This is a genomic window from Lysinibacillus sp. FSL L8-0126 (assembly GCF_038630385.1).
Taxonomy (GTDB): domain Bacteria; phylum Bacillota; class Bacilli; order Bacillales_A; family Planococcaceae; genus Lysinibacillus; species Lysinibacillus fusiformis_D.
In genome coordinates this window covers 4,208,735-4,670,107 of sequence record NZ_CP152028.1, presented here as the reverse complement: position 1 = coordinate 4,670,107, position 461,373 = coordinate 4,208,735, and the positions used below count along the sequence as shown (strand labels likewise).

Here is a 461,373-nt window from a genome sequence, read left to right as displayed (position 1 = left end):
AAAAAACGAGAAATAGATGATATGAAGCATTAATATTAATTTTTTGATTAAATCTGTCATAAAACGGACATAAATAAGGTGTCTCAACGAATCTGTTGAGACGCCTTATTGTGTGCTATTAGTTGAATAGTGCAAGCACTGTAAAAGAGTTGTCCATTTCTTGATAGTTATGGGACAACTATTTCTTTTTAGCGAAGGCACATAGTATAATATACTTTGATTGTTTCTTGACATTGAACGAAAGGTGGTTATTTGAAATGGGCCCGTTAGCTCATATGCCTGCACTGGATGTAATGTGGGTGTCGTTTTATTGTATAGGCTTTATGATAATATCAGTCGGCTTAATTTATTTAGCTCGGAATAAGATTTCAAATGTATTTTTACGAACAATCGTAAATTTATGTGCATACATACTGTTTGGACTTGGCACATTTTTAATGGTACTAATAGTTGCCACATGGCCAGCATAAAAAATTAATGAGGTGTTCAGTAACATGAAAAAACTAAGTGCTTTTCTGTTGGTATTTGCAACTGCCATACTGTTAGTAGGGTGTGCGTACCCAGAAGACGAAAAAAGGGCAAAGGTCACACCTGATGTCGACCAGTTAGCTGCAGTTCAACGTGCCGTGAATGAATACCGCGAAGCAACTGGTGGGCTAGTACCAATTAAAAATAGTGAACTTGATACAGACATTTATATCAAATACTTAATCGACTTTGAAAAGCTTATGCCGAAGTATTTGACGACAATTCCTGGTAATGCCTATGAAAAAGGCGGTATATATCAATATATTATTTGGGATCCTGAAGATCAAGCGACGGTCAAATTAGTAGATTTAAATGCGGCTGAGCGTATACGTGAAATAGGTATTCGTAAACTATCTACACAGTATTTGCCAATCAAAGGTTCAATGTCCGATAATGTTTATCAAATTAATTATAAAGATTTGGGCTATAAAACAGATGTGACAGTGAAAAGTCCTTATTCTGGCGTCGAATTACCGCTCTTTATGACAGGTGACGGTGAATTGCATGTGGATTATTCTGTGGATTTAGGACAACTTTTAAAAGAAGACAAGCCTGATGTCAAACCTGGTGATGATATTCGTCAGTTACTTGTCGACAAATATCCTGTAGTGCCTGCTTATTCTGTTCCCTATACAGTGGATGATAATGGTGAGCCAATTTATGATATGGAAACGTATAGTGTAGATGTCCAAAAGGCGAAAGAACGACAAAAACAAGAGGCAGAAGCCGCTGAGAAAAAAGAAGAATAAGAAACAAAGCTCCTTACATTTGTGAGGGGCTTTTTCATATTTGTCTACAAGCTTGCATATAGTGAAAAAGCGTAGATAAAGGAGGCAGAAACCTTGAGTGAAGCAGTATTTAGAGAAATTGCAGAGCGCACAAATGGCGATGTTTATATTGGTGTTGTCGGTCCAGTACGTGTAGGTAAATCAACATTTGTAAAAAAGGTAATGGAATCAGTCGTGTTACCAAATATTGTGGATGAAACAGAAAGAATGCGAGCACAAGATGAGTTGCCACAAAGTTCTCCGGGGCCTGTCATTATGACTGCTGAGCCGAAGTTTGTGCCTGCTCAAGCAACCCGTATTGTGGTCGGCGAAGATGAGATGCCATTCCAAATTCGTTTAGCAGATTGTGTTGGTTATATTATTGATGGGACAAAGGGCTATGAAGATGAAAACGGTCCTAAATATGTTCATACGCCTTGGCATACAGAGCCAATTCCATTTCAGGAAGCCGCTAAAATTGGCACAGATAAGGTGATTCGTGACCATGCGAATATCGGTATTGTTGTTACGACTGATGGTACCGTTAACGGAATCAGTCGCCGTGCCGCAGAGAAGGCAGAAGAGGAAATTGTTGAACAGTTAAAAGAAATCGGCAAGCCTTTTGTCATCCTTCTGAATTGCCAAATGCCAGCGAGAGAGGAAACGGTTCAGCTTCGCAATGAATTGTTTGAACGTTACAATGTGCCTGTTATTGCCATGGCGATTGACCAAATGAGGGAAACGGATATTCAATATATTTTACAAGAGGCGTTATTTGAGTTTCCTATCCGTACAATTGAGGTGGAAAAACCAGATTGGCTGGACGTTTTAGATGCTACACACCCATTAAATGTTGCCTTGATTGATTCCATGGAGGAAGTACTCTCTTCTGTAATGAAAATTCGGGATGTGCAACAGGCGTCAGATGCCTTTAAAGCCATTGATTTTATCGATCAAAGTGAAGTCGTTCATGTAGATGCTGGTGTGGGAACGGCGGTAATTCGTGTATCCCTACAGGGCGAATTGTACAAATCGGTTTGTAATGAATGGCTAGAAGAGCCGATTGAAACGAAAAAGGATTGGCTGCTCTTTATTAAAGAGGCGGCAGAGGCAAAAGAAGCCCAAAAACGCTTCAAAAGTGCGATTCATGATGCTGATACGTCAGGTTATGGTGTGACATTGCCGATGATGCAAGAATTTGAGCCAACAGCACCAGAGCTCATTAAGCAAAATAATTTCTTTGGTGTACGAATGAAAGCAAAGGCGCCATCTTACCATATTATCCGTGTAGATATGGAATCTGAGTTTGCACCGTTAATCGGTTCGGAATTCCATAGTCAGCAACTGCTAAAAGATTTAAATCATGCTTATTTACATGATCGTGATGCATTATGGAATACACAGCTTTTTGGAACGCCACTACACGAAGTATTAAAAGAAGGAATACGCTATAAAATGGATGCAGTTCCATCTACTGCTAAAAAACGTATGCGTCAAACGATTGAACGTATGGTCAACGAAGGTGATCGAGGTTTAGTGACATTTATTTTATAGTGATAAAAATCAAAAAAAAGTACGAAAAATAGGTGAAGGGCTTTTCGTTTTTATGCGAAAAGTCCTTTTATTTTTGTTTTTTGGGTGAAAAACTGATTTTTTGGTTATAATCATGTATGAATACAGTTGCGTAGCGGTTTTCTATGTGTTACTCTTTTTACAGAATTGGTTCATGACCCTTTGAGAGGAGGTGAATGGTGTGAATAAAACAGAATTAGTAAACTCTGTTGCTGAAGCTGCAGGTCTTTCTAAAAAAGACGCTTCTAAAGCAGTTGAAGCTGTATTTGATACAATTCAAGATGCTCTTGCAAAGGGTGACAAAGTACAATTAATTGGTTTTGGTAACTTTGAAGTACGTGAACGTGCGGCTCGTAAAGGTCGTAACCCACAAACTGGTAAAGAAATCGAAATCGCTGCTAGCAAGGTGCCTGCTTTCAAACCAGGTAAAGCGCTTAAAGACGCGGTAAAATAATACACGTCTAGTAGTTACATAGAGCAGTCTTCATGTTAACGAACATGAAGGCTGCTCTTTTTGTGTGCTTTGAAAACCCCCTGCTATGCAGGGGGTTCCGGAAAGCTTTTAGCTATGGACAATAAAAAAACTCCAAACGTACAATAAAGTCAGGTCTAGTCAACCGACTTCGTACGAAAGGAGCCACCATAAATGGATAATAAAAGTTTAGCACATACAACGTGGAATTGTAAGTATCATATCGTCTTTGCGCCAAAGTATAGAAGGCAGATTATTTATGGTCAAATTAAAGCAGATGTTGGAAGAATATTGCGCCAATTATGTGAAAGAAAAGATGTAGAAATCATAGAGGCAACAGCCTGTCCTGACCATATTCATATGTTGGTAAGTATTCCTCCGAAATTGAGTGTATCTGCGTTCATGGGTTATTTAAAAGGGAAGAGTAGTCTAATGATTTTCGACCGACATGCAAATTTAAAGTATAAATACGGTAATCGTCAATTCTGGTGTCGAGGATACTATGTGGACACAGTCGGCCGAAATAAGAAAAAGATACAAGAGTATATAAAAAATCAATTACAAGAAGATATCCTGCAAGATCAAATGACGATGAAAGAATTCATTGACCCATTCACAGGAGAAGAAATCAAGAGAAAGAAAAAATAAGTAAGCCGCTTTAGCGGTTTGTGTGAAAACGGAGTGCGGTTGGCAGACCATTCAGAATGTCTTTAGACATGGGCCAGTACCCCAGCGTTTCACGCGCAGAGCAAACCACCAGTTATACTGGTGGTTCTGATTAACGTTAAAATTCATTTTACATAACATTAATACGGGAATTTGCTGAGCTAGAAATGAATTTCTAATGAATCAGGTAAGTCATTTTGCGCTTCCCTTTTGGATGTGCTACGATGCATAGGGAAATGTGTAATGTTTTGATACGCAGGAGGGTTTTTCGGATGTCGAATATTGATTTATTAAAAATAGAAGAAGCAGTAAAAATGATTTTAGAGGCGGTAGGTGAAGACGTAAATCGCGAAGGTTTATTGGATACACCAAAACGTGTAGCAAAAATGTATGCTGAGATGTTTAGCGGCTTGCATGAGGATGCAAAAGATTATTTTAAAACGGTGTTTCATGAGGATCATGAAGAATTAGTGCTTGTCAAAGATATTCCTTTTTATTCGATGTGTGAGCATCATCTAGTACCTTTCTATGGCAAAGCACATGTCGCATACATACCAAATGACGGCGTTGTAGCTGGCCTTAGTAAACTTGGACGAGCAGTGGAAACGATTGCCCGCAGACCGCAATTGCAAGAGCGTATTACCTCTTCAGTAGCGGAAACAATTATGGAGATGCTTGCACCAAAAGGCGTTTATGTGGTCATTGAGGCTGAGCATATGTGCATGACAATGCGAGGACTAAAAAAACCGGGTTCCAAAACGGTAACATCTGTTGCTCGTGGTATTTACGAAGAAGATGAAGTGAAACGAAGAGAAGTACTGTCATTTATTCAAATGTCTTAAATTGCATGTCTAATTATGTTATGATGTACTAAGAATTTGTCGGATTTAAGGAGTGTACAAAGATGTCACAAGATTATATTGTTATTCAAGCAGAAGAAGATGGTGTCCATGTCATTGGTTTAACTCGTGGAACAGATACTAAATTCCATCATTCAGAAAAGCTAGATGCCGGCGAAGTAATGATTGCTCAATTTACAGAACACACATCTGCCATGAAAATACGTGGTAAAGCACAAATTCATACAGCACATGGTGTGATCAATAGCGAAGCAAAAAAATAATAAAGAGTTCTTTCGATAGGTTTTGCCCTGTTTTAAGTATGACAGGCACATAGAAAAACAATCATTGTGAAAAACTGAGTAAGAGGTTTCTGGGCAGTTAGTATTCCCGCATCAAATAATGGGAATGCTTTACTGCCTGTCCTATGAAGAAAGCAAATTTTTTTTATTCCACATCGTTGCATATGCTATAATGACTCAGTAAGCAAGCGTTAAGTCTTAGATAGGACTAGCGTATCTGAAAGTGAAATGGAGTAAGGTCTATGAATGCAACATACATTCAAAATTCAATTGCACAGTTAAAAACAGAGATTTTCATGGATGTTCGTCATAGAACTTTGCAAAAATACACAGGAGTTCCTGTGATAGATGAAAATCAATTGTTTTATTTGCTAATCCCTTTTTTGAATGGTGAAGAGTGGCAACAAGAGCAACAAGAGGCTGCAATTACTGTTGGCATTGTATATGCAGCATTAGCGGCTCACGATCATATAAAAGAAATAGATGCAACATCAAAAGAACAGCAGCTTACCGTTTTAGCTGGAGATTTTTATAGTGGTCGTTATTATGAAATATTAGCGATGTCAGGAAATGTCGCATTGATCCGAAATTTGTCACAAGGTATAGTGGCTCGTTGTGAACACCAGATTAAAGTGTATGAAGCAGAGCAACGAACAATCGAGCAATGGTATGCGTCGTTGTGTAATATTGAAGCGGGATTAATTGCTCAATTTTTCGGTCTTTATTCTTTCAGTGACTATATACCGCTTATAGAAAAAAGCTTATTAATCTTGCGTTTAGAAAGAGAATGGGCGGCTTATCAGCGTGGGCAAATGTCTTTAATGGGTAAGGCACTTGAAGCAAGTGTCAGACAAAATGGCGCAACCTTTAATAGCGTCATCCAGGAAAAAATTGTGCATTTAAAAACAGAGCTATCACAGATCATCAATCATTCAACTTTTTTACAAAGTGATATCAAACAAGCTTTACATGCACACGTAGAGGCATCCATTGCTTCTACTAACGGATAAGAGAGGTTTTTCAAAATGGCTAAAACGAAAGAAGAACACGTTCACGAAGTATTTGAGAGTATTTCGGACAACTACGACAAAATGAATGGTGTAATTAGTTTCCAGATGCATGTTGGCTGGCGTAACGATACGATGAAGCATATGGCTGTAAAACCTGGAACAAAAGCGCTGGATGTATGCTGTGGCACGGCAGACTGGACAATCGCTTTGGCAGAAGCAGTAGGTGAAAGTGGAGAAGTTAAAGGTCTCGACTTTAGTCAAAACATGCTGAAAGTTGGCGAACAAAAGGTGCAGTCATACCCGCAAATAGAACTAATTCATGGAAACGCGATGGAGTTACCTTTTCCAGATGATACGTTTGATTATGTGACGATTGGCTTTGGTCTTCGCAATGTACCTGATTATTTACAAGTCTTGAAGGAAATGCATCGTGTCGTAAAACCAGGTGGTATGGTGGTATGTTTAGAAACATCTCAATCTGAAATTCCTGGTTATCGTCAACTGTTCCGTTTTTATTTTAAATATATAATGCCGATATTTGGTAAAATATTTGCGAAAAGCTATAAGGAATATTCTTGGCTTCAGGAATCTGCGAATGATTTCCCAGGTATGAAGAAGTTAGCGGCATTGTTTGAGCAGGCAGGATTAGAAAAAGTAACGTACAAAGCATACAGTGGCGGGGCTGCGGCAATGCATATGGGCTTTAAAAAGGTACGTTAATGGGGGAAGGTTTTCACACGTGGAAAAGATGAAGTTAAAACTACTCTATTCCGATTTGAAATCAGATATCGATATCATTGAACGAGAGTTAGAAAAAGCGGTGGACTCGTCTTCATATTTGATCAACGATGCTTCTCTCCATTTATTACAAGCTGGTGGCAAACGGATACGACCAATTTTTGTGTTACTAGGTGCAAAATTTGGCGATTATGACATTGAGAAGATGAAGGATGTAGCAGTGCCTTTAGAACTCATTCATATGGCATCACTTGTGCATGATGATGTCATTGATGATTCCAATATGCGAAGAGGACGCCCGACTGTCAAATCACAATGGAATAACAGAGTAGCAATGTACACGGGCGATTTTATTTTTGCACGTGCACTAGAATATATTACAAAGCTGGAAGACCCGCTTGTTCATCAAATTTTAGCCCGTACCATGGTAGAGATTTGTAACGGTGAAGTCATTCAAATTGAAGATAAATTTAGATTAGATCAAGGCTTAAAAGATTATTTTAGAAGAATCAAACGCAAAACAGCATTACTTATTTCCTCAAGCTGTGAGCTAGGGGCTGTAGCGGCAGGTGTTGATGCTAAAACAGTGCGACATTTAAAACGCTTCGGCTACTTTGTAGGCATGAGCTTCCAAATTATCGATGATGTGTTAGATATCATGGCAACAGATAAGGAGCTAGGGAAGCCTGCAGGTAGTGATTTATTGCAGGGCAATATTACATTACCGATTCTATTGCTGAAAGATGAGCCAGAGATGCAGCCATACTTAGTCAAAGTATTTGCAGGCACATTAACAGAACCGGAACGTCAAAATATGTTGCAATATGTGCGTAAATCTCATGCAATTGAGCAAGCTAATCGTATGAGTGATAAATATTTGAAAAAGGCCTTACAGGAAATTGATGCTTTACCAAAACATCCCGTAAAGAAAAAACTGCGTGATGTAGCATTGTTCATGGGTAAGCGCAAATTCTAGCTTTTTGTTGTATAAAGGCTCATTTTTTGTTAATATTTATCGGTAGGTGTAAAACCTGTTAGACGAATTTAAGGAGTGTTTTAAACATGGCAATTGAACAAACTTTTTTAATGGTTAAGCCTGACGGCGTTGAACGTCAAGTAATTGGAGACATCGTTGACCGTTTCGAACGTCGCGGTTTTGTAATGAAAGGTGCTAAATTAATGGTAATTCCTAAAGAATTAGCAGAAAAGCACTATGCTGAGCATGCTGAGCGTCCATTCTTTGGTGAATTAGTTGATTTCATCACTTCTGGTCCTGTATTCGCTATGGTATGGGAAGGCGAGAACGTAATCAAGCTTGCTCGTACAATGATGGGTGCAACTAAACCTGAAGAATCTAACCCAGGTACAATCCGTGGTGACTATGCAACAACTGTTTCTCACAACATCATCCACGGTTCTGACTCTCTTGCTTCTGCAGAGCGCGAAATCGCTTTATTCTTCGGTGAAGATTTAGTTTAATTTGCGAATCTAAGAAGCGTAGCGAAAATAACTACGAATAGAACTCAATAAAAAAATCATCTATTTTTCCGATGTAACTTTTACCTTCTAACAAAAAATGTTAGGGGGTTTTTTATTTGTCAAAATCATTCAATAAAGTTAACACAAACATTGATTTAAGCTTATTGACTATCAAAACTGAAAAAGAACCAAAGAAAGAAATGGTGACAAAAATCAATAACTCAATAGTTAAAATGGATACGTTTGATGAATTGGACAACAGAAATATAACCATTAAACATGCCATACAAATTTTAAATCAACAATGGCGACTAAACGGATTAAGACCAAGGACAATTGATAGTTACAACTATAATTTTAAGCGATTTGTTGAAGTTACTAAAGTTGAATTTCTCCATGAAATCAACAATGAAAAAATTTATCAATATGGGAATTCCTTCTTTTTTTATTTGCGTTTCTTTTCCATGACGACTTTTGGTAGAATATTGTTAATACATATAAAAAGAAGGGGTAAATCACATGAATAACAAAATTGCATCAATACTTATTTGTGTTTTATTAGTCACTATAGGTGTCATTGGATATTTTGTTTATAACGAATATCAGATTGACAGTGCGAATGATGAATCTAATGTAAGTAAGGGTAAAGAATTAGAGTATGAGGAATTTGAGGAAAACTTAGAAGATGCTGAAATTAATAACGAAGTAGTAGAGGAGGATACTGAATTAATAAGAGAAATCAAAAACAAAATTTCTAGTGCGCATTCATCAGACTCTTATGAAGGATTTATTGAAGCATATAAACTTTCGCAAGGGGTTGATACAGAGGATGAAGAATTTAATATATTACTTACTTTTGCAAAAATGAGAATAACTACATGGAATGCAGCAAAAGAATCGGTAGGTGAATCTTTTACACCTCTATTATCTAGTGGAGATCAAAGGGAAATACAAGATGTTGCTAGTTTAGTACATCCTGATTATTATAATGGAATGATGGCAGATACAATTATAGAAATAGTGTATAGGCATATGAGTAGAGAAAAATGGATGGAAATATATAATAAAGCAAATGGTATTTATATGGGTGAACCAATTATTGGAATGACTAAGCAGGATATAATAGATAAAACTACGTGGGGTAGACCAACAAAAATCAATAAAACTGAGAATATAAATGGTGTAAGTGAGCAGTGGGTTTATCCAAACCATCAGTATTTATATATTGAGGATGGAATATTAACGTCAATTTCAACAAGTTACTAAGAAGGTGTAACAACCTTCCTTATCTACTTCATTTATAATCGAAAATAGAAGGTAAAAAAACTTAGTTCTAATTTAGTTTTTTTCGTTTATTTCAGAGAACCCATGATATTAGTGATTTCAGAGACAATAGTTATAGACTATTTTCTTGGTAGTAACCCAGGTACAATCCGTGGTGACTACGCAACAACTGTTTCTCACAACATCATCCACGGTTCAGACTCTCTTGCTTCTGCAGAGCGTGAAATTGGCTTATTCTTCGGTGAAGATTTAGTTTAATTTGCGAATAGAATAGATTAGGCAGTCTCAATTTACTTGGGATTGCTTTTTTTATTGCCTAAAAAGTAAGGATAGATAGTATGGCAATAGAGAAATTATCTATTTCTAGATAGATATAGAATTGTTAAAAGCTTTTTCCTCCTGTACAATTAAAGATGTAATATTCTGATAATTAAGTTAAGAATAGATTGATAGGCCTGTCAATAAACTGTGAGGGATGACAAGGAAAAGGGGTTATGGATATGAGAGAAGTGGTAATCGTAGCAGCTGTGCGAACTGCTGTAGGGCGTAGCAAGGGAGCATTAAGTCAAGTTCGAACGGATGATTTAGCAGCAGATGTGTTACAGGAGGCTGTAAGGCGAGCAGGGATTGGCAAGGAACAAGTGGATGATGTCATATTAGGCTGTGTAACGCAAACAGCTGAACAAGGGGGGAATATTGCACGGACAGCTTTATTGATGGCTGGCTTTCCAGATAGTGTGCCAGGGGTAACCATTGATCGTCAATGTGGCTCTAGCCAACAGGCCGTCCATTTTGCAGCACAGGCCATTCTAGCGGGAGATATGGATATTGTCATTGCTGGTGGCGTGGAAAGTATGTCAAGGGTACAGATGGGGTCAAACATGCAAAATGCACATGCTGGCAAACGCTTACAGGAGAAATATGATATTATCCATCAAGGATTATCAGCGGAGAAAATCGCCTCACAATGGTCTTTATCAAAAGAACAGCTCAATAGCTATGCTTATGAAAGCCATCAACGAGCAATCGCAGCCATTGAAGCAGGTCATTTCAAAGATGAAATACTACCTATTCGAGTTCCACAGGAGGATGGATCAGTGACAACATTTACTGTTGATGAAGGTCCTCGTGCAGAAACAACCGTCGATATTTTAAATGCGCTAAAAACTGTTTTTCAAGAGGATGGCGTTATTACTGCTGGCAATGCAAGTCAGATGAGTGATGGGGCATCAGCGGTAGTGGTGATGTCCTTGGATAAAGCCCAGGAGCTTGGTATTCAGCCACTTGCTAAAATTGTGACAAGAGTGGTCGTAGGCTCTGATCCAACATTAATGTTAACAGGGCCAATCGAAGCTACGAGAAAAGCGCTAGAACGATCAGGTCTCAACATAGAGGATATCGACACATATGAGGTAAATGAAGCCTTTGCACCAGTACCGCTCGCATGGCTACAGGACATGGGTGGAGATCCGAAGAAGCTCAATCCTGATGGGGGAGCGATTGCATTAGGGCATCCATTAGGGGCAACTGGTACAAAATTGTTAACGACTATGTTATATCGCATGGAGCGAGAAAATTATCGTTACGGCTTACTGGCAATCTGTGAGGGAATGGGGATGGCAAATGCCACGATCATCGAAAAAATGTAAGGGGGATATGTTTGATGAAACATCATGAAGTGGTAGCGGTAGTAACGGGTGGTGCTTCAGGTTTAGGGGAGGCAACTGTCCGTCACCTTGTTGAACGAGGTGGCAAAGCGGTTGTTTTTGACGTCAATGATGAACGTGGACAAGCTCTAGTAGAGGAATTAGGGCAAAATGTCATCTATGCACGAGTGGATGTTACGAAGGAGGAGGACGTGGCAACAGGTCTTGAGCAGGCCATTGCAGCATTTGGCAAGATTAATGTAGCGGTGAATTGTGCTGGCATTGCTGATGCGAGTAAAGTGATTTCGAAGCGAGGCGTACATGCCCTTGCTTTATTTGAAAAAGTGATCACTGTTAATTTAATTGGTACATTTAATGTCATCCGTCTAGTCGCGGAGAAAATGCAGCACAATGAGTCGAATGAGGATGGGCAGAGAGGTGTTATTATTAATACTGCGTCTGTGGCTGCATTTGATGGTCAAATTGGACAAGCAGCTTATAGTGCGTCAAAGGGTGGAGTGGCAGCGATGACATTGCCAATTGCACGAGAACTTGCGGAGATCGGTGTACGTGTGATGACCATCGCGCCAGGTTTAATTGAAACACCGATGTTTGCTTCGTTACCTGAGCCTGCAAGAACAGCTCTTGCTCAAATGACACCATTCCCTAAGCGGCTTGGAAAACCTTCGGAGTATGCCCTTTTAGTTGAAAGTATTATCCATAATGGTTTGTTAAATGGTGAGGTCATTCGTCTGGATGGTGCGATCCGTATGCAGCCTAAGTAACAACAACAATATTTAATTTTTGAAGTGGTTTGTCGCAGCTAGTAGTCTTGGTCGTTTCAAAATTTGATGTATGAAGGGACGCGGTATAATGCATATGATGGACACACCTTTATTATTAACAAGTTTTTTGAATCGCGCAGAACGATTTTTTCATTCGAAGAAAATTTATTCTAGAACAAGTGCGACAACTATTCATGAGTTTACGTATAAAGAATATGTCAAACGAACGCGCCGATTAGCGGATGCACTTACCAAGCTTGGAATAGAGCGAGGTATGAAGGTAGGCACATTTGCTTGGAATCACCATCGACATTTGGAAGCCTATTTTGCAGTCCCATGTGCAGGAGCAGTACTGCATATGATTAATATTCGGTTAGCACCTGAGCACATTGCTTATGTCATCAATCATGCAGAGGATGAAATATTACTAATTGATGATAATCTAGTACCACTTATTGCACCAATCGTGTCACAGCTGAAAACGGTAAAACATTTTATCATTATGGGAGATGCTGTTGCAGTCGAATCTATCCCCATCCCAAATGCTCTTTCCTATGAGGCTTTGCTCGCTGAGGCCAATGAACATTTCGTATTCCCAGAAGATTTAGATGAAAATACACCTGCTGGCATGTGCTATACAAGTGCAACGACAGGCATGCCCAAGGGAGTTGTTTATACTCATCGTAGCATCGTTCTTCATAGTTTAACGGCTGGCCTTGCTGATAGTATTGCTATTTGTGAATCGGATGTAGTGTTACCAGTTGTCCCAATGTTCCATGCTAATGCATGGGGATTACCTTTTGCCAGTGTGGCATTTGGTGCTACACAGGTCTTACCAGGTCCGATGTTTACACCACAGCTTTTACTTGAGTTATTTGACGTATATAAAGTAACGTTGACGGCAGGAGTACCTACGATATGGCTAGGGGTTTTACAGGAGCAACGTCAAAATCCGCGTGATTTATCATCGATGCGATTAATTGTTTGTGGGGGATCTGCCTCACCAATTGGCCTAATTCGAGGCTTTGAACAAGAACTCAATATCCCTTACATGACAGGCTATGGTATGACCGAGACATCACCGCTCGTAAGTCTCTCCACCTATTTAACCCATATGCAAGACTACACAGCTGATGAGAAAATGCATGTTCGAATTACGCAAGGTATGACCATGCCTCTAATTGAAACACGGGTAGTCAATGAACATGGTGAAGTGCCATGGGATGGCAAAACGATGGGAGAACTAACGATTCGAGGTCCGTGGATTGCTAATGAGTACTATCATGATGAGCGCACAGATGAAGCCTTTAAAGATGGTTGGCTCTATACAGGCGACATCGCGGTGATGACAGCAGATGGCTATATAAAAATTACCGATCGTACAAAGGATTTAATTAAGAGTGGTGGCGAATGGATTTCTTCTGTAGAGCTTGAAAATGCATTGATGTCCCATCCAAAAGTATTTGAGGCTGCTGTTATTGCTATTCCGCATGAAAAATGGTTGGAGCGACCATTAGCATGTGTGGTAGCGAAGCCTGAATTTAAAGAATCGATTACCAAGGCAGAGCTACTAGAGAGTTTACAGCAGCAATTCCATAAAACGTGGATTCCTGATGATATCGTCTTCATTGAAGAGGTACCGAAAACGTCAGTAGGTAAATTCCTAAAGGCCAAATTACGAGAAGATTTAAAGGCGTATCGCGTACAAGTTTAATAAAATGGTTAGCATGAAGGTAGTGAAAAACTACCTTCATTTTTTGTGCGAAATTTATTATATATCAGCGCATCTGAACAACTACTGACTAATGCAAAAAATATTGTATTGGAAGAAGATAAATTCCTGAAAAATGAAACTATTTTTTCCATTTTGCCGTATAATCTTAGTAACGAAAGGATGTGGATGGATTGTCAATTGCCATTGTAGCGATTATTGGAGGCGTCATTATTTCATTAGCTGGGATTTTTACAGACGCTCGCACAAGACAACAAAAAATTAAACTGAAGGCTGTTGAGAAAGAAGTAGAGTTAGAAAAGCTTAGATTGGAAACGTATACGATAGAAACAGAAAAAATGCGCCTAGAATTAGAACAGTCGAAAGTGTTACTATTAGAAGAAAAACAAAATGCAAGCAAGTAGATTGGCTTACCTAAGAAAGACTATTTCAGGATTGGGACTTTTCCGCTATAATGGAAATACGACGCTAGAGGGGAAGATGACCATATGTCTGATTATGAACAATTTATAGAAGGTATTAAGCGCAAAACAGGAATAGATTTAGCGTTATATAAAGAAGCGCAAATGAAAAGACGATTAACCTCTCTTTATGAGAAAAAGGGCTATCGTAATTTTGTAGACTTTCTAAAGGCACTTGAACAAGATCGTGATTTAATGAATGAATTTTTAGATCGTATGACGATTAATGTTTCTGAATTTTATCGCAATGGAAAGCGTTGGGAAGTATTACAAAAGAAAATCTTGCCGAAGCTATTACAAACAAATAAGCGTTTAAAAATTTGGAGTGCTGCTTGTTCAACAGGAGAAGAGCCATATTCTTTAGTAATGGTATTATCTCAATTGGTGCCTTTATCTCAAATTCAAATTATTGCTACTGATTTAGATGAGAATGTCATACAAAAAGCGAAATTAGGTGTTTATCCTGAACGTTCTTTAGCAGAGGTGCCAAGTGACATTAAAGCAAAGTATTTTGAACAAGAGGGCTCCTACTATCGAGTGAAGGATGAAATTAAGCGTTGTGTAACCTTTAAGAAACATAATTTACTGAATGATTCCTACGACAGCCATTATGATTTAATTGTTTGTCGCAATGTCATGATCTATTTCACAGAAGATGCAAAAGATCAAATTTATAATAATTTTAGTAAAGCCCTGCGCAAAGATGGCATTTTATTTGTTGGCTCAACAGAGCAAATTTTTAATCCAGCACGTTATGAATTTGATGTAGAGGACACGTTCTTCTATCGGAAAAATAGCTAATAATATGGATGAAAAGCTTTGTACAAACGACCAAAATAGTCTTGTACATATAGTAAGCAAGTATTAAACATAGATATTTCATACGCTTTTCGCTTATCATAAGCAAAGGCGTATTTTTTATAAAATTTAGCACTTCACTTTAGTAGTGCAACGAGTACTTTGTCAAATGCATGTTGTATCGAAGGCGAAACGTCAGCGGCAATTATGCTGTAGCGTAATGGATACAATTCAGCACGCCATTTCAGTAGTACACCGATTTCCTTTATAGACGTCGTTCAGAATATTCGCATTTAGAACGATGGAAATGGGGTGTACTGAAAAGACATTTGTAAAAGGACTGTTTTTTTAAAGAATATATGTTATAGTGAAAAATACATACTTTAGCGAGTTGAAGGGAGAAAGTGTTTATGCGTTACTTAACAGCAGGAGAGTCACACGGACCTCAATTAACGACAATTATTGAGGGTTTACCGTCACTCTTACCCATTACAGCAGAAAAAATTAATCATGATTTAAAACGACGCCAAGGAGGTCATGGACGGGGGCGCCGCATGCAAATCGAAACAGATACAGTAGAGATTGTTGCTGGTGTTCGACATGGTCAAACACTTGGCTCTCCTGTCGCACTAGTTGTAACAAATGATGACTGGAAGCACTGGACTAAAATTATGGGTGCTGAGCCATTAGCAGATGATATTAATCCTGAAGATATTAAGCGTCAAATTTCACGACCTCGTCCAGGTCATGCGGATTTAGTTGGGGGCATGAAATATGGTCACCGTGATTTACGCAATGTATTAGAGCGTTCTTCTGCACGTGAAACAACTGTGCGTGTAGCAGTCGGCTCTGTGGCAAAAGCTTTACTCAATGAATTAGGCATTTCCATTGTTGCACATGTGACTGAAATCGTAGGAATTAAGGCAGATACATCTGTACTAGAAGGAAAAACAACAGAAGAAATTCGTGCTATTGTCGAAGCAGATCCTTGTTACTGTGCTGACCCTGTAGCGTCTGCCAAAATGGTAGAGGCTATTGATGAGGCGAAAAAAGCTGGAGATTCTATCGGTGGTGTTGTAGAAGTCATTGTCGAAGGTATGCCAGCAGGTGTCGGCTCTTATGTGCATTATGATCGTAAGCTTGATGCGAAACTAGCAGCAGCCATGCTATCGATCAATGCATTCAAAGGTGTAGAATTTGGTCTAGGTTTTGAAATGGCACGACGTAAAGGCTCTGAAGTGCATGATGAAATTATTTGGTCTGAAGAAGAGGGCTACACACGAGCAACGAATCGACTCGGTGGTTTAGAGGGCGGTATGTCAACAGGAATGCCAATTGTCGTACGTGGTGTTATGAAACCAATTCCTACATTATACAAACCATTACAAAGTGTGGATATCGAAACAAAAGAGCCATTTAAAGCAAGCGTTGAGCGCTCTGATAGCTGTGCAGTACCCGCAGCATCTGTAGTTGCAGAACATGTTATTGCCTGGGAAATAGCGAATGCTATTTTGGAGCAATTTCATAGTGATCAACTACCTCAATTACAAGCTCAAATTGACGAGCATCGTCAATATACAAAGGGGTTCTGATTTATGCGTGTACCAGTTGCAACAAAATCGCATCAGTATGAAGTTGTTCTCGGTCATCAATTTCTAACTGAAGCTGTTCAAGCATTTGCAGATAAACTTCAAAAAGCAGATAAGCTGATCGTATTTACAGATAGCAATGTTTGGGCTGCACAGGGAGATTATTTCAAGGCAAATTTCCCATATGATTTTGAGGTTTTTATTTTACCTGGTGGTGAAGCTTGTAAAACCTTTGAACAATACAATGCTGCTCAAACATTTTTATTGGAACAAAAATGCTCGCGAAAATCATTTGTTTTTGCTTTTGGGGGTGGAGCTGTCGGCGATTTAACAGGCTTCGTTGCGGCAACCTATATGCGTGGAATTCCTTTTATTCAAATTCCAACGACCATTTTAGCCCATGATTCTGCAGTTGGTGGTAAAACAGCTATTAATCATCCGTTAGGAAAGAATATGATTGGTGCATTTTATCAGCCTGAAGGTGTTATTTACGATACGGCTCTTACCGAAAGCTTATCCGAACGTGAAGTGCGTTCAGGAACAGCAGAGTTAATTAAACATGCGATGATTTCTGATTCTATTTGGTTAGAGGAATTAATGACAGCTGATTCAGTGATTCATTTTAATCAAAATGAACTGGCCAAGCAGCTGAAAAAAGGAATTGAAGTGAAAGCTCAAATCGTAGCTCAGGATGAAACAGAGCAGTCCGTTCGGAAATTTTTAAACTTAGGCCATACATATGGACATGCCATTGAGGCGGCAGCTGGTTATGGCAAAGTAGCACATGGAGAAGCCGTAATGATGGGGTTGGTCTATAGCCTATTGTTAAGCGAGCGTTACGGAAAGCTGGAGCGAGCGTTCACCAAGACATTTTTACAGTTCGCAGTGAAAAATGGCTATCCATTTGAGCCTGTGAATGATTATTCATTTGAACAGTTAACTAGTTATTTAATGAAAGATAAAAAAGTGGAATATGGCATTTTACAGTTCGTTCTTTTGGAAGAGATAGGTAAACCTTTTGTGAGAGCCATTGATTTAGAAGAATGCAGAGAAGTAGATGCCGAATATAGACAGTTATTAGCGGAGGTGCTTGTATGATTCGTGGACTTAGAGGAGCAATAACAATTGAATCGGACAGGCCAGAGCTTGTATGGGATGAGACAGCAAGATTAGTGCGTGAGGTTGTGGCAGCAAATCATGTGGAGATCGATGATATTGCATCAATCCTTATTTCTACAACGCCAGATATTACCTCTGCATTTCCTGCCCGTGCAGTACGCTTGATGGACGGCTGGCAATATGTCCCTGTTATGTGTACACATGAAATGGATGTGCCGAACGCTTTACCTTTATGTATTCGTGTATTAATTCATGCGAACGTAGAGGTAGCCCAAAAAGATGTAAAGCACTTGTATCTCAACGATGCAGTGAAATTAAGACCAGATTTGGCGCAGGCTAAATAAGTAGAGGAGATGTTTTAGATGAAGTGGAAACAACAATTGGACGGTATGCAAGCATATAAGCCAGGGAAACCAATTGAAGAAGTACAACGTGAATACGGCTTAAAGGAAGTCATTAAATTGGCATCGAATGAAAATCCGTTTGGGTGCTCACCTAAGGTAACAGCTTATTTACAAAATAATGCGGTGAATCATGCCCTTTATCCAGATGGCTATGCACAAAATTTACGTACAGCTGTTGCGAATCATCTAGGTGTCAAGGAAACACAGCTTCTTTTTGGCAACGGCTCTGACGACATTATTGCTATTATTACGCGTGCACTGTTGTATCCAGGAGTCAATACGATTATGGCGGATCCTTCCTTCTCTCAATACTGGCACAACGCTGAAATTGAAGGTGCTGAGGTACGAAAAATTCCTTGTGTTGAAGGTGCCCACGATTTAGATAGCATGGCAGCTGCAATTGATGACCAAACATCGATTGTTTGGGTATGTAGTCCAAATAATCCTACAGGAGTTGTCATACCTGATACGGCATTACGTGCTTTTCTTGCAAAAGTACCAAGCGATGTCCTTGTCGTGTTGGATGAAGCTTACATTGAATATGTAACACATCCTGGCCATAAGGATACGTTACCAATCATCGATGAATATCCGAATGTACTTTTATTACGTACATTCTCTAAAGCCTATGGACTAGCTTCATTCCGTGTTGGCTATGCGATTGGGCAAACTGGCGTTATTGCTAAGCTTGATCCTGTTCGCGCACCATTTAATAATACAATCTTAAGTCAAGCTGTGGCAGCTATTGCACTCAGCGATCATGCTTACATTGAAGCATGTCGTGAAGCCAATGAAAACGGCAAAAAGCAATATGTAGAATTCTGTGAAAAGCATAATTTAAAATACTTCCCATCTGATACGAACTTTATTTTCTTTGATACTCAAGCTGATAGTGATGTTGTCTTCCAAGAGCTGATGAAAAGAGGCTTTATTGTCCGCAGTGGCAATGCTCTAGGATTACAAGGGTTTATCCGTGTCACAATTGGTACAGAGGCACAAAATGCAGCATTACTTAGCCAGCTTGACGAAGTATTAACACAGCAAGGAGTATTTGCATGACACGCAAAGTACTCGTTATTGGGCTAGGCTTAATCGGCGGTTCGATTGCCCTTGCTTTGCAAAAAGCACCCGAAACAAAAATTATTGGCTATGATATGGATACACAAACACGTGAGCATGCAAAAACATTAAATATTGTGCATGAGATTGTTACAGATCCGCAGGCTGTTGCGGCAGATGTCGATATCATTATCTTTGGTACACCTGTTAATGCAACACTTGTGTGGATGGAGCAATTAAAATCATGGCCATTAAAAAATAAAGTCATTATAACAGATACTGGGAGTACAAAAAAATTAATTATGCAAAAGGCCAGCGAATTACGTGAGCTTGGCATTACATTCATTGGTGGACATCCAATGGCAGGTTCTCATAAAAGTGGTGTGTTGGCTGCAAAGGCGCATCTTTTTGAAAATGCGTATTATATGCTGACGCCGCTTGCTGGAGAAGAAATCGTTCATATGGCTAAGCTTGAAAGTTTGCTAAAATTTACACATGCAAAAGTAGTCAGTGTATCTGCGAGTGAACATGACCATATGACAGCTGTGGTGAGTCATCTTCCACATGTTATCGCAGCCTCATTGGTCCATCAATTAGGTGAGGAAAATGGAGAATACCCGATGACACGCTCGCTTGCAGCAGGCGGTTTTCGTGATGTTACACGAATTGCTTCCTCGAACCCCGTTTTATGGCGAGATATTACGCTACAAAATCGTGAGGAGCTACTTACTCAGTTAGAAGGCTGGGAAAAAGAAATGACTCGCATTAAGGAACTGCTGACGGATGGTTCTTCACAGGCTATTGAAAACTATTTTTCTGTTGCCAAAGAGCTGAGAGATGAATTGCCGATTAGTGCAGGGGCCATGTATACGCCATTTGACTTATATGTTGATGTTCCTGACTATCCAGGCGTTATTTCAGAAGTGACGGGCTTGTTAGCGGATGAAGCGATCAGTATTACGAATCTACGAATCGTTGAATCACGTGAAGATGTTTTCGGTATTCTCGTTATTAGCTTCCAAAGCGAAAATGATCGCGAACGTGCTGCGGCATGTATCCAACAACGAGCAAATTTCGAAACGTATATTTCATAGCATAAGAAAGCGTCGGTATTTCGGCGCTTTCTATCTTCATATTGAAGGGAAGAAAGTTTATGAGTGAAAAAATTTTGCAATACAATAAGCCTTCTTTACAGGGCACTTTAACCATTCCAGGCGATAAATCTGTATCCCATCGTTCTGTCATGTTTGGAGCCATTGCTAGCGGGACAACGACAGTAGAGGGCTTTTTACTAGGGGAAGATTGTTTAAGTACAATCGATTGCTTCCAGAAGCTTGGCGTTCAAATTGAGGTCGAAGGAACTAATGTAACGATTCATAGTCCTGGCATGGATGGCTGGCAGGAGCCAACAGACGTGTTGTATACGGGTAACTCTGGCACAACAACACGCTTAATGTTGGGTATTTTAGCTGGTTCTTCGGTTCATTCCGTGATGACGGGGGATGCATCTATCGGCAAACGACCAATGCGACGTGTGATAGACCCACTGCGTCAAATGGGTGCTCATATTACAGGGCGTGCTGACGGGCAGTACACACCCCTTGCTATACAAGGTACAAAACTACAGGCCATCGATTACAAGATGCCTGTAGCAAGTGCACAAGTGAAATCTGCTATTTTACTAGCAGGCTTGCGTGCTGAAGGAACAACGATTGTTAGAGAAATGGAAGTTTCAAGAGATCACACAGAGCGAATGCTGCGACAATTTGGTGCACAGGTAGAAGTAGACAATGGCGTTGTCTCCATTGAAGGCGGACAGTCTCTCAGCGGGACACATGTTGCTGTTCCAGGGGATATTTCCTCGGCAGCCTTCTTCTTAGTGGCAGGAGCCATTTGTGAGCATAGTCACGTAACATTAAATAATGTTGGTATTAACCCAACGCGTGATGGCATTGTCGAGGTACTTGAAAAAATGGGCGCAACAATGACCGTGACACCGAATGAGGATAATCAAGCTGAACCTACAGCAACCATTCAAATGGCCACATCTACTTTAACAGGTACAACAATTGAGGGGGACATTATTCCTCGTTTAATTGATGAAATTCCGATCCTTGCCTTACTCGCTACGCAAGCACATGGTCAAACAATCATTAAAGATGCTGAGGAGCTAAAAGTGAAGGAAACGGATCGCATCACGGCGGTTGTAACTGAATTGAAAAAGCTAGGTGCACAAATAGAAGCAACAGAAGATGGAATGATCATTAATGGACCAACACCATTAAAAGGTGCAAGTCTTCGCACATACGGCGATCATCGAATTGGTATGATGGGGGCTGTTGCAGCTCTAATTTCGGATGGAGCCGTAACATTAGATGATGCACAATGCATTGCTGTATCCTACCCATCGTTCTTTGAACATATTGAGGCAGTGAAATAACAATTCAAGATAGACTCTCCAGCTTTTGGGGAGTTTTTTCTTGTTTCAATGGTAAATGTTTTGTAGCATAAAGGTATCAATGAAAGAATAGGTGAATGACTGTGAACAATGCGATGACTGAAATGATGCAAGCACTTGAACAAGGGGACTTAGCATTAATAGATCAGCTACTAGAATCATTTTTAACGAAGGAGCTACCTGAGGAGATTTATGCACTCGCTGAGATTTTTATGCAGTATGGGTACATGAAAGAAGCTGACCGTGTGCTGGAGCATTTACAATTTTTATTCCCAGAAGAGGCACAGTTAAAAATAGATCGTGCAAATGTATTAATGGAGCTTGGTGATGAAGATGAAGCATTGGATTTATTATTAGAAATCGAAGAAGCATCACCAGAATATCCGCAAGCCTTATTAGTTCTAGCCGATTATTATCAAATGCAGGGGTTATTTGAGGTTGCAGAAAAACGTATAAATGAAGCATTAGCGATTTTACCTGACGAGCCGTTATTACATTTTGCTAAAGCAGAACTTTTATTTGAAACAGGTCGTTTTTTAGAAGCTGCAAGGTTGTACGAAGACTTATATGAGCAGCAAAATGAATTTGCAGGTATTCAACTTGTTGAACGATTGGCAGAGGTGTATCGTGCAGGGGCTGCCTATGAAACGGCTTTTGATTATTATGTCAAGGCCCTTGAGGATGAGGTAAAGCCAGATATTTTATTTGGAGCGGCTTATTCCGCTTTCCAATCACAAAAGTACGAGATGGCTATTAAACAACTAGAGGAATTGAAAGAATTAGATCCGGATTACTTCTCAGCCTATTTATTGCTTGCGGAAAGCTATGCTATGACAGAGGATAATAAAAAAGCTTATGGGGCCATTCAAGAGGGGCTAAAACGCGATGAATATGATAAATCATTGTATTTATTTGCTGGTAAAATGGCGTTGAAAAATGGTTTGCCAGAAGAAGCGGAGCAACATCTGCGAGAAGCTATAGCGTTGGATCCTGAGTACATGGAGGCGGTATTAGCCCTTATTTCTGTGTTGGGACAACAGGAGCGTCATGAGGATGTTATCGAATTATTTGAAACGCTACAGCAAAATGATTTTGAATGGAGCACATTATATCCATTTGCAGCAGAGGCATATGAAAATTTAGAATTGTACGACCGTGCATACGAATTTTACCGTTTGGCATATAATGATTTTAAGGAAGACGCAACATTTTTAGAAAAATATGTTTACTTCTTATTAGAGGAAGGAAAACGTTCAGAGGCAAAAGAGGTTCTTGGACAATTAATCAACATTCAACCGGGTGAACCAGAGTGGCAAGAGAAGTTAGAAGCCTTAGAATTTGAGTAAAGGAGGGAGTGGGTATGACTGCTTCTGTATCAGTTGTTGATAAAAAAGCATTTGTTCGATGGTTTTTAAAAAATTATCAATTGAAACGTCGTGAGTGTGTATGGATTTTAAATTATTTATTAAGCAATGATGACTTACTAAAAAGAATCCGATTTGTGGAAGAAGCTCACTATTGTCCTAGAGCGATGGTGATGTCGACAGTAGACTCAACAGGTGTACCTTTTCGTTTCTACAAAGGCAATGTGATGACAGCAGATGCTGAGAAGTCTTTCCATGATTTACGCTTACATGAACAAGAAGATATGTATATACAATTGAATTTTCCAAATATACCACCAAGTGCACAATACTTAGCAGTTCTCGAAGAAAACCCTTATATGCCAGAAACACTGCTAGTCAGTGAAAAAGATCGTTTACTGGCAGAAGAGCTGCTTTCCAATAGCTTACTCGTATTCCAAGAAGAAAAATTACTCGCACAAATTGATGAAGCCCTCGACCAGGGAGATGAAGAACGCTTTTATGAATTGTCTAATTTGTTACAAGCATTAAAGGAAACGGCTAATTTACGTTAATCATAGGTAAAAATTGAATGTCCTTTATCCACTTCAATATGGTAACATTACTAGTGAATGAATGATTGTTTTCACTTTTAATTGGGTATCCTATTTTAGAGTGGATAAGGGCATTTTTATTTTGCGATAAAAGGAGGTTTGTTGAATGTATTTTAATGCAAACGATGTGACATCGTTTCTGGCACAGAAGGATTTCATTGATACCGCTATTGTTCCACTTGTATCCATCGATCTCTCTTCTGAAAAAATGAAACAGAGTGGTGCCGAAGTAGATTTTGTTATGTCTTTAACTTCGTTTATAGAGCAACAGTTCAAAGGCCGTTTATTAGTTATGCCACCATTTTCTTATATGACAAATTTAAAAAACGATGAATTTCCACAGCAATTAGAAGCACAATTACATAATGCTGGATTTAAGCATGTGTTCTTCATTACTTGTGACCACTATTGGACAAAGAGTGAAGAGAAAGTCAATATAGTTTGGTTACCAGCTATTCCGTTAGAGAGCATGGATGCAAGTGTGAAAAAATCTATTTTAGAAGATCAATTACGCCAGGTGATTCCAATGCTTTCGACTAAATGGGCACAGATTTAACAATTAGTTTCAATAAATGTTCACATTCTCCAGCTTTCCACAGAATGCTATATTGACCAAGCTATGGACTTGATATATCATATATATGTCCTAGTATTACTATTTGTAAAAGTATGTCCGTTGGACTGACCTTTAAGTTAGAGGGGGGAAAATAATGAGTAATAATCGAGTTTCACGTCGTCAATTTCTAAGTTATACTCTTACTGGTGTAGGTGGATTTATGGCGGCAGGTATGTTAATGCCGATGCTTCGCTTTGCAATTGATCCAGTGTTACAAAAGCATGATGGTGGAGATTTTGTAGAAACAGAGCATAAAATCGCTGACCTCACTGAAGAGCCTGTCAAAGTTGACTTTTCATTCGAGCAAGTGGATGCATGGTACAAATCGAATGTTACAAACGTAGCGTGGGTTTATAAAAATGGCGATCAAATCATTGCTCTATCACCTGTTTGTAAGCATTTAGGATGTATGGTTGATTGGAGTGGAGATTCTGGACACCCAGATCAATTCTTCTGCCCATGTCACGCAGGTCGTTACGAGAAAAACGGGAAAAACGTTGCAGGTACACCGCCTCTAGGTCCGTTGGATGAATTTGAAGTACAAGAAAAAGATGGCTATTTAATGATTGGTCCAGCAAAAGCAAATACTCTAGTTAAATAAGTAAGGGGGTACGACAACAGTGCTAAATAAAATTTATGATTGGGTCGATGAACGCCTAGATATTACACCGATTTGGCGTGATATTGCCGACCACGAAGTGCCAGAGCACGTTAACCCTGCACATCATTTTTCAGCATTCGTTTATTGCTTTGGTGGATTAACATTCTTCATCACAGTAATTCAAATTCTATCTGGTATGTTCCTAACAATGTACTATGTACCAGACGTTGTGAATGCCTGGAAATCAGTTTATTATTTACAAAACGAAGTAGCATTTGGTGAAATCGTACGCGGTATGCACCACTGGGGAGCTTCATTAGTTATCGTAATGATGTTCTTACATACACTTCGTGTATTCTTCACAGGTTCTTATAAAAAACCTCGTGAGTTAAACTGGATGGTTGGTGTAGGTATTTTTGGTGTAATGATGGGTCTTGGCTTTACAGGATACTTATTACCATGGGATATGAAAGCATTATTCGCTACTAAAGTAGGTATCGAAATTGCTGCATCTGTACCGTTTATCGGTGGGATGATTAAAATATTATTAGCGGGTGACACTACGATTCTTGGTGCTCAAACGTTAACTCGATTCTTTGCGATTCATGTATTCTTCTTACCTGCAGTATTGTTTGGGTTACTTGCAGCGCACTTTATCATGATTCGTCGTCAAGGAATTTCAGGACCGTTGTAATTGTCTTGACGGTTCGATGATCTTTAAAAGGAGGGGACACTATGCATCGCGGAAAAGGAATGAAATTTGTCGGCGATTCTCGTATTAAAGCGAATCACAGAATGCCGAATGTTCCAAAGGATTATTCCGAATATCCAGGTAAGACGGAAGCTTTCTGGCCGAACTTCTTACTGAAGGAATGGATGGTAGGTGCTGTATTTTTAATTGGATACTTATTATTAACTGTCGCTCACCCGTCACCACTTGAAGGGCCGGCAGATCCAACTAGAGCATATACACCGCTACCGGACTGGTACTTCTTATTTATGTATCAACTTTTAAAATACTCATTTGCTTCTGGTCCATACAATGTAATCGGAGCTATTGTAATTCCAGGTCTTGCATTTGGAGCGCTATTATTAATGCCATTTTTAGACAAGGGTCCAGAACGTCGTCCATCTAAACGTCCATTACCAACAGCGTTCATGTTATTAACTTTAGCTGCTATGTTCTACCTAACTTGGGAGTCAGTTGTTAACCACGACTGGGAAGCTCAAAAAGCTATGGGTGCGATTGTAGAAACAGTTGAGTTCGATAAAGAATCAGAAGGTTATAAAGTTTACGCTGGTTCAGCATGTATTACATGTCACGGTGAAGGTTTAGAAGGTGGAGCTGGAGCGCCTACTCTAATGAACACAGGTTTAACTGCTGATCAAATTAAGGACATTGCTCATAACGGTACTGAGAGCGGTAAAATGCCACCAGGATTATGGACAGGTTCAGATGAAGATCTTCAAAAACTTGCTGAATTCATCGAAAGTTTAAAAGCAGAGTAATAGTAAAAGAGTCAGGGAACTGGCTCTTTTTTTCTACCTTGTTATACTATTGGGACTGAGAGCCAAGTTAAAAGGTTCCCTGGTATAAGAATTTTTAGCGAAAAATGTCGAAAAATATTATTTTGTCTGGATTCAGCAAGTATTAGTTGTATCGAAAGTGAAGCATCAGCGGCAAAATTAATGGAACAAATAAGCGCATTAAATCAACAAACTAACACATATTGATGGTGAGGAACAATTGAAATGTAGAGGGATTGCTCTAGGATTTCAGAACAATACATAACGAATGTTTTTTAAGAACGGAAGGAGTTGACTTCATGCAACTAACAAGAGCAAATATTTGGTATCTTCTGACCCATAAATCATTCTTAATAGCACTGCTCATTATTAATCTATTAGGGACAATTTACGGCTATTATTGGTACGGTTGGCAGCTGGCTATTACCAAGCCGATTTTTTATATTTTTGTTCCTGATAGCCCGACAGCTAGCCTATTCTTCTGTTTTGTGCTGATAGCGTGGATTATAGGAAAAAGCTGGCCACTAATGGAGGTGCTCGCTCTCGTTACATTGGTGAAGTATGGTCTTTGGGCAGATGTTATGAATATTTGGACATTGATTGAAACTGGTACCATTGGCTGGCAGGGCTGGATGTTAGTTGGATCGCATTTTGCTATGGCAGTCCAAGCTATACTTTATTTGAAGAAGTATGTCTTCACTTATTGGCATGTAGCTATAGCAGCAGTGTGGACATTGCATAATGATGTCATTGACTATGTGTTTGGTCAAATGCCTATGTATCGAGATTTAGCTCAATACACAAGCTATATTGGTTACTTTACGTTTTGGTTATCCATTGCGTGTATTTTTCTTGCGATTTTCTCAATTAGGCAGCGCAAATATTTGCCGAATTAAGGTATAAATTATAGAATTATAGTATTGAGGTAGAAAGGGGTTAGAAAATTGTCAACTAGCATGTATATTGTTTATTTTGCCATTATTATGCTGCTCCCACTTTATGCACAGATGAAGGTAAAGGGGACGTATAAGAAGTTTGCAAAACAACGTACAATGAAGGGGCAGACCGGTGCAGAGGTAGCGCGTGCGATTTTAGATGCGAACGGCTTATATGATGTACGAGTTGTGCCAACGCAAGGTGTGTTGTCTGATCATTATAATCCGGCAACAAAAACAGTTGCTTTATCAGAAAGTAACTTTTATGAAGCGAGTGTTGCAGGTGCTGCGGTTGCTGCCCATGAGGTAGGTCACGCCATCCAACATAAAGAAGCTTATTCTATGCTTACATTACGTAGTAAGCTCGTTCCCGTAGCAAATATTTCGTCTAATATGTCTTGGATTTTTGTAATGATTGGTATTTTTGCAAGTAGTACGAATTTCTTGCTGTTAGGTATCATATTATTAGCAGCAGGTGTTGTTTTCCAATTAGTGACACTGCCAGTGGAATTCGATGCTTCAAAGCGTGCCTTAGTTCAAATGAATTCATTAGGTATTGTTACAAATGAAGAAGAACGTCCGGCACGAAAAGTGTTAAGTGCAGCAGCGCTAACATATGTAGCGGCGGCAGCAGTAGCCGTACTTGAGTTATTACGTTTAGTGTTAATTTTTACAAATATGCGTAGCGACGACTAAGAAAAAACTTGTTATAGTGGTACACCACTATAGCAAGTTTTTTATCTTCGTATGCTTAATGCAGTGGCTGCTTTTGATCGTCTAAGGTGAAGCCTTCCCCAGCCACATCTCGTACTTCTATAATGGAAACAAAGGCGTGCGGGTCGACTTCATGCACAATTGATTTTAATCGTACAACTTCATTGCGGCCAATGACACAATAGATCACTTCTTTAGGCTGTTTGGTAAAATGACCATGACCTTCTAAGATCGTTATCCCTCGCTCCATTCGTAGCGCGATCGTTTCAGCAATTGCACCAGACTTTTCAGATATAATAAGAGCACCACGTGCAGCGTAGGCACCTTCTTGGACAAAGTCAATAACACGAGCACCTACAAATACAGCAACTAGTGTATACATCATCGATCGAGCATCTAAGAACGTTAGCCACGAAAGGATAATGACAATGGCATCGAAGACAAACATAGTTTTCCCCATACTCCAGCCAAAATATTTATGACCAAGCCGAGCCAAAATATCGACTCCACCTGTAGTGCCGCCAAAGCGAAAAACAATACCAAGTCCAAGTCCGACGAAGACACCAGCAAAAAGTGCCACAAGTAACATGTCATCCTCTAAATGAATGGTAAATTGGTATTTTTGAAAAATCTTTAGAAAAAGAGAGACAGATAAAGTGCCGACAAGTGTATAGACAAATGATTTCTTTCCAAGCAATCGATAACCTATGATAAACATGGGAATATTTAATAATAGGTTCATTAAGGCGGGGTCCCATCCTAATGTAAAGTACAGTATGAGTGTAATCCCACTTAGCCCACCTTCACCCAGCTGATTTTGGATGTTGAAGTGAACAAAGCCGAAGCTAAAAACGGCGGCTCCGAGCATAATTGCGATAATATTACGAATTTTAATCTGTTTTAGCATTTGACCTCCTGTAGTTCCAAACAAATGAAGTAATGTTATCTATTATCTGACATTTTATTGGTTTTGACAACAATGGTGTAAATTTTATAGGATGGTAAATAGGAGCGTGATGATAATGACAGATCAATTAACAATGCAAGCATTGCAACAGCGTGTTGATGATTATATAGGACAATTTAAAGAAGGCTATTTCCCACCATTTGAGCTACTTGCGCGTTTAACAGAAGAATTAGGTGAACTGTCACGTGAGGTTCAGGATGTATATGGCCAAAAAAAGAAAAAAAGCACAGAGGACACAAATAGCATTGAAGAAGAGCTAGGAGATTTTCTCTTTGTACTAGTATGTTTTGCAAATGCACAAGGTATTAAACTAGATGAAGCACTTTTACGCGTCATACATAAATTTGAAACTAGAGATAAGGATCGTTGGACTAGAAAGGATGAAGAATGATGTCGATTCGTGTAGCCATTGCGGGTGCAAGAGGAAAAATGGGGGCTGAGGCTGTACATACGGTCATGAAACATGACAAAATGGAATTAGTAGCTGTACTAGATTATAAGGAAGTAGGAAAAACATTAGCTGATTTAGACATGTTTCCAGCAAGCTATACGGTACCTATATTTACTGAAATGCATGACCTTGTAGAAGTCACTGCACCAGATGTATTAGTAGATTTAACCAACCCACATGCAGTCTATAAGCATACTAAGGAAGCATTGAATTTAAATGTACGACCTGTAATTGGTACAACAGGATTTACAGATACACAACTAGAAGAATTATCAGCCATGGCCAAAGAAAAAGAGTTGGGTTGCATTATTGCACCAAACTTTGCGATTGGCGCTATCCTAATGATGAAATTTGCAAAAGAAGCGGCCAAATACTTACCAGATGTAGAGGTTATTGAAATGCACCATGATCAAAAGCTCGATGCACCATCTGGGACAGCGTTAAAAACAGCACAGCTAATACAAGAGGCCCGTATGCAAAAGACTCAAGGACACCCAGAGGAACAGGAAACCATTAAAGGTGCAAGAGGTGGAGACTTTGATGGCATGCGCATTCACTCCGTTCGTTTACCTGGTTTAGTGGCACACCAGCAAGTATTATTTGGAGGAGATGGGCAGCTACTGACGATTCGCCATGATTCATTAAACCGAAACTCCTTCATGTCAGGCGTTGCATTTTGCATAGAAGAGGTTATGAAAATGGATCAGCTTGTTTATGGTTTAGAAAACATCATCTAAAGATTGGGATGGAAGCTATATGAAAATCGCATTGATTGCACATGATCGTAAAAAAGACAATTTAGTACAGTTTGCTATTGCTTACAAAGATATTTTACTTGAACATACGCTATATGCTACTGGAACAACGGGACAACGTGTCATTGAAGCTACTGGTTTAGAAGTCACACGTTTTCGTTCGGGGCCGCTTGGTGGCGACCAACAAATTGGTGCTATGATTGCCAATAACGATATGGACATGGTTATTTTTTTCCGTGATCCATTAACAGCACAACCACATGAGCCAGATGTTTCTGCACTTATCCGTCTTTGTGATGTTTACCAAGTGCCACTGGCAACAAATATGGGAACAGCAGAAATATTATTAAAAGGCCTACAAGAGGGCTTTGTGGATTGGAGACTGATACAAGAAAGACGTAACTAATAAAAGACGTGATTTAGAAAGGATGATCATCGAATGAAAAAGCTAAAAATCGGCATTACCTGTTATCCTACAGTTGGTGGCTCTGGTGTCATTGCAACAGAATTAGGCAAAATGCTTGCAGAAAGAGGACATGAAATTCATTTCATCACCTCAAGCGTACCATTTCGATTGAATAAAATTTATCCAACCGTCTTTTTCCATGAAGTCGAAGTTAATAATTATTCAGTGTTTCAATATTCTCCATACGATATTGCATTAGCGAGTAAAATGGCAGACGTCATTAAGGATGAAGAGTTGGATGTGTTGCATGTGCATTATGCCATCCCACATGCGGTATGTGCGGTATTAGCACGTGAAATGAGTGGTCGAGATGTTGGCATCGTCACAACCCTTCATGGCACAGATATATCGGTGCTTGGGCAAGATTCTACGTTGTCACAAGCCATTAAGTATGGAATTGATAAATCTGATATTGTGACAACGGTGTCACATGCATTAAAAGAACAAACCTATGAATTGATTGATACAGTAAAACCAATTGAAACGATTTATAACTTTGTGGATGAGCGTGAGTACTATCCTCGTAATTCAGGAAATTTAAAAGAGCAATTTGGTATTCAAGAAGATGAAAAAGTGCTTATTCATGTGTCAAACTTCCGTAAAATTAAGAATCTTCCGGATATTATAGATGCCTTTATGAAAATTCGGGCTAATATGAAGGCGAAACTCTTATTGGTAGGAGATGGTCCAGAAAAGCATCGTGTCATGGATCAAGTAAAGGAAAGTCTGTATATGAAGGATGTTTTATTTTTAGGGAAACAGGAAAATTTAGCAGAATTATATGCGATTAGCGATATGAAACTACTACTTTCACAGCAGGAATCGTTTGGACTGGTTTTATTAGAAGCAATGGCTTGTGGCGTACCTTGTATTGGGTCAAATGTAGGCGGTATACCAGAAGTTATTGAACATGGTGTAGATGGCTATATTGTGGAATTAGGGGACACAGATGCAGTTGCAGCGTATGCGACCCATTTACTGCAGGATGAAGAGCTATTATTGCGTTTCCGGGAAGCGGCCATCCGTGCAGTAGATAACAAATTCCACTCATCTAAAATTGTTGAACAATATGAAAAAATGTATGAGAAGGTTGCGGAAAGAAATCATGCAAAACAATAAAGAATGGCAGGCAGCCTATTCAGTCATTGAACAACTAGAACAGGCTGGCTATGAGGCAGTTATTGTGGGTGGCGCTGTAAGGGATACTTTACTTAATCGCCCAGCTCATGATGTAGATGTTGCTACAAATGCCTTGCCTGAAGAAGTGAAATCGGTATTTCCACGAACTGTAGATATTGGGATTCAGCATGGGACGGTACTTGTTATCGTACCCGCTGGACCTGTTGAAGTGACTACCTATCGGACAGACGGGGAATACACGGATCACCGTCGTCCAGAAAAAGTACAATTTGTACGTTCACTGCAAGAAGATTTACAACGTCGAGACTTTACGATGAATGCCATTGCAATGCGTCTTGATGGCTCTTATGTGGATTATTACGGTGGTTACCAAGATATTGAAAAGCATATGATTCGAGCAGTAGGAGATGCACAACAACGTTTTTCAGAAGACGCTTTACGCATGCTGCGAGCGGTACGCTTTTCAGCACAGCTTGATTTTGCCATAGCAGCAGATACAATGTCTGCGATTCAAACTAGAGCATCTGATATTGCTTTTATCGCAAGGGAACGGATCAAAGCAGAGCTCGATAAGCTATGGGTAGGACAAGCAGTTTTTGGTGGTATTCAAAAATTAGAGGAAAGTGGTTTGGCTGCCTATTTACCAGGTGACTTTCAGGCTGAGTATTGGCGTGGCTTTCATACAGAGGACAAGCTCTTGGGCTGGGCTTATTTTGCCTTACTGCAAGGGACAGATTGGCGAGAGATAGTGAGAGATTACCGCCTATCTAATAAAGAAATGGCGTTTGTCAAATCGGTTTTGAGCGCATATGAAGCGTTAAAAGAGGGATGGACAAATACCCATTATTTTATGTACACAGCACAAGAGTTAGAGGCTGCCCAATATTTTGCACGGCTTCGCCAATTGGACGCAGCGCTACCACAGCTGTCTATTCGAGAATTACAGGCAATGCTGCCCATTCAGCAAAAGCAAGATTTAGTGGTGAATGGGGCGGATTTATTAAAATGGTCTGGAAAAAAGGGTGGACCATGGCTAAAAGATGCATTGGAGGACATGTTGAGCGCTATTATTCATCATGAACTCCAAAATGATCGACAACAGATTAAAAACTGGCTAGAGCAGCACTATTTCTAGGAAAGCGGGGCTGACTTATGGCTAACACAATATACAACAAGCAGCCGTCTCAGAAACATGGGACGGCTTTTATCTTTGGTGGTCATTTAGACTGATTTACAGTATGATAAAGACAAAATAGGTTACATAAAAAATAGCATAGTTGACTAAAGGATTGATGTGAAGATGACAATTTCCATGAAAGACGAAATTTTAAAAAGAATACTGGCTGCTGATGGTGAAGCAGTTTCAGGTCAGGAATTAGCAGATTCTTTGGGTGTCTCTCGGACGGCTGTCTGGAAGCATATGCAGACATTGCAGGAGGAAGGGTATACATTTGAAACCATCAAGAAAAAGGGGTATGTATTGACGGGTGTACCTAATAGCTTGAATCCAACCCAAATTGAGCTCTTTTTAAAGACAGCGCATTTTGGACGTGAAATCCATTATTATGATGTGGTAGATTCTACACAAACGATTGCGCATAAGCTAGCTCAAGAAGGAGCCCCACACGGTACGATCATTATTGGTGAGGAACAAACAGCGGGGCGTGGCCGTATGGCGCGTCCTTGGGAATCTGCACATGGTACTGGGATTTGGATGACCATTATTGTACGACCTGATGTTACCCCCCAACAGGCATCCTCCTATACACTTGTGGTGGCAGTAGCAGTTACAATGGCTATCAAAACATTATATAAGCATGTAGAACCAGCCATTAAATGGCCCAACGATTTATTAATTAATGGCAAAAAATGTACAGGTATTTTAACGGAGATGCAGGCAGAGGCTGATCTTGTGCAAGCTTTACTTGTTGGGATTGGCATAAATGCGAACCAAGCAGCAGCTGATTTTTCACCTGATATAGCAGATATAGCTACTTCATTACGATTAGAGGCTGGAGAAGAAATCAACCGCGCAGCCCTTGTGGCATCTATCTTGCACTATTTAGAACAATTTACAGAGTTATATGTGAAAGAGGGCTTCGCGAGTATCAAAACGCTATGGCAGCAATTATCCTGTACAATTGGTCAACGTATAGAGGTGAAGACATTACGTGAACGTTTTGAAGGGATTGCTAGTGGAATTACAGATGATGGCGTTTTACAGCTTACTCAGGACAATGGGATAATCCGAACGATTTATGCAGGGGACATTAAAATATTATAGAAAAGAAGCTGCAAGGAATTTTTCTTGCAGCTTCTTGAATTCAACTTTACTTCAGTGATACATCTAAATCACCATGTGATAAGGAAACATGCAGTTGATGGTCACCATTAGTTACTTGCGTCACCTTGCCACTTTGTTCTTCATCATCCATCGTAATATCACCGAAACTAGTTTTTAAGTCATAGCCTAAATCACTTTGTTTGTTTTGTAAGTGAAGTGTCATATCGCCAAAGCTAGAAGAAATGGTGGATTGACCATTTAATGTACCATCTATAGTGATGTCACCATGCTCACTTTCAATGCTAATGCCGTTACTAGCATATTGTTGGAGCGTCAAATCACCAAAGGACTGTGTAATCTCTGTTTTGTCACCAGTCGTGTTAGTGAAGGTAATATCTCCGTAATCTTGCATGAGTTGAAGCTCCTCATAATGTAATCCACGAACAGCTGTATCACCAAAATCACTGTCTATTACAACTGACTCTACTTTTGTATCTTTCGGGACATAGAGCTTGATAGAGGGAGAAGAAAAGTTATTAAAGCCAAATTGAAAACCATCCCTTTTCTTCGCCTTTGTTTCAATCGTTAAAACACCATTGTCTATATGATAGGTTACGTCTTGCTGCTCAAAGACCTGTGTCTCTAATCTATAGTCGTTATCTCTCGCAATAATTTCAATATCTCCATAGTCATTCACTATATTAATACTTGTAAACGTATCTAACTCATGTGATTGACTCACTAGATTTGTATGGCTTGGGACGTGAAGACCGTCGGCATCTTTGAAAATAAGCCAGCGACCGCCCGAAAAATAACCAACCAATGCAAGTAAAATACCTAATGCAATCATTGTCATGGCGATAAGGGTATTTTTAGATGTCATTTAGAAGCCCCCTTTCCGTTTTTTCGTTATTTTGTGGAATAGTCTTCCTAATGCTTCAACAGAAACAAGAACCGTTTTCTTAATAAAACGTGTGACAAAAGGAAAGAGTAGGACACCTAAGCCCGTTACAACCAATCCCGCACCCATAAAGAGCAGTGCAGTAGGCCAATGCTCTGTTAAAATCAAGAAGCCTGAAATAAGGGCTACGATGCCACCAGCAAAAATACTAATGACTGTCGCGATAATAGCCAGGATCAAGCTGACGATGACTGCGCCGAATGAAAAAATAAGTGCAATAGCTGTTGCCAGTAATGGCAGTGAAAGTGGCGCAGACAATATGGCTAGAATAATGAGCCAAATGGCTGACATATTCTTTTTCGTTGATTTGGCTGAGGAGGTTTCCAAATCCTTTAGTGCGAAATCAGCTAATATTTGTGAGGCGACATGAGAAGGGGAGCCAAGTTGCGACATGACCTGTTGCTCATTTTCCTCTCCAGCTTCCGCAAAGTATTCTTCATAATAAGTAAGTGCAGCATCTAACTCATGCGCAGGAAGCCGACGTAATTTTCCTCGTAGCTGTTTCAAATAGCTTGCTCTATCCATCTAAATTCCCTCCTAAAAGTACACAATCAACCTTTTGCTTATACACTTGCCATTCTTTTAATAGCTCTAATAATCGTATACGTCCTTGCTCTGTAATTTGATAATAGCGTCTATTTCTACCTTGATAGGGCTGATCGTATGTTGTTAAGTAATGTGCTTTTTGTAAGCGGCGTAATACTGGGTACAGTGTAGACTCCGAAATCTCCATGACCGATTGTACTTGCTGTGTTAAAGAATAGCCATAGGCGTCCTCTTTATCGACGATAGCCAATACACAAGCATCAAGTAAAGCTGAACCAAGCTGAAATGTCATCTCTCCACCTCACATATAGTACCTATACTTCATTTTATATTATATGACGTATAGTATGTGGATAGTATATGACTTATAGCATTAATTGTCAATTCTAATGAAAGATAAATTTTACCAATGTCGTTAAACGATGATATTGTAAAAAAATAATATTTGAAGATTAGTAGGAGAATCTGTTATAGTATGAGCTGAAGGGCAGTATCCATTGTGAACGGCACCTTCAAAAGCGCAAGATCCCATATTAACCAATATCTGCCTTGATCTTTTTAGACAGGGACGGAAGAAAACGATACGTTCAAATAGCTTTCTTTTTGTAAGCTATTGCCTCTTGATGAGGTTTTTCCAATGAACGAAACACTACCCTTCTGTCCTTTTTCGGCACAGAGGGGTTTTTCTGTTTTCTTCCCTTAACAAAGGAGGACTACAACATGAAAACGACGACAGATTTTTTAAAGATGAAAGCAGCAGGCGAAAAAATCGTAATGGTGACGGCCTATGATTATCCGGCTGCTACATTCGCTGAAGACGCTGGTGTCGATATGATACTGGTCGGTGATTCACTTGGAATGGTCGTGCTTGGCTATGATTCTACAATGCCAGTGACTGTAGCGGATATGATTCATCATGCTAAAGCGGTTCGACGTGGAGCAAAGGATACGTTTATGGTCGTGGATATGCCATTCGGTTCTTATCATGGCGATGTCAATGAAACATTAACAACAGCCATTGCGATGATGCAACAAACTGGGGCTGATGCCTTAAAGGTAGAGGGAGCGGGTGAGGTTATTGCTGTCATTCGTAAATTAACATCAGCTGGTATTCCTGTTGTTGCTCATTTAGGTTTATTGCCACAGTCAGCAGGGGTGCTAGGCGGTTATAAAGTACAAGGAAAAACGGCTGAACAGGCTGCCACGTTAATTGAAGAAGCAAAACAATGCGAAGAAGCGGGTGCTTGTGCAGTCGTATTAGAATGTATCCCTCACCAGCTGACTGAGGTTGTCTCCGCTAGTTTAATGATTCCGACCATTGGCATTGGTGCAGGAGTAGAAGCTGATGGACAAGTGCTGGTGTATCATGACATGTTAAGCTACGGCTCACATCATGTGCCGAAGTTTGTTCAACAATTTGCCGATATGGGCAAAGAAGCAAGCGCTGGCATGGTTCGCTATGTTGAAGCTGTGAAAGCAGGTACTTTCCCTGCACCAAAGCATTTCTTTACGATGAAAGAAGAAGCATTAGATAAGTTATATGGGGGCGTCCAAGCATGAGAGTCGTAACTACCATACAAGCATTAGCTGAAGAAATAAACGCAGCCAAGCAGGCTCATCAAACCATTGGACTTGTTCCGACGATGGGCTATTTACATGAAGGTCATTTAACATTGGCACAAACAGCTCGTGCTGAAAATGATGTAGTCGTTATGAGTATATTCGTCAACCCAACACAATTTGGACCAAATGAAGATTTTGAAAGCTATCCTCGTGATTTACCTAGAGATACTGCATTGGCACAGTCTGTTGGTGTTGATATTATGTTTGCACCAAGTGTGGAAGAAATGTATCCCCACGATGGTGGCATCCGTATACAGGCTGGTGAGCAAGCAACCATTCTTTGTGGTGCGAGTCGTCCAGGCCACTTTGATGGCGTGTTACAGATTGTCTCGAAATTATTTCACTTAGCACAACCAACTCGGGCTTATTTTGGACAAAAGGATGCACAGCAAGTTGCCATTATTGCAACGATGGTACGTGATTTTAATTTCCCATTAGAAATACGTGTTGTCCCAATTGTCCGTGAGGAAGACGGTTTAGCGAAATCTTCTCGCAATGTCTATTTAAGTGAGACAGAGCGACAGGAGGCCCCAGCCATCTATGAAGCATTACAATTGGCACGTGATAGCTTTCTAGCGAATGGTGATGCTGTGCGTGCACTGGCTAAAGCAAAAGCTCATATTCATGCACGAACGCATGGTCAGATTGACTATATCCAAATATTAGCTTACCCAGATTTAACACCCGTGACTGCTACGACACAGCAAGCTCTGTTGGCAGCAGCTGTCTATATAGGTAAAACACGCTTAATCGATAATTGTATCTTTACTGTGAAAGAAGGACTGTAAATATGTTACGTATGATGATGAATAGTAAAATCCACCGTGCAACAGTGACACAGGCGGATTTAAATTACGTCGGCTCCATAACAATTGATGAAGATATTTTAGATGCAGTAGGTATGCTAGCAAATGAAAAAGTACATGTCGTGAATAATAATAATGGTGCTCGTTTTGAAACATATATCATTGCTGGTGAACGAGGTTCAGGCGTAATTTGTGTGAATGGTGCTGCAGCGCGACTTGTGCAACGTGGTGATATTGTCATCATTATTTCCTATGTCTATGTGGATAATCATGAAGCCAAAGAGCATAAACCAACAGTGGCCATTATGGGAGAGGGCAATACTATTAAAGAAATGATTGCACATGAGCCAGAAGCAACAGTGATGTAGTGAAGTGAGTAGCATTCATTAAGATGGACGCAGCAATTTATAATTTGATATTAGATAGGAGGATGGCAAAGTATAGCCGATCCTCCTTTTTTCTGTATTCGTATCCATTACAAAAGTTTTGGAAAAATTTTTCTTTTCTTACTATTAAACTAGTTTTAAGATTATAATTTTGTAAAAAAATTCGAATGTTCTAGTATTTTGTGTCATATTTATGTAGAATTTAGTTGTTAGTACATCATTTTACTAGTGGAGGTATCATTTGTAATGGAAAATAAACGTAACAAATTTTTAACAGCAACTGCCGCAGCGTTAGCTGTAACAGCGGTAGCAGTAGCACCAGTATCGGCAGCAAGTCCTTTTTCAGATGTAAAAGAAAGTCATGCAGACTTTGATGGCATCGCTACTCTTTATGCAGCGGGGATTATTAGCGGATACCCAGATGGTACATTTAAACCTGATACAAATGTCACACGTGGACAGGCTGCTAAAATGATTGCAGGTGCCTTAAAGCTGGATACGAAAGATGTTGAGAATCCTAACTTTACGGATATTGGTGCATCCAATCCATATTATGGTTCCATTGCAGCGCTTGTAGAGCTAAAAGTTATTTCAGGCTATGGGGACAAAACATTCCGTCCAAACCAAACAATTACACATGGTGATTTAGCAAAAATCTTGTCGTCTATTCCAACATTACCAGAGCTAGAAAGTGTAAAAAACCATGCGGCTAGCGAAAATGTTACACGTGGACAGCTAGCAACTGTGATTGCAGAAGCCCTAACAAAATCAACGCCAGAAGATGGATTTACTTTATCAATTTTACATGTAAATGATACACACGCTCGTGCAAATGAACTACCTAAATTAGCAACAGCTGTAAAGGAGCAACGTGCAGCAAAGGAGAATGTTCTAACATTACATGCTGGTGATGCATTTAGCGGTACACTATACTTTAACGAATTCCATGGACAAGCAGACTTAGCATTATTAAATGAAATCGGCTTTGACGCCATGGTATTTGGTAACCACGAATTTGATTTAGGTTCATCACCTGAAGGCCATCAAGCACTAGTAGATTTTATTAAAGGTGCTAAATTCCCATTTGTGGATGCCAATACAGATTTCTCAGCAGATGACAAATTCACTGGTTTATTTACAGATTTAATTTCAAGTGAGCCTGAAAACGGTAAAATTTATTCAGGTATCGTGAAAGAAATCAATGGAGAAAAAGTAGGTATTTTCGGCTTAACGACAGAAGAAACGAAAGATATTGCTTCTCCAAACAAAGTGAAATTTACAAACTATATCGAGGAAGCGGAAAAAGCAGTGGCTGCCTTTGAAGGAATGGGCGTCAACAAAATTATCGCTTTAACACATATCGGTTATAATGATAACCCTAATGTGGATAATGATATTTTACTAGCACAAAACGTACCAGGCATTGATGTCATTGTTGGTGGTCATGATCATACAAAATTAGAGGAACCATTTGTAGTTGACACAAACACGGTTGGCGAAGCAAAAGATGCTACATTAATTGTACAAGCAAATGAGTATGTAAAATATTTAGGTACACTCGATGTAACATTTGATGGAGATGGTGTTGTCACAAAGTATAAAGGTGAATTAATTGACCTTGGTAAAGTAGCGGAAGATAAGAAATTAGTGAAGCTGCTTGCACCGTATAAAGCAAAAGTAGATGAAGTGAACAACAAAGAAATTGGTGTAACACTGAAAGAAGCATTAGCCAACCCTCGTTCAAGTGAAACTAGTCTTGAAAGTGTGCGTAGCAATGAAACAGCTCTAGGTAATATTATTACTGATGGTATGTTAGCAAAAGCACAAAAATTTACAGATAAAACAGTTGTAATGGCATTGCAAAACGGAGGAGGTATCCGAGAAGCAATTCCAGCAGGTAATATTACTGTTGGTCAGGTTATTACAGTCTTACCATTTGGTAATACATTAGCATTAATGGACGCAACTGGTGCTGAGCTAAAAGCTGCGTTTGAAGTATCATTGAAAAATGTACCGAATGAAAATGGTGGCTTCCTGCACATCGCTGGGGCAAAATTACAATATGATTCATCGAAAGAAGCAGGCTCACGTGTTGTATCTGTGGAGTACTTCGACAAAGCGACAGGTAAGTACGTTCCGTTGCAGGATGATAAACGGTATACAGTAGCAACGAATGCATACACGGCTAAAGGTGGAGATGGCTTTGATATGTTTGCAAAAGCATATGAAGAAGGTCGTGTTACAGATTTAGGCTTGTCTGACTGGGAAAACCTTCAAGAGCAATTACTATCCCTAAAAGAAGTGAAAACAACAACAGAAGGTCGTATTGTTGACCTAGCTAAAAAACAATAAACTTCTGATTGATTAGGTAAAAAGGTAATCGTATTTTCTTTTACGCAACCTTAGGGGCTTCCTCTAAGGTTGCGTTTTTTGTATGGATGAAGTGGCTCACCGAAGGAGGAGAAAGGATGCCGTAAAGACAAATCTATGATAAAATTCAACTTATCTAATGTGAACTGTGAGTTGAGATGTATGATGGAAAGTCAAAAATATGCAATTGTAGATTTGGAGACAACTGGTCATTCACCAGCAAATGGAGACCGGATGATTCAAATCGCGATTGTTATTATGAAAGATTGGGAAATTGAGCGTACCTATACGAAGTTCATTAATCCAGGAAAAACCATTCCATCTTTCATTCAAGATTTAACGCATATCACGGATGAAGATGTTAAGGATGCCTTACCATTTGAGGCACATGCGGATTACATATATGAACTCTTAACTGATTGTGTGTTTGTCGCACATAATGCAGATTTTGACTTATCCTTTTTACAAGCAGAATTTAAACGTGCCGGACTATTGAAGTGGCAGGGTAAAAAAATGGATACGGTGGAGCTAGCTAAAATTTTGTTTCCGATGTCCCTCAGCTTTAAGCTAGGGGATTTAGCAGCAGATTTAAATATCGAGCTAGCCAATGCACATCGAGCAGACGACGATGCTCTTGCTACGGCAGAGCTATTCAAATATTGCTGGAAGGAGCTGTTAAATCTCCCACAGCTAACGCTAGAGCAGATGCACAAGCGTTCATTTCGCATGAAATCAAATATTGCTCAGCTTTTTTTCGAGGCATTACAAATTAAACGTCAGCATCTGACAGGTCATGAAAATGTGCATTATTACCGCAATTTTGCCATTTGTAATGGTCGTAATCAGCATGAGAATGAATCACAAACGATGGACTATCCGCAAACGGTGGATGAAAAAAAGGCATTCATGGCAAAGGCACTCCCAAATTTTGAGGTAAGACCTGCACAATTTGAGATGATGGACACGATTTGGCAGGCATTACATGAACAAAAAGAGTGTGTGATTGAAGCTTCTACAGGTATTGGCAAAACCGCTGGCTATTTACTTCCTGCGATTTTGTATGCACGAGCTGTCCATAAAAAGATAGCCATTAGCACCTATACTTCTCATCTACAGGAACAGCTTGTAGAGGAAGAGCTACCTAAGATTGAAAAAATTCTTGGGACAAAAGTGAATTTATGTGTGCTAAAGGGAATGCAACATTACATTGATCTGGAACGCTTTGAGCAATGTATGGCCCATGCTGATGAATCCTATGATGATACATTTACTATTTTACAAATACTCGTTTGGCTGACAAAAACAGAGACAGGTGTGTTAAGTGAGCTCAATGTTTCTGGTGGCGGCCAACTGTTTTTAGAGAAAATCCGCAAAATACCGAGTGACAAGCCTTCAAAGGGCTTTGATTTCTATGAACGAGCGTTAAAGAATAGCACTGTTGCGGACTGTATTGTGACGAATCATGCCATGGTATTGAGCGATTTAGTGCGTCAAACACCGCTCTTTACACAAATTGATGGCTGGATTATGGATGAGGCACATCAATTTATTCAGGCAGCAATGCAGCAAGATGAGGTTGTCTTCTCCTATACACAATGGAAGTATATTTTCGGCCAAATCGGCACGATGGAGGACAGTGCTTTATTTCAACAGTTTTGCCAGGCAGCAAAGAAAAAACAGCGAGTAGCTATGCAAAATTTACAGCGACTGGATGCACAATTTATCCGTCTACAACGAACATTTGATGAAACAATTCAGCAAGCGATTCAAAAAATGCAACAGCAAGTTAAAGGGAAGCAAACTGGTAGTAAATGTACCTTGTTTTTAGAGGATGTTTCATTGGCGAAAGAGCCATTTGCACTAGTCAGTAAACTGACACAGCAATGGTTGGATCTAGCTAGTGGAATTACGCAGGCTTTCGAAAATAATATCGAGCAATTAGATAAAAATGACCTTTTTGTATTGTCTGAATGGCAGTATTGGATTCGAGAAGTGAAAATAAAAATTGCAGAATGGGAAGATATTTTTCTCTCCCCGCAGGACGGCAATTCTGTTTGGTTAGAATTTGATGTACGAAGTGTTCCAGGCAGTCTCCATGTCTTTAAAAAGCCCGTCAATGTCACACCAATTATTGAACAAGTGTTAGCACCTCTACGTCAGCAAGCAAGTATTGTTTGGACATCAGGTACATTAACGGTACCTGGCAATGAACGTTTTATTACACGTCAGCTAGGCATCTCAAATGAAGTCAAAGTTATGAAACTACAAGCACCACCAGCCTATTATGCGGGCGCTAAGGCATTTATTGTAACTGATATGCCAGATATTCAGCATGTCAGCCAAGAAGAATACATTGAGGCTGTTGCCCATGCTATTACACGGACAGTTCGTATGACAGAGGGGCGTTGCTTTGTGCTCTTTACGGCACAGGATATGCTACGAAAAACGGTCGAGCTTATTCAAGATAGTGAGCTTTTAGATGACTATATGCTTTTTGCACAAGGTGTGACAGGTGGTAGCCGTATGCGCATTTTAAAATCATTCCAAAAATTTAGCCATGCCGTGCTTTTTGGCACAAATAGCTTTTGGGAGGGTGTGGATGTGCCAGGGGATGCCCTTGCCTCTGTCATTGTCGTACGCTTACCATTTTCTTCACCAGAAGAGCCCGTTTTTAAAGCGAGAGCAAAGCATCTAACAGCTCAAGGCCGTAATTCCTTTACAGAGCTTTCCTTACCAGAGGCCATTATGCGCTTTAAGCAAGGCTTTGGTCGATTAATTCGTTCTTCACAAGATAAAGGTGCGTTCATTGTACTAGATCGTCGTATTACTAGTAAGTCCTATGGAAAAGAGTTTATTAAGGCATTACCGCCCATCGACGTAAGGAAATTACAGCTACCCGAATTGTTAAAAGAACTAAATCATTGGCAAAAATAACAGTAACCCCTTTTAGCATAAGCTAGAAGGGGTTTTACTATTGTATTGAGGGGTTTGATAATATTATTTTGCTATCATAATCACTGTTGCTTATTTTTATTTTACACATAAAAAAAGGTTGGCGTTTCGAACAATCTCAGTAATATAGTTCATGACGATTTCCGTTGCTTGTTGAACATCATAGCCATTATTGGGTTTATTACAGTGGTCATTTGGCAACGTGTAACGAAAGAAAAACGACAAGAGATTGCCTTCCAGCGTAAGCATGCAAAGGAACAGGTGCTTACTTAATGTAGTTTGATTTGAAATAACATGAAAAGACGTCAGGACAAAGCGATTGTTTTGGACGTCTTTTTTGTATGCTCCTATTGCGTCCAACAAGACCATAATAGCAAGATTGAGGACGAAATAAGTGGAGAATTCCTGATAATATGAGGTCAATCAAACAGTATGGAGGCTTTCGCTATGTCAAAAATTCAGGAATTCAATGATTTACATTGTGCACAAGAGCTGTTGTTTTTAGGAAATGCTTGGGATGTATTATCGGCATTAGCATTAGAAAAAGCAGGTTTTCAGGCGATTGGCACAACTAGCTGGGGTATAGCGAATTCAGTAGGCTATGCTGACGGTGAATGGATAGACTTTCAACACCATCTAAATATTATTCAAGCTATTGCAGAGCAGGTGAACATCCCCGTATCTGCGGATATTGAAGCGGGGTATGGTCATGATGAACAAAGTATTATCGACAATGTGTTAAGAACAGCAGATGTTGGAGTAGCAGGAATTAACATCGAGGATTCCTTTAAAAAGCAAACTGGATTAAGAAATATAACAAAACACTGTCACCTGCTAGCAAATATGAGGGCAAGGCTAGATAATCATGGCTATAAAGATTTCTTTATTAATGCAAGAACAGATACGTATTTGCTGCTAATGCATCCGTTCGAGGAAACCATGATGAGAGCACAAGCTTATAGCGAGAGCGGAGCAAGTGGGGTCTTTATCCCAGGCTTAATAGATATCAATGAAATAAGTGCTATCACAAGCAATGTAGATGCACCCATCAATCTTCTTTCTTTACCAGGATTAACAAATTGCCAACTATTAAGAGAATTAGGGGTAAGGCGTTTGAGCTTTGGCAATGCACTTTCAGATAAAATCATTGCCTATTTATCACAGCATGCTGCACAATTAGTAAAAGACCAAGATACTTCTTCTTTATATGTGTAATCTATGAAATCGAGGTGGTTCATTCGTGGACAATCCAATCAATTTATCCTTTGAGGAAAAGTGGGAAAAAATCATAGCATGTGATCAAACCTATGATGGGCTATTTTATACGGCAGTTAAAACCACTAAAATATATTGCCGTCCTTCCTGTAAATCAAGAAAACCGAAAAAGGTGAATGTTGAATTTTATGAAGATATTCAAGAAGTAGAAGCAGCCGGGTATCGTGCATGTAAACGTTGTCAGCCTGAAATAGAACATTCACCACATACCCAATTGATTAAAAATATTACAGCATTTATCATCAACGAGTATAAACAAAAGCTGACATTACAGGATATGGCGGCGCATGTCGGCATCAGTCCATTTCATCTTGAACGATTATTTAAACAAGAAACAGAAGAGACTCCCAGAACATATTTAGAAAAAATAAGAATTGATAAAGCTGCCCACTTATTAAAGCATACAGATGCTACAAATTTAGAAATTTGCTATGAAGTAGGATTTCAAAGTCCATCCAATTTTTATAAAGTTTTTCGACGGTTGAAAAATTGTTCACCTACACAATATCGACACCTTTCATAAGAAAGGAGGCCTATTATGAATTGGATAAATGCCGATTGTTATGTAGTCATCGAACCACCAAAAGAATTCAATTATATGGAATGTTTGCTGTTCTTAAAGCGCTCCAATCAAGAAAATTTGCATCATATAAAAAAGGACACACTCTTCAAATTACTAAAGATAAATGAACGGCTTATTTTATGTACCGTTACCGAGCAAGACAATAAAATAAAAGTATCCTTTCTGATGAATCAGCCAGCTGTCCATGAACGAGCAATCATCGTACAATATATAACAGAGTGGTTTGATTTAAACAGGAACTTGCAGGACTATTACCAGATGGTTGAACAGGATCCCATCTTATGTTCACTTACGAAAAAATATAGTGGATTACGTTTAATCGGAATTCCTGATTTATTTGAAGCACTGGTGTGGGCTATTATTGGACAACAAATCAATTTAACATTCGCTTATACGTTAAAAAAACGATTTGTAGAACATTTTGGAGAGCATGTTCACTTTAAGGGACAAAGCTACTGGCTCTTTCCGACACCAGAAAAAATAGCAGCCATTCAGGTAGAGGACTTGAGAAGCCTTCAATTTACATTGAGGAAATCAGAGTACATTATTGATATTGCGAAAAGTATAGCAAATGGCCAATTGACAAAAGACTTATTGCGTCAAAAAGACGGCTACGAGGGCATGAAAAAAAGTTTAATGGCTATTCGAGGCATTGGTGCATGGACAGCCGCCTATGTGTTGATGAAATGTTTACAAGAGCCATCTGCTTTCCCCATTGCGGATGTTGGATTGCATAATGCAATAAAAACACAATTAGCATTAGAGCGAAAACCAACGCTTGAGGAAATTCATCACTATGCGAAACATTGGCAAGGCTGGCAAGCTTATGCCACCTTTTATTTATGGAGGTCACTATATGAAACGGTATAAATTAGATTACAAATCGCCCATTGGAATTATTGAAATCGAAGGTAGTGAAACAGCTATTGATGGGATTAATTTTGCAGAGCGAGGGGAGATTGTCAATATCCCTCAACAAGATACTCCTCAAGTGCTACTAACATGTGCTAAGCAATTGCATGAGTATTTTATTGGTGAACGTCATGCGTTTTCATTTCCCTACACCTTTAAAGGTACTGATTTTCAGCAAGCAGTTTGGCATGCCTTACCTAGTATAGGCTATGGTGAAACAGCTTCTTATAAAGATATTGCAATGGCCATTAATAATGAAAAAGCTGTAAGAGCTGTCGGTAGCGCCAATGGCAAAAATAATATAAGCATTGTTGTTCCTTGCCATCGAATTATTGGCTCTAATGGAACGTTGACAGGGTATGGTGGCGGGATGTGGCGCAAAGAATGGCTACTTCAGCATGAGCAAACCTATAAAAATCCATCCAAGTAATGTTCGTTCATCGTCGTACCTTTCTTTGTGATAATAGCATCACTGCAATTCCATGCTGTATAAAAAAGTAGTTATTGCAAAAAATAAGACCGTCAAAATGGCGGTTTTAATGACTAGTCTTTGTCATTTTATCGCTTCTTATGACATCTCCCTGCTGAAAATTCAGCTTGGAGTAAAGACGATAAAGGAGGTGTACGCATGAGCGTGCTTTATAGAATTGCCTTAGTATTAGTCATTATAGGTGCAATCAACTGGGGACTCATTGGATTCTTTAGATTTGATTTAGTTGCTTATTTGTTTGGTGGACAAACTGCGGTCTTATCTCGATGGATATATGCCCTTGTTGGACTTGCGGGTCTAATCACCATACCAATTCTTGTGAAGCGATTTGAAGACGAGGATGATGTAGATACATTCACTCGTATGGACAGAAATCCTAGCTATGGCATGGAGGCTGGGGAGGAAGCGGATTTCACTGAAGTAACAAAGACAGAAGTGAAAAAAGTGGAGAAAAAAGAGAACGACTAATCAATCTGCAAAAACTGGTGACCAATTTGGTTCGTCAGTTTTTTTATATAGAGCAAAAACATTCGCATGGCTCCTTTAAGAAGCAACACGAATGTTTATTTTAGTGATTAGTCTTGATTACTCGGAAAAGCAAAGGATGAGGTTACATCATTTCCTTGTTCCACCCATCTTTCTGATATGGTTTTCGTTTTTGTGAAGAAACGTACTTGGTCAGGGCCAAACATATGCCCTTCACCGAATCTTGAACGTTTCCAGCCACCGAAATTGTGATAGCCTACTGGAATAGGAATGGGCACGTTGACACCTACCATTCCAACTTCAATTTCAGTGGTAAATTTCCGAGCAGCCGCACCATTGTTTGTAAAGATTGTCACACCATTCCCTAATTCATGGGCATTAATAAGAGCAATTGCCTCATCCAATGTAGCTACTCGAACAATATTCCGTGCAGGTCCAAATACTTCTTGCTCATAAATTTCCATCCCAGGCTTTACGTGATCGAGTAGGGTAGGACCCAAGTAGAAACCATTCGATTGCTTGGCGATATTAGGATTTCTTCCATCACAGACAATTGTAGCACCTTCTTCCACGCTACGATCGATAAAACCAATAATGGCATCCTTGGACTGCTGTGTAATAACTGGTCCAAAATCGACTTCGGAGTCTGTATACGGACCCACTTTTAATTTGGCAATTTTATCAGCAAGAATACTGACTAATTTATTGGCTGTATCCTCACCTACAGGAATAATAGTTGAAATCGCCATACAACGCTGAGAGGCAGCTCCAAAGGCAGCACCTAGAAAGGCATTGGCAACGTGCTCTAAGTCAGCATCTGGCATAACCACCATATTATTTTTACCACCACCTAACGCTGTCACACGTTTCCCATGTTTAGAGGCTGTGGCATAAATAACTTCTGCGACGGGTGTAGAGCCGACAAAGGAAATTGCTTCAATGGCTGGGTTGCATAACAGCTCATTGACAGCCTCTTTATCGCCATTAATGACAGTCCAGACACCATCTGGTAAACCAGCTTCTTTCCATAGCTCTGATAAAAATAGAGCGGAGCAAGGAACACGCTCTGATGGCTTTAAAATCACACAATTTCCTACGGCTATCGCCATGCTTGTAATGGCTAGTGGAACCATGGCAGGGAAATTAAATGGCGAGATAGCCGCCACTACGCCTAATGGTACTTTCATCGAATAGGCATTGATATGACCACCTACATTAACGGAATATTCACCTTTTAGTAGATGTGGGGCATTAATAGCTAAATCTACTGACTCTAAACCTCGTGTAATTTCGCCTTTTGCATCCTCCATTGTTTTGCCACTTTCAGTACAGATCATATCGATTAACTCATCCATATTTTCTGTTAATAGTTGGCGAAACTTTAGGACGATTTCTGCTCGTTTCCCAATAGATAAAGCACGCCAAGCTGGGAAGGCAGCTTTGGCAGCAGTAATCGCTTCCTGCACCTCCGCTGTTGTTGCTAAAGGAACACGAGCGATGACAGTGCCAGTACTTGGGTTGTGAACATCTGATAACTGGCCACTTTTCCCTAAAATCGTTTGTCCATTGATAAAATGACCTAGCTCTTTTATGTCGGTATTCGTTACCATCTAGCTATTCCTCCTACAGTTTAATAGATTGTAATGCCTGCACAAATTTTTCAATAATAAAATCTTTCTCATCTGAGGAGATAATCAGTGGCGGAGATAATGTCAATACATTATTGAAACCTGCAACGGTTACACCATTTTTCCCAATGATTAATCCGAGTTCCTTACATTGCGCAATCACTTTGTTTACAAGCGTAACATCGAGTGGTGTTTTGCTGTCTTTATCTTGAACAAGCTCAACGCCAATCAATAAGCCTTTCCCACGAATATCCCCAACATATGGATGTTCCTTTAATTGCTCCTGTAAGGTAGCCAGAAGTGTTGCTCCTAGCGAAGCGGACTGGGCAAATAAATCTTCCCGCTCCATTATTTCAATATTTTTTAGTGCTACGGCACATGCCGCTGGTGATCCACCGAATGTGTTGACATGGCGGAAAAAGTCATATTCCTCACTCCCTGCAAAAGCCTCATAAATTTCACGGCGAACAGCTGTAGCTGACACAGGCATATAAGCACTTGTTAAGCCTTTCGCCATTGTCACAATATCAGGCTGGATGCCGTAATTTTGAAATCCAAAAGCTTTGCCAGTACGTCCAAAACCACAAATTACTTCATCGACAATAAGCAATGCACCATGCTTTTCACAAATAGTTTTGACCCCTTGTAAGTAATGGTCATGGGGCATAAGCACGCCACCACCAGTGATGATCGGCTCCATAATGATAGCTGCAATGGAATCGGACATTTCCCATGTCATAATATGATCAATCGCTTGAACGGATGGTAATGCACAAGGGTCCTTACTTTTAATATGGTCTTCATTTGCACGATACGTGTCAGGCGGTGTGACATGAAGAAAACCAGGTGCCAGTGGCTCATATTTATATTTTCGCTGAGCTTGTCCAGTAGCTGCCAAAGCACCCATTGAGCTCCCATGATAGGCACGATAACGAGAGATAATTTTCGTTCGATTGGCATGACCTTTTTGTTGATGATATTGTCTAGCGATTTTGAAGGCAGCCTCATTTGCTTCAGAGCCACTATTGGAGAAAAAGACGACATAATCATCTTCTAAAAGCTCACTAATTTTTTCGCTTAATTTAATGGCAGGGATATGCCCTACAGATAATGGTGTATACGTATTTTCAAGCAATTGCTCATAGGCAACTTTGGCAATGTCCTCTCGTCCATAGCCAACATTCACACACCATAAACCAGCCATAGCATCTAAATAGCGTTTTCCTTCAATGTCGGTAATCCATGCTCCTTTAGACGATTGGACAATCATCGTTGCATTCGGATTGTATGGCTTCATAGAGTGCCAAACAAATTGTTCATCTTTCACTTGCCAATTTGGGCTTGTTACATTAGTCACGAAGCTTCACTCCCTCTGTATAGGTGGTTGAATAGCATGCATATGTTTGTATCAGATGTGGACAACGAAAATGCACAGTTGACCCCATTTGTACTTTATATGTATGCCTTAAGTGTTTTAGAAGGGGTATTTATCTTGATTGAACTGAAGATTTCCTCCTACTCTGAGGGAGATGAGTGTTTGCAGTGGGTGTCCAATCAATCGCTGAAAGAAAAGAACACCGTCAAAAAACACCACGTTCTGTGGCAATGACGGTGTGACCAATATCATGTTGCCTCACAATCTCTGGAGGATGTCGCAGATTTTGTAGCCGAGTTTTTTTGAAAAAATAGCAGAGGTAAAAAGATTGAAAAATCAGATAATTAAGTAATCTACTGATGTGTTAAAACATCCTCAATTAAAAAAGCAATATACAGGTTAGTTTTCGTAAAGGGATTACTTAAGTCCATGTCCAATAGCATTTCGATTTTCTTTATTTTATAAAGAACCGTATTACGATGAATAAATTGACGTTCACTAATCCTACTTGTACTGCCATTTTCCTCAACAAATATGCGTAAAAAAGGAACGTAATCTGTGTTGTGCAATTCATCATAGCGATAAAGCTGTCCTAAAATATCCTGACTGAAAGACTTCATCAAGGGCTGATTTTGCACAGCCATAAGTATTTTATAAGCACCAATTTCTTGATATTTGTATAAGTAACGGTTGTTATGAAGCTGTGCTAAATGAATGACAGTTAATGACTCATCATAGCTTTTACGAGCATTTTCTAGCTCTTTATAATAGTTCCCTTTTCCGATAATAATATCTAAGAAACCGTTTTTTAAGGTGATTTTTTCATAGATTTCTTCCACGACTTTTGAGAAGGGTACATTCGGTGTTATGATTTGAGCTTTATCAATTAGAAAAATGAGGTGATTTTTATGCTTTAATTTTAAGAAGCGTTGATAGCGATTTTGAAAAGCGAATTGCATCATCACCTCATAACGGTCAATAGAAGCTTGAGTGCCAATGGTTGTGCAAGTAATGATCGCTAATTCTCTCCCGTGGGGAAATCCTAGCTGTGCTAGTTGATCTTTCATCGTGTTAGCGTTTTGTTTGTAGTGAAATAGTAGATTGAAAAGTACCTTTTCTTCGATGGAGAGCTCTTGATGATGGTTGGCAATAAATTGAAAAGTAGTTTTTAATAGATCGGCAATACGATAATTCCATGGCATTTGAAAAATAGGGAAATCATGTTGATTAGCGAAAGAGATGACGGCTTCTGGAATATCAGGAATGAAAGGCCCTGTATTAATGATAAAGCCAGCTACTTTTTTGGTGTAGGCTTGTTTGACAAGCTGTTCTAAGGAAGCTGCTTGTGCATCTAAATGAATGCCTGTTGTGACGACTAATTCATTAGGTCTACAAAACATGATTAAATCACTGCTCTCCACAACGTTAATACCAGTAACTCTGCGATACGTACCACTATGTCCAGCGACTAATGTGAGCATTGGGAATTGAACACCCTCTACAATTTTACGAATCGTCCCCATATTTCCCCCCCTTAATTATGAACATAACTTACCATATATGATGTGCAGTTGCACATATTTTTTTAGTTTACTATCCATATCTCACAAGTTTTATTTATTTTAGAATGTTTAATAACTACTGTGAAAGAGAGGACTTGCATATGTATAAATGTAATAGTAGACGATTGCAAGAGTTAATTGAACAATTTAGTCAATTTGGAGCCACTGACAATGGTGGTGTCACACGTTTGTCTCTTTCGGATGAGGACGTTTTAGCAAGAAACTATTTTTGTAAGTGTTGTGAGGCGTTAGGTATGAACATTCAGGTAGATGATATGGGGAATATTTATGCCACGCTTCCTGGGAAAAAGAATGTGCCGCCCATCGTTATGGGTTCCCATCTAGATTCTGTTGAAAAAGGTGGGAGATTTGATGGCGTGTTAGGCATACTGACAGCTATCGAGGCCATTCGAACAATAAAGGAAAATGACATTGATGTGGATATTCCACTTATGATTGTCAATTTCACGAACGAAGAGGGGGCACGTTTTGATCCAGCCATGATGAGTTCAGGGGTCATCACCTCGAAGTTTGATAAAGAAAAAATGCTGCAATCCACAGATAAAAATGGCATTCGCTTTCAAGAAGCATTACAAGCAAGTGGCTATGAAGGAGAGCAGATCAATCGTCTAAAAGAAGCACTGGCTTATATTGAATTGCATATTGAGCAAGGGCCAGTATTAGAGACAAAACAACGTGAGATTGGTGTTGTTGAAGGTGTACTAGGCATGGTCTGCTACGAAATCACCATTACGGGGCAATCGAATCACGCAGGGACAACGCCAATGTCAATGCGCAAAGATCCGATGATTGTTGCATCGACGATCATGACAGAGCTCCATGAGCAATTAGGCAAGGTGGATGAACAGCTTGTGTTTACCTTTGGTCGTATGCATGTTTCTCCAAATATTCATACAGTCATCCCGAATAAGGTGACATTTACCATTGATTCCCGTCACCAAAAGCCAGAGGTCATGCAACTGGTTGAGGATATTCTCCATGCACTTCCAGAGACAGCAGGCGGATGCCATATTCAGCCTGTCAAGCTATGGGGAAGAGATACCGTGCATTTCGATAGCGCCATTTGCAATGAAGTAGAAAGAGCATGTCAAAGCTTTGGTTACTCAGCTCATCGTATGTTTAGCGGCGCTGGTCATGATGCACAGTATATGGCAAGTATGGTTCCTTCCGCGATGATTTTTGTCCCAAGTATCGAAGGCAAGAGTCATTGTGAAGAAGAGGAAACAACCTTTGAGGATTGTGCAAAGGGAGCAGATATTCTACTAGAAACGGTGTTAACGCTACAAACAAAGTTTAGTCTGGGCGAGACATATACACTGCATTAAACATCAAGGATTCTCTAATTTTGTGATGAAGGGTGAGGGGCACAATGAAAAAAATCATTAAAGGTGGACGAGTTGCAACTGCTGCTGACGTATTTGAGGCAGATATTTTAATTGATAACGGTAAAATTGTTCAGATTGGACAAAATTTAACGGATGCTAATGCTGAAATAATTGATGCAACAGGTAAGTACGTATTACCTGGTGGCATTGATCCCCATACGCATTTAGATATGCCATTCAATAATACGGTGACAGATGATGATTGGAAATCAGGTACAATTGCAGCGGCCTATGGTGGGACAACTACTATTTTAGATTTCTGTTTAACAGCTGGGGAAGAAAAATTGTCTACAGCGGTGGAGAAATGGCATGACAAGGCTAAAGGAAAGTCAGCTATTGATTATGGTTTCCACCTAATGATTGGCGACTTAACACCTGAAACGGAAGCTGAATTACCTAAGCTACTGGAGCAAGAGGGCATTACCTCTGTAAAAGTCTTTATGGCGTATGCAAAAGAATTCCAAGCAACAGATCGTACTTTATTTAAAGCCTTTAAAATCGCTAAAGATCTTGGTGCTGTGGTGATGGTACATTGTGAGAATGGCTCTGTTATTGATGAGCTGGTAGAAGAAGCTCGACGTGCTGGTCATAAGGAACCCATTTATCATGCACTGACTCGTCCAGCCGAATTAGAGGGAGAGGCAACAAAGCGTGCCATCGAATTAGCCCATATTGCTGGAGCAAAGCTCTATGTGGTGCATGTGACATGTAAAGAAGCAGTGGATGAAATTATTGCTGCTCGTGAAAAAGGCTATGACGTCTATGGTGAAACTTGTCCGCCATATTTAACACTCGATCAATCAGCCTTAGCACAGCCAGGCTTTGAGGGAGCCAAATATGTATGGTCGCCACCACTTCGTCCGAAGTATCATCAAGAGCATTTATGGCATGCATTAAAGGCGAAACAGCTTCAGACCATTGGCTCAGATCAATGCTCCTTTAGCTTTAAGGGCAAAAAGCAGCTAGGCTTAAATGATTTCTCGAAAATTCCAAATGGCGGGCCATTCATTGAAGATCGATTCAGTATTTTATATTCGGAGGGTGTAGCAAAGGGGAGAATTTCAATCCATGAATTTGTGGATATGATTTCTACTAGTGCGGCAAAAATATTTGGCTTATTCCCGCAAAAAGGAACGATTGCGATTGGTTCTGATGCGGATATCGTTATTTTTGACCCAGAGGCAAAACGCCAAATTTCGGCTAAAACGCATCATATGAATGTTGACTATAACCCATATGAAGGCTGGGAAGTGACAGGGGAGCCTGTTAGTGTCCTAGTCCGAGGGGAATATGTCATTAAAAATAAAGAATTTGTAGGCATACTTGGCAGTGGACAATACATTAAACGTCCATTAAGAACAGTAGTTGCGGAAGCGTTAAATATTTAGCTTCCTTCAGTAGACGACCGATTGTTTTGAGTGGAGAACAAAACAATCGGTTTAGTAATTGATTCACGGAAAAAATGCTCACATGAGGGGGATGTGGAAATGGTTCCGATTCAAGAAAACGCGATGACCATACAGCTTAGACGTAATTTCATGGAATTAAAAGGAAAGATGACAAAGAATGAGGCTATTGAGGAAGCCAATCGTTGTCTATATTGCTATGACGCTCCATGTATTAAAGCCTGTCCAACAAGTATTCAAATCCCGAATTTCATAAAAAAAATTGCATCTGGTAATATGAAGGGTTCTGCTACGACTATATTAGAAGCAAATCCTATTGGTGCAAGCTGTGCGAGGGTTTGTCCAACAGAAGAACTATGTGAAGGGGCGTGTGTCTTAAATTCTTCAACAAAGCCAATTAAAATTGGTGAGTTACAGCGTTATGCAACGGATTGGGCAATGGAAACAAATGCCCAGCTATTCCAACCAGGCCAGCATAATGGACAGAAAGTAGCCATTATTGGAGCAGGCCCTGCTGGTTTATCGGCAGCACGTGAACTCAGCCGCTTAGGCTATCATGTAACGATTTATGAGGCGGAGGCAAAGGCTGGAGGTTTAGGTAGCTATGGCATTGTAGCGTTCCGTTTACCAAATGAAGTTGTAGATTGGGAAGTGGACCAAATTGAACAGCTCGGTGTGGACATTCAAACCAATACAGCTGTAGGTGTGGATATTACAGCAGCTGAAATTTTGGCGCAATATGACAGTGTGATATTAGCTGTCGGTATGGGGGCTGTGCCGAATCTGGGCATTAAAGGTGAAGACCTAGAAGGTGTACATGATGCCATTGACTTTGTGCGAAAAACAAAAATGGGACCGCTTACAAATGATATTGTAGGAAAACGAGTAGCTGTGATTGGAGCAGGAAATACAGCCATTGATGGTGCTACAAGTGCAGTGCGCTTAGGTGCTGACAATGTGCAAATTCTGTACAGAAGAACGCAAAAAGAAATGACAGCGTACAAATTTGAATATGAATTTGCTAAGCAGGATGGCGTGGAATTTAAATGGCTAACTGCACCGAAGAAAATTATTGGCAATAAAACGGGCAAGGTGACAGGCATTGAATGTGTGAAAATGAAGCTTGGTGAGGCTGGTGCTGATGGGAGACAACGACCAGAAGAAGTTGAAGGCTCCAATTTTATCATCGAAGTGGATGCGGTGATTAAAGCCATTGGACAAACGCGTTTTGTATCGTTAATTGAAGCCTTTGGTTTAGCCCATACAAATGGGGTTGTCGATATTGATGAAACGACAATGCAAACGTCTCATGACAAAGTATTTGCTTGTGGAGATGTTGTCTTTGGTAATGGACAGGGGGAAGCGATGGTGGTGACCGCTGTACAACAAGGAAAAGATGCAGCATACAAGATTCATGAACGTTTAAGAAAACCAAGTGAGATTGCATAAAGTGAACCTTCAATCCGTGGAGGTTTTTCATCCTCCACGGATTGTTAGTTTCACCAATCGGGTTTTTACAGGCTGTTGATCCTTCATTTGAATACTTTAGCATTACTTTACATTGAGAAGTAGTGGACTTACAGCCTGTTAATACGGGATAAAGTGAAACTAGCAATCGGGTTTTTACAGGCTGTTGATCCTTCATTTGAATACTTTAGCGTTACTTTACATTGAGAAGTAGTGGACTTACAGCCTATACCTGATGCTATGCTTTCGGTACAAAATAGCTTGTTAATAAGGGATAGAGGGGGAACTTATATGGCTGACTTACGCATTAATTTAGCGGGTATCAAATCACCTAATCCATTTTGGCTAGCATCCGCACCACCAACGAATTCAGGTTATCAAGTACAGCGTGCATTTGAAGCAGGCTGGGGTGGTGCTGTTTGGAAAACATTGGGGGAACCAATTTTAAATGTGTCCTCTCGTTTTGCAGCAGTTAGTTTTAATGGTCAACGTGTCGCAGGCTTCAACAATATTGAGTTAATTACAGATCGACCATTAGAAGTAAATTTACAAGAAATATATGAGACGAAAAAGAGATTTCCGAATCATGCGATTATTGCCTCGTTAATGGTAGAGCCAAAGCAGGAAAAGTGGCATGAAATTGTGAAACGCGTAGAAGATGTGGGGGTTGATGGTCTTGAGCTTAACTTTGGTTGTCCACATGGGATGGCAGAACGAGGCATGGGTTCTGCCTCTGGTCAAGTCCCTGAGTTGGTGGAAAAACAAACGTACTGGGTAAAGGAAGCAGCGCGTACACCTGTTATTGTGAAGCTAACACCAAACATTACAGATATTACTGTAACGGCGGAGGCAGCGACAAGAGGTGGAGCAGATGCAGTTAGTATGATTAATACGATTAATAGTTTAGCAGGTGTCGATTTAGATTCGTGGAATACAGTGCCTAATGTAGCTGGCAAAGGGGCACATGGTGGCTATTGTGGTCCAGCAGTTAAACCGATTGCCCTCAATATGGTTGCAGAATGTGCCCGTAATCCATTAGTCAATGTACCGATTTCGGGCATTGGTGGTATCTCGAACTGGCAAGATGCAGCAGAGTTTATTTTAATGGGTGCCACAGGCGTCCAAGTATGTACAGCAGCGATGCATCATGGCTTTAGTATTGTGGAGGATATGATTGATGGACTGAATAATTATTTAGATGATAAAGGCCTAGCTTCGGTCATGGATTTAGTAGGTCGTTCTGTGCAAAGATATTCAAGCTGGGGTGATTTGGATTTAAATTATAAAATTGTTGCAGAAATTAATAATGATGTTTGTATCAATTGTAATAAGTGCCATATTGCGTGCGAGGATACTTCCCATCAATGTATTGATCTCTATACAGAGGGTGATCGTCCAATGCTAAAGGTTCGTGAGGAAGACTGTGTCGGCTGTAATCTATGCTCCATTGTTTGTCCTGTCGACGGTGCCATTACAATGGTAGAACGTCCATCAACGATTCCGCCAATGACATGGAATGAACGTCAAGCCCTTCTGAGCAGTCTGTCAAAATAATGGCCTCTTTAGCTCAATACTGAATATAAGATAAAAGATGATTAAAATCGAAATTCCACCTTCCTTCAGCATTTGGTGGAGGAAGGCATAACTTCAAGTAGGTTGTCACGGAAATTAGAGAAAAAGGAGAGAAGTAGGATGGAACGTGAAGGGAATTATTTGAAATCCCCAGATTTACTTCCAGTGACACATCAACAAAGAAATATTGGAACATTTGGTTTTGCAGTGATTTGGATTGGCATGGCGATTGTTCTAGCGGCTTTTGCCATTGGTGGCTCAGCCATTATGAACTTATCACTACCAATGGTTATTGTAGCAACATTGGTAGGCTCTTGTTTAATCGGTGTCTTTATGACGTTAATTGGTGATATAGGAATTGAGCATGGGCTATCATTCCCAGTCTATATGCGTGCACCTTTTGGCACATTCGGTACACATATACCTTCCCTTGTACGTGGTGTCACAGCTGCTTGTTGGTTTGGTCTTAATACGTATTTCGGTGCTTTAGCGATAAATGGTATTTTAAATTTAATGTTTGGCTTTAATAATTGGTTTATCTGTTTCCTTGTATTTGCTGCTCTTCAACTTTTTAATACATCCCTAGGGATTAAATCCATTGAGCGCTTTGCTGATTTAGCAGCACCTGTCATTATTTTAATTTCTTGTTGGATGTACTACACATTAGCAGATAGTGCAACGTCACAAGGAAAAAATATTTGGACGTGGGTGGAAACCCCAACAACAGGCATTGCTGCTTTTACCGCTTTTATGGTAGTCGTGATGGCAAATATGGGCTTTTGGGCAACACTCGCAGCCGATATGCCTTCCCTATCTCGTTTCTTTAAGGCACCTAAAAATGAGCGAAATTGGTTTAAACGTAATAAAACACAGCTTGTTGGCTCATTAATTGTTATGCCAATTACCAATACATTCATTGTCGCAATTGGAGCAGTTTGTTATATGGCTGTTGCATCGGCTGATCCGATCAACGCCCTACAACAAAGTGCAAGCGGCTTTATTTTAGGTATTTTATTGTTGATGATTGTGTTAGCGCAATGGTCGACTAATACCTCTGCCAATGTTGTGCCAGCTGCGACGATTTTCTCTAATATTGGCGGTCCTAAAGTACCGTTTTGGGTAGGGGTTGTCATTGCAGGAATTATTGGTATTATTGCACAGCCTTGGAGCCTATTTGATGTGATGGTCAATGTCCTATTAATAATTGGCGGTATTTTAACGGCCATTGTAGGTATTTTATTTGCTGATTATTACCTAATTCGTAAACGCCGTGTTCATGTTAAAGAGCTTTATGAGTTAGATGGGCAATTTAAATATTATAAGGGCTTTAATATGGCCGGGTTAATTGCCTGGGTCATTGGGGGAGCGGTCGCGAATATTTTTGCAACTTATTCCTCTTTAGTAGGATTTGTTGTTGGAGCGGCTGTATATTATGTATTAGCGAAGTATTGGTGGTTTAAAAAGTATCCACAGGCGGAGCTAGAAGACCCGAGTGATGCCAAATATTTAGGCATTACAGTCGGGCATAATTTGGATGAACTATTTGGGCAACCAGCATCTGCTCCAACGTCGGCCCTAGAGGAGGAAGAACTTGTGGAGCAACCAGATCCTCTGTTAGAAATGAAGGGCGCCGAGTAAGATAGACTACATCAAGACATTTTCAAAAGAAGGTGAGGTGATGACATGTCTGAATTCCAACAAAGCACAGAGGAAATCCAAAAAGTAGATCATTATTTAGATAGTGGCTTTAAAATCAAATATGTCTACGAAAATTTAAGTGGGATGTTTGTAGAATTTGCTCGTCAGGAAGAAGTGACATTGTTGCAAATTCTGACAGCGGATGCACGTAAATACTTCTCTGCAAAATTACAAGAACAAACATTATTACAATAATGACCTACACTCTATTCCTTTCAATGAGATGGGAATAGAGTTTTTTGTATCTTTTGAAACGATGCGAGGGTTCCAAAGAGCTTCTAGCTATAGACAAGAAAAAAACCCTTTCGTACAATGAGGTCTGGTCAATCAACTTCGTACGAAAGGAAATCCAAATGGATTATAAAAGTTTAGCACACAACATGGAATTGTAAGTATTAAATCGTCTTTGCTCCCCAGTATAGAAGACAGATTATTTATGGGCAAATCAAAGCAGATATAGGTAAAGTTTTACGCCAGATGGTAAGCATAAGAAAGCTACTCCTGCTAGAAGCAGTAATACTAAAAGCTTATACATTTCATTACTTATTCTTTTGTTGCTTTAAACATATAGCCGCTATAAGATTTGTAGATAATCATCACAATACCCATTAGCATAAAATTTGATATTAGTGAACTTCCACCATAGCTTAAAAATGGCAGTGTCATACCAGTTACTGGTAGAAGCCCAATGGTCATACCAATATTTTGGGTAATTTGGAAGGCCAATAAGCTAGAAATTCCTGCACCCATCAGTGTCATAAATGGGTCTCTTGCTTGTACTGTAATAACAACAATACGGTAAATAACAAAAAATAAAAGTGCAATTATAAATGATCCTCCAATAAAGCCTAGCTCTTCGGCAATATTCGCAAAAATAAAATCAGTATGTTTCTCCACGACATAAACATTATTGTTCATGTATCCTTTCCCAGTAAACTCACCTGTACCAATTGCTAAAAACCCCTGCCTCGTTTGATAAGAAGAATCTGGATATTCATATGGCTGTAACCAACCATGAATTCGAGAAATTTGATGCCCTGATAATTTATTTAAAATTTTATCTGTAAAAAAATCGTGGGATTTTATATATAAAAGTACCACAACACTAATAATTGATAGAGGGACGGCTGTAAAGATGACAAGCAATTTTCTTTGTATACCTGAAAAGAAAATCATTGGTAAAATCATCGACATATAAAGCATGACCATGCCTGTATCAGGTTGCTTGTAAACGGCGAGCATCGGTGGAAGAGATATAATAGCAATTATGAAGAGAAGCCTCATATCCGTGAAAAAGGTAGGACGTTCGTATTTCTCTCGATGTGCGACGATAACCTTGCTGACAACGATTAAAAAGGCGAACTTTAAAAACTCTGACGGCTGAAATGATCCTAGCAAAGGAATTTGGTACCAGCGCTTCGCCTCGTTTATAGTTCTAGCTATACTTTCAGGTGCAATGAATAAGCTAAATGTTAATAACACCATTATCCAATAAAACGGCCAGCCAATTTTTTTAAGCTGTTCAATATCAAGTATGGCTATCCCATACATAGTTAAAAATCCGATTATGTAATAAATAAACTGCTTTATAATAAATGAGCTTGAATACTGTTCGAACACCGTACTACTGGAATGGACAAAGAGACAACTAATCATACCTAGTAGCATCAAGCTAATTACTAAACTTTTATCCAATTTATTGAAATGTAACATTCAAATATCTCCCCTTTGTTAGAAGCAACTATTAACGATAACGATTGGTAACTATGGAAGGTTGCGACATAACGGGGTAATAAATTTGACTTCAGATTATTTTGCTTAACTATTCATCCAATTTCCACAAAAATAGAACAAGTGATTTCTAGCTATATACTTTAATTATTGGTGATATATGGATAACTGGTTTTTTGATACATATGGGAAAGACAAGCTACTTGTACTATCGAATGGATTATTAGGTATTTTTAATGTTGATAATTTAGGGAAAAGTTATACTAGCCTATTAATCAAATTAAGCGTTAAAAGAAGTCTCTACTAACCTAGTGGAGACTCCTCTTAGTGTGGAAAAACAAAACAGTCAATTGAAAGGTAGAAATGGATTTCCGTTGCAGGCTACTTGCTTTCCTGTGGGCGAGCGCCGAGCCGCTTCCTCCGCTACCGCTCCGTTTAGAGGCTCGCCTGTCTCGCTATCCCACGGGAGTCAAGTAGCCTTCCACTCCAGCCCACAAAAGTTTTACCTTTTTAGCGAAATTTTCAAATAAAGTGAAGGTGTTCACTACTTTTTATGAAGAGGTGTTGTCACGCATCACTTCTCCATATTGAAAATAAGAGCTTATTCCCTCTAAAAATAATGGGCTATTTAATCGCTATATTACTATGAAAAAAGTAAAGGCACTTTGCAGAATGGTTGATTGGAGTGGAGCCAGCGTCACTCCTAGGGGATTTAGCGTCACAGATGAGACCCTGGAGCGAGCGTAAGTGAGTGAAGCGGCTCATCGGACGCCCCCTGGAAAGGGCGCTGACGGAACGGAAATCAACCTCTTACCTTGCAAATTTGCTTTTTCTGCCGTTGACATCATCTTTTTTCAACAACATGAGAAGTCTCTACTAACCTAGTGGAGACTCCTTTGCGTTATTTAGTAAAGTTATAAAATGAAAGAGCGGTATGAGCTAAATCTATCAAAATATCATTATTTTTTGTTTTTCCTAAAAATACATTTGTCTTTTTTAGAAAAATTGATTATGATTTTAAAGGTATTCAACGTAGAGAGAACATCAGAAAAGAGGCGTTAACGAGTGGCCAATAAGGAATTAAAACGAGGATTAGAAGCACGTCATATCCAAATGATTGCACTTGGCGGTACGATTGGTGTAGGGCTATTTATGGGCTCGGCCAGTGCAATTCAATGGACGGGACCTTCTGTACTCCTTGCCTATGGTATTGCAGGTATTTTTATTTTTTTCATTATGAGGGCAATGGGTGAGATGCTTTATATGGAGCCGAGTACAGGCTCTTTTGCAACGTTTGGCTATAAATATATCCATCCTTTAGCGGGGTATTTAACAGCGTGGAGTAACTGGTTCCAATGGGTTATTGTTGGGATGTCTGAAATTATAGCAGTCGGAACGTATATGCAATACTGGTATCCAGAATTACCAGCGTGGATACCAGGTCTTATTGCGATGATTATTTTAGGTTTGGCGAACTTTATTTCTGTCAAATCATTTGGGGAATTTGAATTTTGGTTTGCGATGATTAAAATTGTCACGATCATTTTAATGATTGTAGCAGGTGTAGGACTGATCTTCTTTGGCTTTGGCAATGACGGTATCGCCATTGGTTTATCTAATTTGTGGAGTCACGGTGGCTTCTTTACAGGTGGCTGGACAGGCTTCTTCTTTGCCTTATCTTTAGTTGTTGCTGCATATCAAGGGGTAGAGCTTATCGGGATTACGGCTGGAGAAGCAAAAAATCCACAAAAAACAATTACTAATGCCATTCAAAGTATCATTTGGCGTATTTTGATTTTCTATATCGGTGCAATCTTTGTCATTGTGACGGTGTATCCTTGGGATGAACTTGGGACAATAGGTAGTCCATTTGTGGCGACATTTGCTAAAGTAGGTATTACAGCTGCCGCAGGTATCATTAATTTTGTTGTAATCACAGCAGCTATGTCAGGCTGTAACAGTGGGATTTATAGCGCTGGACGTATGTTATATACTCTTGCGATGAATGGACAAGCACCAAAATTTTTCGCCAAGCTTTCAAGGAATGGCGTACCTTTATTTGGAACAGCAGGTGTGTTAGTCGGGCTATTCATTGGTGTCATCCTAAGCTATATTGCTCCTGAAAATTTATTTGTTTATATATATAGTGCGAGTGTTTTACCAGGAATGATTCCATGGTTTATCATTTTAATCAGTCAAATTCGCTTTAGAAAAGAGAAGGGTGCGCAACTGGCTAAGCATCCTTTCAAAATGCCTTTCGCACCCATTACAAACTATGTAACGATTATCTTTTTAATCATGGTATTAGTTGGTATGTGGATTAATGATGATACACGTATATCATTAATTGTCGGTATTATTTTCCTAATCCTCGTAACAATTAGCTACTATGTGTTTGGGATTGGCAAAAACCGCTACAGTAAAGATTCTATAGAATAAGCTAGAGGGATGTATCTCAACGTGAGATGCATCCTTTTTTCTGTCTATTTTTACTAGCACAATTTTTACATAAATGAACGGATAAAAGCCAAACTACTAAAAAATGAATGACAATGACTGGTATTCATCGGAATTAAAGGGGTTGAAAGAAATGAACGAGATACCGGAACAAATTGTAGCTAAATTGACGCAGGAGATCAACGAAATTGATGATGTAAAACTGAAAATGGTGGCGACAGAAGAGGGAGATGTCACGGTCATTTATTTCTCCTCGCTCATTGAAAAAATGACCTTACAAACCATGGTGACGATTCCGTTGGCTAATAATTTAAAACAAATTCATCAAATCGCTCAATATGTGGACCCAAAGGATGTCCAGGGAGCCGTTAAAAAATTGAATGCTGGGCAAACCCTCCTTTTTTTTCATGAAACGAATGCGTTGTTAAGCGTGGATACGTATAGTGCACCGACAAGGGCCATTACAGATACTGAAACGGAGTCCACAGTAATCGGTCCACAGGATGCATTTACAGAATCATTAGAAACAAATATTTCATTGGTGAGAAGACGCATACAAAGCGCTATGCTTAAAAACGAAAACCGTGTTGTCGGGTCTGAAGCCAATATTAAAATCTCGATTATGTATATGGATAATATTGTGAGTCATAAAAATTTAGAGGATTTAAGAAATCGGATAGATCAAGTAGATTATCCATTATTTACGGATATATCTGTGCTGAAGCAATTAATTGAGGATAATCCTTTATCACCCTTTCCGCAATATTATATGACAGTTCGTCCAGATAGTATTTGCCGTTATCTTCTAGATGGTAGAATCGTCGTTTTTATGGATAATAGTCAGTTAGCAATTGTTTGTCCTACGTCTTTTTTTGAAATGTTTGTGTCGATTGAAGATTATTACAACCGATGGACAACGGCAACTTTACTAAGGATGTTACGCTTTTTTGGTTTTTTCCTAACAATTATGATTACCCCCATGTATATATCAGCTCTAACCTTTCATCCAGAAATATTGCCCTATGAATTATTATTAAATCTTCAAGAGTCGAGGAGTAAAGTACCATTTCCACCGCTGATTGAAGTGCTATTTATCGAGCTGATTATTGAAGTGTTACGAGAAGCGGGTTCTCGAATGCCTGCCAAAGTCGGTCAAACAATTGGTATCGTAGGAGGTATTGTCATTGGGACTGCTGCTGTAGAAGCGGGGTTACTCAGTAATATTCTCATCGTGCTAGTCGCGACATCGGCCTTATTATCGTTCCTACCGCCGATTTTCTTAATGAGTAATACTAGCCGTTTTGTGCGCTATATTTTTATCTTATCAGCAGGACTCTTTGGCTTATTTGGCCAGATGCTCGCCTTTGCCTGGTTAATTCATCATTTATTAAGTTTAAAATCTTTAGGAACGCATTATATGACACCCGCTATTCCTAGAAAGCCAAGCGATTTATTGGATGGTGTCATCCGATTTCCAACTAAATACCTAAAAAGTAAATCAGGTCTTTCAAAAGCACAGAAAAAATAGAACTAGAAGAATGAGGTGGTCAACTTTGAGTACAACGAAAGGCAAAGTATTAAATCGCTATCATGTCATTTTTTTAGCTCAAAGTGTAATGCTTGGTACGGGTATCCTTTCACTACCTCAAAAATTAAGTTCTATGGGATATTCTCAAACATTTATGCCGCTTTTATATGGTCTGATAGCGACTCTTACACTGTTTGCAATGGTATGGCTGTGTTCGAAATTTCCTAATGATGATTTATTTAAGATGAACGAAATACTTTTAGGCAAATATATTGGGAAAGCCATCAATTTTTTCATCATTTTACAATGTACTGTTTTTAGTGCAGGGATTATAAGTAACTATATGCATTTAATACAAAGTACAGCGTTACAGGAACAAACGATTACATTACCTGTACTTTGCTTTTTACTTTTGCTTATTTACATCGTAAATGGCGGTATAAAATCAATTGCAAGATTTTGTATCATGACATTTTTTATTACGATTTGGATGTTCTATTTTACACGGTGGGCGATTGAAAAAGGGAGTGTAAGTCATTTTCTTCCTCTCTTTAATTTTACGACTAAAGAATTTTATGCAGCATTCAAGCAAGGCTATTTTTCATTTCTTGGATATGAATTAATTGTATTTTATTTTCCTTTTATCATTGATAAAAAGAAGGCTTTTCGTCATTCCTTATTAGGCGTTTGGATTAGTGTTTTTTTATGTTTTATCACAACGCTTATTAGTGTGATGTATTATTCGGAATGGCAATTGAAAAATGTAGAGTTTTCGGTGTTGAATTTATTTAAAGCAGGGGAATTTACCTTTATAGAGCGTATTGATATTATTGGTATTACACTTTGGGTATTTCTGATTTTAACTTCTATGACTGCTTATGTATGGTGTGCGAAACAAGGTGCCCATGCATTATTTCCGTTACCTAAAAAAAAGAAGAATTATTACTTATATATGATTACCTGTCTGATCTTTGTCATTATTAAAATGCCTGTTTCCAGAGAAGTTCAGGATAAACTATTTTTGGCAAGTAACTATATAGGTTATATCTTAATTATATGGCCACTATTTTTAATCATGATCTACTTATTTAGGAAAAAGCAGGTGCAAGTATGAAAACACGTCTATGTATACTCAGTTTGATTGTTTTAATTTTACTTGTGGGCTGTTCTCGAAAAGAACTAAAAGTGCCGTTAGAGGATATTGGCATGGTTGATTCGATGGCATTTGATTACATTGATGAAAATGAGATGAGGCTTACAGTGGCTATTCCTCAATACTCTCCAGAGGCAGAGCAGGATACGCAAAATTTTTCCATTACGACAGATCTAGTGTCCAGTGGCATAGTCAAAATAGAAAAACAATCAGATAAAAAGATTGTTTTCAATCAATTACGTGTGGTATTAGTCAATGAGGATTTTGCACGAAAAGGAAATGTCAGAAAGATTATTCAGCATTTATATCGCAATGCAGAGGTGGGAAATAAAGTGCTCATCGCTGTTGTAAAAGATAACGCAGAAGCTATTCTAAAGGGAGATTATCCTGATAAACCTAATATTAACTTTTATTTAAATGATCTATTAGAACCTAGTATTAATACAGCCTTTAATCCAAACACCAATATCCATGATTTTATGTATACAATTACGAATCCAGTAATTGATACCATTTTACCTTATATTGAAAAGCGAGGAGATAAATTAGAGGTGGAAGGTGTTGCAATTTTCAAAGGAAATCATATGCATGAACTGATTAAACCAGAGGAAGCACTGGTGATTCAAGCTTTGAATGGACGGAAAAATCTTGCTCCGTTACACTTAGACTTAAACGCAGGGCATGGGGAAGAGAAACTCATGATTGATTTAATTGAGAGCAGTGTAAAAAAAGAGAGTAATCAAAACGTGAATTCACCAAAATTAACGATTTTCTTAACAATCAAGGGTACATTAAGCGAGTATAAGGGTAAAAGAGAATCTCATTTGTTTACAGTTGAAAGCATTAGTAATTTAGAAAAAGATGTGAATAAACAGCTTGAACAGGATATTGGTGATTTTTTAGAGCGATTAAATAAAGCAGAGGTGGACCCAGCTGGCTTAAGTGAGGAATTTAGAATGTACTATCATGGGAAATGGACGACGAAAAAAACGAGGGCGCTTATTAGTAAATTAGACGTTAAAGTCCATGTAGAAACGTCCATTATTAGTACAGGTACATTAAAATAAATGGAGGCCAATTCGTCAAGAATTGGCCTTTGCTATTAGGATGTTTTCCGCATAATAAAGCTTAAATGTCTTCCTGCCTGTTTGTCCTGACGGTAGGAAAAGCCATTTGGGCTAAGGAACGTACAAGTTTCATCAATTTGAATTTGGTCAGCTGGAATACCAGCAAGCTCACATTGTTTTTTTACTGTTTGCTGATTATCAATATGATATTTATTCGTTTCTGCATTGTAGTACATAAAGTCTTCCGCATAACCAAGGCTGTGAAACTTTTCGTAGACATCTGCGTCCACCTCAAACTTTTGCTGACTCAGCGCCATACCAATTTGGACATGAAAATCCTCTGGTCGACATTGTTCTTCATTCATCAGATGCTCAAACAATTTGGGCGTTATTTCTTTGACAGTTCCTTGCCAACCTGAATGAATAACGCCAACTAGTCCGTTCACAGCATTATAAAAAATAACGGGAACGCAATCAGCCGTAAAACTACATAATAATAAATTCGGCTCTATGGTATAAAGGGCATCGGTATTTTTAACTGCTGTATCGATTTGCTCAGCACCTCGCCCTTTATCAGCTAATGTGACTTTATGAAAGTTCGCACTATGTGTTTGCTCGGTGCAAATAAAATGCTGCAAATCACAGTTCAACGTAGCGGCTAAATGCTGCCGATTGTCGATGATAGCTTGAACATTATCACAAATATGCAAAGCCATATTGTTTTGCTCTAGTTCCATATCATCTTTCAAGGTAGTCCCAGCGATAAATTGTTCATTATCCACATAAATTTTTGTTTTCATTCAATCACCTCGTTTTACTATATAGGATTACTTATGGAATGTATAGGTTGCATCTATTTGATATTTAGCTACCCCTTTACCCTTCTATTAAACTTTTAGACATAATGAATCGTTTTCCTCACATATAGTAGGAGGAATACTATATAGGGGAGAGAGCGAACATTGACTGAACTAAACCTATTATTAATTTGCCAATTAGGAATGGGTCTGTTTTGGATAATTACATACATACTCGTGATTTATAAAGGGTGGCAAGATAAAAAATATGGAATGCCTATGGCCGCTATTTGTGCCAATATTTCATGGGAGTTTATCTTTGCTTTTATTTACCCACAAAATGATCTCCAACGATACATTACACTCATTTGGCTTGTATTGGATATCTTTATTTTAATGCAGTTTTTACGCTATGCGCCAAGTGAATATCGTAGGATACTTACTAAAAAAATATTGTATGGCTCCTTTTTGGTTACGTTACTTTTCAGCATGTTGATGATTTTTGGCATCGTCTATGAGTTTCGGGATTTTGAAGGGAAGTACACAGCATTTTTCCAAAATCTTATGATGTCAGGGTTATTTATCGCTTTATTGTTGCAAAGAGGGAACTTAGCCGGTCAATCAATGGGAATTGCCGTCTGTAAAATGGTAGGTACATTGTTTGCTGCGGTGGGCTTTTATCTCTACTTCCGTACGCCATTGATTACCATTATTTCCATGGCAACGCTCTTTTATGATGGGCTCTATATTCTACTAATTTATCGATTAAAAAGTAAACAATTAGCAAAATAGGATATTTTATGAAATTTTAAATAGCTGAATGTATTAGTAATGTATGCCAATTACAAAAAGATTGCAACTTGATGACAAAGCATATGATGCAAAATAGCGTAATAAAGGGTTTTGTTCGTTTGTGTTGTGTCGATGTCATACAATTGTAAAAATCCTTCCAAATATTTTGTGATGATTATGGCTCTGAAACTATTTACGATAATAGTAGAGCAAACAGGAAGGATGATGAACATGTTCAAAAAAATAAAAAAAGCAACACTCGCTTCAGTAATTGCAGCTTCATTATTAGTACCAGCAGCGGCAATGGCAGCTGAATCCTATACAGTGACATCTGGTGACACACTTTGGAAAATAGCGTTGAAAACTGAGACAGGCGTACAAGAATTAATAGATGCCAACCCACAGCTTGCCAATCCGAATCAAATTTCCCCTGGGCAAAAAATCAATATCCCTGTAAAGGAACAGGCCACGGTTGAGCAAGAGGTTGTTAAACTTGTTAATGCAGAACGCGCCAAAGCAGGTCTGCCAGCATTACAGGAAAATTGGGAGCTATCCCGAGTAGCCAAATATAAATCTCAAGATATGCATGATAAACAGTACTTTGACCATACAAGCCCAACATATGGCACACCTTTTACCATGATGAAAAACTTTGGTATTACGTATAAAGCTGCTGGTGAAAATATTGCAAAAGGTCAACGCTCGGCTCAAGAAGTTGTAACAGCTTGGATGAACAGTGCAGGACATCGTGCCAATATTCTCAATAAAAGCTATACCCATATCGGTGTAGGCTATGTGCAGGATGGTCATTATTGGACACAAATGTTTATTCAAAAATAAAATAGGACACTGTTCTGTACTTGAGCTTTTTTACAAGAGTTAAAAATGATAGAGCATCTACTGGCTCATTTGATAGCTAGTAGATGCTCTTTTTTTACGTAAACTTTGAACGTCATTTCTGTTGCTTCGCGAGTAATTTCCCTTTCTTCACGGGAATTCATCTTGCTTATCGACAATAGGCCGTGCTAATTAGTAGAAATAACTTTTCATGCGATACGGCTGAAAGTTAGTAATTAAAATTCCGATGATTTCTCTATAAATTAGAATGGACGAGGGTTTTCAGTTAAGATTCTATATTAAAAGTTGCAGAACAATATGTTAACCCTGTTCTAAAATTAGGACAGGGTTAACATTATTTTATTGTCCTTCACCATATAGGTGTTTCTCATTTACATAAAATAATTTGACGTAAAAAAGACTGTTTTTTAGCAATACATCGGTCAACTATCTCGAATCCAGCTTCTTCAATTAAGTCATCAATCGTATCAATTGTGGCAATAATAATTTTATCTGAAATTCGTCGAGCGTGCTTTAGTATCTCACTTTGTTCTTCCCTTGATGCGTGAGTAAATAAGTTATATGGTAAATCAACAATCGCTACATCATAGTGCTCCGTTACCTCTGAAATCGGTCCTAGTGTAATTTTACCTTCTAGTCCGAAATAAGTGATATTACTTCTGGAACCCTGACATACATGATAATTAATGTCTCGACCTTCAATATCAATTCCCATTGAAAGTCCCTCTATTATGACAGTTCCTATTCCACAACAGGGATCGATAGCACGTACATTTTCTATATGTGGAACTGCAATATTAGTAATAGCACGAGCAACTCTTGTGCTCAATGCGGTTGAATAATTGTGTGGCTTCTGTTTATGTTTAAGCCAAATGGGTTCACTTTTTGTATAGTTACCAAAATACCAACGACCGTCTAACGTAATAATCCCCAAGATAATTTCTGGATTGTCTAAATCTGGTTCTCCGTTAATCGACAATCCAATTTCTCTTTCAATTTTACGACGCTCTGCATGGTTTATCTTATTAGTAGTATTTATGACCATTTTATTTAAACTAATTACTTTGTAAGTGTTTTCTCCTACATTGAAATGCTTAAGACGATCCTTTAATACGTCTAAATCATTCTCTTCATATAATATCTCAAGTCTCTCTTCAATAAATGGGCTACGGCTTGGATCAATTTTAACATCGCTAATTAAATAGTTTGAGTCAGAATCTTTTCCAAAAAATGAGCGCATCTCCATTCTACATAAATCATATTCATCAATATGATGAATATAAGTGTAGATATACTTATCACGTATTTTTAAATCATTAGTCAATTTATTTTTCTTCCTTTAAATTCCAGATTTTATTTATGGGAAATGTAGTTATAAGTAGTGTTTTAATATAAAACAAAATTTAGTCATTTATTTTAATCTAAAGAATCATTCTACTAAACTTTAGCCTTATTTGCCATTTTATTTCTTTGAGAAATAATGTTTTTAGGCTGTATAAATGATTCATGCGGAATAATCTTATCTAAATTAAGATAGCGAAGAGAAAATAGCTGCACCAAATAGTACTTACAATCCTCTATCGTCTAAAGGTTTATTCAATCATAAAATTTCACAGGTAATAGTGGTCTTCATATAGTGTGTTTTTGCAGTATTGACAAATAAAAATCATCAAAAAACAACACACTATGAGCAATTTACGAATAAGATGTCTCTGTAGTATGAAGATAGAGGTAGGTGTTTATGGTTGAGAAAGAAGTGGCTGGCTATATGCGGCATTATCTGTACGCTTGGGCTAGTAGGATGTCAGGACAAAGCGGCAAACGATAACAAGCTAGAACAAGAAATTCAACAACATGAAGAAGCTCAGCAGTCTGTTACGTATGAACAAGAGCACCCAATTGAGCCTATTGTAGAGCTTATTGATCCCGTAACACAGCAGATGGTTCAAACAATCTCTCCTAAGGAATTTGGCTTTGACACAGATCCGCAAGCTTATTACCAGCAGCTAGAACAATTAGCAAAGGAATTGGCGAGAGGAACAGACACAATGACTGGCTATGATCAACGAATGGTGCTCGATCGATTGGGAGAAGAAGGGCAAGTAATCAAAGGAAGACCGCAAACTATTTTAAAAGAAAGCGAATTAGTAGAGCGAATTCTAGAGGCTTCAACGACGGGTGGTCAAGTGGAAATGCCGCTCTATGTAACAGAAAGTGGCTATTATTTAGAGGATCTTCCTTTATTAGAGGATGTCGTTGTTGCATCCTATACGACATATTTCAATAGCACAGATAGTGGAAGAAATAAAAACATCGAGCTGTCGGCTAGGGCAATCAATAATGTCATTGTAGGTAGTGGTGATTATTTTTCTTTTAATACGATTGTGGGTCCGAGGGATGAAGCGAATGGCTATCAACCTGCACCGGAAATTATTAATAAGAAGGTAGTCATGGGGATTGGCGGTGGAATCTGTCAAACGTCTTCAACCCTGTTTAATGCTGTCGATCAAATTCCAATTAACTATGTGGAACGTCATCACCATTCCTTAGATGTGGGGTATGTACCTAAAGGAAGAGATGCTACTGTTTCCTACGGCAGTTTAGACTTTAGGTTCCAAAACACGAATGATGTACCATTTTTAATAAAGGCTACCTATGGCAATGATTTTCTAACAATTGAAATCAGAACGGCAGCGAAATATGTAGAAAAATTGACAAAGTCATAATGGCATGACAAGACACCACTGGACGGTGGTGTCTTTTTTTAAGTGACATGATATAGTTAAATTGAGATATTTTACAAAAGCTTTGGGAGAAGGGGGAAGACAATGCATCCAAAACTACAGGCAGCGATTGATTCGATTGATTTATACCAAGCAACTTATCCAGAGGATGCTTGTGTCATCGTGGCAGATAGAGAGAAAGTTCTTGCCTATAAACCGGGGAAACGTGTTGATTTAAAAGTAGGGATTGGTGAACCAGTACATAAATATCGAGGGACTGCAACGGAAATAGCCTTAAGCTCAGGCCGCTTTGTGAAAGAAGAGCGCGGGGCGGAAGGGTTTGGCATGGCATACATTGCCTCTGCACAGCCTATTTTTGACGGAGGTCAGGTAATTGGTGTAGTAAGTGCCATTATTTCCAATGAAAAAATGGATAGTATGCGCTTGTTGGCAACTGAGCTTTCAAGTGCTGTTGAAGAAATGACGGCTACCAATGAAGGATTAGCCACTTCCAGTATGGATGTGTCCAATCGTTTAGAGGAATTATCGAACTTCTCGGAATCGATGGCAAGTGATATTAAGCAGATTAATGACATTGTGAATTTAGTAAAGGATTTGGCTATGAAATCCAAAATTCTCGGCTTGAATGCATCCATTGAAGCAGCACGTTCAGGTGAGCATGGTCGTGGCTTTGCCGTGGTTGCTTCAGAAATACAAAAAATGTCCCAAAGCAGTACAGAAAGTGCTGATAGCATTACAGTGCAACTAGAAAATATTAAACAATCCATCGATCAAGTCAATGCGTCAGCAAATCAAATTTCTGCGTTTACACAGCAATTTGCTGCGAGTATGCATGAATTAACAGATGCCTATAAAGGGGTTAATAGCACGGCAGAAAAGCTCATGCAGATTAGTGAGATGAAAGGATAATAATATAAAAAAAGGATAATAGACAGGTAACATGCTATTATCCTTCCCCATAATTAAATAATCTCTAAAATTTCCTGTGGTGTAGCGACCTTATATTCAGGATTTTCGTTTTGCACGACCTCTATGGCATCATAGCCCCATTCTACCCATACAATCGGGACACCTGCTTTCTTACAAGCCACGATATCCCTTTGTTCATCCCCAATATATAACACGTCAGCTGAGTTGACATTTGAGTCCTTTAAAAACTTTTTCATCACTTTATCCTTGCCAAAAATTCGATTGGAGCAAAGAACATCTGCTACACAGTGAATACCGTTCATTTTAAGAAATGCTAAAATATTTTCCTTAGAATTAGAGGAAATAATAATGATTTTATAGCCTCTCTTATCAATTTCCATCAGGACTTCCTTCATTCCATCAAAAAGATGAACATCATTTAATGATTGACGATACAATTTATAAAATTGCGGTAAAATCATGGGCAATTTATACATTGGGAAATCAAATAATTTACTGCGTTCAGAAATCGATAATTTTTTCAGTGTATCAATTTCCTTTAATTCGATGCCTTTAAATTTATATTTTTGCGCTAATGTATTCCATGCTGATGCAAACACTGCGGTTGAATCTGCCAGTGTTCCATCAAAATCAAAGATAATATGCTTCATTGCCAATTTTCTCCTTTTCCATCTCGTTGTAATTGACGTTTTATCTTAATTCAGCAAGTGTTTTTTGTACCAAAAGTGAAGCAGTACTTTAGAGAAAGAAAAATATTTGTGTTGTTTTCTCCAATGGGTGTTCAAATGCCCGCTAAAAAAGCTGAACTCAGGCTAAGAATGCCACATCCTGTGCCATATCTGAGTAATCATCATCATGTTAACCCGAAGCCTCGGCGGAAGTCACTGATTTTGAAGTTGACCTGCACGATGCAAGTCAGTTAACTGTCACAGGACGTGATGGTCTGAGGTTAACATTCTACTCATCAGCTCGAAAAAACGGGGCGCAAAGTTGATCTGCGCGAAAATGCAGAATCAGCGGCAATTACGTCAAAGGCGTAATTGATGTTTAAAGATATGACATAGGATGGGCGACCTAGTGTAGTGCATCATGAAACAACAACTATTTTGAGCGTACGTAAACATCTTATGGTAAATATTATCAGAAAATACTGCGATTGCAACGGAAATGACATAACAAAAGGAGATGCCTTAAAATTCCTTCGAGACACCTCCCTTCTATACTAAAATTATTGAGTTTTTTTCAAAAAGAAAGAGAGTATGACATTGATGATTGCCAGAGCAAAACTGATTGTAAAGACAAATGCAGAGCCTGAAGCCGCCGCTTCTAGAGCATTAGTTGTACTGTCAGTTAAGAATTGCTGTTGCTTAGCTGAGAACAACGAGACCATTACAGCAATGCCTATGGCACCTGATACTTGTTGAGAGGTTTGTGTAATCGCAATACCATCAGGAAAATATTGTCTTGGCAAAGCATTGAGCGTATTCGTTTGGACAGAGGCTAATACCATACCAATCCCAAGCATCATGATGATATGTGTTAACACTAATGCCCAAGTAGCTGTTTCGGTACCATTTAAAGCATAAAGTCCATAGCCAATCACAACAAGTATGGTTCCGGGGGTAATGATTGCACGTGGCCCGTATTTATCGAAGTATTTACCGATGGTTGGTGCTAATAGGCAGTTTAGTAGACTACCAGGGAGCATCATTAAACCTGTTACAAAGGCCGATACCAAAAGTGCCGTTTGCATATACATCGGGAGCACCACTAGCATAGACAGCATATTGAAGAAGGTAATCATATTCATCAGAAGACCCAATACGAACATTGGATACTGGAAAGCTCTCAAATTTAACATAGGATGGTCCATTTTTGATTGACGCAACACAAATAAACATAAGGCAATTACACCTAGTAAAATGGTGCTAAGTACGTTGATGCTTGTCCAACCCAATTCTCCACCGCTACTTACACCATAGACGATGCCACCAAAGCCAATCGTAGATAAGATAATAGACCATATATCTATAGCAAGCTGCTTTCTTTCATTCACATTGGGAATAAAGATAAAACCAAAAATGATCGAGAATAATAAGAAGGGGACAGTAACCCAAAATATCCAGTGCCAGGATAGCGTGTCTAAAATCATCCCTGCTAATGTCGGGCCGAAAGCGGGTCCTGCTAAAATGACGAGACCCATCATCCCCATAGCACTACCACGTTTATTAGCTGGAAAAATCGTGAAAATCACATTTTGCGTTAATGGTAATATAATCGCTAAACCTGCAGCTTGAATAACACGTGCTATAAGTAAGACAGCAAAGATTGGTGCAACAGCGGCAAGTATGGTACCAATTATGGAAAAGAGTAAAGAGATTATAAACATTTGGCGAGTGGTAAATTTTTGCATTAAAATGCCTGTAACAGGTACTAAAATGCCTAATGTGAGAAAATAGCCTGTTGCTAGCCATTGGATAGTTGTGGCATCCACGCTGAAAAGTTGGCTAAGTTCCCCTAGTGCAATATTTAATGCTGTCTCACTAAATAGCCCTACAAAGCCGGCTACTAAGAGAGCAGCCATAATTGGACCTGTTTTTATTTCCTTATTCACTGTAAAAACTCCTTCAAAAATGTTCAACTTTCATAGAATGTATAAAAACAGAATATTCGGAAAAATAAAGTTGCGATGCTTCTACTATTTCATGTTCTGCATTATAAAAAAGTCTATGAAGATATAATCGTGATGTCGATTATCAGCGATCATGATTCCTTTTAGCTAGTACACCTCCGCGATACTAACTGCTCTGTTTTTTACTATAGCAAAAAAAAATTCTCAAATGTAAGTACTAATTTGAGCGATTACTATACGATTTCATCATTTAGACACATTTTTTGAGATAGCATTCATTTTTTGAAGGAGAGGAGGAGATTTGTCCAGACCTCTCACAAATGAGTGATAGGTCTGAACTCTTTTATGAGAGCTTTTCGGTTTTTTCACGTGTTCGAATTAAGTAATAGGCATTGACGGAGGAGGCGATCGGAATAATCAGTGCAATACCGATGCCAGCACAAAAAATAGTCGTCATTTCAGCACTAAAAACCTTGGAGTTGACGATTTCACCAATCGAATAGGAGAGATCTTTGAACCATATTAATAAGCTTAAATAGCCACCAAAGAAAGCGAAGAATAACGTATTCGTATCGGTTCCTAAAATATCTCTCCCGATATTTAAGCCGGATGTAAATAATTTCTTTCTACTAATCGAAGGGTTACGATAAAAAATCTCATGCATGGAAGTAGCAATGGAAATAGCGACATCCATAATTGCTCCAATCGTACTCATAATAATGACGGAGGCACCAATCTGCACAAAATCAACACCAATATAAAGGGAAAAGATGCTTATTTCTTCTGTTGATTCTTCACCAAATCCTTGAATCATCAACTTTTTCGTTACAAATGTAATAAAAAGAAGTAAGACAACAATCGTCACCATAGTAGAGATAAATGCTGTAATGGTTTTACTGTTTGTTTTATTGATATAGAAAAGGCTAATACAACTAATAATTGTACAGGCAACGAACGTTAAGATGATGGGGCTATTTTTAGGGTTGGTCATTAAAAAGATCGTCACAAAGAGCACACCGAAATTTAGGAATAAAGAAAGAAACGAACGTACACCTTGCTTCCCGCCAATTGCGACCATCAATAGACATAAAATAAAAGCTAATAACACAATTACATTCATTCTTGAACCCTCTTTCGATTAATGAAAAATAGAGCAGTATACTGACTGATCGGAATCGTGAGGACAACCCCAATACCACCTGCTAAGGCGCGAGCTAATTCTAAAGAAAGATTCAAGGACAGCGTGAGTCCTAAAGTAGAAGAATTTTTCAAATAGAGAATAACCATCGGTATGGAGCCGCAAAGGTAGGCAAAGAACAAAATACTCGTAATGGTGCCCATAATATCTTTCCCGATTTCATGCCCTGAAGATTTAAGTGCCTTCACAGAAATAGTAGGGTCTTGTTCATATAAAGCAAAGATTGAAGAAGCCATCGTAATAGAGACATCCATGACAGCCCCAAGTGAGCCAATAAATAAGCCAGCCATAAAGACTGTACGATAGGGGCGTGTTAAAAATTGCATTTCTTCATAGCGAAGACCGTTTTCACCAGTTAACCACATCACGACAGAGCTAATGATGAGTGCCATAACGGTTCCTAAAAGTGTAGACACAATAGCTGCATACGTTTTCGTGTTCAAGCCGCTAATCAGTAACAACGAAATGATCGTAAATAGAAGAGCGCAAATACCACTGATGACTAACAAGCTCAGGTTACCATGTTTCACATATAAATCTAACGCGAATGATAAAATCAATGCATTAACAATTAAACTAATGATGGAAAACAAGCCTTGTCTTTTTCCTATAAGGAGTAAGACAAAAATAAAAATCCACGCAATCATGAGAAGGGTTTGATCTCGTTTTAAATCGAGAATGGTCCCAGTTAGCCCTGACTGTGATGCGTGATTATCTATGGAGACAAAGATTTCATTGCCCACACGGTATTCTTGATCGAAAGCTCCAGAGGCGGAATAGTCATTCGTCAAATGGATGGATTGCCCTTTATGTGGTCCATTTTGTATCACGGCTGTAATATGCTGTGTAAATAAATAATCATCATTATCATACATATCTGTCATTGGTTCTGATTCTGCTACATCAGCTTTTATCACCTCAGCAATCGGTCGATCATAAAATGATTCATTATGATGAACGAACACAATCGAAAGCACGCAGCAGAGCATTAATAAGGCATAGAAAATACCTTGCTTCAATGGGATGTTTTTAAAAAATAGCAAGTAAATGACCTCCAAAGTGCTGGACTGAATTGTCACTTGTAAAGGAACGTTTTAGTGAAAGGGAAGTTCCATGCACAGTTTAAATGTTATCAGTTTAATGATTTCGTTTACATTTATCAAGTCATTGTTATATTAAGCTGAAGACTCCCTTGCTGACGAGTGATTAAACACCTGATAACACCATCAAAAAACGCCGCCTCCTGTGGCAATAATATTGCATGTTGCCTCAATGCCTCAGGCGGACGTCACAAACGCGAAAAACCTGGATGCATTGTTGATCTGCTATAATTCTTTTTGAAAAATTTTTAAAAAGAAGGATGGATAATAGAATAAAATAGTGTTATCGTAAGATTAGCTAAATAAAAAATCCTTCAGGGTAGGGTGAAATTCCCGATCGGCGGTGATGAAGTAATTCAAAGTCCGTGAGCGCAAGCTGATTTGGTGCAAATCCAAAACCGACAGTTATAGTCTGGATGGGAGAAGGGTAAAAATGCGAGCTTTTTAAATTGATTGTAATTTAGAAGGTTTATTTTCCTATGCATTTATTACACTACTTCCCACAAGCTTGTTGGGAAGTTTTTTTATTTAGTGCCAATCGAATAGAAGATGTTCTTCGGGGTAGGGTGAAATTCCCAATCGGCGGTGATGAAGTAATTCAAAGTCCGTGAGCGCAAGCTGATTTGGTGCAAATCCAAAACCGACAGTTATAGTCTGGATGGGAGAAGAACAAATGAGATGACAGTCTATGGAAAAAATAGTTTTCAATTAGGCTTATTTGTTGATGTCTTATTACTCCCAAACCCCTTTGCTGAAAGGGGTTTTTGTTTTTTATCGATAGCTAGAGCTAGAGAAGGAGGAGACGGATAAAACTAGAGAAGTGACGGATAGACCTTCGAAACTGATGGATAAGACTTCAAAAGTGAAGGATAGAAGCCTAAATCAATGAAAAGTAGGTGATGGAATGTTTACAGGGCTTGTAGAGGATATTGGCATTTTAAAAGCCATGCAAAGCGATAGGGACAGTATGAAAATAACAGTTCAATCAGCCAAGATAGCAGAAGATGTCAAGCTTGGAGACAGTATCGCGGTTAATGGTGTTTGTTTAACGGTGACATATTTTACGGAACAGACGCTTACGATGGATGTGATGCCTGAAACAGTCAACGCAACCAATTTACAGCAGCTCGTGGTAGGGGATTCCGTGAATTTAGAGCGTGCCATGCCTGCTAATGGGCGATTTGGCGGTCATTTTGTTGCTGGGCATGTGGATGGGGTCGGTAAAATTTTGCGCAAACGTCCAGTAGCCAACGCAGTCTATATCGATATCGAATTGTCAGAGGAACTAACCAAATTTTGCATTCCGAAGGGTTCTATTACGATTGATGGCACAAGCTTAACCCTTTTCCATGTTGACACGAACAGTGTCACGATTTCACTAATTCCCCATACGTACAAAGAAACCGTATTAGGCATGAAGAAGGCTGGAGCGATTGTGAATATCGAAACAGATTTAGTTGGTAAATATATTTTACAGCACCTGAAAAAAGGGCAAGCAACACCAACCATTACGAGAGATTACTTAGCACAACATGGTTTTTAACAACTGAACGAGGAGATGACAAAAGTGCTATATGCAATTGAAGAGGCCATTGAGGATTTAAAGCAAGGCAAAATGATTGTAGTGGTTGATGACGAGGATCGGGAAAATGAAGGAGATCTTCTGGCACTCGCTGAATTCATGACACCAGCAACTATAAACTTTATGGCAACCTATGGTAGAGGATTAATTTGTACACCGATTTCACAGCAGCTTGCACAACAGCTAGATTTACATCCGATGGTTCAGCACAATACGGATAATCACCAAACAGCGTTTACCGTAAGTATCGACCATGAGGATACAACGACAGGAATTAGTGCGTATGAACGAGCATTTACGATACAAAAAATGATTGAAAAGCAAGCGAAGCCGATTGAGTTTCGTCGACCTGGTCATGTTTTTCCGCTCATTGCGAAGGATAATGGTGTTTTAGAGCGAAGAGGGCATACGGAGGCGACTGTCGATTTGGCAAAACTTTGTCATAGCGTGCCAGTGGGTGTTATTTGCGAGATCATGGGCGATGATGGTCATATGCTACGCTTTGAGGAATTGATAAAGTACGCAGCACAGCATGACTTGAAAATGATATCAATAGAGGCACTTGTAGCTTACCGCAGTCAATTGCTGACAACTGAAAATAAAATTTCTATTTAAAAAGGAGAAAGAACAATGGGTCAAACATTTGAAGCACAATTAATTGGAACGGGTTTAAAAATTGCAGTTGTGGTAGGTCGATTTAATGAATTCATCACAAGCAAATTATTGGACGGTGCAATGGACGGCTTAACACGACATGGTGTTGATGAAGCGTCTATTGATGTTGCTTGGGTTCCAGGAGCTTTTGAAGTTCCTTTTATTGCGAAACAACTAGCAGAAACAAAGAACTATGATGCCATTATTGGTTTAGGTACGGTTATTCGCGGCTCCACAACACACTATGATTATGTTTGTAATGAGTCAGCAAAAGGTATTGCCAATGTATCGTTATCAACCAATGTACCTGTTATTTTCGGTATTGTGACGACGGAAAATATTGAGCAGGCGATTGAACGTGCTGGTACAAAATCTGGTAATAAAGGATACGATGCTGCCATGTCTGCCATTGAGATGGCTAATCTAAAGAAAATGATTGGATAATGACCAAATGTTTCTTTGAATATTTTGCACATCCATGGGAAAAATATGCTTAAGTGTATTTATTGAAGGTAATCGTTTTTCATAAATGTACTAATCTGGAGATGGCTCAGTAGGAGATGAGAAGTATTTCATCAATGGAACAAATGATCAATTTGAAAATGTTGAAATCACTATTTCAACGCTCTGCTGATGTGATTTTTCAACAATATAAATTTCAGCAATATACAGTACATTTGATAACTTGTGATGCAATGATCAACGAACAAATACTTCAGACGGTAGTTGTTCAGCGAGTCCAATCCTTATTAAGTGATGTCGCTGATGACATGTTAGAGGAACAAATCGACCAGCATTTACACATTCCCTATTTACAAAAGGTTTTAACGCAAGAGGATGCCATAACAAGAGTCTATAAAGGGCATGTATTATTGTATTTTGAAGAAAATCAATTACTATTTTCTAGTGATATTTCTAAAAAACCGAATCGAGAGCCCGGAGAAACATCGCTAGAATTAGTGGTCAAAGGGCCAAGAGATGACTTTATAGAAGATGTTTTTATTAATATTGCTTTATTAAGAAAGCGTTTGCCCACTAATTCTTTTAGTGTAGAAACATTAGAAATTGGGAGACGTTCCAAAACCACTGTAGCGGTACTCTATATGGATGACATTGTGAATTTAAATATGCTAGAACAAATCCGTCTACAATTACAAAAGATTGATACGGATATTGTTGTCAATGGTGATTTATTGATGGAAGCAATTGAACAAACAGCCAAAGTACTGCCCAGGCATGATTATACCGGGAGACCGGATTTTGCTATGCAGGCATTAATTAGGGGAAGAATACTAATAATGATTGATGGTGTTTCCTACGCATTGATCACACCTACGAATATAATGTTGCTCTTTAAATCGGGTGAGGATAATGATTTTCCTGTCATTGTCAGTTCAATGGAAAGATTGCTTCGTATTGTTGGGATATTAATTAGTATGCTAACACCAGGCTTTTGGCTTGCGCTGACTACGTATCATCAAGAACAACTTCCTTTTCTTCTTCTAGCAACAGTTGTTGAGTCGAGAACGGGATTGCCATTCCCAACGATTCTTGAAATACTAATGATGCTATTTATGTTTGAATTGTTTCGTGAAGCCAACTTACGTCTTCCGAGTGCAATTAGTGGATCAATTAGTGTTGTGGGAGGTTTAATTATCGGAGATGCAGCGATAAAAGCTGGCGTTACGAGCCCTTCAATGATTGTTGTCATTGCAATTTCGAGTATTGCGGCTTTTACATTGGTTAACCAATCATTTGTAACAGCCATGAGTATTTTTCGACTAATCATTATTATAGCCTCTGCCTTTTTTGGATTATTTGGTTTTTTTATTGCAGTATTTTTCATCATCTTATACGCAGCGAATATGCGTGTGCTAGGTGTACCCTATTTAAATTTTAGTGCACATTTGAAGAAGGAAAATCTAAAAAAATCATTATTAAGACTTTCATCAAAGGGCTACAGTAGACGACCTTCCTTTTTAAAGCCACAGGATCGAACACGTACTTCGAATAAAAAATAAACAAATTTCATTGAAGATCAGGTATTGTAGTAGGTACCTGATCTTTTTGTGACTTTTGCTTTAGGAAGGTATTACATTAGCTTATAGGATAGGAAATGAGACATAAAATGTTATTAGTTACCTTTTTAGTTTACTTTCTTGTAAAGGATTATTAAACTATTGGTTACGGTGTGTAATTTTAGTAGAGTTCAAGTAAAATGGATTTTCTGTTTTCATTTCTGTAGGATAATCAAGAAATGTTCACTTTACAAACAAAAAATAGAGTTAATTATTATATAATGATATTCCAGAATATTTATAGGTGAGGAAGTCCCGTTTTATATGAAAAATCGAAAAATAAAACTAATATTAATTCTATCAACGCTTTTATTATGTTTGTTTACAAGTTTAAACATCATTACATCCTATGTGAAAATTAAAAAGACCGTTGAAGAGTCAATTGCCAATCAAAGCTTAGAGGCTGCCAACTCCATTGCTTCTTCTATTGATACAGCTGCTTATCAGCAGTTTTTGAAGAATCCACAGAAGAATGATTATTATTGGGAAGTAAGAAGCTATTTAAATGATGCCAGAGTAAAACTAGGTGCATTGTTTGTTTATACGTTGAAGGTGGATAATCCAGAAGTATCAAGTGCGATGATTATGGGGCTGCCAAATGAACTGAAAAAAGGCTTTGATATAGGAGAGGTTTGTACTGTCCCAGCAAAGCAAGTGGCAAAAGCCTACAAAGGTGAAACCTATGTTACAGAGGTGATTCATGATTCTGTACATGGTTCTTATTTATCGGTTGGTACACCTATCAAAGATGAGAATGGTAAAATTATTGGGTATCTAGGCATTGATATCAGCGCAGACACATTAAATGGCATTAAGGGAAAAGTCATTGAAGACAATTTATTTATTTTTATTTTTAATGGTGTATTTATTTTAATTGTCATTGGTTCTTTTTTATTTTTACAACGATGGTATCAAAAAGAGGTAGCGAAAGAAGTCGGCGCTACAGAGGACACATATCAAGCAGAAATTAAAACTTTGATTACTTCGGTATCATCATTACGTCATGATTTCACTAATCATATTCAAGTGTTACATGGTCTTTTACAATTAGAAAAAACAGAGCAAGCAAAACAATATTTGTCTTCACTATCTAAAGAAGTTCAAGCGATTAAGTCTTTAAAATTAAATATTGACCACCCAGGTCTGTCCATCTTATTACAAACGAAAAAATTAACCGCTCAAAATCATAATATTGATATGGACTTTACCATTTCTCAAAATGACTTTAATAAGATTAAAACGACAGATTTAATCAAGATTCTATCCAATTTAATTGATAATGCCATTGATGCTGCGGTTGAATTACCTGAAGGACAACGTAAAATTATGATTTGCTGTACAGCTGATGAAGTACAGTATGAATTTAAAATTACTAATACAGGGCCAAATATTGTGGATGCTGACCACATATTTAAGCAAGGGTTTTCAACGAAAAGGCATGAGCAGGGTCGCATAAGAGGACAAGGGTTATTTATTGTGAAAGAAATTGTCCATAAATACAATGGTCATATTTCAATCGACTCATCGAAACATTTAGAAACAACTGCTATTGTCCATATTCCCATTAAATAACTGAAAATAGCTTCCTACAAATTGTAGGGAGCTTTTTTCTATTTGTTAGACATACATTACAAAATAGAAAGTGTTATGATGAAGGGGATGAAAAAAATGGAAAAGGATCTCCTGACGTTATTGAGAAAGGGTGGGCTTCATTTATATGCAAGGCATGGAACGGCCACAGTTGGTGTAGATCAGGCATATGGCACGTTTCACAGTTGCCGCTATCAAAGAAACCTATCAGAGCATGGTCGTAGGGAGGCTGTTTACTATGGTCAAATGCTGCGTTATTGGCAAATTCCCATCCTTTCGCCCATTACAGCAAGTCCGTTCTGTCGAACAAAGGAAACGGCTCTACTTGCATTTCCAACTAACGGTGTACAAATTGACCCTTTTTTGTTTGAGATCTTCATGTTAGGTGGCAATCTTACCAGTGCTGAGCAAACTAGCATTTTAACGACACTGACATCCAAGCTGGAAATAAAACCATCACAAGGCATGAATAATGTAATGATTGGTCATAGCTTTCCGAGAGACATGGGCCTTGGCATCCTTTCGAATATGGGGACGGTTGTCATCAAGCCTAAAGGTCCAGGGCGTGGGTATGATATCGTGAAAAAACTAACCTTAGAAGATTTAGCGACATTAGATTCCATTTGAGAAGAGGGAAAATATGAAGGTCAAAACAGTTGAACAATGCACATTAGAGGAAGTATTGAAAGCATGGAACAAAGGCTTTGAAGGCTATTTTGTGGATATCCATATGACGGCCGAAATGTTTTTACATCGACTGGTTGGGGAGGGGCTGTCTCCTAAACATTCCATTGTCATTTTTGACCAAGATGAACCGATTGCAATTGTCATGAACGGTTTTCGTATCATGAATGGCAAGAAAACAGCTTGGAACGGTGGTACAGGTATTTCCCCAGCCTATCGTGGTAAAGGCGTCTCACGCTTATTAATGGAGGAAACCTTAGCTATCTATAAACGAGAACATGTAGAAATCGCTATGCTGGAGGCAATTAAAGAAAATCAGGTAGCTATTGCTTTGTATGAAAAATATGGCTATGAGGTTGCTTCTTCATTATTATTTTTAAGTGGCGAATATGGAGCGAACGTAGAGCCTACAGCCGCCATTCACGTTGCAACCATTCGCCCTGAGCAGCTAGCATATCTCTCTTTTTATCAGGAAGATGTTCCTTGGCAGTGTGGCTGGCAGAGTGTGAAGCAGGGGGAAGCCAAGGTTTTCTATAATGACAACAATGAGGCCCTAGGCTATATGCTATACAAAACCGTGTGGAATGACAGCGGTGAGATGGAGCGTATTCTACTCTATCAATTGGTGATCCTAGCAGAAAGTCATATAGATTTAATACCGCAATTTTTAGCCAGCGTCACAACACATAAAGTTCAGATAACGACAGTGAACTTTTTAGCAAGCAATCCAGCAACAAGCTATTTATTAAAGAATGGGCTTAAGGTGACAACAGAGCAGGTACAGATGACAAGGAGATTCTAGGCATGGTTGCCAACCTCCTAAAAATCCAGTATACTAATGCGATAAAGAATGGAAATAAAGGATGAATGAGATGACTTTTGAAGAAGTATTACCACGCTTAAAAGCAGGAGAAAAAGTAATTCGCAATGGCTGGGGTGGTGCTGAGCTATATGTGAAGCTGGTTGGTCAAAGCCAGCATGATGGTGAGACATTGAATCCTTATTTTTTAATTAACGTTCGTGGTGAGGGCTATACAATGTTCACACCTACAGTATGTGATCTATTAGCGGAAGATTGGATAATCGTAGAATCGTAATGAGTGAAGTCATCTCTTCTAGTGAGATGACTTCTTTCTGTAAGGAGACACAATATGAAGTTTGATGAATATAGAGAAAAGACGGTTTTTATTACGGGGGCCGCTTCAGGCATTGGACATGCTCAAGTTATTGCATTTTTAGAAAATGGAGCAACTGTTTTTGGATTGGATGTAGAGGAGCAGGGGTTAATACAGTTACAGCAGCAATATCCTGATCGTTTTGCCTATAAGGTTGGCTCTGTAAGTAGCCAACAAGATGTGGAGCAGTCGTACAAAGAAGCTATTTCACTATTTGGGCAAATTGATATTTTATGTAATACTGCTGGGATTTTAGATGGTTTTGCGAAAACTTTGGATACAGACGAAGCGCTGTGGGATAAAATTATGAACACGAATGTGAAGGGCACGTTTTTTGTGACGAACATGATTTTACCACATATGGTAGAACGTGGCACTGGTACAATCGTCAATATGGCGTCGATTGCTGGACTTGTTGCTGGTGGTGGCGGTGCAGCCTACACAGCTTCTAAGCATGCCATTGTCGGTTATACGAAGCAGCTAGACTTAGATTATTGTCGAGCGGGTATTCGTGCGAATGCGATTGCGCCTGGAGCCATTCAAACACCGATGAATAAGGCTGATTTTGAAGGGGACGGGGAAATGGCTGAATGGGTAGCTGAAGAAACGCCAGCAGGTCGATGGGCACAGCCTTATGAGGTGGCGAATTTGACTTTATTTTTAGCAAGCTCGGCTGCCGATTATATTCATGGGGCAGTGATGCCGATTGATGGTGGTTGGCTGACAAAATAGCATTGTTCAATTCGATATTCTTCTGCTATAATACGCAGGTAAGCAAAAACGGCTTGCACTACGGCACTTCAGATAGGGCGTGAAGCTCTCTTCCTTTGGTCGTAGTTATTACTAAAATAGCAACTAGCTATTTTACAAAGGAGAATAAAATTGAATACATCTATTGTAAAAGATTCTAGCCGTGTTTCTGTAAGTGAACTTACAAAAACGGCACTTGTTGCAGCCCTTTACGTCGCTGTAACGGTTTTGTTGTCAGTCATTAGCTTTGGCGCTGTTCAGCTACGTTTGTCAGAAATGTTTAATTATCTGGCACTGTATAATAAGCGCTATGTGGTAGCGGTGACGATTGGCGTCATACTTGCAAACTTCATGTCACCAACATGGATTTTAGATGTGCCAATCGGTGGAATTGCGACCTTTCTTGTCTTATTACTTTGTAGAAGCGTCACAAAACATATGACAAATGACATTGCAAAAATGGTTGTTACTGCTTTGATTTTTGCTGTCTCCATGTTTACGGTGGCTGGTCAATTAACTATCCTTTACGATCTACCATTTTGGGCGACCTGGTTCACAGTGGGCGTTGGGGAATTATTGTCTATGACTGTTGGTGGACTGACTATTTACTTATTAAATAAAAAAATTGATTTATCTAAATAAATTCGATGAATAAAAAAGACATTATCATCGTAAGGGTGAGAGTATCAAGTTTAGAATAACTCTAACACTTCGGCTGAGTTATCCGTTCAAACTACCGCTTTAGCTACTTAATATAGTATTTTTCACTGAATATCAAAAAAGCCTCTTTGCCCGGATTCTGTCTAGCATTTTTCAGAACAAAATCCGGGCTTTTATTTATTTCCTCACGACTTAGCCAGATAGCAACAAGGCATCCCAAATAGCAACAAGGCATCCCAAATAGCAAACCAATAGCTAACTCCTTATAAGCCGATTTTAGGTCACTTCCAAGCTACTTATGCCAAACAACATATCCAACTGCTAGAGCACAATTGCCTTATTTCTATGATCCTTAAGCGGATAAGCGCATTTTACATATTACTAAATGTTTTTCACAACTACTTGATTGCTATCTATGCTTGTCAGACCAATCACTTGTGGGAGGGTCTAGAGACAATGTATTGCGCAGCACACAACAAGAAAGGACTCCCGATGATCCATAAAGAAGCATTGGGAGTCCCTACTATAAAGAAATTCTTTGTCCTATTGATTAATTGGAGTGTCTTGAGACGGCTCAACATTGATATTATCAGGTTTTGCCAGAAGCTGCACCGAATTAATAGACGAGTTTGATAGTATATAATTTCCATTTACCACAGCTAAAACCTTAGCAACGTATTCTGTGGAGGAAGTGAGTGGGTTACCAAATGCATCCAATTCTATGCTTAGATCTTGACTTACATTGGAGAGCCCATTTTGATAAATTCTAGTACTATTATCATTATTCATTGCATTACTTTCTTTGAAACCATCTGCTGCATCTTTAGGTAACATAAACACTCTATACTCCGTTACGTTTTGTCCGTTTTTGACATCGAAGCTAATTTTAATATCGGAATATTTATTTTTGTCCCCTTGAACACTCAGTTTCACATTCTCCACCGCTACAGGTGCTGAATGATCCACTAAAGTAATAGCAGAAGATGCGAACGATAAGTTATACATTGCCTTGGAATTTCCATTACCTATGGACAATATATACACGCGATATTCTTGGCCATTTGTTATAAGTTTTCCATCCGTATCTTTACTACCAGTTCCCAAACTCATACTATATTGGCCTTTATTTATATCTGTATAATCAGTGACTTTAAGAGCTGCGTTCACATCAAAGCCATTTGCTTTTGATGCGGGTACGACAAGAATACGGTAATTACCTATATTGGATTCATCAGAAGGCTTCGAGAATGATATTTGTAAATCTCGACCATCTCCATAATCCCCAATATCGCTTACATTAATATTACTTACCGCCTGAACAGCTTTACTTTTACTAAGTGTAATCACAGGCGAAGCAGAGGATAGGGCATAAGTATTTGGAGTATTTCCATTGGCTACAGTTAGTACATAGACGCGATAGCTAGTTCCTTCCGTAATAAAATTACCGCGCACATCCCTAACTCCATCCAACGTTCTAGTTGCAGCTATATTCCCACCTTTGCCTTCTGTAATGTAATAATTGCTACTATTGGCTTGTGAAAGATTAAAGCTGCTGTAATAAGCTGTAGGTACGATTAGAATTCGATAATGATTGACATTTGCTTCATTAGAGGGCTTCGTGAACGTTACTTGCACATCACGCCCATCTCCATTATCAGCTATATCCGCCACATTCAGATTGGTTACAGCTTGCACATTAAAATTCTTATTTAGCGTAATCGTAGACGTCGGTGCAGATAGTGCATTGCTTCCTATTCCATTCGCTACAGTTAAAACATAGATACGGTAGCTAGTACCTTCTTTGATCGTATTACCGCGCACATCCCGAGTATTTTCAGCTAACGCCTGCTCATATGTGGACTTTCCAGATTTGTAGACAGTCGTGTAATTGTTGCTGGATACATTATTTGCTTCCGTCAGACTGAAGTTATTGTAATAAGCTGTAGGTACAACTAGAATCCGATAGTGACTAATAATTGACTCGTCTACGGCCTTATTGAAAGAAACAAAGAGGTCACGCCCGTTGCCATAATCACTTACATCGCTTGCATTGAGATTCGATACTGCACCCGCATTGCTGCTAAATAGCGTAATCGTATTGGAGGCTGAAGACAACACGTTATTCGCTGAGTTATTTGCTACAGCCATAACGAATACACGATAGCTAACTCCATTCTGAATGGGATAACCATCAGTATCTCTTGCCCCTGAAGAGAGCACCTGCGTAATATTGTAGCCTGTCTTGTTCACTTGTGTGTAATAAGTGTTAGATAAACTGTTCGCCTTCGTCAATGTAAAGTTCGAATAGTTGTTAGCTCTTACAACAAAAATTCGGTAAGCGTTGATATTAGATTCATTGGACACATTATTGAAGCTAACTCTCAGGTCTCGACCATCCCCAAAGTCATTGACATCACTCACTTGTGTAATAATCGGAGTAGACATTGTATTTTGACTAAGTGTTACTGATGATGAGGCAGACGACAGTTTATTGCCTACTGAATTCGTATTACTTACAGACAGAACGACCGCTGTATAAGGTACGTTATTTCTAATGAACTCACCAGAGGTATCACGTGCTGAGGAAGACAAAGTTCCTACCAACGTACTGCCGTTACTTCCCGATTTATTCACTGTTGTATAGTAGCTGCTTGATAAATTATTCGCAGTAGTAAGACTAAAATTGCTAGCATCCTTGGTTTTTACGATAAACACACGATAATTGGAAATATTGTTATCATTCTGCGGACGAGTGAAGCTAACTGAGACATCGCGTCCATCGCCAAAATCGTTAATATCGTTAATCTTTACATTTGTTACCTCTGTAACAGAAGACAAATTGGTTAAGGTCATCTTCGGAGAAGAAGTCGATAAAACGCTAGAATAAGAACCTTTCCCAACAGCAAGTATACGAACCACATAAGGCTGATCATTTCTAATGTAGTCTCCGTCCACATCTCGTGAATTCTGCGATAAATTGATGGTACGGTTCGAACTTGAAGTAGTTACCACTGTATAATTAGAAGGGGAGACTTTCAAGGCAGATGCTAAATTAAAGCTTTTTGAAGCCTTCACAACCATAATGCGATAATGATCGACGTATGATTCTGTAGACGATCTGGAAAAGCTAACCTCCATGTCACGTCCATCTCCCTGATCATTAACATCGCGAACGGATACATGGCTCGCAGGAGCAATACTGATATTGCCTGGAATGTTTGGATTGCTTGGAGTGTCAGATTGAATCGTTACGGTCTGATTTACTGAGTTCCAGTCAACATCCTGACCAAGCGCTTCACTAACGAAGCGGACTGGTACCATTGTTCTGCCTCTTAAAATTTGTGCTGGTACATCAAGCGTAACTGACTTGCCATTAATAGTAGCTACCTTCGATTTCATCTTGAGCACTACTGTTGTATCTTCTTTATACCCTGTTACCGTTTGATTCTTTGAATCCCAATTTACACTGGCACCTAATGCCTCAAAGATTGCTCTAAGTGGCAGCATAACACGCCCTTGAATCATCGCTGGCGGTTGATCGGTCTTCAATTGAACCCCGTCCACAGTAATTGTGATGGCTTTTGCCGCTTGTGCGGTTGCCGGTTGCAGCAATAGCGGTACAATAAGCATTGCTGCGAAAAATAAAGTCCATATTTTTTTCATAAATTCCACCCTTCTTCATACCATATGACTGACGCAGCATGACAATTAATTTAACGTATCAAAGGGCTAAAAGTTTCATCCTTTTACCTCGTAAAGAAAATTTAACCATTTTAGGCTATATCGATGCTATTTTCTGATTCACTTACCGTAACAAAGATTGAGAATTTTGAGGGGAGGTGCCCAACTATTCGGTGCAGGAGGATCGGTTAATAACGAGGATTATACTTAGAGTCTTTACGAAACAAAGGAAGCAACTCCCTTGCCCATAGTCGTTTCCACTAAAGGTTGTGGATTCTATCATCAGTTTCATTTTGTCAACTGAATCAGAGGTGTTTGACGTGACTATAGATAAAAGAATTGCCGAGAAATATCATATACTATGGCTTGAACTATAGAAGGGTTTACTTTTTAGTTTTTATTCCACTGTCACTGAAAGTTCCTTGACAAGTAGCGAAGAGGAGCCATAGCCTTTTGGCAGGAAGTAAAGCTCAGAGCTAGCTTCTTTGATATCATTTAAGAACTCGAAAAAATTTCCGGCTATTGTCATTTGCTTAACAGGGGAGGCAATTTTTCCATTTTGAATATGAAACCCTTTTGCAGCGACTGAAAAATCACCCGTAACCGTATTCGTACCAGAGTGAAGCCCAGATAATTCAGTAATAAATACTCCGTTACTAACCGAGTGGATTAACTCATCAAGAGATTTCTCGCCAGTTGAAATATATAAAATTTGGGGCGCAATCGTTAACGTTCCTTTGTAAGAATCTTTATGGGCATGCCCTGTTGTTTCACAGTTATCCTTTTTAGCTGTTTTCCTGTTATGCAAAAGTGTTTGGAGTGTACCCTCTAAAATAATTTCCTGCTCTTTTGTTGCAACACCTTCACCATCAAAGTTTGCTCCAGACAATGCGGCAGGATGGAATGGCGTACTCAGCAATGTAACTGCTTCTGATGCCACTTTTTGTCCGACTTTTCCTTTTAATAGAGATTGATCTTTTTGAGCATTTTCAGCTGATAGTATTGGCATAAAAGTGTCTAATAAAGAGGCTGATGCATCAGAGCGGAAAACGATTGGATATTTTCCACCTGGAATCGATTTTTCACCTAAATTGGCAAGGGCTTCCTCAGCTGCTTCTTTTGCAATATCATCAACATGAAGAGAATGGAAATCACGTGTCATTTTCAAATAACGGCCTGTTTTCATTTCTTCACCCTCCTTTACAACTGTGGAGAGGAAAATCACTAAGCCGTTCTCTTTATGTGATAAGTCAAGATTTTTACTATTTACTAATGAACGTTCAGCTGTATATTCTTGCAGTAAACAATAATCAAGAGCAATGATGCGTGAATCGTATGCACGAATCTTTTCTTCGATGGAACGAAGAAGCTCTATTTTTTCTGGAATTCCGATAGTCTCTAATTCTTCATTGTAATATTCATAAGATGGGTATTCAGAGCTACCATCAAAAATAGCTATGCCCTCATCCTCATCAAGTATGTTTGCATTTGCTTTGGCGCTATTGATTAAAAAGGAAATCGAATCATCGTCTAACTTTTCCGTATAGGAATAGCCCACTTTTCCGTTGTAAAGTCCTCGTAGACTTAGACCTCCGTCTTCAGATATTTCGTAGCTATCAATCTCGCCCTTGTAGAGCGTGCATCCAATAGATTTATTTTGTTCATAATAAACCTCAGCTTCTATAAAGCCGGCTTCTAGCGCCTTGTCTAATAGTCTTTCTTGAAATTTAGCAATGTTCATCAATTATTCCCCCTTCGTTCCACCAACTGTTATTTCACTTACGCGTATCATTGGCTGACCTACATTGACAGGAAGGCTCCCGCTAAGTGAACCACACATACCTGCTCCATGGGCGAGATTATTACCTACTCGATCAACAAGCTGCAATGTTTTTGCGCCATTGCCTATGAGTGTCGCGCCACGTACAGGGCGTTCAATTTTTCCGTCTTTGATGATATAGGCCTCCATTACCGCAAAATTATAATCGCCAGTAGCAGGGGAAACTTGTCCACCTCCCATATATTTTGCATATATACCATACTCTGTCGATGAGATAATATCGGCTGGTGTCGATGTGCCTGGTGCGATATACGTATTTGTCATCCGTGATGTAGGATTAAATCGATAGGATTGTCGACGAGAAGAGCCTGTGGGCTGAGCATTCATGCGTCGAGCATTAAATTTATCGATTAAGTAGCCTTTTAAAATACCATTTTCAATTAAAACATTCTTCCTTGTTTTTTCTCCTTCATCATCAATATTTAGAGAGCCCCACTCGTTCGGTAGTGTGCCATCATCGATATATGTAACAATTTCAGGAGCAACTCTTTCACCGATACGATTGGCGAAGACCGAATTGTTTTTGGCAACAGCAGTTGCTTCTAAGCCATGTCCACAAGCCTCATGGAAAATGACACCACCAAATTCATTATCAATAATGACAGGGAATTTACCGCTTGGACATTCATCTGCGTGAAGCATTGTGACAGCGATACGTGCAGCTTCTCCTGCATAATGGTTAAGGTCTAGCTTTTCAATAAATTCAAAGCCTGCATGTGCACCTGGGCCATAGAATCCTGTTTGTACTTCAGTCCCTTCTGTAGCCGTCGCTTGCATACTAAGTCTACTGTGAACTCGCGTATCCTCTACAAATTTACCCTCTGAATTTGCGATCAGGACGTTTTGTTGCTCATCAAGATATCGAACTTTTACTTGGTGAATCCGAGGATCATAATGTCTTGCAATAGCGTCTGCTTGTCGCATGACCGCTGTTTTTCTTGTGTGCTCCACTGTATGAGGCATGTGGAGAATTTGATGAATAGGCGTGATGATTTCTTTGTGAAGAGGGTGAATGGTACCCGATCCACCACCTTTGATGGCTAGGGCTGCACGTTCTGCTGCTGCTAGTAAACCTTCCTCAGAAAAATCATTGGTGTAAGTATAGATGCTTTGAAGTCCTGAAAAAATACGGATGCCGATTCCAAAATCACGCCCAGAAATACTTTGTTCAATCTTGCCACTTTGTAAGACAAAGTCATTTACATATTTATCTTCAATAAAAATTTCAGAAAAATCCCCACCAGTTGCTAGCGCGGCTTCAAGTACATTTTCAATAATGGATTGTTTAATCATATATCTTCCTCCTTTTCTTGATTGTACCAAATAGTTAAAAAATTCTGTATTATATTATTTTCTCAGATTTGAAGTTATGGTCACATAAAATTATGTATAGTACTTAAAAAATTTTTTTATGACATATTTCTCTAACCATTTCACCACACTAACGGAAAGAAAGAGGAAGGTGAAGAAATGCAACAACCATATAATGTCGGTGATATCGTTTATATTTTTTATCGGAATCCTCATATTCAGGATGTAGCGAATATACAGGAAGCCGCAGTAGTTTATCATCCAGAGCAACCAGAGGAGCTGGCTCTATTTTTATTTGAAACATATTATCCAATTTCAAATGATATGTTAATTTTTTCAAGCGAGATGGCGGCTGAGCAAGCCTATCATCAGTATTTTCATTGAGGGAGGGCTACTATGATCAAACCGTTTATCCCTCAGCTTGTCTATTTTGAGCCTGATGCGCTCCAGTATCCATTAGGTCAGGAGCTAAAAGAAAAATTTGAACAAAAGGGGATTGAAATTCGCTATACGACTTCGCACAATCAAGTAAGAAATCTTCCTGGCGACAATGATTTTCAAAAGTATCGAGTAGCGAAATCGACATTAGTAGTAGGTATTCGAAAAACGTTAAAGTTTGATACATCTAAGCCCTCAGCAGAGTATGCGATTCCGTTTGCAACAGGCTGCATGGGGCATTGTCATTATTGTTATTTACAAACAACAATGGGCAGCAAACCTTATATTCGTACGTATGTGAATGTTGATGAAATTTTAGAGCAAGCAGATCTTTATATGGCAGAACGAGCTCCTGATATCACACGCTTTGAGGCATCCTGTACTTCAGATATTGTAGGGATTGATCATTTAACACATACGTTGAAGCGCGCTATTGAACATTTTGGACAAAGTGAGTTAGGCCAATTACGATTTGTGACGAAGTTCCATCATGTAGATCACCTATTGGATGCCAAACATAATGGTAAAACGAGGTTCCGCTTTAGCGTCAATGCCGATTATGTCATTAAACATTTTGAGCCAGGAACATCACCATTAGTGAAGCGTATAGAGGCTGCGGGGAAAGTGGCAAGGGCTGGATATCCGCTTGGATTTATTGTTGCCCCAATCTATCTTCATGAGGGCTGGCAGGAGGGCTACTATGAGATGTTTGAGCGTTTGGATGCGGAATTGCCAAAGGATGTACGTGACGACATCACATTTGAGTTTATTCAACATCGTTTTACAAAGCCTGCCAAACGCGTAATTGAAAAAAATTATCCCATGACGAAGCTAGAACTTGACGAAACAGTGAGAAGGTATAAATGGGGGAAATATGGGATTGGTAAATATATTTATCAAAAAGAAGAAGAGGAAGATATAAAGGAACACTTGTATGGCTATATGCAAAAATTCTTCCCTCAAGCAAAATTAGAATATTTCACATGACAATAAGAGGGAACAATGTGTTCTCTCTAACTTATTAATTGTGTATGTTAAATCATCTGATAAATCCAATAATGAAAAAATACCACATTGTCTCTGATTCACGGTAATTAATGACTAAATCATCTGTAGTATTCTTGTAAACTAAACGGCAGTTACAGAGTAAAGTTCATCGCCATTAGATAGTAATCAGGTCCAGAAAAAATTAAGATTAACTGTAAATCTGTGCTGGCTAGTCCTGTTTCTTCTGGTCTCTCTCCTTTGTTAAGCTATCCACTAATTCCATCAAGTCACCTGGAAGCCCCTACCACCATTATATCTCTCTTGCCATAACACTACGTTTTCACTATTTAACATGATGACAACGGAACTAAGTAAAAAAGATTGGTTGATGCCCTCTATATTTATTTAGAAAATCCTTCTTATTTATTGTGTTTGTATAATCTAAATGTCAATGGTAACGCTAACAGAGATTGAATAAGAAGGGGAGAGTACTGGATGGATTCATTTCAAGTAAATTGTTGGTCTGAATATGACGAACTGAAGGTTGTGATGCTTTGTGCACCTTCGATAGTAGATGTAACAGATAGCACAATAGCGGAGCAGGTTGGATGGAGTGATACAGTCAACCATAATAAGGCGATGGACAATTTCCTAGCACTCAAAACAATTTTAGAAAACGCTGGAGTAAAGGTTCTAGATTATGCAAATGAGCTAGCCCATGAGCAGCAATTGTTAAGTGAACAGCTTATAAATCGTTATTTTGTGCGTGATCTTGCCTGTGTCATTGGTAATCGACTTTTACCTGGAAGGGCTGGGAGCTCATTAAGGAGACCAGAATATCCTCTAGCCCATGCCCTTTTAGAGAAATGGTTTCCTCAACAATTTACGGCACAGTCGCAAGCACTTCATTCATTTGAGTGTGGTGATCTGTTGATTTTAAACAAGGATGCTGTGCTCATTAATCTCGGAATGAGAACGACATTAGAGGCCATCGACAAGATAAAAGAAAGCATTTTTCAAGAGGGATTTTCGGAAATTGCCGTTATTGATTTACCGAAAAGTAATGACACACTGCATTTAGATATGAATTGTAATGTTGTGAACGTTAATTTGGTCATCGCTAAAAGCTTTGTGCGCCTTTTTCCTGTACAGGTATTGACAGCACAAAGCAGCCGTTTCGACATGATTGAGCCATTTTTAAAGCGTCATGGTTTTGATGTTTACTGGCGTGACACCTATAAGACAATACCAGATATTAATTTCATCAACCTTAATCCAGAAACACTATTGATTAGCAAGCAGGCGACGAAACAGCAATTCTTGGCGCACTTCTAAAGAAAAAGAACGTGCTTGAAGTCGACGTCACAGAGCTTGAAAAGGGTGGCGGTGGCATTCGTTGTATGACATTGCCATTGGTAAGAACGTAACGAAGGACTGATAAACATGACTTCTACTTCAAATAAAGGAAGGTTGTCTTGGTGGCAACTTTCGCTTCTCGGTATCGGTTGTACACTGGGAACAGGCTTTTTTCTTGGGACAAGTATGGCCATCCATAAAAGTGGACCGGCTGTGCTCATTCCTTTTTTGTTAGCAGCTATATGTACGTATATTGTGTATGAGGCACTTGTCAAAATGTCTGTGGAAAACCCTGATAAAGGCTCCTTCCGTACTTATGCCAAGCAGGCTTTTGGGCGATGGGCAGGATTTAGTAATGGCTGGGTGTACTTAATTTCCGAGCTATTAATCATGGGTAGCCAGCTGATGGCACTCGGTATATTTACGAAGTTTTGGTTCCCAGCGTTGCCACTCTGGGTTGCTGCATCGATTTATGCTGTCCTTGGCTTAGTCGTCATTCTTACTGGCATGAAGGGCTTTGAAAACTTTCAAAATATTTTTGGGGCATTAAAAGCCGCTGCGATTGTCATGTTTATTATCGTAGCGATCATCATCATCATAAGAGCTACACAATCAGCTCCAATCGAATCATTACAGTCAAATTATGAAGGATTTTTCTCACAAGGAATCAAAGGAATTTGGCTTGGCCTGCTCTATGCATTTTATGCCTATGGTGGAATTGAGGTGATGGGTTTAATGGTCATCGATTTAAAAAATCCAAAAGAGGCGCCAAAAGCAGGGAGAATTATGCTCATTGTCATTACTATTATTTTTATCATGGCTATTGCGCTTGCGTTGGCACTTGTTTCCTGGAAAGACTTTTCGATAGATGAAAGTCCTTTTATTACAGCGCTTCAAGGTTATCATATCCCTTTTGTGGCAGATATTTTTAACGGTGTTTTAATCATTGCTGGTTTTTCAACCATGGTTGCTTCGCTTTACGCGGTCATAACCATTCTCACTACACTTGCCGAGGATCATGATGCGCCTGCCATCTTAGCAAAAAAGGGGAAGATGAAAATTCCTTTTCCTGCCTTTTTATTTTTAACAAGTGGCTTAGTAATTACGATTGTCATTGGTTTTTTGATGCCCGAAAAAATCTTTGAATATTTGATAACGGCAGCAGGTTTAATGTTGATCTATAATTGGCTCTTTATTTTAATAACATATAGAAAGCTAATGGAGCTATCGAGGTGGGAGCAAATTAAGAACAGTCTTGGCATGTTGCTTATTGCTGTAACCGTGTCTGGTACTTTAGGCGAAAAAACGAGCAGACTCGGTTTTTGCGTGAGCCTGCTCTTTATTGTCCTAATCGGTGTGGCGACCTGGATCGTTGTGAAAAGGCAAAAAAACATTGCGTAATGTCCTATTTTCCTGTGACATCCGTAAAAAAGGGCATTCGGATGGACTATGATTGTCATCACTTAAAAAATATTGCTTCCATTCATAGCTATCCTCTTGACCATACCATTTTAAATCTGGATGCCCTGGAATCTCGTCATATTCTGCGATGCGCTGGCGGATAAGTTTTTTGATTTTTCGTCCAAATGCAGTAGCGTCGTTTATATCGTCAAATATCCAACGTGGCTGAATAGCCATTAGCAAAGTAGAAAAGTGACGACTCTTCCGCAATTGATGAACTGGTGTTGCACAAGAAATAAAATAGGGTTCTCCATTAAAGCAAAACTCCCATTCATGATGGTCTGGATTTGTCGGTATTGCCTCAGGCCAATCCAACTCATCCATGTTGGTTAAAATGTTTAAGATGGACCAAAATAATTGCTGGTAATCCGCCACCTTATAGCTATCAAGCATATCATGAGGGGTATGGAAGAACACCGTGAGCGTTGTATATTTTCCAAAAGATCTTGCTGTGTTCCCATATTCCTTTAAGCATTCAGCTAACATCTGAATCGATTGCTCCTCCCGTGGATCCCCTATAAAGCTATAGCGTAAATGGTTCGATAAAAACCCCATTCTGGCTGGTACACAAGGAAACGTATTCCCTTCATCGGCAATTGTGGCAGCAAAGTCAGTATAGGCTGACTGTTGCCACAACGGCAATGTCTCCAAATGTTCCTCAATCCACTTCCGATCAAACACGACAACTTCCACTGGAAACTCCTCCTTTTACTCACATTTATTCTATTAAAGAAAAAGCAAATGGGTTACGACTCTGTGCAGTGTGCAAGGATGTTCTTTTTAAGGAGATTTTTAAAGATTTAAGGTAAATCATCAATAATCAATTTTTAGTTAAGGGATTGCTTTGATTAAGGAAATAGCTAAAAATCATCGTTTTTTGCAGAGGTTTGGGCTGTTGCGAGCGCTTCGGGCAAAGGAAAGAACGATTTTGAAGCAAAAGAGAGCACTTCGAGCAAAGATATGAGTGGAATTGAGCCAAAAGAGAGCGCCTCGAGTAAAGGGATGAGCGGTGTTGAGTCCAGGGTGAGCGCTTTGAGCAAAGAATGGGCGGTATTGAGCCAAGAGAGCGCTTAAATCAACGTTAAGAGCGACTTTAACCTCAGAAAGAGTGATTCAAGCCGCTAACACACAATCGAGGCTTAGTCTTTTTGTTGAAAGACCTTTTGCTCAAGGATGGTTAGGGCATGCTGGATGTCCTTTAAATCATCCGATGTGGCATGCTGAATAAGCGCTAAAAAGCGTTCCTCAATACAGGCGAATGCCTCTGCCATCATTTTTTCACCTTCGGGGGACAGGCGTACATATTGCTTTCTTCGATCCTCCGTGTCGCTAAATTTTTCAATTAATTGGCGTTCTTGTAGTTTTCGTAATTCACGGCTTGTATTCGGTAAGGACATGTGCTGACATTCACTGATTTCGGTTGGTGTGACAGGTTGGCTTACTTTAATATATTCAAGAATTTTATAGTGAAGCGGTGTGATATTAGCTGTGGTTACATTTTGTGTGAGATCATGTGTCACTTGATGGATTGTGGCTGTGAATGATACAAACTGATGAAATAAAGTGCTTTTATTCAATGGGATCACCTCTACTGACAAGATAACAAATAACTTGTCCTAAAACAATTATCATTTGACAACTAAAAAGGGATGGTTTATTATTTTGTTATCAAATGATAAGTAATTGGAGGGCACATGATGAAAACGTTAATTATTTATACATATCCAAATCATAAAAGTTTAAATTATGCTTTTTTACAGGAAGTATTAAAGGGTTGTCAAGAGAATCCTGCCATCGAAGAAATACAGATACTAGATTTATATGAAGAGGAATTTGATCCACGTTTAATTTTCCATGAGCATAAACGACGTCGTGATATGTATCAGGATCCGAAATTGGAAAAATATCGACAACAGCTTTCCTGGGCGGATCAGCTTGTATTTGTTTATCCAATCTGGTGGGGAAGACCGCCAGCAATGTTGTTAGGTTATATTGATCAATTGTTTGCAGCTAACTTTGCTTATCGGGATACAAAGGGGTTATTTCCAGAGGGACTTTTAAAAGGGAAGTCGGTTGTTTGTGTGTCGACGATGAAGGGACCAACCAATTATCCGTTTTTATGGTTGAATAATGCGCATAAAATTTTAATGAAGAGAGCATTGTTTAAGTTTGTTGGGATGAAAAAAGTAAAGTTTTTTGAGTTTGGAAATATGGAAAGTAAAAAGGGGAAACAGCAGCAAAAATTGGATAAAGTATATCACTATTTTAGAAAAGTTGCTTACTAGTTAAAAATAACTCGTGCAGACCGCTTTTAGTCGTTTGCACGAGCTGATGTACTATCGATGGGCACTGTAACCAAAAAGCTTGTAAATTCAGCGAGCTTGCTCTCCACAGCAATAGTTCCATGGTGCATATCAATAATTTTTTTGACAATGGCTAATCCTAAGCCACTGCCACCATTAGCCGATGTTCGTGATTGATCAGCCTTATAAAACCTTTCAAAAATATGCATTTGTTGTTCTTCTGTTAGACCAATGCCAGAATCTTGAATAATGACAGTGATCGAATCTAATTGCTTCTTCATAGACAATGTGATGGTCCCTTTAGCAGGTGTAAATTTAATGCTATTCGTTAGCAAATTCATCCAGACTTGATTCATTAAATCCTCATCTGCTGTGATGCTTATATTGTCAAGATGGAGGTCAAAGTCAAGCTGTTTGGCTAGCCAATTCGGTTCAAGAGCTAGGACAACAGTGCGTAATTGTTTATCAAGCCGATAATTTTTAGGTTCAAAGGGATGGTGATGTGATTCTAAGGATGTTAGTTTGAGTAAGTTATCGCTGATTTTTGATAAACGATTACTTTCCAATTCAATAATGTCTAAATAATGCTGACGCTTTTCTTCGGGCAAATTAATATTTTTAAGTGCCTTCGCAAAGCCATTAATAGACGTTAAAGGTGACTGAATTTCATGAGAGACATTTGAAATGAACTCTTGACGCATTCTTTCAAGTTCACCTAATTCAACGGCCATATGATTGATGCCATGGATTAATTGTCCAAATTGGTCTTTTTCATCTGCTTTCAAGTCTAACTGGACATCAAAATCACCTTTTGCCATGCGACTTAATGCATCAACGATTTTATCCCAGTAGTTACGTTGTCGGTTCAGTCCAATTAAAAAGATAATTGCTGCAGAACAGGCAAAGAGTACAAATACACCAATTACCGTGCCTAATTGTAGCCAGAAACCATGGGGCTCTGTCCCTAATCGAGCATACAGCCAAGTGGTTGCGTGATAGGCAATAAAAGCAAATACAGTATTGGCAATGAGGAACAGGCAAAAGACCATTGCCAATCTTACAAGGAATCTTCGTTTTCTCATAACATTAATTCCAAACGATAGCCAAGACCACGAATAGTGCGAATGACAAAGCCACTCAGCTCTTGTGGAAAACGCTCGCGTATTCTTTTAATATGAACATCGATTGTTCGCTCATCTCCCTCATAGTCATAGCCCCATATTTCTTCAATTAATTGTTCTCTTGAAAAGGTTTTACCAACATAGCTGGCTAGGGTAAATAAAAGCTCGAACTCCTTTAAGCGAAGTAGAATAGTCTGTCCATTCATATCTACTTCATGTGTATGGCGATTGAGTTTGACGTTACCTGCTTCGACAACCTGAGAGAGAGAAATGCGATATCTTTTTAAAATCGATTTTACACGCACGATTAGCTCGGCTGGCTCGAATGGCTTCACGAGATAATCATCTGTCCCTAAATGAAAGCCTTTGACCTTTTGAGAAGTTTCGCCCTTCGCTGTCAGCATCAGGATAGGGAGGTCTGTATCAAATGAACGTATTTCCTCACATAATGCCCAGCCATCCATATTGGGCATCATAATATCCATTATGACCATATCCACTTTTTCAGTGGCTAATTGGGACAGTGCATCCACACCGTCCATAGCCTCAATCACCTCTAAGCCTTCATTTTGTAGAAAGACTTTTACTAATTCTCGAATATGTGCATCATCATCCACCACTAATAGTTTTGTCATCTCAACAAACCCCTTTATTCATCCTCTTTAATACGTAATTGTTGCATCGCAAACTCACGGTACATAGCATGTGTTTCAAAGAGCGTTTCGTGTGTACCACATCCTGTAATATGCCCTTTCTCAATAAATAGTATTTGATCGGCATCTACTACTGTTGATAGACGGTGCGCAATAACCAATGTTGTGCGACCTTCCATTAAGTTGTCTAATGCTTTTTGTACATAAATTTCTGACTTACTATCTAAACTCGATGTTGCTTCATCTAACATTAATATTTGTGGATTACGTAAAAGCGCTCTTGCAATAGAGATACGTTGACGCTGTCCTCCTGAAAGCTTAATGCCTCGTTCTCCAACTTCTGTATCAAACTTATCTGGCAGCTCGTTAATAAATTGATCGGCATAGGCCATTTTGGCTACCTTTTCTAGCTCATCATCTTGCACATCTCGCTCAATACCATAGCAAATATTTTCTCGAATCGTTCCTGATAATAGGGCACTTTCCTGCGCCACATAGCCAATTTGACTGCGCCAAGAATGGAGTGAGAATGTTTCTATTGGTATATCTCCTAGCGTAATACTACCGCTCGTCGGCTGATAATATCTTTCTAACAGTGAAAATGTAGTTGTTTTACCACCACCACTTGGCCCGACGATGGCTGTTACTTTGCCTGGTTCAATCGTGAAGTTTATATCAGATAAAATAGGTTCTTCCCCATAAGAGAAATCGACATTTTTAACATAAATGGGTTGATTTACTTTTTCAACTGTTAAGCCTTCTTCAATATGTTCCTCTTCATGTTCAAGCAATGCACTAATACGTTCTGTTGCACCCATTGCTTTTTGCAGTTGAGTAAAGAACATTGTCAATTGCGTCATTGGCATAATGATTTGGATTAAATATAAAATAAATGCCACCATATCGCCAGCCGTCAGCTCCCCAGAGGAAACACGGACACCACCATAGCCAATAATAGCTACAAGCACAGACATCAGCACAAATGAAATAAGCGGTGAAATCAATGCATGGATTTTTGCTTCTTTTAAGCCAAATGTAAAGAGATTAGAAATACCTTTTTTTCCACGCGCATATTCAATTTGTTCAGCATTGGAAGCCTTGACTAGACGTGTTTCGGGTAAAACTTGATTCAATACAGACGTAAATTTCGCTGTCTCATCTTGCATACCTTTTGAAATGACAAACATGCGTCGACCAAGCAACATTAAAATGACCATTGCCAGTGGTACAGCAATCAGCATCACTAACGTCATTTTCCAATCTAAAAATAACAGAATGATGATCGAACCAATAATCGAAATAACACCAGATAAGCAATTTGCTAAATGCTCTGTAATCAGTTCTTTCACAACAGCTGTGTCATTTGTAACACGGCTCAAGGTTTCCCCTGTATCATGTTCATCATAATAGGGGATTGGTAAGTGTAGCAGTTTTCTCCATAATTGATCGCGTAATTTTGCTACAACATGATGACCAACTCGATTTAAATAGTAAATAGATAAGCCACTCGCAACAGCTTGTGCGATAAAGGCAATACCTAGCACAATGATTTGCCAATAATTAAGTGATTCTAAAGAAAAGCCATCCACTAATTGTTTTGTAAATAATGGAACAATAAAACCTACACCCGTTGTCGCTAAACTCATCACTAAAGCGATGACGAGTAGCCAAATCGGCGGCTCAGCCCGTTTTATTAATTGTATAAAGCGTCGCCAATCTTTTTGTTTTGTCGTATCTTTTGATGTCTCTTGCAAAGAAATAAGCCTCCTTCATTGTTCGAAAACAATGTTTTTCGTTTCTATGGCTTTACTATAGCATGCGATTATGAACTGAATATGAAATGAATCGTCATTAAAAAAGGTGATGTCACCATCATCTTTTGCTATTAGTCTGCGAATTCATCATGGTAGCAAGACTTCCCAAGCAAGCGATAGGTTCTAAGCTTTAGTTGAATTTGTAAAAGTTCCTCATAGCTTTTTAAATCAGTTTATAAAATTTCTTTAATCTATTCGATACGATAAATCAACATTTCCTTGGCGGTTTCGCTAATTTTCATATTTATGTAGATGCAATATGAATTGCAGAGGTACCCATTTAATGAAGGCCAACAAACGATTCAAAAATAAAAAGACGACCTACCTTGCTAGGAAGTCGTCTTTTTCATATGGATATGAGGTTGATTCTGATTGCCAATTTTTAGTTGAATCAGGACCATAGCTAGAACGATGATAATCATGCCAATAATCGCAACTGAAAAATTGCCTGTGAAGTCTCGTACTAGACCAACAAAAAATGGACCCAGGGCAGCGAATACGAAACCAACTGATTGTGTCATGGCTGCCAGGAAGCTTGCCTCGCTCATATCCTTGGCCTCATCGATAGGTAATGTTAATCCTAATGAGAATAGCCCACCTGCACCAATGCCAATCAACATACTACTTAACCAAGGATTATAAGAAAACAGTAGCATCAATAACCCAATTAATTCTAATGATGAACTGCTGATTAGCCATACAGCTCGATGCTGAAAACGATTATTTAAGATAGGCACTAAAAACGTGGCAGGCATTTGGGCGACGGTTAATAGTGTCAGCATCATGCCAGCATCGTGTTTGCTGTAGCCCATATTTTCAGCGATTGGTGGTAACCAAGCCATTATGGTATAAAACATGAAGGCCATTAAACCAAAAAAGCCTGTTAAAAGCCAAGCCTTTTGATTCGTTAGCATGTGCTTCACATTTATACCAGTACTAGATGGTTTAGCAGCGCCTGATTTTTGTTCGACTGGTTTCCACCAAAAGACTAAAGCAATCAGGGCAAGTATAGCCCATGAAGCGGCAGAAGCTTGCCATGAATGAAAGAGATTGCTCAATGGGATGGAAAGCCCTGAACCAAGTCCAGCGCCTACAACAAGTGCTAACGAGTAAAGACCGATTACACGAGACGGATTCGAAAACTTCTCCTTAATATAGCCCGATAATAAAGGACCCGCTATAGCAATACCAATGCCTGATAAAAAAGCCGTAACTAGCATCACCCAGGCAGAATAAGCAAAAAATCTTGCAGCTGTTGCTAGTCCAATAAGAATAAGGGAGTAAGCAATGGCTCTCTCAATGCTCCAACGATTGGCTAGTTGTATCGCAAAAGGAGCAAACAAGCCCATACATAGCACAGCTAAAGATGTTAATAAACTTGCAGTAGCCGCACTCATATGTAAAGATTCGCGGATGATGCCTAACAAAGGTGAGACCGAAGTAATCACAGGACGTAAATTAAATGAAGCTAAAATAATAGCGATAATGGGTATAATTGTTTGCTTTGCATTCATGTTATTTCAACTCCGATACAATTCATAGTAAGTTCAAATTGAAGTCTATACCAACCAAGATGATTGAACAATACTATTATTACTATTACAATAATAGATAAAAACTATGATTGGGTGTGATCGGTGTGGAAATACGTCATTTACACTATTTTATGGCAGTCTGTGAGGAGTTACATTTTACAAAAGCTGCTGAGAAACTTGGCATTTCTCAGCCAACATTAAGTCAGCAAATACGCGTGCTTGAGGACGAGTTAGGTATGCCATTGTTTGATCGGATTGGAAAAAAGATTGTTGTAACAGAGGCTGGCTCTCTATTATTTAGCTATGCTACGGAAATGCTCACAACATTACAAAATGTTAAAGATGCTATCAATGATTTACAGGAGCTGCAAAGAGGACAAATAAGTGTTGGCATTATGCCATCTGATTTAGATTATCGGATTACACAGCTTGTCATTGACTTTCATCAAAAATTTCCGAAAGTAAAACTGAGGATACTGGCTTCTATTGATATTATGCGGCAGGTTCTTGAAAATGAAGTGGATATTGGCATTGGGACGAATGTGGGGCCAGATGATCGTTTGGTAATCATTCCTTTACGTAGAGAGGAGTATGTACTGACCGTTTCACAGGAGCACCCATTGGCGAATCAAACCGCTATCACCATTGCTGAATTGAAAGGCCTGCCTATGGTGATGTATCCAGAAGGCTTCTTTGGCAGAGAGATTGTAGAGGAGGCTGTAAAAAAACATGGTTTTCAGCTTCATTCTATTCTTGAAACAAGCTCTGTCACGTCGATTATGAATCTTGTCCGTGCCAATATTGGTGCGACAGTGCAACCATACCATCTAATCCAACAAATAAATGATCCTACTTTGTGTAGTATACGTATTTCAGATGGAGCACCTAGCCGTAGCTTGTCTATCATTTACCGAGTAGATCGCTATGTCAGCCAAGCAACAACAGCATTTATTAAACAAATTAAAGAATATTTCAAGGCTTGAAGCAAACGGTTAAGAAGATAAATTGCCAAATAAAGTTCCTTTTTTTGGTGAGATTACATATACTATTTATAAACCGACAGTCAGTCTAATTTATGTAGGGCAAGATATGAAGCGTGTAAAGTTTCACTTGTGCCTACACTTTTTTTACACAAATAATGACCGACAGTCGGTCTAATAAATTGAAGAGGTGGTCATTAAATGGAAATAACAATAACAGAAAAGGGCTATTCGAAAGATTTTTTTATAATGGTAGTTGGGCAAATTATTTCTATTTTGGGCTCTGCACTTTTAAGATTTGCTTTGTCACTTTTTGTGTTAGATATGACAGGACGCGCAGATCTTTTCGCTTTGCTTTTTGCTATTTCATGCCTACCTATTTTACTTACGCCATTTGGTGGTGCTATAGCAGATCGATTCAATCGACGTAATTTAATGGTCCTATTTGATTTTATCAGTAGTGCTATTGTCTTTATTTTCTTTTTCGTGTTACTGACAGACAATCATTCCGTGTTATCGATAGGGTTTGTTATGGTACTGTTATCACTTGTCAGTGCAATGTATACACCAGCCGTAATGGCTAGTATCCCTATATTGGTTAGTGAACAGAAACTAGAGCAAGCCAATGGCATTGTCAACGGAGTGCAGGCTTTGGCAGGTGTGACTGCACCTGTACTAGGGGGAATTTTATATGGTGTGCTCGGCCTAAAAATGCTGGTCATTGTAAGTGGTTTTTTATTCTTCTTTACAGCTATTGTAGAAATGTTTATGACGATTCCCTTTATAAAGCGAGACTACGATGGGCATTTGGTGCAAATATTAATGAAGGATATGAAAGAAGGCTTTACCTATGTCGTGAAGCAAACATTTATTTTAAAATGCACGCTACTAGCTGCTTTATTGAATTTATTATTGACACCGCTTTTTGTTGTGGGCGTGCCGATTATCCTTCGCGTCACAATGGAAAGTAGTGATGCATTATATGGAATAGGTATGGGTATCATTGATTTGGCAACCATTTTAGGAGCATTAACGATGGGCTATTTTGCACAAAAGCTTCGTATTCACAACCTCTACATTTGGGTGTTGCTGTCGGCATTATTAGTCATTCCTATGGCGATGGCTGTGTTGCCTCGAATATTGCTAGTAGGCTATTATCCTTCATACGGCATCTTTATTGGGTGTGCCGTTGTGATTGCGATGATGATGACGATCATTTCCATTTACGTGATGACCCTTGTCCAAAAGCAAACACCAAATGATAAATTAGGGAAGGTCATGGCAATTATGATGGCGGTATCACAATGTATGGCTCCACTTGGGCAAATAGGGTATGGTATGTTGTTCGAGGTCTTTCAAGGTAGGATTTATATACCTGTTCTCATGATAGCTGTATGTGTACTATTGTTAGCGTTCATAACGAACAGAGTATGGCGATTTGAGACTAAATGATTTGTTATAACAAAGAAAACCACCTTTTTAATGGTAGTTTTCTTTGTAAAGCTTAAAATCTTCTCGCTCTATGACGCCTCTGCCTGTTAGTAGGAGCCTGCGTAGGCAAGAATGGGAAGAGAAGTGGTGGCCTAAACTGTGCATTATTGCCTACATGGACAGCCAGCGATTCCTTTTCACTCGTAGGAGCCGCACTCTCTTCCTCCTGTGCTATGGCGTTTAATAGCGGTGCTGGAGACTCGTTATGATGTGTAGTACTGGTAGTTTCAGTAGGATTTGTTGTAGCAGTCGCTTCTTGATGTTGTGCTGGATGTTCGATGGCAGCATGTGGCTGCTGGACTGCATGGACGTCTTTCATGACGAGGATTGGCCGCATCATATCATGGTCCTCGTGCTCAAGGAAGTGACAATGCCACATATAATGACCAATATGATCTTTCCAATGCATAATAATTTTCGTTACCTTACCTGCATCAGCTTTCACTGTATCCTTCCAGCCTCGCTCATAGTCACGTGGCTCCTCAGGTGGCCCTGTGAATTCTATAATGCCTTCATTTTGATAAAGTTCCAGATTAAAGGGTCTTCGCTCCAAAATTTTAAATTGAATGAGATGTAAGTGAATAGGGTGAAGAAAAGGTGTAGCATTAATAAAATTCCATATTTCCACACTATCTAAAGATGGTTTTTCTGTTGCTGGGTCATGGTACATACGGTCATTTAATAATAACATGGGGCGTCCAAATTCATCAGTTGTAGCTGTCAAGGGCAGTTGTCTTTCAATATGTGCATGGTGTGTATGGAGATCCATCGTAACGGCTAGCCTTTCAGGAATATCACTTGTATCTTCACATTTTAAAGGTACTGTGACTCTAAACTGCATAATGACATTTGTGTGTTCATTACTGAAATCTGTATCCGCATTGATTAAGGTGATTTCCTGTCCCGCACAGTTTGAAAAATCGATAATCACATCTGTACGTTCTGCTGGCAGCAACTCGACAGATTGGATCAGTTGGGGGGCGGATAAGAAACCGCCATCTGTACCAATTTGAAACATTGGCTGACCATTTGACAGGCTGATAACATAGCCCCTCCGATTGGAACCATTAAGAAAACGAAATCTATATTTACGTGGCTCTACATCTAAGTAAGGCCATAATTTTCCGTTCACTACGATTGTATTACCAACAAAACCAGGTGTAATGGAGGGGTGAACGGGGACTGGGAATGGTGGTTCATCAGGATAAAACAACGAACCATCCTCATTAAAGGATTTATCTTGTATTAAAACCGGATATTCGTAGTCTCCACATGGTAAATTAGCGCGTTCCTCAAGTGCATCTCTCAGTAAATAAAAGCCTGCTAATCCTGCATAGACATTTAAACGTGTTAAGGCCATTGCATGGTCATGATACCACATGGTAGTGCCAGGCTGATGATTTGTATATTCATGTATTTCCTTATTAAATTTTGGCCCAGTATGCCGATAGTCTCTTGTGTACCATGCTTCTGGATGACCATCACTCTCCCAATCCACATTGGCGCCATGTAAGTGAGTGACGGTTCTTACCTCTTGAGAATCGTTGGCGGCATGAAGTGTAAAATCTACGGGCAAAAAGTGCTGTAAGGGTAGCTGATTTTTATATTTCACATAAATGGTTTTGTCTTTAGTAGCTTCAATGGTCGGTCCTGGATAAAGCCCGTTATAGCCCCAAATGTATGTTTTGGGGAAATGCTTATGAAAACGGTGCTCGCCTTCCATCATGACTAATTCGTAATAATTATTTTTTTGTTGCCCTCTACTATATTTGGGTTTAGCTGTCATTGGTTTTGGAAGTTCATCTACAAATTTTGGAATAGTTGCTGGATCAGAAGGGTTAATTTGCATACTCACAACATCACGTCCTTTTTCAATACTTAAAATGGCTAATTATTTCATCATATGGGTAAAAACAATAGGTAACGGGGACAATGATGGAGAAAAGTGTGTGAAGGCATAAAAATTTAACGACAACTATGAATGGAAAGCGATGATTCATTTTGAAGGTGTAGCGCAAGAAAAAGATGGTTGGACCTAGTAAGAGATTTTGAAATGCAGGAAATAGTTGGTTATCTAATGAAAAGGGCGGACGGAGTGAATAAATATACCTTATAATTGAGAAAGCACAAAGTGTATAGGGCTTGGAGAAGTGGTGAAACGGTGAAATTAACATTAGAAGAGTTAAATAAAACGATTATGGAAATGCGCACGAAGGGGTTTTTAACGGAAGCACTAAAACTAGCGGATCAAGGTCTTTTAGTCGCATTAGAGAGCAAAAATTATGCATATGTATTGGATTTGTACTATCAAAAAATACTAGTTCACCATTCTTTAGGTGACACATTAAGCATGGTCAGTCTTATGCATGATTATGAGGCGATTTGTCAAAAATATGGTTCTAGCAAAGATTTAATGCATTATCATTTAATCATGTCTTTAATCTATGACTTGGTAGGCATACGTGAAAAAACAGTAGAGATGACGAAGAAATCGATCGCCTATGCACAAGAGTTGCAGGACGCCATCATGCTTGTTCGGTGTCATAATAATTTATGTTATTTAGAGGTGGAGAAGGGCTGTACGAAGGAAGCACTTCAAGCAGGGCTTTTAGCTAGAACATATAATCAGTCCTTATCTAAGACAATGCCCGATCTTGCAAAATTACATGATATTCGTATTAATAATAATTTAGCAGATGTTTATATTTTAGAAGGGGATTTTAAAACGGGGAAGGCCTTGCTGGACAATACGTTATCCTCTGACATTATTCATCAGCATAAACGCGAAAAAGTAGCTGCGTTGTTTGGCTATGGCTTTTTATATGAAAAGCAGCAAAAGCTTGAAGAAGCCGTCCCCTATTATAAAAAGGCTGTAGAGCTTGCTAAATCCTACGGGGATAAACCGACAACGAAAAAAGTCATGCGTTTACTGTTAGATGTATTGTATCAATTGAATTGGCGGGATGAAATTTTTGATGTACAGCGTGAATATATTGATCTTACAGAAAAAATGAGTGTTGCGAATTTACTACAGCAAGTCATGAATTTGGAATTTAAGCGTCAAAAGGAGAAGCTTGAGAAAAAAGCCCATTATGATCCATTAACGGGCGTGTTAAATCGTCATTTTTTGGATCATGAGCTACATGAATGGTTAAACATAGCCGAAATGACGCAATCATATGTGTGTATTACGGTACTAGATATTGATCATTTTAAATTGTTTAATGATATGCATGGTCATCTGTTTGGGGATATGGCTTTACAGCTTTTAGCCAAGGGCTTGAAGAACTTTTTACATAAGGAAGATGTGAAAATTATTCGGTATGGCGGAGATGAATTTATCCTTTGTATCAAGCATCAACAAAAGGACTATATCAAAACACTTGTCAACAACACGCATGCTTATTTACTCACTTTAAAGCTAGAACAAGAGCATCAAAGCTATCCGTTAAAGGTGAGTATGGGTGCTTGTGTCAACAATCAGCAAAATTATCAGTATAAAGAGTTATTTGAGCGAGCAGATAGCTGTTTGTACGAAGCGAAAGATAATGGCCGTGCCAGCTATGTTCTGTGCGAACTATCATAAATTTACGCATTCCTATTTACTTGGTTGAATAGGAATTTTTCAATGGAATTAAATTTGCTATACCAATCATTTGAAAACGTTATTCTAGCAACGTACAATATATGAAATTAGGAAACACGACAGTACAAAATTGTTGTATAATGTTGTGGTATGAGGAAAGAAAGCAGGTTGACAAAATGGAAAGCAAAATGAATGGTTATACAGTGATAGACATACACAAGCTTCAGCTATGTGTTATGCCAAAACAGCTCAATAGGAAACATAAGGTGAATAGATGAAAAACTGGTTAATTTTCATTTCTGTCTTTATTGTTTCATTGTCACTTGTCATTAGCATTTTAGTACTCTGGAAAGCCGAGGCTCCGTTCCGTTCAATTGAAGAGAAGGCTGAACAGTTGGCACTCGATGCCAAAGCCCTCGCAATTGTCTCGGAGTCCTACACATATAATGGCAAACATTCGTATGTTACTGTGTTCGGGGTAGACGAATACGGTGATAAAAAAGCTGTCTTTGTTCCAACGAATCTAGATGAGGATTCCATTCAGGAAGTGTTATTAGAAGATGGTATTACGGAAAAGCAAGCATTATCGGTTTTTAAAAATGAAGGAAATGTACAAAAAGTCCTCCACATGAAATTAGGTTATGAGGAACCTGGCGCTGTTTGGGAGATTACCTATCTAAACAACCATGATCAGCTAAACTATGTCTATATCATGTTTAAGGATGGCGACTGGTGGAAGCGCATTACGAATTTATAAGAGGAGTAGATCCCGGATGAAAAATTTATTAGCAACACGTGTAAAAACTTTAACACCATCTTCAACATTAGCTATTACTGCGAAAGCAAAAGCATTGAAAGAGCAAGGTATTGATGTTATTGGTCTTGGGGCTGGTGAACCAGACTTTAACACACCTCAAAATATTTTAAATGCAGCCATTGATTCAATGGAAAAAGGATTAACAAAATATACACCTGCTGGCGGACTTCCAGTTTTGAAAAAAGCTATTATTGATAAGCTTCAACGCGATAATAATCTTGCCTATCAATCAAATGAAGTCATTGTCGGCGTAGGGGCAAAGCATATTTTATATACGCTATTCCAAGTTATTTTAAACGAGGGCGATGAGGTTATCATTCCAATTCCTTATTGGGTGTCTTATCCAGAACAAGTGAAATTAGCTGGTGGCGTACCTGTATATGTTGAAGGTACACGTGAACAAAGCTATAAAATTACAGCGGATCAACTAAGAGCAGCTGTGACAGATAAAACGAAAGCTGTTATTATCAATTCACCTAGCAACCCATCAGGCATGATTTATTCTCGTGAGGAGCTAGCAGAGCTTGCAGCTGTTGCAGAAGAAAAAGATATTTTAATCGTGTCAGATGAAATTTATGAAAAGCTTGTATACAATGGTATTGAGCATTTTTCAATTGCACAACTTTCTGATGCAGTGAAAGCACGTACAATCGTTGTAAATGGTGTGGCAAAATCTCACTCTATGACAGGCTGGCGTATTGGGTATGCTGCAGGTGACGCAGACATTGTTAAAGCAATGACTGACCTTGCATCACATTCAACATCAAATGCGACAACAACAGCACAATATGCAACTGTGGAGGCGTATAATGGCCCTCAGGACGCAGTAGAAGAAATGCGTCAAGCATTTGAATCTCGTCTTGAAAAAATTTATCCACAGTTAAGTGCAATTCCTGGCTTCCATGTCTTAAAACCACAGGGTGCATTCTACTTATTACCAGACGTAGCAGAAGCTATGGCTCACACTGGCTATGATTCAGTAGATACATTCGCTGCGGATATTTTAACAGAAGCAAACGTAGCAGTGATCCCAGGCTCTGGCTTTGGTGCACCAACTACAATGCGATTATCCTATGCTACATCTTTAGAATTATTAGAAGAGGCAGTCCGTCGTATTGATGCATTTGTAAAATCAAAATGGCAAGACTAATCCCTCTAGTCGACTTTGGAGGATTTCTATGAAAAAAATTATGATTAAAGATATGCCACAGCATATCGGTGAAACAGTCAAAATTGGCGTTTGGTTAGCTAACAAACGTTCAAGCGGAAAAATCGCGTTCTTACAGCTACGTGATGGTTCTGGCTTTGTACAGGGCGTTGTCGTGAAAGAAGAAGTAGGCGAAGAAATTTTTGCTACGGCAAAAGGAATGACGCAAGAAACGTCTATGTACGTTACGGGCGAAGTGAAAGCTGACGAACGCTCAAGCTTTGGCTGTGAGCTTGCTGTAACAGGTATTGAGGTACTACATGCAGCAACAGATTTCCCAATTACACCAAAAGAACATGGTCCTGAATTTTTAATGGATAACCGTCATTTATGGCTACGCTCTCGTAAACAGCATGCCATTATGAAAATCCGTAACGAAATTATTCGTGCCACATATGAATTTTTCAACAATAATGGTTTTACAAAAATGGACCCACCAATTTTAACAGGATCTGCACCTGAAGGTACTTCAGAGCTATTCCATACAAAATATTTTGATGAAGATGCTTATCTATCTCAATCTGGTCAGCTTTACATGGAAGCGGCTGCAATGGCGTTAGGAAAAGTATTCTCATTCGGTCCAACTTTCCGTGCTGAAAAATCTAAAACACGTCGTCACCTAATCGAGTTTTGGATGATTGAGCCTGAGATGGCATTTGTAGAATTTGAAGAAAACTTAGAAGTACAAGAGCAATATGTAGCGCACATCGTACAATCCGTACTGGCAAACTGCAAATTAGAATTAGAGCGACTTGGCCGTGATACATCGACACTTGAAAACATCAAAGCGCCATTCCCTCGTATTTCGTATGATGATGCGATCAAGCTTTTACATGAACAAGGCTTCGACGATATCGAATGGGGCAATGATTTTGGTGCGCCACATGAAACAGCTATTGCGAATTCATTTGACAAACCAGTATTTATTACTTGTTACCCAGTAGGCATTAAACCATTCTATATGCAACCACATCCAGAGCGTGATGATGTTGTCTTATGTGCTGATTTAATCGCACCAGAGGGTTACGGTGAAATTATTGGTGGTTCTGAGCGTATTCATGACTATGAATTATTAAAATCACGTTTGGAAGAGCATAATCTATCATTAGATGCTTATGCATGGTATTTAGAGCTTCGCAAACATGGTTCTGTCCCACATTCAGGCTTTGGTCTTGGATTAGAGCGAACTGTAGCATGGATTTCTGGCACAGAGCATATCCGTGAAACGATTCCATTCCCACGTTTACTGAACCGCTTATATCCATAAGCTAATCAATTTAAAAGTCGCGTAGTGAAATATCTACGCGGCTTTTCTACTTACTAAAGAAGGAGTCTGGAGAAACATGAACGTAAATAATCATCGACTCCGTACATGGACTGAGCAGAGAATGATTCCCATTCCTCAGCTTTTTTTTCAGTTTTATAAGGAGTTAAATATGGAAGATGAAGAGGCACTCATTGTCATGCACTTATTAGCCTTTCATATGGAAGGGAATGATTTCCCAACACCTAATGATCTCAAAAATCGCCTCACAATGTCTGACCATGACATCACATCACGTTTACAACGCTTAATGCAAAAAGGTTTTCTTGAAATTTCACGCGATGTTGATGCGGGAGGCAAGCTATATGAAAAATATTCCGTGTACCCACTATGGGAGCGCATTGTGCAGATGATGGATATGAAAGAGCAGCAAAAAACGGCAGTGACACTTCGACAAGAAGAAGGCGAGCTATTCCGTCTATTTGAAGAGGAAATGGGGCGTCTTTTATCTCCTTTAGAGCTTGAAAAAATAGGATGTTGGCTTGATGAGGACAAGCATAGTCCAGCACTCATTAAGGAAGCACTAAAGGAGGCTGTCTTTGCTGGGAAACTGAGTATTCGTTATATTGATCGCATTTTATTAGAGTGGAAAAAGAAAAATATTACGACACCACAAGCCGCACAAAAGCAAAGCGAGCAGTTCCGTGAGAAACAGACATTTAACAGAGCACCAGGGCGGACAGCTCAACAAGAAACAACGCAACCAACGAATAAAGTACCATTTTATAATTGGTTAGAGGAAAGAGAATAGGGGGGCATCTGGTTTGTTAACAAAAAAACAGTGGGAGCATTGTCTAGAAGAGATGGATCGAATGTTTCCAGATGCACATTGTGAGCTCGTGCATGACAATGCCTTTGAGCTGACGATTGCTACATTATTATCCGCACAATGTACAGATGTACTAGTCAATAAAGTAACGAAAACATTATTTCAAAAATATAAAACGCCAGAAGATTATTTAGCGGTATCCTTAGAGGAGTTACAGCAGGATATTCGTTCTATCGGTCTTTATCGTAATAAGGCAAAGAACATTCAGGCATTATGTCAACGATTGCTCACTGAGTATGGTGGTGAAATACCTGCAACACGTGAAGCACTTGTGACATTACCAGGCGTAGGGCGAAAAACAGCCAATGTCGTGCTTTCCGTTGCCTTTGATATTCCAGCACTTGCAGTAGATACGCATGTGGAGCGAGTTTCAAAACGGCTAGGGCTCTGTCGATGGAAAGATTCGGTGCTTGAAGTAGAAGAAACGATTATGAAAAAAACACCTATGGACAAATGGTCGAAAACACATCACCAGTTAATTTTCTTTGGACGTTATCATTGCAAGGCACAAAATCCTGGGTGTCATGCCTGCCCTTTACTCGCTGATTGTCGTGAAGGTCAAAAACGCTTAAAGAAAGGCTTGGTGAAGGAAGCGTGAACAATGAGGCTATCGCAAAAGATAAAGTAGATGCATGGTTTGCTCAATGGTCAACCTTGCAAGCAGCGATCCATACAGCCCACGATGCGAGAAACGGTACAGCTAAAGGGCTAATGGAACAAGCCATCGAGCTATTTGAACAACTTGTACAGGCAGCAGGCGATGAGGTGCTACCGATCAATGGTGTTGAAAGACTTTCCTTTATTAAAGCCAAGCCAGGCCAATACGCATGCTACCGTCAGCTAGATGAATTATTCAAAGAAACCAAAAAGCGCACAGCTCGATTGCGAATTCAAGCTAGCAAAAGCTAGGAGTCGATAGACCACCAAGATGCGGATAAAGTGCAAGAAGTGGTGGATAGAAAGCCAAAAGTAACGGATAGAATGAGCAAAGTGATGGATAGAAAGCCAAAAGTAACGGATAGAATGAGCAAAGTGATGGATAGAGTGCCAAGTAGCGGATAAAGTGCAAGAAGTGGTGGATAGAAAGTCAAAAGTAGCGGATAGAATGAGCAAAGTGATGGATAGAGCGCCAGAATTGATCGATAGAGCACTAATAAAGTGCAACAAAGTGTTAAGAACGAATTTAAAAAGCCGAGAAGCAAATTGCTGCTTCTCGGCTTTGTGTTTATTCTGAGCTTTGGTCTTCTTCTATTGGGTTGGTTGGTTCGGTAGGAGGGGTTGGCTGTTGATTGCCATCATTGTTACCACTGTTGCTACCGTTACCGTTATTACCTTGCCCATTGCCATTATTATTGTTGCTATTGCCATTGTCGTCATTCCCGTTGTCATTGTCTTCTTGACCAGGATCTGTTGGTAAATCGATTTCTGGCTCATCTGGGTCTTCTGTTTCTAAATCTTCCTCAGGCGTACTTGTGATTTGGAAGGTAGTTGTGCCAGGTTCACTGCGTGTGCCATCTACAATGGCTACGACAGAGATTGTGTAATTACCATCTTCAAGCGTGTTGCCAACAGTTAAGCCTTTGCTGTCTGTTGTACCAAGCGTTATTGATTCTCCGCCATCACGTTTGGCAGTTACTTCAAATGAAGTTGGTAATGGTTCATCTGTTTTTGGATCTAGGATCGCATCATGTTCCCAAGAGATATTAATAGACTGTGCTCCTAAATCTAGGCTTGCTGATACATTGTAAGGTGTAGATAATTCTGGAGCCTCGTACACACTCGACACCTCTGTTGGTTCAGTACCACGAACGAATAGTTCTGTTTGACGTAGTTCGCTAGGTGTATAATCACTTGCTAATTTAAGTGGTTTAGAGCCGACTTCAATCGTTGCTTCTACAACGGTATTTGGCTTTTTAAAGCTTGTATTTTCAACATTTGATGAAATATCTTGCATAATTGATTTAAATAAATTTTGTGGTAATCGACGTTCTTCCCACGTTGTAATTGGATCAAAGTGTTTTTCATAACCACTCCAGATAGCAATGGAGTAGTTTGTTGTGTAACCCGCAAACCATGAGTCTGGTACACTTGTATTTGGTAAATTATATTTGCTAAAATCTTCTGCTGAGTAGTTGGTTGTACCTGTTTTACCTGCGATATCTAAGCCAGGTACATTGGCAGCAGTACCAGATGCATCTGGTTTATTGCCAACGACATCACGTAGCATATCTGTCACCATATAAGCTGTGTAATCGCTCATAGCCACTTTAGGCTCAGGTGTGTAATTTTTAGATGTTTTACCGTCACGGTAGACGATTTTTGTAATGGCATGTGGATCTGTATAGACCCCGTTATTGCCGAAAGCAGCATAGGAAGCAGCCATTTGGATAGGGGAGATTGTAATGGCACCTCCACCAATCGCATCTGACTCATATAGATTTTCCGTTTCAATTCCTAAACGCCCTACAAATTCTTTTGCTTTGTCAGTACCAACCTCTTGTAATGCTTTGACAGCTGGTACGTTACGTGATGCATATAACGCTTTACGTGCCGTCATGGCCCCCATATATCTGCCATCCCAGTTCGTGATTGTTTGTTTTGAATTTGTATAGTTCATTGGTTCATCGACAAGTGTTTGACCTGTAGACCATTTTAAATATTCAATTGCTGGACCGTAGTCAACTAATGGTTTCATTGTGGAACCAGGTTGATTTTTTGTTAGGTCATCTGCATAGTTGAAACCACGCTCAGCACCGTAATGACGACCACCACCAACGGCTTGAATGGCACCAGTCTTTGTATCGATGACAGCTACACCTGACTGAATTTCTTCAGTAGGGAAATTACTGTCGTCGTTCATTACGTTTTCTACAACTTGTTGGGCATTCGGATCAAGTGTTGTATAAACTTTAATTCCTTCTGCCATCGCTGTTCCATCACCATTATTTTCCAATTCATTAATCACAATATCGAGGAAGGCATCATATTTCGAACCTGCAAATGATTGACGTGTTGCATCATCCGCTAGACCTGATTGGACTTCCATTTGTTTTGCTTCTTCCATCTCAGCTTTTGTAATTTTTCCATGTTGATGCATTAAGCCTAAAACCGTATTACGACGTTTTTTTGCAAGCTCAGGGTTTTTTAATGGATTATAAGCATTTGGTCGTTGGACTAATCCTGCTAATAATGCTTCTTCATCTAATGTTAAATCTTTTAATTCTTTACCATAGAAATATTGTGCTGCTGTTCCGAACCCGTAAATACGACCCGACATGAGCATTTTATTGAAGTACATTTCAAAAATCTCTTCTTTTGAATACTTACGTTCTAGTTGGAAGGCTAGCCAAGCTTCTTGTGCCTTACGCTTTAGTTTTTTCTCGTTTTGTAAAAATGAGTTTTTGACAACTTGCTGTGTCAGGGTAGACGCACCTTGTGCACCAAAGCCATCACGGAAGTTTGCCAAAATAGCACCGCCTAGACGATAAAAGTCCATGCCGTGGTGCTCAAAAAAGCGCACATCTTCCGTTGCGAGAATAGCATTGACCATATCTTCAGGTATATCTTCATACTTTATATATTTACGGTTTTCAGCACCGATTGTAGCAAATAGTTCACCGTTTTTATCGTAGAACTCTGAAGAAACAGGGTCCTTTAATAATTCTTCATCAAGCTCTGGAGCTGTGCTTGCATAGTAGGCAAACAATCCAGCGCCTCCAATGAAGCCCGCCACACCGATTGCTAAGAGTGTTAAGAAAATACGTTTAAACCACGTCTTAGCAGGTGAAGATGATGTTGTTTTTTTCTTACCTTTTTTATTTTTTTCAGCGAGAGCTTTTTGGTGCTCTCCACGTGTTCGACGACGTTCAGTCATTCTTATTTCTCCTCACTTTCAGACCTGAAGCATGTTGCATCGATCCATTGTTGGATAATGGGTAAGTAATCGATACGTGGATAATAACTTGTAGGAATTTCATATGCCTCTTCTTCAATCGTTGAAAAGGGTATCGATTTACGATCGCCATTCTCCATTGCTTGCCAGGCCTTTTGTAAAACTTCGTAGGGCACAATAAAATATCGTTCAAAGGCAGAAAAGCGAACGATAATAAAAGCCATACCATTTTGTTCCGTCACTTGCTGCATATGGATCATTTGATGCTCATGAATATTTTTTAAGGGGAAGCTCGTTTTGGAAGCCGTTTCCTTTGCATCAAAATCTATATAATGCCCATTCCAAACACCATTGTAGTCGGTTGTAGAGGGTGTTCGAAAATATGCTTCACGAATAACAGCAGCACTTCGTGAAGGGTACTCTACTTTGACGATTTGCACAGGAACAGGTTTCTTATGAATGATAGCAAGTCGCCTTTTTATATAATAGTCGTTTGCTTCATTAATTTCATCTTCTAGAGTCTTGCCACGATTACTAAAAGACAAATCTTTGCTATTCCTTTTTTTTTCTGTTTTCTGTACAGACACATTCGGCGTATACAATTTTCCGTTTGGATAACGAATTGTCATTCAACTCACCCTTTATCATACTGCTTTTCTATACACTAGTTTACCATGTTTTAGCGGCTATTCTCTACCTCCATCAGTCATGTTATTGCTAATAGAATCGTAGAGAACAGATGGGAAGTAGAAACAAATTACGTCGAAAAATCACTAGCTTCTATTTTACTCGAATCGTCAAAATAACTGATTAATTTTAGTCATGAATTGGCTGAAAATATGTCCCTTTCAGATCTTTCATAGAAGACGTTTTTTTAGGTTGAAGGTTCATTTTTAAAAATTTATCGAAAATCTTCTTCTTTCAGCTAACTTACGCTTATTTTGTCACGCTTGAAGGTAATTCTATACATACGAGGAATACTAAAGTAAAGCAAAGGAGGCGTTATATTGAACAAGTTAGAACAATTAGTTGCGCAGTTAGATCTGGTCAATCAATTACTTTTCACGAGAGTGTCCCTGGAAAACAATGCACATAGTTTGCACTTTTTTATGCAGCTTCAAGCGGTTAGCCAGAAAGTAAGCTTAGCAGAAAAGAACTGGCAAGTAAAGAATGCTTGTTCGCCTATTAGTAGTGAAAAATGATAGACTTTGGTACACTTATCTCATAAGCAATTGAACTAACACAATAGCATTAAAATTGATACATTATTTACCATGAAATAGCGGTGAATAAAGATCAAGAGCGTGATATTTCCATAGTTGCTTTGTTGGACAAAATATACTCACCATGTATATGCAGTGACTACGAAATATATTTGCTTATGCGTAATTGATGAGAGATGAGGTGCAAAATTGTTAGTGATTCAGCAAACATCCCAATTAATAGATGAATGTGAACAATGTGTTTTACGATTCTGGCAAATGCGTGAGGAAGATCGGACACCTGATTTTTTCCAAGAGGTGAAACCACACGCTGATGAAATTCATCAACTATTGAAGGAATGGCAGCAAGAGGCCAATACATGGATTCAAAAAAATAAACCGAAATATATGCATACGCAGCAAATTGCTTCAGTGGTAGAATCGATGGAGCAATTTGTTGTGCAATCTTTTTATAAAGAAACTAGTAAAAAACGTTTTTTAGATGCGACCCATTCTACCTCCTATACTTTAAAAACCTTTGAACGATTACTAAAGGAGGAGGAATCGAATGCTATCGAAGAAACGAACGATTAGTGAGCTTTTACAGGAATGGAGATACGATGAAGAATTAAAAGAGCGTATTTTACATTGGCAAACACTAGAAAGTCGACCAGCCAAATATGCACCTTTCCCAGGAAATTTACACCCATCCCTAGTGAAAGCACTACAGGCAAGGGGTATCGAGCAACTATATACACACCAGCGAGAAGCCTTTGATTTGGCGCAGCATGGTACATCTTTTACAGCGGTTACGCCAACTGCTTCGGGTAAATCCTATTGCTATCATCTACCAGTGCTGCAAAAAATAATAGAAGATAAAAATGCGCGGGCCATTTATTTATTTCCAACAAAGGCATTAGCACAGGATCAAAAAAATGATTTAAATGAACTCATTGAGCAAAGTGGCGAGGAAATTTTAAGTTATACGTATGATGGAGATACGGCGCCAGGCATTCGCCAAAAAGTTCGAAAGGCAGGGCATATCGTTATGACGAACCCCGATATGCTGCATTCCGGAATTTTGCCACATCATACTAAATGGGTCTCACTCTTTGAAAATTTGCAGTATATCGTTATTGATGAATTGCATACATATAAAGGGGTATTTGGTTCGCATGTTGCCCACGTTATTCGAAGACTAAAGCGTATTTGTGAGTTTTATGGTAGTAAGCCGGTGTTTATTTGTACATCAGCTACCATTAAAAACCCGAAAGAACTTGCTGAGCTTCTGACGAATGAATCACATGCACTAATTGCTGATTCAGGCGCACCTGTTGGCAAAAAAACCTTCCTTTTTTATAACCCACCAATTATTCATAAAACATTTGGGGTGCGTAGAAGTGCCGTGTTAGAGGTTAGTGATTTAGCCAAAAGGTTGTACATAGCTGGCATTCAATCCATCATTTTTGCCAAAAGTCGAGTACGAGTCGAGATGATTGTCACGTACTTAAAGGAGCTCACTCGCAATAAGCTACTCGATGAATCTGTGCGTGGCTATCGAGGTGGATACTTGCCCTCTGAGCGACGTGTCATCGAAAAAGGCTTGCGTGAGGGTACGATTCAAACAGTGGTTAGCACCAATGCATTAGAACTAGGTGTTGATATCGGTCAATTACAAGCTTGTATTATGACAGGTTACCCGGGAAATATTGCAAGTGCTTGGCAGCAAGCAGGACGTGCGGGAAGACGTCAGGATGAGGCATTGATTATATATGTTGCACAATCTTCTGCATTGGATCAGTATGTGGTCAATCATCCTTTGTTTTTGCTCGGTAGTACGCCAGAGGAAGCGCGTATCTATCCAGAAAATATGTTGATTTTAATGGATCATTTGAAATGTGCCGCCTTCGAGCTACCCTTTTCAACAGGCGATTCGTATGGAGAATATGACATACAGGAATTGTTGGATTACTTGGCGGAGGAAGGGGTTGTCTTTAAGACGAGTGACAAATGGCATTGGATGAGTGATCGTTTCCCTGCGCATGATATTAGCCTGCGCTCTGCGTCACAGGAAAATGTGGTCATAATTGATCTGTCCGTCCCTGCACAGACAAAGGTGATTGGAGAAATGGATCGTCATAGTGCCATGACCCTTTTACATGAAGAAGCCATTTACCTACACCAAGGTATTCAATTTCAAGTGGAGAAGCTCGATTGGGAAGAAAAGAAAGCCTTTGTCCGTGAAGTAGATGTGGATTACTATACAGATGCCAATCTAGCAGTCGAAATGAAGGTGCTAGAGGAGGATCGTAGCCGTCCCTATGGAGGCGGTACGATTAGCTTTGGCGATGTTGGCTTAGTCGCACAAGCAACGATCTTTAAGAAAATCCGCTTCGGCACACATGACAATATCGGTTCAGGGCCTATCCACCTCCCGCCAGATGAAATGCATACAAGTGCTTCGTGGCTTTCGTTCAATAGGGTGTCTCAATGGTCAGAGGCAGAATTAACGGATGCTATGGTAGGAGCTGCTTATGCGATGAATGCTTTTATCCCGATTTTTATCCAGTGTGATAGTAGTGATGTAGCAGTTGTGCCGCAAGTAAAGGCATCACACAATGAGTTACCAACGTTCTTTGTTTATGATAAGTATCCAGGTGGGATCGGTTTAAGTGAGAGAGTATTTGCACTATGGGAAGAACTGTTAAACAAAACGCTACAACATGTATCGAGCTGTCCTTGTGAATCAGGTTGTCCGTCTTGTATTGGGGCGCAAGATAGTTTAGAGCAAGGGAAGAAAAGAGTGATAGATCTTCTTCGAATATTAAATTAAATAAAAAGGGCTTAGGGAATAAGCAAGTTCGTTCCTCAAGCCCTTTTATATTTTATAAATAGTATCATCTTATTTGTTAAAACGAGGGTTACCTACTATGCTTGTGGGAAGGAGGAAGTCGATTTGCTATTCGACCAAATGACACATTTTCTTTTTCATTTTCTTGATATTAAAATTTTATCAAGCAAGACGAAACGGCATTATCAACAAAGACTTGAGAGCCATTGCTTACTGTTTACCACAAAGGGGACTGCTAATTTGACTTTTGGAAATCACCAACACAGGCTGCTTAAAGATAGTGTCTACCTTTGCCCTGCTCAGAGCGAGCTTATCTTAAAGGTGGATTTAGAGAAGTTAACTACAGTTTACCTTATTACCTTTAATGCTCTCCCACAGATGGAGGCGAAGACTGATAGAGGAGAAGAGATAAATCTTGAACAAACAGAAGAAATCATCCGTCTTTGTAACAGTCTAATGGCATTGGTTGAGAGTCCTATCAAAGAGGACATTTTATTAAGCCAAGCACATTTTTACTTGCTTTTACATACCATCACTCAGCATCGTAAAACCTCTAATAGAGACTTGCAACATATGTTAGAAAAAACAAAACAACATATGGAGTATCATTTTCAAGAAGCCATTCAAGTGAAAGATTTAGCCCAAATGATGAATATAAGTGCAAAATATTATATGGAACTATTTCGAAAACAGTTTGGTATTAGTGCCATCCAGTATTTAATGAATATAAGAATGGAAGCGTCTAAATGGCTTTTAATAAAAGGAGGTAAAACCCTTCGAGAAATTGCAAGTGAGGTTGGGTATAAAGACGAGTTTTACTTCAGTCGTCGATTCAAACAACAAATGGGTATGTCTCCCTCTCTATTTATGAAAAGTCGTAGAAAAAACATCGCTGTTTTAGATAGTTCCTTTTTTGGCTTGCTTGCACCACTACATTATATCCCCATTGCAGCACCGCTCCATCCAACATGGCGATTTCATTACTATAAGACTTTTGGCAATCATGTACCTATTCAGCTAGCTGTGGGCAGAACGCCAGCCGTTTTAAATGAAAATATGGCGTTACTTCTACAAGAAAATCTGCAATATGATTATATATTTTGCTTAGATAATGTGACGGATGAGCAGTTGACGATATTACAAAAGAGAGGCCATGTTTATCGACTTGCGTGGAGCAGTTTATCATGGCGTGAACAGTTGCTAGAGGTTGCAAAAATCCTAGATGCAGAGATGGAAGCAAGGAAATGGCTTATAGAATACGAACAAACTGTACAAGAGGCGGTTGCTAGCTTAGCGTACATTTGCCATGAGCGAAGTATGTTATTTTTGTTAGTGAGAGAGGATGAATGCTATCTGTATCAGGATAGAAGTATTCAAGAAGTTTTGCTGGAGGACCTAGGACTAAATGTGATGATCTCTGACACACAAGAACCTATTACAATTGGGCAATTATCTGAAATGAATCCAGATTTCATCATGGTACTTGTTTATGAAGACGAAGAATCGATGATGAAATGGGACGAGCTTCAATCAGATGAGCTGTGGCTTGAATTGAAATCAGTGCGAAATGATTCCATCTATACACTTACTCATTTTCCATGGCGCGACTATGCTCCGTTGCCACATTTACTGATTGTAAAAGAAGTCATGCAATTGTTAACCGCAGATAGTTCATTATAAAATCCGCCTTTTCTACATGGACGCCAAAAGAACGCTTGTTTATTATTGATAATAGTTTTCATTCTCAATTGAGATTAGCGTAAAAGGAGGCGTTCTTGATGAAAAAAACTATGGTCATTTTAAGCATCATAGTATTAACTTTAACTTTATCTGCATGTACAAAAGATAAGGAAGAATCAACATCATCTGTCTTGCAAAAAAAGGAAAGTGAAGAACAGACAACAAAAATTACTTATTTAAATAATCATTACAGCGTTCCAGTAAAACCAGAGAAAATTCTCTTTTTAAATGCCTTTGAATCCATTGAGGATGCTGTGATTTTGGGCATAGAACCCTATGCAGCAAGTGCAATTGGTAGTGATGAGGAGCCATTCCCCAGTTTTTTTGGCGACGTTACGGCGAATACAATTCCTTTATTAACAACGAGTGGGGACAGTTTGGAGTACGTTTTGCAACTTGCACCAGATTTAATTATCAGTACAGATATGGAAGATCCAAAAGTTTTAGAACAGTTAGAGAAAATCGCACCAGTAATTCCAACTTCTCATTATGGACCAGATTGGCAGGAGAATCTTGAAATGCTAGCTGAGATTACTGGAAAGGCTGAAAAAGCAAAAACACTTATTGATAAATACCATCAGGATAAGCAAAATGCTATCCATTATCTCGATTCATTCCAAGACAAGGATATAGTAGCCATACGTATTCGAGGTGGCGAAATGATGATTTACCCTAAAGACGTATTTCTCAATGATGTACTATACGGTGAATTGAATCTCCCTGTGCCAGAAGCTATTAACAAGGTGAATCAGCAAACCGTTATTACTTTGGAGGGCCTCTATCAAGCCAATCCAGATTATATTTTTATTCAGTATGATCTTTATGAAAATGATTTGGATGGAAGTATACTTGAGGAGCTTCAACAAAGCCCAGTTTGGAAAGGATTAAAGGCAGTCGAAAGCAATCAAGTTTTTATTAATGCCGTAGATCCATTGGTAATGGGTGGAGGGACATTGAATGGTCGAATTCGTATTTTAGAAGCAACTATGGAAGCATTAAGTAACTAAAATACGTAAAGGTGATAAGGAGCGATTGTGTGAAATTATCAGAGGAACTTAATCAACTATTTATGTCAAAATTTGAACAAGGGCTTTTCTCAGGCAATATTTTAGTAGCGAAGGAAGGTAAACCTATTTATATAGGTACTTTTGGCTTATCAAATTACCATAGTGGCAAGAAGCTTTCCGAAAATTCCTTATTTGAGTTAGCTTCAGTAACGAAGCCTATGACAGCCATGGGCATTATGATTCTCGAGGAACAAGGGAAACTTAATTATGATGACGCTATCAAGAAATGGATTCCCTCATTTCCATACGAAACCATTACTTTACGACATGCATTAACACATACATCTGGATTGCCAGATTATATGGAATTATTCGAAAGCCACTGGGATCATCATTGTATTGCGACGAATAGAGATGTACTACGTTTACTAACGGAACATAGACCACCGCTCTATTTTGACTCAGGTGAAAAGTATCAATATAGTAATACAGGTTATGTTTGCCTGGCAATGATAATTGAAAAAGTATCAGATATGTCCTATGCCATGTTCATGTTACAGCATATATTTAAACCGTCAGCAATGCAACGAACAAGGGTCATGAATCGCAGGTATCATCCTGAAGATGTTGAGGATTTTGCTTTTGGCTATATCCGTGATGAGAATAGTGCATTAATCTCCTTGCCTGACGACCTTCCAGGTTATGAGTTTGTGAACTATTTAGACGGAATCCAAGGAGATGGAATGATTCATTCAACCATAATGGACTTACTTTCGTTGGATAGAGCACTAAAAAGGGGGGATTTGCTTTGTGCATCATCTCTTGAATTGGCTCTGTCCTCAATTGTGACAAAGGATGGTCAAAAGACACCATGTGGCTTTGGTTGGTTCATTGATCAATCACCAAAAACAGGGAAAAAGGTATTCCATAGTGGTGGTTGGCCAGGTTATACCACGATGTTATGCCGTTATATAGAGACTAATTACACCATTATTATCCTCAATAATGTAGAATGCCATACAGAAGATAACCTGCATGAAAGCGTATCAGATTGGTTACAGCAAATTGAAACATATATATTTCATTGAATGTGATACAGATAGAAACTCAGTGGGCTTTTTCCATTGAGTTTTTTTATCTTAATTCTGTGGATAGTATGCTATAGGTCGTGATAGTTTTAGGTTAACTTCTGCTCGTCAGTTTGAAAAACTAGACGAAATGACTTTGAATGAGTCTAATAATCATGGTAATCTTGCAAGAGAGTCTTATACTATAAGCAGAAAATGAGTGAAATGCATGTCTTACGAAAATAAAATACTACAAATGAAAAAAATGCTTGGTAAAAAACCAACAGCAGCTCAACAAAAGGTAGAAGAACCAGCTTATCAAAAGCCAACTAAGCCGAGCTATACCGAGCGCTGGGAAAAGGCGGGGCTTACGGTTGTAGAAAATGATTTTGGGATTGTGTTTAAGCGCCATGTGCAGTATCCGTTTTCTTATCAGCATGGTCATTATCAGCTACAGTCATTCTTTGATGCCTTGAAAAAATGGCAGGGTGCCGAGTTTGACCATCCTTATGCACTTGATTTACAGGAGCCTGTATTATTTTTTGATACGGAAACGACGGGCTTAAAAGGTGTTGGTACGCATATTTTTTTGCTTGGGTTTTTAGAGGTAGGCGAAGAATGTTTTAAATTGACTCAATATATTCTTGCAGATCCTGCACATGAGGCAGCTTTCTTGTTTGAATCAAAGCTTTGGCAAAAATCAGCGACTGTGATTACCTACAATGGGAAAAGCTTTGATTGGCCGCAACTTGAAACGAGATGGACGCTCCATCAAAAAACATTACCAAAATTACGAGCGCAGCGACAGATTGATTTGTTGCATAGTTCGAAGCGTTTATGGAAAAATGATATGGAGCGCTTAAAATTAAAATCTGTGGAGGAAGAGAAACTTGGTTTTTCTCGTATAGGAGATATTCCAGGCCATCTTGCACCAATTATTTATTTAGATGCTGTGAAAAGTGGCATACCTGACGCTCTTATGAAGGTGCTGCTTCATAATGAGTGGGATTTACTGTCCCTCATCACACTTTATAGTCATTCAACGCAATTATTGTTTGAAGAGGACCATGAGGAATCAGCAAAAACCTTCACCAATATTGGGAAATGGTATGGCGATTTAAAAGAAAGCACACAAAGCGTAAGGGTTTTAGAAAAGGTGACAATGCAATTTGATGCACTAGAAGCGGGGAATGCTCAATATTATTTAGCGTTACAGCATAAAAAGGGAAAACGTTATAATGAAGCTATTGACTCATTTGTAGCCTCTCTCCATTTTGTTGAACCAAGGACAAAGTTACATGCCCTTGAGCAGTTAGCCATACTTTATGAGCATCAAATGAAAGACTATGACCAGGCCCTTTATTATACGCAAGAAGGCATACGTCTTATTCAAAATCATGAGCAATGGAGAATAGAACAAAAACAAAAATGGGAAATTTCGTGGGAAAAGCGATTACACAGATTAGGAAATAAGAAATAATTTCCTGGGGAAGCGCAAGAAACGACAAGTTTAGCCTTACAATTGGTGTTTTCAGACGATATAATGTGATGAAGTATGCTATAATGTATTCGTGTATGTAGTGTGAGGAAGGGCGATGTGAATGGACATTAAATTAACGTCAAAAATGATCCTTGAAAAGGAATTTAAAAAGAACTTTAAAGGCTACAATGTAGAAGAAGTAGATTCTTTTCTTGATGAAATTATTCAAGATTATGAAACGTTTGAAAAAGCGGTGGCCCAACTACGTGAAGAAAATAGACAGTTAAAAGAAGAAATTGATAGTACCCCAAAGAGACAACCAGTTGCATCAGCAGCTGCTGGTACAACTAATTTTGATATTTTAAAACGTCTTTCTAATTTGGAAAAGCATGTATTTGGCAGCAAGCTATACGAATAATTTTTTATTAATTATATTGTATTTAACATAAAACTCTAGTATAATCTTTCGTATCATCATGAAATTCTGGTAATCGCTGCGGCGCTAGACGTCGTAGAGGAAAGTCCATGCTCACACGGTTCTGAGATGTCCGTAGTGTTCGTGCTTACTGAAAAAATAAGGTAAGGCAGCTGTTCAAGCTGACGGCGGAAGGAAAACCTAAGTCCTAGGATATGGTTGACACTTCCTGAAAGTGCCACAGTGACGAAGCTTGCTTGGAAACATGCAAGGTGGAACGAGGTAAACCCCACGAGTGAGAAACCCAAATTATGGTAGGGGCACTCTCTTGAAGGAATTGAACGGATAGAGGGACAGAGTATGCTCTGTAGATAGATGGTTACCACCTGATCGTACGAGGCGCAAGCTGTTTGAGTACTCAGGAACAAAACATGGCTTATGGAATTTTTTGATGCTTATCTACGAAATATCAAACGCTCTCCAATTCGGTGGAGAGCTTTTATTTTGAGTTCATGAGGAAAAAGTAACCTTGTTAATCAAGTCTTGGTATGCGCGATACGTTTGAAAATGGCGAATATATCGCTACCGCTTCTAAGTCATAACATCTGAAAACGGCTATCGCATCCACGTGATGTATTGCTCTTGATGGCATATTTTATCGGGTGTCTAAACACCCGTTGATCAAGATAAAGCCTCTGGCGAATGGCGCAGATTTTAGTAATTTGCAGAACATGTAAGTTCGAAAATATCTGGACACAATTAGCTGAGGCGGAATGGATTACATACCGGTTAACCTGACATAAATGCCCTTTGAGGGGGAGTATAGAGAGATAGGATGGAGCGGAAACATGAACGGAGTAAACAATTGGGAAAGTATGGATAAACTAAAGCTGATTTCTAAATATCCGACTACCTTAATACTTAAAATCTTCGAAAATGTATCTGAAGGTATCATGATTACAGATGAATTCAAAAAGATAGTAATGGTCAATCCTGCCTTTGAATTTGTTACAGGCTATACACGTGATGAGGTGGTTGGAAAAACGCCAGCCGTATTACAATCAGGTGTACATGAGTTGCCATTCTATTTAGAGATGTGGGAACAGATACGACAAGAAGGCATTTGGCAAGGTGAGATATGGAATCGTCGTAAAACTGGAGACGTATATCCTGAATGGTTAACAATTGTTTGTGTAACCAACGATGAGGGTGAGGTTACAAATTACTGTGGTATTTTCACAGATTTGTCTGAAAGAAAAATAGTAGAAAACGAATTAGAAAAGCGTTTGCTTACGGATTCATTAACAGATGTATCCAATCGTTTTGCCTATATTGAAAGAATGGATAATCTCTTAGAATCGACTTCTGCTATTTCTCATTCAGTGCAGCATGCGATCTATTTCTTAGATTTGGATCGATTTAAGCAAATTAATGATACATTAGGCCATGCTGTTGGAGATTTAATTTTGAAAGAAGTAGCAAATCGTCTAAAACAGCTACTAAAAAACAAAGACATTATTGCTAGATATGGTGGCGATGAATTCGTCATTACTTTAACCAATGTGAAAAATGTGAAAGAGGCTGCAAAATTTGCTGATCAAATTATTAGTTGTATCGAACAACCAATGATGATTAACGGTCAGGAAGTTTTTATGTCGACAAGTGTGGGTATTAGTGTTTATCCAGTAGATGGTAAAAATACAGAACAACTCATCAATTGTGCAGATCGAGCAATGACCTATTCCAAAAAGAATGAATTAAACGGCTATTCCTTTTATTTTGATGAACTACAAACAGACGCACAGCGCGTTTTATTGCTAGATTCAGAGCTAAGAAAAGCTATAGAAAACCGTGAATTTGAGCTGCATTTTCAGCCGAAGATTTCGATGGAAGATGAGCAAATTCAAGGCTTAGAGGCACTGGCTCGCTGGAATAGCGAGAGGTTAGGCTTTGTGTCACCTGCGGAGTTTATTTCCTATGCGGAGGATACGGGTTTAATCATTCCGTTAAGTGAGCTTATTATTGAAAAAGCATGTGAGGCAGTTATTCAAATGCAGCAACAGGGTTGGAAAATACCTGTTGCCATTAATATATCGAGTATACACTTTAAACAGCAGAATTTTTTAGAATCGATACAAGCCATATTAGAGCGCTATAATATGCCAGCTAATAATTTTGAAATAGAAGTGACGGAGCGAACGGTGATGAACAGTGCGAACGAGACGGTTAGTAAATTGGTTCGTTTGAAACAATTAGGCTTTAAAATCTCAATCGACGATTTTGGGACAGGCTATTCATCCCTAAGCTATTTAGTTCGCTTTCCATTAGATTGTTTAAAAATTGATCGAAGCTTTATTCAGCATATTGGCTCACTCGATGAAAAACAGGCAGTTGTAGATGCGATTATTCAAATGTCCCATCGCCTAAAAATGAAAGTTGTTGCTGAGGGTGTAGAACAGGCACAACAAGTGGATATACTACGTAAAATGAACTGTGATATTATCCAGGGCTATTATTACAGCAAACCATTACCATTAAACGATCTCATTGAGTTTATGGAGTTTTGGGAAATTGAGCATCAAGGAAGGAAATAAGTTATGGCAAACTATCAATTAGTAGCTACGTCAGCAATGGGCTTAGAGTCTATTGTGGCCCAAGAAGTAAAAGCTCTTGGCTATGAAACAACTGTTGAAAATGGCAAAGTATATTTTGAGGGCGATGAAACGGCTATCGCACGCACCAATTTATGGTTGCGTGTAGCGGATCGTGTCAAGATAGTCGTTGGACAATTCCCAGCAAAATCTTTTGAGCAATTATTCGAAAGTGTCAAAGCATTACCATGGGAAAAATATTTACCTGTGGATGCGGCTTTTCCGGTTTCAGGGAAATCTGTAAAATCGAAATTATTTAGTGTACCAGATTGCCAAGCAATTACCAAAAAAGCAATCGTTGAACGAATGAAACAGCATTATAAACGACTTGGCTTTTTAGATGAATCGGGTGCGACTTACAAAATTGAGGTTTCGATTTTAAAAGATGTGGCGACACTGACTATTGATACATCTGGCGCAGGCTTACATAAGCGTGGCTATCGTCAGGCACAAGGGGAGGCACCGTTAAAGGAAACGTTAGCGGCGGCACTTGTGCAAATTTCGAAGTGGAATCCAAATCGTCCGTTCGTTGACCCATTCTGTGGCTCTGGTACTATTACACTTGAAGCGGCAATGTTTGGACAAAATATTGCACCAGGGTATAACCGTGAATTTATTTCTGAGGATTGGCCTTGGATGAAAGCGGCCATCTGGGATCAAGTCCGTGATGAAGCGGAAAGTTTAGCCAATTATGATCAGCCATTAGAAATTATTGGTTCTGATATTGACCATCGTATGGTCAGCATTGCACAAGAAAACGCAATAGAAGCGGGCTTTGGTGAGTTAATCACGTTTAAGCAAATGCAAGCACGCGATTTTACAACACAGTTAACGGATGGTGTCATGATTGGGAACCCACCATATGGAGAACGTATTGGTGATGTAGAAGTCGTGGAGCAGGTAATCCGTGATGTCGGGAAAGTCATGAAAAACTATCCATCTTGGTCTGTGTATATGCTATCCTCCATGAAAAATTTTGAAGAATTATATGGACGCCAAGCGACGAAGAAACGAAAATTATTTAATGGTTTTATTGAAACAAATTATTATCAGTTCTGGGGTCAAAAGTCTAAAAGAGATTAACGAATAGTAACGGAAGATAAGATCTTTTCTTATCTTCCGTTTCGTCGCGTATAATAGCACCAGATAGTTAGAGGGGGAACATCAATTGCGTAAATCTTTACCATTTGCATTATCAAAGGACCGTTCATTTTTTGAATCATTAGGTGATTGGATGGGCGATGTCCTTTATGATGAATTACCTGAAAAAGGCTTTGAATGCCGTGATGAGCAAATTTTTATGGCTTATCAAATAGAGCAAGCACTGAAAGAAAAAAATATCCTCTTTGCAGAGGCAGGCGTAGGAACTGGGAAAACAATCGCTTATTTATTACCAGCCATCTCTTATGCACGCTACACAGGGAAGCCTGCGCTAATTGCTTGTGCAGATGAAACATTAATCGACCAACTCGTGAAAGAGGGGGGCGATATTTATAAACTCCAAAAAACGTTAGGGCTCGATATAGATGTTCGTCTTGCAAAATCGAGAGACCAATATTTATGCTTAAAACGCTTTGAGGAAGCAGAAAAAGTGGAGACTGATGAATGGATTGATGATATTGCTTTTTCCATCCCTGATGGTGTCTATGCGCAAGGCTCTATGATTGCTTTACAGCCATATGGAGAACGTAGTGACTATCCAACGGTTAGTGATGAGGATTGGCAAAAAGTGAATTACAATGCCATTATGCAATGTTCTGTTTGTGAGCTGCGTAATCGCTGTGGGCAAACGTTGCATCGCTCCCATTATCGTAAATCAACAGATCTTGTCATTTGTTCTCAGGATTTTTTAATGGAGCATTTGGCTACAAAGGAATCTCGTGAGCGTGAAGGTCAGCTTGCTTTACTGCCAGAGGTATCGATGATTGTGTTAGATGAAGGGCATTTATTGGAATATGCTGCGCAAAAGGCAATGACATATAAAGTTCAGGCAACTACCATCGTACAATTATTAGAGCGATTGATGGTAGATGGCGTACGCGAGCGTACACTGTATGCGATGGAAAAATTACAGGATGATCATGAGCTATTTTTTGATCAGCTTCGTGATGATATCGTTGCTTCAAATGAGGATCGTAAACGTATAAACAAATCGAAAGCATTACTTGCTTATGGGAAGCAGCTAATAAATGATGTGGAAGTTTTGATGGAAGAATTCGTCTTTGAATCAGAAATGTATATGATTCCTGAATATGAGTTAAATATGGCGGAAGAATACTTAGAACAATATGAGGCTTCCTTACGTATTTTCATAGCACAGGGAGATGCGGTGGATTGGTTAGAGGAAACAGATGGCGAGGAAACGCTTGTCATTATGCCTCGTTTAATCACAGAAGTTTTAGCAGAAAAATTATTCTCTAAAAAGCTTCCAATCGTCTTTTCTTCTGCCACATTATCGGTCAATAAAGACTTTTCTTACATTGCCTACAGTTTAGGTATTCGCGATTACCAATCATTTTCTGTGTCTTCTCCATTCGACTATGAAGAAGTGATGAAAATTTATTTACATGAGCTTACACAACGTGACAAAACAGCGCGTGTTCAGCAATTGCTGCGTGATGGCGAGCAAACATTGATTTTATTTAAATCAAAGCAAGCCATGCTAAACTTTAAGGCAGAATTGCCGATTATGGAGCGTATGTATGTAGCATTTGAAGGAGATCGAGAGCTATCCGCCATTGTTCGAGATTTCCAGCAGGGGACTATTAAAACATTATGCTCCTATCATTTATGGGAAGGCTTAGATTTACCTGAGGAAGCCTTAACACGTGTGATTATTTATGATTTACCATTTCCTCCACAGGATCCATTATTTGATGCGAAACGTACGTTTGCTGAAAATCCATTTGAAGAAGTGGAACTACCTTTCATGCAACTACGCTTGCAGCAAGGGATGGGTCGCTTAATCCGTACATCTAATGACCATGGAGATATTCATATTTTATTAAATGAAGAAGAACAAAAACAACGTGCAGCCTTTGAAAATATAGTAGCGGTTGTACCAGAAATAAAATAGAAAGAAGCGAGTTTGCCATAAAGGTAAGCTCGCTTTTTTAATATATTAAAATAACATTATGGGTATGGATATAATGTGGTGGTTTAAAAAACTGTTGAATATTTCTCTTTTAAGCTATATAGTTCTTTGTAATGCAACGAAATTTGGTGAAAGAAAATATTTTTTGTATTGAAAATAATTTCACAAAAGGTTTATAATAATGACAAGAATTTTTAAGAATAGTCAAATTGCTTGCTGACTATTCCTTGATAGGGGGCTTAAACCTGTCGAACATTCAATCATTGTGTAGAAAATATACAAATCTATCGGCAACGGATATTGACAAGTTAATAGAAATTGAAGCTACGCTAACGTATTATGCTGAGTTGACTGATTGTTATATGTTCATAGATTGCCTGCTGGAAAATTTACCGCATGCAATTGTTGTGGCAGAGGCATTCCCGAAAAAGGAAATTGGTTTATATGAAAAATCAGTTATCGGAAAATTCGTATTTGAAAGTTTTGAACCAGCTGTATTTGCTGCATTCAAACATCAAGAAAAATCTTCTATTTCCAGAGCGATTACGCAGGAAGGGATTACGGTAGAGCAAAATGTGATGCCTATTTTTAATGAGCAACAGCAAGTGATTGCTGTGTTGATTCAGGAAAAAATGGTGAAGATGCAAACAACACCGAAAGATGATTTTCAAAATATGCCTTTTGCTTTAATTGAGCATATTGTAGAACCGAATCCGCAACCGATACCCGTTGTTTCTGATTTACTTGTAGAGTCCATAATTCTCACCAATCATGAAAATAAAGTGATTTATAGCAATCCTGCTGGCTATCATTTTATTTCTGAGCTATCGGGATTAGAGAACTTTGACAATGTTGCATTGGATAAAATTTTACCTTTTTTACAAGAAGTCTATGATAAAGGCGATGATGTCTTTTTCTTAGAAATTACAATTGATCGTAAATCCTTTATTGTAAAGAAAATTCCGATTCGCAGTCAAAACGAGAAGGTCACTTTACTCATTATTCATGATCTAACAGAGCTTAAGCTGAAAGAAAATGAGTTAATGATGAAAACCTTTGCGATACGAGAAATTCACCACCGCGTGAAAAATAATCTTCAGACAGTGACAAGCTTATTACGCCTGCAAATGCGCAATGATCGGTCTGCTGCGAATGCAAGTGCTTTTCAAGAGGCATTAAATCGAATATATAGTATTTCATCTGTTTATGAGCTTATTTTAGAAAATGAAGATAACGCTGAAGAAAAAGTAGATGTTATCGCGTTAGCTAAAAAAATTGGTCATAAAATGATTGATACGTCCAATACAGCAACTATTCAACTAGCCTTTCAACATGATAATTTGCAGCTATTCTGTCATTCAAAAAAAGCGGTATCTCTCGCACTCATTATTTGCGAGCTCCTGCAAAATGCATTAAAGTATGCTTTTATCGGTCGTGATGAAGGAACCATTGATATTCAATTCATTCAGGAAGAGTCTACTATTTCACTCCATATTTCTGACAACGGCGTTGGAATGCAAGAGGTGAAGGCATCTTTTGGGATGGAGATTATCACAAGGCTTGTAGAGTATGATTTAGCTGGCTCATTTTCAATTATCCCTAGTGAAGAAGGTACACATACTCAAATTCAGTTTCCTGTAAGTGAGGAGGTATTTATCGTAAATGACTAGGAAAGTTATGATTGTCGAAGATGAATCACTGATTGCGATTGATTTGAAGTTTATGTTAGAAGACAATGGCTACGAAGTAGTAGCACAGGCGAGTAATGGGGAAACAGCCATTGAATTAGCCTTTTTACATAAACCGCAATTAATCTTAATGGACATTAAAATGCCTAAACTGGATGGGTTGAAGGCAAGTAAAATTATTGAACAACAGCTTGGTATACCCGTTCTTTTCATCTCAGCATACAGTGAAAAAGAATTGTTGCTATACATGAAGCAAGACAATATATTAGGCTATGTCATGAAACCGTTTTCTGAGAAAAATGTGTTGCCTGTGTTAGAGGTTGCTTTTCATCAAATTGATAAATTTAACCGACTCAATGGCGAGATCTTACATAAGCAAACACAATTGGAAAAACGAAAAATCATTGAACGAGCAAAGGGTTTGCTCATGCAGGCTGAAAACATTAGTGAGGACGAGGCTTACCGTAAGATTCGCAATGAAAGCATGCAAACACAACAGGAAATGGTACACATTGCACAGCAAATTATAAACACCTTACAAGTCAATAGTTGAAGCAAAGGCGCTTTAAAGAGATTTCTTCTTTAAAGTGCCTTTTTTTATATAAATTTAATAATGAAAAAGGGGTGATGAGTAAGATGGCAATGATAGGAACGATTATCGTTTATATTATTATGATTTGTGCTGTTTTAGGGGCAATCGGGGCTATCCGAGATGCTGAGTATGGGATTGGGAAAGAATTTATGAATGGGATTCATACCGTTGGGCATATTTTTGTCCCAGCAGCAGGGATCATGGCAGCTATACCTTACTTAACATGGTTTATTAGTCATTTTATTAGTCCGATTTTTGAGTTAATTGGTGCAGATCCTGCGATTGCAGCGACGACGATTTTAGCCTCGGACATGGGTGGTTACCAATTAGCCAATGCGTTAAAGGAGTCTTATGAGGGATGGGTAATGGCTCTTGTTGTTGGCTTTATGTCAGGTGCTACCATTGTATTCTCAATTCCAATGGGTCTTGCGATGTTAGATAAGCGTGATCATAAATATATGGCGCTAGGTATTATGGCTGGCGTATTAACAATTCCGATTGGTGCATTTATTTCTTCGATCATGATCGTGCTATTTAACACAGAAGTGCGTGAAGTTATTAGTACAACAGAGGCACCTACATATGTATTTGCCATTTCTGTTTTACAAATATTAATTAATTTACTACCGTTATTCATTTTCGTTATTTTAATCGCACTAGGCTTAAAGCTTATTCCGAACGGTATGATTGCAGGCTTCATGATATTCGGACGCGTGATGGATGCGGGGATTAAATTAGTGTTAGTGTTCTCGATTGTAGAGATTTTCACAGGTATTTTTACAAAGATATTTGGTGCGTGGGGCTTCGATCCAATCATGGCTGATGAAATCGACCAATTCCGGGCATTAGAAACAGCTGGTTATATTGGAATTATGCTAGCGGGTGCGTTCCCAATGGTGTATTTAATTCGAAAATATGCTTCCAAACCACTTGAAGCGGCTGGTAAAAAATTAGGTTTATCATCTGTAGGAAGTGCAGGGATTTTAGCAACAATTGCTAATATTTTGGCGATGTTTACACTGATTCGCCATATGCCACCGAAGGATAAAGTAATTAACATCGCGTTTGGTGTATGTTCAGCCTTTTTATTAGGCGATCACTTATCATTCACAGCTAACTTCCAGCCAACCATTATTTTACCTGTAATCGCTGGGAAGTTTTTAGCCGGTGTTATTGCGATTATTTTTGCTTATAAGCTTTCTGTACCAACTGCATTAAGGCTGGAAATTGAGGATCGCAAGGCAGGCATTATTAAAGAAGGCGAATATTTAACAGATCAAAAATCTTAATTGATTAAAAAGTGAGGTGATGACGTGTGAGTGAAGAGAAAAAAAGATTTATTCAGGAGTTTGTGCCGGGTAAACAGCTAACATTGAGTCACCTTATAGCCAATCCTGATCCCGATATGTTTCAAAAGCTGGGTATCCAAGAATCGGGCGCACTGGGCATTATGACGTGTACCCCAAGTGAAACGGTGATTATCGCAGGAGATTTAGCGACAAAGGCTGCCAATGTCAGACTAGGATTTTTAGATCGTTTTACAGGTAGTCTCGTTATTGTTGGTAGTGTATCAGAGGTGGAAATGGCGATGTTAGAAATTAATCGTTTTTTATCTGAGGTATTAGGTTATACACCATCAAAAATAACAAAATCATAGGATGTGTCATATGAAAAATCGAGTAATGATAATAGGCGGTGTGCAGGCAGGAAAGTCAACATTGATGAATACGTTGTTGGGTAAAGAAAGCAGTGCCAATAAAACACAAGCACTCGTTTATGATGACTGGATTGTTGATACACCAGGTGAATATGTTGAAAATCCAATGTATTACAGGAATATTATGGCAACATCATTGGAAGTAACCCATGTCATTTACTTGCAGGATGCCACCTCTGCAAGAAGTGTGTTCCCTCCGCAATTTAGCTTAGGGATTCCTAAAATACAGATCGGTGTTATTACCAAGATAGATGCCCCTAATGCCAATATGGAAAGGGCTATAGACTTATTAAAAAATGTGATGACACATGGGCCCATCGTGAAAACCTCTTCCTGGCAAAAGTTAGGCATCGAGTTGATTGAACCATTGATTCAACTTACGACACAGGAAGAAATTCGTCAATTCGTCAAGGATCGCGATAGTCCGTATCTCATGTATTGCTCACAGTAGCGAGAGGGAGGTATAGGGTGAAAACTGAAAAAATATTTAGTGCAGGCATTGATATTGGGACAAGTACTACCAAAATGGTGGTCAGTAGTTTTCTGTTAAAGAATGTGGCTGGTGTGACACATGTGCCAAGGATTGAAATTATTGAGAAAACGGTGTTACATCAAAGTCCAATCATTAAAACACCTTTTATCAATCGAGACATCATCGATATGAAAAAAATTGAAGAATTTATTTTTCAGCAATATCAATTAGCACAAATCGCACCAACTGACATTTCAACAGGTGCCATTATTATTACAGGCGAATCGGCCACGAAGGAAAATGCAAGCGAGGTTGTCCATACCATTGCCGATGGTGCAGGTCATTTTTTAGTTGCTACCGCTGGTCCTGATTTAGAGGCCATCATTGCTGCTAAAGGGGCTGGTACCCTACAGCAATCAAAGAATTCAGCTAAGGTGATTGCCAATATTGATATTGGCGGAGGAACTGCCAATATTGCTGTGATGCAGTTTGGAGAAATTATTGGTACATGTACCTTACATGTTGGTGGTAGATTGATTGAATTTAAGGATGGGAGGGTTCAATCAATTTCTCCGCCACTCATGCGACTAATGGAACAATGGGCTAATCCGTTAGCTGTCGGTGATGCGGCCGATGATGCTCGTGTTTCACAATGTATTGACGAAATGGTTGGAACACTTGCCATGATTCTTAGTGGACAGTGTACCGATGGAGAGCATCCATTATTACTAGGGCATTTACCGAACTGGCATAAACCAGTGGATGCCATCGTCTTTTCTGGTGGTGTAGCTTCCTGTATTTATGAAAATGAATGTACTCAGCGCCAATATGATGATATAGGCGAAAAATTAGCGAAAATGCTTATACAACATGAGCAACTACAATCGTTTTTATGGCTACGACCAGAAGAAACAGCACGTGCAACAGTCACTGGAGCGGGTACACAAACAACTGAAATTAGCGGGGCAACCATTCAGGTAGATGCCGAGGTGTTACCACTAAAAAATGTACCTGTTTTCAACTGCCATATGGAGTCAGCGAAAGATTTTAATACTACGGTGAAGACAGCCGTAGAGCGAGCAGATGATTTATTTTCCATCCAGGATAATCGTTCGCCTTTCGCACTCTATTTTAGCGAATTGCCGTATTTAAGCTTTCAGGATGTACATGCATTGTGCCAGGCTATTTTACAACATTTGGCGACAAGATGCTCCAAGGACATACCAATTATCATAGTCATTCAATCAGATTACGCAAAGATTATTGGACAGACCATACAAGCCATTCATGCGACAGTACCAATTATTTGCATCGATCAAATTAAAGTGGAGACGGGCGATTATATCGACATTGGAGAGGCTCTGCCATCTGGCGTTGTTCCTGTTGTGGTGAAGACCCTTGCCTTCCACTCAAAGTAAGGAGGATGAATGTGAATCTATCGGTGATATTTGGTGGAGAAAAATATAATTTTAAATCATTAAAAGATGTAATGGCTAAGGCCAATGAAGAAAAATCAGGCGATCGGCTAGCTGGTATTGCAGCTGAGACGGTTCAACAACGAATCGCAGCTAAAGCTGTATTAAGTGAGCTTTTAGTCAAAGATATCCGAGAAAATCCATTAGTGCCGCAGGAAAATGATGAGGTTTCACGCATTATTGAGGGCGATATTAATGAGCAAATCTATGGAGAAATCAAAAACTGGAGCATCGAGCAGCTGCGTGAATATATTTTATCGAATGACACAGGGGATCGTGAATTAAAGCGATTAAGCAAAGGGATGAATTCAGAAATTATTGCTGCTGTCACAAAGCTCATGTCAAATCTAGATCTTGTTCATGCAGCCAATAAAGTAGAAATACTGTCAACGTGTAATATTACCATTGGGCAAAAAGGGACACTGTCCTCTCGCCTACAGCCAAACCATCCAACAGACAATATTGATGGCATCATCGCCTCACTAAAAGAAGGACTGTCTTATGGTATTGGAGATGCTGTTATCGGTATTAATCCTGTAGATGATTCAGTTGAAAGTGTCAAAAAGGTACTTACGGCTACAAAAGAATTTATCAATGACTGGTCCATCCCTACACAAAACTGTGTTCTAGCTCATATCACAACACAGATGAAAGCAATTAAGCAAGGCGCACCAGCAGATATGATTTTCCAAAGTATTGCTGGGACGGAAATTGCCAACCGTTCGTTCGGTATTTCTGCGGATTTAATAAGAGAAGCAGAGGAGCTCATTAAAAAGCAAGGAACGGGTACTGGCCCAAATTTATTCTACTTTGAAACGGGCCAAGGCTCAGAGCTATCGGCAGAGGCTCATATGGACATTGACCAAGTAACACTCGAATCTCGCAATTATGGATTTGCAAGACATTTTAATCCTTACATTGTGAACACAGTAGTGGGCTTTATCGGTCCAGAGTATTTATACAATAATAAACAAGTTATTCGAGCAGGTCTAGAAGATCATTTCATGGGCAAAATGCACGGTATTCCAATGGGTGTAGATATTTGTTATACCAACCATATTAAGGCGGACCAAAATGATGTTGAAGATTTAAGTGTGCTACTAACAGCAGCTGGCGTTAACTTTATTATTGCTGCGCCGATGGGTGATGATGTTATGCTCAACTATCAATCAATGAGCTTCCATGATGTGGCTACATTACTCCAAACATTTGGTAAAAAACCAGCACCAGAATATTTAGCATGGTTAGAGAAAATGGGCATTTATGAAAATGGTCGACTTTCAGCAAGAGCTGGCGATTTATCCATTTTTGAAAGGTAGGTGAGTCCAGTGAATGATCAATTAGTCTCTATGATTACACAGCTTGTTATGGAAAAGATGGAGAAAAGCACCGAGAGCCAAGTGCCTGAAACGGTAGCTACTCCAACAGAACAACCTCTTATTACGTTTTATGATACAGCAGCACATCAGGCAACAGAAACAACAACATCAAGAGCAACATCGCAGGAGCCATTAATTCAGCTGTATCAGCATGGAGCTCCACAGCAGGCGACGGTAGCTCCTACTGCTACTTTCGAACAACCCATCAATGTAGCTGTGCCGATTAAGCCTTTTCAGTTTGAGGCAGATACGTTAACGGATAGTGTACAAGCCGCTAAAAAACATACACCTGCTCGAATTGGCGTTGGAAGAGCGGGGACAAGACCAAAAACAAAAACTTGGTTAAAATTCCGACTCGATCATGCGGCTGCAGTGGATGCCGTGTATGGTGAAGTGTCCGAGGGTCTTTTACAAAAGCTTGATGTCTTTCAGGTCACAACGAAAGTCACGGATAAAGAGGAATACATTACAAGACCTGACTTAGGTCGTCGTCTATCAGACGAATCAAAAGCGTTAATTCAGCAAAAATGTAAGCCGCAACCAAAAGTACAGATTATTATTTCGAATGGCTTAAGTGCTAGTGCGATTGAGGAAAATGTGCAAGATGTGTACTTAGCCCTTCAGCAAAGTCTTAGCAATTTAAATATTGATATCGGCACAACTTTCTATATTGATAAAGGGCGTGTTGCTTTAATGGATGAAATTGGTGAGCTGCTACAGGCAGAAGTGATTGTTTATCTCATTGGTGAACGTCCAGGGCTTGTATCTGCTGAATCGATGAGTGCGTATCTATGCTACAAGCCAAGAATCGGTACAGTGGAAGCGGAGCGTATGGTGATATCAAATATCCATAAAGGTGGTATCCCACCATTAGAAGCAGGTGCTTATCTAGGAACCATTGTAGAAAAAATCTTGCATTATCAGGCAAGTGGTGTAGAGCTTGTCGCAAAAGAAGGTTAGGGGGCTGAACCATGAATCCTCAAAAAATTATGGCGCAAATTTTAGCGATGCAAACCATTCCAAGAGTGAACAGTGAACTAGCAGAGCAGTTAGATTTGAAGCCATATCAACACAGCATTGGACTTGTCACACTGACAATCGACGATGTGGGTTATGTTGCCTTAGACGAGGCAACAAAAAAGGCAGATGTCGATGTTGTCTATGCGAAGAGTTTTTATGCGGGAGCGGCTCATGCATCTGGCCCATTGTCAGGTGAAGTAATTGGCATCATTGCGGGAAGCTCACCTGATGAAATTCGTAGTGGACTTGATGCCATTCAACAAAAAATTGAATTTGATACGTACTTTGAAGCCATTAATCATAATGACAATCACGCCCTGTTTGCCCATACCGTGGCAAGCTGTGGTACGTATCTTGCCGAGCTTGCAGATGTAAAGGTTGGCACACCACTTGCTTATTTAATCGCACCGCCATTAGAGGCAATGATTGGATTAGATGCAGCATTAAAAGCGGCAGATGTGGAGTTAAAGGTTTTCTTTGGTCCTCCGTCTGAAACCAATTTTGGTGGCGGCTTATTAAGTGGTAGTCAATCGTCATGTGAGGCTGCGGCGAATGCTTTCAGAGAAGCTATTGAAAATGTAGCTAGAAATCCAGTGATCTAGAAAGGAGGCGGCTTTATGGCCACATTAGACAAAGACTTATTAGCGATTCAGGAAATGAGAGATGCTGTAAAACATGCTAATACAGCACAGGCTGCCTACATGCAATTTTCACAGCAACAAGTAGACAACATTGTGAAGGCTGTTGCGGATGCTGCCTTTAAGGAAGCAGACCGTTTAGCAAAAATGGCGGTGCAAGAAACAGGGATGGGTATTCCCAACCATAAAAAGATGAAAAATGAAGTGGCTTCAAGAGATGTCTATGAGGATATCAAAGACTTAAAAACGGTTGGCATTGTGGGTTATGACCGCATGAAAAAAGTAGCCGAAATCGCTAGTCCTTTTGGCGTCATCGCAGGTATAGTGCCAACGACGAATCCAACCTCTACAGCCATCTTTAAAACACTTATTTCTTTAAAAACAAGAAATGGCTTAGTACTTAGTCCACATCCATATGCCGTGAAATGTACGAAAGAGGCTTTAGATATTTGTCGAGTAGCTGCTGAAAAAGCAGGTGCACCAGAAGGTTTACTACAATGTTTAACGATGTCTTCTATGGAGGCCACACAGCAGCTAATGAAGCATCCTGACATTCATTTAATTTTAGCGACTGGTGGCGGTGCATTGGTGAAGGCAGCGTATAGCTCTGGCAAACCTGCTTATGGTGTAGGGCCAGGGAATGTACCAGCTTACATCGAAAAATCGGCTAATCTTCAAAAATCTGTACGTCAATTAGTGCAAAGCAAATCGTTCGATAATGGCACAATCTGTGCAACAGAGCAAGCCATTATTGTGGATAAGGCAATTGCAGAGCAAGTGCAGACAGAATTAAAGAAAAATGGTGCTTATTTATTAAATGCTGAAGAAAAGGCCAAAATGGAGAAATTGATTTCGCCTGTTCCTGGAAAAGTAAATCCACAGATTGTTGGCAAATCAGCTACTTGCTTAGCAGATTCTGTTGGCATTACGGTACCAGACGATACAAAAGTACTCGTTGGATTGGAAACGATGATCGGTAAAAATATTCCGTTTTCTCTTGAAAAATTGTCACCAATCTTTGCCCTTTATGTAGTAGAAAACAGTACAGAAGCAAAGCAAGTCATGATTGACCTGTTAAATATTGGTGGACGCGGACACACATGCTCTATTCACACAGAAAATGCAGCATTAGCAGAGCAATTCTCCGTTGAATTACCAGTATCACGCATTGTGGTCAATACATTATCATCTATCGGTGCAGTAGGTGGCACAACGGGGCTAGCCCCATCCTTTACATTAGGCTGCGGTACATTTGGCGGCAATATTACGTCAGATAATATAACAGCAAGACATCTATTAAATATTAAACGTATGGCGTACGGTATTAAAGATGTTGAAGTGCCAAAACCAGAATTTGAAGTACTGTCCGTTGTCGAGTCGGTTGTAGCACAAGAACCTTCTTTAGATACGACAATGGTTCAGCAAATTGTCGATCAAGTATTAAAACAAATCACATTACAAAATAAATAATTTGGAGGAATGACAAATGAGTACAGCATTAGGAATGGTAGAAACAAAAGGTTTAGTAGGAGCAATTGAAGCAGCGGACGCAATGGTAAAGGCAGCAAGTGTTAATTTAGTAGGCAAAGTACATGTTGGTGGCGGTATCGTGACAGTTCTTGTACGTGGTGATGTAGGTGCGGTGAAAGCAGCAACAGATGCAGGTGCAGCAGCAGCACAACGTGTAGGAGAACTATTATCTGTGCATGTAATCCCACGTCCACACCACGAATTAGAAATGATTTTACCAAAAGCAGAAGCATAATTTATCTTCTTTCAGTAGGAGACGCTTATTGCTATAGATGGTGTGAGATAAATGCCAATATAGCTTCCATTTACAAAACACGTACTGGATAAAAAGCCATTATGCCAAGACGTAATGGATCAGCATGAGAGCTGACCTAACCGTAGGAAAGCTCTTATCTTGTCCAAGTCAAAACAATTTATGAAATATAGAGGTGGCTAACGTGACAACAGCGACAAAAACATTTCCAGTGGCCATTTCGGCTCGTCATATCCATCTTAGTGAAGCGGATTTACAAGCACTTTTTGGTCCAAATGCAACGTTAACAAAGGATTTTGACTTATCACAGCCAGGGCAATTTGCTGCCAAGGAGCGTGTCTCAATCGAAGGGCCAAAGGGCATTATTCATAATGTCCGTGTCCTTGGACCTGTAAGACCAGCAACCCAAGTGGAAGTCAGCCGCACAGATGCGATGAAGCTTGGGGTTACCCCTCCTTTAAGGCAATCAGGAAATATTGAAAACTCGGCAGGCATTAAAATACTTTATCAAGACAAAGTGTTGGAGATACAGCAGGGGGTCATTATTGCACAGGCACACATCCATATGACAGAACAAGATGCCAAAGAATTGGAAGTACACAATAATGAATTGGTTTCAGTGGAAGTCATCAGTGATCGACCTGTCACTTTCCGTGGTGTCGTTGTACGTGTTTCAAATGACTTTAGTTTAGAGATGCACATTGATACAGATGAAGCAAATGCAGGCTTTATCGAACAACAAGCACAAGGTAGATTAGTAAAAGTATCATCGTAAGGAGGAGGCAAGATGCAAGAAAATTTAGTGCAAAAAATTGTGGAAGAAGTTCTGCAACAAGTTTTAAAAAATCAATCTTCCTCTCCACATGACGGTAAAATTCCCGTTGGCGTATCCGCTCGCCATGTCCATCTTGCACAAGCAGAGGTGGAGCAACTTTTTGGTGAGAATTATGAGCTTACACCAAAGTTTGAGCTTTCACAGCCAGGACAATTTGCTGCGGAGGAAACCGTTGTCATCGCTGGTCCCAAAGGATCGATTGAGCGAGTTCGTATTCTGGGCCCAGCTCGCTCCTTGTCTCAAGTGGAAGTAAGCTGGACAGATGCAATGAAAATAGGATTGAAGCCCCCGTTAAGAGTATCGGGTGATATTCAAGGCTCTAGCCCTGTTACATTGATTGGTCCAAAGGGGAGTGTTGTGTTAAATGAAGGACTCATTGTAGCACAGGCACATATCCATATGTCCCCTGCGGATAGTGCGAGATTCAATGTAGTAGATGGACAGTCTGTACAAATCAAGGTAGGGGGTATTCGCCCCATTATTTTATCGAATGTGATCGTCCGCGTATCAGAGCGTTATCGATTAGAAATGCATATTGATACAGATGAAGCAAATGCAGGGTTCATTCAACAAGGAACGTTTGCTGAAATGGTCCATCATCAAGTAAGCGAGCCAGCCATACCTGAGAAAGAACAGTCACCAGCTATACAGAAAGTAGCGCAACCATCTGTCTATCATTATGACAAAAAGCTACTTTCACAAATAGAAGTGCTAGATATCGATGCACAAGAAATTGTGGTCCCGAAGAAAACGATTGTGACAGCACTGGCTTATGATAAATTACGAGAGTTAAATAAAACATTAACAATTCGTTCAGAGTAATAAGAAAATCTGTGTCGCATAAAGAGGGTGAAGTTCATGCAAATGGGAAGAGTGATAGGCAGTGTATGGGCAACACGCAAGGAGGAAGGGTTGAATGGTTTAAAGCTACTCATCATTCAACCAATTGACTCCAATCAACAGCCGATTCGCACAGAAATGGTGGCAGCTGATCGTATTGGTGCGGGTATTGGTGATGATGTACTCATTACAAGCGGTGGGTCATCACGCTATATTATGAAAGAAAATCCGTTACCAATCGATGCAGTGGTCATTGGTATTATTGATTCTACTGAAGTGATGAGAGGTGAGGACAATGAGTAGTGCAATTGGTATGATTGAGACCAAAGGATTAGTTGGTTCATATGAAGCGGCTGATGCGATGATTAAAGCGTCAGATGTGACAATCGTTAAACAAGAATTCGTCGATGGTGGTATTGTGACGATAGTCGTAAAGGGCGACGTAGGTTCTGTACAAGCAGCAGTGGAAGCTGGTAAGGCTGCTGCCATGCGTGTTGGTGAATTATTAGGTGCTCACGTCATTCCGAGACCTGATGAAGAAGTATTCCAAATGATTAAAGGACCAGAGGCACCAAAGAAAAAGCCTGCCACTACAACAGCATCAACACGTGCTAAAAAAACAGCAGACACAACATCACCGACAGATAATAGAGGTGACGCATAATGGCATTTCGTAAAAATAAAATTGCTGTGATTGGTGCAGGTCATACAGGTGCTACATTAAGTTTATTTTTAGCACAGAAAGAATTAGGCGATGTGGTGCTAGTAGATATTCCAGAAGCGGAGAACCCGACAAAAGGGAAAGCATTGGATTTACTACAAACAGGCCCTATCGAAAAATTCAATGTGTCGATTAAAGGGACAAGTCATTACGAAGATATCGCTGGTGCTGATATTGTGGTCATTACAGCAGGTATCCCTCGTAAACCAGGGATGAGCCGCGATGATTTAGTTACAACAAATGCGAAAATCATTCAACAAGTGTCAAGACAGATTAAACACTATGCACCCAACAGTATTGTCCTTGTGTTAAGTAATCCGGTTGATGCCATGACCTATGTGTGTCATAAGGAAACAGGCTTTGCCAAAAATCGGATTATCGGTCAGTCTGGTGTATTAGATACAGCCCGTTTCAATACATTTGTTGCACAAGAGCTACAAATTGCTCCAGAGGATGTATCAGGCTTTGTGTTAGGTGGACATGGTGATGAAATGGTGCCATTAATTCGCTATTCCTATGCAGGAGGCATTCCATTAGAAAAGCTAATTCCCCAGGATCGACTACAACAAATCGTTGAACGTACACGTAAGGGCGGCGGTGAGATTGTCGGATTGCTAGGCAATGGTAGTGCCTACTATGCACCAGCAGCAGCGTGTGCACAAATGGTAGAAATTATTATGAAAGATCAACGAAAAATTATCCCCTCTATTGCCCTATTAGAAGGAGAGTATGGCTACAACAATCTGTTTTTAGGTGTACCAACTATTTTAGGTGGCAATGGGATTGAATCTGTGATTGAATTGCACCTAACAACTGAAGAACAAGCAGCTCTCCAGCATTCAGCTGAGGCTGTGAAGCAAGTGATTGCTATTTGCCAAAACATTGAATAGGGTAAACAGACTCTGTTCTTTGATAGAAAGAAAGTATCCCCAACTTTCTTTCTTATTGCTCTTAATTAATGTTTGATTGGAACACCAAACATGACTTGAAAGCTAGTTAAAATCCCCCTAATAATATATAAAGCTCTTATTTGTAAGAGGATAAACTGTAGCAAGCTCAAAAGTTTGCTACAGTTTTTTTATTGCACATTCACAACTTATATCATAAAAACAATGATGCCTTCTACTATAATCAAAGTAGGAGGGATGTGGATGAACAACATCGTACAGGAGATGATTGATTGCATTGAAGGTCATCTCTTAGAAGGGTTTTCGTTAGAGCAATTAGGGAAGGAGATGGGCTATTCTCCTTATTATTGTTCTTTCAAATTTCATCAGATGACGGGGATGACGATTAAAAAATATATGTCATTACGAAAAATCTATCTTGCATCCTGGGTATTAAAAGAGACAGAGGAGAAAATTATTGATATTGCTTTCTGCTATGGTTTTTCATCTCAGGAATCCTTTTCAAGAGCATTTAAAAGGGTCTTTGGCATAAGCCCGTATGATTATAGGAGGTCTCCTCAGCCTATGCAAACATTTGTGAAGTTAAATTTAAATGATGAAAGAGGCTGGTTTATAATGGACATTTCTCAAAAATTGAAAATTAAGGAATTACAAGAAAAGATTTTTGAGCAATTTAATCAAGAGACTTTGAATGTATTAAATGGTCAGATGATGTATGAAGAATTTGCAAAACATCAATTAATGGGAAATAGTGATTATGTACCTTTCAATGAAGCCATGTGTACGAATCCGACTGCTAGCCCGATTTTCAGCGAGGAATTCAATCAAATCCGAGCGGCTGGGCATCAAGTGTCATTACAGGCATACGAGCAAATGACATTGAATCCTTTGAAGCCTCTATGGACAAAAGACTATCAATGCATTGTGTTATGGTTTGGGGATGATATGTTTTGTCAGATGAATTTATTGACCATGCTTGCTTTTCTCGAACAACAAGGATATCAAGGCAAGGTCTATTTCCATATGGTCAAGGAAACGACCTATGATGTGGAGGAAACAGAGCTGGAGTTAGGAGGCTATCTAGAGGTCTATCAAGAAGTTTTCATGTACCATCGTTTTCCGAAGGCTACACTTTTACCCGTCATGTATCAGGGCATTCAATTATATTTTAACTATTTACAGGAAGAAAATGATATTACGACGTATATAAAAAAGCATCTTGAGCAGCCGCTAGGGGATTTAATGAAGCAATTATTTTCCCTCTTCCCTCACTATGGGTTAGGAGATAGTCAATATTTAAAAATAATAGAGAAAGTAAAAGACGAATATTCTGAATAAAAATACTAAAAAGTCCACAATATACAAAATTTTCGAAAATATGATAAACTTATAATGTAAAAGGAGGATGAATGCATGACAGTTCAACAATTCACAGACTATGTGAAGAAAATGCAGCATTATGAGGAAGCACTCAATGTCGTTTATTGGGATATGCGTACGGGTGCACCGAAAAAGGGTTTAGCACAACGTTCAGAGGTAATCGGTACATTATCTGCTTCTTTATTTGATATGCAAACAAGTGAAGAATTGGGGGAGCTTTTAGTAGCTTTAGAGGCACAAAAAGCTAATCTTGACTATGTAACATTGCGTTTAGTGGAAGAAGTAAGAAAGAATTATGATCAAAACAAAAAAATTCCAGCTGACGAGTATAAAAAATACGTCATTCTTCAATCGAAGTCTGAAACTGCTTGGGAAGAAGCGAAGGCAAGTAATAATTTTGCATTATTCCTTCCATATTTAGAGGAAATCATTCAATGGCAGAAAAAATTCATTCACTATTGGGGAATTAAAAATGGATCTCCTTACAATACATTACTCGATTTATATGAACCAGATATGACGACTGATGTTTTAGATCAAGTATTTGGTGACCTACGCACATCCATTGTGGAACTTGTCCAAAAAATTGCCAATTCATCGAATAAACCAGATACAAGCATGTTATTTAAGCATTTCCCACGTGAAGCACAGCGTGAATTATCGTTAGAATTGCTTGCCCAGCTTGGTTATGATTTTGATGCAGGGCGCTTGGATGAAAGTGTGCACCCATTCATGATTGGCTTAAACTATGGAGATGCTCGGATTACCACTAAATATGATGAAAATGACTTCCGTTCTGCTATTTTTGGCACAATTCATGAGTGTGGTCATGCGATGTATGAGCAAAACATTGATGAAAAGCTTGCAGGTCTGCCATTGGCTACTGGTACTTCAATGGGTATTCATGAATCTCAATCATTATTTTATGAAAACTTTGTCGGCAGAAATGAAAAGTTCTGGGAGCATAACTACGAGCGTCTTCAGCATTTCTCACCAGCACAGTTCGGGGATGTGGCATTAGCTGATTTCCTACGTGCCATCAATATGGTAGAGCCATCATTCATTCGTATTGAAGCAGATGAACTAACGTATCCTTTACATATCATGATTCGCTATGAAATTGAACGTGATCTGTTCAATGGTGATTTACAGGCGAAAGATCTGCCACAAGTTTGGAATGATAAATATGAGGAATATTTAGGCATTCGTCCTGAGACAGATGCACAGGGAGTATTACAAGATATGCACTGGTCAGGGGGCATGTTTGGCTATTTCCCATCCTATGCTTTAGGTATGGTTTATGCAGCACAGTGGAAGCATGCGATGGATAAGGATATTCCAAACTTTGATGAATTACTAGAAAAGGGAGAGCTACTGCCAATTCGAGAGTGGCTAACTGAGAAAGTTCATCAATATGGAGCATTGAAAAAGCCATTCGAATTGCTAAAAGAAGCGACAGGGGAAGGCTTAAATGCTAAATACTTAGCAGACTATTTACAAGATAAATATAGGAAGCTCTATCAACTATAAAAAAACAAGCGATTTCTCATTGTAGAGAAATCGCTTGTTGCTTTACCAAAGCTTAAAGCCGTTTGAGCCCGCTGGTGAATTTGAAATAATTTCGAAGATTGGAATTGTGTAAGCGAATATAATTAAGACTACTAAAATTAAATAGAATCATACCTAGAACTTGATTATCCGACTCGTAAAATAGCGAAACTCTTAAATCGTCAACCTTCTACGATTTCCAGAGAAATAAAACACCACGCCGGTAGTACGGCTGACGAAGCACAGGTACGTTACCACAAAAATAAATCCAACTGTGGTGCCAAGTCAAAATGTACGCCAGAAGTAAAAGAAACTGTTCAAGAAAAGTTGCGGGATACTTGGTCGCCTGAACAAATTGTCGGTCGCTTTTATCAGGGACAACTGAGTTTTAAAACCATCTATCGCTGAACTTACGAGTTTTTTTAGAAGTGCCTATAAACCCGTTCTCCTTCAAAAAGGAAAGCACCAAAAGCTCCGAAAAAAACGTATAGTAGCTATTTTTATTAATTATAATTATTTTAATTCTAAATCTCGAAACGCTATCGTATACAACTATGTGGAAAACTATATTGAAACTAACTATGGCATTGGTAGAGAAAATTTAAAATCTGAAGAAAACAATTACCTAAGAGGAATGGGGGTGTTAGCAATAGAAGTAAAAGATACAGTAACTAAAAAATATTACTTTTTAGAAGTGGATATTAAAGATGACTATTCATTAATTTATATAAAAGATCTTACTGAGGTTCATCGTAAAAATCAAGCTGATTAAAGGAAGTTTATTTCAAAAAATCAGCAATATTTTGAGAAAGATATAAAGTTTCACAATAAAACAATATATCCTGACTTATAAAGCATTCTTGAGAGAGTGCTTTTTATTATATTTAAAATTAGGAGGAGAAGATAAATGAAACATTCATTGCACAAATACAACTGCATGAATGCTAACTGTAACATTTCCTCGGCTTTGTCTATTAAATTAGGCGGCTATAAGTACAATTCTCTTTATATTTTCAAGGATTCAGAAAAATATTTGAACATAGAAAACTAAAATTAAATTTTTATCAAAAAAAGCATCCTGTCGATATTTCTTAAACTCAATATTTGTTCCAAAACTCATGGTATTTGAATTGCTTAATCCAATTACAGACTACCGACTCTTCAGTACCAAGAGGCTTTGTGATGTCTCTCATACTCTCAGAACCAACCTGGTATCTTGTAACAGCCTCTATTTTTAAATTTGGTCATGAAAAATGCACCTCTAGTTGTTAGATGTGTTTAACAATTGGGGTGCAGTTCAGAAATTTATTATAGGGCGCTTTTTTGGCACAAGGATTAGTGCAATTTAGGGATTAAGAGAAATTCATCGTTAAAATCAACCATGAAAGAATTATGGGGAAGTTAGGGATTAACTCAAGGAAAACTACTGCTAAAATAATCCATAATTATCCATAAATAGGAGTCAAGAAAAATGATTTTTTATGTACAGATATAGGAACATCACAAAGCAATTTTATAAGTTTGTTACTTTCAAGAGTCTTAAAAATAATTTATATCGCTAACGATATTTTGATAAAAACGTTTTTCTATTTGTACATATAATTCTTGTTTTCTTTATTCAAAGTAATCAATAATTTACTTGTATTGACATTTACATTTTTACCAATTAATATTAAATAGTTCCATATTGTGTAATTATAACTTATAAGGAGGGAGTAACTACTTGATTGTTAATAGATAAATTGCCTATTTACCAGTTCCAATCCAATATCATATTAGGTTATAAGTTTGGTATAAATAAACTAGTTTAAGGGAATTTTGAATATGAGATTTAAAAAATATGTTTTTCTAGCAATATGTATTATAAGTGTGGCTTTCTTATACGAACATAAAAAAAATATTTCAATTGAAGACTTATATGAAAACCAAGCGTATCCAGATGGTATAGAACATTTTCGAGTTGAAGAGGTATGGGACAAAGGATATTTTGGTGAGAAAATTAGGATTGCAATATTAGATACCGGACTTGATTTTGAACATCCTGATTTTGAAGGCCAAATAAACACAGGTTTCAATGCAATTGACAATAATAGTTTACCTATTGACGACTCAGGACATGGTACGAAAGTAACAGGAGTTATAGCCGCGAAAAATAATGATATTGGTGTAGTAGGTATTTCTCCATCAGCGGAAATATATCCTATTAAAGTTTTGGATGAATTTGGTGAAGGGGAAATTGAAGATGTTATTCAAGGAATTGAATGGTGCATCGACAATGAAATAGATATTATTAATATGAGTTTTTCCACAATCAAAAATGATCAAAAATTTTTTAATGTAATTAATAAAGCAATTAATGCGGGCATATTTATCGTAGCAGCTATTGATAACAACAAAGAAAGAGGTCCTGGTTATCCCGCTTTATATGAGGGTGTAATTGCTGTAGCTTCTTTAGAATGGAAAAATCTTTTATCTACTGAAGAAGTAGATTTTTTTGCCCCTGGAAATAATATTTTTACTACAGCTATAGGTGGGAAATACATAGTATCTGAAGGGAATTCCATAGCCACTCCACATATTACGGGTCTTATAGCACTGATAATTGATCAATATCAAACTCGTAATTATAAAGACGTAATTTGTCTATTGGAAAAATTAGTAAAATAGTAGTGATATAGATAAGGGAGAGTTAAATGATGAAGAAATTTTTTCTAGTTTTTGTGATTGCTTGCCTGGCATTTGCAAATTTTAGTACAGGTGCTTTAGCGAATAATTTTGAGGATCAGCCAATTGAAAATGCATTTCAAATTATAGAAAATACTGAAGATATTATTATTGCCCAAGCTGTACATCCAAATGGAGATGAGTTATACGCTACTTTAGATAAAAATACAAATGAATATACATTAAAAGCTATTGTAAAAGATGAAGGTTTACTAAAATTTGCTAGTAGTGATAAAGAATACGAATACACGGTTGATGTACAGGAATTATCAGAAGACGGTATTAAAGCTGTATTTACAGATGTTAATTCAGCTGAAAAATTCAAAATCGAAGAAACTGTAGAATTTACTGAAAAGGTAGTAGCGCAAGGACCATTACTAGGCTTACTTCCTGTTATTGAGTGGGGAGGGGCCGCTTTATTAAGCTGGTTAGCCGCCAATGCAGCCGCGATTACTATTGCAGGTGTAACTGCATATTTAGCAACGCATGTTTGGTCAAAATATAAAAATCAACCATACAACTATTACCAAGCTTTCATTAGTGGTGGCGATGTTTATATTGGTTCTGCATTTAAAGATGATGCTTCTGCATTTGCAGCCATTAAAGGATCTGAAAAAGTAGATGTATGGGCTAAAACAGAAAGTAAGTCAAATGAAGCTGCAAGGAAAGGTGGAAATGGAAACCCACCTGCATCACTTCACCACACAACAGAATCCTTTGGTAAAGGTGATGGTTATTATAAACACTGGCATCCATTAAGAGAAACTCAAATCGATCCACGAACAGGTAGAGCAATCTATGTAAAGAAAGATAATCATATTTTTTACATGTAATTTAAGAGCAATAGCTTCTATAATAAAAAGAAGTTATTGCTTTATTTATCTGCTTTTTGGTTAATTATTATTTGATTTTACAAAATTTAATAGGATTTTATAAGAGGTGACATGATGTTTGAAATTAAAAAAATAGATTTTACTTTATATTGTGAAAAAATAGATATTTCATTAGAACAAAAAATCGTTTTCTCTATCGAAGATAATAAAGGAGAAAGAGAGTTTGGAAATGTATATAAAGGAGTATTGCTTTACGACTTGATCACAAATAATACTTCCAAGTTAGTATTCAATAAATTTGCCAATAAAATTACAATGAAAAATAAAAAAGATACTCATTTTTTTTATTTTTCAATAAGTTGTAATGAGAATAATATTAATCTAGAAATAAGCAAATTTGATTGCGTTTTATGGACAGAAGAAAAAATCTGTTCAATTAATTTTGATAAAGAAAGATATAAAGAGTTTCAGAATATAAACTCCCGAAGCTATATATACAATCTCGATGGACGCCATATTTTATTACAAGTATTAGATGATATTATTTTAGTTGATTCAGTTGAAAAAGTCTTCTATAATACCGGGAATAAATATGATGTACTCTTCAATTCTTATATCGACACTTTTATAAATGGAGAAATTGATTATATATATGTTCAAAATGGAAAATATAATTGGAAAGACAAAAAGCAACATTTCCTTATGTCTGAAACAAATCACGAATTCTTCAAAAAGACTTTAAAAGAAGATGATAGTATTTATATTCTTCCTATAACAGAGTTAATTCATAATTTAAAACTAAAATTAGATGTAACTTTCACTCGAATTTCTACTTGTAATCACAAGTGCGGTTACCCTTATTTTGGAGGAGATATTACTAATGGTATTATGAGTTTCCAAATTAACGATTTTGTTAATAACCAAACAACATTAGTCTATTATTCAATTTTAGAATCAAAAATAATTAAAAGAAAACAATTCAATACTCTTTATGATATTGTTTATGCTGTAGACGATGATTGTCTAACAATTGTTGATCCAAAGCAAAATGACAGAACTAAAGAAATTATTAGTATCACTGAAAATAAAACTATAATTTCAATTCCAGCAGAAGAGTATGTAATTACCCTTAATAAGGACTATATTCTAACGGTTAAATATGATGCACAAAATGGTGATGTAAACATATTTGTATATAAGAATCAATTTACAAAAGAGAAAATAGGAGAAGGCAAGCAATATTTTATCGATTTTGATAAAAAAATAATTGTTTTATTCAAATGATAAAACTTATAGCAATTTTTACAATGTTAATCGATCATATAGGTTACATTTTTTTCCCTGATGTAATGATCTTAAGGATGATAGGTAGATTATCTTTTCCATTGTTTGCATATGGTATCGCAATAGGAATGAAAAGAACAAAAGATGTGAAAAAGTATGGATTTCGATTATTAATACTGGCTTTAATTTCTCAATTGCCGTATCAATTAGTATTTGGAACTAGGTATTTCAATGTTTTATTTACTTTATTTATTGGCCTATTTTCATTAATTATATTAAAGGCTAACATTAAAATATCTATTAAAATTTCAATTATAGTTGGATTAACATTAATAAGTGATCTTCTAAACTTTGAATATGGTATTTATGGTGTGCTTTTAATTATTTGTTTTTATTTTTGTGATAATAATATAAAGTTGGTAAGTTCTGTAACGATTCTAACTTTAGTAGGGGTAATTATTTATAATTATCCTATGATACAATTGTTTTCTATTTTAGCAGTATTGATAATCCCCTTACAGAAAAAGTTTGATTTTAAAATTAGTAAGATTGTATCTTACCTTTTTTACCCTTCCCATCTTATCCTTTTGTGGTTTATCGAATATAAATTTTAAAATACAATATCTTGTTACATATGATTTCTTATAAATTTATCAAAAGGATAAAATCAAAAAAGCGATTTCTCGTTTCTGAGAAATCGCTTTTTATGTCTAAATGCTTACCACAATTGATAGCCTTTGGAGCCAGCCGGTGAGTTCGAAATAATATCGATAATTGGCACTGTGTAAGCGAATAAAATTAACGCTACTAAAATAACAAGCCATACTTTGAAGTTTTCTAAAATAGCTGGTGTTGGGCCGCTAAGCTCATGTACATCACCAATAGGGAATTCTTCTTCACCTTTAGGTGCAAACCAAGCTAATTTCACGACGATATACATAATGACTAGAATCGCGATAAAGAGAATCGTTCCGCCTACAGCTTGTGCGATTTGATAAGGAATCCAATCATAGGCCTGTGAAGCACCACCATATTCTGAGTAATCTGAGCGACGAGGTGCACCGATAAGACCAGCAATATGCATCGCAGAAGACATAATCGTCATACCAGTAGCCCATAAGATACCAGCGAAATTACTAAGATTATTTAATGATTTCGTCAATGTACGACCTGTTAAATGTGGAATTAACCAGAAGGCCGCACCGAAGTAAGTTAAAACAACAGCTGTAGCAATTGTTAAATGGAAATGCCCTGTAACCCAAATGGTATTATGGATTAATTGGTTCATTTGATAGGAGGCATTGACAATACCACCTGCACCACCAGGAATAAATGCCACCATACCGATAAATGGAACGAAGAAACGAGCATCTTTCCATGGTAATTTTTTAAACCATCCGAACAGCCCTTTACCACCTAATTCACGACCACGTAACTCGAACATGGCAAACATCGAGAAGGCTGTCATAAGAGATGGGACAATTACAGCGAACGTTAATACAACTTGAATGAACTTCCATGTACCATCAATACCAGGCTCTGTTAACTGATGGTGAATCCCAACAGGAATAGAGAAGAGTAAGAACAGCATGAACGAAAGTCTTGCTAAAGAATCGGAGAAAATTTTTCCGCCAATTACTTTTGGGATAATCACGTACCAAACCATGTAGGCAGGTAATAGCCAGAAGTATACAAGTGCATGCCCGAAATACCAGAAGAGGGTACGGGATAATGCAACATCGACACGTTCAATTAAACCTAATGACCATGGTAACAGTTGAATTAATACAGAAGCTGCTACACCAAGTGTTGCCACGAACCACATTAAATTATTGACAACTACCATAAACGATAATAATGGGCTGCGTTGTCCGCTACCTTTATTTTCTTTGCGCCACTGTACATAACGTAAAATTTGACCTGCGCCGCCAACCCAAGAACCAACCACGACTAATGTAAGGCCTAAATAGAAAATCCAGTGTGCCTTTAGAGGTGCATAGAATGTATAAAGTACAGTTGCTTTATTCAATAAAACCATGGTTGCTGAAGCAGCTGTACCAATTGTCATTAACCAAAAACCGATCCAGCCAAGTCTACGTTGACTAGCAGTGAATGTACCAGATGTACGACTTACACTAGCAATTTGGAAGCCGTAAATAAAGAATGTAGTTAAAATAAGACCAAGTAATACACCGTGTACTGTTAAAACTTGATAATAGCCAATGCCTGCTGGTAATGTAAATTGACCAGAACGCACAAATACTTGTAATAAACCTGCAAGACCACCTAATAGCAATGAGATGAATGCCACATAAATATGTGCCATTGCTAGCTTTGCATCGCGACGATCTACTTTTGTCATCGAATTAGTGTGACTCATTTGAATCCACCACCTTTAGCATAGAGTGCATCATCGTATGTCCTGTACCACAATACTCATTACATACGATTAAAAACTCGCCTACTTTGTTAACTTCTGTTACGTATTCCGAAATATAACCAGGCTCAAGCATCATGTTGATATTCGTACCTGCCACCTCAAAACCGTGCATAACATCTTCGCTTGTTGCGATGAATTTCACCTTTGCACCAAGTGGTACCTCAATTTGTGGAGGATTATAATTGAATGCAGAAGCTACTACTACCACTTCATAATCCCAATCTTTTCCCTCAACCTTATGGACTCCTGGATTATCAAAAGGTGCTGTCTCTTTCACTTTCTCGTAATCTAGTGTTTTTTTACCATTGTTCGGATGGGAGCCTTGATGAAATGCCCCGATACCGAGAATGATCAGGAATGCAACTAAAGTAGCAACTCCGAACACAAGCCAATACTTCTCATACTTATGTATGTGCATATGTTTCTGTCCCTTCTTTATATATTAAAATCTTCCAATGAACAAATCGAAGCAGTACACCCAGAGTAAAATGATGATAATACCAACTCCAAAAACTGCATAGAGTGAACCTTTTAAATTTTCATCTGACTTCTTTTTGTTGTTTGCCATTTTTGCCCCTCCTACGCTTTTTATTGTTGTGTTTCTTACTGTCATCATATAAAAATCCATAGCATTTTGATGTGAAAAAAATCACACTTCTACACGTATTATGTGAAGAAAGTGTGAAGAATTAAAAAAAGAAAAAAACAAGCCATCTCAAAAGTCATTGAGAGAGCTTGTTATCTTATTATATTTTGCTTAATTTTAATAAAAACAATAGATGGAGAAAGACTTGCACATTCCTTCCCGTTTTTTCTACCTATACATGAAGGCTGTAGGCTTTTGCATACAATGATCCATTCTAGTTTTTTATCCTTCTTCCTCGATGGTTAATAGAACTGTTAATGCACCAATGCTTGGAACCGAAACTGGGAGAACAAATGCTTTTTCAAAGCCGTATAACTTTGTATTGCCCACCATCACCGTTGGAGGAGTGATATCAATTTCTAAGCTTTCTTGCCCAACAGTTGTACATAAATTTCCTGCAATCATGTTACCAAATTCTCCAGTAAAGGATTCTAGCATTTCTCCCTCCAGTGGCATACCGAACATGGTACTCCCAATCCCGCTAAACACATCGGGGGATGAATCAATGATAACGCGACCCTTTACATCTCCAATTAAACCAATTAATACGCCCATTTGCTGCTGTTGAAAGGGTTCAGAAATAATACTAGGCGACTTTACTTCTATATCCATAGGAAGAATGGATTTTAAAGCGTGAATAGTCCCGTTTAAAATAGTTTGAAAGTACTTCGAATTACTCATCATTACCGCATCCTTTTTCCGACTTTTCTACATCTTACCATGTAAAAAGGGTAAGATGAAAGTATGTCTTGACGAATTAACGTGAAATTTATAATATAATAATGAGAATGATTTTCAAATTCAATGAGATGGTCTGAAAGCCTAATAAAAAAATACATAATTTATATGAAAAGGAGCGGTTAGCAATGACATTCGTATTGATTGGAGCAGCTGTAGTGATCTATATTGGTGTTGGGAAATACGTCATGAAACAGGCGACTGCACATTTGAAATAATTACAGCCAAAAGAGTATGGAGCATCAGCGCTTCATACTCTTTTTACTTGCCCAAATGAAGAGAAATATTTATTTTTTCAGAAAATTGTTGTAAAATAAAGCCAATCCTTTAGGGTTATACATAAAGAAATCAGGTGACTAACATGACAAAACTATTAGTAACAGGGTTTGAGCCATTTCTTCATTATAAAATAAATCCAACGATGCAAATTGTCGCAAATTTAGATGGAGAAACAATAGGAGACTATCGCATTGTTGGACGAATTCTCTCTGTAGATTTTCAGCAATCGGCGGAACAATTAAAGCAGTATCTAGAGGAAGTAAAGCCACAAATTATTATTTCTTTAGGATTAGCAGGAGGGCGTTTTAAAATAACGCCAGAGCGCATTGCCATTAATGTGAAAGATGGCGAGCCTGATAATAATGGCTACACGCCGGTCGATGAAAGCATTGATAAGGATGGAGCGGATGCTTATTTAACGAATTTACCGATTCGCAATATGGTGAATCGCTTACAGGCAGCGGGGTATCCAGCAGAAATTTCAAATACTGCAGGTACGTACTTATGCAATAATATTATGTATGAAGGACTTGTTTATGCACAGCAACACGAAGGGGTTCGTGCTGGCTTTATTCATATTCCAGCATCATTTGACCTGGCCATCCAACATGGCAAAATTCCTGGCTGGCATATCCGAGATTTAATAGCTGCGGTAAAGCTTTGTATTGAGGAGAGCATACGTGCAACCAATCATTGAATTTCCTCATGCGATGTGGATTAGCCAACATACTATTCGCTTTGCATTCAAGGAGGAAATCTCCCACGCCAACTTTCAGGCAGTCCAAGCATTTAATCGGTTTCTGAAACAGCAGTTACAGCATAATCTCGTCGAAAGTGTTGCAAGCTATCATACTGTTACAGCCTATGTCAACAGCCTCTAGATGTTGGTTCATTGAGAGGGGATTGGCTAGAGATGCAAACTCTCACAGCAATGGCAGAAGGAACGAAGAAAATTTTAAGAATACCCATTTGCTATGATGAGGAATTTGCCTTAGATAAGCAGCGAGTCATGAACTATACAGGTTTATCATTTGAAGACTTTAAAACATTACACTTATCGAAAAGCTATTATGTTTATGTTATGGGCTTTTTACCAGGTTTTCCTTATTTAGGTGAATTAGATACTAAGTTGTGTGTACCACGCTTAAAGAAGCCACGAGCTACTGTTTCAGCTAGTTCTGTTGGTATAGGCGGTAGGCAAACAGGCATCTACCCTGTTGAGTCACCAGGTGGCTGGAATATTATCGGGAAAACTCCTCTAGATTTATTTAATGTTGATCGCCAAGAGCCATTTTTATTGGCTCTTGGCGATGAAGTTCAATTTTATGAAATAACTAAACAACAGTTTTGGGAAATGAAAAGCAAAGGAGTGTAGCGATTGAAGCCACTTCTGCTCGTCACCAAACAAGGTGTCTATGGTAGCCTACAGGACCAAGGTAGATTTGGCTATCGGGCATTTGGTATTCCGTTATCTGGACCGATGGACAAAGTATCGTTTCAAGCAGCACAGCTAATCTTAGAAAATCCTCATGACCAAACATCCTTTGAAATGTTTGTGGGTGGCTTTGAATTTGAGGCATTGGCAGATGGAGTCTATGTATTAACAGGTGGACATTGTACATGCTTGGTCAATAATACACCGATAGAGATGTGGAAAACTTTCCACTTAATGAATGGCGATCGGTTGGTGATTAAACATGTGAATCAAGGCGCGATTGTTTATTTGACACCTCTTGGCGGGTTTACTTCACAAGTTAAGCTTGGTAGTCGCTCAAACCTGTCACTTGGTCAACTAGGAACAAACATCACAAAAGGTAGCATTTTGTATGGGCAAGACTCAGCGCCATTCCATTATAATCGAGGTCTTTATGCGCCATATCGTCCAACTTTTGATCGTGCTATTTCAGTTAGAGTACTGAAAGGCCCTCATTTTCATTTATTTAGGGAAGAGAGTCAACGCCATTTTTTACAAAATGCTTTTCAATTTATTGGTGGTAATCGCATGGGCTATTACGTAAAGGGAACTGTTTTACAGCTGCAAGAAATGCAAGATATTTTGTCAGAGGCGACCCAGTTCGGCACCATTCAAGTGCCGCCAAGCGGTCATCCTATCATTTTAATGGCCGATGCCCAAACGGTAGGGGGTTATCCTATTATTGCGACGGTACATGAAGACGATTTACATAAAGTAGCTCAAATGCGTATGTTTAACACGATACGATTTGCACTGGAGGTAAGAGGATGCCAATAGATATTAACTGTGATTTAGCTGAATATGATGATGCTTTTCTAACAGGAAAAGAGGAAGAAATATTGGACTATGTCACATCCATTAATATAGCATGCGGCTATCATGCAGGGCATCATACGTTGATGCATCAAACTGTTCGCAGTGCCATTCGTAAAAATGTTCATATTGGTGCACATCCAGGCTATCCTGATCGAGAGGGCTTTGGTCGTCGAAACATGGCATTTAGCGCAGCAGAAATTTATGATATGATGGTCTATCAGATTGGCGCATTACAAGCCTTCGTTCAAATTGAAAAAGGCATGCTCCATCATATTAAGCCACATGGCGCACTCTATAATCAATGCGTAAATGATCGGGAAAAAGCGTCAGCTGTCGTCGATGCAGTCTATGATCTTAATCCACAGCTTATTTTATATTGTTTATCTGGTAGCCAAATCGTAGAGATTGCAAGAGGCAAGGGGCTTCAAGTATATGAGGAAGTTTTTTCGGATCGACGTTATAACGATGATGGCACTTTAGTGGATAGACAGGAGCCTAATGCCTTAATACAAACAGAGCAAGAAATGCTGATACATGTAAAAGGTATTTTAACGGCCAATGAAGTCTTGTCTGTGCAATCTAAAAAAATAAAAGTCGCTGCTCAAACTCTATGTATTCATGGAGATGGCCCCCGTGCGCTAGACTATGCAAAAAAAATTGCCGCGCTCAGACAGCAACTATAATAGTAAAATGGATGCCCTAAGGAGAGTGTAGGGCATCCATATTATTTAGATAGTTTGCAGCTTCAAACACAATAATTGCAGCGAGGTTTTTTTACGCAATGATGGTTGGGACATATAAAAGTTCACATCCATTGCGAACTTTTTAAATCTAAAAACCTCTTACTTTGCATATATTTTCTTGCGTAGCAAGGTAGATTCAAAAAGACGACCTAGTAACATAACTATGTAGGTTACCCCTAACCCAATACATGCGCCTGCTAACACATCTAGAAAGTAGTGCACACCGATAAAAATTCTTGAAATGGCCATTAAGCAGGCCAGCAGGATGAGTACAGTGCCCATTTTTCTTCGTTTCCAAAACAAAGCGAATGCCAGGGCAAATGAACCAGCAGCATGATTACTTGGAAATGAAGGGTCCAGATTTGATTTTTCGAGTAATAATGTTACGCTATGATTGACAAATGGGCGAGGTCGAAAATACGCCATTTCTATAATTTTATCTATACCAAGTGTAAGAATAACAATCGTTAATGCATATAATACTATTTTTCTATTTTCCTGCTGATTTTGGGATTTTGAAAACCATAGCCATATAAATACCAGTCCAAATAGAATGGGCCCATACTTTGAAAACAAGAGGACAAGTTGATCTAAAATCGGATATTTTCCTGCAAACTGGTTTAGTAGTTTGAAAAGTTGATAATCTATATTCATATTCTCTCTAAGATGAAACTCCTTCTAATTTAGTCACTTGTACATTGTCCTCTGATGATAAAAACTCTTCTAATGCACTTTTGTTCTTTTCCAAATCAATATCTAGCACTGCGCCTACATTTACATGTTTGTTGTCAAAAGAACTGGCGACAGGAATTCGTAAAGTATCCACACCATTAGATTTCCCATCTATTAAACCTTTCCCAATTGCAAGAATGGTTTTATTGTCAATATTAGTATCGATATATGCCTCAGCAACACCAAGTATTTTTGGTAAATTTATTAAACTTTGAAAGCTAATTTGTTCTTTGACCTTTGTCATAACTTCCTGTTGGCGTTCAACTCGCCCGAAATCACTTAAACGATCGTGGCGGAATCGTACATAAGCTAATAACTGGTCACCGTGTAAAGTTTGTTCTCCAGGAAATAATGTCATACCAATTCCATATGACATTTCATAAGGGATATCAACTTCAATCCCATTTGGTGCTAGAAGATCCACAATTTTGGGGAATCCTTCAAAATCAACGATAGCGTAGTAATTGACATCAATATCAAAATTCTGCTTAATTGATTTCCTTACAAGTTCTGGGCCTCCAAAAGCAAATGCAGCGTTTATTTTATTCATCCCGTAATCTGGGATGTCAACATACGTATCTCTCATAATCGAAACGATTTTTACATTATTCGTAGTTTGATTATAGTGTGCAATCATTAAAGCATCAGATCTACCTTCGTCTCCTCTAGAGTCACTGCCTATCAATAGCACATTAATCTCACCAAATTGCGGGTCTACACCTTTGAAAGGCTCAAAAGTCTCTTCATCTTCTTTATTGATATCGTCTTCTGCCATAGCCAATCCACTATTGTACTGATATATCCAATAAACAATCCCTATTGAGATGATTAATGCAAATGCTAAAAACGAATTTCTTAGCCATCTACGTCTCGTTTTACTATGTTTCATAAATTAATTAATCCACCTATCAGTTATTTTTTAACAAACCTTTTGCAGTAAGTTGTACAGCTATCGCATCGTCCAAATAACCAATAGGAAATAGATAATCCGGAATGACATCCACTGGAATAATAAAATACAATAATGTACTTCCAATTATTGTTAATTCAAATAGTGTACCCTTATTTGTTGTAAATTTTTCATATAACTCTTTCAACTTGCTAATAAATGGTCCAACGCTACCTACACTCTGAATCTTTTCGTTAAAACTCTTATGAATTGTATTTTTTCCTTCTTCTGTTTGAGCAAATAATCCATAATCGTCTAATTTTTTTTCAACATCTTGCACTGAAAATTGATTGTCATAAACATTAGAAGCCTTAAGAAAAGTCTGTATTGCATCAACAGAGGTATGAATATCTGATTGAGACTCTTCATGTCTCTGTTCGATAGGATACCCTGCAGCTTCAACAAGATTAATGAAAGGAATACCAAGACATTCAGCGAATTTTTCTAAATGTTGAGGTGTTGCCTTTCGTTTATTATTGATAATCCGTGAAATCGTAGCTGTATCGACCCCTGTAAGTTCACTAAACTTCCGCATGGATAATGAGCGTTCTTTTAGTAATTCTTTCAACAATAAACCTAGAGTAGTACTTTCTCTATTTTCTGCCATATTCGATTCTCCCTTCTGTTAGTTCCTTAATGATTGTCTAATGGAAAATTACCGTTGTACAGAAGTGTAATATTGTGTTGACAAAATGTCAACACAATATTAATAAAATGCTGCAAAAGCAAGCAGTAACATCAACAAACCACTAATTACTGTGCCAAATTGCCCTATAGTAAATGAACTAACCTGAACATCAGCGACCTTACTTCCTAATTTGACTCCTGCCCAAACAGTAATAAAGCTCCCGATTGCAGCTGTTAACGAAATGACAACAGGTGAAAGTCCGAGTAGGCCAGCGCCCACACCATTTGTAAGTGCATTTGCTGATAATGCAATACCAAGAAGTATAGATTCTCCCCAGCCGATTTCATCAGACTTATTAAAATCAGCTTCCTCAGGGTTTTTAAAAATACTTTGCCCATTTTTGGGCTGTAACGCCTCTTTTGAAGGTTCATTTTTACGTGGTTTAGCTAAAAGAATGATGCGAATCCCGATGATAAATAACAATAAGGCTCCAAAGATTACAGGGAGCATACCTGGAAGAATAGTCGAGAGCCAAACCCCAAACGTAATGCCTCCCATACTCATAACAAAGCATATAATTGCTATTAATAAATTTTTCCCAAAACTAACATGTATCTTTCGAATCCCGTAAGAGAGCCCTACGCCTAAATTATCTATACTTGATGAAAGCGTAAAAGTTAAAATGATTAACCAAGTCACAGCTTACACCCCTTATTTTTTTATATCATATTATTTATGTTGACAATTGGTGCCTGTTTTCCTAAAATTGTTGACAAAAAAGCAACGGTTATGCCACTTAAAAAAACTCGTCCATTATTGAGCACCATTGTTTTGTTTCATGTACTTACAATGTATTAATTAAGTGTCCTTCGATTTTGGAATAAAAAAAGACCCAATCCAAGCCTAATAGACAAAGAATCGGAGCTTTCGGTTTTCATTATTTTTTTACTTATTTTAACAGGGGAATCCAAACTACCACCTTGTACAATTTTCCGAACAGTTTTCATTTTTGTTAGAAGTATTGGTTCGAAGTCTATTGCCTGTAAATTTTTCTTCAAGTGACTTAGATTTCTGTGAATCAATGGACAGAGCAGAAGTACCTGTTACATTAACATGACTATTGATAATGGAAAGTACCATCGATTTACGCCCTTTAGGGTCTTTATTTCATGGTGAAGCCTGTCTGTGCAATCTAAAAAATAAAAGTGGCTGCTTAAACTCTATGTATTCATGGAAATAGGCGTCATGCGCTAGACTATTGTAAGGTTCAGAGAGCTACTACAATTGTAAAATAGATGCCCTAAGAGAGTTTAGGGCATCTATTTTAGTTAGGTTAGGTAGTTGTGACTAATTCAACTGCTTCAAGCACAATTGGTGTACCAGCAGAAAGTGATGCTGTAACAGTGTTGAATGTAACTTCAGTTGCAGAAACTGTATAAGCATCACCCTCTTGTAGAACGCCATTGATATATAAATTATAGTAGCCGTTTGTAACTACTGGAAATGCAGTTGCCGCTGTACCGCTATCATCTAAAAAAGTTGTAGCAGCGACTGTAGTACCATCTGTAATGGCAAGAGGTGCAGCTAAAACGTTAAAAAATCGTGTAGATGTACCTGTGACATTGACATGAATATTAATAATGGAAAGTGCCATATGATTCACCTCCTTTCTTGGATATTAATTTGTCATAAAGCCAAGCGATTCAATGATAATGGGTGTGCCTCTATACAAATTGGCATTGTAGGGTACGATTGTTAAGGCGGCTGGTGTTATGGTGTAAATGCCACCTTCTTGCATCACCGCATTAATATAAAGATTGACGTAACCGTTTGGCGAGAAGAGGGTAAACTCTGTAATATTGTCAGCATTATCATTCCAGAAGAGAGTCGCTGGCAGCGTGACCCCATTTGTTAGATCAAGATCGGCTGTGACGATATAAAAATAGCGGTGGATAATCGGCAAAATAGTGCCCTCTGGAACGATAGGAGGAGGGACGATGGGCGTGCCGTTTGTTGCTTTGATACGGGGCCAGAAAAATCGATCCTCACAGTGACACGGACAACTTTTTTCTATGATTCGATGAGACTTAGGATTCAGCATGTGCGATCACACTCCATTCTTAAAAAATAACCTTTGCCCCGAATACATTTACTATAAAATATGAAGAAAATAGCAAGAGAACTAGTTGACCATCTATCATTTGAGGAAGATTATTTCGGATCATCAAGATTTTATGATGGGACTTATTAGGATAGAAACGTTGGCATACATGCTTTTTACCGTAAATTAGTGTTATACTTTGCTAGTTGAATAAGGTAGAATACTAATTATGAATAATTAACGAAAAAGGGGTAACTGGTTTCATGAAAGATTTTGAACAACAATTGGAGGAGCTATTAAAGCAAGCTTCTTTGCAATACATAATCTATCAGCATAATGGTGATACAGAACGCATGGATAAAACCTCTCTTTTTGCTCGAAAAATTCAGCAAAAAGAGTATGTGATTGGCTTTGCGGGTCATTTCTCTGCTGGGAAGTCGAGTATGATTAATGCGCTGTCTGGTGAAAACTTACTGGCATCTAGTCCAATTCCAACAAGTGCGAATATCGTAAAAGTGCATAAATCAGAGGAAGATTTTGCAATTGTCTATATGCACAATGAAAAGCCTGTGAAATTTGAGGCAGGCTATGATTTTAAAACAGTAAAAGAGCTTAGTAAGAATGGGGATTTAGTGTCACAAATTGAAATTGGGCACAGTGCCTCTACACTACCACTAGGCGTTACTGTCATGGATACGCCAGGAGTAGACTCCACAGATGATGCACACCGTATGTCAACGGAATCGGCGCTCCATATTGCAGATATCGTATTTTATACAATGGATTATAACCATGTGCAGTCGGAACTGAATTTCCAATTTACAAAGCAATTAATGAAATACAATCCAAACGTTTATTTAATTGTCAATATGATTGATAAGCATAAAGATAATGAATTGAGCTTTGAAGACTTTAAAGCAACGGTTCATCAATCCTTTGCCGCATGGGGCGTTGTGCCGAAGGGTGTATTTTTCACATCATTGAGAGAGCCTGAACATCCACATAATGATTTTGAGGTCGTAAAGAACATCGTGATGGACAGTATGAATGATTGGCAGGAGCAGCTTGTACAAACGGCAACGAATACATTGCGTTTACTGCAAAGTGAGCATGACCATTATTTAATGGAAGAAAGACAGGATCGTTTAACTATTGATGAAGAAATTTTAAGTGCGGACGACTGGGCACACCATCAAGATATTTTAGAGCAATACAATAAATTAAATCGTCAAGTTGAATTATTCTCAGTAGAGGCATGGAACGAAACATTTGAGGAGCAACGGAAGGAACTACTAGCCAATGCAGCCATCATGCCAGCTGATGTACGTGATCGCCTCCGCCTTTATTTAGAAAGTGTGCAGGAGGGCTTTAAAGTAGGGGGACTCTTTACAGCGAAGAAAAAAACAGAGGAAGAGCGTAACCGTCGTAAAGAGGATGCATATAGTGCCTATCAGAACGTCGTTCATGCACAAATTACTGGGCATTTAAAAGGACTTATGAAAAAAGCATTAAAAGATGTAGGTGCATTAAATGAAGAGCGTGCTTCCGCCATTGATGCCTATGTATTTGACTTACCTTTTTCATTGATTGAGCAGCAAGTTCAAACTGGTGCCCTGTTAACAGGTGATGCTGTGTTAAACTTCGCCAACCGTGTCGCGGAGGCAACGAAGCGCTACTTTATTCAGGAAACAGATAGCTGGAAAAATGCGCAAGCAACAACGCTTGAAGCTGTGGCAACAGAAACGGCTGCACCATCAAAATTAAAAATGGCGGGTATGCAAGACAAAGTGGATGCAATTAAGGCAGTGCTTGAAATCGAAGGCTATCAGCAATATAGTGCAAGCATTATGCATCAAGCGAGCAATGAAATCCGTAAAGTTGCGAATCAGCAGCTAGCCAATTGGGCACAGTCATTTAAGCAAGATTTAGCCGATATTCGTTTGTTTGATGAGTCCATGCTGAAGCCAAAAGAGCAGGTCATCGAACAAGAGGAAACGCAGCAAGCCATCAGTGCAACGACTCTTCCAATCGATGGTGTGATTAATCGCGCACTGCATACAGCCAATGCAGTCAAAGAGGTTCAAGGCTTTGCAGAAGTTGCCCATTACCTTGAAAATAAAGTGGAACGTTTACAGAAAAAAGATTTTACGATTGCTTTGTTTGGCGCATTTAGTGCAGGGAAATCATCCTTCTCCAATGCCTTAATGGGTGCAAAGGTGTTACCTGTATCACCGAACCCAACAACAGCAGCCATCAATAAAATTCGTCCAGTAACACCAGAGCATCCACATGAAACGGCCGATGTACAGCTTAAAACAGCCGAGCAAATGCTAGAGGATATTCAAGGCTCGTATGCGGCAATTGGCTTGTCTGTAGCTTCGTTGGAGGAAGCCTATAATCGTGCTGATGAAGGGCTTGCCGTTCAGTTAACGGATGAACGTTTAAATGTTCATAAGTCATTTATTCGTGCCTATAAGGAAGGCTATCCAACATTTAAATCTGAGCTTGGTACGATCATTCGTGTAGGCCGTGAAGAATTTGAAAAATTTGTGGCGCAAGAAAACAAATCATGCTTTGTTGATAATATTGATTTCTATTACGATAGCCCATTGACACGCATGGGTGTGACACTTGTTGACACACCAGGAGCGGACTCGATTAATGCTCGTCATACAGGTGTAGCCTTTGAATATATTCGTAATGCTGATGCCATCCTATTTATTACGTACTATAACCATGCCTTTGCTAAAGCTGACCGTGAGTTTTTAATTCAGCTTGGTCGTGTCAAGGATGCATTTGAACTTGATAAAATGTTCTTTATTGTAAATGCCATTGATTTAGCAACAACAGAAGAAGAACAGGAAGACGTAAAAGGCTATGTTCGTTCAGAGTTACAACGTTTTGGCATTCGTTTCCCACGACTGTATGGGGTATCCAGTCTTTTAGCATTAAAAGAAAAAGTAGAAGGTGCTGATTTAACATCTGGCATGCCACCATTCGAAAGCGACTTCCATACATTTTTAAATGATGAATTAAGTGCCTTAGCAGTACAGGCTCTTGCAGAAGAAGTCGATAAAACAGAGCAACGTTTAGCCGATTTAATCGCACAAACGGAGGAAAACTTAAAACGTAAAGATGAGCGTTTAGAGGAATTAACAACACTTGAACAACATATCCAATCGAAGTTCAGCGTGCTCAATACAAGCATGCTAGAGAGTGAAACAAAGCAAGAGCTTGATGAGCTCCTGTATTATGTTCTCCAACGTGTCTATTATCGTTATCCTGAGTTCTTTAAGGAAGGTTATAATCCTTCGACATTTGCTGCGATGCCAGCACAGCAAGCATTGGAGCATGCACTGAAGGAAGTGATGCAAAGCTTGCGTTTTGATTTTACACAAGAAATGCGTGTTACAAACTTCCGTTTATCACAGTTCATAAGCAAGAAAATGCAGCAACGCTTCAAAGATGAGGTGCGTGAGCTGAAAGAGTTGAATAGAAGCTTCTCGTTCCTAACCTTTGAATCTTCAGAGCCAAATTTACTGGATTTTGAAGGGCCATTCACAGATATTTCAAAATATACTAGCGTAAAATCTCACTTCCGCAATCAAAAAGCTTTCTTTGAGAAGAATGAAAAAATAAAGTTGAGCGAGGCGCTGGAAGCTGTAACAAAACCAGATGCACAAGATTATTTAGATGCACAGAAAGTTTTTCTTATGACATGGGCCATTACGTTTATTGCAGAGGAAGCCGAAAAATTACGTTTATATATTTATCATCAAGCGCTTGAACAAATTGAGACAGAAAGACTTGCCTTACAAGAAGAGAGCCGTTTAGCTTCTTGGAAAGCAATTTACGCACAATTACAATACGCATGAGGTGATTTATATGGGAAGAGTATTCAAATCAGTGGATGAAATACAGTTTGATGGCGTCCGTTTTATCGATGCTCGCTTCGATCTTCTGGACAAAGAAGCTGGAAAAAAAGCATTTGAAGAAGGACATGCAACTGGTGCTATTTATATTGATTTAGAACAACAGTTATCCGATATGGACAGTAAGGACGGCCGTCACCCGATGCCGAGCAAAGAAAAGTTGACTTCCGTATTTCAAGAATTAGGTTTACGCTATGAAGATCAAATTGTTGTCTACGACCAGGGAGCAGCCCCGTTCGCTCCGCGCGCCTGGTGGATGCTGACATACGCTGGTTTCCCAAATGTAGTGATTGTCAATGGCGGTGCCCCTGAGCTAGAGGCAAAAATTCCGTTCACCAAGGATATTATAAAATATCCCCCAACGATCATAGAATTTGATTGGAAGGATGAACTATATGCGCCACGCCAAGCGGTAAAGGCAATAGTAGACGGCGAAGTACAAGCAACCTTGCTCGATGCACGTGCAGCTGAACGTTATCGTGGCGAAATGGAACCACTGGATAAGGTAGCAGGCCATATTCCAACCGCAAAAAACTTTGACTGGGAGCAATTAAAGACAGACGGCCAATTAAAAGCGAACGACGCATTACGCCAAAAAGTTACGCCTGATGAGCAGATTGTCGTCTACTGTGGTAGCGGCGTGACAGCCTCACCGTTATATGCAGTGCTAGCAGATGAAGGCTATGAAAACATCCAATTATATGTAGGCAGCTTCAGTGATTGGATTACCGCGTATGATGTGGAAAAAGGCACAAATGAATAATTAAATTGAAACGCTCACTTCAGTGGGCGTTTTTTTTGTTTGGAGAGCGCTTAGAGTGGTGGATAGAGCGTAGAAAGTGAAGGATAGAACAGAAAAAGAGGTGGATAGAAAGCTTAAAGTAAAGGATAGGCTCCATCGAGGTGGATAGAATGTGCAAAGTGAAGGATAGAACAGAAAAAGAGGTGGATAGAAAGCTCAAAGTGAAGGATAGGCTCCATCGAAGTGGATAGAAAGCATAAATTGAAGGATAGAACAGAAAAAGAGGTGGATAGAAAGCTCAAAGTGAAGGATAGGCTCCATCGAAGTGGATAGAATGTGCAAAGTGATGGATAGAACAGAAAAAGTAGTGGATAGAAAGCTCAAAGTGAAGGATAGGCTCCATCGAGGTGGATAGAATGTGCAAAGTGATGGATAGAACAGAAAAAGAGGTGGATAGAAAGCTTAAAATAAAGGATAGGCTTCATCGAGGTGGATAGAATGTGCAAAGTGATGGATAGAACAGAAAAAGAGGTGGATAGAAAGCTCAAAGTGAAGGATAGGCTCCATCGAGGTGGATAGAATGTGCAAAGTGAAGGATAGAACAGAAAAAGAGGTGGATAGAATGTACAAAGTAATGGATAGAACAGAAAAAGTAGTGGATAGAATGTACAAAGTGAAGGATAGAACAAAAAAAGTAGTGGATAGACTGCTCGAAGTATCAGATAGCACGATTAAAATAGTAAAACGTACTTAGAGAATCGAAAAATAAACACTGTTTACTTTTAAAATTTAAGATGATAAAATATTCTTAAAATTTAGAAAAGGAGTGTGTGTATTGGTGCATGTTGGAGAAAAAACATATAGTTTTCGAGAATTTATTAACAAAAGAGATGCTATGAATGATTTAGATAATCCTTTTTTATTACAAGTTTTGCAACAGTTTTGTCATGAAACATGGGATGAGATGCTGCCGAGACTGGAGCCTTTTGTGAAAAAACTATCATCGGACTGGCGTGCAATAGCTGCTGAAAGTGCACGTCCGGAAAATCAGCCTAAAATAAGACATTACAATGCATATAATGAGCGCATTGATCGCATTATTCGTTCAAACCAGATGCAACAAATGGAGAAAGACATATTTGGACAGGGTCTATTTTCTAAGGAACAGTTGAAAAATGAAGGGATCATTAAGCGCTTTTTTTTACATGGTAATGGAGAAGCTGGTATTACTTGTCCATTAGCATGTACAGACGGACTGGTTGCTTTAATCGATCATTTCAAGGAGGAGGTTCCTGATGAAGTAAAGCGTATATATGAGCATGTGACAGAAGGCTATGAGGGACATTTTGGCATCGGTGCACAGTATATGTCAGAGATTCAAGGGGGATCAAACATTCCAGCGAATGTACTAATGGCTAAGCCTGAGGGCGATCATTATCGGTTATTTGGCAATAAATTTTTCTGCTCAGCGGTGCATGCCGATTATGCTGTAGTGACTGCGCGCATCGAGCACACTGATGATATTGCGGTGTTTATTGTACCTACTTGGCTTCAAGGGGATAAGGAAAAAGAGAAAAGAAATCATCACGTGATCAATCGTTTGAAATGGAAAATTGGTACTGCAGAGTTACCATCAGCAGAAATCGATTATCAGGGCGCTATTGCTTATCGCGTAGGCCCACAAAATAGAGGTGTTGCTCTTGCTGTTAGTATTGTTTTAACCCGCTCAAGGTTGGATATCGGATTTGCTAGTGGTGCTTTTTTAATGAGAGCAGCACAAGAAGCTAAGCTATACGCAAGCTTTAGATCAGTATTTGATCGGCGCATTGATGAATTTCCAATGGCTGCAGCACAGCTTGAGGATTTAGAATATGCTGCTAAACGTATTGTAGGCTCAGCCTTTTATATTTACCAAGCGTTTCTTCAAACACAACAAGAACCTAATACTCTTGAAGCGTTCGTTGTGCGTGAATTAATTTTATTGCAAAAAATTTATTCTTCTAAAGAAGCTGTAGATAAGCTAAGGTTGGCTATTTCTATTTTTGGTGGACATGGGGCGATTGAAGATTTTTCAGTCATTCCAAGATTGTTTAGAGATAGTCTAGTGAATGAATTATGGGAGGGGCCAAGAAATGTTTTATTATCTCAGATATATAGAGATCTTGTGAAGATGAGACCGCAAATTTCTATTTATGATTTAATTGCTAGTATTCTTATAGATAGCTCGGAGAAGGAAGTAAAGCGGTTTGCAGAGCAAATCGAACAATTAATGCAGGTGAATTTAACCGCGTTACCAAACTTTGAAAATCGACAAGCAGCAAGGAAATGGGAACAAATCTGGGAAGAGATATTTACCTTATTCCAGGAGCAAACGATAAAGGATATAAAGGATTTACCAATTGCACTAGATTAGTATGTGGACAAAAATTGTTTAGGGGTGACAATTATGAACATTAATATTGGTAAGTTATTACGGGATCGTGCAGTTTTAATGGGGGAGAAGGAGGCTTTTATTCACAAAGACAAGCGGTGGACATTTCAACAAATGAATGCGATGGCCAATGGCTTTGCTCATTTTTTAAAGAAGCAAGGTATTGCTAAAGGGGATCGTCTAGCGATTTTATCCAAAAACAATGAGGATTTCATTGCAGTGTTAATGGGAGCAGCGAAAATTGGTGTCATCACCGTTGTTTTAAATTGGCGTCTACAAGTGCCGGAGCTTCAATATATTGTGGAGAATAGTAAAGTAAAACTCATTGTTTATGATGTTGATTTTGCGTCAATGATGCAAGCATTACAAGTACAAGGTGTCAATACTGACATTCTATCACATGCAACTGTCCCTTCCTTGCAAGCTATTTTTGAAGAGAACAGTCAAGAACCTGTTTATGATGCAAGTAATGATGACGTAGCGCTTATTATGTATACATCGGGTACAACAGGTAAGCCAAAGGGAGCGATGATTTCCCATAATAATTTATTGGCTGCTGGGATGGGGTTATCGCAAACCATCGATTGGTGGGAGGATGATCGTTTTTTAATGGTGGCACCATTTTTTCACATAGGTGGCATCGCTCCGCTCATCACAAATATTCTGTGTGGTTGTACAATGGTACTCATGGAAGCGTTTGAACCTATGGCAGCTTGGAAAATTGTCGAACAAGAAAAGATTACGACCATGATGACAGTACCAACAATGTTAGCATACTTATTAAAAACGTATGAGGTTGCTAACGCTGACTCATCTTCTATTCGTAACATTACCTGTGGTGCTTCATCTGTGCCTGTGCCACTTATTTTAGGATTTCGTCAACTAGGTATTCCGATTCAGCAGGTATATGGTATTACGGAATACACAGGGGCAGTGACAATGTGGAAGGAGCAGATGAATAAAGATAAGTATGATTCTATGGGCAAATCGATGATGCATGGTGAAATAGCCGTAGTTGATGTGAAATCAGGCGAAGTGTTACCTGCAGGTGAGGTAGGAGAAATCCGCTTACGTGGCCCACAAGTGTTTGTTGGCTATTTCGAAAATAGGGAAGCGACAAAGCAAGTATTAAAGAATGGTTGGTACCATACTGGAGATGTTGGTTATATAGATCGTGATGGCTACTTATATGTTGTTGATCGAATAAAAGATATGATTATTAGTGGCGGAGAAAATATTTATTCTGCAGAATTAGAATTAACTCTTGCCAACCATCCAGCTGTTGCTGATGTAGCGGTGATTGGCATGCCGGATGAAAAGTGGGGCGAGATTCCAAAAGCTTATATAGTGGTAAAACCAAACATATCGATAACAGAAGCGGACATAATGGCGTTTTGTAAAGAAAATTTAGCTTCTTATAAAGCAGTGAAAGAAGTAGAGTTTGTTGAACAGCTTCCTCGCAATGCTGTTGGAAAATTACTCAAGCATCAGTTAAAGCAGGTAGTCAAACAACCATAAAAAAATAAAAGGCAGGTATTATTTTTCCTGCCTTTTTATTGTATGGACCAAAAGATTTGTTAGTTGCTTAATATGTTGCAAATTGGAGTCTGATGAACGACCAGGTAAATTTTTATAGGTAATTAATAGGCCATTTAACGATGCGAAAAAAAGTTGAACAGTATGTTTAAGATGGTCATTAGGGAGATGTTGTCTTAAAGCTTCTCTGAAAAGTGAAAATAACTCATCGATTATGTCATGTAGCTCTTGTGAGACATTGCCATGTTGTTCGTTTTCTAGCATGAAATAGGTCATCATATGATATAAATTATCGTGCATATACATGTATTCTATATATTTTGTTGCCAGTAATTCGAGTTGATGATCTTGTCCCTCGACGGTTTGGTGCAATACGTTTAAAAGGCTGGAGCTTTCAATTTTAAATGCCGTCATAAATAAATGTTGTTGATCATCAAAATATTGATAGATTAGACCTGGAGAAACGTTTGCATGTTTAGCGATAGCCCGCATGCTCACCTCAGCAAATGACTTTGAACTAAATAATTCGATAGCGGCATTAATAATATTTTCTCTATTGATCGTTTTCTTCTGTTGTCGCTTGGATACATGCTGAACCTCTTTTGTCTCCATAAGTATTGCTCCTTTACACTTTATATAAATAAGATTCTATAAAAAACATCAGATATTGACAATCAAATTACGTGATACTCAGTGTAATAAAATTGTATTTTTTAAGATAAATGGATTTTTTTGTGTTAGCAGGGAGGTAAGCAAGCCCAGTAAACACGCAACTGTAAGAGCGTTAAAAACTTTTCATCATTGTTAGTTAGAAATTTTTACAAATGACTGGCAGGTAGTCATACATTGCTTTTGCTGACTGTCAATATATGTTTATTTCTTTATGTGTTAGCATTTCGGAAAACATGTAAAGAAAAATTCCGTTGTTGTTACCTATTCGCAAAAATGACTCGCCATTCATTATATGCTACACTTTTTTGTACAAGGGGCAAAGGGGGAAGAGGATGTTTACACGTGAGAAAAGTATAGAGATTGAACAGCATCGTGATGTACGATGTGCACATGGTAAAGTAGCAGTTCAGGGGATTGGCATGAGTGTGTACAGTTTTTTTGTGGATGGGTTACTGATTGATACAGGCTCCTATTCGCTGTCGCAGGAATTCCAATCCTTTTTTAATGAAATACCGATAGAGCAAGTGGCCTTAACGCATTCTCATGAGGATCATGTAGGCAATGCTGCATGGATTCAACACCATCATAAAAATGTACCTATCTATATACACCGAGATTCAGTCAGCATTTGTGCAGTGGATGGAGATTATCCGCTTTATCGTCAGGCACTGTGGGGGGAACGACCGGCGTTTGTTGCCCAAGCAATTGGCGATACTATTCAAACGAAATCAGCTACATGGGATGTCATTGAAACACCTGGGCATACAACAGATCATTTGTCGTTTTACAATCGGGAAACAGGTGCTATGTTTACAGGAGATTTGTTTATCCAGCCAAAGACGAAGGTTGTGCTTGATGAAGAAAACATCGTACATACCTTGGCGTCTTTGAGGAAAATAGTCAACTACGATTTCGATGTCGTCTATTGCTGTCATGCGGGCTTTATAGCAGATGGGCGAACAAAAATACAGGAAAAAATTGCTTATTTAGAAGACATGGAGGGAAAAGTAAAGCAATTGTTTATGCAAGGTTATACAATTGAAGAAATGACCAAAACAATTTTTCCTCGTGATTATCCGATTACGAAAGTATCTGGGGAACAATGGTCTTCCAAGCATATTATCACGGCTTTTATCCATCACTTTACGCAGGAGTCCTTAACATAAGGGCTCTTTTTTTGTTGGTTAGCTGTGACTTACATAAATACTTTGAGATACATAATAAAAAACTTTGTGAAAAAATGTGAATAAATTGTGACAAACTCAATTAAGACAATGGATGCGCTTACATAAGTTTGTGAAAAAATTCTCATTTACATAAGAAAAATACTATGTGAAAAGATGAACAGGTGAAAAGGCTACAGTTGTACATTTTATGCGACGTAATATAGAACATTAATTATCTCAAAATAATTGATTGTGAAGTGTTTAATTTGACAGAAAAATATATTCAAAGGCATTAAATACTGTATTTTTGAAGGGTAAAATAAATTGACAGAAAATTTGTTGACTATGTTTTCACAAAGTATTATGATTCTGAAATATAATGAAAAACAAAGGGAAAAGGATGGGATGGAATGGACGTAATGAAAAAAGCATTAGAAATGCATGCACACTATAGCGGAAAATTAGAGGTTATTTCGAAGGTGCCAGTACAGGATTCTTATGATCTTAGTTTGGCTTATTCACCTGGAGTAGCAGCTCCATGTGTGGAGATTGAGAAAAACCCATCACTTGTCTATGACTATACGATGAAAGGCAATATGGTAGCTGTTGTTTCGGATGGCACGGCAGTTTTAGGCTTAGGGGATATTGGACCTAAAGCGGCATTACCAGTAATGGAAGGGAAGGCGATTTTACTAAAGCGTTTTGCCAATGTTGATGCTTTTCCAATCTGTTTAGATACGAAAAATACGGATGAAATCGTCAGTATTGTGAAGGCGCTTGCCCCGACATTTGGTGCTGTGAACTTAGAGGATATTTCAGCGCCTAGATGCTTTGAAATTGAAGATCGCCTACGTCAGGAATGTGATATTCCAGTATTTCATGACGATCAGCATGGAACAGCGATTGTTGTAGGAGCAGCCATGATTAATGCCAACCGTATTGTGAAGAAGGATGTTGCAACGATGAAGATTGTGATAAATGGTGCTGGTGCTGCGGGGATTGCGATTTTACGAATTCTTGTACAAATGGGCTACAAAAATATTTATATGTGCGATACAAAAGGCATTATTTATGAGGGACGTACAGAAGGGATGAATCCGATTAAAGAAGCAGTAGCTCATTTAACTAATCCAGAAAAACTGCATGGCACACTGGAAGATGCGCTAACAGGTGCGGATGTCTTTATTGGGGTTTCTGTCGCAAATTTATTAACAGAGGCACACATTGCATCCATGAATGAAAATCCAGTCGTCTTTGCCCTAGCCAATCCAAATCCTGAAATTACCTATGAAAATGCTAAAGCTTGGGGTGTGCGTATTATGGGCACGGGTCGTTCAGATTATCCAAATCAAATTAATAATGTTCTAGCATTCCCTGGTATTTTCCGTGGGGCCTTAGATGTGCGAGCAACGGATATTAATGAGACGATGAAATTAGCGGCAGTTGAAGCCATTGCTTCTCTTGTAAGTGACGCCGAATTAACAGAGGAATATATTGTACCGAAATCTTTAGATGAGCGTGTTGTGGCAATCGTTTCACGAGCTGTAAGTGGCGCTGCTGTTGAATCGGGCGTATCGGAACTATTCCAACAAAGTACAGCTCTATCTGTCTAGTGAATAACCCCTTTCTAAACAGATAAAGAAAAGTGATAAACTTTTCTTTATCTGTTTTTTTTTGTGATTTAATGGCGAATATGCTCGAAAAATGTTGTTGTTTGATTTTTTATGTAATAAAATGAATATGAATAATGTAATAATTTACATTTTCTGTTTTAGAGGAATAACTGCTTAATTTTTCAATTTTATTGTGAAAATTAGGTCTAAAGTACATATAAAATGAAAGAGGTGTTGGCCATATGAAATCATTATTTCAATTTCGATCCATTAAGGCGAAGCTGATTGCTTTCTCTTTGCTGCTTTTATTGATTCCCCTTATTATTCTTGGCTTTTCAAGCTATCAACAAAGTAAAGCAAATTTAGAGACAGTAGGAAAAGAGAATTTACGAAACAGTGTAGAAATGACCATTGCCATGATTGAGCAATTCAATCAACAGGTAGAGGCAGGCAATCTATCCTTAGAGGAAGCGCAAGAAAAAGTAAAGATTGCGATTTTAGGTGAGAAGGATAGCGAAGGAAAACGACCGATTAATAAAGAGATTAAGCTAGGCGATAACGGCTATATATTCGTCGTAGACCAAAAAGGGAACTCCATCGCACACCCTAACATAGAGGGCTCCAATGTCTGGGATGAGCAGGATGATAGTGGCTTTAAATATATGCAAGAAATCATTGCCGTTGGGAATGATGGTGGTGGCTTTGTAAGCTATGAATGGGCATTACCAAATACAGATCAATTGGAAGAAAAGGGTGTTTATACAGAAACAGACCCTTATTGGGGATGGGTCATTGGTGCGAGTACTTATTTAATGGATTTCAATAAACCAGCAGAAAGTATTTTAAAATTAACAATCATTGTGATTGCTATTGCGGTTATTGTGGGCATATTTGTGATTTGGCAATATGCAAGTAGTATGGCAAAACCGATTAACCGAGTGGCTCAAGCTATGGAACAGTTTGCGCAGGGTGATTTATCTCAAGACAGCATATCTATTCGATCAAAGGATGAAATAGGCAAGCTGGCAAATGCAATGAATCAAATGCAACAGAAATTGAAGGATATGATTCATAATATCGCGCAAGCTTCTGATTTGATTAATACTTCTAGTAAAGAACTGACACAATCAGCAAATGAAGTGAATATGGGAGCGGAGCAAGTGGCGATTACGATGCATGAATTAGCATCAGGTGCAGAAGGACAAGCTCATCATTCGAATGAATTAACATCCTTGATGGAACGCTTCACGGCGGATTTACAGGAAACGAATCAGCATGGTGCTCATATTCATCAATCCTCTGTGGAAGTATTAGCATTAACAAATGAAGGAAGTCAGCTAATGACATCCTCCAATTCTCAAATGGTGAAGATTGATAGCATTGTGCAAAATGCGGTAGAGAAAGTGAAAAATTTAGATGCCCAAGCTCAGGAAATTTCAAAGCTGGTCGTTGTTATTAAAGATATAGCAGATCAAACGAACCTGCTGGCTTTGAATGCTGCCATTGAAGCGGCTAGAGCTGGTGAGCAGGGCAAAGGATTTGCAGTGGTGGCAGATGAAGTACGCAAGCTGGCAGAACAAGTAGCGTTTTCAGTTAACGACATTACATCAATTGTCACGAACATTCAGCAGGATTTTGATGTTGTCACAACCTCTTTAGAGGATGGTTATCAAGAGGTTAAAGAAGGAACGAATCAAATAAAAGCTACTAGCGAAACGTTTAATACAATTAGTTATTCCATCAATGATGTAGTAGAAAGTGTTAAACTAATTTCAACGAATTTATCGAAGGTTACAGAAGACGGCCGTAAAATGAACAACTCGATTCAGGAGATTGCTGCGGTAGCAGAGGAATCTGCTGCAGGTGTTGAGCAGACAACGGCTACAACGGAAGAGACAAGTAGCTCTATGGATGATATGGCAGGAAAATCTGCCCAATTATCAGAGTTAGCCTTACAATTGAAAGCGTTGATTGCCCAATTCAAACTATAGCCAAAAATCTCCCGCTCTCTTCAGAGAGGGGAGATTTTTTTAAATCATACCAACACCGATAATGCCGATGAGAATGATAAAGAAAAGAACAAACAATACAACGAAAAGAATAATTCCTGGAATAAAAATAGTGAAGAAGGCCATCCAGTTAGAGATTTGATGTGCTTCGGCAACAACACCTACTGAAATAACAAAAGACCAGATACTAACAACGATGGTTACTAAAATAGTTGGCCAAAAAATCCACGGCAATGAACCGATAAAGTTTGGGTCTAATAAAGAATCTGGGGAAGTTATTAACCAAATTAAATAAAGTGGGATTAGTACAATAAATGGAATGGCTGTAAGGCTCAATCCTTTAAATAAGTCCGAATAAGTACCAGTGCCTTTGAATAATTTACCAAATAGCCATGAAATGAGGGCGGAAAAAGCCGTACCAATAATCCCAGCTATTGGCGCAAAAATAACACATAATAAGGCTAAAATCCATGGTGAGAGATTAGGGAATAATTCCGAATCAATCAGCCCTGACATAAGAGAGCCGATATAACCAATAGACAAAACCAAAATGGCAAAGCCAATCGATTTTTCATTAATCATATAACGAGCTGCTTGTTTTGGATGCATCCAAACTGCTAAAAACGGATTTAGTTTAGGCCTCTCTTCTTTCGGTGTCTCCGTATAGTTTTCCATTAAACTACCTCCAAAATTATAGAATAATTGCTTATTACAATAGTTAATATACGAGTGGTGGAAGGAAAAGTTTCGTCAAAAATAAAAAAAGAGCCGCAGCCGACTCTTTTTCATAATTGCTTCTATTATTCAGCTAACATCATTTTTTCAAGCTCTAACGGTTCAATATATTCTTCGCCTTTGTAAGCACGCATATTACCGCCAGAAATTTCATCAATTAATAAAATATCATTTGTTTTAGCGTCACGACCGAATTCTAATTTAATGTCATACAGTGTTAAGCCTTTTTTAGCAAGCTCTGCCGCCACAAATTTTGAAATTTCAATTGTACGTTGTTTTAAAATGGCGTATTCTTCGTGAGTTAACAGGTTTAACATCGCTAAAGCATCTTCAGAAATAGGGGGGTCTAAACGATCATCATCTTTAATCGTTACTTCCACAAAAGAGTCCAGCTCCTGTCCTTCCTTTACATAAGCACCATAACGGCGTAAGAATGAACCGACTGCCTTGAAGCGGCAAATGACCTCTAAACCTTTCCCAAAAACAGTTGCTGGTTTCACGGTCATAGTGGCATCCTCAAAGTTTGCGTCAACATAGTGCGTAGGTACACCTTGTTGATTTAATTTCGAATAGAAATAAGAAGTTAAGCGCAAAGCAGCTAAGCCCGCACCGTCAATCGTTAAACCAACAGTATTAGCACCTGGGTCAAACACACCATTTTCTCCTGTAACATCATCTTTAAATTTTAATAAATAATGGCCGTCTTCTAATTTGAACACATTTTTTGTTTTACCTGTATACAATAATTCCACAAAAAAACCTCCAATATTTCATAGTACTCCAAAATTATAACACGAATATTTCAAATGTTTAATAACAAAAATGTTCGTTTAAAACGTTTATTTATATGTTTTATAACGAAATTTCTAATAAAAAATAAGATGATAACGAATGTTCGTTACCATCTTGCGTGAAATTAAGAATATTCCAAATTCAAATGTTAGGAAACTGTTAAAAAAGAATGTTATTAATAGACACCTTCAGTAAGCATGCCATCTGCTACTTTGATAAAGCCAGCGATGTTTGCACCAACTACTAAGTTCCCTGGGAAGCCATATTTTTCAGCTGCTGCTTTACTGTCTGTATAAATATTTTTCATAATTTGGTGAAGTTTCGCATCTACTTCTTCAAATGACCAAAATACGCGACTTGAATCTTGTGCCATTTCAAGAGCAGATACAGCAACTCCACCAGCATTCGCCGCTTTTGCAGGACCAAATAAAACCCCTGCATTTAGGAATTCATTGATGGCTTCAAGGTCTGATGGCATATTTGCACCTTCACCAATTGCTTTAACACCATTTGAAATTAATGTACGAGCTGACTCTCCGTTAATTTCATTTTGCGTAGCACATGGTAGGGCAATGTCACAAGGAATTGTCCAAATACCTGTACAACCTTCTGTAAAAGTAGCATTTGGTCGGTAATTAACGTAAGTTGAAATACGGTCACCTTTAACTTCTTTGATTTCTTTAATAGCTTCTAGATCTAAGCCCTCTGGGTCAAAGATATAGCCTGAAGAATCCGAACAAGCAACCACTTTTGCACCATATTGTTGTGCTTTTTCAATCGCATAAGTAGAAACGTTACCAGAACCAGAAACAACTACTGTTTTTCCTTGGAATGAATCGTTCGCATCTTTTAGCATTTCATTAACAAAATAAACCGTGCCGTAACCTGTTGCTTCTTTACGTGCTAAAGAGCCACCATAGCCAGGCGTTTTACCCGTTAATACACCAGATTCATTTGCTTTTGTTAAACGTTTATATTGGCCCCATAAATAACCTACTTCACGAGCACCAACACCAATATCACCAGCAGGAACATCGACATCTGGACCAATATGACGGTATAATTCAGTCATGAATGCTTGGCAGAAACGTATAATTTCTGAGTCTGATTTGCCTTTCGGATCGAAGTTTGAACCGCCTTTACCACCACCGATTGGTTGCCCTGTTAAAGCATTTTTAAAGATTTGCTCAAAGCCTAGGAACTTAATGATGGATTCATTCACGGAAGGGTGGAAACGAAGACCGCCTTTGTAAGGTCCCATTACATTGCTGTATTGAACGCGATAACCACGATTTACCTGTACTTGGTTGTGATCATCTTGCCATGCTACACGGAAAGAAATAATGCGATCTGGCTCCACGATACGAGATAAAATATTGGCCTTGATATATTCAGGATGCTGTGTGAATACAGGTACTAATGAGATGAAAATTTCTTCAGCTGCTTGTAAAAATTCCGCTTGATGACTGTTCTGTTGTTTAAGTTGCTCAAATACGCCATCTACGTATTCTTTTGCTAATTGCTCGTTGCTAACAGTTGTCATTGTCATAGTTAAAACCCCCATTTAGTTGATAGGTGTATCGTATATCTATTTTTCAAACTATTCAATAAAATACTTTTTAAGTTTGTGAAAAATTGAGCAAGAGAGGTTGCGAAAATAATATATTAAAATAATTTTATTTAAAGTGATTTATCTAATTATGAGAAAGGAATGATGCTTTATTGTGAAGGTTCTAATTGACGCAGATGCTTGTCCAGTCGTGGATTTGGCGCTATCTATATCATCTGAATTTGAGATTGAAACTATCTTGTTTTGCGATACATCCCATCGGGTGGAACGTGATAATGTAATAACAATTATTGTACCCAAAGGTCCAGATTCAGTTGATTTTACGCTAGTGAACGCGCTTTCAAAACACGATATTGTTATAACACAGGATTACGGATTAGCTGCAATGGTTTTAGCAAGAGGAGGCTATCCAATTGATCAAAATGGACGAGAAATGTCTGATGAAAATATCGAACGTTTGCTCGATATGCGTCATGTTGGTCAAAAAATTAGACGGGCAGGAGGAAGAACAAAGGGCCCTAAAAAAAGGACACAAGAAAACAATAATTCGTTTGAAATGAAATTTCGACAAATTTGTGAACGAGCAATTTTAGCTCATAAAATGGAGGAATCTACAGGTGAAAAATGAACGTAAACGCGAACTATTTCAGCAATATCCACAGCTAAAGGAAATAGCAAATAAGGGAACTGTATTGTGGGAAAATACAAATTGGATGGAAAATCCAGAAACAAGACTCTTTACTATGGCCGAAGTCGAGGATGCGGAAAACACACTACAACGATTTTCTTCTTATTTAAAAGTGGCATTTCCTGAGCTCGTAGAAAGTGATGGCCTAATTGAATCCACGATTCAGGAGATTCCAGCGATGAAAAAGGCACTTGAACAAAAATACGGTGTGTCTATACCAGGTCACCTGCTATTAAAATGCGATCATGCGCTACCCATCTCAGGCTCAATCAAAGCACGAGGTGGGATTTATGAAGTATTAAAACATGCAGAAAGGCTAGCGATGGCAAGTGGAAGGCTCAAAGTAGAGGATGATTATGCACTTTTAGCAACAGAGGCATTCCAGTCGTTTTTCCAGCAATACACGATTGCAGTAGGCTCCACAGGTAATTTAGGTTTAAGTATCGGCATTATGGGCAAGAAGCTCGGCTTTAATGTCGTTGTACATATGTCGAGTGATGCTAAGGAATGGAAAAAAGCCTTGCTCCGAGAGAAGGGAGCTACTGTAATTGAATATGAGGCTGATTACAGTGTAGCCGTAGAACAGGGTCGACAAGAAGCTGAGCAAGATCCGATGTGTCATTTTATTGATGATGAAAATTCAAAGGATTTATTTGCAGGCTATGCAGTAGCCGCAAAACGATTAAAAGACCAGTTAGAAAAGACGAATATTACAGTCCATGAAGAGCAGCCATTGTTCGTCTATTTACCATGTGGTGTCGGTGGAGGACCAGGGGGGGTGGCCTATGGATTACGGGAAATATTCGGCGAGCATGTGCATATTTTCTTTGCTGAGCCAGTCGCCTCTCCTTGTATGACGATTGGTCTAATGACTGGTTTACATGATGCCATTAGTGTGGAGGATATTGGCCTTGACAATAAAACAGAAGCAGACGGTCTAGCTGTTGGTCGTGCATCCAAGTTTGTTGGCAAAGTGATGGAAACCTATATAAGTGGCTGCTATACAGTGTCAGATCAAGAATTATTTACATCATTAGGGTTAGCTATGGACAGCGAAGCATTGTTTTTAGAACCATCGGCAAATGCCGGAATGTTTGGCGCTATCCGCTTACTCCAAAAAGGTTCGTCCTATTTCGAAAAGCACAACCTCGTCAGCCACCTATCGCAAGCCACACATCTTGTGTGGGCAACAGGTGGCAGTATGGTCCCTGCCACAATGCGTGCCGCTTATTTGGCGAAGAGCAGGGAGTTGGATTAAAGGCAGTGCTTTGTTTTTATTGGGGGGATGATGGTAGTAGATTCGCTCCATTTTGATGGAGGAAGTGGGAATGCCTGTAAAATGTACTGGACCCGCTCAAGAGGAGAGTCAAGTGCTCAAGAAGTATACTGAACCGCTCAAAAAGAAGGTCACAATGCTCGCCAAGATGTTACCTCACTCAAAAAAGGAAAAGCCCTCACCAAGTATAACTAGAACACCGCTCACTGCAATTTCAAAATAATTTTGAACCTAACCAAAAAACAGGTGGAGAAATTTTTCTCCACCTGTTGGTTGTTTTAACGTTGCAGTGCTTTGCGTTGTGCTGCTAGAAATACTTCGTGTGCAGCAAGGACGCCTGCCCCTGGCTCAAAATCGTAGGAGAAGTCTTGGAGGGCAGCTTCCATTAGGGAAACGGCTTGTAAAATGTCACTTGGGAAGCAGTAGCCCATATGACCGAATCTGAAAATTTTCCCTTGTAGATGACCAAGCCCGCCAGCAAAATCTAGATGATAGTGCTGTTTCAGATGGGCTAAAAATTCGCCAAGATCGATTCCTTGAGGGGCCTTGATTGCTGTAATGGTTGGTGACGCGTATTGGTCCTCTGTTAATAGCTCAATGTGTAAGGCTTTCATAGCGCTACGTACCATATTTTTCATAAGTTCATGACGATCTACAGTTTGCGCAAAGCCGCCTTCCTGCTCAATCAGTTGACATACTTCGTGCAATCCATAGATCAGTGTGATGGCTGGGGTATTTGGCGTCATGCCCTTTTCGGCCCAGCTTCGATAGCTTAATAAGTTTAAATAGTAAGCGGGTGTTTGATTGTCCTCGATGACTTTCCAAGCTCTTTCGCTGACGCTGATAAGGGAAAGTCCTGGAGGTAGCATCATAGCCTTTTGAGAGCCTGTCACCAAAATGTCGATGCCCCAAGCATCCATTTCAGCAGGGGCACCACCAATACAGCTTACGCCATCTACAATAACAAGGGCATCTGTTTCGTCGCGGATTACCTGCGCTAAGTCAGCAACGGGGTTTATAATGCCTGTAGATGTTTCATTGTACGTAACAAAAACGGCTTTAACGTTGTGCAATGGCTGTAAAAATGCTCGTAGTTCCTCGGCTGTGCAAGCTTGTCCCCATTCTTTTTCAAGCTTATGTACATGGAAGCCATATTGCTCACAAATGGACACGAAATAGTCACCAAATGCTCCAACGGTAATGACCACAACTTCATCACCCGCAGTGACGGTATTGACTGCCGCAGCCTCCAAGGCAGCTGTTCCACCTGATGGCAAAAGTAAGATGTCTTGTGTCGTACCAAAAACAGGTTTTACTAATTCGATTGTTTCTCGGTATAACGTTACAAATTCTTGACTCCGATGACTAAAAATATCCCGATTCATCGCCAACTGAACCCTTTTTGGTATCGGCGTTGGCCCTGGGTGTCTTAAAATATTTTCATACACATTCATCAATCCCTTTCGTTGTGAATTCGAAATTTTCTAACTATAATAATACCATATTTAGGATGATAGCTAGCTGCTATTTTAAAAAATGTTGGAAGAGATTAACATTAAGATGCAATAAAAAAGGGGACTGAACAGATGGAAACAATCATGCATTATCCATATATTTATTTTTTGTACAAACCAAATCAGGTATTGGTATATAAAATTCAAACATTTGAATATATCTCGCTTGCAGATGTGATGGAAAAGGGTGAATGGACGAGCTATGCACTGCAGCCATCTGAATCATTTACAGCTTTTCACCATGAACAACGTCAGCTGCAGGAGGGTTGGACCTTTTGGATGGAGCAGGAACAGCTTTATTTTTTGGTAGAAATGATTAATGACTATATTCAGCAGGTCATGATCACAACTACTGCACAAGCGGTACATATTGTTTGCTCTGAAGCTGTAGCTGGCTCTTTACGAGGGGCCCTTGCTCCACCGAAATATGTTATCGGGTTTCCAGAGGATTTGTCGATCGGCCCTCTCTGGAAACTCGATGAAGAAAGAGGACAGGCATTTCGTCATGAATGGTTAAGGGAAAATATAAATGATGGGTTGGACGATTTTGTCAATGACAATCATTTTAAGAATACGATAAGAGAAATACAGGATATTCCAAGTCATCTACCCATCTATATTTGGTATGGACATAATGCAGAAGAACAATGTGGCCTTCGTTTTTTCCTTTGTTTATTGCGCGATAAAAGCAATGACATCATGCTCATTAACACGGGTGAACAGAATGTGATTAATCGTCAATGGGACATAGCGCTATATGACAACAAGCCATTGACTACTAAAGAACACCTGATGTTTCAACAGCAATGGCAAGATTTGGCCCAAACAAAGGATGTATGCCGTTTATGGCGGCATCAGCGAATACAAGGAGTGTCAGAGAATCACTATGATTCCGTCATTATTTCGATGCTAGGACAACTTCATCATGAACAAGGAAGTATCGATTTTATACAAACAGGCGTATTCCTTTCAGAGCTACTTGTAAGAATGGAAGAACCACCAAATATCTTCTTTTTAGAGTATAGAATTCGAACTTTAGTCTATAGTGGGGAGTTTGAATTAAAGGGGATTCCTAAATCCATGCGACATTATCAGGTGAGATTACGTCAAAAAACCTCTTTAGCCTGAAGGCATAAAGAGGTTTAACAAGTTGTATTAAGCGGCAACGAATGGTTTGTTCATACGCATTAAACCGTAAATGGCAAAGAATAATCCGCCCGTAATAACCGTTAAAATTGTGTATAGTACAGCCTTACCTGTTTCGCCACACCAGCGATAGAATAGACGATACATGAAATAAATTGAAAAGCCTACCATACCTAGAGAAGCGAGTATGCCGAGAAATGGAATAAACGAAACGATGAACATGCCCGCATAAATAAGCGTATTTTTTAACGCTGTGGCACGTACCGTTTCCCGATTATCCCCACCAGCAGTCAGTAGGAAAAGACTGTATACATTAATAATAGGAATCCAAGCGATATAGGCTACATCTCCAAAACCATTTGTTTTAGACGTCATAAAATAAATGAGTGCACTAATAATGTAGGCGATTAAACCAAGAACAAGAGCTGCTAAAATAAGTATTATAAACAGACCACCCATAGCTGCATCCCAATCATTAGAGTAATAAGAACTATCGTAATTATACATCAGTGAAACCTCCCTTCATTTGAAAATACCAACTAATCATAACAAGCCTAGCCTGTTTAAGCTACAACGAATTTAATGTAATATTTAGTAGAAATCGCACGAATGTACTAGAATATAATTTATTTTTAAGTCTTTGATGATGATTTTTTGAGTAATAAATACAAAAAAAGCAAAAAATATCCTTGTGAAAATTATTGTGCTAGTTTTGGAGAACCATTTTTAGTGTTTTTCATTTGCTTTATACAAAACATTACTATCCTATGATGATAGAAGGTCAGAACATGCCATCGAATTCTAAAAAAAGCCATCCTACTAAAATATAGGGTGGCATTTTTGCTTGGATTAAATGAATTTAGCGATATGCTCTAGCTCAATACGAGAAGAATTATATGCAGGAGCTGCTGCTTTACCAATCGCAATTAAAATGACGGGTACGATATGGTCTTCTAATGCAAAGTGTTGAGCGAAGGCTTCTTTATTAAATCCGCCCATTGGGACTGTATCATAGCCCATGTCTTTTGCTAAAAGCATAATTTGCATAGAAATTAGACCAGCATCAAATGTAACGATATTCTTTAACACTTCTTGTGGAAGCTGAGAATATAAGTTTATCGAGTTATTGATCATTAAATCTTTGGTTGCTTCATCAATATAACCAAGATCAAAGTTTTTCGTATAAACAGCCTCGGCATTTTCGTACATTTTTGTATCGCCTAAAACGGCAATAATCGCTGAGGATGTTTCGATTTGTTCTTGATTGTTTGCGATGGCACGTAATTCTTTTTTGATTGCCTCGTCTTGAATTACTAAAAAGCGCCAAGGTTGTAGGTTGCTAGATGATGGAGCAGAAGTCGCTTCTACAAGTAATTGTTCTAATTGCTCTTGTGGAATTTTATAGTTTTCGTCGTATTTACGAACAGATTTACGTTCATGCATAATTTTATTTAAAGAACTTTTTGTCACTGTCATAATTTTTTGTCTCCTTCATTATATGATGCGTTTTTTACTATACGATAAACGCATTCATTTTCCAAGTAAATTGCTCGAATTAAAGAGTCTTGAAAACAGGATTTATTATCTGCCTATCATTTAAAAAGTTACAAAAAAAATATATTTTTATAGAGGTAATCCATTTATACTAGAAGGTAAATAGAGCAAAAATAACAGGTATGGAGTGACAGACAGATGAAAAAACTATTGGGAAATTTAAAGCTTATGGCAAAAATAGGGATACTTATTCCTATTATTATTGTTTTTCTAGGTGGTATGTCCTTCCTTAATTATTTGAGTGCATCACATGAACTTGAAAGCTCTATTGAAAATGAAATGTCTTTACTGGCAGATGATGTAACGGGCTCTGTTGAGAGCAAATTACATGCGCATATTCAGTTGATTTATAGTGCAAAGACAACGATAGAATCAGCTGACAGTATGATGACGAGAGAGCAATTTATTCGCTATGTACAGCAGCTATTGCCATACAATAAGGAAACTTATGGTATGGGGTTATGGCTAGAGGAGGATGTGGCAAAGGGGGAAATTTTTGGCCCGTATGCCTATAAAGAAGGAGAAAAAATTGTCTCTACGGATACGTATGAAGATCCAGCCTATCATTTTCATGAGCAGGAATGGTACCGCAACAGCATCCACTCGAATAGCATTGTCCATACAACACCTTATTTTGATGAGGCTTTAGGAGAAATGTTTATTTCATTTGGCACACAAATTGTGAAAGATTCTAAGCCAGTGGGGGTTATTACAGGGGATTATGTGTTAGATTCTATCCAATCCATTGTCTCTGATGTGCAAATTCGACAGAGTGGCTATGCCTTTTTAATAGATGATAGTGGGAATTTTTTAACGCATCCTGATGTAGATAAAGTAAATAAAGAGACGATTCAGCAATTTTTAAATATTCCTGTTGAGCAGCTAGCTGAGCAGAAAAAGCTAATACAGACAACGATTGATGGGAATGACTTTACGCTACAATATCAGCAAATTCAGAACATGCCGTGGAAATTGGTTTTACTTGTTCCTACAGATGAGCTTTACAGTGAGGTACAGGCGATGCTTCAGCAGCAAATCGTGATTAGTGTGGTGCTTATTGCCCTGATCACCATCATTATTTATTTCCTTGCTCGCTATATACGTACGGAAGTGAAAACGATGAATACATATTTAGGCTACCTTGCTACGGGTGATTTAACGAAACAAATGGCCATTCATACAAAGGATGAATTTGGTGAAATGGCACAGTACTATAATGAGTCTGTGGAAGGGTTAGGGTCTATGATACAGCGCATTGTTGCTGAAACGGAGACAGTTGCCTCCACTGCCGAAGAATTAACAGCCAGTGTACAAGAGGTCAGTAAAACCGTCACGGAAGTAGCTGTTTCTATGCAAAATGTGGCTGAAAATACGAGTTCACAGCAGCAGGTGAGTAGTCAATTAACAGGTGTCACAACACAATTAGGTGATGACATGAAGACTGCCATGGACGATTTACAAGAGGCAGTGCAACAGTCGGTAACAACCTCTCATCTAGCTACAGGGGGCTCGCAAAAAATACGGGCTTTTGTGGATGACATTGTCCAGCTTCATGCACAGGTAGACAGCAGTGCTAATCTGGTGAGTAGCCTGAAGGTGCAATCCGCTCAAATTGAGCAAATGAGTCAGCTTATTTCTGCTATTACTGACCAAACCAATTTATTATCTCTCAATGCGGCTATAGAGGCGGCACGAGCAGGCGAGGCAGGAAAAGGTTTTGCCGTTGTAGCTGGTGAGGTTAAAGCACTTGCTGAACAGACAAGCAGAGCCTCTTTAGACATTGCGAAGGTCGTGCTGACGATTCAGGACCAAATGAATGAGGCGGTGGACATGATGGAGCAAAGTCGAAAAATTGCTCACCAAGGTATTGGTTCTGTCCAGCAAGCAGGTACTACCTTTGATACGATTGCTAGTGCCATTGAAGGGCTCCAGATGACGATACGAGAAACGAGTAATACAACAGTAGATGCTTTTAAAAACTTGCAGGAAGTGACAGCACAAGTGCAGATGATTAACCAACAGGCGATGGCAACAAATGATCATACATTAAATGTTTCGGCCATCACTGAGGAACAAGCCTCCACCATGAATGAAATGGCTGTAGCCTCTGAGCAGTTAGCACAGCTTGCTCAAAATTTGCAGGAAGAAACAGCTGAATTTACTGTCTAATAGTAGGGCGTACATCGATAGGAAGATGTACGCCTTTTTAGGATCTAAATGAAAAAGCTTCCCACTCCACGCTTTTTGTAGGCAGAGCCGATTTGAATTGTTTAATCATTTTTGGGGGTCCACAAATAAAAACACTTGTTTCAGCAGATAGTGACAGCTGATGGAAGGATAGCTTTTCTTCATGAGCTGTATTAATAAAGGTGACAGTGAAATGATCGTTCATTCGAGCATAGCTCTGTAGAAAATCTTTGTAGATGGCATTGTCTTGACCATGGAAGGAATAATACAAGTCAATTTTCTTATCAGGCTTTGTTTGTAAATAGGCAAGAAAAGGTGTAATGCCCATGCCACCAGCAATCCAAATTTGCTGATTGGCCACTCGATCAAAGTCAAAATGACCATATGGCCCAGCTATGGCAACTGGTGTATTGAATTGAAGATTGTTGTAGAGCTGTTTCGTATAATCTCCAATGGCTTTGATTGTTACCGTGATTTGTTCGCCATTACCACCAGTAATAGAGAAGGGGTGTGGCGCTTTTTCGATACCCTCTTGAAAAATTTTTAAAAAGAGAAATTGTCCTGGTCGATAGTCGAGTTTTTTTGTGAGTGTCAGCTCAACTTCAATCACATGGGCGTTCAGCCTTTGAATGGCTGAAACATGACCTGTATATGGAAAGAACATATCTTGATACATTGTCAACATATACAGAGCAGACATAAAACCAATCGTTGTTGTCAGTGCTGTGAAAATGCCTAAAGGAGAAGGTTGTAATAAATCATATTGGCTAGAAAAATAAGCATGATAAATACCGAAAGTATAAGGTACAAGTAGTAAACGATGTAGCCAGCGCCAATGCTCATACTTTAAAAACTTTGCAATGAACGCTAGGACAATCAGGGCAATAAAGCCATATTGGGCAAGCTCACCAAGGTCTTTAGCGAAGTCTTTTAGTGAGGTTTCTTGTATGACTGCCTCATCAGGAATCATTTTTTGCAACTGACCATGCAAGAGGATGAATCCAAGTGAAAGGATTGCGAGTAATTTATGATAAAAATAAACATGCTCAAGACTAGAAAACCAACGCTCTAACAGTTTCATTCTGGTAGCCAATAAGAACACAAGAAATAAACTAGTCATGGCTAAGCCTCCAATGAGATGGCTTAGTATGTTCAATGGATGGATGGGCTCCATAGGTGTAGCGACATACCAAAGAAAAGCACTAGTGCCCATTATGCAAAAGATAAAAAGTAGTCCTTTATAAGCTCTCATATATAACCTCCATCCCTATTTTTATCCATATTCTATATCGCTATACAAATAATGAGTTGAAAAATATTTTCGAGCGTATGTTCGGAATGTACGTTCCCTTTCGGGCGGAATTATGGTACAGTAAGAAGGAAAAAATAGAGAGAGAAGGAGTGGAAGTAATTTATGCAAGGGAACACCCATATTGTTGGGGGCATCACAGCAAGTCTCGCCTTTGCACAGTTTTCAAATGATAACCCACTTGTCTTAGTAGGGGCAGGTGTTATCGGTGCATTACTTCCAGATATATGTCATAGAGGTAGTAAAATCGGTCGAACATTTCCCATCCTAGCGAAGCTGGTTAATACAGTGTTTGGACATCGTTCCTTTACACATAGTTTGCTTTTCCTATTGTTCGTTATGGTGGCGTTACATACTTTAGTTCCTTACAAAGCAATTTCCATTGGGATTATTATAGGGATGGCTAGTCATATCCTGCTTGATATGTGTACAAAAAAGGGCGTTAAACTATTTTTCCCAGCGACTGTATCCATTCGTTTTCCACTTACAACGAAAACGGGTAGCAAGGTGGAAGGGATCGTACTTATGTTGCTTTCGATGCTGTCCATCTATTTGAGCTATGAATTAATTGTCAAATTTATAGATTCGATATAAATTAAGAAGAGCCCCAGTATTGGTTTACTGGGGCTTTTGATGTTAGTCAGCTTGTACCTCTTCCACAGTTTGCTCTACTTCGGCGCGCGTCATTTTTTCTCGACCTTCTTGCATCGCCTTCAACGTTTTGTGGGCTAAGGCAAGTGGTAGGCGGCAAAATAGCAGAATGGTACGTTTATTAATATCTTTCATATAGAGGTCTGCTTTGGCTAAATTTTCTTCAGCATAGACAAACAAATCTTCGCGTGTCCAGCCATCAGGCACGAAGTTGACACCACGTTCATCTAAATCCTCATGCTGATTACGTAAGATGTTGACAGCCTGGAGTCCACGACCATAGCCTATTGCTAGCTCACGATCAGTTTGAACGTTGGCACCCCACGCCCAAAGCTCAGACAGCATCGTCCCTACAAGCCCTGCCACGTAGTATGTATAATCATCCAAATCCTCGCGTGTATGCACCTGCCAATTGGCCTTTGCCCATTTGGCCATACCAAAAGCCATTTCGCTTGTGGAAGCCTGAACAATTTTTCGCGATTCCTCAGGACAAAATGTTAGCCAATCTGCTAATCGAAGGGATACTTCTGGCAGTTGATCGGCATAAGGTGCTAATAATGCTTGATAAGCTTCTTTATTAAATGTGTCCTTTAATAATTCACTTGTTGCGGACAATAAATTAAATTTCACATCATTCGAAAGCTGTTCATGATCTTCAATTTCATCAATGGCACGCATGGCTAAATAGGCAGCAGCCACCGATATCTTTAAATCATTTTTTAAAAAAGTAATAGGTATATAAAACGTGCGGCTTGTATCTTTTAAAACCTGCATCGCTTCTTTGTAAAGTCTTTTTTGTTCGTTCACTTGTATTCCTCCGTTCAAATGGTTCCATATCTATAGTATATCGTATCGTAAAAAAAGGGAAAGATAAAACAGATTGTTCATATTTAGAGCGATATTCTTTGAAAACGATTACTATAAATGATATAGTTTAATAGTAAACTATTTAAATCTATACTTTTATGGTGGTCAATAAGAGTGGATTTATACTAGTATAGCTACATCAATTTCAAATGAGAGGAAGTTTAATGAAATGGGACGTTTAAATAATAAAATTGCTATGATTACAGGCGGCGCTTCTGGTATGGGTGCAGCAATGGCTAAACTGTTTGCACAAGAAGGTGCTACAGTAATTGCAGCTGATATTAATGAAGAAAACTTAGCAAAAATTTCTGAGCTAGAAAATGTAGAGGGAATGAAATTAGATGTTTCCTCTGACGAAAACTGGGCAGATGTAACAAAAGCAATTGTTGAAAAATATGGTCGCATTGATATTTTAATTAACAATGCGGGTATTTCATCAGAAAAAGGACCCGATCAAATTACACAGGCAGACTGGTCAATTATGCATAATATCAATGCATTTGGACCATTTCTTGGCATTAAACATGCTGCGCACTATATGAAAGAAGCAGGCAAAGGCTCCATTGTTAATACATCGTCTTACACAGCGATTATTGGGGCAGGCTTTAATGCCTATACAGCCTCTAAAGGTTCTTTACGTGCGATTGCTCGTGCAGCAGCTTCAGAGCTTGGTGCTTTCAATGTCCGTGTGAACACGGTATTCCCTGGTGTCATCGAAACACCAATGACAGCCAAATTATCAGAAGCAAAAGAGGCAATGGATATGTTAGTAAGAGCTACACCAATGGGGCGTCTTGGTCAACCAGAGGAAGTAGCAAATGCTATTTTATTTTTAGCATCAGACGAGGCTTCTTACATTACGGGTGCCGAGCTTGTCATTGATGGTGGCTATTCAGCACGCTAGTTAAATATAGTAATTGAAAAGTGGAAATGCCTGTTCAAGCAGTGCATTTTCACTTTTTTTGTTTTTTTAGTAGAATGATGATAAAGCTTTAGAAATTCGTCAAAAAACAGCTATTGATTAGATAAATTTTGATATTTTTCGTGATTTTTTCAAGAAAGTGTACGAAGTTATTGCACAATCATTTCAACAGCGTTAAAGTTTAGAAAGGGCAAAATGTCATTACACGATTTGGGGGACTGTACTGAGCGTTTAGCTTTTGTACGAACAAAATCAGGAGTCAGGATTTTGGCATACATAACTCCTTGCAAAATCCTGGATACCAAAGAGGGCATGAATTTGATGAATTGCCTGAATCATAGCGTAAACCGTCATCATAGTATGAGAAAATTACGTAATAAAAACAAAGGAGAATTGTATGCCAAAGGCTATAGGTATTGATGCAGGCGGCACATTGACAAAGGTTGCTTATTTAGATCAAGACAATGAACTTGTGTTAACAACCTTTCCGTCGAATGATTTGCAATCTGTCACAAAATGGATTATTGATCATCCAGATATTGAGGATATTGGTGTTACGGGGGGACGTACAGAGCAATTACTTGATGTCATTAAAACAATGAAATCGATTCATTATATAGTGGAATTTGAAGCTACATTAAAGGGTGTCCGATTTTTGCTTAATAAAGAAGGCTATTTTTTTGAGCGCAGTATGATTACCAATATTGGGACAGGTACGTCCATTCATTATATGGAAGGTAATACACATATTCGCGTTGGTGGGACAGGCGTTGGTGGTGGGACACTAATTGGTTTGTCAGCGCTTACAACGGGCATTACAGATTACAATGAAATCCGTGAAATGGCTGCCAATGGCAATCGTGAAGGAATCGATCTATTGGTCAAGGATATTTATCAAGGCATGGATACACCGATTGACGGTCATTTAACGGCTAGTAATTTTGGGAAAGTAGGCATTACAAAGTCGATAAAGCATCCTGCTGAGGATATTATTGCGACCGTTCAAGGACTAGTAGGCGAAGTCATTACAACACTCAGCATTCAATATGCGGAGGAAAAAAATGCACAGCATATTGTTTATATTGGCTCCACATTAAGCAATAATGATCATCTTACCCGAGTGATTGCAAATTATACACGCACGAAAAAGCATACACCTGTCTTTATTAATGACCATGGCTTTTCTGGTGCTGTCGGAGCATTACTTAATATTACAGAATATACAATTGTCTAACGATTTAAGGACATAACATATTGTATGACAACTAGTTATGTCCTTTGTTATTCAACTACAATAAGAAGTTATTTAAACACTTTATCTATTTTGTCTTTATCATAATCTAATATCCAGTCATTGTATGTATAATAAATGTCTCGTATAGATTCAGGTGAGGTAGCAAGTAAATCACAGCCTCTATCATCGTAAACGTGAAAAATGGTTTTCTTTTTGATATTTAAAAAATATATCCTATGAAAAATACTTGGTTGGATTCCTAAATCTTGATTACATACTGCTTTTAACAATGGAATGTACTTCAAATCAGATGTTTTACATGCAAGTGTAAACCTATGTGTTTTATATTTTCTGTCCTCATCCTCTTCGGGGAAAATAGAAGACATTTCTGTATGCTTCAATTTATATAAGACTGATTTATCATAGATATATGGAGAAAAAATTCTCGCTTTGTGCTGATAGGTTTTTCTACCTCCAAAATCATTGACATCTACTACCATAAAAATTTCCTCGTCTTGTAAATGTAGTGCTTCAAACAGCGTGACAGCCCTTTTATAAACCTCCTGTATATAAAGACGATCTTCATAATCGTATTCTCTAGCTCGCTCTACCCCTAGTTCGAACCGTATGCCAATTTCCCAGTTATAAAACAAAGGTGGTCTAAGAAGTAAGGAAGGAAAATTTTCATTCATATAGTCATTTAAAAGCATATTTGCACCTCAACTCATTTTTTAAATTTTACCATTAACAAACTGCCAGAATAAAGAAGAAAATGACTCAGAAATTATATTTCGCTTTCGTTACTGCATTGGGGTAGATGATCAATTTGCCAGTTAGCATCTACAAATTCAATATTACTAATATAAGCATTTATCAATTTTGTTTTAACCTATTCCACCATTTAAAAATTGAGCTAGGAAAGTATTGATAACGCCTCCGTAAGCTACTATTAACAGCTTCCATTCTACTAACGATTTTTACATAATCCATTAAGAACACCATCATTTAATGTAAATACATAAATATGAGAAATCTCACCATTGGGATTTTTAAGATAATCAATTGGTGTCGAAGAATTAATTGGTATTATATACCATTCGTCATAACTCATTCCTGTTGTAGTTTTAAACCTCACTTCTCCTTTTGTTCTCCTTTATTATACATAATATTCCAATTATTCGATATATATTTAACATCAAATTGATCATGTTCATTTTTTTTACAAATAGCGAAGAAACTTACCTACATGAAAACATCTCGAACTGAACAAATTAGGTAGTAGGAGGTGAAGCTACGTGGGAAAGCGTAATAATCGAAACAACAGTAAAACCATGAATATGAGAACACATAATCCTTTTGGCACTTACAAAAGCAAAGACCTCGATCGAAGTAATAGCAATAATAACAACCCAAATGATAACTTGAATGAAGAGTTCGCGGCAGAATTTGATGCAAAGGCTAAAAATAAAAACAATAAAACGAATCATGATAAAAACCAACAGTCGAATAAAACAAGATAGTGGAGGTACAAATCATGGCAAAAAAGAATAAGACAAGCTTTAAAAAGAAAAAGAAGGAAGATACACATAAAAAGAATGATCGTGAGGAATATTCAGCAGAATTTAATCAGGTCATTCATAATAATCCCCAACAGCCAAAGCAATAAACACAAGCTGCTCCAAATTCTTTTGGAGCTCTTATTTTTTACTGTTTGTGCTGCTTTATACAGTCAAAAAGGGAGTGATTCAAGTGAGAAAATTTTATTTACTTGGGCTTCTTTTTGTTTCTCTAGCTATGTTTATACAAATACCAGTGGTTGCCAATGCACAACAAGAAACACCAGCTTATGCAAAATGGGGACAGCTGGCCATCAAAGAGGTAAAGGCGAAATATCCTACGGCTAAAATTGTGGATTATTTGCATGAGGGCAAGGAAGTACAGGGGGCATCAACCATTGAGAAATTTAAGCTTTGGCTCAAGCAGCCTGACAAGGAATTTGGTGTTCATGTCAGAATCAGCTACCAAACGACAACGCAAGAAGTAGAAAAAATTGAATTTCAAGAAAGTACTTCATAAAATAAGGATGCCCTATTTTAGGCATCCTTGTTCTTTAACCCTCTAGCTTTTGAATAAATGCACGCATTAAGCCTGGTAAATCAGGCCATGCATGCCCACTTATTAAATTACCATCTGTGTGAAGGTTGGCATCAATGTAAGTTGCTCCTGCCACCTGCACCTCAGGCTTGCAGGCAATATAGGCTGTTAGCTCACGCCCTTTTAGCACTTCAGGAATGGTCGCGAAAATTTGCGCTGCATGACAAACGGCTGCAATTGGTTTATTCGTTTCAAAGAAGTGGCTTACTAGTGCTGGGACATGCTCATTCAAACGAATGTATTCAGGTGCACGTCCACCAGGAATAATGAGCCCATCGAATTGTGTTGGATCAATAGCAGCAAAAGCAGCGTGGGCCTCTAATCCATAAGCAGGACGCTCGATATATGTATCGACACCCTCTACAAAGTCGTGTAATACGGTTTGTAATTTCTTAGCGGATGGTGCTGCAATTGTGACATCATACCCTGCTTCAAGACAACGATAATAAGGATAAAAAATCTCTAAAGCCTCTACTGCATCTCCTGCGAGTATTAAAACCTTTTTCCCCATGCTTCCATCTCCTTTACATTGTAAATCTACTAAGTTTTATTCGACACTTGCAAAAAATTTCCTGCTTACAGTAGGGCTACCTTTCCAAATTCCTTGCTTTACAAAGAAAAAAATGAAGCGTATAGTATTTATTTAACTAGGTAAATAAATTCGCAGGAGGTAAACAATATGAATCCAATATTTCATGCTTTATTCCAAAAAAGTCGGTATTTAACGAACTGCTTAAATGAAGTATTAAAGCAGCATCATTTATATAGCTCCCAATGGGCCATTTTATATTGCTTACATAAAAACGGGCCAATGACCTTAACACAAATTTGGAAATATTTAAATGTGGAAGCGCCCAGTATTACAAGAGCTATTACACGACTAGAAACATTGGGCTGGGTCCAACGATTAGATGGAGAGGATAAGCGAGAAAAAATTGTGACTCTTTCCGCTCTAGGGGAGGAGCGCTTACCAGCGATCACCGTAACCATATTAGCATTTGAGGAAGAAATGGTGGGCTCTTTAACTGTTGAGGAGCAGCAGCAATTTCTGAAGTTATTGGAAAAAATGAAAGGTTGATGGACATGCAGCAAGAAGAAAATACACAAATATGGACGAAGCGTTTCATTAGCCTCTTTTTAACGAATATCTCTGTATTTTTTGTTTTTTATGGACTTGTAACGACTTTACCACTCTATGCGATTGGTGAACTACATCAGACAGATAAGGAAGCGGGCCTATTATTGTCAGGCTTTTTATTGTCAGCTATTATTGTACGCCCGTTTTCAGGTAAGTTATTAGATGTTTTTGGCAAGAAAAAACTGTTAGTCCTATCTATAGTGGGCTATTTTATCTGTACCGTTTTATATTTATTTATTCATCCGTTTGGACTTTTACTTGGTCTTCGCTTTATTCAAGGGATTTTCTTTAGTATTATCACAACAGCTGCAGGATCTTTAGCGGCTGATATCGTTCCTGCTAAACGAAAAGGGGCAGGGCTAGGCTACTTTACGATGTCTACGAATCTAGCTGTCGTCATTGGACCATTTATCGGCTTATTATTAATTCAATATAGTACCTTTAATGTCTTATTCATAGTCATGAGTATATGTATTCTAGCAGGAGGGATTTTAGCATTAACGGTCAATACAGATGATTTACCGAAGCCAGTGCATGAAGGAAAACTAACTTTTAAATTGAATGATTTATTTGAGCGTAAGGCGCTTCCTGTTGCAGCAATTGCCAGCCTCGTCGCTTTTTCGTATGCCAGTGTGCTATCCTTTTTATCGGTCTATGCACAGCAAAAGGATTTAATGGCTGTAGCTAGTCTCTTTTATGCAGTATTTGCAGCGGCAATGCTCATTACACGTCCATATACAGGAAAACTTTACGATACGAAGGGACCGCAATTTGTCATTATTCCTGGCATTATTTCCTTTGCCATCGGTCTAGTCATGCTAGCATTTGTTGAAGGACCAATGTTATTTTTAAGTGCTGCTATTTTTATAGGCTTTGGCTATGGAGCTGTAACGACTAGCTTGCAAGCATTAGCAGTTCAATCCACTGCCATTCAACGAAGCGGCTATGCAACAGCAACCTATTTTACGATGTTTGACCTGGGTATCGCACTAGGTTCGTATATTTTAGGAATGGTAGCTGTACAGGCAGGCTATGCTTCTGTCTATTTATCGGGGGCAGGCTTACTGGGGGTTGTCTTTATTATTTATCTATTACGCCTTGCAAAGATGAAACCGAAAAAAGTAGTGCATATATAGTCAAACAGTTGGGGTTGTGCCCAACTGTTTTTATAATTGTCCCAGCCTCATCAAAATAAATTTTGTTCATTTATAAGAAAGATACGATTTATAAAAAGTTTTAATGAGCTCTTTTTCAAAATGAGTATTACTTTTGTCCTTTTTAAATCTAACGAAAACTACTTTTTGTTTACTTATCTTTAATAATGTTGACAATTGTCGGAAATTCTAATCGATTTCTTAAAACGCAGTACTGGTATTGGATTCATGATAAAAATTATATAATAGACGATTAAAGGAGAGCCACCCAAGCATGCTCTCCATTTTTATATTCTTATTTCTTTATCCTAGTCCAACATTAAAGCCTGCAGCTTAACTAAATTTTTCATTTCAAGCTTTTGTATTTAGCATAAAGAATGCATAGAGAAAAACACTAAGAAAATCTTAAGAATTGATGTCGGAGTTTGTTAAGATTTAATTAGTATTATATCCTTATACGAATCCTATAGGGGTGATGACATGAACCTAAAGCGGTGGAGGAGTGAATGTAGTTGAACATTTTGATTTGTGATGATGATAAAGAAATTGTTAGGGCGATTAGCATTTATTTAGAAAATGAGGGCTATCATGTATTCAAAGCTTACAATGGTATAGAGGCAATCGATCTTATTCGGGATCACGTTATTCATCTTATTATTATGGATATTATGATGCCAAAAATGGATGGGATTACGGCGACGATGAAGATTAGGCAAGATAATATGATTCCGTTAATAATGCTTTCTGCTAAATCGGAGGATTATGACAAAATACTCGGATTAAATATTGGAGCAGATGATTATATGGCTAAGCCGTTTAATCCATTAGAACTTGTGGCTAGAGTGAAATCACAGCTAAGAAGGTATACGACATTTGGGAGCCTCGAGATGAGCAGTTCTGTATTTCAAACGGGCGGGCTTGTGATTGATGATGAACAAAAAGTCATTACTGTTGATAAACAAGAGGTTCATTTAACACCAGTGCAATATAAAATCTTAAAGCTTCTGACAGCCAATGCTGGTAGGGTGTTCACGATTGAAGAGATTTATGAAAAGGTATGGAATGTCAGGGCTATTAATCCTGAAAATACGGTTTCGGTTCATATTCGAAAGATTCGAGAAAAAATTGAAATTAATCCAAAAGAGCCAAAGTATTTAAAAGTTGTATGGGGAGTTGGGTATAAGGTTGAGAAAGTTGAGAATTATTAGTCATGCACTTATAACGAAAATAGTTGTGTTTCTAATTGCCATCGCTTGTTTAATTGGTATAGCGAGGGTAATGATCAACATGGAATTTAATGAAATTCACCTTAGTAGTTTAAATCAAGATAATTATTTTGAAAGCCGAGCATTCGCTGATGAAAGTTACAGCATTATGGCTCCTTTAGCGCAATTAATCGGGAAATATAAAAGTGAAGAATATATTTTAAGTGGTAAAACACTAACAGAAGAGGATAATAGAAGAATCGAAGAGGAATTATATTATGATTTTCGTAATTCTTACAGATATAATTCGAATTTGAGTGAAGAGGAAAATAAGCATATCTATCAAGAAAAATATGCAAATGACATTGCTAGAACAAAAGATGAAAGCATAAATGAACAGGTAAGAAATTTTTATCAGTTACGTAGTACGTTAGAAGCTTATGAAGGAATTGTGTTTTATGCGAGTGACGGTGAACATGAATTTTCCAATAGTGATCTCAAGAAGAAAGAGCAATTTAAATCCTTTGATGCATATATGCTATTTGAGGATTACCAACAAAAGCTTTATCCAAATGAAATGAAAGAAAGTCAATACTTGGGTTACATTACACACGAAGTTGACACGTTGAACCCACAGACAGATGTTATGTATGTGGCGTTTAAAGATTCTTTCTTACAACAAAAAATGGCGGAATGGGAAAAAGATAAAGAGAATGCCCAAAGTTTTCTGAATGAATTCATGGTATTTTTAGCAGGGTTTATTTTATCTTTTGTTTATTTAATCATAGTTATTGGAAGAAGGTCATTTAAAGATAAAGAAATTCATTTCCATGTCATAGATAAACTCTATAATGATTTCAATATTGTGCTAGTTGGTTGCTTAACAGCGATGTGGATCACCATGATTGTTGAAGTGTTCCATGATATGTACATGTTCTTCACCGTGCCTATTTTTATCATTGCCTTACTATTGATTTTATCGCTCGTAAAGCATATTAAAAATAGATCGTTATTTCAGCATACACTGCTCTATCAAGTTTTCAAAAAGCTATTTATTTGGGTGAAACATGTTTTTGACAGTGGTAGTACAGGCGTGAAAATTGTGCTACTAGTCATTGGCTATCCATTAGTTGTAGCGGCAACATTTTTTATATTTCCCATTACGATAGGTGTAGCTGCCTGGTTGGCGATGCGAAAGGTGAAGTCATTTAATCGCATTAAAGAGGGCGTAGAGCAAATTAAGAATGGGGATCTTCATCATCGAATTGAAGTCGATGGAAAAGGTGAGTTTAGTCAACTTGCAGAAAATATTAATCGTATTACAGATGGGTTAAAAAAGGCAGTGGATAGTGAAATCAAGAGTGAGCGTTTAAAAACAGAGCTTATTACGAATGTTTCGCATGATATCAGAACGCCTTTAACATCAATTATTACGTATGTCGATTTATTAAAATTAGAAAACGATCCTGAAATGATTGCTGAATATGTAGACGTGTTAGATCAAAAGTCGAAAAGACTCCAGCACTTAACGGATGATTTATTTGAAGCGGCTAAAGCATCAAGTGGTAGTATACCTGTCCAGTTAGAGCGGATTGATATCGTATCATTACTAACACAAGGAATCGGAGAAATGGATGAAAAAATTGAAGCCTCGTCATTAGATTTTAAGTTAGCCCATCCAACAGAAAAGGTGTATGTGAAGGCTGATGGTAAACTTCTATGGCGTTCCATCGAAAACTTATTCTCGAATATTTTTAAATACGCACAGCCTACATCAAGGGTATATATTAGTGTTGAAGATTTAGGGAATGAAATACTTGTGACATTTAAAAATATTTCAGCATACGAATTAAATATCTCAGTCGATGAGCTAATGGAACGTTTTAAACGAGGAGATGAATCGAGATCAAGTCAAGGTAGCGGATTAGGGTTATCGATTGCTGAAAGCCTTATTCACATCCAGAACGGCAAGTTCTTAGTTCAAGTAGATGGCGATTTATTTAAGGTCATGATTTATCTACCGAAATTTCCAAATGAATAATGTCCTATTCCTTTATGACTGTAGACAAACTCAACGAATTTTGAGTTTGCTTACAGTCTTTTTTCTTTTACAATGAAATAAAGTAAAGCCGTTGATTTCCACTACGGGCGGATGCTTTCCGCGAGCGGGGTCGAGCTGCTTCCCTCGCTTCGTTACTGTCGCTTCGCTTTCGTACAGAAAACATCCGCTCAGTCCATTTTCTATCGTATATTAAAAGAGATTATGCATCAGGGACTCCTCCAAGTAGACCATCTATTTAGGGATTCTACGCATGTGAAAGCGAGTGCGAATAAACGGAAGTATGATAAAAAGGTCGTGCGAAAAGAAACACGTGCTTATGAAGAGAAGCTTCAATTAGAGTTAAATATGGATCGTGAAGAACACGGAAAAAAGCCCTTTCCCCCAGAGAAGTTTGAAAAGGAAAAATGGAAAGAAATAAAGGAAAGCACGACAGATCCTGAAAGTGGCTATTACGTGAAGGGTGAACGAACGAAACACCTCCTTGAAACCGAATAAGAGAGCAACATTTCAAATGATGTTCCTTGATATAATTCTCTATGTAATATAACTATGTTTGAACAAGGAGATGGAAGCATGAGTAAGTTAACAGGGAAAATCACTTTAGTTACAGGATCAAGTCGAGGAATTGGCCGCAGTATTGCACTGCGTCTGGCACAAGAGGGAGCCTTTGTCGTCGTCCATTACGGGAAAAGACGTAATGAGGCAGAAGCAGTTGTTCACCAGATCAAACAAAGTGGAGGAAATGCTTGCGTGATTGGTGCTGACCTTAGTACCTTAGATGGTATTCAAAATTTATTTACTACTTTGGATGATACTATTCGGGAATATATGGGCGGTGGCGGATTCGATATTCTTGTCAACAATGCTGGAATTGGTCAAATTATCAGTTTAGAAGAGACGACGGAAGAATCATTTGATGAGGTAATGAAGATTAATGTTAAAGCACCACTTTTTGTTACTCAGCAAGCTTTGCCACGTTTAAAAGATGGAGGACGTATTATTAATATTTCATCTTTTGTGACTCGTGCAGCCTCGCCAAGTGTCTTTACGTACAGTATATCCAAAGGTGCTATCGACACATTTACGCGACTTCTAGCCAAACAGCTAGGGAGCCGTAATATTACGGTAAACGCCATCCAGCCTGGAATTATTAATACAGAAATGAATGCTGATACTTTGGAAAACCTGGAAGGACAAAAATATGCTGCTGGTCTTTCAATTTTCAACAGATGGGGTGAACCCGAGGATGTGGCAGATATTGCCGCCTTTCTTGCTTCCTCAGACAGCCGTTGGGTAACAGGTCAGCTGCTTGATGCAAGTGGAGGATCTCATCTATAACAAATTTATAAGGAACTTCAAATGAAGTGACTCCAAAAAGTTAGACACATATTTTAAGCAGTTACTGAGGAATGAACTCTGTATTGGGCAGGTCTCATTCCTTTTTGCGATAAATTTCTCAACACGTATTGTTTCTGTACTTGCATTGTTATTTACTTTTGCACAAAAAAGTAAACCGCCCCTGCCTCGCCAGCATGTGAGAGGGTTTACTTTCATCACTTGGCAAATCGCCTTTGAAGCGATTCGTATTTATTAATATACATGGATAAACGTTTTTTTTAATATTGTAAATTTAATAACTCTGGATAGAAACAACGAGTAAAAGAGTTCAGCTATTTAAGAAGTATATTCAAAAATGCTTATTAGTTATATGAAAGAGGAGCCCTCATTGATATATAAGAACATTGTCAATATAACAATTCTTTTTCAATAGCTTAATTTCAAAGCTTTCAATATCCCCTTTGATTACGTTACTTATCTTTAATACCACCGAACTTATTATATTTTTTCTAATCAAGATTGTTTAATTTTAAAAATTATGAAAGCATAGTAGTAATTTAAATAATGGGAAGAACCCGCTTCAAAAATCACTATTTGTCGTAACTATTTTGTTATGGCTACTTGATGGTGTTTTGAAGCGGGTTCTTTCATTTTATTAAAATCTTTTTCAGGAATGAGGGGACTAACTAATGACCTTCGGGAGTTTGATAGATCCTCTAAAAATAGTAAAATTAGAGTATACAAGAATCTAATTCATTTGGAGGGAATAAATATGAAACGTGGTACTTTTAGAAAGAACTCAAACAAATTATTACTTGCGACTTTAGCTCTAGCTGTGGCGACTCCCGTGTATGCTATATCTGCTACTTATACTGTTGCAGAAGCGGCAACGAAAACGACATTTAAAGATGTCCCTAAATCGCATTGGGCATATGAGTCAATTAAACAAGTAGCAGAAAAAGGGCTTGTGGCAGGCTACAGTGACGGTACATACAAACCATCTGCACAGGTAACACGAGCAGAGTTTGCAACATTCCTATCACGCGTATACGACGGAAACGACCGTACACCATCTAAATTTTCAGATGTTGGAGCTTCACATTGGGCAAATGACGCTATTCAAGAAGGACTAGCAGTTGGATTCATTAAAGCTAGTGATTTCTCAAATAACAAATTTGAACCAAACAAAGCAATGACTCGCGGTGAAATGTCTCGTTGGTTAGCAAATGGTTTAGCACATGCGAACGCTGATTATGGTAAAGCGATTGAAGAAATGGCAAATTCAAGCCTTACAATTATTCCGATTCCAGAATTTTATGGTGGAGGGGTTAATAAGAAGGATCTTCCGTATATCGGGGTAGCACTTGGTACTGGCTTGCTATCAGGCTATGAAGATTTCACATTCAAGCCAAATGGCAATACAACACGTGCAGAGGTAGCAACCATCCTTATCCGCTTCATGGATGCTATGAAGAAAGCACCATCCGACTTCACAGGGTTAAAAGAACTTCGTGAGGTTTCTGAAACAGGAACAAACATTTTAACTATTTCTAACTTCAAGAAATCAAAATATGGTGGATATGAAGATATTCTTGGTAAACCTCATACGTATTTAAATAACACAGGTGTCGCTACAATTGAACATGCCATTTTTGTGGATACGACAGGCACTAAACCAAAAGGTATTTTTAAAGATATGTTTTTTAATGAAAAAGGTGAAGATAAAATTCTACTGAATAAAGGGATTTATGCAATCTACTATGAATACACATTCAAGCCAAGTAGGGACGTAAGTGTTCAAAGTGTTAGCAATGGATCTAATCTGCACTTTGCTTCGAACCTATTGGTAGATAAAAGTAAAATTGCGCTGTTTAATTTATCATCCCCAAAAAGTACATCTAAAAATGAATTTTTAAAGGGTGAAACATATCGCTATTGGGCATCTAACGGAGTATTGCCTAAACCTGGTGAAATGTTTGGTAGCAGAACAGATGATGATAGCATGTTCTATTATGAACTGAAATAGGAGTTGATAATTCGATTGAAACTAATAAAAAAAGGTACGATTGTGATCGTATCTTTTTATAGGTCTTTACATGTCAGTAGGGAAATATAGGGATTTTAAAAAACTTAACGAGTTTATAAACAATTTATTTCGAAGCATACACAAGGAAGAAAAATAAAAAGTAGAGCGACATAAACACGCTCTACTAAAGATTCTTCTGTAAAAATGCCTTGGTGCGGTCGTTTTGTGGGTTTGTAAAAAAGTTGTCTGGATGATTAGATTCAATGATCTGACCATCATCCATAAAGACGACCTTGTTCGCTACCTCACGCGCAAAGCCCATTTCATGTGTGACGACAATCATCGTCATGTGGTCTTCAGCTAAGCTTTTCATGACCTTTAAGACTTCTCCTGTCAGTTCAGGGTCTAGGGCAGAGGTTGGTTCGTCAAATAATAAAATTTGAGGATTCATCATCAAGGCACGGGCAATGGCTACACGCTGCTTTTGACCCCCAGATAGATTGGCAGGATAGGCCTTTGCTTTGTCGGCAAGTCCAATTTTCTGCAGTAAATCCTGACAGCGGCTCGTAATAGCCTCCGCTGATTCTGTTTTTAATAAGCTCGGCGCCATTTCGAGGTTTTGCTGGACTGTTAAGTGGGGAAACAGATTGAAGTGTTGAAAGACCATCCCCATTTTAGCTGTTATCGCTTTGATGTGCTGTGGCTTAGCATACTGACCGTTTTGAACAAGAAAATCGCCATCAATCACTATACTGCCACCTTCAATTTCTTCTAAATGTATTAAGCTGCGAAGCATGGTACTTTTCCCAGAGCCAGACGGACCGATGACAGCAATGACATCGTTTTTCTCCACTGTAAATGTAATTTGTTTCAGCACTTCCACCTGATCAAAAGATTTCTTTAAGTTTGTTACTTGCATCAATGCCATATGTGTCACCTCTATTCAAATGTAAAACGTTTTTCAAGCCATTTAAAGAACATCGTCAAGACAAGCGTCATAACTAAATAAATAGCACCCGCGATAAAGAACGGCGTAATCGTGAAGTCACGATTTACGGCTGTTTGCGCAAAATGGAGTAATTCAGGCACAGCTACTGCATAGAGTAGGGCTGTATCCTTAATAAGTGTAACGGATTCATTTGATAATGCGGGTAATGCGACGCGGAACATTTGTGGCAAAATTACACGCGTCGTCGTTTGCCACTTGGATAAGCCAAGTACCTGAGCTGCCTCATATTGTCCTTTATCAATGGCAAGAAGACCGCCACGGAATATTTCTGCAAAGTAGGCAGCATAATTTAAAATAAAGCCAAGGCAAGCGGCCACAAAACGATCAAGTACTAAGTATTCACCGATTACTGGCAGCATAGGTAAACCAAAGCAAATTAATAATAATTGTAGTAATAGTGGTGTACCACGCATGATATAAATATACGTATGTGCAAGCCAAGAGATTGGTTGAATGCGACTTTTTACTGCGAGTGTTAGTAAAAAGCCTAATGGAATCGAAACCAGAATAGCGATGAAAAACAGTAACACTGTCGTTTTCGCACCTTCTAGCATCGGCCATATCATAGTTTGCCAGTAATCCGCCATAAAGATGTCCCTCCAAAAAGAGTAAGAGTTTCACAAAGGAAACTCTTACAAATGATGTGTCCTGTCATTACTTTAATACTTTATCTTCACCGAACCATTTGGTAGAAATTTCAGCAGCTGTACCATCTTCGTTCATTTTGTCTAATGCGGCTTGTAATTTGTCCAATAGGGCTTCATTGCCTGGTTTCACGCCAATTCCATACTGTTCTGGTGCAAGTGATTCCTCTAATAATTTAAATGTATCAGGCTCCTGTGTCATATAATATTCTGCAACAACCGCATCGATAACAACGGCATCAACACGACCTGTTTTTAAGTCGGATAAAGTTAAAACATTATCCGCAAACTCTGTAATTTTTTTCACTTCTTTATGAATTGGATGCCCGTTTAGTGCATCTGCCGCAGAAGAAAGAGATTGAATACCTACTTCTTGTCCAGCTAAATCACTTAGTTTCAAAATCTTTGAATCTGCTTTTGTCATGACAACTTGAGCGTTTTCAAGATAAGGCTTTGTAAATAGTACTTTTTCTTTACGCTCATCTGTAATGGTATAACCGTTCCAAATTAAATCAATTCGCCCACTTAGTAATTCTGCCTCTTTTGTTTTCCAATCGATTGGTTGAAATTCTGCTTCGACGCCCATATGCTCAGCTGCCGCACGGGCTAAATCGATATCGAACCCAACGATGTTGTTCTTGTCATCACGGAAGCCCATTGGCGCAAATTTATCGTCAATGCCAATAATCATTTTTTCTACATCAGCAGCTTTTTCATCTTTCTTTGCTGCATTTTCTTTCGATGTACCACACGCTGCTAAAACGATCACAGCTGTCAGCATCATGAATAAAGTCAATACTCGTTTCATTTTGTTTCCCCCTATAATCTATCGCTTTCGTTTGCTAAACTACTAATGTGTTAAAGGATATCATCGTGATCTAACAATGTCAATATCGTTTTGGATTAATCAGAAAGTTAGCTGCATTTCCTAGCATTTTTTGAATGAAGCTTATTTTCATAAAAAGTTTGAATAGGGGGAATAGTAAACAACGGAAGAAAAGGGGAAAAGAAAACGAGACTGTACATGACGGACAGTCCCATGAAATAGGATTAAGTATTTTTACTTTGAATTGCTTTTCGAGCCAAAGCATCGGCAGCTTTATTTTGTGAGTCGGGCACCCATTTAATAAAGAATAAATCAAAGCTAGTGGCTAGTGCTAAAGCTTTTTCAAGATAAGGTTTAAATTCCTCGTTTTTAACATATTCTTTTTCCATAGAAGCGACAACGATTTTAGAATCCGAGCGTACGGATACTAGTGTTGAGCCTAGCTTTTGTGCTTCTTCAAGACCGCGAACTAGTGCAGTGAATTCAGCGATATGATTATTTGTTTCGCCAATATACTCACTAATTTGGATATGATGGCCTTCACCTTTAATAAATAGCCCGATCCCACTTGGACCAGGATTTCCTGCACTGGCAGCGTCTATATAAACTTCTAACATACCATCCCTACTTTGCAATGTGACTTCTCTATAATTGTACAACAAGGATCAGAATCATAGTCTGTAAAAAATGGAACAAACAAAATAGTTGCTTGTTCAAATTGAACGCTTCATAATAATAAGAAGTGAATTTTGGACGTGAAAGGAGCGGGGGCTCAACATGGATAAAGTGACGGTTATGAGGGATATTGACGAACTGCATGATACGTATTGTGCGGATTGCTTGGTGATTAAGCAATTACGTAAAGAACGTGGTAAACCAGGAGCTCACCGTTTCTGTATTGAGGCGTGTTCAGTTGGAGAAAAGTTACAGTTTTTGGGAGAAGAGCTTTTGAAAGTGTATAGTAAATAAAATACGAACCTCATGAGAAAAAGCTACATTGATTAGCAATCCGCTGGTCAATGTAGCTTCTTTCATTATTACTTTTATTTTGTTTCAGCATAACTGCTTAGGTCTTGATAATATTTTGTCAGAGACGAAGCAGAAATATCAAAAGTTGCAGCAATTTCCTTTACGGTCATGGATAGGGACTCGAATAGCTCTTTTTCCTGACCATAACGAATCGCACCAGCTGCAATAGCCGCTTCTTTGCGAGCAGTCGGTTGTCCTTCGATTAAATAGTCCTCTAAAAGCTCAAGCATCGGAGCTGATTCACGCTCATTTTGCTCTAAGAAATCTTTTACTTGTGTCAGGACATTGCTTTCGAAGTTTGAAAACTCCTCACCTTTATAGCCATTCGATACTAATAGTTCCCAGAATGTTAGATGCTCTTCTTTTAAGAATGAGCTTACCTTCTTCTCGGATGCCTCATAGTTTTTCTTAAATTCTTCAAATACTTTTGCATGATCCTCAGGGAAGAAAATTAGGGTAGACACAGCTAAATAATGTGTCGATTTCTTCGTTCCATCTGGTAAGATAAAGGCAAATACATGCATACCTTCAGGAATCGGTTTATTATTTTCACGACGAATAGAAAGCTCTTCATTCGTAAGTAAATGATTAGCCTTGAAATATTTTTCCTCAACAACAGACACCGTACCAATAAATAAAGCCGGCTGAGACCAGTCTTCAAGTACCTTGACAGTAGATGGTCTTACTGCCTTTTTCTTCGTTTTCTTTAAATAACTTTTCCAAATAGATGGTTCTTGATGGAAGAAAAAGTCGTCTAAAGCGATTGCTTCAATGAGCTCACGCTGTAGCACACTCTCTAATTTAGGCTGCCATGTGCCGACATGCTCAATATATGCACGAACATCTTTACGTTCGGGATATTCTAAGTAAAAAGTTTGTAGCACACGCTCTAATTCTTCGATTTGTACTGTTTCCACTGTTACTTGCTGTTTGCCTTCACAACATTTTTTATATTTTTTGCCGCTACCGCATGGGCATGGATCATTACGTTTTACCATAATTAGAACACTTCCTTTAATAATTGTTAATCGTATATTGCTAAATAATTTGCGTACTCTTAATAATAACGGTACTTTTGTATGAAGAAAAATGATTGTCTATTTTGAAATATCTAAAAAATGTAGAGGGACGCCCTGATTCTATTATATGTACGTATTTTTCCACTTAGAACTAAAAAAAGAAAACGATCTGCACCTTTAGCATGCAGGACCGTTTTCTTGCTAGATTATTGCTGAACCGCTTCAATTTCCAAAGTTAGGCGTTCAAGCTCATCAATCAAATGACCGATATAGGCAATCGTATCACGAAGCGGTTGGTCTGTTGTAATATCGACACCAGCCATTTGTGCTAATTCTACTGGTGATTTTGTGCCACCAGCCTGTAAGACAGCTAACCATTCTTCAACAGCTGTGTCGCCCTCTTTTAAAATACGTTGAGACACTTGTGTAGAGATGGTTAACCCAGCACTATATGTGTATGGGTAAAGACCCATATAATAGTGAGGTTGACGCATCCATGTAAGTTCTGCACCTTCAGAAATGTCGACTGTATCACCCCAGAAATCTTCTAGCACAGAGCGTTTTAATTGATTTAAAATTGTTGCATTAACAGCTTCACCAGCATCAATTAATCCATACACTTTACGTTGATAGGCTGCTTCTAGTAAATGAGTGACAAAGTTATGATAATACGTTTTCGACACAATATTTGAAATCACCCAACGTTTAAACCGTAAATCATCGTTATGTGTTAGTAAATAATTCGCTAACAGCATTTCATTCATTGTTGATGGTGCTTCAATAAAGTATAGAGAAGGTCGGCTATTAAGATAAGATTGATGTTCATGCGTATTCGCAAAATGCCCTGCATGACCAAGCTCATGAATAAGAGTAAAGACTTCATTCATGCGTTCGTTCCATGACATTAAAATATAAGGATGGCTACCATACGGACTTGAGCAAAATGCCCCTGTAGATTTTCCTTTGTTTGGTGCATAGTCAATCCAACGTTCATTGAAGGCTCTATCCATTAAATGATTATAGTCTTCCCCCATAACAGCTAATGCTTTTTCAACATATTCTTTCGCCTCAGCCATCGATAATTTTGGATCATAATCAGAATCAAGCGCTATTTTTAAATCTGCAAATGTCATTTTATCGATACCATTGGCTTTTTGAATTAAAGCTGCATAACGACGCATATGTGGGGCAAGCTCTGTCGTAATTAAATCAATTTGACGATTATAGAGTGAACGATCGACGTCCTGATCAAAGAGTAAATAATCAATGACCGAGTTAAAGCCTCGTAGGTCTGCCATTGTTTTTTCCTGCTGAATATGCGTGTTATACACTTGTGCTGTTGTATGCTGGTAATCGCGTAGCTTGCTTGAAAAGGCTTTAAAGGCAGCGCGGCGTATTTCTGTATTCGCTTCAAACTCCCAGTCATTTTCGTAAAGGACGAAGCTAAGTGGATGCTTTTCACCATTGGCTTCAAATTGACCAAAGTTCATGTCTACTAATTTCGTCGTATTGTATATTTCATATGGTGCATCGAATGTAGCACTAAATGCTGCCAATGCTTTTTCGACTTCAGGATGTAGCTGGTGAGGCTTTTGCTTTAACAGTTCCTCTAGATAACGTTTGTAAAGAGGGCTTGATGCTGCCGCTTCTTGTAAAATAGCTTCATCCAACGCTAGTAACTCACTGCGCACGAAGGAGAGAGCGCTGCTTACCTTTCCAATAGCTGTAGCAAATTTTGCAGCCCGCATTTGCGCTCCATCATTTGTACGATCTGTTTCAAGGTTTAAGCTGGCATACGTGCCAATCGGAACAAACCTTTTTTGTAGCTCTTCAAAGGCAGATAGCACGTCAATAACTTTTTGTGCATCTGTAATCGTTCCTTGGTATTGCTGCTCGAAGCTAAGTGCGTCTTCCACCAATTGTGCTAAAGTAGGTTCAAAATCAGCATCATGGTTCAATAAATCTGTTAAATCCCAAGTTTCTTCTACTGCTACATCTTTTCGTAATGGTAAAACTTCCATTCATAGACACCCCTTTACATGTAAGTGATTTCATTATAACGAAACTATTTCGGAAAGTGAAATAATTTCATAGAATAGTTGCAATATTCTTAATGTAGATCGTTTGTCGAAGACATGTTTGAAATATTGTCGGGCGGGAACAATAGATGTATAGCCGACATCATTTGTTACACATATTAAAGGCTAGAACAAGACATATTGGAGGAGAAAGTGATTATGACACAAAACTTAAACAAACAATTAAATAAGCTAGTGGCTACATGGTCTGTACTTTATACAAAGCTGCACAATTATCATTGGTATGTGACAGGACACTCATTCTTTACACTGCATGCAAAATTTGAAGAGTTGTATAATGAAACAACCTTGAATTTAGATGAAATTGCGGAGCGTATTCTTTCAAAGGATGGCAAGCCAGTCGCAACATTAAAAGAACATCTAGAGCTTTCCTATGTAGAGGAGGCGGCAGGAAATGAGACGACAGAGGAAATGGTCGCTACGATAATTTCGGATTTCCAAAAGCTCATGAAAGCATTAAATTCCACAATGGAGCTAGCAGCAGAAGAAGGGGACGATCGTACAGAGGATTTACTTAACGCCATGTACCAATCTCTTGAAAAGCATACATGGATGTTAAAAGCCTTTCTTGACAAGTAAAAACGACAGTTACAGCATGTTGGAGATATTAAGTACTCTGGCATGCTTTTTTTCTGCAATTAATGCTTGATGTCAAAGCCATAACATGTATTAAGGGTTCATAACAATTATGACAGTTTGGTAAAAAGCGTTTGCTTGTGTACAGCAAGGGTAATTATCTAGTAAGCCATATAAATTAGGAGGAATTGAACATGATGAATGAACAAAACCCACAAATTGAGGTGGCCCACACGAGGGATGAAATGCTTCACATTTTAGAAAGTATGCGGTTAGAAGGTTATCAACAAGAGGATATTCATATTATTGCGAAAGATTCCGAACAGTTTGAGGATGTAAAATGGGATGCTGATGTCCAAACACATGAGGCTGGTAATTGGGTGGACCAATTTAAGTCTTGGTTTACAGGTGACTCGGCTGTGACAGAGGGCTTAAAACGATTTAATCTATCAGAGGGACAAATCGCTTATTATGCACATCTTGTGGAGCAAGGTAGTATCGTCTTATATGCGGAACGTGAGGATGATGTAGATCTGCTACAAGCACATTCTGAGACAGTTGCCGAGCAAGAGGCACGTTTAAAACAGCAAGAGCGTATGATAGAGGCAGAGCAATATAGAAGGTTTTTATAATGATCAAACCAGTGAGATATGGCTCTGGCTTGCTGGTTAAAATATAGACAAAGTCGTTTTATTCGACTTTGTCTATTATTTTATCTAACACTATTTTCCTTTAAATCCCATATCTATATTTAGCAATGTTATCCTTCGCATTTAAAATCGAAAGTATCGGGTCACTTGTAGGCTTTTCAAATGGCTGCTTAAACAGGTTATGAGGCATAGTATGTAAATGGCTAGCTTCTTTATTGTCATGGCTTTGTTTAGTTTCCATCAGGAGTACTCTTTGTCCATTTGGTTTAACAAGATATTGACGCACATAGCCATTTTCGTGTCTGACTTCAATTTTCGATTTGTTCTTTTTGGCGTCTTCCTCTTCACTGCCATCCACATATTTAAGTAAATCCAATAGGTTTTCTGTTTTAATAGGTTGATTGACCTTAGCTGGTAAATAGTATGATGTATTTCGGGGTTGAATTTGCATAGATGACTCTCCTCCAATTAGTTTCTGTAAAAAATAGACTGTATAGTAAACTATTTTACATGTAGTGATGCTATAAATTCAATACATAGTAGAAAAGGAAGCTTGAGATATAACTCTCAGCTTCCTTTTTCATTCGTAAATGAAGTGACATGACACACTATTTTATTGTATGACTTTTTCCTGTGCTTCTTTTTTAATAAAACGTAACGCATGAAAGTGCTCTAATTGAGCCACTAAATTACCAATAAGGATAAAGCTACCGCCAATCACTAATTTCACTGTTAAACTTTCACCAATAAACATCATGGCAAACATGGCTGCAAAAATTGGTTCTAATGAAAAAATAAGTCCTGTATGTGTAGCAGAAGTATACTGTTGTGCAACAGTTTGGCCAACAAAGCAAAATGCACTACAAATGATACCGAGCCCTAAAATAGCCAGCCAAGATGACATTGAATTTGGCAATGTCGGTGTTTCAAATATAAATGTTAAGACAAGGGCATAGATACCAGCAAAGCCGAGCTGATAAATTCCGTATGAAATGGATTCAACATTTCGTGTAAATGAGCTATTCAGTAGTAAATAAATGGAATAGCATAGTGCTGCAATGGCTACTAATAAATCCCCTTTATGGAAGGTGAATGAGCCATGTGCTGTTAAGACTGTAATACCAATCATCGTGCAAATGACCGCAAAGCTAACGGCTCTCGATGGTAATTTTTTTTCAATGAAACTGCTGAAAATCGGCACTAATACTACGGTTAGGCTTAAAATAAAGCCTGCATTTGAGGCAGAAGTAGACTGTAAACCAAATAAACTTAACGCGAACACAATGAATAATAAAAATCCTTGAATAGCCGCATATTTTAATGTTTTACCATTTACTTTGATCATCCGTTTATAAAAAATAAGTCCTGCTACGAAAAATGCAATGATACAACGCAATGCCACCACATTATAAACTGCCAATGTTTCAAGCCCCATGACCATAAAGGTATAAGATAGTCCCCAAAACATTGTGACAATAACCATCAATACATTTGCTTTTCCTTGGATACTCATTATGTTCACCTACCATCTGTGTACTAAAACAGTTTTTATACTAAAATTTACTATATATCTTGTATTGTGATTAGTAAAACGAATGTTTATAATGAATAGGATTAAAAAAATTCATGTATATAGAGGGATGACGGATGAGCTTAGTTAAATATGAGATTTTAACAAAGGTGGCAGAGGTAGCAAGCTTTACAAAAGCAGCGGATGCACTAGGACTAACGCAGTCTGCTGTGAGCCATGCCGTGTCTAGTTTAGAAAAAGAATTTGGCTTTGCTCTCATTCATCGAAGTCGTGCAGGTGTAACACTGACGAGTGAGGGGCAGACCATGCTAAGGGCGATGCGTCAGGTTCTGGATGCCCAGGAATTATTGCAGCAGGAAGCGGCCCATATACTGGGTGTAACACGCGGGAAAGTTCGAATTGGCGTTATTTCAAGTATTTCCTCGAATTGGATGCCAGAAATTGTTCGTATTATGGATCATCAATTTCCAGGGATACAAGTAGAGTTACGAGAGGGAGATTATTACGAAATTGAACAATGGCTGCTAAGTGGGGAAGTCGAAGTAGGATTCTTGAATGGTCAAAAATCAGAGCAATATCAATTTATGGAATTACAACAAGACCCTTTATTATGTATTGTTTCAGATAAAAGCCCTTTATTTCATAAGACAGAAATTGATATTGTTGACCTAGAAGATATGCCTTTTATCATGACTTCCTATAAAGGGACAAATGATGTAAAGGTACTGTTGGAGCAATATCATGTAAAGCCCCATATTCGCTTTGAGCTTTCTGAGGAGGTAGGGATTCTTTCAATGATTTCCCATCATTTGGGCATTAGTATTTTGCCTCAATTGGTCATTCAACATTTACCATCAACGTTAAAAGCAATCCCGCTAAAGCAAGGAGGCTACCGTACCATTGGAATTGCGATGAAGCACCATGCTTCCCCTGTTACCAAGAAATTTGCGGAAATATTAAGTGCTTGGTTAAAAGAGCAAAATAGTACGCTATGATTGTGGCTATTGAAGCACATCCTTACATTACGTTAAAATAGTATTTGTATATATTGTAGAAAATAGGTGAGTGTATGGGGACATTACAAGGCAAAACCGTACTCATTACAAGTGGGGGAACACTTGAAAAATGGGATCGTGTACGAGGGCACACGAATTTATCAAAAGGGACAATGGGCTGTTATTTAGCAGAGGCCGCATTGGCTAAGGGTGCGAATGTAATATATATGCATGGCTACTTTGCACAGCTTCCAGCAAACCACGACAAAATGACATTGGTAAAATTTGAAGGTATTGAGGATTTAGGAGAAAAGGTACGTCATGCGGTTCAGCTACAACAAGTCGATATTGTTATTATGGCTGCTGCTGGCTCCGATTGGGTTATTGACAAGGTTTATGATCAATCCGGTAATTTAATGGAGGAAGCGGGGAAAATGCCTTCTGACGAACCACCTATTATCCATTTTAAAAAGGCACCAAAAGTATTAGGGCAAATCAAGGGCTGGCAACCGAATGTAACGCTAGTGGGCTTTAAGCTAGAAGCTACAAATGATGAGGATTTTTTACTCGCTCGTGCAAGACTGCGTATGGAAGCCGCGCATGCTCAATTTATGGTTGCAAATAGCTCGCAGTCTTTATATGGCGGAGATGAGCCTCATTGGATCGTGCCTGCTGAGGGACAACCAATTAAGGTGATGGGCAAGCAACAGACAGCACAAACTTTAATGGAATGTTTGCATAGGGAATAACGTGATGAACTGTGGAGAAGGTCATACTTCTACACAGTTTTTTCTTTGCCATTGTGGTTAGATAGACTGACATAGCATACAATACGATAGGATTATGAGTGAATTATAACAGAGAGGATGCTATTACAAAGTATTCAACTAGGTTTTCTAATATTTTATATTGACATTCGGATAACAGAATTATAGAATTATTTTCAAGAAACGCAGTACTCTTATCAAGAGAGGTGGAGGGACTTGGCCCCATGAAGCCTCGGCAACCGAGAAGATAGGTGCCAAATCCAACAGATGGTGTCTGAGAGATAGGAGGGGCTATCAATCGGTTTGATGCGTTGGCCTCTTTTGTACAACTAGGAGAATAAAGAGGGGGTGTATCGTATGGCTCAATCGGCAAAGGTAGATGATAAAAAATTAGAGGCAATTGCTAAGGCAATTCAAAATCTTGAATTTGGTGAAGTGAATATTACGATTCAAGATGGTGTGATTGTGCAAATTAATAGGCTTGAAAAGCAGAGATTTCCACAGAAGAAATAATGCTCATTTCAGTTGAACGATGTGAAAAGGCCACCAATAAGCATGGTTTCCATTGCTTACAAGTGGCTCTTTTTTATGGAAATTAGCTATAAAAGCTTTTTGGAATTGGACCGATATGACGACGATGATAGAGAAGGGGTTCTTTTTGAGAATTTGTAATGTCTAGCACTTGCCCAATAAAAATAGTATGATCGCCTGCATCTATTTGCTGAAATGATTTACATTGTAAAATAGCTGCTGTATCATGTAAAATCGGTAGCCCAAAAGTAGAAGTAGACCATTTAGCTTGAGCAAAGCGATCCGGGACTTTACTTGCAAATAATGTACATAAATGCTCTTGATTACTCGCTAAAATATTGACAGCGAATTTTTCCGCACCCATAAAGTAAGAATGGAGCTGAGATTTTTTATCAAGTGACCATAAAATAAGTAGTGGGTCAATGGAAACAGATGCAAAAGAATTGACTGTTAAGCCAATTGGATTCGTTTCATGACATGCTGTCACAACCGTTACACCTGTAGGATAGTTACCTAATGCCAATTTAAAAGCAGCTACTTGATCTGTCATTCAAATCACCTCTTTATAGTTAGTCATAAATTAGTTAACGGAGTTAGTAGGTAAATTGCACTTTTTTTCATACCATATAGTAACTCCTTTTCTTAAGTAAATTTTAAATCAATTAAACATCCAGGTAAAGCTAATGGGGGAAAGAAAGGGGAATTGCCATGACTTTATATTTTGATCATCTGGTACATCAAGTAGAATCACCAGAAAATATAAAGGTTTTCTTCAATAAACGAAATGTCCGTACAGTGAACGGTGGTCAACACACGATGTGGGGGACTTATAATACGCTAAGCTATTTTGGCTTAAGCTATATTGAACAAATCGCTATTTATGATCGTGATTTATTTGAGCAAGCGGCTTTGTACCCTTATTCCCTACATTATACGTTTAAACGTGATCGTGAGCGCCAAGGATTTTCACGAATTGCCTTGCGCACCAAAAATATTGAAGACGAGGGTCAACGATTGCGTGCATTGGGCTTTGAAGTATATGGTCCCGATGCTTGTAGCCGAACAAGACCAGATGGCACGACACTAGAATGGAAGCTATTGCATTTTGGCATGCCCAACCTTTCATTGGATTTTCCATTCTTAATTGAATGGGCAGATGAAGATGAGGAACGTTTGGCACAATTAAAAGCTAGTGGTGCAATCGATGAAAACCAAGCCATCACAATGGAATCTATTCAGTTTTTTGTCAAGGATGTGGAGGAGACGGTTCAGCTTTGGCAAAAGGTATTACAGCTACCCGATTCCGAGCAGCATGAGCAATTTGTGTCACTACAGCTACCAAATATGCGCTTGGATTTTTATGAGGAGGCGGCAGCATCTGCCATGACGCTAGGGCATTTAAAGGAAGGACCCATCGGTGTAACATTGAAAGATCCACACCGAACAAAGGAAACATTAGTTTGTCCAGGTGCTTTTTATTGGATTAATAGATAAATTAAAAATCCACTTCAACAGTTGAAGTGGATTTTTATGTGCAAACATGTCAAAAAGCGGATTGAGCACTATTCATCTACCTCATCCACTTTCAATTTTGGAGCTTATAATTTTACAACATTTGATGCCTGGGGTCCTCGATTGCCTTCCACAACATCAAATGACACCTTCTGACCTTCTTCAAGTGTACGGAAGCCTTCCTCCTGGATGCCCGTAAAATGTACAAATACATCTTCTCCATCATCACATTCAATAAAGCCATAACCCTTTTCATTATTGAACCACTTTACGATCCCCTGTTGCATAAGCATTCGCCTCCAATGCGCTTGAATGTAAAATAAAGTTAACTAAGTTGTGCTATCATTGAGAAAATGTGAAAAATTGCATTTTCTCTTAGAACATACATGAATTGAACAAAGATGTCAATTGATTGTCGAAATGCTTGTGTATCTGGCTTTCTTTTTTTTCACAATTAAGACTATAATGGAAATGAACAACATAGAAAGTAGGATGCCAAATGACAACGAAAAATCAACCATTATCAGATTTAGAAATCGCTAGTCAAGCAGTAATCAAACCGATTACGGAAATTGCCAATGCTGCGGGTATTCCAGAGGATGCTCTTGAGCAGTATGGACGCTACAAAGCAAAAATTGATCCTTTAAAAATTACAGCTCAGGGTGAGGACGCAAAGGTTGTGCTAGTTTCAGCTATTAGTCCGACACCAGCAGGTGAAGGGAAGTCGACGGTTACTGTAGGACTAGCAGATGCTCTTCATCAATTAAATAAGAAAGTAATGGTCGCTTTACGGGAACCTTCATTGGGTCCAGTTATGGGCGTAAAAGGCGGGGCAACTGGCGGCGGCTACGCACAGGTTGTACCAATGGAGGATATTAATTTACATTTCACTGGTGACCTTCATGCGATTACAACAGCCAACAATGCTTTATCCGCATTCATTGATAATCATATCCATCAAGGAAATGCATTAAACATTGATCCACGACGCATTATTTGGAAGCGTGTGATGGACTTAAATGATCGTGCCCTTCGTAAAGTGGTTGTGGGATTAGGTGGCCCTGTTCAGGGCATGCCGCGCGAGGACGGCTTTGATATTACAGTGGCCTCCGAAATTATGGCGGTGTTCTGTTTAGCGACAAGTATTGAGGATTTACGTGAACGCATAGCTAGCATTGTGGTTGGCTATACATTTGAGCGTGAGCCTGTCTTTGTACGTGATTTACAAGTAGAAGGTGCCTTAACATTATTATTGAAAGATGCCTTCAAGCCAAACTTAGTTCAAACATTAGAAGGAACACCAGCTATTATACATGGTGGTCCATTTGCGAATATTGCCCACGGCTGTAATTCCATTATGGCGACACAAACTGCTCGCAAGCTAGCGGACATTGTCGTAACAGAAGCGGGCTTTGGCTCCGATTTAGGTGCTGAAAAATTTATGAATATTAAAGCACGTAAAGCGGGCTTTAAACCAAGTGCAGTCGTTATCGTAGCAACGATTCGTGCCTTAAAAATGCATGGTGGTGTACCGAAAACGGCACTTGTTGACGAAAATGTGAATGCCCTGCTACAAGGAATTGAAAACTTAGCTAAGCATGTTGATACGGTACGTACATTTGGTGTTGAACCGATTATTGCGTTAAATCGTTTTATTACAGACTCAGAGGCGGAGCTAGAGGCTGTTCTGAACTGGTGTCAGGAAAATCAAGTTCGTATTGCCCGTACAAATGTCTGGGAAGAGGGCGGGAAAGGCGGATTAGCACTAGCTGAACAAGTATTAGCTGTGCTTGAAGAAGAAAACAACTTCTCTCCTTTATATGATGTAACGGAGTCCATTGAAGAAAAAGTGCGTACGATTGTGCAAAAGGTATATGGCGGAAAAGATGTACAATTTACAGATCAAGCCAAAAAACAAATTGCTCAAATCGAAAAATTCGGCTGGGACTCTCTGCCAGTTTGTATGGCGAAAACACAGTATTCTTTATCCGACCAACCAAGTTTACTCGGCCGACCAGAAGGCTTTACGATCACAATTCGTGAAGTTATTCCAAAGCTTGGTGCAGGCTTCCTAGTTTGTCTGACAGGCGATATTATGACCATGCCAGGACTACCTAAAACTCCAGCTGCCCTTCGCATGAATGTTGATAATGAAGGCCATGCAGTAGGATTATTCTAATATCTTCTTTAAAGCTGCCCAACTTAAATGGGCAGCTTTTTTTAATGGATAAAGGGGAAAACTTGGTTCCTAGATGCTCTCTGCATAATTTGGAAGAGAGCTACTATTTATTTTCCGCACGACTCATCGTCTATTTACAATTCAAGGATGGCATAAATGTGAAATTTTAGTTGATTTCTTCATCTACTACATGAGTGAAAGTTCATAAAAGTTAATTTTTTTAAAAAATTTTAAGATTCTAGTGAAAATTAGGATCTTTTTTATGTTGCAAAAAAATCATGAGAACTTTCCTTATATAAATGTTTTTGGTATTTTTTATTAATAGTTCTCTGATTTTGGAAAGATAGAGCGGATTTTTACAACGCAGATTAATTGTCAAATGAATTTTTATTTAAAAAATACATTGAATTTTCTTTTTCTTTTAAATATAATTTACTTAATTCTAATTCGGAACACTGTTCCGATAATAGGAACATGGAGGGATGCAGTCTTGAAAATCGCAACAGATATTGGCGGTACTTTTACCGACTTAGTTTTCACAGATGAAAAAGGAAATCTTCATTTTGATAAGGGACATACAACACCTGGTCACTTTGAGGATGGCATATTAAATGTATTAGGACGACATGTTACAGAAGAATCTCTGATTGAATCATTTATTCATGGTTCAACGGTTATTATCAATACATTAACGGAAAGAAAAGGGGGCGTAGTTGGGTTAATTACAACTAAAGGCTTCCGTGACGTCATAGAAATTGCACGTGGGAATCGACCGGACTTATATAACTTTAAATATAAAAAGCCACAACCATTTGTAGAACGTTACTTACGACAGGAAATGGATGAACGCATCGATTTTAAAGGAAATATTATGAAAGCGCTTAACACCGAAGAAGTCGATGAAATCGTTCGTAAATTTAAAAAATTGGGTGTTGAGGCGATTGCCATTTCATTCATTCACGGCTATAAAAACCCTATTCATGAACAACAGCTAAAAGAGGAAATTTTAAAAATTTGGCCTGAGGTGTATATCACACTTTCAAGTGAAACCATTAAAGAATATCGTGAGTATGAAAGAACGAATACAACGGTGTTGAATTCTTATGTAAAGCCGATTGCCCATGCCTATTTAAAAAGCTTAAAAGAAAAATTAAGTACGATCGGTATTACAGACCATTTAAAAATTATGCAATCAAATGGTGGGACGACAAGCTTTGATAAAGCAATGGAGCTACCTATCAATTTAGTGGAATCTGGTCCTGTTGCGGGGATGTTTGGGGCAGCCAAATTAGGGCAGCTACTCAATGAATCGAATATTATTGCGTTCGATGTTGGTGGGACGACGGCAAAATGCTCCCTTATTACAGATGGCAAAGTAAATGTGACAACAGATTACTATATCGAAAGAAATGAAAAATTTGCGGGTTATCCAATTAAAACGCCTGTAGTGGATATTGTTGAAATCGGTAATGGCGGTGGCTCCATCGCACGTGTAGATCCATTTGGCTCGTTAAAGGTTGGTCCAGATTCTGCTGGTGCAAACCCAGGGCCAGTGGCATATGGCTTAGGCAATACACAGCCGACAATTACCGATGCAAATGTGTATTTAGGAAGATTATCATTAGAAAACTTTGATAATCCAGTATCCATTGACAAAGTAGAGGAGGCTCTAGTGGAAGCAATTGCGAAACCGTTTAATGTAACGGCAGAAGAAGCGGCTCAAGGTATTTTAGATATTGCGAACTCTAATATGTTAAATGCACTGAAGTTGATTTCGATTCGTAAAGGCTATGATCCAGAAGACTTCACAATGGTAGCATTCGGTGGTGGTGGCCCACTACATGCGATTAACCTAGCAGAAGAATTAGGTATGAAAAAAGTGATTATTCCATATGGTTCTTCCGTCTTTTCAGCATTAGGTATGATGATGACAGAATACCGACAAGATTATATTCAAACAAGTTTAATGGGCTTTGATGCCAACCATCTTGCGGCAATTCAAGAAAATATTGATCAGGCGATTGCCAATGCCTATGCGGATGCCCCTTTATCAAAGGATCATTATTATTTTGAGATTAATTATGATTTACGATACAAAGGACAAGAGCATGCAGTGAAATTGAACGCATCGACTAGCACGATTACAGAAGAGGGGCTACGCGAATTAGCGGAGGCTTTCCATGTTAAACATAAACAAGAGTTTTCATTTGATTTACCAGCTACGCCCATTGAGTTAGTCAATTTACATCTTACAATCTACGGAAAAGATGAGGCAGTTCAGTTTAAGGAACTAGACTTCTCACAGGTCGACGCTTCCACATGTATCAAAGCACAGCGTAATTTATATGTGAAGGGAACAGGTTGGGTAGAGGTCAATGTCTACGATCAACAAAAGCTCGTACCAGGTTATGTCATTGCAGGTCCTGCTATTGTGGAAAATCCAACATCTACGGTCGTAATCAATGACAAGCAATCCATTGAAATTGATAAATATGGCAATTTGATTGTAGAGATGGAGGGGAAATAAAACATGAAAAAAGACGTTTTTGCAGTAGAAATTATTCAAGATTCATTGCTAGCCATAGGGGACGAAATGTTTGTGGCTCTAGCACGTTCATCCATGAGCCCAGTTATTTATGAAGTATTAGACTACGCTTGTGGTTTAACGGATGCCAAAGGTAATTTAATTAGCCAAGGGAATGGTGTCACAAGCTTTATTGGGATGCTAAGTCCAATGGTGCAACGTGTTATTGAAAAATTCGATAATGGAAAGTTGCATGAAGGCGATGTCATTATTATTAACGACCCATATGTTGGGGGTGGATCGCATTTATCGGATGTGGGCTTAGTATTACCGATTTTTTATAAAGGTGAAATTATTGCTTACTCTGCCAATAAAGCACACTGGACAGAGGTAGGAGGGATGGACCCAGGTTCGTTTACAAGTAATTCTAATGAAATCTATCAGGAAGGTTTACAGCTACCGGGTGTCAAACTTTATCATAAAGGGGAGTTGAACGAGGCGGTCTATGAAATTATAGCAACGAACGTTCGTTTACCAGAGCTTTCAATTGGCGATATGTTTGCACAAGTGGCAGCCTTAAAAACAGGTGAAAAACGCATTGCAGAGCTTTGTCAGAAGTTTGGTGCTGAATCGGTGAAATTGTCCATTCAAAGATTATTGGACAAGGGGGAGAAAATTGTAGAGCTTGAGCTTCACCATTTACCAAAAGGTGAATTTTATGCGGAAGACTTTATTGAAGGGGATCCATTAAAGGGCGGACCCTATCCAATTAAAGTGAAAGTAACGATTAGTGATGAAGAATTTATTTGTGATTTTAGAGGCTCGCATCCTGCGGTCAATGTGCCAGTGAACTGTTCACAATTTGGTTTAATGGCAAGTGTGCGCGTTATGTTCTTAGCTTTACTTGGCGATATTGATGTAATTAACGAGGGTGTCTTTAAACGCTTAACGATTATCACAGATGAAAATTCGATTGTTTCCGCTAAACGTCCACATCCTGTATCCATGAACTTTGAGGCGCGTATTGGGGCTGCGGATTTAATTTGGAAAGCTCTTGCACCGCATTTGCCAGAAAGATTATCGGCAGGGCATTTACAGTCCGTTTGTACATTTATCTTAACAGGTAAAAACCCTGAAAATGATGAGTCGTTCCTAATTGTTGAACCATCTGTTGGTGGTTGGGGAGCAGCAAATGATGAGGATGGTCAAAGTGGGCAATACTGCATGGGAGATGGTGAAACCTATAACCTTCCTGTGGAAATTGCAGAAACAAAATACGGTATTCAAATTGACGAATATAGTTTAAACTGCGATGGTGCTGGTGTCGGTCAATTTAGGGGTGGCTTAGGTGTACGTCGTGTCTATACAGTCAATCATGATGGTCAAAAGGTTTCTGTGAACCTAGGCAGACATCAATTTGCGCCATTCGGTTTAAATGGTGGTGGGGAAGGCTCTCACAACTATTTAATCGTTCATAAAAAGGATGGAACGAAGGTTGGACCAGTAGGTGTACTTGCCAATTATGAATTGCAAAAAGGAGACCGTATTGAGCTTGTTACAGCAACTGGCGGTGGTTACGGCAATCCATTAGAAAGAAGCACGGAAGCCATTGAACGTGATTTATTAAATGAATATATTTCTGAAGAAGTGGCGAGAAAGCAATACGCTTATCTAAACGCTTAAGGGAGAAATAAATGACTGTCAAGACATTAAAAAACTCATTGGATATACTAGAATGCTTTGCTACGACAGAAAACGCATTAGGTGTTCGTGAAATTTCACGCATGATGAAGTTGCCGACAAGTGTTGTGCAAAGAACCATTAATACATTTACAGAAGCGGGTTATTTAATACAGGATGAATACACTAAAAAATATAAATTAGGTTACAAAATGTACCTTTTTTATGATGTGCTATCGAATTCAAAAGACCCACACTCGACCATTTATGAATTAATGCAAAATCTTGCTAGTGAAATGAATGAATCAGTATTTCTTACTTATATGGACAATGAATATGGTGTCACAACAAAAATAGCCGAAAGCAATAAAAATGTAAAGTATGCGGTGTCTTTAGGAACGAAGACACCCCTTTACATCGGTGCTTCCTGTAAGGTGATGTTTGCCTATTTAGAGGAGAACAGACAGCTCGAATTAATAGCCTTCTTTCAAGAGGAACAATCGAAAGAAGAACATAAGTCCTACCTTGAATCATTAAAGGGAGAGCTGCAGCAAATCCGTCGCAACAACTGGTGTGGAACGGTTGGGGAGTATAATGAACATGCATTTGGCATCAGTGTACCATTATTTAACTATAAAAAAGAAATCATCGCATCTCTTACAATTTCTGGTTTGGTATATGATTTAAATGATCAAAGGGAGAAATATATGCTTGAACAGTTAGTGAAAGTAGCTCAGCAAATACAATCACACATTTCAAAACTATAACAACAATAGGGGAGCTGTCACTATGAATAATAAAGTATTACATCCTAGGGCTTTAGAGCCTGTAACGTTACTAATGATCGTCTTAACATCTGTCGTTGGGGCTATTATTGGGATTCAACTGATTACAACTTTAGGGATTTCTGCTAATACATCGATCGTTGGGGCAATATTTGCGATGATTCTCGGAAGAATACCAATAGGAAAGCTCATTGCATTCAAATCCGTGCACAGACAAAATATTATTCAAACGGCGATTTCATCGGCTACATTTAGTGCAGCAAGTAGCTTAATGCTGCCAATCGGTATTCCATACGTTTTAGGTTATGAAAATTTAGTTTTACCATTGTTTATCGGTGTTATTTTAGCGATGTTTGTTGATGCTTTATTATTATATAAATTTTTTGATACAAAGATTTTCCCGGCAGCAGGTACTTGGCCACCAGGGATTGCAACTGCTGAAGCTATTAAAGCTGGCGATAAAGGCGGTAAAAATGCAAAGGTATTAGTTGGTGGTGTATTAATCGGTATCGTGGGAGCTGTTCTTAAAATTCCAATGTCAGCTTTTGGGGTGGCGTTCATCGGCAATATTTGGGCGCTGACGATGTTTGGAATTGGTCTTTTACTAAGAGGCTATTCTGTTCAATTATTTAATGTTGATTTAAATGCCTATTATATTCCACATGGTATTATGATTGGTGCCGGAATTGTGGCTCTTTTCCAAGTAGCATTTACATTAATGAATAAACGCTCTGCTAAAAAGTCAGAAGAGTTAAGCTATTCAAAAGATGCTAAAGAAATTCGCCAAGGTTTTGGTGTAGGGTTTATTGCTTATTTAGTCATTGCATTATTAATCGCCCTTTTAGGCGGAATAATTACACATATGTCATTCGGTATGTTAATAGGCTTCATCATTTTCGCAACAATTGCAGCATTTGTCCATGAGCTAATCGTTGGTATTGCAGCGATGCATGCAGGTTGGTTCCCAGCATTTGCAGTGGCATTTATTACACTAATTGTTGGTATTTTAATAGGTTTCCCAGCACCAGCACTTGCTTTATTAGCAGGCTATAGTGCCGCTACGGGGGTAGCATTTGCCGATATGGGCTATGATTTGAAAACAGGTTTCATTTTACGTGAAAATGGTAGTGACCCAGCTTTAGAAAAAGAAGGACGCAAGCAGCAAATGATTGCGGGTATGTTAGCCTTCTCGATTTCAGCAGTAGTTGTTCTACTTTCCTATAAATCTTATTTTGCACAAGGTTTAGTAGCACCAGTGAATCATGTCTATGCAGCGACAATTCAATCAGGTGTTACAGGCGATGTAGCGAAACAATTAATGATTTGGGCGATTCCTGGTGCATTGATTCAATTAATAGGTGGTTCAAAACGACAAATGGGTATCCTGTTTGCTACTGGTTTATTACTGATTAACCCGATTGCTGGTTGGGCTGTATTAGTGGGTATCTTGCTTCGTGTTATTTTCACGTATATGACGAAAGGCAAGAGAGAATCTGAAATGACGGTCTTTGCAGCGGGTGTCATTGCTGGAGATGCGTTGTATAGCTTCTTCTCTTCTATTCTAAAAATAGGGAAATAGAAAGGAGTAAGGAAATGGCAAAAGTATTATCATATGAGGATGGGATTGCTGCAGTTTATGGAGGAGCAATCCTTGGTGGTGGCGGAGGTGGTCTCCTAGAGGAAGGGCTCAAGCTAGTGGAGGAAATCTTTGCTGCTGGGACACCTCAATTAATGGATATCTCTGAATTAAATCATGAGGACTTAGTGGCATGTGTAGCAATGGTCGGCGCACCATCAGCAGCCGATCAATACATTTCTAGCGAGCAGCTTTGTTGGAGCTACCATAGTATGAATCACTATTGCGATCAACGTCTGAAGGGCATCATTACGAATGAAAATGGTGCCAATACGACGATTAATGGCTGGTTACAGTCGGTCCTATTAAATGTCCCAGTCGTTGACGCTCCTTGTAATGGTCGAGCACATCCGACAGGTATTATGGGTTCTTTAAATCTACATGAACAACCAAATTATCAATCCGTACAATTTTACGCAGGAGGAAAAGCTCATTTTGCAGTTCAAGGCTTTGTGGAAGGAACTTTACACAATACGGCAAAAACAGCACGTCAAGCCTCTATTTTAGCGGGTGGGCTTGTAGGCGTAACAAGAAATCCAGTGACGATTGACTATCTACAGAAGCATGGTGCACCAAATGCCATCACAATGGCCATTGAGCTTGGCTATGGCTTTTTAAAGGGACAAACTTTTGAAGAAAAATTAGCTCATGTTTTACAGCAATTGAATGGGGTACACATCGTTTCAGGTGCAGTAAAGAAATATTCATTAACGAAGGAAAATGGCTTTGATGTTGGGAAATTAGCAGTTGGTGATTATCACCTAACTTTCTGGAATGAATATATGACGTTATCGAAGGAAGGACAGGTGCAATCGAAATTTCCAGATCTCATTATGACATTCGATATCGAAAAAATGATTCCTGTGCCAAGCGCAAGTATTCAAGAGGGGATGCATGTAGCAGTTATCCACGTAGACCAAGCTAATTTGAAATTAAGTTCAACGATGCAAAATGAAGCCCTTTTACAGGAAATTGATGCAATCATTCAAGACGTACTGTAAAGAAAAAAGACAAAACAGTAAAAGCTGCCATCATCTACTTGATTGTAAGGGTAGTGACCCCTTAAAGTTAGAGTTTTTATTTATGCAGCTAATTGGCTGGCATGAGTTCGGTATTTTACCGGACTCATGCCGGCCAATTTTTGTTTAATACGTTCGTTGTTATAGTAGTGGATATATTTTTCAATTTTCTTTTTTAACACGTCATATGAGACTAATTCTTCCCCGTAATACATTTCTTGTTTGAGTAAGCCAAAGAAGTTTTCCATTGCTGCATTGTCTGCACACGTTGCTTTGCGAGACATGCTTTGGAAAATCTTGTTCTGCTTTAATGTTTTCACCCATTTATTATGTTGATAGTGCCAGCCTTGATCTGAATGGATTGTTGTTCGATATTCTGCACGTTCTCGAATGACTGGAAGGGCTTGTTTCAATGAGTCCAGCACAAAATCCATTGTAGGCCGTTTAGACATACTGAACCCAATAACCTCTCCGTTATATAAGTCCATAATTGGGCTCAGATATAGTTTTTCATCATCTGTACATTTGAATTCAGTTACGTCTGTCACCACTTTTTGTACGGCGTAATGCGTATAGAAACGGCGATTTAAACGATTTTTCGCCACTTTTCCAACCGTACCTTTATACGATTTATAGCGCGACTTGCGGACGAATTTCTCACATTTCAAATCTAATTCCTGCATAATGCGCTGTACTTTTTTGTGATTAATGATGTAGCCTTGCGCTTTTAACTCCGTATGTATACGACGATAGCCATATCGTCCTTCATGTTTCTTAAACGTCTCTAAAATCAATGTTTGCCATCCCTTATCTGGATCTTCCTGATGCAGTTGCTTGATGTGATAATGATACGTAGCTTCTGGAATATCTACACGCATTAAAATGTCTTTTAATCGGAATCCTTCTTCTTTGAGTTCAAAGGCAATGACTGCTTGTGCTTTCCGAGGAATGCTTCCGGGTTCTCTCGAAAAGCCTTCAACTTTTTTAAGTATGCCACCTCTAGACGAAGCAGTTCATTTTCACGTTCTAACTGCTCCTCACGTGACATTTCTTTTTCTTGTTTAGTTGGTTTTGATTTTTTCGACATAGATGGGCGCCCCTTTGCTTTTTCTTGCAGGCCCTCTATCCCTTCTTCCAGAAATTTTTGGTTCCATTTAGCGATTAAACGTGGATTGTTCATCTTAAATTGAATCGCTGTCTCTTGATAGGAAGCACCTGTTTGTTTCATAAAGTGTAATACATCTACTTTAAATTGAACAGAATAGACTTCCTTACTTCTTTTTCGTTTAATACCATTATTCCCATATGCTTTGTAGGCAGCTACCCATGTTCTAATTGCTGTAGTAGATGGAATGGAATATTTTTTAGCTAATCGTTTAAGACCTATTTTTCCTGTTAAATACTCTTTCACAACCTTTAACTTAAATTCATCGCTATATTTTGCCATAAAAAAACACCCCAAAAGTTTTTTACTCTAACTTTTGGGGTGCAGCACCAAGATGGGCAGCTTTTATTTGTCCTTCAGCGGGAGGGTCATACTTTTTATCAAAATTGTTCCTACTTCCTTTATCGCTTCATACATTTATGGCTTACATGTTTTTCATTCTAATGAGCACAACTCATTGAACATGGTGTTCACAAGCTGTAAACAAGGATCGTGCACGATTTTCATTAATGGGAGGAGCTACGTTCATACATACTCAAATAATTGACTAGAAGAAGGTAACAACCATTAATAAAAAACAATTCACTTTTGCTACATCTAGTGAAATCCTTTTGGTCATGCATCAAACTAACTTGTTGTTCATATTTTTTGGCATGTACATATGGCTATGCGGGTTAAACAAAGAATTTCTAAGGGAAAGTGTTCACTTTTATTTGTTTAGATGATTGGTTTTCAATACGCACGTCATCTTTAAAACAGGTTATTCAATTGTAAGCCCGCTGAAGTTGATGTTCCATTTGTCAAACACATAGCTGTTGTACACGACTAAAAAAATATGAGATACAGAACAAATAGATTGTTCTGTACGTTTATCATATAATATTCAGAAAAATTTGTCAATTGAAATGATGTTGTTTTTTTATTTTACTACATTACCTTTTACTCGAAAAAGTACAGTATAATCTTATAGGAAAGGAATGAGAGTACATGATGGATCATTTAATGAATAAAGTACGTGAAGTATATGCACAATTTGATGCTAGTCATGATTTTCAACATATTGAACGCGTTTATCAAAACGCATTAGCTATCTTACATACCGAGCCTACAGCAGATGTTGAGGTGGTCAAAATAGCGGTGCTTTTGCATGATGTTAGTGACAAAAAGTATACTGATAGCAAGGAACAGGAAGAACAGCTTATTGCAGAGTTACCTGTTAGAGAGGAAAAAAAGCGGCATATTCGAGACTGTATCGCACAAGTGTCGTTTAATGGTGGAAATGAGCTAGAAGCAACCTCATTGGAAGCAAAGATTGTTCGAGATGCTGATCGTTTAGATGCGATTGGGGCTATTGGCATCGCTAGAACATTTGCTTACGGTGGAGCAAAAGGTCGCAAGCTATATGATAAGGACGAAGACGCACGTACAAATATGTCTGAGTCAGAATATCGTCAAAAAAATACTGCATCTGTTACGCATTTTTATGAGAAATTACTACTACTAAAAGATTTAATGGTGACAGAAAAGGGCAAGCAAATGGCCTTAGAGCGTCATCAATTTATGGAAAGCTTTTTAAAGCAATTACAGCACGAAATCGGTCAATAGCACAAAGAACCGCCTTTGAATTTACCCCTGTCAAGTAGACTGTTTTAAAAAGACTAAGCAGCTATCTGATGTCGATATTCTATCGGTGTCAGATGGTTGAGTAGTTTTTGGAAGCGTTTATAGTTATACTGTTCAACAGCTCGGATCATTTCCTCTTCAGAATGATCTTGTAAAAGATACAAACATTCTCTTTTAAAGTGTGAGAAGAATGATTCAATGCAGGTGTTATCGTGGCAATTACCTTTGCGGGAATGGCTGCCAATCATGCCAAGTTGTTCAATTGTTTGATGATATTTAAGGGATGTGTATTGAAAGCCTTGATCTGAGTGGATGATGCTTCGATAACACATTTCTTTTTGTTGTTAACCCGCTTAATGTGTCCATCATCAGCTGTAAATCATTCCATTTGCCTACTTGCCAAGCCACAATTTCGTTGTTGTTTAAATCTTGAATGGCAGACAGATATAGAAAGCCTGTTTCTGTCGGTAAATACGTAATGTCTGTGACGAATACTTCATTCTTTGCACGGTCTTTAAATTGGCGTTCTAACACATTGTCAAATGTACGTGATACTTGATTTTTCCACACGCGACGTTTCTTACGGATGATGGATTGGATGCCTAATTCGCTCATTAATCGATACACTTTTTGTGATTCACCTTAAATCCTTTATCACGTAAAGCGATTTTTATGCGTGGATAACCATACATTTTATTTGTTTGATGAATGGTTAAAATGTGTTCTTTTCAGAGGATATCATCCTGTTTCCGCAACGATACCTTGCTATTTTTCAACCACTTATAATAGCCGGAACGTTGGATTTTCGCCATTTCTGCAAGCCACGTAATCGGATAACGGTCTTTCATTTCTTCAATTATTTGATAACGATCTGGATAAGTGGGCATTCCTCCATTTACAGATTTGGGTACTGCTTTTTTAAGTATTCTATCTGTGCCTTGTAGTAGTCACGTTCTTCTTCTATATCCTTGAAGTGAATCCGTTTGCCTTTGAACGGATTTTTTACGTCTTTTGCCCCTGACCCTGAAGATGGAAGACGGTTAAACGCTTCAATCGATTCTACTTCTTTAAATTTTCTCAACCATACCTTTACTTGTGAAACATTACGAATCTCGTATTTTTCCACAACCTTTTGCATACTTTCTTCTCCCGCCAAATAAGCCTGTGCTACTTCTAATTTCAACTCATTTGAATACGTATTATTTTTTCTCGACATAGAAAAACCCCCTTAAAGTAAACTGTTATCTACAGCGTACTGTAGTTTTTTTAACATTGTCTACCTAAAGGGGATAATATCACCTTAGAAATTATTGAAATTAGCCATTATGGTTTTCAACATAGTATCACTTTTATTTGCCATTCCTAAAATTTTTATCAGTTCATTATTCCTATTTTATATTTAGTTATTTATAATCACTTTACTTACAGATATTGATAATAAAATTTATATTATCACATTTGAATCAGGAGGCAAAGCGCTACTGTTAGACCACACCCTATTGGTAGGAAATGGAGTTACCACAATTCTATAAATCCATCTTTTTTAAGTTCTTAGACTTCCTTTAGTATTAAATATATTATAAACAGTAATAAAGTTACTATGCCAATTTCATATACTATTCTCACAATATCAAGCTCATAAATTGGATAATAATCATCAACTTGGAGTTCCTTAGATTGTAATTGCCATAAAGGAACATACCTTTTATCATAAAATTCAAGTTGAGGCCCCCACTTTAATGATACTGGTACAAATAATATGCCAATGCAGGAAATTATTACGAAATATACAGAGAGTAAAAATTTTTTCAACAATACCAAATCCTTTCTAATAAATGCATTATTTACATATTTTACTTTAAAAGTATATATATATGCATTATAATATGAGTGAATTACAAAAAGGAGGTAATAAAATGTTTGAAAAAGCTTTTGGTTCATTATTTTTAGCGTCAATTTTTTGTTTTTCAATAGTTCCAACATCTTTTGCGAGTACCTCTTCATCCGATTGTAAGGTAGATGGTATGAAGATTGAAAGCGAAGATACTATGACTTCAAAAATACCCATTAGCCTAGAGATGCAAACGCAATTACAGTCCTCTGAAGGTGTATCATCTGTAATTATTACAGATAAGTCAGTATTGGAAGAAATTGCAGTAGAACAAGGTTTAGAAGAAGTTCCTGTTAGAATTGAATATGAATATACACCTTCAGAAACAGACTTTAGTAAACCAGACCAAGAAGTTACTCCGTATGCGAAAGGCGAAATATGTTATGTAAAAGACTTAGGGTCTGGCTGGTATAACGAAAATTACCCATATAAAACCTTCTTTATAGATGGTCCAGATACCTTTAAAATATCAGAAAAGAAAAGTTTTAAATCAACTTTTGACGGAACTTTTGGTGCCTCTAAAGCTGGTCTCGAAGCTAAAATCGGATTTAAGTTGGAGCAGGATTTCACTGTTGAGTTCACAAGTAATACACCAATCAAAGCAGATGAAAGCATCTATTTCGAACTTTTCACAACTCACCATAAAGTTCAGTATGCTGTAGATACTGGTTCTACATGTAATTTCGGACATGCTTATAAACCAGATGGTACTTTCATTAAAAAAACCGTTTATAAAAAATAAGATTAATCACCACAAAACACAAAATCCCATGGGAAAGCAGACAGGTTTGCTTTTCCGTGGGATTCTTTTATCATTGTTTGACTAAACTTAACTTTTTTGAAACATAAATATGAGCACTAGCGTCGCATTAAAATAAATCAACGCTTTTTTAAAAAGTAAACTCGAATAAAAATTTTTTGGACTTACCCCTGTCAAGTAGACTGTTTTAAAAAGACTACGCAGTAATTTTACCCCTTAATGCATGACGATTATTGATGTTTTTTTCTAAAATGAACACAAAGTTAGCAATAGTTAAAACTAAATTTTTGACGACTGCTAACTCCATAAAAAATCCCCATTAAAAAATAGGATAGTTGTTGACATAACCCTGTTATTGTAATAAATTAGTTGAAATTTTTTTAATAAAATCGGCCGTACTTGCATATTGAGCAATTTCAGCACCCGTAAAATGTATCGAATTATCTGAACTCTCTTCTATAAAGCTGTATCGTTTTTCAAATAGCATAAATATCGTGTTGAACTCTTCTTCTAGGTGGCTATTTGCCTGTGTTAAGCTATGGTCCTTGAAATAGATTTGGACAAATATATTCGTGCATTTGCCCTTGTCATTTGTTGCTCTACATTTGAACCAATAATCATTGTATTTTGAATCAAACGTAAAACGGCGATTTTGCACTTTTTCTTTTTCTGCAACTCATTTTTTATTTTCATAAAAACTAGCAACTTCCCAATTTGATTTCTTGATTGAAACTAATAATTCTTCCTTTATGTCTATGCTCTCAGCAAGCATCATATCAAAGCCAATAGCAGTACTTTGGCTAACTTCTTTCCTATCTGTTACGTTTACATGGTCAATGTTTGCCCCACTCTGTTTGACTAACTTTAGTAATTCAAAAAAACGATCCAAGTCTTGTTCCTCAAAATACGCAATGTCTAACGCAGTAAGGGAATAAAGATTTGCCCAAATATTTTTATCAGAAATAAATAGTAATTCATCATCGGTAGAAACGGCAAACCATTGCTTGTATTACATTCGTATCTAAAACCACAGGACATAGAACAAGGAATCATCAAGCTTTGTCAGCTTATGCACACGAATTTACAGGACATTCACCCATCGTAAGTACGGGTTGTTGTTCTTTGTTTACCTGTCAAATGATGTTATGATGAATAATGGATATCAATAATCGTCTACATAAAAATCGTGTGGGCATGAACAATACCTAACATGAAAGAGATGGAATAGTGGAATGAGTCATTTAATCGTACAAAATCTAACCAAAACGGTGGGCGATAAAACGCTTTTTCAAAATATTGAATTTACCATTTATGAAGGAGAGCGAGCAGGCTTAATCGGTATTAATGGAACGGGCAAATCAACCCTGTTATCCATTTTAGCTGGAGATATAGAAGCAGACATGATAACAGTCGATCGTCCGAATAAATACCGTGTTGCCTATTTGCCACAGGAGCCGACATTTAATGCTGGAGAAACGGTTTTACAGGCTGTCTTTGCAGGCGATTCACCGATTTTACAACTCAATCGCCAATATGAAGATACAGTAGCTGCACTAGCTGTCAACCCAACATCCGAAAGTTTACAAAAGACATTGTTTAGTCTGCAACAGCGCATGGATGAAGAGCAGGCATGGGATGTTAATGCCCTTGCGAAAACGGCATTAACGAAGCTAGGCATCGAAACATTCGATAAAGAGGTGTTAACGCTATCAGGTGGTCAGCAAAAACGAGTTGCCTTAGCCAAAGTGTTAATTGAACCTGCAGATCTTTATTTATTGGATGAACCTACCAACCATTTAGATGTGGAGTCAACGGAGTGGCTCCAAGAAATGGTGCTACGTCTAAAGGGTGCAGTCATTTTCATCACCCACGATCGTTATTTCCTCGATGAATTATCGACACATATTTATGAGCTTGCAGATCAAACGTTGTATCGTCATACAGGAAATTATGGTGATTATTTAGAGTCACGTGCTATTCGTGAGGAAATGAAGGCTGCCTCTGCGCAAAAGGATCGCAACCGTTATCGTTCAGAGTTGAAATGGATTCGTCGTGGTGCGAAGGCACGTTCAACTAAGCAAAAAGCGCGTATTCAACGCTTTGAAAAGCTGGAGGATAACCTAGAGCGCAAATCAGAGGATGTTTCATTGGAATTGGGCCTTGCAACTACACGCCTTGGTCGAAAAGTGCTAGAGGCTGAAAATATTTCGAAAGCCTTCGGACAGCAAAAAATTCTTGAACACTTTTCATTTTTACTACAGCAGGGGGACCGTATCGGCATTATTGGTGCGAATGGTGTAGGAAAATCAACTTTATTGAACATGCTGGCAGGTGAGCTAACACCCGATCAAGGTGAAATTCTTGTAGGGTCAACAGTGAAGCTTGCACATTTCAAGCAAACATTGCCGAAAATGAATGAAAATGAGCGTATGATTGAATATATACGTGAGGCTTCTAATGATATTACCGATGCAGAGGGCGTTCGCTATTCAGCGGCTCAAATGTTAGAGCGCTTTTTATTCCCGCTGCACGCCCATGGTACACCAATTGGAAAATTATCTGGTGGTGAGCGCAAACGTCTTCATTTATTACGTTTATTAATGGAGCAACCAAATGTTTTATTACTTGATGAGCCAACCAATGACCTGGATATTGAAACATTGGGTGTGTTAGAGGATTTCATTGAGCATTTCCCTGGCGTTGTCATCACGATTTCCCATGACCGTTTCTTCCTAGACCGAATTGCGAAAAAGTTATGGATATTGGATGGACAAGGACAGGTAGAGGAAACGCTGGATCTATACAGTGAGTATTTAGAGAAGCGCGAGCAGGCAGCTACTGTCAAAGCAGAGGCGCCAAAAGTCGAAAAGGCGAAGACCGAAAAGCCAAAATCAGACAAGAAAAAGCTATCGTTTAAAGAGCAAAAGGAATGGGAAACGATTGCAGATGACATTGAAAAGACGGAAACAGCCATTATGGAGACCGAAGACGGAATCGCGAATGCGGGCTCAGATTTCACGAAATTACAGGAATTAACAGCTAAGTTGGATGAGCTAAATGCTCACTATGAGCATCTGATTGAAAGATGGTCTTATTTAGATGAAATTGTCAACGGATAAGGAGCGATAGACATGAAGATTATTACAATTGAACCGACGCCAAGTCCCAATTCGATGAAGATTGTCGTTGATACAGAGCTACCGTTCGGGAAAAGCTATAATTTTACAAAGGATAATAAAGACGAGGCAACTGGCGAGGCTGCAGCCATTTTAGCTATTGAAGGGGTAAAGGGCGTTTACCACGTAGCCGATTTCTTTGCTGTTGAGCGTAATGCCAAATATGCATGGGAAGGCATTCTTGCAAATATTCGTCAAGTGCTAGGGGAAGATGTACAAACACAAGATGAAACCGTTGTAGCCAATGAATTTTATGGTGAGGTTTATGTGCATGTACAGTTTTACAAGCAAGTGCCACTACAAGTAAAAGTTTTTGATAATCAGCGCGAACATCGTGTTAGCTGTGGCGACCGCTTTGTTGATGCCTTTAATCAAATTATTGAGTCGGCAGTAGATGAAAACTATATTTTCCAACGCAAATGGATTGATTATGGTGTACGCTATGGCGAGCTTGAGGATATAGCAGAAACAGTCAAGCAGGAGATCGATGTCACGTATTCTGCGGAGCGTTTAGCAGAAATTGTCACAGCTATTAATAATGATGATGAAAAAGCAGTGATTAAAACAGCTAAAATAAAAGTGACAGTGGAGCAGTTCAATCAACCAGAATGGGAGAAACGCTTCCAGTTGCTCGATCAAATGGCTGATCCAGAGCTAGATGATTTACCATTACTTGATTTAGCCTTACAGGATGAACAGATGTCCATTCGTCGACTAGCGACTGTCTACTTAGGCATGATTGAAGATGTGGCTGTTGTGCCTTATTTAGAAAGAGCCTTACAGGATAAAAGTGCAGCGGTACGTCGAACAGCAGGCGACTGTATGAGTGATCTTGGCCTTGTAGAATTTGAAGAAGCCATGCAGCAAGCCTTGCAAGATAAAAACAAATTGGTTCGCTGGCGTGCAGCGATGTATTTATATGAGGTCGGCACGGAGCAATCTTTACCAGCACTAAAAGCGGCTGAGGATGATAAAGAATTCGAAGTGAAATTACAAGTGAAAATGGCTATTGCTCGTATCGAACAAGGTGAGGAAGCAAAAGGCTCGGTCTGGAAGCAAATGACCGAATCCCGTCAACAATAAACAGGAAAAAACCAGCAGCTGCTGGTTTTTTTCGTTTTAGGAGGGGATAGGGTGGTTGTTCGCTCTCAAATAAAAGAAAAGGTCGCTCATAAGTAGCGTGAGGCTCAGCTCTAAAAGGAGAACAAGTCTTTCAAAAGTAGGATGCACCGACTCACTCACTATAAAATCAAGCACCCCAAAATCGAACCATAAACTCTTCTTTATTCAAAAAATCTATCAAAAATTCACGTAAAACAGAATAATTTGTCATTTTCTAGCGTTTTATTGCTAAACAAAAAGTTAAGGTCATTCTAGGAATCATTAACATATTGTCTAGTTTCATAGAGAAAGGACAATGATAAAATAACATAAATTCAGAATATTCTATAAAAATAGGGGGCCTTTGCATGACAGTAACTAGTTTGAAAGCAACGAAATCGTATGTGCGTGATCGTGAGGCGGTCATTGCATTAACACAGAAGCTTGTGCGAATTGAAAGCGTTTACCGTGAGAACGATCCGAAGGGTAATGAGCAAGAGGTGGCAACTTTTGTAGCCTCTTATTTACGAGATATTGGCATCGAAACGCATGTAGAGGAAGTTGTGCCAGGGCGACCGAATGTAATTGGCATTATTGATTCGGGCAAGCCTGGGAAAACATTACTTTTCGAAGGACATACAGATGTCGTGACAGAGGGCAATCGAGAGGCTTGGGCTTATGATCCATTTGGAGCAGAGATTGTGGATGGGCGTATGTATGGCAGGGGAACGAATGATACAAAGGGGAATCTGGCTTGTATGATTACGGCTTGCCAGTCATTGCTGCTAGATCGAGAGGAGTTTACTGGCAAGATTATTTTATGTATTCCTTGTGATGAAGAGGGGCTAATGCTTGGCATTAAGCATTTTATTAAAAATGGCTGGGCTGATGGAGTGGATGGCGCGATTATCTGTGAGCCACAGGAAAATAATGTATGTATTGCACAGCGTGGGGCCATACGTTTACAAGTAGATATTTTCGGTAAAATGGCGCATGGTGCTATTTCGTGGAGCGGTATAAATCCAAACTGGCGTATGGCGCGTTTTATCGTAGAACTTGAAAAATTGGAAAAAGAGGAGCAAGCACGATTAGGGCGTGATCCGATGCTGAATTGGCCATCTATTACACCAACGATTTTACGTGCGCCGGTTAAAGGTGATGCACAAATCAATGTCATTCCAGATCATTGTATGACGACGCTCGACATCCGCACGGTGCCTGCTCAGGATCATAATGAGCTAGTAGGCAAAATCGAGGCCATTATTAAACGATTACAAGCAGATGACCCTGATTTTAAAGTCGAACTAACGGTGCTTGATAATCGGCCAGCTACTGCAACGGCTAAGGAAGATCCTGTGGTACAGGCTATTTATGAGGCAGTGGCAGAGGTGACGGAGAAAGAACCGAAATATAATGGTGTTCCGGGCGCGACAGATGGTACGTTTCTTCATGTTCATGGCATCCCGATTGTGACGGTCGGTGCTGGAGATCGCGAAATCCCTCATCAAATCAATGAATATGTAGAGCTTGAAGAATTAGCAGAAACAACGGCTATTTACCGTTTAGCAGCATTAAAATTTTTGGCGGGTGATGAACAATGACGTCAATAAAAATGGCCGTCATACCAGGGGATGGCATAGGAAAAGAGGTAATGCAGGAAGCATTAAAGGTGCTGACATGTTTGCAGGAACAGGACAGTTCCTTACACATTGAAACGACCATTTTTCCTTGGAGCTCTGATTATTATGTGCAGCACGGCTGTATGATGCCCGAGAATGCATTGGAAACACTTCAAACATATGATGCGATTTTATTTGGTGCAATTGGCGATGCTCGTGTGCCAGATGATGTCACGGTTTGGCAATTAATTATGCCTATTCGGAAACATTTCCAGCAGTATGTGAATTTCCGTCCTATTAAATCGTTGCCAGGGATAGCATCTCCCTTAACGAATGGTAAAGACATTGACTTTGTCATCTTCCGTGAAAATGCGGAGGGCGAATATTCGGATAGTGGTGGTCGACTGTATCAGCAGCAGCCACAGGAAATGACCATTCAAAATACCATTATGACGCGGATTGGCATTGAAAAAATTGTCCGAGCTGCCTGTAATTATGCCAAGCAACATGGTAAAACCAATATCACCAGTGCGACAAAATCGAATGCCATTATTCATTCGATGAAATTTTGGGATGAACAGACAAAAAAAACGGTGGCACAAAGCTCATCAGACCTACAGTTGAAATCCATTTATATTGATGCTTTGGTAGCCTATTTTGTCGAACGTCCACAGGATTTCGAGGTGGTTGTGGCGTCCAATTTATTCGGCGATATTTTATCCGATTTAGGCTCAGCTATTGTCGGGGGACTTGGTCTGTCTCCATCGGCAAACCTGAATCCAGAAAAGGATTTTCCATCGATGTTTGAGCCTGTTCATGGGTCTGCACCAGATATTGCAGGTAAGGGCATTGCTAACCCCATTGCACAAATTTGGTCGCTTGCCTTACTTCTTGGACATCAAGGTAGAAGCGATTTAGAACAGCTCATTGTTAAGGCGATTACAACAGTGCTACAGGAAGGTATCGTAAAGACAGCAGATATTGGTGGACAAGCGACAACGGCACAAATGGGCGATGCAATTTGTCAGGAAATCATTAATAGGACTTTAACAGCAGGAGGTGTTTAGGATGGCAATCGAGCAAAAGGTGGTCGTAGTTACAGGTGCAGGAGGCGGTATGGGAAAAGCGATTATTCAAGAGCAGCTAAAGCAGGGTAATCAGGTTGTAGGGCTTGATTTATCAATAGATGCACTATCAGATATCGCCCATGATTCATTACAATGTGTTGAAGTCAATGTATTGCAGGAGGAACGTGTTCAAAGCATTTGCCAACAGGTTTTTGACAAGTATGGCAGAATAGATGGCCTTGTCAATGCACTAGGAATTGCCCAGTCAGCGACACCGATTGAGCAGGTCACGATGGATGAGTGGAACCGTTTAATGGATGTCAATGTAAAAAGCTTGTTTATCACGACAAAAGCAGTTGTTCCTTTTATGAAAAAACAGCAAGGGGGCTCCATTATTACAATAGCCTCTATTTCTGCCGTGCGTCCTAGACCAGGCTTACAGGCTTATATTGCCTCAAAGGGGGCGGCAGAAAGCTTTACAAGAGGGCTTGCAATTGAACTTGCATCAAGCCAAATTCGCGTTAATACGATTCATCCAGGCCCAGCTGACACACAAATGCTTGGTCAATTTGCTGCACAGGATGCTGATATAGAGCAAACGAAGCAAAATGTGTTTGTGCAGTCTGTCCCACTTGGGCGCTTAGTACAGCCAGCGGATATAGCAGGGGCAGTCAGCTATTTATTGTCTGATGCGGCAAGTATGGTCACTGGAACGACATTGCATGTAGATGGTGGTCGTGGATTATAGGAGGGGTACGATGAGAAAAATTCCTATGTTAATTAATGGGGAGTGGGTTCATGGTGAAGAAGAGACACACCTAGAAGTTAAAAATCCCTCGACAGGGGAAGTGATTGCACAAATTAGCAATGCAAGTAAAGCGCATGTGGAACAAGCAGTACATTCAGCCCGTCTAGCGTTTGAAGGACAAGACTGGCGTCAATGGAAGGCCTATGAACGGGGGCAGTTATTAATTGAATTTGCCCATTATATTCGACAGCATGCAGAGGAATGGAGTTTACTAGAATGTCGAGACGTAGGAAAGCCCTTATCACAGGCAAGAGCAGATATTGAAGCAGCGGCTCGCTATTTTGAATTTTATGGTGGTGCAGCGGATAAGGTGATGGGGGATACCATTCCGATTGAGGATGGACTATTAAATGCGGTAGTGCTAGAGCCAGTTGGCATTACGGTACATATTGTGCCATGGAATTATCCGATTCAAATTACGGCAAGAAGTGTCGCAGCGGCTATAGCAACTGGTAATGCTGTGATTGTGAAAAGTGCAGAGGATACACCCCTGACAACACATGCCATCGCTGAATGGTTTGCCAATAAAGTGCCGAAAGGGATTTTCCAGCATATTACAGGATTGGGGCGAGAGGTTGGGCTCTATTTAACGTCACATCCCGATATTAATCATATTACGTTTACGGGTTCTGTGCCGACAGGGATAGCGGTGATGAAGGCAGCAGCAGAAAATGTTGTGCCTGTGACATTAGAGCTTGGAGGAAAATCGCCTAATATTGTGTTTGCAGATGCCGATATGGAGCAAGCATTAGAGGGGGTTGTACGTGCCATTATTCAAAATGCCGGTCAAACTTGCTCTGCAGGGGCACGTTTACTCATTGAAGAAAGTATTAAAGATACATTCATTGCACAACTAGCGCAAAAATTCCAAGCGATACAAGTTGGACCTGGGGAAGCGGATATGGATATGGGACCGCTATTAAATGAACGCCAATATACGAAAATCACGGCATTATTACAACAAGCAAAGACAGATGGCTATGTGATTACGGGTGGCGAACCAGTGACGATAAAAGGCTATGAAAAGGGCTTTTATGTACAGCCAACTATACTGGATGGCGTTGATCCAAATGATCCATTAGCGCAGGAAGAAATTTTCGGCCCTGTCTTAACCGTCCTGCCATTTTCCAGCGCAGACGAGGCCATTGCATTAGCCAATAGCACTGACTATGGCTTAGTCGCTGGTGTTTGGTCACAGCATATTGATACAGCTCATTATGTGGCAAGTCGCGTGCAGGCTGGACAAGTATTTATTAATAATTATGGGGCTGCAGGTGGCATTCAAATGCCATTTGGCGGCTATAAAAAAAGCGGAATTGGTCGAGAGAAGGGCTTTGTTGCACTGCGAAACTATACGCAAATGAAAAACATCGCTATACGCTATGCACCACCTAATCAACAGTGAGATGGAGGGACGCATATGGAACAGCCAAAAGAAAAAGAAGTGCTTTTAGAGGTCAATCAATTATCCATCCAATTCCAGTTGAAAAATGGCAAAGAGGCGAAGGTTGTTGAAGATGTAAACTTTACTATTCATAAAGGAGAAACCGTTGCACTGGTAGGTGAATCAGGAAGCGGCAAAAGTATCACCTCCTTAGCGATTATGCGTTTACTGCCCATACCACCAGGTGAAATTACAGCAGGTTCCATTGCCTTAAACGGTAAAAATCTACTCGCCTATAAACAGAAAGAGATGAGCCGTATTCGTGGTAATGAAATTAGTATGATTTTTCAAGAACCTATGACCTCTTTAGATCCCGTCTTTACGATTGGCAATCAAATGATTGAGGGCATTCGCAGACATCAAAAGGTATCGAGAAAAGAGGCATGGAAGAAAGCATTACTACTTTTACAGGAGGTAGGGATTGCCAATGCAGAAAAGGTGATTGCTGAATATCCTCATCAACTATCAGGGGGAATGCGGCAACGTGTCATGATTGCTATTGCGATGTCTAATAATCCGCAGCTATTGATTGCAGATGAACCAACCACAGCACTGGATGTGACGGTACAGGCACAAATTTTAAAGCTGATGCTGAAAATGAAGAAAGAGCATCAGTCGGCCATTTTATTTATTACACATGATATGAGTGTTGTTGCAGAAACAGCCGATCGTGTCATGGTGATGTATGCAGGGCAAATTGTCGAGGAAGCTCCAGTGAGAGAGCTCTTTTTAAATCCGCAGCATCCTTATACAACTGCTCTCTTAAAAACGATGCCTAGCCTTGATTCAGATGTCAAAAGGCTGCCGTCGATCCCTGGCACCGTACCACCAGCGTATGCATTGCCTGGTGGCTGTCGCTTTGCCCCACGCTGTCCACATGCGATGGCACATTGCCATGTGGAGCAACCGGCTATCCATTACATTCAAGAGGCACATAAAGTACGCTGTCATTTATTCACAGAGAAAGGGGAGCTGGCTCATGATGGAGAAAGAAGTTTTGCTGGAAATTAATCATTTAAAAGCCTACTTTCCTGTGAAACGCAAATCGATGAAGGAAGAAAAAAAGGTCATCAAGGCGGTTGACGATATTTCAATAGAGATTTTTAGAGGAGAAACATTGGGCATTGTAGGAGAATCAGGCTCAGGCAAATCAACCTTTGGGCGAACGATTTTAAAGCTCGTTGAACCAACAGCAGGGGAAGTATTGTATAAAGGGCAGCCAATCCAGCATTTAAAGGGCAGTAAGCTACAAAGTTATCGCAATCAAATGCAAATGATTTTTCAAGATCCCTTTTCCTCCCTTAATCCTCGGATGCGGGTAGGCTCTATTATCGAGGAACCGATGAAACTGCAATTAACATTGACGAAGGAACAACGAAAAGAGCGTGTGAAGGAGCTCTTACAAAAGGTAGGGCTACCTGAGGATGCCATGCATAAGTTTCCGCATGAATTTTCTGGTGGGCAGCGACAACGAATTGGTATTGCCCGAGCATTAGCGATACACCCAGAATTCATTATTGCTGATGAGCCGGTATCTGCTCTGGATGTGTCGGTGCAATCGCAAGTTCTTAATCTCATGATGGATTTACAAGATGAATTTCAATTAACCTATTTATTTATTTCACATGACTTAAGTGTTGTGAAGCATATTAGTGACCGTGTGGCAGTGCTGTATTTAGGAAGAGTTGTGGAGATTGGGACAAAGAAGGAGCTCTATGCCAATCCATTACATCCCTACACACAAGCATTGCTATCTGCTATACCAGTCGTTAATTTTGATGAGCCGAAACAAGAAATACTTTTACAAGGTGAATTACCAAGTCCAATGAATCCACCTGTTGGCTGTGTCTTTCATACCCGTTGTCCATTTGTGATGGAAAGATGTCATCAGGAAAGACCGATGCTTCAACATGAAAATGACCATCAACGAGTGGCTTGCTTTTTATATGATAAATAATCAGAAAATTAAATTTATTCTAGAGTGGAGGTGTTGCAGATGTTTGGCAATATAACGGATGTGCCAGGTGTCAAAGTCGGACATCGTGAAAATAAGGAAGGGATTACGGGCTGCACGGTGCTATTAGTAGAAAGTGGGGCGGTGTGTGGAGTGGATGTTCGAGGCTCTGCACCAGGCACTCGTGAAACAGATGCATTAGACCCTATTAATGAAATTGATCGAGTCCACGCCATCTGTTTAGCTGGGGGCAGCGCCTTCGGATTAGATGCTGCCACAGGTGTCATGCAATTTTTAGCCGAGCAAGGAATTGGTGTCGATGCAGGTGTGGCAAAAATACCGATTGTGCCGAGTGCTGTTCTCTTTGACTTATTTATCGGTGATCCCCATGCTCGACCTACTGCGCAAATGGGCTATGAAGCGGCACAAGCAGCACAAGTTGGCCCATTTACCAATGGCAATATAGGTGCTGGCTATGGCGCAACTATTGGCAAACTAGCAGGACCTAATTTTGCGATGAAGGGTGGGCTTGGTAGTGCTTCCTATGCGGGGAAAGATGGTCTCGTAGCAGGAGCCATCGTGGCAGTGAATGCCGTGGGAGATGTCAAGGACCCTGCTACACGGCAAATTTTAGCAGGAGCCAGAGATGCGCATTCTGGTCAGTGGGTGGATTGCTGTGCCTATTTAGAGCAGCATGCACAATCAGAGGCATTAGCTGGCACTAATACAACGATCGGTGTGGTAGCAGTGAATGCCAAGTTAACGAAGGCAGAGGCTAAAAAAATTGCACAGCTTACGCAAAATGCTTTAGCACGAACGATTTATCCCGTTCATACCATGCTGGATGGCGATACGATTTTTGTGCTAGGGACAGGCGATCAACCTTATGCACTTGATTATCTAGGACATTTAGCAACAAAGGTAATGGAGGAAGCTATTCTCGCTGGCATTAAAGGCGCTGATAAATTGGCAGATGTTGAAAGCTATACAAGCATTCAAAGATAGGCATATGGGAAAAGGGGGAACGACTATGCAATGGAAAAAAAGAGGACTGATGCTCGTGACATTGTTATTAGCAATTATCATGACAGCATGTTCAGGTGATGGAAAGAAAAATACGACAGGTTCAAGTTCTACAGATGGTCAAACAGTAGCCGATGTTCCACAGGAAATCGTTGTACGTGTCAATGACGATCCAGATTTTTTAGATCCACATAAGGCTACAGCGTCTATTTCCTATCAAATGATACTTAATCTGTTTGAAGGGCTTATGGCACCTGAAACGGATGGTTCCTTGAAAGAGGGGCTTGCAGAGAGCTACGACATCTCGGAGGATGGTTTAACGTATACGTTTAAAATACGCCAAGGTGTGAAGTTTCATAATGGTGATGATTTAACGATGGAGGATATCCAATATTCCTTTGACCGTTTAATGGGGAAAAATGGTGGGGAGAAAATGTCTAATAACTTTGATAATGTAGCATCTACAGAGGCACCTGATGCGACTACATTTATTATCAAGTTAAAAGAGCCGAACTCTAATTTCTTGTATTCATTAACAGCAAGACAATCAGCTATTATTCCTAAAAGTAATGATGGTAAGCATAATGAAAACCCAATTGGGACAGGACCATTTGCCTTTGTAAAATACGCACCTGGCACCAATTTAGAGCTCAAGAAAAATGAGCAGTATTGGCAGGAAGGATTGCCTTATTTGAATAAAGTAACCTTTGCCTTCCAATCAGATGATCAGGCAGCCATTATGAGCTTGATGGCGAATGAGGTAGATTTAACGAGTGTTCCTTGGCATCGTGTTGGTGAGGTAGAGGGTAGCTATAATTTATCCCATCAAAATAATAACTCATCATTAATCGTTACTTTTAACGAAACAAAGGCACCTTTTGATAATGTGAAGGTTCGTCAAGCGATCAATTACGCCATTAGTAAATCCGATATTATTGATTCTGTATTTGCGGGCTATGCTGTTCCTCTTGGATCTAATATGAGTCCAGCAATGGGAGACTTCCAAAAGAAGGGCTTAGAAAGCATGTATGAGCGAGATGTGGAAAAAGCGAAAGCCTTATTAGCGGAAGCGGGTTATCCTGATGGCTTTAAAACAAAAATAACGGTGTCTTCACATAATGATATTTACTCAAATATTGCCCAAATTGTAGTGGCTAATTTGCAGGAAATTGGCATTGATGTAGAAATTGAAGTAGTTGAATGGGGTATCTGGCTAGATCGTGTGTACTTTGGTCGCGACTATGAGATGACAACGATTGATTTAACAGGTCGTGCATCTGCCTTTGAAATTTTGAATGACTATATCTCCACAAATGATAGTGAAAACTTCTTCCTGTTTAAAAACGAAGAATACGACAAAATTATGGCTGATGTCTTGAAGGAAACTGATCAAGCTAAACAAATCGACTACTACCATCGTGCACAGGAAATTTTAGCAGAGCAAGCTACTGCGGTTTACATTGCTGATTATCAAATCGTGTGGGGTACTGACAAACAAGTGACGGGGCTTAAGAGTTATCCATTCTGGTTCCATGATATGTCTGAGGTTAAGTTTTCAAACTAGAAAGGGATGAATGCTTATGATGTATATCCTACGTCGAATCATCCTGTTAATAATCACCATCCTTCTAGTATCCATCATTACATTTGGCGTTTTTCAAATATTACCTGGTGATCCGGTTCGCACGATGTTAGGGACGGAGGCGGATCCCACACAAATTGAAAATTTACGATCTGAGCTCGGCTTGGATCGTCCTCTTTATGAACAATATGTAGATTGGATGAAGGGCTTATTGACAGGGCAATTAGGGAATTCCATTCGATTTTCCATGCCAGTAAAAGAATTATTATTTGATCGACTTCCTGTCACCATGTCATTAGCAGGGCTTACCCTTATTATGGTCTTAATCATTTCCTTACCTTTAGGGATGTTTGCTGCAAGAAGACAAAATAAATTAAGTGATGTGTCATTATCCACTATGACGCAAATTGGGATGGCAGTACCATCCTTTTGGCTAGGGATGATGCTTATTCTTTACATTGGCTTACAGTTTAGCTTCTTTAAAATTAGTGGCTATATTCCTTGGACCCAAAGTATAGCAGGAGCACTTAGCACGCTTATTCTTCCAGCTTTAACGATTGCCATTCCACAAATTGCGGTGAATTTCCGTTATGTCCGTACAGCTATTCTAGAACAAGTCCAACTCGATTATGTCCGTACAATTCGCAGTAAAGGGATGTCTGAACAAAATGTAATGTATAAGCATGTATTAAAAAATTCGATGATCCCGATTTTAACGGTTTTTGGTTTGATCATGGCAGAGGTAGTAGCAGGAACGATTATTGTGGAGCAGGTGTTTTCCTTGCCAGGTATCGGTCAGCTACTAATTACGGCTATTAGTAATCGTGATTTTCCACTTGTGCAGGGGATTGTCATGTATATTACAGTAGCTGTCGTCATGATTAATTTTATCGTTGATGTTTTATATTCTGTGTTGGACCCTAGAATTCGATTACGTTAAGAGGTGGCTATCATGAAACAACTACAGCGCTATACTAAAAAAATCAATTTAGTCATTGGTCTCCTCGTTATTGTCGGCTTTTTGCTCGTCATGCTTGTTAGTTTCTTTTATACACCACATGATGTCAATGCGATGAATATACCTGAAAAATTGCGTGGACCTGGTGGTGCCTATATGTTTGGAACAGATGAATTCGGGCGTGATATTTTTAGCCGCATTATGAAGGGGACACAAACAGCCTTTGCTGTGGGTCTATTAACCGTGGCAATTGGAACGGTGTTTGGCATTCTTATCGGTGGTATTGCGGGCTATATTGGTGGCTGGATCGATGAAATCTTTATGCGGACGATGGACGCTTTAATGGCTTTTCCAGGCATTATTTTAGCCTTAATGCTTGTAGCAGTATTCGGTCCAGGGATTACAAATACCGCTATAGCGCTTGGCATTATCGCTATTCCAGCTATTGCAAGGATTGCACGTAGTGGCTTTGTGCAGCAACGTGACTCGGAATATGTACTGGCAGCGAAATTAATCGGGGTCAAGCCTTATAGCATTATGTTCCGCCATATTTTACCGAACATTTCGTCGCAAATTATTGTGGCTGCAACCGTGACATTTGCGACGGCGATGTTAGCCGAGGCAGCACTAAGCTATTTAGGGCTTGGAGTACAACCACCAAACCCTAGCTGGGGCAGAATGTTAAAAGATTCACAAGCCTATTTAATCGGTGCCCCTTGGTATACGTATGCGCCAGGAGGAGCCATTACCATTCTTGTTCTTGGTTTATATATGCTCAGTAATGCTTTACGAGATTTTATGGACCCACGTTCAAAATCGTAACACATCAGGTGCTGTTTTTTGTAAGAGTTCATATGCCTTAACAGCCATTTCAATATTGAGGCGATGGGGAGCTTGTAAAAAATCAGCACCTAATATACTTTCTAGCCGTTCAATTCGTTTATAGAGTGTTTGACGGACGATAAACAGCTGTTCTGCTGTATCATTTTTAGCCCCGTTACAGGCCAAATAAACAGCTAATGTTTGAAATAAATCAAGGCTACTTTTTTGATCTAATAACAATATCTCTTGTAAATAATCTTTCACAAATTGTAGGAGAGCTGTCTGATCCTGCTGTAATAATAATCGATAGACACCTAGATCCTTATAGTAGATGGAGCTAGCCAATTGCTGATGTTGCATTTGAATGGCCGATTTCGCCTCTTTATAGCCAAGATGAACACTTTCAATCGACTGATAGACATTGCTAATGCCACAGCTAAGGATAAGCTGTTCAAAAAACTGTGCTGCTTTTCTCGCTATAATCTGTGAAATGGCTTGATCGAAGGAATCACGATTGTCTTTCATATAATCTGCGGCAATAAAAAAGGCTAAAATAATAATCTCATGCTGTCGTACCGAAACAGTAGGGAAAAATCCGAGCTTTTTTAAAATTGAGCGAATATACATGGCATTTTGGAGCTGTATTTCCTGCCACTCTTCTTCAGACACTGTATTAGCTTTATCATGAAGATTGAATACGACGACTCGGTAAAATAAATTACGACTCTCGATTGGCAAATAGCTTTGATAGTATGGTATATCAACGGGCTGTCCTTGAATTAAGGCAAGGATAAATTCATCCTCACGGCTTTGCTGTCGCTCCTGCAGCATGCGATTACGCATTAAAATATGGGCTATTGACATCGTAGCCCGTTCTAGATTCAACAAGGTGTAATCACTCGGCTTTGGCAGTCCAGAATGCATACATAAATAGCCCCAAACTTGTCCAAGTCCATTCACAGGGATGATGACAAAATGATCCTTATCAATGGATAAAAGGTGCAGAGGCTCTTGTATTTCTAACTGCTGACAATGCTCCTCCATAACACGCAAGTATTTTTTAGCCTCCACAGGATAATAAAAGCTTTTTGTATCTTCTGAGACAAATAAAAAGGGCGCATCCGTATCTTGGTGGAGAACTTGTAATATTTTTAAAATTCCATTTGGCATTAACGATAATTCCATAAATGTTTTGGAGAGTGTATCTAGCTGTGTTAGTGCCTGCTGGTGTTGATTAATTATGTACGTGTGTAAATCTTGCGTAATATCGATAAATCGTACAATGTCTTCAAAAATAATAATTGGGAAATGATGGGCGTTCGCCATAGCAATCAATTCTACAGGGACATGATCGAAATAGTCTCCAATTTCTATACAAAGACCAGCAGCTTCATTGCGAATAAGGTTTTGTAAGTAGGCGATTTGTGTTTCACGTTCGAGCTGTAAACCAACACCAGTAGTTAAAATCAATTCACCACCATTAATTAATGTATCAAAATCTTTGATTTCTAATATATGTGTCCATAAAACTTGGCGATCAAGACCATGCTGCCCAGCGATAAGCTTCGCTGATTCAAAATGCTTGCGCTTGAGGACATCACGTACGAGTAGAGGATGTTTCGCCATCAATTAGCACCTGCCCTTCGAATGTACAATGTCTATTTCATTATGTTAGAGAAATCAGAAAATTTCAATATTAACTAGTTTAATAGGGAAAATGGTGATAGATAAAAAGACATCGATGATCACGATTGGAGGTCATGATATGGAGCAGAACGATCAATTCACACATGATTTACAACAAAAAGACCATGAAAATGATTGGCATCATATGTCTATGTACAATGACAATGCGCCCCCTATTATTGAACAGGGAGAAGGAGCATGGATTACCGATAGTTTAGGCAACCGCTTTTTAGATGGCATGTCAGGCTTATGGGCAGTGAACGTAGGCTATGGCCGTGAGCGTCTTGCTAAAGTTGCGTATGAGCAACTGAAAAAGCTATGCTATGCCCCTTTAACCCAAAGTCATGAACCGGCCATCAGACTCGCTGAAAAAATGAACAGCTTACTAGAAGATGACTATATGATGTTTTATTCCAATAGCAGTTCGGACGCGAATGAAGTAGCCTTTAAGCTAATACGTCAATACCATCAACAAAATGGGGAAGGAACTCGTTATAAAATCATTGCTCGTTATCGAGGTTATCATGGCAGTTCACTGGGGGCATTGGCAGCCACAGGACAGGCCTTACGTAAATATAAATATGAACCCTTAACACCAGGCTTTTTGCATGTTGCCCCACCTGATCATTATCGTCGACCAAAAGGGCAGCCCGTGGAGGCGTATAGTTTAGCATGTGCTCGTGAAATCGAGGAAAAGATCATTTGGGAGCAAAAAGAAACAATAGCGGCCGTTATTATGGAGCCACTGATTACTGGTGGTGGCGTTCTTATTCCACACCCTACTTATGTTAAGGAAGTCGAGCGCATTTGTAGACGACATGGGGTATTACTTATCATTGATGAAGTCATATGTGGCTTTGGACGAACAGGGATGCTATTTGGTCATCAGCATTTTGACATTCGACCAGATGTCATTACTATGGGAAAGGGGTTAACAAGTGCCTACCTACCGTTATCCATCACGGCTGTACGCAAAGACATTTATGAAAAATTTAAAGAGATGGATGGCTATAGTCATTTTCGGCATATTAATACGTTTGGTGGTAATCCAGCAGCCTGTGCAGTGGCTTTAGAAAATATAAAAATCATAGAAGAAGAAGGGCTCGTACAGCGCGCAAGAGATTTGGGTATACAATTGCTACATGATTTGCAAGACTTATTGGAGCTACCCTTTGTTGGAGATATACGAGGGCTTGGGTTGCTCATAGGCATCGAGCTTGTCGAAGATAAACCATCACAAGCACCCGCAAAGCCAGAGCGAATAGCGAAAATTATAGCTGATTGTCAAGCAAACGGGTTAATTGTTGGGAGAAATGGTGAAACAGTAGAGGGCTATCATCATATCATTATATTAAGTCCGCCACTTTGCTGTACTGATGAGGATCTTGATTTTATGGTAGCCGTGTTAAAAAGAGTATTGGCAGCCAATGTTTAGTACGTGGCGATTCCAAACATGTGGAAATACAAGGAATCGCCTTTAATAGTGTCGTTTATGCCCCTTTTTTACATCCTCCCAGTCAATCTCGATGTTATGCAAAACACGCGTTAGTAGATTGTGGATGCTGTCGATCTCTTCAGTGGAAAAACCTGCAAGTGCACGAGCATTGGAATATTCGCCCTCTCGTTTCAAAAAAGGATAAATCTCTAAGCTTTTTGTTGTTGGGAAGAGCAATTTATTTTTTTTATTTCCTTGTTCAATACGCTTTTCAATAAAGCCCTTGGTCTCTAATTTTTGAATAGCCCGCGAAGCAGTCGTACGATCCACCTTTAATAGCTCTGCAACTTTTTCTTGAATGATACCAGGATTTTCACAAATTCGGATGACATATAAATATTGTCCCTTTGTTAAATCCAACTCCTTAAATTCAATATTACTAATTGAGTCTAATGCCCGTGCAATAGCACCTATTTCACGTAAAATTTCTTTCATGGTCGATCCTCCTGAAATTTTTATTGTATTTGCAATAAAAATTATTCTATACTAATAGTATCATCTTCGAAGTGAAATTGCACCTAGTGAAGATGGTCAATAGGAGAAACTAGGAGGAATATTCATGAGCATAAAAAAAGTGACAACTGAAGAAGAATTACAAACAGCGTTCGATTTTCGTCGACATGTTTTTATTGAAGAACAACAAGTACCTGAGGTAGAAGAGTACGATGAATTTGATTCGCTCGATGCACCATGTGATCATATTCTTGTGTATTACAAGGAGCAACCTGTTGGAACAGGCAGGCTTCGCATTGTGGAGGGCTATGGCAAACTAGAACGTATTTGTATATTGGAACAATACCGTAAATTTGGCCTGGGGAAAGAAATCATTATGGGCTTAGAGCAAATCGCACGAGACAAAGGTTTAACAAAAGCAAAGCTGAATGCCCAGTCCTATGCAGAAGGTTTTTATGAAAAATTAGGCTACCAGCGTGAAGGCGAAGAATTCATGGATTGTGGCATCCCACATATTTTAATGAAAAAATATTGGTAGTGGACGAAAGCGTCTTTTCAATAACCTTCCTCATTAGTGCTAGATTTTGTCACTTAGTATTCGTTTGCAGGGAGAAGAGGGAAGATCTGCTTTCGATAAAGTATACAATTCGATGGCACTACTTATGTTTAGCTGCCATTAGAAAGGCTCCTCCTTAGCTAAGGGGAGCCATTTTTTGCACGACGGATTCTAGTTTCAATTAAAAACTACCTTCATAAAGAAAGTTGGGCAGCTTTCAATTATTTTTCTTTGACAATCGTACCTGCGAAATTGTCATGAGGTAGACATTGTCCATGCTGTTGCTCAAAGGTCTGGCGATTTTTTAGATAATCAAACGTACTGAGGGTGTCTCGATAAGCCATTCGTTTAATTATTTGACCGTCTGATAGTGGATGGCCATCTTCATTTTCAAGTGCCAGTTTCATTGCTTTGTAGCCAATGGTTTGTCCATTTTGACGGAGCTGTGCATATTCTAGTGCCCATAGCACGGCTGTTGGCGTAACGAGCGCATGAACGACTTCGTTTTTCACTTTTTTTCGTAGGAAATATTCAACACCCAACGTGACTGCGGTTGATATCGCTGTATCGATTAAAAATGCTGCTGTTCGTCTTTTTGTGATCGACTCCATGTATGTCCTCCTTTATTACTCTGTCACTAGTACATACGAAACATAAGGACAAGAAGTTTCGCGTTAATCTTGATTTATTTCCAATGGCAATACGGGATAAGAGGGAATGGCCCCATGCTTCGTTGTCGAAATCCCTGCATAACGGTTTGCAAAAGTGAGCAGGGACATCGCATGCTGTTCGCAATAGGTTTCAACATCAGCTACTGCTAGTTGATGTTGAAGGAATTTACTTAAAACTGCCCCAATAAATGCATCTCCAGCCCCTGTCGTATCGACAGTTTGTACCTCCTTAGCAGGAGCCTTTACATGAAGCTTTTTCGTATATAAAGTAGCCCCAGCAGCGCCATGTGTAATGATGATGACGGCTACATGCCCCTGAAATAATGCTTGGACGGCCGCCTGTTCCTCCTCTACTGCTGTTAAAAACAATAGCTCCTCCTCTGAAAGCTTCACAATATGTGCTTTAGGTAGAAAGGCGAGGATGGTTGCCCGACACGCAGTCTCATCCTGCCATAAAGGTAAGCGCACATTCGGATCAAAGGAAACAAGACTACCTGCTTGATGTGCCTGTTCAATAAAAGCAAGATGTGCTTGCTTCATAGGGCTTTCCACAAGATTAACAGAGCAAAAATGAACGATATCTTGTGCAGTGAGTAATTGTAAGGGGAGATAGTCTTGCTTGTACAATAAGTCCGCAGCATGTCGGCGATAAAATTGAAAATCACGCTCACCGTGACCATTTAATGAGACAAAAGCAAGACTTGTTTCTCCATCAGCTGTTTGGCGAATGTACTGCGTGTCTACACCTGTTTGCTGTAACGTTTTTATTAGGAAATCGCCAAAGGCATCCTGACCGACCTGTGTTAGAAGAGCTGCCTGCTGACCCAGCTTTGCACAGACCGCTGCTACATTTGCAGGTGCACCACCCGCATGTTTAGTAAAGTGCTCGATATCGGCAAGGGAGCCATGCTGCTCTGTTGGCGTAAAATCAATTAGTAATTCCCCTATAGTAAAGAGCTTGCTCATGAGGATGCCTCCTGTGGCAGCCGCTTTTTCTTCGGAATGTAAACTGTATAGAAAATACCTCCGAAAATAAGCAGGATACCTAACGTTTGCATAATGCTTGGCATAAAATCAAGCAACAGCATATCCAGTAAAATCGCGACAACAGGGTCAACGAACACTAATACGGATACAAGAATGGTTGTAAGGTTGCGAATACTATCAAAAAATAAATAGTAAACAAATCCTGTATGAATAAAGCCTGTGCCCAAAATATAAAACCAATTGGAAGTGGTTAATCCCTCAAACAAGGAGAAGTCGATGAAAGGCAGTAGTATGACGATACCAACCGTTGTTTGAATATAGGTTAACGCATAGGAGCTAAGCTTCGTAATGGTTTTGCTTGTTAGCATGGTGAGGGCATAAAATACCGCTGACAGTAATGCCCACACAAAACCAGATTGCATAAACTCTGAGAAAGACACAAAGTTATGGAGACCAATGATGAAAATACTACCAATAAAGCAAGTGATGGTTGCTACAAGTGCTTGAATGGTCATTTTTTCCTTTAAAAAGATAGCGCCTAAAATTAAGACAAAAATAGGGGCTAAATTATAGATGGAAATGGCAATCGAAATCGACATTTCTTCAAAGGCTTTAAATAAAAATACCCAGTTTAAAACGATAAAGACGCCACAAATAATTGTTTGGAGAATTTCCTTCTTATCCCAAACCTCTGATTTATGCCCCCCTGTAATAAGCCACATTCCTCCTAGAAAGAGGGTGGCACAAATGCATCGAACAAAGACAAGCTCTGTAGCAGGAACACCAGTATGAACCGTAAAAAAGCCTATGGAACCAAACAGTGCCATGGAGACGGTTAGTTTAATCATTGCGGAGATGTTCATACGACACCTTCTTTCTATTTTTTGTAAAATTATTAAAGCAAATAAGTAACGCGCGGCTTTCTTTTATTCACGAATTTGGCCGTTGCCATATATGAAATATTTAGTTGAGGTTAACGCTGGCAAGCCCATTGGCCCACGAGCATGTAGTTTTTGCGTACTAATGCCAATTTCTGCACCATAGCCAAATTCAAAGCCATCCGTGAAGCGGGTAGAGGCATTATGATAAACAGCCGCTGCATCGACATTATTTAAAAATGTTTCTGCGACCAATTGATCTTCTGTAATGATCGCTTCAGAATGATGTGTGCCAAAGCGATGAATATGCTCAATTGCTTCATAGACATTTTCCACCAATTTAACACTTATTGTTAAATCAAGATATTCCATCGCATAGTCTTCCTCCGTAGCTGGAAGAGCAGCCTCAAATAGCTGACATACTTGTTCATCACCGATGATGGTCACACCTGCGTCATGTAGTGCTGTTAACAGTTGCATACCATGAGACTTAAACCAAATAGGATGAATGAGTAAGCTTTCTGCTGCATTGCAAACAGAAGGGCGCTGCGTTTTAGCATTCAGGCAAATTTTTTCTGCTTTTATGTAATCCGCCATTTGATCCACGTAAATGTGACAGTTGCCCGCACCTGTTTCAAGTACAGGGACAGTTGCTTCCTTCACAACTAAATCAATAAGCGCTTTGCCGCCACGAGGAATTAATACATCTAAGTACTCTTTTAAATGAAATAATTCTTTCACCGTTTCACGACTTGTATCCTCAATTAATTGCACAGCCTCTATAGGAATAGATGTTTTAGCAAGTGCACGGTGGATACTTGCCACTAGGGCGGTATTTGAAAATTTAGCTGAGGAGCTGCCACGTAAAATGACGGCATTGCCTGTTTTCAGAGAGAGAGTCGCTGCATCTACTGTGACATTTGGGCGTGCCTCATAAATCATACCAATGACCCCAAGTGGTACAATCCGCTTTTCGATGTGTAAGCCATTCTCTTTATCAATCTGCTCAATAACTGTGCCTACTGGATCTTGTAGGGAGACAAGTAAATGAATGGCATCGGCCATTGCCATTATACGTTCTTCATTGAGCATCATTCGATCTAGTGTAGAAGCAGGCAAGCTCTGTTTCTCACCCAGTGCTAAATCTTTGGCATTTTCAGCCATAATAGTATGCTGGTCAATGATTAACTGTTCTGCAATTTTTGTTAGCGCCTCATTCTTTTCACAGGTCGTTTTAATATTTAATATGTAGCTGGCAGCCTTTGCCCGTTGTCCTTTTCCTTGAATTTCACTTGTCATTCGTCATTCCTCCCTCATTCGTTTGAATTTTCAGCCATTTATCTCTGTGTATCACCTCAATAGGGCATTTCGACAATGTATCCGTCCGTTTTCCCATTGCTACAGTTAACTCTAGGGAAGAGTACAGTACTTCGCCACGTCCTAATAAACCTTGTTCACTATAAACTTCTACAACATCCCCATTGTCAAAATCACCTTCTACACGATATACGCCAGCGGGTAATAAGCTTTTGCCATTGTCCATTAACGCCTTTTCAGCACCACTATCTATAAAAATTTTACCAGAAACTTCCGTAAGTGCAATCCACTGTTTATGATTTGTTAAAATCGCAAGTTCATCATGCTCGACATAAGTGCCATCCCCATGGCCTGCTAAAATAGCAAGTAGTTTATGTGCACCTTGACCTGTTCCGATAAATACTTTCACACCTGCACGTAGCGCTGTTCGGGCTGCCAATAGCTTAGATGCCATGCCACCCGTGCCAACCTTTGAACCTGTACCATCAGCAAAGCTTAACATGTCATCGGTAATAGCTGTTAACCGATCAATACGTTCCGCCTGCGGATTTTTAGCAGGATTGGCATTATATAAGCCATTGATGTCTGTTAAAATGATGAGCTGATCTGCATGGACAAGACCACTTACAAGTGCGGACAGCATATCATTATCCCCAAATGTCAATTCACTAATAGATACTGTATCGTTTTCATTAATAATTGGTAGCATGGAACGTTCTAATAATTCCTCGAAAGTAGCATAGGCATTTTTATAGCATTCTTTTTTAGAAAAATCTGTGCGTGTCAGTAAAATTTGAGCAGGCGTTATATCGTAAATGCTAAATAAGGCACTGTATGTTTGGATCAGTAAGCTCTGTCCAACAGCTGCCGCGGCCTGTTTTCCTTTTACCGTTACAGGACGAGCAGGGTAGCCAAGTTGTTTAAAACCAGCGGCTACTGCACCCGATGATACAAGCAAAACTTCATGACCCTGCTTCTTTAATTCGGCGATTGCCTGCACATGATCCATTAAACGAACTTTATCGATTTCGCCTTTTACATTTGTTAAAGAGCTACTGCCAATCTTCACAACAATCCTTTTTCTCTCCATCACACTACCTCCAGTTGTCTTATGTTCGTCATTGCTTTGTTAAATAGAGCAATGACGTTTCATCTTTGACACCAAAATTTTGCTGAATCAAGATAAAAAAAGCCTTTTCATCCTAAAAATTAGGACGAAAAGACTTGCCTTCCGTGGTACCACCTACATTGAACATCATGCGACATTCCACTTTTCTCATAACGCTAGAGACTGCGCCTAGTTTGGCCAGGACGTTTTACGAAGTAGGTTCATCAGTCTTCCTTGTACAATGCCTTACAGCCGATGGGCATTGCTCTCTTTTCAAGCAGTGGCTAACTACTAGTCTCCGTTCGTTTTCTCATCATGGAGTTGGTAACTATTGACTAAAGAATGCACTACTTCCTAAAGTCTGTCAAGCTGAATAGTGAAATTACTTGAAAGTTTTGATAAATTAAGAAGGAGAGATTCAAAAATGCTAAAGAGGCAACCTATTCGATTATTTAAACCACCAAATGGCAATGAACAGGGGAAGCATAGCCAAAACAATGACAAAAAAACTCCAAATAACTTGTTTACCTGTTGACATATTTCTTGGTTTAATACTCATTTGTTCATAAAGCTGGTTAATGGCACGTTGCTCTTTCAAATAAAGCATTGCTTGAAATTCTTCGTAATCTTGAATATAGCTGGAGGGGGGACGTGGACTAAAGCGTAAATTTCGAATGGAGTCCGTAATCTCTTGATCGCCCATCCAATAGGTGATCACTGGAGCGAGACCTGCGTTTTGTGCGGCCTTGACGTCAATGTCATGTGATTTCATTTTATAGTAAATCTGTCCATGCTCATCCTCATACTGCGTAACAATATCACTTACTGCCATTAACAATCACCTCTTATGGAAGTTATCTATTTTTTCATGAGTTTCTACTATTATAATGGATTAGGGGAGAAAAGTATCGCATGAACGAGCAGAATTTGTGAAATGAAAATTTGTGAAAAATTTTTGATAAAGTCATAAACTTACTTCTAATGAGTACAACGTCATGTAGTATAATGTAAATAGTTTTTTAAAAGAAGTTGAAAGAAGGGAAAGTTTTGGAAATTTCAACATTATTCGCGTTTTTAGGGGCTGCTATTATTTTAACCATTATGCCAGGGCCAGATAATTTATTTGTACTTGCCCAAAGCATTACACAAGATAAAAAGGCTGGTATTGCTACATCCCTTGGTCTATGTACAGGGCTCCTTGTCCATATTAGTGCAGCAGTACTTGGTATATCTGCGATTATTTATCAATCCACAATCATTTTTTCAATTGTCAAATTTGCAGGAGCAGCCTATCTATTATATTTAGCTTGGCAATCATTTCGAGCCAAGGGAGATCCATTTACCTTACAGCAACAAAATACACAAGCTTATATTACATTATATAAAAAAGGCATTTTAATGAATATTTTAAATCCAAAAGTATCATTATTTTTCTTAGCGTTATTACCACAGTTTGTGAATCCCGCACAGGGACATGTTGCGTTTCAAATGCTTATTTTGGGTATAGTATTTTTAGTGCAAGCACTCGTATTATTTTCGTTATTTAGTATATTTGCAGGGAAAGTCAGAAAACTCATTATTGGTCAACCTGCAATTGCGAAGCGATTAAATATGATTCAAGGTATCCTCTTCACATTTATCGGGATACAAATTGCCATCAGCAAACAGTAGGAGGAATGGTCATGGCTATTTTACATATTACCTTTAGCTTAGCAACGCAGGGCTCCCTGAAGTTTGCAATTCGTCAGCATCATTTGCAGCGTAATGAAACGGTTTTAAGTGTCCATGATGATTTCTCAATTGGACCACTTCAACATTTAGAAGAACGTAAAACTTGGTTAAACACTCATATTTTTAAGGATAATGAAGATCAGCAATTGTATGATGATATGTATGAGAACTGGATGAAAAAAATCGCAAGTTTACCTTGTGATTTGGATGTATGGATTTGGTATAGTCAAAACACACACGAACAAATTGGCCTGCGCTGTGTGATGAGTGAGTTGATTCATAAATGTAGTATGGTTTATGGAATTGATACAACTGAGGGTTTGAAACGATTGCAGCCTAATATGAGTATTCGTCATACAGGGGAGCTTTCCTCCAATATGCTCATGAAGCTTCGTCCTGAGGCCAAACGATTTTCTGTCCAAGCATGCCAACAACTCGCGAAGGAATGGGAAGATATCAAAAAACAGCCAAGTACGTTGCGATTGTGGAAAAATGAGCTAGTGCATGTAGAGGAAGATGCGCTGGATACACTCATTATGGCTAGTGCAAAAGAGTTGCAGATCCAGTACAAGGAAGAATGGCTGATGCCTACACATATTTTGGCTCAAACATTTGGGGCAATTGATCATTATGTCGGGGATGAATTTGTAGAGTATCGCTTAAGGACCCTCGTCGAGCAAGGATTGTTTGAGATTCAAGGTGATATAACGGACATCTTTTCATATCAGGTTAAAGTACGTTAGCATATGGAAAATAACAACACAACTAAATGAACGAGCAATAAAAAAGATCAGGAGCGCAAAGCCTGATCTTTTCTATTGCTCCAAATTCATGAAGCAGTTGTTCTATGCATAACAGGATATTTAAGTCTCTATCTAGTTATACGAAGTGCTTTCATGTTGATAGCGCGTTACATATTCATCTTTCATTAACAAACTTTGACAAGCCAAACCATTTTCGTGATAAATCTCTTTATCCACATTTAATTCTATACTTCTATTTGAATTTGTATACTTAGACTCATGATTAACAATAGATAATTTAACCTCGTCTAGCCATTCCATTGAAAATTGACTTTTTGCAGCTGCATAATAGATGGTTTTGATTGTATGATTCTCGTTATTTGAAATTTCTACCCATACATTGACACCACTACTTGGACCTGCACCACCATAGGGTTCATAATAAGCGTTCGCTGTGTATTTTCCAGAAGGGGATGATACAGATTCGGGTCCTTTTTGCATCAGTTTTTTATCTATAGTTCTAAATGTAAAAAAGTATTGGATAGATATAAATAGACCAAAAAACAGGACTAAACCCGCCACAAATGCTGTTAATGTTTTTTTAGGGAAATGATTCCGCTTAAAAAAGAAAATGATTAATTTGCTAACAAAAATGAAAAATAATAGCAATGTAAATTAAAATACAAAGAAGCCAATCGTGTTAAGGTATAAATGCAAATTATTACCTCCTTAGTATGATGAACAGGTTAATAGATTGTATAGTGGTAATTAGAAATTTAACATGTTTTTCTACAGTTATCGTTAAAAATCTTTATGTTCAAAGCAAAAATCAAAATAAAGCGAGTAACATTGACACCGAGGTGATGTTGTTACTCGCTCTTTTTCTATTTTTTTTCATAAAAATCGAAGACAAACTGTTTAAATTGGCGTGCAGAGGGGGGAAGATAGCGATTGTCAATCCAAGCCATGCCGATAATTCGTTCACATACCATATCCTCAACATGGATTTTAACGATTTTCTTCGGATTTAAATCCTCATCATCTGGAAGTAAGGAAACGCCCAGCCCCGCACCTACAAAACCAGCAATGGTCGATACTTCGTCCCCTTCATAAGAAATTTTAGGCTTTATGCCAGCAGCATTTAACAATCGATCAGCAGAGCGGCGCAGTGCATAGCCCTTTTTCATGAGCACAAAGTTTTCATGCTCCAGCTCTTTCATTTTAATGCTTTTACGATGTGCAAGCGGATGATCAATCGGTACCATAATAAAAAGCTCATCTCGCCATAATTCCTTCCAACATACTGGCGGCTCTGTATCAATGGCTGCCAATAAGCAAAGGTCTAATTCACCAGCCAATAATTGTTTTAATTGTGAGTGAGAGTAGTTTTGCGTGAAATGAAAACGAATATGGGGGTGTTTCTGACGAAAAGCACGAATCAAGTCTGGTACGATACTCGTTCCAAGCGTATGTAAAAAACCGAGTGATACATCGCCGAGCTCTGGATTATTAAGCTCTTGTAATTCTAAAACAGCCTTTTCATATTCTTTGCGCATTCGCAGTACACGATATAAAAACAGTTCACCATATCGGTTAAGCATAATTGAGCGCCCTTGTCTGTCGAAAAGCGGTACACCTAATTCTTCTTCCAGCTTTGAAATAGAACGACTAAGTGCTGGTTGTGAAATCGCTAATGCTTCAGCAGCTCGTGTCATATGCTCTAACTTTGCCACGGTTACAAAATATTCCAATTGTTGCCACTCCATTTTTTCACCTCTTTTCTCGTTATTTTTAAGTTATCTGCATTATAACGGGAAACAGAGTGGAAGTATAGGTTGCAAATTATTTTTAAAAGGACGTTGCATTTTATTAGCAGAATGGAAAAGTTAAGTAGCAAAAGTGTGATAGCACAGCGGTTAAGTTGACATCATTCATGCATGGTACACATTGATTTGATAAAAACTATAAATTATACATTATGAATAAAGGGTGGTAAGATAGACACATAAAATACACAATTATAAATTTCCGTGAAGGGGATATCATAAAATGAAGTTAACTAAGCCACAACCTCTAACTATTGAGGGAGGCAAAAAAGCCGTACTATTACTGCATGGATTCACAGGTAGCACAAAAGATGTGAAAAAACTAGGAGAATTTTTATCTCAACGAGGTTATACCGTTCATGCACCAATTTATAGTGGGCATGGTGTAGAACCAGAAGCATTATTAGAAACAAAACCAGAGGACTGGTGGAACGATGTAGTGGAAGGTTATAACTTCCTCCAAGAGAATGGCTATGAAGAAATCGCTGTTGTTGGGATTTCACTTGGTGGCGTCTTCTCATTAAAAGTAGCAGAGACGTTTCCAGTGAAAGCGTGTGTAGCGATGTGTGCACCAATTACACGTGATAATTCAAAAGGCTTATTTACACGTTTGTACCATTATGCTCGTTTATATAAACACTTTGAAAATAAATCAAAAGATCAAATCATTTCAGAATTACATGAATTACGCATTACACCAAAAGATTCTTTGGATGGCGTAACACGTTTAACAACTGAAACTCGTGAAGAATTATCAACGATCAAAGCACCTACACTTGTGTTACAAGGTTCACTAGATGATGACCTATACCAAGAAAGCGCACCTTTCATTTTAAATACAGTAGAAACAGACGACAAAGAAATCATTTGGTATGAAAATTCTGGTCACATTATTACATTAGATAAAGAACGTGATAAAGTGTATGAAGATGTTTATAAATTTTTAGATCATATTGAATGGTCAGTTGCAAACTAAGGAGGGGCTGTCAGCAGGCAGCTCTTTTTTTGTTCAATCAACTGAACTTTGTAGCATTCATCTAGATAAACGAAAAAACTATTGTAATTATAATAAATGCTTGATAACATGATGAAATTATAGTGAAAAATCATTCGATTAAAATAATTTGCTATGGTCTAAAACTTCTAAGGAGCACATCAATTATGCAACAAAAAATACCTTTTTCAACCTATGCAGTCATCGGAACAATGTTATTTGGACTGTATTTTGGAGCAGGGAACCTCATTTTTCCTATTCAAATGGGTCAATTTGCCGGGACTAATTTTTGGTTTGGGTTAATCGGATTTTTAGTTACTGCCATCGGGCTACCATTCCTCGGAATTTTAGCGATTGGTTTATCAGGTAGTAATGGTTTACGTGATTTAGCGAACCGTGTTCATCCTATATTTGGCATTGTTTTTTCATTGGCACTGTATTTAACAATCGGTCCGTTTTTTGCCATTCCACGTACAGCAACCGTACCATTTGTTGTAGGCTTTGAGCCATACATTCAACCACAACATGCAACGCTGCTACTAGCAGTATTTAGCTTTGTATTTTTTGCCGTTGTCTATTATTTCTCTTTAAATCCAGCAAAAATTATGGATTACATCGGTAAATATTTAACGCCTGCTTTTTTAGTCGTCTTATTTATTATAATTATCACAAGCATCATCAAACCAATGGGTGATTTCCAGCAGCCAGTCGGTGATTATTTGGATGCTGCTTTTATGACGGGCTTTAAAGAGGGCTATAATACGATGGATGCCCTAGCATCGCTGGCATTCGGGATTGTTGTCATTAATGCTATTAAAAGTGCAGGAATTACAGATCGCAAGGAAATAGCCAAGGCTACATGGACATCGGGTATTTTTGCGATGGCTTTAATGACACTTATTTACGGCTTAATTACGTATATGGGAGCTTCTAGTATTGATGCTGTTGGTACTTTTGACAATGGTGGTTTAATTTTTGCCGCAGTAGCAGATCACTATTTCGGCTCTTTTGGGGCCATTTTATTGGCACTTATTATTGTCCTCGCTTGTTTAAAGACAAGTATAGGGTTAATTACGTCCTGTAGTGAATTTTTCCACGAAGTGTTTCCAAAAATCAGCTATAAATGGTTTGTGTTCTTACTTTGTCTTGTGTCCTTTACGATTGCAAACTTTGGCTTAAACAATATCATCCAATTTGCGATCCCTGTTTTAATGTTCTTATATCCACTAGCCATTGTATTAATCTTGCTTGCTCTTTGCTCATCTTTCTTTAAGAATAAGCAAACAGTTTATGCCATTGCGATGATTTTTACATTTTTCATTAGTTTAATTGATGGCTATAAAGCCTTGGTGGAAAGTGTGCCAGGAGCGAAATTAGGCGTTTTGGACGCAGTGGAGAAGCTGTATTCAACGATCCTTCCTTTTTATGACATCGGATTAGGTTGGATACTACCAGCTCTTGTAGGAGCAGTGATTGGGAGCTTGTTCCCGTCTAGAAAAGTCATATAAATGAATAACCACGCACAGACATAATTCACTGTGCGTGGTTTTTTTTATGGCTTAATAAGCTGTCCAGCCACCATCCACCGCAATCACTTGTCCATTCACAAAGCTTGCTTCGTCTGAACCAAGAAAAATAGCTAATTGTGCGATTTCTTCTGGTTGACCAGCACGAGGATTAATCGATAGTCCAAGTGATTGGCGTGCAGCACCCGCTTCACTCATACTAGTCATAGAAGAGGCGATATTAGTCATAACTGCTCCTGGTGCAATCCCATTACAACGAATATTTTTATCAGCATACATAAACGCTGTATTTTTTGTTAAACCGACAACGGCATGCTTCGAAGCTGTATAGGCTGCCCCTGCGCGTGCCCCGTATAAGCCACCAGCAGAAATATTATTCACAAAGACACCATGCCCTTGCGCAAGGAAAATTTCTGTAGCCATACGCATAGAGCGCATAACGGCTGTAGTATTCACGGCGAATACTCGATCCCAACGTTCATCAGAAATTTCACCAACTGGCTCCATCCCATCCATAATGCCCGCATTGTTCACTAAAATATCTAATTGACCGTAGTTCGTGTTCGTTTCGTCAAATAAACGTTGTAAGTCTTCTGTTGATGCGACATTTGTTTGAATGGCAAATGCTGTACCCCCAGCTGCTTGAATACCGTCCACAACTGCTTGGGCACCCTCTAAATTTAAGTCTGAAACGACAACCTTAGCGCCCTCTTTTGCATATCCTTCAGCAATGGCTTTCCCCATGCCTGAAGCTGCACCTGTCACAATGGCTACTTTACCTTCTAATCTCATCTCAAAGACCTCCTCATGTATGTCGATAGTTATTGAACATCTGTTCATTAAAATCATATAATAAATATGAAAGCGATTTCAATATGCAAATTATCATGATGTGTTGAGTATTCAACACTTTTGGAAAAACTGTTGAATAAGGAGCTGAAAAAATTGCGTACAACCGATTTACGGATTATTAAAACGAAACAAGCCCTGCACAACGCCTTATTGACCTTGCTCAGTCAAAAGCCATTGGAGCAAATATCGATTGCAGAAATTTGTAGAGAGGCGAAGATTAATCGAGGAACATTCTATTTACATTACGAGCAAAAAGAGGGGCTCTTTGAAGAATACTTTCAGGAAATTATGGAGGATTTATATCAATCCTATGAAGAACCCTACCGTGCCGTCCCAACCTTGGACACCCATCAACTCGATCCAACAACCATTCGGATTTTTCATCATATTGAACGCTTTAAAATGTTTTATCGTATCGTATTTTCTAAAAATGTCCCGTTGACCTACTATTACATGCTATTTGACGGGATTTATTCACTGTTAAAGCGAGACATTACTACACACCATGAGCATCAAATAGCGGACCATATTTCGATCGACTATTATAGTGCCTATCAAGCGAACGCCATCATCGGACTCATCATCCAATGGTATCGCGGCGATTTTAGCGACAGTGTAACAGTTCTAAACCAGCAACTAGCTTCGATTTTAAAAAATGTCCGGAGTGAAGGGTAGAGAGACAAGCGTAGGATAGAACAAGAAAAGCGAAGGATAGCCTGCTGAAAGTGTAGGATAGGAAAAGAAAAGCGGTGGATAGAACGCTAAAAGCGAAGGATAGCCTGTTAAAAGTGGAGGATAGAATGCTAAAAATGAAGGATAGAGAGAGAAGTGTAGGATGACCGGAAAAGCAGAGGATACTCCGCTCAAAACGAAGGATAGCTTATCTCTTTCAAAGTGATAAAGCGATGGGCTACTAGCAACGTAGCCCATCGCTTATTTGAATTATGGAATTGGAGCAGGTTTCAGAGCGACAACGATTGTCACAAGGATGATGAGCTGTATAGCCCTTTTCACTTATCAATTGTAGAGCAGCTTCGATAATTCGTTGTGCAGTTCCTTTCGTGCAAGTAATTACTTACATGCTAACGAAGTATATTTTTATTTGCAACATAATGGAAGAGCATTGACAACTATATCGACTGCTGATATATTTTAATTGTATCGACTGACGATATATTGATGGGCGATATAAGGGGGGATTTAGATGACACAGGAACATCCGCCATTAACAGAGGGCGTTTATTATATTTTATTAGCATTATACGAGGCTAGGCATGGCTATGGCATTATGCAATTAGTGGAGGAAATGAGCAATGGGCGAGTGCGTTTAGGCGCAGGTACCATTTATGGTGCGATTAAAACATTGCTAGAACGAGGCTGGATAGAGGCGCTTGATGAAGATGGGCGAAAGAAAGAATATATCATTACCGCTACTGGAAAAACGGTCATTGAATATGAAATTTTGAGATTAAGGGAACTTTTTGACAATGGTATCCGTATAACGAAAGGAGTTGAATAATATGCATAAATATCGCTTGATGATTAATCCCTATGCAATAGAGAAGTGGGTTAATGACATGGCTTGTCAGGGCTGGCATTTAAAAAAATTCATATGGATTCGGTTTACGTTTGAACGAGGAGAACCAGGTCGCTATATTTATCGCCACGATGAATTGGAGCGATTTGGCAGTCACTATGAAGAGGACTACCTGGAATTTCTTCAATCCTCTGGCATTGAACAGGTTGATCGCTCTGGCAATTTTGTGTTTTTTAGAAAAGTAGCACAGGAAGGTCCATTTGAGCTCTATACAGATAAAAAAACCAAAATTGGCAACTTGTCAAAAAAGATGACACTGTTATTTTCCCTTATTCTACTAAATTTGTTCATTGGTATCATCGGTTTAATGGGCGATTTTTCGGAGCAAATGACTGACTGGGTTGGTTTCACATTGAATACGTTGAATCTAGTTGTTGTCGTATTATTCTCTCTCCCACTCTATAAGCTTATGCGTGTACGTAATCGATTAAAGAGAGAATTAAATGTATTTTCAGATTAACAAGCGAGCATTATTTTCCGGGAAATCAGAAAATAATGAAAATTTAAGCATGACTTCATAGTAGAGGTGAGATTAGATGAAAAAAAGGATGTATCGTTTTTTTATGGATTACGAAAAGGAAGAACGATGGGTCAATGATATGGCGGATCGGGGGTGGAATCTAAAAAAAACAGTGGCAGGTTACTTTGTATTTGAAAAAGGCACACCAGAACTATATATTTATCGAAATGAATTTGTGAATAGAAAATCAAAGGATTATTTTGAGTTTCTAGACGCGATGAATATTGAGTGTGTGTCCAAATTTGGTGGATGGGCCTATTATCGAAAACTAAAATCAGAGGGACCCTTTGAAATATTTACAGATACCACTTCCAAATTTAACTATATAAAATCAATGAATCGCTTTTTTATACTCGTGTTACTATTAAATTTAATGACTGGTATTTATAATATAGCGCTAGGTTTATGGGAATCTGCTGCAGGACTAGTGAATACTAGTGTAGGATGCATGAGCTTGATCGTAGCCTTACTGCTGGTCATTCCTATTGTGAAAAATGAAAACCGCAAAAAGGGCTTAAAACAAGACTTACATATATTTGAAGGATAAGGAGGATGACAACATGACATTACAGTTACAGCGTGTTACAAAGAAGTACAAGGATTTTACAGCTGTGGATGATTTGAATTTTACCATTGAAAAAGGTGAAATTTTTGGTCTGATTGGACAAAACGGTGCAGGGAAGACAACGACATTCCGAATGATTTTAGATTTACAGGAAACGACGGCGGGTACAATTACTTGGAGTGGTCAGCCAGTCAATGCCATTAACCGAGATATCCTTGGCTATTTACCCGAGGAGCGGGGTATTTTCCCAACGATGAAGGTAGAGGAGCAGTTGTACTTTTTTGGTGAGCTACGTGGTATGAAAAAAGCAGCGCTAAAAAAAGAAATAGATTTTTGGATTCAACGCTTTGAACTGGAAGAAAAACGTAAAGATAAGGCAGAAACATTATCAAAGGGGAACCAGCAAAAGGTTCAGCTCATTGCAAGCTTTATCCATAAACCAGCGTTTTTAATTTTAGATGAACCATTTAGTGGACTAGATCCCGTTAATAAAGATTTACTGAAGGATGCGATTTTACTATTAAAAGAGCAGGGTACGACCATTTTATTCTCCAGTCACCAAATGGATAATGTCGAGGAGCTTTGTGATCATTTGTGCTTATTAAAACGAGGTGTCTCTTTATTTTCTGGAAGCTTACTAGATTTAAAGAAACAATATGGTAAAACAAAGCTTGCAGTTCGTACGGATTGGTCGACGACACAGCTATTGGCACTAGAAGGCGTCAAGGATGTGCGTGTAGAGAAGGAGCAAACGGTTCTTACATTAGCAGACGAAAGCTTTGCCCAAAGTATTTTTGAGCAGCTGTCCAATGGGAAATATATTGAAAAATTCAGCTTGGATTATTTATCGTTAGATGAAATCTTTAAAGACAAGGTAGGTGGCCATGTTGTCGAAGTTTAGTTTACTAATGAAGCAATTATATAAATCTAAAATCAAGTCCAAATCGTTTATCTTAATGACCTGTTTATATGTCCTTGTCATGTCTGTAGCTGTATTCTGGTCAGAAATTAAAGAGCTATTTACGGGTGATGATGAAGCACAGCAAATCGCCATTATTAATGAAACTTCTGCAGATTTAAGTGGAATCTTTGTCTCCAATGGGGATATGGCCTTTATTCAGGATGAACAGGATGTTTCAAAACTTGAAAAAAAAGTAAAGGATGGTAAGCTTGATGCGATTGTGACGATTAACGATCAAGATGGTCAGCTACAAGCAGAAATAGCGACGTTCACACCATTGAAATTGAACGATCAATCCACATTGTCATCCTTATTGCAGTATGCTGGTCAGCATTATGCCGTACAGCAATTATCGTTATCACCTGAGCAAGCAGCACAAATTATGGCAGCTCAAACAACGATTTCAACGAAAAACTTAAATGAGGAATCAGCAGGTGGGAAAAGTGAGGAAGAAAAACAATCAGGGTTAGTTGTTTCCTATGCTGTCGGCATTTTAATCTATTTCTTCATTTCTACATTCCTATCGATGATTACGACTGAAATTGCCTCTGAAAAAGGCTCACGAGCAATGGAAATGCTCCTAGTAAGTGTCAAACCAGCGACACATTTTAAAGCGAAAATTGCTGGTGTATTATTGCTGGCTTTAACACAGATGGGTATTATTGCAGCAGTTTTCCTCATCTATGCGAAATTTATTAAAGGTGGCATGGTATGGGATGCGGCTGCTAGCATTATCAAGGAGTTATCTATTGGCTATGTAATCTATGCTATCGTATTCCTGTTGTTAACGGTCATTCTGTATTTAATCATTGGTGCATTATTTGGTTCATTGGTATCAAAGGTAGAAGAAGCGGGTCAAGTTTTAATGCCAGCGATGATTATTACGATCATTGGCTTCTATGTCATGCTTACAGGCATGGGGAATCCGGATACATTAATCATTAAAATTTTCTCTTATATCCCGTTAACTTCTGGTATGATCATGCCAATGCGAATTGGTGCTACAGATATCGGAGGTATTGTTCCACTATTATCCTTAGGTATTTTAATCGCAACGATTGTTGTCGTGTACCTATTTAGTTTATCGTTCTATAAACGCAGTGTATTGACATATAGCTCTGGTGGTGTCATTCAAAAAATTAAAACGGTATTAAAGGTAACAACATAACACAAGACCAAAAACAGCTACATGGATGATGTAGCTGTTTTTTTTGTCATTAGATGTCATTGCTAGCAAACAATGCAAAGGAATTTACGGAATCAGTCGAATTTTGTATAGAAAGAAGCTATAATTTAAAAAAGGGGTGAGACTATGTTAACTAAATCAGAGGTGGACGCGCTTCTTGCCCTAAAGCCAAAGTGTCGTTTAACAACACCTGAGGAAAAAGCTCAGTTCTTTCAAAAACTTCAACAGCGATGTCCCATCAATAAAGAAATGGAAGACATTCTCCTTCATCGTGCCCAGATAGAGGTTTTTATTCATAATGCTCACCCTAACCAATATAGCTTACAATATAGCCTTCACCAGAATGACTATAATGTAACAAACTCGTATTTTTTCATACTGTAGGAAATGAAACTTTTTTACATGGTAATCGTAAGTAATAAGTAGAGATAAATTGCAGGGGGTAAAACGTATGTCTGAATTCAACAATGATCTTTTAAAATCCAAGGACCCATTCGCTTCAGAAAATCCTTTATTACAGCCAAATCCACTAGTTCAACAGGCATCTGAGCAAAAGCCGGTACTTGTGTCAGAGCAGGAGTTATCGCAAATTGCACAAAATCAGCTGGTGTTAAAGCAAGATCCTGAGGTTCATGCACTGGCACAAAAAATTGATGTGAAAGATCAAATTGCTATGCTTGAGCTTGGTAAAGAAACAGCAAGTGGCATTTCTACCTTTTCAGATAAAATGCTCGCAACGATGAAAGCCAGTAAGCTGGAAGAGTCGAGTGTGCTATTAAATAATCTTAATAAAATTATGGATAAGTTCGATCCACAAGATTTTGCGGAAGAGAAAAAGGGCGGTTTCATCTCCAAGCTCTTTAATAAAGGGAAAGAGCAATTGGAAAGGTTCTTATCTAAATATGACAGCATGAACAAAGAAGTAGATGTTATTTATCGTGAAATTCAAAAGTATGAAGGTGAAATGAAGCGTAATACCATCGACCTTGAAAATCTGTATGACCAAAATTTAAACTACTTCCAGTCATTAAGTAAATTTGTTGCAGCGATTGAAGTAAAAACAGAAGAGGTTCGCGCATCATTACCTGCACTTGAGCAAAAGGCACAAACAGGTGATCAACTGGCAGCAATGGAATATGAAACAATGCTACGCGCTGTAGAATTATTAGAGCAACGTCGCTATGATTTAGAAATGGCACAGCAAGTATCATTCCAATCAGCACCTCAAATTCGCTTAATGCAGCAGGGGAATAACCATTTAATTGGTAAGATTAACTCTGCCTTTGTAACGACGATTCCCATTTTTAAACAAGGGTTAATTCATGCAGTCACATTGAAACGCCAAAAGCTAATTTCCGATTCGATGGTTGAACTGGACCGTCGTACAAACGAAATGCTTGTTCGCAATGCTGAAAATATTAGTAAAAACAGTGTGAATATTGCACGTCAAGCTGGTAGCCCGAGCATTAAAATCGAAACGATTGAAACAACATGGCAAACGATTATGGCTGGTATTCAAGAAACGAAGCAAATACAAGCAGAAACAGCTAGAAACCGTGAAGAAGGTCGTAAACGAATTGAACGTTTGCAATTGGAATATGAAAAACTGAAAAAAATGTAAGTCTAAAGCTTCCTGCAATCATTTTGCAGGAAGCTTTTTCTATGCCATGTATGACGTGACTCTGTCTCAAATGGAAGTATTACGCCAAGTGAAAATTGTTTTTTGACAAAAAGCAAAATACTGATTATGATAAAATTAAATGAGAATGATTATCAAATGAAAAAGGAAGCGGATAAATGTTACTTCAAGCAATAGGATTACATGAATTGATTCGTGGAGGAGTGAAAAACGAATGCCAAATAAACTAAAGCCCTCTACATTGTCGTATGAGCCTTTTAAAGATGGCACAATTGCTCTCTATACGACAGATAGCTTAATGATCGTTCCGCAAAGCCGCTATTTAGAACTGTTGCATATGGAAGAACTGTACAATACTATGCATACAGATTTAGATAACAAGCAAACTAGTTTAGAACGAGAACGAAAAATGCTAAAAAAACAAAATGCTCAGCTTACAGAGGATTTGCAAAAGGTCAAGCAGCAAAATATGGTGCTACAGAAAAAGGTAACCGAATACAATTGTGTGATAGAGGAGATGAAGGTGCTCCGCCAACAAAATACGGAGCTACTGATTGAATTAAGTAAATATACAGCTATGTCTAGAGAGTCACTGACGGGTCCTTTGAAGTCGATGATTCGAGATATGCGTGAACAAGGGGTTGGAATTAAAGAAATCCATATTCGCATCAAACGCCAGATCAATCCAGATATTAGCTATAGCACCGTGCGAAGATACATTTCCGAGCTAGAATCTGAGCCAAAAGGCTAACAGCTATTGTCAGGCACTTGAAATTTGGCATTTACAGTTGCCACACAAAGTCCTATAATGGGTCTATTCTTTAACTAATTTAAGAGTATGTGAAGTCGTTCATCGATTTCAATAAGAGTAGGAGCGTTATTGGCCATGTCAAATGAGAAAAAAGGGGTTTTGGCTGCTATTTTAGCCTATGCCTTTTGGGGAGCATTCCCTTTATATTGGAAACTACTTGAACATGTACCAAGTATGGAAATTTTATTATCCCGTGTCATTTGGTCTTTTGTCTTTACGGTACTGGCTGTCATCGTCTTTCGAATGCGGAAGGATCTTGTTGCAGATTTAAAATATTTATGGTCTCATCAAAAGCATTTTTGGCAGCTTGCGGGTGCATCCTTTGTTATTTCAATGAACTGGTATTTGTATATTTGGGCAGTCACACATAACCATTTAATTGAAACGAGCTTAGGCTATTATATTAATCCGCTCTTGTCTGTTATTTTTGGGGTGATTTTCTTTAAAGAATCGCTAAGTCGTGCACAATGGGTAGCGACGGGAATTGCTTTTATTGCGGTAATTATTTTAACGATTAATTATGGCTCTGTGCCATGGGTAGCATTGTTGATCGCGCTATCTTTCGCTATTTACGGTGTACTGAAAAAGAAAATTACACTGGACCCTACAAGGGGATTAGCGATTGAAACATTATTGATTTTACCGTTTGCATTAGGCTATTACATTTATCTGTTTACAACCCATCAATCCTCATTTTTACATGTCGATGTCAAAACAGACATTTTGATGATCTTCAGTGGGTTAGTCACAGCTGTGCCGCTTATTTTATTTGCGAAGGGCGCACAAAATATTCCTTTATATTTACTAGGCTTTATTCAATATGTGGCGCCAACCATTGTCTTGATTTTAGGCATCGTGCTATACAAAGAGCCGTTTAGTCAAGTAGAGTTCCTCGCATTCAGCATTATTTGGGCGGCTTTACTGCTATTCTCAGGGTCTAAAATCATAGAAACAAGGAAGGCCCATCATAAATCCGTTTCGTAAAAGACTTGTAGAGTTTCTACAGGTCTTTTTTGTGATGGAATTATGACATCCACGATAACAATAATGGAGAAGTAGAAAAAGAGGTGTTTTAAATTGGAGGAACTTTTCCTTTTCAACCTTTACTTCCATGCTAGCATATAGTAAAATGTCAATAATTAGATAACAATGATAATTTAATGCGAGGTGCATGTTTGTGAGTGCGGTAGGTTCTAACTAGGTAAAAATTGAATGAAATAAAGGCTATGACGACAGGGGATATATGTCATGAACACACCCCTTAATTTGTCATGGATTTATTTCAAAAACCTATGTAGATACCTACGATACTTTATGAAGCGTGGCACACATGCTTGGAACTTCAATTAGATGAGGTTTTATTTGTGATGCTAAAAAACTCGCCTTTTAAAGATGAAGCTGTGGGGAATCCTCACAGCTTTTTTATGTTGCTGTACCCATATGCTTTTGTGCCGAAAGTGAAGCGTCCATTACTTAGAGACGCAATTGCTATGTTTAAAAAACCATCATTGCTATCTAATATTGGGTAGGTATCTTCATGTATGATAAAACATTACAATGAGGAGCATAAACAAATGAATAGTATGACTCTTGATAAATTACAATATGATGAATTAAAAGATATCGTTAAATCCTACTGTGTTAGCGGATTAGGAAAACAACTTTTAGATAAATTAATGCCCAGCTCAAGCTTAAAGGTAGTCAAAACGCGCTTGAATGAAACAACAGAGGCTCGTGCGATTTTAGATGCAGAGGGTCATGTACCCTTTTTAGGGGTATCGAATATAGAGCATTTGATGACGAAGCTTGAAAAGGGCATGATTTTAGATCCAAGTGAGCTAGTCAGTATGTCAGACTTTTTACGAGGCTGTCGTAACATCAAAAAATTCATGCTGGATAAGGAATTTTTTGCACCAGTTCTTTCATCTTATGCCCATTCCATGGCTGAATTTAAAAGCGTTGAAGAAGAAATTAATTTTGCAATCAAAGCCAATCGTGTGGATTCGGCTGCTAGTCGCGAATTAAAGCGTATTCGCCATCATATGGAGACGACAGAGGAAAAAATGAAAGAACGCTTAACGAAATTTTTGAATAACAGTGCCAATAAAACATACATTCAGGAGTTTTTTATTAGTCAAAAAGATGATCGTTATACGATTCCGATAAAGGCTTCTTATAAAAACCATGTACAGGGGACAGTAGTGGAAATTTCCTCAAAAGGGGCAACCGTTTTTATGGAGCCGAGTGTAGTGGCTAAATTAAATGTGGAATTGGCGACCTTAAAAGCCGAGGAAGCGGTAGAGGAGTATCAAATTTTAGCAACTTTATCTGGGCTTTTAATGGAACATCTACAAGCCATCCATATTAACATGGAGTTAATTAGCCAGTATGATATGGTCTTTGCCAAGGCAAAGTTCAGTAGACAAATTGGTGGTATGGAGCCACGTATTAATGATTATGGCTTTATCCAATTAATCAATGGCAAGCATCCTTTACTACCAGGAAATGCAGTACCTCTACAGTTTTCTATCGCGAGGGACTACCGTAGCTTAATTATCACAGGACCAAATGCTGGAGGGAAAACGGTCGTGTTGAAAACAATTGGTCTCTTAACATTAGCTACGATGTCAGGCTTTCATATCGTGGCGGATAAAGGAACTGAAATGGCGATATTTGATCATATCTTTGTTGATATTGGCGACAATCAAAGTATAGAAAATGCCTTAAGTACGTTTTCGTCCCATATGAAAAATCTGTCCGACATTATGAGCGCAGCAAATAATCATACACTTTTACTGTTCGATGAAATAGGCAGTGGAACAGAACCAAATGAAGGAGCTGCACTGGCAATTGCAATGCTAGAGGAATTTTACCAGATGGGCTGTATCACCGTAGCGACAACACATTATGGCGAAATTAAACGATTTTCAGAGATGCATCCTGATTTTATGAATGCGGCAATGCGCTTTAATAGTGAAACACTAGAGCCTTTGTATCAATTACTAATTGGCACGTCTGGAGAGAGTAATGCCCTATGGATTTCTAAAAAAATGAATGTCCGTGAAACGGTTTTACAAAGGGCAAAGGATTATTTGAATAATAAGGATTATCAGCTAACGCTTGTTCAAGACAGCAAAATTCGTAAGCCACAAGCAGAGAAAACGAGCATGGGGGCGACGTATGCCTTTGCCAAAGGCGACCGTGTAAAATTATTGGATTATGATGATGTAGGCATTGTATACGAAGAAATGAATCCATACAATAATGTCAGCGTATTCTATAAGAGGCAAATGCTAGAGGTGCATGTCAAACGACTTACCTTGGAATTACCAGCAGAGGAGCTATATCCTGAGGGGTATGATCTCGAGACATTATTTGTAGACTATCATGAACGCAAGCTTCAGCATGATATCCAACGAGGCTCCAAAAAGGCGTTGCGTAAAATCCATAAACAAATGAAGAACGATCGTCAGTAGTAAAAATAAGGGATTGCACGAGGCTGTGCAATCCCTTTATTTTAGGATATGGAATCAATTTGTGCCTTAATCGTCCGATAGACTTCCTCAATTTTGTGTTTATAGGGTAAATCAACTAATTCCAGTGAATCCGTGTAGGCCATTTTCGCAATGTCATAGGCTGTTGTCAGCTCCCCAAAATGGGCATAGCAAAGGGCTTTATAGGAAAAGCACTCATTTAAAGCTAGGATGTCATACGGATGGCTAATAAAGATCGGTTTTTTTGTAAAGTGTTCAAATGCGGCCTTCGCTTCCCCATAATGACCAAGTAAATAGCAGGACTTTCCTTTTTCAGCATAATAATAGTTTGCATCCAAAATTTCAAAATCTTCATGTATGAGCTCATTAAAACGCTCTATTTCTATCAGAGCCTGCTCATAATTAAGTTTGTAATTATTATAATAATGTGCTCGTAAAATAAAAATTAAAGCATCTACTTGAACACGTTCGGCAAATGCCCGATACTGTTCCAACTTCATAAACATATGCTCCGCTTGTTTAAAGTCATGGTCAATCATGGCACAATACGCACCAATACGATACATATCATCAATTTTATAGAAAAGTTGGTTTTTATGTGCATTGGCAATTGTCTCGTTTATTAACTTTTTCCCTTCCTCATGCTCCCCAATGGCAAGCTGTAAAACGCTTGAATAATAAGTCATTAACAGGGCATCCCGTGAATCAAGCTGATAGTCCTCTTGTTCAATGATTTCTTTTGCCTGTAAAATACAGCTATAAGCCAATTTATATTGCCGTTTTTCAGCGAAAATGGTCATTTGTAGAACGAAGGTTTTAAACCAATGGCTCAGTAAATTAATTTCTTTAAAGATGATACGTGCTTGTTGAAGTGGGGATTCCCATGTCGTTAATCCCGCTTCATACTGTGCATCAGCGTAAATATACAATAAACGGCCTGCTTCATAACTAAGAGGAAGCCCCTCTATAGACGGCCTAATCAAATCTACAATTTTTTGATGATGGTCTGCATCACCACGTTTTACTTCTGCAAATAAAATTTCAACCTGCTCTAAAAGCTGGCGAATGGAGGATGAGGTTACTTCTTCCAGTAACTCACTAGCCTTTACACCTAAACGCTCAGCAATATAGTCAAGGCTTTCCATTGAAGGCTTGGCCTTATCATTTTCTATTTGACTTAGCATTCCTTTTGTTAGACGATCACCAGCAAGTGCTTCTAATGTTAATTTTTGTTCTTTCCTTAATTTGCGAATGCGTGTGCCTAAAGAGTCCATTGCCTCGCCTCCTTTTGTTTAATTATATTAAACTTTTTATTGCGTGAAAAGGGGAAGTTGTGGTATATTTTGTTTAATATAATTAAACTTTTTAATTTAGTTAAAAAACGGAGGGATTTATGGATGAATGAAGCGGATAAATTAAAGAAGGCGACCTACCATTTGTGGACATTCACGGCAAGCAAAATGATTGCCATGCTAGGAGCAAATGTCATGGCGTTTGGCTTCAGCTTGTATATTTTAGCGATGACAGGATCGGCGATGAGCTTTGCAACGAATATGATTTGTTCTGTACTACCACGTGCACTTGTAGCCCCTTTAGCAGGCTATGTTGCGGATAACTTTTCGAAAAAACGAACGATTTTAATCGCACAGGCAGGGACTATTTTGACCGTAGGGGGTTTGCTGCTCTATACAGAAACAGTAGGAATGTCTGTTTATGCCATTTACATAGCTACTGTTTTTAATACGATTTGCTCAGCATTTTCTGGTGTAACGTTCTCATCTGCCATTGCAACGCTAGTCAATCCAGAGCGTTTACAGCGTGCGATGTCCTTTAATCAATTGTCGATGTCTGTGGCTGCGATTGGGGGACCAGTCATCGGTGGTATGATGTATGGATTTTTTAACATGGATGTATTTTTAATGGTCAATATGGTGGCCTATACGATTGCCTTTTGTTTAGAGGCTACGATGGATTTTAATCTTTATAGTACAAGAGGGGCAGATGTGATAAAAGAAAAGATGTGGGATGGACTGAAAAATGGGTTTCATTACATCAAGCAACGTACAGTTATTAAAACCATTATGTGGGTGGCATTATGGATTAATTTGTTCTTTTCTGCTATCGCTGTAGGGGGAACATACATTATTATTGAATTGCTAAAAGTAAAATCCATGCATTTTGGTTTTATTGAGGCTTCAGGAGCAGCGGGTATGCTTGTGGCATCCCTTTATTTCGCAACAAGACCAGAAGTGAAGGTGCCGTTACGCTTTTCGAAAATGAGCTTATTGCTATTGGCTGGAAGTGTTGCCTTAGCAATTATCCCATTACTCACAAGCTTTTCCTATATAGCCATCATCATCTTTTATTTAATCATCTACTTTATTTTCGCAATTTTCGAAATGGGCATTAATATGCCGATTGGGGTGTATATGCAAAAAATTATTGCAGAGGAGTATCGCGGGCGTGTCTTTGGCTTAATGGAGACAATGGCGATGTCCATGATGCCAATTGGTATGGTGGTCTATGGAATGTTATATGATACATTACCAGCAACTATTATTTTACCAGTAACAAGCATCATTATTATTATCCTTTCGCTAGCACTGCTACGTCCATCTATCTTGAAGGAAGCACATCCAGAGTATTATGAAAAAGAAAACTCAAGTGAAAACGTTCCAAATACAACAACATAGCTCGAGGAATTGAAAACCCAAACGATCAAAAACACTTCAGCGTTTTGTAGATCGTTTGGGTTTTTTGATGAAGCCATTTCAACGATCCTCAATAACCAAATAAGTAGCTTGAATAGGGCCATGTACACCAACGATGAGAATCATTTCAATATCTGCTGAGTTGCTGGGACCTGTTATAAAGTTAATGCAGGAAGGAATGTTGTCACCACGACGGATTTTTTCGCTAATCCAACGTGCTGCTTGTGTCATACGAGGGACAATCGTACTTTTTGGGATTAAAATAATCGATTTTTCTGGTAAAAAGCTAACGCTTCTCCCTCGATTCTTACTACTAAAAAGCACAGCAGTTCCTGATTCCGCCAAAGTCATTTCACTTATCGTAATGCCAATATTTGCTTTTTCTGCTTGCCTAATATTTTCCTCAGGTTGCTGTGCATTCCATTCATAGAGTTCGATATTGGCTTGTGGCCATTGTTCGGTCATTAGTGGAGATAGTCCATAATCTTTCAATCTTTCGTCCTTCCATGTAATGACGGACTGACCACCATAATGGTCAACAATAGCTTGTAAATCCTGGGGAAGTGTGGACGTACTAGATATTTTAATATCCGTATGAATGTTAGCACATTGCTTGATTAAAACCTCTACTAATTCATCCTGTGTCGACTCCTTGAGCACACGATCTTGTGGCTGATACTGCCAAGTTGGGCGTGGAAGTTCTGTTTTAGGAGAACGGCCAAGCTGTTTAGCAATGTTAGCTAAAAAGCTCTCTCGGTGTTGAATCATACTTGTCATTCATGCTTGCCTCCTTTTGTACACTGCTGCATCCAATCTCGGAAACTATCTTTATTTGGTGCTGGGAAATCCCTTGCTTCAGTCCAAGCCTTTAATGGGCCTGGCCCCTTTGAAATGGTATGGTCCTTCGTAAAAGGGGACATAGCTGGAGCAGCTATTTTTGTTGCCATTTTATAGAGAGTAGGGGAGGAAGCCCCTAAACCGAAAGCCTTCATTAAAAGCTTTTCAGACACGGGTGCTTTGCCTTCATTCTCTACAATAACTTGACGATGTCGATGAATCAGCTGATGTAAAGGAATTTTAACAGGGCATGCATCCGTGCAAGCACCACACAATGTAGAAGCGTATGGCAGTTCTTTAAAATCATCATAGCCTCCTAATAACGGAGACAGGACAACCCCAACAGGACCAGAATAGATAGAGCCATACGTATGCCCGCCAACATGTCGATAGACTGGACAAGCATTGACACAGGCAGCACAGCGAATGCATTGTAAAATAGGTTGAAATTCGCCACCTAAAATCGCAGAGCGCCCATTATCAACTATGACTAAATGGAATTCCTCAGGTCCATCCGTTTCGCCCTCGCCTTTAATCCCTGTTAGTGTGGTAATATAGCTTGTTAGCTTTTGACCAACCGCACTTCTAGTTAGTAAGCTAACAAGGACCTCCATATCTTCAAATGTAGGAACAATTCTTTCCATCCCCATGACTGTGATTTGCGTTTTCGGCAGCGCTGTTACTAAATCCGCGTTGCCCTCATTTGTGACGAGTGTAATCGAACCACTTTCTGCGATAGCAAAGTTGCAGCCTGTAATACCGATATCTGCGGTTAAATATTCCTGTCTTAATTTTTCCCGCACATAGAGAGCAAGCTCCTCAGGCTTCTCGGTTTGACGATAGCCTTGTTTTTCTTTAAAAACATCGCGAATTTGTTCCTTATTTTTATGCAAGGCTGGCGCTACAATATGGGATGGCGGCTCGTGATCTGCGACCTGCAAAATATATTCGCCTAAGTCTGTCTCAATCACTTCACAACCAAGCGCCTCTAAAGCCGTGTTTAAGTTAATTTCTTCTGTCACCATGGATTTTGACTTCACAATTTTTGTCGCATTCTTTTGTTTCGCAATACTTTGAATGTACGCTGTTGCTTCTTGTGCGGTTTGGGCAAAGAAAACATGTCCACCTCTTTTAGCAACATTTTCACTTAATTGATAGAGGTAATAATCTAAATTAGCTAAAACATGCTTGCGAATTTCCTCACCATGCGAGCGCCATTCTTCCCAATGTCCCAATTCTCTTGTTTGTTGAAGGCGGCGTGTTTGGAAACGTTCTTGGGCACTCGAAACAGCATGACGCATAAATTGATTTTCCAGCTCTTTCGTTACACGTTGATGAAAGCGATCATCACTTGTTTTCATAGCCATTCTAATTTCCCCCTCTTAACGGCAGTTTAAGACTTCTGCAATATGCATCACTTTAATCGGCTTGCCTTGACGGTGAATGCGGCCACCAATATTCATTAAACAGCCAGCATCTGCCCCAATTAAAATATTTGCCCCTGTTTCTTCCACATTGTGTACTTTTTCATTGACCATTTCTCCAGAAATATTGCCCATTTTGACTGAGAATGTACCACCAAACCCACAGCATCGATCTTTGCCAGGGAGGTCCACATAGTGTAAGCCCTTGACATTTTTTAATAATTGAAAAGGTGCATCTGTTACACCAAGCAATCGTGTCATATGACAGGATGTGTGATAAGTAGCTTTGCCTTCTAAATGAGCTCCGACATCGTTTATCTTTAAAACGTTGACAATAAACTCTGTAAATTCATAGGTTTTATCTGCTAATGCTTGTGCCTTTGTTGCCCAGATCAGGTCTTCTTTAAAAACCTCAGGATATTCTTTTAACATATAAGCACAAGAACCTGAGGGGGAGACGACGTATTCAGCATGCTCAAAGGCTGTAATCATTTTTTTCATCGCATTTTTCGATTCCTTCACATAGCCGCTATTGTAGGCAGGCTGACCACAGCAAATTTGATCCTCTGGAAAATCAATCTCACAGCCAAGTCTCTCTAACACCTCAACAACGGCTTTCCCTACATCCCCTTGAAACAAATCCACTAGGCAAGTGGCAAATAGTGTGACTTTCATCTTTATCGCTCCTTTTAAAAAACAACTGATCATCTGATGACTTATCGATGATTTTATCATACAACAAATTTTACAGAGAATAAAACTATTTTTCATGAATTTTCGGAAAATAAAAAAACTACCTAGTGAGTGCTAGGCAGTTTACTATGATTGAGACTCAGTTGTTTCAAAATATTGTAAGAGCACTTTTTCAACATTGCTTAAATGAGACGCCATGGCATGTTTGGCTAGCTCCTCATTTTGTTGTTTAATTGCGAGGAAGATTTGCATATGTTCGTCATATAATTGTTCACTCGTTGTTTTCTGGGAGTACAACCATATTCGTCGCGTTTCTTTCATCGTGTCTATCATTAGGTCAGAAATTTGATCTAAGATTGTAGCGAGTAGAGGGTTTTGTGAGGCAGTGGAAATAGCTGCATGGAATTGATAATCTACTTTTTCACCGAGTTCACCATCCCCATGTGCTTGCTTCATGTTCTCTAAAATTTGTAACATCGCTTGTACATCCTGTTCTGAACGATGGATTGCTGCACTTGCTGCTGCTCCTACTTCAATTATTTTACGCACCTCTAATAAATGCGCAATATCCTGTTTATTTGTTAACATGGCAGTGGATAAAGGAAAATCAAGTTGCTTGGCTGGTACACTTTTGACAAAAGTTCCAGAGCCTTGCTTGATTTCAATTAACCCCATAGCTTTTAATGCAGAAAGCGCTTCTCGAACGGCGGATCGACTCACTTGTAATTGTTCGGCAAGCTGTTCTACAGAGTCCAGTCGATCGCCTGGTTTTAGGACACCAGCCCTGATTTTTTCATGCAGGATTTCGGATACTTCTTCATAGATCTTTTTTGGTTTAATTTTTCTTAATTTCAAGGGCTACACCTCTTTTTTTCGATCCATTGCACATCGGTTATCAATATTATACATGAAAAGTAGTCATATACTCATGGTTAACATGAACACTTTGTGGAGTAGGGGATACTTGTCGAAATGTAAGATAATAATATTGTTAATGTTACCTTATAATATGGTCATCTGATGACTTGGTGTTATGATGAATCTGTTCGTCTGAATAGTTTCTTACAATAATTATGAGGGTTTCACTACTAAAGCCTCTTTCAACAATAACGGCAAGCAATCGACAATGTCAAGGCTAGAGGAAAGGAGTGAGCGATAACCTCTATAATAGGGTAGAAGAATGGCGGATTATGTTGACAGAAAATCAAGAGGAGGGCATAATGCAGAAGGAGCTTGATGGAACTTCTTAAAAACCTCATTATTTTGCCATGAAACGTTCACAAACAGAAAGGACGCTTTTTAGCCTTTTTTTTGGTACGATGAATGCAGTAACTGTAAGGAGCGATTAAAAAATATGGGATCTGATATTAACGTATTTTTAGCTTTTGGTGCAGGGTTTTTAAGTTTTATTTCACCATGTACTCTTCCACTATATCCAGCATTTTTATCGTACATAACGGGTATGACACTAGATGAGCTAAAATCAGAAAAAGGCATGCTTCAAAAACGTGCCATTTTCCACACATTATTCTTTTTACTAGGATTTTCAATTATCTTTATCATTATTGGACTAAGCGCTTCATTTGCGGCGGAGTTTTTCCTAAATTATCAAACTTTATTACGACAGGTTGGCGCTATTTTAATTGTAGTATTCGGTTTAATGATTGTCGGATTATTGCAAGTAGACTTCTTAATGAAGGATCGAAAGTTCCAATTTAAAAATAGACCGTCTGGCTATTTTGGATCTGTCTTAATTGGTATTGCCTTTGCGGCAGGTTGGACACCATGTACGGGACCAATCCTTGCGTCTATTATTATGTTAGCTAGTACAAATCCTGGTGCGGGCTTTAGCTATATGCTTGCGTATTATTTAGGATTTGCGATTCCATTCTTCGTGCTATCTTTCTTTATTTCACGTATGACATGGATTCGTACACACAGCCAAAAAATTGTGAAAATCGGTGGTTATGTCATGATTGCCGTGGGGATTTTATTATTCTTTGACGGCTTAACGTATATTACCCGCGTTTTACAGCCTATTTTCGGTGGATTTACAGGCTTTTAATTTGTTAAACTAAAAGGCATACCGAACTTTAACGCGGAGGGAGATGAACATGTGCCTACAGTTTTAGTAGTGGATGATACGCTATTCATGCGTGTTGCAATCAGTAATATGTTTTCAGAATGGGGTTATGAGGTAGTCGGTAAAGCAGCAAATGGCAAAGAAGCTGTGGCGATGTATCGTGATTTACAACCAGATTTAGTCACAATGGATGTAACGATGCCCGTTATGACCGGTATTGCGGCAGTAAAAAAAATCGTCCCAGAATTTCCAAATGCAAAAATTATTATGGTGACAGCATTAGGTCAGCAAAAATTAATCGTAGAAGCGATTGAAAGCGGCGCCAAGGATTTTATCACAAAACCTTTCGAGCCAGAAAGATTAAAGGCTGTCGCCGATCAATTACTTGGACAAAATTGCTAATTAGACATTAGAGGAGGATTTTTATGTTGAGCAGTATCCCTTCTCACTATTATGTTATAGGGTCAACTATCATGGCCATTCTTATGGGCGGCTTTGTGATGATCATACGAATGAGAGCTTCCAAAAAGCCGACAAATGAGAAGAAAATTATTATCCCACCAATTGCCATGTCTTCTGGTGCACTCATGTTTTTATTTGAGCAATTCCGCGTGCCAGCCATGCAAATTTTAGAAGCAGCCGCGGTGGGCATGTTGTTCTCGACAATCTTAATTGCTACTTCGAAATTTGAAGTAAAGGGACGAGACATCTATTTAAAACGTTCCAAAGCCTTCGTTTTTATTTTATTCGGTCTGTTAATATTCCGAGTCATAGCGAAAATGATTTTAAGTAGTTCCATCGATGTCGGTGAATTAGCAGGTATGTTCTGGATACTAGCCTTCGCCATGCTATTACCTTGGCGAATCGCTATGCTGATCCAGTTTAAAAGAGTCAAAAAAACAATCCCAAAACTACACTAGTGCAGAAGCTAGTGTAGTTTTTTTGTGCTTGAACAGCAAAAGTGTGGATAGAAGCTTAAAAGAAGAGGATAGAATTTTGAAGCGTGGATAGAAGCTCAGAAGTGGTGGATAAAACAGCAAAAGTAGCGGATAGAATGAGGAAAGCGAAGGATAGCTTTGCGAAAGAAGAGGATAGAACCTAGAGCGTGGATAGAAGCTCAGAAGTGGTGGATAAAACAGCAAAAGTAGCGGATAGAATGAGGAAAGCGAAGGATAGCTTTGCGAAAGAAGAGGATAGAACCTAGAGCGTGGATAGAAGCTCAGAAGTGGTGGATAAAACAGCAAAAGTAGCGGATAGAATGAGGAAAGCGAAGGATAGCTTTGCGAAAGAAGAGGATAGAACCTAGAGCGTGGATAGAAGCTCAGAAGTGGTGGATAAAACAGCAAAAGTAGCGGATAGAATGAGGAAAACGAAGGATAGCTTTGCGAAAGAAGAGGATAGAACCTAGAGCGTGGATAGAAGCTCAAAAGCGAAGGATAGCCTTTCAAAAGCAGCGGATAGCCACGAACACCCACATTATAAATAAGAAAAAACGCTGCACATAGCTTCGTGCAGCGTTTTTTTAATCAAATAAATGTTCGTAGGGGGCGATGTCAATGTGCATTTGTTCTAATTTTTTGCGTAAAAATTTGTGATCGCGTTTTGGTGTGGCCTGGATATATCCACGAATAATAAGGTCATTATTGATGGCAGCAGCTTTTTCTTCTAATGCGAGCTCGCCAATTTTTCCTGCAATTTTTTCCTTTGCTACTTGTCTAAAGAGCTCAGGTACAGGGCTTACTAGCTCATAGAGTAAGTCTTTTTCAGCTTGTCCCCATAAGTGAATCGTTCTATCTAAATAATATTCTTGCCAATCTAAATCTGATTTTCCATCTTGTTTAGGGAGTGCCTTTAAAAATTTTCGGAACATGAAGAATCCGCCAATAGCCATCAATGAAATGAGGACGACAACCCAAAATAAAATAAACCATAAAAACCAACCTTGTAACAAATCGTTCACCTCTTTGCCTTCTCTCATTCTATTATAAGAGCTTCCGAAAAAAAATTCATCCTATAATGTCCCTTTTTTAGCAATTCGCCATTATATAGTGTGCAGAAGGGAGGTGAGACTCGATGGTAGACGTTCACTTTTTAAATGCAACACTGCGTCTTAAGTATGTGACGGGCTATGATGAACAAAATGAACCAATATTCATCACAAAATCATATCGAAATATTAGCCCCTCGCATAATGAGGGCGACTTAGTAGCGGTTGCACACGTCATTGCTAGTCTTTCATCACAGACATTGGCTAGTATTGTCAAGCAAGAAACAAACGAGTTATCTTAAGGAGGAATCAAACATGACACAAGTTTTAGAGTTACTCTTTGCAACGACTGATGGGAAAACGACAACACTTACAATTGATGCACCAAAGCCGCATATCACAGCGGCTGAAATTCAGCAGGCTATGACAACGATCCTTGCTAAAAATGTCTTTGCTGGTCAGACTGGTGCTTTATCTTCCATCAAGGGTGCACGCATGGTAGATCGCCAAGTAACAGAATTTGATGTAGCAACAGAATAATTCAAAACAGGTCTTTGCAATGAAACCGCAAAGACCTGTTTTACTGTAGGAGAGAGGGGGAGACAAATGGAACCGTGGCTGAACATGATATCCGATATCGGTTTTCCGATTTTAGTGTCATTTTATTTATTGCACCGTGTCGAAGTAAAGCTTGATGCGATTCATGCGGCGCTCGTTTCGTTAAAATGAAATTTATTTCACAAAGATGTACGAAAGCTGTCACGTAGAAGTTCTTGTCAACGTTTACAACCTACGGTAGGATGAGGGTAGTGTAGGTTAGGGAGAGTGTTGACATGAAACGTAAGTTAATAGGGCTAGTTCTACTTTTAGCCTGTGCATCTGTGCTTGGCGCATGTGGAAATTCAAAATTTAAAGCAGACTACAGCCTCGAAATACCCGATTTTGAACATATTAATCAACGTGGTGAAACCGTTTCGCTCGAAAGTTTAAAAGGTAAGCCTTGGATCGGCATGTATATTTTCACGAACTGTATATCGATTTGCCCGCCGATGTCATTGAACATGGCACAAGTGCAGGAAAAGCTCCAGAAAAAAGGAGTAGAGGATTATCACATCGTTGCCTTTTCAGTAGATCCAGACGTTGATAAACCAGAAGTGTTAGCTAATTATATCAGTAAATACAATGTGCCAGATGAATCTAAGTGGAATCTTCTGACAGGCTATTCACAAAAATATATTGAACAGTTTGCAGTGAAAAATACAAAGATATTAGTGAAAAACGACCCTAACAGTGACCAAGTCATTCATGGCAATCAATTTTTCTTAGTGGACAAAGATGGTGTAATGGTCAAAATGTATAATGGCTTTGCTGAAAACATTGAAGATGTACCAATTGATACGATAGCTTCCGATATCGAAACATATATTGATGAAAATTTATAAAGAAGCAATAAACCGTCTCGAATTTTAGAGGCGGTTTTTTTATGTCATTTTAAGCTGGAAAAATAATCTTTTTCTGGTTGGGAATCGTTTATAGTGTGGAAGGAGGGAAATCACATGTCAGATAACGAAAAATTAGAGCAGCTAATGGCTATACATACGGAGCAAATGTTTCGAATTGCTTATTACTATACGAAGGATTTACAAATAGCCGAAGATATTGTGCAGGACGTATTTATTAAATTTTATCATCAAAAGGATTATGAAGAGAGAGGGGAGATGAAAGCATATCTTGCCCGCATGACAATCAATAAATGTAAGGATTACTTAAAAAGCTGGGCATACAGAAAAATTACATTGCAGCATAGATTTTTTACAAAGCAAAAAATGGTCTTACAGGACACACTGATTCGTCAAGATGAGCAAGCCTTACTAGATGAAGCGATTTTACGCTTACCAATCAAGCAACGCGAAGCAATCGTTTATTTTTATTTAGAGGAGATGACGATTAAAGAGATTGCGGAATTACTTACAATTCCTGAAGGTACTGTGAAATCTCGTTTAAAGAAGGGGAAGGAGCTATTAAAAATAGATTTGCAACATATTGAATGGGAGGTACTTTTCCATGGATAAGCATACAATGCAGGCGTTACAAGATGTTTCAGCACATAAAGAAGCAATCATACATAAGGTTCGCCAACAAATTCAGCAAGAGCCTTATCCGTCCAAACCAAAGTGGACGTATCGTGCAGTTACCATCATGATGACATGCTCTATTTTATTTTTCATTGCCTGGCAAGCAGCCAAACCGTCTAATCAACTGACGACACAGGTAATGAATGAAGAAGAAAAACCTCCTTTTACGGATTTGTTTCAAACAGAAGTGGAAGGAACAGATACAACATACAGTCAGTTTTTCCCGCTAGCCAATTTTTTAAGTCAGGCAAAAAATATCAAATATTATGCACCACTTCAGGGTTTCGTGGCTATGCAATCAGTAGCAACCTCACTGGGCAATGTCGTTCATCTTACTACACCGGAAGAGTTGCCATTTCAACCAAATATTCAGGAGGTCTATGCGGTATCATCCAAAATGGATGATGGCAGTCAACAAACGCAATTTCAATTTAGCTATAAAGAAAAATCCTCCACTGGCAGGGATCTACAATACATTAATTTCTCAGTGACAAATGTAAATCGTAATCCCTTATCAACATATATTAAATCGAAAGATATTGAGGAAACTTTAGGGATTAAAGTTTCAAATGTAGGTTTAAATTTTATGAATCCTTTATATTATCGGGAGATGACACCAGATCGAGGTTTTGTTTACATTTACTATAATTACGATGAAACAGATAAGCGCATCTTTCAAATGACTACAAATGCCAATGAATTTTATACGTACTATAACGGCTATGTCTATCATATTGGTTATCAATTAGATGGCGACCCACAAGAAGTCCAAGAAAAAATGGCGACCATCGTAAGGACGTTTATTCTTGGCGATTAGTAAAGCGCAGATGAGACAATCCCTTTGAACTATTATAGAATGATAGAAAAGAGGGGATGGGTACAATCATGACAATCGCACACACTTATTTACAAGTTGTTCAAAAAAGATTTAACAATGTGAAAGAGCAGGGGGATAAGGCGCTTGCCCAATTAGAAGAGGCACAGTTACATTGGGCGTATAATGAGGAATCCAATAGTATCGCAGTTATTGTGAAGCATGTTAGTGGCAATATGATTTCACGCTGGACAGATTTTTTAACGACGGATGGTGAGAAGTCTACACGTAATCGAGATGATGAGTTTATGGATAGTCTTCACACGAAAGAGGCCATGCTCGTAGCTTGGGAAAAGGGTTGGCAAGTGTTTTTAGACGCCTTAGCGAGTTTAACAGAATCTGATTTGCAGCGATATGTCACAATTAGAGGAGAGCAGCTAGCAGTCATTGATGCCATTGAAAGACAGATGGCGCATTATGCACAGCATGTCGGTCAAATTATTTATATTGCGAAACAAGTTAAGGGCTCTGCTTGGCAAACGCTTAGTATTCCAAAAGGACAGTCACAGGCTTTTACAGAATCCATGCTAGATAAACAGCAACGTTAACTAAAGAAAGATCGTAGCCAATAACATGTGCTACGATCTTTTTATGTTAAATATAGCTTGTACATGGTCGTTTCTGCATCAATAGCTTGGGCGAGTTCGAATGCTTCCTGCTGATTTCTTTGATTCGTGATGATCTCATAGAAAAAGCGAATAAGAAACATGAGATTTGCGTTACCTTCTATATAATCATCGGGTGCTAAATAGGAGTGACAGCCACTTTCTAAAAAGGCTGTCGCTAGCTGTTGCCAGCCTAATGTACAGCCAGCTGCTATCACCTTGACATCCTGTAGCTGACAATAGGATAGGACATCCTGTCGTTCAAAGTAGATACTTTTAGGTTCATTGTCTTCATATACATCTTCGCCTAACTCGGGTAAACAAAAGCGTCCCTCATTACCGTGGAAGTTTAAAATAAGATAGTCCATTTTGCTTGGCAGATCCTCTCCAGACAAGACATCAATCAAATCATTTGGTCTTCCGATTAAATGAATTGTCACCCGTGCATCAAAGGATTCTAGTGCCGCTCTGATGGCCATGGATTCGAAATCACAATCAGGTCCAATGACTAAATGTACGTATAATGCTGGTTTACTCATATTTGCTTCACCTCTATTATTAGTATAGATGAAACTTATTGGGAGTGTAAACCGTATATTACAATAATTACTATATATAAAAGTCTGTAAAGGAGGCGTAGGGATGCACAAGGGAGGCCATATTTATACACTGTTACTAGGCATTATTCTTAGTATAAGTACACTTCTACTTTTCAGTTACAATGAAAGGCAGCGAGAGGAGCTAGTATCCCTGCATCATAGTGAATTTCAAACAATTCAAGAGGCTTGGTATTTGTCTGGAAGTGATAGCAAGGAGCAATATTTGTATCCATTAAAGCAAGTGTTCTACATCAACCGTTATGAGGTGAAAGACAAGGAACATCTCCAACAAGCATTACAGTCCCCAAAAAATCCGGTTAGTCGACCAGCTAATGCTACTACGGTAAGCGACTTATATATACGTCTTTATAATGGCAAGGAAATGGCCGTGAAGGTGATTAGCAAGGATGAACGATTATTCCTAATGGATCAGAAAACGATGCAGTATTATGAACTAAAGGCACAAGATATGGTGGATTATTTTCATTTGTTGAATGAAGAAAGTAGAATGCCGTTTCTATTATTTATTGTGTATACAATTATATTTTTCAGTCTAGCCTTTATGCTAGCAAAGAAACTTACAGGGGCTAAATCGATAGAAAAAGAAACGGCTCCTCCCATATATTTAAACAAAGCGAAGAGCAAGAGACCGTTAGCAGATTTTATTTTTCCAGCCGCCTTGCCATTCGTTATTACATTTTCTTTGCAGATCTATGGGGCTCAGCATAGCTTATTGTTACTAAGTGCTATTATGCTTACTTCAGGCATTCGAGAATATGTTGAAAAAAGAGGGCTTTTTCTTAAAATGGTTCTGTTGCTCCCTCTCTTTTGGGTTTACCTCTACGGTTTCCAAATGCTTTCTACCTATTTAAACTAGCGATATAGTGGATATTATTGTCAATAGATTGAGCGTGGAGTTCTTATTTTTGTTAAATTTTAGCGATAATTTATGAGGATAGATACATATTATATAGGTTAATAGGTTTAGGTAGGCTATACTCAATATGATTATAGTAGAATTGAGGGAATCATATGAGACTAACTGTGGAACGAAAACTACAAATTGCTTTTGGCATTGTACTCGTCTTCCTACTGCTTATTTCAGGTATTGCATTATACTACTTGAATCATAATAATCAGACTCTAGCAGAAATTGAAGACAAGACAGAATTTATTCATTTATATCAAGATATCTCGTTCCAAACAGTTCGAGCAAATGCAGCTATTCGTGGGTATATATTATATGGCAAGGAAGAAATGCTTAACAACCACCATGAAATCCGCGAGACCTTACATACGTCGATTAATCGTCTCCAAGAAAAAGGCGATAGCAATGAAGAGTTTGAGCAGTTTTTACAGCAACTAGCCGATTGGGAAAAGGCGATAGATGGGCAGATAGTGCCACTTTATCAACGAGGAGATCATCAACAAGCCCAACAGCAAGCATTGCCAATTTTAGGTGAAGGTTCTCTGAAGTTAGTTGTCTTTGGTAAGACGATGGCAACGGCTCAACAGGAAGAGATGCAAGCTCATATTGAAGCAACCAAGCAAGAAGGAGAAAGAAGCGGGGTAGAAATTACAATACTAGCCGTTATTTCTTTGATTGTTAGTATCATCATTGCCACAGTATTTGGGAGACGAATCGCTAAAAACATTCAGCAAACAGTAATAGAAATGGATAAATTCTCTGAAGGGAATTTGCACACGCATTTACAATTTAAAACCAAGGATGAATTCGCCCATTTGGCCGAGTCCTTTAATAGTATGTCACAAAAGCTTCGACTGATGATGAAACAAGTAGGCAACTCCTCCGAACAAGTTGCAGCCACATCAGAACAACTGACGGCTAGTAGCATGGAGGTTACACAGGCGACAGAAGTGGTGACGGAATCTATTCACGATATTGCACAAGGAATTGACCAGCAGGACACTTTAACAAGCGATGTACGGAATTTATCAGCTCATATTTTAAAGAAAATGAATGATATTTCTACAAGTATCCATAACGTGAATCATGCAACCGTCGAAACGAAAAATATGGCGAGTATAGGGCGTTCTTCTGTGCATGATGTGACGGAACAAATGAATGAAATTTCTGCCAATACAAGCGAGTTAAATACCCGTGTGCAAGATTTAGATGACAATACAGCGGCGATTGTAAAAGCCGTGAATGTCATTAAAAGTATTGCGACACAAACTAATTTACTGGCAATCAATGCCTCGATTGAAGCGGCAAGAAGCGGTGAACATGGCAAAGGCTTTGCGGTTGTTGCAGAGGAAGTACGCAAGCTAGCAGATGAGTCCAATCTTGCAGCGGGGGACATTGAAAAAGTAGTGGCACAAATTACCGATAGCACGAGAGTCATTGAAGAGGATATGGTCAATAGCAATGATTCGGTCCATGTAGGACGTGAAAAGGTCAATGTGGCAAGAGATAATTTTATACAGATTGATGATGCCATTAATGATGTACAAGCACAAACTGAGATAGTGACAACAGCCATTCGGACTATTCATCAGGATGTAGAAAAGTTAGTCAAAGAAATTGATTATATTAGTGAAGTCTCAATGAAATCGAGTCGCCATGTACAAAGTGTTGCAGCCTCTTCAGAAGAACAAAATGCAGCAATGGAGGAGGTAGCAGCTTCCTCTACACATCTAGCGAAAATGGCGATAGATTTGCAAGAGTCTATACAGTCATTTAAATATTAACGAAACACTACCTCTGTATATTTACAGGGGTTTTCTAGTTGTCTGCAAAGCCTGAATAATAAGAAATTCAAAAATATGTTTGAAAAATAATATTTCATCCGATAAAAGCTTTGGGAGAAATGTGAAGCAGATAAAGAGAGGGAAATACTGTGGAAAATAGCTTGCTATTTTTTCACGACAAGAATCAAAAGGAGATTGATATATGAAGAAACTATTTAGCAGTTTTAAGGGCAAGCTTTATACTTTATTTGCGCTAGTATTACTAATTCCTGTCATTTCTGTTGGGAGTTTATCTTATTTATCTGCAAAAGACTCAATAGAAGAAGAAATATTATTTAGTGCCAATGAAAGTGTGGGCATTTTAAATAAGCTTATTGATAAAACCATTAGCGAAAAAATGGATGATATCAATGTATTTAGCAGTGAATTAGATGCAGGAAAATATCAGCAATCCCAAGCCTCTATTGAGACGAATTTGCATCAGTATGTAGAGCTAAATCCAGATGTGCTAAGTATTTATATTGGCATGAACGATGGCTCCTTTACACAAGAGCCAAAATTAAATGATGCAGACTATAATCCACTAGATCGAGATTGGTATAAAGAGGCAACAGCCCTCAAAGGAGAAACGTTAATCACAAATCCTTATAAAGATGCAGGAACTGGCGATATGGTTGTGACGGTTGCCAAACAGATTAAGGATCATGCTGGGGTTGTGGCTATTGATATTAAACTGACAGACCTTCAAAAAATTGCAGATTCCATTCGAATCGGGAAAAATGGTTATCCTTCTATTTTTGGTGAAGAAAATATGGTTATCTCACACCCTACGCTTGAAGCTGGAGGAAAACTAAAAGAAAGCTTCCTCGATCAAATGTACGAAAATCCTTCTGGTACCTATAAATATGTCTTTGACGGTGATAACCGAATCCTGTTCTATACAACAAATGAACTGACTGATTGGAAAATCACAGGGACCATTTTTGCCAAAGAAATTGATGAATCGGCATCTAAAATTTTATACCATACGATTTTAGTGCTGATTGCGGCTATTGTTATTAGTACGATTGTCTTTTATTTTGTTATGAGGGCTGTGTTAAAGCCAATTAAAGCTTTAAAGGATAGTGCTGTGACGATCAGTAAAGGCGATTTGACAGAAACGGTGACGGTTACGTCGAAGGATGAGATTGGTCAATTAGGACAAGCCTTTAATGATATGCAAGAAAGCTTACGGACACTTATTCAAAAAATTGAGCAAAATGCAGAGGAAGTGGCTTCGTCAGCAGAGGAGCTAACAGCCAACGCGAATCAAACAAGCATTGCAACGGAAAAAGTGGCGATTTCTATTCAGGATGTTGCCTCAAGTGCTGATTCGCAAACGATCAGTGCCAATAAAAATGCAGAATCACTGCATGAGCTTTCAACAGCTATTTTGCATATTGCCGAAATATCCTCTGCTGTGACAGACCTTTCGCAGCATGCAACATCACAAGCAGATGAGGGTGGACAAGCTGTGCAGAATACGAAGGATCAAATGCAATCCATTCATTTATCTGTAGCAGATTCCAATGCGAAAATTCAAACCTTGCATGAACGATCTCAGCAAATTACGTCCATCTTAGATGTCATTACGAGCATTGCCGATCAAACGAACTTACTTGCATTAAATGCAGCTATTGAGGCGGCAAGAGCAGGTGAGCATGGGAAAGGGTTTGCCGTTGTGGCAGATGAGGTTCGCAAGCTAGCAGAACAATCACAAGAATCGGCCAAACAAATATTTGAGCTTATTCGAGGTATTCAGCAAGAGACGGAGCAATCTGTCAGTATTATGGCGAAGGTAACGGAGGATGTGCAAAGTGGTCTGCATATTTCGGATGAAGCCATTGCAAAATTCCAAGTCATTATGGCAAGCATGAATGAAATTACACCTAAAATGGAGGAAGTCTCTTCAGCCTCTGAGCAAATGTCAGCAGGTGTTCAAGAGGTGGCAGCCGTAACAGAAGATTTGGCATTCTCTGCAAAAGGCAATGCTTCTGCATCCGAGGATGTAGCGGCATCAACAGAGGAACAATTAGCCTCAATGGAAGAAATCAATGCCTCGGCACAAGCACTCGCACATATGGCGGATGAATTAAAGCAACTGATTAGTCAATTTAAATATTAAAGCACAAACGCCACTCCTATCAAAAGGAGTGGCGTTAGCTGTTTATCGATCTTCTTCCCAACAGTCTGTATTTTTTAAGGTTGGAATTGATTTTGCATAAAAGACAGGATTTTTACCAGCTTTACGTTGCTGTGTAAAGTCGTCTAATACAAGGAAGGCAATTTTACCGAGAATAATAATAATGGCTATATTGATGAGCGCCATTAGACCCATAAATAGGTCAGCTAAATTCCATACAAGCTGTACCTGAGCTACAGAGCCAAACATGACCATAGCTAACACTAATATACGATAGCTAAACATCCAACCTTTATGCGCATCCATAAACTCAATATTGGATTCACCATAATAATAGTTTCCAATGATCGAACTGAAGGCAAAGAAGATGATGGCGATAGCAATAAAGTAAGGAGCCCAGTCCCCAACTTGGACAGCTAAAGAATTTTGCGTCAAGATAATGCCGTCACTTTCGCCTTTATCATATAAGCCAGCTAAAATAATGATAAAGGCAGTCGCTGTACAAATCATGATCGTATCAAAAAAGACACCTAAGCTTTGTACTAGCCCTTGTTTGGCAGGGTGTGAGGTATTGGCAGTTGCCGCCGCATTAGGTACACTCCCCATACCAGCCTCGTTGGAAAATAAACCACGACGGACACCTTGCATAATAGCCGCCCCAATTGCACCACCAGCAGCTTCCTGTAGGCCAAATGCATGCGTGAAAATTAAGTTAAAAACATGCGGGATTTCCGAGAAATTTGTCACTACAACGAAAAGGGCTACAAGTAAATAGAAAATCGCCATGACAGGTACAAGAATTTGCGTCACCTTCACAATTCTATGAACACCGCCAAAAATAATTAAGGCTGTTAAGGCGACAAGTATTATCCCAATGATCGCTGGTTTGATATCAAATGCTTCTCCAACTGACGTGGCAATTGTATTGGACTGTACAGCATTAAAAATAAACCCAAAGCTAAATGTTAATAAAATACTAAAAATAATTCCTAGCTTTCGTTGACCTAACGCTTTTTCCATGTAGTAGGCAGGTCCACCCCGGAAGGTATTACCATCCTTCACTTTATAAACCTGTGCTAAGGTACTTTCAATGAAGGCAGTAGCCATCCCTAAAATAGCGATGATCCACATCCAAAAAACAGCACCTGGTCCTCCTACACCAATGGCTAAGGCAACACCTGTAATATTCCCCGTGCCGACACGTGAAGCAGCACTAATAGTAAAAGCCTGGAACGGTGATACACCTGATTCGCCCTCTCTTTTTTCTACAATTAAACGAAACATTTCAGGAAACAGACGAATTTGTACAAACTTCGTACCAAATGAAAAATATAGTCCTGCTACGATCAATAAAATAATTAGGATATATGTCCATAAAATATTATTTCCACTATTTACAATACTTGAAATCCATTCCATAAGTTGTCCTCCTTTCACAATACGCTTTAGTCTACACTGTTTTTTTATAATAAATCAACATTTCTAAAATAATAGAAATAATCATAATATTTTGCTATTTAAAAATATTTAAATGGATAGAGTTGCTTTAAATACTATTTTTCTGTCATATTCGATAGGGAGATAAAGCATTGAATTTGGAAAATTCTCTTATTTTATTGCGAGTTATGCGTATAATAATAGAAAAGGAGTGTGATGTTGATGAAAACAATCGGCTTAATTGGTGGGATGAGCTGGGAATCCTCCGCTGCCTATTACAGGCTCATGAATGAGCAGGTCAAACAGCGACTAGGAGGCTTACATTCTGCCAAATGTATTTTATATAGTGTGGATTTCCAACAAATTGAGCATTTTCAAGCGAAAGGAGAGTGGGACAAAGCGGGGAATGTTCTGGCACAAGCAGCGCAATCACTTGAGCGTGCAGGTGCAGATTTCGTTATTATTTGTACGAATACGATGCATAAGGTCATTGATATTATAGAGGAAGCGATTATCATCCCGATTTTACATATTGCGGATGCAACGGCTAGACAAATTAAAGAGGCAGGTCTACAGAAAATAGCCCTTCTTGGCACGAAGTATACGATGGAGCAGGCGTTTTATAAAGCAAGAGTGGAGGGCTTTGGTATTGAGGTTATTGTGCCAGACAGCCACGAACGAATGGAAGTAAATCGGATTATTTATGAAGAACTGTGTTTAGGTATCATTAAGCAAGACGCCAAATCGTACTATATCCAAGTTGTTGAGGAGCTTGTGCAAGCGGGGGCACAAGGAGTGATTTTAGGCTGTACGGAGATTGGTTTATTGATTCAGCAGGAGGATATTAGTGTGCCAGTGTTTGATACAGCAGCCATTCATGCACAAACTGCGGTGTCCATGGCGATTCAGGAGGAGTTGTAATATGCCAGGCAAGGTACGACAAATGGGCATCAAGATTGGCAAGTTACCAGTTGGACCAAAAAACTGTATGACCGATGTAGCGGGAGTTCAGGTGGGACATGTCACATTGGATGAGCCATTAGATCAGGACGGTGCTTATGCGTGTACAGGAGTCACAGCCATTTTACCGCATGGTGGTAATTTATTTCAGCAAAAGGTAACGGCGGCAAGCTATGTGTTAAATGGTTTCGGAAAAACAACGGGACTTGTGCAAGTCAATGAGCTTGGTGTGATCGAATCACCTATTATGTTAACGAATACCTTTGGCGTGCCAGCCGTTACACAAGGAATATTAAGCTATATGTTGGACTTGAATGAAGATATTGGGCTCATAACAGGAACGATTAATCTTGTTGTAGGCGAATGTAATGATAGTTATTTAAATTCGATTCGAGCGTGTCCCGTGACACCAGAACATGCAATAGCAGCCATTCGTCAAGCCTCTACGGATATAGCACAGGAAGGAGCCGTTGGAGCAGGGAAAGGCATGATGTGTTTTGGCTATAAAGGGGGGATTGGTTCGTCTTCTCGCCTTGTTAAAGTTGAACAACAGGAAATTAGCTATACAGTTGGCTGTCTAGTTCTCAGTAATTTTGGCCAAAGCACTGAGTTTTTAGCCGAGCGTTACAACGCTTCCAATAGGCAAAGCCAATCAACATTATCTCCTACGGATGGTTCAATACTTATTATTCTTGCAACGGATGCCCCGTTGAGTAGCCGCCAATTGCTGCGCGTCATTAAACGCTGTGGTATCGGTCTCGGTCGGACAGGTAGTCACTTTTCACATGGTAGTGGGGATGTAGTCATTGGTTTTACAACGGCACACAGTATTCCTCATACGACAGATCAGCTGATGGAAACAAGAACACAGCTACGTGAGGATCACCCCATCATGAATCAGTTGTTTGCCGCCGCAGCTGAAGCGACAGAGGAAGCGATACTTAATTCATTATCTCAGGCCCAGACTACAACGGGGCGCAATGGCCATACAGTGGAAGCTTACGCTTTTCATAAGGCATAACGATTAAAGCTATTGAGACATCATCCATGTTTCGATAGCTTTTTTTGTACCTCGTTAGCATGAGCGAGCAATGTGATGAATAAAATCCTTAACTAGAGGACAAAAGTGATTTTTCGACAGTGTTTTGCTGGAATATGAATCATTATAGGAGAAAAACTATTATATTGTAATTATTCCTTTTTTATCTAGTCAATGCTAGAGAGATATGATAACATTCATTTTAAAAAAACTGAATTATCTAAAAATTAAGGAGGTGTGCCAATATCATCAACCTATTTCAACCAATAGCGGCAGCTGTAAATAGGAATCCACCTCTATCTCCGTTTGTTCGTGAAAACGGTGAGCCGCTTATCCGGGTCACAGCTACACATCCGAGACTATTCATGGAGCCTATCTACTATCAGCAACAGATTCCTGATAGTTTGCAAGTTATTTATGTGCGAGAAGGGGTCTATAAGCGTTTGCAGCAGGCGTTAACGTTATTACCACAGGAATATAGTCTCTTACTTTATGATGGGTATCGTCCGTTTCAAGTACAGCAATATTTGTTTACCCATTTTTCAAAGCAATTAGCACAACAAATGCCACAGGCAACATCACAGGAGCTTGTGCAGGCTACGAAAAAATATGTAGCTTTGCCAAGTGAAGAATTCGCCCCACATTTAACAGGTGGTGCAATTGATGTCACGCTGGCTGATGTCCATGGTAAAGCGTTGGATCTTGGTACAGCTTTTGACGAAATGCATGAAAAATCTGCGACACGTTATTTTGAACAGCACTTGAAGGAAAATCCGCTGGCCTGTCAGCATCGGCGTCTGCTGTACAACTGCTTGTCACTTGCTGGATTCACGAATTATGCAGAGGAATGGTGGCATTACGATTATCACAATGTGGCATGGGCAAGACGTGTGCAAGCACAGGTAGCCCATTATGGAGCAGTACACGCAACAATACAAAATCATAATGTAAAGGAGTTGCGATTTCTATGAAGGTTTATATTAGCGCAGATATTGAAGGGATTACAGGTACAACATCATGGAGTGAGACCGAGTTAAACGCACCGGACTATCTGTTTTTCCAAAGACAAATGACACGAGAAGTAGAAGCAGCCATTGAAGGAGCGATAGCAGGAGGCGCCACAGAAATTTTATTAAAGGATGCCCATGATTCTGCTCGCAATCTCGATATTTCCAATTTACCCATCAATTGTAAAGTCATCCGTGGCTGGACATATGATCCAATGTGTATGGTGGCAGGTCTTGATCAAAGCTTTGACCGTGCCATTTTTATTGGCTATCACAGTAAAGGAGGAAGTGAGCGCAACCCACTTGCCCATACACTTTGCACATATGCCGACGTCAAAATTAATGGTCATTATGCAAGCGAATTTTTAATCAATACGTATGCGGCGGCTTTACATGATGTTCCTGTATCCTTCGTTAGTGGGGATGTGGGGCTAACAGAGGAAATACAGGCCTTGAATGAACATATGATTACATTTGCCACAAAGGAAGGCATCGGAAATGCAACGATTAGTGTCAGCCCACAGCTAACCATTATGGAAACCAAACGTCTGGTAGAGTCTGCAATGAAAGTGCCACGTGCTGATTTGCAGGTAGCGTTACCAGAACGCTTTGTGGTGGAGATTATTTATCGAGACCATACACGAGCTTATCGCAATTCTTTCTATCCAAATGCCACATTCAAACCACATAATACCGTAGAGTTTATCACCGATGATTTTTATGAGGTGCTTCGTATTTTACAATTTTTAACATGATGCTACTGAGCTTGCTTTATCAATGAATGATCAATAGTGATAGCTTCGTTCCAAAATAGGAATAGAGTGCTCATTCAGGAAAAGCCTTACTCATGGAAAGGTGAAAAGCGCTCATCGAAGCGATGACCTCGCTCAGAAAGAGGAGAGGCGCTCACCCGAGTGAAGAATTTGCTCAGTAAAGCGCTTGCCCCGATCACAACAAGGCAAAATCGCTCATTCCAGCGAAGCCACCACTCAAAGATGTAGTCAAAAAGCAGTGGGACACGCTGTCCAATATGTTTGATTTGATAGAACCTACAAATTTATCTCATTACCGTGACAACGAGCATGGAATCGTTGTGCATTTCATCGATAGTGGGTCGATTTAGAAGGACCTAGCTTATGTTTGAAAGATCCTATTGAAGGTGCATCCGTCCTTGCAATAGGATTTTCATTATAAAAAGATGATTAGGGGGATGCTTGTGAGAAAGTCTTGGTTGCTGTTCATATGTCTGGTCGTATTGTTTTGTGTAGCCTGCAATGATGAATCATCGAGTGAAAAGGCATCGGAATATCGTGTTGTGTATTCGGGAGAAATTAAAACGTTAAATTATTTAAAGACGTCTGAAACAAATGAATTTGCGGTGGCCGCAAATATGGTGGATGGACTCATAGAATACGATCAATATGGAGTCGTTCAGCCAGGATTGGCGAAGGAATGGTCTGCTAATGAGGATGCTACTGTTTGGACGTTCAAGCTACGTGATGATGCTAAATGGGTCACACATGAGGGGAAGGACTATGCAGATGTTGTGGCACAAGACTTTGTGGATGGCTTACATTATGTGCTTGATGCTAAAAATGAATCATCGACGTCTTGGATTGCGACGGTCGTAAAAAATGGGGAGGCCTTCTATAACGGCGAGTTGGCTGATTTCAAGGAGGTTGGCATAAAGGCGCTAGATGAACATACAGTAGAATATACTTTAGAAGCCCCGACACCCTATTTCCTTTCTATGTTGAACTATGTTTGTTTCTTCCCGGTGAATGGCAAGTTCATTGCCGAGAAAGGGAAGGATTTTGGTACGACGCGTGAAAATTTCCTTTATAATGGCGCTTATCTTTTAGATAAATTTGAACCGCAAAATGAGCGTGTTCTTGTGAAAAATGAGTCATATTGGGATAAAGACAAGGTGCTGATTGATCGCATTCGCTATAAATACAATAAAGAAGCGGCAACAGTGGCACCAGAGCTATTTTTACGTGGAGAAATTGATTCTGCTAGTATTCCAACCTCTATTATTGATGAATGGTTTAAAGACGAGAAGAAAAAATCCCAGGTTCGTCAAACACAAAATAACTTCTATACCTACTTCTATGCACTTAACTTTAATCCACAATTTGACGCCCAATATGAGCCAGATAACTGGAAGGTTGCAGTCAATAATAAAGATTTCCGTAAATCCTTATTCCATGCACTGGATCGGGTGTCCGCAATGCTGACGGTTGAGCCTTATAATCCAGCAGATTTGCTGAGCAATACTATTACACCGAAAAACTTTGTCGATGTGGAAGGGGTGGATTATACCCAATTAGCGCCACTTACGACCATTTCCAATGAAGATTCCTTCAATAAAGAGCTCGCTCTAGAGTACAAAGAAAAAGCGAAAACAGCATTAGCAGGTAAAGCCACGTTCCCTGTAAAAGTATTAATGCCCTATAATGCAGGCAGTCCAGATTGGGCCAATCGTTCTCAAGTAATGGAACAGCAGATTGAAAAATTACTAGGGACAGATTATGTCGACATTATTGTAGAGGCTGGTCCATCGACAGGCTTCTTATCAGAGGTGCGTCGTCCTGGCAAGTTTGCGCTTTTAGAAGCGAACTGGGGTCCTGACTTTGCAGATCCCTCTACGTATACAGATCCATTCACAGTGGACGGTACTTACAATAAACCAGAATTAGCAGAAGGCTATAAAGAGGCAAATGGCAAAACGACGTACCAAAACCTTGTGGATCAAGCGAAAGAAACGATTGATGCCGCAAAACGCTATGAGCTATTTGCAAAGGCAGAGGCCTTTTTAATTGATGAAGCCTTTGTGATCCCTTATTCAGTAGGGGGGAGTGGCTATGTGGCGTCTAAATTAAATCCATTTGAGGCGCAATATTCGCCATTCGGTGTAACGGCAGAGAAATTTAAAGGACAGCAAGTGCTGGAGAAGCCAATGAGTAATGAAGAATTTAAAAAGGCGCTCGCGCAGTGGGAGCAAGAACGTGCGGAAGCGTTAGCGAATGCTGAAAAGTAGTATGGCTTCGTAGAGGAAAAGGAGATACCGAAAGAATAGTCGGCATCTCCTTTAGTCTTTTGGATAAAGGAGGATAGCGCCATGTTGCAGTATATAGGAAAACGTCTCTTACAATCCGTGTTCACCCTTTTTATTATCATCACGATCGTCTTTTCATTATTACGATTAATGCCGGAGGAAGGATATTTAGGAGCGGCAGCCGATAAAATGTCACCGGCTCAGCAAGAAGTTTATTTAACAAATCTTGGCTTGCGTGATCCATTGCTTGTTCAGCTAGGAAATTTTTATAAAAATTTGTTGCAAGGGGATTTAGGCAAATCGGTCACTTATCGTACGGATGTACCGGTTGTGACGATTATTGCGGATAAAATTATGTATTCTCTGCTCTTTGGTTTGGGGGCAGTAGCTTTATCGCTACTCATTGGTGTGCCGTTAGGGATTTTGATGGCCTATCGTAAGGGGCGTTGGCTAGATCGGCTAGGGACAGGCTATATCGTCTTTATCGTTGCTGTCCCAGCAGCAGTCTACTACTTAGTCATTCAAATGTATATTACGGAACTCTTTCAATTACCGATGCTGTTTGATGCGTACAGGCCGATTACTTGGATTTTGCCACTTACCTCCATGGCGTTGGCGCCGACAGCCTCCTATGCGATGTGGATGCGACGATATATGGTAGATGAACTGAACAAGGACTATATTAAGCTAGCAAGGGCGAAGGGTGTGAAGGAGCGGACATTGATGTTCCAGCATGTACTGCGAAATGCCTTTATTCCAATGGCACAATACTTACCTGCCACCATTCTATTTACGATTACAGGCTCTATTTATATCGAATCGCTCTATTCCATTCCAGGGATGGGGGGCTTACTCGTGGATGCCATTCAGCGTCAGGATAATACGATTGTGCAAGGCTTAGTGCTAGTATTCTCTTCTCTTGGCATCATCGGACTTATTTTAGGGGACATTGCCATGGCACTTGTCGATCCACGCATTAAATTAGGCAAGGGAGGGGGTGTGCGCTAATGGGTATGTATACAGATGAAATCAATAATATTTCGAATAAGTCCCGTCAAACATTGTTTGAATTTGCTGAAGTTGACGCAAGACAGGCAGAGGAAACTGGCTATTCCAATTACTCTTATTGGCGGTCTACATGGCAATCCTTTTTAAAAAATAGACTAGCCGTTTTTTTATTAGTGGGAGTGTTTATTATTGTCAGCTTCACCATTCTCCAGCCTTATTTACCAGCGCAAAAATCACCAACTGAAATTTACTTGGATGAACAAACAGGGATGCAGGCACGCAATATTACCCCCAATGCAGAGTTTTGGTTTGGCACGAATTCCATTGGTCAGGATTTATGGTCTCGTATTTGGGCGGGCACAAGAACATCTCTCTTTATTGGCTGTGTCGTAGCCTTGGTAGAGGCAGTAGTCGGTATTACAATCGGTACACTGTGGGGCTTTTCACGAAAATTAGAAGCATCGATAACGCAGCTATATAATGTTGTCGATAATATCCCCACAACCATTGTGCTCATTTTAATGTCTTATATTTTACGCCCAAGTATTTCGACGATCATTATAGCTATGTGTATAACGGGATGGGTGGAAATGGCGAGATTTATTCGCAATCAAATTGTTATTTTACGTGACCGTGAATACAACCTAGCCTCAAAATGTTTAGGCACTCCTGATTATCGTATTATCCTAAAAAATTTATTACCATATTTGATTTCAGTGATTATGTTGCGTATGAGCCTCGCTATTCCCTTTGCGATAGGAGCCGAAGTATTTCTAACATATATCGGTTTAGGGCTACCAATCAGCGAGCCGTCCTTAGGAAATTTAATTAATGAAGGACGCGTACTCATGATGTCACCAGATTTACGTTATCAGCTGATTTTTCCAAGTATTGTGTTAAGTGTCATCACGATAGCATTCTATATTATTGGTAATTCTTTTGCAGATGCAGCAGATCCGAAAAACCATGTGTAAGGAGAGGAAATAAGTGACATTGAAAAAATCGCGCATATTAGTCATACAAAATTTAATCATTCAGTTTACGTTACGGGGTCGTGTCTTAACAGCTATCCGCGATATTTCACTCGACCTTTACAAGGGAGAAAGCTTAGCCATTGTTGGTGAATCAGGTTCGGGAAAATCGGTGCTGATGAAATCCATTATGGGCTTGCTAGATAAAAATGGCAGCATTCAGCAAGGACGAATCATTTACAATGCACAGGATGTAACTCAGTTTACGACAGAGCAAGAATGGTTGCGTATTCGAGGTAAGGAAATTGCGATGGTAACGCAGGACCCAATGACATCGTTGAATCCGCTCAAAACCATTGGGAAGCAAATTGAGGAATGTGTCGTCATGCATCAAGGCTTAAGAGGCAAGGAAGCCTATGAAGAAACATTAAAGTTGCTAACAGATGTAGGTATTACAGATGTGAAAAAACGCTATAAGCAATACCCACATGAATTTTCGGGAGGCATGCGCCAACGTATTGTCATCGCTATTGCGATTGCCTGTAAACCGAATATTTTAATTTGTGATGAACCAACAACCGCTTTAGATGTGACCATTCAAGCTCAGATATTACAACTATTAAAGAATCTTCAGCAGAAATATGGCTTATCCATTGTCTATATTACGCATGATTTAGGCGTTGTCGCAAAGGTGGCTGATCGTATTGCCGTGATGTATGCGGGTGATGTCATTGAGGTCGGGGAAACGCATGAAATTTTCTTTAATAGTAAGCATCCTTATACGTGGGCACTCATTTCCTCCTTACCTCAGCTTGGCTCAAAGGGGGAACAATTATATTCAATTAAGGGCACGCCACCGAATCTTTTTCAGGAAATAAAGGGTGATGCCTTTGCACCACGCAATCCATATGCATTAAAAATTGACTTTGTAGAGCGTCCACCTTTTTTTCAGGTCAGTGACACCCACTATGCGCGCACATGGTTATTAGATCCACTTGCACCAAAAGTAGAGCCGCCAGCCGCTTTACAAGCATTTTTTGTAGAAGGGAGGCAGTATGCTAATGACCGATAAAGAAGTGCTAGTAGAAGTGCAAAATGTATCCGTCGTATTTGGTAAAGGGAAACATAAATTTACAGCGATTGATGATGTCAGCTTTCATATTTTTAAAGGTGAAACATTTGGCATTGTAGGTGAATCAGGATCTGGGAAAACAACGATTGGTCGGGCTATTATGCGTATTAATGAGGTGACAGAAGGACAAATTTTGTATCATGGCAAAAGTATACAGGGCAAAATTTCGAAAGAGTGGGATAGAGAAATTACGCAGAAAATCCAAATGATTTTTCAGGACCCGATGGCCTCCCTCAATGAGCGAGCAAAAGTGGATTATATTATTTCGGAAGGATTATACTCTTCAAAGAAATATAAGGATGAGGCAGACCGTCAGCAAAAGGTTCGCAATGCTTTATTAAATGTAGGCTTGCTGCCAGAGTTCTCTAGCCGCTTTCCTCATGAGTTTTCAGGAGGACAACGGCAGCGTATTGGCATTGCTCGTGCTTTAGTGATGGACCCCGAGTTTATTATTGCAGATGAGCCTATCTCTGCCCTAGATGTGTCCATTCGAGCACAAGTATTGAATTTATTAGCTAGTCTGCAACAGCGTAATCATTTAACGTATTTATTTATTGCCCATGATTTATCAATTGTCCGTTTTATTACCGATCGGACAGCGGTCATTTATAAAGGGAAAATGGTTGAGCTGGCAGACACAGAAAAGCTATTTACTCATCCGCTGCATCCTTATACAAAGGCACTGTTATCTGCAGTACCAGAGCCGAATCCCTATAAGGAACGAGGGAAAATCGTTGAAGTGTATGATCCGTCACAGCATCGTTATGAGGAAAATCCTCCTTCATTTGTTGAAGTAGAGAAAGGTCATTTTATTTTGGCCAATGAAGAGGAACTAACGCATTATCGTACTTCACTGAAAATGGAGGGAAAAACATGATTCGTCCAAAGGCATTGAAAAAAGGTGACACTATTGGTCTTATTAGTGCTTCTGGGGCAACACCACCAGAAAAGCTGCAGCCTGCTATTGCGAGTATTGAGAAGCTAGGGCTCAAGGTGGTCGTTGGGGAGACCTGTCACGCAAGGCATGGTTATTTAGCAGGTGCTGATGATGTGCGGGCGGCAGATGTCCATCGCATGTTTGGTGATCCGACCATTGACGGCATTTTTTGTATACGTGGAGGCTATGGGGCGACGAAGATTTTAGCACAATTAGATTTTGAGCTGATTCGAGCAAATCCTAAAGTATTTGCAGGCTATAGTGATGTGACTGCCTTACATATAGCCTTTCAACAGCTATGTGGCTTTGTTACGTATCATACCCCGATGCCATCCACGGAATTTATTAGACAGGAAATGGACGACTACACATGGCAATCCTTCAGGCAGCAGATTATGGACAATGACAAAACGTCGTTCTACTTAGAAAATCCCTCTAACCAGCCCATGTCAACACTTGTCAGCGGGAATGCTACAGGTCAGCTAATTGGTGGTAATTTAACATTGATTACAGCGTCACTTGGCACACCCTATGAAATTGATACAAGAGGTAAAATTCTGTTTTTAGAAGATGTCGATGAAACGCAACAACGGGTCGATCGTATGTTGACACAATTAAAGCTGGCGGGGAAGTTCGATGACGCGGCAGGTATTTTGTTAGGAGCATGGACTAATTGTGGGCCTGAAAATCTGCAAAGGCCAGAGCATAGCTTATCACTACACATGATTTTCCAAGAAATACTAGTGCCTCTAGGTAAGCCAATTATAGCCGAAATGGCATGTGGTCATTGCTTACCAACGATGTCGCTGCCTTTAGGAAGAACGATCTCAATGGATGCGGACAACCAGCGAATCCATGTGATTGAGTAGGTATTATATGGAGCAGATTATTGAAAAAATGGTTCAGGAATCCCCTTACAACGTACATCTATTTGTTCACAATCTCACAACCAATCAATTGCTTACGAGTCATCAGTTAGAGACTGCATTTTCTAGTGCCAGTGTCATAAAAGTTCCAATTCTAATAGCCTTGCTCTCATATATAGAGCATAACAAATTATCACTTAATACTTCGCTGCCGATTTCACCAGACGATTGGGTGGACTTTAGCGTGATAAGTGAGCAACGGCTTACCCAAAGCACTTTATATGACCTTCTTGTGTGGGTGATTATTACGAGTGATAATACAGCTACGAATGTCTTAATTGATGAAGTAGGGATGAGTTTTTTGAATGACTATTTTCGGCATATTGGGTTACAGGACACGGTGTTACAGCGAAAAATGATGGATGTAGAACGGCTAGCTCTGGGCATAGACAATCGCACGTCAGCACGGGATATGGCGCATCTTTTTACGCGTATCTATCGGCAAGAGCTACTAACAGCCCCTTACAGTCAACTGGTCATTGATATCTTAAGCCGTCAGCGTGTGCACGACTCCTTAAAGCGTTATCTTGTGGAGGATGTGAAGCTGGCACATAAAACAGGCGGGCTTGATACGGTCGATCATGATGTCGGGATTGTTTATAGTAGCACAATCGATTATAGTATCGGTGTTTTTATGACAAACGTGATGGATAATGAGCAGGCTCGCCAACTAATCGGTCGTCTATCAAAGGTTGTTTATGCGCAGTTGGTGGAGGGAAAGGAGGGACACAGTTGAAGGCTATCGTGACAGCAATGGTTGCCAATTTACAGGCCAAGCCAGATGCAGCTTCTGAATTAGTCGATGAGGTACTTTATGGGATGACAGTAGATATTCTCAAAGAGGTGAATGAAGCTTGGGTATATGTCCAAACAGCCTATCGCTATGAAGGCTATTGTCAGAAGACAGATTTACTGTTAGATGCAGCAATCGCCTCCACGTGGCAACGGGAAGCACAGCATGTCATTCGTCAAAGCTTTGCAGATGTTTTGCAGCAACCACGTATCCAAAGTACTAAACGACTCACGCTTGTAAAGGGCTCGTTCGTCAAAGTCATGTCTTTAAAGGATGTACCAGAAGAATGGTCGGCCATTCAACTCGTATCGGGACAAACAGGGTATGTTCGGACAAAATGGCTGCAGCCGAAAATTTCAGTTCAGGCATTATCGGAGGCACAGTTTCGAGAAAACGTTGTGGAAACGGCACTTAGCTATTTAACAGCACCCTATCGATGGGGTGGTAAATCGCCTTTAGGGATTGATTGCTCTGGCTTATGTTCAATGGCCTATCTGTTCAATGGCGTTTATATTTTTCGAGATGCCAAAATAGTAGAGGGCTTTCCGATTGTCAAAATAGACCAAGACCAGATGCAAAAGGGTGATTTAATCTATTTCCCTGGTCATATTGCTTTATATATGGGCGATCAGCTTTATATCCACTCATCACTAGGAGGCAATGAAGTGACCATTAATAGTCTAGATGAAAAACATCCGCTCTTTCGACAGGATTTAGCTACGACGATAGTAGCAGTAGGTACTTTTTTTCAGGAGAAGCCAAATATTTAGGCTTCTCTTTGAGTTTTTATAAGAGAAAAATCCATGACATGTCTGTCCAATCAACAATGAGATTTAAGTCGATCCAGTTTTTTTAAGGACATCCCAATTTTGGTGATAACTAATGTACTAACATTCACAAGCAGTAACGCTACTAGCTGCCACACACCGATAAAAAAAGTAATCATACATAAATCAAAGGCTGCTTCACCTGGAGGCATGTCTGGATAGGGCTCTAATTGCCAATAATGCAACACAAAATAACAGGCTAAAGCTGTTCCTTGACCGACATAGATAAAGATCCAATGGATAGAGGATGCTATTTTGAGTCGACAACACCAAAGCGCTAAATTTAGCAAAAGGATAAGTAGCGGAAATAGCAACAGTTGAAACATACTTTCAGCTATGGTCGTAATGAAAAATAGGTTATAGCTTAGCTGCATGACTGGCAAAAGGATTAAGTTGACGGTGATAACACTGAGCAGTTGTATGCGCGTCATGATATGTCTACCCTTTCCGTATTTTTACATAAAGACGTTTTGACAAAAGAAAGGGTTTCGTCCACTATAAGAAACCCTCCATACGCTTGTTTGTTGGCTGAGTACGGAGGGTTTTGGATTAATAATGATAGATATTAAGTTGTTGGCCTGCTTCAAGGCGATCTGATCGCAGCTGATTCCATTGTTTAATTGATGTCACCTTTACATTATAGACCTCTGCAATCTTCATAAGTGAATCCCCATCAGCCACCGTAATCGTTTTCTTATCTTTCACAGGGGTGTCATATTGTTGTAGATCATATTTTGCAATTAGTGCATTTAATTTTTCACTGTATGATGAATCAGTAGCATAGGAGCCTGTTAAAAACGCCGTCGCATCTGTATAGACTTTTGTGTTGCTTTTGAAAACGCCCGCGTAAAAATCCTTGTTCCATGAAACGCCATTACGCATTAACTTTACATAATCTTGCATGGATGCCTCATAGGAAGGGTATTTGCGGAAGGCAGCCATGATTGTGGAAAGATTACCAGAACCATCATCCTCTGATGTTTCGAGTGTTACGGAATCATTTTGGTAGCTGCCTTTCATGCCAAATAAATTATAATTGGGTGCAGAACCTAGTCCACTTTGACCATGCTCACTTTCTAGAATCGCTTGGGCAATCATGACGGATGCGTATAGGTCATTATCAGCACCAAGGTCCCGAGCAGTTTCGGCGATTTCACCAATAAACTCCTCCACACTTGGGCCATTATCAATGACGACAGGCTCTTCTCTGTCAGTCGTATTCAATAACTGTGTTACCATATAAAACGAAATACAAATAACAACAATGGTAATCATAAGTCCTTTAAAAAAGTTTAGCACGTATTTCATTGTAGCTGGATGTTGGTCGTGACCACATCTCCCTCCCTTCTATTAAAAGTTTAGCTATCTCTCATTATTACAGAGAGTTTAAAAGAAATAAAGAGCAGTCTAAATAAATAGATTTCATCATTAATAGAACGCTACCAGTGCTAATTAGTTCCTCGTTATTGCTCACTTATACTTTAAAATTTTGGGACATAAATTGTTTGAATCTCTCAAAATATTGCTCGGAGGCTTCCCATTTTCTGGTGTTTAAATAAGATAGCTCTTGAAGACCATAATAATGAGGAGGCTGATAATAACGGGAAACATAGGATTGATTTTCAAGTGTATAAAAATAATACGCTTCGTCAGGCGTCTGAATTTCAATGCGAGCATGTATCCTATCACCATCCTCATTCAGATAGGCTTGACGGAAACTATAGCATTTGGAACCATCCCAGAAACCATCATGGTCTTCTTCTAATTCTTGGATTGCTGACTGCTGGAAAATTTGTCGTACATATTGTATCTCGATAGTATGCAAGTAAAGCTCTGCTACATTGATGCACGTTAAAAGCATGAGCCAGTGATCGTGAATATCCACTAAATGCGCCTGCGATGATTCTGTAATATCCCACCATTCAGCTTCTTCCTCTAGTGTTTTTCTCAAGAGGGAGACGGATTGATCCTCATTAAGCCAAATAAAATAGTGATACTGAGAAGTCTTCATATAAACACTATCATTGCGTTTGTCTCCATCAGCATTGGTATGTGCGCGCTGGATCATGAAATAAACATCCTGTTCCGTCAAATCAAAAGAAGGCTTGTCTGGTGTCATCAAAATACATGTAGTCAGTTTCAGTATGTTTTCCGCATTAATCGAATGGTGCGTGAAATAAACAGAAGATGCTATCGTCCTTTGAGGAACGCTTGTAAAATGAGTGAGTGCGGAACGTCCTTCTTTAAAAATTTGCACCAGTGAAGCGAATGAAAAGCCGACCTCATCTTCATCTTCATCCTCGTCTAAAAATACTTCATCGATTAATATGTCCTGAATACGAATGGGGAGTTCTTGAAAAATACCGTCTCCGTGCCAAATATTTACGATACACTGAAGCGACCTCTGGCCATTTACATTGATGCGATACTCGTCATCCTGAACGAATGTTGCTGCTTGAAGATTGCCGTTAACAATAGCTTCTCCATGATTGTATGAGCCACATAAAATATTCTCGACCGTCAGATTTCCATGTACATAGATTTCCTGACCACCGACCGCTATATTTTTAGCCATTAAATTGCCCATCACCATCAGCCCAATTGCACCATCTGTTTCTAAATTGTATAGGATGTCAACGGTTAAATGGCCATTGATGAAAATAAGAATGGTCTTATCTTGCTGTGGAAAAGGCATACCCCAATCCAAATCAAGAGAGGGAAGTGTCAAATCGCCCTCATAGTACGCTACTAGATCATCCTCACTAAAATCCTTGTAAAACTTTGCCCACCAAGAGTCTGCTGGAAATCTTTCAGCTAGTTGGGAAATCGCCATGAATTGATAGACATTGTGCATACGTCACGACCTCTCTATTGCTTTTTTTTATCTTCTCACAGCGAGTAATTGGCAGTCAATTTCATAGATTGGTAGAGACAAGCACAATTTAATAGAAAATGGTATTATGAACCTTTAAAATGATTAGTTGAAAGGAAGTTTTGATTGAATACGATTTTTAGTGTTACACAAAAACAACTATACGATTTTCTACTGAATGTAGCGACGATACGACCTGTCTTTATTTGGGGAGCGCCTGGCATAGGGAAATCAGCGATTGTTGAAAATTTTGCTAGCGAATTAGGCTTGCCCTGTGTTTCGTTATTGGGCAGTCAGCTAGCACCCGAGGATATCATTGGCGTTCCGCAAATTAAGGATGGCTACAGTGTTTTTTGTCCACCCAAAATGATTGCGCGAAATGAGCCTTATTGCCTTTTTTTAGATGAATTAAATGCTTGCTCACAGGAAGTACAAAAAGCTTTTTATAGTCTCATTCATGAATGCAGAATTGGAGAGTTTACGTTGCCAGAGGGCACGATTGTCATTGGCGCAGGCAATCGTGCTCAGGATAATGCGATTGTTAAACCGATGTCCTCAGCATTAATCAATCGTATGGTCCATGTTCAGCTAAGGGCATCGCACAAAGATTGGCTTGAATGGGCCTATGCACATGAAATACATCCCTATGTGATTGAGTATATTCAAATGCGTCCCGACCATTTATGGAGCGAACCGCCGAAAACAGAGGAACCATTCTCTACACCACGTTCATGGCATATGCTAAGTGATTGCTTGTATGCATACGGCAATAGCTTGCCAGAACAAACAATCGATCTATTAGCAAGCAGCTGCCTATCTGCACATATTGCCAGTCAATTTAAAGCCTTTATCAAACAAGTGCAAAGTAAATATGATCTAGCCAAAATTATCAATGGTGAATTGCGTTGGCCAGATCGACCGGAAGAAAGAGATTTGCTTTATTTCATGGCGCAATCCTTCCGTGCGCAGTTACTGAAGGAGCTTCCAAACGAGCATACGACATTGAAGGGGAATCAACGACAATTAGCCTTTCGTGCCAAAGATTTGATCAAGGACTTAGCGTCCATTAGCTTAGAAATTGCACAGATGGTTGTGTCAGAGCAAAAGGGTGAAGCTTTACCCGCTTGGTTTATGCTGGAGGTTATTCGGGATTTACCACGTTTAGTAGCCAAAAAGGACGGTTAACATATGGCCAAAAAAAAGAAAGCATCACAGCAGGAGCAGAAAAATGAGAAAGCGATCGCGCGTGGGCATGAGATTGTTTGTACACATCCCTTGTTCGAGGCGTTATGTCATGCTGTGTACATGCAATATGAAAGTATGCCACAAAAGGATTGGGCTTACGTCACAAGCGCGGGTGTCATCTGTGTTAATCAAGATAAAAAAGGACAGCCCAACGAATGGGCCTATGTCATAGCGCATTGTTTGCTACACCTTGGCTTACATCATCATCAACCAAAAGAGCAGCAGGAACTGTGGAATATCGCCTGTGACTGCTATATTACAAAGTTTTTAGCAGAGCTAAAATTTGGTCAAGCACCTAAAGAAATGAGTAATCCGCTTTTTGAAGCTTTTAGCTCAGAGGAAAAATTGTATGACAGATTTTTACGCGAAGGTGTGCCAGACGATTTGAAAGGCTATAGTACAATGCCAGGACAAGTGGATTTTATTATTTCACAAAATAAAACGAATGTTCTTTATAGAGGCGCTAGCAATTACGCTGCGTTATTTGCAGAAGGTTTATCGAAAGCAGTGCAAAGCGCCATTCTTGTAGCAGGTGGGGTAGAGACCACATTTGGAGGAACAACGAGGGTAACACAAGCACAACGCGCAAAGGCTTGGTTTATGAGCTCATATCCCTTATTTGGTGCTTTAGCTGCGGATTTTACGATAATTGAAGACCCACTTGTTTGTACAAGAATGGATATCTCTGTTGCCGCCATCGCAGTGGAAACGAAGGAGATTTATTTGAATACGGCTGTAGGCATGACCGATGAGGAAATGCGCTTTTTAATGGCACACGAACTGCTGCATGCAGGGTTAAGCCATGCTACGCGCAGACAAGGACGTGATCCCTATCTATGGAATGTTGCTTGTGATTATGTCATCAATGGCTGGCTCATCGATATGAAAATTGGCGAGATGCCAGCATTTGGTGGGCTATATGATCCAGTCTTAAAAGGGCTCTCGGCAGAATCTATTTATGATCGCATTGTTACGGATATCAGGATGTATCGTAAATTAAGAACCTTTCGAGGGCAAGGCACAGTAGATATGATTGAAACGAACCCACCAGACTTTTGGGAAGGTAAGGCAGGTGTGGATTTGGATGCTTTTTATAGAAGAGCATTGAGTCAAGGATTAAGCTATCATATGGCACAGGAGAGAGGATACTTACCACAAGGACTCATTGAGGAAATTCGTAGTCTAGCACAGCCACCTATTGCTTGGGATGTGGCCTTAGCCAAATGGTTTGATCGGATGTTTCAACCGATAGAGAAAGTGAGAACATATGCCCGTCCAAGTAGAAGGCAAGCATTGACACCTGATATAGCTAGACCAAGATGGGTTCATCAAAGCGGAGAGGAAGATGGGCGTACTTTCGCAGTCCTTATTGATACCTCAGGCTCTATGGATCGTCTCTTACTAGGAAAAGCACTCGGCACAATCGCGAGCTATAGTATTGCCAGAGATGTTCCCCTTGTACGAGTGATATTTTGTGATGCCGTTGCCTATGATGCAGGCTATCTAGCACCTGAAGAGCTATTGTCTAAAGTGAAAGTAAGAGGCAGAGGCGGCACCGTGCTACAGCCTGGTGTCCGTTTACTAGAAGAAGCGCAGGATTTTCCAAAGGATGGTCCTATCCTTATTATTACGGATGGTCAATGTGATCGTTTAACCATAAAAAGAGAGCACGCCTTCGTATTGCCACAAGGGGCCAAGCTACCGTTTGTGCCAAAAGGCGAAGTATTTAGAATGAAATAGTCAAACCTACCTGCACATGTTTGAAAGAACTGTTGTTGGTGAAATATAGAAGTGAACTTATTCTCATTTCATTCGCAAATTTAAAAGGAGATGACAGATGATTACATTTGACAATGTCTCAAAAAAATATGATAACGACCATACAGCTGTCAAAGCTCTAAATGTCGAAATTAAAAAGGGTGAATTTTTTGTCATTATCGGCCCTAGTGGATGTGGCAAAACTACTTTATTGAAGATGATTAATCGATTAATTCCATTAACAGAAGGAACGATTTGGATCAATGGTAAAAGAATCAGTGACTATAATATCCATGAGTTACGTTGGAGTATCGGTTATGTATTACAGCAGATCGCCCTGTTTCCACATATGACGATTGAAGAAAATATTGCGATTGTGCCAGAATTGAAACATTGGCATAAAACAAAAATTCAAAAGCGTGTGGAGGAACTGCTGGAGATGGTTGGGCTTGAACCAGAAAAATATCGCCAGCGTAAGCCACAGGAGTTATCAGGTGGCGAACAACAAAGAGTGGGCGTTATTCGTGCCTTAGCGGCTGACCCATCGATTATCTTAATGGATGAGCCGTTCAGTGCCTTAGACCCCATCAGTCGTACAAAACTCCAGGATGATTTACTGGAGATGCAACGTACGATAAGGAAAACCATTGTATTTGTCTCACATGATATGCAGGAGGCACTGAAGTTAGGGGATCGCCTCTGTATTATGAAAGATGGCGAAATTGTCCAAATAGGTACGCCACAAGAATTGATACAAAACCCTGCCAATGACTTTGTACAACAGTTTATTGGTAGCAAGCATCAGGTAGAGCATGCGTTTACTATCCATGCCATCATGCAACCAATCATGACAACAAGCGAGTTCCAGGATACGATACTTGTGGATGCTTCACTTGCGACAATTTTTGACAAGCTAGCCCAGCATGACTTATTAGGTGTCGAGGAGGATGGCAAGCTCATCGGTATGGTGACAAGAGCCTCTATGCTGCACTATTTAGCAAAGGATTCAAAGGAAAGAGGTCTTGCGCATGACTAATGTGATGGAGATGTTTCAAGAACGGAAGGCACAACTGCTAGCGGCATTGCTAGAACATATCCAACTATCCTTCATCGCTTTATTTTTTGCTGTTCTCATTGCCATTCCTCTAGGTATCTATTTAACCAATAAAAAGAAAATAGCTGAAAGTATCATCGGCATCAGTGCCGTTTTGCAAACGATTCCTTCTTTAGCTTTACTGGGCTTATTAATACCTCTATTTGGTATTGGGAAAGTTCCCGCCATTATTGCGTTAGTCGTCTATGCGCTATTGCCTATTTTGCGAAACACCTATACGGGCATTAATGAAGTCGATCCATCATTAAAGGAAGCGGCATTAGCCATGGGGATGAATAGACCGAAGCGTTTATTGAAAGTAGAATTACCACTGGCCATGCCTGTCATGATGGCAGGTATTCGAACAGCGATGGTGTTAATTGTGGGGACCGCCACATTAGCTGCTTTAATTGGAGCTGGAGGATTAGGAGACATCATTTTACTTGGAATTGACCGTAATAATACAGCCCTCATTTTAATAGGAGCTATACCGGCAGCCATGTTAGCATTGATTTTTGATGTGTTGCTCAAAAAATTAGAATCCCTGTCCTTTAAAAAAACATTGACCACATTGAGTCTCGTTAGTTTGACGGCATTCATCATTATTTTCTTCCCGCTATTTAGTAATAAACCACAAGATGAAATCGTGATAGCAGGAAAGCTAGGCTCTGAACCTGAGATACTCATCAATATGTATAAATTATTGATTGAACAGGAAACGGACTTAACTGTGCAGCTAAAGCCAGGGCTTGGTAAAACCTCGTTTGTATTCAATGCGTTAAAATCGGGGAGTATTGATATTTACCCTGAATTTACGGGCACAGCTATTACGGAATTTTTAAAAGAGGAAGCGATCAATCATAACCAAGCGGATGTTTACCATCAGGCAAAAGATGGCATGCTGGCGCAATTTGATATGGTCATGCTAAGCCCCATGAACTATAACAATACGTATGCATTGGCCGTATCACAGGATTTGGCGGAGACGTATCAATTGCAAAAAATTTCTGATCTGCAAGCGATAGAGCAGAAGGTGAAAGCAGGCTTTACATTAGAATTTAATGACCGTGAAGATGGCTATGTTGGCATTCAAAAACGTTATGGGATTGTGTTTCCAACACTTGCGACGATGGAGCCAAAGCTTCGCTATCAGGCGATACAATCGGGCGATATCAATTTACTGGATGCCTATTCAACGGATAGTGAAATTCGTCAATACAAGCTACATGTATTGGAGGACGATCAAGCATTGTTTCCACCCTATCAAGGAGCACCATTACTAAGAAAAGGAACGCTAACAAACTATCCAGAGATTGAAAAGGCATTAAATCAACTAGCAAACCACATTACAGACGATGAAATGCGAGAAATGAATTATCAAGTAAATGTGGAAGGAAAGCTCGCAGCAGACGTAGCAAAAGCATTTTTAGTAGAGACAGGATTATTAAAATAAAAGCCAGGCCCTCTAGCATTAGAGGGTTTTATTTTTATCGATAATTATTGATAGGGATAAAAAAGGAAGGAAAGGGGATGCTGATTTTTGGCTTGACGATGCTTGCGATTCTTTTGGTAGGAACAATGAAGGTATCAGAACAATTAGTAGCCAAGGGGAGTATGGCGGCTTCTATTCATTTTAAAGGGTTGGAAATGCTGTTGTCCGATTAGGTAGGCAAGGATATGCATTATGCAAAAAAGATGTCATGACCCTTTTATTTACTGCTACAATATACATAGCTATTGTCTTATTGATTGTTGTCTAATTTACAAAAGGTATCCTATTTTCGTTAGCTAATAGTAAAAAAATAGCAAGAATTAGATACTGTGTGATCGTGTTGAGCTTGATAGCTAATGCATTCCATACCTATTTCCCCTATCTGATGATGCAACAGCTTAGGAAGTGAGAACATGACCATAATGATTCGCTTAGATCGTATGCTAGCGGATCGTAAAATGCAGCTAGGTGATGGTCAATCTCTCTAATTTAAAAAACGGGTAAGGTAAGGCGATTCGTAAAGCGCAATCTATTGGAGTATGTTGAGGAAGAAGATGACAGATAGAAGTGAACTAGAAAGGATTTTCAAGAATGATGGTTTTTAGTTTTTTATTGATCGCCATTGTAGCAGAGGTTTTTGCAAGCTCCATGCTAAAGCGCACAGAAGGTTTCACGCGCATTTGGACCTCTGTTGGTGTGGTGGTTGGCTACGCAGCGGCATTTTATTGTTTAGCCTTGACATTACAGGTTATCCCTATCGGCACAGCCTATGCCATATGGGCAGGTTTAGGGACAGCGTTAACGGCTATTGTCGGGGTTGTCCTTTATAAGGAACAATTTAATCGCAAGAAGGTCATCGGGATTCTATGTATTATTTTGGGTGTCGTAGTACTCAATCTTGCAGGTGGACATTAGGAGGCGAACAGCATGAAGGGCTATTTATTTTTAACATTATCGATTATAAGTGAGGTTTTTGCGACAACTATGCTCAAGCTTTCTGAAGGCTTCACCGTGCTAGGTCCCTCTTTAGCGGTGGCACTTGGCTATGGCATTTCATTTTATAGCTTATCCTTATGCCTAAAAACATTGCCATTAAGCCTAGCCTACGCTATTTGGTCAGGTGTTGGGACAGCTTTAACCGTTCTCGTAGGTATGATTATTTGGCACGACATGTTTAATCTCTACTCTGCACTTGGCATAGCCCTCATCATTGGCGGCGTGATTTTGTTAAATCAAGGGGATAAACGTGACAAGGTGATGGATAGTTTGCAGGAGTAGGTGGATAGAGTTATCAAAGTACTGGATAGCAGGAAAAGAAGGATAGAGTTGCAAAAAAGGTGGATAGAACAGTGAAAGCGGTGGATAGAAATGCAAAAGTAATGGATAGAACAACAAAAGTGATGGATAGAAACGCAAAAGCAACGGATAGAACAACAAAAGCGGTAGATAGAAATGCAAAAGCAACGGATAGAACAACAAAAGCGGTAGATAGAAATGCAAAAGCAACGGATAGAACAGTAAAAGCAGAGGATAACATGCTGTATAGAAGTATGATAGCGTTGGATTAGTTCAAAGGGGGAAAGTAGGATGTTGAAAGCGATTATTTTTGATTTTGATGGTACGATTATTGATACAGAAACCGCGTGGTATACCGTTTTCAAGGAGGCCTATGCTCATTATGGTGTTGCGTTATCGTTGGAAATGTATGCAAAATGCCTTGGTACAAATCTTCAAGCCTTTAATCCTTATACATATCTTGTTACACATCATCACATCAAATTAGATGTGGAGGCATTTCGAGCATCTATTCAACAAAGTCATGCACAATTAATGGAAAAGGAAACGCTCAGACCGGGTATATTAACACTGCTGCAGCAAGCAAAGGAAGCGGGTTTACAAATTGGTCTTGCTAGTAGCTCGAGTCGTCAATGGATTGATCAGTATGTTGATAAGCTTGGCATTCGAGATTTTTTTGATTGCTATTGTACCGCGGACACCGTGACAAATGTTAAGCCTGATCCAGAGCTATACTTGCAGGCGCTTAAACAATTAGGTGTAAAGGGCAAGGAAGCGATAGCGATTGAGGATTCACCGAATGGCGCACAAGCAGCTGTGGCGGCGGGCCTTTATACAGTGGTTATCCCAAATGCTATTACGAAGCAATTACCATTCGGCACAGGGCATCATACAATGGATACATTAGAACCGAATAATGTACAAGAACTGCTGACATGTTTCTCTCAATGATCTCATGAAGAAAGCCTCTCCATTCTATGGTAGAGGTTTTTTTAGTTTCTGTGTGAAAAAGTCGTCATATTTTTTGTCGCTACATATTATAACGAGAGGGCAACTTACATGGACCAACAGACATATACAAACTAGAGAGGGGGCTACAATTTGAACAGTGAGAAGAAAAGAAATCACTTTTTATGCGAAGCTTTAAGTGATTTGAAGGATCTTCAGGATATTATGATGAATTTTCATTCTAAATATTTCGGTCAGCTACTTGTCAAAATAGTCGGTAGTGATACGATTCCATTTTTTTTAATTACACATAGTGGCGCTCATTTAAGGTTAATGGATACAGTGAAACAATTTGAAACGGAGTATTTCCGTATCGAGGCGATTGATAAAGAGCGTTGCCGTGGCACAGTGTCGTTGTTGCGCGCTTTTGATTATGAAGGAAATGATACCAATTCGATTGCTGACGTAGTGAGGTTAGAAAAAACAAGTACGCACAAATCGATTGAACTTAGTGGGATATCGGCGATTCAGCTCTTAAAGCCAGACATGTTGAAGGGGAAATTTATCATTGAGCCTAAATGGTAGCGCCATATTAAACTACTAAAGCTAGAGCATCTGTCTATATGTGAGGGATACAAAGTGAATGTAATAGAGAGAGAATCTAATGAAAGGAAGTTTAACTATGACGATTATTGGTATGCTGCATCATCGACTTGATCCAACTACAGTTCTCAAGTCATATGCCTATGCAGCAGTTGCGAAAGCAGAAGGGGCACAGTTTTTTTACTTCACCCCTAAAAGTGTTGACTTTGCCAAACGCTCCATTCAAGCAAAGATCTATGAGAATGGCGAGTGGCAGGAAAAAACGATGCCCTTTCCTGATGTGATCTATAATGCGGGGAGCCCAGAGAAATTATCTGTTTCTAAAGATATTATCGATCGTTTAAAAGAAGAGATTCCATTTACGACCTATTCGATAGGGAATAAATGGAATGTCATGAAGCGATTGAAGGAAGCAAAGGAATTTGAACAGTATTTGATTCCATCGGAAATTGTAAAGGATGTCGATTTATTTCACAAGTTCATTAATTATTATAAACGGGTTGTCTTCAAGCCGATTGATGGACGTAAGGGGAAGGGCATTTATTTTATTACGAAGGCGGGAACTAAGCATTTCGAGGTTCGAAAGGATAGCACCAATACGGTTTATTCAAAGCCTCAATTAGATGCATTGATAAAGGAGCAGCTTGCGTCTGGTACGTTTATTATGCAGCCCTATATTCAATCGGTCACAAAGTCGGGTCAGGTTTATGATTTCCGTTTGCATGTTCAGAAAAATGGTGAAGGAAAATGGGTAGTGACGACAGTGTACCCACGAATTGCACCAAATGGTTCCATCATACCGAATATTAATAATGGGGGCTATACGAATTATTTAGATCCATTTTTAGAACAGGAATTTAAGGAAGAGGCTTATAATATTCGGCGAATGCTGGAGCATTTCTCCTTAGCGCTAGCTCATCACCTGGATGAAATTCAAATGGTGAAGTTTGGGGAAGTGATTGATGAAATTGGGATTGATGTTGGCCTAGATCAGCAGCAAAAAATTTGGATGTATGAGGTCAATTGGCGACCAGGCTGTCCTCCTGCCTTTTACTTGGAGCTAGATGTGGTCATTCATTCCATCCGCTATGCGATGTATCTTGCGAAAAATCAAAAACCTCTAAAAAAGAAAATTGTCCAACAAAAAAGTAAGCAACAGGCTGACAAGAAAAACTTGCCGATTATTGCCATTACGGGAAGTGCAGGCAAAACAACAACAAAGGCATTTGTCGGCTCGATTTTATCGAAAAAGTGGAATGTTTTTGAGTCGAAGGATTATTGGAATACGACTGAGCATACGAAAAAGCATAAGGAAGAAATCAATGATACACATCAGGCTGTCGTATTAGAGTATGGTATGGCCTACCCAGGTATTATTACCAACCACTGTAGTATAATTCAGCCGAATATTAGTATTGTAACGAATATTGGCTTAGCGCATGTGGGGAACTTTGATGGGGATGTAAGAGGCGTTGCCAAGGCGAAATCCGAATTGATTCATGGTATGGATCAGCAGGGCTTACTCATTGTCAATCAAGATGATGACAATTCCAGATACTTAGAGACAGAGCAATTTAAAGGGAAAATCTTGACGGTGGGTATTAAAAAAGAAGCCGATTATCGTGCCTATGATTTGCAGTATAAGGATATTGGCATGTCCTTTAAAATGAAGCTACATGGGGAAGAAATCGAAATGTATATTCCAATTTTAGGGGAACATCATGTTTACAATGCGCTCAATGCAGTGGCAGTGGCAGATCTTTTAGGGTTCACGCCCTTTGAAATTCAGGCGGGGCTCAACTTTAAAAAACCACCAAGACGTTTAACGATCTATAACTTGCGTGATGATATTACGGTCATTGATGATACGGTTCACTCTCATCCACAAGGGGTTCGAGCTGCGATTGATGTACTAACGAATATCGCGAAGGAACGGAAAGTAGCGATTATTGGACAAATGCGAGAGCTCGGCGTCTTGAGGGAGGAAGAATATAAAAAGGTTGGGGAGTACATTTACGAGGTAGGCATTGATGAATTCATTACCTATGGCTTTAGGACGGAAGAAATGAGCAATGCCGCCATTGCGAAGGGCATGGACCCATCCAAGGTACATCATTTTATCAATAAAGACGAATTGCATGTCCTACTAGAAACATTGGTAGAGCCTCATGATACCATTCTTGTAAAAGGTGCTAGTAAAACGAATATGTTTGAAACTGTGAAATTTTTAGACGAAACGTTTAAGGAAGAATGAAGTATGCTCTGATGTAATTGCGGCTGACGCTTCGCTTCCGTGCAGATACAATAATGCGTCCAACTTCATATTGAATAATGAACAGACCTGCATCGTGCAGGTCTCTCTTTCATGATATCTGTCAAATCAAGATAAAAAAGCCCGAGTAACTGTCCACTGGCAAGCGGCAATTATTCGGGATATTTTTTTCAAACTCTCAAAATAAATTTAATTTCTTTTGCTGCATTTGTTGCATGATTTCTAGCTTCCCTCAATGTTGACCCTTCTGCAATTACATAAGCATAACGATGTCCCATCGATAAAGGTGGCATTAGCAGTGTCCCTTTTCTCGGTTTGACATACACTTCTACGACACCTGTTGATCTTGTCGCTCTTGCCTTGCCAATCACCTTCTCTAAAATGCCTTTACTTTCCACAATAACATATTTTGTATAAACAAATTTTTTATGTCTTGGCTCGAGATTAGGCTGTTCACCAAGTAATAGTTTCAATGTTTCTTCCACTAAACTAAATCCTAGTGCTGCCTGTAGCATATTGTTCATGGCACCACCAGAAATCCGTGGATTGATTTCGATAAGCTTCCAACCATTTTGCGTTAATCGAAGCTCTAAATGGAGTGCTCCATTTTCGATATCAAAGGCCTTCACAATGGAATGGAGTACCTCTTCGATTCCTGATTGGATGTCTTGCGGAGCTTTAACTAAAACACCGTAGCCTGTAATAATAAATCGTTTTCCTTGCGTAATTTCCTGTTCAATAATGCCAATGACATGTGGTTGTTGTTGGTACACAACCGCTTCTACTAAATATTGTGGACCATCCAAATATTCTTCAATCATGATGGATTCGTAGGGGTTTTTACTGCGTAATGCTTTGAGGTGATGATTAAGTTGCTCTGCATCTGTTGCTAATAATACATCTTTTGAACCTGTTGATTTTGGTGATTTTACGATTAATGGGAAGGTCAAATTTTTAGCAATAGGTTCTTGGGGCTTCAGAAGTGAAAACTTTGGTGAGTATGGTTGGTCTTTTAAAAAATTTCTTGTTTTCTCTTTATCCTCCATCATTTCAATAGCAGTGGAGGATGCATAGTTATGACAAAATTCATCACATAGCATAGAAGCAACATGGACAAATGGATCAACAAAACTAACGATACTTTTAATCTCTAATCCGGTTTTCCCTAGTTTATCAATTTCCTCTTTCATTCTCTCTATATTCAAAGTATCAATGAGTATCATTTTGTGGATGTCGGGGTAGGCACGTCGCTGCTGAAGTTGTTTTTCATTATTTGTGAAAAGTACTGTGAAGTAGCCTAGTTTTTCTGCTGCTCTTGTTGCTTCACGACTAGACCCGGATTTGTTTGTACCGATAAATACAATGGCTTTCAGGTATATCACTCCTTCTATTGGTACTTAGATACTTAATCACCTTTATATATATGCAGTGAAATAGTTTTCTTCTAGTTATGTATCTTGTCTACATCCAAGCAACTTTTAAGAGGTTACATATACTAGAAAAGAAAGGAGGGAGAAAAGATATGAAGCCTCTTTCGGTGAAAAATTTAGCAATGATTACGGCAGGCTATCTAGTGCAAGGGTCAGAGGATGTACTGATTCAGCATGGGGCTTATCGATTAAAACAAGTGAAAAAGTCCAATACGGCACTATTTACAAGTAAACGTATTGTGAATTGGAAAAGTCTTGAGCCGCTTTCTCCTCTAGTGCTAGTGACCGATAGAGCTTATCGGCCAAATGACATTCCAAACCAAGTCATTATGATACAGGTAGCGAATGCAGAAGAGGCCTATTGGAAATTTGTTCATTTTTATCGCAATCAGTTTCATATTCCGATTGTAGCGATTACAGGTACTTCAGGTAAAACAACGACAAAAGAGATGATTAAACATCTTCTTTCTGCTGATCGGAAAGTGACAGCAACGACATTAAGCAGTAATTCTAGAACCGCTTCATTGCAATATTTATTGGGCATTGAGGAAGAAACAGAGGCAGCCGTCTTTGAAACAGCAGTTGGCTCGCCAGGAGATGTCACGAATGCGGGAAAATATTTTAAACCGACCATAGGGATTATTACTAATATCGGAGCTCACCACTTAAACTATTGCAAAACATTAGAAGGCTATATACAAGCAAAGGGAGAAATGCTAGATATCATTCACCCCAAAGGTACATTAATTATTAATGCGGAAGATAGCAATACGCAGAAGCTAGATATTTCTAGATTCCGTGGTCGTTTGCTTAAAGTAGGGAAGCATGAGTCCTGTGATTTTCGAGCAAGTCATATCCACTACTATCAAAAAGGGATGAAATTCGTTCTTCAGCACAATAAAAAAAACTATGACATTCTTGTGCCAGGATTTGGAGAACACCAGGTCTATAATGCGCTTGCTGCCATCGCAGCCGTCTATGACATGGGAATGCCCATTCCAGTCGCAGCCAAACTACTCCAATCATTCCGTCAATTGAAAAAACAATTACAACTTTTTGAGGGCATCAATCATTCCATGCTATTGGATGATACCTGGAGTATTACAACCACTTCCTTGGAGGCAGCCTTAAAAGTGTTGAATGAGCTGGGAGATGGCAAGAAAAAGATTGCTGTCATTGGTACGATTACCGACTTAGGTTCATGGGGTTATATTATTCACGAGCAAGCGGGGGAATTAATAAAACGCATTGGCGTGGATGTCTTGATTACCATAGGGGAGCATGCAAGGATTATGGCTGACCATGCAGTCAAGTTAGGATTTAGCGAGTCTGTCTATACATTTAAAAATAGTACACTCGTCTATCCGTTATTGCAGAAGATTGTCGATGACAATACGATTGTGCTCATAAAGGGAGATATGTATAGCAAACAGATTTCTAAACTAGCAGCGGAGCTAAAGCTGAAACCTACCCCACCTGCTGATTAGCCAGCTTCTTTCTATATAGGATATTGACTGTGCCACATAGAAGAACATTCTAATAAGGTATAGTAATTGATCAGAATATAACACGCTGAATCAAGAGAAGGAGTAAGTCATATACAAGATTGATAAAGAGAGGAGGCGCAGTACACTTGCAACCCATTAGTGTGCAAAAACTTAGAACCGTTCTACAAGGAAAGCTCATTCATGGATCAGAACAATGGTCTGTGCAGCAGGCCATTTACTATAATCGGCATGACCTAACAAAAAGTCATTCCCTCATGTTTGTTAGTCGAAACGATAAAATCAACTGGCAAGAGGTTGATCGGAAGGGACCGTCTTTAATCATCTCCGATAAACCGTCTACAGAATTGAAAAGCGCTTTAGCTAATACAACCGTTTTACAAGTGAAAAGTGTTGCACAGGCCTACTGGACATTTATCGAGTATTATCGTGGTCTTTTTCAAATTCCTGTTGTGGCTTTAACAGGAACTTGTGGTAAAACAACGACAAAAGAGATGCTAAAACATATCGCTAGTAAGCATTGGCAAGTGCAGGCATCCGTTAGCAGTAAAAACGAGCCAAGGCAATCATTGCCTTATTTAACGGGGATTGAAGAAAAAACACAAGCCGCTATCTTTGAATTAGGTTTAGGCAACACAGGGAATATTAAACATCAGTGTATGATCTATCAACCGACTATTGGTATTATTACAAATATTGGTGTGCATCATTTAGATGGCTGTCTCAACCTAGAAGGCTATATAAAGGCCAAGGCAGAAATTGTGGAAGGCATTAAGGAAGATGGTACGTTAATTATTAATGCCGATGATACCAACATCAAAAAAATTTCGCTGAAAAAGTTTAAGGGGAAAATTATTAAGTTTGGTTTACATGAGACGGCAGATTTTAAAGCGTCGAATGTAGAGTTTGCCAATACGGGCATGAAGTTTACTTTAGAAGTAGATGCTATCACGTACAATGTATTTGTCCCTGGCTATGGTGAGCATCAAGTCTATAATGCATTAGCCGCGATTGCAGCTTGTCGTGAAATGGGGCTGACAATTCGTCAGGCTATAGCTGGGTTACGAACGTTTAAACAGATGGCAAGACATTTAGAATTTACGACAGGGCTTGGTGACAGTACGATTATTGATGATACGTGGACAAATAACCCGACATCTGTAGAGGCAGCTCTAAAAGTGCTAGATACGGTAGGAAAAGAGAAGAAAGTCATTCTCGTTCTAGGGGATATTAAACGATTAGGTAATTTTGAAGAAAAATACCATCGCGAAATTGGCTCCATGGTAGCAGAAAGAAAGATTGATACATTAATTACCATCGGCAAAAGGGCGGAAAAGATTGCCGATCAAGCTCAAAAAGATGGAACCAGCGCAGAGGTTCATACGTTTAAAGAGGTAACAGGCGTTTTAGAATTATTGAAACTAAAGCTCGATGCAGACACAATTGTCCTAATAAAAGGACCGATGTCGAGTAGATCAATGATTGAATTTGCCAATACGCTTAAAAACTCATCCTAGCAAAAAAGGGTGTCTCAACATCATTGAGACACCCAACCATTCTTATTTTAAAACACGTCGAGCTGTTACAAAATTCTTTTGTGCCCAAGTGGAAGAAATGTTTTGTTTCACAATACCATTAGTAGTCATACTAATATATTGATTATTTCCTAAATAAATACCAGTTTGCGTGATATCTTGTCCACCATTATTCGTTGAGAAGAACAGTAAATCACCTTTTTGAAGCTGTGATTTTTGGATACGTGTCCCTACTAAAGCTTGCTTACTTGCTAGCTTATCCTTTAAATCAATACCATGCTTTTTAAAGACATAGTACGTAAAACCAGCACTTGTAAAAGTCAGTGCACTTTCGTTGTACGTATAGCCGAATTTTGCTTTGCTTGTTAACCCGGTAGCTGTTGCAATAATTTGATTGGCTGAAGTACTAGCTGAAGGTGCACTTACACTGGGAGATGAGTTGGAATCAGAGAAAACGCGCTTCGCTGTAATATAATGTTCAGTATAATAATCTACAAATAACACTCTTGTCATCACACCGTCTGAATTAGGAATGATGATTCGATGATCGCCCGCATAAATCCCTACAAGCGAAGGTGTCTTAGAGCCTTTAACACTATTAAAGAAGACTAAATCGCCCTTTCTCAAATTAGCACGAGCCACTGTTGATCCTTGGTTCATTAAATTGCTTAACGTAGTAGCGCCGAGTGTCACGCCACTTTTACGATAGATGAAATCAACAAATGCTGGAGCTGTGAAGCGTAGGCTTGACTCGCTTGTTGAAGTGCCAATTGTTACTTTGTTTTTATACGACAGGGCATTCTCTACAATTTTATCGCCTTTTGTTGCAGGATTGGCTGATAGTAGGGTAGGCAATACTCTACGTGCAGATACATAGTTTTCTGTATAATACGGCTTACTGTTTAAATCAGAAATGACAATATTTTGTTTGGAATCAGCCATGTGGATGATTTTATTGTCACCGATATACATGCCGACATGATCGGGGTCAGTCCCTGTTTTTTTACTTTTAAAGAACACTAAATCGCCTTTTTGTAATTGGTTCCTTGCTACATATGTCCCTTGCTGAATCATATAATTTTCATTATATGTCCCAAGGTCTACACCATTTTTCTCAAAGATGTACATTAAAAATGAAGCACAAGAAAATTTATATGGATATGTAGACTTGTAAACCGAATTGCTATATGTCGCTTGACCCATTAAGCTTTTCCCTGTCTGAATGAGTTGATCTGCTTTCGCTGCAACAGCCTGTGCGTTGTTTTGAGCATTTGTTGTAGCAGCCTCGACCTGTATCGGCTGGATGGCTGTGTGCACCATTCCGAATGAACTGAAGCCAATTGTTAAGGCAAGTGTTGTAGATAAAAATCGTTTATTCATGTTGTTATAACCTCCTGAAGCATCTAGTAGAATTTCTCCTGTATAGCTTTGCCATGGAAATAATCGTAGCATGAAAATAGAGGGCTTCCGGGAGGTAAATGTTACCAGGGTAACTAGAGGGAGGGCTTCAACACTTGCTATAAAAGGCTTTATCAAGGGAATTTACAGTTTTATTACAAATGTTTCAGCAAGATGTAATATGGAACAGTTCCATGAAAAAACTGCCCTAATAGGTAGTGACCCCTTAAAGTTAGAGTTTTTATTTATGCAGCTAATTGGCTGGCATGAGTTCGGTATTTTACCGGACTCATGCCGGCCAATTTTTGTTTAATACGTTCGTTGTTATAGTAGTGGATATATTTTTCAATTTTCTTTTTTAACACGTCATATGAGACTAATTCTTCCCCGTAATACATTTCTTGTTTGAGTAAGCCAAAGAAGTTTTCCATTGCTGCATTGTCTGCACACGTTGCTTTGCGAGACATGCTTTGGAAAATCTTGTTCTGCTTTAATGTTTTCACCCATTTATTATGTTGATAGTGCCAGCCTTGATCTGAATGGATTGTTGTTCGATATTCTGCACGTTCTCGAATGACTGGAAGGGCTTGTTTCAATGAGTCCAGCACAAAATCCATTGTAGGCCGTTTAGACATACTGAACCCAATAACCTCTCCGTTATATAAGTCCATAATTGGGCTCAGATATAGTTTTTCATCATCTGTACATTTGAATTCAGTTACGTCTGTCACCACTTTTTGTACGGCGTAATGCGTATAGAAACGGCGATTTAAACGATTTTTCGCCACTTTTCCAACCGTACCTTTATACGATTTATAGCGCGACTTGCGGACGAATTTCTCACATTTCAAATCTAATTCCTGCATAATGCGCTGTACTTTTTTGTGATTAATGATGTAGCCTTGCGCTTTTAACTCCGTATGTATACGACGATAGCCATATCGTCCTTCATGTTTCTTAAACGTCTCTAAAATCAATGTTTGCCATCCCTTATCTGGATCTTCCTGATGCAGTTGCTTGATGTGATAATGATACGTAGCTTCTGGAATATCTACACGCATTAAAATGTCTTTTAATCGGAATCCTTCTTCTTTGAGTTCAAAGGCAATGACTGCTTGTGCTTTCCGAGGAATGCTTCCGGGTTCTCTCGAAAAGCCTTCAACTTTTTTAAGTATGCCACCTCTAGACGAAGCAGTTCATTTTCACGTTCTAACTGCTCCTCACGTGACATTTCTTTTTCTTGTTTAGTTGGTTTTGATTTTTTCGACATAGATGGGCGCCCCTTTGCTTTTTCTTGCAGGCCCTCTATCCCTTCTTCCAGAAATTTTTGGTTCCATTTAGCGATTAAACGTGGATTGTTCATCTTAAATTGAATCGCTGTCTCTTGATAGGAAGCACCTGTTTGTTTCATAAAGTGTAATACATCTACTTTAAATTGAACAGAATAGACTTCCTTACTTCTTTTTCGTTTAATACCATTATTCCCATATGCTTTGTAGGCAGCTACCCATGTTCTAATTGCTGTAGTAGATGGAATGGAATATTTTTTAGCTAATCGTTTAAGACCTATTTTTCCTGTTAAATACTCTTTCACAACCTTTAACTTAAATTCATCGCTATATTTTGCCATAAAAAAACACCCCAAAAGTTTTTTACTCTAACTTTTGGGGTGCAGCACCATAGCGGGGCAGTTTATCTTAATTTTTGAATCATTTCGGCGCGATTACCAAACGGATCTCGAAATTCAAATCGCTCATAATGAGGGATTGGCACAGAATCCAGTATGTCTATTTGATGTTCTGCTAGTTTCCTCTTCCAGTACTCAATATCTTCTACTTGATACGCAATATGCGCCTTTGTTGTCAAGCGATCAAAGCCATCTTCCGTGCCCACATGAACCTCCTGCTGACCAAGCTGTAACCAGAATCCGCCTCGTCCCTTCAGCGACTCAGGCTTCTCCAATTCCTGCAAACCTAAAACCTGACAATAAAAAGCTTTCCCCTGCTCCTCTGATCCTTTTGGAATGGTAATTTGCACATGATGTAAACCGATAATCATCTCATAATGCCCCCTTTTTCTTTAAGTATAGTTTAATTTTTGAATATTTAAAATGTTGGCGGATAGCAATGGGAAAGTGATGGATAACTTTTCAAAAGAGGAGGATAGAATCTTCGAAGAGAAGGATAACCTTCAAACAGAAGGAAAGCCCATTAAAAGTGATGGATAAAATCTCAAAAGAGGTGGATAGAACCTTCTAAGTGCAGGATAACCCTCAAACAGGAGGATAGCACCTTCGAAGAGAAGGATAACCTATCAAAAGAGGTGGATAGCACCTTCGAAGAGAAGGATAACCTATCAAAAGAGGTGGATAGCACCTTCGAAGAGAAGGATAACCTATCAAAAGAGGTGGATAAAACCTGCAAAGAGAAGGATAACCTTCAAACAGGAGGATAGAACCTTCTAAGTGCAGGATAACCCATCAAAAGAGGTGGATAAAACCTGCAAAGAGAGGGATAGCCCATCAAAAGAGGAGGATAGAACCTTCTAAGTGCAGGATAATCCATCAAAAGAAGTGGATAAAACCTGCAAAGAGAAGGATAACCCTCAAACAGGTGGATAGAACCTTCTAAGTGCAGGATAATCCATCAAAAGAAGTGGATAAAACCTGCAAAGAGAAGGATAACCTTCAAACTGGTGGATAGAATCTTCTAAGTGCAGGATAACCTATCAAAAGAGGTGGATAAAACCTGGAAAGAGAGGGATAACCCATCAAAAGAGGAGGATAGAACCCCTGAAGAAAAGGATAACCCTCAAAGAGGTGGATAGCACCTTCGAAGAGAAGGAGAACCTATCAAAAGAAGTGGATAAAACCTGCAAAGAGAAGGATAACCCTCAAACAGGGGGATAGAACCTTCTAAGTGCAGGATAATCCATCAAAAGAAGTGGATAAAACCTGCAAAGCGAAGGATAACCCTCAAACAGGGGGATAGAACCTTCTAAGTGCAGGATAATCTATCAAAAGAAGTGGATAAAACCTACAAAGAGAGGGATAGCCCTCAAACAGGAGGATAGAATCTTCGAAGAGAAGGATAACCTATCAAAAGAAGTGGATAAAACCTGCAAAGAGAGGGATAACCCATCAAAAGAGGAGGATAGAACCCCTGAAGAAAAGGATAACCCTCAAACAGGAGGATAGCACCTTCGAAGAGAAGGATAATCCATTAAAAGAAGTGGATAGAGCCTGCAAAGAGAAGGATAACCATCAAAGTATGGATAGAACTAAAAAAAGGGGGATAGAGCCCCCAAAAGCAAAGGATAGTCACTCATACAACACCTACATATTCGCTATTCTTCAGCTCCAAAAAGATTCAAATTATACTTTTCTGAAAGGGATATGATAGTATTCCATGATTTGTTTAGTTCCTGTAAAGATTGCTCATACTCTTCTTTAGCATTTACTCTATCAATTTGGTATGTTGCATCGACTAATCTAATAGTTGGAAAGTCATGAGAGCTTTTTTTTTCTTTAAAATCAATTATCGCATTATAGAGTTCTTTTTCTTCTGGGGAGCTTGTTTTAGGTTTGAAGTCTATTTTATTATGTGAATAGTCTATTGCATCTTCATAATATGCTTGCTGTTGTGAGAGTGCCTTTTTTATTCCATCGCTGGAATGGGCCATTGAATATGTTTGTGATTCATATAAATTATTCAAGTTATTTATATTATTTTCTTCTATGTTTTTATATTTCGCTTCTACTTGAATATAGTCTTTTAAATCAGCGATAAATTGATCATCGAAGCCTGTCTCATTTTCTTTACTACAGCCAGATAAAAGTAAGATAAAGAGTAAACTTTTCAACAGTAGTATTGCGGTCTTATTGCGTTTCATATGTATTCCTCCTGAAATCTATGTTTCTTTATATGGTAACATAGTAATAAAATAGAAGAAAGTTAAGTGTAAATGGAAGTGCCGATCAAGTCATTACATCTATCACAGTATTTTATGAAGATCGGGTCTGTGCACACAAATCTTTATGGTATAATAATAAAAACGGAATAATAGGATAGAGGTACAAATCAGATTTTAGGATTTGTTTAAAAGGGAAGATCGGTGTAATTCCGACGCTGTCCCGCAACTGTAAATGGGAGCACTTTTCAAAAGGCCACTGTTACGTGTCGTAATGGGAAGGTGAAAGGTGTGATGAACATAAGCCAGGAGACCTGCCTTTATCTAGTACAGCCAAAAAACCTACGCGGATAGGGGGTGTTGAGTGTGACTAGAGAAATTCTCCTGCATGCTCATAGTACGATGACTGCTAAAAAGGTAGCTTCTATGTTGAATAGAAAGCTTATTTCCAACTGGCAATCACCGTATTATGTCATGTATTTGTCATAGTAGACATCTTTCTAATAAGAGAAAGATGTCTTTTTTATGTAAAACATTAAAGGAGCGGTCCACATGAATCCACAAGTTGTTGAGTATTATGAGAGCCTATTAAAAATTGAAATTATGCAAGAGCCTTATGCTGCAAAGCCTCTAAAGGAGCTTGTTGAACAATATGTTGGGCATGATGCTGCACATGAGCAATCCATTTTAGCAGCGTATACCAATGTTTTAAAAGAATTACTTGGATAGAATGGTTTTGGCTACTTCGTTTTTCGAAGTAGCCATTTTTAATAAGCGCATGCTTTGACAATTAATAAGAGAAGGCGTAAAATTTCGTTGAACAATTGTTTTGAACGTTTGTTCAAAAAAGAGGTGAGTACAGTCGATCAGAAAGAGAACGTATCAAAAGAAAAAAATAAAGAGGTAAAGGATCAAATTTTACAGGCCGCGAAGTCGTTGTTTTCGTCCAGAGGCTATGATGGGACGACGGTGAGACAAATTTGTGATGAGGCAAATGTGTCACTTGCGCTTGTTTCCTATCATTTTGGTGGCAAAGAAAATGTATTTAATGCATTGTTTGAACCGCTACGCCACACCTTTATGAATGCCCATTATGATATCCATGATTCACTTGGTGCACTTCGTAGCTTTTGCCGAAACTTTGTGCTTTATCGCATTCATGAGCATGAATTAATTGATATTTTACAGCAAGAGATTGTTATGAATAGTCCTAGGTTAGAGATGCTTAAAGATGTTTTTTTACCTTCCTGGGAGCAACTTCGGAAGATTTTATTAGCTTGTCAGGAGCAGCAGACCATTCGCTTTGAGTCGCTTGACGTTGCGCTGAACTTTATTATGGGGACGTTAATGTACTCCTTGAACAATCCATTTTTAAATCGTTCTTCCTTACAATCAACACCTGAACAAATTGCAGAACATGCAGTCAACTTTGTGTTATACGGTCTTCAAACTAAATCATAAAAAGAAGGTAATTCTAATGAAAGCAGCAAAATTTTACGGTATTCAAGATATTCGAGTAGAGGAAGCACAATTGCCAGCACTAGAACCAGGCATGGTAAAAGTAAAAGTCGCATTTGCAGGAATTTGTGGTAGTGATTTACATGAATATGTAGGGGGTGCCTATGCATTTCGTACACAACCTGTATTAGGTCATGAATTTGCAGGTGTTGTTGTAGAGGTCGCAGCAGGCGTTACTCAAATAAAAATAGGGGATCGTGTAGCAGTGGAGCCACCGATTCCTTGTGGTAAATGTAATAATTGTCGACGTGGGTATACTAACTTATGTAAACGTGGACAATCCTATGGTTATACGATTTCAGGTGGATTTGCTGAATATGCTATTGTGCAGGAAGAAAATATTCACCACCTTCCGGATGATATGAGCCTAGAGCTAGGCGCACTTGTTGAACCTACAGCAGTAGCCGTTCATGCAGTGCGTCAAAGTCAATTAAAGCTGGGCGATACAGCAGCTATTTTTGGCGCAGGTCCTATTGGTTTATTAGTCTTACAGGCTGTGAAGGCAGCGGGGGCAAGTGAAATTTTTGTCGTGGAGGTTTCTGATGAACGACGCCAAAAAGCACTTGAATTAGGCGCAACCTATGTCATTAATCCAATTGACACAGATGCTGTCGCGTTTATTCGTGAAAAAACAAAGGGTGGGGTGGATGTTGCATATGATGCAGCAGGTGTGCAGGCAACGTTTACAAGTGGTGTCAGTGCGGTACATCCAGGCGGCGAATTTAAAATCGTTAGCGTCTGGGAAAGACCAGTAGAATTTAATCCAAATGCGGTCGTTTCTCCAGAAGTGAAAATTAGTGGCTCATTTGCTTATGTTAATATTTTCCCCGAAGTAATTCGTCTACTCGCTCGTGGGGTCATTGATGGTCAAGCTGTTATTACAAGCCAAATCGCTTTAGAGGATATTGTGGAAAAAGGTTTTGAAGCATTAACGAAAGACCGTAGTCAATGTAAAATTCTTGTCAATATGAATCTATAAATCTTACTGAAAATCGGTAGCCAAACTTGCGTTAAAACAGGTTTGGCTATCATTATTTTTGGTCTATTAAATAGCATAATACCAATTGGATTACATTTATTTGTCATAAAACTGTCTTTAGGACTTCATTCATATTTCACTTTTACTTTATATAATAAATTTGCTATTTATAAATAGAATGGAGATCAAATATGAAAAATCTGCTTTATTCAAGGTTTTGGCGATTGCATTTTTTCGCAGCACTTTTTATTACACCATTACTGCTGTCTCTCACATTAAGCGGGATTGGCTATTTATTTTTCACAGATGTAGAAAATCGATTATATGATGATTACTTCTTTGGCGAAAGCCATAAAGAAGAGGTTTTAACGATTGATGAAGCCGTGGAAAAAGCGGAAGCGGCATTTGCAGGCTACTCCACTACGAAAGTTATTATGCTGGAAGAGCCTTATAATACGCGTTTAACTTTATCAAATGGCAAAGAACAGAAGTACGTATTTTTAGATGATCACAATCAAATGGTTGGTAGTCAGGATGCGAATTATACATTTTCTAATATTATGAGAAATACACACAGCTCCCTATTTATTGGCGGTACTTTTGTCAATTATTTAGTGGAACTAGCGGCATGCTGGACAATCTTTTTATTATTGTCAGGACTTTATATGACATTTAAAGGAAATCTTTTGAAGAAGCCAAAGGCAGAGAATAAACGACAAAAAAGTAAGAGATTGCATGCACTCGTTGGGACAATCATTACAATTCCAATGGTGCTGTTTATTTCTACAGGGCTATTATGGTCTGCTTTTCAAGGGTCGATTCTTGTGAATATAGCTTCAGAAAGTCCAACTTTTGGTTACCCATTATTACAGCAAAAGCCACCAACATCGGATGTCTCTGAAATTCCTTGGGCCACTCGACAATTAGAGGCGCCTATATCAGAAGGTGAACATGCGCAGCATCATGGAGGCGGAGCTGTCCGTTATACAAATGACAGCCAAATTTCGATTGCTGATCTTGAAAAAGAAATCAATGTCATGAATATCGCAAAACCTTATTCGATTATTTACCCGTCAAATGAGGAGGGCGTATATACAGTGGCGAAGGCGAGTAATTCAGGTGTAACAGGTCTGGATGTGAAGCCTTCAGCAGAAGCAACGATGTATTTCGATCAATATAGTGGGAAGTTTATCGATCAAGTAAATTATGCTGATTATGGCATGTTGGCTAAATTCTTTACATGGGGCATTCCTTTACATGAAGGTCACTTATTTGGCTGGCCTAATAAGATTCTAAACTTAGTGGTTTGTCTAGCCTTTTTAGCCGTGATTATGTGGGGCATTCGCACATGGATTTTACGTAGAAAAAAAGGGGAGCTTTCTGCACCACCGCAAATTTCTCATAAAATGTCCATGCCGTTTATCATTTTCCTTGTTATTTTAGGCATTATAATGCCGTTATTTGGCGCCTCCTTGATCGCTGTCGTATTGATGGAGCTCATCATTATAGGCTGGCAAACAAAGAAGAAGTTAAGAGCAGAAGAAACTAAATAATGCGAATGGATACGGTACAACAGGATTGTGCCGTATCTTTTTTGTTTATTTCGTTTATATGAACGCAATACTATACTGAAGCTGCAAAAATGTTTATAGATTTTTCAGCCCAATTTTATAAAGTTTTAAGATTTGTATGGTACATTGCTAGTAGTTTCAGCTTATTGGGGGAGTGTAGATGTCAATTAAAACGAGGTTTTTACTATCTTATGTGGGTGTTATTATCATTGCTATCACGCTTTTACTTGCAGCCGTTTTTCTTTTTTCCTTTGCGATTACGGGTGATATCAAAGCAATAGAGCATTTTTATAAAAAATCCTATGTACAAAAGCCTTTGACGACGGTAGAAGAAAACGCTTTTCTAGATTTAAAATTACTAGCTAAAAATAATCCCCAGCAGCTTTTAGATCTCGAACAGCTAGAAAAAATCAATGCACCTTCGATTGAGATTGTGGTACGAAAAGATCATCAAATTGTTTATTCAACGCAGAAAGAGCATGAACAATTATTACTTCAAAGCTTACCTGGCTTTGAAGCGACCAATATTAATTCACGTGATACCATCATGATTAATCAAGCCTTTTATACGTATGTAAAATTTGATTTTTATTTTCCAGATAAAACCGAGGGAAGTATTTTCGTTTTAAGAGAGGTTAGTTCTCATGCGGAAGTAACGCGTGAACTGTTGCCCATTCTTTTAGGAATCTTATTTGTACTATTTATGATGATTATTGGCTTATTAAATTATTTAGTTTCAAGAAGTATTATTAATCCAATCTCAGCTTTAAAGGATGGGGCTGAACGCATTAAATCGGGCGACTTAGATTTTGAAATTACGTCTCATTCCAATGATGAAATTGGTCAGTTGAATCGATCGTTTGAGGAAATGAGAGTTAAGCTAAAAGAATCAATCCAGCTTCAGCTTCAATATGAGGAAAATCGGAAAGAGCTATTATCGAATATTTCCCATGATTTAAAAACGCCTATGACTTCCATTATCGGCTATGTAGAGGGCATTAAAGATGGCGTGGCGAATACAGAGGAGAAGATGGATAAATATTTAACAACCATCTATACAAAAGCAAAGGATATGGATGTATTAATTGATGAGCTGTTCTTATTTTCTAAATTGGATTTAAAAAAGGTTCCATTCCAAATGGAAAGCGTCAATCTCCAGCAATATATGCATGATTATGTAGAGGATGCGAGCTTTGATTTTATTGCACGAGACATTCATTTACAATATATATCAGCAGGTTCTCCTCTTTTGGCCATGGCTGATCGTGATAAATTAAGACGTGTCCTGTCAAATTTACTAAGCAATAGTGAGAAATATATGGATAAATCCTATAAGCAAATTATTATTTCGTTGCACGAGCGAACTGAGGATGCGATTATTCAGGTAACAGATAATGGTACGGGCATTGATCCTGCTGCGTTACCTCATATTTTTGATCGTTTTTACCGTGCAGAGCCTTCCCGTAATTCGCAAACAGGAGGTAGTGGCTTAGGGTTAGCGATTGCGAAACAAATCGTCCTTGAAATGGGCGGCGACATTTGGGCGAAGAGTGAATTAACGAAGGGAACGAGCATATTCATTTCATTGAAAAAGGCTGAGGAGAAGGGGAGTCATCATGAAAAAAATTCTGTTAATTGAAGATGAAGTGAGCATAGCAGAGCTCCAACGAGATTATTTAGAGATTAATGATTTTTCAGTAGATATCCAGCATAACGGAGACGATGGCCTGAAGCAGGCACTAAAAGGTGATTATGCTTTAATCATTTTGGATATTATGCTGCCTGGGATGAATGGCTTTGATATTTGTAAACAAGTTCGAGCAGTGCACAATATGCCCATTTTATTTGTTTCAGCCAAAAAAGAGGATATTGATAAAATTCGTGGCCTTGGTCTAGGGGCAGATGATTATATTACGAAGCCCTTTAGTCCAAGTGAGCTAGTAGCAAGAGTCAAGGCACATTTAGCCAGGTATGAGCGCCTCGCTACGAATCAGCAAGCAAACCATACGATGTCCATTCATGGCATTACGATCGATACATCTGCTAGAAAGGTTTTTGTCAATGGAGATGAAATTGCCTTTACAACAAAGGAATTTGATTTACTCGTTTTTTTTGTTAAACACCCAAATCAAGTATTAAGTAAAGAGCAGTTATATGAGCGAAACTGGGGCTATGAATCAGCTGCAGATGTTTCGACCGTTACCGTTCATATTCGCAAGCTACGTGAAAAAATTGAACGTGATCCCGCACAGCCAAAGTTTTTGGAAACGGTATGGGGAGCAGGCTATCGTTTCAATGTTTAAGAGCAAAATATCTCGTCCATGTGGCGAGGTATTTTTTTGGCCAATTTTTAGACTTTTTTAAGAAATGGTTAATGGAATATTTAGCATTACCACTTACACTAAAATAAGGAAGACAGCAATAAATAAGAGAGTGTGGTGCAAGGGGTGAAAAAAATACAAACGGTTATGATCGCATTATCATTTTTGCTTCAAGGATGTGCCTCCAACGAATCAGAGGCAATACAGCTTGATAAAGGGGAGAGTGAAGTGGTGAAATCAAATTGGAAGAGTGAACTGTTTAAAGCAGCCGAAATGGGAGATATGGAAGCGTTACAACGTGCTTTGGATCAAAAAGTTGATATCAATGTCCAAGATTCAAATAGCAGAACAGCTTTGATGATTGCAACCTATAATCAGAATGTCGAGGCAGCACAATTATTAATAAATGCTGGGGCCGATGTCAATATACAGGACAATAGGCAAAATACGCCCTTTCTTTATGCTGGAGCAGAAGGCTATCTGGATATATTAAAGATGACGATTCAAGCTGGTGCTGATCCTACTATTTTGAACCGATATGGAGGAACCGCATTAATCCCAGCAGCAGAGCATGGTTATGTGGAGGTCATCGAGGAGTTGTTGCGTAACAGCGACATCGACGTCAATCATGTGAATCATTTAGGATGGACAGCGCTGATGGAGGCGATTGTGTTAAATAACGGCAATCCAACACAGCAAACGGTAATTCAGTTATTGATTGAGCATGGTGCTGATGTGAATATTCCGGATCAAAATAATGTGACACCATTACAACATGCGAGACAGCGAGGATTTAACGAGATTGAACAAATCCTGATTGCAGCGGGAGCGAAGTAATGCAAACTGTAGGGATTTTTATGAAAGCCCATTACAAATTTTGTAGTGGGCTTGGAAACATTAATTCAGTATACGTATTACCAATTGGAGTTGCAGTTTCAGTACGTCTTTTTTTACACCAACACGGCTATATTTATTAGGATACAGCGATAACGATGATTTTAAAAAAGGTGGCATAAGAGTGGCGAATAACAGGCGGATTTTTTGTGCTTTACTTGGACTATTGTTTACGCAAACGGCTTGTAGCAACGGTGTAAGAGTTGATTATGAAGAGGAATTTGTAATTTCGGAAACCGCGCAATTAGAAAATGTAAGAGTACTAGAACTGGATACTAATGACGAAGATAATCAAAAGGTACTTAACGTATTTAGAGGAGACTTAAAAGATGGCGTTTATGCTTATGACGAGAATAAGCATAAAACCTATATCTTGATAAATGCCAATACTAGGAATTATGCTGATTATTCGTTTAAATTAGATAAGGAAAATAAAATTCTAACACTTTTCTATACAACTACAGAAGGAAGTGTTACAAATAAAAAAACGCTATTCCTTATAGAAAGTAAAAACAAGCATCCACTTGAGGAAATAAAATTGATTAACAACGGAAATGATGATGGTTTTTTAGGAGTGTATACTAATTAAAGAAGGTCTGACATCATTTATAATTATCCATTGATTGTGTGGCTAAAAATAGCCCCACTTCAAACCAACAATTGCGTGAAGTGGGTAAACTATTAATAATCAAGCGAAGTATCTTATTTTAAAATGGTGAAAATCTCGTCACGGCTGTGGCGAGATTTTTTGTTGTGTGCTTTGAAAACCCCCTGCTATGCAGGGGGTTCCGGAAAGCTTTTAGCTATGGACAATAAAAAAACTCCAAACGTACAATAAAGTCAGGTCTAGTCAACCGACTTCGTACGAAAGGAGCCACCATAAATGGATAATAAAAGTTTAGCACATACAACGTGGAATTGTAAGTATCATATCGTCTTTGCGCCAAAGTATAGAAGGCAGATTATTTATGGTCAAATTAAAGCAGATGTTGGAAGAATATTGCGCCAATTATGTGAAAGAAAAGATGTAGAAATCATAGAGGCAACAGCCTGTCCTGACCATATTCATATGTTGGTAAGTATTCCTCCGAAATTGAGTGTATCTGCGTTCATGGGTTATTTAAAAGGGAAGAGTAGTCTAATGATTTTCGACCGACATGCAAATTTAAAGTATAAATACGGTAATCGTCAATTCTGGTGTCGAGGATACTATGTGGACACAGTCGGCCGAAATAAGAAAAAGATACAAGAGTATATAAAAAATCAATTACAAGAAGATATCCTGCAAGATCAAATGACGATGAAAGAATTCATTGACCCATTCACAGGAGAAGAAATCAAGAGAAAGAAAAAATAAGTAAGCCGCTTTAGCGGTTTGTGTGAAAACGGAGTGCGGTTGGCAGACCATTCAGAATGTCTTTAGACATGGGCCAGTACCCCAGCGTTTCACGCGCAGAGCAAACCACCAGTTATACTGGTGGTTCTGATTATAGCCAGCCTTTGTCACTTGCTATCTGAGCAGCCTGCTGTCTTGATTCCACTTGCAGCTTTTGAATAGAGGTAGATAAATAATTGCGAATGGTACCCTTTGTTAAAAACAATTGCTTGCTGATTTCATTTGTGGTCAAACCCTCTTTGACAAGCTGTAGTACTGCAATTTCTCGTTCGTTTAAAGGGTTTTGCTCCTTCATAAACAAGGTAGCGGCTAGATCCTTACTAACCACCTTTTCTCCCTGCATGATTTTTCGAATGGTAGCGATTAAATAATCGATCGGTTCATCTTTCAATAGATAGCCGTGTACCTCGCAATCCATAGCCTTTTGTAAATAGCCAGGACGAGCAAAAGTTGTGACAATCATCACTTTACACGGTAGGTTAGCCTGTTTAATTTTTTCAGCTAGCTCTAGCCCAGACAGATGGGGCATTTCAATATCTACGAGGCAAACATCTGGTAGCTCCTGTTGGATGTAGTCCCATGCTTTTAGCCCATCTGCGACCTCGGCTATGACTTCAATATCTGGTTCAAACGATAAGAGTGATGTTAAGGCACCACGTAGCATTTGTTGGTCCTCCGCTAGTAATACACGTATCATGATGTGGGCTCCTTTCCTTCTTGAATTGGTAGCGTAAGAGTTACGCTCGTGCCTGTAGGTGTATGGCTGTTAATCGTGGCATAACCTTGCAGGATATGCATTCTTTCCTTCATCGAGTGGATGCCATTGCCAAATCCTTTTTGCTGTAAGCCTATGCCATCATCTTTCATGATTAGCGTGTATTGTCCCATGTGATATTGAATGATGATGTGGCATTTTTTTGCCTGACTGTGCTTGAGTATATTGGTCGTAGCCTCTCTTACACATAATGCAAGCATCGTTTCCTCCACACTAGAAAGAACAATTTGAGGGCATTGATTGTGAAGGCTTGTTGTGATATTTGCACTTTGTAAAAGCTGTTTGCAATGCACTAGCTCCGTCTGTAACGAAATGAAATTCATATCAGATACTAGCTCACGCACTTGTTTTAAGGCTTTACGTGTAGTGGCTAATATATCATCCAATTCTTGCTTCACCCTTGAAGGATCTCGGTCAATTAGTTTTGTCGTCAGTTCCGTTCTAATCTTAATCATTGTGAGTGTATGACCAATTGTATCGTGAAGGTCTCTAGCAATACGCTGTCGTTCCTCCTGCTGAACAAGCTGCATATTGACGTCTGCCAATTCAGCTTGCAGATTTTTCGACTTTTCCACAAAGTAAATAAGAATTGGCAATACTAGCTGAAACATCATGATAGGTACTAACACCTGTGATTCCTTCTGTAAAAAGGAGTCTGTCGCCAGATACATGACCGTCAAAAACATGATCGCGATGGCTAATATTCCACAGCCGATATGCCATTTTGATTTCGCCCGTCCAAGTAAATCGGCAAAGGTAAAGCCAAAAATAAGCATAAAGGGCTCTATATAAATACTTAGTATAGTGATGACGATGAAGCCTACTAATGATGCGACAAGGAGTCTCCCATTTTTATGCCATAAAGCATTATAGAAAGCTCCTAAGTATAAAAGGAGCAATGTTATTTTCATAGCTAAAGGAAGTGATCCAGACCATAGTACTATTGCGATGAGAAAAATCACAGAAGCTACATCGATGATTAAATAATGCTTTATTTGTTCTCTAGGATATATTTTTATTGCCTACACCTTCCTTTGTTGCAAATTGTTGCGTCATTGCTCGAATGGATTTTTGACGAATCCATTCCATAGGACCCAATTGAAAATGCTGTAACCAAATAGACGCCATGACCAGTTGTAGGAATGACAAAGTTAGCCAAATGCAAATGACGATCACGCTATTGACATGCCCTCCTAAGCCAAGGCCCCAACCATAAAAAATAAATGATGCAAGTATGTTTTGAAGGACATAACAGCTTAAAGACATTTTACCGACTTGTGCAAAACGTTGCCAAAGCCAATTGAACCTCTTATATTCTACCAGTTTCCCTAAAATTCCAATATAGCCAATCGATAGAATAGGGGCACATAAATAGCGAACAGGAAAATCAAAAAGTCCCCCTGGTATAAAGATAAGTAAATTGAGGGGAATGCCAATGTATATACCAATCGTAAACAGCTTTTGGCGTACATGCCGTCCTCTATCTGTTTGTGAAAATACATCGTTGCGCATAAGCTTCACACCAAGTAAAAATAAAAAGATATTCATAGGGATAATGAAAATAGCTTCTGATCGATAGAATAAAAAATTTATCAGACGATGCTGTACTTGTGCTAGCCATGAGCCGTTTTCATACAATGTGGCAACGCTCTCCATTCCATTTAAGGAAACACCAACACCTTGTAATGTACTGATAAAAATAAGGAGGATTAGTAGGACATGAAGGCTGCCAAAAAGATAGAAAGCCCATGTCATGGCTTTGTTACTTAATCGGATGAGAAAGGCAACGATGAAGGCTGTAGCAGCATAGCTCATTAAAATATCATATTCCATGACAAGGGTATAATGAAGCAGTCCCTCTAGCCCCAAAAAGACGATTGTCCAAAGGTAGACCCCAGGCCAAGCATTGCCTCTGCGTAAGGCTTGCTGATATTTTAATTGTAAACCTACCCCAAACATAATCGTTAACAAGCCTAGTAGCTTACCGTTGACGAAAAATAAAACTACCATTCGTAAAAAATCCTGGAAGGACCACCAACCAGAGTAGTTGCTTGTTGTGATATACGATAAATCACCTAAATAAGCAAAAATCCAAATATTGGTGCCGAGCGTTCCTAAAACGGCGAAGCCTCTTAACATATCGATAAAGGGAAGTCTTTGTTGCATTTGCATATGTTCAATCACTCTTTCTGTATTTTCTTACCTTCAGGATAAGAAAATACGAAGAAAAAACCTATTCACACCAGTCAAAGGAATTTTATGACAGGTGTCATAAAGTGATTGGGACCACATAAAAAACCAGCAACGCTTTGGGTGCTGGTTCGTTTATTTCGTACAAGTATAGATGCGATAGTCTAAAAATGGCTGATATTTTTCGTTCATGGCAAGATGCTGATCCATGACCTCATAAAACTCGGATTCAATCGCTGCGGAAACATCAAATTCAGGCTTGGAGGAGATGGATTGATTTTTTTGTATGCGAATATCGTGAAAACCAGCCTGTTGCAGTAGCTTTACCCAATCCTTTTTCATAAGGAGGGACTTGAATCCGTAAAATTGTTGGATGTCGTCTGCTAGGTCAGGGGGAAGAGTTATAGGTTTGGTGAATTCAATAGCAATGAAGCGTCCACTTTTCTTTAATAAACGATAAATTTCTTGCAAAGCCTGTTGCTGATTTACAAAGGCTAGTACTGATTCAGCTAGAATCAAGTCAAATGATTCATTTGGTAACGAAGTTTTTTCAATTGAGCCTTGCAATAGACGGACGGGTAAACGCGCTTTTTGCATTCGTTTCTGCGCCTTTTTGATCATGACGGGGTGAATATCGATGCCTGTGACACTAGCTTGATAGGCAGTCGCCAAATAAGCAGCCGTTTGTCCTGTACCACATCCTACATCTAAAATATCGGCGCCTGGCGTAATATTCTCTGTTGAAAAGAGAGCCTTTGATAGATTAATTCCTCCTGGATGCGCTCCTCCAATGCCGAATTGAGCTAAAAAGGTAAGATAATGTGAGCCTTGAATGCGTATCACCTTCTTTTTTCTTATAGTATGACAGGGAAACTAGTCTTGTTCCCTCAAACATCTTGAGTGGGCAAGAGAATATTTTTACAGCCTTCTTCAAAAGTCTATTTCACTACTAAAATTCCCACATATACTAGTTAGAAGCTTTCAGACAGGAGGTGTATAAATGCCATATTTTCAGCCGAATGCTAGAAGAGGTCCCTATCCGCCAAGCAATAGACAATATTTTGGCCCACCTTTTCGAGGTAGAATGGTGCAACCTTACTATTCTCCCTATCAACAACAACAAGGATCCAGATTAGGCAGTTTGCCAGATCATTTAAATACGATTATGGGGCATGCTGGGACGATTACAAATGGAGTCAATATGTTGAGGCAGATGGGATCGTTACTAAGTTTATTTAGATAAAGCTAGAAACCCTCTTAAGAAAATATCTTAAGAGGGTTCATGTTCGTGCTTAATCAGCTTGGACAAGTTGTTTTTCAATAATCGAGCGATTCTTTTCTTTAAATAGCTCATTATGAGACGATACCATGCCATGACGATAGGCTGTTGGCTCCAAATACGTTTTAATGGAGTTGACCGCATTGGCTGCATCTTGGAATGTTCCTAGTAGCAAGTGGATTTTTCCTTCAAATGATAAAATATCACCAGCCGCAAAAATACCTGGCTGTGCCGTTTCACCTGTTGCTTTCCCTTCAAAATAATAATCATCCTTTTTGGGAATAGCAATGGCTTTATCAAATGCGAGAGATGCCTCACGGTTATAACCATGACTAACGATCACCTCATCGATTTGACGGGTATAACTTTGCTGCGTTTTCGTATTTTCACATGTTACTAATTGAATAGCCGTTTTATCAGCATTAGCTGACAGCTTTGTAATCGTCGTATTGCACTCTATATTTACTCCCGCATCAAGTGCTTCCTGTACCGTTGCTTCATGCGCTGATAAATTCTCTTTACGGTAAACGAGGGTCACGCTTTTAGCAATTGGGCTTAACTCAACAGCCCAATCGATGGCTGCATTACCACCACCAGAAATCATAATATCTTTGTCGACAAAACGTTTATAGGATTGAACGGTATAATGTAAATTTGACATTTCATATTTTTCAGCGCCCTCAAGCGTCAGTTTTTGAGGGTTAATAATACCACCACCTACAGCTAGCAGCACCGTTTTAGAATAATGCTTTTCACCAGCTGCTGTATGGATAATAAAAACATCATTCTGGCGTTCAATCAAATCTACTTTTGTATCTGTCAAAATGGTAGGATCAAATGTTTTGGCTTGCTCGATTAATTGTTTGACAAATTGCTCGCCTAAAACAGGAGGATGTCCGCCAATATCCCAAATCAGCTTTTCAGGATAAAGTAATACTTTTCCACCAAGCTGTGATTGACTCTCAATCAATTTTGTTTTTAATCCACGCAGACCGCTGTAGAAGGCACTATATAAGCCAGCAGGGCCGCCACCAATAATTGTCACATCATATACATGTTGCATTTTTATTGCCACATCCTTAAAAAATAGTAAAAAGTAATTGACAAATTCTTATCAGAAACTAGACTAAATCTAGTGATAATGATTATCATTTTAAGCTGTGAATAGCATAGCATGGAAAGATGTAAAAAGAAAGAGAGGCTCCGATTTACAGGATGCGCTAGTGACTGCTGCTGTCTCTATAACAGATGGTGTAGCCTTTGGTTCGCGCTACTAATATTGCCACTTTTCAGTGGAGCAAGCTTGCTGATATGGTTATGTCGGCACACTTCTTGTATTTATTGAATGACTAGAAAAGTATTAGCAAATGTTAGTTGCTGCTCGAAAGAACAGACTTTTGATCTAATAAAAACTGTGAAAAATTAATTTTACAACATCGACCTTTCAAGTTTTTGGGAACCTCATTTGTTGTGGTTCTTTTTTTATATAATCAGGGCAGGAGGTGAATACATGATTCTATTAGCACGGCAACCATCAGATTCGCAGAAAATACTGGAGGCGATGCTACAAAGATTGCCTCAGACACACAAGGAATACGCGTATGTACGAGAGCGTTTAGGACGTGTCAAAGCAGGGCTCGCTGGTGAACAGCGTGTCGATGCAGAATGGCTTGAGCTGGACTTACCAACCCCCCATTATTTTCTCCATGATTTTCAAACAATGAATGACTTCGGTTCAACACATCAAATGGACACCATCTTTCTCTGTCCCCATTTTTTACTGATCCTAGAAATCAAAAATATAACAGGCATTCTCTCATATGATGCTTCATACGCTCAACTAACACGCACGACCATAGAGGGTACGGTCGAAGGGATGGTTGATCCATTTCTTCAACTGGAGCGGCATGTGGCCTGGATGAAAAAATTATTACAGCGTGAACGTTTTCATTTACCAATTGTGCATGCAGTTGTACTGGCAACGAGAAATGGAATTTTAACAAAGGGGTTTGAGGGGCAGCCTATATTTCATGTGACGGGGCTGCGTTCTTGTATCCAAAGATGGACAGAGATGTATCAACCCGTAAAGGCAGAAAACCTCTTACCCTTTGCGACACGTTTATTGTCGATGCACACAAGGTTAAAAAAAGAGATGACTGTGCCTTTTAAGGAAATGATGAAAGGCGTAGTATGTCCTCATTGTGGGAATGGACAGCGATTACAGTATCACTATAGAAAATGGACTTGCCCTCGCTGTGGATTGGTGGATCACAATGCATTAAATCGAACATTGGAGGACTACCGATTACTAGTCGGACCACAGCTGACCAATCGAAGCTTTCGTGAATTCTTCGCCATTGAATCTCCAAACCTAGCGTACAAGTTGTTGCAGCAACTACCTTTGAAAGCGGAGGGTGAAAAAAAGCATAGGAAGTACTGGATTATAGATTAAGGATTTAAAAGCCCAGCAACCATTCAAGCGGTCTGAATGTGTTGCTTGGTGGATAGAACGCGCAGAGTGATGGTTAGAGCGAAGAAAGAGGAGGATACGCATGAGGATGGTGGATAGGAAAAGAAAAGTGTTGGATAGAACAGAGAAAGTAGTGGATAGAACGCGCAGAGTGGTGGATAGAGCGGAGAAAGTGGAGGATACGCGTGAGGATGGTGGATAGGAAAAGAAAAGTGTTGGATAGAACAGAGAAAGTAGTGGATAGAACGCGCAGAGTGGTGGATAGAGCGGAGAAAGTGGAGGATACGCGTGAAATTGGTGGATAGGAGAGGGAAAGTGTTGGATAGAACAGAGAAAGTAGCGGATAGAATGCGTAGAGTGATGGATAGAGCGAAGAAAGAGGAGGATACGCGTGAGGATGGTGGATAGGAAAAGAAAAGTGTTGGATAAATTAGAGAAAGGAGTGGATAGAACGCGCGAAGTGGTGGATAGAGCGGAGAAAGTAGAGGATACGCATGAGGATGGTGGATAGGAAAAGAAAAGTGTTGGATAGAACAGAGAGAGTAGTGGATAGAACGCGCGAAGTGATGGATAGAGCGGAGAAAGAGGAGGATACGCATGAGGTTGGTGCATAAACCAGAAAAAGTAGCGTATACGCTTGCTTCAATTTGACAGGATAGAACTCACAAAAAGAGCGCTATAACCTGTCTTTCGGAGCAAGAGTTCGCTTATTTCCTACTAGACAAATGGATTTTTTAAGTATATAGTTAGCTAGGCTAACTAATTTAAAAGGAAGTGATAGTGTGACAATTGAACAGGAATTTTTTAATCAGTACCGCTTAATGTATAGGCCATTTATTAATCAGCTGAATGTGCAGCTTGAACCTTATCAGTTATATAGCTCGCAGTGGGCAGTGCTTCGTTTCTTGAAGGATAAGGGTCCACATTCTTTTGTAGATATCGCTAACTTCATGTCTATAGAGAAGCCAAGTGTCACGAAGCTTGTACATAAATTGGTGGAGCTAGGCTATGTGGAAACGATGACGGGCAAGGATAAGCGTGAAAAACTGGTACATCTATCAAAGCATGGGGAAGAGCTTGTGCTGGAAATAAAGTCGCATCTAAATCCGTTTTTTGTGCAGGCATTGGCAGGTGTGCCGAAGCAAGATATTGACATTGCGACACAGGTTTTAGCAAGAATTTGTATGAATATCAATTAGTAGGAGAGAGTAACGTGGAAGCAACTAGAAAGAAACTATGGACAAAGGATTTTTTAATTGTCTCACTTATTAATTTTACCATTACGTTAATCTTTTATTTATTAATGGTGACCATCGCGGCTTATGCTGTGGAGCATTTTAATGCTTCTACAAGTACAGCGGGGCTGGTATCGAGTATTTTTATTATTGGAACATTGTTAGGGCGGCTTGGTACAGGGCGTATTATTGGTGATTGGGGTAGCAAAAAAACATTGTTTTGTGGCTTGCTGTTATTTATGTTATCCACGATGTCTTATTTTGTAGCAGGCAATTTACCGCTGCTTATGGTTAATCGTTTAATACAAGGGATTGCTCTTGGAATTGCTAGTACAGCAACGGGAACCATTATTGCACAAATTCTACCGCCGGAACGACGTGGCGAAGGGATTGGTTATTATAGCTTAAGTGCGATTTTAGCGACAGCTATTGGTCCATTCATTGGCATTTTATTAACACAATTATTTGAGGATTATCGCATGATCTTTGCAGTCGATTCGGTTTTAGCTATTATTTGCTTTTTTATGTACTTCATAGTGACCGTACCAGATGCACCGAAAAAAGCGACGGATACAGCTGTGAAGGCAGGCTTTAAGGTGACAAACTTTATTGAAATGCGTGCGGTGCCGATTGCCTTTGTGGCACTTGTTATTGGCTTTGCCTACTCAGGTGTCATGTCCTTTATGACGTTTTATGCAAAAGAGCTACATTTAGTATCAGCAGGAAGCTATTTCTTTATTATTTATGCCATTGTCATTTTGGCTACCCGCCCATTTACAGGGAAATTATTAGATACGCGAGGGGCTAATATTATTATCTATCCTTGCTTAGTGCTTTTTGCAATTGGCATGTATGCCTTTAGTTCAGCGACAACAACGATCGCCTTTTTAATCGCTGCTGCCTGTATCGGGGTTGGCTATGGAAACTTCAACTCCGTTGCGCAGGCAATTGCTATTAAAGTGACACCGAATGAGCGTTTAGGACTTGCGACATCCACGTATTTTATATTTTATGATTTAGGTTTAGGTGTTGGGCCTTATTTCTTAGGGTTATTTGTTCCTTCTATGGGCTATAGTGCGATCTTCTTTGCTATGGTCTTTGTCATTTTTGTATCGATTGTGCTTTATTATTTCTTACATGGAAAACATGAAAATTTGAAACAAGCAAAAATCTTGTAGATTAGAATCATTATATTGTAGAAAAAACGTTATTTTTCTAGTTGTGTATACAGATCAACTGAAAAATGACGTTTTTTTCTATTTCAAAAAATAGTTGTTGCAATAGATGATGATAATCATTATCATCACAAATATAAAACTAATTCGGAAGTAGGTACTAAGTATGAAAAACAGATCATTTTTGTCGGTATTAGTAGCAGGGGGCATTTTAATGGCTGGCTGTGGCAATACAGAAGAAGCTAAAAAAGAGGATAAGCCGGCAACAGAACAGGCAGAGCAAGCGACACAAGAGGTGGATTTATCTGCTGAACTATCAGCCTATCAGCAATTTGCTTTAGAGCAAATGGATCAATTTTTACTGGACACAGAAAAATTCGTGAATTTATTCAAGGCGGGCGATATTGAAGGCGCTAAAGCAGCGTATGCGCCAGCACGTATGTATTTTGAGCGCTCAGAGCCAATCGCAGAAAGCTTTGGTGATCTTGACCCTCGCATTGATGGACGTTTAGCGGATATTCAAGAAGAAGGAAAAGGCGAGGAAGAATGGTCAGGCTATCATAAGCTTGAGTATGCACTATGGGAAGAAAATACAACTAAAGGTTATGAGGCTGTAGCAGATCAACTGCTTGCGGATGCGAAGGAATTACATGCACTAGTGCAAACGGTGGAAGTGACACCTGATTTAATGATTACTGGTGCGGTAGATTTATTAAATGAAGTTTCAACATCTAAAATTACAGGTGAGGAAGAAATTTACTCACATACAGACCTGTATGATTTTAAAGCGAATATTGAAGGCGCAGAAAAAATCTTTGAAATTTTACGTTCAAAATTAGAAGCGAAAGATTCAACACTAGTGTCAACACTTGATGAAAAATTTAAAGCGGTGGACGATTTATTAGCGCAGCATGCAACGGTTGATGGTGGTTATGTATCCTATGAGGAATTAACGGAAGACAATACGAAAGCACTTGCGGCAGCGGTGAATCAGCTTGGTGAACCATTAAGTCAAATGGGGATCATTTTGGAGTGAAAAAAATGACAACGTCCAATGAAGAAAAATTGATTAATAAAAAAATTTCTAGACGTGATATGTTGAAGCTGACAAGCATCGGTGTGGCAGGTGTTGCCATCGGTGCCTCCGGTTTGGGTGGTGTCATGAAAGCGATGGGCTATGATGTTTTTGAGACAGCAGCAGATAGCACGACGGCTAGCAATAAGATTAATTTCTATGGAGAGCACCAGTCGGGTATCGTGACACCTGTTCAAACGAATATTTATTTTGCTTCTTTAGATGTGTTAGTGACATCGAAGAAGGAACTACAAGAGTTGTTCCAGCAATGGACACCTCTTGTTGTGCGTTTAATGAATGGTGAATTAATGGTCGATGTTTCGACGAATACGAGAGTACCAACAGGTGATACAGGAGAGGCAGAGGGCTTAGATGCAGCCAATTTATCAATTACTATCGGTGTAGGTCCTTCACTATTCGATAAACTGGGAATGCAGCATGTAAAACCAGCGGAGCTAAAGGATTTACCACATTTCCCTAAAGATCAGCTACAGAAGGAATATACAGGTGGTGATCTGTGTATTCAAGCCTGTGCAGATGATCCACAGGTGGCATTCCATGCAGTGCGCAATTTAGTACGAGCTGCTTCTGGTAAAGTAGAGATTAAATGGTCACAGGCTGGCTTTAACTCGTTTCCAGCTGGTGGAGGGACACCTCGAAATCTCTTTGCCTTCAAGGATGGTACGGTGAATCCAGCCATTACGGATGAAAAAGACTTAAATAAGATTGTGTGGGTGGATAAAGGCTGGCTAAAGGGCGGCTCTTATTTAATCGCACGAAAAGTTCAAATGCATCTTGAAACATGGGATCGCACATCATTGAAAGATCAAGAGGCTACATTTGGTCGTTATCGTGACAGTGGTGCACCATTCGGCAAAACAAAGGAATTTGATGATTTTGATGTAGAGGCAAAGGATGACAAGGGCAATTATATTATGCCTGATACGTCACATGTTCATTTAGCACGTAAATCGGGTGCACGTGTTTTACGACGTTCTTACTCGTATGCATCGGGTGTCATGTCGAATACAGGAACCCATGATGCAGGGCTAATCTTTATTTCTTTTCAAAAAGACCCAGCCCAATTTACAACAATCCAAAATAGCTTAGGGCGTATGGATAAAATGAATGAGTACATTACCCATCGAGGCAGTGCCGTGTTTGCTTGCTTCCCTGGTGTACAAAAGGGGAGTTATTTAGGTGAAGCACTTTTTAACGCGCTGTAGTATCATCATTGCCTTAATCCTAACTTTAGCTCTACCTGTGCAGGCAGCGCAATCTTATAGTCATTTATATATTGCGATTAGTGATGCACTGATGAATACGAAGCAGGATAAAGAGACGGAGGCCAAGCAGGCGCTCGAACAATTTGCTGCGGACTGGGCTAAAGTTTCTTCAGAGCAGAAAGATGCCAAAGCAAAGGTCGATGAAATGCTTGCCCAGGCTACGGAAGCAACATCCAAAGACGAGCGTTTAGAGGCGTTGTCGGCACTGTCGAATGCATTACGTGCCCTAGAAAAGCTTGAAAATCCAGTGGACGAAGCGGCACAGCGAGCAGAGTTTGGGCAAAAGTTTAAGCCGATCATGGCAGACTTCGAAAAAGCTTTAGCCAGTGGGGACATTCAGGCTATTGATGAAGCCTACAAAGATTTTAATAGCAAATGGAATAAAAATGAGCGCCCTGTGCGTGAGCAAAGCATTGCGATGTATGGGCAAATCGAAACACAAATGGCGTTTCTACGTATCGCCATTTCGGCAGAGGAGCCAGATATAGCCCTTATGCAATCTCAATTTGAGGATTTGCAGCAAACGATTGAGGATTTTGTGGCTGGTAACGAAACAGCAGAAGTGGTTGAAGGGGACTATTCGTTAGCGACATTGATTGCTTATATCGATGAGGCAAAGGACTTTGTTGATGCTGGTGATTATCAGGCGGCTTCTGATAAAATACGTGAATTTATTACCATTTGGCCAAGTGTAGAGATTGAAATTTCCACACGTAATGGCAGTCTTTATACGAAAATCGAAAGTGATATGCCGATTATCGCAAGTGATTTATTAAAATCCAACGTCGATCAGCAAGCAATCACAAAAAAATTAGATACTTTCCGTACTGAAATCGAACTGATTCAAGGGGATTCAGATTATACAATTTGGGATGCTGCATTAATTTTGCTGCGTGAGGGACTAGAGGCGCTACTGATTATTTTAGCCTTAGTATCATTCCTCAATAAATCAGGACAAAATAAGATGCGCAAATGGATTTATGTTGGAGCGTTTGTCGGCGTTCTATTATCAGCCATTGCTGCCATCCTCATGTCCACGATTTTGAATTCAGCAACAATTGATACGAATCGAGAATTAATGGAAGGTTATGTTGGGCTAGTTGCAGCAGCGATGATGATCGGTGTTGGTATTTGGCTGCATAGTAAATCAAGTGTAGTCAGTTGGAATCGCTATATTTCGAAACAAATGGGCAATGCCATTTCTAGTGGTTCTATTTTTGCGATGGCTGCCATTAGTTTCTTATCGGTCTTCCGTGAAGGAGCCGAAACACTAGTCTTTTACGCGGGTATTGCACCGAAAATGGAGACTTCGCAATTTATTCTTGGGATTGTTGTAGCACTGCTTATACTTACTGTACTGGCTATTGTATTATTTAAAGCAAGTGGCAAAATCTCCATCCATAAATTTTTTGCTGTCGCAACGGTGCTTATTTATGTATTAGCCTTTAAAATTATTGGTGTCAGTCTGCATACATTGCAGCTCACGGATAATCTGTCCACGACGATTGTTGATGGCTTACCTGTCATTAGCCTGATTGGCTTCTATCCAACAGCGGAAACCATCATTGGGCAGGCAATCTTACTTGTGTTAGTAGCAGCTACTATAATCTATAAAAAGAAACGAGCCTAACGATAAAAGGTAGATGAGCGTACGTAAACCGCCATCTACCTTTTTGATTGCCAATGGGCAGGTCGTTTCAGATAGGAAGGCAATTTAGTAGAGCGGTCACCTTGTGCGGCGTTCATTTGCATTTGTGTTAAAAACAGACTTGTCGAAAGGTCAGCTCCACGTAAATCAGCCCCGATGAAGTCTACTGCTTGTAAATTAGCATCTTGAAGATTGGCTGCGATTAAATAGCTACCCCTTAGATCAGTCGCTCGTAAATCCTTGCCTTTTAAATTTTTGCCCATCCAATCCGCTCCACGCTGATTCAAATGTCGCGTGATTTTGCCTTTCAGCCTCTGTTGACGAATTTGTTCGCTTGTTTGTAGTAATAGCGCATTGACAGGCATACGAATAGCCATCATATCGAGTGCTAATAAGGCATCGGCATCAAGTGATTTTGCTTGTTGTAGCTGCTCCAATTGCGTTAGAAGCTGCTCATCAAGCGGCTGTTCACCTGATAGGATAAGGCCTCAGCTACATAAGCAAGCATTTCGTAAAGCTGTTCCATGATTGGGAAAACCCGAAACAACTTGTCAGCATGCTCACGGGATTGTCGCCAATCTTGTCCATGAAACGTGACCTGTGACACTTGCTGCCCAGCACCCAAGCAATCAAAAACCGTACAGCCTTTAAAGCCTGTGTCTTGTAGCTTGCTATGGATATGACAGCTATAGTCATCCTGTAAATTAGGGCATGGGGAGCCAGCTGGTTTATTGATGGCAAAGTCACTGGAAGCAACGATATTTAAAGCGGTACAGCATAAGCCGAAACAGCTTTGGCAATCCGCCTGTAAGCTTTCACGGATTTTTTGCCAACAGAGGTAGCTCTTTTTGTCTGATGTGACATCCTCATTGTCCTCTCTTACCTCATTCATATAGTTAATAGTTTATTATTAAAGACAGACTAGCAGTTAAAATAAGGATAAAACTGTATTTTGAAAGATCGTAGGGGATATGGTATTCTTCTTCAAAAGAGTTGTGAAGAAAAGTGGTGGTGAAGCATGGGGTAACGGTCAATGAATTATTACAATTGCCATCCTTTCGGGGGGCAGAGGTGCTAACAGGTCGAAATAATTTACATCGTACGGTATCTTCCTTATCTGTATTAGAGGTATCCAATGTTGATTTTTATTCTAAAATTATTAATCGTGTGCAAGAGGAATGGTATGCAGAAGAGATTGTCATTAGCTCTTTTTACTCCATACGAGATAGTGTGGAGCAGCAATGCGAAACGATTCAGCATTTACATGATTTAGGAGAGCTTGGTCTTATTTTATATTATGTCGGTATTGTCTTGCCCGATATTCCAAAGGAAGTGCTTGACTTAGCGGAGGCGCAAGGATTTATTATCATTTGTATGCCAAGAAATGATTATTCACTGCGTTATAACGAGGTAATTTATGAGGTAATGGAGGCAATTGTTAGCAATCAAGGTGTGAATGATCATTTTGTGAAAGAAACGTTGGAAAAGGTATCCTTACTGCCAGAGCATTTAAGAAGTGTTGAAATTACGCTGAAAATGCTCTCAGATCGTTTGAAAGCCAATATTGTGCTCACAAATAATCATTTTGATATTGTGAATCAAGTGATGTGGCCACGAAATTCATCATTAGATGTAGCCAACGTTATTGAAGAATGCTCGCAGGCCAACTTCCAGCACGAAACAGGAAAGCTAGAGCTAGAAAGAAGTGATGTCTCCTGTGTCGTTGACTATAAAAGAGTGCATCAGAAAAATGGCGAGCCCCTCTTTTTATTCTTAATTAAAGAAAATACAAAACTGCCTGCCAAAACGATTGAAAAAGTAAGTGAGGTTGTGCAAGTAGCCATTAATTTATGGGGGGACAAGCATGATGAGGTAAGTGAGTATGCCTTAGTGAAAGCCATTATTAATGATGAAAGTGAAAAAATGAGAAGATTAGCGAATCTCCTTCATATAGATGTTTCCGCCATTCAAATGATGTGGCTCGTCTACATGCATGATTTAGCGGACGAAAAAAGAATTCGCGATGAATTAGAAGAGCAGCTGTCCAAGTATTACCAAACAAGAGTGATACAATGCATTGATCATTGTATAATTGTGTTACTAGGGAATTGTTTGTATAAACATCATGAATTTGAAATTGCCACTGAATTTAACGATACTACAAGCTATACTGCTCAAATAGCGGAAATTGTTTATGCGCCCAAAATGAGAAATACAAAGTCTGTTCGTCAAATGTATCAATTGGTCAATCAGGTGGGGGACAAGGCCCATACCATTTATCCAATGCAAAAGCTGTTTACGGCAGCGGAAGTACGCTCCATGAAAAGGGCGATGGATGTCAGTATACAGGGAGAAGAAATGATTGAAGAGTATTTGTCTGTCATTGAACCTATCTTGCGCGATCATGATTCCTTACAGACCTTAATTACCTTTTTATTAGACGCAAATGCTAGTGTGGAGCGCTGTGCAGAGCTACTTTATATTCATAAAAATACAGTGAAATATCGCATTAAAAAAATTAGTGAGTTGATTGGCACAGATGTCACAGTATACGCAGAATTTTACGATGTGTATATGGCTTGTATGCTGTATCGATTAATTAATGATTGATTAGAATAATCTGAAATTTTGTCATTTTGAACAAAATTTCAGATTATTTTTTTCATTTACGCAAAAGACGTGAAACCACCCTTTCTTTTATAATGAAGAACATTAACCAATCAAGCAATAACAAGGAGGGAGTCATATGCAAAACGAAAACAAAGGTCAATCATGGTATAGCTTAGGCATTATTTGGGCGGGTGCCATGATTTGTATTCCCAGTTTATTAGTAGGTAACGCACTCATAACAAATATGAGTCTATCAAAGGCACTTGCTGTCGCTTTTGTAGGCTACGCGATTGTCGTATTCATTATGATTTTACAAGGAATGCAAAGCAGTGATTTAGGAAAACCAACTGTTCATGTGGCAGGGCAAGTGTTTGGTAAAAAAGGCTCTCGTACTATTTTGTCCATTATTTTAGCCATTGCTTGCTTAGGCTGGTTTGGTATTCAGGCCAATGTTTGTGGCGTTGCCTTAGCGAATTTACTAGCAATCTATCATTTGAATATACCTATTCCGCTTGCTTCATTGATAAGTGGTATGGTGATGGTCGTATCCGCTCTTTATGGAATGAAAGTGTTACGTGTATTAAGCTATATCGCCGTACCATTACTTGTCATCATTTGCCTTTACGGTTTAGGGCAAACATTAACGGGCGATCAGCTACAGCTTATTCGAGACTATCAGCCACAGGGGAATATGAACTTTATGGATGGTTTAGCTGTAACGATTGGATCTTTTGCTTTAGGGGCTGTCATAGCGGGAGATTATTCGCAATTTTCCAAAAAACGTTCAGATGTAGTCAAGGCCGCTGCATTGGGCATTATTCCAGCTGGTGTACTAATGATTGCAGTAGGAGCCATCTTAACGATTGCCTATCAGACAAGTGATATTACAGCTGTCTTTCTGCATATCGCAACACCGTTTATTGGCGGGGTTGGCTTGATTTTAGCGACATGGAAAACGAATTTGGTCAATGCCATTTCTGGCGGTATCGCTTTAATTAATGTGTTCGATGTTGCCAAAAACAAAGAGCGCTTAGCGATTGGGGTTGCAGGAACAATTGGCACAATTTTAGCGGTAGTTGGGATATTAAATTATTTTACACCTATTATGTCGATCTTATCGGCCATGATTCCACCTGTTGCAGGGGTGATGATTGCCTCCTATTGGGTGATTCATAAAGGCAAAGCAGATAGCTGGCATGAGGTGGAAGGGGTCAATCGATTAGGCGTATTTTCTTGGTTAGTAGGGGCTATGATTGCCTGTATGCCAGTGGTATTCTCTTTATTCCCTGAGTTGCCATCACTGCCAAATCAACCGATGATTGGCATTATTATTTCATTCGTTATTTATTATCTTGGGTATCGTCTATCCATACAAAAAACGGTCATACTGGAGGAACATAGATGAGATATTTAGATCAAGCAGCTATTGAACATATTGCCATTGGTGCAGCATTTCTAGGAACAGGTGGAGGCGGAGATCCATACATTGGGAAACTTATGGCGCTTTCTGCCATCGAAAAAAATGGGCCTGTGAAGTTGTATTCGGTGGATGAAATTGGGGATGATGACTTTTTCATTCCAGCAGCGATGATGGGTGCACCTTCCGTGTTAGTAGAAAAATTTCCACGTGGGGATGAATTTGTCAAGGTATTCCAAAAGCTTGCTCAATATTTAGGAAAAGAAAAAATTGCAGGCACTTATCCAATGGAAGCGGGCGGCGTCAATTCGATGATTCCGATTGTAGTAGCTGCACAGCTTGGATTACCGCTGATTGATTGCGACGGGATGGGTCGTGCATTCCCGGAATTACAAATGGTGACCTTTAACCTAGATGGAATTTCGGCAACCCCAATGGCGATTACAGATGAAAAAGGGAATATTGGTATTTTTGAAACGATTGATAATAAATGGACAGAGCGTCTCGCACGAACTGCAACGGTAGAGATGGGCGCTAGTTCTCTAGTGAGCCTGTATCCTACGACCGGTGTACAAATTAAGAAAAGTGGTGTGCATCATATTGTGACGCTTTCTGAAAAAATCGGTGAAATTATTGCCTCTAAAGATCAAGAGGTGAACGATAAGCTAGAAAATCTTTTAACGCTTGTAGAGGGCTATGAGCTATTCCAAGGAAAAATAGTAGATGTTATTCGTGAAACAAATGGTGGCTTTAATCTAGGTAAAATGAATCTTGAAGGGATTGATTCCTATAAAAACGATCAAATGAAGGTTCATTTCCAAAATGAAAACTTATTAGCAGAGAAAAACGAGCAGGTTGTTGCGATGACGCCAGACTTAATTTGTTTGGTGGATTATGAAACATTATTGCCTGTTACAACAGAAAGCTTAAAATATGGTAAACGTGTGCGTGTGATTGGCTTACCAGCACATGAAAAGTGGCGTACAGCAAAAGGCATTGAAACAGCAGGACCAAGATACTTTGGCTATGATTATGATTACATGCCAATTGAGGAAATGGTGAAAAAGGAGGTAGCAAAACATGTATAAAATTGGAATTGATGTGGGCGGAACAAATACGGATGCCATCCTTTTAGACCATAATAGTCAACTTATTTACAGTGTGAAATCACCAACAAGCTTAGATATTAAAACGGGTATTGAAAAGTCCTTGCAACAATTACTCAAGGGTGCAAATATTGATAAAGCAAAAATAACACATGCAATGTTAGGGACAACCCAATGTACAAATGCCATTGTTGAACGTAAAAAGCTAGCAAAAGTCGGTGTTATTCGGTTAGGCTATCCAGCAACGGCATCAGTACTTCCTTATACAGCTTGGCCAGCGGATATGATCGATCAATTGTCGGGTCATTATGCGATTGCACATGGTGGCTATGAATACGATGGTCAATTATTAAGTGCTCTTAATCAAGAAGAAATTAAAAAACTATTAGAGGAATGGCACGACCAAGTAGAATCGATTGCAATTGTTGGTGTCTTTTCTTCTATTAAAAATGATCAAGAATTACAGGTTCGTGAATGGATTCAAGAGGTCTATGGCGAGGAATTTCCTATTTCCTGCTCCTCATTAATTGGTTCTGTCGGGCTAATTGAACGTGAAAATGCAACGATCCTCAATGCGGCATTATGTAAGGTCATTGAGACAACAACACAGGGCTTTGTCCAGGCGCTTCAAACGGAAGGTATTTTTAATGTAGACGTTTATTTATGTCAGAATGACGGTACGTTAATGTCCATCGATTATGCAAAACAATTCCCAATTTTAACGATTGCTTGTGGGCCAACAAACAGTATTCGTGGAGCGTCGTATTTATCCCAAATTCAAAATACAATGGTGCTGGACGTTGGGGGAACGACTTCAGATATAGGCGTATTACAGGATGGATTCCCACGGGAATCTTCAGTTGCTGTGGAAGTAGGAGACATTCGGACAAACTTTAGGATGCCAGATATTATTTCAGTTGGTCTTGGCGGTGGTAGTATTGTTCGTGTGAACGGTGACAAAATTACAGTTGGACCAGATAGTGTAGGCTATCAAATTAGTGAGGAGGCACTTGTCTTTGGTGGCTCGACTTTAACAACAACGGATATCGCTGTCCGTCTAGGCTTAGCAGAAGTAGGCGACCCCACTTTAGTCGCACATATAGATGAAGCATTTGCCAAAGCCGTTCAAGAAGAAATTTCTTCTTTACTGGAGCAGGCCATTGATAAGATGAAAACCTCCTCAGAGGATGTGTCACTGGTCTTAGTAGGCGGTGGGGGTATTATCGTGCCAGAGCAGATTCGAGGCGTTTCCACTATTGTGAAAAATGAATATGGTGGTGTGGCGAATGCCATCGGTGCCTCTATTGCGCAAATTAGTGGTCAATATGAGCAAATTTATATTTATGCCAAGGAACCTCGCGAGGAATCATTAAAGGATGCCCAAAGTAAAGCGGTGAAACAAGCAGTATTAGCAGGAGCCATTCAGGAGACGATTGAGCTGGTAGAAGTAGAAGAAACACCACTAGCCTATCATCCAGAAAATGCAACAAGATTAAAGGTAAAAGTAGTAGGGAAAATGGTCTAACACATAAAGGAAGAGTCCTAGTCAAACAGGGCTCTTCCTTTTGCTAATGGATCAAACGAATGAATCTCTGCATAGGGTCTGATGTCAGTATCATTTTTGCGCCTATATGGATTGAACCATATACCCTTGATCTTTGCATGCTGACAGCCGCCGATATCCTTTTCTAAGTCATCTCCAACGAATAATGCATTTTCTGGTTGCACTTGAAGCTTGTTTAAGGCAAGTTCAAAAATGCGCTTGTCAGGCTTGCTGTAGCCCACTTCCTCAGAAATAATGAGGAGATTGAAACAGCTAGTTAAATGAGTGTGCATGATTTTTGCTTTTTGTCTCTGAGCCGACCCGTTTGTGATAATGCCAACTTGTACATGCTTTTTGATAGAATGGATAATATTCAACGTATTTTGATTGATAGAAAAACAACAAGGGAACTGTCGATTCCAAAAGTCTTCGATTCAGTAATGTATCGTCTAAATCAAATAGCATCGCTTTCAACTAGCTGTGAATTTGTAAAAATTTATTAAAAATCATTTCAGCTTCGTAGATTTCTGAAAGTGAAATAGTTTTTTGAAGTTGCTATAAAGATTGTGAAGAAAGATATTGAAACGAACCAAAGCAGATTTGCTGAATAAGGTTACACAAAAGTTTTTAAACTTTCCCTCTAAAATTTTCAAGATATTGTTAGGCAGTAAATAAATGTCTCAAGTTGTAACCTCCAAAATATAATATTGTAAAAAATATGGAATAATGGTATATTCAAATAGTAATGGGTTTTTTATGCAAATGAGAGGTGAATATATTTCCTTTATAATGAGGAAAATTCCATTACATTAAGATATTTAATTTACTATTTTCTCAAAAGTTGTATCCTTTACTCATTCTAGAGATTGAAAATTTACCGAGTTATAGTTGAATTAAGTGGAAAAACTATTAGTTGGAGGGAGAAGTTAAGATGAAAAAAAATAGCAAAGTAATAGCGGGAGTACTTTCCTTGGGTCTTTTAACAACTGGCGTGTTAAACGTACAAGCTCTTACAGAGCCCCGTAACATCAATGCGTCTGTTCCTGGTTTAAATCAATCATCAGCTGATGGATATCAACAGAAATCTATCTCAGATAAGGATGGATATTTATTTATTGATTCTATCTCTAACGAGAGTAAACTAGATGCAAGAGCAGAGACGGCAAAACTTACAAATACGGGTCCTTGGGTACGTTTATCTCATGTTAATAAGGGCTATCTATTAGAAAATTCAATTAAAAAAGATAAATATATACAAGCAAGATTCAGTTCTGATGTAACATCATTTTTACCTATCACCGTTACTGGAACATTCCAAGGTAACTAATTCACGGATTTTGTCAACCTGTTTAAACAGATTTAAAGACCATGAGGATTTTAAATCCACATGGTCTTTGTTAATAAGTAAACTTTATTTTTTATTTTACTCCTTTCATTAATTACTATTTAATCTATCTTTTTTAGAGTTGATACTATTAATTAGGGAAACTAGAATTTTGTAAAGTTACCGTTATTTTAGATGTTTGTTATTTTAAGTCGAAGAATAGGAGAGAGAGATGTTAAAACAACAAATAGGGGTTGAATTTAAGCAAATACTTACGTTTAATAGAGTTCTAACTTGGTTTCTTATTATTATTTTACCCGTATGGATACAATATTTAATAATCCATGAAGGCTATTCCTTCACTGACAATATTGATCTCTATGGGCGTTTGCTCAATGGTATTGGAGCAATGATTTTTCCAATTTTAGTATTATTCGTTTTTGCAGATACAATCATTCATGAGAGAAATAATAATTATTTAACATATACCAAAATAAGAATAGATTTTAATATCTATTTGAACGCTAAAATCATAGTAAATGCACTTCTTTCATTTGGGGTTTCATTTTTGTATGCGTTTTTACCATTCCTCTTTGCTCAATATATAAACCCCCAATTTGCATTCATCACTAATATTGGAGATAGTGGGAATATGCCTGGTACGGTAACATTCGATCAACTCTTAGTTTACGGACCTTTTATGTATGGATTTATATACTCCCTCTGGGTAGGTATCAATGGAGTTTTATATGCTACTTTACCTTTAATCTTATGCTTGATCTTAGATAATTCCTTTGTTGCTTTATCGATACCATTTGTATGGTATCAAGCAATGAGCTTTGTTTCTGCTGTGTTAGGTATTTCGAAGTTTGCACCATTATATACAGTTTTTCCGTACTCTATAATGCAACAAGACTTATGGACTGTATTTGTACCATTTATGTTTTTATTAATAATTGTGATTGTGAGTTATGTATATCTTAAGAGAAGGAATTCGACAGAATGGTTATTTTGAGAAGTCTTATCAATGAGTTGCTGCAGTTAAGGTGGAATGTGTTGGGTTTTGTTATTTTTATTTATTGTTTTGGAATAAGAAGAACAATTATTGAAAGTTATGCACCTGTTAATGCTTGGGATCTACTAATAATATTATTAAGTGATGTTAACTTAATTATTTATTTCGTTTTACCATTCCTCTTATATTTCTATGTAACTTTTTTAGTAAAAGACTTTGAATATCATATATTGATCAGATTAGGCTCATATAAAAAGTGGGTACTCATCGCTTCTAAGAAAATTTTATTGTATTTAGCTTTGACGATTATAGTTTGGCTATTAGTTGCATTCATCATGAGTATAGGGCTTCCCTTTGCAAGTGAATGGAGTTCTGGAAGTAAATTATTTGAACCTACTGCCATTATGAGACAGTATTTTGATCTCCCTCTTCTTGCTCTTTTATATCAAATAGTTATGTTCGTTATTACGACATTTATTATTTTAATGTCGGTTACTACTATATATGTCTTTCTTCAGTCATGGAGATGGATAAGCTTTGTTGTTACGGTTCTATATATATTTTCTTTTGTATCCTGGAAACTTTTCCCTGAGTATTTAGCGAAATTGTCTTTATCAAACTATGTTGTTATGTTCCAAACATTAAATCTTTGGAATAACACATTAACGATCCCTTTAATAGCAATTGTTTCTCTTGGATTAATCTATTTAGCCGTGCAATTTAAAGATGGAAAACAAATAGTCAGCTTTACTTCTTTTCAGACGGGCATAGTAGTATACCTTTTTGTATTAGTATTAGGAACTTACTTTATGGCAGATACCCGAAGTAATACTGTAATTGATCTATTTCTCCTTAATTTTTTCGGTACATCATCTGAGGGTTATACTTTTTTGTCGTATTTGTATTACATAGTAATTTTCTTCGGCTTTTTATATTTGGCACAAATCTATTTAGCAAGTGAGTTTTCTGAGTTGAGCTACTACAAAATTATTCGCTACAACTCTATGTTTAAATGGATGGGCGAATGGTTGCGTAATATTTTATTAATGGCAATATTGTATTTGTTTTTTATATTTATATTGACTTTAACAGTGGCATATTTTAAGGGCATTGAATTTTCCTTTCGAGTGACAGTAGTGGAAGATATGAAATTTACTTCTTTGCTATATCACTTTTTTATCAATGGCTTTCTACAAATAAGCATTTACATTCTGCTGTCGATTACATTACAAATAGTTTCAAAGAGCAGTTCAACCAATTTGGTTACTATAGGCATCTTTATCGCATTATTATTCCCTGGTTATAAATACATTCCAGTGGGTTTAAATGGGTACAGCCATTTGATATATGGCACATCACCAATGATCGTATCATTGTATTTGATCCTTATAGTATTAGTTGAAGGGGTATGTATATTTTATTTACTTAACAAAAAATATATATTTGAGGGAGTATGACTATATATGAGCCTTATTGAAGTAAGAAATGTAAAAAAGTCCTATAAGGGCTTAACTATATTTCAAGATATAGATTTAACTATTGAAAAGGGGAAAATATATGGAATTGTAGGTCCTAACGGTTCTGGGAAATCTGTATTATTTAAGTTGATTTGTGGATTTGTTAGACCCGATCATGGTGAAATAGTAATCAGGGGAGAATATTTACATAAGGATATAACTTTTCCTAAGAACTTTGGAGTCATAATTGATAGGCCAGGATATTTAGGAAATAAAACGGGTTTTGAAAATCTAAAATCTCTGGCTATGATACAGAATAAAATTGATGATGAGCAAATCATTAAAACAATGGAATTAGTTGGACTTCAGCCCACAGCTGAACAGAAAGTACGGAAGTATTCACTAGGCATGAAGCAAAAGCTAGCTTTAGCACAAGCATTTATGGAAAATCAAGAAGTATTAATATTAGATGAACCATTTAATGCTTTAGATTTTGAAAGTGTAGAAAACTTACGTAGCCTCTTACTTAATTATAAAAAGGAAGGGAAAACAATTATTATGACCAGTCATAATCAAGAGGATATCGATCTTCTTTGTGATGAAGTTTATAGAATAAATAAATTTAAGTTAGAGAAGTTATAAAAGTAATATTATTAACAATTTAACTCAGAAGCTATAATTAGAAGGATCAACTTCTAAAAGCTATAAGTGAATAGAGGATCTTTCTCAAATAGCAATTGATTATAAGTGTCCAAAACATGATGAAGATTTTTACAGACTATGGTATTTTAATAAATTGAAGAAGCATTAGAAGCTCATTTAATTGATTAAATATTCTTATAAAAATTCCATACTTAGTTAGAAAGATTAACTCCATTTTGATCATTTTTTTCAAAATGGAGTTTTTGCATTTGCTGATAAATAAAGGATGAAGGAAATTTTTAAATCAAAAGCAATACTAGCTCCATATCCTTTCTTATTACTCATTAAGAGTGCTTCGCTTATGCTTTTCAGTAATAATTTTCTTATTGAGGATTTGCACCTTATCTACCATAAGCAAGCGCATATCTTCCACAATATACTTTGCTAGCTCTTCGTCCGATATATCATCTCCATTAAGATCAAGACGGAATTCCTGCCCTTGTATGCCACCTCCATTTGTAAACTCAATTTCAAAGTCAAAGACAACTCTTTTCTCCATTCATATACCACCTTATCTCTTAGAATGCTATCAATATATTCTGTTTTTCACATGCGAATACCTTCTTTCGAGAAGCAGCGTTTTGAAAAGAAGTGTTTCTGCATGCACAAATGAGCCCCGTTCATTCAATCAAATATTCATTCATATTGCAAAAGAATAAAGGAATGGAAGGCTTTTTAAAAGGACAGACCTAAAGAAAAAGTTTTTTCCTTTTTCTTGTATTTGCCACTTGAAAATTAAAAAGTCATAGTGTACTATTTGACTAGTACACTATGACATGAGGTGTTGAGGTTGAAAAGTTTTGCAGGGCTTTTAAAAAAAGAATGGGTACTTTACCGATCATGGTTTCTAGTGGGGATATTTATTGGTCTCATGTTATCTTGGATCGTTCCCTATGTATTACATCAATATGTTGATCTCTTTGCGCATGAGAATCAACTAGCATTTGCCTTTACGATGCTCGTCCTTGCTCTAGGCGGATTTTATTCTGTCTTACAATTTTTAGCGACGCTGCGTTTGGATATTAAAGCAAAGGAGAGCTGGCTACATTCAACAAGCTCTATCACGAAGCTTATCGGTGCAAAGTTGGTTTGCTCGTTAATAGGCTATGTCCTCTTCAATACACTTTTTACGAGTATAGCCATCTACAATATTAAAGATGAACTGATTGTAAGTACTGGACAAATTTTATTGACTTTGGTATTAGTTGTTATTGTGTTAATGATTTTCCAATTAATGCTATTTATCCTTCTTTTATTCTTTTTAGCTTTTTATTTGCAGTTGAAGCGCGTAATAGGACGTTTTTCGATTGTGCTGACAATGGCTGCATTTTATTTAACGACAGCTGGTTGGGTGCGAATGACGGAAAGTGAGCTGTACCAAACGATCTTCCTCCGTGGAGAAGTTTCGCTTCGCCATATCGAACAGTACTTACCAAAAGGGAAAGAGATGACAATGGAATGGATGCTAGGCTCGTTTTATGTTGTCGAAGAAGTGGCAATGACATTATTCATGCTACTGCTCTTTTTAGCAGCATCCAAATGGCTTGAAAAGGTGGTATTACGATGACAATGGATTTTTCACGTGATAAACCGATTTATAGCCAGCTTGTCGATCGAATTTGTGGGGACATAATGAAGGGAAAGTTACGGCTGGGAGATCGACTGCCGTCCGTTCGAGAATATGCAGTTGAAACAGGTGTGAATGTCAATACGGTGCAACGTGTCTATAAGGAGTTAGAGGCGATGAAGATAACGGAAACCAAACGAGGTCAGGGTACATTTATTACAAGCAATGAGGAACGCATTGAATTATTACGAGAAGAAATGAAAAATCAGCTAGCTGAAAACTTTTTAACATCGATTGAGGCATTAGGCTTTTCAAAGGAAGAAATGCTTGATGTTTTGAAAAATAAAGCGTGAGGTGAAGGGTATGTTAGAGCTATCAAATGTGTCTTTTCAATATAAGAAACAGCCGATTTTACAGGATATATCCTTTTCCTTCCCGATTGGACAAATCATTGGGCTTGTAGGGGAAAATGGAAGTGGTAAATCTACGCTAATGAAAGTATTAGCGGGTTTATTACGACCTTCTGCCGGTAAAGTCACACTGAATGGCAAGCCTGTCACACGTAGAAGTGCGGATCAAATTGCTTATTTACCCGATACGGATTTGTTTTTTGAGTATTATACGGGCGAACAGCTATTCCAGTATTATGCCTCTCAATTTGAAGATTTTTCCTATGATAAGGCCTGTATCGTCGCACAATTTTTACAGGTGAATAAAAATACGAAGCTACGTCAATTATCAAAGGGTAATCGTGGTCGGATGAAAATGGCTGCTACGCTTGGTCGAGAGGTTCCTTTTTATGTCATGGATGAGCCATTTGCTGGGCTTGATCCCATTGTGAGAGAACAGCTGATTAAGGGCTTAATTCAATTTACAGATATCGAAAATCAAACGATTTTGCTATCAACACATGAATTATATGAGGTAGAACCTATTTTAGATCAAATTATTTTATTGCAGGAGGGGTCCATCACGGCTTATGAAGAAGTTGAAACCTTACGCGATGTGGCGAATAAGGACGCAGTCGAGTGGATGAAGGGATTTTATCGTCAGTAAGCATTTTTAGCAGTGTTGCTTCAATAGCATCCACTGATTGAGGATATAGTCGCTGGCAGATGTCATAGATTTTGATCGTGGAAGAAGTACCATCAAAATCTGGACGCCATTACGCCAAGGCGAAATGGATAAGAAAGGGTGAAAAAATATGACAGAACCAATTGTACAATTGCAAAATTTATCGAAAACAATTCGAGGCAAGCAATTAATTCAACAGTTAAACATTGATTTATATCCAGGGCAGATTACAGGATTTTTAGGACCGAATGGAGCGGGGAAAACAACAACCATACGAATGATGACCGGGCTGATGCATCCAACAGAGGGCAATGTCATTATTGATGGACTTTCCCTACAAGAGCATTATGAGGAAGCTATTAGTAAGGTTGGCGTAATTGTCGAAAATCCAGAGATGTATAAATTTATGTCAGGCTATAAAAATTTACTCCATTTTGCACGTATGCATAAAAATGTGACGAAAGAACGAATTCAAGAGGTCGTTCAACAGGTGGGTCTTGAAAACCGTATACATGAAAAGGTTTCTACGTATTCACTAGGGATGCGCCAACGACTAGGATTAGCGCAGGCGCTGCTACATCGACCGAAGTTTTTAATTTTAGATGAACCAACAAATGGCTTAGACCCTGCTGGTATTCGTGAGTTCCGTATGTACCTGCGCAAGATTGCTTCGGAAGATGGCGTATCCGTTTTTGTATCGAGTCATTTATTATCTGAAATTGAGTTAATGTGTGATCGCGTGGCAGTGATTCAAAATGGGCAACTCATTGACCTCCGTGATATTCATAATGAAAGCTCATCCTTTTATTATGTGGAGGCACAGCCAAAAGAACAGCTGTCTGCTCATTTTGAACAGCATGATTACCATTTCGTTGCTGAAAATGATGGCTATGTAGTGGAAATGAAGAAAGAGGATGTTCCAGCATTGACGACTCAATTAGTGCAAGCGGGTATGCAACTATTTGCTGTACAGCCACATCAAAAAACATTAGAGGATCAATTCTTAGAAATGACTGGAGGCGGACAAATTGCTGAAGCTAATTCAAAATGAGTGGATGAAATTATGGCATAAAAAGGGAACCTGGGCAATGGTGGCGATGCTCATTCTTGTTATTCTTGTTCCTGGTGCTATCATGAAATATTATGAAGTAAAATCAACAGATGAAGGCTCCTGGCAGGAGATCGAGCAGCAAGCAATCCAAGCGAACAAGGAGATGCTTGCAAGTGATGATTTAATGGAGGAAGATAAGGCCCGTTATGAAGAGCAAATCGCTATTTCTGAATATCGTTTAGCCAATGATGCGCCTAGTCAAAAGGATAATAGTCTTGCGAGCTTTATGTCCTTTACAAGTGGTATGCTCACACTTGTTACGTTATTTACGGTTATTACAGCGGCTAGTATTGTGTCGAGCGAATTTTCAACGGGTACGATTAAAATGCTGTTAACACGTCCGATGTCTCGAGCGAAAGTGTTAACGTCTAAACTACTGTCAACCTTCCTATTTGGTTTATTCTTATATGCTGTGAATGTGGTGGTAAGTGCTCTTGTGGGCTTGGTATTGTTTGGTATGGGAACAGGTGTCGAATTAGAAATCGTCAATGGTCAAGTAGTTGAAAAGGCTATATGGGGGGATTTAGCGTATCATTATCTACTTTCTGGTGGTGATTTTGTTATGTCTACATTATTTGCCTTTTTAGTAGGTTCGGTGTTCCGTTCAAGCTCATTAGCGATTGGTTTAACGATGTTCCTCTCCTTTACAGGTGGCATGATTGTTATGTTCTTGAGTAGATACGATATTGTCAAATACATTTGGCTCACGCATTCAGATTTAACACAGTATGAACATGGTGGTGGCTCCATGATTACGGATGTTACGATGCCTTTCTCTTTAACTGTGCTTGCTGTTTATGCATTCTTGTTCCTTGTGATTAGTTATACAACCTTTATGAAACGTGATATAACTGCATAATCTAAAATAAGAACTGTGCCCTAATTGAATTAGGGTGCGGTTTTTTTATTGGGCAACACGAAATATTAAAAAAGTATTTATTTTTTTTTGAATTGCGCCTATAATAATAGCAACTTAGTGAAAACGCTTTTTTTTTACTAAAGTGGTCTAGACAACTATACCAAAGGGGGATAAATAATGTTTGCTTTCTTACAAAAAATCGGTAAGTCTCTCATGTTTCCAATCGCTACATTACCAGCAGCAGCATTACTATTGCGTTTAGGTTCAGGGGATATGCTTGGAGCCGTACCGAATGAAGCAATCCAGTACATTGCTAGTATTATGGCCGCTTCGGGCAATGCTATACTTGGCAATTTACCAATCATTTTTGCGATTGGGATTGCGATGGGATTTGCACATGATAGCAGTGGGGGCGCAGCACTTGCAGGTGCGATTGCTCATCTTGTATTAGTGGCCGTTTTAGGAACTGTTAATGAAGAATTAGATATGGGTGTGTTTGGTGGTATTATTGCCGGTATTACGGCAGGCTTATTATATAACAAATATTATAATGTGAAATTTCCAGAATGGTTATCATTCTTTGGCGGACGGCGCTTTGTACCGATTATTACGTCCATTACCATGGCGATTTTAGCTAGTATTTTAGCGATTGTGTGGGGACCAATTCAAGGTGGTATTGATTCTGTCGGCAATTGGATGATTGGCGCAGGATCACTTGGTGTTGGAATGTATGGTTTCTTCAACCGTCTATTAATTCCAGTTGGTTTACACCATGTCATTAACACGGTCATTTGGTTTGATTTTGGTGAATTTACGAATGCTGCGGGCGAAGTGGTGAAAGGGGACATCCACCGTTTCTTAGCGGGAGACCCATCAGCTGGACATTTCCAAGCTGGTTTCTTCCCAATCATGATGTTTGGTTTACCAGCAGCATGTTTGGCGATGTACTTTGCAGCGAAAAAAGAAAAACGTCCTGTCGTTGGTGGGATGTTCTTTTCCATCGCTTTGACAGCTTTTTTAACAGGTGTTACAGAACCGATTGAGTTTTCATTTATGTTCTTATCACCAGTTCTATATGGTATTCATGCTGTACTAACAGGTATAGCACTCGCTGTGGCCTATATCGTTGGATTCCGTGATGGCTTTGGATTCTCGGCAGGTTTAATTGACTATTTATTAAACTTAGGTCTAGCAGATAAACCATTGCTCTTACTGCCTTTAGGCTTAGGCTTTGGTGCGATTTACTTTGTTGTATTCTATTTCTTAATCAAAAAATTAGACTTAAAAACACCTGGACGTGAAGACGACGAGGAAGAGGATGGAGAAGCAAATGCTGCCATTTCTGACGATGTTGATTTACGTGCCTACTATACAATTGAAGCATTAGGTGGAAAAGAGAATATTCAGCAAGTGGATTACTGTACAACTCGCTTACGACTGTCTGTACAGGATGCCGATGTTGTAGATGAAAAAACATTGAAGCAAACAGGTGCACGAGGGGTAATGCGCATTAGTAAAACGAATGTTCAAGTGATTATTGGTACATCTGTTGAGTTTTTAGCAGAGGCTATCAAAGATCGTTTGAAAAAAGGCAATCCAGCACCTACAAATACACAAGTGCCAACAGCACAGTCTGTAGTGCAAGAAGCAGTCAAAAATGAAACAACGAACTTCCATGATTTTGAAATGCCCATGACAGGTGATTTATTGCCATTATCAGAAGTGCCAGATGAGGCATTTTCGGCAGGGTTGATGGGTCCAGGGTTTGGTATTCGTCCAATGGATGGCACAGTTTATGCACCGTTTGATGGGGAAGTGGTGATGATTTTCCCAACGAAGCATGCGATTGGCTTGAAATCAGATGCAGGTCTGGAAGTATTAATTCATGTTGGTTTAGATACAGTCAAACTTGATGGTAAAGGCTTTGACCTGTTCGTCACGGATGGTCAAAAAATTCAGCGTGGAGATATGCTTTTAAAGGCTGATATCAATCAGATTAAAGACCAAGTACCTTCTGTGATCACACCAGTTGTTTTCACAAGTTTAATGGGTCAAGAGATTACACTCGGAAAATCTGGCTATCAACGAGCGGGCTCTACCAATATTATTGCAATGAAAAAGTAACAACAAATAGGGCTGTTTGCAAAAGCTACACATAGGCAATAGGAAATGGCAAATGGACACCTTTTCAACAGCCCTTGTTCAAGAAGAGGAGATGTTTTTCTTGAGTTTATTAATTCGGAACATCACAGTGGTCAACGCAAATGGTCGAGATGAGCAAGTGGATGTGTGGATGAAGGATGGCAAAATTGCACAAATTGCTACACAGCTCAATGTTAATCATGTGGAACAGCTAGATGGTTCAGGGAAATTTTTATTGCCTGGATTTATTGATATGCATATTCATGGGTCCGCTCAAATGGATACAATGGATGCCTCAGATGAGGGACTTCATATAATGGCACAATCGTTACTAAAAGAAGGTACGACAAGCTTTTTAGCAACAACTATGACACAAAGCTATGACAAAATTGAGCGGGCCATTGCCAATGTGGCACAGTTCCAGCCACAGTCAGACGAGGCGGAAATATTGGGGCTTCATATTGAAGGACCATTTGTTTCGAAAGAGCGGGCGGGAGCACAACCTCTTGACTATATTGTCCCGCTTGATATGGCTATATGGACAAAATGGCAGGAATTAAGTGGCCATAAAATTAAGCAAATTACGCTAGCACCAGAAGAACCGAATGGCATGGCGGCAGTGCAAAGCATTTCTGCAAGCGGTGTCATCGTATCGATTGGTCATTCAGATGCAACATTTGAGCAAATGCAAGAAGCGGTTCAATTAGGTGCTTCACAGGGGACACATTTATACAATCAAATGCGTCCATTCCATCATCGTGACCCAGGTGTCGTTGGTGGCGTCTTGTTGCTAGATGCCATCAAGGCTGAGCTCATTGTTGATTTTATTCATATGCATGAAGGGGCAGTGGAAATGGCCTATCGGTTAAAGGGAGCAGACGGTCTTATATTAATTACTGATGCGATGCGCGCAAAGGGTATGCCATATGGAGCGTATGATTTAGGCGGCCAAATGGTTCATGTGACTGAAGCGGGCGCTCATTTATCAAACGGTGCTTTAGCGGGTAGTATTTTAAAAATGGATCAAGCTATACGAAATATGCGTCATATTACGAAATGTACAATGGAGGAGCTTGTGAAAATGTCAAGCTTCAATGCTGCTCAGCAATTAAAATTAAACAATAAAGGGCAGCTTGCGCAAGGCTATGATGCAGATGCTGTGATTATGGATGAACATTTAAAGCTTCATCAAACAATTAAGGCAGGCAAGGTCTTATATGATGCCATGCAATAGGCGATGACCGTTAACGTCAGAAGGCATGCAAACATCTAGCATGGAACGATCGAAATGAAAAGGTGATAGAACATGAATACCTATTTTCAACAAGTCAATCGATATTTAACAATGGTGGCACAGCAGGAAAGTGAACAAATTAGACATGTTGCCCAGCAAAGTGTTGAACGTCTCACAAAGGGAGGCATTATCCAGCTGTTCGGCTCTGGTCATTCCATGTTATTAGCACAGGAATGTTATTACAGAGCGGGTGGCTTAGTGCCTGTTAAACCGATACACATTGAATCGTTAATGCTGCATCAGGGTGCACGGCAATCCTCGCAAAATGAAAAAAAACAGGCATTTTTAGCCTCATATAAGGATCAGCTACAGTTTGATGACCACGATGTTTGTATCATCATTTCGACATCTGCCAATAATCCAGCACCAATTGATATGGCTATCTACGCTAAGGAAGCGGGTGCTTTCACCATATCCCTGCAATCACTGGAGTATCAGCAACAGCCATCACGACATCCATCAGGCAAGCGTTTAGAGCATGTGGTCGATGAAGTATTGAATACGCATGTTCCATTAGGGGATGGTGTGTTAACTGTTAATAAGTTGCAATATGCACCTGTGTCCACCGTCTTAGGTGCGACATTATTAAATGCTTTATTCGCACAAATTATTGAGCTAATGCATGAACAGGGTGCAAATATACCAGTGTTTGGTAGCAATAATCTAGGTAAAAATAATAACGATGCGCTCATTGATCAATATGGTCAGCGTATTCATTTTTAAGGCACGAATGAAGGAGGATGAACGGTGAGATTAAAAAGATTTTCCTCAATTGATGATTTATATGCACAAGCCGTGACAACAATCGTTGAAGCTAAAAATAATGGGGCGACAACTTTTGGATTGGCTACTGGTGGAACAATGGAACCGTTATATGCTAAAATCTGCAAAACAGATCTCGATTTTTCACATTGCATTAGCTTTAATTTAGATGAATATGTGGGGCTTGAGGCAACTCACGAGCAAAGCTATGCCTATTATATGAACAAACATTTATTTCAGCAAAAACCATTTCGAGCATCCTATTTGCCAAATGGTCTAGCAGCAGATCCTTTAGTGGAGGTAGCTCGCTATGAAGCCTTACTGCAACAGTATCCCTTAGACTTCCAATTGCTTGGGATTGGTCAAAATGGTCATATCGGCTTTAATGAACCAGGCACGTCATTTGCTTCCTTGACGCATCTTGTCACATTGGAAGAATCTACTCGTCAAGCCAATGCTCGTTTCTTTTCATCCATTGATGAGGTGCCGACACAGGCATACACGATGGGGATTCAATCAATTATGCGTGCAAAGTGCATTTTGTTAATCGCAGTGGGAGAAACTAAGCGTGAGGTTTTAGAGCGCATGCTGGCATCTGATTATACAGAAGATGTTCCAGCAAGTGTGTTGTCCAAACACCCAAACGTTATCATTTTGACAGACTTACAAGAAGAGGAGAATATATAATGAAAACACAACAATTTACAGTAGTCGATCCTTTAGGAATTCATGCACGTCCAGCAAGCCAACTTGTGGCAAAAGCAACACCATTTACTTCATCAATTGAAGTGCGTACAGAAGAAAAAGCAGCTAATTTAAAATCCATTTTAGGTGTGATGGGATTAGCCTTGAAGCAAGGCTCACAATTTATACTTGTTGTAGATGGGGAAGATGAAGAGCAAGCATTAACAGCTTTAACGACACTCATAACAGAAATGGGGCTTGCACAATGACACAACTCACTGGTATTGCCGCTTCAGACGGCATTGCCATTGCCAAAGCATATCGTTTTGTCCAACCAGATTTAACATTCACGAAAACAACGGTTCAAGATATCGAGGCTGAGCAACAACGTTTAGCAGCCGCTCTTGCCAAAGCAGAGCAAGAGCTGGTGGTCATTCAACAGCAAACATTGAAAAAATTTAGTGCTGAAGAGGCTGCGATTTTTGAGGCGCATTTATTAGTGGTGAATGATCCAGAATTAATTGGGCCGATCAACCAAAAAATTGCAGATGAGGCGGTTAACGCAGAGTATGCCTTACATGAAGTATCGTCTATGTTTGTGGCATTATTTGAAGGTATGGACAACGAATACATGAGTGAGCGTGCATCTGATATTAAAGATGTGACAAACCGCATATTAGCACATTTGCTCGATGTACATATTCCAAATCCAAGCAGTATTAACGAACAGGTGATTATTGTTGCGAATGATTTGACCCCTTCAGAGACAGCCCAATTAGACCGTAATTATGTCCTTGGTTTTATTACGGATATCGGTGGTCGTACATCCCATTCAGCCATCATGGCACGCTCGTTAGAAATTCCAGCAGTCGTAGGGGCAGGGACGGCAACGACAACGATTCAAGATGGCGATTGGTTAATCGTCGATGGTTTATCTGGTCAAGTGCTTGTAAATCCAACAGCAGATGTCATTGCTAATTATCAAGAAAAGGCACAACATTATCGTACACAGCAGGCGGAGTGGTCTACATTAGTAAACGAACAAACTGTGTCCAAGGATGGCGTACATGTTGAACTAGCTGCGAATATTGGATCACCAAGTGATTTGGACAGTGTGCTGCGTCATGGTGCTGAAGGAATTGGTCTGTATCGTACAGAGTTTTTATATATGGGTCGAGAAAACTTGCCATCAGAGGACGAACAATTCACTGCATACAAAACAGTCATTGAAGGAATGAAGGGTAAGCCAGTAGTTATTCGAACACTGGATATCGGTGGTGACAAACACTTACCATATTTGCCATTGCAAGAAGAAATGAACCCATTTCTTGGTCATCGTGCCATTCGTCTATGCTTAGAGCAACAAGAGCTATTCCGCACACAATTACGCGCTTTATTACGCGCTTCTGTATATGGTAACTTAAAAATTATGTTCCCAATGATTGCGACCATCCAAGAATTTCGGGAAGCAAAAGCCATTTTGCTGGAAGAAAAAGAGAAGCTTGTAGCGGCATGTATTGCTGTAAGCTCAGACATGGAAATCGGAATGATGGTTGAAATTCCAGCCACAGCAGTAATGGCAGACATCTTTGCGAAAGAAGTGGATTTCTTCTCCATTGGTACCAATGATTTAATTCAATATACAATGGCTGCGGATCGTATGAATGAAAAGGTTTCTTATTTATATCAACCGTATAACCCAGCCATTTTACGCTTAATTCAAATGGTTATCGAAGCTGCCCATAAAGAACAAAAATGGGTAGGGATGTGTGGTGAAATGGCAGGCGATGAGTTTGCTGTTCCACTATTGCTAGGATTAGGCTTAGATGAATTCTCCATGAGTGCTACATCTATTTTAAAAACACGCTTCTTGCTGAAGCAATTATCTGCCACAGAAATGCAAGCTTTAGCAGCACAAGCCCTCCAATTAGCAACAGCCGAGGAAGTGCTGGAAAAAGTAAAGCAGGCTGTGAAATAAGATAGACCAAAACCCATCTACCTATACACAATTATGGTAGATGGGTTTATGTTGTTAAAAAATAACATTAAAAAACATTATAGCAAGGCTAGGGGTCGATTTCCGTTCCACCAGGGTCCTTTCCAGTGAGCACGTAGAAGTTATATTGCACTCTAATCAACCATGCTACCAAAATAATCGAGAAAGGATTAGACATAACATCAATAAAATAAGTAGTTTTTTACCTTTCACAATAGTTCTATTCTAAATAGAATTTAAATAAAAGGTAGCTGAAGATAAGCTTCAACTTCTTTTTTAGTGAATTATGCATGTTTTGAAATGATTTGCTGAAGCTTAGCTTGCAGTGTCGGTAAGTCATGCATCGTAATCGTTGTTCTGACATAGCGTTCATCCATATCTAATGCCTCTGCAAAAAAGCTACCAATGCCTCTTACCTTGCGATCAATTTGCATTAAAATTTCCGCTGAATGATTAGACTGGGAGAGGAAAACGATTTCCAGCTCATCTAAATGCCCTCTATATTGTCCAGTTGGTACAAATTCAAATTCCTGTACAAATGGATAGTAGCCACGGAAGCGGGAAGGGGCTTGCTCGCATTCAGCTTCTCGTAAACGGAAACCTAGGCCTTGAATTGTATCCAATATATGCCCTGCAAGCGTTGTAGGCTCCACACGAATATAATCCTTATCACTTGGATCGACAGCATTTTTAATATCAAGGCCCGTTTGAATCCAAACCTGTGTTTTACCAGCACTAATCGGTGTTTCAAATGGCAGTGTTATCGAAATAGGAAAGGCCTTTTCTTCACCAGCCGCCAGTGTGAAAGGCTCTGTTACTTTGACTTTTTGTAGAGCAGCAACCTCTGTATGTTTATGATCATTGGACTCGCGAATATAGGTCGTATTAACTGACAGATAAATAGCATCAACTTGTTGGTCAATTTGACCGCCACGCACGATGATTTCCCCCTGCATAACCTCTCCAGCGCGATAAGTATCCTTTGCCAATCTTGTATCCACTGTTGCTGCACCTATTCCAAAACTTGCTAATGCTTTATGAAAAAAAGACATCTTTCATTCCTCCTACTGACATGGTTAGCTATACATACGCTCGTGTTGAAAAAAGGTTTCAAGACTGGCAAATTTTTCGCTATACTAGTTGGAAAATGAAATTTTTAAATGCGTGTTGTTTTTGTAAGAATACTAAGGTAAGTAATGGTTTCTGCACCGATTATTCATATTTAGCCTTTATACTAAATGAATGTAGGTCTTCCTAATGATGAAAGATAGAGGGTGTTGAAATGTATAGTGTGATGTCCACCATTAGTCAGTTTATTAGTGAGCCAATTACGCAATTATTGCATGGCTATGAGCATTCTGCATGGATGATGGCCGTTCTGCTTGGCTTGATAGGTGCACTTGCTCCATGTCAAATAACAGGGAATATGAGTGCCATTACGTTTTATGGCAGTCGAACGCTTCATAGGAGCAGTATTTGGCAGGAGATTATGTTTTTTATGATGGGCAAAGTGGTTGTTTTTAGTGGGCTTGGACTGCTAGCTTGGCTGTTGGGTCAATCGTTTGAAACGAAGATGACGCTATATTTTCCAATCTTTCGTCAGGCAATCGGACCAATGCTGCTATTAACAGGATTCGTGCTAATCGGTTTAGTGAAATTCACCTTTCTGCAACGCTTGTCCTCGAAATTACCACCTATAGTAAAAGAAGGGAATTTGGGTGCCTTTTTGATGGGGGCTAGTTTTTCGATTGCCTTTTGTCCGACCATGTTTGTCTTGTTCTTTGTGTGGCTCATGCCCATTGTAGCAAGCACTTCCTATGGCTTCATCCTACCAAGTATTTTTGGCGTGGCAACGGCTGTACCGCTTATAATCATGCTCCTCTTGCTATATGTTTTTAATGCCAAACGTCTTATTGTAAGGACAAGCATGAAGATGGGGAGAAGTATGCAAATGATTGCTGGTTTATTATTACTATTAGTCGGCATGATAGACACGATTACATATTGGGGATTATAAGGATAAAGAGAACATAGTCGAGTGTTTTTGCTTGGAAACAATAAGGTAAATCGTCTGTGCCAAAGTGACATCTTACAATATACTCGATTTTTGCAGAGCTAGATTTTCGATTAAACATATACCCAATTTGGCAACGAAATTTAGTTTTTCACCATATCACGTCATCATCTTTGCGTATGCAGATGCTGGCAATATACCGATTAGTCTCTTCATGGTAATTACTAATAAGATGGTTGAGTGAAAGGGAGATGAATGGTTATGGTATATCCTGCAAAAGTAAACAAGGTTCCGGTTATATTGAGCTTCTTAATGGTCTGGCTCATGGCGGCTATGGCACTGTGGCCCTTCGCAACATTCTTAATGGTCATGATCATGTCGGTATGTTTTATTCTTTCAGCAAGCGTCGTCTGGTGGTACGCCACATCTATTCAGTTTGTTTTTGATGAAGAATATCTATTAGTGAAAAGTGGTCCATTTAAAAGTAAAATTCCGTACCAAGGCATCACAAAGATTGCTCCTACAAATGCCGAATTTACGGGTTATCAGATTTCTACAGCTGATAAGGGATTAGAACTTTTCTATCAAACGCCAGCTCAAGGGAGTGTAAAGATGTTGCCACAGGATAAATGGGCATTTCTTAGTGAGCTAACAAAGCGATGTCCCCATGTACAGATTCCACAAGCCCAACATTTCAAGTGATGCTAGATAAGTTAAAAAAGGTAGCTGATGTGTTGATCAGCTACCTTTTGTTATTGATCAAGCTTTGTTAACGTTTTGCCGCTCCAACCAAAAATAATCGTTAGAATGGGACCTAGTAAGCAGAAGAAGGTGAAGGGTAGATAATCCAGTGTGGAGATACCAAGGACACTTGTGATGAAAATACCACAAACACTCCAAGGGACTAGCGGATTGACGACCGTACCAGCATCCTCCATGACACGAGAAAGGTTTTTCGGCGCAAGACCTACCTTGGCAAATTGCGCTTTAAAGGCTTCACCAGTTAACAGAATGGATAAATACTGCTCACCGATTAATGTATTGACACCAATGCCCGTAATCGCAGCACCTGTTATAACGGAGCCAGCACTTTTAAATAAGCTTTCAACTTTCCCTAAAATACTTTGAATAATGCCGAGTGTAAATAATAATCCACCCATTGTTAAAGCAAGTAAGACAAGCGCGATTGTAAAGAGCATACTATTCATGCCACCACGCGTTAGCAAGGCATCTACTTCCTCATTACCAGTTTGAGAGACATAGCCATCAAAGAGAATTTTGAAAACATCTGCAGCTGGTAACGGGTCAAGCATATAGGAAAGACCTACACCGATAATGGATACGACTGCCAAAGTAATGACAGCAGGTGCTTTATAAAAGGTCATGATTACAAGGACAACAATTGGCAATAATGTATACCAATGAATCAATCCTGTCGACAGTAATCCGTCTTTAAATTGCTCCACAGTCTCAAACGATGTTGAAGCATCAGATGGCGATAAAATAGCGTACAGCACAAAGGAAATGATGAAAGCAGGAATAGTGGTCCAGCCCATATTTTTAATATGCTCAAAAAGATCTACACCAACCGTACCTGAAGCAAGATTGGTTGTATCCGATAAAGGAGACATTTTATCACCAAAGAAGGCACCAGAAACAATCGCTCCAGCCGTGATCGTTAATGAAATGTCCATCGCACCAGCAATGCCCATAAATGCCACACCAACTGTTGCCACCGTTGTTAACGAGCTCCCAACAGAGATGCCGACGATGCTACATATAAGGAAAACAATCGCAAAGAAAAAGTTCGGTGAAACGGTTAAAAAACCATAGTAGATGAGCGTTGGGATCGTTCCACCCATAATCCAGCTCGAAATTAAAATACCAATGAAGAAGAAAATAAAAACGGCACCAAGTCCAGCACTAGCACCAGCAATCATACCGCCTTCCAGGTCACGAAAGGATACTTTCTTCCATAACCCATAAGCCAGCAAAATGGCAATCACTAAAAAAATCGGGATGTGGGGTGCTGCTTTTAAATAGCCAATACTATAAGCCATTGTGATAATAATTAACAGTATAATAAAGAATGCCTCTATAAATCGAGGGTTACTCTTTGCTTCTATTCGAAACATGTGAATCCTCCTAATACGAATAAATACTTCTGCGCTTCAATGCGGTGAAGCCCAAAAGTATTATAGCACGCTAATATTTTTTGTCAATTGACTGAAAACAGAAGGCCCACATGTTTTCATGCATTTATTGTATAAGCAACTCTAAGGACGAGCATAACAAGAAGGAATACGTTTGCGCGTACGATAAAATACAAAAAATAACAATGAAATTCCAGCATTTTCATGTAAATTTCGTTTACAATTCCTTAACATTTCACATCATAAACAAATAAGCGAAAAAAAGTTTATTTCAAGTATTTTTATAAAAATAACAGAAAAAACGGTTATATTTAAAGAAAAAACGGTGATTTTTAATATTTGATTTCCAACGTTTGCAACTTGAAAAACAGCTTAAAAATAAATGTGGCAAAATTTATATTACATTTTTGTAAAATCAACATCTGCATGTTTAAAATTTTGTTGAATTGTGTAAATGTTTTGTTATGATGATTCAGAAATCGACAATATTTATTTCACAGGAGGAACAGGATGTTCAACTCAAATAAGCAAGATCCATTTTTTCAGTCATTATTAAAAATCGCAAAAAACGTGAATGAAGGTATTTATTATGCACATAATGCTCGCATTCAAGATATAGATGCGTTAAAAGAAATTGCCGATACAATGAAGCAATATGAAACAAGTGGCGATAAACTAATTCATGAACTTATTGTGATGCTAAATAAATCTTTTATGACGCCTATCGAGCGTGAGGATATTTTAGCATTAGCGAATAAGCTAGATGATGTGATTGACGGAATGGAGGGCTGTATTGCTCACTTCAATATGTACAACTTAACGGAAGTGACTGAGCCAATGCGCCAATTCCTCACATATATTGCAAAAAGCACAGATGAAATGGTACAAGCCATGGAACTGTTAAATAGTAAAAAGCTTGTAGAAATGCGTAAACATGCTATTCAAATTAAAGATAATGAACGTGAATGTGATGAAATTTTCCGTTCTTCCATGAAGCAGTTATTTATCCAAGAAAAAGATCCAATGCGTCTGATTGTTTTCAAGGATATTTATGAGCAATTTGAAGATATTGCCGATAGCTGTCAAACAGTAGCTAATACAATTGAAACAATAATTATGCGTAATGCGTAAGATGGAGTGTACGAAATGGATACGATATTATTAATCACCATACTAGTCGTTATTTTCGCACTTGTGTTCGATTTTATTAACGGCTTCCATGATACAGCAAATGCCATTGCCACTTCTGTATCAACCCGTGCCTTAAAGCCACGTACTGCGGTTTACATGGCAGCGGTAATGAACTTCGTCGGAGCCATTACCTTCGTGGGGGTAGCGAAAGCATTAACAAAGGATATTGTGGACCCGTTTACTTTAAATGCCTATGACGGCGATATTACAGGTTCTGTAGTGATTTTAGCAGCTTTATTATCTGCCATCACATGGAACTTGTTAACATGGTACTTTGGGATTCCATCCAGTTCTTCTCATACATTAATTGGTTCTGTTGCAGGCGCAGCCATTGCCGCTGCAGGATTTGATATTTTGAACTATGCTGGGTTTATTAAAATTCTTCAAGCACTTATTTTTTCACCATTGCTAGCATTCGCAGCTGGTTTCCTAATGATGACAATATTGAAGATTATCTTCAAAGATATGAATTTATATCGCACAAATAAAGGCTTCCGTACCATGCAAATTGGGACAGCTGCCTTACAATCTTTTACACACGGAACAAATGATGCTCAAAAAGCGATGGGGATTATTACACTAGCTCTAATCGCGGGCGGCCTACACCATGGGGACGATATCCCATTCTGGGTACGTTTTGCAGCAGCAACAGCGATGGGTCTTGGTACATCTGTAGGTGGCTATAAAATCATCAAAACAGTTGGTGGTAAGATTATGAAAATCCGCCCAGTAAATGGAGTAGCGGCAGATTTAGCTTCTGCTTCCATCATCTTTGGTGCGACGTTGATCCACTTACCAGTATCTACAACACATGTTATTTCTTCATCCATCATGGGTGTAGGAACAGCGCACCGCGTCAAAGGCGTTAAATGGGGCATGGCACGCAAAATCGTCACAACTTGGGTCATCACAATGCCAATCTCAGCCGTTATGGCAGCCTTGATTTACTATTTTTTAAGTTTATTTTTCTAGTACGATAAGAGGAATGCACAGCAATTGTGCATTCTTTTTTTATTTGCGTAGATAAGTGAAGGATAGCGAGAGCAAGAAACAGGATAAAGGAGAGGAAGTGGATAGCAAGAGCAAAGTGGAGGATAGAACGAGAAAAGCGGAGGATAGAACGAGAAAAGCGGAGGATACAACGCTCAAAGTGAAGGATAGCGAGAGAAGAAAGCAGGATAGAGGAGAGGAAGCGGATAGGAAGAGCAAAGTGGAGGATAGAACGAGAAAAGCGGTGGATACAACGCTCAAAGTGGAGGATAGCGAGAGAAGAAAGCAGGATAAAGGAGAAGAAGTGGATAGGAAGAGCAAAGTGGAGGATAGAACGAGGAAAGTAGTGGAAAGAACGCTTAAAGTGGAGGATAGCGAGAGCAGAATGAAGGATAGCGGAGGGGAAGTGGATAGGAAGAGTAAAGTGGAGGATAGAACGAGGAAAGTAGTGGAAAGAACGCTTAAAGTGGAGGATAGCGAGAGAAGAAAGCAGGATAGAGAAGAGGAAGCGGATAGGAAGAGCAAAGTGGAGGATAGAACGCTCAAAGTGAAGGATAGGGAGAGAAGAAAGCAGGATAAAGGAGAGGAAGTGGATAGGAAGAGCAAAGTGGAGGATAGAACGAGAAAAGCGGTGGATACAACGCTTAAAGTGGAGGATAGCGAGAGAAGAAAGCAGGATAAAGGAGAAGAAGTGGATAGGAAGAGCAAAGTGGAGGATAGAACGAGGAAAGTAGTGGAAAGAACGCTGAAAGTAGAGGATAGCCTGAACATAGCGGTGGATACAACGTGCAAAGTAAAGATTACACCTAGTAAAATGCTGGGAACATTCCTACTTGTGCGAGGAGCGGATTCCCTCTAAGGTTAATTATAAAGAAAGTATAAACTTCGGAGAAAATCACTTTTTCCATAGTAAGGTGGAAACAGGAGGAGAACGAATGAAGGAAAAGTTACTACTGATTGAGGATGATGTCGCTATTGGTCGGATTGTCAAAGAGACGCTAGAGCAGGAGGGGTACGGTGTGGCGTGGGCGACTACGGGCCTTGAAGGGTTAGCAGATTTTCAGGCGGATTCCTTCGATTTAGTGTTGGTGGATTGGATGCTGCCAGAGATGGATGGGCTTGCGGTTTGTCAGAATATACGCTGGGAAAGTGATGTGCCGATCATCATGATGAGTGCTCGTAAGGAAGAAGCGGATAAGGTGGAGGGCTTGCAGGGGGCAGATGATTATATTGCAAAACCGTTTAGTTTAGAGGAGTTGAAGGCACGTGTGGCTTCCCATCTTAGGCGCTGGAAACGTTATAACAAGCTAGAGGAAGTAGAAGATCGGACTGCCTATGCCTTTGGATTAATGATTGATTGGCAACGAGCGATAGTGAGTGTTAATCAGCAAGAGCTAGCGTTAACCCAAAAAGAATTTGCTCTTTTCAGGCTACTTGCTAAAAATCCGAATCAAACCTTCACAAAGGAGGAACTGTATCAGCATATTTGGCAGCAGGCGAGTATAGAGGACACACATACAGTCACAGTACATATCAAGGCATTGCGTGAAAAGCTCAATGATTCTGTGAAAAGCCCCCATTTTATTCAAACTGTATGGGGCAAGGGATACCGTTTTATAGGTGAACCATTATGAAAATTAAAACATGGTTACTCCTTACTTTTTTTCTTGTCATGGTGTTACCGATTGCAGGAGCATATAGCCTTTATGTGTGGATAAATGCTTATTATCAAGATAAAAATGTTGCGGAATACTTTGATAAGTGGACTGAGCTGAATCAAATAAAAGCAACCATTGACAATCCAGCGCTCTATCAAAAAAACGCGGATTTACAAGAGTTAGAAGAGCTGACAAATGAGCAGCTAGGGATAACCCTTTATACAAAATCTGGCTTTATTTTATATTCCTCCAATCCTTTGTTATCAGGCTATGTTGGAAAAGAGCGCATGTTTAAAGGATTATTTGATTTACAACAAACATACAACGCCTTTACCTATAAGGAGCCTGTCTATCAACAGGGCGATTTATTGGGTGTCTATGAAATTCAATTAGTTAGGGCAGATTGGGTAAAGGGTGTTGAAAATCGTTCATGGCTTGTTATAACAGGTTCCATTCTACTATTCCTTGTCATCTATTTAGCTGTCCTATTCGTGCTTAACCGTAGACTAAATCGACCATTAAAAGAGCTGATGCAGCAAATGCGCATTTTTGCAAAAGGTGGCCATGTAGAAACAAATCTTAGCGCAAGGAAAGATGAAATTGGAGAATTAGCTCAATCATTTGTGGCCATGCAGAATGAAATTGAGAAGACAAGAGCTTCCTTAAAAGAGGAGCAGCTACAAAAAGAGTTGATGATTGCAAGTATTTCCCATGATTTAAAAACGCCCCTGACTGCCATTCAAGCCTATGCAGAATCTTTACAAAGCAGGGGGCTTACAGAACAGCAACAAGAGGAATATCAGCAGGTCATCGTAACGAAGGCTGATCGGATGAAGCATATGCTAGAGGATTTACTCATGTATACATTGCTCCAATCAACGAATTATGAATTAGAGCTGGTTGCTGTTGATGCTGCAGAATTTTTTGAGATGGCATTGTCTGACTATGAACCATTATGTGAGGAACAAGGATTTACTTTAAACGTTTTCTGCGATGTAGATGGGCTATATGCGGTTCACCCGAAACAATTACAGCGTGTGATTGATAATTTAATGAGCAATGCTTGGCGCTATGGTGAAATCGGTACATCTATTGGCTTAGCGGCCGTCAATGCTGGGAGTTATCCAGTATGGAGTTTTGATTTCCTGAAGTCAACCTTGAACAAGCAAGAAGGTGTATATATCATTGTACAAAATAGTGGTCAAGGTATTTTGCAGGAGGACATCACAAAATTATTCGAGCCCATGTATCAAGCAGATCGTGCAAGAACGAAGGCTGGAGAACGAGGGACAGGTCTAGGTTTAAATATTACAAAACAAATTATCGAAAAACATGGTGGTACAGTAGAGCTGTTTTCGCAGGAGAATATCGGAACAGCTGTAGTATGCTGGCTACCACCTTTTAAAGGAGCAATTAAAAATGAAATGGAAAAAAACATGCCGAACAGCGGGCTTAATTGCTGTGATGACATTTAGCTTAGTGGGCTGTAATACGGAGGCATCGTATTCACCACAGGAAATTATTGAGCAAGCACTACAAGAATCCAAAGAACCACTAACTTATTATGGCGAATACACGTTAGATATGGGGGAGCTTGGTGGCAAAGCCCAAGTGAAAGAGTGGGTCAAGGATGGCAATAGACGTATGGAGATGACAGGTGACAATGGTGAACACGTCATCTCAGTCATGACTGATTCACAAGTGATAAGCTATGATGTTGCTGAAAATACAGCCTATAAAATGGCCTTTCCACAAGGCGGACTAGATGGGCTTCAATCACCTAGAGATCAAGTACAGCTTATTTTTAAGTTAATCAAGGATACACATGAGATTAAGATCGCAGGTGAGGAAAAGGTAGCTGGTAGAGACACGTATAAAATTGTAGCCAAAACGAAAAAAAGCGAATCGTTATTTGGGGATATCGAAGTATGGATTGACAAGAAAACATGGCTGACATTAAAAACGAAGACAGATAATGCAGGAAATCAAATGATCACGGAATTTACAAAGATGGAGGAGGGTAAAAAAATAGATGACCAACAATTTACACTAGATCTACCTAAGGATGTAACGATTGAAGAAATTAGTGGGGAGGATACTTCAGAATCTGTTTCGTTAGAAAGTGCCAAAGAAAAACTAGGAGCTTTTTTAGTAGTCCCACAAGAAAATGATCTAACGCTAGACAAGATTTCCATGGCTAAAGGATTAGAAGATCGACCTGAATATTCGTTTGACTATGGATTAGATGGGCAGCCAGCATTTTTTGTTACTATTTTCAAGGCAGATCCGAGTTTGGCAGAAATTGAGCCAATATTAAATGAAAAAGAGATGGTTATTCGAGGGCAAAAAGGAACTGTTATGGATGATGAAAATTTCCGTTCCATTTCTTGGCAGGAAAATGGCTATCAATACAATATCGTTGGGGAAAATCCAGCGTTAACGCTTGAGGATCTTTTAAGCTATGTGCAACAAATGACATTTGTTCAATGAGGTGATGCTATGAAAAGAGCAGAAGGGCTGAAATGTCTTGCATTGTTTTTATTTACCACTATTTTCTTATATGGAGTAGGGGAAACCTATGGAGTATCTTGGCTACAATTTCACTTTTTAGGTCAGTATGATGATGCAGGTTTTTATTTTAGTTTTACATCCCTGATTCCCATCGTGATTGGCCTATTTATGGTAGGGCTTTATGAATCCATCTTAAAACGTTTCATCTAAATAGAACAGTGGTAGGATCACAGATGGATGATCCTGCCTTTTTATGGTTTAATTTAAAAAAAGGAGGTTTTTGACGATGTCTACATTTATAGTTGGCGTACTCCAACAATTGACCTCACCCCTGTTGATGGTTGTATGCTTTTATTTTACATTAACTTATTTTCATCATCTAAAGATAGGTGATGATAGGGGCATCAAGAACACAAAATGGGCAGCGGTGCTGTGCTTAGCGCTTGCTTTGATATTACCGTTTATTTACAACTTTCTTATCTTCATCATGAGGGGATAAAGTGATCCGTACATAGTAAATGTAGCAGGTTTATGATTTATAAATAGATGATCTATTAGTTTAAAAACAACCACTCTATACGGTCACCGAACCATGTAGAGTGGTTGTTTTTTTGTAATACTTACGTAATTTGCTGTAAATGTGTTTTCTGAAAGGCTTCCTCATATTTTAAACCGTAGCCAAGTGCGCGATCTAAGAAAATATGTGCGAGCCAAATTAAAGCAACCATCAGAGATATAGAGCTAGACATCATAAAGTCTATTACTAGAAGGAGGGCAGGCAATACAAAGCTATGCCCAATATTATAGAAAACAGCGCCTATTTTCGGATTGAGGAGATAGCCGATCATAGTGATGTCAGGGAGTAATAAAAACACCATAAAATACAGCCATGAAAAATCCAAGTGCCCATAGAAAAAGACGGTGATAATCAAGGCAATCACATATTCTAAAGAGATGATTTTACGTAATTTCATCATAAGCCACGACCTTCCAATAAATTTTGATACATCCCCTCAATGAGAGAGGCAATTTTTTCTTGATTTTTTTCATATTGTCCGTCAGCCATTAATGTTTTAGTCAATTGTAATGATTGCAGTGCGTGCTGATAAAAACGTAGTTGTTGCTCGATTTGTGCTATTTTGACTGAAAATAGCTGTACGGTTTCTTCATTACAAGCTGTGGAGATAGGTTTTTGTTCCAATGTCAGTAAATGTTTAATTTCTTGTAAGGTAAAGCCGAGTTGACGTAAGACGATGATGAATTTCATTGTCTGCTCACATGCGGCATCATACACACGATAGCCATTGTCCTGTTTTCGGGGATGTAAAAGACCCTCTTTTTCGTAGTAACGGACTGTATCAGTTGTGAAGTGAAATTTTTCGGCGAATTGTTTAATTTTCATACGAGCACCTCCTAAATTAATCCTAACATTGGAGTATGCTCCAAGGTCAAGGTTCTTTTTGAATAATAGTTAAAAAAATGAAACGGTTATTTAGTGGCAGTCGTTTATAGTGTAAGAAGGGGAGGTGGACGGCATACTTGAAGAAATAATCGATGAACATGCAGAACATTTATTACGTCTCGCCTATTTTTACGTGAAAAACCGGCAAACAGCCGAGGATATTGTGCAAGAGGTCTTTATTAAATTTTCTCAGCGTGACTATGAGGAGCGAGGGCAGCTACGTGCATACTTATCCACGTTAACGATTAATCAAAGCAAAGATTATTTAAAAAGCTGGCATTATAGGAAATTACTATTCCAAGAAAAACTATTTCCGCTACAGGGGCATAAACAGCGGGATGAGCTCGTTGCAGCAGAGGAACGATCTCAGATTGGGGCAGCCATTTTAAAATTGTCCTTAGCCTATCGTGAGCCCGTCATTCTTTATTATTTTGAAGAAATGAAGATTCGTGATATTGCTCAGCTACTAGGAATTGCAGAAAATACGGTGAAAACAAGGCTGAAACGGGCAAGAGAAGCATTAAAGCCCCATCTAAAGCAGGAGGAATGGGAGGTGCTAGGGCATGAATGATATACAGAAGGAATTAGTCAATGTAGCAGGGGATGTGACAGTGAGCAAAGAAAGAGTCAAAAAACATGTGTTACAACAGCCGACTAACAGAAAAAAATCTGTACGATTCACGCTATTAACGGTTGTGCTCACTCTTTGTGTTGTGGGTTTTATAATGATGCAGCTTTTAACGAATGAAACAAAGCAGACGACCGCCCTATTCCATGAAAGGCAACTGGAGCACTTTGAGCGTATTAGCTATATGATACGGTCAGGGCAAGAGCAGGCATATTATAAAGAGGAGGCGTATTTTTCATATGAAAAACTTGTTGCCTCCTACTATTTTGCGAAATCATTAGGGGTTACCTATTCTAAGAAAGAGTTAGAGGCAGAAAGAAAGAAACAGGTTGAGCAATTGGAAATGCTACAGCAATCGCCTGAATCTAAAGCTTTTTTTCTCGGACTAGAGCCGAAACAATATGTGAAAACATACCTTGAACCCCTTCTACCAATGTATACCGCTAGGACGAAGCTGTATGCGATATATCAAGAAAAATATCCAACCTTTTATGCTTATCAAGAGGTAGCCAATATTGATGCCAAACGGTATTTCCAAGCGCATTTTGCTGAGCAGGCAAGAACCTTTCAAAAGGAGCATAACATCGAAATACGTACCAGTGCACATGGCTCTTCAATGGTCGGCACAGTTGCGAAGGTCGAATCGAATGTTTTCTTATTTATAGAAGGAGTGATTCCAGAGGATCTTAATCATATGACGGAGGGACAGCTTGCGGAAAAATATGAACAAGCCGATTGGTATCCTGTGCTGGATGAATTTCCTGTCAAGCAAGGCGATTATATTACTTTCACTTCAATGGGAACAGGGAGCATTGAGGAAAACGGAGTCATAAGAAAATATGGTTTATTAACTAAATTGGAAAAACTAGAGCCAACCATTACAAAGGTGCTTGAGCTGGAAAATGAACAAGAAGTCGCTCAGTTTTTGCAGGATGTCCCATGGCAGCCAGCCAATAAGATAGCAAGACCTCCCGAGTATTCTTTTCAGGTTGATGGCGTGCGTATCGAAATGTGGAAGGGCTATGGTGGATCTCTTTATCTTCAAAAGGTAGGGAGTGGAGAAATCCAGCTGAATGCTAAAAGAGCAATGCAGTTAAAAGCGCTAATAGGTTTACAGGAATCTTAGCAAGTCTCTTTGAAAGAGGCTTGTTTTTTGTTGAGGAGAAAATTATAGTGAAAGTACCATGTTAAAATAACTTTTCATTACATCTAGGATAAAATACATAGAGATATTTGTTGTTAGGAATAATTGCTTAATGACGGGAAATTAAATGAGTCCAAAGAATTGTAATATTTTGTGTGCAAAGGTAGTATTAAAGAAGTAAGGGTGAAAATAAGGGGGAGCGGTATGAACACACAAGAATTTGAAGAATTATGGATTACGCTCAATGAATTATATAATGCTGATCGCTTTTTAGAATATATAGAAATAAGTAGTGCCGCAATCGAGAGTGCCATTGAGCTTGGAATGTATGATAAGGCTATCCTGCTATTGCGCTATAGTTGTGCTAGTTATTTTCAAACGGGTGATCTACAGCTTTCCATCAGTGTCCTTGAACAATATCGTGAGCTAACCTTTCAACATGGCAATGATATCGATTTAATTCAATACTACAATTTAGCCGCTATTTATTGGGGAACATTTGGTCATTTAAAGAAATCAGAAGAGTTAATGCTGAAGGGCTTAAAAATAGCTGAAACGATTCATCATGTGGAGAGTATGGGGAAAATTTACAATAACCTAAGTGATTTAGAAATTTCGATGGGCAACTATCGCACAGCCAAGGAATTTGCCCTAAAAAGTCTTTACTATTCGAATGCATTTGAAGTGAAGCATAAAGAGCCCTATACAGGGGTTATGTATCCTAAAACGAACCTAGCTGTTGCACTTATCTGGCTGGAAGAATTTGATGAAGCGAACGAACTCTTACTAGAATTGCTGGCAACGATTCAAGATCCGCCTTATTCGAAAGTACAACTAGAGGTATTCAATGCGTACGCCTTCCTATGTGAAAAACAAGGGCGTATCAGTGAAGCCATTGATTTATATCAAAAGACGAAACATTATGCCCTGCAAAACAATGACCTGTCCTTGCTGCAAATCATTTATAATTCTTTAGTGAAATTAATTGAGGCACAGGGCAATAAAATCGTGTTATGTGCTATACAAAAAGAATTTATAAATATTTTATTAGAAATTCAACGTGAAAACTATTCACATGTATTGTTTGAAATGGAATATAACGATCATAAGAAGCAATTTGAAAAAAATGCCTATATGGATCCGCTGACAAATATCTACAATCGACGCTATTTTGATGAACAGGCGAAAAAGATGGTTGAAAAAGCGGCCGAAAGTAATCAGCAACTAGCTTTAATGATGGTGGATTTAGACCATTTTAAAGAAATCAATGATATGAATGGACATTTAATTGGCGATGATGCGTTGACGAGTACAGCCAAAGCATTAAAGGACTATTTTGAACCGTTTGAGTCCATTGTTGCTCGTTTTGGTGGGGATGAATTTATTGTGCTAAGTCAGGTTAAGGAAGGGGAATCGGTGCAAATATTGGCTGATAATCTTTATCACGCATTAACGGCATTGTCTCTGGTAGTGAATAATGAAAAGGTTCATTTGGAATTTAGCATTGGAGTAAGTACCAATCAGCAAGGCAGCATTGTAAAAGTGGAAGAACTAATCCAACATGCAGATGAAGCGCTCTATAAGTCCAAGCGCAATGGTCGCAACCAAATTACGCACTATAATCATTATTCCGATGTGGGAAATGGTATATAAACGAGGGAGAGGCATATCTGCATAGGAAGTGCCTCTTTTGTGTAAGTTGTCAACTAATGGTTTGGATTGATTAAGCCATAATAAACAATATCTTCGAAAGCACCATTTTTATACACATGCTGTTTTAGGGTTCCCTCATAATGCATCCCGCATTTCTCCATGATTTTGCCGGATGCAGGATTGGATTGAAAATACTGAGCATAGACACGATGATACTTTTTCTCTTGAAACGCAAAGGCGATGATTGCTTGGGTTGCTTCTGTCCCATAGCCATTTCCCCAATAGGGCTCCCCAATCCAATAGGCGATTTCGCCCCTTTGATGTGGCTGCTGATTGGACAACCCTATCACCCCATATAATTGTCCACTGTGTTTATCTGTTATAGCCCATTCGTAGAGGCGATTCTCCTCAAAGTTTTGTTGATGAGTGGCTATCCATGACAATGCACAATCTATTGTATAGGGATAAGGTACGTTCAGTGTGCTTTTGTAAATGGCATAATTGTTACATAAAACACTTACCTCAGGTGCATCTGCTTCTGTAAAAGGGCGGAGTAATAAACGCTCAGTCTCCATTGTTTTTTCTGCTGCTCGGTAAATCATCGAATTCCTCCTTTGTCTTCAGTGCTATTTTTTAAAGCTTGAGAAGATGAATCGATTATAGCACAATAAAAGGGAAAATAAACCAAATAACAGTTAAAAATACATCTTGAATCAGAATAAATATTTATTGAAAAACGATAAAAATTATGATAAATTGTACAGGAGAATAAATAAAAGAGGTGCGTCAGATGAAACGAGAAACGCTCTTTTTAAAGATAGCTGTTTTTTTAATGGGAATACCGGTGCTTGCCTTATGTCTATTGGTAGTTCCTCGTGTAGCGATAGGGGCAGCACAGCATTTTCCGAAAACAACCATTTTTGCTTTACTAGGTGTTTATGCAACGGCCATCGCCTATTTTGTTGCTCTGTATACGACGATTAAACTACTAAGCTATATCGATCAAAATATTGCGTTTTCAGAACGATCTGTGAAAGCTTTAATCAATATTAAATATTGTGCAATTATCATTAGTGGTGTATACGTGGTAGGCATGCCACTGATATACTATGTGGCGGAAGTAGATGATGCCCCTGGTCTTATTATTATCGGAATGGTTATTATTTTTGCTTCCTTTGTCGTGGCAGTCTTTGCTGCTGTGCTGCAAAAGCTTCTAAAAAATGCCATCGATATCAAATCAGAAAACGATTTAACGGTTTGAGGTGAATACTATGGCAATGATCATCAATATTGATGTAATGCTGGCAAAACGAAAAATGAGCGTAACAGAGCTTTCAGAAAAAGTGGGCATCACGATGGCAAACCTTTCTATTTTAAAAAACGGCAAGGCCAAAGCCATCCGTTTTTCAACATTAGAGGCCATTTGTGAGGCATTGAATTGTCAGCCTGGCGATATTTTGGAATATCGAAAGAACGAGGACACGCAAAAATAAGAGTCTGCTTCATGCAGATTCTTTTTTTTGTAGGAATTATTGCCAGTAATAGCCGTCCTATGATACGATAAAGGAAAGATATATCGACAGGCAGTCGGTCAAATGTAAGGGGTTGTGATTATGAGGGAAATGAAGAAGGCGGAAGAGCGTCGCAATGAAATATTAGATGCAGCAGACGAATTATTTACACAGAAGGGGTTTGACGGTACTAGCACCAGCAATATTCTTGAAAAAGTGGGCATTGCACGGGGCACGCTTTATTATCACTTTAAGTCTAAGGAAGATATTATGGATGCCCTCATTGAGCGTTATACAAGTACGATGCTTGCAAAGGCAAGAGCGATTGCAGAAGACAAAAGCATTGCTGTGAATGAGCGCATTCTACGTGTTGTGATGGCATTAAACATACAGCATGAAAATGGTGGTCAGGAGATTATGGAGCATGTGCATAAGCCACAAAATGCATTAATGCATCGAAAAATACAGCAGGTGGTGATGAATCAAGTGCCACCAATCCTTACGGCCATTATTCGTGATGGTATTGAACAGGGCGTTTATCATACTCCCTATCCATATGAGTGTATGGAAATGATTATCGCCTATACCAATGCTGTATTCGATGATGATTTAGTGCTGATGACAGATGAAGAACGAGCGGCACGCATTCCAGCATTTATCTTTAATGTCGAACGAATGCTTGGAGTGGAAAATGGTAGTTTGCTCTATATGATGCAAATGTTTGGCAAGGATGGCGAAGGTAGTACGACATAAATACGAATGAGGGTCTTATTGGGTTTGACGGTAGTTAAAAACTTCCAAAGAGGTGACCTATGTATTGGAAATTTGTGCGAAACGATATGGCAAAGAGCAAGCTTATAGCAGGTATCACGATACTGTTTGTGGCAGCTGCTGCTATGCTTGTCACGCTCTCGGCAATGCTCATTGTCCATTTAACAAGTGCGATGGAAACGATGATGGAGCAAGCAGAAACGTCTCATTTTCTACAGATGCATGCAGGCAAAATTGATCAAGCACGACTCACTGAGTTTGCGGAACGTGATGAACATGTAGACGAATTTCAGGTCAATGAATTTCTCAATGTAGATGGTGCCAAGATCCATATTGCTGGCACCACACTAGCGCATAGTGTACAGGACAATGGCTTTAGTACGCAAAGTGAGAAATTCGATTATTTACTGGACCTGGATGGTCATGTAATTGAAGTGGCGAATGGCGATATTTATGTGCCAATAGGCTATTGGAAGGATGGGACAGCTAAACTGGGTGACACCGTGATTGTTCAAGATAAGCACTTGACGATTGCAGGATTTTTACGAGATTCACAAATGAATGCTATGCTGGCCTCTTCAAAACGCTTTCTTGTCAGTGAACAGGACTATGCAGCCATCCAGGGAGCGGGCACGGTTGAATATTTGATTGAATTTCGGTTAAACGATTTGGCTGAATTAAAAGATTTTGAAGAAGCCTACACACGTGCAGGGTTAGAAGCGAATGGACCATCCATTACGTTGCCGCTCTTCAAAATGCTAAATGCACTATCGGATGGGCTAATGATTGCTGTCATTTTATTAATCAGCCTTCTTGTAGTATTCATTGCTTTTATGTGTATTCGTTTTACATTACTCACGAAGATGGAAGAGGATTATCGCGAAATTGGTGTCATGAAAGGGATTGGCATTCGAGTTGCGGATATTCAAAAGATGTATTTTGCCAAATATGCTGTGATCACGGTAATAGGCTGTATGCTAGGGTTTGCTAGCTCTTTCTTGCTTCGAAATAGGCTACTTGAAAATATCCGTTTGTTCATGGGGGAAACGGGCAATACCTCACTGATTTGGCTGTTCACCTTCATCGGGCTATTGCTCGTATTTATCGTGATAATGGGCTATGTACAATCTGTTCTGAAACAATTTCGCAAGCTATCAGCCACTCAGGCGTTGCGTTTTGGTACAACACAAGGAAAAACACAGCATACAAAATGGTTGAACCTCAGCTCAAATAAAAGACTTCCCATTAATCTCTTTCTTGGGGTGAAGGATGTCCTGTCACGGAAAAGGCTGTATGCCACTATGCTGGCCGTCTTACTCCTGGCAACATTTATCATCATCGTACCTCATAATTTACACAATACGATTGCCGCCAAAAGCTTTATGACGTATATGGGCATTGGCAATAGTGATATTCGAATAGATGTCCCACAAAGCAAGCAAACTGCCCAGCAGGTGGCAGCTGTCATTAAGACATTAGAACAAGACAAAGCAATCGAGCATTATAGTGTGTTGACGACAAAAAAGTTCGCGACAATGGCCGATGATGGCTCGGAAGCAAGCTTAAAAATAGAGCTGGGCGATCATACAATCTTCCCAGTAGAATATGCACATGGCAGGGCACCAATTGCCCACAATGAAATCGCGCTTTCTGTGCTAAATGCTGAAGAGCTTCACAAAAAGGTTGGCGATGCTATGTCATTGATCATTCATGGTGAAGTGAAGGATTTGATTGTTAGCGGCATTTATTCTGATATTACGAATGGTGGCAAGACAGCAAAGGCAGCTTTCTTTGACCATTCTACAGAAAGTATGTGGAGTGTCATCTATGGAACGATGTCTAAGCCATCGCAGGTCGAGGAGAAGCGAAAGGAATATGCAGAAACATTTTCTTTTGCAAAGGTCTCAGGCATTGATGATTATATCAACCAAACCTTTAGCACGACTATCCATGCCATTGAAAAAGCATCTCGTGCAGCACTTGCCATAGCCCTCTTGCTGTGTTTGCTCGTCACGCTGTTATTTATGAACATGCTAATGGCGAAGGATCAAACATCTATCGCTATTATGAAGGCATTAGGCTTTACCAACAGAGATATCGCTACACAATATGCGGCTCGAGCCGTGTTTGTTTTACTATTGGCTATAACAATGGGGACGTTCCTCGCCAACACGCTAGGTGAGCTTGTGACAAGTATGGTTATCGCATCATTTGGTGCGGCTTCATTTAAGTTTACGATTCAACCTCTAGCGGCCTATGTTTTTTGCCCATTAGCGCTCACAAGCGTTGTTCTGCTAGCTACACTAATAGGTACGTCCAGGGCGGGGCATGTCAAAATGATGGACCATATAAAGGAGTAGAACCTTATGAAACTAGTGAGTGGTAAGCAAATAGCAAAGTCATTTCAGGTCGGCGATGAACAGTATAATGTGTTAATGAATATTTCCGTTACAATAAATAAAGGGGAGTTCGTTGCCATTATGGGGCCCTCTGGCTGTGGGAAATCGACACTCTTGTATGCACTTAGTGGGATGGACACTATCGATCATGGGCAAGTGATCTTTGATGGCATGGATTTAGCCTCACTTCGTGACAATGAGCTTGCGGATTTGCGCAGAACAAGAATGGGCTTTGTGTTTCAGCAGCCGACCTTTCTAAAAAACTTAAATATCCTTGATAATATTTTGTTACCTGCGATGCGTGATCAACGAAAAAATGTGAGCATCTTAACAGACAAAGCGCTGTCCATCATGGAAAAAATGGGGATTGCGGATTTAGCAAAGCGAGATTTGACACAAGTTTCTGGCGGACAATTGCAACGAGCAGGCATCTGTCGTGCATTGATTAGCGATCCTCTAATGATTTTTGGAGATGAACCAACAGGTGCTCTAAATTCAACGTCTGCACAGGAAATCATGGATTTATTCACGGTCATCAATAGCGAGGGCACAACAATCATGCTCGTGACACATGACCCGAAAATTGCTGCCAGAACGGAGCGTATTCTCTTTATGTGTGATGGAGCCATCGTAAATGAGCTACGATTGCCCACCTTTACAGGCATAGATTTAGACGATAGAATGGCCAAAGTAGTGGGTACTATGCGAGAAATAGGTATTTAAATAGATGAGAATCCGTAATGATTAAAAAATTACGGATTTTTTTGTGAAAATTGAATCGTAATGGTAGTGGCGTCCGTCAGTAGTGTAGAAAGAAGGTGAGAGCAATGATGGATATTGAACAGATAATCGAGGAGCATGGTGATTACTTGCTAAAGGTCGCCTATCTATATGTGAAAAATAAGACGACAGCAGAAGACATTGTGCAGGATGTGTTCATCGCCTTTTATCAAAAGCAGGAACAGTTTCGCCAGGAAGCATCATTGCGTACATATTTAGTGAAAATGACGGTTAATCGAAGTCATGATTATTTACGGAGTTGGAAAAGCAAACGGCTGACACTGTTTGAAAAGATTACAGGGCGCACGACAACGGTTACACCTGAAAAGGAGATGCTAGAGAAATCCGTCAAAAAAGAGCTAATGGAGGCATTGTTTACGTTATCAGTCACCTATCGAGAGGTCTTGATTTTGTATTATTTTGAGGAGATGACGACTGTGGAAATTGCCCAGCTCGTGCATTGTCCAGAAGCAACAATTCGTACAAGACTACAGCGAGCCCGTAAACAGCTGGCAGCAGCAATGGGTGACTTTGATTGGGAGGGGCTACGTCATGAATCAATTTAAAGAGGATTTGCTTAAGGAGCTACAGGATGTCAAGCTCTCACAACAGCGCAAGCAATTAATCGCTGACAAAGCGCGACGACAAGGGCAACGTAAAACAGGAGGGGAATGGACATATCGTCTCGTGCTGGCAACCTTTACTGTTTTCGTCATTGGTTTTAGCTATATTTTGACACAGCAAAAGGAACAGCATACCACAGGACAGCAAGCAGCTAGTACATCATCAGATACATGGCACTGGTGGTCCCTTTTTGACTCCGATTATGTAAGAGGCATGTTATTGCTTGGTATATTTATCGGAGCAACTTTTATTGTCAAGCGTTTGTTAGTGAAAAAAGGATATGGCCTACCTGTTTGTATTGAATGTGGGGAGAGCTGGTCTGAGAAAGATGCACGTAAGTTGTATCGCAAAAATGGTGAAATTGTGTGCCCTCATTGTGGACAAAAACAATATCGCACAAAAAAATCCATTCAAATCAGTGGTGTGATGACGATGCCAGTGCCGTTATTGATTATGCTGCAGCATGTTTTCCAACATTTTGTTATCGGACTTATTTTCTTTTTAGTGGGCATGTTCTTTTATCATCATCAAATTGCGCCATATGTGTTTAAGCTGCAAGAAAAAGATCCAATGAATGAACCTTTATGGTAATCATTTTGAAAGGAAATTGCTATTGTAATCTAGCAATTTCTTTTTTTATTCGAAAATAGATTGACAACGGTTTTTATTTGCTTTATCTTTGTGTTAACTTATTTTAATTATTGGTTAACGCACAAGGGGAGGCTTTTTACATTGAAAAAAGGAAGTACATATCAATACGTGTTAGCAGCATTTGGAGCTGCGATTATCGCCGTTCTAGCACAAGTAACGATTCCACTACCACTTATTCCGATTACAGGACAAACTTTAGCGGTTGGAATTGTCGTAACCATTTTAGGGACAAGATTAGGGACGATATCTGTCCTGCTTTATATACTATTAGGCGCAGTAGGTTTACCTGTATTTAGTGGGATGTCAGGCGGACTCGGGATTTTAGTTGGTCCAACAGGTGGATATATCGTCGGTTTCCTTGTCACAGCGATTATTATGGGCTTATACTTAGATCAATTTGGTATTACATTTGTTCACGCTATTATTGCGAATATTATTGGCATGATCATCACATTAGCGTTCGGAACAGTGTGGTTAAAAATTGTAGCAGAATACACGTGGACAGCTGCCTTTATGGGTGGTGTTGCACCATTTATCGTAGTGGGGATCGTCAAAGCGGTACTTGCAGCGTGGATTGGTGTCATTGTCCGTCGTCGCTTAGAGAGCGCACATTTAATTGAAGCAACAGCATAGGACATGGGAGGAATTGTTTTGGCAACATTATGGACAGGTGGCAAGATTTACACGATGGCTCAGGTTGGTGAAACAGTGGAAGCAGTCCTTGTAGAAGATGGAAAAATTGTGGCGACAGGCTCAGTGGAGAGCTTGTCGCCACTAGCTGCTTCTATCCAACATTTAGAGGGCAAGACCATGTATCCTGGTTTTATAGACAGTCATTTACATATTATTGGCTACGGAGAAAAGCTTAAGCATCTTGATGTCTCAGCAGTTACCAGTAAAGAGGCATTACTTGAGAAGCTTCAAGAGCGAATGTCCAAGGCCACGGCACAGGAATGGGTCATTGCGATTGGGCTAAATGAAAACCAATTTGAGGAGCCCATTTTCCCAACTTTAGCGGAGCTAGATGCCCTTGGAGAGGCCCATTTAATCATTAAACGGAGCTGTCATCATTTAATTTTAGCGAATTCCAAGGCGCTTGCCTTTGCGGGCATTACCAATGATACACCTTCACCAGAGGGCGGTGTCATTGACAAAGTCGACGGTCAGCTCACAGGTGTACTAAAGGACGCAGCATTGTATTTAATTGTCAACCATATGCCGCATATTACACCTGCGTATATCGAGGATGCTTTGGCAAAAGCGGTGGCCTCGCTTCAATCCTATGGTTTAGTAGGAGGGCATTCTGAGGACTTAAGCTATTACGGACCACCAAGCCAACCGATTCTGGCTTATCGTAAAATCGTGGAGGCACAGCAATCCTTTAAAGTTCATTTATTACAGCATCATACGGTCTTTGAAGCGGTCGCAAAAATGGATTTAGCCCCATCACCATTTTTAGAGTTTGGCGCTATGAAAATTTTTATTGACGGAGCCTTTGGCGGTCGCACGGCGGCGCTACGTCAACCGTATAGTGATGACCCTAACAATGCTGGGATGCTCATTCATACAACAGAGCAATTAACAACCTATGTTCAGCTTGCTCGTCAGTACGGACAAACTGTGGCCGTGCATACGATTGGAGATTTAGCAATAGCAACGATTTTAGACGTTTTTGCGGCCTATCCGCCGCAGGATGGTCAGTTTGATCGCGTGATTCACTGTAGCTTAGTTGATGATGAACTATTAGCCAGACTAGCTACTTTACCTGTTGCGGTAGATATGCAGCCGCAATTTGTACAGGGAGAATATCAAGCAGAGTTATCGAGACTTGGAGAGGCGCGCGCTCAAGGCTTACATCCTTTAAAGTCCCTTCTTGACCGAGGGCTGATTGTGGCAGGGGGCAGTGACGCCCCGATTGAGGTTCCCAATCCGCTACAAGGCATTTACGCTGCTGTCACAAGAAGAAATATTGGCGAAAGCCATGAGGGCTATAATCCGCAGGAGAAAATTTCACGGTTTGAGGCCGTCCATCTGTATACCGTAGGAGCAGCCGAAATCATCGGTCAGTCACATAAGCGTGGCAAAATTGCAGCAGGCTATGCAGCCGATTTTACGGTTTTACAGGAGGATCTTTTTACTGTAGATATTGAACAACTACCACATATACAAGTAGCTTGTACGGTGGTGGATGGGAAGATGGTATATGAAAATCGCTGTGAAGGATAACCTTTGCAGCGATTTTTTCTCGGTCTATTGTTTGTCAGCCAAATTTTTTACTTGCTGCTCTAAGCTCGATACACGTTTTGTTAAGTCCTCTACTTGCTGTTGCATGGTTGGTGGAGGAGGCACAGGGACGGTTGACTTCATTTTTTTAATCATATGAATCATCACGAAAAAAATAGCTAGAAACATACATAAAAGAACAGTTGTACTAATGATATCGCCAAGAGTGAATTTCATGTTTGCGCTCCTTTCTCTAGTGGGTATCTAGTTATATACTGGATAGCAACATGAAAAGTTTCAAAAAGATGGAGAAAATCACGATAAATACACAAATCTTCTCTTACTTTGGTGCATAGGATACTTGAACAAATTGCTATTTTAAGCGGCTTTCAGTACTGTGCTATAGCTATTTGAACATACGTTAGAAGAGAGCCATTTTAACAGCATGACAGGGGTGAGTACGTGCACAAGGCAGGACAAGTAATGCGACAGGCTGTCCACAATATTTATGCGTATCGGTTAGATTATGTACAAGTTTTCGCATTGATTAGAATTTTTCAGTTTTTATTGATAATCCCTGTAACCTCGATCGTCTTGAAGCTCATGCTCCGAGTAACAGGGTATACACATATTACTGAGCAAAATTGGCAAAGCTTTGTGGCGCATCCCTTTGTCATCATGATGATTTGTCTATTAATTTTGCTGTTTTTATTATTTGTTTATTATGAAATGGGCTTTCTCTTTCTTATGGCCTTTCATCAGCAAAGGGGGATGCGCTATCGCTTTCTTCCTTTATGGCAGCAATTGAATCGAAAGGTTATTTATTTTTTTAGTGTCCAAGTCTTATTTTTAATTGTCTATCTTGCACTATTAATGCCATTAGCTTCCTTTATGCTACCACTCACTTTAACGCAATCCGTTTCTCTGCCACATTTTTTAACAGACGAAATAATGAGCAGTCGAGCTGGTAGGCTAGCATATGCTGCGGTGGCAAGTATCGTGGTGATGATCGGCATTCGTAGTATTTTAACGTTACCAATTTTTACAATCCAGCCCAACATCTCGATTCTACGTTCCTTTAAGCAAAGCTGGCATTTTTCTAAACGAGGTTTATTTGAACTGTTAGTATTATTAGCGATGCTTTTAACAGGTCATTTGCTAATGATGCTAGGAATAACGGTCATCAGTACGTTTCCGCTCTATTTAATAGAGCGCATAATGCCGAGCGCAGCATTGGTCACAGCGGGGCTTACACTTGCCTTGTTAGAAATGGTCTTTGTAGTGCTATTTAGTTTATTACAGGCTATGTTTTCACAAGTCATGGTTGCCATTACGTATAACACGCCAGTGCTAGGCAAAGTCAGAGTGGCTACCAAGAGACAGCGACGCTATAAGCCATTACTATTGATCAGTTTCATCGTTTTTATCGTATTAAGTATGATGAACATCAATTCTTTAGAGAAAAGTGTTTATGCCCCAGATACTAAAATTATTGCCCATCGAGGCTATGTCGCAGGCAATGTAGAAAATACGATTAGCGGGTTAGTAAATGCAGCGAATGCGGGGGCAGATTTAATTGAAATCGATATTCAGCAAACCGTAGATGGTGAATTTGTTGTCTTTCATGATCGAACATTAAGACGGCTAGCCGGTAAAAACGGTGTCATTGCGAATATGACCCTAAGTGAACTAAAGTCATTAACCATTCACCAAAATGGCTACAGCGATAAAATTGCATCTTTAGAGGATTGTATCGAAATTGCCAAAGCGTTAGATGTGGCGTTATTAATCGAATTAAAGGTGCACGGCCAAGAAACGGAAGATGTTTTACCTAAATTAGTTGAGAAGCTACGTCAATACAAGGTGCTGGATTCCTACTATGTGCAATCCGCTGATGTACAGAAAATGGCGCAATTAAAAAAATTGGTGCCCAATTTGCGAGTGGGCATTGTCTATGCACTCAACATCGGACCAATGGAGGAAAATGTTGATTTTATCGCATTAGAGGAATCCTGGGTAACCGAGCAGCTGATTGAGGAATTAAAGCAGCACCCAACTGACCTATTTGTTTGGACACTCAATGACGACCGTTCCTTGCAAACCTTTATTGAAAAAAACGTCAGCGGCGTCATCACCGACCACCCCGACGTCGCCCGCGAGCTAAGAGCACAACAAAGCGAACATCAATACTTCTTACAGCGCATCCTCAATCGACTGCGATTTATCTTTTGAGGAAGCGAAGTGAATGCTCGCGAGCGAAGTGAATACTCGCGGAAGGAGAGTGAATACTCGCGGAAGGAGAGTGAATACTCGCGGAAGGAGAGTGAATACTCGCGGAAGGAGAGTGAATACTCGCGGAAGGCAAGCGAATACTCGCGGAAGGAGAGTGAATACTCGCGGAAGGAGAGTGAATACTCGCGGAAGGAAGGTGAATACTCGCGGAGGGAGAGTGAATACTCGCGGAAGGAAGGTGAATACTCGCGGAAGGAGAGTGAATACTCGTGGAAGGAGAGTGAATACTCGTGGAAGGAGAGTGAATACTCGCGGAAGGCAAGCGACAACCCGCGAAAGTAAAGCGAACACCCAGATGCCCTCAAATCAAAGCGAACAACATAAGCGTTTCATCATACGCAACCGTTCAATAGCAGTGTGACTTCGCTGAAAATAAAAAAATCGGTCAGATTGTAACCTTTTTCATGCAGAGGCGACTACTTCTATGAATTCGAGATATGAAGGAGATGCTTTTTTATGAAAATGACGAAAGTCGTACCATTTGCTATGTCAGCATTATTATTAGGGGGCGCGATTGGAGCTCCAACTGCATCAGCTAACGAAGGTGAGGCTGTGGTGACGAACGCAGAAACTACGGAGCAACAAGTGCAGCCGACTTTTATTAAAGTAACGGGTACCGTGGAAAATGTAGATGTTCGTGAAAACGGAACGTCCTATACAGTAATGGACGGTGACAATACGAACATTGTCATCGCTAATAAAGAGTCATTCATTTTCGATAATACAGGAAAAGAAGTCAAGCTTCAAAAAGGGGATAAGGTGTCGGCTTACTCTTATGCGAAAAAACCTATGCTTGCAATTTATCCACCGCAGTATAACCCAGAAGTAATTATTGTTGAAACAGAAGCAATGGGTAGCGTGGAAGTTGATTTCTTCGATAAAAATTTAATCGATACAGACAACAACTTAAAATTAAATGTTGGAGAAGATACTAAATTAGTAAGTGCTTCTGGTAAAGATGTAAAATTGGATGATTTAAAAGAGCAGCATTTAGCCGTGTTCTACACAATTGCTACGATGAGTATTCCTGCTCAAACACCACCTTCTAAAGTCATCGTGTTGGACACGATCGAGAAGGAAGAACCAATTGAAGTAGATCCAGAGCCAACTCCTGAACCAGCACCATCGAATCCAGCTGTTCAAGAAATCATCAAGAAAGACTTTTATGAAGTAGAAGGGACGAAAATGGTGCCACTACGATTAATCGCAGAAGAACTTGGCTTTAAAGTAGAAGTTACGCCAAAAGGTGCTATTGTTTCGAAAGGTGCCGTTTCCTATACCATTACTCGTGGTCAAAAGGAATATGGCTACAATAAAGCGCTTCGCCAATTTAAAGTTGCGCCCGCTTTATTAGAAGCTGGCAAAACATATGTACCAGTTGAATTAGCAGAAGAACTAATGAAATAATGACATTGAAGTATCTGGCAATTCGCTAGGTACTTCTTTTTTTATTTCCTTCTAATGGAAAATTCAGTACAATGAAAAAGAAAAGTCGAAGCATAAAGGAGAACGTTATGAAGCAAGCACTCATTATTATTGATATCCAAGAGGCTTTCTTTTTGGATAGCCAACAAAATCTATGGAATGATGAAACGATTATTAAAAATATCAATATGGTAATCACATGGGCACGTCATAACGAAGTCCCAATTATTTTTATTCAACATACAGAGGCCAATGATGTTGATTTTGCAATGGGTCAGCCAGGGTGGGAGCTGTATCATGGACTGCTTAGACAGGCACAAGATAAAGTGATTCAAAAAACAACTTGGGATGCTTTTTATCAAACGGATCTTGCACAATATTTGAACGAACAGCACATCGATCAGTTGATTTTCGCAGGTGCTCAAACAGAGTTTTGTCTTGATACGACGATTCGCAGCGCGTTTAGTCATGGCTACCATCATAATATTTTAGTCGAAGATGCACATAGCACCTTACATAGTCAAGTACTCGCAGCACCTCAGATTATTCAGCATCACGAATCCGTATGGCGTAATCGCTTTGTAAAAATTCAGCCAGTTGAGGAGTTCCCAAATGCTCATTGACCAAAAAGCGTTTCATATAAAAGAGCTAGACTATATTATTCGCTGTGCACAACTTGAGGATGCTCAAGCTTTATCGGATTTGCGCCTGCAATTGGACGGTGAAACAGAAAACTTCGACCGAGAGCAGGGGGAGGCATTGATCGATCAAGCGGGCTTCGAGCAGCTTATTCAGCAGGATACAGCAAGTCCGAAAAATCTGTGTTTAGTAGCGGTTGTAGGTGATCAAATCGTTGGGTACTCCAGATGTGAGGGATCTCCATTAAAGAGACTTGCCCATAAAGTAACATTTGGCGTCGGTGTTAGGAAGGCTTTTTGGGGCTATGGTATTGGAAAAGCTCTACTACAAGTATCTATTGATTGGGCAGATGCCAATGGTGTACGGAAAATGGCATTAGAAGTGCTAGAAACGAATGAAAAAGCTATACAGCTCTATGAAAAATGGGGCTTTACAGTAGAAGGTATTTTGAAAAATGATAAATGCCTTGCAGATGGTAAGTACTATCACACAATCATAATGGGTAGATGGCAACCCTAGTTAAGAAGGAACAGATATGACCAATTTTATGTATATTTTTTGTTTAATTGTCTGGGGACTTAATTTTATTGCAGTAAAGATTCAAGGAACCCCAGTCAGTCTAGAATTATCTTTAACCTATCGTTTAGTTATAACTGCTTTTTTATTTGGCCTACTTGCTTGGTTGATGAAACCACAGGGGAAGCCGCAGCAGCACGATTTTCCATTTATTATCGTCTTTGGTATTTGTAATTTTGCCTTCAGTTATTTAGCTCTATACTATGCGACGATGTTGAGCTCCGCTGCGATTGTCACTTTAATTTTTTCATTAAAAGTAATTTTAACGCCCATTGCTCTTCGAATATTTCTCAAAGAACCATTACATCGTCGCGTTTTAATCGGTGGTATTTTAGGGGTAATCGGTGTTGGGGTATTAATCTATCCCACTTTACATAGTTTTTCAGGTTTGGCTGATTTAAAAGGGGTCCTAATTGCTTTACTCGGTACTGTTCTAACAGCAATCGGGGATGCAAGCTCTGCAAGAAATGCAAAGCGCCAGATTGACCCCATTTATGCCAATGCCATTGGTTTTACAGTCGGCAGTGTAGTCATGTGTGGTATTGTCTGGATACAAGGACAAAAAATCGTCTTGCCTACATCCATTACCTATTTATCAGCCCTACTGTATTTAACGATCATCGCATCATTTCTTGCCTGGCTATTTTATTTAAAGCTAGTAGAAAAAATTGGCGGGGCGAAGAGTGGCTATATGGTTGCGTTGTTCCCTGTGATTGGCGGGATTGCTTCTGTTGTCATAGGGGAATCTACACTTAATCTGTATTTAATCATAGGCTGCCTCTCTAGCTGTATAGGAGCAGCGATTGCCTTAGGCTTTCAATTTAAGCCTTTTTTACGAGGAACGAAAACCTCCTCCCCTTCATAAAATAGAGAAGAACGCTTGAAAAGGGTGAGGACAAAATGTCATTCGTTCAATCGAGTACAATGGCAAGTAGCAGAGAAAAAGAAGAGGATCATTGGGACATTGACCGTTGGGAAAATGATGGTGGCAGAAGTTTGCAGACGTAAGGGGGACGAAAATTTGTCTCCCTTATAAAATATTGAAACCTTTTTTCGTGTTGCTCGTATGATTAAGTGGACAAGTTTTAATAGCAGATTTGAAAAAAGGGAGAAATATTTTTTGAACCATTGAACAAAACGATTATTATTCATTATTTATTTGATTGTTATTGCGGATGCATATTACACAACATTGTATATTGAACAAAAAACACCACCGCAATATCAAACCATCAAAGCATTGGCCATTACAGTTAACATGGTACGGTAGCAAGCCTCACAAAAAGAAGCGGACAACCCGTCGCTTGAAGCCTATGTCCTTCAAGTCATTGCTTCAGAGAGTGACCTATGGCATGGTGACACAGGTAAGGAATTTAGAACATCGTACACAAAAGCACATCTTTTTACGATACCAACAGCTACGTTGCTGACACCCTGTACATTTACAGGGTGTTTTTGATAAGGAGAATGAATGAAATGAGCATGGTAACCTACATAGGATTAAATTTCCAGGCTGCAATAAATGACGACGATATGGAAGATGAAGTTGCAATAACAGATTTGTTCCTTAGTAGCGAAGAGCGTCAAATGCTTCAGCATCAACATTTTACAACGCCATACCTATATGAGCTTGAAGCAAAAGGGAGTCCCATTTGGCAAATGCATAACGACAATAAAGTGCATTCGCCACATAACTACGAAAAATCCAAAAGCACATTACTTCTTGTTTGTAACTTCCTGAAAAAACTTCTGCCAAAAGGTGATTATTGCGAAATCTACATTTGCTGGAAGGGGGAAGAAGGGGAGGATAGCGAAAAGAAATTCGAGCTCCTGTTAGACCAACTCTCAATCGACCAGCTCGAAATGAATGAAAAATACTTGATTACAATAAAAAATCAATTCTAATAAAGATTGAAGCGAAAAGCCTCACCCTTTATTAGAATTGTTTATTGGAAGTCGATCGGAATAAAATCCTCCCCGAAGAATGCTAGGATATTGCAAAGATACTCAAAGACATTCGTGAAACTCGTTTCTCAGATGGCTTGTCTTGTCTACATTGTGTTAGTATATCGGTATAGTTAGTTGCAAAAAGTTTATTTGTTTCGTATTATGAAACAATCTCACATTTCAAGGTGTTTCGATTTACTGTGATATATTCCCCAGTTGATTTATTCATTACTTGTGACACTTTCTTGGTATGCGTTATCTCGCACCAATCATTTTGTACATCCACCAATATTTTTATTTCCACACCACTTTCTCCATATTTTAAACCACTATAAGATAATTTCGTCATGATCATCATTCCTTTCTTAATCTTTAATATATTGTCAAATATGATATTTCAATCTACCTGTTTCTATTATACTGCACATTTATTGATTTATAAAAAAGCAACAATCTTTACGAAACCAGCCTAAAATAAAACGAGTATAGATATTATTAAACTGCCAGGGCAGTTTGGTTTAATAATCGTACAATTGTTAGAATTTGGTATAATTATTTTGGAGGTGAACGTTTCATATATGATAGTATTTGTGTTCATTAGTATTTATTTAATGCCGATTTTAGCAATTATATTTTGTCTAAACCTTGTAGAAATAATAAAGAAAGTAAAAAAAGAACAACCAACTACTGCTAACACAGTTTGGTTAACAATCTCTTTTGCATTAATTATATGGAGCATTGCTGTTACATCTTTTGGTGAATAATAGAAACGCTTTAGCCAAAGCAATCAACAGCTCTCCCTTAAAAATAAAATTTAACAACCAGCCACGATTCTGCTAAAAGAATTGTGCCTTTTCTTTAGGGGAAGGAACAGATTGCTAAACGGATAGTAGTTTAAGGCGAGGGGAAAATAAATTTCAGTTAATCGTTCAAGTTGCATACAAATATAAAGTGTGATGAATATTAGTAACTCATTAGCTATAATTATTCCAGAAAAAAGCGCTATTTGTGAGTTGAAAAAAATCCCAATTTCTCAATTTGAACACTAGGAAATTGGGATTTTATTTGATATAACAGTCAGATTTGCTTTTAAATCGCTTTGTTGTATGCAATAGTCAAGCAATTTTAAGCATCGTTTATAAATAGGAGCGTTTAGCTGGCCATGAACCTTGTAGTTTACGAAGTTGTACAATTTGTCCTGTATGATAAGCATCGTGCAAAAGGATATTTAGATATTGTTGCCAAACTGGAAGAGAAGGACTAGGTTGATCCAATTCTGCTTCTTGAAGGGATGCTAATGAAGATTGTAAGGCATCGTGTACGTGAAGTGTTCGCTTCACTGTTTCTTGCCAAGCATCCTCATCATTCGCTCCACCTTGGACAAACGTTTCATCATTATTTTGTGGAGTAACAAATGAGTTATCTTTATGTAAGCGAGAAAGTAAGCGCTCTTTAAAGGCTAGTAGATGGTTAATATTTTCCCAAATCGTATTAGCGGCCTTTCCTTCTGGTTGCCAACATGCTTGTGCAGCAGTGAGATTCTTTAATGCTTCTGATAGTGGTGGATACCATTCTTCTTCGAAAAAAACTTGATTGACTCCATTTTGCAAGAGTTCCTTTTTACTCATTGAGATAGCCTCCTCTTTTGTAACCTTCTAAACAGTACTTACTATTAATTTATCAAATTTTCCGAAAAGAGTATATAGGAGTGAAAATATACTAACAGGGACGTTAACTAAAGAGCATTGAGTTGCTTAGGCTCAGTGCAGGTTAGAAGAACAAGAAAGGCTATTGAATGACGTTCTGTTTTGTATCGGGATCTGATGGATTTGCTTAAGTATTTATTTATAATATAAGGGAAAAATACTTACAAAATTTACATTAGAGGTGGCGATAATTCTTGAGAAGGTTGGTCATACTAGTCATGGTGATTTTTGGATTATTTTTCCCGATACAATTGCTATTAGTAAAGGCGAGTATTCAACCAAAATTGGAAAAAGTAGATGTTTCATTTATTCAAGTAAATCGTTTAAACGGGGAAACTCGTTTGTTTAAGGAAAATGATGGATATGAGGAAGTGATTATCGATAAGATTGTTAACTGGATAAATACATCAAGCCCTTCCGAAGAAGCAAATGAGTTAGAGTTAAATCAAACTTCCATCATCTCGATAATGAAAATAAAACTAAAAAACGGAGACGTTGCAGTTATTGAACCAGCTTATAATTGTGTATCCCAAAACCAAGTAAAAACATGCACGATTGCAGATAGTGAGGTTATCTATACAAGTAATAATAAAAAGCTTCGATTGAAATCAGTAGAACTTTATGATTGGCTCTTAGTTGGCTGAAAATATGAAAGTGTTGGGGCACCAAAAGATGAGTTGCTTGAAGAAACTTTATATAGCAGGTATTTTTCCTATCTCGATGAAACTTACGCAGATTTTATCATGTGTCCAAAAATCGATAAAGTTGAAACAATAGATGGCAATACAAGGAGACATATTGTTCAGGCAAGTGCGTTAAATTATAGTGCACATCATGGTGATGTTCCCTTTGATAGAATCCATATAATGTTGACTGATACGCCAGAAAATGGAGTGAAAATAAATAAAGTGACAATACAAAAGGGGATTTCTGAAAAAGAAAGCGCTATACAATGTAGGCGAGCGAGCTAAAGGATGACAGTGTAGAGAAGTTGTATGAGAAATACTAGTAAGTTGGTGAATGGATGGAACAATTGATAAAGGAAATAATGTCTCAGAGTAGCCAATATAAAGTTCAAATTATTAAACGTAAGGATTGTCTCTATACTATAGAAGTATTTATGTGGCAAGAAGAGTATGAATATGAGTATTGGCGTCCAATAAAAAAAGATTTGACTTTGGTTGAAACGGAGGAAGGTGCAATAGCATTAGCCATTGAACATTTAAGCGTGTACTCTGGAGAACAATGCTTTTATTAATGTGCCCAATTTTGGATTGATGTTTTAAAATGCACTTGCTTCGGCAGGTGTTTTTTTCATTATCAATGCTCAAAAATAACATGTTTAATAATACAAAAATGGTTAAATATTGTATAATGAAGTTAGGATATTTTGATATTAGTAGCTTGTAGAAAAGAGAAAGTGGTTGAGAAAATGAAGAACAAAAAAGGCATAGTTATTGCTAGTATTATATTATTATACTGTGTGATTTCAGTTATCTATACGCTTTTACTGGATGGAAAAATCAATTGGTCTCTATTATTTTTAGCAATATGTATGATTTATATTATAGAAGTTGCTATATCTAATAATAAATTACTTAAAAAGAAATTGACTAAGTAGGGCCAATACCAAAAGCTTAACAGGTTAAATCAGTTTTTACAGTTAAGTTACATCTGTTGGTAGGGCATCCACTCACATTCCAACGGTTTTATTATTCTCCATTTGCATTTAATACCTCACATTATCAGGTGAATAAGAAGGTGGGTATGCTATTGTTTAAAGAAGTTTCAAAGCTACAATTGGTACTATCTTTTTTGATGGCTTTTATTGGCTTCTCACAAGCATTTAACAACTGGGGAGAAAAGAGAATGTTATCTTTATTCTTTTTGATTGCTAGTATATTCGTTTTAATTGTTGCGAGTTTAGCTCTAATTTTTTATAGAAAACGGCAAATCATTAAAGAGTAATGATGGGCTTCAAAAAGGAAAAAGATTGAAGCTTTTTAGCTCCAATCTTTTTTCTTGTGCAATCATACCGTATTTTCTAGCCGAGGCTCAAAATAGGGGACATGATCTAAAACATTGATATATCAACTTGCATTTATTTTATTTGACGTTTGGATAAATCATCGTTGCTGGGTCGACATATTCATCGAATTGCTCTTCTGTTAGTAAACCACTTGCGATAGCTGCTGCTTTTAAAGTAGTGCCTTCTTTGTGCGCTTTTTTCGCGATTTTTGCTGCGTTTTCATAACCAATGTATGGATTTAATGCCGTTACAAGCATTAATGAATTTTGTAAATTATGATCTAGTACTTCTGTGTTAGGCTCAATGCCTACAGCACAATGGTCGTTAAATGATTTCATTGTATCGGCTAATAGGCGAGTCGATTGTAAGAAGTTGTAAATAATAACGGGTTTAAAGACGTTTAGTTCAAAGTTCCCTTGAGAAGCGGCGAAGGCAATTGTCGCGTCATTGCCGACTACTTGTGTGACAACCATTGTCATAGCCTCACTTTGGGTAGGGTTTACTTTACCAGGCATAATCGATGAGCCTGGCTCGTTTTCAGGGATTGTGATTTCGCCAATACCAGAACGAGGGCCACTCGCAAGCCAGCGAACGTCATTAGCAATTTTCATTAAATCAGCTGCTAATGCTTTTAATGCACCATGAGCAACAACAGCTTCATCATGGCTTGTTAAGGCATGGAATTTATTCGCAGCCGATGTGAACTGTTTGCTTGTTAGTTCACTAATCTCTGCTGCTACACGATCACCAAATTCAGGATGAGCGTTGATACCAGTACCAACAGCTGTGCCACCAATCGCAAGCTCCTTCATATAGTCAATATTTTGGAGTATCATATGCTCGGATTTTGCTAGCATGGCTGCCCAGCCGCTAATTTCCTGACCCAATGTAAGAGGTGTCGCGTCCTGTAAATGCGTACGACCAATTTTAATAATGTCTTTAAATTGAGCTGCTTTGTCTTCTAACGTTGATTTTAATAGACGAAGTCGTGGTAATAAGTAATCTTCCACTTTTAACACAGCTGCAATATGCAATGCTGTTGGGAATGTATCATTTGAGCTTTGTGATTTATTGACATCATCATTTGGATGAACAATATCAGCTTCGCCAGCGTCCTTTAATAATTGGTTCGCACGGTGTGCAATGACCTCATTCACGTTCATGTTGGATTGTGTACCGCTACCTGTTTGCCAAACAACAAGTGGGAATTGATCGTCCCATTGACCATTTAAAATTTCATCTGTCGCTTGTACGATGGCATTCGTTTTAATATCAGAAAGTTTGCCTAGTTTGTTGTTCGCAATCGCAGCACTTTTCTTTAAAATAGCCATGGCTTGGACAAGCTCAATCGGCATTTGCTCTGTACCAATTTGGAAATTCTCTTTACTGCGCTGTGTTTGCGCACCCCAAATTTTATCAGCAGGTACTTTAATTTCACCCATTGTGTCTTTTTCAATACGATAATCCATGTTCAAACAGCTCCTTTATTATGTAAAACTCTCCTAATATACAGATAAAAACGGATACTCTTAGTCTGATGTAAGAATATCCGTTTGATACATGCTTATTCAAAAAAGAGGGGGATTCTGAATTAAGCAATTTGGAGAAAAGAAATAATCTACTGATAATGATAATTGTTATCAATTAAAAAGTCAACGGTTTTTCTTGAAGAAATTAATGATGAGAATAATTCGCAATCGTTATCTTTGGTTTTCCCGAATTTCTAAGAAATAAACGGCGCTGTGAGGCGTTATCTCTTTTTCTTTCCGATTTCTTTCAACGGTTGTTTTTTAGGGATTTTTTCAAATAAAACCTTTACCTGAAAATTATGGTCATCGATTTGAAGTACCTCTATCACCTTGGCTTTGCGCCCTTTAATTCGAATATCCTCTTCCACTGTAGGCAGTTTAACGAGCAATTGGCTTAAAACAGACGTCTTGTTTTCATAAAAATGAGTCACAAACATCGCTCTTCTCCTTCTAACATTTGATGTTACTCAATTTATGAGTGGGGCATAGTAGATAGAACTTTTGGTGAAGTGGTTGATTAGATTGGAGCTTCTTTAAGCGTTCATCAATTGAAGGGACTCGCTCACCGAGATTTCCAAATTGCTCATAAAGCATTCCCCATAAGTAATCTCCCAAAATGTCTGCGCAATAAAATCATTGAAATGAGCCAATTGCTAGGAAAACCAATGATTGTTGCGGAGAAAGCGTGGTTCATTCTGAAATACTTCACCAACAAAAGGTTTTATTTTATTTGAAAATCAAAAATATGACATAATTCTACGTATGAGAATTGCAACTTTCGACATATCCTTTATTTATTTCTCGGGAAATATCTCATAGGATTATGAGGGAATAGTAAGGATTTCGTAAGCTATTTCAGACAATGATTTGATTAGGGATTCAGATGGGTTCTTTTAGAGAAATATAATGTGTTTATGATTTGATTGACTATTCTTATTTTTCGTTTGACTCGTGAGATAGGTGTATTATGTTTCAGCTAGGGCGATGTTCGTTATAATAAGAGAAAGGAGGAAACGAGATGTATTTAAAATCATGTAAGGTATTACAGGACACGATTCCGAATAAACAAATGTATCCTTTTAATATCCCAAGCTTGCAGGATTTATATGAGCTGGAGTTTCCGACAAATGTAACGTTCTTTGTTGGAGAAAATGGGTCGGGGAAATCAACATTACTTGAAGCAATTGCAGATCGCTGCGATTTTAATACAGCGGGTGGTGGTCGCCAGAATTTATATGACGTACATAAGGCAGAGTCTTCACTGGGTGAATATATCCGCTTGTCGTGGATGCCGAAAATCTCGAATGGCTTTTTTCTACGATCAGAAACATTTTATCAATTTGCCAGTCATATTGATTTGTTAGAAGATCCAAGGAAATATAACGCTTTTGGTGGGAAGTCGTTGCACCACCAATCTCATGGTGAATCTTTTCTTGCATTATTTATGAATCGTTTTAATGGCAAAGCTATCTATTTATTGGATGAGCCTGAGGCAGCATTGTCTCCAACGAGGCAGCTAAGCCTGCTGAAAATTATCAAGGATCTAGAGCATGAAGCCCAATTTATTATTGCCACACACTCGCCCATTTTACTGGGCTATCCCAATGCTACAATATATAGTTTTGATGAAGGAGAGATTGAATCGATTCGCTATGAGGATACCATTCATTACATCGTCACTAAACGTTTTTTAGATGCACCGCAATCCATTTTACGTGAGTTATTTGATGAGGAGAGGGAATTATGAATCAACGAAAAGGCTTAGTCATGCGAGAAATTCGATTAGACGAAATGGCACAGTCCATTGATTTACTGAATTATGTATTTCAGATGTCTATGTCCATTCACAAGGATCGCCGTTTTGTAAATGCCAAGAGCAGGCAGTTTAATGAAGGGCATGCCATTGGTTGGTTTGATGGCAAACAGCTTGTATCCCAAATTTTAAGTCTACCTTTTGAGGTTAATGTACATGGCAAAATTTATGAAATGGGCGGCATCACAGCAGTTGGCACATACCCTGAGTATTCTGGGCATGGCTTAATGGAGAGCTTGATTATTGAAAGCCTGCAAAGTATGCGAAATGAAGGACAATGCATTTCCTATTTATTTCCATATTCTATCCCTTATTATCGCAAAAAGGGATGGGAAATTATGAGCGATATTGTAGAGTTTCAGGTGAAGGATACACAGCTTCCGCATTATGCGGGACTCAATGGTAAAATTCGTCGTGTTGATCCCAAACATGAGGATGTTGTAGATATTTACGCACGTTACGCACAGAAAACGCACGGGGTAATGGTGCGCAATAGCATTGCGTGGAATGAAAAATTTCAGGAGGATTTCTGGGAGGAGAAATTCATTGATAGCGATGTCCAACTACAGGCAGCGGTCTATTATGATGAAGACGATTTAGCGCAGGGCTATATGTTCTACCGTATAATGGAGGAAAATTATTATATTGATGAAATCGTTTATTTACAGGAAGAGGCCCGTAAAGGCTTATGGAACTTTGTCTCGGCACATAGCTCGATGGTTTATAATGTTTACGGGAAAACAACGGGAAATGAAGCTGTGGCCTTTTTATTAGAGGATAGCGAGATTATTCAAAAGGTCTCTCCTTATTTCATGGCGAGAATTGTCGATGTCAAAGAGTTTTTACTACGCTATCCCTTTGTCGGTCAGGATTTCGAGCTTCAGCTTGCTGTCAGTGATCGCGTTGTGGCGTGGAATAATGGTACATTCATCATCAAAATGAAAGATGGAAACCTGTCTGTGCAAAAGGTAAGTGAGACGTTAAACGATAATGCTGTTCATTTAACTGTGCAAACATTGGCTACGATGCTGTTAGGCTATAAACGCCCAAATTATTTAGAAAAAATTGAACGGCTACAGGGTCGTGCTGAGGAAATTGCGTTGCTTGAAGCTGTCCTGCCAGTGGGTATCCCAACATTTATTGATTATTTTTAAGCCTTTTAGTGCGCGAGGGGGAGAGCCATAACGTTGACAGTTATGGCTGCCATGCCTCTTTTAGCCGTTCGACACCCAGTTTGATTTCTTCCATTGTTAACTTACTAAATCCTAATTGTAGCAATGGGTCCTCACTTGTTTGATTAATAAAAAACGGGCTTGTTGGATAAACCTTCACACCATAAGTCTCGGCTCGCTGGATGAGCTGTTGTTCTGAAAGGGGAGACTTGACCTTCACTACTATATAAAGCCCCGATTGCTCGCCCAATACAGCTATTTGTGGACCAAATTGTCGTTGCAGCTCCTGAACAAGGTGCTGCATTTTTTGTTTATATGTCAAGCGCATTCGTTTAATATGACGTGTCCATTCCCCTTGTGCCATGAATTGGGCCATTGTCCGTTGATGAAGGGACGAGGCATTTTGTTCAAAATGAGCAAAGCGTTCTTTAAATGGCTGTACTAGCGTATTGGGTAAGACCATATAGCTTAATCGTACACCAGGTAAAAACGATTTTGAGAAGGTGCCGAGATAGATTACCTTTGAAGGGTCGATCGAGGCAAGGGCAGGAAATGGTTGTTGTGTATAGCGAAATTCGCCATCATAATCATCCTCAAGAATATAGCCATTGACTTGCTGCGCCCATTGAATTAAGGTTTGTCGCTGCTGAATGGTCATGGACACACCGTATGGGAAATGATGTGAAGGGGTGACATACAATAAGCGTGATTGACAATGTTTAAGTATATCAAGTTGTGCCCCTGTCTCCATTACTGGCAATGTCTCTATGACAAAACGATGTAACTGAAAGGCCTCACGCGCCCCATTATAGCCAGGGTCTTCTAAAAGAACACTTGGAAAATGATCTTTTAATAAAAAGCCCACATACAGTAGCATTTGCTGTGTGCTACTGCCGATCATGATATTTTCGCTCGTTGTCGATACGCCTCTTGCTTGTAGTAAATACGGGACAAGCTGCTCCTTGAGCAAGGGATCTCCAAATAGCTCTCCATATTGATAGCATGATGGTTCCTGTAATACTTGATTGGCTAATTGACGCCATGTTTTCATAGGAAAATATGTCTGGTCAACAGCCCCAGCACGAAAATCTACAAGCAACGATGTTGTGTTGCTGGTTGGCTGTGATAGAACTGGCTGTTCCTGTTCCTGCAAGAAAACTGGCTCTAATGCATTGACGAAATAGCCTTTGCGTCCTTCTCCACGTATATATCCCTCAGCTACAAGCTGTTCGTAAGCAGTTAACGTTGTATTACGGCTAACCTGTAATGTTTCTGCTAATTTTCGAATGGAGGGCAGAGAATCGTTTGTTTGAAGTGTTCCTTGTGTAATGAGTATTTTCATTTGCTGATACACTTGTTTATATTTAGCCTCTTTTTCTGTTAATAGAAAGATAAAGTCATCCATATGATACCACCTTGACATGTTGAAATATTTGAAATTGTTTCTTTTGGAATGTCAGATTATTTACTACCATCATATAAGAAGGACAATGAAAAAGGAATGGGGAATCGAAACATGAAAATTTGTACAGTGACACAGGCAACCATTGAGGAAGTCGCGCCTTTATTTAATGCCTATCGGGAATTTTATGGGCAACTGTCTAATATACAGAAAGCAGAGCAATTTATACGTGAGCGAATAGAACAGGCAGAGTCCATTATTTTTCTTGCGTATCAGGAGGATGAGGCAGTAGGGTTCGCTCAATTATTTCCTCTCTTTTCATCCGTAGCCATGAAAAAAGCGTTTATCTTAAACGATTTATTTGTTGCCAAACAAGCCAGACAACAAGGGGTGGCACAGGCTTTAATGGAACAATGCTACGTCTACTGTAAGCAGGAAAATGCTCGTTACATGATGCTTGAAACTGCAACGGATAACATCAATGCACAGAAGCTCTATGAAAAGATGGGCATGACGATTGATAACAATGTCTATTATTATAGTATTTATTGGTAATTAAGCTGTATGGTTGCTTAAGCGTGGAGCTCGATTGGTTGGTGGTGGGATTGCTCATAAAAGGACGTAAGTGTTAGACCTCGCCATGTCTAATTAGACATAGCGGGGCCTTGTGTTAGGCATGACTCATCCAGCCTGCGAAAAGACCAGAGGAGAAAAAGCGGGTAATGTTTTTGAATCCAGCTTCACTTAATAATTGTTGGATTTCTTGATCGGAAATGAAAGAGATATTCATGATGACTTTACCCATATTTTCTACTTTCTCTTTTGTGTAGCCAGCGTCTAAAAAGCCACTTTGCCAGATTTTGATACGATCTTGTAGTTCGTCACTTTCTCGGTCTCCATAGGCACAAGCAAGGACGAATGGTTTTCCGGGCTTTAATTGATCGTGAATGTTTTGTAGTAGATGTAGTTTTTCCTGACGATCTACAATGAAATGAAGGACGAGGATACAGCTGGCCGCATCGAATTTTGGCGTGGTTTGTGGCAAGCTCTCAATAGTTCCTTGTAGCAGTCGAACTCGGCTTTCTAATTCGAGTTGTACGGCCTTGTGTTGAGCGATTTGGAGCATTTCCTCAGCTGGGTCAATGCCTGTGAATGTCCACAGAGGGTTCGTTGGTCCCCATGCGGAAAGTTCATTGCCACCGCCAGCCCCCACAACTAGCAGGGATGCCTCTTGTTCACCTAAATGAGAACGGAAATAGGCTTGAGCCACGGCAAATAATGTGTCATAGGCAGGCACCGAAATACGAGTACTTTGCTCATATGTACGTGCCTTTTCTAATAAATGTGTTGATAGTTTATCCATCGATATAGCCTCCATTGCTTTATTATATATATTAAAGACCCTTATTGTCTGTAATTGAGTATAAATGAAAATGATTGAAAGGACAAAGAAATCGCTTTTTATAAAAGAGATTGGCGAAGCCTTTTGGTTTTCAAATGAGCAATTTCATGCAGGGCATCGTGTTTGGCTGAGCTATGTTGTGGGGACACTTTCCGTTCATGTGACCTTGTTAGCCGTGCTTATGACGGCATTTGCGGGCTATGTCATATGATAGATGAATGAACGGATGACAGGAGGCTTCATAGTATCGCGATTTTGGTAGCAGCAGGTTTTTCTATGTTTCCAATGCTATCATGATGACATTTTGACTTATTTGCATTTCTTGGCGGACGCTTGCATAATAGGGCAGAGAAGATTTTTTCGTGAAGGGACGTGCAAGCATGACAGAATGGCCTAAGGGAGTAGCAAAACCAGCAATTCGTGCATTACAGGCAGCGGGTTATACAGAATTGAAGCAGCTGGAAAAAGTGGACCTTACGACACTAGCTCATTTACATGGGATGGGACCAAAAGCGTTAGCGGCGATTGAAGCGGCTCTAAAGGAAGGTAGTGAGCCTCGTGAATAAGCTAACATTGTTTTTACTAGCTATGGTTGTCTACTATATTATCGTTGTATTCCTTATTAGCAAGCTGTTTATTATTCCAATCATGAAAGTGATGGCCTTGATCTTTTTTATAGGGGCAGGCTATATTTTTTCTCGTAAAATGCGTAGAAAATTACAGTAGGAGGCAATATGAAAATTGTAAATCTAACATTCTTTTATGGAGCAGTTATTATCTTAGCGATTACGCTGTCATTAGCAGGTGTTCGACTATCCATCTCACTCGGGATATTTGCGTTATTCGCAATAGGGGTAATTTATCGTCATATACATATTTTATATCGCACCAACAATATGGAGCAGGTGGATAAATGGGTGAAAAAACATAGAAAAGAACCCATCTTTGCTGCACTTTATGCCAATGCTTATGAGACGAAGGAAGAACAGATTCGTGCAGTTGATGCTATCATCGACTATTACAAGCAACCTGCCGTAAAGTATAATTATCAATTTATTAAAGCAATCATGGAAGAGAACTTAGGTGACGCGAAAGTAGCGGCAACAAAAATTGGCAAAGAACCTTTAGCTAGCTATGCACATTGTTATATCGCTGCACTCGAAGGCAGAACAGCTGACATGACAAGTGATAAGCTAACACAGCCGTGGATGCAACCCGCAATCGAAGCAGTCTATGCCTATACAGTAAAGGATCAAGCAAAATTTCGCCAATTTGCAGATGCGAGCATCGAACACGCTCGTGGCATACAGAAATATGGTCTTATACATAATTTCAAGCAACTAGAAGAAGATTTGGTCATTCAATAATAGTTGGGCTACTTGGTAACCAGTACATACGGTTTCAAGTAGCCTGTTTTCGTGTAGCTTACAATAAATGAAAAAATGATTTTATGAGGTGACAATGATTGTCTAAAATTGATCATATGATGCAGATTCTATGGATGCTGCATGCAGGCAGGAAAATTACCGCGAAAGAAATAGCTGAAAAATTAGAGATGAATATAAGGACAGTATACCGATATATTGACGCACTTTCTGCCAGTGGTGTACCGATTATAGCAGAAGCGGGTCATAACGGAGGGTATACCCTGTTGAATAATTTTATTAAAAGTCCTCTTCTATTTGAGATTGATGAGAAAGCGGCATTACTTCATGCTGCTATTTTTGCAAAAGAAGCTGGTTATTTTTTAGATGAGGCATTAAATAGTGCAACATCAAAGCTAACAAAATTTTCAAATCAAGAGCAAGAAGAAATGATTAAGCAACATTTAGAAGGATTCGAAATTGTAAGTCCTAATGCTCAATCATCTATGGAGCCGATATTGAAAAAAATAGAGGAAAGTATAGTAAACGAAACATCTGTTGAAATGGAGTACCGTACAAATAATGAAGAACAACCTAAACATAGGTTGATTAACCCGTATGGCTTAGTTTATTGGAATAATAACTGGTATGTCATTGCCTATTGTCATTTAAGGAAGGGGATCCGTAATTTTAAAGTAAGCCGCATTATCAATATGAACCAAACAGCCATTACCTTCCAGCGACCACAACCTTTCTCGGCAAGTGATTTTTTTATGAAAAGCATTCTACCACAAGTAGAAGATAAACGGGAACTTACACCTTTCATCATTTGTGGTAAGACGGATGCGGTAGATGACATAAGTCAGCATTGGTTTTTAAGGGATCACCTCAAAGAACGGACCTCAAAGAAAGCGATATTTCTAGTAGAGGAAGAAGCGTTACATAAATATGTTCCCTATTTGCTATTACCATATGGAAAATCAATACAAATAGTAGAACCAATAAGCTTAAAGCAAAAAATGATTGACGTACTTTATGAGCTGATTAATTTTTATCAAGTTGAAAACTTTACTGACGGAGAATGTCAGTGAAGTTTTTTTATAATAAGCGTAATTCATTTAAAAGGAGTGCTTATTATGCATACAAGAAGAGTGTATCTTTATGTATTTAATACGATGTCAGACTGGGAAATAGGCTATTTAATTGCTGAACTGAATTCAGGAAGGTATTTTAAAAAAGGATTAGCGGCTTTTGAGGTAATTACGGTAGGTATTGATAGAAGTCCTGTTACTACGATGGGAGGAATTACAATACTTCCTACTATTTCCATTGATGAATGTCAATTGAATAGTACGGATGTCTTAATTCTTCCAGGAGGCAATACATGGCTTGAGTCTATACATGATCCTCTATTGAAGAAAGTATCCATAGCGTTGAACGAAGAAATTATCATAGCTGCAATATGTGGCGCAACTATGGGTCTCGCAAAGATTGGTTTGCTAGATTCAAGAAAACATACAAGCAACGATTTAGAATACTTGAAAATGTTTTGTCCACATTATATAGGGGATAAACATTTTGAGGAAGACCCTGCTATAACGGATGGAAATTTAGTTACGGCATCAGGTACAGCCCCACTGGAATTTGCTGTTCATGTTTTGAGGCTACTTGACGTGTTTAGACCAGAAACATTACAGGCGTGGTTGAATCTTTATCAAACGCATGAAAAAAAAGACTATTTTGAATTAATGTCTTCTATTGAATAATTAAGGTCTCAGTGGAGCATGTGTAACAACATGCTCCTAAATTTATTCTTATATAAAGAGATACATTATCGCATTTTCTTTTCCAACAAAATGCCTCGTACGATGCCACCAATAAAGAGGATGCCTAACACGAAAAGAAATAGGTAGGCATGCCACTGCTGTAAAATACGCTCGTGACCTAGTGCCACTGTCAGGTCATTGAAAAGGGAATAAGTAAAATACAATAAAATACTATTTTTTATGAGACAAAACGTCATAATGCCATTTTGTCGCTGTCTATGGGACAGGGGTGCTTTATTTTTGCGCATGACAGGGTAGGCAGCTTTCATTTCTAAATAATGTAAAAGTAAAAATAGCATAAGTGCGATAAAGGGTAAATAAAAGATCGCAATTTTCGGTCCAAACTGGGCTTGCTCATTCGTAAAGCTTTGTAAGACAGGAATCGTTGCAGGGAGCTTTGAATATTGGATTAGAGTGGCGGTGATGCCAGCTCCAAAAATAGTGGCCGCTATAACAGTCAGCTGGTGACAAAAGCGCGGTGTGGGTGTTTTTTGTTGTGTATGCATCCTTGCCCCTCATTTCTCATCATTCAAAATGTTAATCTGTTATACTGTAACATAGAATGATTGCTTTTTGTGTTAGAGAAAGAAGGATACTATGGAATACTTGTTGTTTTTACTAATTGGCATCATTGGGAATGTCGTGGGCACATTAGTGGGTGGTGGCGGCTTAATTACCTTGCCTACCATGATGCTTATGGGCGTGCCCGTCCATTCGGCTATTGGCGCGAATAAAGTGTCCAATATGGTGAGTGCCTTTTCCAGTTTTTATACGATTTATAAACGAAAAGAATTAGCCTGGACAGAAATGCGTGCTGTCCTACTTGTATCCTTGATTGGAGGCACACTTGGTGGACTTTTCGCTTCGTTCATGAGTAGTCAAACATTGACGTTCATTGCCATTTTGTTACTAGGCTTTGCACTCATCATGTCCTTTATGGGTGGGGCTGATTTTGGTGATAGGGAATGCTTTACAATGAATCGAAAAAACGGTCCAATCCTTCTTGGGGTTGGTTTTTATGATGGTATGTTTGGCCCTGGCAGTAGCACATTAGCTCTCTATACATATGCACATGAGAAGATTTCCTATATCAAAGCAGTAGGGCTCTCACGGGTGGGGGTATTTGCCATGTGCTCAGGAGCGGCGATTACGTATATTGCGACGGGAAAAATTGAATGGCCATTAACACTTATTTTGATGATTGGCTCAACGATTGGTGCACAAATTGGGCTCGTGCTTGCAAGAAAAGTGAATGCGAATCAAGTGAAGCTATTATTGCGGATTGTAACGATTGTGCTGATTGTACAGCTTCTTTATGATTTTATCCATCAGCTTTAGGAGGCGATTGTCCTGTTTGAAATAACACCATACCCAACCTTTTCGTGGTCACTCTCGCGTCATAAAACATTGACAAGCTGCGCTCGCAAATATGGCTATGAATATTATTTTTCACATAACGGCTGGCTCAGCTATAATGTAGAGCCTTACCATCAACAGGTGTATCGCTTAAAAAAGCTACAATCGATGCCTATTTTATTTGGGCAAATTGTCCACCGATATATTGAACAGGCCATTAATGATTATCTACAGACAGGGAAAGCTTCTACACTGGAGGAGCTGATGCAAGGGGCACGTGGACAGCTTAATGCAGCCTTTATTGATTCTACACGCCATGTGGAGTTTTGGAGGCAAAAGCCGAATAAATACTATATGATGCAGGAAATTTATTATTACGGCACACTTTCTTCTGAGCTTGTGCAGGACTATAAAGAACGTTTACAGCTTGTGTTTGACCATTTTTTGATGAGCGAAACATTCCAGCAAATCACGGCACAAAAGGGCGCTCTCCGTATTGGGGAACCAGAGCAATTCCGCTCGATGAAAATAGACGGCATCCAAGTATTCGTCGTCATGGACTTTCATTATTATGATGAACGAGCAGATAAATGGATTATTGTTGACTGGAAAACGGGCGGGGAGTCTGATGATGACCGCCAGCAATTAGCGCTCTACGCCTACTATGTTCAGCAAAAATACCGTGTATCCTTGGAGCAAATCGAGGTCTATAACGAATATTTATTAACGGGAAAACGGAAGAAATATAGGTTTACAGCCTACGATATGGAGAATATTTTGCATACGTTTCAACGCAGTGTCTTAGCAATGAAAAAATATCAAGCCGATATTTTTTCCAATGAGCCTGTTGATTTCGAGGACTTTGAACAAACGCAAGAAAAATGGCATTGTCGAGGTTGTAATTTTAGAGAGTTGTGTGGGACAAGGTGAGAAAGAAAAAGAAGCGAGTGCTAAAATAGCCACTCGCTTCTTTTTATGTCATTTAGGGATGACAATCCAGCACTTCTTCAAGAGACCTTTGTGTTGCTTTTCCTAATAAAATATAGAAAAATGAGCTGAATGAGCATAACAACTAGAAACACGATGCCCAAAATAATGAATGACACCATTTTAATGGCAGGAGTCTGCACCATCCCAGCCGCATCAATATTTCTTACCCCAATAAATACTGCGAGGGCAGAAAAAATCAATAACCATACAATATTTATAGCCCACCATATAATTTTCGTAAACAAAATGAACATCCTCTTCCTATTTATAATTTCCTTTTATGGTTTTATTATATTGTTTTTGTTTGTTTTTGGAAACACACTTTAGACGGTGTTACCTCTCCGCCTTGAGACGGATTGACTTATTACTCTTCGGTTGGTGTGTAGAAGGTAAAACAATTTTTTCATTTGTCTAGAGCTAAAAAGGCTTCATTCCTTATTTAGGGTATATATGGTAAATTTGATATATGTAAATATTTAGGTATAAAAGGGGGAGAGAATATGTTACATAAGAAATCATCTAATCATCACTTAATGGGTATAGCACTGGTAACAAGTGAGGAGACTTCGCAGTGCCCACACAATTTCAAAACACTTTCTGGAGAGGGGGGAGAAAATGATTAATAATAAAAGGGCGCTTATTAGTTCAATCGTAATTTTATGTATATGTATGTGTCTTTTTTTTCCATATCCTTCTAATGAAGTGATGCATGCCCAATCTTCCTTTATGTCTTTTCCTATACAAACACAAGATGGCTATGTGTTGCTCGGCATCATTGGCTCGATTTTATTTATATTTGCGATAATTTTACTAGCTAGGAGCATAAACAAATATCACCTTACAACAATTGTTTCCGTAGTGTTACTCTATTCATTTTTACCCCATTTTCTCATAATGGCGTATCAAGAAACCTTAGCTACTGGTATTATGGCCATTTCATACAAAGGGGATGGCAACTGTGATTTTGAGATGGTGAGCAAAGATTTAATGAATGGGGATTGTACCCTTGTCTTACATAATCGAAGCAATGAAGCTGTGTCATTTGATTTAGTATTTTTAGATAGCCATTTCTCGAAAGAAGATGTGCGTATACCATCACTTATGAATATAGCAGGTCCATATCATGTGACAATCGAGGCCAATCGTGAAAAATTGATTCATCTGAAGAAATTACTCGATTTATCAAAAGTTCCCCATCCTATTTATGGTGGAGATTCGTCCAATGTGCAGGTTAAATTATTGGATGGAAACAATGAAAGAACTTTATAAATAGTCAAGGAGGGGGAAAAGTATGAGTAAATTATCATGGTTTTACTATTCTACCAGCCTAATCATAACGGCTATCATTTTTAGTCTTATACATGTTTTCACTGAACCAATTGTGATAGGAAGCTCCAATGGTATAAGTAATGGTAATCCAGGACTCTTTCCCTTAGTATTTTTCACACCGTTCTTCATTGTTTCCATCATGGGTACATATAAACTCGCCAATAGACTGGCTCTAAAAATGATGAAGACGATGCCATTTTACAGCATGATAGTGCTATCCTTTCTGTTTCCAAGTATTGTCTATTCATTGACTTTGAAAAAAGCACAAGAGCTAAGAGTGTTCGTGTTTGAACATAATCAGTTAGTTACGAAAATAGCTGAAATTCCATTGTTGAACACTTATTCCAATTCTATTTTTTTTACTGGATGGACCTTCCTTGCGCTACATTTTACAGTCATTTGGATCGCTTATCTATTAGCATTTATAAAGCATAAAGGTTAAACAGTTAGCCACTCCAAACAGTTGCAACCTTAGCTGAACCAGATAGGATGGGTTGTGGATATTAATGCTTCTACATTACAGTTTACTCGTTATCATCACTACTCTAGCACTCTGTGTGGGAACACAATTTCCTAGTATAAAATTGATTCGTTCAACATATACAAATAGTAGAGAACGTATTCCTTTTGACATAATAGAGGAGGATGTAGATGAGTAAACAAATGTCTATGTTTGAGCTTTTGGGAACACCAAAGACCGTAGATGAAGCTATCAAAAGTGTGGAAAAGAAAAATGTAGTCGTACCTCGTAAGGTGGGCTATATTGTGCAGCGATAAAACATGCCGTGTAACAGTAAATTAAAACGCTGTATTTGCTTTTATGAGTTACTTGTATTAAATTATAATAAGCTATTCATAGATTTTTAGAGAGGAGGCAAAATGTGATGGAAACTGTTTTCAGAAGAACTGCCGTTGAAGTAAAGACATTTTTACAATTAGATGATTACTGTTCAAAGGGACCAGTCTGTGATTTTTTAGAAAAACACCATATAGAACTCAGTAACCGGAAGCTTTTTGCCTTTGTATGTCATTCGTGAAATACGTATTTTAAAAACGATACAAAGTAATGCTTAGACGCCGGTTTTATGGCGTCTTTTTTGTTGTGATAAAACTTAGAGAGGGTGAGCAAATTGCTGAAAAAACTAAGGCAATTAAGGGATGTTTCAGTGTTCCAAGCGCTTCTAATTTAGCAAAACAATTAGAAGCGAGGAATTTTAACTATGAAAAAACAACCCATTTTTACTACATCATTTCTTTTTCTATTTATAAGTAATTTTTTCATTTTTATAGGATTTGAAATGTTACTGCCTATCTTACCGGCCTATTTATTAAGTATAAACGCCACTCCTATGCAAGTAGGTTTGGTAACGACGGTATTTACACTAGGCGCCATTATAATAAGACCTTTTATAGGTTATTATTTAATCGATCATAAGCGAAAACATCTAGCTATTGGGGCGGGCATCATGTTGCTGATGATTACCATGTTATATCCTTTTCTTAGCACGATTTGGATTTTCCTATTGTTACGGTTTTTCCATGGAACAGCGTGGGGGATTTCTACTACAGCCAATAGTACAATGGCTGTAGATATCATTCCTAAAGCTAGATTAGGAGAAGGAATGGGTTATTTCTCGGTTTCAACAACAGTCGGAGCTATTGTTGCACCAAGTTTAGGTATCCTTATGTATAATTCCTTTTCCTTTCATACACTGATTTGGTCATCTGCATTACTCTGTTTATTTGCGGTTATAATGCTTCCATTTATTCATTCAGCTACACCTAAACAATTTGACAAGCAGCCATTTCGATTTATGGAAGCGATTTTTGAAAAAGATGTATGGTTTCAGTCTTTATTGACTGTAGTGACGACGCTTGGTTTTGGAGCCGTCATTACATTCTTAGTCCTTTTCGGAGAGCAAAAGGGATTAGATCATATTTTTCTATTCTTTTTTATCAACGCAATTGTTTCCACTTTATTACGTCCATTTACAGGAAAATGGTTTGATAAAAATGGACCATGGTCTATTATCATTGTGTCAGCAACACTTGGTTTCTTATCACTAATTGTGTTGTCCTATACAACAAATAATCACACTCTTATTTTGGCAGCCATTTTATTCGGTGCAGGTTATGGGACCGTTATGCCATGTTTACAAACATGGACTGTTCAAAAAGTAAGTGAAGCCAAAAGCGGTGCAGCCAATGCTACTTTTCTTTCAAGTTTTGATGTTGGTGTTGGCGTTAGTGCATTTTTCTTAGGGATTTTAGCAGAATGGATGAGTATAGCAATGATTTTCCGTCTTGTTAGCTTAAGCTTTCTTATTGTTGTCCTGTTAGTATACTGCGATTACATTACCAATAAGAAAATGAACCAGTAATATAATAATAGGGACCAGTCTCAAATGTCTGGTCCCTTTACTATGATTCATTTCCTAATGATAAAAATAAAGGAAGAAAGCAGGGAATTCTGATTAAAAAACAGAAACTAGCTAAATGCCATAATTTATAAGAAACGGTGAAGGAGGCGCATGTTATGCAAATGGCGAACGGGATAGCAATGCTGGAACTCCATTATCAGGGCTTTGTGATTCATCCTACATTGGTGTGGGACCAGGACATGGCGGTGTTGATTGACACCGGTTTTCCTGGGCAAATGGAAGAGCTGCATGAGGCGATAGTACAGGTGGGTGTGTCGTTAAATCAGCTCAAAGCGATTATCTTAACGCATCAGGATGTGGATCATATCGGCTGTCTACCTGATTTATTACAGGTGTGTGGGCCACATGTTCAAGTATATGCACATGCTCTCGACAAGCCCTATATTCAAGGAGAGCTGCCGCTAGTAAAAGATGGACATTTAGAGAACCCTCCGAAGGGTAAGGTGGATGTGGTGCTGAGTGATGGTGAAGAACTACCATTTTGTGGCGGGATTCGTGTTATTCATACACCAGGGCATACACCAGGTCATATTAGCCTGTATTTAACACAGAGTAAAACATTGGTGGCGGGTGACGCGATGTATAGTGTAGACGGTCATATTGAGGGCGTTCATGAACCAACTGCATTGGACGTAGAAGAAGCTCGTCAGTCTTTACAGAAATGCCTAGATATCGACCTTGAAGCGGTGATTTGTTATCACGGAGGCATCAGTAGGGGAGCAGTCCTTGAACAAATGAAAAAAATATTGTCATGATAAAAAGACCACGCCAAGAAGGGTGGTCTCTTCCATTATTCGGCGATGGTCTCTTCAAATGTTTTACGGCCAGGGCTTACTTTATTAATATGAATATCGATTTTACGGATGGAATCCTTCGTTAATGGAATTTTGCCATCCTTTTCTAGTTTCTTCCATACCTTTACATTATCGCGGTAGAGGTATTCTGATAAGCGAAAGACATCTGCATCCATTTTCAAACCTTCCTCGAAGGTAGCCATAATTTCATCTTTGACTGCTTTTTCTACTTTTTTTCTTACTTGATCGGGTGTCAGCTTCCCTTTAAAGCCATTTAAAATTGTGTTGAATTTTAAATACACCTCAAATTGGACTTGATTGTTTTGGACGATTGGTTTGACATCGACATCTAACTTTTGAATATCGACAGTTAAGAAATCACTTTTCTCGTTATTTTCCAATTTTACAGTGATTTCCCCTTGCTTTGTTTCATCGTTCATCCATTCAATACCGCGAGCGGCTTTACCTTTAATATAGCCTTTAAAACTATCCTTTGAGAGGATACCGACACCTGCAAAAACGGTTTCTGTTTTGGTACCATCTATGGTTTCCCAGTTTTCATTGACAGTTACGTAAGGGATTTTCATTTCATGGTTTGGCTCATTTAAGCCAATCACTAGCTGTCGCAAATTAACAGGCTCTACAAAGGACTCCTGCTTAGCCGTATTTTTAGGATTACTTAATTTCGCGGCAGTCGGTGACTTCTCTAATAAAGGGGAAACTAATAAAACATCCTCGATTGGGTCTTGTGTACAGTAGACCCAAATATGATATCTCGTTTCACGAAAGCGTAAAAAAGTATCGATTACAGCAATGGCATGCTCATCCTTCATCGCATTCTCTGAGAAAAGAAGATAGGTCATATGCCCCCAAAATACTTCTTGGTCCATGGAACGATATAATTTGTAAATCGCTTCTTCTATTGTTTTTCCCTTCGCTTGACCAATTTCTGTAGGTGAGGCTTGAGGGTTAGATTGTTCTGTTTTCGCTACGTTGGCAAAGTTGATAATTTGTAAGTACACAGTATATTCATTATCCTTATAATCAACCCCAACACCTTGCACATAATACATTCGTTGAGGCTCTGTAACATCCCAGCAGCCTGACATGAGTAGTGTAGTCGTAAGCATTAAAATAACAATCGCAATATTTTTTTGACTCATATGTCTCCCTACTTTTTCTAGTTCATGTATAGTAGTTTGGACAAGAACACATGGTATTATAAGTACAGATTATGTAGGAATGACAAAAGAAAGTGCTATCCCCAGTCAATGTGACATGGTGACAGCACTTGTTGTTTTAGTGGAAATATTTTTCGACACGTTGAATGACGTCATTTGCTGATAGGCCATCCGCATCAATGACAGGGCCTGCCATGACAGGATCACTAATGCCCATCACGTCTCTGTCCTGACCTGTAATGATACAAGCATCACATTTTTTAGCATCCTCTTCATTGCGAAGCTGGATGACCTCATAGCCTTTTGCTTTTAAAGCATCCTCGATATTAGATAATGATTGTTCCACACCAATAATTCTAGACATTTTTTTGTCCACCTCCTATAAATAATGTGCCATTTCAGCTTGTTCATTATTCATATTATTTTTTAGAGAAGATGGATGATGTCTATGCATTTGTCCGTAATAGTGGTTGTGTGCTACATCTAAACGAACCACCAAAGCTTCGGGAGATGTTAAAATCAATGTATTCTACTGTGACACCTCTTTGTACTAATTGCTCGCCAATCCATGTAAATTCTTTATCTGTAATGTAAACCTCTTCATTGATAGGGAGACCGTTTGTTGCAAGTCGTGAGGCATCTTCTAGGGAAACATGAATTTTATCCCAATCCTTTAGCTGTTCGGGGATTCCCTCTAAGAAAGCATCCTCGCAGACAATCATCAGACCATCCCTTACCAAACTAAGTGCACAGTCTAGATGGAGAATCGTTGGATGAAGTGGAACCTCGACCACTGTAAAATCAAAATGACTGGCTAAATTACGCAGCCACTGCACGCCATTTTTATTGGAGGCTAGCCCTGAATTTCCTACGAAAATCGTTTTATCTAGCACTAACACATCGCCACCCTCTAAAAATGGGCCAGCCTCAGAATCCAGCCCGTCTGCGATATCAGGCTTTGGAATGGACACATAGAAACATTGGTTATCGTTTGCTTCCTGAGCTAAAAGATTACGCACTGGCAAGATTTCGTTCCGTCTATGAGGAAATCGAAGGGAGCCTTCAATTAAAAAATGACCGATAGTGAAAAAGGGATCACGAACAAAGAAATTGCTATAGCCATCCTCTTGTCCTAGCTCTTTTTCATAATCTGTTAAAAGTCGTGGCACCTGTACTTCCACACCATATTTTTCAAGTACCTTTTTAAAATTTGCTCGTTCTAATTCCCATTGCTGCTGTCTTTCCGGAAAGACCTCTTTGAAGTTTTTACCGAGCGTATCAACGCCTGCATAAATGGCTAGCGTTTCTTCTGTTAAAAATTCGTCATCTGTTGGATTGCCTGTAGCGGGAAAAGCAAACTCTGATTGAGCCATAACAACTCTTTTTAACGGAGCAAACTCACTTTTTACAAAAATATTCGTCATAGTACGACCTCCTGTTATATCATTTAGAGAAAATAGTGAAATTTTTTCCTGCGTTGTTCCATATCGTAAGGGATATAGTTACTACATAGTCAAGAAAGGTTGTAGGGTGGTGAAAAGATGGGCATTGCAGAAGTGTTGACCATTGTCTTTGTCGTTTTAAAGCTAACAGATGTGATTGCTTGGTCGTGGTGGGTCGTTTTATTACCAGCCATACTCTCATTCAGTTTGTATGTCATTGTGGTAGTAATAAAGCTTATGACGGTCCTTATTGCGGTAATCGCTGTTAAAAGGCGGGAAAAAAGAGTGGATCAATAAAACAAGGAGAAAATCGAACAAATTCGAAGATCACCTTATTCGTTGAAGTAGCTTGATTTCATAGTCAAAAATTATTGTACAGCGTTCCTCTGGATTCGCTAAAGAAAAAATGATAGAAGCATCTGTATGAGGGAATGAACTTCTTTTTCATCACGAGGTTATCTAATATCGAGATCAGTTGCGCTGTTTCCGCTGGATCAGTATAATACGATTTTTCCCTCGTATCTGAAATTAATACAGTATTGACTTCAGATATAGCATCATACTAGTGGTCTACGATAAAATGATAGTAAATAGTAATCGGAAAATAACCAAGTCCATCTTCTTTTAAGAATCGCGGTCGCCTCCCAGTTCTTGCGCCAATATAAATTAATTTTGGAAGTGGGGGAATGATGTTGTCAAAAACTTCAAAGTGGTAAGATCAGCCCGCCTAGGGCCAACCTTACCACTTCACTATTTGCTTAATTCATAGGTTTTCACAGCCGGAGCAACAAAACTTTCACATTTATCTAAAAGCGTTGCAGCGTCTTCAGCGACAATTAATGCTTCACGATTTTGAGCTTTTAAAAATTGTTCATTTTGCATATGGTCAAAAAATGAGATTAATAAATCAAAATAGCCTTCCATATTGAAAATCGCACAAGGCTTTTGAAGCAGCCCTATTTGATTCCAAGTAAACACTTCGAAAAATTCCTCTAAAGTACCAGGACCACCAGGAAGGGCAATAAAGCCATCAGCTAGCTCCATCATTTTGCTTTTCCGTTCATGCATCGTGTTCACAACAATCAGCTCGGTTAAGTGCTGATGAGCAATTTCACGTTCTTCTAATAATGTAGGAATGACCCCTATAACCTTGCCACCTTCTTGTAGCACGGTATTCGCTACTGTAGCCATGATGCCAACTGAAGCACCACCATAAATAAGGGTAATTTGTCTTTTAGCTAATTCTTTTCCTAGTAGAATCGCACCTTCACGATAAGCATCAGAAGCGCCAAGACTTGATCCGCAAAATACAGCAACACTGTTCATAGTAGATTTCCTCCATAACTGATTAAATTCTTCTTGTACCGAAAGCAGTGTAAACGCCCGTTGAACTTAGGGAATAGCGTAAAAACGCCACGCCTTTAGTAATGACAGTCTCATGCTGTTCCCAAAGCCTTCCATGGGTAGCATAGATTTTAACAAGGGCTTTGGCTAAGGCACAAATAATAGTATAATTTATTTTGAAGAGGAAGGAAATGGAGGAAAAGGAATTGGAACTAAATGAATTTCAACGTTGGGTAAAGGATTATTATGAAGCACGAGGCTGGTCAGAGCTCAATATTTTTACACGTATTGGCTTCTTGGCAGAAGAAACTGGTGAGGTAGCGAGAGCCATTCGAGCGATCGAGATTGGTAGAGATCGACCAGATGAAAAAACACAATCCTATGAGGAACATAAACAAGAGCTTATTGAAGAGCTAGGGGATGTACTAGGCAATCTTATTGTCATTGCCAATCAATATGATATTCCATTAGAAGAAATATTTGCGGCTCATCAAGACAAGCTAGTAAAACGCTATCAGGACTAGGAGGAACTCGATGGAATATCAAGTTGAGGTTTTACATAAACAGCATGAAGCGTTTACGAATTTTTTAAGTGAAAAAATTCGCGCCTATAATAATGAACATTCCTCTTATCATCGTGCAAGTAGACAGCAGGGGGCAATCCAACCATTGCAATTGATAGTCACAGATTTACAGCAGCAATGGGTAGGTGGTATAACGGCTGAAGTCTACTGGGGATGGGTGGAAATACATAAGTTTTGGTTTAGTGAAGAGTATCGTGGAAAAGGAATTGGCACAAAGCTCCTAGCCAAGGCAGAGTTAGTAGCAAAGGAAATGGGTGCTACAAAAGCTCTGCTGACAACCTACGAGTTTCAAGCTCGCACATTTTATGAGGCACAAGGCTATCAAGTGGTAGGAGAAATTAAAGATTATCCACCAGGTAGTAGTTATTATACGATGGTGAAAAATCTAGTGTAAGAGCGGTCAATGAGGATAGAAGCCGGCTTTAATTGACATCTCCTAAATAAATCGCTGTTTGTTGTCCTTGGATAAAGTGCTGTAGAGGGCGGATGAATGCTTTAGGATAAAATCTATAAGTGTGTAGCTCTTCTATAGGTATCCACTGTGTGTCGATTTGATGTTGATCTGGATTGGTTGGCTGACAAACTTGCCCATTGAATTGACATTGAAAATAATATTCTACCTGGTGGACATTTGCGTCAAAGGCGGCATGCTCATGATTTTTTCCAATATATTCTCGGATAAAAAGAAGCTCTCCAATCTGAACAGAGGAGCCGATTTCTTCGAGGCATTCTCTTTGCAGTGTTTTAGGGAATGTCTCACCATGCTCTTGTCCACCACCTGGGCAAAGATAAAAATAGCCCTCGTCATCTTGATTTTTTATTAGCAATATATTGCCATCAACGATAATGATGGCTTTTACAGAATTTCTAATCATAGGTATCTCCTTTGGATAGTTATTTTTCGTGGTCATGACTAAAATGCTTCATGAATGTCTACCTTAGTAAAAAGGGGAGATCAAGCGTGTATTCAATGTCCAATTTTAAACTACTTGTCGAAAAACAGGCTGAAATCGATACGATTTATCAGCGTTGTGATGATTTAATTGAGAAGACTGTTACACCGCAATTAGATGAAAAGGTAGAGCAGTTTTTAAAGATGGTCGAACAACATTTAACAAAGCAGGGCTTTAAGGTTACGAATACATCCACAGGTGTAATTGCCAATTATCAAGAAGCCGTCATTAATGTAGATAAACATTCCAAGCATTTGGAAGAATGCTTTTTTATCAATTTAAATAGCTATGCTGAGGATCAAGTATCCATTGTTTTGAACATCTCACCCACGATGCTACCGAAAATATCTAATCAACTCGATGGCTACACGGATATTATCGAGCAAATGACCGATAAGCTAAAGCAAGCCAAAAGTCTAGAAAAAGCCTGTACGAATCCAACATTTCTTTATAAAACGCAAAGCAATAAGGTTTTTCATTCGGCACAGGAAGTATTGGATTATTATTTTCAATAATGTCGTCAATAGGAGAAGCCACCTTAATTATTTAAGGTGGCTCATTTTTATGCTGACGATAAGATGCCCGCTTTCATCGATTATCGTATAAATTTTCTCCCACAAAGCCACATCGTCAGGGATAGACCTAAGAAATAGAGTGGCATTGTTAATAAAGAACCGTTGTGTAGCAAACTCATACCCGTTGTGATGGCACTGACTAATAGGTAATAGCCGAGACTAAAAATCGCGCCTGCTGTCCCAATAACATCCTGAAAGTCTACTAGTGCAAGACTTAGGCAATTAGGAAGTGCCATGCCAGAGCCGAGCAGTAGGACGAAAACGGTCAGCAAGATGCCGATTTCTACGAGTATTGCATGCAGTGGCATCAAACAAACGATAGTCAACAGCACAGCACCCAAAAGCATCACCAGACAGCCGAGGTGAATGATTTTTTGCGGTGGATGGTTGATGACCAGTCGTTTTGAAATCATGGCCCCTATGATAGAAGCCAATGCCACGATGATGCCAAGAAAACCGTATAGGCCTGGTGACATTTGAAAATGACCAATGAAGATAAAGGGTGCTTCGGCATAGTAGCTAAATAGTACACCATTGATGCCCCCAATCAGTAGTCCATAGACAAGAACGGTTGGCGAAGCAACAATGCGTTTGACGACAGGCCAAATCGCTATTCGTTGTCTTGCGGCTGGATCTGTTGTTTCAGGAAGTCTGTAATAAGCATACATGAACAACAAGATACTCATCACCACAAGGACAAAAAACACGGCTCGAAAGCCAAGTGCTTGATCGACCCAGCCACCAATCAACGGCCCTACCGCAGGGGTAAAGGCAATGACAGCTGAAATTTGTGCGAACATAGCATGTCGCTGGCTACCTGCTACGCTTTCACGCAAAATGGTCTGTGTAATAATGGAGCCAGTGGCAGCCCCAAACGCTTGAATAAATCGACTTGCAATTAGAAAAGGAATCGTCTCTGCGTAAACACAGAGCAAGCTCCCTATACCGTAAAAAAGGAGACCGGCTAACATGGCAGGTCGACGGCCAATGAAATCAGAAATCCATCCCCAGCAAAAAACACCTAATGCAAAGCCAATAAAATAGATGCTTAAAGTTAATTGGACAGCGCTATTGGATACACCAAGTGCAGCGGCAATATCCGGTAGAGATGGTGTGTATATCGTTTCACTAATTTGTGGAAATGCCACAAGAACAATCATTAATAATAAAGATGGTACTGCCTGTTTTTTCAACATATTGCCCTCCTACAAGCAAAATCTACTTTGTTCGTTACAAGTAGATAGCGTAGCTAGGGAAACGGCGGGACCATTATAAGTATACGTTCATAGGATGTCATGTTGAAAATCACCTTTATCTATACTCAGCAAAAATGGTATACCGAAAAATACGGAAGCTGAGCTGTAATGGATATGCATGTAGTAGGAGTGCATAGTCTGATTACTATTATAAGCTATTTTATAATACCTTTATAGTAATAATTGCTAATCTTATCAATTTTTAAGAGATAGAGCTAGTGTCAAAAAGGATTTTGAAGGTGGATTAGAGAAATGGTAATGGGTAGTAGAGGAGGAGAAGTGTGACATAAACCATATATTTTCTTCATAATAAAGCATAATCTTTCCAACCTTACACCCACAAGGGTTAAGTCAATTTAATTTAGTATACTATCATAGATATTAAACGATATATCAATTTTATTATTTATAATAAACAAGATTTTTAATCAAGCTTATAACCTAAGTTTATTATTATATCTTCCCACTGGTCCCTAATCTCATCTTCTAAAAAAACGCTACTCCCTAATTTCTTATATATTCTCCCTTTACTCGGAAAAACCCCATTATTATGTAATGCTATTGCAGCATTTTGAACATCACTCAAAATACTTTTGATTCTTTCCTTTTTTAATTTTGTTAAGTACTCTTTATATCTCCTACTAACCTTTTTACATAATTCTGGTGCCCATTTTCTTACCGTTCTTAATGTTAATTGCTTTTCTTTTGCCAACTGGGTTAGGCCACTATGACTAATTTGGTATTTATATTATTTAAAAAATTCAATTAAATCATTTACAATCTCCGATATGTGTATTATTATGGAAAACAAGTAGTTGATTGGTTGGTTAGGAACATATGAACATTATTTCCTATTTAATTCTCAATCTAGTTACACTACTACATGATTTATGGGTTGACATTATATATTGGAGGTGAAAAAGATGAAAAAAATTAAAGTTAAAGTATTACCAAAAGTAGGCCTTCCTGCTAACCGTGCAAATACATGATTTGAAGATGGATATTACATATTGGAGGTGAAAAAGATGAAAAAAATTAAAGTTAAAGTATTACCAAAAGTAGGTCTTCCTGCTAACCGTGCAAATACATGATTTGAAGATGGATATTACATATTGGAGGTGAAAAAGATGAAAAAAATTAAAGTTAAAGTATTACCAAAAGTAGGTCTTCCTGCTAACCGTGCTAACACATGATTTTTTAAAGAAAAGATCCACTCCTAAGGGTGGGTTTTTTCTTTAAAAGAAGAGGATTTATGAAAAATAGAAAGGGTGAAATAATGTAATGTACCAAAAGGAGATTAGTAAGGATACTATGGTTGAAGTACATACCATTGAAACATATCAGCGTGAAAATGATTCCATTACTATTCGACGTATTGGCACTTCAGACTACTTGTTATTAGATGAAATCGCTCTTAATATTTATCGAAGCTTTTCCTCAGACAAGTCAATAGATGAAGTCGCATTGATGCATAGTGCAAATGATTACGAGATAAATGACATTATAGAATTTGTTGAGGTGTTATTAAATGCGGGATATGTAAAAAGTATTGATGGAGTTCTTATATCGGAAAGTTTAATAGATAACCACCCTTTAAATGCTGAGCCTAGTAAAATCTTGAAGATATTATTTAGTAAGACTGCCTGGGCATTTTATCTATTTTCCGTGTTCGCTAATATATTTTTATTTTATTTTTCCGATAACTTACGCCCTAAGGGTTCGGATCTTTTTGTTAGTACCTCCGGAATTGCATCTATATGTATAATAATTTTAGGTACATGGATAGTTATCTTTTTTCATGAATACGGACATATATGTGCTGCTAAAAGCGTAGGAATTGGAGCTAAAGTTAAATGGGGATATAGACTAGTTTTCCTTGTACTTGAAACGGAAGTAACTGATATCTGGTCCGTATCCAGAAAGAAAAGATATGGTGTTTATTTAGCAGGATTAGCTTGGACAAGTATGTTGATATTATTATGTTTAGTAATGCAATTTTATTTTTCGAATGAAATAATACTTAAGATACTTAAATTTACGGTTTTGATGCAACTACAAACTACTGTATTTCAAACATTACTATTTTTACGTACAGATTTATACTATGTACTTACTAATTTCTTAGAAATAGATGATCTTAATGAATCAATGAAGCTTATTTTTAAAAATATATTCACCCTAAAATTCAATAAAATAAGTAGTATATTAAACAGCATGTCAAATAAAGAGAGGAAAATAACTAAAATTTACAGCTCTTTAAGTTTTATTGGGATTTTTGTTGCTCTCTATTTATTTTTGGTAATTGATCTACCTATTGCTTATTATACTGTCAAACAAACTCTTGAAAAAACTTTAAAAGATCCTTTGTTCTCTATGTCTTATTGGGATGGAATTGCAATGGGAACTTTTACACTTTGTCCATTAGTTATCTTAACAATATATTTAGCATTAGATTTAAGAAAAAAAATAAAAGAAAAGAAAAGAAAAGAATTAGGTCCTATTTTGAGAAACAGTATCTAATAAAATTTTCAGTTAAATTGATAGAATTTGTATTGATGCAACAATTGGAGGTATTATCATGGAGTTGAAAAAAGGATTTATTTTTGTGTTTTCTACTTTACTTTTAATTTCTTTCGTATTAGTAGCAGCCAGTGTCTCTCTTAGAACCATCCTTAATCAATAATAGGAAGTGAATAACATGAAATTGAAAAAAGAGCTTATTTTTTTAAAAAACAATGAATATAGCATACCCAAGAGTTCTAATGTTGAAAATCTTATCGAACAGATGTTAGATAAGATTGGGTCTGTTGATGGCGAATTAAGAGACGATCTTATTTATACGACATTTTCAAACTGGATACTAAATGATTACTTATCAGTAAACGTTCTTCAAAGATTATTAGATACCATATTGGATGAGCAGCATCTTTTTTATGGTATAGGGCAATCAAATTCAGATTCAGTTTTTACACGATCATTTTCAATGCTACTTATACCGCTTATTCTTATGGCGGATCAAAAAAAAAATTTTCTACATGACAAGGATATTTTAGAAATTAAGGAAAAAATTATACGTTACCTTCAATGTGAAAAAGATTTAAGAGGCTATGTTCCCGAGAAAGGTTGGGCACATGCATTAGCACATGCTGCTGATGCATTAAATGAGTTAGCTAAATATGATTTACCAATTGCTGAAAAACAACAGATTTTGGATGTCATTAAAAGTGTGATAAGTACAAAAACAATAAATTACACTAATTTAGAAGATGAAAGACTGATAACAGCTGTGATTACAATTTTGAAAAAAAATACTTTTAATATAGAGTTGCTTGAGAGTTGGGTTAATAGTTTTACGGATTGGGAAAAAACTGAAATTTGGCATGAGGAGTACAAAATTATATCTAATGTTAAAAATTTTTTAGGAAGTCTTTACTTTCGTTTAGAGCAAGAAGCTAATCAAAAATATGTGGCTGAAATTGTGAAAGATAAATTAATTAAAATGATGAAAGCCTATACATAAAGGAGTGAACTAATTTGAAACCGAAATTCAAAGATTTTTATCCAGTTATTTCAATTGATTCACAAACTATTCAAATCGGAGATGAACCGAATAATGCCTATGAAATTACTGACCCAGATGGAATATTAATCAAAATCATACCTTTATTGAATGGTAAGTTGGATACAAAACAAATTTTCAACTTAATTGAAGAACGAACTTTTAGTTTTTTGGAGCTAGAAAATATTATTAAAACACTAGATGAAATTGGTCTAATCGAAGACAGTTCTATTGATAATCTTAAAGATTTAAATGACTGGCAACGTGTAAGATACAATAATAACCTTAATTATTTCAATGTATTTAGCAATACAAATAAAACTAAATCATCTTATCAAAAAAAGCTTTTAGAGACAAAGGTTTTGGTTCTGGGAATGGGTGGATTAGGTAGCAATCTTTTAATGCAATTATCCGGGTTAGGGATTGGACATATTAAGTTTCTCGATTGCGATGAGGTAGAATTAAAAAATTTGAACCGTCAAGTCCTATATTCGGAAAGATATATAGGACAGCCAAAAACTAAAGTAGGCTTTGAAAGATTAAGTGATTTTAATACAACCATTAATTATGAGATGATTGATAAAAGAATAAGTTCAGCTGAGGATTTAGAGAATATCATTACAAAGGACTTAGATTTTGTATTTTGTGCAGCTGATAACCCACCAATGTTGATAAACTCTTGGGTAAATGAACTTTGCGTTAAAAATAATGTTCCCTTTATTTCTGGAGGAGTAGGTTTAACTTGTGGAAGCTTCTACTCAGTTAAGCCAACAATATCACCTTGCTTAGAATGTTACTATACCTTTATTAAAGATCAGTTTGGACAAGTACTAGACGCTTATGATAATTCCAACAATGATTATAATGCAGCTATACTACCTAATATTAGTTTGGTAGCATCAATGATGACAACCGATTTCTTACGAATACATCTTCAAATAGCTGAACCGATTTCGTTAGGGAAAAAGGTAATAGTTAATTTCTTGACTTCAGAGACAACATTTGAAAATCCTTGGGTCAATAATAGTCAATGCGAGGTTTGTTCAATAGAAAAATCAATGGCTACCAATTTATTTCCTAAGTAATAAAAGGTTGGTTTAAAATTTAACAGAAAAAACTCCTTAAACGACCACCTGCTAAAGCAGGTGGATTTTGAAATGAATGTCCACGACTAAAGTCGTTTTTATTTAAGGGGGAAGCCCTTATAAAAGTTCGTGTGCTTAAGCACACTGAATATTGAAGATACCGTTCTTTTCTTCGAATTGATTGGCTATATAGTTTCTTATGATTTCTTCGGTAACCGTTCCAACAGTCGCACAAAAATACCCCCATGCCCACACGGAAAATAAACTATTAGAATGGCAACAGTTTTGGACAACTTTATTAAGGTGGCTAGATGGCTCTCTTAAAGCATAAGGGGCGCACAAGTTGCTTGACATGGAGCCTCTATGGGCTTGATTCGTTGAAAGGCTTAGTAATTGCTCCTTATCCTCTATAAAAAGTGTCCAACATTAATAAGATTACACCTAAAATATTTAATCCCCATACCTCCTTGTCAGCTAAATTATTTAAGCTAAAACTGATTTTTGGGTTGGTTTCTAAAGCTATTATTGTAAAGATAAATAAACTTACCAATATAAATAATATAATCAAATAATTTTCCAATATAATAAATATCTTACAATCAGAATATAACAACGCTAAATTATATCTAGAAAAATAAAAAGAAGGTATGAAAATTAATTCATACCTTGCTTTAAACTACTACATTGTTCATAAAAATTACTCTATTTTATCGAATTAATCCTATGATGTAAATATTCAACCATAAAATTTCCTAGAATAAAATAAAGCGTAAAGTTTCTAAACGGAAATTTTATGCTTTACGTCACAAGAAGGGAATGTTTCCAGTTTTAGAAACGGCAAGACTTAGGTTAAGAGAGCTAACTTTAGAGGATGTACCAGCCATTTTCCGCTGCTTTTCGAATGAGGCTGTAACACGCTATTATGGGCAGGAACCCTTTGTCGATACACAGCAGGCTGAACAGGCTATTAAGCAGTTTGCTAAAAACTTTGAACAAAAAAGAGGGATTCGTTGGGGCATTGAACGCAAAGATTCGAATGAAGTCATTGGTACGATTGGCTTCCATTTATGGTCGGCTGCGCATCATCGAGCAGAAATTGGCTATGAAATTCATCCCGATTACTGGCGACAAGGTTATATAAAAGAAGCCGTGCAAAAAGTGATAGCCTATGGCTTTCAGGACATGAACCTGAATCGCATTGGAGCTGTTGTCTTTTTAGAAAATGAAGCTTCCAGTCAACTATTGATGAAGCTAGGGTTCCAACAAGAAGGCATCCTAAGAGACTATATGTATCAAAATGGGCAAGCCTATGATACATTCATTTATTCTTTATTAAAAAAGGAAGAATAATGCCACTTTTTTATTTTAAAAGAATAATATTTAGTGAAAAAAGGATGATAAATAATGATTTAGGCTGAGTTTCGATGCTGCTTTTTTCGGCTATAGTACTAATATGAACAACAATTCATTTGTTCGTGTAAAAAGTATGTGACGAGGGGCTGGGTGTTATGGAGCAATATAGCGCAGCTTATTTTCAAAAGCTAGATTTACTAGCAAGCTTATACGCAGGGCATGCCGCTTTAAAGGATTCAATATCAACAGAGAAAGTCAACCAAATGGAGCGCTATCAACAAATCGAAGCGGCAATTGCCAAGCTAAATAATGAAATAAGACTGATTGAACGGACTATTTTAAAGTCCTCAAGAAATCGTTAATAGCAGCTCAACCCATGCGTGTACATGCATGGGTTTTTATCTGTAGAGGGGAGAAAACATTGCAACATGCATCGATGAATAGAAGATCTTATTGTTGTATAGTTGAGACTTCAGCATCAAAATATTGCACTGCTTTCATAGAGCTATCCTTCTAGTTACTCGATATATCCGCTACTTTTAACACGTTATCCGTTACTCTGTCCGTTTTATCCACCAATTCGCGTATTTTATCCGTTCCCTTCCTGCTACATTGTATTATTGAACAAGCGTCAGTAAAAATTGATCGCGTTCTGCTTCCTCTTGCATTTTACTATCAATAAGCATTGCACCAGATTGGACACTTGTGATGGCATTGTCTACAAGAAATTGCACATTGACCTTGGCTATTTCATTGTCAACGGGGCAATCCCCCTTGAACTCTACGACGTCCTGTCCCTTTTGTGTTTCAAAATAAACCCAATATGGATTTTCACAGGCAGCGGCAAAGGCACTTTCTAAAGTTTTTGTACTATTTTCATACGTATAGTTTTGTACATATGTAATATATTCATTGTTTGTAATATCCTTTTGTGGGCCATAAAAGTACCAAAATACCCCTAAAATACCGATAGGCACAATCCATAATATATTCCTTTTACTTAATTTCCCCATGCTTTGCTTCCCCCTTTATGTGAATATTTTAACATCTTCTTTTGCATTTTTGCTAGCTTACGATAATATTTTCTATAGAAGGCCGTGATTCTGTTCATAGCGTGAGCTTTGAATTCAAGTGGCAGTTATGATAACGTTAGTTGATAGATTTGTTTCGAAGTCGCCATTTTGTTTGGTGAAGGAGGTTTTTGCATGCATAAAAGAAGACGTGGTTTGCTCCTAGTTCTCGTGCTGATATTACTGGGTTTGTTCTTTTTTCTCGGCACAAAAATGCGGACGGCCACACAAACGACAAGAAATTCTGAGCCATCCCCAGTCCAAGAGGAAGTATCTGAACAAGAGGGGGTGTCAGAAAATGTGGAGGTCATCCTACAGGACATAGCCAGTTTAGCACTAGAAGGAAGAGTCCCTTATGTGCCGTTTGCAGCAGGTGAGGCGGATCAACAAGTGGTTCATCAGCAATGGGGGGAGCCTCAGCAAGTAACGGAGTCAGTGAATGGACGATATGAAGCTTATCAGGATGTGACGATTGGCTTTCAAGGTTCACATGCTTTTGATATTCGTTCATTTAAAGAGGATATCAAGAAAATTCATTTAGCCGATATTAAAAATAAGTTAGGTGAACCCGATGAGGTTCGTTATTATCAGGATACAACGGCCAATCAAATCATTCTTGTCTACCAAGTGAATGCCGACTATCAATTAAAATGGATTTTACCAAAACCGACTGACAGTGATCCTAATCCTGTCGTTCATCATATTTCGGTCTATACTGAATTAAAGCAACAAGCAGCTGATACGGTCAAGCAGATGACATTGGACGAAAAAATTGGTCAAATGATGTTTGCAGGTGTGTCAGGTACGACGCTTCAGCAGGACACAACAAGCCTCATTCAAGATGACAAAGTGGGTGGTTTGATTCTTTATGGTAATAATCTTGAAACCCCTCAGCAAACAGTCACATTGATGAATGACTTAATGGCTGCCAATACCAATAATCAGGTGCCCCTTTTCATAGGAACCGACCAAGAAGGTGGGAAGGTGGTTAGATTACCAGGGCCTTTAAAAAACTTCCCAACAAATAAAAGCATTGGGGATATCAATCAATCCCAATTGTCATTTAAAGTAGGTCAATTGCTAGGGGAACAATTAAAGGCATTTGGCTTTAACCTTGATTTTGCCCCTGTACTAGACGTCAATAGCAATCCGAATAATCCGATTATCGGAGATCGCTCGTTTTCGAATCATCCCGATATTGTCAGCAAATTAGGCATTCAGACAATGAAAGGGCTAGAGTCCAAGCAAGTAATTCCAGTAATCAAGCATTTCCCTGGGCACGGTGATACTTCCGTGGATTCCCATTTAGAATTGCCAAAGGTGACGAAAAGTTTGGCCGATTTAAAGCAACTGGAGCTTGTCCCCTTTAAAGATGCCATTGATAACGGTGCCGATGTGGTCATGGTTGCTCATATTTTATTACCAAAGATTGACCCACAATACCCTTCATCGATGTCGAAGGAAATTATCACAGGTATGTTAAGGGAGCAGCTAGGCTTCGATGGGGTTGTTATGACAGACGATATGACGATGAAAGCTATCACGAATCATTTTGCTATCGGTCAAGCGGCTGTAGATTCAATCAAGGCTGGCAGTGATATTATATTAATTGCCCATGAGTACACGAATGTCGCATCAGCCATAAAAGCTGTGAAGGCAGCCGTCCATGATGGAGACATAACAGAGGAGCGCATTAATGAGAGTGTCCGTCGAATCATGCAGCTAAAACAAAAGTATCAGCTTGTCAATCAACCCGTGACAGCAGTTGATATCAACAAGCTCAATACAGACATCGAAAACGTATTCAATATGTATAAATAAAGATGGAGAGGGACATACAGCAAGTAATGTATGTTCCTTTTTGTGAATGATGGATAAGGGTGAGAACGTGGATAAGGAATTCAAATTAGCTAGTCGATTATTAACGTTGTTAGATGCTGAACAAAGATGGTTTACTTTAGCGGAGGTTGAAAAAAGTTTACATGTTTCAGATAAAACCATCCGTAAGCTAGTAGAAGAAATCAATAGGCAATTGCCAGCAGCGATGACTATTGAAGTGTCTAGAGGAAAGGGAATCTTTCTACAACGCGATGGGCGAAGTACAACAGTTAGTGAAGTGGTTTCAAGCATGCTTAGACAAACAATCTTCTATCGACTAATGCATTTATTGTTTACAAATGGGCATCAATCCACCATGGAGGAGCTTGCAGAAGCTATGTTTATGAGTACCTCATCTTTGAAGAAACTGATTATGCAATTAAATAATCACGATTTGAAGCCATATAAGCTACGAATTACATACTCGACGCCAGCCATAAAGGGAAATGAATTGAATATCCGCTATTTTTACTGGAAGTTATATGGTGATGCTTATGAGTTTACAGGATGGCCATTTACGAATAGTGACTTTGATTTTATCAATCAATCCATTACGAATATAGAGAATGAGAAGAACATTGTTTATTTTATCAATTCCAAACGGAAATTATCGTTTTTAATAGCGATTGTACTTGAAAGAGTGAGAAAAGGGAACTATGTCAAAATTGCTGAGGGTGATTATCTTTGGGAAAGTGGGATTTTCTATTTGCCAGTAAAAGACTTTGCGCTGGCACTGGAAGAAAGATTCTCTATAGAATTACCAAAAAGTGAATTGTTTTTCATGCAATCCCTATTTAGCCTAAGCCAATATCATTATTATGAAGGGTCTGACATGACGCCGGAGAAAGAAATTGAATTGTACAAGAATAAAGAAGTCGATCAAATGGCGCAGCAGTTGTTAACAATATTGGCTAAGGCTTACCCCAATCTAGATAGGCAAGAGCGTTTTATCTTGGAAGTATATGAGTTTCTTGACAAGCTTTTAATCGATAACGCCATTCCTGAATGGTTGACGATTGCAAAAAGTAATTTAACAAACTATGTTCAAATCGAGTGTCAGCAGATTTATCAAGATATGCAGAACTGCATGCAAAAGTGGCAAAAAACATACCCTTCTGTCCTGTATAATGACTTTCATTTAACCAAACTCACCTTACTTGTTCGTTCAGGACTACGCTATAAAAGTAAACGAGCCTTCTTGGTCATTGGTGAGGAGTTTTCTATCCGTCATTATATAGCTAATTTGATAAAAAACGAAATTGGAGACCAGCTCATTATTAATACTTCCATTATGAAGGGGCTAACCGATGAAATGGTGAAGCAGCATCACATTGATTTTGTCATAAGTAATTTTCCTGTTGCCTTAACGACAGTGCCCGTTGTTATTATTTCAACGATCCCTTCAAAAAGGGATTTAGATAATATTCGCCAAGAATTGCTTCAGTAATTTGGTCAATTATTTCCTGTACACTACGTAACAATCTGGTCTAGTTTGTTATGATAAAAAAATCTTATACTCATAGTAGTTTCTGAACCGATTTCTTTTAAGAGAAATTGGTTTGGAAACAGCTATGGGTTTTTTTGATGGCAAATGAAAACGTTTACCTTATGGAATTTAAGATAAATAGTTGGAGGGATAAAGATGAGTAGGCATTTAGGTGCAAAAAAGGGAGAAATAGCAGAGCGTGTGCTGCTTCCTGGAGATCCTCTGCGTGCAAGATTTGTAGCAGAGCATTTTCTAGAGAAGGCTTATTGCTATAACGAAGTAAGAGGGATGTATGGTTACACAGGAATGTACAAAGGTGTGCCGATTTCAGTTCAAGGTACTGGGATGGGCAATCCATCGATGAGTATATATGGTACGGAATTGGTCAACGATTATGGCGTTAAGAAACTGGTTCGTATCGGAACATGTGGTGCGATGCAAAAGGATATTAATATCCGTGATATTATATTAGCCCAAGCAGTGTCCTCAGATAGCAATTTGACGGAGAAAATATTCTACGGTAATAATTACGCACCAACAGCAGATTTTTCTTTATTAATAAAGGCGTATCAACAAGCACAAGACAAAAAAGTAAATGTCTTTGTTGGCAATATTTATAATTCTGATGAATTCTATCGTGAAACACTAGACAGGCTTCATAAGTTTATGGAATTCGGTGTGTTAGGTGTAGAAATGGAAAGTACATCCCTCTATACTTTAGCTGCTAAATACGGGGTAAAAGCATTATCTATTTTGACGGTAGGTAGTCAATTATTAACAAATGAAAGCTTATCTCACGAGGAAAGTGAAAAGTCCTTTTATGAAATGGTGGACATTGCACTTCAGACAATCATCGATGAGTAATGCAATAGTAATCGTAAGAAAAGGGGAAGACCGTAATGAAGGCAATATTGTCTGGATTACAGTGGATGGTATTTATGCTCGCTGGTGCTATCGCAGCGCCGATTGCTATCGCAGATGTATATAATCTAACACCTATTGAGACGTCTGGGCTAATCCAAAGTACGATTATTACTTTAGGGATAGCTGGTTTTTTACAAGGGCTGATTGGTCATAAATTACCAATCCATGAAGGGCCAGCTGGTTTATGGTGGAGCATTTTTACCATTTATGCGAGTTTGGTAGGGGTATTATATTCTTCTCACATTGCTGCCTTACAAGCTTTATGTGGAGGAATGATTATAAGTGGTATTTTATTTATCCTACTTTCAGCACTTAAGCTAATGGATAAAATTGCTTGTTTATTTACACCGACCATCACTTTTATCTATTTGCTTTTATTAATCTTTCAATTAAGTGGCTCCTTTATGAAAGGAATGATGGGTATTTCATCAAGCCACGCAACAGTAAATATTAAAGTATTTCTACTTAGTACGATGGTCATTTGTATCACCTTTTGGTTAGGCAACAATCGCTATACTATCCTGCGGCAATTTTCAATCATCATTAGTATATTGATAGGTTGGTTATTATTTGTGATTTTTGGTCAGACATCTGGGATTTCACAGGTAAATACACTAGTTAAGCTTCCTGAATTGTTCCCATTTGGAAGGCCGAGATTTGACAGTGGCACCATCACTACAGCATTTTTGTTAGCATTGCTATTAATAGTTAATGCGATTGCATCAATCCGTTTGATGGAGACAGTCATGAAACAAAAACAATCAAGGGATGATCGCCGTTATTTGCGTGCTGGATTTATGTCAGGGATTACACAACTAATTTGTGGAGGCCTGGGTGCGATCGGCTCAGTGCCAATTTCGGGGGCAGCAGGATATGTTGAACAAACAGGTATGAAGGAACGCAGGTCGTTTTTAATTGGGTGTTGCTGCGTTATCTGTATCTCCTTGCTGCCACCCTTTATGAATATATTAGCAGGTATTCCAGCACCAATAGGCTATGCTGTAACATTCGTTATTTTTGTCAAGATGGTCGGAATCTCCTTGAAGGAATTGAAAACGGTTACGCACGAGGAACGAACGTATATCGTGAGTGGCGTGTCTCTTTTAGTTGGTGTTGGTTTAATGTTTATTCCTTCATCTGCGACAAGCCAATTATCTCCTATCGTGATTGCTATTTTAAACAATGGGTTAATTTGTGGAAGTTTTTTAGTGATTATTTTAGAACAAGGATTAATCTGGAAGGAAAAACATTCGAGTAAGTCTATATCTTAAACAGAGTAAAACACGGAGGGGACAAGATGCATTATTTAATTTCTATAGTAGGACTCATGCTAGTTCTATTATTAGCATGGGTTGCAAGTAATAATAAGAAAAAGATTAAATATCGCCCCATCATGGTGATGATTGCTATCCAACTTATTTTAGGCTTTCTTTTACTTAAAACGGGTATCGGGGAATTTCTAATTAAAGGTTTTGCTGATAGTTTTGCAAAATTACTTGAATACGCCAATGAAGGTACTAATTTTGTATTCGGTGGGATGGCCAATGAAGGTGCACATACATTTTTCCTTTATGTATTAATGCCAATTGTATTTATGTCAGCAATAATTGGAATATTGCAACATTATAAAATCCTCCCATTTATTATTAAGTATATTGGTTTAGTATTAAGTAAAATAAATGGGATGGGTAAACTAGAATCATATAATGCAGTTGCAGCAGCTATAGTAGGACAAAATGAAGTATTTATTTCCGTGAAAAATCAAATTGGATTTTTACCGAAACATCGTCTGTATACATTATGTGCTTCTGCGATGTCAACGGTATCTATGTCGATTGTCGGCTCCTATATGACGATGTTAGAGCCTAAGTATGTAGTGGCAGCATTAATATTAAACTTATTTGGCGGCTTTATCATAGCCACCATCATTAACCCGTATGACGTAAAAGCCGAAGAGGATATAATTGAAGTACAAGAAGGTGAAAAGCAAACCTTCTTTGAAATGCTAGGCGAATATATTATGGATGGGTTTAAGGTAGCCATCATCGTTGGGGTCATGTTAGTAGGTTTTGTTGGGTTGATTGCCTTGATTAATGGTTTATTTAGCGGTATATTCGGCATCTCGTTCCAAGACATCTTAGGCTATATCTTTGCTCCAATTGCCTTTGTCATGGGTGTACCTTGGCATGAAGCTGTCAATGCCGGAAGTATCATGGCGACAAAGCTTGTGGCAAATGAATTCGTTGCCATGCTGGATTTTGTTAAAATACAAGATAGTTTCAGTGAGCGCACAACAGCCATCGTATCTGTTTTCCTTATATCCTTCGCGAACTTTGGATCCATTGGTACCATCGTGGGTGCGGTGAAAGGGTTAAATGAAAAGCAAGGGAATGTGGTTGCGCGCTTTGGATTAAAATTGCTATATGGTGCTTCACTTGTAAGTGTTCTATCAGCTATCATTATCGGCATTGTATTTTAAATAGGCTCATAAGATTTGAATGACTTAAGAGTATCTACACCATTTCCTATCACCTAAAATTGCTCAGTTACTTGGAAAAAGGGAGGGTAGATCTCTATAAATAAATATAATTTTTAACCCTTTCCTTGATAAGAAAGGGTTTTTGCATATTATGTAAAAGGCTAGGAACATTCATAACATATAGACCTTTCACATATGGGAAAATTCTTTTTATCTCCTTGTAATATTTCTCCCTCTCAAAGTACCATATATTAATAACCTCTTAATATCCTCCAAGAAAAGGCAACAGCTTCTACACTTTTACCTATTTCGATGGTTTAAATTGCCATATAGGTCTTTAGACAGTTGAGTCATTTCTGTCTTTCTTATAATATGTAATTATTGTTGAAAATGATAATCATTATCAACGTTTGTCAACAATTCAATTGTTTCCATTTACTTCTTATCATCTCATCAGTCTTTTTAATTTGGAAGACTCATTTTTTTAACAGTGAATGATAATAATTATCATTTGATAGGGAGAAGGCTCTGTGAAAGGATGGTTAATGAATGCAACAGATGGCTAAACAGATTGCAGAAAATGCAACGTTTCAAGCGTTTATGAATTGTTATATACGAGAGGTGAGTAGCGGACACTGGGTCAGAAAGGAGGAATGGATAAAAGAACAGCGACTATCTATCCTGATGACAGAGGAATATATATTAGAAATCGAGTTGCCATTACAAAACACACGTTTTGCATTTGGCATGGAATACAAATCTCTTGTTGGAAGACATAAATTTGGTGACTCGTTGAAGTATTGTACGAAACAAAACCAATGGCTTGTTGAAGATAAATTAACGATACTCATCACATTTATTCAGGAACTCCATTTTATGGCTAAGAAGGACGGATGTCATGAACTTTCCTCCCATTTTGATGAACTCATTCTTCGCATAATTGAGAGCTATCAAACGATGACAAATTATATTGAAAAGCGTCTGGAAAATAAGAAACAAAATGGAGCTAACGGTACGTTTATTGAAGCTGAGCAATCTCTCTTACTTGGACATTGGCTCCATCCAACACCTAAAAGCAGACAAGGGATGTCAGATTGGCAGCAAATGAGTTTTGCTCCAGAGTTACAAGGTTCTTTCCAGCTTCACTATTTTCGTGTCGACCGTAAAAATGTGAAAGAGTCCTCTGTATTAGAAAAAAGTGCAAGTGAACTCATTTCTCAGTCTATAACAACATCACAACCTGATTTTGTGATGTCAGAGAAGGATTGCCTCATTCCGATGCATCCGCTTCAAGCACAATGGCTTTTGCAGCAACCGCATGTAAAAAAAGCGCTTGCTGAAGGATGGATAAAATACGAAGGTGCACTTGGGGCACTTTATACAGCAACCTCCTCGATAAGAACGGTATATAGCACAAATGAAGAAATGATGTATAAGTTTTCAATTCCAGTCAAAATAACGAATTCATTGCGGGTGACTAGAACGCATGAATTAAAAGCTGGCATTGTTATGGCTCGGTTAATGAATAAGATTGATTTCTTACAGAACCATCCATCTTTTCGGATGATTGATGATCCAGCCTATATGACTGTAGAGTTCCCAAATCAGACGGAATCAGGGTTTGAGGTTATTTTTCGCTCAAATGTATTTCCTGAAGGACAGGATGAAGGAATCTGCATGATCGCTACGCTTTTGCAAGAGCCCCTACCAAAAGAAAAATCAAAATTATGTCAGCTCATCATGAAAATCGCTCAATCAGAATTCCGATCATTAGAGAGCGTAAGCTTAGATTGGTTTAAGGCTTATTGGAAATGTTCGATTGAATCGTTATTAAAATTATACGACGAGAATGGAATAGCTCTCGAAGCACACCAGCAAAATAGTTTGTTAAACATTTCTTCCAGTTATCCAACTACTTATTATTATCGTGATAACCAAGGTTATTACTTATCAAAAACATATAAAGAAGTACTTCTTTCAATAGAGCCTTCTTTACATGAAACAGAAGAGCTATTTTACGAAGATGCCCTTATTCATGATAGATTTACATATTATTTATTTATGAATCAATTGTTTCCCGTTATTTCCCGATTTGGAGCCGATCAGCTAATCGATGAAAAAATTCTTTTGAAGTGGTCTATCGATCAACTGCACTTATTAGAAAAAGAATTTACAGGTTTCGGGAAGGCATTTATTCGTAACATTCTAAAGCAAGAGGAGCTTGCGTTCAAAGCAAATTTATTAACAAGATTTCATGATGTAGATGAACTAGAAGCCGAGCTTGAACAAGCGGTATATACGAAAGTGCCAAATCCGTTCGTTGTTCAGTATGAGGAGGCAGAATATGAAGCAGCTACAGCCTTTAGTTACTAAACAAGAAGAGCTACGTGTAAGGCGGCAGCTTGTAGAAGCAATGATGTTTGAAGGACTAATCAAATATGAAGAAACGCCTCTAGATAAAGGGTCTTCCATTTTTACTCTTGTTGGACAGAAATGTACCTATCGTTGTGAAGGGCGAAGAATGGCCTTTGATCGTATCCGAATAAAGGGCGATAGTATTTTTCTAGTAGGAAAAGATGAGACGTTACTAGAAGCTACGCTTGAGGAGCTAGTAGATGAATTACTATCTACTCGTAAAGACAAAGTTCGTTTACTGGAAGAACTTCATTTAACGAGTAAGCTTTGTCAATGGAATGAGCATCATCTCCAAATGCCCATGTCGAGAAGAAATTCGAGCTATGAAGAATTAGAATCAGAAATCATGGAAGGGCATCCCTATCATCCTTGTTTCAAATCTAGAACTGGTTTTACAATTGACGACCATAAAAATTATGGCCCTGAGGCAAAGCAATCATTTACCCTTCAATGGGTTGCGGTGAGAAGAAGCTACGTACGAATCACAGTTCTTGAGGAAGAGAGCTTTTGGAAAAGAGAGCTAGGACATTTGCTGTGGGAAGACCTTCTAGCAAAGCTTGCGATTTTCGGTGGAACATTTGACGACTATACGTTCCTCCCTGTTCATCCTTGGCAATGGCATAACCTGAAAATGGAACTAGCTGGATTAATTGAGCAAAAAGATTTAATCCCTCTAAATGTGAAAGGAGATTACTATAGGGCAACCCAATCAGTACGAACATTATGGAATGTTTCACATCCTGAAAAGGCGCAATTAAAATGTGCAATGAATATGGTGAATACTTCTTCCTTGCGAAAGTTACATTCTCATGCTGTTTGTGCAGCTCCTCCTATTTCATCATGGCTTAAACAGGTGATTCAATTAGATGCCTATTTACAAAAGGAAGCATCGCTTATTGTACTGGAGGAATATGCAGGTATTATTTTTGAACCGAATGCCCAAAAGCATAGTAGCAAACTAGAAGGTCAGCTTGGTACCATATGGCGAGAAAGTGTGCGCTTGTATATGAAGGATGAAGAGGAAGCGGTTCCTTTTACAGTACTAATGATGATGGAGAGAGATGGGCGTCCATTTATTGATGATTGGCTTTCCCGATATGGAGCAGAGGAGTGGGTAAAACGCTTGATCGAAGTGAGTGTTATTCCTGTGTGGCACTTGCTGGTCGCTCATGGTATGGCGCTGGAGGCACATGCACAAAACATGATTTTATTGCATCAAAATGGGTGGCCCACTCGGGTTGTACTGAGGGATTTCCATGACAGTATCGAATATATGGAAGAATTCATTGCAGACAGAAGCCTCGTTCCAGACTTTGCAACGATACACGAACGTTTTAAAGATGCACCTGTCGATCAGTATTATTGGATGTCTTCTCTAGAGGCTTTACGAGAATTAATTATGGATACACTATTCGTATTTCATTTAAGTGAACTATCGTATTTGCTAGAGGAGCAGTATGACTTTGCAGAAACACATTTTTGGTGTCAAGTTAAGGACAGCTTACAGAAGCACTTGGAACGCTTTCCATCGTTATGTGCAAGACATGAACAGCTTCAGCATACTAGCACACAAATTTATGTTGAATCTTTGCTAACTAAGAAAGTTCAAAATCAAGAGGAAGGTAATTTTCGACATATCGTCAACAATACGTTGGCGCAAGCGGATAAAAAGGAGAAATGATGATGTTTTATGTCAATGATCAATTTTATGCAGTAGAAGATATTGAGAAGCAATTTGAAATATATGAAAGCTTACCTCATTTAAGGGAGTGTAACAATCGCAGACTAGCTATTTGTACGGATGATACTTTCCAATATATAGCTCTTTGTTTATACATTCGCGAAAAAGGGGGATCAGTTGTCCCCATCCATTCAGCAACGCCGAAAGAGGGAGCTGTGCGGCTTGCTTCTTCAGCAGGTAGTCATCTGCTGTTGTTCCAATCGATTGATACTTTCATTGAACTATCAAATCATTGCAATAACCAAGAGGGCGTATTAGTTCAAATGAGCTCAGGCACAACAGGCGCTCCGAAATGTATTGAACGAACGTGGGGCTCTGTGGAAAAAGAGATTGAAAGTTATGTGACGATGTTACCTGTCGA

At 38.9% G+C, this 461,373-nt stretch carries 457 protein-coding genes, 1 other RNA gene, 7 pseudogenes and 4 riboswitches (2 of these 469 only partly in view); of the genes and pseudogenes, 342 read left to right on the top strand and 123 right to left on the bottom strand.

Annotation, left to right across the window (positions count from 1 at the left end; translation table 11 throughout):
• The 34 genes and pseudogenes from MHI34_RS22725 to MHI34_RS22560 form a co-directional block, all read left to right on the top strand.
• On the top strand, window positions 1-33 hold the 3' portion of the coding sequence (locus MHI34_RS22725; RefSeq protein WP_058844243.1) for an NAD(P)H-dependent glycerol-3-phosphate dehydrogenase. 984 nt of this gene lie to the left of the window's left edge; only the last 33 of its 1,017 coding nucleotides appear in the window; its start codon lies beyond the left edge, outside the window; its stop codon occupies window positions 31-33.
• A 224-nt stretch (window positions 34-257) separates the two neighbouring features.
• Entirely contained in the window at window positions 258-470 is a 213-nt protein-coding gene (locus MHI34_RS22720; RefSeq protein ID WP_008180416.1) for a DUF2768 domain-containing protein, read from the top strand.
• Between the two features lie 24 nt (window positions 471-494).
• On the top strand, window positions 495-1,277 hold the full coding sequence (locus tag MHI34_RS22715) for a hypothetical protein (protein WP_058844244.1): 783 nt from the start codon (window positions 495-497) through the stop codon (window positions 1,275-1,277).
• Window positions 1,278-1,370: 93 nt separating this feature from the next.
• Window positions 1,371-2,849 carry a stage IV sporulation protein A gene (gene spoIVA / locus MHI34_RS22710; protein WP_036126772.1) on the top strand — a complete coding sequence of 493 codons (1,479 nt, stop codon included), beginning with the start codon at window positions 1,371-1,373 and terminating at the stop codon, window positions 2,847-2,849.
• A gap of 199 nt (window positions 2,850-3,048) precedes the next feature.
• Window positions 3,049-3,321 carry an HU family DNA-binding protein gene (locus tag MHI34_RS22705; RefSeq protein WP_004232618.1) on the top strand — a complete coding sequence of 91 codons (273 nt, stop codon included), beginning with the start codon at window positions 3,049-3,051 and terminating at the stop codon, window positions 3,319-3,321.
• 192 nt (window positions 3,322-3,513) lie between these two features.
• Window positions 3,514-3,987, top strand: coding sequence for an IS200/IS605 family transposase (gene tnpA, locus MHI34_RS22700; RefSeq protein WP_036129052.1), 474 nt, complete (start codon window positions 3,514-3,516; stop codon window positions 3,985-3,987).
• A 290-nt stretch (window positions 3,988-4,277) separates the two neighbouring features.
• Complete coding sequence (gene folE, locus MHI34_RS22695) at window positions 4,278-4,847, top strand: GTP cyclohydrolase I FolE (protein WP_036126769.1); 570 nt, start codon at window positions 4,278-4,280, stop codon at window positions 4,845-4,847.
• A 62-nt stretch (window positions 4,848-4,909) separates the two neighbouring features.
• Entirely contained in the window at window positions 4,910-5,128 is a 219-nt protein-coding gene (gene mtrB, locus MHI34_RS22690; RefSeq protein ID WP_004232621.1) for a trp RNA-binding attenuation protein MtrB, read from the top strand.
• Between the two features lie 260 nt (window positions 5,129-5,388).
• Window positions 5,389-6,156, top strand: a complete 768-nt coding sequence (locus tag MHI34_RS22685; protein ID WP_036126766.1) for a heptaprenyl diphosphate synthase component 1 — start codon at window positions 5,389-5,391, stop codon at window positions 6,154-6,156.
• Between the two features lie 15 nt (window positions 6,157-6,171).
• Window positions 6,172-6,876, top strand: coding sequence for a demethylmenaquinone methyltransferase (locus MHI34_RS22680; protein ID WP_036126763.1), 705 nt, complete (start codon window positions 6,172-6,174; stop codon window positions 6,874-6,876).
• A 19-nt stretch (window positions 6,877-6,895) separates the two neighbouring features.
• The gene (gene hepT, locus MHI34_RS22675; protein WP_036126761.1) at window positions 6,896-7,870 is read left to right on the top strand and encodes a heptaprenyl diphosphate synthase component II; all 975 of its coding nucleotides are present in this window, start codon (window positions 6,896-6,898) and stop codon (window positions 7,868-7,870) included.
• 86 nt (window positions 7,871-7,956) lie between these two features.
• A complete protein-coding gene (gene ndk / locus MHI34_RS22670; RefSeq protein WP_141904065.1) occupies window positions 7,957-8,373 on the top strand; it encodes a nucleoside-diphosphate kinase in 417 nt (138 codons plus the stop codon).
• A 116-nt stretch (window positions 8,374-8,489) separates the two neighbouring features.
• On the top strand, window positions 8,490-8,900 hold the full coding sequence (locus tag MHI34_RS22665) for a hypothetical protein (RefSeq protein ID WP_271912774.1): 411 nt from the start codon (window positions 8,490-8,492) through the stop codon (window positions 8,898-8,900).
• Window positions 8,893-9,639 (top strand): hypothetical protein, encoded by a 747-nt coding sequence (locus tag MHI34_RS22660; RefSeq protein ID WP_058844247.1) that lies wholly within the window; start codon window positions 8,893-8,895, stop codon window positions 9,637-9,639. The genes MHI34_RS22665 and MHI34_RS22660 overlap by 8 nt, the downstream gene beginning before the upstream one ends.
• A 150-nt stretch (window positions 9,640-9,789) precedes the next feature.
• Window positions 9,790-9,915: pseudogene (locus tag MHI34_RS22655) on the top strand (nucleoside-diphosphate kinase); the annotation flags it as partial.
• Window positions 9,916-10,157: 242 nt separating this feature from the next.
• Window positions 10,158-11,306, top strand: coding sequence for a thiolase family protein (locus MHI34_RS22650; RefSeq protein ID WP_342504004.1), 1,149 nt, complete (start codon window positions 10,158-10,160; stop codon window positions 11,304-11,306).
• A 14-nt stretch (window positions 11,307-11,320) separates the two neighbouring features.
• Window positions 11,321-12,088, top strand: a complete 768-nt coding sequence (locus tag MHI34_RS22645) for a 3-hydroxyacyl-CoA dehydrogenase (RefSeq protein WP_036123227.1) — start codon at window positions 11,321-11,323, stop codon at window positions 12,086-12,088.
• An 88-nt stretch (window positions 12,089-12,176) separates the two neighbouring features.
• On the top strand, window positions 12,177-13,802 hold the full coding sequence (locus MHI34_RS22640; protein WP_342504003.1) for a long-chain fatty acid--CoA ligase: 1,626 nt from the start codon (window positions 12,177-12,179) through the stop codon (window positions 13,800-13,802).
• Window positions 13,803-13,993: 191 nt separating this feature from the next.
• Window positions 13,994-14,224 carry a hypothetical protein gene (locus MHI34_RS22635; RefSeq protein ID WP_016994411.1) on the top strand — a complete coding sequence of 77 codons (231 nt, stop codon included), beginning with the start codon at window positions 13,994-13,996 and terminating at the stop codon, window positions 14,222-14,224.
• A gap of 84 nt (window positions 14,225-14,308) precedes the next feature.
• Window positions 14,309-15,082 carry a protein-glutamate O-methyltransferase CheR gene (locus MHI34_RS22630; RefSeq protein WP_036123217.1) on the top strand — a complete coding sequence of 258 codons (774 nt, stop codon included), beginning with the start codon at window positions 14,309-14,311 and terminating at the stop codon, window positions 15,080-15,082.
• A 407-nt stretch (window positions 15,083-15,489) separates the two neighbouring features.
• Window positions 15,490-16,671, top strand: a complete 1,182-nt coding sequence (aroC, locus tag MHI34_RS22625; RefSeq protein WP_036123213.1) for a chorismate synthase — start codon at window positions 15,490-15,492, stop codon at window positions 16,669-16,671.
• Between the two features lie 3 nt (window positions 16,672-16,674).
• Complete coding sequence (gene aroB / locus MHI34_RS22620; protein ID WP_342504002.1) at window positions 16,675-17,766, top strand: 3-dehydroquinate synthase; 1,092 nt, start codon at window positions 16,675-16,677, stop codon at window positions 17,764-17,766.
• Window positions 17,763-18,131: a chorismate mutase gene (aroH, locus tag MHI34_RS22615; RefSeq protein ID WP_036123206.1), complete on the top strand. Its 369-nt coding sequence runs from the start codon at window positions 17,763-17,765 to the stop codon at window positions 18,129-18,131. Before aroB ends, aroH begins: the two co-directional genes overlap by 4 nt.
• Window positions 18,132-18,149: 18 nt before the next feature.
• The gene (gene hisC / locus MHI34_RS22610) at window positions 18,150-19,250 is read left to right on the top strand and encodes a histidinol-phosphate transaminase (protein WP_342504001.1); all 1,101 of its coding nucleotides are present in this window, start codon (window positions 18,150-18,152) and stop codon (window positions 19,248-19,250) included.
• Window positions 19,247-20,344: a prephenate dehydrogenase gene (locus tag MHI34_RS22605; protein ID WP_342504000.1), complete on the top strand. Its 1,098-nt coding sequence runs from the start codon at window positions 19,247-19,249 to the stop codon at window positions 20,342-20,344. Before hisC ends, MHI34_RS22605 begins: the two co-directional genes overlap by 4 nt.
• Before the next feature lie 59 nt (window positions 20,345-20,403).
• On the top strand, window positions 20,404-21,690 hold the full coding sequence (aroA, locus tag MHI34_RS22600) for a 3-phosphoshikimate 1-carboxyvinyltransferase (RefSeq protein ID WP_249646081.1): 1,287 nt from the start codon (window positions 20,404-20,406) through the stop codon (window positions 21,688-21,690).
• A gap of 95 nt (window positions 21,691-21,785) precedes the next feature.
• Complete coding sequence (locus MHI34_RS22595) at window positions 21,786-23,054, top strand: tetratricopeptide repeat protein (protein ID WP_080717083.1); 1,269 nt, start codon at window positions 21,786-21,788, stop codon at window positions 23,052-23,054.
• 14 nt (window positions 23,055-23,068) lie between these two features.
• The gene (locus MHI34_RS22590) at window positions 23,069-23,626 is read left to right on the top strand and encodes a ReoY family proteolytic degradation factor (protein WP_036123193.1); all 558 of its coding nucleotides are present in this window, start codon (window positions 23,069-23,071) and stop codon (window positions 23,624-23,626) included.
• Window positions 23,627-23,771: 145 nt separating this feature from the next.
• Window positions 23,772-24,221 carry a YpiF family protein gene (locus MHI34_RS22585; RefSeq protein WP_036123190.1) on the top strand — a complete coding sequence of 150 codons (450 nt, stop codon included), beginning with the start codon at window positions 23,772-23,774 and terminating at the stop codon, window positions 24,219-24,221.
• Window positions 24,222-24,375: 154 nt separating this feature from the next.
• Window positions 24,376-24,882, top strand: coding sequence for a ubiquinol-cytochrome c reductase iron-sulfur subunit (locus MHI34_RS22580; protein WP_036123187.1), 507 nt, complete (start codon window positions 24,376-24,378; stop codon window positions 24,880-24,882).
• Window positions 24,883-24,901: 19 nt separating this feature from the next.
• On the top strand, window positions 24,902-25,576 hold the full coding sequence (locus MHI34_RS22575; protein WP_036123184.1) for a cytochrome b6: 675 nt from the start codon (window positions 24,902-24,904) through the stop codon (window positions 25,574-25,576).
• A 41-nt stretch (window positions 25,577-25,617) separates the two neighbouring features.
• Window positions 25,618-26,391 carry a menaquinol-cytochrome c reductase cytochrome b/c subunit gene (locus MHI34_RS22570; RefSeq protein WP_036123182.1) on the top strand — a complete coding sequence of 258 codons (774 nt, stop codon included), beginning with the start codon at window positions 25,618-25,620 and terminating at the stop codon, window positions 26,389-26,391.
• Window positions 26,392-26,708: 317 nt separating this feature from the next.
• Window positions 26,709-27,305 (top strand): DUF1405 domain-containing protein, encoded by a 597-nt coding sequence (locus MHI34_RS22565; RefSeq protein WP_058844255.1) that lies wholly within the window; start codon window positions 26,709-26,711, stop codon window positions 27,303-27,305.
• 60 nt (window positions 27,306-27,365) lie between these two features.
• Window positions 27,366-28,040, top strand: coding sequence for a zinc metallopeptidase (locus MHI34_RS22560; protein ID WP_058844265.1), 675 nt, complete (start codon window positions 27,366-27,368; stop codon window positions 28,038-28,040).
• Between the two features lie 55 nt (window positions 28,041-28,095).
• Here the strand turns inward: MHI34_RS22560 and MHI34_RS22555 are convergent, their stop codons facing one another.
• Window positions 28,096-28,965, bottom strand: a complete 870-nt coding sequence (locus MHI34_RS22555) for a YitT family protein (protein WP_004232676.1) — start codon at window positions 28,963-28,965, stop codon at window positions 28,096-28,098.
• A 115-nt stretch (window positions 28,966-29,080) separates the two neighbouring features.
• Here MHI34_RS22555 and MHI34_RS22550 point away from each other — a divergent pair, with 115 nt between their 5' ends.
• From MHI34_RS22550 to MHI34_RS22525, 6 genes are all read left to right on the top strand, one after another.
• Window positions 29,081-29,416, top strand: a complete 336-nt coding sequence (locus MHI34_RS22550; RefSeq protein WP_036124534.1) for a nucleotide pyrophosphohydrolase — start codon at window positions 29,081-29,083, stop codon at window positions 29,414-29,416.
• A complete protein-coding gene (gene dapB / locus MHI34_RS22545) occupies window positions 29,416-30,213 on the top strand; it encodes a 4-hydroxy-tetrahydrodipicolinate reductase (protein WP_036124532.1) in 798 nt (265 codons plus the stop codon). Before MHI34_RS22550 ends, dapB begins: the two co-directional genes overlap by 1 nt.
• 19 nt (window positions 30,214-30,232) lie before the next feature.
• Entirely contained in the window at window positions 30,233-30,637 is a 405-nt protein-coding gene (gene mgsA / locus MHI34_RS22540) for a methylglyoxal synthase (RefSeq protein ID WP_036124530.1), read from the top strand.
• 33 nt (window positions 30,638-30,670) lie between these two features.
• A complete protein-coding gene (gene bshA / locus MHI34_RS22535) occupies window positions 30,671-31,816 on the top strand; it encodes an N-acetyl-alpha-D-glucosaminyl L-malate synthase BshA (RefSeq protein ID WP_101966333.1) in 1,146 nt (381 codons plus the stop codon).
• On the top strand, window positions 31,803-32,972 hold the full coding sequence (locus MHI34_RS22530; protein WP_036124526.1) for a CCA tRNA nucleotidyltransferase: 1,170 nt from the start codon (window positions 31,803-31,805) through the stop codon (window positions 32,970-32,972). Before bshA ends, MHI34_RS22530 begins: the two co-directional genes overlap by 14 nt.
• A gap of 165 nt (window positions 32,973-33,137) precedes the next feature.
• Window positions 33,138-34,121, top strand: coding sequence for a biotin--[acetyl-CoA-carboxylase] ligase (locus MHI34_RS22525; RefSeq protein ID WP_036124524.1), 984 nt, complete (start codon window positions 33,138-33,140; stop codon window positions 34,119-34,121).
• A gap of 46 nt (window positions 34,122-34,167) precedes the next feature.
• Here MHI34_RS22525 and MHI34_RS22520 read toward each other — a convergent pair whose 3' ends face one another.
• The 3 genes from MHI34_RS22520 to MHI34_RS22510 are packed head-to-tail and all read right to left on the bottom strand — an operon-like array spanning window position 34,168 to window position 35,920.
• On the bottom strand, window positions 34,168-35,004 hold the full coding sequence (locus tag MHI34_RS22520; RefSeq protein WP_342503999.1) for a DUF4097 family beta strand repeat-containing protein: 837 nt from the start codon (window positions 35,002-35,004) through the stop codon (window positions 34,168-34,170).
• Window positions 35,005-35,607 carry a DUF1700 domain-containing protein gene (locus MHI34_RS22515; protein ID WP_036124520.1) on the bottom strand — a complete coding sequence of 201 codons (603 nt, stop codon included), beginning with the start codon at window positions 35,605-35,607 and terminating at the stop codon, window positions 35,005-35,007. It lies immediately after the preceding gene.
• Window positions 35,600-35,920 (bottom strand): PadR family transcriptional regulator, encoded by a 321-nt coding sequence (locus MHI34_RS22510; RefSeq protein ID WP_141904082.1) that lies wholly within the window; start codon window positions 35,918-35,920, stop codon window positions 35,600-35,602. The genes MHI34_RS22515 and MHI34_RS22510 overlap by 8 nt, the downstream gene beginning before the upstream one ends.
• A 428-nt stretch (window positions 35,921-36,348) precedes the next feature.
• Here MHI34_RS22510 and panB point away from each other — a divergent pair, with 428 nt between their 5' ends.
• The 11 genes from panB to MHI34_RS22455 all read left to right on the top strand — a co-directional run bounded on the left by panB (window position 36,349) and on the right by MHI34_RS22455 (window position 47,493).
• Entirely contained in the window at window positions 36,349-37,188 is an 840-nt protein-coding gene (gene panB, locus MHI34_RS22505) for a 3-methyl-2-oxobutanoate hydroxymethyltransferase (protein WP_271912793.1), read from the top strand.
• Complete coding sequence (gene panC / locus MHI34_RS22500) at window positions 37,185-38,039, top strand: pantoate--beta-alanine ligase (RefSeq protein ID WP_036124514.1); 855 nt, start codon at window positions 37,185-37,187, stop codon at window positions 38,037-38,039. Before panB ends, panC begins: the two co-directional genes overlap by 4 nt.
• Window positions 38,040-38,041: 2 nt before the next feature.
• Window positions 38,042-38,425, top strand: a complete 384-nt coding sequence (gene panD, locus MHI34_RS22495) for an aspartate 1-decarboxylase (RefSeq protein WP_036124512.1) — start codon at window positions 38,042-38,044, stop codon at window positions 38,423-38,425.
• A gap of 264 nt (window positions 38,426-38,689) precedes the next feature.
• Window positions 38,690-40,795 (top strand): 5'-nucleotidase C-terminal domain-containing protein, encoded by a 2,106-nt coding sequence (locus MHI34_RS22490; RefSeq protein WP_036124509.1) that lies wholly within the window; start codon window positions 38,690-38,692, stop codon window positions 40,793-40,795.
• Between the two features lie 180 nt (window positions 40,796-40,975).
• Complete coding sequence (gene dinG, locus MHI34_RS22485; RefSeq protein WP_271912797.1) at window positions 40,976-43,747, top strand: ATP-dependent DNA helicase DinG; 2,772 nt, start codon at window positions 40,976-40,978, stop codon at window positions 43,745-43,747.
• A 168-nt stretch (window positions 43,748-43,915) separates the two neighbouring features.
• A complete protein-coding gene (locus MHI34_RS22480; RefSeq protein WP_255358821.1) occupies window positions 43,916-44,038 on the top strand; it encodes a hypothetical protein in 123 nt (40 codons plus the stop codon).
• A 174-nt stretch (window positions 44,039-44,212) separates the two neighbouring features.
• Window positions 44,213-44,980 carry an isocitrate lyase/phosphoenolpyruvate mutase family protein gene (locus tag MHI34_RS22475; RefSeq protein WP_342503998.1) on the top strand — a complete coding sequence of 256 codons (768 nt, stop codon included), beginning with the start codon at window positions 44,213-44,215 and terminating at the stop codon, window positions 44,978-44,980.
• Window positions 44,981-45,005: 25 nt separating this feature from the next.
• Entirely contained in the window at window positions 45,006-45,563 is a 558-nt protein-coding gene (locus MHI34_RS22470; protein WP_036125187.1) for a bifunctional transcriptional activator/DNA repair enzyme AdaA, read from the top strand.
• 15 nt (window positions 45,564-45,578) lie between these two features.
• Window positions 45,579-46,493, top strand: coding sequence for a DNA-3-methyladenine glycosylase 2 (locus tag MHI34_RS22465; protein ID WP_342503997.1), 915 nt, complete (start codon window positions 45,579-45,581; stop codon window positions 46,491-46,493).
• A complete protein-coding gene (locus tag MHI34_RS22460) occupies window positions 46,480-46,965 on the top strand; it encodes a methylated-DNA--[protein]-cysteine S-methyltransferase (protein WP_089933272.1) in 486 nt (161 codons plus the stop codon). The genes MHI34_RS22465 and MHI34_RS22460 overlap by 14 nt, the downstream gene beginning before the upstream one ends.
• Window positions 46,966-47,163: 198 nt before the next feature.
• Window positions 47,164-47,493 carry a DUF378 domain-containing protein gene (locus tag MHI34_RS22455; protein ID WP_036125191.1) on the top strand — a complete coding sequence of 110 codons (330 nt, stop codon included), beginning with the start codon at window positions 47,164-47,166 and terminating at the stop codon, window positions 47,491-47,493.
• Between the two features lie 107 nt (window positions 47,494-47,600).
• On the opposite strand, the gene MHI34_RS22450 is transcribed toward MHI34_RS22455, so the two are convergent.
• Both MHI34_RS22450 and MHI34_RS22445 read right to left on the bottom strand, forming a co-directional pair.
• On the bottom strand, window positions 47,601-49,121 hold the full coding sequence (locus MHI34_RS22450; RefSeq protein ID WP_342503996.1) for a CoA-acylating methylmalonate-semialdehyde dehydrogenase: 1,521 nt from the start codon (window positions 49,119-49,121) through the stop codon (window positions 47,601-47,603).
• Between the two features lie 13 nt (window positions 49,122-49,134).
• Window positions 49,135-50,496 (bottom strand): aspartate aminotransferase family protein, encoded by a 1,362-nt coding sequence (locus MHI34_RS22445; protein WP_342503995.1) that lies wholly within the window; start codon window positions 50,494-50,496, stop codon window positions 49,135-49,137.
• 36 nt (window positions 50,497-50,532) lie between these two features.
• Here MHI34_RS22445 and MHI34_RS22440 point away from each other — a divergent pair, with 36 nt between their 5' ends.
• Window positions 50,533-50,748: a hypothetical protein gene (locus MHI34_RS22440; RefSeq protein WP_101966329.1), complete on the top strand. Its 216-nt coding sequence runs from the start codon at window positions 50,533-50,535 to the stop codon at window positions 50,746-50,748.
• 119 nt (window positions 50,749-50,867) lie between these two features.
• On the opposite strand, the gene MHI34_RS22435 is transcribed toward MHI34_RS22440, so the two are convergent.
• Entirely contained in the window at window positions 50,868-52,037 is a 1,170-nt protein-coding gene (locus tag MHI34_RS22435) for a PucR family transcriptional regulator (RefSeq protein WP_036118693.1), read from the bottom strand.
• 140 nt (window positions 52,038-52,177) lie between these two features.
• Here MHI34_RS22435 and MHI34_RS22430 point away from each other — a divergent pair, with 140 nt between their 5' ends.
• The 7 genes and pseudogenes from MHI34_RS22430 to MHI34_RS22400 form a co-directional block, all read left to right on the top strand.
• Window positions 52,178-53,422, top strand: a complete 1,245-nt coding sequence (locus MHI34_RS22430) for a Zn-dependent hydrolase (protein WP_342503994.1) — start codon at window positions 52,178-52,180, stop codon at window positions 53,420-53,422.
• Window positions 53,423-53,466: 44 nt separating this feature from the next.
• Window positions 53,467-54,870 carry a dihydropyrimidinase gene (hydA, locus tag MHI34_RS22425; RefSeq protein WP_058844631.1) on the top strand — a complete coding sequence of 468 codons (1,404 nt, stop codon included), beginning with the start codon at window positions 53,467-53,469 and terminating at the stop codon, window positions 54,868-54,870.
• A 99-nt stretch (window positions 54,871-54,969) separates the two neighbouring features.
• On the top strand, window positions 54,970-56,337 hold the full coding sequence (locus MHI34_RS22420; RefSeq protein ID WP_058844630.1) for an NAD(P)-dependent oxidoreductase: 1,368 nt from the start codon (window positions 54,970-54,972) through the stop codon (window positions 56,335-56,337).
• 309 nt (window positions 56,338-56,646) lie between these two features.
• The gene (gene preA / locus MHI34_RS22415) at window positions 56,647-57,909 is read left to right on the top strand and encodes an NAD-dependent dihydropyrimidine dehydrogenase subunit PreA (protein ID WP_036118683.1); all 1,263 of its coding nucleotides are present in this window, start codon (window positions 56,647-56,649) and stop codon (window positions 57,907-57,909) included.
• A gap of 138 nt (window positions 57,910-58,047) precedes the next feature.
• On the top strand, window positions 58,048-59,565 hold the full coding sequence (locus tag MHI34_RS22410) for an NCS1 family transporter (protein ID WP_036118680.1): 1,518 nt from the start codon (window positions 58,048-58,050) through the stop codon (window positions 59,563-59,565).
• A gap of 45 nt (window positions 59,566-59,610) precedes the next feature.
• Window positions 59,611-59,820, top strand: coding sequence for a hypothetical protein (locus MHI34_RS22405; RefSeq protein WP_016995612.1), 210 nt, complete (start codon window positions 59,611-59,613; stop codon window positions 59,818-59,820).
• Window positions 59,821-60,024: 204 nt separating this feature from the next.
• Window positions 60,025-60,138 (top strand): annotated as a pseudogene (locus MHI34_RS22400) (IS200/IS605 family transposase); the annotation flags it as partial.
• Window positions 60,139-60,168: 30 nt separating this feature from the next.
• On the opposite strand, the gene MHI34_RS22395 reads toward MHI34_RS22400, so the two are convergent.
• The gene (locus MHI34_RS22395; RefSeq protein ID WP_271912815.1) at window positions 60,169-61,338 is read right to left on the bottom strand and encodes an FtsW/RodA/SpoVE family cell cycle protein; all 1,170 of its coding nucleotides are present in this window, start codon (window positions 61,336-61,338) and stop codon (window positions 60,169-60,171) included.
• Between the two features lie 1,083 nt (window positions 61,339-62,421).
• On the opposite strand from MHI34_RS22395, the gene MHI34_RS22390 reads away from it, so the two are divergent.
• From MHI34_RS22390 to MHI34_RS22375, 4 genes are all read left to right on the top strand, one after another.
• Window positions 62,422-63,795, top strand: coding sequence for an amino acid permease (locus tag MHI34_RS22390; RefSeq protein WP_089933258.1), 1,374 nt, complete (start codon window positions 62,422-62,424; stop codon window positions 63,793-63,795).
• Window positions 63,796-63,946: 151 nt separating this feature from the next.
• Window positions 63,947-65,341 carry a spore germination protein gene (locus MHI34_RS22385; protein WP_051891586.1) on the top strand — a complete coding sequence of 465 codons (1,395 nt, stop codon included), beginning with the start codon at window positions 63,947-63,949 and terminating at the stop codon, window positions 65,339-65,341.
• A gap of 25 nt (window positions 65,342-65,366) precedes the next feature.
• The gene (locus MHI34_RS22380) at window positions 65,367-66,455 is read left to right on the top strand and encodes a GerAB/ArcD/ProY family transporter (protein WP_051891585.1); all 1,089 of its coding nucleotides are present in this window, start codon (window positions 65,367-65,369) and stop codon (window positions 66,453-66,455) included.
• A complete protein-coding gene (locus MHI34_RS22375) occupies window positions 66,452-67,561 on the top strand; it encodes a Ger(x)C family spore germination protein (RefSeq protein WP_036118653.1) in 1,110 nt (369 codons plus the stop codon). The genes MHI34_RS22380 and MHI34_RS22375 overlap by 4 nt, the downstream gene beginning before the upstream one ends.
• 35 nt (window positions 67,562-67,596) lie before the next feature.
• On the opposite strand, the gene pgeF is transcribed toward MHI34_RS22375, so the two are convergent.
• Window positions 67,597-68,361, bottom strand: a complete 765-nt coding sequence (pgeF, locus tag MHI34_RS22370; protein WP_036118651.1) for a peptidoglycan editing factor PgeF — start codon at window positions 68,359-68,361, stop codon at window positions 67,597-67,599.
• Between the two features lie 162 nt (window positions 68,362-68,523).
• Here pgeF and MHI34_RS22365 point away from each other — a divergent pair, with 162 nt between their 5' ends.
• Together MHI34_RS22365 and safA are read left to right on the top strand one after the other, a co-directional pair.
• Window positions 68,524-69,150: a hypothetical protein gene (locus MHI34_RS22365; RefSeq protein ID WP_342503993.1), complete on the top strand. Its 627-nt coding sequence runs from the start codon at window positions 68,524-68,526 to the stop codon at window positions 69,148-69,150.
• 231 nt (window positions 69,151-69,381) lie between these two features.
• Complete coding sequence (safA, locus tag MHI34_RS22360) at window positions 69,382-69,990, top strand: SafA/ExsA family spore coat assembly protein (protein WP_058844606.1); 609 nt, start codon at window positions 69,382-69,384, stop codon at window positions 69,988-69,990.
• A 385-nt stretch (window positions 69,991-70,375) separates the two neighbouring features.
• Here safA and MHI34_RS22355 read toward each other — a convergent pair whose 3' ends face one another.
• Window positions 70,376-71,254, bottom strand: coding sequence for an RNA methyltransferase (locus MHI34_RS22355; protein WP_340809786.1), 879 nt, complete (start codon window positions 71,252-71,254; stop codon window positions 70,376-70,378).
• Window positions 71,255-71,753: 499 nt separating this feature from the next.
• Here MHI34_RS22355 and MHI34_RS22350 point away from each other — a divergent pair, with 499 nt between their 5' ends.
• Both MHI34_RS22350 and MHI34_RS22345 read left to right on the top strand, forming a co-directional pair.
• On the top strand, window positions 71,754-72,734 hold the full coding sequence (locus MHI34_RS22350; protein WP_036118629.1) for a VanW family protein: 981 nt from the start codon (window positions 71,754-71,756) through the stop codon (window positions 72,732-72,734).
• A 102-nt stretch (window positions 72,735-72,836) separates the two neighbouring features.
• A complete protein-coding gene (locus MHI34_RS22345) occupies window positions 72,837-73,661 on the top strand; it encodes a methyl-accepting chemotaxis protein (RefSeq protein ID WP_342503992.1) in 825 nt (274 codons plus the stop codon).
• 53 nt (window positions 73,662-73,714) lie between these two features.
• Here the strand turns inward: MHI34_RS22345 and MHI34_RS22340 are convergent, their stop codons facing one another.
• The 4 genes from MHI34_RS22340 to MHI34_RS22325 all read right to left on the bottom strand — a co-directional run bounded on the left by MHI34_RS22340 (window position 73,715) and on the right by MHI34_RS22325 (window position 78,555).
• On the bottom strand, window positions 73,715-74,332 hold the full coding sequence (locus MHI34_RS22340) for an HAD-IA family hydrolase (RefSeq protein ID WP_058844609.1): 618 nt from the start codon (window positions 74,330-74,332) through the stop codon (window positions 73,715-73,717).
• A gap of 578 nt (window positions 74,333-74,910) precedes the next feature.
• Window positions 74,911-76,296, bottom strand: a complete 1,386-nt coding sequence (locus tag MHI34_RS22335) for a DHA2 family efflux MFS transporter permease subunit (RefSeq protein WP_342503991.1) — start codon at window positions 76,294-76,296, stop codon at window positions 74,911-74,913.
• Between the two features lie 361 nt (window positions 76,297-76,657).
• Window positions 76,658-77,434 (bottom strand): YibE/F family protein, encoded by a 777-nt coding sequence (locus MHI34_RS22330; protein WP_089933242.1) that lies wholly within the window; start codon window positions 77,432-77,434, stop codon window positions 76,658-76,660.
• The gene (locus MHI34_RS22325) at window positions 77,431-78,555 is read right to left on the bottom strand and encodes a YibE/F family protein (RefSeq protein ID WP_051891584.1); all 1,125 of its coding nucleotides are present in this window, start codon (window positions 78,553-78,555) and stop codon (window positions 77,431-77,433) included. Before MHI34_RS22325 ends, MHI34_RS22330 begins: the two co-directional genes overlap by 4 nt.
• 363 nt (window positions 78,556-78,918) lie before the next feature.
• A riboswitch (FMN riboswitch) is annotated at window positions 78,919-79,044 on the top strand.
• Window positions 79,045-79,160: 116 nt separating this feature from the next.
• Window positions 79,161-79,286, top strand: a riboswitch (FMN riboswitch).
• 230 nt (window positions 79,287-79,516) lie between these two features.
• Between MHI34_RS22325 and ribE (MHI34_RS22320) the strand changes: the two genes are divergently transcribed.
• The 10 genes and pseudogenes from ribE (MHI34_RS22320) to MHI34_RS22275 all read left to right on the top strand — a co-directional run bounded on the left by ribE (MHI34_RS22320) (window position 79,517) and on the right by MHI34_RS22275 (window position 87,767).
• The gene (gene ribE / locus MHI34_RS22320) at window positions 79,517-80,155 is read left to right on the top strand and encodes a riboflavin synthase (protein WP_036118553.1); all 639 of its coding nucleotides are present in this window, start codon (window positions 79,517-79,519) and stop codon (window positions 80,153-80,155) included.
• A 24-nt stretch (window positions 80,156-80,179) separates the two neighbouring features.
• Window positions 80,180-80,770: pseudogene (ribB, locus tag MHI34_RS22315) on the top strand (3,4-dihydroxy-2-butanone-4-phosphate synthase); the annotation flags it as partial.
• Window positions 80,771-80,824: 54 nt separating this feature from the next.
• Window positions 80,825-81,292: a 6,7-dimethyl-8-ribityllumazine synthase gene (gene ribE / locus MHI34_RS22310; protein WP_036118550.1), complete on the top strand. Its 468-nt coding sequence runs from the start codon at window positions 80,825-80,827 to the stop codon at window positions 81,290-81,292.
• Window positions 81,293-81,426: 134 nt separating this feature from the next.
• On the top strand, window positions 81,427-82,869 hold the full coding sequence (locus tag MHI34_RS22305) for a spore germination protein (protein WP_080717029.1): 1,443 nt from the start codon (window positions 81,427-81,429) through the stop codon (window positions 82,867-82,869).
• Window positions 82,870-83,190: 321 nt separating this feature from the next.
• Window positions 83,191-84,498, top strand: a complete 1,308-nt coding sequence (locus tag MHI34_RS22300) for an ATP-binding protein (RefSeq protein ID WP_036118547.1) — start codon at window positions 83,191-83,193, stop codon at window positions 84,496-84,498.
• A 96-nt stretch (window positions 84,499-84,594) separates the two neighbouring features.
• Window positions 84,595-85,143, top strand: coding sequence for a histidine phosphatase family protein (locus tag MHI34_RS22295; protein WP_342503990.1), 549 nt, complete (start codon window positions 84,595-84,597; stop codon window positions 85,141-85,143).
• A 13-nt stretch (window positions 85,144-85,156) separates the two neighbouring features.
• Window positions 85,157-86,002, top strand: coding sequence for a GNAT family N-acetyltransferase (locus MHI34_RS22290; protein WP_342503989.1), 846 nt, complete (start codon window positions 85,157-85,159; stop codon window positions 86,000-86,002).
• Window positions 86,003-86,072: 70 nt separating this feature from the next.
• The gene (locus tag MHI34_RS22285; RefSeq protein WP_036118538.1) at window positions 86,073-86,297 is read left to right on the top strand and encodes a DUF2829 domain-containing protein; all 225 of its coding nucleotides are present in this window, start codon (window positions 86,073-86,075) and stop codon (window positions 86,295-86,297) included.
• 54 nt (window positions 86,298-86,351) lie between these two features.
• Window positions 86,352-87,107 (top strand): 3-oxoacyl-ACP reductase, encoded by a 756-nt coding sequence (locus tag MHI34_RS22280; RefSeq protein WP_101966320.1) that lies wholly within the window; start codon window positions 86,352-86,354, stop codon window positions 87,105-87,107.
• 150 nt (window positions 87,108-87,257) lie between these two features.
• Window positions 87,258-87,767: a QueT transporter family protein gene (locus MHI34_RS22275; protein ID WP_058845069.1), complete on the top strand. Its 510-nt coding sequence runs from the start codon at window positions 87,258-87,260 to the stop codon at window positions 87,765-87,767.
• 561 nt (window positions 87,768-88,328) lie between these two features.
• Here the strand turns inward: MHI34_RS22275 and MHI34_RS22270 are convergent.
• The 3 genes from MHI34_RS22270 to MHI34_RS22260 form a co-directional block, all read right to left on the bottom strand.
• On the bottom strand, window positions 88,329-91,448 hold the full coding sequence (locus MHI34_RS22270; protein ID WP_058845070.1) for a copper amine oxidase N-terminal domain-containing protein: 3,120 nt from the start codon (window positions 91,446-91,448) through the stop codon (window positions 88,329-88,331).
• A 415-nt stretch (window positions 91,449-91,863) separates the two neighbouring features.
• Window positions 91,864-93,207, bottom strand: a complete 1,344-nt coding sequence (locus tag MHI34_RS22265; protein WP_058845071.1) for a TldD/PmbA family protein — start codon at window positions 93,205-93,207, stop codon at window positions 91,864-91,866.
• A 3-nt stretch (window positions 93,208-93,210) separates the two neighbouring features.
• Window positions 93,211-94,599, bottom strand: coding sequence for a TldD/PmbA family protein (locus MHI34_RS22260; RefSeq protein WP_249646046.1), 1,389 nt, complete (start codon window positions 94,597-94,599; stop codon window positions 93,211-93,213).
• A gap of 177 nt (window positions 94,600-94,776) precedes the next feature.
• Between MHI34_RS22260 and MHI34_RS22255 the strand changes: the two genes are divergently transcribed.
• The 5 genes from MHI34_RS22255 to MHI34_RS22235 all read left to right on the top strand — a co-directional run bounded on the left by MHI34_RS22255 (window position 94,777) and on the right by MHI34_RS22235 (window position 98,799).
• The gene (locus MHI34_RS22255; protein ID WP_036118524.1) at window positions 94,777-95,001 is read left to right on the top strand and encodes a transcriptional regulator SplA domain-containing protein; all 225 of its coding nucleotides are present in this window, start codon (window positions 94,777-94,779) and stop codon (window positions 94,999-95,001) included.
• A 12-nt stretch (window positions 95,002-95,013) separates the two neighbouring features.
• A complete protein-coding gene (gene splB, locus MHI34_RS22250) occupies window positions 95,014-96,042 on the top strand; it encodes a spore photoproduct lyase (protein ID WP_271912833.1) in 1,029 nt (342 codons plus the stop codon).
• 495 nt (window positions 96,043-96,537) lie between these two features.
• Entirely contained in the window at window positions 96,538-97,377 is an 840-nt protein-coding gene (locus MHI34_RS22245; RefSeq protein WP_342503988.1) for an arginine deiminase family protein, read from the top strand.
• 11 nt (window positions 97,378-97,388) lie between these two features.
• Window positions 97,389-97,469 carry an arginine deiminase-related protein gene (locus MHI34_RS22240; protein ID WP_342504498.1) on the top strand — a complete coding sequence of 27 codons (81 nt, stop codon included), beginning with the start codon at window positions 97,389-97,391 and terminating at the stop codon, window positions 97,467-97,469.
• Window positions 97,470-97,485: 16 nt separating this feature from the next.
• The gene (locus MHI34_RS22235; RefSeq protein WP_036118515.1) at window positions 97,486-98,799 is read left to right on the top strand and encodes an amino acid permease; all 1,314 of its coding nucleotides are present in this window, start codon (window positions 97,486-97,488) and stop codon (window positions 98,797-98,799) included.
• Here MHI34_RS22235 and MHI34_RS22230 read toward each other — a convergent pair.
• Both MHI34_RS22230 and MHI34_RS22225 read right to left on the bottom strand, forming a co-directional pair.
• A complete protein-coding gene (locus MHI34_RS22230; RefSeq protein WP_342503987.1) occupies window positions 98,746-99,552 on the bottom strand; it encodes a YqcI/YcgG family protein in 807 nt (268 codons plus the stop codon). The two genes, MHI34_RS22235 and MHI34_RS22230, sit on opposite strands and share 54 nt — an antisense overlap.
• A gap of 446 nt (window positions 99,553-99,998) precedes the next feature.
• Window positions 99,999-100,436 (bottom strand): MarR family transcriptional regulator, encoded by a 438-nt coding sequence (locus MHI34_RS22225; RefSeq protein ID WP_036118507.1) that lies wholly within the window; start codon window positions 100,434-100,436, stop codon window positions 99,999-100,001.
• A gap of 120 nt (window positions 100,437-100,556) precedes the next feature.
• On the opposite strand from MHI34_RS22225, the gene MHI34_RS22220 reads away from it, so the two are divergent.
• Window positions 100,557-101,144 carry an NAD(P)H-dependent oxidoreductase gene (locus tag MHI34_RS22220; RefSeq protein ID WP_036118504.1) on the top strand — a complete coding sequence of 196 codons (588 nt, stop codon included), beginning with the start codon at window positions 100,557-100,559 and terminating at the stop codon, window positions 101,142-101,144.
• A 26-nt stretch (window positions 101,145-101,170) separates the two neighbouring features.
• Here MHI34_RS22220 and MHI34_RS22215 read toward each other — a convergent pair whose 3' ends face one another.
• From MHI34_RS22215 to MHI34_RS22200, 4 genes are all read right to left on the bottom strand, one after another.
• On the bottom strand, window positions 101,171-102,244 hold the full coding sequence (locus MHI34_RS22215) for a HAMP domain-containing sensor histidine kinase (RefSeq protein ID WP_089933204.1): 1,074 nt from the start codon (window positions 102,242-102,244) through the stop codon (window positions 101,171-101,173).
• Window positions 102,241-102,918, bottom strand: coding sequence for a response regulator transcription factor (locus MHI34_RS22210; RefSeq protein ID WP_089933202.1), 678 nt, complete (start codon window positions 102,916-102,918; stop codon window positions 102,241-102,243). Before MHI34_RS22210 ends, MHI34_RS22215 begins: the two co-directional genes overlap by 4 nt.
• 14 nt (window positions 102,919-102,932) lie before the next feature.
• Complete coding sequence (locus tag MHI34_RS22205; RefSeq protein ID WP_058845078.1) at window positions 102,933-104,690, bottom strand: ABC transporter ATP-binding protein; 1,758 nt, start codon at window positions 104,688-104,690, stop codon at window positions 102,933-102,935.
• A 389-nt stretch (window positions 104,691-105,079) separates the two neighbouring features.
• Window positions 105,080-106,264 carry an MFS transporter gene (locus tag MHI34_RS22200; RefSeq protein WP_058845079.1) on the bottom strand — a complete coding sequence of 395 codons (1,185 nt, stop codon included), beginning with the start codon at window positions 106,262-106,264 and terminating at the stop codon, window positions 105,080-105,082.
• 125 nt (window positions 106,265-106,389) lie between these two features.
• Between MHI34_RS22200 and MHI34_RS22195 the strand changes: the two genes are divergently transcribed.
• Window positions 106,390-107,268, top strand: a complete 879-nt coding sequence (locus MHI34_RS22195; RefSeq protein WP_058845080.1) for a LysR substrate-binding domain-containing protein — start codon at window positions 106,390-106,392, stop codon at window positions 107,266-107,268.
• 198 nt (window positions 107,269-107,466) lie between these two features.
• Window positions 107,467-108,717 (top strand): MFS transporter, encoded by a 1,251-nt coding sequence (locus MHI34_RS22190; RefSeq protein ID WP_058845081.1) that lies wholly within the window; start codon window positions 107,467-107,469, stop codon window positions 108,715-108,717.
• A gap of 52 nt (window positions 108,718-108,769) precedes the next feature.
• On the opposite strand, the gene MHI34_RS22185 is transcribed toward MHI34_RS22190, so the two are convergent.
• Window positions 108,770-110,605 carry a multicopper oxidase gene (locus tag MHI34_RS22185; protein WP_342504497.1) on the bottom strand — a complete coding sequence of 612 codons (1,836 nt, stop codon included), beginning with the start codon at window positions 110,603-110,605 and terminating at the stop codon, window positions 108,770-108,772.
• Window positions 110,606-110,917: 312 nt separating this feature from the next.
• Here MHI34_RS22185 and MHI34_RS22180 point away from each other — a divergent pair, with 312 nt between their 5' ends.
• From MHI34_RS22180 to MHI34_RS22150, 7 genes are all read left to right on the top strand, one after another.
• Window positions 110,918-112,342, top strand: coding sequence for a tetratricopeptide repeat-containing diguanylate cyclase (locus MHI34_RS22180; protein ID WP_058845082.1), 1,425 nt, complete (start codon window positions 110,918-110,920; stop codon window positions 112,340-112,342).
• A gap of 274 nt (window positions 112,343-112,616) precedes the next feature.
• Window positions 112,617-113,099 carry a DUF5590 domain-containing protein gene (locus MHI34_RS22175; protein WP_036118471.1) on the top strand — a complete coding sequence of 161 codons (483 nt, stop codon included), beginning with the start codon at window positions 112,617-112,619 and terminating at the stop codon, window positions 113,097-113,099.
• A 16-nt stretch (window positions 113,100-113,115) separates the two neighbouring features.
• The gene (locus MHI34_RS22170) at window positions 113,116-114,309 is read left to right on the top strand and encodes a pyridoxal phosphate-dependent aminotransferase (protein ID WP_036118468.1); all 1,194 of its coding nucleotides are present in this window, start codon (window positions 113,116-113,118) and stop codon (window positions 114,307-114,309) included.
• A 28-nt stretch (window positions 114,310-114,337) separates the two neighbouring features.
• Window positions 114,338-115,633: an asparagine--tRNA ligase gene (gene asnS, locus MHI34_RS22165; RefSeq protein WP_058845083.1), complete on the top strand. Its 1,296-nt coding sequence runs from the start codon at window positions 114,338-114,340 to the stop codon at window positions 115,631-115,633.
• Between the two features lie 76 nt (window positions 115,634-115,709).
• Complete coding sequence (locus MHI34_RS22160) at window positions 115,710-116,441, top strand: DnaD domain-containing protein (protein WP_058845084.1); 732 nt, start codon at window positions 115,710-115,712, stop codon at window positions 116,439-116,441.
• A 13-nt stretch (window positions 116,442-116,454) separates the two neighbouring features.
• Window positions 116,455-117,117, top strand: a complete 663-nt coding sequence (gene nth, locus MHI34_RS22155; protein ID WP_036118459.1) for an endonuclease III — start codon at window positions 116,455-116,457, stop codon at window positions 117,115-117,117.
• A complete protein-coding gene (locus MHI34_RS22150; RefSeq protein ID WP_036118455.1) occupies window positions 117,114-117,428 on the top strand; it encodes a YpoC family protein in 315 nt (104 codons plus the stop codon). The genes nth and MHI34_RS22150 overlap by 4 nt, the downstream gene beginning before the upstream one ends.
• Before the next feature lie 316 nt (window positions 117,429-117,744).
• On the opposite strand, the gene MHI34_RS22145 is transcribed toward MHI34_RS22150, so the two are convergent.
• Window positions 117,745-120,393: a PBP1A family penicillin-binding protein gene (locus MHI34_RS22145; protein WP_340808745.1), complete on the bottom strand. Its 2,649-nt coding sequence runs from the start codon at window positions 120,391-120,393 to the stop codon at window positions 117,745-117,747.
• Window positions 120,394-120,395: 2 nt separating this feature from the next.
• Window positions 120,396-121,040, bottom strand: a complete 645-nt coding sequence (gene recU, locus MHI34_RS22140; RefSeq protein ID WP_058845086.1) for a Holliday junction resolvase RecU — start codon at window positions 121,038-121,040, stop codon at window positions 120,396-120,398.
• A gap of 378 nt (window positions 121,041-121,418) precedes the next feature.
• On the opposite strand from recU, the gene MHI34_RS22135 reads away from it, so the two are divergent.
• The 35 genes from MHI34_RS22135 to MHI34_RS21965 all read left to right on the top strand — a co-directional run bounded on the left by MHI34_RS22135 (window position 121,419) and on the right by MHI34_RS21965 (window position 158,369).
• Entirely contained in the window at window positions 121,419-121,613 is a 195-nt protein-coding gene (locus tag MHI34_RS22135; protein WP_036118439.1) for a hypothetical protein, read from the top strand.
• Between the two features lie 216 nt (window positions 121,614-121,829).
• Complete coding sequence (locus MHI34_RS22130; RefSeq protein ID WP_230593757.1) at window positions 121,830-122,207, top strand: YppE family protein; 378 nt, start codon at window positions 121,830-121,832, stop codon at window positions 122,205-122,207.
• The gene (locus tag MHI34_RS22125) at window positions 122,182-124,446 is read left to right on the top strand and encodes a DEAD/DEAH box helicase (protein WP_058845087.1); all 2,265 of its coding nucleotides are present in this window, start codon (window positions 122,182-122,184) and stop codon (window positions 124,444-124,446) included. The genes MHI34_RS22130 and MHI34_RS22125 overlap by 26 nt, the downstream gene beginning before the upstream one ends.
• Window positions 124,447-124,704: 258 nt before the next feature.
• A complete protein-coding gene (locus tag MHI34_RS22120) occupies window positions 124,705-126,144 on the top strand; it encodes a helix-turn-helix domain-containing protein (protein ID WP_249646052.1) in 1,440 nt (479 codons plus the stop codon).
• Window positions 126,145-126,242: 98 nt separating this feature from the next.
• Entirely contained in the window at window positions 126,243-127,211 is a 969-nt protein-coding gene (locus tag MHI34_RS22115; protein WP_058845089.1) for an ABC transporter substrate-binding protein, read from the top strand.
• A 29-nt stretch (window positions 127,212-127,240) separates the two neighbouring features.
• Window positions 127,241-128,299: a serine hydrolase domain-containing protein gene (locus MHI34_RS22110; protein WP_058845090.1), complete on the top strand. Its 1,059-nt coding sequence runs from the start codon at window positions 127,241-127,243 to the stop codon at window positions 128,297-128,299.
• A 208-nt stretch (window positions 128,300-128,507) separates the two neighbouring features.
• Window positions 128,508-129,758, top strand: coding sequence for a ribonuclease H-like domain-containing protein (locus MHI34_RS22105; RefSeq protein WP_058845091.1), 1,251 nt, complete (start codon window positions 128,508-128,510; stop codon window positions 129,756-129,758).
• 121 nt (window positions 129,759-129,879) lie between these two features.
• Window positions 129,880-130,176 carry a cell division regulator GpsB gene (gene gpsB, locus MHI34_RS22100; RefSeq protein WP_036118417.1) on the top strand — a complete coding sequence of 99 codons (297 nt, stop codon included), beginning with the start codon at window positions 129,880-129,882 and terminating at the stop codon, window positions 130,174-130,176.
• 61 nt (window positions 130,177-130,237) lie between these two features.
• Window positions 130,238-130,617: RNase P RNA component class B (rnpB, locus tag MHI34_RS22095), an RNA gene on the top strand.
• 404 nt (window positions 130,618-131,021) lie between these two features.
• Window positions 131,022-132,767 carry a GGDEF domain-containing phosphodiesterase gene (locus tag MHI34_RS22090; protein WP_036118414.1) on the top strand — a complete coding sequence of 582 codons (1,746 nt, stop codon included), beginning with the start codon at window positions 131,022-131,024 and terminating at the stop codon, window positions 132,765-132,767.
• A gap of 3 nt (window positions 132,768-132,770) precedes the next feature.
• Complete coding sequence (locus tag MHI34_RS22085) at window positions 132,771-133,907, top strand: class I SAM-dependent RNA methyltransferase (RefSeq protein WP_036118413.1); 1,137 nt, start codon at window positions 132,771-132,773, stop codon at window positions 133,905-133,907.
• 85 nt (window positions 133,908-133,992) lie between these two features.
• Window positions 133,993-135,900, top strand: a complete 1,908-nt coding sequence (locus MHI34_RS22080; RefSeq protein WP_342503986.1) for an ATP-dependent DNA helicase — start codon at window positions 133,993-133,995, stop codon at window positions 135,898-135,900.
• A 227-nt stretch (window positions 135,901-136,127) separates the two neighbouring features.
• A complete protein-coding gene (locus MHI34_RS22075; protein WP_051891581.1) occupies window positions 136,128-137,588 on the top strand; it encodes a histidine kinase N-terminal domain-containing protein in 1,461 nt (486 codons plus the stop codon).
• Window positions 137,581-138,159 (top strand): response regulator, encoded by a 579-nt coding sequence (locus MHI34_RS22070; RefSeq protein ID WP_036118407.1) that lies wholly within the window; start codon window positions 137,581-137,583, stop codon window positions 138,157-138,159. The genes MHI34_RS22075 and MHI34_RS22070 overlap by 8 nt, the downstream gene beginning before the upstream one ends.
• Before the next feature lie 83 nt (window positions 138,160-138,242).
• Window positions 138,243-139,487 (top strand): ethanolamine utilization protein EutH, encoded by a 1,245-nt coding sequence (gene eutH / locus MHI34_RS22065; protein ID WP_036118404.1) that lies wholly within the window; start codon window positions 138,243-138,245, stop codon window positions 139,485-139,487.
• Window positions 139,488-139,513: 26 nt separating this feature from the next.
• A complete protein-coding gene (locus tag MHI34_RS22060; RefSeq protein ID WP_036118401.1) occupies window positions 139,514-139,855 on the top strand; it encodes a BMC domain-containing protein in 342 nt (113 codons plus the stop codon).
• Between the two features lie 10 nt (window positions 139,856-139,865).
• Window positions 139,866-140,366, top strand: a complete 501-nt coding sequence (locus tag MHI34_RS22055) for a EutP/PduV family microcompartment system protein (RefSeq protein WP_342503985.1) — start codon at window positions 139,866-139,868, stop codon at window positions 140,364-140,366.
• A gap of 17 nt (window positions 140,367-140,383) precedes the next feature.
• Window positions 140,384-141,805: an ethanolamine ammonia-lyase reactivating factor EutA gene (locus MHI34_RS22050; RefSeq protein ID WP_342503984.1), complete on the top strand. Its 1,422-nt coding sequence runs from the start codon at window positions 140,384-140,386 to the stop codon at window positions 141,803-141,805.
• Between the two features lie 5 nt (window positions 141,806-141,810).
• Complete coding sequence (locus MHI34_RS22045) at window positions 141,811-143,181, top strand: ethanolamine ammonia-lyase subunit EutB (protein ID WP_051891580.1); 1,371 nt, start codon at window positions 141,811-141,813, stop codon at window positions 143,179-143,181.
• A 9-nt stretch (window positions 143,182-143,190) separates the two neighbouring features.
• Window positions 143,191-144,201: an ethanolamine ammonia-lyase subunit EutC gene (eutC, locus tag MHI34_RS22040; protein ID WP_058845095.1), complete on the top strand. Its 1,011-nt coding sequence runs from the start codon at window positions 143,191-143,193 to the stop codon at window positions 144,199-144,201.
• Window positions 144,202-144,212: 11 nt separating this feature from the next.
• On the top strand, window positions 144,213-144,863 hold the full coding sequence (gene eutL / locus MHI34_RS22035; RefSeq protein ID WP_036118375.1) for an ethanolamine utilization microcompartment protein EutL: 651 nt from the start codon (window positions 144,213-144,215) through the stop codon (window positions 144,861-144,863).
• 15 nt (window positions 144,864-144,878) lie between these two features.
• Complete coding sequence (locus MHI34_RS22030) at window positions 144,879-146,369, top strand: aldehyde dehydrogenase family protein (protein WP_051891579.1); 1,491 nt, start codon at window positions 144,879-144,881, stop codon at window positions 146,367-146,369.
• 16 nt (window positions 146,370-146,385) lie between these two features.
• Window positions 146,386-146,664, top strand: coding sequence for a BMC domain-containing protein (locus MHI34_RS22025; protein WP_004269321.1), 279 nt, complete (start codon window positions 146,386-146,388; stop codon window positions 146,662-146,664).
• Window positions 146,665-146,866: 202 nt separating this feature from the next.
• A complete protein-coding gene (locus MHI34_RS22020; RefSeq protein WP_338653536.1) occupies window positions 146,867-147,457 on the top strand; it encodes a phosphate propanoyltransferase in 591 nt (196 codons plus the stop codon).
• A 12-nt stretch (window positions 147,458-147,469) separates the two neighbouring features.
• Window positions 147,470-148,339, top strand: coding sequence for a phosphate propanoyltransferase (locus MHI34_RS22015; protein WP_036118369.1), 870 nt, complete (start codon window positions 147,470-147,472; stop codon window positions 148,337-148,339).
• Window positions 148,340-148,375: 36 nt separating this feature from the next.
• Window positions 148,376-148,660 carry a EutN/CcmL family microcompartment protein gene (locus tag MHI34_RS22010; RefSeq protein ID WP_036118365.1) on the top strand — a complete coding sequence of 95 codons (285 nt, stop codon included), beginning with the start codon at window positions 148,376-148,378 and terminating at the stop codon, window positions 148,658-148,660.
• Window positions 148,653-149,021: a BMC domain-containing protein gene (locus MHI34_RS22005; protein ID WP_058845098.1), complete on the top strand. Its 369-nt coding sequence runs from the start codon at window positions 148,653-148,655 to the stop codon at window positions 149,019-149,021. Before MHI34_RS22010 ends, MHI34_RS22005 begins: the two co-directional genes overlap by 8 nt.
• The gene (mdh, locus tag MHI34_RS22000) at window positions 149,021-149,968 is read left to right on the top strand and encodes a malate dehydrogenase (RefSeq protein WP_342503983.1); all 948 of its coding nucleotides are present in this window, start codon (window positions 149,021-149,023) and stop codon (window positions 149,966-149,968) included. Before MHI34_RS22005 ends, mdh begins: the two co-directional genes overlap by 1 nt.
• Before the next feature lie 261 nt (window positions 149,969-150,229).
• Complete coding sequence (locus MHI34_RS21995; protein WP_342503982.1) at window positions 150,230-151,324, top strand: AraC family transcriptional regulator; 1,095 nt, start codon at window positions 150,230-150,232, stop codon at window positions 151,322-151,324.
• Between the two features lie 75 nt (window positions 151,325-151,399).
• Window positions 151,400-152,896 (top strand): carboxypeptidase M32, encoded by a 1,497-nt coding sequence (locus tag MHI34_RS21990; RefSeq protein WP_340808750.1) that lies wholly within the window; start codon window positions 151,400-151,402, stop codon window positions 152,894-152,896.
• A 574-nt stretch (window positions 152,897-153,470) separates the two neighbouring features.
• Window positions 153,471-153,686: a hypothetical protein gene (locus MHI34_RS21985; RefSeq protein ID WP_180957764.1), complete on the top strand. Its 216-nt coding sequence runs from the start codon at window positions 153,471-153,473 to the stop codon at window positions 153,684-153,686.
• A gap of 1,052 nt (window positions 153,687-154,738) precedes the next feature.
• Entirely contained in the window at window positions 154,739-155,581 is an 843-nt protein-coding gene (locus tag MHI34_RS21980; protein WP_058845103.1) for a S8 family serine peptidase, read from the top strand.
• Between the two features lie 26 nt (window positions 155,582-155,607).
• Window positions 155,608-156,471, top strand: coding sequence for a hypothetical protein (locus tag MHI34_RS21975; protein ID WP_145991278.1), 864 nt, complete (start codon window positions 155,608-155,610; stop codon window positions 156,469-156,471).
• Between the two features lie 111 nt (window positions 156,472-156,582).
• Window positions 156,583-157,755 carry a hypothetical protein gene (locus tag MHI34_RS21970; RefSeq protein WP_145991276.1) on the top strand — a complete coding sequence of 391 codons (1,173 nt, stop codon included), beginning with the start codon at window positions 156,583-156,585 and terminating at the stop codon, window positions 157,753-157,755.
• A gap of 23 nt (window positions 157,756-157,778) precedes the next feature.
• Window positions 157,779-158,369 carry a TraX family protein gene (locus MHI34_RS21965; RefSeq protein ID WP_180957763.1) on the top strand — a complete coding sequence of 197 codons (591 nt, stop codon included), beginning with the start codon at window positions 157,779-157,781 and terminating at the stop codon, window positions 158,367-158,369.
• Between the two features lie 104 nt (window positions 158,370-158,473).
• On the opposite strand, the gene MHI34_RS21960 is transcribed toward MHI34_RS21965, so the two are convergent.
• The 4 genes from MHI34_RS21960 to MHI34_RS21945 form a co-directional block, all read right to left on the bottom strand.
• On the bottom strand, window positions 158,474-160,135 hold the full coding sequence (locus MHI34_RS21960) for a b(o/a)3-type cytochrome-c oxidase subunit 1 (protein ID WP_058845107.1): 1,662 nt from the start codon (window positions 160,133-160,135) through the stop codon (window positions 158,474-158,476).
• Entirely contained in the window at window positions 160,122-160,613 is a 492-nt protein-coding gene (locus tag MHI34_RS21955; RefSeq protein WP_036118325.1) for a cytochrome b5, read from the bottom strand. The genes MHI34_RS21960 and MHI34_RS21955 overlap by 14 nt, the downstream gene beginning before the upstream one ends.
• Before the next feature lie 24 nt (window positions 160,614-160,637).
• Entirely contained in the window at window positions 160,638-160,763 is a 126-nt protein-coding gene (locus MHI34_RS21950; protein ID WP_255358839.1) for a hypothetical protein, read from the bottom strand.
• A gap of 300 nt (window positions 160,764-161,063) precedes the next feature.
• A complete protein-coding gene (locus tag MHI34_RS21945) occupies window positions 161,064-161,522 on the bottom strand; it encodes a chemotaxis protein CheX (protein WP_036118321.1) in 459 nt (152 codons plus the stop codon).
• Between the two features lie 418 nt (window positions 161,523-161,940).
• Between MHI34_RS21945 and pcp the strand changes: the two genes are divergently transcribed.
• The 5 genes from pcp to MHI34_RS21920 are packed head-to-tail and all read left to right on the top strand — an operon-like array spanning window position 161,941 to window position 164,831.
• On the top strand, window positions 161,941-162,555 hold the full coding sequence (gene pcp, locus MHI34_RS21940; protein ID WP_342503981.1) for a pyroglutamyl-peptidase I: 615 nt from the start codon (window positions 161,941-161,943) through the stop codon (window positions 162,553-162,555).
• Window positions 162,539-162,739, top strand: a complete 201-nt coding sequence (locus tag MHI34_RS21935; protein ID WP_342504499.1) for a hypothetical protein — start codon at window positions 162,539-162,541, stop codon at window positions 162,737-162,739. The genes pcp and MHI34_RS21935 overlap by 17 nt, the downstream gene beginning before the upstream one ends.
• Window positions 162,740-162,771: 32 nt before the next feature.
• Window positions 162,772-163,233: a 5-oxoprolinase subunit PxpB gene (pxpB, locus tag MHI34_RS21930; protein WP_342503980.1), complete on the top strand. Its 462-nt coding sequence runs from the start codon at window positions 162,772-162,774 to the stop codon at window positions 163,231-163,233.
• Window positions 163,234-163,236: 3 nt separating this feature from the next.
• Window positions 163,237-164,109 (top strand): biotin-dependent carboxyltransferase family protein, encoded by an 873-nt coding sequence (locus MHI34_RS21925; RefSeq protein WP_058845110.1) that lies wholly within the window; start codon window positions 163,237-163,239, stop codon window positions 164,107-164,109.
• On the top strand, window positions 164,100-164,831 hold the full coding sequence (locus MHI34_RS21920; RefSeq protein WP_036118299.1) for a 5-oxoprolinase subunit PxpA: 732 nt from the start codon (window positions 164,100-164,102) through the stop codon (window positions 164,829-164,831). Before MHI34_RS21925 ends, MHI34_RS21920 begins: the two co-directional genes overlap by 10 nt.
• A 159-nt stretch (window positions 164,832-164,990) precedes the next feature.
• Here the strand turns inward: MHI34_RS21920 and MHI34_RS21915 are convergent, their stop codons facing one another.
• The 6 genes from MHI34_RS21915 to MHI34_RS21890 form a co-directional block, all read right to left on the bottom strand.
• Window positions 164,991-165,545, bottom strand: a complete 555-nt coding sequence (locus tag MHI34_RS21915; protein ID WP_141902978.1) for a phosphatase PAP2 family protein — start codon at window positions 165,543-165,545, stop codon at window positions 164,991-164,993.
• A 7-nt stretch (window positions 165,546-165,552) separates the two neighbouring features.
• Window positions 165,553-166,512: an LCP family protein gene (locus tag MHI34_RS21910; protein ID WP_342503979.1), complete on the bottom strand. Its 960-nt coding sequence runs from the start codon at window positions 166,510-166,512 to the stop codon at window positions 165,553-165,555.
• 19 nt (window positions 166,513-166,531) lie between these two features.
• Window positions 166,532-167,179 carry a helix-turn-helix domain-containing protein gene (locus tag MHI34_RS21905; RefSeq protein ID WP_036118291.1) on the bottom strand — a complete coding sequence of 216 codons (648 nt, stop codon included), beginning with the start codon at window positions 167,177-167,179 and terminating at the stop codon, window positions 166,532-166,534.
• Window positions 167,180-167,278: 99 nt separating this feature from the next.
• Window positions 167,279-167,899 carry a sporulation membrane protein YtaF gene (gene ytaF / locus MHI34_RS21900; protein WP_342503978.1) on the bottom strand — a complete coding sequence of 207 codons (621 nt, stop codon included), beginning with the start codon at window positions 167,897-167,899 and terminating at the stop codon, window positions 167,279-167,281.
• A gap of 634 nt (window positions 167,900-168,533) precedes the next feature.
• A complete protein-coding gene (locus MHI34_RS21895) occupies window positions 168,534-168,854 on the bottom strand; it encodes a DUF4183 domain-containing protein (RefSeq protein WP_036118284.1) in 321 nt (106 codons plus the stop codon).
• Between the two features lie 24 nt (window positions 168,855-168,878).
• Window positions 168,879-169,163: a DUF4183 domain-containing protein gene (locus MHI34_RS21890; RefSeq protein WP_342503977.1), complete on the bottom strand. Its 285-nt coding sequence runs from the start codon at window positions 169,161-169,163 to the stop codon at window positions 168,879-168,881.
• A gap of 401 nt (window positions 169,164-169,564) precedes the next feature.
• Here MHI34_RS21890 and MHI34_RS21885 point away from each other — a divergent pair, with 401 nt between their 5' ends.
• The 5 genes from MHI34_RS21885 to menE all read left to right on the top strand — a co-directional run bounded on the left by MHI34_RS21885 (window position 169,565) and on the right by menE (window position 177,924).
• The gene (locus MHI34_RS21885; RefSeq protein WP_342503976.1) at window positions 169,565-173,176 is read left to right on the top strand and encodes a dynamin family protein; all 3,612 of its coding nucleotides are present in this window, start codon (window positions 169,565-169,567) and stop codon (window positions 173,174-173,176) included.
• Window positions 173,177-173,186: 10 nt separating this feature from the next.
• Window positions 173,187-173,996: a sulfurtransferase gene (locus MHI34_RS21880; protein ID WP_340810819.1), complete on the top strand. Its 810-nt coding sequence runs from the start codon at window positions 173,187-173,189 to the stop codon at window positions 173,994-173,996.
• A 601-nt stretch (window positions 173,997-174,597) separates the two neighbouring features.
• The gene (locus MHI34_RS21875; protein WP_342503975.1) at window positions 174,598-174,729 is read left to right on the top strand and encodes a hypothetical protein; all 132 of its coding nucleotides are present in this window, start codon (window positions 174,598-174,600) and stop codon (window positions 174,727-174,729) included.
• Between the two features lie 84 nt (window positions 174,730-174,813).
• The gene (locus tag MHI34_RS21870) at window positions 174,814-176,388 is read left to right on the top strand and encodes an acyl-CoA dehydrogenase family protein (protein ID WP_342504496.1); all 1,575 of its coding nucleotides are present in this window, start codon (window positions 174,814-174,816) and stop codon (window positions 176,386-176,388) included.
• 33 nt (window positions 176,389-176,421) lie between these two features.
• The gene (menE, locus tag MHI34_RS21865) at window positions 176,422-177,924 is read left to right on the top strand and encodes an o-succinylbenzoate--CoA ligase (RefSeq protein ID WP_340808754.1); all 1,503 of its coding nucleotides are present in this window, start codon (window positions 176,422-176,424) and stop codon (window positions 177,922-177,924) included.
• Between the two features lie 18 nt (window positions 177,925-177,942).
• Here menE and MHI34_RS21860 read toward each other — a convergent pair whose 3' ends face one another.
• Window positions 177,943-178,554 (bottom strand): TetR/AcrR family transcriptional regulator, encoded by a 612-nt coding sequence (locus MHI34_RS21860; RefSeq protein ID WP_340808755.1) that lies wholly within the window; start codon window positions 178,552-178,554, stop codon window positions 177,943-177,945.
• Between the two features lie 392 nt (window positions 178,555-178,946).
• Between MHI34_RS21860 and MHI34_RS21855 the strand changes: the two genes are divergently transcribed.
• From MHI34_RS21855 to MHI34_RS21845, 3 genes are all read left to right on the top strand, one after another.
• Complete coding sequence (locus MHI34_RS21855) at window positions 178,947-179,780, top strand: MBL fold metallo-hydrolase (RefSeq protein ID WP_342503974.1); 834 nt, start codon at window positions 178,947-178,949, stop codon at window positions 179,778-179,780.
• Window positions 179,781-180,190: 410 nt separating this feature from the next.
• Window positions 180,191-181,393, top strand: a complete 1,203-nt coding sequence (locus MHI34_RS21850; protein WP_342503973.1) for a malic enzyme-like NAD(P)-binding protein — start codon at window positions 180,191-180,193, stop codon at window positions 181,391-181,393.
• Between the two features lie 242 nt (window positions 181,394-181,635).
• The gene (locus MHI34_RS21845; RefSeq protein WP_036118264.1) at window positions 181,636-183,384 is read left to right on the top strand and encodes a methyl-accepting chemotaxis protein; all 1,749 of its coding nucleotides are present in this window, start codon (window positions 181,636-181,638) and stop codon (window positions 183,382-183,384) included.
• Window positions 183,385-183,423: 39 nt separating this feature from the next.
• Here MHI34_RS21845 and MHI34_RS21840 read toward each other — a convergent pair whose 3' ends face one another.
• The 3 genes from MHI34_RS21840 to gdhA form a co-directional block, all read right to left on the bottom strand.
• The gene (locus tag MHI34_RS21840; protein WP_036118261.1) at window positions 183,424-184,077 is read right to left on the bottom strand and encodes a Yip1 family protein; all 654 of its coding nucleotides are present in this window, start codon (window positions 184,075-184,077) and stop codon (window positions 183,424-183,426) included.
• A 125-nt stretch (window positions 184,078-184,202) separates the two neighbouring features.
• A complete protein-coding gene (locus MHI34_RS21835) occupies window positions 184,203-184,889 on the bottom strand; it encodes a phosphoribosylaminoimidazolesuccinocarboxamide synthase (RefSeq protein ID WP_340808760.1) in 687 nt (228 codons plus the stop codon).
• A 215-nt stretch (window positions 184,890-185,104) separates the two neighbouring features.
• On the bottom strand, window positions 185,105-186,478 hold the full coding sequence (gene gdhA / locus MHI34_RS21830; RefSeq protein ID WP_342503972.1) for an NADP-specific glutamate dehydrogenase: 1,374 nt from the start codon (window positions 186,476-186,478) through the stop codon (window positions 185,105-185,107).
• A 175-nt stretch (window positions 186,479-186,653) separates the two neighbouring features.
• Between gdhA and MHI34_RS21825 the strand changes: the two genes are divergently transcribed.
• Together MHI34_RS21825 and MHI34_RS21820 are read left to right on the top strand one after the other, a co-directional pair.
• A complete protein-coding gene (locus tag MHI34_RS21825) occupies window positions 186,654-187,127 on the top strand; it encodes a YaiI/YqxD family protein (protein ID WP_036118254.1) in 474 nt (157 codons plus the stop codon).
• Window positions 187,117-188,445, top strand: a complete 1,329-nt coding sequence (locus tag MHI34_RS21820; protein ID WP_340810830.1) for a D-serine ammonia-lyase — start codon at window positions 187,117-187,119, stop codon at window positions 188,443-188,445. Before MHI34_RS21825 ends, MHI34_RS21820 begins: the two co-directional genes overlap by 11 nt.
• Window positions 188,446-188,741: 296 nt before the next feature.
• Here MHI34_RS21820 and MHI34_RS21815 read toward each other — a convergent pair whose 3' ends face one another.
• Complete coding sequence (locus tag MHI34_RS21815; RefSeq protein ID WP_342503971.1) at window positions 188,742-189,911, bottom strand: alanine--glyoxylate aminotransferase family protein; 1,170 nt, start codon at window positions 189,909-189,911, stop codon at window positions 188,742-188,744.
• A gap of 138 nt (window positions 189,912-190,049) precedes the next feature.
• On the opposite strand from MHI34_RS21815, the gene MHI34_RS21810 reads away from it, so the two are divergent.
• Window positions 190,050-191,105 (top strand): DUF1835 domain-containing protein, encoded by a 1,056-nt coding sequence (locus tag MHI34_RS21810; protein ID WP_342503970.1) that lies wholly within the window; start codon window positions 190,050-190,052, stop codon window positions 191,103-191,105.
• Window positions 191,106-191,132: 27 nt separating this feature from the next.
• Here the strand turns inward: MHI34_RS21810 and MHI34_RS21805 are convergent, their stop codons facing one another.
• Complete coding sequence (locus MHI34_RS21805) at window positions 191,133-191,630, bottom strand: hypothetical protein (protein ID WP_230593752.1); 498 nt, start codon at window positions 191,628-191,630, stop codon at window positions 191,133-191,135.
• Window positions 191,631-191,972: 342 nt separating this feature from the next.
• Window positions 191,973-192,599 (bottom strand): nitroreductase family protein, encoded by a 627-nt coding sequence (locus tag MHI34_RS21800; protein ID WP_036118238.1) that lies wholly within the window; start codon window positions 192,597-192,599, stop codon window positions 191,973-191,975.
• 216 nt (window positions 192,600-192,815) lie between these two features.
• On the opposite strand from MHI34_RS21800, the gene MHI34_RS21795 reads away from it, so the two are divergent.
• A complete protein-coding gene (locus tag MHI34_RS21795; RefSeq protein WP_342503969.1) occupies window positions 192,816-194,846 on the top strand; it encodes a methyl-accepting chemotaxis protein in 2,031 nt (676 codons plus the stop codon).
• Window positions 194,847-194,883: 37 nt separating this feature from the next.
• On the opposite strand, the gene MHI34_RS21790 is transcribed toward MHI34_RS21795, so the two are convergent.
• Window positions 194,884-195,984: a ferric reductase-like transmembrane domain-containing protein gene (locus MHI34_RS21790; RefSeq protein ID WP_342503968.1), complete on the bottom strand. Its 1,101-nt coding sequence runs from the start codon at window positions 195,982-195,984 to the stop codon at window positions 194,884-194,886.
• A gap of 294 nt (window positions 195,985-196,278) precedes the next feature.
• Between MHI34_RS21790 and MHI34_RS21785 the strand changes: the two genes are divergently transcribed.
• Window positions 196,279-196,767 (top strand): metal-dependent hydrolase, encoded by a 489-nt coding sequence (locus tag MHI34_RS21785; protein WP_101966840.1) that lies wholly within the window; start codon window positions 196,279-196,281, stop codon window positions 196,765-196,767.
• Between the two features lie 42 nt (window positions 196,768-196,809).
• Here the strand turns inward: MHI34_RS21785 and MHI34_RS21780 are convergent, their stop codons facing one another.
• Complete coding sequence (locus tag MHI34_RS21780; protein WP_089932545.1) at window positions 196,810-197,631, bottom strand: squalene/phytoene synthase family protein; 822 nt, start codon at window positions 197,629-197,631, stop codon at window positions 196,810-196,812.
• 229 nt (window positions 197,632-197,860) lie between these two features.
• On the opposite strand from MHI34_RS21780, the gene MHI34_RS21775 reads away from it, so the two are divergent.
• Both MHI34_RS21775 and coaW read left to right on the top strand, forming a co-directional pair.
• On the top strand, window positions 197,861-198,595 hold the full coding sequence (locus MHI34_RS21775) for an SDR family oxidoreductase (protein WP_036118224.1): 735 nt from the start codon (window positions 197,861-197,863) through the stop codon (window positions 198,593-198,595).
• 415 nt (window positions 198,596-199,010) lie between these two features.
• On the top strand, window positions 199,011-199,847 hold the full coding sequence (gene coaW / locus MHI34_RS21770; protein ID WP_036118221.1) for a type II pantothenate kinase: 837 nt from the start codon (window positions 199,011-199,013) through the stop codon (window positions 199,845-199,847).
• Between the two features lie 68 nt (window positions 199,848-199,915).
• On the opposite strand, the gene MHI34_RS21765 is transcribed toward coaW, so the two are convergent.
• Entirely contained in the window at window positions 199,916-200,557 is a 642-nt protein-coding gene (locus tag MHI34_RS21765; RefSeq protein WP_342503967.1) for a DUF3885 domain-containing protein, read from the bottom strand.
• A gap of 585 nt (window positions 200,558-201,142) precedes the next feature.
• Here MHI34_RS21765 and MHI34_RS21760 point away from each other — a divergent pair.
• The 3 genes from MHI34_RS21760 to MHI34_RS21750 all read left to right on the top strand — a co-directional run bounded on the left by MHI34_RS21760 (window position 201,143) and on the right by MHI34_RS21750 (window position 201,923).
• Entirely contained in the window at window positions 201,143-201,367 is a 225-nt protein-coding gene (locus MHI34_RS21760) for a hypothetical protein (protein ID WP_342503966.1), read from the top strand.
• Window positions 201,368-201,381: 14 nt separating this feature from the next.
• Window positions 201,382-201,513: a hypothetical protein gene (locus tag MHI34_RS21755; RefSeq protein ID WP_255358822.1), complete on the top strand. Its 132-nt coding sequence runs from the start codon at window positions 201,382-201,384 to the stop codon at window positions 201,511-201,513.
• 83 nt (window positions 201,514-201,596) lie between these two features.
• A complete protein-coding gene (locus MHI34_RS21750) occupies window positions 201,597-201,923 on the top strand; it encodes a DUF3889 domain-containing protein (RefSeq protein WP_036118210.1) in 327 nt (108 codons plus the stop codon).
• 34 nt (window positions 201,924-201,957) lie between these two features.
• Here the strand turns inward: MHI34_RS21750 and MHI34_RS21745 are convergent, their stop codons facing one another.
• Window positions 201,958-202,512 carry a DJ-1/PfpI family protein gene (locus tag MHI34_RS21745; RefSeq protein ID WP_036118205.1) on the bottom strand — a complete coding sequence of 185 codons (555 nt, stop codon included), beginning with the start codon at window positions 202,510-202,512 and terminating at the stop codon, window positions 201,958-201,960.
• A 168-nt stretch (window positions 202,513-202,680) separates the two neighbouring features.
• On the opposite strand from MHI34_RS21745, the gene MHI34_RS21740 reads away from it, so the two are divergent.
• The 7 genes and pseudogenes from MHI34_RS21740 (at window position 202,681) to MHI34_RS21710 (ending at window position 210,924) form a co-directional block, all read left to right on the top strand.
• Window positions 202,681-203,079 (top strand): MarR family transcriptional regulator, encoded by a 399-nt coding sequence (locus MHI34_RS21740; RefSeq protein ID WP_036118202.1) that lies wholly within the window; start codon window positions 202,681-202,683, stop codon window positions 203,077-203,079.
• Entirely contained in the window at window positions 203,079-204,275 is a 1,197-nt protein-coding gene (locus MHI34_RS21735; protein WP_089932579.1) for an MFS transporter, read from the top strand. The genes MHI34_RS21740 and MHI34_RS21735 overlap by 1 nt, the downstream gene beginning before the upstream one ends.
• Window positions 204,276-204,805: 530 nt before the next feature.
• The gene (locus tag MHI34_RS21730) at window positions 204,806-205,501 is read left to right on the top strand and encodes a response regulator transcription factor (RefSeq protein ID WP_342503965.1); all 696 of its coding nucleotides are present in this window, start codon (window positions 204,806-204,808) and stop codon (window positions 205,499-205,501) included.
• Entirely contained in the window at window positions 205,479-207,539 is a 2,061-nt protein-coding gene (locus tag MHI34_RS21725) for a HAMP domain-containing sensor histidine kinase (protein ID WP_342503964.1), read from the top strand. Before MHI34_RS21730 ends, MHI34_RS21725 begins: the two co-directional genes overlap by 23 nt.
• A 195-nt stretch (window positions 207,540-207,734) precedes the next feature.
• Window positions 207,735-208,034: pseudogene (locus MHI34_RS21720) on the top strand (IS5/IS1182 family transposase); the annotation flags it as partial.
• Window positions 208,035-208,133: 99 nt separating this feature from the next.
• Complete coding sequence (locus MHI34_RS21715; protein WP_342503963.1) at window positions 208,134-208,898, top strand: SDR family oxidoreductase; 765 nt, start codon at window positions 208,134-208,136, stop codon at window positions 208,896-208,898.
• A gap of 772 nt (window positions 208,899-209,670) precedes the next feature.
• Entirely contained in the window at window positions 209,671-210,924 is a 1,254-nt protein-coding gene (locus MHI34_RS21710) for an S-layer homology domain-containing protein (RefSeq protein ID WP_342503962.1), read from the top strand.
• Window positions 210,925-211,108: 184 nt separating this feature from the next.
• On the opposite strand, the gene MHI34_RS21705 is transcribed toward MHI34_RS21710, so the two are convergent.
• The 4 genes from MHI34_RS21705 to MHI34_RS21690 all read right to left on the bottom strand — a co-directional run bounded on the left by MHI34_RS21705 (window position 211,109) and on the right by MHI34_RS21690 (window position 214,020).
• Window positions 211,109-211,852 (bottom strand): amino acid ABC transporter ATP-binding protein, encoded by a 744-nt coding sequence (locus MHI34_RS21705; protein WP_036127795.1) that lies wholly within the window; start codon window positions 211,850-211,852, stop codon window positions 211,109-211,111.
• A gap of 11 nt (window positions 211,853-211,863) precedes the next feature.
• Window positions 211,864-212,520, bottom strand: a complete 657-nt coding sequence (locus MHI34_RS21700) for an amino acid ABC transporter permease (RefSeq protein ID WP_036127793.1) — start codon at window positions 212,518-212,520, stop codon at window positions 211,864-211,866.
• A gap of 67 nt (window positions 212,521-212,587) precedes the next feature.
• Window positions 212,588-213,385 carry an amino acid ABC transporter substrate-binding protein gene (locus MHI34_RS21695; protein WP_342503961.1) on the bottom strand — a complete coding sequence of 266 codons (798 nt, stop codon included), beginning with the start codon at window positions 213,383-213,385 and terminating at the stop codon, window positions 212,588-212,590.
• A gap of 242 nt (window positions 213,386-213,627) precedes the next feature.
• A complete protein-coding gene (locus MHI34_RS21690) occupies window positions 213,628-214,020 on the bottom strand; it encodes a ribonuclease HI family protein (RefSeq protein WP_058844683.1) in 393 nt (130 codons plus the stop codon).
• Between the two features lie 160 nt (window positions 214,021-214,180).
• On the opposite strand from MHI34_RS21690, the gene MHI34_RS21685 reads away from it, so the two are divergent.
• Window positions 214,181-214,372, top strand: a complete 192-nt coding sequence (locus tag MHI34_RS21685; protein ID WP_036127782.1) for a zinc-finger domain-containing protein — start codon at window positions 214,181-214,183, stop codon at window positions 214,370-214,372.
• 74 nt (window positions 214,373-214,446) lie between these two features.
• On the opposite strand, the gene MHI34_RS21680 is transcribed toward MHI34_RS21685, so the two are convergent.
• A complete protein-coding gene (locus MHI34_RS21680) occupies window positions 214,447-215,430 on the bottom strand; it encodes an SEC-C domain-containing protein (RefSeq protein ID WP_058844684.1) in 984 nt (327 codons plus the stop codon).
• A 227-nt stretch (window positions 215,431-215,657) separates the two neighbouring features.
• On the bottom strand, window positions 215,658-217,472 hold the full coding sequence (gene pepF, locus MHI34_RS21675) for an oligoendopeptidase F (protein ID WP_342503960.1): 1,815 nt from the start codon (window positions 217,470-217,472) through the stop codon (window positions 215,658-215,660).
• Between the two features lie 216 nt (window positions 217,473-217,688).
• Between pepF and MHI34_RS21670 the strand changes: the two genes are divergently transcribed.
• Both MHI34_RS21670 and MHI34_RS21665 read left to right on the top strand, forming a co-directional pair.
• Window positions 217,689-218,129 (top strand): DNA starvation/stationary phase protection protein, encoded by a 441-nt coding sequence (locus MHI34_RS21670; RefSeq protein ID WP_058844685.1) that lies wholly within the window; start codon window positions 217,689-217,691, stop codon window positions 218,127-218,129.
• 191 nt (window positions 218,130-218,320) lie between these two features.
• Window positions 218,321-218,758, top strand: coding sequence for a general stress protein (locus MHI34_RS21665; protein ID WP_342503959.1), 438 nt, complete (start codon window positions 218,321-218,323; stop codon window positions 218,756-218,758).
• A 100-nt stretch (window positions 218,759-218,858) separates the two neighbouring features.
• Here the strand turns inward: MHI34_RS21665 and MHI34_RS21660 are convergent, their stop codons facing one another.
• Together MHI34_RS21660 and MHI34_RS21655 are read right to left on the bottom strand one after the other, a co-directional pair.
• A complete protein-coding gene (locus MHI34_RS21660; RefSeq protein WP_058844686.1) occupies window positions 218,859-219,227 on the bottom strand; it encodes a hypothetical protein in 369 nt (122 codons plus the stop codon).
• Between the two features lie 162 nt (window positions 219,228-219,389).
• Window positions 219,390-220,289 carry a DMT family transporter gene (locus MHI34_RS21655; RefSeq protein WP_036122999.1) on the bottom strand — a complete coding sequence of 300 codons (900 nt, stop codon included), beginning with the start codon at window positions 220,287-220,289 and terminating at the stop codon, window positions 219,390-219,392.
• Between the two features lie 134 nt (window positions 220,290-220,423).
• On the opposite strand from MHI34_RS21655, the gene MHI34_RS21650 reads away from it, so the two are divergent.
• The 3 genes from MHI34_RS21650 (at window position 220,424) to MHI34_RS21640 (ending at window position 222,582) form a co-directional block, all read left to right on the top strand.
• Window positions 220,424-221,302, top strand: coding sequence for a LysR family transcriptional regulator (locus tag MHI34_RS21650; protein WP_036123002.1), 879 nt, complete (start codon window positions 220,424-220,426; stop codon window positions 221,300-221,302).
• A 74-nt stretch (window positions 221,303-221,376) separates the two neighbouring features.
• Window positions 221,377-222,051 (top strand): phosphopantothenoylcysteine decarboxylase, encoded by a 675-nt coding sequence (locus tag MHI34_RS21645; RefSeq protein ID WP_036123004.1) that lies wholly within the window; start codon window positions 221,377-221,379, stop codon window positions 222,049-222,051.
• Between the two features lie 209 nt (window positions 222,052-222,260).
• Window positions 222,261-222,357, top strand: a riboswitch (SAM riboswitch).
• A gap of 69 nt (window positions 222,358-222,426) precedes the next feature.
• On the top strand, window positions 222,427-222,582 hold the full coding sequence (locus MHI34_RS21640) for a YezD family protein (RefSeq protein ID WP_080717081.1): 156 nt from the start codon (window positions 222,427-222,429) through the stop codon (window positions 222,580-222,582).
• 82 nt (window positions 222,583-222,664) lie between these two features.
• Here the strand turns inward: MHI34_RS21640 and MHI34_RS21635 are convergent, their stop codons facing one another.
• Entirely contained in the window at window positions 222,665-223,150 is a 486-nt protein-coding gene (locus MHI34_RS21635; protein ID WP_036123007.1) for a flavin reductase family protein, read from the bottom strand.
• 158 nt (window positions 223,151-223,308) lie between these two features.
• On the opposite strand from MHI34_RS21635, the gene MHI34_RS21630 reads away from it, so the two are divergent.
• Window positions 223,309-224,094, top strand: coding sequence for a VOC family protein (locus MHI34_RS21630; protein ID WP_036123010.1), 786 nt, complete (start codon window positions 223,309-223,311; stop codon window positions 224,092-224,094).
• Between the two features lie 104 nt (window positions 224,095-224,198).
• On the opposite strand, the gene MHI34_RS21625 is transcribed toward MHI34_RS21630, so the two are convergent.
• Entirely contained in the window at window positions 224,199-224,399 is a 201-nt protein-coding gene (locus MHI34_RS21625; RefSeq protein ID WP_004269397.1) for a cold-shock protein, read from the bottom strand.
• A gap of 212 nt (window positions 224,400-224,611) precedes the next feature.
• Between MHI34_RS21625 and MHI34_RS21620 the strand changes: the two genes are divergently transcribed.
• The 6 genes from MHI34_RS21620 (at window position 224,612) to MHI34_RS21595 (ending at window position 233,917) form a co-directional block, all read left to right on the top strand.
• On the top strand, window positions 224,612-226,291 hold the full coding sequence (locus MHI34_RS21620; protein ID WP_089932530.1) for a formate--tetrahydrofolate ligase: 1,680 nt from the start codon (window positions 224,612-224,614) through the stop codon (window positions 226,289-226,291).
• A 490-nt stretch (window positions 226,292-226,781) separates the two neighbouring features.
• Window positions 226,782-228,818 carry a hydantoinase/oxoprolinase family protein gene (locus tag MHI34_RS21615; protein ID WP_089932528.1) on the top strand — a complete coding sequence of 679 codons (2,037 nt, stop codon included), beginning with the start codon at window positions 226,782-226,784 and terminating at the stop codon, window positions 228,816-228,818.
• 3 nt (window positions 228,819-228,821) lie between these two features.
• A complete protein-coding gene (locus tag MHI34_RS21610) occupies window positions 228,822-230,498 on the top strand; it encodes a hydantoinase B/oxoprolinase family protein (protein ID WP_342503958.1) in 1,677 nt (558 codons plus the stop codon).
• 11 nt (window positions 230,499-230,509) lie between these two features.
• Window positions 230,510-231,262, top strand: a complete 753-nt coding sequence (locus tag MHI34_RS21605; RefSeq protein ID WP_036123024.1) for an IclR family transcriptional regulator — start codon at window positions 230,510-230,512, stop codon at window positions 231,260-231,262.
• Window positions 231,263-231,284: 22 nt separating this feature from the next.
• Window positions 231,285-232,859, top strand: coding sequence for an OPT/YSL family transporter (locus MHI34_RS21600; protein ID WP_342503957.1), 1,575 nt, complete (start codon window positions 231,285-231,287; stop codon window positions 232,857-232,859).
• Window positions 232,860-232,873: 14 nt separating this feature from the next.
• Entirely contained in the window at window positions 232,874-233,917 is a 1,044-nt protein-coding gene (locus MHI34_RS21595; protein WP_330493839.1) for a DUF917 family protein, read from the top strand.
• 80 nt (window positions 233,918-233,997) lie between these two features.
• On the opposite strand, the gene MHI34_RS21590 is transcribed toward MHI34_RS21595, so the two are convergent.
• Together MHI34_RS21590 and MHI34_RS21585 are read right to left on the bottom strand one after the other, a co-directional pair.
• Window positions 233,998-234,885, bottom strand: coding sequence for an IS3 family transposase (locus MHI34_RS21590; protein WP_230593949.1), 888 nt, complete (start codon window positions 234,883-234,885; stop codon window positions 233,998-234,000).
• A complete protein-coding gene (locus MHI34_RS21585) occupies window positions 234,825-235,382 on the bottom strand; it encodes a helix-turn-helix domain-containing protein (RefSeq protein ID WP_089933748.1) in 558 nt (185 codons plus the stop codon). The genes MHI34_RS21590 and MHI34_RS21585 overlap by 61 nt, the downstream gene beginning before the upstream one ends.
• Window positions 235,383-236,090: 708 nt before the next feature.
• On the opposite strand from MHI34_RS21585, the gene MHI34_RS21580 reads away from it, so the two are divergent.
• Window positions 236,091-236,705 carry an HD domain-containing protein gene (locus tag MHI34_RS21580; protein ID WP_342504495.1) on the top strand — a complete coding sequence of 205 codons (615 nt, stop codon included), beginning with the start codon at window positions 236,091-236,093 and terminating at the stop codon, window positions 236,703-236,705.
• Window positions 236,706-236,999: 294 nt separating this feature from the next.
• Here the strand turns inward: MHI34_RS21580 and MHI34_RS21575 are convergent, their stop codons facing one another.
• The 3 genes from MHI34_RS21575 to MHI34_RS21565 all read right to left on the bottom strand — a co-directional run bounded on the left by MHI34_RS21575 (window position 237,000) and on the right by MHI34_RS21565 (window position 237,939).
• Window positions 237,000-237,350, bottom strand: a complete 351-nt coding sequence (locus MHI34_RS21575; RefSeq protein ID WP_155273183.1) for a hypothetical protein — start codon at window positions 237,348-237,350, stop codon at window positions 237,000-237,002.
• Window positions 237,351-237,451: 101 nt separating this feature from the next.
• Entirely contained in the window at window positions 237,452-237,610 is a 159-nt protein-coding gene (locus tag MHI34_RS21570; protein ID WP_155273184.1) for a hypothetical protein, read from the bottom strand.
• A gap of 8 nt (window positions 237,611-237,618) precedes the next feature.
• On the bottom strand, window positions 237,619-237,939 hold the full coding sequence (locus MHI34_RS21565) for a transposase (RefSeq protein ID WP_271912921.1): 321 nt from the start codon (window positions 237,937-237,939) through the stop codon (window positions 237,619-237,621).
• A 700-nt stretch (window positions 237,940-238,639) separates the two neighbouring features.
• Here MHI34_RS21565 and MHI34_RS21560 point away from each other — a divergent pair.
• The gene (locus MHI34_RS21560; protein ID WP_036121539.1) at window positions 238,640-239,356 is read left to right on the top strand and encodes a hypothetical protein; all 717 of its coding nucleotides are present in this window, start codon (window positions 238,640-238,642) and stop codon (window positions 239,354-239,356) included.
• 370 nt (window positions 239,357-239,726) lie between these two features.
• On the opposite strand, the gene MHI34_RS21555 is transcribed toward MHI34_RS21560, so the two are convergent.
• Together MHI34_RS21555 and MHI34_RS21550 are read right to left on the bottom strand one after the other, a co-directional pair.
• Window positions 239,727-240,032 (bottom strand): hypothetical protein, encoded by a 306-nt coding sequence (locus MHI34_RS21555; RefSeq protein WP_145991324.1) that lies wholly within the window; start codon window positions 240,030-240,032, stop codon window positions 239,727-239,729.
• A gap of 18 nt (window positions 240,033-240,050) precedes the next feature.
• A complete protein-coding gene (locus tag MHI34_RS21550) occupies window positions 240,051-240,263 on the bottom strand; it encodes a hypothetical protein (RefSeq protein WP_036121542.1) in 213 nt (70 codons plus the stop codon).
• A 343-nt stretch (window positions 240,264-240,606) separates the two neighbouring features.
• Between MHI34_RS21550 and MHI34_RS21545 the strand changes: the two genes are divergently transcribed.
• The 12 genes from MHI34_RS21545 (at window position 240,607) to MHI34_RS21490 (ending at window position 254,928) form a co-directional block, all read left to right on the top strand.
• Complete coding sequence (locus tag MHI34_RS21545) at window positions 240,607-242,493, top strand: ABC-F family ATP-binding cassette domain-containing protein (protein ID WP_036121545.1); 1,887 nt, start codon at window positions 240,607-240,609, stop codon at window positions 242,491-242,493.
• A gap of 12 nt (window positions 242,494-242,505) precedes the next feature.
• Window positions 242,506-243,633, top strand: coding sequence for a virulence factor (locus MHI34_RS21540; protein WP_342503956.1), 1,128 nt, complete (start codon window positions 242,506-242,508; stop codon window positions 243,631-243,633).
• A 386-nt stretch (window positions 243,634-244,019) separates the two neighbouring features.
• On the top strand, window positions 244,020-245,252 hold the full coding sequence (locus tag MHI34_RS21535) for a M20 family metallopeptidase (RefSeq protein WP_342503955.1): 1,233 nt from the start codon (window positions 244,020-244,022) through the stop codon (window positions 245,250-245,252).
• Window positions 245,249-246,337, top strand: a complete 1,089-nt coding sequence (locus MHI34_RS21530; RefSeq protein ID WP_058844696.1) for a tartrate dehydrogenase — start codon at window positions 245,249-245,251, stop codon at window positions 246,335-246,337. The genes MHI34_RS21535 and MHI34_RS21530 overlap by 4 nt, the downstream gene beginning before the upstream one ends.
• 1 nt (window position 246,338) lies before the next feature.
• Window positions 246,339-247,085 carry a glucose 1-dehydrogenase gene (locus MHI34_RS21525; RefSeq protein WP_036127354.1) on the top strand — a complete coding sequence of 249 codons (747 nt, stop codon included), beginning with the start codon at window positions 246,339-246,341 and terminating at the stop codon, window positions 247,083-247,085.
• A gap of 10 nt (window positions 247,086-247,095) precedes the next feature.
• Window positions 247,096-248,550, top strand: coding sequence for an aldehyde dehydrogenase family protein (locus MHI34_RS21520; RefSeq protein ID WP_089932518.1), 1,455 nt, complete (start codon window positions 247,096-247,098; stop codon window positions 248,548-248,550).
• 15 nt (window positions 248,551-248,565) lie between these two features.
• The gene (locus MHI34_RS21515; protein ID WP_089932516.1) at window positions 248,566-249,600 is read left to right on the top strand and encodes an ABC transporter ATP-binding protein; all 1,035 of its coding nucleotides are present in this window, start codon (window positions 248,566-248,568) and stop codon (window positions 249,598-249,600) included.
• Window positions 249,569-250,546 (top strand): dipeptide ABC transporter ATP-binding protein, encoded by a 978-nt coding sequence (locus tag MHI34_RS21510; protein WP_089932514.1) that lies wholly within the window; start codon window positions 249,569-249,571, stop codon window positions 250,544-250,546. Before MHI34_RS21515 ends, MHI34_RS21510 begins: the two co-directional genes overlap by 32 nt.
• A 39-nt stretch (window positions 250,547-250,585) precedes the next feature.
• On the top strand, window positions 250,586-251,548 hold the full coding sequence (locus MHI34_RS21505; RefSeq protein ID WP_089932512.1) for a P1 family peptidase: 963 nt from the start codon (window positions 250,586-250,588) through the stop codon (window positions 251,546-251,548).
• 25 nt (window positions 251,549-251,573) lie between these two features.
• Complete coding sequence (locus MHI34_RS21500; RefSeq protein WP_089932510.1) at window positions 251,574-253,130, top strand: ABC transporter substrate-binding protein; 1,557 nt, start codon at window positions 251,574-251,576, stop codon at window positions 253,128-253,130.
• Window positions 253,131-253,146: 16 nt separating this feature from the next.
• Complete coding sequence (locus MHI34_RS21495; protein WP_036123050.1) at window positions 253,147-254,088, top strand: ABC transporter permease; 942 nt, start codon at window positions 253,147-253,149, stop codon at window positions 254,086-254,088.
• 12 nt (window positions 254,089-254,100) lie between these two features.
• Window positions 254,101-254,928, top strand: coding sequence for an ABC transporter permease (locus MHI34_RS21490; protein WP_249646014.1), 828 nt, complete (start codon window positions 254,101-254,103; stop codon window positions 254,926-254,928).
• Here MHI34_RS21490 and MHI34_RS21485 read toward each other — a convergent pair.
• Window positions 254,917-256,554 carry a PucR family transcriptional regulator ligand-binding domain-containing protein gene (locus tag MHI34_RS21485; RefSeq protein WP_058844699.1) on the bottom strand — a complete coding sequence of 546 codons (1,638 nt, stop codon included), beginning with the start codon at window positions 256,552-256,554 and terminating at the stop codon, window positions 254,917-254,919. The genes MHI34_RS21490 and MHI34_RS21485 overlap by 12 nt on opposite strands.
• A gap of 139 nt (window positions 256,555-256,693) precedes the next feature.
• Between MHI34_RS21485 and MHI34_RS21480 the strand changes: the two genes are divergently transcribed.
• Window positions 256,694-258,049, top strand: a complete 1,356-nt coding sequence (locus MHI34_RS21480) for an aspartate aminotransferase family protein (protein WP_340808774.1) — start codon at window positions 256,694-256,696, stop codon at window positions 258,047-258,049.
• Window positions 258,050-258,091: 42 nt separating this feature from the next.
• Here the strand turns inward: MHI34_RS21480 and MHI34_RS21475 are convergent, their stop codons facing one another.
• On the bottom strand, window positions 258,092-258,544 hold the full coding sequence (locus MHI34_RS21475; RefSeq protein WP_141903033.1) for a MarR family transcriptional regulator: 453 nt from the start codon (window positions 258,542-258,544) through the stop codon (window positions 258,092-258,094).
• A 124-nt stretch (window positions 258,545-258,668) separates the two neighbouring features.
• Between MHI34_RS21475 and MHI34_RS21470 the strand changes: the two genes are divergently transcribed.
• Entirely contained in the window at window positions 258,669-259,100 is a 432-nt protein-coding gene (locus MHI34_RS21470; RefSeq protein ID WP_036126584.1) for a GNAT family N-acetyltransferase, read from the top strand.
• 239 nt (window positions 259,101-259,339) lie between these two features.
• Here MHI34_RS21470 and MHI34_RS21465 read toward each other — a convergent pair whose 3' ends face one another.
• The 6 genes from MHI34_RS21465 to MHI34_RS21440 all read right to left on the bottom strand — a co-directional run bounded on the left by MHI34_RS21465 (window position 259,340) and on the right by MHI34_RS21440 (window position 264,911).
• Window positions 259,340-259,729, bottom strand: a complete 390-nt coding sequence (locus tag MHI34_RS21465) for an RDD family protein (RefSeq protein ID WP_036126586.1) — start codon at window positions 259,727-259,729, stop codon at window positions 259,340-259,342.
• Between the two features lie 63 nt (window positions 259,730-259,792).
• Entirely contained in the window at window positions 259,793-260,755 is a 963-nt protein-coding gene (locus tag MHI34_RS21460) for a carbohydrate kinase (RefSeq protein WP_036126588.1), read from the bottom strand.
• Window positions 260,752-261,639: a DMT family transporter gene (locus MHI34_RS21455; protein ID WP_058844704.1), complete on the bottom strand. Its 888-nt coding sequence runs from the start codon at window positions 261,637-261,639 to the stop codon at window positions 260,752-260,754. The genes MHI34_RS21460 and MHI34_RS21455 overlap by 4 nt, the downstream gene beginning before the upstream one ends.
• A 63-nt stretch (window positions 261,640-261,702) precedes the next feature.
• Entirely contained in the window at window positions 261,703-262,953 is a 1,251-nt protein-coding gene (locus tag MHI34_RS21450; protein ID WP_101966826.1) for a glutamate-5-semialdehyde dehydrogenase, read from the bottom strand.
• Complete coding sequence (proB, locus tag MHI34_RS21445; RefSeq protein WP_101966825.1) at window positions 262,943-264,061, bottom strand: glutamate 5-kinase; 1,119 nt, start codon at window positions 264,059-264,061, stop codon at window positions 262,943-262,945. Before proB ends, MHI34_RS21450 begins: the two co-directional genes overlap by 11 nt.
• 466 nt (window positions 264,062-264,527) lie before the next feature.
• The gene (locus tag MHI34_RS21440) at window positions 264,528-264,911 is read right to left on the bottom strand and encodes a sodium:proton antiporter (RefSeq protein ID WP_342503954.1); all 384 of its coding nucleotides are present in this window, start codon (window positions 264,909-264,911) and stop codon (window positions 264,528-264,530) included.
• A gap of 215 nt (window positions 264,912-265,126) precedes the next feature.
• On the opposite strand from MHI34_RS21440, the gene MHI34_RS21435 reads away from it, so the two are divergent.
• The gene (locus tag MHI34_RS21435) at window positions 265,127-265,750 is read left to right on the top strand and encodes a LysE family translocator (RefSeq protein WP_249646018.1); all 624 of its coding nucleotides are present in this window, start codon (window positions 265,127-265,129) and stop codon (window positions 265,748-265,750) included.
• An 11-nt stretch (window positions 265,751-265,761) separates the two neighbouring features.
• Window positions 265,762-266,553, top strand: coding sequence for a DUF1835 domain-containing protein (locus MHI34_RS21430; protein ID WP_342503953.1), 792 nt, complete (start codon window positions 265,762-265,764; stop codon window positions 266,551-266,553).
• A gap of 132 nt (window positions 266,554-266,685) precedes the next feature.
• Here MHI34_RS21430 and MHI34_RS21425 read toward each other — a convergent pair whose 3' ends face one another.
• Window positions 266,686-267,135 carry a DUF5412 family protein gene (locus MHI34_RS21425; protein WP_342504494.1) on the bottom strand — a complete coding sequence of 150 codons (450 nt, stop codon included), beginning with the start codon at window positions 267,133-267,135 and terminating at the stop codon, window positions 266,686-266,688.
• A 302-nt stretch (window positions 267,136-267,437) separates the two neighbouring features.
• Window positions 267,438-268,319 (bottom strand): LysR family transcriptional regulator, encoded by an 882-nt coding sequence (locus MHI34_RS21420; RefSeq protein ID WP_089932495.1) that lies wholly within the window; start codon window positions 268,317-268,319, stop codon window positions 267,438-267,440.
• 283 nt (window positions 268,320-268,602) lie between these two features.
• Between MHI34_RS21420 and MHI34_RS21415 the strand changes: the two genes are divergently transcribed.
• Window positions 268,603-269,355 carry an alpha/beta fold hydrolase gene (locus MHI34_RS21415; RefSeq protein WP_036129148.1) on the top strand — a complete coding sequence of 251 codons (753 nt, stop codon included), beginning with the start codon at window positions 268,603-268,605 and terminating at the stop codon, window positions 269,353-269,355.
• Between the two features lie 185 nt (window positions 269,356-269,540).
• Window positions 269,541-270,881 carry a branched-chain amino acid transport system II carrier protein gene (gene brnQ, locus MHI34_RS21410; protein WP_340808779.1) on the top strand — a complete coding sequence of 447 codons (1,341 nt, stop codon included), beginning with the start codon at window positions 269,541-269,543 and terminating at the stop codon, window positions 270,879-270,881.
• A gap of 51 nt (window positions 270,882-270,932) precedes the next feature.
• Here the strand turns inward: brnQ and MHI34_RS21405 are convergent, their stop codons facing one another.
• Window positions 270,933-271,691, bottom strand: a complete 759-nt coding sequence (locus MHI34_RS21405) for an SDR family oxidoreductase (RefSeq protein ID WP_058844711.1) — start codon at window positions 271,689-271,691, stop codon at window positions 270,933-270,935.
• Window positions 271,692-271,844: 153 nt separating this feature from the next.
• On the opposite strand from MHI34_RS21405, the gene MHI34_RS21400 reads away from it, so the two are divergent.
• From MHI34_RS21400 to MHI34_RS21350, 11 genes are all read left to right on the top strand, one after another.
• The gene (locus MHI34_RS21400) at window positions 271,845-272,426 is read left to right on the top strand and encodes a TetR/AcrR family transcriptional regulator (protein WP_036129161.1); all 582 of its coding nucleotides are present in this window, start codon (window positions 271,845-271,847) and stop codon (window positions 272,424-272,426) included.
• A 529-nt stretch (window positions 272,427-272,955) separates the two neighbouring features.
• Complete coding sequence (locus MHI34_RS21395) at window positions 272,956-273,270, top strand: helix-turn-helix transcriptional regulator (RefSeq protein WP_036129164.1); 315 nt, start codon at window positions 272,956-272,958, stop codon at window positions 273,268-273,270.
• 1 nt (window position 273,271) lies between these two features.
• Window positions 273,272-273,808 carry a DUF2812 domain-containing protein gene (locus MHI34_RS21390; RefSeq protein WP_340808781.1) on the top strand — a complete coding sequence of 179 codons (537 nt, stop codon included), beginning with the start codon at window positions 273,272-273,274 and terminating at the stop codon, window positions 273,806-273,808.
• Between the two features lie 76 nt (window positions 273,809-273,884).
• The gene (locus tag MHI34_RS21385) at window positions 273,885-274,415 is read left to right on the top strand and encodes a DUF2812 domain-containing protein (protein WP_036129170.1); all 531 of its coding nucleotides are present in this window, start codon (window positions 273,885-273,887) and stop codon (window positions 274,413-274,415) included.
• Window positions 274,416-274,428: 13 nt separating this feature from the next.
• Window positions 274,429-275,334 (top strand): ABC transporter ATP-binding protein, encoded by a 906-nt coding sequence (locus tag MHI34_RS21380; protein WP_141903045.1) that lies wholly within the window; start codon window positions 274,429-274,431, stop codon window positions 275,332-275,334.
• Window positions 275,318-276,562, top strand: a complete 1,245-nt coding sequence (locus MHI34_RS21375; protein WP_080717166.1) for an ABC transporter permease — start codon at window positions 275,318-275,320, stop codon at window positions 276,560-276,562. The genes MHI34_RS21380 and MHI34_RS21375 overlap by 17 nt, the downstream gene beginning before the upstream one ends.
• A gap of 469 nt (window positions 276,563-277,031) precedes the next feature.
• Window positions 277,032-278,201 carry a toxic anion resistance protein gene (locus MHI34_RS21370; protein WP_058844715.1) on the top strand — a complete coding sequence of 390 codons (1,170 nt, stop codon included), beginning with the start codon at window positions 277,032-277,034 and terminating at the stop codon, window positions 278,199-278,201.
• A 232-nt stretch (window positions 278,202-278,433) separates the two neighbouring features.
• Window positions 278,434-278,970 carry a hypothetical protein gene (locus MHI34_RS21365; RefSeq protein ID WP_036129188.1) on the top strand — a complete coding sequence of 179 codons (537 nt, stop codon included), beginning with the start codon at window positions 278,434-278,436 and terminating at the stop codon, window positions 278,968-278,970.
• A 135-nt stretch (window positions 278,971-279,105) separates the two neighbouring features.
• A complete protein-coding gene (rarD, locus tag MHI34_RS21360; RefSeq protein ID WP_036129191.1) occupies window positions 279,106-280,014 on the top strand; it encodes an EamA family transporter RarD in 909 nt (302 codons plus the stop codon).
• A gap of 350 nt (window positions 280,015-280,364) precedes the next feature.
• Window positions 280,365-280,559: a hypothetical protein gene (locus tag MHI34_RS21355; protein ID WP_036129195.1), complete on the top strand. Its 195-nt coding sequence runs from the start codon at window positions 280,365-280,367 to the stop codon at window positions 280,557-280,559.
• A gap of 45 nt (window positions 280,560-280,604) precedes the next feature.
• Complete coding sequence (locus tag MHI34_RS21350) at window positions 280,605-282,506, top strand: endonuclease MutS2 (RefSeq protein ID WP_342503952.1); 1,902 nt, start codon at window positions 280,605-280,607, stop codon at window positions 282,504-282,506.
• 41 nt (window positions 282,507-282,547) lie between these two features.
• Here the strand turns inward: MHI34_RS21350 and MHI34_RS21345 are convergent, their stop codons facing one another.
• Window positions 282,548-283,798 (bottom strand): helix-turn-helix transcriptional regulator, encoded by a 1,251-nt coding sequence (locus MHI34_RS21345; RefSeq protein WP_340808785.1) that lies wholly within the window; start codon window positions 283,796-283,798, stop codon window positions 282,548-282,550.
• Between the two features lie 123 nt (window positions 283,799-283,921).
• Here MHI34_RS21345 and MHI34_RS21340 point away from each other — a divergent pair, with 123 nt between their 5' ends.
• Window positions 283,922-285,217 carry an MFS transporter gene (locus MHI34_RS21340; protein ID WP_036129204.1) on the top strand — a complete coding sequence of 432 codons (1,296 nt, stop codon included), beginning with the start codon at window positions 283,922-283,924 and terminating at the stop codon, window positions 285,215-285,217.
• Window positions 285,218-285,295: 78 nt separating this feature from the next.
• Here MHI34_RS21340 and MHI34_RS21335 read toward each other — a convergent pair whose 3' ends face one another.
• From MHI34_RS21335 to MHI34_RS21320, 4 genes are all read right to left on the bottom strand, one after another.
• A complete protein-coding gene (locus MHI34_RS21335; protein WP_036129206.1) occupies window positions 285,296-286,012 on the bottom strand; it encodes a lactate utilization protein C in 717 nt (238 codons plus the stop codon).
• The gene (locus tag MHI34_RS21330) at window positions 286,009-287,439 is read right to left on the bottom strand and encodes a LutB/LldF family L-lactate oxidation iron-sulfur protein (protein ID WP_342503951.1); all 1,431 of its coding nucleotides are present in this window, start codon (window positions 287,437-287,439) and stop codon (window positions 286,009-286,011) included. Before MHI34_RS21330 ends, MHI34_RS21335 begins: the two co-directional genes overlap by 4 nt.
• Window positions 287,440-287,454: 15 nt before the next feature.
• On the bottom strand, window positions 287,455-288,171 hold the full coding sequence (locus MHI34_RS21325; protein ID WP_089932483.1) for a (Fe-S)-binding protein: 717 nt from the start codon (window positions 288,169-288,171) through the stop codon (window positions 287,455-287,457).
• 144 nt (window positions 288,172-288,315) lie between these two features.
• Window positions 288,316-289,044 carry a FadR/GntR family transcriptional regulator gene (locus MHI34_RS21320; RefSeq protein ID WP_342503950.1) on the bottom strand — a complete coding sequence of 243 codons (729 nt, stop codon included), beginning with the start codon at window positions 289,042-289,044 and terminating at the stop codon, window positions 288,316-288,318.
• A 499-nt stretch (window positions 289,045-289,543) separates the two neighbouring features.
• Between MHI34_RS21320 and MHI34_RS21315 the strand changes: the two genes are divergently transcribed.
• From MHI34_RS21315 to MHI34_RS21305, 3 genes are read left to right on the top strand one after another with little or no spacing between them, the layout of a single operon-like run.
• Window positions 289,544-290,254: a cytochrome c biogenesis protein CcdA gene (locus MHI34_RS21315; RefSeq protein WP_058844721.1), complete on the top strand. Its 711-nt coding sequence runs from the start codon at window positions 289,544-289,546 to the stop codon at window positions 290,252-290,254.
• Between the two features lie 51 nt (window positions 290,255-290,305).
• Complete coding sequence (locus MHI34_RS21310) at window positions 290,306-290,674, top strand: response regulator (RefSeq protein ID WP_036129242.1); 369 nt, start codon at window positions 290,306-290,308, stop codon at window positions 290,672-290,674.
• A 23-nt stretch (window positions 290,675-290,697) separates the two neighbouring features.
• On the top strand, window positions 290,698-291,192 hold the full coding sequence (locus MHI34_RS21305) for a cytochrome c biogenesis protein CcdC (protein WP_342503949.1): 495 nt from the start codon (window positions 290,698-290,700) through the stop codon (window positions 291,190-291,192).
• 602 nt (window positions 291,193-291,794) lie between these two features.
• Here MHI34_RS21305 and MHI34_RS21300 read toward each other — a convergent pair.
• Window positions 291,795-292,223: a DUF2621 domain-containing protein gene (locus MHI34_RS21300; protein ID WP_141903346.1), complete on the bottom strand. Its 429-nt coding sequence runs from the start codon at window positions 292,221-292,223 to the stop codon at window positions 291,795-291,797.
• Window positions 292,224-292,345: 122 nt separating this feature from the next.
• Here MHI34_RS21300 and MHI34_RS21295 point away from each other — a divergent pair, with 122 nt between their 5' ends.
• The 7 genes from MHI34_RS21295 to MHI34_RS21265 all read left to right on the top strand — a co-directional run bounded on the left by MHI34_RS21295 (window position 292,346) and on the right by MHI34_RS21265 (window position 295,816).
• Window positions 292,346-292,561, top strand: coding sequence for a DUF1659 domain-containing protein (locus MHI34_RS21295; RefSeq protein ID WP_058844042.1), 216 nt, complete (start codon window positions 292,346-292,348; stop codon window positions 292,559-292,561).
• Window positions 292,562-292,574: 13 nt separating this feature from the next.
• A complete protein-coding gene (locus tag MHI34_RS21290; RefSeq protein ID WP_036129258.1) occupies window positions 292,575-292,799 on the top strand; it encodes a DUF2922 domain-containing protein in 225 nt (74 codons plus the stop codon).
• Between the two features lie 66 nt (window positions 292,800-292,865).
• The gene (locus MHI34_RS21285; RefSeq protein WP_080717186.1) at window positions 292,866-292,988 is read left to right on the top strand and encodes a YvrJ family protein; all 123 of its coding nucleotides are present in this window, start codon (window positions 292,866-292,868) and stop codon (window positions 292,986-292,988) included.
• Between the two features lie 104 nt (window positions 292,989-293,092).
• Entirely contained in the window at window positions 293,093-293,701 is a 609-nt protein-coding gene (locus tag MHI34_RS21280; protein ID WP_036129262.1) for an SCO family protein, read from the top strand.
• Between the two features lie 114 nt (window positions 293,702-293,815).
• Complete coding sequence (locus MHI34_RS21275) at window positions 293,816-294,331, top strand: sigma-70 family RNA polymerase sigma factor (RefSeq protein ID WP_101966819.1); 516 nt, start codon at window positions 293,816-293,818, stop codon at window positions 294,329-294,331.
• Complete coding sequence (locus tag MHI34_RS21270; protein WP_271912971.1) at window positions 294,324-295,211, top strand: hypothetical protein; 888 nt, start codon at window positions 294,324-294,326, stop codon at window positions 295,209-295,211. Before MHI34_RS21275 ends, MHI34_RS21270 begins: the two co-directional genes overlap by 8 nt.
• A 68-nt stretch (window positions 295,212-295,279) precedes the next feature.
• Window positions 295,280-295,816: a DUF1572 family protein gene (locus MHI34_RS21265; RefSeq protein WP_036129271.1), complete on the top strand. Its 537-nt coding sequence runs from the start codon at window positions 295,280-295,282 to the stop codon at window positions 295,814-295,816.
• 41 nt (window positions 295,817-295,857) lie between these two features.
• Here the strand turns inward: MHI34_RS21265 and MHI34_RS21260 are convergent, their stop codons facing one another.
• Window positions 295,858-296,412, bottom strand: coding sequence for a hypothetical protein (locus tag MHI34_RS21260; RefSeq protein ID WP_036129275.1), 555 nt, complete (start codon window positions 296,410-296,412; stop codon window positions 295,858-295,860).
• Between the two features lie 103 nt (window positions 296,413-296,515).
• Here MHI34_RS21260 and MHI34_RS21255 point away from each other — a divergent pair, with 103 nt between their 5' ends.
• The 3 genes from MHI34_RS21255 (at window position 296,516) to MHI34_RS21245 (ending at window position 301,348) form a co-directional block, all read left to right on the top strand.
• Window positions 296,516-297,349, top strand: coding sequence for a hypothetical protein (locus tag MHI34_RS21255; protein WP_058844045.1), 834 nt, complete (start codon window positions 296,516-296,518; stop codon window positions 297,347-297,349).
• A gap of 155 nt (window positions 297,350-297,504) precedes the next feature.
• The gene (locus tag MHI34_RS21250) at window positions 297,505-299,184 is read left to right on the top strand and encodes a methyl-accepting chemotaxis protein (RefSeq protein ID WP_271912975.1); all 1,680 of its coding nucleotides are present in this window, start codon (window positions 297,505-297,507) and stop codon (window positions 299,182-299,184) included.
• Window positions 299,185-299,386: 202 nt separating this feature from the next.
• Window positions 299,387-301,348, top strand: a complete 1,962-nt coding sequence (locus MHI34_RS21245; protein WP_036129282.1) for a methyl-accepting chemotaxis protein — start codon at window positions 299,387-299,389, stop codon at window positions 301,346-301,348.
• Window positions 301,349-301,390: 42 nt separating this feature from the next.
• Here MHI34_RS21245 and MHI34_RS21240 read toward each other — a convergent pair whose 3' ends face one another.
• Entirely contained in the window at window positions 301,391-302,785 is a 1,395-nt protein-coding gene (locus MHI34_RS21240; RefSeq protein WP_340810862.1) for an alanine/glycine:cation symporter family protein, read from the bottom strand.
• Window positions 302,786-303,025: 240 nt separating this feature from the next.
• Here MHI34_RS21240 and MHI34_RS21235 point away from each other — a divergent pair, with 240 nt between their 5' ends.
• From MHI34_RS21235 to MHI34_RS21180, 12 genes are all read left to right on the top strand, one after another.
• The gene (locus MHI34_RS21235) at window positions 303,026-303,724 is read left to right on the top strand and encodes an aspartate/glutamate racemase family protein (protein WP_342503948.1); all 699 of its coding nucleotides are present in this window, start codon (window positions 303,026-303,028) and stop codon (window positions 303,722-303,724) included.
• Window position 303,725: 1 nt separating this feature from the next.
• Complete coding sequence (locus MHI34_RS21230; protein ID WP_342503947.1) at window positions 303,726-304,784, top strand: P1 family peptidase; 1,059 nt, start codon at window positions 303,726-303,728, stop codon at window positions 304,782-304,784.
• A gap of 383 nt (window positions 304,785-305,167) precedes the next feature.
• On the top strand, window positions 305,168-305,773 hold the full coding sequence (locus MHI34_RS21225; protein ID WP_082673765.1) for a M15 family metallopeptidase: 606 nt from the start codon (window positions 305,168-305,170) through the stop codon (window positions 305,771-305,773).
• Entirely contained in the window at window positions 305,770-306,564 is a 795-nt protein-coding gene (locus tag MHI34_RS21220; RefSeq protein WP_058844953.1) for a M55 family metallopeptidase, read from the top strand. Before MHI34_RS21225 ends, MHI34_RS21220 begins: the two co-directional genes overlap by 4 nt.
• A gap of 461 nt (window positions 306,565-307,025) precedes the next feature.
• Window positions 307,026-308,849 (top strand): peptide ABC transporter substrate-binding protein, encoded by a 1,824-nt coding sequence (locus MHI34_RS21215; protein ID WP_342503946.1) that lies wholly within the window; start codon window positions 307,026-307,028, stop codon window positions 308,847-308,849.
• An 81-nt stretch (window positions 308,850-308,930) separates the two neighbouring features.
• Window positions 308,931-309,875: an ABC transporter permease gene (locus MHI34_RS21210; RefSeq protein ID WP_342503945.1), complete on the top strand. Its 945-nt coding sequence runs from the start codon at window positions 308,931-308,933 to the stop codon at window positions 309,873-309,875.
• Window positions 309,875-310,849 carry an ABC transporter permease gene (locus MHI34_RS21205; protein ID WP_089932473.1) on the top strand — a complete coding sequence of 325 codons (975 nt, stop codon included), beginning with the start codon at window positions 309,875-309,877 and terminating at the stop codon, window positions 310,847-310,849. Before MHI34_RS21210 ends, MHI34_RS21205 begins: the two co-directional genes overlap by 1 nt.
• Window positions 310,850-310,862: 13 nt before the next feature.
• Window positions 310,863-311,918 carry an ABC transporter ATP-binding protein gene (locus MHI34_RS21200; protein WP_082673764.1) on the top strand — a complete coding sequence of 352 codons (1,056 nt, stop codon included), beginning with the start codon at window positions 310,863-310,865 and terminating at the stop codon, window positions 311,916-311,918.
• A complete protein-coding gene (locus MHI34_RS21195) occupies window positions 311,908-312,855 on the top strand; it encodes an ATP-binding cassette domain-containing protein (RefSeq protein ID WP_082673763.1) in 948 nt (315 codons plus the stop codon). The genes MHI34_RS21200 and MHI34_RS21195 overlap by 11 nt, the downstream gene beginning before the upstream one ends.
• Complete coding sequence (locus MHI34_RS21190; RefSeq protein ID WP_330494048.1) at window positions 312,852-313,784, top strand: LD-carboxypeptidase; 933 nt, start codon at window positions 312,852-312,854, stop codon at window positions 313,782-313,784. The genes MHI34_RS21195 and MHI34_RS21190 overlap by 4 nt, the downstream gene beginning before the upstream one ends.
• A gap of 7 nt (window positions 313,785-313,791) precedes the next feature.
• Window positions 313,792-314,577: a serine hydrolase gene (locus MHI34_RS21185; protein ID WP_342503944.1), complete on the top strand. Its 786-nt coding sequence runs from the start codon at window positions 313,792-313,794 to the stop codon at window positions 314,575-314,577.
• Window positions 314,574-315,404 carry an SH3 domain-containing C40 family peptidase gene (locus MHI34_RS21180; protein ID WP_036116858.1) on the top strand — a complete coding sequence of 277 codons (831 nt, stop codon included), beginning with the start codon at window positions 314,574-314,576 and terminating at the stop codon, window positions 315,402-315,404. The genes MHI34_RS21185 and MHI34_RS21180 overlap by 4 nt, the downstream gene beginning before the upstream one ends.
• A 50-nt stretch (window positions 315,405-315,454) precedes the next feature.
• On the opposite strand, the gene MHI34_RS21175 is transcribed toward MHI34_RS21180, so the two are convergent.
• The 3 genes from MHI34_RS21175 to MHI34_RS21165 form a co-directional block, all read right to left on the bottom strand.
• A complete protein-coding gene (locus tag MHI34_RS21175) occupies window positions 315,455-315,892 on the bottom strand; it encodes a hypothetical protein (RefSeq protein ID WP_051891555.1) in 438 nt (145 codons plus the stop codon).
• Window positions 315,893-316,010: 118 nt separating this feature from the next.
• Window positions 316,011-316,736, bottom strand: a complete 726-nt coding sequence (locus MHI34_RS21170) for a glucosaminidase domain-containing protein (RefSeq protein WP_230593731.1) — start codon at window positions 316,734-316,736, stop codon at window positions 316,011-316,013.
• Between the two features lie 199 nt (window positions 316,737-316,935).
• Window positions 316,936-318,315: a hypothetical protein gene (locus MHI34_RS21165; RefSeq protein WP_342503943.1), complete on the bottom strand. Its 1,380-nt coding sequence runs from the start codon at window positions 318,313-318,315 to the stop codon at window positions 316,936-316,938.
• 144 nt (window positions 318,316-318,459) lie between these two features.
• Between MHI34_RS21165 and MHI34_RS21160 the strand changes: the two genes are divergently transcribed.
• From MHI34_RS21160 to MHI34_RS21110, 11 genes are all read left to right on the top strand, one after another.
• Complete coding sequence (locus tag MHI34_RS21160; RefSeq protein WP_342503942.1) at window positions 318,460-319,518, top strand: MoxR family ATPase; 1,059 nt, start codon at window positions 318,460-318,462, stop codon at window positions 319,516-319,518.
• 3 nt (window positions 319,519-319,521) lie between these two features.
• A complete protein-coding gene (locus tag MHI34_RS21155) occupies window positions 319,522-321,318 on the top strand; it encodes a peptidase (RefSeq protein WP_342503941.1) in 1,797 nt (598 codons plus the stop codon).
• A gap of 97 nt (window positions 321,319-321,415) precedes the next feature.
• Window positions 321,416-322,372 carry an ABC transporter ATP-binding protein gene (locus MHI34_RS21150; protein ID WP_036116868.1) on the top strand — a complete coding sequence of 319 codons (957 nt, stop codon included), beginning with the start codon at window positions 321,416-321,418 and terminating at the stop codon, window positions 322,370-322,372.
• The gene (locus MHI34_RS21145; protein ID WP_342503940.1) at window positions 322,365-323,882 is read left to right on the top strand and encodes an ABC transporter permease/substrate-binding protein; all 1,518 of its coding nucleotides are present in this window, start codon (window positions 322,365-322,367) and stop codon (window positions 323,880-323,882) included. Before MHI34_RS21150 ends, MHI34_RS21145 begins: the two co-directional genes overlap by 8 nt.
• Window positions 323,883-323,959: 77 nt before the next feature.
• The gene (locus MHI34_RS21140; protein ID WP_340810873.1) at window positions 323,960-324,094 is read left to right on the top strand and encodes a hypothetical protein; all 135 of its coding nucleotides are present in this window, start codon (window positions 323,960-323,962) and stop codon (window positions 324,092-324,094) included.
• A gap of 418 nt (window positions 324,095-324,512) precedes the next feature.
• Window positions 324,513-324,836, top strand: coding sequence for a multidrug efflux SMR transporter (locus MHI34_RS21135; protein WP_342503939.1), 324 nt, complete (start codon window positions 324,513-324,515; stop codon window positions 324,834-324,836).
• A gap of 12 nt (window positions 324,837-324,848) precedes the next feature.
• On the top strand, window positions 324,849-325,199 hold the full coding sequence (locus tag MHI34_RS21130; RefSeq protein ID WP_036116874.1) for a multidrug efflux SMR transporter: 351 nt from the start codon (window positions 324,849-324,851) through the stop codon (window positions 325,197-325,199).
• Between the two features lie 71 nt (window positions 325,200-325,270).
• Window positions 325,271-325,489 (top strand): hypothetical protein, encoded by a 219-nt coding sequence (locus tag MHI34_RS21125; RefSeq protein ID WP_342503938.1) that lies wholly within the window; start codon window positions 325,271-325,273, stop codon window positions 325,487-325,489.
• A gap of 19 nt (window positions 325,490-325,508) precedes the next feature.
• Entirely contained in the window at window positions 325,509-326,168 is a 660-nt protein-coding gene (locus tag MHI34_RS21120; protein WP_342503937.1) for an HAD family hydrolase, read from the top strand.
• A gap of 150 nt (window positions 326,169-326,318) precedes the next feature.
• Window positions 326,319-326,750 (top strand): hypothetical protein, encoded by a 432-nt coding sequence (locus tag MHI34_RS21115; protein WP_036116879.1) that lies wholly within the window; start codon window positions 326,319-326,321, stop codon window positions 326,748-326,750.
• Window positions 326,751-326,847: 97 nt separating this feature from the next.
• Complete coding sequence (locus tag MHI34_RS21110) at window positions 326,848-329,022, top strand: YheC/YheD family protein (protein ID WP_271912992.1); 2,175 nt, start codon at window positions 326,848-326,850, stop codon at window positions 329,020-329,022.
• A 188-nt stretch (window positions 329,023-329,210) separates the two neighbouring features.
• On the opposite strand, the gene MHI34_RS21105 is transcribed toward MHI34_RS21110, so the two are convergent.
• Window positions 329,211-330,422 (bottom strand): ATP-grasp domain-containing protein, encoded by a 1,212-nt coding sequence (locus MHI34_RS21105; protein ID WP_036116881.1) that lies wholly within the window; start codon window positions 330,420-330,422, stop codon window positions 329,211-329,213.
• Window positions 330,423-330,562: 140 nt separating this feature from the next.
• On the opposite strand from MHI34_RS21105, the gene murF (MHI34_RS21100) reads away from it, so the two are divergent.
• Together murF (MHI34_RS21100) and murF (MHI34_RS21095) are read left to right on the top strand one after the other, a co-directional pair.
• Window positions 330,563-331,957, top strand: a complete 1,395-nt coding sequence (gene murF, locus MHI34_RS21100; protein ID WP_036116883.1) for a UDP-N-acetylmuramoyl-tripeptide--D-alanyl-D-alanine ligase — start codon at window positions 330,563-330,565, stop codon at window positions 331,955-331,957.
• A gap of 146 nt (window positions 331,958-332,103) precedes the next feature.
• Window positions 332,104-333,492, top strand: a complete 1,389-nt coding sequence (gene murF, locus MHI34_RS21095) for a UDP-N-acetylmuramoyl-tripeptide--D-alanyl-D-alanine ligase (protein WP_342503936.1) — start codon at window positions 332,104-332,106, stop codon at window positions 333,490-333,492.
• Between the two features lie 42 nt (window positions 333,493-333,534).
• On the opposite strand, the gene MHI34_RS21090 is transcribed toward murF (MHI34_RS21095), so the two are convergent.
• The 5 genes from MHI34_RS21090 to MHI34_RS21070 all read right to left on the bottom strand — a co-directional run bounded on the left by MHI34_RS21090 (window position 333,535) and on the right by MHI34_RS21070 (window position 338,799).
• Window positions 333,535-334,890 carry an NlpC/P60 family protein gene (locus tag MHI34_RS21090; protein WP_342503935.1) on the bottom strand — a complete coding sequence of 452 codons (1,356 nt, stop codon included), beginning with the start codon at window positions 334,888-334,890 and terminating at the stop codon, window positions 333,535-333,537.
• 263 nt (window positions 334,891-335,153) lie between these two features.
• Entirely contained in the window at window positions 335,154-336,041 is an 888-nt protein-coding gene (locus MHI34_RS21085; RefSeq protein ID WP_230593949.1) for an IS3 family transposase, read from the bottom strand.
• A complete protein-coding gene (locus tag MHI34_RS21080) occupies window positions 335,981-336,538 on the bottom strand; it encodes a helix-turn-helix domain-containing protein (protein WP_089933748.1) in 558 nt (185 codons plus the stop codon). Before MHI34_RS21080 ends, MHI34_RS21085 begins: the two co-directional genes overlap by 61 nt.
• A 62-nt stretch (window positions 336,539-336,600) precedes the next feature.
• On the bottom strand, window positions 336,601-336,966 hold the full coding sequence (locus MHI34_RS21075; protein ID WP_342503934.1) for a VOC family protein: 366 nt from the start codon (window positions 336,964-336,966) through the stop codon (window positions 336,601-336,603).
• Between the two features lie 1,287 nt (window positions 336,967-338,253).
• Window positions 338,254-338,799, bottom strand: a complete 546-nt coding sequence (locus MHI34_RS21070; RefSeq protein ID WP_036117815.1) for a hypothetical protein — start codon at window positions 338,797-338,799, stop codon at window positions 338,254-338,256.
• Window positions 338,800-338,961: 162 nt separating this feature from the next.
• Window positions 338,962-339,154: riboswitch (cobalamin riboswitch) on the top strand.
• A 29-nt stretch (window positions 339,155-339,183) separates the two neighbouring features.
• Here MHI34_RS21070 and MHI34_RS21065 point away from each other — a divergent pair.
• From MHI34_RS21065 to tnpA (MHI34_RS21020), 10 genes are all read left to right on the top strand, one after another.
• A complete protein-coding gene (locus tag MHI34_RS21065) occupies window positions 339,184-339,306 on the top strand; it encodes a hypothetical protein (RefSeq protein WP_256375523.1) in 123 nt (40 codons plus the stop codon).
• 63 nt (window positions 339,307-339,369) lie between these two features.
• The gene (locus MHI34_RS21060) at window positions 339,370-339,546 is read left to right on the top strand and encodes a hypothetical protein (protein WP_170829809.1); all 177 of its coding nucleotides are present in this window, start codon (window positions 339,370-339,372) and stop codon (window positions 339,544-339,546) included.
• Between the two features lie 87 nt (window positions 339,547-339,633).
• Entirely contained in the window at window positions 339,634-340,278 is a 645-nt protein-coding gene (locus tag MHI34_RS21055) for a TetR/AcrR family transcriptional regulator (RefSeq protein WP_230593747.1), read from the top strand.
• 16 nt (window positions 340,279-340,294) lie between these two features.
• Window positions 340,295-341,314 (top strand): 2,3-butanediol dehydrogenase, encoded by a 1,020-nt coding sequence (locus MHI34_RS21050; protein ID WP_342503933.1) that lies wholly within the window; start codon window positions 340,295-340,297, stop codon window positions 341,312-341,314.
• 191 nt (window positions 341,315-341,505) lie between these two features.
• Complete coding sequence (locus MHI34_RS21045) at window positions 341,506-342,867, top strand: PepSY domain-containing protein (protein WP_089932461.1); 1,362 nt, start codon at window positions 341,506-341,508, stop codon at window positions 342,865-342,867.
• Window positions 342,868-343,045: 178 nt separating this feature from the next.
• Window positions 343,046-344,524, top strand: a complete 1,479-nt coding sequence (locus MHI34_RS21040) for a HAMP domain-containing sensor histidine kinase (protein WP_036117805.1) — start codon at window positions 343,046-343,048, stop codon at window positions 344,522-344,524.
• Entirely contained in the window at window positions 344,502-345,188 is a 687-nt protein-coding gene (locus MHI34_RS21035) for a response regulator transcription factor (protein ID WP_036117802.1), read from the top strand. Before MHI34_RS21040 ends, MHI34_RS21035 begins: the two co-directional genes overlap by 23 nt.
• Window positions 345,189-345,332: 144 nt before the next feature.
• Window positions 345,333-346,043 (top strand): ankyrin repeat domain-containing protein, encoded by a 711-nt coding sequence (locus tag MHI34_RS21030; RefSeq protein WP_082673785.1) that lies wholly within the window; start codon window positions 345,333-345,335, stop codon window positions 346,041-346,043.
• A gap of 181 nt (window positions 346,044-346,224) precedes the next feature.
• Window positions 346,225-346,689 carry a hypothetical protein gene (locus tag MHI34_RS21025; RefSeq protein ID WP_249645806.1) on the top strand — a complete coding sequence of 155 codons (465 nt, stop codon included), beginning with the start codon at window positions 346,225-346,227 and terminating at the stop codon, window positions 346,687-346,689.
• A 294-nt stretch (window positions 346,690-346,983) separates the two neighbouring features.
• A complete protein-coding gene (gene tnpA / locus MHI34_RS21020) occupies window positions 346,984-347,457 on the top strand; it encodes an IS200/IS605 family transposase (RefSeq protein WP_036129052.1) in 474 nt (157 codons plus the stop codon).
• Between the two features lie 130 nt (window positions 347,458-347,587).
• On the opposite strand, the gene MHI34_RS21015 is transcribed toward tnpA (MHI34_RS21020), so the two are convergent.
• The 4 genes from MHI34_RS21015 to MHI34_RS21000 all read right to left on the bottom strand — a co-directional run bounded on the left by MHI34_RS21015 (window position 347,588) and on the right by MHI34_RS21000 (window position 351,304).
• Entirely contained in the window at window positions 347,588-348,193 is a 606-nt protein-coding gene (locus MHI34_RS21015) for a response regulator transcription factor (RefSeq protein ID WP_058845269.1), read from the bottom strand.
• The gene (locus tag MHI34_RS21010) at window positions 348,190-349,182 is read right to left on the bottom strand and encodes a sensor histidine kinase (RefSeq protein WP_244504809.1); all 993 of its coding nucleotides are present in this window, start codon (window positions 349,180-349,182) and stop codon (window positions 348,190-348,192) included. The genes MHI34_RS21015 and MHI34_RS21010 overlap by 4 nt, the downstream gene beginning before the upstream one ends.
• 91 nt (window positions 349,183-349,273) lie before the next feature.
• The gene (locus MHI34_RS21005; RefSeq protein WP_342503932.1) at window positions 349,274-350,443 is read right to left on the bottom strand and encodes a DUF418 domain-containing protein; all 1,170 of its coding nucleotides are present in this window, start codon (window positions 350,441-350,443) and stop codon (window positions 349,274-349,276) included.
• Window positions 350,444-350,596: 153 nt separating this feature from the next.
• The gene (locus tag MHI34_RS21000; RefSeq protein ID WP_080717014.1) at window positions 350,597-351,304 is read right to left on the bottom strand and encodes a class I SAM-dependent methyltransferase; all 708 of its coding nucleotides are present in this window, start codon (window positions 351,302-351,304) and stop codon (window positions 350,597-350,599) included.
• A 157-nt stretch (window positions 351,305-351,461) separates the two neighbouring features.
• Between MHI34_RS21000 and MHI34_RS20995 the strand changes: the two genes are divergently transcribed.
• On the top strand, window positions 351,462-351,704 hold the full coding sequence (locus tag MHI34_RS20995; RefSeq protein ID WP_036117161.1) for a hypothetical protein: 243 nt from the start codon (window positions 351,462-351,464) through the stop codon (window positions 351,702-351,704).
• A gap of 49 nt (window positions 351,705-351,753) precedes the next feature.
• Here MHI34_RS20995 and MHI34_RS20990 read toward each other — a convergent pair whose 3' ends face one another.
• Window positions 351,754-352,803: an NAD(P)/FAD-dependent oxidoreductase gene (locus tag MHI34_RS20990; RefSeq protein ID WP_342503931.1), complete on the bottom strand. Its 1,050-nt coding sequence runs from the start codon at window positions 352,801-352,803 to the stop codon at window positions 351,754-351,756.
• Between the two features lie 447 nt (window positions 352,804-353,250).
• On the opposite strand from MHI34_RS20990, the gene MHI34_RS20985 reads away from it, so the two are divergent.
• The 6 genes from MHI34_RS20985 to MHI34_RS20960 all read left to right on the top strand — a co-directional run bounded on the left by MHI34_RS20985 (window position 353,251) and on the right by MHI34_RS20960 (window position 360,611).
• Window positions 353,251-354,192 carry an NERD domain-containing protein gene (locus MHI34_RS20985; protein WP_342503930.1) on the top strand — a complete coding sequence of 314 codons (942 nt, stop codon included), beginning with the start codon at window positions 353,251-353,253 and terminating at the stop codon, window positions 354,190-354,192.
• A gap of 800 nt (window positions 354,193-354,992) precedes the next feature.
• Window positions 354,993-355,409 (top strand): MarR family transcriptional regulator, encoded by a 417-nt coding sequence (locus MHI34_RS20980; protein WP_036117167.1) that lies wholly within the window; start codon window positions 354,993-354,995, stop codon window positions 355,407-355,409.
• A 14-nt stretch (window positions 355,410-355,423) separates the two neighbouring features.
• On the top strand, window positions 355,424-356,623 hold the full coding sequence (locus MHI34_RS20975) for an MFS transporter (protein WP_089932451.1): 1,200 nt from the start codon (window positions 355,424-355,426) through the stop codon (window positions 356,621-356,623).
• 163 nt (window positions 356,624-356,786) lie between these two features.
• Window positions 356,787-357,656 (top strand): iron uptake system protein EfeO, encoded by an 870-nt coding sequence (gene efeO, locus MHI34_RS20970; RefSeq protein WP_342503929.1) that lies wholly within the window; start codon window positions 356,787-356,789, stop codon window positions 357,654-357,656.
• A 5-nt stretch (window positions 357,657-357,661) separates the two neighbouring features.
• On the top strand, window positions 357,662-358,921 hold the full coding sequence (efeB, locus tag MHI34_RS20965; protein ID WP_036117173.1) for an iron uptake transporter deferrochelatase/peroxidase subunit: 1,260 nt from the start codon (window positions 357,662-357,664) through the stop codon (window positions 358,919-358,921).
• Entirely contained in the window at window positions 358,896-360,611 is a 1,716-nt protein-coding gene (locus MHI34_RS20960; RefSeq protein ID WP_342503928.1) for an FTR1 family protein, read from the top strand. Before efeB ends, MHI34_RS20960 begins: the two co-directional genes overlap by 26 nt.
• Window positions 360,612-360,646: 35 nt before the next feature.
• Here the strand turns inward: MHI34_RS20960 and MHI34_RS20955 are convergent.
• Window positions 360,647-361,493 (bottom strand): annotated as a pseudogene (locus MHI34_RS20955) (pentapeptide repeat-containing protein).
• A 141-nt stretch (window positions 361,494-361,634) separates the two neighbouring features.
• On the opposite strand from MHI34_RS20955, the gene MHI34_RS20950 reads away from it, so the two are divergent.
• The 4 genes from MHI34_RS20950 to MHI34_RS20935 all read left to right on the top strand — a co-directional run bounded on the left by MHI34_RS20950 (window position 361,635) and on the right by MHI34_RS20935 (window position 367,287).
• Window positions 361,635-363,239: a PucR family transcriptional regulator gene (locus MHI34_RS20950; protein WP_036117176.1), complete on the top strand. Its 1,605-nt coding sequence runs from the start codon at window positions 361,635-361,637 to the stop codon at window positions 363,237-363,239.
• A 136-nt stretch (window positions 363,240-363,375) separates the two neighbouring features.
• On the top strand, window positions 363,376-364,644 hold the full coding sequence (locus tag MHI34_RS20945; RefSeq protein ID WP_342503927.1) for a cytosine permease: 1,269 nt from the start codon (window positions 363,376-363,378) through the stop codon (window positions 364,642-364,644).
• Window positions 364,641-365,744 carry a DUF917 domain-containing protein gene (locus MHI34_RS20940; RefSeq protein WP_342503926.1) on the top strand — a complete coding sequence of 368 codons (1,104 nt, stop codon included), beginning with the start codon at window positions 364,641-364,643 and terminating at the stop codon, window positions 365,742-365,744. The genes MHI34_RS20945 and MHI34_RS20940 overlap by 4 nt, the downstream gene beginning before the upstream one ends.
• A complete protein-coding gene (locus MHI34_RS20935) occupies window positions 365,737-367,287 on the top strand; it encodes a hydantoinase/oxoprolinase family protein (protein WP_342503925.1) in 1,551 nt (516 codons plus the stop codon). The genes MHI34_RS20940 and MHI34_RS20935 overlap by 8 nt, the downstream gene beginning before the upstream one ends.
• A 17-nt stretch (window positions 367,288-367,304) precedes the next feature.
• Here the strand turns inward: MHI34_RS20935 and MHI34_RS20930 are convergent.
• Window positions 367,305-367,739, bottom strand: a pseudogene (locus MHI34_RS20930) (HAD-IA family hydrolase); the annotation flags it as partial.
• A gap of 497 nt (window positions 367,740-368,236) precedes the next feature.
• Between MHI34_RS20930 and MHI34_RS20925 the strand changes: the two are divergent.
• From MHI34_RS20925 to MHI34_RS20910, 4 genes are all read left to right on the top strand, one after another.
• Window positions 368,237-368,632 (top strand): hypothetical protein, encoded by a 396-nt coding sequence (locus tag MHI34_RS20925; RefSeq protein WP_051891561.1) that lies wholly within the window; start codon window positions 368,237-368,239, stop codon window positions 368,630-368,632.
• 229 nt (window positions 368,633-368,861) lie between these two features.
• A complete protein-coding gene (locus tag MHI34_RS20920; RefSeq protein ID WP_036117185.1) occupies window positions 368,862-369,644 on the top strand; it encodes a hypothetical protein in 783 nt (260 codons plus the stop codon).
• A 41-nt stretch (window positions 369,645-369,685) separates the two neighbouring features.
• A complete protein-coding gene (locus tag MHI34_RS20915) occupies window positions 369,686-371,101 on the top strand; it encodes a hypothetical protein (protein ID WP_342503924.1) in 1,416 nt (471 codons plus the stop codon).
• Between the two features lie 6 nt (window positions 371,102-371,107).
• Window positions 371,108-371,743, top strand: coding sequence for an ATP-binding cassette domain-containing protein (locus MHI34_RS20910; protein ID WP_089932440.1), 636 nt, complete (start codon window positions 371,108-371,110; stop codon window positions 371,741-371,743).
• A 337-nt stretch (window positions 371,744-372,080) separates the two neighbouring features.
• Here the strand turns inward: MHI34_RS20910 and MHI34_RS20905 are convergent, their stop codons facing one another.
• Window positions 372,081-372,302 (bottom strand): hypothetical protein, encoded by a 222-nt coding sequence (locus MHI34_RS20905; protein WP_036117191.1) that lies wholly within the window; start codon window positions 372,300-372,302, stop codon window positions 372,081-372,083.
• A 291-nt stretch (window positions 372,303-372,593) separates the two neighbouring features.
• Here MHI34_RS20905 and MHI34_RS20900 point away from each other — a divergent pair, with 291 nt between their 5' ends.
• The 11 genes from MHI34_RS20900 (at window position 372,594) to ptsP (ending at window position 383,274) form a co-directional block, all read left to right on the top strand.
• On the top strand, window positions 372,594-373,370 hold the full coding sequence (locus MHI34_RS20900; protein WP_058843736.1) for a hypothetical protein: 777 nt from the start codon (window positions 372,594-372,596) through the stop codon (window positions 373,368-373,370).
• Window positions 373,367-373,723 carry a GntR family transcriptional regulator gene (locus tag MHI34_RS20895; RefSeq protein ID WP_342503923.1) on the top strand — a complete coding sequence of 119 codons (357 nt, stop codon included), beginning with the start codon at window positions 373,367-373,369 and terminating at the stop codon, window positions 373,721-373,723. Before MHI34_RS20900 ends, MHI34_RS20895 begins: the two co-directional genes overlap by 4 nt.
• A gap of 10 nt (window positions 373,724-373,733) precedes the next feature.
• Window positions 373,734-374,426, top strand: a complete 693-nt coding sequence (locus MHI34_RS20890; protein ID WP_342503922.1) for an ABC transporter ATP-binding protein — start codon at window positions 373,734-373,736, stop codon at window positions 374,424-374,426.
• 148 nt (window positions 374,427-374,574) lie between these two features.
• Window positions 374,575-375,495 (top strand): ABC transporter ATP-binding protein, encoded by a 921-nt coding sequence (locus MHI34_RS20885; RefSeq protein ID WP_036117199.1) that lies wholly within the window; start codon window positions 374,575-374,577, stop codon window positions 375,493-375,495.
• Window positions 375,473-376,414 (top strand): ABC transporter permease, encoded by a 942-nt coding sequence (locus MHI34_RS20880; protein WP_342503921.1) that lies wholly within the window; start codon window positions 375,473-375,475, stop codon window positions 376,412-376,414. Before MHI34_RS20885 ends, MHI34_RS20880 begins: the two co-directional genes overlap by 23 nt.
• Window positions 376,415-376,591: 177 nt before the next feature.
• Complete coding sequence (nagE, locus tag MHI34_RS20875; protein WP_342503920.1) at window positions 376,592-378,538, top strand: N-acetylglucosamine-specific PTS transporter subunit IIBC; 1,947 nt, start codon at window positions 376,592-376,594, stop codon at window positions 378,536-378,538.
• 100 nt (window positions 378,539-378,638) lie between these two features.
• Window positions 378,639-379,790, top strand: a complete 1,152-nt coding sequence (gene nagA / locus MHI34_RS20870; RefSeq protein WP_342503919.1) for an N-acetylglucosamine-6-phosphate deacetylase — start codon at window positions 378,639-378,641, stop codon at window positions 379,788-379,790.
• Window positions 379,791-379,862: 72 nt separating this feature from the next.
• Window positions 379,863-380,573 carry an SIS domain-containing protein gene (locus MHI34_RS20865; protein ID WP_101966797.1) on the top strand — a complete coding sequence of 237 codons (711 nt, stop codon included), beginning with the start codon at window positions 379,863-379,865 and terminating at the stop codon, window positions 380,571-380,573.
• Window positions 380,574-380,597: 24 nt separating this feature from the next.
• Window positions 380,598-381,299, top strand: a complete 702-nt coding sequence (locus tag MHI34_RS20860; RefSeq protein ID WP_342503918.1) for a glucosamine-6-phosphate deaminase — start codon at window positions 380,598-380,600, stop codon at window positions 381,297-381,299.
• Window positions 381,299-381,565: an HPr family phosphocarrier protein gene (locus tag MHI34_RS20855; RefSeq protein ID WP_342503917.1), complete on the top strand. Its 267-nt coding sequence runs from the start codon at window positions 381,299-381,301 to the stop codon at window positions 381,563-381,565. The genes MHI34_RS20860 and MHI34_RS20855 overlap by 1 nt, the downstream gene beginning before the upstream one ends.
• Window positions 381,562-383,274: a phosphoenolpyruvate--protein phosphotransferase gene (gene ptsP / locus MHI34_RS20850; protein WP_342503916.1), complete on the top strand. Its 1,713-nt coding sequence runs from the start codon at window positions 381,562-381,564 to the stop codon at window positions 383,272-383,274. The genes MHI34_RS20855 and ptsP overlap by 4 nt, the downstream gene beginning before the upstream one ends.
• Window positions 383,275-383,576: 302 nt before the next feature.
• Here ptsP and MHI34_RS20845 read toward each other — a convergent pair whose 3' ends face one another.
• Window positions 383,577-384,344 (bottom strand): sporulation protein, encoded by a 768-nt coding sequence (locus tag MHI34_RS20845; RefSeq protein ID WP_036117212.1) that lies wholly within the window; start codon window positions 384,342-384,344, stop codon window positions 383,577-383,579.
• A gap of 230 nt (window positions 384,345-384,574) precedes the next feature.
• Here MHI34_RS20845 and MHI34_RS20840 point away from each other — a divergent pair, with 230 nt between their 5' ends.
• Both MHI34_RS20840 and MHI34_RS20835 read left to right on the top strand, forming a co-directional pair.
• Window positions 384,575-385,309 (top strand): sulfite exporter TauE/SafE family protein, encoded by a 735-nt coding sequence (locus MHI34_RS20840; protein ID WP_101966796.1) that lies wholly within the window; start codon window positions 384,575-384,577, stop codon window positions 385,307-385,309.
• A 258-nt stretch (window positions 385,310-385,567) separates the two neighbouring features.
• Window positions 385,568-386,008 (top strand): PH domain-containing protein, encoded by a 441-nt coding sequence (locus MHI34_RS20835; protein ID WP_342503915.1) that lies wholly within the window; start codon window positions 385,568-385,570, stop codon window positions 386,006-386,008.
• A 50-nt stretch (window positions 386,009-386,058) separates the two neighbouring features.
• On the opposite strand, the gene nhaC is transcribed toward MHI34_RS20835, so the two are convergent.
• Window positions 386,059-387,441 (bottom strand): Na+/H+ antiporter NhaC, encoded by a 1,383-nt coding sequence (gene nhaC, locus MHI34_RS20830; RefSeq protein ID WP_342503914.1) that lies wholly within the window; start codon window positions 387,439-387,441, stop codon window positions 386,059-386,061.
• A gap of 528 nt (window positions 387,442-387,969) precedes the next feature.
• Here nhaC and MHI34_RS20825 point away from each other — a divergent pair.
• The 7 genes from MHI34_RS20825 (at window position 387,970) to MHI34_RS20795 (ending at window position 394,019) form a co-directional block, all read left to right on the top strand.
• Entirely contained in the window at window positions 387,970-388,590 is a 621-nt protein-coding gene (locus MHI34_RS20825; RefSeq protein ID WP_004229078.1) for a DUF47 family protein, read from the top strand.
• Between the two features lie 15 nt (window positions 388,591-388,605).
• A complete protein-coding gene (locus tag MHI34_RS20820; protein ID WP_058843727.1) occupies window positions 388,606-389,622 on the top strand; it encodes an inorganic phosphate transporter in 1,017 nt (338 codons plus the stop codon).
• 55 nt (window positions 389,623-389,677) lie between these two features.
• On the top strand, window positions 389,678-390,499 hold the full coding sequence (locus MHI34_RS20815) for a hypothetical protein (protein ID WP_342503913.1): 822 nt from the start codon (window positions 389,678-389,680) through the stop codon (window positions 390,497-390,499).
• Between the two features lie 76 nt (window positions 390,500-390,575).
• Complete coding sequence (locus MHI34_RS20810; RefSeq protein WP_036117256.1) at window positions 390,576-391,274, top strand: response regulator transcription factor; 699 nt, start codon at window positions 390,576-390,578, stop codon at window positions 391,272-391,274.
• Window positions 391,271-392,773 carry a HAMP domain-containing sensor histidine kinase gene (locus tag MHI34_RS20805; RefSeq protein WP_342503912.1) on the top strand — a complete coding sequence of 501 codons (1,503 nt, stop codon included), beginning with the start codon at window positions 391,271-391,273 and terminating at the stop codon, window positions 392,771-392,773. Before MHI34_RS20810 ends, MHI34_RS20805 begins: the two co-directional genes overlap by 4 nt.
• Window positions 392,718-393,788: an outer membrane lipoprotein-sorting protein gene (locus MHI34_RS20800; RefSeq protein WP_036117258.1), complete on the top strand. Its 1,071-nt coding sequence runs from the start codon at window positions 392,718-392,720 to the stop codon at window positions 393,786-393,788. Before MHI34_RS20805 ends, MHI34_RS20800 begins: the two co-directional genes overlap by 56 nt.
• A 9-nt stretch (window positions 393,789-393,797) precedes the next feature.
• On the top strand, window positions 393,798-394,019 hold the full coding sequence (locus tag MHI34_RS20795) for a hypothetical protein (protein ID WP_036117260.1): 222 nt from the start codon (window positions 393,798-393,800) through the stop codon (window positions 394,017-394,019).
• A 410-nt stretch (window positions 394,020-394,429) separates the two neighbouring features.
• Here MHI34_RS20795 and MHI34_RS20790 read toward each other — a convergent pair whose 3' ends face one another.
• Both MHI34_RS20790 and MHI34_RS20785 read right to left on the bottom strand, forming a co-directional pair.
• A complete protein-coding gene (locus MHI34_RS20790; protein WP_342503911.1) occupies window positions 394,430-394,786 on the bottom strand; it encodes a DUF4260 domain-containing protein in 357 nt (118 codons plus the stop codon).
• A complete protein-coding gene (locus MHI34_RS20785; protein WP_089932420.1) occupies window positions 394,783-395,211 on the bottom strand; it encodes a MerR family transcriptional regulator in 429 nt (142 codons plus the stop codon). The genes MHI34_RS20790 and MHI34_RS20785 overlap by 4 nt, the downstream gene beginning before the upstream one ends.
• A gap of 124 nt (window positions 395,212-395,335) precedes the next feature.
• Here MHI34_RS20785 and MHI34_RS20780 point away from each other — a divergent pair, with 124 nt between their 5' ends.
• The 3 genes from MHI34_RS20780 (at window position 395,336) to MHI34_RS20770 (ending at window position 398,696) form a co-directional block, all read left to right on the top strand.
• Window positions 395,336-395,842, top strand: a complete 507-nt coding sequence (locus MHI34_RS20780; RefSeq protein WP_036117266.1) for a sigma-70 family RNA polymerase sigma factor — start codon at window positions 395,336-395,338, stop codon at window positions 395,840-395,842.
• Window positions 395,835-397,025, top strand: coding sequence for a hypothetical protein (locus MHI34_RS20775; protein ID WP_342503910.1), 1,191 nt, complete (start codon window positions 395,835-395,837; stop codon window positions 397,023-397,025). The genes MHI34_RS20780 and MHI34_RS20775 overlap by 8 nt, the downstream gene beginning before the upstream one ends.
• Before the next feature lie 222 nt (window positions 397,026-397,247).
• Complete coding sequence (locus tag MHI34_RS20770; RefSeq protein ID WP_058843721.1) at window positions 397,248-398,696, top strand: GGDEF domain-containing protein; 1,449 nt, start codon at window positions 397,248-397,250, stop codon at window positions 398,694-398,696.
• A gap of 53 nt (window positions 398,697-398,749) precedes the next feature.
• On the opposite strand, the gene MHI34_RS20765 is transcribed toward MHI34_RS20770, so the two are convergent.
• A complete protein-coding gene (locus MHI34_RS20765; protein WP_342503909.1) occupies window positions 398,750-399,298 on the bottom strand; it encodes a GNAT family N-acetyltransferase in 549 nt (182 codons plus the stop codon).
• A 188-nt stretch (window positions 399,299-399,486) separates the two neighbouring features.
• Here MHI34_RS20765 and MHI34_RS20760 point away from each other — a divergent pair, with 188 nt between their 5' ends.
• From MHI34_RS20760 to MHI34_RS20720, 9 genes are all read left to right on the top strand, one after another.
• Window positions 399,487-399,957, top strand: coding sequence for a DUF2975 domain-containing protein (locus tag MHI34_RS20760; RefSeq protein ID WP_036117275.1), 471 nt, complete (start codon window positions 399,487-399,489; stop codon window positions 399,955-399,957).
• A gap of 10 nt (window positions 399,958-399,967) precedes the next feature.
• Entirely contained in the window at window positions 399,968-400,189 is a 222-nt protein-coding gene (locus MHI34_RS20755; protein WP_036117277.1) for a helix-turn-helix transcriptional regulator, read from the top strand.
• 120 nt (window positions 400,190-400,309) lie between these two features.
• Window positions 400,310-400,960, top strand: coding sequence for a TetR/AcrR family transcriptional regulator (locus tag MHI34_RS20750; protein WP_058843719.1), 651 nt, complete (start codon window positions 400,310-400,312; stop codon window positions 400,958-400,960).
• Window positions 400,961-401,019: 59 nt separating this feature from the next.
• Complete coding sequence (locus MHI34_RS20745) at window positions 401,020-403,338, top strand: ABC transporter permease (RefSeq protein ID WP_342503908.1); 2,319 nt, start codon at window positions 401,020-401,022, stop codon at window positions 403,336-403,338.
• 6 nt (window positions 403,339-403,344) lie between these two features.
• Window positions 403,345-404,100 (top strand): ABC transporter ATP-binding protein, encoded by a 756-nt coding sequence (locus tag MHI34_RS20740; RefSeq protein WP_036117290.1) that lies wholly within the window; start codon window positions 403,345-403,347, stop codon window positions 404,098-404,100.
• 104 nt (window positions 404,101-404,204) lie between these two features.
• A complete protein-coding gene (locus MHI34_RS20735) occupies window positions 404,205-404,723 on the top strand; it encodes a sigma-70 family RNA polymerase sigma factor (RefSeq protein ID WP_036117292.1) in 519 nt (172 codons plus the stop codon).
• Entirely contained in the window at window positions 404,710-405,372 is a 663-nt protein-coding gene (locus MHI34_RS20730; protein ID WP_342503907.1) for a TIGR04104 family putative zinc finger protein, read from the top strand. The genes MHI34_RS20735 and MHI34_RS20730 overlap by 14 nt, the downstream gene beginning before the upstream one ends.
• Before the next feature lie 141 nt (window positions 405,373-405,513).
• Window positions 405,514-406,065: a biotin transporter BioY gene (locus MHI34_RS20725; RefSeq protein ID WP_036117296.1), complete on the top strand. Its 552-nt coding sequence runs from the start codon at window positions 405,514-405,516 to the stop codon at window positions 406,063-406,065.
• 18 nt (window positions 406,066-406,083) lie between these two features.
• On the top strand, window positions 406,084-407,658 hold the full coding sequence (locus MHI34_RS20720) for an amidohydrolase (RefSeq protein WP_342503906.1): 1,575 nt from the start codon (window positions 406,084-406,086) through the stop codon (window positions 407,656-407,658).
• 24 nt (window positions 407,659-407,682) lie between these two features.
• On the opposite strand, the gene MHI34_RS20715 is transcribed toward MHI34_RS20720, so the two are convergent.
• Entirely contained in the window at window positions 407,683-407,892 is a 210-nt protein-coding gene (locus MHI34_RS20715) for a hypothetical protein (RefSeq protein WP_036117306.1), read from the bottom strand.
• A gap of 225 nt (window positions 407,893-408,117) precedes the next feature.
• Between MHI34_RS20715 and MHI34_RS20710 the strand changes: the two genes are divergently transcribed.
• From MHI34_RS20710 to MHI34_RS20675, 8 genes and pseudogenes are all read left to right on the top strand, one after another.
• Window positions 408,118-409,887 carry a glycerophosphodiester phosphodiesterase gene (locus tag MHI34_RS20710; RefSeq protein WP_036117309.1) on the top strand — a complete coding sequence of 590 codons (1,770 nt, stop codon included), beginning with the start codon at window positions 408,118-408,120 and terminating at the stop codon, window positions 409,885-409,887.
• A gap of 9 nt (window positions 409,888-409,896) precedes the next feature.
• Window positions 409,897-410,229 (top strand): hypothetical protein, encoded by a 333-nt coding sequence (locus MHI34_RS20705; RefSeq protein WP_342503905.1) that lies wholly within the window; start codon window positions 409,897-409,899, stop codon window positions 410,227-410,229.
• Window positions 410,230-410,403: 174 nt separating this feature from the next.
• Window positions 410,404-411,354, top strand: coding sequence for a stalk domain-containing protein (locus MHI34_RS20700; protein WP_340808819.1), 951 nt, complete (start codon window positions 410,404-410,406; stop codon window positions 411,352-411,354).
• A 107-nt stretch (window positions 411,355-411,461) separates the two neighbouring features.
• A complete protein-coding gene (locus tag MHI34_RS20695; RefSeq protein WP_342503904.1) occupies window positions 411,462-411,995 on the top strand; it encodes a cysteine hydrolase family protein in 534 nt (177 codons plus the stop codon).
• On the top strand, window positions 411,985-412,530 hold the full coding sequence (locus MHI34_RS20690) for a GNAT family N-acetyltransferase (protein ID WP_340834003.1): 546 nt from the start codon (window positions 411,985-411,987) through the stop codon (window positions 412,528-412,530). Before MHI34_RS20695 ends, MHI34_RS20690 begins: the two co-directional genes overlap by 11 nt.
• Before the next feature lie 16 nt (window positions 412,531-412,546).
• A complete protein-coding gene (locus MHI34_RS20685; protein ID WP_340834004.1) occupies window positions 412,547-413,452 on the top strand; it encodes a DMT family transporter in 906 nt (301 codons plus the stop codon).
• A 611-nt stretch (window positions 413,453-414,063) separates the two neighbouring features.
• A complete protein-coding gene (locus MHI34_RS20680) occupies window positions 414,064-414,492 on the top strand; it encodes a hypothetical protein (RefSeq protein ID WP_036127617.1) in 429 nt (142 codons plus the stop codon).
• Between the two features lie 65 nt (window positions 414,493-414,557).
• Window positions 414,558-414,662 (top strand): annotated as a pseudogene (locus tag MHI34_RS20675) (IS1595 family transposase); the annotation flags it as partial.
• A 32-nt stretch (window positions 414,663-414,694) separates the two neighbouring features.
• On the opposite strand, the gene MHI34_RS20670 reads toward MHI34_RS20675, so the two are convergent.
• The 3 genes from MHI34_RS20670 to MHI34_RS20660 form a co-directional block, all read right to left on the bottom strand.
• Window positions 414,695-414,883, bottom strand: coding sequence for a hypothetical protein (locus MHI34_RS20670; RefSeq protein WP_089932394.1), 189 nt, complete (start codon window positions 414,881-414,883; stop codon window positions 414,695-414,697).
• Window positions 414,884-415,138: 255 nt separating this feature from the next.
• Complete coding sequence (locus tag MHI34_RS20665) at window positions 415,139-415,321, bottom strand: hypothetical protein (protein WP_089932392.1); 183 nt, start codon at window positions 415,319-415,321, stop codon at window positions 415,139-415,141.
• 349 nt (window positions 415,322-415,670) lie between these two features.
• On the bottom strand, window positions 415,671-416,162 hold the full coding sequence (locus MHI34_RS20660) for a DinB family protein (protein WP_342503903.1): 492 nt from the start codon (window positions 416,160-416,162) through the stop codon (window positions 415,671-415,673).
• Window positions 416,163-416,434: 272 nt separating this feature from the next.
• Between MHI34_RS20660 and MHI34_RS20655 the strand changes: the two genes are divergently transcribed.
• The 4 genes from MHI34_RS20655 to MHI34_RS20640 all read left to right on the top strand — a co-directional run bounded on the left by MHI34_RS20655 (window position 416,435) and on the right by MHI34_RS20640 (window position 418,208).
• On the top strand, window positions 416,435-416,884 hold the full coding sequence (locus MHI34_RS20655) for a hypothetical protein (protein ID WP_342503902.1): 450 nt from the start codon (window positions 416,435-416,437) through the stop codon (window positions 416,882-416,884).
• Window positions 416,885-416,917: 33 nt separating this feature from the next.
• Entirely contained in the window at window positions 416,918-417,211 is a 294-nt protein-coding gene (locus MHI34_RS20650) for a hypothetical protein (RefSeq protein WP_342503901.1), read from the top strand.
• Window positions 417,212-417,264: 53 nt separating this feature from the next.
• Window positions 417,265-417,498: a hypothetical protein gene (locus tag MHI34_RS20645; protein WP_036127602.1), complete on the top strand. Its 234-nt coding sequence runs from the start codon at window positions 417,265-417,267 to the stop codon at window positions 417,496-417,498.
• Window positions 417,499-418,013: 515 nt separating this feature from the next.
• On the top strand, window positions 418,014-418,208 hold the full coding sequence (locus tag MHI34_RS20640) for a hypothetical protein (RefSeq protein WP_089932390.1): 195 nt from the start codon (window positions 418,014-418,016) through the stop codon (window positions 418,206-418,208).
• Window positions 418,209-418,346: 138 nt separating this feature from the next.
• Here MHI34_RS20640 and fumC read toward each other — a convergent pair whose 3' ends face one another.
• Together fumC and MHI34_RS20630 are read right to left on the bottom strand one after the other, a co-directional pair.
• On the bottom strand, window positions 418,347-419,738 hold the full coding sequence (fumC, locus tag MHI34_RS20635; RefSeq protein ID WP_089932387.1) for a class II fumarate hydratase: 1,392 nt from the start codon (window positions 419,736-419,738) through the stop codon (window positions 418,347-418,349).
• Window positions 419,739-420,019: 281 nt separating this feature from the next.
• Window positions 420,020-420,235 (bottom strand): hypothetical protein, encoded by a 216-nt coding sequence (locus tag MHI34_RS20630; RefSeq protein WP_141903153.1) that lies wholly within the window; start codon window positions 420,233-420,235, stop codon window positions 420,020-420,022.
• A 581-nt stretch (window positions 420,236-420,816) separates the two neighbouring features.
• Here MHI34_RS20630 and MHI34_RS20625 point away from each other — a divergent pair.
• On the top strand, window positions 420,817-421,545 hold the full coding sequence (locus tag MHI34_RS20625) for an AAA family ATPase (RefSeq protein ID WP_036127582.1): 729 nt from the start codon (window positions 420,817-420,819) through the stop codon (window positions 421,543-421,545).
• Window positions 421,542-422,765, top strand: coding sequence for a GNAT family N-acetyltransferase (locus MHI34_RS20620; RefSeq protein WP_342503900.1), 1,224 nt, complete (start codon window positions 421,542-421,544; stop codon window positions 422,763-422,765). Before MHI34_RS20625 ends, MHI34_RS20620 begins: the two co-directional genes overlap by 4 nt.
• A gap of 40 nt (window positions 422,766-422,805) precedes the next feature.
• On the opposite strand, the gene MHI34_RS20615 is transcribed toward MHI34_RS20620, so the two are convergent.
• Complete coding sequence (locus MHI34_RS20615) at window positions 422,806-424,188, bottom strand: PLP-dependent aminotransferase family protein (protein WP_058844970.1); 1,383 nt, start codon at window positions 424,186-424,188, stop codon at window positions 422,806-422,808.
• Window positions 424,189-424,299: 111 nt separating this feature from the next.
• Here MHI34_RS20615 and MHI34_RS20610 point away from each other — a divergent pair, with 111 nt between their 5' ends.
• A complete protein-coding gene (locus MHI34_RS20610) occupies window positions 424,300-424,740 on the top strand; it encodes a GNAT family N-acetyltransferase (protein WP_342503899.1) in 441 nt (146 codons plus the stop codon).
• Between the two features lie 115 nt (window positions 424,741-424,855).
• On the opposite strand, the gene MHI34_RS20605 is transcribed toward MHI34_RS20610, so the two are convergent.
• A complete protein-coding gene (locus MHI34_RS20605) occupies window positions 424,856-425,548 on the bottom strand; it encodes a class I SAM-dependent methyltransferase (protein ID WP_271913074.1) in 693 nt (230 codons plus the stop codon).
• A gap of 70 nt (window positions 425,549-425,618) precedes the next feature.
• Here MHI34_RS20605 and MHI34_RS20600 point away from each other — a divergent pair, with 70 nt between their 5' ends.
• From MHI34_RS20600 to MHI34_RS20575, 6 genes are all read left to right on the top strand, one after another.
• Complete coding sequence (locus MHI34_RS20600) at window positions 425,619-425,798, top strand: hypothetical protein (RefSeq protein ID WP_271913075.1); 180 nt, start codon at window positions 425,619-425,621, stop codon at window positions 425,796-425,798.
• 169 nt (window positions 425,799-425,967) lie between these two features.
• Window positions 425,968-426,153 carry a hypothetical protein gene (locus tag MHI34_RS20595; protein ID WP_036127572.1) on the top strand — a complete coding sequence of 62 codons (186 nt, stop codon included), beginning with the start codon at window positions 425,968-425,970 and terminating at the stop codon, window positions 426,151-426,153.
• The gene (locus MHI34_RS20590; protein ID WP_170829807.1) at window positions 426,146-426,313 is read left to right on the top strand and encodes a hypothetical protein; all 168 of its coding nucleotides are present in this window, start codon (window positions 426,146-426,148) and stop codon (window positions 426,311-426,313) included. Before MHI34_RS20595 ends, MHI34_RS20590 begins: the two co-directional genes overlap by 8 nt.
• 8 nt (window positions 426,314-426,321) lie before the next feature.
• Entirely contained in the window at window positions 426,322-426,954 is a 633-nt protein-coding gene (locus tag MHI34_RS20585) for a hypothetical protein (protein ID WP_058844974.1), read from the top strand.
• Between the two features lie 98 nt (window positions 426,955-427,052).
• Window positions 427,053-428,042 carry a YafY family protein gene (locus tag MHI34_RS20580; RefSeq protein WP_340810928.1) on the top strand — a complete coding sequence of 330 codons (990 nt, stop codon included), beginning with the start codon at window positions 427,053-427,055 and terminating at the stop codon, window positions 428,040-428,042.
• A gap of 45 nt (window positions 428,043-428,087) precedes the next feature.
• Complete coding sequence (locus tag MHI34_RS20575) at window positions 428,088-428,717, top strand: type 1 glutamine amidotransferase family protein (protein WP_342503898.1); 630 nt, start codon at window positions 428,088-428,090, stop codon at window positions 428,715-428,717.
• A gap of 65 nt (window positions 428,718-428,782) precedes the next feature.
• Here MHI34_RS20575 and MHI34_RS20570 read toward each other — a convergent pair whose 3' ends face one another.
• On the bottom strand, window positions 428,783-429,283 hold the full coding sequence (locus MHI34_RS20570) for a DUF1648 domain-containing protein (protein WP_036127545.1): 501 nt from the start codon (window positions 429,281-429,283) through the stop codon (window positions 428,783-428,785).
• 91 nt (window positions 429,284-429,374) lie between these two features.
• Here MHI34_RS20570 and MHI34_RS20565 point away from each other — a divergent pair, with 91 nt between their 5' ends.
• Together MHI34_RS20565 and MHI34_RS20560 are read left to right on the top strand one after the other, a co-directional pair.
• Complete coding sequence (locus MHI34_RS20565; protein ID WP_342503897.1) at window positions 429,375-430,115, top strand: sulfite exporter TauE/SafE family protein; 741 nt, start codon at window positions 429,375-429,377, stop codon at window positions 430,113-430,115.
• Window positions 430,116-430,121: 6 nt separating this feature from the next.
• The gene (locus tag MHI34_RS20560) at window positions 430,122-431,063 is read left to right on the top strand and encodes a PD-(D/E)XK nuclease family protein (protein ID WP_342504493.1); all 942 of its coding nucleotides are present in this window, start codon (window positions 430,122-430,124) and stop codon (window positions 431,061-431,063) included.
• Between the two features lie 77 nt (window positions 431,064-431,140).
• On the opposite strand, the gene MHI34_RS20555 is transcribed toward MHI34_RS20560, so the two are convergent.
• Window positions 431,141-431,377, bottom strand: a complete 237-nt coding sequence (locus MHI34_RS20555) for a DUF3923 family protein (RefSeq protein WP_342503896.1) — start codon at window positions 431,375-431,377, stop codon at window positions 431,141-431,143.
• Window positions 431,378-431,738: 361 nt separating this feature from the next.
• Between MHI34_RS20555 and MHI34_RS20550 the strand changes: the two genes are divergently transcribed.
• The 5 genes from MHI34_RS20550 to MHI34_RS20530 all read left to right on the top strand — a co-directional run bounded on the left by MHI34_RS20550 (window position 431,739) and on the right by MHI34_RS20530 (window position 435,648).
• Window positions 431,739-432,392, top strand: a complete 654-nt coding sequence (locus tag MHI34_RS20550; protein ID WP_342503895.1) for a hypothetical protein — start codon at window positions 431,739-431,741, stop codon at window positions 432,390-432,392.
• Window positions 432,393-432,414: 22 nt separating this feature from the next.
• Complete coding sequence (locus MHI34_RS20545; protein WP_342503894.1) at window positions 432,415-432,894, top strand: hypothetical protein; 480 nt, start codon at window positions 432,415-432,417, stop codon at window positions 432,892-432,894.
• A 209-nt stretch (window positions 432,895-433,103) separates the two neighbouring features.
• Window positions 433,104-433,229, top strand: coding sequence for a hypothetical protein (locus tag MHI34_RS20540; protein WP_255358833.1), 126 nt, complete (start codon window positions 433,104-433,106; stop codon window positions 433,227-433,229).
• Window positions 433,230-433,672: 443 nt separating this feature from the next.
• On the top strand, window positions 433,673-434,833 hold the full coding sequence (locus MHI34_RS20535) for an MFS transporter (RefSeq protein ID WP_342503893.1): 1,161 nt from the start codon (window positions 433,673-433,675) through the stop codon (window positions 434,831-434,833).
• A gap of 155 nt (window positions 434,834-434,988) precedes the next feature.
• Window positions 434,989-435,648, top strand: a complete 660-nt coding sequence (locus MHI34_RS20530; protein ID WP_036127524.1) for an MBL fold metallo-hydrolase — start codon at window positions 434,989-434,991, stop codon at window positions 435,646-435,648.
• Between the two features lie 35 nt (window positions 435,649-435,683).
• Here MHI34_RS20530 and MHI34_RS20525 read toward each other — a convergent pair whose 3' ends face one another.
• From MHI34_RS20525 to MHI34_RS20515, 3 genes are all read right to left on the bottom strand, one after another.
• Entirely contained in the window at window positions 435,684-436,850 is a 1,167-nt protein-coding gene (locus MHI34_RS20525) for a Ger(x)C family spore germination protein (protein WP_342503892.1), read from the bottom strand.
• Window positions 436,851-436,986: 136 nt separating this feature from the next.
• Window positions 436,987-437,232, bottom strand: a complete 246-nt coding sequence (locus MHI34_RS20520) for a YkuS family protein (protein ID WP_036127519.1) — start codon at window positions 437,230-437,232, stop codon at window positions 436,987-436,989.
• A gap of 82 nt (window positions 437,233-437,314) precedes the next feature.
• A complete protein-coding gene (locus tag MHI34_RS20515; RefSeq protein ID WP_342503891.1) occupies window positions 437,315-438,292 on the bottom strand; it encodes an arginine deiminase family protein in 978 nt (325 codons plus the stop codon).
• A 117-nt stretch (window positions 438,293-438,409) separates the two neighbouring features.
• Here MHI34_RS20515 and MHI34_RS20510 point away from each other — a divergent pair, with 117 nt between their 5' ends.
• Window positions 438,410-438,607, top strand: coding sequence for a Fragile-X-F protein (locus MHI34_RS20510; protein WP_036127503.1), 198 nt, complete (start codon window positions 438,410-438,412; stop codon window positions 438,605-438,607).
• Window positions 438,608-439,060: 453 nt separating this feature from the next.
• Here MHI34_RS20510 and MHI34_RS20505 read toward each other — a convergent pair whose 3' ends face one another.
• Entirely contained in the window at window positions 439,061-439,636 is a 576-nt protein-coding gene (locus MHI34_RS20505; RefSeq protein WP_058844982.1) for a TIGR00730 family Rossman fold protein, read from the bottom strand.
• Window positions 439,637-439,860: 224 nt separating this feature from the next.
• Here MHI34_RS20505 and MHI34_RS20500 point away from each other — a divergent pair, with 224 nt between their 5' ends.
• Both MHI34_RS20500 and MHI34_RS20495 read left to right on the top strand, forming a co-directional pair.
• On the top strand, window positions 439,861-440,178 hold the full coding sequence (locus MHI34_RS20500; RefSeq protein WP_036127510.1) for a MazG-like family protein: 318 nt from the start codon (window positions 439,861-439,863) through the stop codon (window positions 440,176-440,178).
• 10 nt (window positions 440,179-440,188) lie between these two features.
• Window positions 440,189-440,632, top strand: coding sequence for a GNAT family N-acetyltransferase (locus MHI34_RS20495; RefSeq protein WP_082673767.1), 444 nt, complete (start codon window positions 440,189-440,191; stop codon window positions 440,630-440,632).
• Between the two features lie 28 nt (window positions 440,633-440,660).
• Here MHI34_RS20495 and MHI34_RS20490 read toward each other — a convergent pair whose 3' ends face one another.
• Window positions 440,661-441,113, bottom strand: a complete 453-nt coding sequence (locus MHI34_RS20490) for an NUDIX domain-containing protein (protein WP_342503890.1) — start codon at window positions 441,111-441,113, stop codon at window positions 440,661-440,663.
• Between the two features lie 95 nt (window positions 441,114-441,208).
• Here MHI34_RS20490 and MHI34_RS20485 point away from each other — a divergent pair, with 95 nt between their 5' ends.
• Window positions 441,209-441,706, top strand: a complete 498-nt coding sequence (locus tag MHI34_RS20485; RefSeq protein WP_230593953.1) for a hypothetical protein — start codon at window positions 441,209-441,211, stop codon at window positions 441,704-441,706.
• A gap of 80 nt (window positions 441,707-441,786) precedes the next feature.
• On the opposite strand, the gene MHI34_RS20480 is transcribed toward MHI34_RS20485, so the two are convergent.
• On the bottom strand, window positions 441,787-442,959 hold the full coding sequence (locus MHI34_RS20480) for a multidrug effflux MFS transporter (RefSeq protein ID WP_340809798.1): 1,173 nt from the start codon (window positions 442,957-442,959) through the stop codon (window positions 441,787-441,789).
• A gap of 487 nt (window positions 442,960-443,446) precedes the next feature.
• Entirely contained in the window at window positions 443,447-443,734 is a 288-nt protein-coding gene (locus MHI34_RS20475) for a hypothetical protein (RefSeq protein ID WP_342503889.1), read from the bottom strand.
• Window positions 443,735-444,333: 599 nt separating this feature from the next.
• Between MHI34_RS20475 and MHI34_RS20470 the strand changes: the two genes are divergently transcribed.
• The 5 genes from MHI34_RS20470 to MHI34_RS20450 all read left to right on the top strand — a co-directional run bounded on the left by MHI34_RS20470 (window position 444,334) and on the right by MHI34_RS20450 (window position 449,381).
• Window positions 444,334-445,542 carry a hypothetical protein gene (locus MHI34_RS20470; protein ID WP_139149505.1) on the top strand — a complete coding sequence of 403 codons (1,209 nt, stop codon included), beginning with the start codon at window positions 444,334-444,336 and terminating at the stop codon, window positions 445,540-445,542.
• Between the two features lie 178 nt (window positions 445,543-445,720).
• Complete coding sequence (locus tag MHI34_RS20465) at window positions 445,721-446,542, top strand: DUF2785 domain-containing protein (protein ID WP_089932349.1); 822 nt, start codon at window positions 445,721-445,723, stop codon at window positions 446,540-446,542.
• Between the two features lie 14 nt (window positions 446,543-446,556).
• Window positions 446,557-447,666: a ThiF family adenylyltransferase gene (locus tag MHI34_RS20460; RefSeq protein ID WP_089932348.1), complete on the top strand. Its 1,110-nt coding sequence runs from the start codon at window positions 446,557-446,559 to the stop codon at window positions 447,664-447,666.
• Between the two features lie 816 nt (window positions 447,667-448,482).
• Window positions 448,483-449,016 (top strand): GNAT family protein, encoded by a 534-nt coding sequence (locus MHI34_RS20455; protein WP_089932347.1) that lies wholly within the window; start codon window positions 448,483-448,485, stop codon window positions 449,014-449,016.
• 158 nt (window positions 449,017-449,174) lie between these two features.
• Window positions 449,175-449,381, top strand: a complete 207-nt coding sequence (locus tag MHI34_RS20450) for a hypothetical protein (protein WP_089932345.1) — start codon at window positions 449,175-449,177, stop codon at window positions 449,379-449,381.
• A 255-nt stretch (window positions 449,382-449,636) separates the two neighbouring features.
• Here the strand turns inward: MHI34_RS20450 and MHI34_RS20445 are convergent, their stop codons facing one another.
• Entirely contained in the window at window positions 449,637-450,032 is a 396-nt protein-coding gene (locus MHI34_RS20445; RefSeq protein ID WP_101966786.1) for a glucosamine 6-phosphate synthetase, read from the bottom strand.
• A 192-nt stretch (window positions 450,033-450,224) separates the two neighbouring features.
• Here MHI34_RS20445 and nagZ point away from each other — a divergent pair, with 192 nt between their 5' ends.
• The 8 genes from nagZ to MHI34_RS20405 form a co-directional block, all read left to right on the top strand.
• On the top strand, window positions 450,225-451,910 hold the full coding sequence (gene nagZ / locus MHI34_RS20440; protein WP_342503888.1) for a beta-N-acetylhexosaminidase: 1,686 nt from the start codon (window positions 450,225-450,227) through the stop codon (window positions 451,908-451,910).
• A gap of 67 nt (window positions 451,911-451,977) precedes the next feature.
• A complete protein-coding gene (locus MHI34_RS20435; RefSeq protein WP_342503887.1) occupies window positions 451,978-453,414 on the top strand; it encodes a helix-turn-helix domain-containing protein in 1,437 nt (478 codons plus the stop codon).
• A gap of 195 nt (window positions 453,415-453,609) precedes the next feature.
• Window positions 453,610-454,317: a purine-nucleoside phosphorylase gene (gene deoD / locus MHI34_RS20430; protein WP_249645794.1), complete on the top strand. Its 708-nt coding sequence runs from the start codon at window positions 453,610-453,612 to the stop codon at window positions 454,315-454,317.
• Between the two features lie 35 nt (window positions 454,318-454,352).
• A complete protein-coding gene (locus MHI34_RS20425; protein ID WP_342503886.1) occupies window positions 454,353-455,648 on the top strand; it encodes a purine/pyrimidine permease in 1,296 nt (431 codons plus the stop codon).
• 26 nt (window positions 455,649-455,674) lie between these two features.
• Complete coding sequence (locus MHI34_RS20420) at window positions 455,675-456,856, top strand: NupC/NupG family nucleoside CNT transporter (protein WP_342503885.1); 1,182 nt, start codon at window positions 455,675-455,677, stop codon at window positions 456,854-456,856.
• Between the two features lie 549 nt (window positions 456,857-457,405).
• Complete coding sequence (locus MHI34_RS20415) at window positions 457,406-459,229, top strand: IucA/IucC family protein (protein ID WP_342503884.1); 1,824 nt, start codon at window positions 457,406-457,408, stop codon at window positions 459,227-459,229.
• Window positions 459,201-460,952, top strand: coding sequence for an IucA/IucC family protein (locus MHI34_RS20410; protein WP_342503883.1), 1,752 nt, complete (start codon window positions 459,201-459,203; stop codon window positions 460,950-460,952). Before MHI34_RS20415 ends, MHI34_RS20410 begins: the two co-directional genes overlap by 29 nt.
• Window positions 460,949-461,373, top strand: the start of a protein-coding gene (locus tag MHI34_RS20405; RefSeq protein WP_249663923.1) for an AMP-binding protein. It continues 814 nt past the right edge of the window; only the first 425 of its 1,239 coding nucleotides appear in the window; its start codon is at window positions 460,949-460,951; its stop codon lies off the right edge, out of view. The genes MHI34_RS20410 and MHI34_RS20405 overlap by 4 nt, the downstream gene beginning before the upstream one ends.

What these genes read in the sequence shown, in the direction of transcription:
- MHI34_RS20515 (WP_342503891.1), bottom strand. Translation starts at nt 438,292, where the DNA reads ATGACGAATATTTTTGTAAAAAGTGAGTTTGCTCCGTTAAAAAGAGTT.
- MHI34_RS21155 (WP_342503941.1), top strand. Translation starts at nt 319,522, where the DNA reads ATGGCCAAAAAAAAGAAAGCATCACAGCAGGAGCAGAAAAATGAGAAA.
- MHI34_RS22570 (WP_036123182.1), top strand. Translation starts at nt 25,618, where the DNA reads ATGCATCGCGGAAAAGGAATGAAATTTGTCGGCGATTCTCGTATTAAA.
- hydA (WP_058844631.1), top strand. Translation starts at nt 53,467, where the DNA reads ATGAAAAAAATCATTAAAGGTGGACGAGTTGCAACTGCTGCTGACGTA.
- MHI34_RS21390 (WP_340808781.1), top strand. Translation starts at nt 273,272, where the DNA reads ATGCATAAATATCGCTTGATGATTAATCCCTATGCAATAGAGAAGTGG.
- dinG (WP_271912797.1), top strand. Translation starts at nt 40,976, where the DNA reads ATGATGGAAAGTCAAAAATATGCAATTGTAGATTTGGAGACAACTGGT.
- nhaC (WP_342503914.1), bottom strand. Translation starts at nt 387,441, where the DNA reads ATGTTTCGAATAGAAGCAAAGAGTAACCCTCGATTTATAGAGGCATTC.
- coaW (WP_036118221.1), top strand. Translation starts at nt 199,011, where the DNA reads ATGCCAAAGGCTATAGGTATTGATGCAGGCGGCACATTGACAAAGGTT.
- MHI34_RS21690 (WP_058844683.1), bottom strand. Translation starts at nt 214,020, where the DNA reads ATGTTAGAAGTTTATATAGACGCTGCCAGTGCAGGAAATCCTGGTCCA.
- MHI34_RS20820 (WP_058843727.1), top strand. Translation starts at nt 388,606, where the DNA reads ATGGATACGATATTATTAATCACCATACTAGTCGTTATTTTCGCACTT.
- pepF (WP_342503960.1), bottom strand. Translation starts at nt 217,472, where the DNA reads ATGGAAGTTTTACCATTACGAAAAGATGTAGCAGTAGAAGAAACTTGG.
- MHI34_RS21270 (WP_271912971.1), top strand. Translation starts at nt 294,324, where the DNA reads ATGGATAAGCATACAATGCAGGCGTTACAAGATGTTTCAGCACATAAA.
- MHI34_RS21015 (WP_058845269.1), bottom strand. Translation starts at nt 348,193, where the DNA reads ATGATACGTGTATTACTAGCGGAGGACCAACAAATGCTACGTGGTGCC.
- dapB (WP_036124532.1), top strand. Translation starts at nt 29,416, where the DNA reads ATGTCGATTCGTGTAGCCATTGCGGGTGCAAGAGGAAAAATGGGGGCT.
- MHI34_RS21660 (WP_058844686.1), bottom strand. Translation starts at nt 219,227, where the DNA reads ATGCAAATTCAACCCCGAAATACATCATACTATTTACCAGCTAAGGTC.
- MHI34_RS21005 (WP_342503932.1), bottom strand. Translation starts at nt 350,443, where the DNA reads ATGCAAATGCAACAAAGACTTCCCTTTATCGATATGTTAAGAGGCTTC.
- MHI34_RS21580 (WP_342504495.1), top strand. Translation starts at nt 236,091, where the DNA reads ATGGATCATTTAATGAATAAAGTACGTGAAGTATATGCACAATTTGAT.
- MHI34_RS22270 (WP_058845070.1), bottom strand. Translation starts at nt 91,448, where the DNA reads ATGAAAAAAATATGGACTTTATTTTTCGCAGCAATGCTTATTGTACCG.
- MHI34_RS20845 (WP_036117212.1), bottom strand. Translation starts at nt 384,344, where the DNA reads ATGTCTTTTTTTCATAAAGCATTAGCAAGTTTTGGAATAGGTGCAGCA.
- MHI34_RS21480 (WP_340808774.1), top strand. Translation starts at nt 256,694, where the DNA reads ATGGAGCAGAACGATCAATTCACACATGATTTACAACAAAAAGACCAT.
- MHI34_RS21740 (WP_036118202.1), top strand. Translation starts at nt 202,681, where the DNA reads ATGAATCCAATATTTCATGCTTTATTCCAAAAAAGTCGGTATTTAACG.
- panB (WP_271912793.1), top strand. Translation starts at nt 36,349, where the DNA reads ATGAAAACGACGACAGATTTTTTAAAGATGAAAGCAGCAGGCGAAAAA.
- MHI34_RS20585 (WP_058844974.1), top strand. Translation starts at nt 426,322, where the DNA reads ATGAAAATTGTAAATCTAACATTCTTTTATGGAGCAGTTATTATCTTA.
- MHI34_RS20690 (WP_340834003.1), top strand. Translation starts at nt 411,985, where the DNA reads ATGCTCATTGACCAAAAAGCGTTTCATATAAAAGAGCTAGACTATATT.
- MHI34_RS22010 (WP_036118365.1), top strand. Translation starts at nt 148,376, where the DNA reads ATGCAAATGGGAAGAGTGATAGGCAGTGTATGGGCAACACGCAAGGAG.
- MHI34_RS21375 (WP_080717166.1), top strand. Translation starts at nt 275,318, where the DNA reads ATGTTGTCGAAGTTTAGTTTACTAATGAAGCAATTATATAAATCTAAA.
- MHI34_RS22685 (WP_036126766.1), top strand. Translation starts at nt 5,389, where the DNA reads ATGAATGCAACATACATTCAAAATTCAATTGCACAGTTAAAAACAGAG.
- MHI34_RS20545 (WP_342503894.1), top strand. Translation starts at nt 432,415, where the DNA reads ATGAGTAAATTATCATGGTTTTACTATTCTACCAGCCTAATCATAACG.
- MHI34_RS22395 (WP_271912815.1), bottom strand. Translation starts at nt 61,338, where the DNA reads ATGTTACATTTCAATAAATTGGATAAAAGTTTAGTAATTAGCTTGATG.
- MHI34_RS22090 (WP_036118414.1), top strand. Translation starts at nt 131,022, where the DNA reads ATGAACGGAGTAAACAATTGGGAAAGTATGGATAAACTAAAGCTGATT.
- MHI34_RS21080 (WP_089933748.1), bottom strand. Translation starts at nt 336,538, where the DNA reads ATGGCAAAATATAGCGATGAATTTAAGTTAAAGGTTGTGAAAGAGTAT.
- MHI34_RS20770 (WP_058843721.1), top strand. Translation starts at nt 397,248, where the DNA reads ATGAACACACAAGAATTTGAAGAATTATGGATTACGCTCAATGAATTA.
- MHI34_RS21980 (WP_058845103.1), top strand. Translation starts at nt 154,739, where the DNA reads ATGAGATTTAAAAAATATGTTTTTCTAGCAATATGTATTATAAGTGTG.
- eutH (WP_036118404.1), top strand. Translation starts at nt 138,243, where the DNA reads ATGGCAATGATAGGAACGATTATCGTTTATATTATTATGATTTGTGCT.
- MHI34_RS22515 (WP_036124520.1), bottom strand. Translation starts at nt 35,607, where the DNA reads ATGGATAGAGCAAGCTATTTGAAACAGCTACGAGGAAAATTACGTCGG.
- aroB (WP_342504002.1), top strand. Translation starts at nt 16,675, where the DNA reads ATGCGTGTACCAGTTGCAACAAAATCGCATCAGTATGAAGTTGTTCTC.
- MHI34_RS21685 (WP_036127782.1), top strand. Translation starts at nt 214,181, where the DNA reads ATGGATAAAGTGACGGTTATGAGGGATATTGACGAACTGCATGATACG.
- MHI34_RS20660 (WP_342503903.1), bottom strand. Translation starts at nt 416,162, where the DNA reads ATGAGTAAAAAGGAACTCTTGCAAAATGGAGTCAATCAAGTTTTTTTC.
- MHI34_RS21655 (WP_036122999.1), bottom strand. Translation starts at nt 220,289, where the DNA reads ATGAGTATCCAAGGAAAAGCAAATGTATTGATGGTTATTGTCACAATG.
- MHI34_RS20990 (WP_342503931.1), bottom strand. Translation starts at nt 352,803, where the DNA reads ATGCAACATGTATATGATGTGACAATTATTGGTGGCGGCCCTGCTGGC.
- MHI34_RS21495 (WP_036123050.1), top strand. Translation starts at nt 253,147, where the DNA reads ATGATGTATATCCTACGTCGAATCATCCTGTTAATAATCACCATCCTT.
- MHI34_RS21440 (WP_342503954.1), bottom strand. Translation starts at nt 264,911, where the DNA reads ATGGCAGTAAGTGATATTGTTACGCAGTATGAGGATGAGCATGGACAG.
- MHI34_RS21070 (WP_036117815.1), bottom strand. Translation starts at nt 338,799, where the DNA reads ATGAAACGCAATAAGACCGCAATACTACTGTTGAAAAGTTTACTCTTT.
- MHI34_RS21525 (WP_036127354.1), top strand. Translation starts at nt 246,339, where the DNA reads ATGGCAATCGAGCAAAAGGTGGTCGTAGTTACAGGTGCAGGAGGCGGT.
- MHI34_RS21705 (WP_036127795.1), bottom strand. Translation starts at nt 211,852, where the DNA reads ATGGCATTGATGCAAGTAACAAACTTAAAGAAATCTTTTGATCAGGTG.
- MHI34_RS22210 (WP_089933202.1), bottom strand. Translation starts at nt 102,918, where the DNA reads ATGACAAAACTATTAGTGGTGGATGATGATGCACATATTCGAGAATTA.
- MHI34_RS20800 (WP_036117258.1), top strand. Translation starts at nt 392,718, where the DNA reads ATGAAATGGAAAAAAACATGCCGAACAGCGGGCTTAATTGCTGTGATG.
- MHI34_RS21470 (WP_036126584.1), top strand. Translation starts at nt 258,669, where the DNA reads ATGAGCATAAAAAAAGTGACAACTGAAGAAGAATTACAAACAGCGTTC.
- MHI34_RS21510 (WP_089932514.1), top strand. Translation starts at nt 249,569, where the DNA reads ATGATGGAGAAAGAAGTTTTGCTGGAAATTAATCATTTAAAAGCCTAC.
- MHI34_RS22170 (WP_036118468.1), top strand. Translation starts at nt 113,116, where the DNA reads ATGAAAAATTTATTAGCAACACGTGTAAAAACTTTAACACCATCTTCA.
- MHI34_RS22490 (WP_036124509.1), top strand. Translation starts at nt 38,690, where the DNA reads ATGGAAAATAAACGTAACAAATTTTTAACAGCAACTGCCGCAGCGTTA.
- MHI34_RS22255 (WP_036118524.1), top strand. Translation starts at nt 94,777, where the DNA reads ATGCAACAACCATATAATGTCGGTGATATCGTTTATATTTTTTATCGG.
- bshA (WP_101966333.1), top strand. Translation starts at nt 30,671, where the DNA reads ATGAAAAAGCTAAAAATCGGCATTACCTGTTATCCTACAGTTGGTGGC.
- MHI34_RS22715 (WP_058844244.1), top strand. Translation starts at nt 495, where the DNA reads ATGAAAAAACTAAGTGCTTTTCTGTTGGTATTTGCAACTGCCATACTG.
- MHI34_RS20445 (WP_101966786.1), bottom strand. Translation starts at nt 450,032, where the DNA reads ATGGGGAAATTAAGTAAAAGGAATATATTATGGATTGTGCCTATCGGT.
- MHI34_RS21745 (WP_036118205.1), bottom strand. Translation starts at nt 202,512, where the DNA reads ATGGGGAAAAAGGTTTTAATACTCGCAGGAGATGCAGTAGAGGCTTTA.
- efeB (WP_036117173.1), top strand. Translation starts at nt 357,662, where the DNA reads ATGACAACGTCCAATGAAGAAAAATTGATTAATAAAAAAATTTCTAGA.
- MHI34_RS22215 (WP_089933204.1), bottom strand. Translation starts at nt 102,244, where the DNA reads ATGAGAAAACGAAGATTCCTTGTAAGATTGGCAATGGTCTTTTGCCTG.
- MHI34_RS20495 (WP_082673767.1), top strand. Translation starts at nt 440,189, where the DNA reads ATGGAATATCAAGTTGAGGTTTTACATAAACAGCATGAAGCGTTTACG.
- MHI34_RS20490 (WP_342503890.1), bottom strand. Translation starts at nt 441,113, where the DNA reads ATGATTAGAAATTCTGTAAAAGCCATCATTATCGTTGATGGCAATATA.
- MHI34_RS21330 (WP_342503951.1), bottom strand. Translation starts at nt 287,439, where the DNA reads ATGGCTATGAAAACAAGTGATGATCGCTTTCATCAACGTGTAACGAAA.
- MHI34_RS21250 (WP_271912975.1), top strand. Translation starts at nt 297,505, where the DNA reads ATGAGACTAACTGTGGAACGAAAACTACAAATTGCTTTTGGCATTGTA.
- MHI34_RS21370 (WP_058844715.1), top strand. Translation starts at nt 277,032, where the DNA reads ATGTCTGAATTCAACAATGATCTTTTAAAATCCAAGGACCCATTCGCT.
- MHI34_RS22030 (WP_051891579.1), top strand. Translation starts at nt 144,879, where the DNA reads ATGGCCACATTAGACAAAGACTTATTAGCGATTCAGGAAATGAGAGAT.
- MHI34_RS20825 (WP_004229078.1), top strand. Translation starts at nt 387,970, where the DNA reads ATGTTCAACTCAAATAAGCAAGATCCATTTTTTCAGTCATTATTAAAA.
- MHI34_RS21010 (WP_244504809.1), bottom strand. Translation starts at nt 349,182, where the DNA reads ATGAAAATAACATTGCTCCTTTTATACTTAGGAGCTTTCTATAATGCT.
- fumC (WP_089932387.1), bottom strand. Translation starts at nt 419,738, where the DNA reads ATGGATTATCGTATTGAAAAAGACACAATGGGTGAAATTAAAGTACCT.
- MHI34_RS21220 (WP_058844953.1), top strand. Translation starts at nt 305,770, where the DNA reads ATGAAGGTTTATATTAGCGCAGATATTGAAGGGATTACAGGTACAACA.
- MHI34_RS20805 (WP_342503912.1), top strand. Translation starts at nt 391,271, where the DNA reads ATGAAAATTAAAACATGGTTACTCCTTACTTTTTTTCTTGTCATGGTG.
- MHI34_RS21145 (WP_342503940.1), top strand. Translation starts at nt 322,365, where the DNA reads ATGACTAATGTGATGGAGATGTTTCAAGAACGGAAGGCACAACTGCTA.
- MHI34_RS21715 (WP_342503963.1), top strand. Translation starts at nt 208,134, where the DNA reads ATGAGTAAGTTAACAGGGAAAATCACTTTAGTTACAGGATCAAGTCGA.
- MHI34_RS22525 (WP_036124524.1), top strand. Translation starts at nt 33,138, where the DNA reads ATGACAATTTCCATGAAAGACGAAATTTTAAAAAGAATACTGGCTGCT.
- MHI34_RS21875 (WP_342503975.1), top strand. Translation starts at nt 174,598, where the DNA reads ATGTACAAAGTAATGGATAGAACAGAAAAAGTAGTGGATAGAATGTAC.
- MHI34_RS21420 (WP_089932495.1), bottom strand. Translation starts at nt 268,319, where the DNA reads ATGGAGTGGCAACAATTGGAATATTTTGTAACCGTGGCAAAGTTAGAG.
- MHI34_RS20715 (WP_036117306.1), bottom strand. Translation starts at nt 407,892, where the DNA reads ATGAAATTCACTCTTGGCGATATCATTAGTACAACTGTTCTTTTATGT.
- MHI34_RS22440 (WP_101966329.1), top strand. Translation starts at nt 50,533, where the DNA reads ATGCATATGTTTGTATCAGATGTGGACAACGAAAATGCACAGTTGACC.
- MHI34_RS22420 (WP_058844630.1), top strand. Translation starts at nt 54,970, where the DNA reads ATGGTTCCGATTCAAGAAAACGCGATGACCATACAGCTTAGACGTAAT.
- MHI34_RS21120 (WP_342503937.1), top strand. Translation starts at nt 325,509, where the DNA reads ATGTTGAAAGCGATTATTTTTGATTTTGATGGTACGATTATTGATACA.
- MHI34_RS21405 (WP_058844711.1), bottom strand. Translation starts at nt 271,691, where the DNA reads ATGAGATTAGAAGGTAAAGTAGCCATTGTGACAGGTGCAGCTTCAGGC.
- MHI34_RS21275 (WP_101966819.1), top strand. Translation starts at nt 293,816, where the DNA reads ATGTCAGATAACGAAAAATTAGAGCAGCTAATGGCTATACATACGGAG.
- aroC (WP_036123213.1), top strand. Translation starts at nt 15,490, where the DNA reads ATGCGTTACTTAACAGCAGGAGAGTCACACGGACCTCAATTAACGACA.
- MHI34_RS20700 (WP_340808819.1), top strand. Translation starts at nt 410,404, where the DNA reads ATGAAAATGACGAAAGTCGTACCATTTGCTATGTCAGCATTATTATTA.
- MHI34_RS21945 (WP_036118321.1), bottom strand. Translation starts at nt 161,522, where the DNA reads ATGAGTAATTCGAAGTACTTTCAAACTATTTTAAACGGGACTATTCAC.
- MHI34_RS21315 (WP_058844721.1), top strand. Translation starts at nt 289,544, where the DNA reads ATGGGATCTGATATTAACGTATTTTTAGCTTTTGGTGCAGGGTTTTTA.
- MHI34_RS21205 (WP_089932473.1), top strand. Translation starts at nt 309,875, where the DNA reads ATGGGTATGTATACAGATGAAATCAATAATATTTCGAATAAGTCCCGT.
- MHI34_RS21810 (WP_342503970.1), top strand. Translation starts at nt 190,050, where the DNA reads ATGGAAACAATCATGCATTATCCATATATTTATTTTTTGTACAAACCA.
- MHI34_RS21995 (WP_342503982.1), top strand. Translation starts at nt 150,230, where the DNA reads ATGAACAACATCGTACAGGAGATGATTGATTGCATTGAAGGTCATCTC.
- MHI34_RS21280 (WP_036129262.1), top strand. Translation starts at nt 293,093, where the DNA reads ATGAAACGTAAGTTAATAGGGCTAGTTCTACTTTTAGCCTGTGCATCT.
- MHI34_RS20465 (WP_089932349.1), top strand. Translation starts at nt 445,721, where the DNA reads ATGAAATTGAAAAAAGAGCTTATTTTTTTAAAAAACAATGAATATAGC.
- MHI34_RS21485 (WP_058844699.1), bottom strand. Translation starts at nt 256,554, where the DNA reads ATGGCGAAACATCCTCTACTCGTACGTGATGTCCTCAAGCGCAAGCAT.
- MHI34_RS21585 (WP_089933748.1), bottom strand. Translation starts at nt 235,382, where the DNA reads ATGGCAAAATATAGCGATGAATTTAAGTTAAAGGTTGTGAAAGAGTAT.
- MHI34_RS21560 (WP_036121539.1), top strand. Translation starts at nt 238,640, where the DNA reads ATGTTTGAAAAAGCTTTTGGTTCATTATTTTTAGCGTCAATTTTTTGT.
- MHI34_RS21665 (WP_342503959.1), top strand. Translation starts at nt 218,321, where the DNA reads ATGATGAATGAACAAAACCCACAAATTGAGGTGGCCCACACGAGGGAT.
- MHI34_RS20625 (WP_036127582.1), top strand. Translation starts at nt 420,817, where the DNA reads ATGTATTTAAAATCATGTAAGGTATTACAGGACACGATTCCGAATAAA.
- MHI34_RS21850 (WP_342503973.1), top strand. Translation starts at nt 180,191, where the DNA reads ATGGACGTAATGAAAAAAGCATTAGAAATGCATGCACACTATAGCGGA.
- MHI34_RS22330 (WP_089933242.1), bottom strand. Translation starts at nt 77,434, where the DNA reads ATGAATGTAATTGTGTTATTAGCTTTTATTTTATGTCTATTGATGGTC.
- MHI34_RS20620 (WP_342503900.1), top strand. Translation starts at nt 421,542, where the DNA reads ATGAATCAACGAAAAGGCTTAGTCATGCGAGAAATTCGATTAGACGAA.
- MHI34_RS21990 (WP_340808750.1), top strand. Translation starts at nt 151,400, where the DNA reads ATGACAGTTCAACAATTCACAGACTATGTGAAGAAAATGCAGCATTAT.
- MHI34_RS21075 (WP_342503934.1), bottom strand. Translation starts at nt 336,966, where the DNA reads ATGATTATCGGTTTACATCATGTGCAAATTACCATTCCAAAAGGATCA.
- MHI34_RS22125 (WP_058845087.1), top strand. Translation starts at nt 122,182, where the DNA reads ATGCTATCGAAGAAACGAACGATTAGTGAGCTTTTACAGGAATGGAGA.
- MHI34_RS21060 (WP_170829809.1), top strand. Translation starts at nt 339,370, where the DNA reads ATGAATCCACAAGTTGTTGAGTATTATGAGAGCCTATTAAAAATTGAA.
- MHI34_RS21230 (WP_342503947.1), top strand. Translation starts at nt 303,726, where the DNA reads ATGCCAGGCAAGGTACGACAAATGGGCATCAAGATTGGCAAGTTACCA.
- MHI34_RS21295 (WP_058844042.1), top strand. Translation starts at nt 292,346, where the DNA reads ATGGTAGACGTTCACTTTTTAAATGCAACACTGCGTCTTAAGTATGTG.
- MHI34_RS22455 (WP_036125191.1), top strand. Translation starts at nt 47,164, where the DNA reads ATGAGCGTGCTTTATAGAATTGCCTTAGTATTAGTCATTATAGGTGCA.
- MHI34_RS22145 (WP_340808745.1), bottom strand. Translation starts at nt 120,393, where the DNA reads ATGACTGAACGTCGTCGAACACGTGGAGAGCACCAAAAAGCTCTCGCT.
- MHI34_RS21240 (WP_340810862.1), bottom strand. Translation starts at nt 302,785, where the DNA reads ATGGAATGGATTTCAAGTATTGTAAATAGTGGAAATAATATTTTATGG.
- MHI34_RS21565 (WP_271912921.1), bottom strand. Translation starts at nt 237,939, where the DNA reads ATGTCGAGAAAAAATAATACGTATTCAAATGAGTTGAAATTAGAAGTA.
- MHI34_RS21520 (WP_089932518.1), top strand. Translation starts at nt 247,096, where the DNA reads ATGAGAAAAATTCCTATGTTAATTAATGGGGAGTGGGTTCATGGTGAA.
- MHI34_RS21450 (WP_101966826.1), bottom strand. Translation starts at nt 262,953, where the DNA reads ATGACAAGTGAAATTCAAGGAAAAGGACAACGGGCAAAGGCTGCCAGC.
- MHI34_RS21535 (WP_342503955.1), top strand. Translation starts at nt 244,020, where the DNA reads ATGACAGTAACTAGTTTGAAAGCAACGAAATCGTATGTGCGTGATCGT.
- MHI34_RS21475 (WP_141903033.1), bottom strand. Translation starts at nt 258,544, where the DNA reads ATGAAAGAAATTTTACGTGAAATAGGTGCTATTGCACGGGCATTAGAC.
- MHI34_RS20535 (WP_342503893.1), top strand. Translation starts at nt 433,673, where the DNA reads ATGAAAAAACAACCCATTTTTACTACATCATTTCTTTTTCTATTTATA.
- MHI34_RS21540 (WP_342503956.1), top strand. Translation starts at nt 242,506, where the DNA reads ATGAAGATTATTACAATTGAACCGACGCCAAGTCCCAATTCGATGAAG.
- MHI34_RS22085 (WP_036118413.1), top strand. Translation starts at nt 132,771, where the DNA reads ATGGCAAACTATCAATTAGTAGCTACGTCAGCAATGGGCTTAGAGTCT.
- MHI34_RS21035 (WP_036117802.1), top strand. Translation starts at nt 344,502, where the DNA reads ATGAAAAAAATTCTGTTAATTGAAGATGAAGTGAGCATAGCAGAGCTC.
- MHI34_RS21595 (WP_330493839.1), top strand. Translation starts at nt 232,874, where the DNA reads ATGGCAAAAGTATTATCATATGAGGATGGGATTGCTGCAGTTTATGGA.
- MHI34_RS22375 (WP_036118653.1), top strand. Translation starts at nt 66,452, where the DNA reads ATGAAAACACGTCTATGTATACTCAGTTTGATTGTTTTAATTTTACTT.
- MHI34_RS22115 (WP_058845089.1), top strand. Translation starts at nt 126,243, where the DNA reads ATGAAAAAAACTATGGTCATTTTAAGCATCATAGTATTAACTTTAACT.
- MHI34_RS22260 (WP_249646046.1), bottom strand. Translation starts at nt 94,599, where the DNA reads ATGATTAAACAATCCATTATTGAAAATGTACTTGAAGCCGCGCTAGCA.
- MHI34_RS22340 (WP_058844609.1), bottom strand. Translation starts at nt 74,332, where the DNA reads ATGAAGCATATTATCTTTGATTTTGATGGAACACTGGCAGATTCAACC.
- MHI34_RS21735 (WP_089932579.1), top strand. Translation starts at nt 203,079, where the DNA reads ATGGACATGCAGCAAGAAGAAAATACACAAATATGGACGAAGCGTTTC.
- tnpA (WP_036129052.1), top strand. Translation starts at nt 346,984, where the DNA reads ATGGATAATAAAAGTTTAGCACATACAACGTGGAATTGTAAGTATCAT.
- MHI34_RS21635 (WP_036123007.1), bottom strand. Translation starts at nt 223,150, where the DNA reads ATGACAGATCAAGTAGCTGCTTTTAAATTGGCATTAGGTAACTATCCT.
- MHI34_RS21260 (WP_036129275.1), bottom strand. Translation starts at nt 296,412, where the DNA reads ATGAGTAAACCAGCATTATACGTACATTTAGTCATTGGACCTGATTGT.
- MHI34_RS21650 (WP_036123002.1), top strand. Translation starts at nt 220,424, where the DNA reads ATGAGCTTAGTTAAATATGAGATTTTAACAAAGGTGGCAGAGGTAGCA.
- MHI34_RS21790 (WP_342503968.1), bottom strand. Translation starts at nt 195,984, where the DNA reads ATGACTAGTTTATTTCTTGTGTTCTTATTGGCTACCAGAATGAAACTG.
- MHI34_RS22245 (WP_342503988.1), top strand. Translation starts at nt 96,538, where the DNA reads ATGGATTCATTTCAAGTAAATTGTTGGTCTGAATATGACGAACTGAAG.
- MHI34_RS21895 (WP_036118284.1), bottom strand. Translation starts at nt 168,854, where the DNA reads ATGGCACTTTCCATTATTAATATTCATGTCAATGTCACAGGTACATCT.
- MHI34_RS22605 (WP_342504000.1), top strand. Translation starts at nt 19,247, where the DNA reads ATGACACGCAAAGTACTCGTTATTGGGCTAGGCTTAATCGGCGGTTCG.
- MHI34_RS21365 (WP_036129188.1), top strand. Translation starts at nt 278,434, where the DNA reads ATGCCAAATAAACTAAAGCCCTCTACATTGTCGTATGAGCCTTTTAAA.
- MHI34_RS21265 (WP_036129271.1), top strand. Translation starts at nt 295,280, where the DNA reads ATGACAATCGCACACACTTATTTACAAGTTGTTCAAAAAAGATTTAAC.
- MHI34_RS20685 (WP_340834004.1), top strand. Translation starts at nt 412,547, where the DNA reads ATGACCAATTTTATGTATATTTTTTGTTTAATTGTCTGGGGACTTAAT.
- MHI34_RS22720 (WP_008180416.1), top strand. Translation starts at nt 258, where the DNA reads ATGGGCCCGTTAGCTCATATGCCTGCACTGGATGTAATGTGGGTGTCG.
- MHI34_RS22235 (WP_036118515.1), top strand. Translation starts at nt 97,486, where the DNA reads ATGACTTCTACTTCAAATAAAGGAAGGTTGTCTTGGTGGCAACTTTCG.
- rarD (WP_036129191.1), top strand. Translation starts at nt 279,106, where the DNA reads ATGTCAAATGAGAAAAAAGGGGTTTTGGCTGCTATTTTAGCCTATGCC.
- MHI34_RS21860 (WP_340808755.1), bottom strand. Translation starts at nt 178,554, where the DNA reads ATGGAGACAAAAGAGGTTCAGCATGTATCCAAGCGACAACAGAAGAAA.
- splB (WP_271912833.1), top strand. Translation starts at nt 95,014, where the DNA reads ATGATCAAACCGTTTATCCCTCAGCTTGTCTATTTTGAGCCTGATGCG.
- MHI34_RS21785 (WP_101966840.1), top strand. Translation starts at nt 196,279, where the DNA reads ATGCAAGGGAACACCCATATTGTTGGGGGCATCACAGCAAGTCTCGCC.
- MHI34_RS22345 (WP_342503992.1), top strand. Translation starts at nt 72,837, where the DNA reads ATGCATCCAAAACTACAGGCAGCGATTGATTCGATTGATTTATACCAA.
- MHI34_RS21170 (WP_230593731.1), bottom strand. Translation starts at nt 316,736, where the DNA reads ATGATTACCATTGTTGTTATTTGTATTTCGTTTTATATGGTAACACAG.
- MHI34_RS20835 (WP_342503915.1), top strand. Translation starts at nt 385,568, where the DNA reads ATGGTATATCCTGCAAAAGTAAACAAGGTTCCGGTTATATTGAGCTTC.
- MHI34_RS20615 (WP_058844970.1), bottom strand. Translation starts at nt 424,188, where the DNA reads ATGGATGACTTTATCTTTCTATTAACAGAAAAAGAGGCTAAATATAAA.
- MHI34_RS20855 (WP_342503917.1), top strand. Translation starts at nt 381,299, where the DNA reads ATGAAAACACAACAATTTACAGTAGTCGATCCTTTAGGAATTCATGCA.
- MHI34_RS21955 (WP_036118325.1), bottom strand. Translation starts at nt 160,613, where the DNA reads ATGCACATACATAAGTATGAGAAGTATTGGCTTGTGTTCGGAGTTGCT.
- MHI34_RS20750 (WP_058843719.1), top strand. Translation starts at nt 400,310, where the DNA reads ATGAGGGAAATGAAGAAGGCGGAAGAGCGTCGCAATGAAATATTAGAT.
- MHI34_RS22025 (WP_004269321.1), top strand. Translation starts at nt 146,386, where the DNA reads ATGAGTACAGCATTAGGAATGGTAGAAACAAAAGGTTTAGTAGGAGCA.
- MHI34_RS20530 (WP_036127524.1), top strand. Translation starts at nt 434,989, where the DNA reads ATGCAAATGGCGAACGGGATAGCAATGCTGGAACTCCATTATCAGGGC.
- MHI34_RS21920 (WP_036118299.1), top strand. Translation starts at nt 164,100, where the DNA reads ATGCCAATAGATATTAACTGTGATTTAGCTGAATATGATGATGCTTTT.
- MHI34_RS21910 (WP_342503979.1), bottom strand. Translation starts at nt 166,512, where the DNA reads ATGAAACATAGTAAAACGAGACGTAGATGGCTAAGAAATTCGTTTTTA.
- MHI34_RS20735 (WP_036117292.1), top strand. Translation starts at nt 404,205, where the DNA reads ATGATGGATATTGAACAGATAATCGAGGAGCATGGTGATTACTTGCTA.
- MHI34_RS21970 (WP_145991276.1), top strand. Translation starts at nt 156,583, where the DNA reads ATGATGTTTGAAATTAAAAAAATAGATTTTACTTTATATTGTGAAAAA.
- MHI34_RS21645 (WP_036123004.1), top strand. Translation starts at nt 221,377, where the DNA reads ATGGGGACATTACAAGGCAAAACCGTACTCATTACAAGTGGGGGAACA.
- MHI34_RS20910 (WP_089932440.1), top strand. Translation starts at nt 371,108, where the DNA reads ATGAGCCTTATTGAAGTAAGAAATGTAAAAAAGTCCTATAAGGGCTTA.
- MHI34_RS21460 (WP_036126588.1), bottom strand. Translation starts at nt 260,755, where the DNA reads ATGAGCAAGCTCTTTACTATAGGGGAATTACTAATTGATTTTACGCCA.
- MHI34_RS20730 (WP_342503907.1), top strand. Translation starts at nt 404,710, where the DNA reads ATGAATCAATTTAAAGAGGATTTGCTTAAGGAGCTACAGGATGTCAAG.
- MHI34_RS22005 (WP_058845098.1), top strand. Translation starts at nt 148,653, where the DNA reads ATGAGTAGTGCAATTGGTATGATTGAGACCAAAGGATTAGTTGGTTCA.
- MHI34_RS20925 (WP_051891561.1), top strand. Translation starts at nt 368,237, where the DNA reads ATGAAAAAAAATAGCAAAGTAATAGCGGGAGTACTTTCCTTGGGTCTT.
- tnpA (WP_036129052.1), top strand. Translation starts at nt 3,514, where the DNA reads ATGGATAATAAAAGTTTAGCACATACAACGTGGAATTGTAAGTATCAT.
- MHI34_RS21840 (WP_036118261.1), bottom strand. Translation starts at nt 184,077, where the DNA reads ATGGAAAACTATACGGAGACACCGAAAGAAGAGAGGCCTAAACTAAAT.
- mgsA (WP_036124530.1), top strand. Translation starts at nt 30,233, where the DNA reads ATGAAAATCGCATTGATTGCACATGATCGTAAAAAAGACAATTTAGTA.
- MHI34_RS21905 (WP_036118291.1), bottom strand. Translation starts at nt 167,179, where the DNA reads ATGGCAGAAAATAGAGAAAGTACTACTCTAGGTTTATTGTTGAAAGAA.
- MHI34_RS22510 (WP_141904082.1), bottom strand. Translation starts at nt 35,920, where the DNA reads ATGACATTTCAGCTTGGTTCAGCTTTACTTGATGCTTGTGTATTGGCT.
- MHI34_RS20680 (WP_036127617.1), top strand. Translation starts at nt 414,064, where the DNA reads ATGAGCATGGTAACCTACATAGGATTAAATTTCCAGGCTGCAATAAAT.
- MHI34_RS21600 (WP_342503957.1), top strand. Translation starts at nt 231,285, where the DNA reads ATGAATAATAAAGTATTACATCCTAGGGCTTTAGAGCCTGTAACGTTA.
- MHI34_RS21455 (WP_058844704.1), bottom strand. Translation starts at nt 261,639, where the DNA reads ATGAACATCTCCGCAATGATTAAACTAACCGTCTCCATGGCACTGTTT.
- MHI34_RS21710 (WP_342503962.1), top strand. Translation starts at nt 209,671, where the DNA reads ATGAAACGTGGTACTTTTAGAAAGAACTCAAACAAATTATTACTTGCG.
- MHI34_RS20510 (WP_036127503.1), top strand. Translation starts at nt 438,410, where the DNA reads ATGGGCATTGCAGAAGTGTTGACCATTGTCTTTGTCGTTTTAAAGCTA.
- MHI34_RS21395 (WP_036129164.1), top strand. Translation starts at nt 272,956, where the DNA reads ATGACACAGGAACATCCGCCATTAACAGAGGGCGTTTATTATATTTTA.
- MHI34_RS21950 (WP_255358839.1), bottom strand. Translation starts at nt 160,763, where the DNA reads ATGGCAAACAACAAAAAGAAGTCAGATGAAAATTTAAAAGGTTCACTC.
- MHI34_RS22465 (WP_342503997.1), top strand. Translation starts at nt 45,579, where the DNA reads ATGAATTGGATAAATGCCGATTGTTATGTAGTCATCGAACCACCAAAA.
- MHI34_RS22055 (WP_342503985.1), top strand. Translation starts at nt 139,866, where the DNA reads ATGAAAAATCGAGTAATGATAATAGGCGGTGTGCAGGCAGGAAAGTCA.
- MHI34_RS21110 (WP_271912992.1), top strand. Translation starts at nt 326,848, where the DNA reads ATGACGATTATTGGTATGCTGCATCATCGACTTGATCCAACTACAGTT.
- gpsB (WP_036118417.1), top strand. Translation starts at nt 129,880, where the DNA reads ATGGACATTAAATTAACGTCAAAAATGATCCTTGAAAAGGAATTTAAA.
- ptsP (WP_342503916.1), top strand. Translation starts at nt 381,562, where the DNA reads ATGACACAACTCACTGGTATTGCCGCTTCAGACGGCATTGCCATTGCC.
- MHI34_RS22550 (WP_036124534.1), top strand. Translation starts at nt 29,081, where the DNA reads ATGACAGATCAATTAACAATGCAAGCATTGCAACAGCGTGTTGATGAT.
- MHI34_RS20895 (WP_342503923.1), top strand. Translation starts at nt 373,367, where the DNA reads ATGACAATGGATTTTTCACGTGATAAACCGATTTATAGCCAGCTTGTC.
- MHI34_RS20995 (WP_036117161.1), top strand. Translation starts at nt 351,462, where the DNA reads ATGCCATATTTTCAGCCGAATGCTAGAAGAGGTCCCTATCCGCCAAGC.
- MHI34_RS21285 (WP_080717186.1), top strand. Translation starts at nt 292,866, where the DNA reads ATGGAACCGTGGCTGAACATGATATCCGATATCGGTTTTCCGATTTTA.
- MHI34_RS20555 (WP_342503896.1), bottom strand. Translation starts at nt 431,377, where the DNA reads ATGTTCATTTTGTTTACGAAAATTATATGGTGGGCTATAAATATTGTA.
- MHI34_RS22190 (WP_058845081.1), top strand. Translation starts at nt 107,467, where the DNA reads ATGGAAATAACAATAACAGAAAAGGGCTATTCGAAAGATTTTTTTATA.
- MHI34_RS20410 (WP_342503883.1), top strand. Translation starts at nt 459,201, where the DNA reads ATGAAGCAGCTACAGCCTTTAGTTACTAAACAAGAAGAGCTACGTGTA.
- MHI34_RS21290 (WP_036129258.1), top strand. Translation starts at nt 292,575, where the DNA reads ATGACACAAGTTTTAGAGTTACTCTTTGCAACGACTGATGGGAAAACG.
- MHI34_RS22590 (WP_036123193.1), top strand. Translation starts at nt 23,069, where the DNA reads ATGACTGCTTCTGTATCAGTTGTTGATAAAAAAGCATTTGTTCGATGG.
- MHI34_RS20935 (WP_342503925.1), top strand. Translation starts at nt 365,737, where the DNA reads ATGTATAAAATTGGAATTGATGTGGGCGGAACAAATACGGATGCCATC.
- brnQ (WP_340808779.1), top strand. Translation starts at nt 269,541, where the DNA reads ATGCAACAAAAAATACCTTTTTCAACCTATGCAGTCATCGGAACAATG.
- MHI34_RS22015 (WP_036118369.1), top strand. Translation starts at nt 147,470, where the DNA reads ATGCAAGAAAATTTAGTGCAAAAAATTGTGGAAGAAGTTCTGCAACAA.
- MHI34_RS20790 (WP_342503911.1), bottom strand. Translation starts at nt 394,786, where the DNA reads ATGATGAAATTACGTAAAATCATCTCTTTAGAATATGTGATTGCCTTG.
- preA (WP_036118683.1), top strand. Translation starts at nt 56,647, where the DNA reads ATGGCTGACTTACGCATTAATTTAGCGGGTATCAAATCACCTAATCCA.
- folE (WP_036126769.1), top strand. Translation starts at nt 4,278, where the DNA reads ATGTCGAATATTGATTTATTAAAAATAGAAGAAGCAGTAAAAATGATT.
- MHI34_RS20775 (WP_342503910.1), top strand. Translation starts at nt 395,835, where the DNA reads ATGAATGATATACAGAAGGAATTAGTCAATGTAGCAGGGGATGTGACA.
- MHI34_RS22565 (WP_058844255.1), top strand. Translation starts at nt 26,709, where the DNA reads ATGCAACTAACAAGAGCAAATATTTGGTATCTTCTGACCCATAAATCA.
- MHI34_RS21630 (WP_036123010.1), top strand. Translation starts at nt 223,309, where the DNA reads ATGACTTTATATTTTGATCATCTGGTACATCAAGTAGAATCACCAGAA.
- MHI34_RS21335 (WP_036129206.1), bottom strand. Translation starts at nt 286,012, where the DNA reads ATGACAAGTATGATTCAACACCGAGAGAGCTTTTTAGCTAACATTGCT.
- MHI34_RS22475 (WP_342503998.1), top strand. Translation starts at nt 44,213, where the DNA reads ATGTCAAAAATTCAGGAATTCAATGATTTACATTGTGCACAAGAGCTG.
- MHI34_RS20550 (WP_342503895.1), top strand. Translation starts at nt 431,739, where the DNA reads ATGATTAATAATAAAAGGGCGCTTATTAGTTCAATCGTAATTTTATGT.
- menE (WP_340808754.1), top strand. Translation starts at nt 176,422, where the DNA reads ATGAACATTAATATTGGTAAGTTATTACGGGATCGTGCAGTTTTAATG.
- MHI34_RS20505 (WP_058844982.1), bottom strand. Translation starts at nt 439,636, where the DNA reads ATGAACAGTGTTGCTGTATTTTGCGGATCAAGTCTTGGCGCTTCTGAT.
- MHI34_RS21345 (WP_340808785.1), bottom strand. Translation starts at nt 283,798, where the DNA reads ATGGACTCTTTAGGCACACGCATTCGCAAATTAAGGAAAGAACAAAAA.
- MHI34_RS20610 (WP_342503899.1), top strand. Translation starts at nt 424,300, where the DNA reads ATGAAAATTTGTACAGTGACACAGGCAACCATTGAGGAAGTCGCGCCT.
- MHI34_RS21620 (WP_089932530.1), top strand. Translation starts at nt 224,612, where the DNA reads ATGACAACGAAAAATCAACCATTATCAGATTTAGAAATCGCTAGTCAA.
- MHI34_RS20575 (WP_342503898.1), top strand. Translation starts at nt 428,088, where the DNA reads ATGCATACAAGAAGAGTGTATCTTTATGTATTTAATACGATGTCAGAC.
- mdh (WP_342503983.1), top strand. Translation starts at nt 149,021, where the DNA reads ATGGCATTTCGTAAAAATAAAATTGCTGTGATTGGTGCAGGTCATACA.
- pxpB (WP_342503980.1), top strand. Translation starts at nt 162,772, where the DNA reads ATGCAAACTCTCACAGCAATGGCAGAAGGAACGAAGAAAATTTTAAGA.
- MHI34_RS20840 (WP_101966796.1), top strand. Translation starts at nt 384,575, where the DNA reads ATGTATAGTGTGATGTCCACCATTAGTCAGTTTATTAGTGAGCCAATT.
- MHI34_RS20865 (WP_101966797.1), top strand. Translation starts at nt 379,863, where the DNA reads ATGAATACCTATTTTCAACAAGTCAATCGATATTTAACAATGGTGGCA.
- MHI34_RS20785 (WP_089932420.1), bottom strand. Translation starts at nt 395,211, where the DNA reads ATGAAAATTAAACAATTCGCCGAAAAATTTCACTTCACAACTGATACA.
- MHI34_RS21325 (WP_089932483.1), bottom strand. Translation starts at nt 288,171, where the DNA reads ATGAAAGTCACACTATTTGCCACTTGCCTAGTGGATTTGTTTCAAGGG.
- MHI34_RS21915 (WP_141902978.1), bottom strand. Translation starts at nt 165,545, where the DNA reads ATGAATATAGATTATCAACTTTTCAAACTACTAAACCAGTTTGCAGGA.
- MHI34_RS20810 (WP_036117256.1), top strand. Translation starts at nt 390,576, where the DNA reads ATGAAGGAAAAGTTACTACTGATTGAGGATGATGTCGCTATTGGTCGG.
- MHI34_RS21545 (WP_036121545.1), top strand. Translation starts at nt 240,607, where the DNA reads ATGAGTCATTTAATCGTACAAAATCTAACCAAAACGGTGGGCGATAAA.
- MHI34_RS21350 (WP_342503952.1), top strand. Translation starts at nt 280,605, where the DNA reads ATGAATAGTATGACTCTTGATAAATTACAATATGATGAATTAAAAGAT.
- MHI34_RS20470 (WP_139149505.1), top strand. Translation starts at nt 444,334, where the DNA reads ATGGTTGAAGTACATACCATTGAAACATATCAGCGTGAAAATGATTCC.
- MHI34_RS21670 (WP_058844685.1), top strand. Translation starts at nt 217,689, where the DNA reads ATGACACAAAACTTAAACAAACAATTAAATAAGCTAGTGGCTACATGG.
- aroA (WP_249646081.1), top strand. Translation starts at nt 20,404, where the DNA reads ATGAGTGAAAAAATTTTGCAATACAATAAGCCTTCTTTACAGGGCACT.
- MHI34_RS21500 (WP_089932510.1), top strand. Translation starts at nt 251,574, where the DNA reads ATGCAATGGAAAAAAAGAGGACTGATGCTCGTGACATTGTTATTAGCA.
- MHI34_RS20425 (WP_342503886.1), top strand. Translation starts at nt 454,353, where the DNA reads ATGAAGGCAATATTGTCTGGATTACAGTGGATGGTATTTATGCTCGCT.
- MHI34_RS20920 (WP_036117185.1), top strand. Translation starts at nt 368,862, where the DNA reads ATGTTAAAACAACAAATAGGGGTTGAATTTAAGCAAATACTTACGTTT.
- MHI34_RS20415 (WP_342503884.1), top strand. Translation starts at nt 457,406, where the DNA reads ATGCAACAGATGGCTAAACAGATTGCAGAAAATGCAACGTTTCAAGCG.
- murF (WP_036116883.1), top strand. Translation starts at nt 330,563, where the DNA reads ATGAAGCCTCTTTCGGTGAAAAATTTAGCAATGATTACGGCAGGCTAT.
- MHI34_RS21415 (WP_036129148.1), top strand. Translation starts at nt 268,603, where the DNA reads ATGAAGTTAACTAAGCCACAACCTCTAACTATTGAGGGAGGCAAAAAA.
- MHI34_RS22160 (WP_058845084.1), top strand. Translation starts at nt 115,710, where the DNA reads ATGAACGTAAATAATCATCGACTCCGTACATGGACTGAGCAGAGAATG.
- MHI34_RS22585 (WP_036123190.1), top strand. Translation starts at nt 23,772, where the DNA reads ATGTATTTTAATGCAAACGATGTGACATCGTTTCTGGCACAGAAGGAT.
- MHI34_RS20540 (WP_255358833.1), top strand. Translation starts at nt 433,104, where the DNA reads ATGAGTAAACAAATGTCTATGTTTGAGCTTTTGGGAACACCAAAGACC.
- MHI34_RS22555 (WP_004232676.1), bottom strand. Translation starts at nt 28,965, where the DNA reads ATGCTAAAACAGATTAAAATTCGTAATATTATCGCAATTATGCTCGGA.
- MHI34_RS22045 (WP_051891580.1), top strand. Translation starts at nt 141,811, where the DNA reads ATGAATGTGAATCTATCGGTGATATTTGGTGGAGAAAAATATAATTTT.
- MHI34_RS22520 (WP_342503999.1), bottom strand. Translation starts at nt 35,004, where the DNA reads ATGACATCTAAAAATACCCTTATCGCCATGACAATGATTGCATTAGGT.
- MHI34_RS21885 (WP_342503976.1), top strand. Translation starts at nt 169,565, where the DNA reads ATGAAAGATTTTGAACAACAATTGGAGGAGCTATTAAAGCAAGCTTCT.
- MHI34_RS20795 (WP_036117260.1), top strand. Translation starts at nt 393,798, where the DNA reads ATGAAAAGAGCAGAAGGGCTGAAATGTCTTGCATTGTTTTTATTTACC.
- MHI34_RS20605 (WP_271913074.1), bottom strand. Translation starts at nt 425,548, where the DNA reads ATGGATAAACTATCAACACATTTATTAGAAAAGGCACGTACATATGAG.
- hisC (WP_342504001.1), top strand. Translation starts at nt 18,150, where the DNA reads ATGAAGTGGAAACAACAATTGGACGGTATGCAAGCATATAAGCCAGGG.
- MHI34_RS20485 (WP_230593953.1), top strand. Translation starts at nt 441,209, where the DNA reads ATGTCCAATTTTAAACTACTTGTCGAAAAACAGGCTGAAATCGATACG.
- MHI34_RS20765 (WP_342503909.1), bottom strand. Translation starts at nt 399,298, where the DNA reads ATGATTTACCGAGCAGCAGAAAAAACAATGGAGACTGAGCGTTTATTA.
- MHI34_RS20455 (WP_089932347.1), top strand. Translation starts at nt 448,483, where the DNA reads ATGTTTCCAGTTTTAGAAACGGCAAGACTTAGGTTAAGAGAGCTAACT.
- MHI34_RS22560 (WP_058844265.1), top strand. Translation starts at nt 27,366, where the DNA reads ATGTATATTGTTTATTTTGCCATTATTATGCTGCTCCCACTTTATGCA.
- MHI34_RS21640 (WP_080717081.1), top strand. Translation starts at nt 222,427, where the DNA reads ATGGCTCAATCGGCAAAGGTAGATGATAAAAAATTAGAGGCAATTGCT.
- pgeF (WP_036118651.1), bottom strand. Translation starts at nt 68,361, where the DNA reads ATGAAAACAAAAATTTATGTGGATAATGAACAATTTATCGCTGGGACT.
- MHI34_RS21775 (WP_036118224.1), top strand. Translation starts at nt 197,861, where the DNA reads ATGGGACGTTTAAATAATAAAATTGCTATGATTACAGGCGGCGCTTCT.
- MHI34_RS20670 (WP_089932394.1), bottom strand. Translation starts at nt 414,883, where the DNA reads ATGACGAAATTATCTTATAGTGGTTTAAAATATGGAGAAAGTGGTGTG.
- MHI34_RS20420 (WP_342503885.1), top strand. Translation starts at nt 455,675, where the DNA reads ATGCATTATTTAATTTCTATAGTAGGACTCATGCTAGTTCTATTATTA.
- MHI34_RS21695 (WP_342503961.1), bottom strand. Translation starts at nt 213,385, where the DNA reads ATGAAACGAGTATTGACTTTATTCATGATGCTGACAGCTGTGATCGTT.
- MHI34_RS21045 (WP_089932461.1), top strand. Translation starts at nt 341,506, where the DNA reads ATGAAAAATCTGCTTTATTCAAGGTTTTGGCGATTGCATTTTTTCGCA.
- MHI34_RS22630 (WP_036123217.1), top strand. Translation starts at nt 14,309, where the DNA reads ATGTCTGATTATGAACAATTTATAGAAGGTATTAAGCGCAAAACAGGA.
- pcp (WP_342503981.1), top strand. Translation starts at nt 161,941, where the DNA reads ATGACAAAACTATTAGTAACAGGGTTTGAGCCATTTCTTCATTATAAA.
- MHI34_RS22305 (WP_080717029.1), top strand. Translation starts at nt 81,427, where the DNA reads ATGGAACAAATGATCAATTTGAAAATGTTGAAATCACTATTTCAACGC.
- nagZ (WP_342503888.1), top strand. Translation starts at nt 450,225, where the DNA reads ATGCATAAAAGAAGACGTGGTTTGCTCCTAGTTCTCGTGCTGATATTA.
- MHI34_RS20940 (WP_342503926.1), top strand. Translation starts at nt 364,641, where the DNA reads ATGAGATATTTAGATCAAGCAGCTATTGAACATATTGCCATTGGTGCA.
- MHI34_RS21225 (WP_082673765.1), top strand. Translation starts at nt 305,168, where the DNA reads ATGGAGCCTATCTACTATCAGCAACAGATTCCTGATAGTTTGCAAGTT.
- MHI34_RS20645 (WP_036127602.1), top strand. Translation starts at nt 417,265, where the DNA reads ATGGAACAATTGATAAAGGAAATAATGTCTCAGAGTAGCCAATATAAA.
- aroH (WP_036123206.1), top strand. Translation starts at nt 17,763, where the DNA reads ATGATTCGTGGACTTAGAGGAGCAATAACAATTGAATCGGACAGGCCA.
- MHI34_RS22385 (WP_051891586.1), top strand. Translation starts at nt 63,947, where the DNA reads ATGAACGAGATACCGGAACAAATTGTAGCTAAATTGACGCAGGAGATC.
- MHI34_RS21855 (WP_342503974.1), top strand. Translation starts at nt 178,947, where the DNA reads ATGTTTACACGTGAGAAAAGTATAGAGATTGAACAGCATCGTGATGTA.
- MHI34_RS22295 (WP_342503990.1), top strand. Translation starts at nt 84,595, where the DNA reads ATGGAAAAGGATCTCCTGACGTTATTGAGAAAGGGTGGGCTTCATTTA.
- MHI34_RS21185 (WP_342503944.1), top strand. Translation starts at nt 313,792, where the DNA reads ATGGAGCAGATTATTGAAAAAATGGTTCAGGAATCCCCTTACAACGTA.
- MHI34_RS22410 (WP_036118680.1), top strand. Translation starts at nt 58,048, where the DNA reads ATGGAACGTGAAGGGAATTATTTGAAATCCCCAGATTTACTTCCAGTG.
- MHI34_RS21235 (WP_342503948.1), top strand. Translation starts at nt 303,026, where the DNA reads ATGAAAACAATCGGCTTAATTGGTGGGATGAGCTGGGAATCCTCCGCT.
- MHI34_RS22220 (WP_036118504.1), top strand. Translation starts at nt 100,557, where the DNA reads ATGAAAACGTTAATTATTTATACATATCCAAATCATAAAAGTTTAAAT.
- MHI34_RS21430 (WP_342503953.1), top strand. Translation starts at nt 265,762, where the DNA reads ATGGCTATTTTACATATTACCTTTAGCTTAGCAACGCAGGGCTCCCTG.
- MHI34_RS20755 (WP_036117277.1), top strand. Translation starts at nt 399,968, where the DNA reads ATGGCAATGATCATCAATATTGATGTAATGCTGGCAAAACGAAAAATG.
- MHI34_RS21130 (WP_036116874.1), top strand. Translation starts at nt 324,849, where the DNA reads ATGAAGGGCTATTTATTTTTAACATTATCGATTATAAGTGAGGTTTTT.
- MHI34_RS21210 (WP_342503945.1), top strand. Translation starts at nt 308,931, where the DNA reads ATGTTGCAGTATATAGGAAAACGTCTCTTACAATCCGTGTTCACCCTT.
- MHI34_RS22650 (WP_342504004.1), top strand. Translation starts at nt 10,158, where the DNA reads ATGAGAGAAGTGGTAATCGTAGCAGCTGTGCGAACTGCTGTAGGGCGT.
- MHI34_RS22530 (WP_036124526.1), top strand. Translation starts at nt 31,803, where the DNA reads ATGCAAAACAATAAAGAATGGCAGGCAGCCTATTCAGTCATTGAACAA.
- deoD (WP_249645794.1), top strand. Translation starts at nt 453,610, where the DNA reads ATGAGTAGGCATTTAGGTGCAAAAAAGGGAGAAATAGCAGAGCGTGTG.
- MHI34_RS21385 (WP_036129170.1), top strand. Translation starts at nt 273,885, where the DNA reads ATGAAAAAAAGGATGTATCGTTTTTTTATGGATTACGAAAAGGAAGAA.
- MHI34_RS21805 (WP_230593752.1), bottom strand. Translation starts at nt 191,630, where the DNA reads ATGTATAATTACGATAGTTCTTATTACTCTAATGATTGGGATGCAGCT.
- MHI34_RS21800 (WP_036118238.1), bottom strand. Translation starts at nt 192,599, where the DNA reads ATGACAGTGACAAAAAGTTCTTTAAATAAAATTATGCATGAACGTAAA.
- MHI34_RS21255 (WP_058844045.1), top strand. Translation starts at nt 296,516, where the DNA reads ATGCACAAGGGAGGCCATATTTATACACTGTTACTAGGCATTATTCTT.
- efeO (WP_342503929.1), top strand. Translation starts at nt 356,787, where the DNA reads ATGAAAAACAGATCATTTTTGTCGGTATTAGTAGCAGGGGGCATTTTA.
- MHI34_RS21135 (WP_342503939.1), top strand. Translation starts at nt 324,513, where the DNA reads ATGATGGTTTTTAGTTTTTTATTGATCGCCATTGTAGCAGAGGTTTTT.
- MHI34_RS20885 (WP_036117199.1), top strand. Translation starts at nt 374,575, where the DNA reads ATGACAGAACCAATTGTACAATTGCAAAATTTATCGAAAACAATTCGA.
- MHI34_RS21515 (WP_089932516.1), top strand. Translation starts at nt 248,566, where the DNA reads ATGGAACAGCCAAAAGAAAAAGAAGTGCTTTTAGAGGTCAATCAATTA.
- MHI34_RS22070 (WP_036118407.1), top strand. Translation starts at nt 137,581, where the DNA reads ATGACTAGGAAAGTTATGATTGTCGAAGATGAATCACTGATTGCGATT.
- MHI34_RS20595 (WP_036127572.1), top strand. Translation starts at nt 425,968, where the DNA reads ATGACAGAATGGCCTAAGGGAGTAGCAAAACCAGCAATTCGTGCATTA.
- MHI34_RS22645 (WP_036123227.1), top strand. Translation starts at nt 11,321, where the DNA reads ATGAAACATCATGAAGTGGTAGCGGTAGTAACGGGTGGTGCTTCAGGT.
- MHI34_RS22280 (WP_101966320.1), top strand. Translation starts at nt 86,352, where the DNA reads ATGAAGTTTGATGAATATAGAGAAAAGACGGTTTTTATTACGGGGGCC.
- MHI34_RS21755 (WP_255358822.1), top strand. Translation starts at nt 201,382, where the DNA reads ATGGCAAAAAAGAATAAGACAAGCTTTAAAAAGAAAAAGAAGGAAGAT.
- MHI34_RS21570 (WP_155273184.1), bottom strand. Translation starts at nt 237,610, where the DNA reads ATGCCCACTTATCCAGATCGTTATCAAATAATTGAAGAAATGAAAGAC.
- safA (WP_058844606.1), top strand. Translation starts at nt 69,382, where the DNA reads ATGTTCAAAAAAATAAAAAAAGCAACACTCGCTTCAGTAATTGCAGCT.
- MHI34_RS21845 (WP_036118264.1), top strand. Translation starts at nt 181,636, where the DNA reads ATGAAATCATTATTTCAATTTCGATCCATTAAGGCGAAGCTGATTGCT.
- MHI34_RS20760 (WP_036117275.1), top strand. Translation starts at nt 399,487, where the DNA reads ATGAAACGAGAAACGCTCTTTTTAAAGATAGCTGTTTTTTTAATGGGA.
- MHI34_RS21880 (WP_340810819.1), top strand. Translation starts at nt 173,187, where the DNA reads ATGGGAAGAGTATTCAAATCAGTGGATGAAATACAGTTTGATGGCGTC.
- MHI34_RS21680 (WP_058844684.1), bottom strand. Translation starts at nt 215,430, where the DNA reads ATGGTAAAACGTAATGATCCATGCCCATGCGGTAGCGGCAAAAAATAT.
- MHI34_RS22450 (WP_342503996.1), bottom strand. Translation starts at nt 49,121, where the DNA reads ATGGTAACGAATACCGACATAAAAGAGCTAGGTCATTTTATCAATGGA.
- MHI34_RS20740 (WP_036117290.1), top strand. Translation starts at nt 403,345, where the DNA reads ATGAAACTAGTGAGTGGTAAGCAAATAGCAAAGTCATTTCAGGTCGGC.
- MHI34_RS20520 (WP_036127519.1), bottom strand. Translation starts at nt 437,232, where the DNA reads ATGTCTAGAATTATTGGTGTGGAACAATCATTATCTAATATCGAGGAT.
- MHI34_RS21150 (WP_036116868.1), top strand. Translation starts at nt 321,416, where the DNA reads ATGATTACATTTGACAATGTCTCAAAAAAATATGATAACGACCATACA.
- MHI34_RS21040 (WP_036117805.1), top strand. Translation starts at nt 343,046, where the DNA reads ATGTCAATTAAAACGAGGTTTTTACTATCTTATGTGGGTGTTATTATC.
- MHI34_RS22285 (WP_036118538.1), top strand. Translation starts at nt 86,073, where the DNA reads ATGACTTTTGAAGAAGTATTACCACGCTTAAAAGCAGGAGAAAAAGTA.
- panD (WP_036124512.1), top strand. Translation starts at nt 38,042, where the DNA reads ATGTTACGTATGATGATGAATAGTAAAATCCACCGTGCAACAGTGACA.
- MHI34_RS21795 (WP_342503969.1), top strand. Translation starts at nt 192,816, where the DNA reads ATGAAAAAACTATTGGGAAATTTAAAGCTTATGGCAAAAATAGGGATA.
- MHI34_RS20565 (WP_342503897.1), top strand. Translation starts at nt 429,375, where the DNA reads ATGGAATACTTGTTGTTTTTACTAATTGGCATCATTGGGAATGTCGTG.
- MHI34_RS21175 (WP_051891555.1), bottom strand. Translation starts at nt 315,892, where the DNA reads ATGACGCGCATACAACTGCTCAGTGTTATCACCGTCAACTTAATCCTT.
- MHI34_RS22580 (WP_036123187.1), top strand. Translation starts at nt 24,376, where the DNA reads ATGAGTAATAATCGAGTTTCACGTCGTCAATTTCTAAGTTATACTCTT.
- MHI34_RS20450 (WP_089932345.1), top strand. Translation starts at nt 449,175, where the DNA reads ATGGAGCAATATAGCGCAGCTTATTTTCAAAAGCTAGATTTACTAGCA.
- MHI34_RS21305 (WP_342503949.1), top strand. Translation starts at nt 290,698, where the DNA reads ATGTTGAGCAGTATCCCTTCTCACTATTATGTTATAGGGTCAACTATC.
- MHI34_RS20525 (WP_342503892.1), bottom strand. Translation starts at nt 436,850, where the DNA reads ATGAGTCAAAAAAATATTGCGATTGTTATTTTAATGCTTACGACTACA.
- MHI34_RS21050 (WP_342503933.1), top strand. Translation starts at nt 340,295, where the DNA reads ATGAAAGCAGCAAAATTTTACGGTATTCAAGATATTCGAGTAGAGGAA.
- MHI34_RS21465 (WP_036126586.1), bottom strand. Translation starts at nt 259,729, where the DNA reads ATGGAGTCGATCACAAAAAGACGAACAGCAGCATTTTTAATCGATACA.
- MHI34_RS22660 (WP_058844247.1), top strand. Translation starts at nt 8,893, where the DNA reads ATGAATAACAAAATTGCATCAATACTTATTTGTGTTTTATTAGTCACT.
- MHI34_RS22435 (WP_036118693.1), bottom strand. Translation starts at nt 52,037, where the DNA reads ATGGGGACGATTCGTAAAATTGTAGAGGGTGTTCAATTCCCAATGCTC.
- MHI34_RS21505 (WP_089932512.1), top strand. Translation starts at nt 250,586, where the DNA reads ATGTTTGGCAATATAACGGATGTGCCAGGTGTCAAAGTCGGACATCGT.
- asnS (WP_058845083.1), top strand. Translation starts at nt 114,338, where the DNA reads ATGAAAAAAATTATGATTAAAGATATGCCACAGCATATCGGTGAAACA.
- MHI34_RS22175 (WP_036118471.1), top strand. Translation starts at nt 112,617, where the DNA reads ATGAAAAACTGGTTAATTTTCATTTCTGTCTTTATTGTTTCATTGTCA.
- MHI34_RS20695 (WP_342503904.1), top strand. Translation starts at nt 411,462, where the DNA reads ATGAAGCAAGCACTCATTATTATTGATATCCAAGAGGCTTTCTTTTTG.
- MHI34_RS21765 (WP_342503967.1), bottom strand. Translation starts at nt 200,557, where the DNA reads ATGCTTTTAAATGACTATATGAATGAAAATTTTCCTTCCTTACTTCTT.
- MHI34_RS20890 (WP_342503922.1), top strand. Translation starts at nt 373,734, where the DNA reads ATGTTAGAGCTATCAAATGTGTCTTTTCAATATAAGAAACAGCCGATT.
- MHI34_RS21245 (WP_036129282.1), top strand. Translation starts at nt 299,387, where the DNA reads ATGAAGAAACTATTTAGCAGTTTTAAGGGCAAGCTTTATACTTTATTT.
- MHI34_RS22430 (WP_342503994.1), top strand. Translation starts at nt 52,178, where the DNA reads ATGTATAAATGTAATAGTAGACGATTGCAAGAGTTAATTGAACAATTT.
- MHI34_RS21965 (WP_180957763.1), top strand. Translation starts at nt 157,779, where the DNA reads ATGTTAATCGATCATATAGGTTACATTTTTTTCCCTGATGTAATGATC.
- MHI34_RS21140 (WP_340810873.1), top strand. Translation starts at nt 323,960, where the DNA reads ATGCTGATTTTTGGCTTGACGATGCTTGCGATTCTTTTGGTAGGAACA.
- MHI34_RS21605 (WP_036123024.1), top strand. Translation starts at nt 230,510, where the DNA reads ATGACTGTCAAGACATTAAAAAACTCATTGGATATACTAGAATGCTTT.
- MHI34_RS21490 (WP_249646014.1), top strand. Translation starts at nt 254,101, where the DNA reads ATGAAACAACTACAGCGCTATACTAAAAAAATCAATTTAGTCATTGGT.
- MHI34_RS22105 (WP_058845091.1), top strand. Translation starts at nt 128,508, where the DNA reads ATGTCTTACGAAAATAAAATACTACAAATGAAAAAAATGCTTGGTAAA.
- MHI34_RS21700 (WP_036127793.1), bottom strand. Translation starts at nt 212,520, where the DNA reads ATGGCGGATTACTGGCAAACTATGATATGGCCGATGCTAGAAGGTGCG.
- MHI34_RS21530 (WP_058844696.1), top strand. Translation starts at nt 245,249, where the DNA reads ATGACGTCAATAAAAATGGCCGTCATACCAGGGGATGGCATAGGAAAA.
- MHI34_RS21380 (WP_141903045.1), top strand. Translation starts at nt 274,429, where the DNA reads ATGACATTACAGTTACAGCGTGTTACAAAGAAGTACAAGGATTTTACA.
- mtrB (WP_004232621.1), top strand. Translation starts at nt 4,910, where the DNA reads ATGTCACAAGATTATATTGTTATTCAAGCAGAAGAAGATGGTGTCCAT.
- MHI34_RS21610 (WP_342503958.1), top strand. Translation starts at nt 228,822, where the DNA reads ATGAAAAAAGACGTTTTTGCAGTAGAAATTATTCAAGATTCATTGCTA.
- MHI34_RS20630 (WP_141903153.1), bottom strand. Translation starts at nt 420,235, where the DNA reads ATGTTTGTGACTCATTTTTATGAAAACAAGACGTCTGTTTTAAGCCAA.
- MHI34_RS22680 (WP_036126763.1), top strand. Translation starts at nt 6,172, where the DNA reads ATGGCTAAAACGAAAGAAGAACACGTTCACGAAGTATTTGAGAGTATT.
- MHI34_RS21340 (WP_036129204.1), top strand. Translation starts at nt 283,922, where the DNA reads ATGAATGAAGCGGATAAATTAAAGAAGGCGACCTACCATTTGTGGACA.
- proB (WP_101966825.1), bottom strand. Translation starts at nt 264,061, where the DNA reads ATGGAGAGAAAAAGGATTGTTGTGAAGATTGGCAGTAGCTCTTTAACA.
- MHI34_RS20985 (WP_342503930.1), top strand. Translation starts at nt 353,251, where the DNA reads ATGATTCTATTAGCACGGCAACCATCAGATTCGCAGAAAATACTGGAG.
- MHI34_RS20600 (WP_271913075.1), top strand. Translation starts at nt 425,619, where the DNA reads ATGATTGAAAGGACAAAGAAATCGCTTTTTATAAAAGAGATTGGCGAA.
- MHI34_RS21090 (WP_342503935.1), bottom strand. Translation starts at nt 334,890, where the DNA reads ATGAATAAACGATTTTTATCTACAACACTTGCCTTAACAATTGGCTTC.
- MHI34_RS21195 (WP_082673763.1), top strand. Translation starts at nt 311,908, where the DNA reads ATGACCGATAAAGAAGTGCTAGTAGAAGTGCAAAATGTATCCGTCGTA.
- MHI34_RS20945 (WP_342503927.1), top strand. Translation starts at nt 363,376, where the DNA reads ATGCAAAACGAAAACAAAGGTCAATCATGGTATAGCTTAGGCATTATT.
- MHI34_RS21975 (WP_145991278.1), top strand. Translation starts at nt 155,608, where the DNA reads ATGATGAAGAAATTTTTTCTAGTTTTTGTGATTGCTTGCCTGGCATTT.
- ribE (WP_036118550.1), top strand. Translation starts at nt 80,825, where the DNA reads ATGGGTCAAACATTTGAAGCACAATTAATTGGAACGGGTTTAAAAATT.
- recU (WP_058845086.1), bottom strand. Translation starts at nt 121,040, where the DNA reads ATGACAATTCGTTATCCAAACGGAAAATTGTATACGCCGAATGTGTCT.
- ribE (WP_036118553.1), top strand. Translation starts at nt 79,517, where the DNA reads ATGTTTACAGGGCTTGTAGAGGATATTGGCATTTTAAAAGCCATGCAA.
- MHI34_RS22265 (WP_058845071.1), bottom strand. Translation starts at nt 93,207, where the DNA reads ATGAACATTGCTAAATTTCAAGAAAGACTATTAGACAAGGCGCTAGAA.
- MHI34_RS20745 (WP_342503908.1), top strand. Translation starts at nt 401,020, where the DNA reads ATGTATTGGAAATTTGTGCGAAACGATATGGCAAAGAGCAAGCTTATA.
- gdhA (WP_342503972.1), bottom strand. Translation starts at nt 186,478, where the DNA reads ATGACAATGACAACTGTTAGCAACGAGCAATTAGCAAAAGAATACGTA.
- MHI34_RS22405 (WP_016995612.1), top strand. Translation starts at nt 59,611, where the DNA reads ATGTCTGAATTCCAACAAAGCACAGAGGAAATCCAAAAAGTAGATCAT.
- MHI34_RS20570 (WP_036127545.1), bottom strand. Translation starts at nt 429,283, where the DNA reads ATGCATACACAACAAAAAACACCCACACCGCGCTTTTGTCACCAGCTG.
- MHI34_RS21190 (WP_330494048.1), top strand. Translation starts at nt 312,852, where the DNA reads ATGATTCGTCCAAAGGCATTGAAAAAAGGTGACACTATTGGTCTTATT.
- nagE (WP_342503920.1), top strand. Translation starts at nt 376,592, where the DNA reads ATGTTTGCTTTCTTACAAAAAATCGGTAAGTCTCTCATGTTTCCAATC.
- MHI34_RS22595 (WP_080717083.1), top strand. Translation starts at nt 21,786, where the DNA reads ATGACTGTGAACAATGCGATGACTGAAATGATGCAAGCACTTGAACAA.
- MHI34_RS21960 (WP_058845107.1), bottom strand. Translation starts at nt 160,135, where the DNA reads ATGAGTCACACTAATTCGATGACAAAAGTAGATCGTCGCGATGCAAAG.
- MHI34_RS22355 (WP_340809786.1), bottom strand. Translation starts at nt 71,254, where the DNA reads ATGGAGATGCGCTCATTTTTTGGAAAAGATTCTGACTCAAACTATTTA.
- MHI34_RS22290 (WP_342503989.1), top strand. Translation starts at nt 85,157, where the DNA reads ATGAAGGTCAAAACAGTTGAACAATGCACATTAGAGGAAGTATTGAAA.
- panC (WP_036124514.1), top strand. Translation starts at nt 37,185, where the DNA reads ATGAGAGTCGTAACTACCATACAAGCATTAGCTGAAGAAATAAACGCA.
- MHI34_RS22640 (WP_342504003.1), top strand. Translation starts at nt 12,177, where the DNA reads ATGCATATGATGGACACACCTTTATTATTAACAAGTTTTTTGAATCGC.
- MHI34_RS22460 (WP_089933272.1), top strand. Translation starts at nt 46,480, where the DNA reads ATGAAACGGTATAAATTAGATTACAAATCGCCCATTGGAATTATTGAA.
- MHI34_RS21625 (WP_004269397.1), bottom strand. Translation starts at nt 224,399, where the DNA reads ATGCAACAGGGGATCGTAAAGTGGTTCAATAATGAAAAGGGTTATGGC.
- MHI34_RS22200 (WP_058845079.1), bottom strand. Translation starts at nt 106,264, where the DNA reads ATGAATGCAAAGCAAACAATTATACCCATTATCGCTATTATTTTAGCT.
- MHI34_RS22300 (WP_036118547.1), top strand. Translation starts at nt 83,191, where the DNA reads ATGAAAAATCGAAAAATAAAACTAATATTAATTCTATCAACGCTTTTA.
- MHI34_RS22185 (WP_342504497.1), bottom strand. Translation starts at nt 110,605, where the DNA reads ATGCAAATTAACCCTTCTGATCCAGCAACTATTCCAAAATTTGTAGAT.
- ndk (WP_141904065.1), top strand. Translation starts at nt 7,957, where the DNA reads ATGGCAATTGAACAAACTTTTTTAATGGTTAAGCCTGACGGCGTTGAA.
- MHI34_RS20905 (WP_036117191.1), bottom strand. Translation starts at nt 372,302, where the DNA reads ATGGAGAAAAGAGTTGTCTTTGACTTTGAAATTGAGTTTACAAATGGA.
- eutL (WP_036118375.1), top strand. Translation starts at nt 144,213, where the DNA reads ATGAATCCTCAAAAAATTATGGCGCAAATTTTAGCGATGCAAACCATT.
- MHI34_RS21165 (WP_342503943.1), bottom strand. Translation starts at nt 318,315, where the DNA reads ATGCACAATGTCTATCAATTCATGGCGATTTCCCAACTAGCTGAAAGA.